Source organism: Micromonospora sp. HB375, assembly GCF_017872985.1.
Taxonomy (GTDB): domain Bacteria; phylum Actinomycetota; class Actinomycetes; order Mycobacteriales; family Micromonosporaceae; genus Micromonospora; species Micromonospora chalcea.
Genome location: NZ_JAGGJO010000001.1, coordinates 6,749,966 through 7,092,790, shown reverse-complemented (window position 1 = coordinate 7,092,790; position 342,825 = coordinate 6,749,966). Strand labels below are relative to the sequence as shown.

Genomic DNA, 342,825 nt, shown 5'->3' with positions numbered 1-342,825 from the left:
GGCCCTACCGGCGAGCCTAGTCGACAGCGCCCTGCCGCATCCCGCATTCCCCGACGAGCGCCCCGAACCAGGGACGCACGAGGGCCGGACGTACGAAGGCCGGCGCGGCCCCGGGGGAGCGGGGCGCGCCGGCCTTCCGGTGAAAGGTCAGCGGTCGGGAGCGCGGCGTGGTCGCCAGACGACGAGCGCGGTGGACGTGCGGTTGGTCGGCACGAGGTCGCCGCGGGCAAAGCCACCGAGCGACTCCAGCTCGGCGATCCGCCGGTACGCGGCGTCCAGCTCCGCCTCCAGCCGGGCCACCCGCTGCTGTGCCTCTTCGAGCAGCCGCTCCAACCCGATGATCCGCTTGACCCCGGCCAGGTTGATCCCGTCGTCCTGGCTGAGCCGCTGCACCTCGCGCAGCAGCACCACGTCCCGGACGCTGTACCGGCGACCACCGCCGGACGCCCGGCCCGCCTGCACCAGGCCCAGCCGGTCGTACTGGCGCAGCGTCTGGGGGTGCATCCCCGCCATCCGCGCAGCCACCGAGATCATCAACACCTTGGCCTCGTAGGCCGGGTCACCCGAGCCGACGTACTCCTCCGACATGCCCGCTCACCTCCGCTGCCGCCGTCAACTGAATCGACGTACCCGCGCGTCGAGATGTTCCCGCGCGGCGGGCGGAGTCTGCTCCGCGAAGGTCTCCAGCGCCGCCCGCGCCTCGTCCGAGACCTTCGCCGGGACCACCACGTCGAGCGTGACCAGCAGGTCACCGGCGCGGCCGTCCTTGCGTACGACGCCCTTGCCGCGGGCGCGCAGCACCCGCCCGCTGGGCGTACCCGGTGGCACCCGCAGCGTCACCGTCCCGTCCAGGGTCGGCACGCGCAGGTCGGTGCCGAGGACCGCCTCGGCGTAGGTGATCGGGACGTTCAGGGTCAGATCGTCCCCGGTACGCCCGAACAGCTCGTCCGGGCGGACCTTCACCTGCACGAACAGGTCGCCGGCCGCGCCGCCCCGCTCACCGGGCTCACCCCGGCCGGCCAGGCGGATCCGCTGCCCGTCGGCCACCCCGGCCGGGAAGCGCACGTTCAGCGTGCGGGTCTTGGTGACACCGCCGGTGCCGTGGCACTCCGGGCACTTCTCCTCGACGATCGTGCCGACGCCCTGGCAGTTGCGACACGGCTCGGAGAAGCTGAACGACCCCTGGTTGCGGGTGGTCACGCCGGCGCCGTGGCAGACCGGGCAGGCCACCGGCTGGGTACCCGGCTTCGCGCCGTTGCCGTGGCAGGTGTCGCAGACGCCGGGCGCGCGCAGCGTCAGCGGCAGCGTGACGCCGCGTACCGCATCCTCGAAATCGAGCGCCACCTCGGTCTCGACGTCCCGGCCCCGCGCCGGACCGCGCGGACGCGCCGCGCCACCCCCGCCGCCGGAGAAGATCGAGCTGAACAGGTCGGTGAAACCGCCGCCGCCGAACCGGGTGTCCCCGCCGCCCGCGCCGCCGCCGAACAGGTCGGAGACGTCGAACGGCACGCCGCCCGGCTGGCCCGCGCCGCGGGCGCTGCGGCGGAAGGCGCCCGAGCCGAACAGCGAGCGCATCTCGTCGTACTCGCGTCGCTTCTTCTCGTCGCCCAGCACCGCGTACGCCTCGGAGACGGTCTTGAACCGCTCCTCGGCCCCGGTGTCGCCGGGGTTGTGGTCCGGGTGCGACTCCCGGGCCAGCTTGCGGTACGCCTTCTTGATCTCGTCCGAGGAGGCGGACTTCTCCACGCCCAACGCGGCGTAGTAGTCCTTCTCGATCCAGTCCTTGGAACTCACCGGTCCACCCCCTTCCACGGGTCGAAGCCCGGCCGTCCCGCCCGCCCGGTGGGGGCGGGCGGGACGTCACGGGTCGGCACTACTCCGGGTCCGCGACCGCGACCATGGCGGGCCGCAGCAGCCGCTCGCCGAGCTGGTAACCGCGGCGCATGACCTGTACGCAGGTCGACTCGGTCACGTCGGCGGAGGTCTGGTGCGCCACCGCCTCGTGCCGGGTCGGGTCGAACGGGTCGCCCTTCTCGCCGAACGCGGTCAGGCCGAACTTGCCCAGCGCGGCGGTGAGCTGCTCGGCCACGCTGCCGAACGGGCCCACCAGATCGCCGTGCTCACGGGCCCGGTCCAGGTCGTCCAGGATCGGCAGCAGCGCGCTGAGCACAGTGCCGGTGGCCTGCTCCTGGACCAGGTTGCGGTCCCGGTCGACCCGCTTGCGGTAGTTGGCGTACTCCGCCGTGACCCGCTGGAGGTCGCGGGTGCGCTCCTCCAGGTCGGTGCGGAGCGACTCCAGCTCGGCGCCGAGCGGCGCGGTCGCCTCCGTCTCCCCGCTCGGCTCGGCCGGGGAATCGACCACCGTCGGCCCGGTGACCTCGGCCTCGCCGCCGATCTCGTCGACCACGACCTCGGCCTCCTCGACCAGCCCTTCGGCGGGCGCGTCGGCAGCGGCGTCCGCCGCCGAGGCGTCGTTCGCCGGCTGCTCGGTCACCTTGCCGAGCTTGCGCTTGTCGCGGATGACGACCCGGGGTTCGTCGCCGGCGTCCTTGCCGGCGCCCGCCGACCCGGTGGCACCCGGGTCGGCCGCGCGTGGCTTGTCCGTCATGCGGTTACCTCATCCCTCTGCCGTGCGAATCGTGTCCGGGACCGGATGTCACTTCTTGTCCTCGTCCACGATCTCCGCGTCGACCACGTCGTCGTCGCCGCCGGCCTTCGGGCCACCGGTCGCGCCCGCGCCCGCGCCGGCGCCCGGCCCGGCCGCGCCACCCGGCGCCGCCTGCTCGCCCTCCTGCTGCTGGGCGTAGAGCAGCGAGCCGGCCTGCTGGGAGACCTGCGCCAGCTTCTCGTGCGCGGACTTGATCTTCTCGATGTCCTGGCCGCCGAGCGCGCTGCGCAGCTCGCCGAGCGCCTCGTTGAGCTGGTCACGGTTCTCGCTGGGCAGCTTGTCGCCGCTCTCGGCGAGGAACTTCTCGGTCTGCCACTGGAGCGCCTCGGCCACGTTGCGGGTCTCGGCCTCCTCGCGGCGGCGCTTGTCCTCGTCGGCGTGCTCCTCGGCGTCCCGGCGCATCCGCTCGATGTCGTCCTTCGGCAGCGAGGAGCCGCCGGTGATCGTCATCTTCTGCTCCTTGCCGGTGCCCAGGTCCTTGGCGTGCACGTTCACGATGCCGTTGGCGTCGATGTCGAACGTGACCTCGATCTGCGGCACGCCGCGCGGGGCCGGCGGGAGGCCGGTCAGCTCGAAGGTGCCGAGCTTCTTGTTGTAGGCCGCGATCTCCCGCTCGCCCTGGAACACCTGGATCAGCACCGACGGCTGGTTGTCGTCGGCCGTGGTGAAGACCTCGGAGCGCTTGGTCGGGATGGTGGTGTTGCGCTCGATGAGCTTGGTGAAGATGCCGCCCTTGGTCTCGATGCCCAGGCTCAGCGGGGTCACGTCGAGCAGCAGGACGTCCTTGACCTCGCCCTTGAGCACACCGGCCTGGAGCGCGGCGCCGACGGCGACGACCTCGTCCGGGTTGACGCCCTTGTTCGGGTCCCGGCCGGTGAGCTGCTTGACCAGGTCGGTGACGGCCGGCATCCGGGTCGAGCCGCCGACCAGGATGACGTGGTCGACGTCGGAGATCTTGATGCCGGCGTCCTTGACGGCCTGCTCGAACGGGCCCTTGCAGCGGTCCAGCAGGTCCTGCGTCATGCGCTGGAACTCGGCGCGGCTGAGCGTCACGTCGAGGTGCAGCGGGCCGGCCGAGCCGGCGGTGATGTACGGCAGGTTGATGTTGCTGGTGGTGGCGGCGGACAGCTCGATCTTGGCCTTCTCGGCCGCCTCCTTGAGCCGCTGCATGGCCATCTTGTCCTGCGAGAGGTCGATGCCGTGCTCACCGCGGAACGTCTTCACCAGGTGGTCGATGATGCGCTGGTCCCAGTCGTCACCGCCGAGCTGGTTGTCACCGCTGGTGGACTTGACCTCCACCACGCCCTCGGCCAGCTCCAGCAGCGACACGTCGAAGGTGCCGCCACCGAGGTCGAAGACCAGGACGGTCTGCTCCTTGGAACCCTTGTCCAGGCCGTACGCCAGGGCGGCCGCGGTCGGCTCGTTCACGATCCGCAGCACGTTGAAGCCGGCGATCTCACCGGCCTCCTTGGTGGCCTGGCGCTGCCCGTCGTTGAAGTAGGCGGGGACGGTGATCACCGCGTCGGTGATCTGCTCGCCCAGGTACGCCTCGGCGTCCCGCTTGAGCTTCATCAGCGTGCGGGCCGAGATCTCCTGCGGGGTGTACTTCTTGCCGTCGATGTCGACGGTCCAGTTGGTGCCGATCTCCCGCTTGACCGAGCGGATGGTCCGGTCGGGGTTGGTCACCGCCTGGCGCTTGGCGACCTCACCGACGAGCACCTCGCCGTTGCGGGCGAACGCGACGATCGAGGGAGTCGTACGCGAGCCCTCTGCGTTGGCGATGACGGTGGGCTCACCGCCCTCGAGAACGCTGACGCAGGAGTTCGTCGTGCCGAGGTCGATGCCGACCGCACGTGCCATGTTCGCTTCCTCGCTTCGTAACGGGTGAGCAGGTCAGACGGCCTGCCCGGGAGGGCCGCCCGGAAGCGACCGCACCACAAGTTGAGTGAACTTGACTCAATAGTGCCACGCCATCGCCAATCCGCAAGTCGAGGTTGAGCCGACCCGGCGCAACCCGACCGTTACTACTGTCCGGTTGTCTTACCTTGCGTCGGTCGGGCACGCTTTAGCGGTGACGACGCATGGCGATTCCGCCACCCGTGCCGGCGCGCCCGCCGTCGCAGCCCGCACCGGAGCCACCACCGGCGCCGACCAGCCTGCGCACGCCCCGGAGGGCCTGCCCGCCGCGCTCACCGGCCTGCGGTCGGCGATCGGCGCGGCCCGCTTCCCGCTCGCCCTCCCCTCGGCCGAGCCGGCCCGGCACGCCGCCACGAGCCTCACCGACCAGCTCGACGACTACCTGCTTCCCCGGCTGGCCCGGCTCGACGCCCCGCTGCTGGTGGTGGTCGGCGGCTCCACCGGCGCGGGCAAGTCGACGCTCGTCAACAGCCTGGTCCAGGCACGGGTCAGCGCGGCCGGGGTGCTCCGCCCCACCACCCGCTCCCCGGTGCTGGTGTGCAGCCCGACCGACGCGGCCTGGTTCCGGCAGGGCGAGCTGCTGCCTGGCCTGACCCGGACCACCGAGCCGAGCGAGCAGCCGGGCACCCTGCACCTGGTCACCGCACCGGCGCTGCCGCCCGGCCTGGCCTTCCTCGACGCGCCCGACATCGACTCGGTGGTCGACGCCAACCGGGCGCTCGCCGGCCAACTGCTCGCCGCCGCCGACCTCTGGCTGTTCGTCACCACCGCCGCCCGGTACGCCGACGCCGTCCCCTGGGAGCTGCTGCGCAGCGCCCGCGCCCGGGGCACCGCAGTGGCGATGGTGCTGGACCGGGTCCCCCCGGAGGCCGCCGACGAGGTCGCCGCCCACCTGTCCGAGATGCTCGCCGAGCAGGAGCTGGGCGCCGCGCCGCTGTTCGTGCTGCCGGAGACCTGGGTGGACGGGCAGGGGCTGCTGCCGGACCGGATCACCGCCCCGCTCAGTGACTGGTTCGCCCGGCTCGCCGCCGACGCCGACGCCCGCGCCGCGGTGGTCCGGCAGACGCTCGACGGCGCGCTGGCCGCGCTGCACCCGGTGGTGGAGGCGCTCGCCGAGGCCGCCGACGAGCAGTGCACCGCGGCCGACGCGCTGGACGAACGGGTACGGGCCGCGTACCGGGGCGCCGAGCGGAGCGTCGACCAGGGGCTCCGGGACGGCCGGCTGCTGCGCGGCGAGGTGCTGGCCCGCTGGCAGGAGTTCATCGGCACCGGCGAGTTCTTCCGGGGCCTGGAGGCACGCATCGGCCGGCTGCGGGACCGGGTCGTCGCGGCGGTCACCGGGCGGCCCGCGCCCGCCGCGGAACTGCGTACCGCGATCGAGTCGCAGCTCGTCACGCTGCTGCGCGGCGTGGCCGCCGAGGCGGCGGAGAACGCGTACACCGGTTGGAAGGCGCACCCGGCCGGCGCGGCGCTGCTTGAGCCGGACCTGGCCCACGCCTCGGCCGACCTGCCGGAGCGGGCCGAGCAGCTGGTCCGCGACTGGCAGCGCGGCGTGCTGGAACTGGTCCGGGTCGAGGGCGGCGACCGGCGGTTCGTGGCCCGCACCGCGGCGTACGCGGTGAACGCCACCGGCCTCGCCGTCATGATCGGCGTGTTCGCCTCCACCGCGTTCATCCCCACCGGGCTGGAGGTCGCCGCCGGCACCGGCACGGCGGTCGCCGGGCAGACCGTGCTCCAGGCGATCTTCGGCGACCAGGCGGTGCGGAACCTTGCCCGCAAGGCCCGGATCGACCTGCTCGACCGGACCGGCAAGCTGCTGGCCGAGGAAGCCGAGCGCTTCCTGGCCCGCACCGAGGCCGAACGCCCGGCCGACAACGCCGGCGCGGCGCTGCGCTGGGCCGCCCTGGAGGTCGAGCGGGCCCGGCACCGGAGTGGTCTGTTTCCGAGCCCCGAGCAGGACGGACGCCAGTGAGTAACGTCGTCGGACGGATGCGGGACGCGCTGCGCGGCGAGCAGCGGGTCGACCCGGACGTGCTGATCGAGCGCCTCCAGGCGATCCAGCGGTTCCTTTCCGCGGTGGACGGCGATGTGCCCGACGCTCAACTGGTCGCCGCGCACACGGTGGTCGAGCGGGCCGGTGACCGGCTCGCCCTCTCCGGTCGGCACACGGTGGTCGCGCTGGCCGGCGCGACCGGCAGCGGCAAGTCGAGCCTGTTCAACTCGCTGGCCCGGCTCGACCTCTCCCCGGTCGGGGTGCGCCGGCCGACCACCGGCGTCGCGCACGCCTGCGTGTGGGGTCCGCTGGACGGCGCGGTCCGGCTGCTCGACTGGATCGGCGTGCTGCCCCGGCACCGGTTCGTCCGGGAAAGCCCGCTGGACGCCGACGACGAGTCGACGCTGCACGGCCTCGTCCTGCTCGACCTGCCCGACTTCGACTCGGTGCAGCACGGTCACCGGCTGGAGGTCGACCGCCTGCTGGGCCTGGTCGACCTGGTGGTCTGGGTGGTCGACCCGCAGAAGTACGCCGACCGCGTGATCCACACCAGCTATCTGCGCGAGTTCCACAGGCACAAGGACGTCACGGTCGTGGTGCTCAACCAGGCCGACCGGCTGCACCCGACCGAGCTGCCCAAGGTCCTCGAGGATCTGCGCCGGCTGCTCGACGAGGACGGGCTGGGCGGGGTGCCGCTGCTGCCCACGGTAGCGGTCGACCCGAACGGGCTGAGCGGCCTGCGGGCCGAGCTGGAGCGTACGGTCGCCGAACGGCAGGCCGCCCTGCGCCGGCTCTCCGGCGACGTGGACGCCGTGGTGGCCGATCTCGAACCGCTCGTCGGGCCGGAACCGCCGAGCAGCAAACCCGGCGACGCCTCGGCGCAGGAGCTGAACCGGGCGCTGGCCGGGGCGGCCGGGGTGCCGACTGTGGCGGCGGCGGTCGAGGGGGCGTACCGGCACCGGGCCGTCAGCAACACCGGCTGGCCGCTGCTGCGGAGCTGGCGCAAGCTACGACCCGATCCGCTGCGCCGGCTGCACCTGCCCGGGCGGGACCCGGACGCGCCGGCGGAGAGCCTGGTCGCGGCCACCTCCGTACCCGATCCGACGGCCGCGCAGCGCTCGGCGCTGACGCTGGCGATCCGCGCGGTGGCCGACCGGAACGGCGCCGGTCTGCCGGCGCCGTGGCCGGCCGCGGTGACCGCCGCGGCCCGGTCCCGGCAGGCCGACCTGCCGGGCGCGCTCGACCACGCGGTCGCCGCGACCGACCTGGGCATGGACCGCCGGCCGGCCTGGTGGCGGGTGGTCGGCGCGCTTCAGTGGGTGGTCACCCTGGCCGCGCTGGCCGGCCTGGTCTGGCTGCTCCTCGGGTACGCGGTGCGCCTGCTCGGCCTGCCCCCGCTGGAACACCCCACGCTCGGCGTGGTGCCGTGGCCGACGGTCCTGCTGCTCGGTGGCCTGCTGGCCGGGCTGCTGATCGCGGCGCTGACCCGGCCGGTGGTCGGGTGGGCGGCCCGCCGGGCCCGGGCGCGGGCCGAGCGACGCCTGCTCACGTCGGTGGGCAGCGTCGGCGAGAAGTACGTGCTGGACCCGGTGTGGGCGGTGCTGACCCGCTACGGCACGGCCCGGGAGGCGCTGCGCGAAGCCGTGCGGCGCTGAACCCGGCGCGCTGACCGGTGTGGGGGCGGCCCGCGCGGCGTAGGGTCGATGCATGGCCACGCCACAGACCCCCTACGACGCGGTTCTGCACGCCGCGCGCGACGTGACGAGGCTCGACTCGGCCCTGGACGCGGAGATGCTCGGCGCCGCGTTGCTGGGCAGCGTCTACGCCGTCGCGGAGCACGACCGGGAACAGGCCGTCCGCGAGTTCGTCACCGGCTTCCTCGCCGCCACGTCCCGGCGGCGCAGCGCCGCCGCGACCACACTGCGCGCCGTCTTCGCCGCCCTGGTGCCCGACGCCGAGGGCGCCGCCCGGGTCCGGCCCGGCGCGTACGCCCCGACGTGGGCCGGCCAGCTCGGCCGGGTGCACGTCACAGGCGCCTGGGCGTACGGCGACGTGTACGGCGACCAGACGTCCTACCTCGCCACGTTCGCGTACGACGACGAGGAACAGGGCGGGCCCGAGCACGCGCTGGTGGCGCTGGTCGACCACAACATCGGCATCACCAAGGACGTCTTCGTCGGCGGCCCGGCGGCCCGGATCGTGGAGCAGGCCCGGGAGATCTGCACCGAGGACGAGTTCACCTGGTTCCGTACCGAGGACCCGGCCCGGATGCACGCCGAGGTGAGCCGCCACCTGGCGGTCACCGACGACCTCGCCGAGCTGCCCGCACAGGGCTCGCTCGCCACCGACCGGGCGCTCGTGGGCGCACGGCTGGCCGCGCTGCCCGGGCCGACCCCGCCGGCCGGTCCGGCGGTCGTGCCGCCGCCCACCGACGAGGAGCGCACCCGCCTGGTACGCGCATTCCTCGACTCGCCCGAGGCGTCCCGGTTCGGCCTGCCCGAGGTCGCCGACGGTGAGCTGGCCTCACTGCACTTCTGCCTCGGCCTGCTGCTCGACCACGCGGCCAGCTTCCCGGACGCCGACCCGATGCGGTGGAGCCCGATGGTCGCCGAGCTGTTCCTGCTCGACTGGGTGCACCGCCGGGCCGTGCTGGACATGGACGACGCGGCGATGCTGCCCCGGGTGCTGCGCGCCTGGGCGGCGTACGCGGCCCGGCAGCGCGGACTGTCGCAGTCGGCGGCCGCCCGGACGGACGAGGCGATCACCGAGATGGTCCCGGAGTTCGCGCGGCTCTACAGCACCGGTGAGCGGCGCAGCCCGGCCACGGCCGCGGTGGCCCAGCTGATGGCGGACGGCGTGGACCCGGACGACCCGGAGGCGCTGAACGCCTGGATCGAGGCGAACCGCCACCGCCTGACCGACGACCCGGCCTAGGCAGTCGCGCACGCATGGTCGGCACCACCTCGGCGAGGTGGCGGCATCACCCCGGCCAGAACCACACCACTACGCCGAAGTGGTGTCGATCATGCGGGCGCCGGCCCTCGGTGGCCCCGCCCCTCGTTGATCCACGCCACCCCGGCGAGGTGGCTGCATCGAGCCGGCCGGGACCACACCACCGGGGCGTAACGGTGTCGATCATGCGGCCCTGGGTGCCCCGCGCGAGGGGCCTCCCCGAACCTCCTTGATCGACACCAGCACGGCGAAGTGGCTGTATCAAGTCGCTCGCGACCACACCAGCACGGCGAAGTGGTGTCGATCATGCGCCTGCCGATGCCCTGACCAGCCGGACCTCGTTGATCCACACCACCTCGGCGAGGTGGCTGCATCGGACCGGCCGGGACCACACCACTACGCCGAAGTGGTGTTGATCATGAGGCCTGCCGTCCCCCGACCACCCCACCCCGGCACGAGGGCACGCCCCCAGACCCCTGTTGATCCACACCACCTCGGCGAGGTGGCCGCATCAGACCGGCCGGGACCACACCACTACGGCGAAGTGGTGTCGATCATGAGGCGCGGGACACCGATGGGCGGGCCAGGCCGGAAGGAGCGGACGCGGCGGACGACCCGGCAGGACCCGACGGCCCAGCAGAACCGGACGGATCGGCAGGACCCGACGGCTCGGCGGGACCGGACGGCTCGGCAGGACCCGACGGCCCAGCGGAACCGGTCGGCTCGGCAGGACCCGACGGATCAGCGGGACCGGACGTACCCGATGGGCCGGACGGGTCGGACGAACCTGCCGAGGGCGTCGGCTCGACGGACGTGGCGGACGGCTCGGGGCTGGGGCTCGGCTCGGGCGTCGGCGTACCCGGGTCGGACGGCGGGTGCGACGGCGACGGTGAGGGCACCGGCGAGGGGTGCGGCGGGCGGACCGGGGTGGGCCGGACCGGCGTGGACGGTGGCGGCGGCGCGGCCACCGGGCGGGACCGGTGGCGGGCGGCGAGGTCGCTGTCGTCGGGCAGGCTCGGCGCGGCGGGGAGGACGGGCCGCGCCGGGGGTACGGAGGTGACGTCGGGGGTGGGCGTGGACGGCACTGCGGGCTGGGTCGCCTGGGGCGGCGGGATCACCACCGGCCCGATCGAGGGTGTCGGCAGGAACGGGGTGCTGGTGTCGGGGAGCGCGCTGTTGCCCACCGTCGCCGATCCGGTGCTGATGGCGGCGAGGATCGGCATCGACGCGGTGCCGGCGAGCAGCGCCACTGTGAGCAGGTAGCCCCGGCTGGGGGCGCCGGCGCCGGGGGCGCGGTGCGCGCCGACGACCCGGCGGTACGGGGAGGCGGGCAGCGCGCGGTGCCGGCCGAGGAAGGGTGAGCCGGGGGGACCCTCTGGTTCGGACACCGGCACACTCCTCACGCGCGAACGGGGACGGGAGAGCACGCGCGGATATTCGGACAAATGCCGCGCAACAGCTCACCGCAAGCTTGACCCAGTGACGCTCAGTTCACCAGTCGCAACCGCGTGTCGACACACATTTTGTACGTCAGCCGATCCCGCCACTGGGGACAAAGACGGCTATCCGTCATGAAGACGATGGAACCTCACCCACCAAGGAGGCCATACTGTGGGCCCGCTCACCTCCTCTGCAATCATTCAGACACGACGGCAACGCAGCCGCCACCTCCGCGTACCCCGCGGCTGGTGCGGAACGGCGCCGGCGCTCCCGGGCCTGGGTCTGTCCCCGACCGACTCCGGCTCACGCCGCGCGGCAACCCCTACCGGGGTCAGGCGCGGTCGCCAGGGACCGACCCGGCATCAGCCGGGCGGGCGCACGAGGTGCTCGGCTCGGGTAACCCCCGGCGCCGGCGCAGACAGACAGGGAGAGACGGATGGCAAAGGGCGACCCCGGGGCCGCCACCCGCAGCAAGCGGGCCGCACCCCGCACCAGGCGCGCCGCCGCGGCCGGTGAACCGGAACTCGTACAGCTGCTCACGCCGGAAGGTGAGCGCATCGAGACCGCGCTCGGCCCGGACGGGACCGAGTACCGCGTCGACTTCACCGACGAGGAGTACCGCGGGCTCTACCGCGACCTCGTGCTGGTCCGCAAGCTGGACGCCGAGGCCACCGCGCTGCAGCGCCAGGGCGAGCTGGGACTGTGGGCCAGCCTGCTGGGCCAGGAGGCGGCGCAGGTCGGCTCCGGCCGGGCGCTGCGTACGCAGGACATGGCGTTCCCGACCTACCGCGAGCACGGCGTGCTCTACTGCCGCGGCATCGACCCGATCATGCCGCTGGGCCTGTTCCGCGGCGTCGACCAGGGCGGCTGGGACCCGAACGAGTTCAAGTTCAACATGTACACGATCGTGATCGGGGCGCAGACCCTGCACGCGACCGGGTACGCCATGGGTGTCGCCATGGACGGCAAGACCGGCGGCGAGGACGGCGAGGCGGTCATCGCCTACTTCGGCGACGGCGCCACCAGCCAGGGCGACGTCAACGAGTCGTTCGTCTGGGCCAGCGTCTTCAACGCCCCGCTGGTGTTCTTCTGCCAGAACAACCAGTACGCCATCTCCGAGCCGCTGGAGCGGCAGACCCGCGTGCCGCTGTACCGGCGGGCCGGCGGGTTCGGCTTCCCCGGCGTCCGGGTGGACGGCAACGACGTGCTCGCGTCGTACGCGGTGACCCGGCACGCGCTGGACAACGCGCGCAACGGCCAGGGCCCGAGCCTGATCGAGGCGTACACCTACCGGATGGGCGCGCACACCACCTCCGACGACCCGACCCGCTACCGCATCGCCAGCGAGGTCGAGGCGTGGCAGGCGAAGGACCCGATCGCCCGGATGAAGGCGTTCCTGACCAAGCAGAAGATCGCCGACGAGTCGTTCTTCACCGCTGTCGACGAGCAGGCCCGCACCGAGTCGGTGCACCTGCGCGAGCGTGTGCTCGCCATGCCCGACCCGCAGCCGGTGAGCATGTTCGACCACGTCTACCCCAACGGCTCTCCCGAGCTGGACGAGCAGCGGGCCCGGTTCACGCAGTACATGGAGTCCTTCGAGGGGAGCGCGCACTGATGGCCACGGAGACGCTCACCCTCGGCAAGGCACTGAACACCGGCCTGCGGCGGGCCCTGGAGAACGACCCGAAGGTCGTCATCATGGGCGAGGACGTCGGCAAGCTCGGCGGCGTGTTCCGGATCACCGACGGCCTCCAGAAGGACTTCGGCGACCAGCGCGTCATCGACACCCCGCTGGCCGAGTCCGGCATCATCGGCACCGCTGTCGGCCTGGCCATCCGCGGTTTCCGTCCGGTCTGCGAGATCCAGTTCGACGGCTTCGTCTACCCCGCGTACGACCAGATCGTGTCGCAGGTGGCGAAGATGCACTACCGCTCGCAGGGCAAGGTGCGGATCCCGATGGTCATCCGCATCCCGTTCGGCGGCGGCATCGGCGCGGTCGAGCACCACTCCGAGTCGCCCGAGGCGTACTTCGCGCACACCGCCGGTCTCAAGGTGGTGAGCTGCGCGAACCCGCAGGACGCGTACGTGATGATCCAGCAGGCGATCGCGTCGGACGACCCGATCGTGTTCCTGGAGCCGAAGCGGCGCTACTGGGAGAAGGGTCCGGTGGACCTGGACGCGCCGATCGCCGACGCGTACCCCCTGCACTCGGCCCGGGTCGCGCGGCCCGGCACGGACGCGACGGTCCTGGCGTACGGCCCGATGGTGCGCACCGCGCTCGACGCGGCCACCGCCGCCGCCGAGGACGGCCGCGAGCTGGAGGTCATCGATCTGCGCACGATCTCGCCGCTGGACCTGACCGCGGCGTACGAGTCGGTGCGGCGCACCGGCCGCTGCGTGGTCGTGCACGAGGCCCCGGGCAACCTGGGTCTCGGGTCGGAGATCGCGGCCCGGATCACCGAGGAGTGCTTCTACTCCCTGGAGTCCCCGGTGCTGCGGGTGACCGGCTTCGACACCCCCTACCCGGCCGCCCGGGTGGAGGAGGAGTACCTGCCCGACCTGGACCGGGTGCTCGACGCCGTCGACCGCACGTTCGGCTGGTGAGCGGCATGTCCCGGATCAAGGAGTTCAACCTTCCCGACCTGGGCGAGGGCCTGACCGAGGGCGAGATCCTCGCCTGGCTGGTCAAGGTCGGCGACGACATCGAGCTGAACCAGCCGATCGTCGAGGTGGAGACCGCGAAGGCGGCGGTCGAGATCCCGGCGAAGTGGGCCGGCCGGGTGCAGGCGATCTTCCACCCGGAGGGGTCCACTGTCGAGGTCGGCGTGCCGATCATCGCGATCGACACCGACCCGGGCGCCGGGCCGATCGAGGAGTCGACGACCGCGACCCCCGCGTCGGACCTGCCCGCTCCGTCTGCAGCGTCGCTCGCCGCGGTCCAGGTCGCGCCCGCCGAGGGCATGGTCGAGCCGGGCCTGATCGGTGGTGTGGCCCCGGGTGGGCGTACCGCCGTGCTGGTCGGCTACGGCCCGCGCAACGCCCCGGCCAAGCGCCGCCCGCGCAAGGGTGACGCGCCGGCACCGGCTCAGGCCGCCGCCCCGGTGGCGCCCGCGCCTGTCGCGCCCGCCCCGCCCGCTCCCGCCCCGGCGGTCAACGGCAACGGCCGGGTCTCCGGTCCGGTGCTGGCCAAGCCGCCGGTCCGCAAGCTGGCGAAGGACCTCGGCATCGACCTGGCCACGCTGACCGGCTCGGGTCCGCTCGGCTCGATCACCCGTGAGGACGTACAGCGGGCGGCGACCGCGACCCCGGCGGCGGCCGAGCCGCTGACGGTCACGACGCCGGCCGCGTCGGCCGCGAGCTTCGGCGCGGACCGCGAGCAGCGCATCCCGGTCAAGGGGGTACGCAAGCTCACCGCGGAGAACATGGCCCGCTCGGCGTTCACCGCCCCGCACGTGACGGAGTTCCTGACCGTCGACGTGACCCGGGCGATGAAGGCGCTGGACCGGCTGCGTGACCGGCGGGAGTGGCGCGACGTGCGGGTCTCGCCGCTGCTGCTGGTCGCCAAGGCGGTGCTGCTGGCGGTCAAGCGGCACCCGATGGTCAACTCGACCTGGGCCGGCGACGAGATCGTGGTGAAGGAGTACGTCAACCTCGGCATCGCGGCGGCCACCGAGCGCGGCCTGATCGTGCCGAACATCAAGGACGCCGGGCGGCTCTCGCTGCGCGAGCTGGCGGACGCGATGACGGACCTGGTGCAGACCGCGAAGTCGGGGAGGACGTCCCCGGCGGACATGTCCGGCGGCACGTTCACCATCACCAACGTCGGCGTCTTCGGCGTCGACACCGGTACGCCGATCCTGCCCCCGGGCGAGTCGGCGATCCTCGCCTTCGGCGCGGTACGGGAGCAGCCGTGGGTGCACAAGGGCAAGGTGAAGCCGCGCCTGGTGACCACGCTCGGCCTCTCCTTCGACCACCGCATCATCGACGGTGAGCTGGGCTCGAAGTTCCTCCGCGACATCGGGGACTTCCTGGCCGACCCGGAGGCGGCGCTGCTCGCCTGGACCTGACGCACCACCGCTCCGGTCACGGCCGGTGTGCCACGGGTGAACGCCCGGCACACCGGCCGTAACCGTTTCGGGAACGGAATCATAGGATCTGAGGGCAGGCTGACCTACGATCCTTAGGTACGTGGTTCAGCTCACCTAATAATCGATGGCGATGGGCGGCCTGGTGCGCTTAAATAGAGACATCAAGGGGCTGACAACCGAATAGCCAGGAGGAGAGACCCAAGATGAGCATGATCGAGCGAATCCGCACCCGCCGCGACGCCAACCGCCGCGCCCGCGCCATCGAGCACGCGCTGCGTTCCGCGAACTCGCCCGCGGTCCGCGAGGAGCTTCTCGCCATCGCCCAGCGTCACATGAGCTGACGCCACAGACCTTTCTCACCTCCTCCAGTCCGAAGACCCGCCCGACACCGGGCGGGTCTTCGGCGTATCGGCATCGGTCGGCACCGGGATTCCACCTCGCCGCACCGCCCGGTACGGTTGGCACGGTCGCCAACCGGTGGTTCCGGGCCGACGCGGGCAAGTGAAACCCATCGACGTCGTCCGGTGACTTTCGGTGACGGCCGATGCTCCCCCGGGCGGCTCCGGGCAACCACCGGATACGGTGCGGGGAGCCCGCACGGCCGGTACCCGCCGGCGACGCCGGCAGCCATGCCGACGGTTCCCCGGACCGGCATCGGCGGCCGACCTGTGATGGAGGAGGCGCACCCATGACGTCCGAGGCTCCGCACCGCCCCGGCCAGGAGCCGGGCGAGGTGTCGCCGGGCACCGGCGGACCGGTGCCGTACGGCGATCAGCCGGCGCAGCAGGACAACGGGTACAACGGAGCGCCCGACCTCGGCTGGGCGCCGCCCCCGCCGGCCGGTCGGCCCGCGCAGCCGGCCCCGGCCTGGGCCGCGAACGACGAACAGCCCCCCGCCTGGGCCCCGCCCGCGGGCCAGCCGGTGACCGGCCGGGCCACCGCCCAGGTCCCACCGCCCGCCGACCGTGGGCAGCAGCCCGCCTGGGGCGGCGCCGACCAGGGCGCCCCCGCCTGGGCCGGTCCCGCCCAGGGCAGTCCCGTGTGGGGCGCTCAGGAGCAGCCCGGCCCGGACCGCGCCGCCGACCCGGCGCCGCCCGCGTGGGCCGCCACGCCGCCGGGCAGCCCGGTCGAGCCGACGGCGCCGGCCTGGGCCGCCGAGCAGAACCGCCAGGGGTGGGGCTCCGGTGAGCAGCCGGCCCGGTCGCCGTCCGGCGACCCGGCCGCCCGCAGCACCGGTTACGTCCCCGCCCCGGCCACCGTGCCGAACGAGACCTGGGTCACGCCCGCCCCGCCGGACGACCCGCACCGCTCCGGCGGCTTCGCGCCCACCGGTGGGCAGCACGACGACGCCCCGGGACACGCCGGTGGCTGGTCCACCGCCGCGCCGCCGGACGATCCGAACCGCTCCGGCGGCTGGAACCCGCGCGACGAGCAGCCCGCCGCGGCCGACGACCCCGGCCGCTCCGGCGGCTGGACGCCGCGTGAGAGCCAGCCGGCCTGGGCACCTCCGGGTCAGCAGACCGGCGCCACCTGGCCGCCGGCCGACCCGCCCGCCCGTGCCGCCGCCGCGGTCTCGGTGCCCGGCGTCACCCGGCCGGACAACGCGTGGTCCACTCCGGAGCAGTCCGATCAGGACAACCGCTCCGCCGCTGGCGAGGACGACTCGCACCGCTCCGGCGGCTGGCGTCCGACCGGTGGACAGCACGACGGCGGATGGCCCGCCCCGCAGGCCGAGAACCGGCCGGGTGGCTGGGACGAGCCCGCCCGCCCCGACGACCCGGACCGCTCCGGCGGCTGGGCCGCGGGCCGCGCCGCCGGCCCCGCCGAGGCGGCACAGCCGGGCGGCTGGGGTGAGCCGGACCAGGGCCGGCAGCCCGGTGGCTGGGGCGCCCCCGCCGCACCGCAGCAGCGTGACTCCGAGGAGCAGGCCGGCGCCTGGAGCGGCGCCGCGTCCGTGCCGCAGCAGCAGGAGAGCGGCCGGTCGGCCGAGGAGCCGGCACAGCCCAGTTGGGGTGCCGCCGCACCGGTCGATACTCCGGCGGCCCGCGCGAGCGTCTCCGTACCGGCGCCCGACGCCGGCTGGGGCGGCAACCAGAACGACCGCCCGGCCGTACCGGCCGCCGAGCCGTGGTCGCCCGCCGAGGCGTGGGGCCGCTCCGAGGACTCCGCCCCGGCGTACCAGCCCGCTCCCGCGCCGGGCATCTCGCCCGGCAACGCGGTGCCGCTGCCGGCGCAGCAGCAGCGCGTGCCCGGAGCCGCGCTCGCCGCGTCGCCGCCCGCCGACCAGCCGCCCGCGCCGGCCGAACCCCAGGGGTACGAGCCGGAGCGCGGTGACGGCGCGTGGGGCGAGTCGCAGTCGGCCTCCGTGCCCGGCCCGCGTACCTCTCCGGAGGGCGGCCCGGTCTCGGCCAGCGCGTCGGTCCCGGTGACCAGCCGGGTCACCCCGCCGTCCGACCAGCCCCTGCCGACCGGCACCCCGGCGCCACAGCCCCGGGTGTACGGCCGGCCCGCCCGCCCGGAGCCCGAGGACACGCCCGAGCAGGACGGTCACGGCTTCCCCGAGCAGGACGGGCCCTCCGGATTCGGCCCGGACAACGGCTTCCCCGGCCCGCAGTCCCGGACCGACGACGCCGACGGGCCGCACGGGTACGCCGCCGTACCGCCGTCCTCGCCGGCCGCGCCGCCGCCGTTCCCGGCCGGTGTGCCGTCCTTCATGGACCCGCCCGCCAACACCCGCCCCGCCAACGGGGTGCACCCCGGCGGCGAGCAGCCCGGCGCGGTCCGGGACCCGTTCGACGGCCCGCAGAGCCCCTACGGCACCCCGGGTGGCAGCCAGGACCCGTTCGGCCCGCCCGGCGGCCATCAGGACCCGTTCGGTGGCCCCCAGGACGGCCGCCAGGATGCGTTCGGCAGCCCGGCCGGCCGGCCCGAGCCGTTCGGCGGCCAGCCGGACCAGTTCGGCCCGCCGGCCGGTGGGCGCGCCTCCGTCGCGGTGCCCGGCCAGGGCCGGCCGGGCGAGACGAGCCCCTTCCCGGCACAGCAGGCCCCGCCGGCCTGGTCGCAGGACGCGCCGTCCGGTGAGCCGGAGCAGGGCCGGTTCGACGCGTTCAAGCCGGACGCCGCCGAGCCGCAGACCGAGGCGCCCCCGCCGAAGGTGCGCAACGGACGGGTGCTCGCCGCCGTACTGATCGCGGCGGTGCTCATCCTCGCCGTACCGCTCGGTCTGCTCACGCTGCTCGGCAAGGTCGGCGACGACAAACCGGCGGGCTTCGACCCGGCGGTCGGTTCCTGCGTCAAGCAGTCCGGCGAGACCGCCGTTCCCGCCGACTGCGGTGAGCAGGGCGCGTTCAGCGTGGTGTCGAAGGTGGACAACAAGGACAAGTGCGCCGATCTGACGCAGCCCACCGTCTCCGTCGAGAACGGCGGGACCACCCGGGTGCTCTGCCTGAAGCCGGCCGGTCAGTAACCACACGTACGCGGAGCGTCCACCCCTCACCGGGCGGGCGCTCCGCGCCGTTCCGGTGTGCCTCTGTTCACCCCGGGTTCGCCGCGAGCGCACCCGGCCGGTGCGGCACGATGGGGGCATGAGCGCGCGCGTACGGGCACCGGAACTGCGGGGTCGGGCCTGGCTGAACACCGGCGGCAAGGCCGTCACGCTGGCCGACCTGCGCGGCAAGATCGTCTTGTTGGACTTCTGGACCTTCTGCTGCATCAACTGCCTGCACGTGCTGGACGAACTGCGCCCGCTCGAAGAGAAGTACGGCGACGTCCTGGTCGTGATCGGGGTGCACTCGCCGAAGTTCGAGCACGAGAAGGACCCGGCGGCGCTGGCCGCGGCCGTCGAGCGGTACGGCGTGCACCACCCGGTGCTCGACGACGCCGACATGGACATGTGGCAGCAGTACGCGGCCAAGGCGTGGCCGACCCTGGCCGTGGTCGACCCCGAGGGGTACGTGGTCGCCACCATGGCCGGCGAGGGGCACGCCGAAGGGCTGGCGCGGCTGATCGACGAGTTGATCGCCACCCATGAGGCGAAGGGCACGCTGCACCGGGGCGAGGGCCCGTACGTGCCGCCGGCCGAGCCGGACACCGTGCTGCGGTTCCCCGGCAAGGCGCTGCCGCTCGACGGCGGGAACCTGCTGGTCAGCGACTCGGCCCGGCACTCACTGGTCGAGCTGGCCGCCGACGGCGAGACGGTGGTGCGCCGCATCGGCGCCGGTTCCCGGGGCCGTACGGACGGCCCGGCCTCCGCCGCCACGTTCGCCGAGCCGCAGGGGCTCTGCCTGCTGCCGCCGCACGTGGCCGAGGTCGCCGGTTACGACGTGGTCGTCGCGGACACCGTCAACCACCTGCTGCGCGGCGTACGGCTGTCGTCCGGCGAGGTGGTCACGATCGCGGGCACCGGGCGGCAGTGGCGCTCGACCGTCGACGACCACGCGCACGACGCCCGCGCCGTCGACCTGTCGTCCCCGTGGGACGTGGCCTGGTACGGCGATCGGGTGATCGTCGCCATGGCCGGCATCCACCAGCTCTGGTGGTTCGACCCGATCAAGCGGACCGCCGGCATGTACGCCGGGACCACAGTCGAGGCGCTGCGCGACGGCCCGCTGCCGGACGTGTGGATGGCCCAGCCGTCCGGGTTGTCCGTCTCCGTCGACGGGACACGGCTCTGGGTGGCCGACAGCGAGACCAGCGCGATCCGGTGGGTCTCCGGCGGCGAGATGCACACCGCAGTCGGTCAGGGCCTGTTCGACTTCGGGCACGTCGACGGCCCGGCCGACCAGGCGTTGCTCCAGCACCCGCTGGGCGTGTGCGCGCTGCCCGACGGTTCGGTGCTGATCGCCGACACGTACAACGGGGCGGTGCGCCGCTTCGACCCGGAGACCGGCCAGGTGGGCACCGTGGCGGACGGGCTGGCCGAGCCGAGCGACCTGGTGCTGACCGGCGAGGGCGACGTGCTCGTGGTCGAGTCGGCCGCGCACCGCCTGACCCGGCTGGCGCCGGGCGCGCTGACGTCGGCCGGGGCGAACACGGTGGACGGCCCCCGGCACCGGCTGGAGCGCAAGCCGACCGACGTGGCGGCCGGGGAGCTGACCCTGGACGTGATCTTCACGCCGGCGCCGGGGCAGAAGCTCGACGAGACGTACGGGCCGTCGACCCGGCTGGTGGTCTCGGCGTCCCCGCCGGAGCTGCTGGTCGAGGGCGCGGGCACGACCACCGACCTGTCCCGCAAGCTGGTGGTCAGCGGCGACGTGGCGCAGGGGGTGCTGCAGGTGACCGCCCAGGCGGCGACCTGCGACGCCGATGTGGAGCACGCGGCCTGTCACCTGACGCGGCAGGACTGGGGCGTGCCGGTCCGGGTGGTCACCGGCGGCGCGACCCGCGTGCCGCTGGTCCTGCGTGGCATGGACGCCTGACAGCGCGTGTTAAGAAGGGGCCCTTCCTCTACCGGAGGCGTTAAGAAGGGGCCCTTCCTTTCACGCGAACGGAGTGAGCGTGACCCCCGCGTCGATGAGCGCGGCGCGGACCAGCTCCGCGCACCGCACCGCGCCGGGCGTGTCCCCGTGCAGGCAGATCGACTCGACCGGGCAGGCGATCACCGTCCCGTCGACGGCGACGAGCGTCTGCTCGACGGCCATCCGTACCGCCCGGACGGCCACCTGCTCCGGGTCGGTCACCAGCGCGTCGGGGGAGCTGCGCGGCACCAGCGTGCCGTTCGGGAGGTAGTTGCGGTCGGCGAACCCCTCGGCCACCACCCGCAGGCCGGCGCCGGTGGCGAGCTGCGCGAGCACGCTGCCGGGCTGGCAGAGCACCGGTAGCTCGTGGTCGTACCCGCTGATCGCGGCCACCAGCGCGGCGGCCTGGGCCTCGTCGCGGGCCGCCGCGTGGTAGAGCGCGCCGTGCGGTTTGAGGTAGCGGACCCGGGTGCGGTACAGCCGGCAGAAGGCGTCGAGCGCGCCGAGCTGGTAGATCGTCTCGTCACGCAGCTCGGCGAAGTCGTACGCGATGTGCCGCCGGCCGAAGCCGGCGAGGTCCCGGTAGCCGACCTGCGCGCCGACCGCGACGCCGCGTTCGGCGGCGGCGGCGCAGACCTGGTGCATGGTGGCCGCGTCGCCGGCGTGGAAGCCGCAGGCGACGTTCGCGGAGCTGATCAGGTCGAGCAGCGCGTGGTCGTCGCCGAGCCGCCAGCTTCCGAATCCCTCGCCCAGGTCAGCGTTGAGGTCCATGGAACGTCACCGTAGTGCCTGGCCGGGCCTGGGCGAGCGCTGTCACGTCGTCCACCACTCCGACGACCGGGTAGCCGCCGGTGGTGGGGTGGTCGGCCAGGAAGACCAGCGGCTGGCCGTCCGGCGGGACCTGCACCGCGCCGAGCACCAGGCCCTCGCTGGGCAGTTCGCCGGCGACCGCGCGGGGCAGCGCCGCGCCGGCCAGCCGCGCGCCGACCCGGTTGCTGTCCGGGCTCACCGTGTACGCGGTGCCGCACAGCAGGTCCAGCGCCTGCGGGGTGAACCAGTCCTGCCGAGGGCCGGGGCGCACGGTCAGCCGCAGTTCGTCCGGGACCGGCCGGGTGACGGCGAGGTCGACCGGGGGCGGCGGCCGGTCCGCGGTGCCGAGCGGCAGCCGGTCCCCGTCGCGCAGCGGTGGCGGCCCGAGCCCGGAGAGCGTGTCGGTGGATCGGCTGCCGAGCACCGGTTCGACGGTGATTCCGCCGCTGACCGCCAGCCAGGTGCGTACGCCGGCCCGGGCCGGCCCGACGCGCAGCACCGCGCCCGCCGGTAGTGCGAGCGGCAGTCCCACGTCGCCCGGCCGGGTGTCCCCGGCCGGCCACTCGACGACCACGTCGGCCGGGGCGCCGGTGAGGGCGAGCGCGACGGCCCGGGTGAAGCGCAGCGCGCAGCCGGTCATGGTGATCTCCAGCCCGGCGGCGTGCTCGTGGTTGCCGACGAGGCGGTTGGCCAGGCGCAGGGCGGCCGGGTCGAGCGCGCCGGAGCGGGGTACGCCGAGGTGCGCCCACCCCGGTCGGCCCTGGTCCTGGACGGTGGTGAGCGCCCCGGCCCGCAGTACCTCGATCACGGCGTGTCGACCAGCCGGACCCGGGTGCCGGGGGTGAGCCGGGCCGGCGGGTCGGCGTGCACGTCGAACAGCGGCAGGTCGGTCCGGCCGACCAGCAGCCAGCCGCCGGGTGACGCGGCGGGGTAGATGCCCGCGTACGGGCCGGCGAGCGCGACCGAGCCGGCCGGCACCCGGGTACGCGGTGTGGCGAGCCGGGGCACTGCCAGCTCGGGCGGCAGCCCGGTCAGGTACGCGAACCCGGGCGCGAATCCGCAGAACGCGACCCGGAACTCGGTACGCCGCAGCCGGTCGACCACGGCGGGCACGTCGGTGTCCCAGTGGGCGGCGACGCGCGGCAGGTCCTCGCCGTCGTACACGACTGGCACCCGGACCTCGGCGGTGGTCGCGCCGGGGCCGCCGGTCCGGGGCCGCCAACCGGCGATCCGGTCGGCGGCGGCAGACGGGTCCGGTACGCCGTCGAGCAGCACGGTGACCGCGCCCGGGACGATCTCGGTGGCGGTCAGCTCGCCGCTCGCGCGCCGGTGCCACAGTTCGGCCCGCCATGCCTCGACCTGCTCGGGGTCGTCGCAGTCGAGCAGCAGGGCGTGGGGCCCGACCGGCCGGATCCGCATCCGGTCATCCTCCCGTCGGCTGACGTGACGGTCCACACTACTTGCAAGTAACCTACGCTGTCGTAACCTGTAGATGTGACCACATCCGCACCGTTCCGGCTCCGGCCGGCCGACATCGGGAAGCCGCGCATGCGCGGCTGGCTGCACGCATACGCGTTCTTCGCCGCTCTCGTCTGCGGCATCGTGCTGTGTTCGATCGCCGCCGGCCGTCCCGGCTGGGCGCCGCTGGTGAGCTGCCTGATCTACAGCTTCACCGTGTGCGGGCTGTTCGGCACCAGCGCGCTCTACCACCGGCGGGTCTGGTCCGAACGCGGCTACCAGATCATGCGCCGGATGGACCACTCGATGATCTTCGTGTTCATCGCCGGCACCTACACGCCGTTCTGCGCGCTGCTGCTGGACACCCGGCAGGCCACGATCATGCTGAGCCTGGTCTGGGGCGGCGCGATCGCGGGCGTGGCGGTGAAGCTGATCTGGCCGCACGCGCCGCGCTGGGTCTCCGCCCCGCTCTATCTCGCGCTCGGCTGGGTAGCGGTGGCCATGCTGCCGCAGATCCTGCACTCCGGCGGCGTCACCGCGCTGGTGCTGCTGGCGGTGGGCGGCGCGATCTACAGCGTGGGCGCGGTGTTCTACGCGCTGCGCCGCCCGAACCCGTGGCCCACGGTCTTCGGCCACCACGAGTTCTTCCACGCCTGCACGCTCGTCGCGGCGATCTGCCACCACATCGCGATCTACTTCGCCCTGTTCGCCTGAGCCGAGCCGGCCCCGGACACGCGCGAGGGCCCCGCGCCGTTGCGGGGCCCTCGGGTTCGGGGGTACGGGATCAGGCCGGGTAACCCGAGCCAGGACCACGCACCTCGCGGTACTCCTCGCGTACGACGCGGTCCTCCCGCACCGGTGCGACCGGCTCGGCGACGACCCGCTCACGCACCGGCGCGGCCACGACCCGGCGGCGGCTGTTCCAGAAGTACAGCGTGGTGAGCAGGCCGGCGACGCCGGCGAGCATGAGCACCCAGCCCACCACGTTGAGGTTCAGCCATCCCAGATTGGCGTCGACGGCGAACGCGAAGATCGCGCCGAGCGCGATGAGAAAGATGCTGGCACCGATGCCCATGACGTCGCCTCCTTGGCGTCCTGCTGGCGTTTCCTGCCCGCCGCGGCCATGGATGAGGTAGCGGCACACATCGACATACCCAGGCGCTTTGATCGTCAATCAGGCAAGCTGGGCGGTATGACGGACGGCAGGAACGGGCAGCGGACGCTGGTGCTGCTGCGGCACGCCAAGGCCGAGCCGTCCGGGGACCTCCCGGACGTGGAGCGGTCACTCACCGCGCGGGGGCACGCCGACGCGGCCACCGCCGGGGCCTGGCTGGCCCGGCACGGGCTGCTCCCCGACGTGGTGCTCTGCTCGCCCGCCCGGCGTACCCGGCAGACCTGGCACGACGCGGCGATGGGCATGAGCGGTTCGCCGACGGAGAGCGGTCCGGCGGGCTCGGCGCCCGCGGTGCGGTACGAGGCGAGCGCGTACGACGCGCTTCCGGATCAGCTGCTGGAGCTGCTGTGGACCGTCGAGCCGACCGCCGGCACCGTGCTGCTGGTCGCCCACAATCCGGGGATCTCACTGTTGTCGGCGCTGCTCGACCCGCAGCGGGCCGACCCGGACGGGCTGCGGACCAGCGACCTTGTGGTGCACCGGCCGACGACCCGCTGGGCCGACCTCGGGCCGGGAACCGCGCCGATCACCGGCCGCCACACCGCCCGCGCCTGATGCTCAGCCGACGCGGGTGTCGTACGCCGCCCGGTTGGCGAGCACGTCGTCCATGTGCGCCTCCGCCCAGGACTTCAGGCCGCGGATCATCTCGTGCAGGGAGAACCCGAGGTCGGTCATCTCGTAGGTGACCGTCACCGGCACTGTCGGCTCGACGGTGCGGGTGATCAGACCGTCGCGCTCCAGGGCGCGCAGCGTCTGGGTGAGCATCTTCTGGCTGACCCCGGGCAGCGTGCGGAACAGCTCGGAGTATCGCCTCGGTCGTGGGTCGCCCGCGCAGTCCGCCCCGAACCGGTGCGAGCCGTCGCTGCGCAGCGCGGCCAGCACGAGTGCGACCCACTTGTCGGTGATCCGGTCGAGCAGTTGCCGGCTGGGGCACCCGGCCAGGAACGCGTCGTACTCCGACTTGCTCATCTTCTGCTCCTGCCGCCCGGTGAGCTACGCACTTTCAGGTGCCTACTTCCCACAAGAAAGTAACACCCCGATAGTGGAGGGCGGCCGCCGCGACCCGGCGGCGTCGCGTAACGACGAGAGGTACACGCATGGCCCCCACCACCCTTCCCGGCGGCACCTGGACGCTGGGCGACCTGACCGTGACCCGGTTCGGCTACGGCGCGATGCAGCTCGCCGGCCAGTGGGTCATGGGACCACCGGCGGACCACGAGGGCGCCCTCGCGGTGCTGCGCGAGGCGGTCGCGCTCGGCATCACCCACATCGACACCAGCGCGGCGTACGGGCCGTACGTCACCAACCGGCTGATCCGGGAGGCGCTGCACCCGTACCCGGAGTCGCTGCACGTCGTCACCAAGGTCGGCGCGGACCGGGACGAGCAGGGCGGCTGGCCCACCGCGCGCGACCCGCGCAGCCTGCGCCGGCAGGTCCGGGAGAACCTGGAGACGCTCGGCCGGGAGAGGCTCGACCTGGTCAACCTGCGGCTCGGCGACGCCACGGGCCCGCAGCCCGGCTCGCTCGCCGAGCCGCTGGAGACGCTCGTCGCGCTCCAGCGGGAGGGCCTGATCCGCCACCTCGGCCTGAGCAACGTGACGCCGGAACAGGTCACCGAGGCACAGGCCATCACGCCCATCGTCTGCGTGCAGAACCACTACAACCTGGCGCACCGCGCAGACGACGACCTGATCGACGAGCTGGCCCGGCAGGGCGTCGCCTACGTGCCGTACTTCCCGCTCGGCGGCTTCACCCCGCTGCAGTCCTCGGCGCTGTCGGCAGTGGCCGCGCGCCTCGGGGCGACACCGATGGGCGTCGCCCTGGCCTGGCTGCTGCGCCGTTCCCCGAACGTCCTGCTGATCCCCGGCACGAAGTCCGTCGCGCACCTGCGCGAGAACGTCGGCGGCGCCGGGCTGGCCCTCTCCGGCGAGGATCTCGCCGAGCTGGACCGGATCGGCCGCTGAGACGCGGCGTCAGGACGGCGGCGCCGTCGGCGGCGGCGGGTCGGGCGGCGGCGGCATCATCGCGGTCGGATGCGAGAGCCGGTTCTCCTCCACGATGAGCGTGCGGGCCCGCTTGCGGCGGTCCTGCCAGAACCACAGCGTGGTCAGCAGGACGCCCAGCCCGGCCAGGATGAAGACCCAGCCGACCGCGCGCAGGTCGATCCACCAGACGTTGGCCCGGATGGCGAAGGTCATGATCGCGCCGAGCGCGATGAGAAAGATGGCGCTACCAATGCCCATGTGCGCTGCACTCCCCCGTGCGATGGCCTTGGGCGTACTCCGGTCGTGGTCCGCGACGGTTACCCGCCACCGGGCCGCCTATCCGCCCGGAGCGCACGCACGACGACGGCCGGCGGGCTGGGGCCCGCCGGCCGTCGTCATGAGGGGGAGAGTGACGCTTCAGGGGTGAAAGCCCCCGGAAGGGCTCAGAAAGCCTCCTCCGGGAGGTCCATGATCTCCAGGTCGGTGCCCTCGATGATCCGCCGGTCCGCGCCGATGCGGGGCAGCACCTCGCGGGCGAAGAACCGGGCGGCGGCGACCTTGCCGGTGTAGAAGGACTTGTCGGCCGCGGAGACCTCGCCGGCCAGCGCCTTCAGCGCCACGTCCGCCTGCTTCTGCAGCAGCCAGCCGACCACCAGGTCGCCGATCGCGAGCAGGAACCGGCGGCTGCTCAGGCCGACCTTGTAGAGGGCGCGGGTGTCGCCACCCTGGGCCTCGCCCAGCCAGCCGGTCATCACGCCGAGGATGTTCTGGATCTCGGCGAGCGCCTTGCCGAGCGCCTGCCGCTCCTCCTTGAGCTGGCCGTTGCCGGCCTCGGAGGTGATGTGCTCCTGGATCTCGGCGGCGACCGCCATCAGGGCCTTGCCGTTGTCCCGGACGATCTTGCGGAAGATCAGGTCCAGGCTCTGGATCGCCGTGGTGCCCTCGTACAGGGTGTCGATCTTGGCGTCCCGGACGTACTGCTCCAGCGGGTAGTCCTGGAGGAAGCCGGAGCCGCCGAAGGTCTGCAGCGCCTCGTGGCCGAGCAGCTCGTACGCCCGCTCCGAACCGACGCCCTTGACCAGCGGCAGGAGCAGGTCGTTGACGCGCTTGGCCAGCTTGGTGGCCTTCTCGTCACCGGCCGCCTCGGCGATCGTGACCTTGTCCTGCCAGGTCGCGGTGTAGCAGACGAGCGCGCGCAGGCCCTCGGCGTACGACTTCTGCAGCAGCAGCGAGCGGCGCACGTCCGGGTGGTTGGTGATGGTCACCCGCGGCGCGGTCTTGTCGGCCATCTGGGTGAGGTCGGCGCCCTGCACCCGGTTCTTGGCGTACTCCAGCGCGTTCAGGTAGCCGGTGGAGAGCGTGGCGATCGCCTTGGTGCCGACCAGCATCCGGGCGTACTCGATGATCATGAACATCTGGCGGATGCCGTCGTGCTTCTCACCCAGCAGCCAGCCCTTGGCCGGTACGCCGTGCTCGCCGAAGGTCACCTCGCAGGTGTTCGAGACCTTCAGGCCCATCTTGTGCTCGACGTTGGTGGCGTAGACGCCGTTGCGCTCGCCCAGCTCGCCGGTCTCGGCGTCGAAGTGGTACTTCGGCACGACGAACAGCGACAGGCCCTTGGTGCCCGGGCCACCGACGCCCTCGACGCCGACCGGGCGGGCCAGCACGTAGTGGACGATGTTGTCGCTCAGGTCGTGCTCACCGGAGGTGATGAAGCGCTTCACGCCCTCGATGTGCCACGAGCCGTCCGGCTGCTGGATCGCGCGGGTACGGCCGGCGCCCACGTCCGAGCCGGCGTCCGGCTCGGTGAGGACCATGGTCGAGCCCCACTGCTTGTCGATGAACAGCCGGGCCCACTTCTTCTGCTCCTCGGTGCCCTCGACGTGCAGCACGTGGGCGAAGGACGGGCCGGAGGCGTACATCCAGATCGGGGCGTTGGCGCCGAGCACCAGCTCGGCGAGCGACCACCAGAGGGCACGCGGGGCGTTGGTGCCGCCCAGGGACTCCGGCAGGTCGAGGCGCCAGAACTCGGAGTCCATGAACGCCTTGTACGACTTCTTGAACGACTCCGGCAGCGGCGCGGTGAACGTCGCCGGGTCGAAGACCGGCGGGTTGCGGTCGCTGTCCGTGTAGCTGGCAGCCAGGTCCTCGCGGGCGAGGCGGTCGACCTCGCCGAGGAAGCTGCGGGCGGTGTCGACGTCCAGGTCCGTGAACGGGGCCTGGCCGAGCGTCCGGTCCGCCCCGAATACCTCGAACAGGTTGAACTCGAGGTCCCGCACGTTGCTCTTGTAGTGGGTCATGCTCGCTGGCCCCGCTTCCGGACAGGTGTTACCGATCAGTAACTCCAGACTGTATTACTCACCGGTAGGCAACGACAAGCGGATCTCGGAAGTGACAGCGATTACACACTTCCCGTTCATCCGTCGGCGGCGCCGACCTCCCAGCTCGGCACCGGCGTCGCGGTGGCGCTGTACGGGCCGGCGTACTCCATCAGGACCAGCGCGATGTCGTCGTCGAGCCGGCCGTGCACCCACTCGACCAGGGCGGTCTCCAGCGAGGCCAGCCCGTCGGCGACGGTGCCGTGGCCGAGCAGCCGCCAGGCCCGGTCGGCGGTGGGGAAGAACTCGCCGTCCCGGCGCGCCTCGCCCAGCCCGTCGGTGAACAGCAGCAGCCGGTCGCCCGGCTCCAGCCGCTCCACACGCGGCCGGACCACCGGCATGAAGCCGAGCGGCGGCGCGGGCGCGGGCGGCTCCAGCGGGATCACCGCGCCCCGGCGCAGCAGCAACGGCGGCGGGTGCCCGCAGTTGACGATCGTGAGGGTGCCGCCGCGCTCCTCGACCAGCGCCGCGGTGACGAAGTCCTCGTCGCCGACGTTGCGGGCCACCGCGCGGTCCAGGTCGGTCACCACCGCGCGCAGGTCGGCCCGCTCGTACGCGACGTGCCGGTAGGAACCGAGCACGATGCTGGCCAGGCGGACCGCGTCCAGCCCCTTGCCCCGGACGTCACCGATGATCATGCGGACGCCGTACGGGGTGTCCATCGCCTCGTACAGGTCGCCGCCGATCTCGGCGGTAGCGGTCGAGGAGATGTACCGGGCGGCCACCGCGAGCGTGCCGACCTGCGGTCCGAGCGGGCGCAGCACCGCCTGCTGGGCCACCGAGGCGAGCCGGGACAGCTCCGCGATCCGGTCCACCTGCCGCTGGCGTACCGCCGCCGTGGCCGCGGCGACGACAGTCCCCACCGCGATGGCTGTCACGTTCACGGCGGTCACCAGCGTGGTGCCCCGCTCGGCGAGGGCGAAGGCGACACCGACGGCGGTGGCCAGCCCGCCCATCGCGAGCACCACCCGCCAGGAGGCCAGCGCCGCCGCCAGGAACGGCGCGATGACCATCAGCGCGAGGTAGTGCGCCGGACGGCCGTCGGCCAGTTCCGCCGCGGCGACGATCGCGAGCAGCCCGAGGGCCGCGCCGAGGCCGGCGCGGGATCCGGGGCTCAGCGGGCGACGGCCCGGCTGGAAGGGTTGCGTGCGTACATCGGACAGCATGCCTGATGGACGTGAACGGGAGAATGAACCTGGCCCGTCGGCCGTGGAAGTTCTGGCCGAGTGGACGGTCAGCCGAGGACCTCGTACCGGACCTGGATGTGCCCGAGACCGGTGGCGGCGATGGACGCGAACGCGGCGCGGGACAGGTCCAGGCACCGGCCCTCGATGAACGGGCCCCGGTCGTTGATCCGCACCACCACCGACTTGCCGTTGTCCGGGTTGGTGACCCGGACCTTCGTGTTGAACGGCAGCGTCTTGTGCGCGGCGGTCAGCGCGTTCGGGTTGAACGACTCGCCGTTCGCGGTCATCTGACCCTCGGCGTAGAAGGACGCGCCGCAGGAGCCGCTGTCCACGACCTTCGGGCTGCTGGTCTTCTTCGCCGTCGGCGACGGGGAGGCGGTCCGGGCCTTGCTCCGGGAGGCCGCCTGGGTCCGGCTCGACTTCGGGCTCGCGGTGGCCTTCGGCGACGGGCTGAGGCTCGCGCTCGGCGAGGCCGAGGCGCTCGGCGAGGGGGCCGCCGAGGTGGGGGCGGGCGTGCTGGGCAGCGTCGCGACCGCGACCGGCTCGGCGGGCGGCTCGGCGGAGGTGAGCCGCACGGCGCCGACGGTACCGCCGACCGCGAGCGCCACGCCGACCGCCGCGGTCGCGGCGATGGCGGCGGGCGAGGAGAACTTGCGGGTACGAAGGTGCCTAGCAGCCACCGGCCCGGTCCTTTCGTCAACTGAACAAACCGGCCCGGACCGTAACGAGAGAAGCACTTCCGAAGTCAACGTGATCATGGTGCTATGCCCGTATTTACCCCGGTACGTGTAGCCGATCACGCCACGCTCGATCGGCCGAACGGCCCACCGATCCCCGAGGATGGAAACCGTGCTGAACCGTCGCCTGGTCGAGCTGTTCCGGTGGATCGACCCCGGCCCCGGCAGCACCCACCTGGTCAGCGACACCTCCGGCTGGTGGCGTGACCCCGAGGTGCTCGCCCAGGTCGGCCCGGCGCTGGCCGGGCTCTTTCCGGACGCCCGCCCGACCGTCGTGATCGCGCCCGAGGTGACCGGGCTGCTGCTCGGCCCGCTCGTCGCGGTCGCCGCCGGAGCCGGTTTCCTGCCCGCGTACAAGGACGGCGGCGAGCGACGCCGGGCCGGGCCGACGCGCTGGGCGCAGACACCCCCCGACTACCGGGGCCGGCGGCTGCGGGTCGGCGTGGACAGCAGGCGGCTCGGCACCGGCGACCGGGTGCTGCTCGTCGACGACTGGGTCGACACCGGCGCGCAACTGGACGCGCTGTGCCGGGTCGTCCGGGACGCCGGGGCCGACCTGGTCGGCGCTGCCGCGCTCGTCGCGACCTGCCCGCCCGAGGTCGCCGCGCGGCTGAGGCTGCGCGCCCTGATCACCGGCGCCGACCTGCCGTGAGCCGCCGGCGGTGGCGGAGCGTGCCGTAGCGTCGGCGGCATGTGGCCCCGCATCGGTGGATTGCGCGCACTCGCCCTCGGCACGCCCGGTGAGCTGCGCACCCGGCTCAACACCCTCGTGCTCTCCGGCGTGAAGACCGCCACCGCCGGCCTGATGCAGGAGTACGACGACGAGAACGAGGAACTGGAGCACGTCGGCGAGCGACTGGTCCTGGTCGACGACAACGACCGGTTCGTCGCCGTCGTGGAGGTCACCGGCGTCGAGGTGGTGCGCTTCGCCGACGTGCCGTGGGACTTCGCCCGCGCCGAGGGCGAGGGCGACAGGTCGATCGAGGAGTGGCGCGAGGGCCACGGCGCCTACTGGGCCCGGCAGGGCACGCCGGTCACCGACGACACCCGGATCGTCTGCCTCCGGTTCCGGGTGGTCTCCACCGAGGGCAGCGTCGGCACCTAACCGGCCCGGCGCAGCTCCGGCAGCAGCGCCGCCGCCTCCACCAGCACCGCCTCGTCGCCCGCGTACCAGCTGCTGGCCCGGGGCCAGTGCGTCACCACGTCGGTGAAGCCCAGCCGGGCCGCCCGGGCCACCTGCTCGGCGAAGAAGTCGGCGCTGGTCAGCGAGAACATCGGAGCGGAGTCGAGCGAGAGGTAGCGGTCCAGCGTCGCCGGGTCACGGCCGGCCTGCTCCAGCGTGCGGTCCATCCGCTCGGACAGCTCCGTGACCGTCCGCCACCAGCTCTCCACGTCGTCGCTGCCCTGCCCGATGGTCACCCAGCCCTGCCCGAACCGGGCGGCCAGCCGCATCGAGCGGGGACCGTTCGCGGCCACCACGAACGGCACCCGGGGCTGCTGGACACACCCCGGGTTGTTGCGCGCGTCGACTGCGGTGAACCAGTCCCCGCGCCAGGTCGTGCCGTCCTCCCGCAGGATCGCGTCGAGCAGCTCGATGAACTCGGCGAACCGGTCCACGCGCTGCCGGGGCGGCAGCGTCTCGCCGCCGAGCACCGCCGAGTCGAAGCCGATGCCCCCCGCGCCCAGGCCGAGCAGCACGCGGCCGTCGGACACGTCGTCGAGCGCCGTCACCTGCCGGGCGAACGCCACCGGGTGCCGGAAGTTCGGCGAGGCCACGAGCGTCCCCAGCTTGACCCGGGACGTCACGCCGGCCGCCGCGGTCAGCGTCGTCCACGAGTCGAACCACGGCCCGTCGACCAGGTCACGCCAACCCAGGTGGTCGTAGGTCCAGGCGTGGTCGAAGCCCCACTCGTCCACCTGGGCCCACCGCCGACGTGCTTCCGACCAGCGCTGGTCAGGCAGGATCACGATGCCGATTCGCATGCCCGCCAGGGTACGACCCGGGTCGGACACTCCGACCCGGGTCGCGGTGATCACGCCGCCAGATCGGCGACCACGCAGGCGATGTTGTCCGGTGCGCCGGCCGCGTACGCCAGCTCCACCAGGCGCTCGACGGCGCTCTCCGGATCGTCCGCCTCCGTCAGCGCGGCGTGCAGCGCGCCCGGCTCCACCACGGCGGAGAGGCCGTCGGAGCAGAGCAGGTAGCGGTCGCCGGGCAGCGCGGTCCGCAGCGCCAGGTCCGCCTCGACCTCCGCGCCCGCGCCGAGCGCCCGGGCCAGCAGCGCCCGCTGCGGATGCGATCCCGCCTCGGCCGGGGTGAGCCGGCCCTGGTCGACGAGCGTCTGCACGTACGTGTGGTCCTGGGTGAGCCGGAACAGCTCACCGCCGCGCAGCAGGTAGGCCCGGCTGTCCCCGACGTGCACCAGCGCCAGCCGGGTGCCACGTCGCACGAGCGCGGTGAGCGTGGTGGCGGGCTGGTCGGCGTCGGTGGCGTGCGCGCGTACCGCCCGGTCGGCCCGGCTCACCGCGTCGGCCAGCGCGGCGAGCAGGTCGGCCTGCGACTCGTCCGTCTGCTCCAGCGGCCGCAGCGCGTCCACCGCCTCCGCGCTCGCTTTGGACCCGGCCGGGCCGCGTACGCCGTCGGCGACAGCGAGCAGCGCCGCGCTCGCGTACGCGGTGTCCTCGTTGGAGTCGCGGACCGTTCCCGTTTCGCAGCGCGTCGCGTACCGGAAGATCGTCTCGGACATGGTGGTGCCCCTCTCGCTGAGCGTGTCGACGAGGAGCGCGACGGCCCGGCCGCGCGCCGCGGTGTCCGCGCTGACCCGCCGCCACCAGGCGTCGAGCGCCTCCGCGGCGGCCGCGGGCGGCAGGCCGCAGACGGTACGGATCTCGGCCAGCGGCATCCCCGCCCGGCGCAGCCCGGCGATCAGCCGCGCCCGGTCCGCCTGCTCCGGCGCGTAGTAGCGGTAGCCCGAGTGCGGGTCCACCGCGGCCGGGGGCAGCAGCCCGCAGTCGTCGTAGATGCGCAGCGCCTTGGCGCTCAGGCCGGTCGCGCGGGCGAACGCCCCGATGGTCAGCAGTCGCACCGTGCCTCCCTCGCGCTCCTCGTGCCGGTCACCGCGACCGGCACCGATCACGCTGGGCCTTGCCGCAGGGGACGGGTCAAGGCGTCGTTGCCGCCAGTTTGGCGAGCATCCGGCCCAGATGCGGCTCGATCGTGCCGGTCGGCGCCTCGTTCACCTCGGCCGGCGTCCACCAGCGGATGCCCGCGAACTCCACCGAGTCGGGCGTGAACCGCTGGTCACGGCCCGCGGACAGCACGTACCAGAGGCTCACGTCGGTGTGCCGGTGCTCGGGCGGGCCGACCGTCTCGGTGACGGTGAGGAACGCCGGGCGCTCACCGAACGGCGGCGCGAAGACCGCCGACACGCCCAGTTCCTCCCGCAGCTCGCGGCGCACCGTGTCGGCCGGGTGCTCTCCCGGCTCGACGTGCCCGCCGCTGGGCAACCACATCGCGGCGAGGCGGTGGTCGACGAGCAGCACCGCGCCGTCGGCCGGGTCGCGGAGCAGGAAGTACGCGACCAGGTGTGGCGACGGCGTACGCGGCTTGGCCCGGCGGAAGATGTCCTCCGTGCCGGCCAGCCAGGTCAAGGCCGCCTCCCGGTGCCGCGCCTCCAGCTCGTCCCCAGGTGGCAGTTCCTCGACCAGTGCCCGGATCTCGTCCCGCATCCCGCCGATGCTGCCACCTGGGTACGACGGGATCAGTCCGGCGGCAGCGGGTTGGCGTCGGCCGCTGCGCGGACGAACTCGCGTACCCGGGATGTGGTGTTCCCGGCCGGCCACACCGGACCGCGACAGATCGGCGGCGCGTCGTGGATCGGCACGTAGGCCACGTCCGGACGGGCGTAGAACTGCCGGGCCTGCTCACCCACCGGCAGCACCCCGCGCCCGAGCGCGACGAGCGCCAGCATCTCGGAGAAGCTGCCACCCACCGGGCCCTTCGGCACCGGACGGCCGGACGGGGTGCGGTCCGGCGTGCGGTCCTGCTTGAACGCGGTCGACGTCACCGCCGGGTACTGCACCACCGGATGGTCGCCGAGCACCTCCAGCGACACCGACTCCTCGGCCGCCAGCGGATGGCCCGCGGCCACCGCGAGCACCCGGCGCTCGCGCAGCAGCACCGGGCCGTTCGCCATGCCGTCGAAGGGGTACGAGGCGATCAGGACGTCGATCGTGCCGTCCAGCAGGCTCGACCGGGTGCTGGCCAGCGGCGCCTCGTGCACGTGCACCTCGCAGTCCGGATGACGCTCGGTGAACAGCGCGACCGCCCGCAGCAGCACCGGCGCTGTCGACTCGCCGACGTACGCCACCCGCAGCTCGCCGGTGAGCCCGCGCCCGGCGTCCACGGCCCGCTGCACCGCCGCCTCGATGCCGGCCACCAGCGGGCGCATCTCCTCGGCCAGGCGGGCACCGATCGGGGTGAGCCGGACGACCCGGCTGGTGCGCTCGAACAGCGGCGCGCCGATGCGGCGTTCCAGCTTGCGCACCACGTGGCTGACCCGTCCGGTGCTCACCCGCAGCCGCTCGGCGGTCCGCCCGAAGTGCAGCTCCCCGGCCAGGGTCAGGAACGTCTCGATCTCGTACCGCTCCAGCACAAGGCGCCTCCGTCGTTGCCCGTGAGTCAACGATCGTAGTGCGATCGGGGGTTGGTCCCGCCGCCGCGCCGGGCCAGAGTTGACGGCATGCGGAACGATCTCGTGACGGTGACCGGGTTCGACCATCTCGTGCTCTCGGTGAGCGACGTCGAGCGTTCCCTCGACTTCTACTGCGGCACGCTCGGGCTGGCCCCGGTGCGGGTCGACAGGTGGCGGGCCGGCGAGGTGCCGTTCCCCTCCGTACGCATCGACGCCGGCACCATCATCGACCTGATCGCGGGCGACCCGACCGGGTCCAACGTGGACCACTTCTGCCTCGTCGTGGAGCCGGTCGACTGGCAGCGGGTGGTCGACTCCGGGGTGTTCACGGTGCTGACCGGCCCGGTCCCGCGCTTCGGGGCGCGGGGCACCGCCACCTCGATCTACGTCAGCGACCCGGACGGCAACACAATCGAACTGCGTTCCTACCCGGCCGACGCCTAACCTGGCCCGATGCCGGAGCTGGAACGACTCGCCGCCCGCCACGCGCCCGCCGTGCTGCGGTTCGAGCGGGAGAACCGCGCCTACTTCGCCCGGTACGTCCCCGACCGGGGCGACGACTTCTTCACCGGCTACGCCGCCCGGCACGCGGCCCTGCTGGCCGAGCAGGACCGCGGCACCTGCCACTTCCACGTGCTGGTCGGCGACTACGGCGCCGTACTCGGGCGCTTCAACCTGGTCGACGTCGCAGGCGGCAGCGCCGAGCTGGGCTACCGCGTGGCCGAGCGCGCCGCCGGGGGCGGGCTCGCCGGCGAAGGCGTACGGCGCGTCTGCGAACTGGCCCGCGGCGAGTACGGGCTGCGCCGGCTCGTCGCCTCGGCGACGCTGGCGAACCCGGCCTCACTGGCGGTGCTCAAGCGTGCCGGCTTCGTACCGGACGGTCCGGTGGAACTGGACGGGGAGCCCGGCCTGCGGCACACGCTCGACCTCGACGCGCCCTACGCTGCGGCGTCGCCGTAGGCGGGCGCGCCGGCCGGCTCGTACGTCAGCTGGAGCGTGCCGTGGGCGTGGGTGACCGACTCGGTGAGCCGCAGCGCGGTCGGCACCGTGCCGTCGCCGAACAGCCGCTTGCCGGTGCCGAGGAGCACCGGGTGCACCCACAGGTTGAGCCGGTCCACGAGGCCGGCGCGCAGCAGCGACTGCGCCAGGTCGAGGCTGCCGATCACGTGCACCTCGTCGTGGCGGGCCTTCATCTCGGTCACCCGCTCGGCCAGGTCACCGCTGACCAGCGTCGAGTTCGCCCAGGCCAGCGGTTCGGTGAGGGTGCGGCTGGCCACGTACTTGGGCGCGCCGTTGAGCAGGCCGGTGAAGGGGATCTCCTCCGGCGCCTTCGGCCAGTAGCCGGCGAAGATGTCGTACGTCTTGCGGCCCAGCAGCAGCGCGTCCATGCTGCTGGCCTGCTGGAACATCACCGTGCCGGACTCGTCGTCCAGCAGCGGCATCTGCCATCCGCCGTGGCTGAAGCCGCCGTCGCGGTCCTCGTCAGGCTCGCCGGGCGCCTGCGCCACGCCGTCGAGGGTCAGGAACTCGGTCACGATCAACGTACCCATGGGTCTGCTCCTCCGGTTTTCGCTCGTCCCCCGACAGACCCGTCAACGACCCGCAACTCATCGCCGAGGTGTACGTGATGGATTTCGTGGAACTTGTCATCGACGGGCAGATCGACATCGATCGCGACGACCTCGAAGATGCCCTCAACGAGGCTCTCGTCGGGCGCGGCAAGGTGACCGGTGCCGGAACAAGCGAGCACGGCTCGCACTTCGACGTCGACGTCCTTGTGACGGCGGACCGACGAGCCGTCCTGGACGCCGTCTTCGGGGTGCTCGCCGCCTTGGACCTGGGCGACTCCGTGCGGGTCCGGCCCGGCGATGGGCAGACCTGGATCCGCCCGGGCCAGTGGACCCGCTCTACTCGTTCCGGACGAGCCTGAAGGGCACCCCGTCGATCTCCGTGACGTACCCGATGACCGGCACCGGGTTCCTCAGCTCCGCGATCTCGACAAGCAATGAGGTGGCAGTGCCGGCGTAGGGCTCGGGCGGGTCGATCAGGGCGGTATCGCAGACCACCGTCGGCCACTGCTCGGGAGGGCCGTCGTTCAGGTGCCAGCAGAGCAGATAGTCGAAGTTCACGGCTCCCCAGACCCGGAGGTCTCCCGGGGAGGTGCCGAAGTGGTAGGGGAAGCCACCCGCACACTCCGCCTTCTCGTTCATCACGTCTTGCCAGTTGCGCGCGTACAGGAGGAAGTCCGGTACGCCCCAGGCGGAAGGATGAAGCACTTCCAGGAAGCCGATGACGCCGTGTGGGAAGCGCTCGACGAAGCGTCGGTAGTCCTCGGGAAAGGGGTGGCCGGCGGCCTCGGTGAGGGCCGGCCAGTCGACCTCGATTCCCGCCGATCCGTCCCAGTCGAGCAGGACGGCGAGCCGGTCCGTCGTCGGCGAAGCGCTCGGTCTCATTCGGCGACCTCCGGCAGATGATCGTTAATCGAGTGCACGCCCCGTCCGTCTCCACCGTAAGATCAATCTCTTCGGCAGGCGTACGTCTCCGGAGTCCTCGAAGGCGGATTCGCCATGATCCCCGATCGGACTGAGACAAGCGGCCTCCTGGACGAGGCGCTGGCGGGTGTGGCCGTCGCGTTCCAGGGCATGACGGCCCACGAGCAGGAGTCCAACTGCGAGTGCCACTGGGGCAGTGCGGAGGAACTGGAACTGCTGAAGACGCCGGACGTGCCGCTCGACGAAGAGCTGCTCCGACGCACGTACTGGGCCGCGGACTGGCACTATCCGGGTCTGCTGCTGCGCCGGATCCTGCCCCAGGTGACTGAGCGCCTCGTGGACGGCCGAATAGTGGCGATGGAAGGGCTGGACAGTCTGGCCCGCTTCTTCGCCGTCTCTCCCTGGCACGAGTGGCCGAAGGGGCAGCAGGCCGCCCTGCGGAGGTTTCTGAACGTCTGGTGGGTGCACGTTCTGGTCGAGCCCGACGCGAAGGTGCCCGCACATGCGGCCCTGCCGTTCCTCGCCGAGGCCACCACCAGGCTCACGCCGTGGTTGGCCGACTGGGCGGAGGCGCTGGTCGACGAGCCGGCCCGGCGACATCTGGTCGAGGCCATGGATGAGTGGATGTACGACCTGCAGGGCGACGCGCTCCCGTGGCAGAGTTCGCACGACATCGACGCGTGGGCCCCCGCGCTGCAACTGTGGGTGATACGGCACGCGCCGGCCGTCCTGCGCGAGCACGACGCGTCGGCGGAGCTGATCGAGGACATCAGCCGGTTCAGCCTGCCCGATTCCGAGCGGTACGACAAACCGCTCTCGCGCTGGCGCGCCGGGCGCCCGTGGCCTGAGTGACGTCGAAGGCCCTGGCTGGGACTTGCGTCCTGACCAGGGCCTCTCGCGTGGAGCGGGTGACGGGAATCGAACCCGCACTGTCAGCTTGGGAAGCTGATGTTCTGCCATTGAACTACACCCGCAGGCGGCACCACTCTACCTGAAGCCCCCCACCCCCGTGCAGTCAGGTGCGCGCGCCACCTCGGCGAGGTGGCGGCATCGGCGGCCGGTTGACCCCACCATCTCCCCGAACTGGAGTGGATCAAGCACGCACCGAGGTCGCGGGCCGCGAAGTTGCACGTCGGAAACGTATGGGCATTCTCAAATGCATCGATGGGATGTAACGTCTGCCCCACGTTTCCGCACCGGCGTGACACACCCCCTGGCACGCCGTCAGAAAGAGGTGGGCCCATGGGACTCCGTCCCAACCTGCTGACCCGGCGTACCGCCGGTGTCGCGACGTCGACCCTCGCGCTGCTGCTCAGCACCGCCGCCGTCGGCGTCGTCCCCGCTGCTTCGGCCTTCTCGGCCGCCCCGGCCGGCGTCTGCGCCGAGCCTGCTGACGCCCACGCCGACGAGCACGCGAACGCTCGCGTCGCGAAGGGCGGCAACGCCAAGCTCGACCCCAACCACCTGACCGCCAAGCAGGTCCAGGACCGGGAGGCCGACCTCGCCGCCGCGCAGCGCGAGCGGGCCAACTTCCGGACCGGCGCGGTCACCCCGCTGGCCACCGTGACGATCCCGGTCGTCGTGCACGTCATCCAGGAGAACAGCACCCGGGCCGGCGGCAACATCACCGACTCGATGATCAACCAGCAGATCACCGTGCTGAACCAGTCGTACGCGGGCTCGACCGGCGGCGCCGCCACCGCCTTCGGGTTCCAGCTCACGAAGATCAACCGGGTGACCAACCCGTCGTGGTACCCGATCGTGCAGGGCTCCTCCGCCGAGCGCTCGATGAAGACCTCGCTGCGTGAGGGCGGCAAGAACACGCTGAACATCTACCTCGGTGAGCTGAGCGACAGCCTGCTGGGCTGGGCGACGTTCCCGAAGCGGACGCTGGACAAGATGGACGGCGTGGTCGTGCTCAACGAGTCGCTGCCCGGCGGCACCGCCACCAACTACAACCAGGGTGACACCGGCACCCACGAGGTCGGCCACTGGCTGAACCTCTACCACACCTTCCAGGGCGGCTGCTCCGGCTCGGGCGACAGCGTCTCCGACACCCCGGCCGAGGCGTCCCCGGCGTACCAGTGCCCGACCGGCCGCGACACCTGCTCGACCGCCGGCAAGGACCCGATCACCAACTTCATGGACTACACGTACGACTCCTGCATGTACCAGTTCACCGCCGGCCAGGCGAGCCGCATGCTCACCGCGTGGAACGCCTACCGCGCAGCCTGACCGCCTCGTACCGCGTACCGGTGCCGGCCCTGTCCTCGGACGGGGCCGGCACCGGTCGTTTCGGGGTCGGGGTCAGGCGGCCGGGCGGCGGGTGTCGAAGCCGTGCCGGCCGCGCCGGCCCTCCGCGCCCACCGGCTCACGCCGGGCCGGTTCGGCCCCGAGCGGGTCGAGCCACACCCGCACCTGCGGCGGAGCGGCGCCGGGCTGGGCGACAGGGTCGCGCCGGGTCAGCATCGCCGCCTCGACCGTGAACTCGAACAGCCGCCAGTCACCATGTGGCGACGCGCGGGCGATCCGGGCCAGCCGCGTCACGGTGGCCGGGTCGGTCACCGGCCGCGCGCGCCCCGCGACGTACGCCTCGTCGTCGCTCTCCTCGGGCGGGAACGAGTGCAGCGCGTAGCGGCCGTCGCGTTCGAGGTCACGGCGCTTCGGCGAGTCGATGACGAAGCACCATAGGCCGTCGTCGGTGAACACCGGGGAGACCGGGTGCACGCGGGGGCCGCCGTCGGCGCGGACCGTGGCGAGGTAGCCGAAGCCCGGCCCGTACTGCTGCATCAGGAGGCGGATCTCGCCGGCGAGGCGGGGCTCGTCGGCGGCGAATTCGGACCAGGAAGCCATGCGGACATCCTATCGAACACGTGTACGAAGAAGTAGTGCGACACGCAGGTCACCCATACCGGTCGCTATGGTGTTCCGATGCTGCTCTCCGACCGCGACCTGATCTCCGAGATCAAGGCCGGCACGCTCGCGCTGGAGCCCTTCGAGCCCACGCTGGTGCAGCCGTCGAGCATCGACGTACGCCTGGACCGGCTGTTCCGGGTCTTCAACAACCACCTCTACACACACATCGACCCGTCGGTCCAGCAGGACGACCTCACCTCGATGGTGGAGGTGCCCGAGGGCCAGCCGTTCGTGCTGCACCCGGGCGAGTTCGTGCTCGCCTCCACGCTTGAGGTGATCTCGCTGGGCGACCAGCTCGCGGGCCGGCTCGAGGGCAAGTCGAGCCTGGGGCGGCTGGGGCTGCTGACCCACTCGACAGCCGGCTTCATCGACCCCGGCTTCTCCGGTCACGTCACGCTGGAGCTGTCGAACGTGGCGAACCTGCCGATCACGCTCTGGCCCGGCATGAAGATCGGCCAGCTCTGCATCTTCCGGCTCTCCTCGCCGGCCGAGCACCCGTACGGCTCGGCCGTCTACGGCTCGCGTTACCAGGGGCAGCGCGGCCCGACGCCGAGCCGGTCCTGGCAGAGCTGGCGCACCTGGCCGACGCGCTGACGCCGCCCGCAGTTGTTAAGAAGGGCCCCCTCCTCTACCGGAGGCGTTAAGAGGGGGCCCTTCCTTACACGCGGCCGTAGCTGTTGATGTCGCCGTCGTCGACCCGCTTCATCGTGATGGGCTTGCCGGACTGGGAGGCGTGCACCACCCAGCCGTCGCCCACGTACATCGCCACGTGGTGCAGGTCGCTGTAGTAGAAGACGAGGTCGCCGGCGCGCAGCTCGGCCCGGCTGATGCGCTTCGTCACGCCGTGCTGCTGGCGTGCGCTGTGCGGCAGCGAGACGCCGCCCTTGGCCCAGGCCGCCATGGTGAGGCCCGAGCAGTCGAAGTGGTCCGGGCCGGCGGCACCCCAGACGTAGATCTTGCCGATCTGGGCGCAGGCGAACTTCACCGCCGCTCCGGCCGGGCCGCCGGGATAGCCGGCCGGGCAGGGCGCCGGGCGCAGCGGGCCGCCGCCGCCCTTGCCGTACACCTTGAGCCGCAGCTTCTCCAGCTTGGCGATCTCGGCGTCGATCTGCTTCTTCTTCGCCGCGAGCTGGGCCTCGGTGCGCGCCAGGCCGGCGATCATCTCGTCCAGCGGCTTCTTCTTCGCCGCCAGCTCGTCGCGCAGCGCGGCGACCGAGCGCACCTGCTCGTGCTGGCGGTGCGCGAAGCGGTCGAGCAGCTCCAGGCCGTCGACCAGGTCACCGGGTGAGCGGCTGCCGAGCAGCGCGTTGACCGTGGAGAGGCTGTCGGCCTTGTAGGCGTCGGCGGCGAGGCCGCCCACCTGACCGAGCGCGGCGTCCACCCGCGCCTGGAGGGGTGCGATCTGGCGGCCGAGCGCGTCGGCCTGCCTGCGCCGCGCGGCGAGCTGCTCGCGTACGTCGTTGACCTGCTCGATGACCGGTTCGAGCTTGTTCCAGTCGCGGTCGATCTGGGCCTCGATCTCGGCGACCGAGGGTTCGGCGTGTGCCGCAGTGGCGCCGCCGGTCAGTACGACGGCGGTGCCGACCAGTGCGGCGAGGGCGGTGGTGAAGCGGGACCAGCGGGAACGCGGCGCGGCGCTGAACCGGTCGACCGACCGGTTCGACGACGGCCGCGGGGCATGGAGTGCCACCGGGCGTCCGTACTCCTTCTTCCGTACCGCCTACCGGGTTAGCTGACGGATTCGGGCGGGAAGGGAGCCGCCCTACCGCAGCAGTGCTGCGGATTCACCCCAGGTACCTGGTTCCCCGGCTCGCCCGGAGGCGACTCGGCGGTGTCGGACCGTCACCGACCGGGTTGGACGGTGAGACGTGCGGCCGACGATTCACCAGAGTAGGGACCACCGTTATCGATCCGCAACTTCCAGCGCCGTGACACTCCGTACGCGATCCAGCGCCACACCGCGCACGGAGGTGAAATTTTCTTTCACGACTGATTACTTACTGGAAAGGTATTGACCGTCGCGGGTGTGCGGAGTGAGGGTGGAAACGCAGTGACCCCCATCCCTGTCCAGGAGGTTCGATGCATCTCTCCGCCCCGCCGTCGGGCAGACGGATACTGCTCGCCGCCGCCGTGGCCACGGCCACCGCGCTGGCGACCACCGGCCCGGTTACCGCCGCGCCGGACACGTCCGCGCCCGCGAGCGACCGGCAACAACAATACGCCGCCGCCGCGGCCGAGTACGGCGTGCCCCAGAACGTGCTGCTCGGTGTCTCCTATCTGGAGTCCCGCTGGGACACCCACCCGGGTCAGCCCAGCACCAGCGGCGGCTACGGCCCGATGCACCTGACCGACGCCGCGCACATCCTCGCCACGCCGGGCAGCGCCCACGTCGACGAGGACGAGGACCCGCGCGGCGACGACTCCCGGCCGCTGAAGCTCGACCCGGCCACCGCCGCCGCGCCGACGCGGGAGACGCCGCTGCCGAGCGCCTCGCTCCAGACGCTCGACGCGGCCGCCGCGCTCACCGGGCTGGACGCGGGGACGCTGCGCACCGACCCGGCCGCGAACATCCGCGGCGGCGCGGCGCTGCTGTCGTCGTACCAGAAGGCTCTGGGCGGGCCGGTCGGCGCCGGCACCGACCCGGCGGCCTGGTACGCCGCGGTGGCCCGCTACTCCGGCGCGGACACCGCCGACGCGGCGGCGGCCTTCGCCGACGAGGTGTACGACCAGCTCGGCCAGGGCGCCACCCGGACCACCGACGACGGCCAGCGGGTCACGCTCGCCGCCACCGCCGCGAAGCCGGACCGCTCCCGGCTGGCCCGCCTCGGCCTGCGCACCGCGCAGCGGCCGGACGGACTGGAGTGCCCGGTCCGGCTGGCCTGCGAGTGGATTCCCGCGCCCTACGAGCAGCTCAGCGACGACCCGGGCGACTACGGCAACCACGACCTGGCTGACCGGCCGAAGCAGCAGAAGATCGAGTACATCGTCATCCACGACACCGAGGGCTACTTCGGCCCGAGCGTCGACCTGGTGAAGCGGGCCGACTACCTGGGCTGGCACTACACGCTGCGCTCGGTGGACGGCTACATCGCCCAGCACATCAAGACCAAGGACGTCGGCTGGCACGCCGGCAACTGGTACGTCAACGCCAAGTCCATCGGCCTGGAGCACGAGGGCTTCGCCGGCCAGGGCACCTGGTACACCGAGGCGATGTACCGCACCTCCGCCAAGCTGGTCCGCCACCTGGCGCTGAAGTTCGGCATCCCGATGGACCGGCAGCACATCATCGGCCACGACAACGTGCCCGGCATCACCGCCGCCAACGTGGGCGGCATGCACTGGGACCCGGGGCCCTACTGGGACTGGTCGCACTACTTCGACCTGATGAAGGCGCCGTTCCGCGGCACCGGCACGGCGAAGACCGGCCTGGTCACCATCGACCCGGACTTCGCCACCAACCGGCCCGCGTTCACCGGCTGCAACCAGCAGCCGCCCGGCGTCCCGACGCCCACCCCGCCGGCGCAGCCGTGCCCCTCGCGCGGCTCCTCGGCGGTGATCCTGCGGACCGCGCCGAGCCCGGACGCCCCGCTCGTCAACGACCTCGGGCTGCGCCCGGACGGCACGCCGGACACCATGTACATCTCCGACCACGGCGCCCGCGCCTCGACCGGCCAGACGTACGCGCTCGCCGGCCGGCAGGGCGACTGGACCGCGATCTGGTACCTCGGCCAGAAGGCGTGGTTCCACAACCCGGCCTCCGCGCCCACCGCCAAGTGGGCCACCGGCTTCGTGGTGACCCCGCGGCCCGGCAAGGCCACCATCCCGGTGTACGGCCGCGCCTACCCGGAGCAGGCCGCCTACCCGGACACCATCCCGTACCAGGCCATCTCTCCGCTGCAGTACACGTTCGCCGCCGGCCAGCGGTACGCGGTCGGCGGGGTGCTGCCCGGCGAGTACTACCGGGCGGTCTCGTTCGACGGTTCCGCACCGGGTGACCGGACCGTGGTACGCGGGAAGAACCAGTACGTGCAGGTCCAGTTCGGCCACCGGATCATGTTCGTGAACCTGGACGACGTGCTGATCCTGCCGTCCCCGGTCGGCGCGCCGCGCTGACCTCTCCCCGAGAACGCGAAGGCCCCCGGTCCGTGCGGACCGGGGGCCTTTCGGTGTGACCGAGGTCAGGTGACTCGGACGAAGCCGGCGAGCGGCTGGGTGTTGATGCTCGACACCTGGACCGGTTTGCCTGTCCGGGGCGCGTGCACCATCACCCCGTTGCCGAGATAGAGCCCGACGTGATGCAGATCGGAGCCGAAGAACACCAGGTCACCCGGGCGCGCCTCGGAACGGGACACCTTGCGGCCCTCGTTCCACTGCGCGCCGGTGAAGTGGGTGAGCGAGATGCCCGCCGCCTTGTACGCGTACTGCGTGAGGCCGGAGCAGTCGAACGCGTTCGGGCCGGTGGCGCCCCACACGTACGGGTCGCCGACCTGGGCGCACGCCGTCGCGATCGCGGTACGCGCGGCGCTGCTCACCACGCCGTCGATCTTCGGGCAGCCCGCCGGGCGGATCGAGGTCACCGGCAGCATCGCGGTGAGTCGCTTGATCTCCGAGTCGATCTGCTTCTTCTTCGCCGCGAGGTCGTTCTGCTGCTTGGTCTCCAGCTCGATCAGCTCGTCGAGCTTCTCCTTCTGCCTGTTGTACTCGTCCCGCACCTTGAGCACACCGGCGATCTGACGGCGCTGGTCGTCGGCGATCCGGTCCAGCATGACCAACTGCTCGGCCAGCGTGCCCGGCTTGGTGCTCACCAGCAGCGCGCCCAGCTCCTGCGACGGGCCCTGGATGTAGTAGCGGGCCGCGATGTCGCCGACCTTGTTCATGGCGAGCGTGGAGGCCAGCTCCAGCGGCACCATCTTGTCCTTCAGCGCCTTGGACTTCTTCTGGTTGGCGCGAAGCTGCGAGCGGACCTTGTTGAACTGCTCGATGGTGGGTTCGAGCTGCTCCCACTGCTTGTCGATCTGCGCGTCGATCTCGTCCACCGACGGCGCCGCGTGCGCCGGAGCCGTCAGCATCCCGGCGCCGACCGCGGCGGCCGCGACCAGGGTGACCAGACGGCGTGCCATCCGGTGGAAGAACCCGGCACGTCGGCCGGATGGAGCGCTCGGGGCGTGACGTTGAGGGGGCGTGGTTGCCACCGGCACGGACTCCTTTGCAACCGACCGCCGGGCGCCTCGCGAGAGGGAAGATCGAGGCAGACGACCCACAGCGGTCGGTGCCCCACATTAGGGAAGGCGTCCGGTGGAATCAAGGCGACCGTTTGTTCAATCACGTATCCGCAATCGATTGCACACCAAGGGTATTCATTTCATCTTCCGACGATGGCTGTCAATACGTCGTCGAGCGTCACCACGCCCATCGGCCGCCGTCCGTCGCTGACCAGCACCATGTGGCGGCGTTCGCGGCGCATCGCGAGCAGCAGGTCGGCGAGCGTACGGTCCGGCGGCACCACCGCCAGCGGCCGGTAGACAGCGGCCGGCACGGGGGCCCGGCGACTCGCGCCGGCGTACCCGAGCACGTCCTTCACGTGCACGAAACCGAGCACCCGGCGGGTGGACCGCTGCACCACCGGGAAGCGGGACCGGCCGGTGCGGGTCGCCAGCACCTCCAGCGACGCCGGTGAGACGTCCTCGGCGACTGTGGTGACAGTGGACCACTGTTGCAGCGCGTCCGCCGCCGTACGGCTGTGCAGGGCCAGCGCGCCGGTGATCCGGGCGTGCTCCTCGGCGTCCAGCAACCCCTCGGTGCGCGCCTGCGAGACCAGCCCGGCCAGTTCCTCGGCGGTGAACACGGTTTTCACCGCGTCTGTCGCCTCCACCCGCCACCACCGCAGCACCTGCCGGGACGCCCACTTCATCGCCAGCAGCAACGGCTTGGTGACCAGGCAGAACGCCAGCATGGCCGGGCCGAGCCAGAGCGCCGAGGGCTCCGGACCGGCCAGCGTGATGTTCTTCGGCACCATCTCGCCGACCACCGTGTGCAGGAACACCACCACCGCCAGCGCGATGACGAAGGTCACCGGGTGCACCGCCGAGGCGGGCATCCCCAGCGCGGCGAACGGCCCCTCCAGCAGGTGGGCCAGCGCCGGCTCGGCGATCGCGCCGAGGCCGAGCGAACAGACGGTGATGCCGAGCTGCGCTCCGGCGATCATCAGCGGGATCTGGTTCATCGCGGCCAGCGCCCACCGGGCCCGCTTCGACGTCGCCGCAAGCGGTTCGATCACCGTACGGCGGGAGGCGATCAGCGCGAACTCGCTGCCCACGAAGAACGCGTTGCCGAGCAGCAACACCACCGCCACGAGTAGCTCAGGCACCGTCGTCGGGCTCCTCGGGGCGCACCACCCGCACCTGCTCGATCCGGTGCCGGTCGACCTCCACCACCGTGAACTCGTACCCGGCCTCGTCGACCGTCTCGCCCGGCACCGGGATGTGGCCCAGCCGCGCCATCAGGAAGCCGCCCAGCGTCTCGTACGGCCCGTCGGGCAGCCGGAACCCGGTCTGCTCGACCAGTTCGTCGGCGCGCAGCACGCCGTCGGCCAGGACGGTCCGCTCGCCGCCCGGCACGGTGAGCTCCACCGGCCCGGCGTCGTCGACCGCGTCCGGGTCGAACTCGTCGGCGATCTCCCCGACCAGTTCCTCGACCAGGTCCTCCACCGTCACCACGCCGTCGGTGCCGCCGTACTCGTCCACCACGATCGCCAGGTCCGCCCCGGCGGCCTTCAGCGCGGCCAGCACCCCGTTCAGGTTGAGGCTCTCCGGCACGTACACCGGTTCCCGGGCCACCGCGGCCACCGAGGTGACGGCCCGGCGGGCCAGCGGCACCCCCAGCGCGTCGGGCACCCCGGCGACGCCGGTGACCAGGTCGAGCGTCTCCTCGTAGACCGGGAACCGGGTCCGGCCGGTCTGCCGGGAGAGGTCCAGCAGGTCGGCGACGGACGCGGTGGCGCGCAGCGCTGTCACGTCCACCCTGGGCGTCATCGCCTCGGCGGCCCGCTTGTCGCCGAAGCGGATCGTGCGCCGCAGCAGCATCGCGGTGTCCGGCGGCAGCGCGCCGGCCCGCGCCGAGATGGCCGCGAGCAGGCCCAGCTCCTCCGGGGAGCGGGCGCTGGCCAGCTCCTCCTGCGGCTCCACGCCGAGGCGGCGCACCAGCCGGTTGGCTGACTCGTTCAGCAGCCGGATCAGCCAGCCGAACATGCGGGAGAACGCGCGCATCGGCGCGGCGGTGGCGAGCGCCGCCGGCATCGGGCGGGCCAGCGCCAGGTTCTTCGGCACCAGCTCGCCGAAGAGCATCGAGATGAGCGTGGCGAGGGCCAGCGCGAGCAGGCCGGAGAAGCGTTCCGCGCCGCCGAGCGGATGCAGCAGCGGGGCGAAGATCCGGGCCAGCGCGGGTTCGGCGAGGTAGCCGGTGAGCAGCGCGGTGAGGGTGATGCCGAGTTGCGCGCCGGAGAGCTGGAAGGACAGTTCGCGCAGCGCGCGGCGTACCGTGGCGGCCCGGCCGTCGCCCTCGCCGGCCCGCCTGTCGATCTCCGCCCGGTCCACGGTGACGAGGGCGAACTCGGCCGCGACGAAGAAGGCGTTGCCGGCGGTCAGCAGCACGAAACCGACCAGGGGCAACAGCGTCAGAAGAAGAAGGCCGTCGATGGGCGTGATTGTGGCACGCGAGCGCCGACGGTGGGCCCCCGTGGCGCGCGACGGCGGCGGCACCGCACGGGTGCCGCCGCCGTCGTGGTCCGGCTTCTGCCGGGGTACGCCTCAGCTCGCGCTCGGCGCGACCTCCGGCTCGCCGGCCGGGGCCTCCGGCTTGACCGAGCGCAGCAGCACGCTGGCCACGTCGACCACCTCGACCTGTTCGCCCGCGCCCTTGCCGTTCACGCCGTCGTTCAGCATCGTCGAGCAGAACGGGCAGCCGACCGCGATGGTCTTCGCCCCGGTGGACATGGCCTCCTCGACCCGGTCCACGTTGATCCGCTTGCCGATCTTCTCCTCCATCCACATCCGGGCGCCGCCGGCGCCGCAGCAGAAGGAGCGCTCGCTGTTACGCGGCATCTCGGTCAGCTCGCCCTGGATCGAATCGCCGAGCACCTCACGCGGCGCGGCGAAGATCCGGTTGTGGCGGCCCAGGTAGCACGGGTCGTGGTAGGTGACGCCGCCGTCCACCGGCTGCACCGGGGTGAGCTTGCCGGCGCTGACCAGGTGGGCCAGCAACTGGGTGTGGTGCACGACCTCGAACTCGCCGCCGAGCTGGCCGTACTCGTTGCCGAGCGTGTTGAAGCAGTGCGGGCAGGTGGCGACGATCTTGCGCTTGGTCTTCTCCCGGCCCTCGAACGCCTCGTTCAGCGTCTCGACGTTCTGCTGGGCGAGCATCTGGAAGACGAACTCGTTGCCGATGCGGCGGGCCGGGTCACCGGAGCAGGTCTCGCCCTCGCCGAGGATGGCGAAGGAGACGCCCGCCTCGTTGAGCAGCGTGGCGACCGCACGGGTGGTCTTCTTGGCCCGGTCCTCGAACGCGCCGGCGCAGCCGACCCAGAACAGGTACTCGAAGTCGTCGACCTCGCCGACCCGCGGCACCTCGAACCCGAGGCCCTTGGTCCAGTCCTCGCGGGTGTTCTGCGGGGCGCCCCACGGGTTGCCCTTGTTCTCCAGGTTGCGCAGCATGACGCCGGCCTCGGACGGGAAGCTCGACTCGATGAGCACCTGGTAGCGGCGCATGTCGACGATGTGGTCCACGTGCTCGATGTCCACCGGGCACTGCTCGACGCACGCGCCACAGGTGGTGCAGGACCAGAGCACGTCCGGGTCGATGACGCCGCCCTCTTCGGCGGTGCCGATCAGCGGCCGGTCGGCCTCGGCCATCGCGAGCACGTCGACGCCGGCCAGCTGCTCCCGCGTCGCCTTCTCCTCGCCGGTGAGGTCCTTGCCGCCGCCGGCGAGGAGGTAGGGCGCCTTGGCGTACGCGTGGTCGCGCAGGCTCAGCACCAGCAGCTTCGGCGACAGCGGCTTGCCGGTGTTCCAGGCCGGGCACTGCGACTGGCAGCGGCCACACTCGGTGCAGGTGCTGAAGTCGAGCAGGCCCTTCCAGCTGAACTGCTCGACCTGGGCGACGCCGAACTGGTCCTTCTCCGGGTCGGCCTCCTCGAAGTCCAGCGGCTTGCCCTCGCTGGTCATCGGGCGCAGCGGGCCGAGCCCGGAGCCGGCCGGCTTCTCCGGGTCGCGCTTGAAGAAGATGTTCGGGAAGGCCAGGAAGCGGTGCCAGGCCACGCCCATGGTGACGTTCAGCGAGATCACGATGAGCCAGGTCATCGAGATGCAGATCTTGATGAGCGCGGCGACGCTGACGCCGGCCTCCCAGTTCGGGAGGACCGAGCCGATCGCGTGGCTGAGCGGGGCGGCCCAGACCGGGTACTCGAAGTGGTCGGTGGCGACCTTGAAGCCCCGGATCACGAACCCGAAGATCAGGACCAGCAGGACGACCCACTCGACGAAGTAGCCCTGCCACATGCTCGAACCGGTGAACCGGGAGCGGTTGTCCGCGCGGCCCGGCCGGTTGCGCAGGCGGATCGCCATCAGTACCAGGATGCCGACCAGGCCGAGGATGCCGATCCACTCGGTGACCAGGCCGAAGATCGTCCAGTGCCCGATGATCGGCAACCCGCCGCCGGTCGAGACGACCTCGAAGTAGGCCTCCAGCACCAGCAGCGACAGCACGATGAAGCCGACCATCACGAACCAGTGGGCGGCGCCGACCACGCTCCACTTCAGCATGCGGGTGTGACCTGCGGTCTCCACCAGCATCTTCTTGGTACGCGCGCCCTTGTCGCCGAAGCGCTCCGGCGCGGGCTGACCGAGCCGGATGACGGCGGTCATCTTCATGACCGCGCGCACCGCAAGCCACACCGCGACAGCGGTGATGGCGGCCGCGAGGATCGTGGTGACGATCTGGACGCTGCCCATCGAGTTGGCCTCCCGGTCTGCTGCTTGTCCGTGCAGCCTACGCGCAAGGTTACCCAGCAGTAACGTGAGTCTTCTCGCACCAGGCCACGCCGCCCTGCGCACACCTTAGGTGTAGCGGCGACGAAGCGCCTGGCAGGGGCGGCGTGGCGTGACCTACGCCGGGTCGACGGGCGGCCGGCTCAGCGCCAGCGGGAGAGCAGGATCAGCGAGGAGACCATCGCGCCGAAGCCGACAGCGAGGTTCCAGTAACCCCAGGTGGCGACCGGGTACGCCTGCTCGGACAGGTAGTAGAGCACCAGCCAGCCGATGCCGATCACGATCAGCGCGACCGCCGTGACCGGCAGCCAGACCGGGCTAGGCTTGCGCGTCGACGCCGTCGCCGTCGGACGAACGTCCGTGGGCGGGGTGTACACCTTCTTCTTGCGGACCTGAGACTTGGGCACGACGCTCTCCAGAGGGGGGTACGACCTCGTCCGGCCTGACAACCGGGCGCGAGGGCGACGGTCCATGGCCAATAATGTTCGACAGCTAGCGTAGTCCCGACGGACCGTCCAGGCCACGAATGGGGCCAGGCCGGTGCACTCAGTAACCGGAAAGAGCGGACTTTCCGGGTCGATCAGGTCGGTTCGCATCGGCGCGAGCCGGAACGACGGGAAAGGGAACGCCCGGTGGAGTACACGTCCGGCGCCGCCTCCTGGCAGAAGGTCCTCCGCCGCGCGGCAGCCGCCCTGCTGCCCCGGCGCGCCCGCCAGCGCCGTCCGGGCTGGTCGATCGGCGTACCCCTGATCGCCGCCGCGGCCGGGCTGCTGTTCACCACCACCGCCACCACCGCGGGCGGCACGCCGCTGCGCGAGGACCGTCGTCCCCAGCTCACCCAGCTGATCGAGGACCGCCGGGAGCAGGTGGCGGCGAGCGAGGCGAAGGCCGCCCGGCTCCGCACCGAGGTGGAGGAGCAGACCGCCGCGCTGGCCGGCGCCGACGGGCCGATCAAGACCGAGCGGGACCGGGCCGCCGCGAGCCGGCAGGCCGCCGGGTTCACCGCGCTCACCGGCAGCGGCGTGACGGTCGAGCTGAACGACGCCGACCGCCGGCCCGACCAGCCGCTGCCCAAGGGCGCCAGCAACGACGACCTGGTCGTGCACCAGGGCGACGTCCAGGCGGTGGTCAACGCGCTCTGGGCCGGCGGCGCGGAGGCCATGTCAATCATGAACGTCCGCGTGCTCAGCACCAGCGCGGTACGCTGCGTCGGTAACACCCTGCTGCTGCACGGCCGGGTGTACTCCCCTCCTTTCAAGATCGTGGCAATCGGCGACCCCGCGGAACTTCAGCGGGCGCTCGCCGCCTCTGAGGGAGTGCGGGTGTTCAAGGAAGTGGCTGAGCACTACCAACTCGGCTACGTCGAGCGCGTCTCCACAGTCACCGTGCCGGCGTTCGAGGACTCCACCGCGTTGCAGTCGGCGACGGTGCCCCGGTGAGCGGCGGCGACCCCCGGGACCGCCGCGGCCACGACCGCCAGGAGGAGCCCACCGCGTTCCTCCCCAAGGTCGAGCGCCCGGCCCCCGCCCCGGCGTCGCCGCCCCCGCTCGACCTGCCCTGGCCCGACGCCGGACCGTCGCACACCTCTCCGGCGCGACGGGGCCCGTTCCCACCGACGCCCGCCCCACCACGGAGCGCCCCGCCACGGACCGCCCCGCCGTCGACCGCCCCGCCACCGCCCGGCCCGCCACGGTCCGCTCCGCCGCCCTGGCCGGGCAACCAGGCCCATCCGCCGGCCGGCCCGCACCACGTCGAGGCCGACAGGCGGTTCCGCCCCTCCGCCGGCGGGATTCCCGAATCCGGGTTCCAGCCCTCCGGTGGCAGAGTTCCCGAGTCCGGGTTCCAGCCTTCCGGTGACGGGATCCCCGAGTCGGCGCACCGATCGCCCGGCCGTCCGGGCGCGGGCGGGTCCGGCCCGGCGCGTTTCGCCGGGCCGGCCGGACCCGGCACCGGCCAGCCGGGCGGTCCACCGCAGCACACGGCCGCGCCCCAGCGCGGGCCCGGGATGCGTCCCGCCACGCCAGCCGACGTGCCGCCCCGGACAGGCGAACGCACGACGCGTCCGGGCGACGTCCCACCCCCGGCGGGTGAGCGCCGGACGCGACCCGGCGACGCCCCGCCCGGGACGGGTGAGCGGCAGATGCGGCCGGGCGCGTACGGACCGGCGGCGCACCAGAATCCCGCCCGCCCGGCCGGCGGCGCGCTCCCGCCGGAACGCGGTGTGCGCGGGGCCCAGCCGCCGCACACCGGCCCGCAGCCGTGGGAGAACGGAGGACGTACGCCGGGGGGCGAGGGACGGCAGGCGGCCGGTGCGCCCGGCGTACCCCGGTTCGGCGGCCCGGCCGACGCGGACCGGACCCCGCCGGCCGACCCGGGAGCGACGGCGGTGCTGCCCGCCGTCACCCGGCCGCCCGCGGACCCCCGGATGGACGCCACCGGGCTGATGGGCGCGGTGCCTCCGGCGCCGGACGCGGCGGACAGCGGCGACGAGCCACCGGCCGAGCCGCCCCGCCCCCGGCGCGGCGAGCGGGTGGTGCAGTTGCGGCCCGAGCAGACCGGCGAGGGCTACCGGAGCGTCTACTCCGAGCTGACCCGCCCCAGCGCCGGCTCCCGGCTGCGCACCGTCGTACGCGGCGCCGGCGAACTGCTCATCACGTTCGGCCTGGTGGTGCTCCTCTTCGCCGGCTACGAGATCTGGGGCAAGGCGGTCATCGTCGACGCCCACCAGAGCGACCTGAACAGCCAGCTCGCCCAGGAGTGGGGCGCGGACCCGACGGTCGCCCCGACCACCGGGCCGACCGTGAAGCCGAAGCCGCCGGCCAACGGAAAACCGGTCGCCGGCCTCTACATCCCCAAGTTCGACAAGCACTGGGTGGTGGTCGAGGGGGTCACCCCCAACGACATCCGGTACGCCCCGGGCCGCTACCCGGACAGCGCCATGCCCGGCGAGGTGGGCAACTTCGCCGTGGCGGGCCACCGGATCCGCTCCACGTTCTGGCGGCTGGACGAGCTGAAGACCGGCGACGCCATAGTGGTCGAGACCCGCACCGACTGGCTCGTCTACCGCGTGTACGAGCAGCGCATCGTCAAGCCGTCCCAGGTGGAGGTGGTCGCACCGGTGCCGGGCAAGCCGGGCCAGAAGCCCACCGAGAAGCTGCTCACGCTGACCACCTGCAACCCGAAGTTCGACAACTACCAGCGGCTGATCATCCACGCCCGGCTGGACACCGTCCAGGCCAAGTCGGCGGGCCGCCCGGCCGAACTGGAGACGTGAGCCGTGTACTCCTGGATCTGGCGGAAACTTCCCTTCGGGCTGCCCGGAAAGCTGATCGGCTCGCTGCTGCTGGCCACCGCCACCGTCGCGCTGCTCTGGTTCGTGGTGTTCCCGTGGGCCGAGCCGCTGCTGCCCTTCGACGACGTGCAGGTCACCCAGGACTCCGGCGTACCGGGTGACGGCGGGCTCACCGAGCCGACCGGGCTGCCCGGCGACGAGGAGCTGCCGTACAGCACCGAGACGAACAACGCCCCGCCCCCCACCCCGAACAGGTGACCCCGATGCGTGTCCTGGTGATCGACAACTACGACTCGTTCGTCTTCAACCTCGTGCAGTATCTCGGCCAGCTCGGGGCCGACTGCGACGTACGGCGCAACGACGAGATCGACGTCGCCGAGGTGGGCCGCACCGGCGCCGCCGGCATCCTGCTGTCGCCCGGTCCGGGCAGCCCGGACCGGGCCGGCATCTGCCTGAACGTCATCCGCGAGTACGCCGGCAAGCTCCCGATCTTCGGCGTCTGCCTCGGTCACCAGGCGATCGGCGAGGCGTTCGGCGCCACAGTGACGCGCGCGCCGGAACTGCTGCACGGCAAGACCTCAGAGGTACGCCACGACGGCGTGGGCGTGCTCGCCGGCCTGCCCGACCCGTTCACCGCCACCCGTTACCACTCGCTCGCCGTACTGCCCGAGACGCTGCCGGACGAGCTGGAGGTCACCGGCCGGACCGGCTCCGGCGTGGTGATGGCGATGCGGCACCGGACGCTGCCCATCGAGGGCGTGCAGTTCCACCCGGAGTCGGTGCTGACCGAGGGCGGTCACCTCATGCTGGCGAACTGGCTGGCCGCCTGCGGCTTCCCGGAAGCGCTGGAGCGTGCCCCGGAGCTGGCCGCCGAGGTCGACGCCCGCCGCCGGGCCGCCTTCGCCGCAGCCTGACCCGCCCGCTCCTCCCCCCGCCCGCCCGCCCCGTCGATCATGAACTTGACGGCGACAAATCGGGCGTCGAACGCCGTCAAGTTCATGATCGACGGGGAAGAGAGCGGGCGCTGGGACGGGCGCGGCGGCGGCCCCGGGATCGGGGACGCCGCCGCGTCGTCGGTCAGGTGATGCTCAGCGTTCGGTACGGCTGGGCGCGATGGTCGGGAACGGGAAACCACTGCCGCCGCCGTTGCCGCCGCCACCGCCCGGCGTGGTCGGCGTCGTGCTGGGGCTGCCGCTCGGCGTCGGGCTGGTCGGCTCCTCGTCCTCGCGCGGCACGTCGACCTCGATGGTCACCCGCTCGCCCTTGGCCAGCTTCGTCTTGCCGGCCGGCGACTGTTTGCTGACCTTGCCCGCCTGGGACGGGTCGACCTCGTTGCCCTCCCGGACCCGGACCGTGTAGCCGGCCTCCTTGAGCTGTTGTGTCGCCTGCTCCTCGGTGTAGCCGATGACGGTCGGCACCTCGCCGACGTTGCCCTTGGAGACCTTGAGCGTCACCTTGCTGCCCTCGGCGACCGAGCTGCCCTCGGTGGGCGAGACGGAAATGACCTGACCCTCCGGCGCGCTGTCGTTGACATCCTCGCGAACGGGAACCAGCTCAAGTTCCGTCAGTCGGTCCTTCGCGGCGTTGTAGGTACTGCCCTTCAGCCCGGTGGGGACGGTCACCTGGCCCGGACCGGTGCAGACCTTGACGGTGACCTCGGTGTCCTTGTCCACCCGCTGGCCGAACGTCGGGCTCTGCTCGACCACCGAGCCCTTCTCGCAGGTGGTGTTCTGCACCGGATCGCCTGTGCCGTACCGCAGCCCGGCCTGGGTGAGCGCGGCCTTCGCGTCGTCCGCCGACCGGCCCACCAGCTGGGGCACCGACACCTTCTCGTTGCCGGCCTGGTTGAGCCAGAGCGCTGTCCCCAGCGCGATCACCGCGAGCACGCCGAGCGCGGCGAACGCCGCGATGACCCAGGACGAGCTCTTTCGCTTGCCCGGATCGCCGACCCGCGCCACCGGCTGCGGGCGGGTCTGCGGGCCCATCATCTGGGTCTGCTGCGCCTGCTGGTAGCCGCCCGCGGCGGCGCCCATCGGCATGGTCTCCTCGGCCGGCATCACCGGGGTGGCCAGCACCGGCCGGCCGGCAGCGGCGCGGAGCAGGTCCGCCCGCATCTCACCGGCGCTCTGGTAGCGGTTGAGCGGGTTCTTCGACAGCGCCTTGAGCACGATGGCGTCGACCGCCGGGTTGACGTCCGGGTTGATCGTGCTCGGCGTCGGCGGCTGCTCCCGCACGTGCTGGTACGCGACGCTGACCGGGCTGTCGCCGACGAACGGCGGGTGGCCGCAGAGCAGCTCGAACAGCACGCAGCCGGCCGCGTAGACGTCGGAGCGGGCGTCGACCGCCTCGCCGCGCGCCTGCTCGGGAGAGAGGTATTGTGCGGTGCCGATGACCGCGCTGGTCTGCGTCATCGTGGTGGCGCCGCTGGCCAGCGCGCGGGCGATGCCGAAGTCCATCACCTTGACCTGGCCGGTCTGGGTGAGCATCACGTTGCCGGGCTTGATGTCCCGGTGGATGATCCCGTGCCGGTGGCTGAACTCCAGCGCCGCGCACATGTCGGCGCAGATCTCCAGCGCCCGGCGCGGCTGGAGCCGCCCCTCGACGCCGAGGACCTCCTTGAGCGTCCTGCCGTTCACGAACTCCATCACGATGAACGGCAGGGTTTCGCCCGTCGGGCCGGTTTCCTCACCGGTGTCGTAGACGGCGACGATGGCCGGGTGGTTCAGCGAGGCGGCGTTCTGGGCCTCGCGGCGGAACCGCATCTGGAAGGTGGCATCCCGGGCCAGGTCGGCACGGAGCATCTTGATCGCGACATCCCGCCCGAGCCGGAGGTCGCGGCCGCGGTGCACCTCGGCCATGCCGCCGTAGCCCAGCAGCTCGCCGACCTGATACCTGCCACCGAGCAGGCGGGCCTGCGCTGTCATCGCGTGTCTCGTCCTTCGCTCGTCGTCGTACCGCCGTCGGCCGGCAGGAGGCGTACCTCACGACGGTACGACGTGCGGACCGGATAGTCGCCTCCGTGCGGCCGCACCGCGCCGGAGGTCACGCTCACACTCGCCGGAGCGGATGCGGTAGCACCGTATTTCCGGTACAGGAACGAAATCACGCCCGAGCAGAGGATGACCAGTACGGCCACCACGATCGCCGTCGTCCAGAGCCCGGACCGGGAGCGCCGGGGCGGGGGCGGGGCGGCCGGGCGCGCGTACGGCATGGGGTTGTGCTGGGGCACGGGCCGCTGCGGTACGGGTGCCGCGCCACGCGGCGCCACCGGCGGGCGGGGCATCGGGGCCGGGTGGGCGATCACGGCCGGGCGCTGCGTCACCGGCGGGCGGGCCGGCGAAACGGGCGGACGGGCCGGGGAGACCGGCGGACGGGGCTGCGGATGCGCGGCGGCGGCCGGTGGCTGCGGCCGGGGAGCGGTCGGCACCTGAGCGCGTGCGACGGGTGCGGCCGGTGAGGCGGGCGCGGCCGAGATGGGCCGTCCGGCACGGGCCGCCTGGGAGAGCGCGAGCTTGGCCTGCCGGGCGATGCTCGCCAGCGCGGCGGCGCTGGGCCAGCGGGCGGAAGGGTCCTTCGCCATGGCCCGCTCCACGATGGCCCGGACCTGCGGCGGGATGTCGGCCGGAAGCGCCCGGGGCGTCTCCCGTACGTGCTTCATGGCGATTTCGAGCGGGTTGTCCCCCTCGAAGGGGCGCCGGCCGGCGAGGCACTGGTACGCGACCACGCCGAGCGCGTAGACGTCCGAGGCGGGCGTGGCCACCGCGCCGGTCGCCTGCTCCGGCGAGATGTACGAGGCGGTGCCGAGCACCGAGCCGGCGGCGGTGAGCTGGCCGACCAGCTCGGAGCGGGCGATGCCGAAGTCGGTGAGCACGAGCGTGCCGTTCGGCCGGACCAGCAGGTTGCCGGGCTTCACGTCACGGTGCACGATGCCCTTCTCGTGCGCCGCGTGCAGCGCGTCGGCGGCCTGGGCCAGCAGCGCCATGGTCCGCGCCGGGGTCAGCCGGCCGACCCGGCTGAGCGTGGCCGACAGCGCGTCGCCCTCGACGTACTCCATCACCAGGAACGCGATGTGCTGGTCGCTGCCGAAGTCGTAGACGTCGACCACGCCCGGGTGGTTGATGGTCGCCATGGTCCGCGCCTCGCCCCGGAACCGCTCGGCGAAGCCCGGCTCGTCCAGCAGCGCGGGGAGCAGGCTCTTGACCGCGACGGTACGGCCCAGCACCTGGTCGGTGCCGCGCCACACGTCGCCCATGCCACCGCTGGCGATCCGCTCGTCGAGGCGGTAGCGGTTGCCGAGCTTCACCCCCGGGCTCAGCACGTCAGCGCCTCCCGGAGTCCGCGATGGCCGCCGCCATGATCCGGCCGGCGATGCGGGCCGCCTCGGCGCTGCCGCCGTTGCCCGCCTGCTCCAGCTCGACGCAGACGGCGGACAGCGGCGTGCCGTCCTTGTCCAGCGCGAAGCCGATGAACCAGCCGTGGTCCGGGGTGTTCGGGCCGGACTGCGCGGTACCGGTCTTGCCGCCCACCAGGTAGCCGTCGATGGCGGCCCGGCGGCCGGTGCCCTCCTTCACCACGTTCTGCATCATGTCGCGCAGGTCGGCCGCGACCTGACCGCTGATCGGGCGGCGCAGCTCGCGCGGCTGGGCGGGGTCGTAGACGGTGGTGCGGTCCGGCCCGAGCAACTGCTTGACCAGGTACGGACGCATCTGCTTGCCGTCCTTGTTCGCCACCGCGGCAGCGATCAGCGCGCCCTGCAGCGGCGTCATCCGCACGTTGTTCTGGCCGATCGACGACTGGGCGAGCGCCGCCGGGTCGGTGCTGCCGTCCGGGTTCTGCATGTCGCCGGTGCGGCTGGCCGCCACCGGCAGGCCACCCTCGCCGAGCTGGCCGACGGTGAGGTCGTCCTGCTCGAAGCCGAACTGCTTGGCCTTCTCCTTCACCTTGTCCGCGCCGAGCCGTACGCCGAGCTGGGCGAAGCCGGTGTTGCAGGACTCGGTGACCGCCTCGCGCAGCGTCACCTGCGACTCGGGGCAGATCGACGGCGCGGCGTTGCGGATCGGCTGCCCGGCGCCGGGCGCGGTGTAGCTGGAGCCGGCCGGGATGCGGGTCTGCTGGCCGACGCCGTTCTCCAGCGCGGCCGCCGCCATGATGATCTTGAAGGTGGAGCCCGGCGGCAGCGTCTCGGACAGCGCCCGGTTCGCCAGCGGCCGGTCCTTGTCCTTCTCCAGCGCGTTGTACGCCCGGTCCGCCTCGGTGCTGTTGTGGCTGGCCAGCGGGTTCGGGTCGAAGCTCGGCATGGAGACCAGCGCCTGCACCGCGCCGGTACGCGGGTCGATAGCGATCGCCGCGCCCTTCTTCGCGCCCACCTGGTTGTCGTTCAGCTGCTTGTACGCCGTCTCCTGGGCCCGCTTCGACAGCGTCAGCACCACGTTGCCGCCACCGGTCTCGTCACCGGTGAACATGTCCTTGATCCGGTTGGCGATGAGCGCGTCGCTGGTGCCGGCGAGGAAGTCGTTCTCCACCCGCTCGATACCGCTCGCGCTGCCGTTTACCGGCTTCCAGCCGAGCACGTGCGCGTACATCTCGCCGCCCGGGTAGGTGCGCTGGTACTTCAGCTCACCGCCGGTCTCCTTGCTGAGCGCGTACGCGGTGCCGCCGACCTCGATGTTGCCGCGCTTGCGGTCGTACTCGGCGACCTGGACCCGGCCGTTGTAGTCGCTGTTGCGGTATTCGTCGGCCTTGTAGGCCTGGATCCAGTTCAGGTTCGCGAAGAGGAGCCCGAACAGGACCATCACGACCACGCCGACGCGGCGCAGGGGGGCGTTCACGGTCGGATCACCTCCGTCGGGGCGCCGTGCAACTGCTCGGGTGGACCACCGGACGGCCGGGCCGCCGGGCCGCCACCACCGGTCACCGGTCGGCGGGCACCGTCGGAGACGCGCAGCAGCACCGCGATCAGCAGCCAGTTCGCCATCAGCGAGGAGCCACCGGCGGACAGGAACGGGGTGGTCTGGCCGGTCAGCGGGATGAGCTTGCTGATGCCGCCGACGATGACGAAGACCTGCAGGCCCAGCGTGAACGCCAGGCCACCGGCGAGCAGCTTGCCGAACGAGTCCCGCACCGCCAGCGCGGCGCGCAGGCCCCGCTCCACGATCAGCAGGTAGATCACCAGCAGCGCGGAGAGACCGAACAGGCCGATCTCCTCACCGATGCCGGCGAAGATGAAGTCGGTCTGCACCTCGGGCAGCAGCGTCGGCTGGCCGCCACCCGGACCGGCCCCGAACAGACCGCCGGTGCCGAGCGTGAGCAGGCCCTGCACCAACTGGTAACCCCGGTCGTACGGCTCGGCGAACGGGTCGAGCCAGATCTGCGCCCGGTCGTAGAAGTTCGCGAACGGGCCGCCCACGGTGCTGCCCAGCACGTACGCCAGATAGGCGCCGCCGAAGAACAGGATCAGACCGATGAGCAGCCAGCTGACCCGCTCGGTGGCGATGTAGAGCGTCACCACGAACATGCCGAAGTAGAGCAGCGAGGTGCCCAGGTCCTTCTCGAAGATCAGGACCAGGAGGCTGACCAGCCACACCACCAGCACCGGGCCGAGGTCGCGCCCGCGCGGGAAGTCGATGCCGAGCACCCGCCGGCTGGCGAGCGAGAGCACCTCACGCTTGCGCACCAGGTAGTAGGCGAAGAACGTGAGCAGGGCCAGCTTGGCGAACTCGCCCGGCTGGATGGAGAACCCGCCGAACTTGATCCACAGCTTGGCGCCGTTGATCTCGGAGAAGCGGCTGGGCAGCACCGCCGGGATCATCACCAGCACGATGCCGGCCAGGCCCAGCGTGTACGCGTACCGGGACAGCGACCGGTGGTCGCGCAGGATCGCCAGCAGCCCGGCGGCAAGCACCACGGCGGCCAGCGTCCAGGCGAGCTGCCGGCCACCGGTGCCGGCGAAGATGGCCAGGTCCTCCCGCTCCGCGGGCGCGGCCTTGGCCAGGTCGTACCGGCGCAGGAAGCCCACGCCGATGCCGTTGAGCAGGGCCACCGCCGGCAGCAGCGCCGGATCGGCGTACGGCGCCAGCCAGCGGATCACCAGGTGCAGGCCGAGGAAGACCAGCCCCAGCGCGGCGGCCGGGATCCAGAAGTCGGACGTGATCGTGTCCAGCGCCTTCGCCTCGACCATCGCCGCGTACGCCGCCACGAGCACCATGGCGAGCAGGAGCAGGGACAGCTCGGCGTTACGCCGGGACCGGGCCAGGCGTACGCCGGACTGCTCGCCCGTCGAAGCGGGCGAGGCGGCCGGTACGGCGGCTGCGGTCACGGATACGTCCTCGGGATCGAGCCGGCACTCACTGCGGCGACCGGCAACCCGCCGGATCGGCCGGCGGAACGGTGTCGGAGGGAACGGCGTCGGGCGTGGTGGTGAACGTCGGCGTCGGCGCGTCGGGGGTGGGCGTCGACGCGCCCACGGGCGGCGTGGACGGGAGCGGGCTGCCGCTCGGCGGGGGCAGCGGGTCGGTGGTGGCCACCGGCGTCGGACTGGTCACACCGGGCGTCGGGTCGGGCGGGCAGAGCGGCTTGAGGTTCGGGTTGCCCGGGTCGTCGCTGGTCAGCTCCGCCAGCCGGCGCTCGGCGTCCGGCTCGTTGCGGGCCTGGATACCCTGCTTCACCCGCTCCTGGGCGGCCAGCGTCAGGTCGTCGAGCCGGGCGTCGCTGCGCTCGTGCACGTTCGACAGGTCCAGCCCGGCGACCTGGCCGGGCACGCCGCGGAAGACCGCGAGCTGGCCGTCGTCGGTGGCGCCGACGTAGTACTGCCGCTGGGTGTACGTCCAGCCGCCGAACACGCCGCCGCCGACGATGACCGCGAGCGCCAGCACCATCGCGACGGTGCGCAGCGGTCGGCGGCGCCGGCCGTCGGGCTCGTCGTCGCGGTTGTCCGCCGGCTCCTCGGGGACGGGTGGCCGGGGCGCGGACAGCGCCGAGGCGCGGGCGGCCGGGGTGGAGTCGTCGGCCGAGGTCGCCATGCCGCGGTCCCGGGCGGCGGCGCCGCCCACGATCGGGGACGCCTCGACGATGTCCTGGTCGGTGGCGTCGGCGATGATCACGGTGATGTTGTCCGGGCCGCCGCCGCGCAGCGCGAGCTGCACCAGGCGTTCCACGCACCGCTGCGGGTCGGGGTACTCCCGCATGGTGTCGGCGATGGTGTCCGCGCTGACCACGCCGGAGAGCCCGTCGGAGCAGATCAGGTAGCGGTCGCCGGGCAGCACCTGCCGGACGCTGTACTCCGGGTCGATGTCGCGGCCGTCGAGCGCCCGGGTGAGCAGCGAGCGCTGGGGGTGGCTGCTCGCCTCCTCCGCGCTGATCCGGCCCTCGTCGACGAGCATCTGGACGTACGTGTCGTCCTTGGTGATCTGCGCGAACTCACCGTTGCGCAGGAGATAGGCCCGCGAGTCACCGATGTGGACCATCCCGAGCTTGCTGCCGGAGAAGAGGGTCGCGGTGAGCGTGGTGCCCATCCCCTCCAGCTGCGGGTTGGCGTCCACGGTGTCGCGGAGCTGCTGGTTGGCGGTGCCCACGGCGGAGCGGAGCGCGTCGACCAGGGCGTCACCGGGGACGTCCTCGTCGAGCGGCGCCATGGCACCGATGACGATGTTGCTGGCGACGTCACCGGCGGCCATGCCGCCCATGCCGTCGGCCACGGCGAGCAGCCGCGGTCCGGCGTAGACGGAATCCTGATTGCCGTCTCGGATCAGACCGCGGTCGCTGTGGGCCGCGTAGCGCAGGGTCAGAGTCATGGCCGTAATTCGAGGGAAGTGCGGCCGATCCGGATCGGCACGCCGAGGGGGACGGGGGTTGGTCCGGTGACCTTAGCGCGATCGAGATAGGTGCCGTTAGTCGATCCGAGGTCCTCGACGTACCACTGCCCCTCACGGGGCACCAGCCGGGCGTGTCGCGCCGAGGCGTAGTCGTCGGTGATCACCAGCGTCGAGTCCTCCGCCCGGCCGATGGTGATCTGGGCCTCGCCGAGCGTGATCCGGGTGCCGGCCAGCTGGCCGGCGGTGACCACGAGCTGGTGGGCGGCCCGGCCGCGCTTGGCCTTCGCCGGCTTCCCCGCCTGCCCGGTCGACGCGCCGATCCCCCGCGGCGCGGCCACCAGGCGGCCCGACCGGGCGCCCGCGAACAGGTCCCGGCGGATCACACCGACGACCGTGAACACGAAGATCCACAGCAGGATGAGGAACCCGAACCGGGCGACGGTGATGACGAGCTCCGGCAACGGGGATCAGCCGTCCACGCGGAAGGTCAGCGTCGTGGTGCCGAGCTGGATCATGTCGCCGGGGTTGAGGGCGACCGCCGAGACGCGCTGGCCGTTGACCATCGTGCCGTTCGTGGAGCCCAGGTCGGTCAGCACGACCTGCCCGCCGTCGAAGTCCAGCCGGGCGTGGCGTCGCGAGATGCCGACGTCGGGCAGGCGCAGGTTGGCCTGGTCGCCGCGGCCGATCACGGTCGAGCCCATCTGGAGGGGGTAGGTGCGGCCGTCGCCGGAGACCAGGCGGACGTTGCGGCCACCGCCGTGACCGGGCGGAGGGCCGTAGCCGCCGCCCTGGTCGTACGCCGGGTACGCCGGGCCGGCGTCGTAGCCGCCGGGCGCGGAGACCGGGGCGACGTCCCCGCCGGTGTAGACCTCGGCGGTGACCCGGAACATGCCGGTGTCCAGGCCCTCACCGCGCTCGACCTCGACGATCACGTCGCCGTAGACCGTCCACGCCTGCTCGCCGATGAACTCGGCCTGCGACTGCGCCAGCTCCTGGGCCAGCGCGGCAGCGTACGGCGCCAGCCGACTGTGGTCGTAGGGCGAGAGATCGATCACGTAGCGGTTGGGCACAAGGGTGCGCCCACCGGCCAGGATCGCCTTGTGCGCCTCGGCCTCCCGCTGCATGGCGTTGAGGATCTCCACGGGGTGGACCACCCCTTTGAAGACCTTGGCGAAGGCCCCCTCGACCAGGCCTTCCAGACGCTTCTCGAAGCGTTGCAGCACGCTCACCGGCTCCTCCTCGGGTCCCGAGGCAATGATGGTATCCGGACACCGCCTCCGCAGCTCACACGCCGCTCGGCCGGCTGCCGTCGGCCCGTTCGTGACCAGGCCCGCGGACGTGCTAAAGTTTCGCCCGCCACGAGCGGTGATCGTTCGTGGCGTGGCCAGTGGACAGCGTAATATGTCCCGGCACCCGTCGCAGATGGCGGGCGCGGGATGCGATATGGTGTTCCGGGTCGTGCCACGGGGATGTGGCGGAATGGCAGACGCGCACGGTTCAGGTCCGTGTGTCCGAAAGGACGTGGGGGTTCAACTCCCCCCATCCCCACCAGAACAAGGGCTCCGCAGACAGCGGGGCCCTTGCTTCGTATCGGGGCGTTTCGGACGTCACGCTATGCTCCGATGGTTTCCCTGCCTCCCACGGACCAGGAGTGGCGTGTGACTGTCGCGTTGGTGACCGGTTCCGGCGGTCTGATCGGCTCCGAGGCGGCCCGGCACTTCGCCGGACTGGGTCTCGACGTGGTCGGCATCGACAACGACATGCGGCGGTACTTCTTCGGCGAGGACGGCTCGACCGCCTGGAGCCTGGACCGGCTCGCCGCCGACCTCGGCTCCGCGTACACCCACCACGCCGTGGACATCCGCGACCGGGACGGCCTGGAGCAGGTCTTCAAGCGGTACGGCAAGGACATCGCCGTGGTGATCCACAGCGCCGCCCAGCCGAGCCACGACTGGGCCGCCAAGGAGCCGTTCACCGACTTCGACGTGAACGCCGGCGGCACGCTCAACGTGCTGGAGTACACCCGGCGGCACGCGATCGACGCGCCGTTCATCCACTGCTCCACCAACAAGGTGTACGGCGACCGGCCCAACTCGCTGCCGCTGATCGAGCTGGAGACCCGCTACGAGCTGCCCGAGGACCACCGCTGGTACGACGGCATCACCGAGGACATGTCGATCGACGAGTCGCTGCACTCGATCTTCGGCGCCTCGAAGGTCGCCTCGGACGTGATGGTCCAGGAGTACGGCCGTTACTTCGACATGAAGACCGCCTGCTTCCGGGGCGGCACACTGACCGGCCCGGCGCACTCCGCCGCCGAGCTGCACGGCTTCCTGGCGTACCTGATGCGCTGCGTGATGGAGGGCCGGACGTACAACCTCTTCGGCTACAAGGGGAAGATGGTCCGGGACGCGATCCACTCGCACGACGTGCTCACCGCGTTCGAGGCGTTCTTCCGCGAGCCGCGCTCGGCCCAGGTCTACAACCTCGGCGGCGGCCGGCACTCGAACACCTCGCACATCGAGGCGTTCCGGATCGCCCAGGAGATCACCGGCCGCGAGGCCCGGATCAACTACGTCGAGCAGGCCCGCACCGGCGACCACCAGTGGTACGTCAGCAGCATGGCCCGCTTCGAGGAGCACTACCCGTCCTGGAAGATCACGTACGACGTGCCGATGATCCTCCGCGAGATCTACGAGGCCAACGTCGACAAGTGGGTGCCGAAGGCATGAGCGCCGGGACCAAGCGCAACGTCCTCGGCGTCGGGGTCGACGCGACCGACTACGCCCGGGCCACCGAGGCCGTGGTCTCGGCCGCGCACGAACGCCGCCCACTGGCGCTCACCGCGCTCGCCGTGCACGGCGTGATGACCGGCGTACTCGACCCGGCGCACAACGCCCGGCTCAACTCGTTCGACGTGGTCACCCCGGACGGTCAGCCGGTGCGCTGGGCGCTCAACCTGCTGCACGGCGCCGGGCTCACCGACCGCGTCTACGGCCCGGAGCTGACCCTGCGGGTGCTCGCCCGGTTCGCCGAGGAGGGGCTGCCGGTCTACCTCTACGGCTCCACCGAGGAGACGCTGTCCCGGCTGGTCCCGGCGCTGGAGCGCAAGTTCCCCGCGCTGAAGATCGCCGGGGTCGAGCCGTCCAAGTTCCGCGCCGCCACCCCGGGCGAGGACGCCGAGATCGCCGACCGGATCCGGGCCAGCGGCGCCCGCCTCGTCCTGGTCGGGCTGGGCTGCCCGCGCCAGGAGGTCTTCGCGTACGCCATGCGCCCGCTGCTGGACATGCCGCTGATGGCTGTCGGCGCGGCGTTCGACTACCACGCCGGTCTGCTGCGCAACCCGCCACCGTGGATGCAGCGCGCCGGGCTGGAGTGGTTCTGGCGCCTCGGCCTGGAGCCCAAGCGCCTGTGGCGCCGGTACGTCATCCTCAACCCGGCCTACCTGGCCCGGCTCGCCGCCCAGAAGACCGGGCTGTGGAAGGCCACCCCGCCGGCGCCGGCCACCACCCGACCGGCCACTTTCGACGTCTGACCCGCCCCGACGACCCCTACGGGCCCGGATACGGGACGAACCGGGGTGCCGTCCCGGATTCGGCGAACGTCGAAACGGGCAAGGCTGAGGGGCATGGATGACCGCCTCGCCGTACTGCTTCCCGTCGCCGCCGTCTGGCTCGCCGCCGGACTGGTCGCGGAGGGCCTGCCCGGGCTCGACCGCGCCCGCGCGCTGCGCCGGCGTACCGGATGGTTGTCCGCCCTGGTGCTGACCGGCCTCGCGCTCACCGCGGCGGTCCTCGCCGCGGGCCTGCAGAGCGCCGGCGACACCGCTGTGGACCGGGCCGCCGCCGCGCTCGGCCTCGCGGCGGCGCCGGCGGCCGTGGTGGCGGTCTGCACGGTACGGCGGGTCCGGCGGCTGCGCTCCGGCGCGGGCGCGTTCGCGGCGGCGCCGGGAACGCCCGCCCCGCACGGGCTGCGCGCGGCCGCGGCGCATCCGCTGATCGCGCTGCCGTTGCAGGCGACGGCGCTCGCGGTGCTGGTGGCCGTGCTGCCGGCGCTCGGCGTCGACCTGCTCGCCGCGCCCGGAGTGGCCGGCCCGGTGATCACCGTCGCGGTGCTCGGTGTGTGCGCGATCGGGGTACGCCACGCGCTGCGGCACAACCGGCTCGCCGAGCGGGCCATGCCGGCGGCCGAGCCGGTGTCAGCGCGACCGGCTCGCGCCCTGCACGTATAGCAGCTCCAGGATCGCGCGGGTCGCCTCGAACCATCGGTCCAGCCAGCCGGGCGGAGGGACGCTGCCCTTCGGCGGCAGTTCCATCAGCAGACCGCGCAGCAGCGGATGGTCCACCAGGGACTCCTGCTGCTCGATCGGCCAGCCGCTCGGCGGGAACGACGGCTCGGTGAGCGGGTTGGGGTCCAGCGACGGCAGGGACAGCGGCGTCGCGGCCTGCTCGGGCACGCCACCCTCGCGGGCCTCCTCGCCGTCGCCGGAGACCACCTCGGTGAGGACGGTGTCCCGGCGGGCGCCGCGGTACTTGCCACCGAACCGCTCGGGCTTGCCCGGGCCGCTGGTGAGGTTCTCTGAACCGATCGTCGTCATCCGTCTCGCCTGCCTCGTTCGGTTGCCGATCCGTGCGGTTCAACGAGGCGGATCGAAACTGGCGACGGGTGCGGCGTCCGGACGCGAATGGTCCCGCCCGGCAACGCTGCCGGACGGGACCACGCTGCGGTGCCGGTCAGCTCCGGCCGAACGCGCCGCCCCGGGCGCGGGCGACGAAGGTCTGCCAGTCGTCCGGAGCGAAGATCAGGGCCGGGCCTGTCTTGTCCTTCGAGTCCCGGACCCCGACCGCCCCGGTCACGTACGCGACCTCCACGCAGTTGTCGCAGTTCGGCCCGCTCTTCGAGCTCTTGAACCACGTCGCCTGCGTCAGGTCCACGGGGAACTCCTTGGTCGCCATTTCCACAGTGGCTCCTCTGCCAGTTTCGCGATATGTGCGATGGATTCCTCCGGGCGTATGGCCGCTGCTCGAATGTGATCGAAGATGAAGCTGTACTTCTGCAGTTCGTCGCTCTTCTCCAGGAAGAGCCCACCCGTGGCGTTCTCCGCGTACACGACATCGGGATCACTCGGCTCGGGGAAGCTGAGGATCGTGAAGGTGCCGTCCATGCCCGCGTGCGCGCCCACCTCGAAGGGCAGGACCTGCACTGTCACGTTCGGCAGTTCAGCCACCTCCACCAGCCGCTTGAGCTGACCACGCATCACCGCGTCGCCGCCAACCGGCCTGCTCAGCACCGCCTCATCGAGCACCACCCACAGATCGACCGGATCGTCCTGCGTCAACAACGACTGACGGCCCAATCGGACACGCACCCGTTGGTCTACTTGTTCGGCGGTGAAGTCCGGCCGGGCCGCCCGGATCATCGCGCCGGCGTACTCCTCGGTCTCCAGCAGCCCCGGCACGACCTGCTGCTCGTACGCCCGGATGGAGCTGGCCGCGGCTTCCAGGCCGACGTACGCCCCGACCAGCACCGTGCTGTACGGATGCCACCAGCCCTTCTGCCGGGCCTCACGGGCGATCTGCACCAGCTCGTCGCTCTCCGCGCCGACGACTCCGTAGATACGGAGCATGTCGCGCACGTCGCGCGGCGTGGCGGTGGTGTGGCCGGTCTCGATCCGGGAGACCTTCGACGCCGAGCACTCCAACTGCTCGGCCACCGCTTCTATGGTGATGCCCGCGGCCTCGCGCTGCCGGCGGAGTTCCGCCCCCAGCCGGCGCCGCCGGATGGTGGGGCTGCGCCGTTCGGTCACGGCATCTCCTCGGCTCGCGACTGCGTCACAGTCACCCGGCTACCTCCGGTCGGTCGCGCCCCGATTCCGCACCCACCGCGGGCGCGACCGGCGGGCGGCGGGCGAGCGTTCGCGGCAGGGGTGGTGCCGGTCGTCGACCGGCCGCGACGGGCGAAACCGGCGTCCAGTGTGACGCCCCGATACCTGACGCTTCAAGTTTCCCGTTCACGTGTCCTCCTCACCTATCCGCAAAACACGACGTGCAACTTGCATGTCGCACGTCGCTGTAGCACTCTGTCCGTATGGCACGGGTTACTCACCGTCTTCGAACGATCTCCGGGCGTGGTGACACCGCGGTCCGTGGGACGGCCGGAGGGGAGCCGTCCCGCGCCGTGCGACCTGCCCCGGAATGAAGACCCCGTCGCTGCAAGCCAGCTTGGCTGCGGCGGCGGGAGCGGTAACCGGGAGCAGCCGGGTGATGGTCGGGTGGCGGTCCGCCACCGCGGGTACGGCCCGACCAGCACCGCCAAACGACCGCCGGTCCACGAGGCAGACCCCCGTCACCGGACCGCACCGACCTCGTTCAGCCTCGCCGGTCCCGACGACCGGCCGACCCTCCCCAGGAGCCCATGTGCTTCCCCGCTCCGGTGACGTACTGCACGTGACGCGCGCGGCGAGTGTCCAGTTCTTCCGACCGATCATGTTCCGGGTGATCCGGATTCTCGACTGGCCGACCTACGACGGTTGGCTCTGGCTCGACGGCTACGAGTTGAACGCGGCGGGGGACGCGGTCAACCGGCGGTCGATCTTCGTACTCGAAGAGGGGTTGCAGCAGGTCCACGCTGCGCCGGTTCCCCGGCAGCACACCGTCCGGACGGCCCGCCGCCCGGTGGTCCGGACTCCGGTCCGGGTGGGCTGACCTCACGATTCCCGGTCGGGAGGGCGTGCCGACGCCATAGAATCGGTACGCCCGCCCCGGCATGTTCCACCCGCGCGCCACGGACCCTGAACCTGGGATGGTCATGGTCAATCTGCCCGCCGCGCGGCGGCACCACCGGTCCCGTGTCGGCTATGCCCTCGGGCTGTTCGCCTTCCTCGTCGTGGCCACCGCGCTCGCGCTCGTGGTGCGGCACCCCGCCTTCTCCGCCACCCAGCAGCTCGCCGAGCCGGTACCGGCCCCGGAGATCACCGTGGCCGGTGAGGACGGCCGAGCCGCATCCGGCGAGGACGCCCGGCCGGCGGCCGGCGAGGACGACGGCTGGTCTCCCACCGGCCCGTCGCAGGACGAGGACGATCCGGAGGCCGACGCGCCGCCCGCGGGCACCGGAGGCGGCGAGGGCACGCTCGCCGAGCGGCCCACCGACCCCACCGACGACCTCAGCCGGTCGCTGTTCTACTCCGGCCTGCTCGGGCTCGCCATCTCACTCGCCGGCCTCGGGCTGGTCGGCGCCCGCCGGCGTCAGTGGTGAACGTTCCGACGCCGGTCGTGGACGTCAGGGCGTGGTGGTGGTCGCCGGGGCGGAACCCGGCGAGCTCGGGCCGGCGGTCGGCGGCGCGGGTACGGCCACCACGATGGTGACCCGGTCGTCCTCGCCCACCGGGTAGCCGGCCTCCGGATCGGTCGAGATCACCGTGCCGGCCGGCCGGTCCGACGCCCGCCGCTGCACCCGGTAGTCCACGTCCAGCCGGTCGAGCGCCGCCCGGGCGGCGGCCTCCGGCAGCCCCACAAGCGGTGGCATCGGCACCTCGACCGCCTCGGTCGTGGGTGGCGTGCTCGGCGGGGAACTGCTCGGCGCGGCGCTCGTCGGGGCGGCACTGGTCTGCGCCGAGGTGCTCGGCACCGCCGACGGCACCGTGCCCGGATCCGAATCCCGGTCGGCGGCGCGCAGCGCCAGCCACACCCCCGCCCCGATCAACCCCAGCAGGAGCAGCGCCAGGATGCCCAGCAGGATCGGCATCCACCAACGGCGTCCGGCCTGCTCGTCGCCGTACCACTCGCCCCCGGGCTCGGGATAGCCGGCCGGTCGCGGCGGCGGCACCCCGGCCCGGCCGGACCAGGCGCCCACCGGCTCCTGCGGTGCGGTGGCGTCCAACGGACGCCGCGACGGCCCGCCGGGCAGCGGACGGGTTGCGTCACCGCCCGCGTCCGGCGGCATCGCCCGGGTCTCGTCGCTCCCGGCGGCATTGCGCGGCATGGCGCGGGTCGCGTCGACGTCCTCTCCGCCCGAGTCGCGCGGCATCGCGCGGGTGGCGTCGGCGTCCTCCCCGGCCGGATGCCGGGGCATGGCGCGGGTCTCGTCCGCGTCACCGGCGGGAGGATCCTGACGGTCGTCGCTCATGGCACGTCCTTTCCCCACCGGGACGGGGCGCACGGCCCTCGATCGTCCACCGTAACGGGCCACCGCCAGGTCGGCCGGGATCAGCGCGCCCGCGCCGGTCAGCCAGTCGGCGACGGGGTGGCGGACGGCGACTCGGACCGGGTGTCGCCGCAGGTCAGCACCACCTGGTCGTTCCACCGCGCCGGGCTGCCCGCGACCGGCTCCTGTGTCGTGACCGGGCCCTGGCGACCAGTGGCGTACCGGGGATAGAGCCCGGCGTCCACCAGATCGTCAGCGGCGTCGGAGCAGGACAGCGCACCCACGTCGGGCACGCTGACCGCCGGAGCCGGTCCGGTCACGAACAGGGAGACGGTGACGCCGCGCTTCACCGGCGTACCCGGCGCCGGGGAGGCGCGCTCCACCGAGCGTCCGGCGCCGGTGCCGAAGACCAGTCGCCAGCCGAGCCGGCGGTCACGCAACTCCCGGCGGGCCTGCTCGAAGTCGACGCCGACCACCTCGGGCACGGTGAGCCCGGCGGGCGTGCTCGTCCGCGTACCGGTCGGGGCCGTGGTCGCGGGAGGCGTGGTGGCCGGCGCGGACGTCGAGGCGGTGACAACCGGCGTGGCCTCGCCGGAGGCGGCCGGACGGTCCGGGTCGCCGGCCAGGATCCAGCCGGCGCTGCCCCCGATCACCGCCAGCAGAACCACTGCCAGGCCACCCCCGAGGAACAGCCGGGCCCGTCCCGGGCCGGTGCCGTCGCCGTCCGGTCGCCGCTCGTCCGTCATGTCCCCCGCCCCCGCTCATCGACGACCGTATCCACCGCTGCCAAACGGTCACGGCGTGTCGCCACGACTCGCCGCGCCGACCTCGGGACGTTACGCTCCCCGGCATGGTCAGTCGGGGCTGGGGAGGATCGACCGCCGCCGCGCTCGGCGTCGCTGCCGGCGCGGGCGCCGCGCAGCTCGGTTTCGGGTACGGGTTGGGCATCATCAACTGGGCGCCGACCGGCGCGGTACGGATCGAGGCGGCCTGGGTGGCGAGCCTCGCGTGGGCGACCTGGATCGCGGCGACCTCGGTCATCGCCGGCGCGGTCTGCGCCCAGCGCCTGCGGGGCCGGGACGACGAGTCGCAGGGCCGGCCGCCCCGGTTCGCGCTGGTGCTCGCCGCAGCTGTCGGCGCGCTCGTCACCGTACTGCTGGTGGCGGTGCCGGCGCGGGCGGCCCAGGTGCCGGACGTGTCCGCGCCGCAGACCGTCGCCGCCGCGTACGCGGGAGCCGGACTGCTTCTCGGGATGCTGCTCGCCACCTGGGCGCTGCACACCCGCGCCGCCGCCACCAACCTCATCGCCACCTCGGGCTGGCTCTGGCTGCTCGCCGTCGTGTCGGTGGTCGACGGGGTGATCGCCGGCCGTGGCCTGACCACCGCCCAACTCGGCATCTGGCAGATCAGCGCGGACCGAGGCGCGTTCTGGATCCGCGACTACTTCTACTGGCCCGGCGCGCTGCTGTCGGTGCTCTCCGCGCTCGTGATCGGCGTGCTGGCGGCCCGGCGCGCGGCCCGCGCCGCCGAGGTACGGGTCGGCGCGGCCGCCTCCGGAGCGGCCGGACCGCTGCTCGTGGCACTGGCGTACCTGCTCGCCGTACCGCGGCTCGCCGGGATCGCCGCCGAGCAGTTGTCGGCCCACCTGATCGCCCCGTACGCGGTGATCGCCGGTGTCGGCGGCTCGATGCTGACGGCCGCGCTCGCCCAGCGCGCCGAGCGTCGCGCCGCCGAGCGGGTCACCGTTCCGCGCCAGCGCACCGGCGAGCCGGACCCGGTCGTCGGCGAGGCCGACCCGGCGACCGGCGACCTGGCGACCGGCGACCCGGCCTCGAAGGACGGGCCGTCGGAGCCGGCCGGATCCGCGTCGGACCCGTCCGGCACGTCGTCGGCGGGCAGCTCCGGTGAGCGCCCGTCGGGTGTGGCGCGCCGGCGCTCGACCGGATTGTTCGGGGCGCGGAAGGCCCGCCCGTCAGCGGCAGATCCGTCAAGCCCGTCAGCGGTCGGCACGTCGGGTCCGTCGGCGGCAGATCCGTCGAGCCCGTCAGCGGTCGGCCGGTCAGCGTCGGACCGGTCAGCGTCGGACCGGTCGGCGTCGGACCGGTCAGCGTCGGACCGGTCAGCGTCGGACCGGTCAGCGTCGGACCGGTCGGCGGACTGGGCGGCCGGGACGGACAAGGCACCGGACACCTCGGCCGGCACGCGTGAGGCGACGGCCGCAGCCGAGCCTGGCGTAGCCGTCGGCCGGACCGGAACGGAGAAGGGCCGTGCCACCCGGTCGGCTACCGGCCGTCGGGGTCGGGCCGTCCCGCCGCAGCGCCAGCCCGAAGCCCTGGACCACCCGCAGACCAGCCAGGACGGTCCCTCGTCACGTTCAGACAAGCCCTCGTAGTACCCCGAGGCTCCTCAGCGCTCGCCCGAATCCCGCCCACTCCCATCGATCTTGGAGTTGTGGTGCCTCCCAAACCGCCCAACAAGGGCATCCCGGGCGCCACAACTCCAAGATCGGCGAGGCGGGGGCGGGAGGGCGGGGGCGGGGGCGGGGGCGGGGTTAGTCGGCGGGCCAGGTGTGTACGGGCTCGTTGCTGCGCTGGAGTTCGGCGTAGCGCTTGACCATGTGGTGCAGGGCGGCCTCGCGGTCCAGGCCGCGGTGCCGCTCGGCCGCCCACACCGTCTCGGTCTGCCAGACCGCGCCGTTGCGGCCGGTACGGCAACGGCCCTCGATCACGCCCAGCAGGCGGTCCCGCTCGGCCGGGGCGACGCCGAACCGGTCCAGCCCCTGCTCGGCCACCGGGAGCAGCGTCTCGAGGACGAGCTTGGTCACCGGTACGTCGCCGAGGCGCGGCCAGTGCAGGACCGCCTCGATGCCGCGCCGGGCGGCGGCGTGGAAGTTCTCCTCCGCCGAGCTGAACGTCAGCTGGCTCCAGATGGGACGGTCCGCCTCGGCGAGGCCGCGGGCCAGCCCGAAGTAGAAGGCCGCGTTGGCGAGCATGTCCACCACTGTCGGGCCGGCGGGCAGCACCCGGTTCTCGACCCGCAGGTGCGGGCGGTCGTTCATGATGTCGTAGACCGGCCGGTTCCAGCGGTAGACGGTGCCGTTGTGCAGCCGCAGCTCACCGAGCTGGGGCACGCCCCCGGCGTGCAGCACCTCGACCGGGTCCTCGTCCTCGCAGATCGGCAGCAGCGGCGGGAAGTAGCGGACGTTCTCCTCGAACAGGTCGAAGATCGAGGTGATCCAGCGCTCCCCGAACCACACCCGGGGGCGTACTCCCTGGGCCTTCAGCTCGTCCGGGCGGGTGTCGGTGGCCTGCTGGAACAGCGCGATCCGGGTCTCCGCCCAGAGCTGCCGGCCGTAGAGGAACGGCGAGTTGGCCCCGACGGCGACCTGGACGCCGGCGATCGCCTGGGACGCGTTCCAGTAGTCGGCGAAGCTGTCCGGCGCGACCTGCAGGTGGAACTGGAGGCTGGTGCAGGCGGCCTCCGGCGCGATCGAGTCGGTGTGCGTACGCAGCCGCTCGACGCCGTTGATGTCCAGCTCGATGTCCTCGCCCCGGGCGCCCACGATCTGGTCGTTGAGGACGCGGTACCGCTCGTTCGTGGAGAGGTTGTCGGCGACCAGGTGGCGTTCGGTGAGCGTGGGCAGGATGCCGACCATCATGATCGTCGCGTCGGACTTGGCGGCCCGCTCGTCGGCGCGGCTGAGGCTGCTGCGCAGGTCCTGCTCGTAGTCGGCGAAGCCGCTGCCCTCGATCAGCCGGGGTGAGGCGTTCAGTTCGAGGTTGAACTGCCCCAGCTCGGTCTGGAACAGCGGGTCGGCGATGTCGGCCAGGATCTGGTCGTTGCGCATGGCGGGTTCGGCGGCGGCGTCGATCAGGTTCAGCTCGATCTCCAGCCCGGTCATCGGCCGGTCGGCGTCGAAGCCGAAGTCGTCGAGCATCAGTGCGAAGACGTCCAGGCAGCGCCGGACCTTCTGCCGGTAGCGGACCCGATCCTCGCGGGAGAAGGCGCCCTGGTCGACGTCTCTGCCCATGTGTCCTCCCGACGCCGGTGCGACGGAACCGTACCGTTCCGCAACGCATTGTGAACCATTCACGTGGTGCGCGTAAGTGCGCCCCGTCCGCAGCCCGCTGTACGGGCGGCAGATCTGCACCTGTACCCCGTCGGCACCCCCACCAGCGCGGTCGGCCGGAGAACATCGGGTGACGATTCGCACCCGCTGCGCGTACACGGGAAGGGCCCGCACCGTCGGCGGACGGTGCGGGCCCCGCGGGCCTGGCCGGGCTCAGCCCTGGCGGATGGCCTCACCCTCGATCTCGATCTTGACCTTGCGGCCGACCAGGACGCCGCCGGTCTCCAGCGCCACGTTCCAGGTCAGGCCGAAGTCCTCGCGGTCGATCTCGGTGGAGGCGGAGAAGCCGAAGATGTCCTGCCCGAAGGGGCTGCGGCCGGCGCCCTCGAACTCGACCTCCAGCTCGACCTGACGGGTCACGCCCTTGATGGTCAGCTCGCCGACGAGCACGAACTCGTTGCCGTCGCGGGACTTCACCTCGGTGCTGCGGAACTCCAGCGTCGGGTACTGCTCGACGTCGAGGAACTCCGGGCTGCGCAGGTGCGCGTCGCGGTCCGCCTGTGCGGTGTTGATGCTGGCGGCCTGGATGCTGGCGGTGACCGTGGACTGCATCGGGTCGTCGGCGATGGTGATGGTGGCGGTCGCGTCGGCGAACTCACCGCGTACCTTGCTGACCATCATGTGCCGGGCGACGAATCCGACACGCTTGTGCGCGGCATCCAGAAGATAGGTGCCGGGGGTGGGGATGGTGAGACCCTCCCAGTCGCGGGTAGTCGCCTCGGTGCTGCTGGTCATGGTGCTCTCCTCCGGGGAAAACGGTTTAGTATCCCAACGACTGACTGAGCAACTATAGCTACAGCAATATTCCCTGTGTCAAGTGTTGCTAGGATGGTGGCGTGGACCAGAACGTGTTCGACGATCCCCGGATCACCGCCGTCGGCCTCCTCGTCGAGGCGCACGCCGGGCTCTCCGCCCGGTTCGCCGCCCAGTTCGACGAGCACGGCCTCTCCCCGGTCGAGTTCGAGGTGCTCACCCGACTCGCCCGCTCACCCAACAACCAGCTGCGGATGACCGACCTGGCGGCGCAGACCTCGCTCTCCACCAGCGGCGTGACCCGCGTGGTGGACCGGATGGAGCGGGACGGGCTGATCCGCCGGCGCGCCTGCCCGTCCGACCGCCGCAGCTCCTTCGCGGTGGTGACCGCCGCGGGCCTGAGCCGGCTGGACGCCATCCTTCCCGGCCACCTGCGGATCATCGAGCAGTGGTTCACCGGCCAGCTCGACCCGAGCCAGCTCGACGGGCTGCTGGACGGGCTGCGCCGGGTCCGGGACGCGGTCCACCCGGGCGCCACGGCCGGCAGCACCGAGCCGGACGAGGACGCCGCCTGACGGTCCACTGCCGACGGTCCACAGCTCCACTGTCCGCCGATTGATACCGGCGGGTCACCGGCAGAATGACCGGCAGAACCGCTCAAACAGTCGGGCAAAAGGGCGCAAAAGCCCCCATATCTCTTGCAGCCCATCGGTAGTCTTCCCGGAGCGGGGGGCACCGGGGGGTGCTGGCGCGAGCGTCGAGCGAGGGGCAGCACCAGGGGGCTACTTCGTTCGCGCCACCCCCGCGCCCTCCGCCTCCTGGCGCACGCGGCAGCTGGTCAGCGTGCCTTCTGACGCCGGGCCACCAGGGAGAAGAGCAGTTCCTCCTCCTGCGGCAGCAGGCTGACGCCGGTGGCCCGCCGAGCGGCGTCCAGGCGGTCCAGCACGGCCGGGTCCCCGCTGCTGACCGCCAGCCCCACGAGCGCCTCGACCAGGTCGCGCCGGCCCGCGCCGCCCGCCGCCGCGTCGGCCGCCGCCGCGAACCACTCCACCGCCAGTTCCCGGTCCCCCCGGCGCAGCGCCACGTGCCCCTCGATCAGCCCACGCAGCGCGTCCTCGGCGCGTGCGTCCGCCACCGCGCCGGGTGGATTCAGGCTCTCCATGACCGGCGGCCGACGCTGGCCCGGCACCGCACCCGAGGGCCACAGCTCGGCGGCCGCGGCCAGCGCCTCGTCGCCCCGGCCCTGGCCGGCGAGCGCCAGCGCGACCTTGCCGACCGTCCGTCGCTGTCGGCGGGGATCGCCCAGCTCGGCGAGCGCGGTCGCCACCCGGCGGCCCTGCTCGACCGCCTCCGCGTACCGGCCCTCCAGACGGGTCAGCTCGGCCTGATCGGCCCGCGCCAGCAGGCGCAGGCGCCGGTCGCCGCACTGCGCCGCCAGGCGGTCCACGGTGGCCAGCCGCCGCCGGGCGTCGGCCAGCCGCGCCGCGCGTACGTCGTGCCAGGTGAGGTGCGACTGGGCAACGGCCATTTCGCGTACCCGGCCGTGGCGGGTGGCCGTCGCCAGCGCGGCCTCGGCCTGCTCACGGGCCTCGTCGTGCGCACCGAGCCCGCGCAGCAGCACGCAGAGAACGGACCGGGCCGACAGCTCCCCGACCACGTCACCCGCCTCGGCGAAGATGACGAGCGCGGCCCGGGCGGCCGGCAACTCCTCCGCGCCCGCGCCGTGCTCGGCGGCCAGCCGGGCCGCGCCGAGCATCGCCCAGGCCCGCAGCGTGGACCGGGTGCCGGCGGTACGCGGATCGGCCAGCAGCCGCCGCAGCCAGCGCCGGCCGGAGACGTCCCGCCCGCGCAGCCGCCACCACCGGGGCAGCGACGCGGCCAGCAGCAGCGCCGTCTCCGGCGCGTGCTCGGCGGCGTACGCGAGGGCGGCGGTGATGTCGCTCGTCGCCTCGTCGAGCAGGCGTACCGCGCCGGACAACTGTGCGCCCACCAGCCCGGGCGCGGTGCGGTGGACGAACCTGGCGATCACCGCGGCGTGCCGGAGCCGGATCCCGGCGGTCTCGCCCTCGACGTCGGCCTGCTCGGCCGCGAAGTCACGGACCGCGTCCAGCAACCGGAACCGGAACGGGCCGGTGCCCCGGACGCTGAGCAGGCCCAGCTCGCGCAGCCGGTCCAGCATCGGCGCCGCGTCCCACCGCTCGCCGCCACCGGCGAGCAGCTCCCCGGCGAGCAGCCTCCCGGCGAGCAGCTCCTCGGCCAGCTCGACCGACCAGCGGTTACGGAACGCGGAGAGCCGCCGCAACGCGGCCCGGTCGGCGGGCGCGAGCAGGTGGTAGCTGCTGGCCACCGCCTCGCGCAGCGTCACCGTGCCGGCCGATCGGTCGGCGGCGGGCTCCCACCCGGGATGGGCGCCGGTCAGGTCCAGCACGCGGTCGCCGTAGCGGTCGAGCAGTTCGGTGACGTCGAGGATGCGTCCCCGAGCCGCCATCAGCTCGATCGCCAGCGGCAGCCCGCCGAGGCGGCGTACCAGCGCGGCGAGCGCCGGCAGCTCGGCCGCCGTGGGTGGTTCGCGGCGGGCCTGGGCGAGGCGGGCGGCGAACAGCGCCGCAGCGGGCCAGCGATCCAGGTCGGCCCGGTCGGCGGGCGCGGCGTCCGCCGGTGGCACGTCGAGCGGCGCGACCGGGCGGACCAGCTCGCCGGGCAACCCGACCGGGCGGCGGCCGGTCACCAGCACCCGGAGATCCGGCGCGGCGGCGGTCAGGGCGCGAAGCGCCCCGGCCACCGGCTCGGGCGCCCGGTCGACCGCGTCGACGACCAGCAACGCCGGCCGGCCGTCGAGCCGGCAGGCGAGGTCGGCCAGCCGGTTCACACCGAACACCGACGCGGACGCGGCGAGCACGTCGGCGACGTCCGAGCCCTCCCCGACCAGCACCCCGCTGACACCGCCCGGGTGCCGGGCCGCCACCGCGTGCGCGACAGTGACGGCGAGCGCGGTCTTGCCGACCCCGGCGAGCCCGACCAGGCTCACCACCGGGTGGGCGTCGAGCAGACCGGACACCTCGGCCACGTCCCGGTCGCGGCCCACCAGGGGTACGGGCTGGGGCAACGCGACCGGCGCGGCCGACGGTCCGGCGGCTGCGGTGTCGGGGAGGCGGGGTCCGGGCCGGGCCGGCGTGGGCCGGGCGGTGGCGACGAACTCCCGCCGGTCGTCACCGGCCAGGCCGAGCGCGTCGGCCAGCAGGTCCACTGTGGTGCGCTGAGGGCGGACGGCCCGCCCTCGCTCCAGATCGCGGACCGTCCGCACGCCCACGCCGGCCCGGCCCGCCAGCTCGGCCTGGGTCAGGCCGGCGGCGAGCCGGTGCCCGCGCAACAGATCGGACAGACCGGTGCGACCGCCTGGGCTCCGCGCACCGTCATGATCCGGAGTCATGGGCACGAAGAGTACGGATCGACTCCGACGCTCCACAGCCCATCGTCACCCACCCGACCGTCCCCTGCCGTTATCCGACAGGATGCGGACGAGTGCGCCTCTCACATGCCGAGGTCACGGGCGATGATCATGCGCTGCACCTCGCTGGTGCCCTCACCGATCTCCAGGATCTTGGAATCGCGCCAGAAGCGGGCCACCGGGTACTCGTTCATGAAGCCGTACCCGCCGTGGATCTGCGTCGCCTCGCGGGCGTTGTCCACCGCGACGGTGCTCGCGTGCAGCTTGGCGATCGCCGCCTGGCGCTTGAACGGCTCACCGGCGAGCATCCGCGCGGCGGCGTCGTAGTAGGCCAGCCGGGCGGTGTGCGCCTTCATCTCCATGTCCGCGATCTTGAACTGGATGGCCTGGTAGTTGCCGATCGGCTGACCGAACGCCTGGCGCTCCTTGGCGTACTTGATCGACTCGTCCACGCAGCCCTGGGCCAGGCCGACGGCGAGCGCCGCGATGGCGATCCGGCCCTCGTCCAGGATGCGCAGGAACTGGGCGAAGCCCCGGCCGCGCTCGCCGAGCAGGTTGGCCGCCGGCACCCGGCAGTCGTCGAACGTCAGCTCGTGCGTGTCCGACGCGGTCCAGCCGACCTTCGAGTAGCCGGGCGCGACGGTGAAGCCGGGCGTACCCGACGGCACGATGATCGTGGACAGCTCCTTGCCGCCGTCCGGCCGCGTACCGGTGACTGCGGTGACGGTGACCAGCGCGGTGATGTCGGTGCCGGAGTTGGTGATGAACGCCTTCGAGCCGTTGATCACCCACTCGTCGCCGTCCAGGACCGCCCGCGTCCGGGTGCCGCCCGCGTCCGACCCGGTGCCCGGCTCGGTGAGCCCGAACCCGGCCAGCGCCTCACCGCTGAGCAGCTTCGGCAACCACTGCGCCTTCTGCTCCTCGGTGCCGAACCGGTAGATCGGCATCGCGCCGAGCGACACCGCGGCCTCCAGCGTGATCGCCACGCTGGAGTCGACCCGGGCCAGCTCCTCCAGGGCCAGGCAGAGCGCGAAGTAGTCGCCGCCCATACCGCCGTGCTCCTCCGCGAACGGCAGCCCGAACAGGCCCATCTTGCCCATCTGACGGACGATCTCGTACGGGAAGGTGTGCTGCTCGTAGTGCTCGGCGATGGTGGGCGCGACCACCTCGCGGGCGAATTCCCGGACGCTCTCCCGCAGCGCCTGCTGCTCCTCGTCGAGCCGGAAGTCCATGTCGATCCTCCTGGAAAGGGCGGGCCGCCGGGCGCTCGTGACGCCGTGAGCGGCTGAAGCGTTAGGAGGGGCCCCTTTACATGCACCAGGCGTTAAGAGGGGGCCCTTCCTTACCGGGTCAGACGGGGGTGACTCCGTGGCGGCGCCGGGAGAAGTGCCGCTCCTTGCCGCGCGCGGCGGCGAACCGGCGTACCAGCTCGGCGCGCAGCTCGTGCGGCTCGACGATCGCGTCCACCACCAGCTCGCTGGCGAGGCGGACCACGTCGATGTCGCGCTCGTACTCCTCGCGCTTCGCGGCCACGAACGCGGCCCGCTCGGCCTCGTCGGAGATGGCGGCGATCTTGTTGGCGTAGACCGCGTTGACGGCGGCCTCCGCGCCCATCACCGCGATCTTCGCGGTGGGCAGCGCGATCGTGGCGTCCGGCTCGAAGCCGGGGCCGGCCATCGCGTAGAGACCCGCGCCGTACGCCTTGCGGACCACCACACAGATCTTGGGTACGGTCGCCTCGGAGATCGCCGTGATCATTTTCGCACCGTGCCTGATGATCCCCTGCTTCTCCACCGCGCTGCCGACCATGAAGCCGGGCACGTCGGACAGGAACAGCAGCGGCACGTTGAACGCGTCGCAGAGCTGCACGAACCGGGTCGCCTTGTCGGCCGAGTCGACGAAGAGCACGCCGCCCTTGAACATCGAGTTGTTGCCGACCACGCCGACGACCTCGCCGTTCAGCCGGCCGAACCCGATGGTCAGCTCCTTGGCCCACAGCGCCTGGATCTCGAAGAAGCTGCCGGAGTCGAGCAGACCCTTGACGTACCGGCGCATGTCGAACGCCTGCCGCTCGCTGGCCGGCACCAGCGCGGCCAGGTCGGCCTTCTCCGGCGCGTCCACCGCGTCGGCGGCGGGCGGGTCCTGCTTCCAGTTCGACGGCAGGTACGACAGGTAGGTCCGTACCACGTCGAGCGCGTCGTTCTCGGTCTTGCAGAGGAAGTGACCGACGCCGGACTCGGCGCAGTGCACCTTGGCGCCGCCCATCGCCTCCAGCGTGGTCTTCTCGCCGGTGACCATCTCGACCATCCGGTCGGAGCCGAGGTACATGCTGGCGTTGCCGTCCACCATGGCGACCACGTCGCAGAACGCCGGGATGTACGCCCCGCCCGCCGCGCTCGGCCCGAACAGCGCGCACACCTGCGGGATCGAGCCGGAGGCGCGGACCTGGTTCCAGAAGATCTTCCCGGCGCCGCGCCGACCGGGGAACAGGTCGACCTGGTCGGTGATCCGGGCCCCGGCCGAGTCGACCAGGTAGACCATCGGCACGCCGGTCGCGTACGCCCGCTCGATGATCCGGATGATCTTCTCGACGGTACGCGCGCCCCAGCTTCCGGCCTTGACCGTGGAGTCGTTCGCCATCAGGCAGACCTGGCGGCCGTCGATGGTCGCGGTGCCGGTGACGACGCCGTCGGCGGGCAGCCCGTCGGCCATCGCGTTGGCGTAGAGCCCGTCCTCGACGAAGGAGCCCTCGTCGACCAGGTACGCCACCCGCTCCCGGGCGAACAGCTTGCCCTTCGCGGCGTTCGCCGCGTGGTACTTGTCCGCACCACCGGCGCGGGCGCGCTTGCGCAGCTGCTCCAGTGCCTCACCGTCGAGCGTCACGCCGACTCCCGTTGCCACCGCCCGCGCAGGGCGCCACCGACCTGAACGATCGTTAGGCTACCCCACCGCCACCCTCTCCGGCGACCCGCTCCTCGCACCCCCACCCATCCACTCCCGTGATCAAGGAGTTTGCGTCCTCCGCGCGACCGAATGAGGACACAAACTCCTTGATCAACGCGCGAAACGGTCAGGAGGGGAGGGGGGTCAGGCGGGTACGGGGGCCGGCTCGGAGGACTCCGGACGGGAGTGCCTTGCCCACCAGGGTCTCGGCCAGCTCGGCGGCAGCGATCAGGGCGTCCAGGTCGATGCCGGTGTCGATGCCCATGTCGTGCAGCATGTGCACCGCCTCCTCGGTGGCCAGGTTGCCGCTGGCCCCCGGCGCGTACGGGCAGCCGCCGAGACCGCCCACGCTGGCGTCGAACTCCGTGACGCCCAGCTCCATCGCGGTGAGCATGTTCGCCAGCGCGGTGCCCCGGGTGTTGTGGAAGTGCAGCAGCACCGGCAGGTGGGCGTTGCGGTCCCGAACCGCGGTGACCAGCTCACGGACGCGCCGGGGCGTACCCATGCCTGTGGTGTCGCCGAAGGCGACGCGGTCGGCGCCGTCGCGGGCGACCCGGTCCACGATCGCGGCGACCCGGCGGGGGTCCACGTCGCCCTCGTAGGGGCAGCCGAAGCTGGTCGCCACGATCACCTCGGCGGTCGCGCCCGCGCCGTGCAGCAGGTCGATCAGCTCGGCGATGTCGTCCAGCGACTCGTCGGTGGAGCGGTTGACGTTGCGCCGGTTGTGCGTGTCGCTGGCCGAGACCACCACCTCGATCTCGGTGAAGCCGGCGGCCAGCGCCCGCTGCGCGCCACGGGTGTTCGGCACCAGCGCGGAGTAGCGCACCCCGTCGGCCTTCTCCGCCCGCTGCCACACCTCGTCGGCGTCGGCCATCTGCGGAATCGCGCGGGGGTGGACGAAGGAGACGGCCTCGATGCGCCGCACCCCGGTACGGGACAGCGCGTCGAGCAACCGCACCTTGGCGTCGGTGGGGATGGGCTCCTCGTTCTGGAGGCCGTCCCGGGGACCGACCTCACGGATGCTCACGGAGTCGGGGAGTTCCGCCATCAGGTTCACCTCGTTCGGGTCGAAGGTCAGCGCATCCGGGAGACGATGCCGGTGTCGTAGTCGCCGGAGAGGAACTCCGGGTTCTCCAGCAGCTCGGCGAAGAACGGCAGGTTGCACTTCGGGCCGGCGATCTCGAACTGGGCGACCGCCGCCCGGGCCCGCTCGACCGCCTCCTCGCGGGTGTCCCCGCTGACGATCAGCTTGGCCATCAGGCTGTCGTAGAACGGCGTGACCGTGTTGCCGGCGACGTAGCCGGAGTCCACCCGTACGCCGGCGCCGGCCGGCTCGTTCCAGGTGGTGATCGCGCCCGGGCCGGGCAGGAAGCGCTTCGGGTCCTCGGCGTTGATCCGCAGCTCGATGGCGTGGCCGCGCGGGGCGAGCGCGTCCGGGTCGAACGTCGGTGCCAGCCCGGCCGCCACCCGGAGCTGCTCCTCGACCAGGTCGACGCCGTAGACGTACTCGGTGACCGGGTGCTCGACCTGCAGCCGCGTGTTCATCTCCAGGAAGAAGAACTCCTGCGTCGAAGGATCGAGCAGACATTCCACGGTGCCCGCGTTGCGGTAGTTCACCGCCTCGCCGGCCCGTACCGCCGCGGCCAGGAAGCGCTCGCGCAGCTCCGGCGAGACCGCCGGGGACGGCGACTCCTCGACCAGCTTCTGGTTGCGCCGCTGCACCGAGCACTCCCGCTCGCCGAGCGCCACCACCCGGCCGTCGGCCAGGCCGAGGATCTGCACCTCGACATGGCGTACCCGGGGGAAGTACCGCTCGATCAGCACCGAGCCGTCGCCGAACATCCGCTCCGCGAACGCGCGGACCTTGTCGTACTCGGTGCGCAGCGCCGCCTCGTCGGCGGCCACGCCCATGCCCATGCCACCGCCACCGGCGGCGGCCTTGACCATCACCGGGTAGCCGATCTCCGCGGCCGCCGCGACCGCCGCGTCCAGGTCGGCCGCCGGCTCGGTGGTGCCGGGCGCGACCGGCACCCCGGCCGCCGCCATCAGGTTCCGGGCGTTGATCTTGTCGCCCATCGCGGTGATCGCGTCCGCGCCGGGTCCGACCCAGATCAGGCCCGACCCCTCGACGGTACGGGCGAAGTCCGCGTTCTCGGACAGGAAGCCGTAGCCGGGGTGGATCGCCTGCGCGCCGGTGCTGCGGGCGGCCTCGAGGATCGCCTCGACGTTCCGGTAGCTCTGCGCCGGGTTCGCCGGGCCGACGCAGACCGCCTCATCGGCCTCGGTCACGAACGGCAGAGCGCCGTCGGCCTCCGAGTGCACAGCGATCGTCCGGATCCCGAGCCGCCTGCCGGTACGGATGATCCGGCGCGCGATCTCCCCCCGGTTGGCGACCAACAACGATTCGATCATCTTCTGCACGGACGTGACCCCTTCTCGACGCAAAGCCGGGGTCTCTTCTTAACATGCGTTAAGGTCCGGGCGGCGTGTAGGTCGGGTCGGTGGGCGCGAGCAGGGCCGCGAGCGTCGCGCCGCGCAGCAGCTCGGCCCGGCGCCGGCGATCGACCTCGCCACCGAGGAACGGCGTCGAGTTCATCAGGCCGAACGCCGCGTGGGCGAGCACCCGGGCCGCGCCGTCCGGCAGGCCGGGGTGCAGCGCGGTCAGCACCGTCACCCACTCCTCGACGTACATCCGCTGAAGCCGGCGGATGCGCCGGCGCGGCTCGTCCGGCAGGCGGTCCAGCTCGTGCAGGTGCAGGGCGATCACCGCCGGGTTGGCCAGCGCGAACTCGACGTGGAAGTCGATCAGCGACTCCAGCGCGCCACGCGGGTCGTCCGGGTGCCCGGCGGCCCGCTCCCGCCCGCCCGCGAGCAGCCCCTCGCTGACCGGCACCAGCGCGGCGACGAGCATCGCCTCCTTGCCGGCGAAGTGGTGGTAGAGAGCCGGCCCGGTGACGCCGGCCGCCGCGCCGATGTCGTCCATCGACACGCCGTGGTAGCCGCGCGCCGCGAAGAGGCCGACCGCGATCTCCAGGATCTCGTCCCGCCGGGACCGGCGCCGGGCCGTGCCCGCCGTCCCCCGTGCCTGCTGTTCCACCGCCACCGGATCAGCCTAGACCTCGGCGTCGATCTAGAGCAGCCGCGGTTACCCGGCAGTCGCCTCAGTCCTCCTCGATGCCGTGCTCGGCGCGGACCGTCGCCGCCTCGGCCGGCCGGCCCTGGTCGTCGAGCGCGCGGGCCAGCAGCCAGGCGGCCTGCGCGGCGGGCCGGGAGCCGGTGGGCAGACCACCCAGCACCGGACGCAGCAGCCCTTCGGCCTGCTCCGGCCGGCCGTCGCGCAGCAGCAGCTCGCCGGTCAGCACCTCGACCTGCGCCGCCTCGCCGAACGCCTCGATCGACCGGAGCCGCCCCGGCACACCCTCCAGCCGGTCCAGCGCGGCGGTGAGCCGGTCCTCGCCGATCAGCACCCGGGCGACCGCGTCGGCGGCCATCGCCCGCTCGTACGTGACCACGGGCGGCTCGTCGGGCTGACCGGAGACCGCGGCCGCCGCGGCGTCCACCCCCTCGATCGCGGCCACCGCGGCCGGCAGGTCACCGGCCCAGTGCAGGGCGAGGAGTTCCCGCCGCCGGGCCCGCAACTCGTCCACCTGGAATCCGGCCAGCCGCCACGCGCTGGCCGCCGCCGCGAACCGCTGCGCGGCCAGCGCGTCCCGGTCGGCGTCGTAGAGCAGGCCGCCGGACTCCTCCAGCACCTGCGCCCGGCGGGGAAGATTGTCCGGCCCGTCCAGGTTCTCCGCCAACGTGTCGAGCACCGCGAGCGCCAGATCCGTCTCACCGAGCCCCGCGTAGATCCCCGACAGCATGTGCCGGCACCGGTCCGCCTCCGCCTGCGCGCCGGCCCGGTCCAGCCCGAGCACCGCCTCCTCGGCCACCTCGGCGGCCTCGGCAAGCCGGCCGGCCATCCGGTACGCCTCGGCCAGCTCCCAGCGCAGCAGCGCGTCGCCCTCCAGCCCCTGCTCGACGCAGAGCGTGACCGCCTCGGCCAGATCGTCCACCGCCTCGCCGGCCCGGTCGGCGGCCAGCAACGCCCGGCCCCGGGTCACCCGCAGCGGCAGGTGGGCGCCGGCCGGGGCGACAGTCAGCGCCTCGTCGCAGGCGGCCACCGCGTCGGCCGGATCGTCGGTGGAGCGGGCGTACGCCAGGCAGGCGCTGGTCAGCATCTCGGCGTCGCCCAGCTCGCCGGCCAGCCGGCGGGACCGTGCCGCCGCGTCCCGGAACTCCTCGGCCCGCTCCAACTGCTCCAGCACGTGCGTGCGGTGCAGCGCGACCCGCCCGGCCAGCCACGGATCGGCGTCCGCCTCCGCGTCGGCGCGGTCGAGCGCGTCGAGCGCCTCCGCCCACCGCTCCCGGTGCACGTGGGCGAGCGCGAGCCGGTCCCAACCGGCGGCCCGATCCCGCGGTTCGCCGTGCGCGGCCAGGTACGCGGCCGACTCCCGGGCCAGCGTCAGCCCCTCGTCCGCGCTCTCCTCGGTCATGCTCAGCAGCACACCGAGCCGCCCGGCCACCACCTGCGCCCGCAGCGGGTCCGGCACCTCCCGCCACGCGGCCAGCGCCTCCCGGTTGACAGCGGTCGCCACCGCCACGCCGTCGTCGTCCTCCTGGGACAACTCGCCCGCCCGCAGCTCCAGCCGCCACGCCCGGGTGGCCGGCGGCAGGTCGGCGTCGCCGTACCGCTCGTCGTACGCGCGCAGCACGGTGCCCAGCCCCTCCCGGCAGTTGGTGCGCCAGCACTCCTCGGCCAGCGCCAGCAGCTCGTCGGCGCCGGCGTCGGCGGGCACGCTGACCGGCGGCTCGGTCGTCGCCCGGTCGTCCGGCGCGGTACGCGGCGCGGGCACCACCGGGCGGCGCACGCTGGCGGAGAGCGGCAGGTGCTCGCCCTCCGGCCCGGCCACCAGCTTCCGGGCGATCAACGCGGACTGGTGCGTGGTGCCGTTACGCGCGTCGAAGCGCCCGGCCAGTCCGGTGGCCGTACCGGCCAGCTCGTCGGCGAGCGCGCCCACCGGCACGTCGGCGGCCGGCCGGTCACCGGAGGCGCGACGGTGCACAGTCAGCTCGGCCGGCACCTGACGCAGCGCCGCCGACGCGGCGGCCGCGAAGTGCATCGCGGCGGCCGGGGTGGGTGCCCGGTCCAGCCAGTCCAGGTGCCGCTCGACCAGCTCCAGCGCGCGGGCATCGTTGCCGGTCGCGGTGCAGAACTCGATGTGCTCGGCGACGTCCCACAGGTTGGCCAGGTGCCCACGCAGCCGCCGGTACGCCTCCCGGTGCGCGTCCCGCGCGGCGTCGCCCCGGCCGGTCTCGCGGTAGGGCGTGAGCAGCGCGGTGAGGATTCCCTGCGGCTGCTCGCTGCAGGTCAGCCGACCGGCGAGCACCGGCTCGGCGAGGGCCACCGCCTCCTCGTGCCGGCCCAGCCGGACCAGGTGCGCGACCTGCGTGGTCGGGTCGCAGCCGGCGCAGTCGGAGAGCGTGTCGCGGGGCGTGGTCATCCACTTGCGGTACCACTGCTCCGCCGCGTCCTCATCGCCCACGTGCGCGGCGACCAGGTAGCGGTGCTTGTGGACCGCCTGCAACGAGTGCCCGGCGTCGCGGTAGCGCCGCTCCATGTCGTCGAGCACCGCGTACGTCCGGTCCAGCGGCAGCTCCGGGAACTTCACCATGGCGTTGACCATGTACTTGAAGGCCCAGAGCAGCTGGTGCGTGTAGCCCTGGTGGTAGGGCTGCGGATCCTTGTCGTACTCGGACAGGCACCAGGAGAACGTGACGAACGACTTCGCCGGTTCGCCGCCGTAGACGTACGCGGTGGTGCCGGTGACCCGGGCGGCGAAGGCGAGGTGCCGGTCGTCGCCCGCGTCGGCGCGGCGCAGCAGTTGTTCCAGCGCGGCGATCTGCCCCGGGCCGTACGGCATGGTCTCGATCTCGTGGTGCATGCGCCAGAGGTCGTCGTCAGTCACGGGTCACTCCCGATACGGCCCGGCCGAGCAGGCCGAGGAAGGAACTGTTCAGCAGCGCGGCGTCGGCCGCCCGGATCGGGTGGTGCCCGAGCAGCAGGGCCTGCCCGTAGAGCGCCTCGACGGCCAGCCCGACCAGCTCCGGGTCGGCGAGCGTGGTCACCCGGCGGACCAGCGGGTTGCGGTGGTTGAGCACGAGTTGCGGGCGGTCCGGCGGGGCGGAGGCGGCAAGCGCGTCGAGCACGCCGCCCCACAGCTCGTCGGCCTTGTCCCGGCTGGCGGCGAGCTGGTCGTGGAACGCGGCCGAGCGGGACACCAGGTAGAGCGCGGGCAGCGAGACCGGGTCGTACGCCCGGATGACGACCTCGCAGCCGAGCCGTTCCAGCGCCCGCTGCGCGCCGGTCAGGAACGGCCGCAGGGCCAGCTCGGTCGCCGGGTCGAGGATCTCGAACCGGGTGGTGAGGTCACTCGGCTCCAGCCGTTCGATGAGCACCGATCGATCCACTGTGGGCAATCGCTCGATCAGCTCGGTGTCGTACGTGTAGCCGCCGTTCACCACCGCCAGGTCCTGCGCGGCGGCCACGGCGGCGAGCTGGCGGAACTCGTCCAGGCCGGCGGCGTACCGGAGCACGCCGTGGCGCTGCCGGAACTCGGCGAGCGTCATCGTGCCCACGTTGGTGTCCATCGGCCACCATTGGTCGACCAGCCGCAGCATCTCGTCGTCGTGCATCGCGAGCGCCTTGACGCCGAGGTGGTGCACCTGGAGGAACTCGCCGAGCCGGCGCGGGTCGTGCTTGGCCAGCCGCACCAGCCAGCCCCGGATCTGGTCGCCGAGCGCCTCCCGAACGGAGGTGAGCAGCGCGTCCTCGTAGAGCGCCTCGCGGCTCGCGGTCGGGCGCAGCTCGCTCGCGTCGACCACGCAGTGGGCGAAGAAGGCCCACTCGGGCAGCAGCCCGTCGGCGTGCTCGCTGAGCAGCATTCGCTTGAGGTAGACCCGGTGCCCGGCGCGGGCGGCCGGGTTCACCGCGGTGGGCAGGATGAACGCCACTCCGGTGAGGCCGGCCTCGGGCACCGACAGCGGCACCACGTCGAACGGGACGAACCCGAGCAGCTCTTGCGCGTACCGCTGGAGCCCGGCGCGGTCGACGGGCGCGCCGGGTGTGGTGGGCCACGGCGGCGGCCCGGAGGTGGTCGACATGTCGCCGACCCGGATGTCGACCGGCAGCAGGCTGCCGTAGAGGCGGGCCAGCTCGGTGACGGTGGGTACGCCGAGCCACTGGTCGGCGTCGCGCCGGGGCACCAGCGTCACTGTGGTGCCGGGCTCGTCGCGGGCCTGCTCCGGCTCGGCGAGCCGCACCGCGTACCGGCCGTCGGACCAGCCCGTCCAGAGCACCGTGGGCTCGTCGGCGTGCCGGGTGACCACCCGGATCTCGTCGGCGACCAGGAAGCAGGAGAGCAGCCCGATGCCGAACTGGCCGAGGAACTCGTGCCGGGAGAAGCCCAGCTCGTCGCGTTTGGAGCTGCGGCCGATGGTGGCGAGCAGCTCGTGCACCTGCGCCTCGGTCAGGCCGATGCCGGTGTCGTGCACGCGCAGGGTGCCGTCGCCGGTCAGCTCGGGCGGCTCGATGCGTACCCGGGCCGGGGCGTTCGGCTCGGTGGACCGGCGCGCGGTGATCGCGTCGACGGCGTTCTGGAGCAGCTCGCGCACGTAGACGCGCGGGCTGCCGTACAGGTGGTGACTGAGCAGGTCGACCACGCCACGGAGGTCCACCTGGAAGGTGCGGTCCAATCGCGCTCCCGGTTCGGATTTCGGCGCTCACCGTACCGGTCAGCGCCGACAGTGTCCGACCCGTTTCATCCCTCCCCCGCCCACCCACCTCCCCGCTGATCTTGCACTTTCCGCCCGGTCGAAGGCGCACAAAAAGGACCCGTCGAGGGCCCGAACTGCAAGATCAGCGGGGTGGGGGTTCGAAGCCGGCGAGGCGGGTTGCGATTCGGGCGCGCATCGGGGGGAGGGTGGAGACCGCCTGGAGCAGGAGGTTTCGCAACGGGCGGAGTGGGGGTGGGGCGGCGGCTAGGCGGGTCAGGGTGGCGGCGAAACCGAGCACCTCCTCGGCGCGGGGGCGGCGGTCGGCCGCGTACCCGTCGAGGGCCCGCGGACCGGCGGCGAGCGCGTCGCCGAGCGCTACCGCGTCGCGCAGGCCGAGATTCATCCCCTGCCCGCCGGCCGGGCTGTGCACGTGCGCCGCGTCCCCGGCGAGCAGCACCGGCCCGCAGCGGTAGGTGCTCGCGATCCGGTGGTGGATCCGGAACCGGGACGACCAGTCCATCCCGGTGACCCGGTCCGGCCGGCGCACCGGACCGCGCTCGTCGAGCAGCGCCTGGAAGTGGTGCGCCTGCGGGTCGCGCGGCGCGTCCGCCACCGCGGCGACCAGCCGCACCGTACCGTCGGGCAGCGGCGCCCAGACCAGCGGGCCCCGCCGGGACAGGAAGAGGCTCACCTGGTCGCGCGGCAACGCGCTGTCCACCCGGACGTCGGCGAGCAGGAACGACTCCCCGGGGTCGGCCGGGCCGCCGAAGCCGATGCCGGCGAGTTCGCGGACCCGGCTGTGCATCCCGTCCGCGCCGACGACCCAGCGCGCCCGGACCGCGCGGCCGCCGTCGAAGCGCGCGAGAGCGCCGTCGCCGTCGAGGTCCAGGCCGGTCATCTCGTACGGCCGCAGCACGCGCCCGCCGAGCGCGGCGAGCCGGTCGGCGAGCACCGCCTCGGTCTCCGCCTGCGAGATCAGCAGCGCGTACGGGTAGCGCGACGGCAACCGGTCGAAGGGGACGGTGAGCAGCACCCGGTCCCGGTCGCGGACGCTGAACCGGGCCGAGCGCAGCCCTCGGGCGGCCAGCGGCGCGGCGACAGCGATCCGGTCCAGCACTTCGAGGGTGCCGGCGTGCACCACGGCGGCGCGCGACGTGACGGGCGGCTCGGCGAGCCGGTCGACGACGGTCGCGGCAACCCCGTGCCCGGCCAGCGTCACGGCCACCGCCAGGCCGGTCGGCCCGGCGCCCACCACGAGGACGTCGGTGCGTTCGGGCAGCATCGCTCCCACCTCCGGCTCGGTCAACAAATGTTTGCCAACACATGTTGACTTCACTGTAGAACCAATGTCAACACGTGTTGGCCTACAGTCGTGGGCGTGACCGAACCCGCCACCCGAACCCGCCGCTCGGACGCCACCCGGGCGGCCATCCTGCGCGCCGCCCGGGAACGCTTCGCCGCCGACGGCTACGACCGGGCCACCATCCGGGCCATCGCCGCCGACGCCCACATCGACCCGTCGATGGTGATGCGCTACTACGGCAGCAAGGAGGGGCTCTTCGCCGCGGCGGCCGAGTTCGACCTGCGCCTGCCCGACCTGGCCGAGGTGCCGCCGGACCGGCTCGGCGAGACACTGACCCGGCACTTCGTACGCCGCTGGGAGGCGGACGGGACACTCGTCGCCCTGCTCCGGGCCGCCGCCACCAACCCCGGCGCGGCCGAACGGATGCGCGGCATCTTCGCCGGCCAGCTCGCCACCGCGGTGGCCCGGTCGAGCGTCGACCCGGCGACCGCCGAGCGGCGGGCCGGTCTGGTGGCCAGCCAGATCCTCGGACTGGCCCTCACCCGGTACGTCGTCCGGCTGCCACCCGTCGTGGACCTCGACCCGGAGGAACTGACCGCCTGGGTCGGCCCGACGATTCAGCGCTACCTGACCCAACCTTTGCGCCCGTCCCGCGCGTCTGGCCGGTGACGGAGGAGGAGCCGGATGGGGCGTGACTCGGACGACGGGCGGGCGGACTACCTCGCCTTCGTCGAGTCGCACCAGCACCGGCTGCTGCGCGCCGCGTACCTGATCTGCGGCAACCGGCACCAGGCCGAGGACCTGCTCCAGGACGCGCTGCTCAAGCTGGCGCTGCGCTGGCCGTCGGTGCGCGACGGCGACCCGGCCGCGTACGTGCGCGCCATCCTCTACCGCGACGCCGTGTCTTGGTGGCGACGCCGGCGGCGGGAGTGGCTCAGCGCGTACCCGCCGGAGCGGCCGGACGAGGACGGCGACCCCGCGTTGCGGCTCACCGTGCGCGCCGCGCTGGACCGGCTGCCGCCACGCCAGCGGGCCGTCGTGGTGCTGCGCTACTTCGAGGACCTGACCGAGGTCGCCACCGCCGAGGCGCTCGGCGTCACGGTCGGCACCGTCAAGAGCCAGTGCCACGACGCGCTGCGCCGGCTGCGCGACGTGGTGCCCGCCCCCGGCCGGTCCGGCGACGGCCTGGCCGCCGGAAGCGAGGTGAACCCGTGAACGAGACGGAGCTGACCCGGCTGCTGACCCGGGCCACCGAGGAGATCCGCCCGACCCGGCCGGCCGCCGCCGGATGGGAACGGGCCGGGCGGGTCCGTCGTGTCCGCCGCGCCGCCGGGGCCGCCGCCGTCGCCGTGGTCCTTGTCGGCGGCGGTACGACAGCGCTCCTGCACCGCTCCGGCCCGCCCCCCGCGGCGCCACCCCGCCCGGCGGTGACCTCGGCACCGAGCGCGCCGGTCGTGCAGCGGCCCCCGGACCGGCTCGGCGAGGCGGGCGACCCGCTGGGCCGGCTCGGCGACCGGGTCGCCTACCGCCTCTCCGACCGGCCGGTGAGCCGGGCGCTGGCGCTGTACCAGCCGGTCGACCCGGCCACCGGCGAGGCGGGCACGGTCCGGGTGCTGGGTGACGACGGCATCGTCCGGGAACTCGACGTGGTCACGCTCGCGCCCACCCGCGACGCCGAGGGCAACGAGGCGACGGCACTCAAGCCGGGCAGCCTGTCGCCGGACGGCCGGACCGCCGCGTTCGCGCAGACCGGCGAGGTGGTGGTGGTCGACCTGACCGACGCCGAGTTGCGTCGCTATCCGCTCGCGGGCTACCTGGAACACTTGGTCTGGGCCGGTGACCGGCTGATCGTCGGGGACAACGACACCGCGTACGAGCTGGACCGGCGCACCGGAGCGGCGCCGAAGCTGACAGTCGACCCGTGGACGCTCGTCGTACCCGAGCCGGACCGGCCCGGCGACCTGCTCACAGTGGGCGGCTGGTCCGGGGACGGCGGCCTGGCCGTACGCCGGTTCCCCGCCTCCGGCGGCGCGCCGGACCGGCGGCCGGTGACCACCGGCGCGCTTCCCCCCGGCTACCGGCTGGACGAGGTGTACGGGCGGGGCTGGCAGCGCGGCGACCGGATCGGCCAGGCCGGGTGGACCACCACCGCCAGTGGCGCCGGCACGATGAGCGGGGGCGAGGGCGTGGCGGTGCTGGACGCCCGCACCGGCGCGGTGACGCGCCTGCTCGACCTGGGCCGGGAGGGCCGGGCCAAGGCGTGCTGCGAGGTGTACGGCTGGACCGCCGACGGCGGCCTGCTGTTCCGCTACGACGCCGGGCTGGCCCGCTGGCGGCCGGAGACCGGCGCTGTCGACCTGGTGGCGGCCGACGTCCCCGGGAGCCTGTCGATCGCCGCCCGCTGACGGGTCCGGAACGCGGCCGGTCCCGCCGCGGTGACGGCGGGACCGGCCGGGACGCTCAGCGGGTCAGGCCGCCGGGCTGGTCGCCCTTCACGACGGGAGCCCGGACCAGGTTGCCCCACTCGGTCCACGAACCGTCGTAGTTGCGCACCTGCGGGAAGCCGAGCAGGTGGTGCAGCACGAACCAGGTGTGGCTGGACCGCTCGCCGATCCGGCAGTACGCCACCACGTCGTCGGACGGGCTCAGACCGAGCTGGTCGGCGTAGATGGCGCGCAGTTCGTCGGCGGACTTGAACGTGCCGTCGTCGTTCGCGGCGGACTTCCACGGCTTGCTCACCGCGCCCGGGATGTGCCCGCCACGCAGCGCGCCCTCCTGCGGGTAGTCCGGCATGTGCAGCATCTCGCCGGTGTACTCGCCCGGCGACCGCACGTCCACCAGCGGCCGACCGGCCGCCACGTGCGCCATGACCTGCTCCCGGTACGCGCGGATCGGCGCGTCGTTGCGCTCCGGCACCGGGTACGAGGCGCGGGGCCGGCTCACCTTGTCCCGGGTCAGCTCCCGCCCCTCGGCGATCCACTTCTGCCGGCCGCCGTCGAGCAGCCGTACGTCCGGGTGACCGAAGAGGGTGAAGACCCAGAGGGCGTACGCGGCCCACCAGTTGAAGTTGTCGCCGTAGAAGACGACCGTGTCGTCCCGCCCGATGCCCTTGGCCGCGCACAGCTCGGCGAAGCTCGCGGCGTCCAGGTAGTCGCGGGTGACCTGGTCGTTGAGTTCGGTGTGCCAGTCGACCTTGACGGCGCCGGGGATGTGGCCGGTGTCGTAGAGGAGCACGTCCTCGTCGGACTCGACCACCACGAGCCCTTCGTCGCCCAGGTGCTCGGCCAGCCATTCGGTGGTGACCAGGCGCTGCGGGTCGGCGTACGACTGGAGATCAGGATGCGGATCGCTCGGCACAGGCATGATCCCCAAGGTACGCCGGATCGCGGGCCACGGATGTGACACCGGCCCCACCGCCTCGGAAAGGTGGTGGGGCCGGTGCGGTCAGGTGCTCAGCCCTCGGCCACCAGGAACGTCCAGACCTGCTCGGGCGAGCGGGTGCCGTCCGCGGTGACCCCGACGACAGTGAGCGTGTGCGTCCCGCCGTCGGTGGGCGTCCAGCTCACCGTCGCCCGGCTGCCGGTCTCGACACGCTGCTCGACGCCGTCGTCGAACCGGTAGAGGAAGGCCACCGTCGTGGTGAGTTGCGACGTGAACCGGAACTCGCCCGGCTGGCCCGGACCGCCCATGGGCACGTCCGTCCGGTACGGGTCGGCGGTGACGGCGGGGCGCAGGTCCCGCACCCGGAAGGAGAAGGTCGCCGGCTCCGATACGGTGCCGTCCCCGCTCACGCTGCGCACGACCAGGTTGACCACGCCCGCCTCGGTCGGCGCCCAGGTGACAGACGCGGTGCCGTCGGCCTGCGCGGCCACCACCTGCTGGTCCTCGCCGGTGAACTGGTAGCGGTAGCTGACCGTGTCGGGCAGGCGGGGGGTGAAGGTGAAGACGCCCGGAATGCCCTGCCCACCGCTGGGGACGGGCAGGTAGACGGTGGCCGAGACCTTCGGCGCGGTCGGCAGGCTGAACTGCCGGCTGCTGGTGGCCTCCACACCGTCGGCCGTGACGCTGGTGACGGTCAGGGTGCGGGACCCGCCCCGGGTCGCGGTGACGGTGATCGCGGCAGAGCCGTCCGCCGCCGCGTCCACCGTCTGCTCGGGGTCGCCGTCGAGGGCGTAGCGGTAGCGCACCACGCCGTCCATCTGCGGACGCAGCTGGAACGTGGCAGGCACCCCGATCTCACTCAGCCGTCCCTCCACGACCGGCGACACGTCCGAGGCGCGGAACGTGTACTCGGTGGTCGCCGAGCGGTTGCCGACCGCGTCGAGGCTCCACACCCGCAGGGTGTTCGGGCCGCTGTCCGGGGTGAGCGTGACGGTGGCCGTGCCGCCCGTCCGGTCCGCGTCGATCATCTTCTCGACGCCGGAGTCCAGCGAGTAGCCGTACCGCACCACGTCGGCGGCGCCGTTGGCGGTGAAGGTGAACTCGCCGGGCAGAGCCGGGTACCACCCGTCGTCGTCGGGGAAGTCGGTCGACGTCACGACGGGCGGCGTGGCCGGCCCCCGGACGTCGAGGCGGAAGTAGCAGACCGGGCTCCACTCGCCGGTGGCCCGGCTGTCCGCCGCCCGCATCTGCCAGGCGTACGTCCGGTCGTGCTCGAACGGCGACGGATAGATGGTGTCGTAGCGGCCGACGGCCCGCTCGCCGTCGCGCGCGTAGTCGGTCTGCTCGATCCGCGCCTCCGGCTGGTCGACCGGCCAGGCCGCGAAGGAGACGGTGAGCTGGTCCGTGCCGCCGCTGTCGTTACGGTCCCGGTCGTGCACCACTCCGGAGGGGACTGGGTAGCGGATCACCTGGTACGGCTCGGTGGTGGTGCACGCCGTGCCGGTCTCGCTCCGCAGGTCGGTCGGCACGCCGGGGCGGAAGTTGTAGTCGATCGAGATGCCGACCTTGCTGGCGTACTTCCGTGCCAGTGCCGGGTCCCGCTCGGCGTCGGCGGGCAGCCGCAGCGAGAGGGTCAGCGTCGACCGGCCCTCGGCGAGCGCCTGGCGCAGCCCGTCGACCGCGTCGAACTCCACCCGGGGCGCCGGGCAGACGGTCTGGTCGGTGAGCTGGCGGCTGTCGACCAGCCCCAGGTCGGCCGGAGGGTTCCGCCAGCTCGACCGGGCGGTGTAGGCGGCGGTACGCCGCAGCTCGACCACGGGACGGCTGGTGCAGTCGCCGCCTGCCGTCTCCTTCACGTCGAGGACTGCGGACTGGATGTCCGCTCCCCGGTAGCGGGAGATGTCGAACGTGAAGTAGGCGCGCGACGTGTGCGGGCGGCCTTTCCCGTCCTTCCACGTGCCGACCGGCACGTCCCCGGACCGGTCGATGTCGACCGTGGTGGGCGAGTGCGAGTCGGTCCAGGCCCACGAGGTGTTCGTCTCGTAGCGGATGTCGTACGCGGCTGCCGGCGCCGCGGTGGCGGCCACCGTTCCGGCCGCGACCACCATCGACAGCGCGGCGGCGAGCACGCCTCGCCGGGCGGTTCGACGTGGATTTCTGTCAGGCATGAGGGTCATCCCTCATCCACCTTTCCCCGATTTCGCCCCGTACTCGATCGACGGGGGTAGCGGATGCTATCCAGTGGGGCGGACATCGGGCGATCCCGATAAGCGGGCAACCGGACACATCGGACGAACGGCGGTGAAGGTCGAGCCGTGCGGCGGGGTCAGGCGCGGCGGTGCACCAGGCGGCCGGCGACCACTGTGGCCAGGCAGGCGCCGTCCGGGCCGAACACGGCGAGGTCGGCCCGCCCGCCGGTCACCAGTGCGGGCGGCCGCACGCCGGGCAGCACCGCCACGTCGTTGCGGGCCGCGGCAGCCCGCAGCGCCGGGTCGGCCACGTGCTCCTCGACCACCGCGGCGACGCCGAGCCGGAACAGCGCGTGCACCCGCTCGCGCGGCGTGGGCGCCGGGGGCAGCGGACCGTCGTGCACGAGCGCCGGCCCGAGCGTGCCGGCCCACCGCCGCACCCGCATCCCGGGGTACGCGCCGGGAAGCTCGTCCGTCGGCACGATCGCCTCGACCCGGTCACCGGCGACCACGACGGCCAGCCCCGCTCGGGGCGGGTCGTCGGCTGTCAGCCGCAGCAGGTCGGCGGCGTGGACGGTACGCACACTCAGTCGCGCTCGACCGGCCCGAGCACCGGCCGCTTGGCGGTGACGAAGTCGCCGGAGGACCGCCCGGTCAGCCGGCGCCTGATCCACGGCGCCAGGTGCTTGCCGGCCCAGCGCAGGTCGGCGGCGCGCGCGGCGAGCCACGGGCTGGGCGCCGGGTGCGGCGGGACCAGCAGCCACTCCTCGTCGCAGCCGACGCCGAGCGCGGTGAGCACCTGGGCGGCGACCCGGCGGTGGCCCGCCGCCGACAGGTGAATCCGGTCGGTGCTCCAGAGCAGCGGGTTGAGGTAGGTGTCGTCGGAGTACAGGTCGACCAGGATCGCGCCGTGCCGCTCGGCCACCTCGCCGACCACCCGGTTGAGCAGCGTCACGCGCGGGGCCATCAGCCGCTGGCCGGGCAGCCGGGACATCACGTCGGCGAACCGGAACAGCACCACGTCGCTGCCGCCGGAGCGCAGCCGCTGCACGACCGAGTCGAAGCGGGGGACGAACGCGTCCGGGTCGAAGGTGCGGCGCAGCACGTCGTTGCCGCCGGCCGCGAAGCTGATCAGGTCGGGCTTCATGGCCAGCGCGGACGGCACCTGCTCGGCCACCACGTTCGGGAACAGCCGGCCCCGGATGGCCAGGTTGGCGTAGCCGAAGTCGGGCCCGGCCTCGACGGCGAGACGGGTGGCGACCAGATCGGCCCAGCCCCGGTAGCTGCCGTCCGGATACGCGTCGTCCATGCCTTCGGTGAAGCTGTCGCCCACCGCCACGTAGCTGCGCCAGCGCACGGCGCCTCCCTCAGACGTCCCGGCAGAAGTGCGTCGCACAGTCTGTCACCGCGCGGGCCGCTCCCGCTGGCCCTGGACGCCGGACGTGGCGGATGTCTCGACGTCCTGTTCACGACAACCACCCCCGGGGACAAAAGCCCCGACCCGTCCAGGCGGGGCAGAATCCGTCGTCCGGACCGGGGATGATGGCTGCCGTCATCCGGCCGCGCGAAACCGTCCGGCCGGTCCCGCATCCGGCACGAGCGAGGAACCACATGACGCAGGGGCACCCACCGGCGGCAGGTTGGCCACCGCCCGGCAACGCCGACCCCCGGTACGGCGGACCGCCGCCCCCCGGGCAGCAGTGGGCGCCCCCGGGCGCGCCGAAGTCCCGCCGTGGGCTCTGGATCGGGCTCGCGGCGGGCGCGCTCGCGCTGGCGGTCTGCGCCGGCACGGCGGTCGGCGTCGGGCTGGGCCTGCGCGGCGACGACGAGGACGGCTCCGCGCCGAAGGCGGCAGCCGGCGCGAACGGTGTCACCGTCACCGACGCCGAGCTGACCGCCCTGCTCGACCGGCACAGCAAGGCGCTGGCGGCGAAGGACCTGGACGGCTACCTGGCCGCGTTCGACCCGGCCCGCAAGGAACTGATCGCCGGGCAGACCCAGCTGTTCCGCAACCTGGGCAAGCTGCCGCTGTCGGTGGCCCGCTACGAGACGATCGAGAAGCAGGGCCGCGTCAGCGACGCCTTCGGGCAGGGCGTCACGTTCCAGCTCGACGTCTCCTTCGTGCACCAGTTGGACGGCTTCGACCTGGCGCCGGTCGCCGAGTGGTACCGCTGGACGGTCGTCCGCGCCGGCAAGGACGCGCCGATCCAGGTCACCGCCGTCACCGGCGCGCCGGCCGGCGGCAACGGCGACTCGAAAACCGTCTACTACCCCGGGCCGTGGGACAAGTGGCGGGACATCCATGTCGAGCGGACCCCGTACGCCCTGATCATCACCGATGCGGCCCGGGCTGCCGTGGCGAGGCGGTACGCCCCGGCCGTCGACAAGGCGGTGACGAGCAACCTGGCCGTGTGGCGGGCCAACGCGCCGCCCGAGCCGGCGTCTGACAAGTTCGTCGTCACGCTCGCCGCCGGCAAGGACGAGATGACCTCGCTCTACCGGATCGGCACCGAGAAGGCCACCGAGGCGGGCTACTCGGTGGGCATGGTCGCGGCCGAGCGCAAGGACGGCAGGAACACGATCGGCGGCACCCGCATCGTGGTGGACACCGGAGATCGTTACTTCACCCGCTCCGGCGGCGACAACGACGCCCACATGGTGTTGCGGCACGAGATCGCGCACTCGCTGATGACGCCCCGCACCGACCCGGCCGCCGTGGACGAGTTCAGCAAGCTCGACGAGTGGGTGGTCGAGGGGTTCGCCGAGTACATCGCCTTCCACGGCCGCCCGCTGGCCGCCAGCGAGCGCACCGCGCCCGCCCTGCAACTGGTCCGCGACGGCGGGAACGGCTGGAACGGCACGCTGCCCAGCAACGCCGACTGGCAGAAGAGCGGCCTGCTGACCTTCCACTACTGGCTCGGGCACACCGCGATGACGCACCTCGCCGAGAAGCACGGTGAGCCGAAGCTGTTCCGCTTCGTCGAGGCCGTCTACGCCGGCACCCCGACCGACCGCGCCGCCCGGGACGTGCTCGGCGTGTCGCTCGACGAGTTCCAGGCCGGCTGGGCCGACTACGTCCGCGAACTGGCGGGCTGACGGAAACGGGAGACGACCGATGACGTATCAGCACCAGCAGTACCCGCCGCCCGCGTACCCACCGGTGGGCCGGCCGGGTCCGGTCGGTGCGCCGCCGGCGGCGCCGAAGCGGCGCGGGCGCGTCGCGTTGCTGGTGGCCGGTGGGCTGGTGGCCGTGCTCGCGGTCGCGGCCGGCACCGCCTACGGCGTGTCCCGGCTGGTCGGCGGCGGTGACGACGGTGGGAGGAAGCTGCGTGCCGCGTGGGTGCTCGACTTCCCGGAGCTGCAGCGCAACGGCCTGAAGACGTACGACGGGCAGGACATGTTCGGCGCCTGGCTGGTCGGCGACGCGGTGGTCCGGGCGCAGCCGGACGGGATCATCGCCTACCGGCTCGGCGACGGCGGCCAGGCGTGGGGCGTGCCCGCGCCGCAGGCCGCCTCGCTGTGCGCGGCCGCGCAGACCCTCACCGACGGGCGGGGTGTGGTGGCGCTCGGTCCGGCCGACTCGTGCGACACGCTCGTCGGGTTCGACGCGGCCGCCGGCACGCAGACGTGGCGGGTGACGTTCCCCGTCGAACGCCGGACGGGCCGGTCCGAGATCGTCGCCCCCGACCTGTCGGTGACCGCCGGGCAGGTGGTCGTCCGCAGCGGCGAAAGCGTCTTCGGCTACTCGCTGGCCGACGGCAAACGGCTGTGGCAGACCGACGCCGACCGGCTGCTGCCCGGCCGCGACTGCCGCCTGACCGACGCGCAGGCCGCCGGGGACCAGGCAGTGGTCACCACGCTCTGCGACGGCGACCGGGGCGCGCTGCTCGGCCTGGATCCGGCCACCGGCAAGCCGCGCTGGAAGCAGGACCTGCCCGCCGCGCAGCAGAGCGACGGGGTTCTCAGCGTCGACCCGCTGGTCAGCCGGCCCGGCCTGAACACCGAGACGTTCGTCGCGCGCGACGCCACCGGCAAGGAGCGGGCCGCGTTCGGCAACCCCGTCGACGGTACGCGGTTCAGCGACCTGCCGGTCAACCGTTCCAACACGGTGAGCGGGCCGGCGGTCCGCCCGTACCTGGCCGACGCGGACACGCTCTACCTGCCGACCGAGCCCTCTCCAGTGGGCGACAAGATGCGCCAGGTGAACCAGGTCGTGGCGATCGACCTGGCCACCGGGAAGCGGCGCTGGGTGTCGGCCGGGCACACCGACAGCGAGGTGGAACTCGTCCGCCTCGACGGGCAGGGCCTGCTGGCGTGGGAGGTGGGCGACCGGCGGGATCTCGCCCCACGGCTGGTCCGGATCGACCCCGCCACCGGGACGGTGAGCGTGGTGGCCGAGGCGCCGCTGTCGGCCGGCACCGAGGGCAGCGACGCGAAGGTGCTGGAGCGCGACGGCACAGTGGTGCTGGTGCCGTGGAAGCAGGTCACGGCGGACGCGGCGATCACGGTCCTGCGGTGATGATCTGCATGTCCCGCAGCGCCGAGGGCTCCGCCCGCTCCGTGATCTTCTTGCCGTTCGCATCCACCAGGACCACCGTGTAGCGGTCACCGCTGCGCACCCGGACCACCATCGACCCGTCCGGCTGGAAGAAGACCTGCCGCAGTTGACGTCCCTCCAGCGGCAGCGACACCTCCGCGCCGGTCCGGGTGTCGAGCACGGCGTTGACCAGTAGCTCCCGTGCCGCGTCCCCGTACGTGCCGTTCCGGTCGATCCGCAGGAGCGCGACCCGCCGGCCGTCCGGGGAGAGACTGGACAGGTCGAAGGAGACGTACCGGCTGCCCTTGGTGCCCAGGCCCGGCACCGTCCGGCGCGCCCTGCCGTTCCGGTCGGTGAGGACGATCGTGCCGTCGGAGCCGTCGGCGAACGCCAGCGTCCCGTCCGCCGCGAACACGGCGTGACAGCCGTCGAGGCCGGTCACCCTGGTGAACTTTCCGGAGGAGACGTCGAGCACGCCGGTGGCCGGGTCGTCGCCGCCAGCGTTCAGACGCACGACGAGCTGTTGCGAGTTCGGCAGCCAGACGGGTGACCAGCAGACGTCGTCGACGCCGTCCCGGAGCTTGCGCCGCCCCGAGCCGTCGATGGCCGACACCCACACCGCACCGGTCGTCTCGACCCAGGCGACCCTCTGTCCGTCGGGTGACACCGAGACGTTTACCTGCGCCGGCCCGTACGGGAGACCGAGCAGGCGGACCGGGTCGTCGCCCGGACGCCAGGACTGAAGCCGGACGGTGCTCGTCGGGGACGGGGCGTTCGCCAGGTCGGACGGGCCGTAGACGAGCCGCCCGAAGGTCGCGTCACCGTTCGACCCCCCGCCTGTGGTTTCGCTGGGACTGGTCGACGGCGTGCTCGACGGCTCGGCGGACGACGTCGGGGTGGGCTCGACCGGCGGGGCGGTGGCTGTGACCGACGGCCCGGCCGGCACGGGCGTCTGGCTGTTCGGCCGGATCGCCAGTGCCGTTCCGGTCGCGGCGGCCAGCACCACCAGCACGGCGGCAGAAGTGGCGGCGGCCCGCTGGAGGCCGAGCCGCCGCGAGGTACGCAGTGCCCGGTCCCGCAGGTCGACCGGGGTGACCTCCTCGGCCAGATCGGCCAGGTCGAAACGCAGTCGGTCCTGGTTCATCGGGCGGTTCCTTCCGTGACGTACAGCTCGGCGAGCTCCGGTGCCACGCTGCGCAGCTTCGCCAGCGCCTTCGAGGTCTGGCTCTTGACGGTGCCGACTGTCACACCGAGCAGGTCGGCGGCCTCGGTCTCGGTGCGGTCCTCGAAGAACCGCAGAACCAGCACGGCCCGCTGTTTGGGAGAGAGCCGGGCCAGCGCGGCCCGGAGGGTCAGCCGGAGCGTGGTCTGCTGGGCGTGGTCGGGGGCCGAGTCGCCTCCGCGCGGCTCGGGCACGTCGCCCGGCATCGACTCGGCCACCCGGCGGCGTCGCCACCAGGAGACCTGCAGGTGGTACATGACCTTCCGGGTGTACGCCTCCGCGTTGCCGGTCTCGTGCAACCGATTCCAGGCACGGTGCGTACGGGCCAGCGCGGACTGGACGAGGTCCTCGGCCAGATGCTGGTCGCCGGTCAGCAGGTAGGCGGAGCGCAGCAGCGCGGGCGTACGAGTTCGGACGAACAGGTCGAACTCAGTCAGGAGAAGATCCACACGAGCCGGTCCTTGGGGTCAGGTGGTGCATCGGCGTGACGCCTTCCGAGACGCCACCCGGCCACGCCATGGTTGCCACCTCCGGTGGCACTTTCCCGACAGGCTCCGGCCGGTGTCAGCAGTCGAAGACCGACCAGCAGATGTCGTTGCGCAGCCGCTGGTCGTCCAGGACCAGCTCGCGGATCTCGGCCGGAAGCTGATCGCGCTGCCACCGGCACTCGTCGCGCCCGGCCGCCTCGCCGAGACCGGCGGGCGCCGCCGCGCGTACCGCCTTGATCGCGTACGCGGCGGCGCCGAGTTCGTGCGCGGCCACGTGGGCCACGACGGCGGCCTGTCCGGCGGCGTACGCGGCGTTGCGTGCCGCCCCGCGCAGGTCCCGGGCCGCGCCCATGGCGTGCCCGCCCGCCGCACGCGCCTCCATCATCCTGACCTCGCCCCGCACCCAGGCGCGGGCGTACGCGATCGCCTCACGCGGGCGGCTGTCGTCCGGCCGGACCGCCTCGAACAGGCCGAGGACGTGCTCCGCGCAGGTGGCGGCCCAGAGCGCCAGCAGATGGTGGTGCTCGTCGGTGAGCGTGCCGCCCCGGCGGATCGTGGTGAACCGGGGATCGCGGACCTTCGGCAGGATCACGACGCGGCCTCCGGCCCGGCGGCGCCCTGGCGCAGGTCGTGGTCGAGTGCGCTCATCAGCCGGGCGACCCGGCTGCCGCCGCCGGTCACCGGCGGATAGCGGCGGAGCACGTCGACCAGCACGGGGGTGGCGAGCTGCCGGTACCGGTCCAGCGCTGCCATGCCGACGATCTCGTCACCGCCGGCCTCCAGTTCGGCGACGCGCGCGGCGTTGGCGGCGGCCCGCAGAATGTGGCCGACCTGGGTGGCCTTCGCGATCGGGTGCAGGTACGCGGCCGCGGCGGCGTCACCGGCGGCCCGGGCGGCCAGGCGCGCGGACTCGGTGGGCGCGGACCGGGCGGCCCGGTGCGCGTCGAGGGACGTGACCCGCTGGAGTTTCGTCCGGGCGGCACCGCGCGCGAACGTCCACGCCGCGTCGACAGCCGCACGGGGACGCGGATCGCCGGGAACCGCCCGCTCGTAGACCGGGAGGACGTCCTCCGCGTGCCGGACCGCGTACCGCGCCACCTCGCGCAACTCGTCCATCGTCAGGTCGAAGTCCCCGGGCGCAGTCATGTCGCGGGCATCGTATCGGTGATGCCGCGCCGGTACGGGCCCCAGCCGACGAACCGCTCGAACAGCTCGCGCGGGGTCGGCCCGTCCTGCGGGTTGAGGCGGAACAGGTCGTGGGTGGCCTCGTGGTAGAGCCCGGACAGGTAGACGGCCAGGTCGACGGGGTGGTCCGCGTACTCGACCTTGAGCAGTAGGCGCGCCTGCGCACAGGGCCACGGCGCGCCGCAGGCGCGGCACAGCCAGAGCGGCCGGATCGGCAGGTGGGCCGGGTGGTCCGGCGGGTAGGGGCGGGGCCGATCGGGGTACGGCCCGAGCCGCGGTACGGGAAGGTTCATGCGTGACAGTCTGCTGATCGCGCCACTACGCTCGGAAGTCCTCGCTGCAGGTCCGGGGAGAGGCCGGGAGACCGGCCGCAATCTGAGGAGGGCGTGTGGAGAACGAGCCGACCGCCGAGCTGATCCGCGCGCAACTGCGGCGGCTGCGGGTGCGGGCCGGACTGAGCCAGGAGGAGTTCGGGAGGCTCGTGCACTTCTCCGGCTCCCAGGTGTCGGCGGTCGAGCTGGGCCACCGGCCGCTCGACAGGTTCTTCCTCGCCCGGGCCGACGAGGTGCTCGGCACCGGCGGACTGTTGATGTCGCTGCTCAAGCTCGCCGAGCGCGACGGCCAGCCGAGCTGGTTCCGCCCCTGGCTCGAAGCCGAACGCCAGGCGCAGCAGTTGCGCTGTTACCAGCCGAGCCTCATCCCTGGCCTGTTGCAGACCGAGAACTATGCCCGGGCGATGATCCGCACTGACGACATGCTCGCCGAGCAGGAAGCCGAACGGCGACTCGCGGTCCGGCTCGACCGGCAGACCGTTCTGGCCGGCGCCGATCCACCCAAGTTCGTCGCGGTGATCGAGGAAACCGTGCTGCGCCGCGCCGACGAGAGCTTTCGCGGACTGATGAGTCAGCAGGTGGCGCACCTGATCGAGGCCAGCAGCCAACCCCATGTAGCGGTACATGTCATCCCGGCCGACGCGAGCCTGCACATCGGACTGACCGGACCATTCACCCTGGCTCGCGGCGGCGACGGCGGTTGGATCGGTTACCTGGAGAACCAGCTCGGCGGAACAGTGATCGACAAAGATGAAGACGTGGCTATCCTGCTGTCCAGATGGGAGAGCGTCCGCAGTGAGGCGCTGTCCCGCCGGCAGTCGATCGAGCTGATGAAGGAAGTGGTCGAGTCATGGAGCTGATCGGCGCGCTCTGGCGCAAGTCAACCCGCAGCGGGCAGAGCGAGTGTGTCGAGGTGGCGGACAACCTGGCCGGTGTGGTCGGGGTGCGGGACAGCAAGGACCCGGCCGGGCCGGTGCTCACCTTCACACCCGACGCCTGGCGGGCCTTCGTCCGGCTCAGCGGGAGCCGCGCGTCGCGCTGATCAGCACCGTGTGCTTGCGTACCCGGAAGGCGCCCTCGGCGTCGATGCGGGCCTCGATCGCGGCGCGCGCGGCCGACTCCTCCGCCACGGTGAGCGGCCCGATCATGCTGACGATGTACGCCAGGATCGGCTCCGCGGCGGGCACCACAAGCTCGTCCGGGTAGCGCTCAACTGTCACGTCGGTGAAGTGGGCGGCGACCCGGGCGGGTGCCGTCTCGGCCGTGACGTCGTTCTGGTGCAGTCCGACGGCGAGGTCGGGGCGCCCCATGGCTGGTCCGAGCGCGTCCAGCTCGGCGAGGTGGTCGCGGCCGTTCACCGCGACGGCGAGCCGCCCGCCGGGACGCAGCACCCGGGCGAACTCGCGCAGCGCGGCGTCCGGGTCGTCCAGGTGGTAGAGCATGTGGTTGGCGATCACCGCGTCGACGGCGCCGTCACGGAACGGCAGGCGCGTGGCGTCACAGCGCTGCACCCGGGCGCCGGGCACCTCGCGCAGCCGCGCGCACATGGCGGGCGAGAAGTCGGTGAGCGTGAGCCGGCGCCGAGGGCCGATCCGGTGCCACAGCTCGCCCGTGCCGGCCCCGACCTCCAGCACGTCCCCGGCCAGTGGCAGCCGCTCGCCCAGCCAGGCGTACCAGCTCTGCGGGTTGGTGCCGTAGGCGTGCAGCGCGATGCGAGCGGTCAGGTTGCCGGTCGTAGTCGCGTACTGGCTGGTCGCCCGCGCCGATGCGGTTGCGTCGCCCGTCATGAGAGGTAGAAGCAGAACGGGTGACCGGCCGGGTCGAGGAGCACCCGGACGTCGTCCTGCGGCTGGAAGTCGGGCAGCGTCGCGCCCACGGACACCGCGTACGCCACGGCTGCCTCCAGGTCGTCGACCTTGATGTCCAGGTGGACAGACATCTGCTGGTCGCCGGGACCGGCCGGCCACACCGGCCGCACGTAGGCCGGCTCGTCCTGGAACGCCAGCCAGTGGCCGCCCTCGGGCGGGGCGAGGAGGACCCAGTCGGCTTCCTTCTCGCGCCGGATCCAGCCGAGCAGCCGCTCGTAGAACGCGGCCAGGTCCTCTGCGGACGGCGCGTCCAGCACCGTTGTCGTCAGCTTCATCAGCGGTCGCTCAGCCATGCCGCATTCCTACCCGGCACCCGCGACATTTACCGGCCCATCCGCACCATCTCGGCGGGGTGGCGGCATCGACACCAGTCGGATGCCGCCACCTCGCCGAGCCGGCGACGATCGGTCCGCGCGGACGCCGAAAGGGGTCGCCCGGCCCTCCGCTCGCGCCATAAGCTGCGGCAATGCTGCTGCGCATGTCGACCCTGCTGCTCCGGACCCTGCGTGAGGACCCGGCCGACGCGGAAGTGCCGAGCCACCGGCTGCTGCTGCGCGCCGGATACGTCCGCCGGGCCGCGCCGGGCGGCTACACCTGGCTGCCGCTGGGCAAGCTCGTGCTGGACCGGATCACCGCGATCGTGCGGGACGAGATGACCGCGATCGGCGACCAGGAGGTGCACTTCCCGGCGCTGCTCCCGGCCGAGCCCTACCGGACCAGCGGGCGGTGGACCGAATACGGGGACGACATCTTCACGCTCGCCGACCGCAAGGGCGCCGACCATCTGCTCGCGCCGACCCACGAGGAGCTGGCCGCGCTGGTGGTGAAGGACCTGTTCACCTCGTACCGGGACTTCCCGGTGACGCTGTTCCAGATCCAGACGAAGTTCCGCGACGAGGCCCGTCCCCGCGCCGGTCTGCTGCGCGGGCGCGAGTTCCTGATGAAGGACGCCTACTCGTTCGACCTCGACGACGCCGGACTCCAGGCCGCGTACGACCGGCACCGGGCCGCCTACGAGCGCGTCTTCACCCGGCTCGGGCTGGACTTCACCACTGTCCACGCGATGTCCGGCGCGATGGGTGGGTCGGCGTCGGAGGAGTTCCTGGCCGCCACGCCGGTCGGTGAGGACACGTTCGTCGGCTGCACCGCCTGCGACTACGCGGCGAACACCGAGGCGGTGGTGACCCGCGCCCCGGCCGCCGGTGACCCGGACGCGCACCCGCCCGCCGAGACGCACGACACCCCGGAGACGCCCACCATCGCGGCGCTGGTCGAGCTGGCCGAGGCCCGCAAGCTGGGCGGGCGCACCGGCTGGACCGCCGCCGACACGTTGAAGAACGTGGTCCTCACCGTCCGCAGGCCCGGTGCCGAGCAGGCTGAACCGCTGGTCATCGGCCTGCCCGGCGACCGCGAGGTGGACCTGAAGCGGGTCGAGGCGGTGCTGGCCCCCGCCACGGTGGCGGTCTTCGAGGACTGGGACGCCCACCCGGAGCTGGTCCGCGGCTACATCGGGCCGCAGATCCTGGCCAAGCACGGCATCCGCTACCTGGTCGATCCCCGCGTGGTGCCCGGCACCGCCTGGCTGACCGGCGCGAACGAGCCGGGCCGGCACGCCACCGACGTGGTCTGCGGGCGCGACTTCGTACCGGACGGCACGATCGAAGCGGCCCAGGTGCGGCCCGGCGACCCCTGCCCGGCCTGCGACGCCGGTGAGCTGACCATCCGGCGGGGCATCGAGGTCGGGCACATCTTCCAGCTCGGACGCCGGTACACCGACGCGTTCGCGGTCGACGTGCTCGGCCCGGAGGGCAAGCCGGTCCGGCCCACGATGGGCTGCTACGGCATCGGCGTGTCCCGGGCGGTCGCCGCGGTGGCCGAGCAGCACCACGACGACCGGGGGCTGGTCTGGCCCGCGGCTGTCGCGCCGTGCGACGTACACCTGGTCGCCGCCGGGAAGGGGCCGCAACTCGACGCGGCGCTCGACCTCGGCGGGCGCCTCGCCGCCGCCGGCCTGCGGGTGCTGGTCGACGACCGCACGCACGTGTCCGCCGGGGTGAAGTTCACCGACGCCGAGCTGATCGGCATTCCGCGCGCCGTCGTGGTCGGCCGCCGTCTCGCCGACGGGTACGTGGAACTACGTGACCGGGCCACCGGTGAACGGGCCGAGGTGCCGGTGGAGGACATCGTGGAGCGTCTGCGCGACGAGGTGGGCGCGACGCGCCACGACGGGGTGTAGCGAACGCGGTACCGGGTACCGCATACGGATCGACCGAGGTGTTCGGAGGCTCTCATGTACCGCGTCAGTGACGTGATGACCAGGCAGGTGATCTACCTCCCGGCGGAGACCCCGCTGGACGAGGCGGCCCGGGTGATGAAGGAGTCGGACATCGGCGACGTGGTGGTGACCGACGGCGCCACGCTCGCCGGCATGCTGACCGACCGCGACATCGTGGTGCGGGCGGTGGCCGAACGCGCCGACCCGGGCACCACCACGATCGGCTCGATCATCACCCGTGAGGTGGTCATGATCGAGCAGCACTGCACAGCGAACGAGGCGGCGGCGCTGATGCGCGAGCGCAACATCCGGCGCGTGCTGGTCTGCGACAGCGACCGCAAGCTCGTCGGCATCGTCTCCCTCGGTGACCTCGCCATGCAGCTCGACCCCCAGTCGGCGCTCAGCGACATCAGCGAGGCCGCGCCGAACGCGTGAGAGCGGGCCCGCTCGCGTGACGCGGGGCACCGCCACCGCCGTCGCATGACGGCGCGCGGCGGCGGATAGCCTCGACTCATGCCCGAGATGCCGACGAAGCTGGCCGAGATCGTGGACGAGTTCGCCGCCGCACCGCGCGACGTCGTGCTGGAGATGCTGCTGGAGTTCGCCGACGTGATCCCGCCCCTGCCCGAGGGTGTGAACCGGGAGGAGCTGGAGCAGGTCCCCGAGTGCCAGACCGCGTTCTTCCTGCGCGCCGAGGTGAACGCGGACAAGACGGTCAGCACCGTCTTCGACTGCCCGCCGGAGGCGCCCACCACCCGGGCGTTCGCCGGCATCCTCGCCGAAGGGTTGGCCGGGGCGAGCGCCGAGGAGGTGCTGGCCGTGCCGGACGATCTCTACCAGCGGATGGGCCTGGCGCAGGCGATCAGCCCGCTGCGCGTACGCGGCGGCACCGCCATCCTGGCCCGGCTCAAGCGCCAGGTCCGGGAACAGATCTCCTGACCGGCGGGTTGTCGCTGGTCATGGACATCGAGATCTACGCCGACGTGGTCTGCCCCTGGTGCTGGATCGGCAAGCGCCGACTGGAACAGGCGCTGGAGTCGTACGACGGCGAGGTGAACGTCCGGTTCCGGCCGTTCCAGCTCGACCCGACGCCGGTCACCGAGCCGAAGCCGCTGCTGGAGGCGCTCGGCGACAAGTTCGGCGGACGGGACAAGGCCGAGGGCATGGCCGCGCACGTCACCGGCGTCGCCGCGGGCGCGGGCCTGGACCTGCGGTTCGACCGGGCGGTGGCGGCGAACACGTTCGACGCGCACCGGCTGGTGCGTTTCGCCGCCGAGCGCGACCGTTCCGCCGAGATGGTCGAGCGGCTCTACCGGGCGCACTTCCACGACGGCATCGACGTCGGATCGATCGACGCGCTGGTCACGCTGGCCGGCGAGGCCGGTCTGGACGAGACCGAGGCGCGGGAGTACCTGGAGTCGAACCTGGGCCGCCGGGAGGTCGCCGCCGACCTGAGCGCCGCGCACCAGCTCGGCGTCTCCAGCGTGCCGACGTTCGTGCTGGCCGGAAAGTACGCGGTCACCGGCGCGCAGGAGCCGGAGACGCTGCTCGCCGCGTTGCGCGAGGTTGCGCAGCGCGAAGCGGCGGCCTGATGTTTCACGTGGAACAAGATCGATGCGAATGAGGACCTAGGCCGGCCTGGCCAGGTCCTCCACCACCCTCGCTCCGGGCAGCGCGCCGAGCGCCGGCCCGGGCAGGGCGATCTTGCTGTGCCGTACGCCTGATCCGATGATCACGTGCGGGGTGGCGATCACCCGGGAGTCGACGAGGACCGGCCAGTCCGCCGGCAGCCCGATGGGCGTGATGCCGCCGTACTCCATTCCGCTCAACTCGACCGCCTCGGCCATCGGCGCGAAGCTCGCCTTGCGCACGTCGAGCAGCTTGCGGACCACGCCGTTGACGTCGGCGCGGGTGGTGGCGAGCACGACGCAGGCCGCGTACCGGGTCTCGCCGCCGCGCTTACCGGCGACCACCACGCAGTTGGCCGATTCCTCCAGCCCCACCTGGTACGCCTCGCAGAACGCGGCGGTGTCGGCCAGGTCGGCGTCGATCGGGGCGACGAGTACGTCGTCCACGTCCACCGGGGCCTCGGCCGGCCACTCCTGCAGCGCCGCGGCGACCGGCGGGGCCAGCAGGTCGAGCCGTGCCCGGGCCGGCTCCGTCTTCAGCGTCCCCATCATGTCGCGATCCTCGCACCCGCTTCGCGGATCGCCCCTCCGGGCCCCGGCTCCGCCCCTCAGTTGGGATTGCTGAGGAACGCGTTCTCCTGCGCGAAGTCCCGGTTCTCGGCGGTGGTGAGCTGCCGACGGCGCAGCACCTCGGGACGGTTCGCCTCGGCGTCCTCGATGCCGTGCCGGACGCCGACCCGGATCACGCCGTAGAGGAAGACGAAACCGAAGACGTAGAGAAGCACTGTGGCGACGAAGACCAGCATGCGGTCACGGTAGGCCGGTGCGGACCCGACCGGTTCTCATCTTCCGCCGGTTCCCCCGTACGTGTCCGCGAGGTAGTCGGCCCAGGTCCGGGTGCCGGTCGGCGTGGCCGTCGTGGTGAGTCCGCCCCCGCGCAACTCCCGCCCGAGGCGGCCGGGAATCCGGACCGGCAGCAGCGGACGGCGTACCCGGCGGGCCGCGAGCCAGGTGCGGGCCGCCTCGTCGAAGCGCAGCACCTGCGGCCCGGCGAAGTCCTCGACCCGGTGCGACGGTCCGGCGAGCAGCAGCACCGCCAGCCGGTCCGCCACGTCGGCCGGGTCGACCGGCTGGGCGAGTACGGCCCGGTCCCCGATCACCGGGCCGAGGCGGCTCGCGCCTTTCAGCAGGTCCGCCAGGAACTCGGGGAACTGGGTGGCGCGCAGCACGCTCCACGGCACCGACCCGGCGGCCACCACCTCTTCGGCCGCGAGCTTGTGCCGGTAGTAGGGGATCGGCACCCGGTCGACGCCGACGATCGAGACGTACACCAGGTGGCGGACCCCGGCGTGGCCGGCGGCCATGGTCAGTCGGCGGGTGCCGAGCACGTCGATCTCGTGGGTACGCCGTTGCGGCGACGAGGCCAGGTGCAGCACCGCGTCCACCCCGGCGACCGCCTCCGCCAGCCCGGCGCCGGTGGCCAGGTCGGTGCTCACCCACTCCACCCCGTCTCCGGTACGGGGCCGACGGCTGGTCGCCCGGAGCGTGAAGCCCTCGTCCCGCAGCCGGGGCACCACCACCCGCCCGAGCCGTCCGGTCGCCCCGGTCACCAGCACCCGCATCGCCACTCCTCCCAGCCACGCCCTGCCCACTCGGTCCGCATTCAGGACGGCAGCCCGGCCGGGATCGTGACCGCCCGCCGGGCCGTCGGCCCGACGTCGCGCTTGCCGGGCTGCTCCATCACAGTGTGTGAGCCCGGCGCAGGCGACTACGACTGTTGAGCGATATACCTGAGAGTCATAATCATGACCAGGAGTCATACCGCAGTCAGGCGATGCCTCCGGCAGGAGCGTTACTGCGCGTGAGCGGCGACCGGGCCGGCGACGCCTCAGCCCACCGGGCGAGGCACCACTCGACCGGCAAGGGTCAGGCCGAGCAGGCCGCAGCCCGCTGCCACCGCCAGCGTGGTCGCGTAGCTGGCCGGGCCGGGTGACGCACCGGCGGCCAGGACCGCGCCGGTCAGCGCCAGCACGGTGGCCGCGGCGAGCGAGTCGCCCAGTTGCAGCGCCGAGCTGTTGCGGCCCTGCTCGGCCGGGGCCGACTGCTCCAGGGTGAGCACCGACAGCGACGGGTAGAGCAGTCCCATGCCGAGCCCGGCCACGGCCCAGGAGAACACCGCCGGCAGCACCGGCAGCCCGGGCAGCAGCGCCGACGCGACGCCCGCCGTACCGATGGTGATGCAGGCCAGCCCGGCCCGGGGCAGGCTCGCCGCCGACCGGGGCGAAGCGATCCGGCCCTGGATCCACGAGCCCACCGACCAGGACAGCGCCCCCACGGTCAGCACCAGGCCGGTGCCGGTGGGCGAGAAGCCGCGCTCCCGCGACAGCATCAGCGGGATCACCACCTCGGCGGCCACGAACGCCGCCGACGCCAGCGCGCGCAGGCCGATCACCGTCGGCAGACCGCGTGCCGCGCGCAGGAACCCGGACGGCAACAGACGCGGTACGCAGACGAACAGCCCGGCCAGCGCCCCGGCGATCAGGCCGGCGGCGAGCACGCCGCGCTGCTGCCCCCCGTAGTGCAGCAGTGCGGCGCTCGCCCCCGCCCCGCAGGCCCAGCCGACGCGGGCCAGCGCGCCCGCGGGCGGCCGGGTCGGCACGGTGCCGGCCAGCGCCTTCAGACCCGGCTGGATCAGCAGCGCCGCCGGAATCGCCACCGCCGGTACCGCGAGGAACACCCATCGCCAGCCCAGATGTTCCACGATCAGGCCGGCCAGCGCCGGGCCGACCAGCGACGGCACCACCCAGGCCGCGGCGAACGCGGCGAAGATCCGCCGCCGCAACTGCTCCGGGTACGCCTGACCGACCACCACGTAGAGCGCCACCGAGACGAGTCCGGAACCGAAGCCCTGCACCACCCGCCCGACGACCAGCATCTCCATGGTCGTCGCGGAACCGGCCACGACCAGCCCGGCGACGAACCAGGCGACGCCGTGCCACATCGCCGGCCGTGGTCCGCGCGCGTCGCACCAGATGCCGGAGGCGACCATCGCCACCACGCCGGAGGCGAACGAGCCGCCGAACGCCAGCGCGTACAGGCCGAGCCCGTCCAGCGCGCGGGCCACCGTCGGCATGGCGGTGCCCACCGCCAGCGCCTCGAACGCGAGCAGGGACACCAGGGCGACGCTGCCCACAGTCATCGCCCGAAGGCGCGGCGACCACAGGTCGACGGGTGGATCGGCCGGGAGGGCGGCGGTGCTGGTCATGGGCTACAGCCTCGGACCTCACCCCGGGTTGAGGTCAACTGTGGTCCCCGTCTCGTCCGGCGGGAACGACCGGACCCCGAACTTCTGCCGTCCGGGTGGCATAACGGACGCCGCGCCGGGAAGTCGGGCCGCCGGGACGAGACCGGGAGGCGAGATGGCGCTGGGACGCTTCGCCGGCCTCCTGCTGTCCCCGACGGTCGTACCCACCAAGGTCTCCGAGGTCGCAGGAAGCGTGGGTACGGCCGCCGCCCGGCTGGCCCGGCTCACCGGGCTGACCAGCCGCCGGGTGTGGTCGCAGGACGGCCGCCACCACATCGAGGTGCACGGCGTCTGCCAGGACGGCGGCGACCGGCTCGCCCGTCAGGTCGAGGCGGCGCTGGAGTCGATGCCGGGCGTGACCTGGGCGCGGGTGAACGCGCCGTCCGGCCGGGTGGTGGTGGCGACCGGGGAGCCGGCGCCGAAACTGCGCGATCTGATCGCCACAGTGGCCCGCGTCGAGCAGACCTGCCCGTACGAGCCGGACCCGGAGATCGAGCCGCCGCAGCCGCCCGAGGACGGCCCGCGTACCGCGCGCACGTTCGGCGCGCTGCTGTCCGACGTGCTCGGACTGGGCATCTCCGCCGCCACCCGGGTGCTGCCGCTCACCCCCGTGCCGGCCGAGGTCGCCGGGCTGCTCGGCGCTGTCGACCTGCACCCGAAGCTGCACGCGCTGGCCGGGCTGGGCATCCGCGCCGACCCGCGCGCCGAGGTGCTGTTCCCGCTGGCCGAGGCGGTGGTGCAGGGTCTCACCGGCGGCTGGGCCGGGATCGTGCTGGACGGCGCGCAGCGCGTCGTGCAGTGGGGCGAGGGGGCCGCTCAGCTGGCCGCGTGGCGGCGGGCCGAGCCACACCTGACCGGTGACCCGGAACGGGCTGTGGCCCGGGTGCCGGACGGCGAGCGGCCGTGCCCGGTGCCGGACGGGCAGCCGGAGCGCTACGCCAAGCGGGTACTCCCGGCCGGCGCGGTCGCCGGGGCGGCGGCGCTGCCGGTGCTGGGACCCAAGCGGGCCGCCGCGCTGGCACTGTCCTCGCTGCCGAAGGCGCCCGGTTCCGGCCGCGAGGGTTACGGCGCCCAACTGGGCCGGATGCTCGCCCGGCGCGGCGTGATCGCGATGGACCGCAGCGTGCTGCGTGAGCTGGACCGGATCGACACGGTGGTGCTGGACGCGGCGGTGCTCGGTTCGGACCGGGGGGTGCTGGCCGACCTGTCGCCGCTGGCCGACGCCGACACCGGGCAGGTCGCCGCCCGGGCGTTCGCGCTGTTCGACCCGGCCGAGCCGGACGCGGTACGCGCCGCCGACGGCTGGCGGATCGGCCCGCTGGACCGGCTCGGCGCCGACGATCCCGGGGACACCGCGGACAGCGCGCGGCTGCGCGCCGACGGTGGACGGCTGCTCGGGCTGGCCGAGAACGGCCGGCTCGCCGCCGTACTGCGGGTAGAGCCCGAGCCCGCACCGGGCGTGGACGCGCTGGCGTCGGCCGCCCGGCAGGCGGGCCTGCGGCTCGTGGTCGGCGGCGCGGACGACGGCCGGTACGACTTCGCCGACCTGCTCGTACCCGGTGGTGCCCGGCTCGCCGACGCGGTGCACGACCTGCAACGCGAGGGCGCGGTGGTGATGGTGGTCTCCGGCGAGCGGTCGGCGCTCGCCGCCTCGGACTGCGGCCTCGGCGTGTACGGCCCGGAGGACCTGCCCCCGTGGGGCGCGCACCTGCTGGTCGGCGACGACCTGCGGGTACCGGCACTGCTCATCGACGCGGCCGGGGTGGCCCGCCGGATGACCGAGCAGAACATCCGGATCGCCATGGCCGGCGCCGGGCTCGGCGCGCTCGGAGCATTCACCGCCGACCGTCGGCGGCTGCCCCGCCCGACGCTCGCGGCGGTGAACGGCGCGGCGGCGCTCGCGTTCGCGCACGGCGTGTTCCGGGCGCACCGGCTGCCGGACCGCACCGGCGTACCGGTGCCCGCGCTCAGCGCCTGGCATCTCATGCCGGTGGAGACCGTCCTCGAACAGCTCGGCACCGACGCGTCCGGGCTGACCGAGGGCGAGGCGACCCGGCGGCGGCGCGTCGAGGTCGGCGACGAGCACGGTCCGGCCGGGCTGCTCCGCTCGTTCGTCGAGGAGCTGTCCAACCCGCTCACCCCGGTGCTGGCCGCCGGTGCGGTGCTCTCCGCCGCGTTCGGCTCACTCGTCGACGCGGCGCTGGTCGGCGGCGTGGTGGGCGGGTCGGCGCTGGTCGGCGCGGTGCACCAGCGCAACACCGAACGGTCGCTGGCCGAGCTGCTGTCCCGCTCGGCGGTCACCGCCCGGGTTCTGCGCGACGGCGCGGAACGGGTGGTGCCCGCCGAGGAGCTGGTACGCGGCGACGTGATCACGATCAGCTCCGGGGACGCCGTACCGGCCGACTGCCGGGTGCTGACGAGTGACGGGCTGGAGGCGGACGAGTCGTCACTGACCGGTGAGTCGCTGCCGGTGGCGAAGAGCCCCGACCCGGTGGTCGCGGCGGCCATCGCCGAGCGGCACTCGATGCTGTTCGAGGGCACCACAGTGGCCGCCGGGCACGGCACCGCTGTGGTGGTGGCCACCGGCGCGGAGACCGAGTCCGGGCGGAGCCTCGCGATGGCCCGGCAGGCCCCGCCCGCAAGTGGTGTGGAGGCGCGGCTGGGCAAGCTGACCAGCAGCGCCGTACCGCTGGCGGCCGCCTCGGCGATCTCGGTGGCCGGTGCGGGGCTGCTTCGGGGCGTACCCCTTGCCGAAACGGCGGCGACCGCCGCGAACCTGGCCGTGGCGTCGGTGCCGGAGGGGTTGCCGTTCCTGGTCAGCGCCGCGCAGCTGGCGGCGGCGCGGCGGCTGGCCGAGCACGGCGCCCTGGTCCGCAACCCCCGGACCATCGAGGCGCTGGGCCGCGTCGACGTGCTCTGCTTCGACAAGACCGGCACGCTCACCGAGGGAAAGCTGCTGCTGGCCGGGGTGGGCACCGGTGACGGCCGGTACGCCGTGCTGGGCGAACTGGACGAGCCGCTGCGGTCGACGCTGGCCGCCGCGGTGCGGGCCACCCCGTCCGCCGCCGACCCGGACGAGTTGCCGCAGCAGACCGACCGGGCGGTACGCCACGGCGCGGACGCCGCCGGGGTGACCGAGCGGACCGGCGCCGCGGAGTGGACCGCCACCGCCGGGCTGCCGTTCGAGCCGTCCCGGGGCTACAGCGCCGCTGTCGGCCGCTCCTCCGGCGGGCTGCTGCTGAGCGTGAAGGGCGCCCCCGAGTCGGTGCTGCCGCGCTGCGCGTCGCGGCGCACCGCCGAGGGGGACCGGCCGCTCGATGCGGCGGGGCGCGAGGAGGTGCAGGCCATGCTGGCCGGGCGGGCCGGGGCCGGGCACCGCATTCTCGCCGTGGCCGAGTGCCGGGTCTCCACCGAGCAGGTCAGCGATGAGCAGGTGAACGGGCTGGTCTTCGTGGGTTTCCTGACGCTCGCCGACGGGGTGCGGGACAGCGCCCGGCCGGCAGTGGCCCGGATCCGGGCCGCCGGCGTACACACCGTCATGATCACCGGCGATCACCCGGCCACCGCCGAGGCGATCGCCGCCACGATCAGCCCGGAGGACGGCGGCCAGCGCGTTGTCACCGCCACCGACCTGGACCGGCTGGACGACGCCGCGCTCGCCGAGCGCCTGATGGCCACCGACGTGGTGGCGCGCTGCACGCCGGCGCACAAGGTACGGATCATCCAGGCGTTGCAGCGCCAGGACCGGACCGTCGCGATGACCGGTGACGGCGCCAACGACGCCCCGGCGATCCGGCTCGCCGACGTCGGTATCGCGCTCGGTCAACGGGGCACACCAGCCGCCCGCGCCGCCGCCGACCTGGTGGTCACCGACGACCGGCTGGAGACGATCATCGCCACCCTGGTCGAGGGCCGGGCCATGTGGTCGTCGGTGCGGCACGCGCTCAGCATCCTGGTCGGCGGCAACCTCGGCGAGATCGCGTTCAGCGTGCTCAGCGCCGCCGCGACCGGCCGCTCCGCCCTGAACGGCCGGCAACTGCTGCTGGTCAACCTGCTCACCGATCTCGCGCCGGCGCTCGCCATCGCGGTACGGCCGCCGGCCGACGACCGCGCCGACCACCTGCTACGCGAGGGTCCGGACTCCTCGCTCGGTGTGACCATGACCCGGGAGATCGGGCTGCGGGCGGCGTCGACCACGCTGGGCGCGACCGCCGGCTGGACGATCGCCAGGTGGACCGGCACCCAGCGGCGGGCCAGCACCGTCGCGCTGGCGTCCCTGATCGGCACTCAGCTCGGCCAGACCGTATTGGCCGGCGGCACCAGCCCCAGCGTGCTCGCCGCCACCGCCGCGTCGGTGGGCGCGCTGGTCGCGGTGGTGCAGACGCCGGGTGTCAGCCAGTTCTTCGGCTGCACCCCGATGGGCCCCGTGGGCTGGGCAATCGCCACCGGCTCGGCGCTCGGCGCGACGTTCGCCAACGGCACGCTCACCAAGCTGATGGACCGCATGCCGCAGCCCGGCTCGCACGGGCGTCCCGACGCGGAACAGTTCTAGTGCCAAGTGGCGGCGGCCCGGCGCAGCCGGTCGTTTATCGCGCGGCCCACTCCGGTGTCCGGCACCGGCTCGGCGACGATCTCGGTCACCCCGGCCGCGTCCAGCCGGTGCAGCGCGTCGAACAGTCGCGCCGCCGCCGCGGTCACGTCGCCGTCGGGCGACAGCACCTCCACCGCCGCCCAGTCGCCGTCCGCCGGTGGCTCCCGGAAGGCCAGGAACCCCCGCCGGCCGCCGCCGGGCTCGGCCGCCGCGCCCAACCGCAACGGGGTACGCGGGGCGTAGTGCGCGGCCAGCGTCCCGGGCGCGACGGGCTGACCGGAGCTGCCCTGGCGCACCTCGACCGGGCCGACCGCCTCGATGATCGCCTCGACCGGAAGCGCGCCCAGCCGCAGCACCACCGGCCGGTCGCCCCGGGCGTCCACGATCGTCGACTCGATGCCGCACCGGGTGGGCCCGCCGTCGAGCACCACGTCCACGGCGCCGCCCAGCCCGGCCACCACGTGCTCGGCGCGTGTCGGGCTGAGCTGGCCGAACCGGTTCGCGCTCGGCGCGGCCACCGGCACGCCGGCCGCCGCGATCAGCGCCCGCGCCGACGGCTCGTCCGGTACGCGTACCGCCATGGTGTCCAGGCCGGAGGTGACGATCGGCGGGATGATCTCCGGTCGGTCCACGATCAGGGTGAGCGGGCCGGGCCAGAAGCGCTTCGCCAGCTCGGCCACCGCCGCCGGCACCTCGCCCACCAGCGCGGCCAGGTCGGCGGCGTCGGCCAGGTGGCTGATCAGCGGGTCGAAGCTGGGCCGCGCCTTGGCCTCGAAGATCCGGGCCGCCGCCCGCGCGTCGAGCGCGTTGGCGCCCAGGCCGTAGACGGTTTCGGTGGGGAAGGCGACCAGCCCGCCGGCGCGCAGAACGGCGGCGGCCTCGTCGATGCCGCGCTCGGCCGGCAGGACGCGCGGGGATCCGGTGCTCACGCTTCCGACGCTAGCCTGCTCTCTTCGCCGCCCCGGCAAGACCCCGTCGAAGGGGCGGGGTCCGTGTCCGGGAGCGTGGGCGCGTCCGTGGGGTAGAGGCCGGCGGCGAAGCCGTACACCTGGTCCCCGGCGCGGGGGATCTGCGCGAACCGCCGGGCCAGCGCCTGCACCTCCGCCCAGAACTCGCGGACGTCCTCGATCGGGATGCGCGCGTGCACGAGCGTGCACCGCAGTTCGTCGGCGGCGTGCGCGGCGGCCGCTTCAGCTGCCGCCTCGGCGAGGCCGTTGATCCGGGACACGACCTGCTTGTCCTCTGTCCGGGTGAGCGTGCCGACGTAGAAGGTGCGGGCGACACGCCCGTAGAACCGCTCTTCGATGGCGCGTACCCGCCGGGTCCGCACCACGCGCAGCAGCCCGGCGTCCACCAGTTGGTTCACGTGGTACGCGACGCTGCTCTTCGGCCGGTCGACCGCGCGGGCCAGCTCGTTCACCGTGGCGGCGCGTTCCAGCAGCAGTTCCAGGAGCGTGCTGCGCAGCGGGTCGGCGAGCGCGCGCAACTGCTCCGGGGCGGTGACCACGAGCAGGTCCTCGAGGTCGTAGTCCGGGATCCGCTGATTGACCGACATTTCTCGACCGTTCTAAGATTCTGGTTCGTTCGATAACTCTGGTCTGACAACTCAGGAGTGTAGTGATGGCCGAGATCGTGCTCTTCCACCACATTCAAGGGCTCACCGACGGCGTACGCGCCCTCGCCGACTCCCTGCGCGCCGGCGGACACACCGTGCACACCCCGGACTTATTCGACGGCGAACGGCCGGCCACCATCTCCGACGGCGCCGCGCTGGTCAAGCGCATCGGCGGCGACGTCCTCGACCAGCGCGCCGACGCGGTCGTCGCCGACCTGCCCGCCGACCTCGTCCACGCGGGTGTCTCCTGGGGTGCCGCCATCGCCCAGCGGCTCGCCCAGACCCGGCCCGGCGCCCGGGCCGCCCTGCTCTACGAAGCCTGCCTGCCGGTGACCGGTGAGTGGGCGATCGGCCCCTGGCCCGACGGCGTGGCGGTACAGGTGCACGGCATGGAGCGGGACCCGTTCTTCGGGCTGGAAGGCGACGTGGACGCCGCCCGCGAGCTGATGTCGATCGTCGGCCCCGAACGCGGCGAGCTGTACGTCTACCCCGGCGACCGGCATCTGTTCACCGACAGCTCGCTGCCCTCGTACGACGCCGAGGCGACCGCGCTCGTGGTGAGCCGCAGCCGCGAACTGCTCGACCGGCTCGCCTGACGCCTACTCGTCACCCCGCAGCCGCGCCAACTCGGCCGCGTACTCGGCGTCGGTCAGCACCCCGCGCTCGTACTGCCGGGTCAGCGCGTGGATGTCACGCCGCCGCCCGGCGCTCGGCGCGGGCGGCCGGGTCCGGTCCGGACGGTCGACGCGGACCGGACCCGGCGCCGGGCTCGCCGCCGCGCGCTGCTCCGGGGGCCGGGCCTCGCGGTGGCACTCCCGCAGGTTCGCGAGGATCTCGTCGTAGTGCTCCGGCCAGGTGACCAGCCGGGTCAGCTCCAGGCGGAACGGCCGGACGATGGCGCCGGACTGGATCGGCGTCTGCACCGGCGCGCCGTCGGTCCGCTCGACGACGATCGCGTCGCGTCCCATGTCCAGACCTGCTATCGAACCCGTACCGCTGTGGATCTCCACGACCGACGCCCACGGCACCGTGGTCGTGCGGAGAAGCGAGCGCGAACGTACGCCGACGGGGCTCACCCAGACGCCGAGCATCGCGCGGCGGACCGCGACGGCGAGGACGCCGGCGTTCCACACTCCGAGGACCACCGCCTCCCGTTCCAGGAGACTGCCGCTACGGACCCCGAACACGATGAGCACGAAGTAGCCGACCGCCAGCCCCGCCACGACCATGGAGCCGGAGGTGGCCAGGTCCAGCGAGTACGGGCGCCGCCACACCGTCATGCCGCCAGGGTGACCGATCGTGTCCAGCGGTTCAGCGCGGCGTCAGCGCCCGGCTACCGGTACTGTGCGATCTGGATCAGGTTGCCGCAGGTGTCGTCGAACACCGCGGTGGTCACCGGGCCCATGTCGACCGGCTCCTGGGTGAACAGCACGCCGAGGCCCCGCAGCCGCTCGTGCTCGGCGGCCACGTCGTCCACCGCGAACTGCGTCAGCGGGATGCCGTCGGCCGCGAGCGCCTCCTTGAACGCCTTGGCGGCCGGGTGCGCGTCGGGCTCCAGCAGCAGCTCCACGCCGTCCGGGGCGTCCGGCGAGACCACTGTCAGCCAGCGGTACTCCCCGGTCGGCACGTCTGTCTTCGGCACGAAGCCCAGCACGTCGGTGTAGAAGCGCAGCGCCTTGTCCTGGTCGTCGACGTACACGCTGGTGAGGTTGATTCTCATGGGTTCTCCTGGGTGGGTTCGGCGGACCTGAGCCATCGTTCGGTGACGGCCCGCAGCGGCCGGGTGTCGAGGTGGTGGAACTTGTAGCGACCCTGCCGCCGCGTGACTACCAGGCCGGCGGCCTCCAGGACGTCGAGGTGCTGGGAGATCGCCTGCCGGGACGACGTGACCTGGTGCTTCGTGGCCAGCCGCCCGCAGATCTCGAACAGGGTCTGACCGTCGCGCTCGGTCAGCTCGTCGAGGATCAGGCGGCGGGTGTGGTCGGCCAGCGCCTGGTACAGATCGCCCACGTCACCCACCATATGCAAGTGACGGCTTGCCTATCAAGCGGATTGCCCGCCATTCGGAGGACGACATGCCCGGATACATCCTCACCGGCGCTCCCGGCTCCGGTAAGACAGCGATTCTCCGGCACCTGGAGATCGACGGGTACCCCGTCGTGGAGGAGGCGGCGACCGACGTGATCGCGCTTCACCAGGCGCTCGGACGACCGGAGCCGTGGCGTGAGCCGGGCTTCGCCGACCGGGTGCTGAATCTCCAACGGGAGCGCCGTCGCCGAGCCGCGGCGAACGCCGGCGAGGTCGTCTTCCACGACCGTTCGCCCGTCTGCACGCTGGCGTTGTGCCGCTATCTGGGCCGGGCCGCACCGTCCGCGCTGCTCGCCGAGATCAAGGACATGACGGCGAATCGCCACTACGAACAAACCGTTTTCTTCGTACGCCATCAGGGCTTCGTGGAGGCGACCGCCGCTCGCCGGATCACCTTCGAGGAATCACTCGTCTTCGAGCGAATCCACGAGTTGACCTATCGCGAGGCCGGATTCGACCTCGCCGACGTGCCGGCCGGCCCACTGGCGAGCCGGGTCGCGGCGATAAGAAAGGCGGTTGATCGACTGCACCGTTAGCGCAATCAATGCTCCTTGCGCTTCGGAGGGACACCGGTAACATCTCCATGTTTTGATCTACACGGGGAGGAAAGTCCACATGCGATGGAAAATCCCGGCCGGCGCCCTGGTGGCGCTGGCCTTTGTGATTCCGGCGGCGCCCGCGGCGGCGCAGACCGCAGTGCCCGGGCTGAACGACGCCTGCCAGACGGTCGAACGCAAGGTGTACAAGGATTTCCGCGAGCTCGTCACCATCGACCTGGACACGGCCAACGTTTCCGAGCTGCGGCTGCTGGCCTACCGGCTCCTGGCCGAGGCGCAGGCCGAATCGCTGCCCGTTCTGCCGGGCGAGATCGAGGAGCGGCTGAAGGGCACCTCGGACGACCTTCGCGCATACCTCAAGAACGTGGAGAATCGCTGGGCGACGGCTCTGCGCGTCTCGATCGGCCAGACCATGACGGGTGCCGGCCCCAACGTGCGGGCCGCCGCGCAGAAGGTGCTCGACAACCCGTCCGTCGAGGCCTACCTCGCCTACCTGAACAACGGCCTGTACGAGGCTCGCGCGCTCGACTGCGCATCCCAGCCGACGCCGACGCCGTCTCAGCCCACGACCACGCCGACCGCGACGCCCAGCGCCACGTCGACAGTCGTGCCGCCCCTCAGTCCCTCCGCCAGCGTGGGCGTACCCGGCGGCGAGGGTGGCGGCCTGCCGGTGACCGGCTCCGACACCGCGACAGTGGCCGGCATCGGCGGGGCGCTGCTGCTCCTCGGCGGCGCCAGCTACGTCATCGGACGCCGACGTCGTTCCCGCTTCGTCGCATAGCTTCCTGGGCGCGCCCAGCTCGATGTCGCATCGGGCTGGGCGCGCCGCGTTTCCGGATTCCCCGGTCAGCCGGCGAGCTGCCGCCGCACCGAGTCGGTGTCCATCAGGTACGACATGTGCTTGAACTTGCCGTCCTGGAGCCGGTAGAAGGCGGTCTCGACGAACGAGACCGAGGCGCCGGTAGGTGCCAGGCCGTTCCACTCCTTGACGGGCGTTCCGGTGTCGACGAGGCGGGCGGCGATCCGGTCGCCCTCGACGACGAGATCCTGGATCTCCCAGTGAAGATCCGGCACCGCCTCGACGTGCTTGTAGAACTCGGCCACCATGTCCGCCATCCGGACCGGCGTGCCGTTCATGATCACCTCTTCGTGGGCGAAGTCGGCCATGCGGTCGAACTCCCGATTGTTCGCCAGATCGACGTACCGCAGGTAGAAGTCACGTAGTTCCTCAGTGGCGGCGCTCATGATCGCTCGTTCCCCTCCGCATATTTTGTACCGCTCGGTTCGGAGCCAACCGTAGCAGGGTTCTGTACCGATCGGTTCATGATCAGGATCACGCCGCGCTCCGAATTCGATTGACCGTGTGATCCGGCGGGTCCTACGGTCGCGTCGATGCGTCCGGGAGAGATCGTCGTCACTGTGGAGCAGGTACGCGCCCTGGTCAGCGACCAGTTCCCCGAATGGTCGAGCCTGCCGATCGTGCCGCAGCCGCTGAACGGCACCGACAACGCGCTGTTCCGGCTGGGCGACTCCCTGACGGCACGGCTGCCACGGGCGCCGTGGGCGGTCGACCAGGTGACCACCGACGCGACCTGGCTGCCGCGGCTCGCCCCTCACCTCCCGGTGCCCGTGCCGGTGCCGGTCGCGGTCGGCCGACCCGGCGGGGACTATCAGTGGCCGTGGACCGTCGTCCCGTGGCTCGACGGGGACAACCCGCAATCCGGGCAGGACCACGTCGACCTCGCCGTCGACCTCGCCCGCTTCGTACGGGCGATGATCGCGATCGACCCGATGGACGGGCCGGTCAAGGAAGGCATCCAGCGCGGCGTACCCCTGGTGCAGCGCGACGAACTGACCCGCCGGTCGATCGCGGAGCTGGGCGACCGGATCGACGGCCGGGCAGTGACCGCGGCGTGGGACGAGGCGATGGCGACGGACGAGTGGCCGGGACCGCCGGTGTGGCTGCACGGTGATCTGCTGGCGGGCAACCTGCTGGTCGACCGGGGCCGGCTCACCGGCGTGATCGACTTCGGCGGTCTCGGCCGCGGCGATCCGGCCGTCGAGGTGCGACCCGGCTGGAGCCTGTTCGACGCCCGCGCCCGGGCCGCCTACCGGGAGGCGCTCGGGTTCGACGAGGCGACCTGGGTACGCGGTTGGGCCTGGATGCTGTCCGGATCGCTCTACTGGCTGGCGGACCTGTGGGACTCGATCAGCGAGTACGACCGCCGGGACACCATCCGCCACATCGACTACATTCTGCGTCACCGCCACGACTGACCTGCGGGGTCCGGTGTTGCGGGACCGACCGACGGAGGCATGCGCTGTGCGGAAATTGATCTACGGCATGAACCTGACAGTGGACGGCTACGTGTCCGCGCCCGGCGACGACATCGGGTGGGGCGAATCGAGCGACGAACTGTTCCAGTGGTGGCTCGATCAGGAGCGGGCGGTCAGCCTGTTTTTGTACGGGCGCCGCCTGTGGGAGAACATGAGCGGCTACTGGCCGACCGGCGACCAGCAGCCGGGCGCCACCCCGGCGCAGATCGAGTTCGCCCGGAACTGGCGGGACACGCCGAAGGTGGTGTTCTCCTCCACCATCGACAAGGTCGACTGGAGCGCCCGCCTGTTCACCGGGGACGCGATCGCCGAGATAACCCGGCTCAAGGCCGGGGACGGCGGCCCGATGAGGGTCGGTGGCGCAGCCCTCGCGGGGGCGGCCATGCGGGCCGGGCTGATCGACGAGTACGAGATCGTCACCCACCCGGTCCTCGTGGGCGCCGGCACGCCGTTCTTCGGCGCGCTGGACGGCTGGTCGAAGCTCGACCTGGTGGAGACGCGGACGTTTCCCGGCGGCGTGACCCTGAGCAGGTACGCGACGAAGCGGTAGCGCCTTCCGGCGGCGTCTGCGGTCAGGGTCCAGCGCCTCCAGCCGGGCGCCGAGCCGGCGGCGTCAGGAGTCCAGTGCCGCTCCCAGATCGCAGAGCCTGGCGCCCGAACCGAGCAGTTCGAGCCGGGCCTTCAGGTCGGCCACGCGCTGCTCGGCCTCGGTGACGATGTGCTCGGCGACCCGACCCCAATCCTCGGGTCCCGGGTCGGCGGGAAGCGCGGAGAACAACTCGGCGATCTCGCGCACCGTCAACCCGACCCGCTGAGCGAGCTTGGCGACATGGATGCGGCAGGCCGCGGACTCGTCGAACCGGCGCTGGTTGCCTGCGGTACGCACCGCGTTGATCACGCCGTGCTTCTCGTAGAACCGCACCGCCGAGGGCGCCACTCCACTGTCGGCGGCGACCTCGCTGACGGTCGCGTATGCCACGACCGGGTTCGTGAGCGTCATGCCCTCACCGTACGCCGCGAGGGGTTGCTTCCCCCCGACGATGCGCGTCGATCCGGCTTGACTTCAACATATGTTCAACCCGCAGCGTGGTGGACATGACCGCTCCGACAGCACATGCCAATCACCACTCCACCACCGCCGCGCAGACCACGACGCGAGTCGCGGTGATCGCCTCCAGCCTTCGCAACGGGCGGATGAGCCCGACCATCGCCGAGTGGGTCGTCGCCGCGCTCCAGCAGAGCAGTGGCGTCAACGTCGACCTGATCGACCTCGCCAGGATCACCCTGCCCGACGACACCCGGCTTTCTCCCGGCGGCGGCCCGAGGACCGAGGTCGCCGACCGGATCGAAGCCGCCGACGCGTTCGTGTTTGTCACCCCGGAGTACAACCACTCCTACCCCGCATCGCTGAAGCGGCTCATCGACTGGCACTACGCCGCCTGGATGCTGAAGCCGGCCACCGTCGTCGCCTACGGAATCCAGGGCGGGTACGCGGCGATCGAACACCTGCGCGGTGTCCTGGCCGAACTGAACATGGTCACCACGCGACGCTGCCTCGGACTGGCTGCCCCGTGGGAAGCCCTGGACGACAGCAACCACTTCACACCCGCCGACGGCACGAACAAGGCGCTGGCCAGCGCGCTGGCCGAACTGGCCTGGTGGACCGCCGTCCTCACCGACGCACGCGTCAACCGTCCGTTCCCGGCCTGAGGTCCTCGAACCCCGAACTTCTTCCTTGCAAAGCCCTTGGCTTGGACGACGACCTGCCACAACTGGCGATCGAAGCACTTGACCAGGTCCTCGGCGACGACTCCGAGTGGCGGAGCCTATGGGGTGAGGCGGGAGCGAGTGAGTTCCCGCCGATCAAGAGGTCCTTGTCTTTCCGCATCTATCTGCGCCGTGGTCCGCGCCTCTCGCCGGCGCCTACCAATGAACCCATGCTTCACCCGAAACCTGACACCTTGCGTCATATTTCTTCAACCAGCCGGCCCCGCAAGGTGACCACGGCGTGAGGCGGTCAACGCAGAAGACGACCCCTGTGAAAGCCTGTCGCGATGTCGCGTGCCCGCCTAGCGCTGACCGCCGGGGTTCTCCTGCTCATCGCCTCGTGCCTGCTGCCGTGCCTGCCGTTCCTGGATCTGTCCGGGATCTCGATGCCCTACCAGGACCCCACTCCCGAGATGCTGGAGAAGCAAGCCGCCGACATCACCGCAGCCGAACACAGACTCGCCGTCCACGCAGCCATCGCCGGCGCACTCGCCGTAATCGGCCTGGCAGCATTCATCTACGCCTGGAAGCACAGGCGGGCCCGCAAGGCCGACCACGGAATCTAGGCCAAACGTAAAGCATGTGCTGGGACGGATTCGTCAAGCATGTGGTGGGAGGTCAGGAGACTCCATATGCGGCAGACGGCCGTCACCTAGTAGGCGAGGGAGCGTCACCCGGCCGCGGGGGCGATAACACCATCGTCTGCCAGTTGCGGAACACGAAGCGGTGCACCGACTTCAACCCGACCCATAACGCCGGATAGAGCACGGCGCGGCCGAACCCGCGGACTGTCACCGTCGTGGTCCGGGTGACGTGCGTGCCACGGCCAGCAGGGGCCATCTCGAATAGATCCCCGAGATAGTCAACGTAGCGGTGGAAACCGAGATCCGTCGACTCCATGTGGAACGCCAGCCGGGCTGGTGGCTCCCATACGGTGATGCGCTGCCGCACCACCCCTTGCTCCGAGACACACTGCCGGGCCGCGTCTACCTCGCCTGGGCCATCGGGCAACCGGCACATCGTCGGTCGAGGCGTACCCAGGTAGAACACCGGGCACCGGGGCTGCAGTTCGAGGCGTGAGTCGCAGAGTGCCGGCCACAGCACCTCAGGCGGGTGGGGGATCGTCCAGCGCGTACGCACGATCACGCCTCCGACGGTAGTCCCACCGTCAACGGTGCAAGAGCGTCTAGCCGGACGTGTCACGGGCCCTGACCTGGCCAGATGATGTGGTGGAGCCCAGGGGACTCGAACCCCTAACCCCTGCCTTGCAAAGGCAGTGCTCTGCCAGTTGAGCTAGGGCCCCGTGTCGGCGCTCAGCGCAGGTCGGGCGCGGTGGTCGCCTCGTGCCACAGGGCGCGCTCGTCGTTCGACGCCTTGACCTTCTTGGCCACGACGGCGGCCACACCGACGATGCCGGCCAGGATCAGGAGCTTCTTGAACATGTGCTTGACCCCTCGTGCTCGACTGCCGTCGGACGATGTGCGGTGGGGCTAGCTGGAATCGAACCAGCGACCTCAGAGTTATCAGCTCTGCGCTCTAACCGACTGAGCTATAGCCCCGCGTGGCGACGAGCAAGGTTAACCCATCGCCTCCGCCGCGCCCAAATCGGGGGGTCCGTGGCGGAAGCACCCGCGCCACCCCGAACCTACCCGGACGCACGACGCCGGGGCGACCGCTTTGCGCGGCGCCCCGGCGTCGACCGAATCAGTCCCGCTCGGCGAGCGTCAGCTCGATCCCGCCGACCAGGTCGGCGCAGACGTTGTAGACGAACGCGCTGAGCGTGGCCAGCGCGGTGAACAGCACGACGTTGACCAGGCCGATCAGCGCCGACGTCAGGATCACGCCCTTGGCGGTGATCCGGAAGCCGCCGCCGCCCTGGCCGCCGCCGGCGTTCACCAGGTCGGTCAGGCTGTCGTTGACGCTCTTGAACACGCCCATCGCGTCCAGCGCGAGGTAGAGCACCGAGGTCGCCACGACGACCACGATGAAGAGCACCACGGACACCGCGAACGCGAACTTCATCACGGACCAGGGGTCGATCCGCTTCAGGTTCAGCCGGGCCCGTCGCGGCCCGCGCGACGCGGCCGAACTGACCGAGGTACGCGCGGCGCGTACCGCCTCGCCCACGCGCGCGGCGCCGACTGCGGCCGCGCCGCTGACGCCCGGCGGCAGGCCCCCGCCGTTCGCGGGCCGGGACTGGCCGGTGGCGCCGGTGGTGGTCGGACGGGCGCCGTCGGGCGACGTCTTCGGCGCGGTGCCCAGGCCGGCGCCGATACGCGGCTGGGTGCCGGTCGTACCGGTGGAGGCCCGGCCGGCCGCGGCCGGTGGCTTGATCGGCTGTGTGCTCGTGGCGTTCGCGGGCTTGGCCGCCGGAGCGGCCAGACCGTTGGCCGACGTCGGCGCGTCGACCTTGGTCTCGGCCGACGAGTCCCGGGAACCCGAGTCCTCGCCCGGCTTGTCCGGAGGCGGCGCCATGCCGGGGGCGCGGGTGAACTTCGGGGCAGGCGCATCGGCGGGAACCGTGGCCCGGCCCACGGCCGCACGGCCGGTAGCTGGTGTACCGCCCTGCGCAGCCTCCTCCTCGGCCGGGGTGGCCGAGGTCCCCTTGTTCCCCGACTTCGCCTGTGTCTCCGTCATCAACTAGTCCTGTTCGTCAGGCTCGTCGGCATTGCGAGCAATCGCCACGATAGTCACGCCGTCCGGGAGGTCCATCAGCTTGACCCCCATTGTGTTCCGGTCACGCGTACGGCGTACAGGCTTCACCGGAGTCCGGATGACGCCGCCGTTGCTGGTGATGGCGAACAGCTCGTCCTCCGGATCGATCACTACCGCGCCGACCAGGCCACCGCGTCGCTCGGTGATCTTCGCGGTCAGCACGCCCTTACCTCCCCGGCCCTGCACCGGGTATTCCTCGATCGGGGTACGTTTCGCGTAACCCCCGTTCGTCGCGACCAGAACGTCCAGACCCTCTCGCACCACCTCGACCGCGAGCAACTCGTCCTCGCCGCTGAAGCGCATGCCGATCACACCGGACGTGGCCCGGCCCATCGGACGCAGCGCCTCGTCGGTGGCGTTGAAGCGGATCGCCTGGGCGTTCTTCGACACGAGCAGCAGGTCGTCCTCCGGAGCGGCCAGGACCGCACCGACCAGTTCGTCCTCATCGCGCAGGTTGATCGCGATGATGCCGCCGGAACGGTTGGAGTCGAACTCCTCGAGCCGCGTCTTCTTCACCAGGCCGTTCTTCGTGGCCAGTACCAGGTAGGGCGCCACCTGGTAGTTCGGGATTTCAATGATCTGCGCGATCTGCTCGTCGGGCTGGAACGCGAGCAGGTTGGCCACGTGCTGGCCCTTGGCCACCCTACTGGCCTCAGGAAGCTCGTACGCCTTCGCCCGGTAGACCCGACCCTTGTTCGTGAAGAACAGGATCCAGTCGTGGGTAGAGCATACGAAGAAGTGGCTGACGATGTCGTCCTGGCGGAGCGTCGCACCGCTGACGCCCTTGCCGCCACGCCGCTGCGACCGGTAGAGGTCGACCTTCGTCCGCTTCGCGTACCCGGTGCGGGTGATCGTCACGACCACGTCCTCGCGGGCGATGAGGTCCTCCATCGAGACCTCGCCGTCGAATGGGACGATCTTCGTACGCCGGTCGTCGCCCCACTTCGCGACGATCTCGCCCAGTTCCTCCGAGACGATCCGCCGCTGCCGCTCCGGCTTGGCCAGGATGTCCTTGAGGTCGGCGATCTCCAGTTCGAGCTTCGCCAGGTCGTCCAGGATGCGCTGCCGCTCCAGGGCGGCCAGCCGGCGCAGCTGCATGTCCAGGATCGCGGTCGCCTGGACCTCGTCGATGTCCAGCAGCCGGATCAGGCCCTGCCGGGCGTCCTCCACCGTGGGCGAACGCCGGATCAGGGCGATCACCTCGTCCAGCGCGTCCAGCGCCTTGGACAGACCGCGTAGGATGTGCGCCCGCTCCTCGGCCTTGCGCAGCCGGAACGCGGTCCGCCGCCGGATCACCTCGATCTGGTGCTCGACGTAGTACCGGATGAACTGGGCCAGGTTGAGCGTGCGCGGCACGCCGTCGACGAGCGCCAGCATGTTGGCGCCGAACGTCTCCTGGAGCTGGGTGTGCTTGTAGAGGTTGTTCAGCACCACCTTGGCGACCGCGTCGCGCTTGAGCACGAGCACGATCCGCATGCCGGTACGCCCGGAGGACTCGTCGCGGATGTCGGCGATGCCGGCGAGCTTGCCCTCCTTGATCAGCTCGGCGATGCGCTCGGCGAGGTTGTCCGGGTTGACCTGGTACGGCAGCTCGCTGACCACGAGCGCCGGCCGGCCACGCTTGTCCTCCTCGACCTCGACCACGGCGCGCATGCGGATCGAGCCGCGCCCGGTCCGGTACGCGTCCTGGATGCCCGCCTGGCCGACGATCAGGCCGTGGGTCGGGAAGTCCGGGCCCTTGACGATCTCCAGCAGGGCTTCCAGCGTGGTGGCTTCGTCGGCCTCCGGGTGCTCCAGGCACCACTGCACCGCGGCGCCGATCTCGCGCAGGTTGTGCGGCGGGATCTTGGTGGCCATGCCGACCGCGATGCCCTCGGAGCCGTTGATCAGCAGGTTCGGGATCCGCGACGGCAGGATCGTGGGCTCCTTGGCCCGGCCGTCGTAGTTGTCCTGCAGGTCGACGGTGTCCTCGTCGATGTCCCGCAGCATCTCCATCGCCAGCGGGTCGAGCTTGCACTCGGTGTTGTGGCTGACGAAACCGTCGGAGACGAACGAGTGGTCCTCGGTGTCCACCCGGATGCTGTAGACCGGCCGCACACCGGCGTCGGTGATCTCGGTCACCTCGGCGTAGTAGAAGCGCCCGTCGACAAGCGGCTCGACCACGTCGAGGATGCCGGGCTCGGTGATCCGGGCCGCGATCTCGTCGCGGTCCCGCTCCCAGCGCTCGATCCGGTCCACGTTGTGCCGGCGCAGCCAGTCGCGTTCGGTCCAGCGGCTCGCGCCGTGCTCGCGGACGAAGTCCCCGACGAACGGCACGTGATCGCCGGAAAGCGCGGTGCTAGTCGCCGGCACCTGGGCCAGCTCGGATTCCAGCTTGGCCTGCTTGCGGCCGAGGAAGCCGACGTGAGCGGCGAAGATCCGGGCGTCCCTACGGTTGGTGACGACGACCTTGATCTCACCGCTGTCGTACCGGCACTGCCGGCTGACCACGCCGAACTCCAGCAGCAGCTGCTGCACCTCGCGGGCCAGCCGCTCGCTGCGGGTCGAGTACGAGACCTGGATCGTGTGGCGGGGCAGCAGCGACGACGAACCGTCGCCCTCGAACAGCGCCTGGAGGAAGGCCCGCTTGACCGCGGCCGGTCCGCGCCAGACGAACTCCGGCACGAACTTGTCGGCGCTCCGCGCGCCCACCATCTCGCCGAGCACGCTCGCCCGAAGCGCGGTGAGGTCCTGCACGTCGAGCTCGTGCAGCCTGCTGCCGGAGGCGATGACCCGCTCGGCGACGTACCGAGGGCCGCCGACCGCGAGGTCGTAGGCGGTGAGGACCCGGACGAAGAACTCCCGGTCCACGTTGTTGAAGCCCGCCCGGTTCTCCGACACCCACCCCTCGGACACGAACGCGCCCGCGAGCACGGCCGCCTCGACGTGTTCCAGCATCGGGTAGCCGATCTCGTCCGGCACGGTGCGCTGCAGGACCACCCGGTCGCCCGGGGCGATCTCGGCGAGCAGCTTCCACAGCAGGGTCGGCACGCCGGCCACGTCCACCAGGCAGAGCACCGGGTGGTTGTGGGTGCCGGTCAGCTCGTACCCCTCACGGGTGCGCAGCCGCAGCGTCGGGTGCTCGCCGGAGTGGAAAAACTTGCTGGCGCGGACCAGGTCGCCGTTGCGGTCGCGGACCTTGAGGTCGACGTCGGTCTCGCTGCTCGCCGCAGCGTCCGGCACGACGTCGCCGATCCGGACGGAACCCTCGGCGGTACGGATGCGGGCATCGCCGACGAGGCAGTATCGCATGGCGGCGGCCGGGTCGTTTCCGGGGGAGCCGAAGTTGCCGTTGCCGTCGACCAGCGGGTAGCGCAGCGACCAGGGCTGCGCCATCCGGACCAGCGCGTCGTAGATGGCGGAGTCGCCGTGCGGGTGGAACTGGCCCATCACGTCGCCGACGACGCGGGAGCACTTCACGTACCCACGGTCCGGCCGGTAGCCGGAGTCGAACATGGCGTAGAGGATCTTGCGGTGGACCGGCTTGAGCCCGTCCCGGACGTCCGGCAGGGCCCGCCCGACGATGACGCTCATCGCGTAGTCGAGGTACGAGCGCTGCATCTCGACCTCGAGGCCGACCGGCTCGATCCGGTCGTGCTGGACGACCGCGGCCAGTGTCTCCGGGGTCTCCGGCTCGTTCGGGGTGGACTCGGGAGTATCGGTCACTGTTAACCCTTATCAGACTCTTCAGTCATGGTCTCGCTGTGGATAACGGCTGTGGAAAGCGTTCAGACTGTGGATAACTCTGTGGACTACCGGGCGCGTCCGTCAGATGTCCAGGAACCGCACGTCCTTGGCGTTGCGCTGGATGAACGACCGACGTGCCTCGACGTCCTCACCCATCAGGACGCTGAACAGCTCGTCCGCGGTTGCGGCGTCGTCGAGCGTGACCTGGCGCAGCGTGCGCGTCGCCGGGTTCATCGTGGTCTCCCACAGCTCGGGGTAGTTCATCTCACCGAGACCCTTGAACCGCTGGATGTCGTCCGGGCGGGCGTTGGGCTTCTTCTGCTGGCGCAGCGCGATCAGCCCGTCGCGTTCCCGGTCCGAGTACGCGTACTGGGCGTCGTCGCCCTTCTTGTTCCACTTGATCTTGTAGAGCGGCGGGGCGGCCAGGTAGACGTGCCCCAACTCCACCAGCGGCCGCATGAACCGGAACAGCAGCGTGAGCAGCAGCGTCTGGATGTGCTGGCCGTCGACGTCGGCGTCGGCCATCAGCACGATCTTGTGGTAGCGCAGCTTCTCGATGTCGAAGTCGTCGTGGATGCCGGTGCCCAGCGCGGTGATCAGCGCCTGCACCTCGTTGTTCTTCAGCACCCGGTCGATGCGGGCCTTCTCCACGTTGAGGATCTTGCCGCGGATCGGCAGGATCGCCTGCGTACGCGGGTCGCGGCCCTGCTTGGCCGAGCCGCCGGCCGAGTCGCCCTCGACGATGAAGACCTCGGACTCGCGCGGGTCGGTGGACTGGCAGTCGGCCAGCTTGCCGGGCATCGAGCCGGACTCCAGCAGCGACTTGCGCCGGGCGAGCTTGCGCGCCTGCTGGGCGGCGATACGGGCCCGGGCCGCCTGGGAGGCCTTCTGGATGATGATCTTCGCCTCGGCCGGGTTGCGGTCGAACCAGTCGACGAGCGACTCGTTGCAGACCCGCTGCACGAAGCCCTTGACCGGGGTGTTGCCCAGCTTGGTCTTGGTCTGGCCCTCGAACTGCGGGTCGGTGAGCTTGACCGAGATGATCGCGGCCAGGCCCTCGCGGATGTCCTCACCGGAGAGGCGCTCGTCGCCCTTGAGCAGCTTCTTGTCGGCGCCGTAGCGGTTGACGACGCTCGTCAACGCGGCCCGGAAGCCCTCCTCGTGGGTGCCGCCCTCGTGGGTGTTGATGTTGTTGGCGAACGTGTAGACCGACTCGCCGTACGACTCGTTCCACTGCATGGCGATCTCGACCGACATGCCGGTCTCCTCGGCGCCGAACTCGACCACCGTCTTGTGGATCGGGCTCTTGGAGGCGTTGAGGTGGCGGACGAAGTCGGCGATGCCGCCCTCGTAGTGGAAGGTGACCTCGCGGGTCTTGCCGTCCTCGTCCTCCGGGACCCGCTCGTCGAGCAGGTGGATGGTGAGGCCCCGGGTGAGGAAGGCCATCTCCTGGAGGCGCCGGTAGATGGTGTGGAAGTCGAAGTCGACGGTCTCGAAGACGTCGGGGTCGGGCCAGAAGGAGACGGCCGAACCGGTGCGGTCGGTCTCCTCGCCCTTCTCCAGCGGCGTCGGCTTGGAGTGGTCGTAGCGCTGGCGCCAGACGAAACCGTCCTTGTGGATCTCGACCGCCATCCGGGTGGACAGCGCGTTGACCACGGAGACGCCCACGCCGTGCAGGCCGCCGGAAACCGCGTACGCCTTGCCGTCGAACTTGCCGCCGGCGTGCAGCACGGTCAGCGCGACCTCGACACCCGGCTTCTTCAGCTTCGGGTGCAGGTCGACCGGGAAGCCACGGCCGTTGTCGGTCACCCGGACGCCGCCGTCGGCCAGCAGCACCACGTCGATGGTGTCGCAGTGCCCGGCCAGCGCCTCGTCCACCGCGTTGTCGACGACCTCCCACACCAGGTGGTGCAGACCGCGCTCGCCGGTGGACCCGATGTACATACCGGGGCGCTTCCGGACCGCTTCCAGGCCTTCGAGAACGGTGATGGACTCGGCACCGTACTTCTTGTTGTCCTCCGCTGCCACGCTCGGCCACTTTCTCGCACCGGCCGCGCGTGGGCGCGGGGGCGCGGGTTCGGCGGACAGGACGCGACGTCGGCGCGCACGGACCGCCCCTGGGATCACCAGGCACGGATCGTGTACGCCGGGCGCCACGGTTGCCCGCGGATCGCGATCGGCTCGGACCCGAGGCGGGACTATGATCGAGGGCCCGGAGGGCCCCTGCCCGTCGCTCCGTCTCGGGTCTTTCGTCTCGCTCCCAATCTTACTGTGCGGAGCCGACCAAACCGCCACTCGGCACCCTCTCCGAGGCGGCTGAGAATGCCGTAGCCGGACGAACCGCGCCTCCCGCGACTCCCCCTACACGCCAACGGGGCACCGCCGCGCCACCGGCCACCGTGAGCCGTGACGATCATCCGACCGGTGATCGGCTGCTGTCCCGACCGGGGGTCGCGGCCGGGTCCGGCGTGCCGTAGCTTTTGCGGCGCCGCCGTTGCGGTCTTGATCTTTCGCACCCGCAACCGGGACGATCGTCGAAGATGGTCCGAAAACGCTTGGTGAGAGGTGACGCCCGATGGGGCTGGACAACGTCGCGGTGCACTGGCCGCGGACCGGCCGCTTCTACGACCCGGTCGCGCCGGCCGAGTTCGTGGACTTCGGCGAGATCGTGGACGTCCCCCGGATCTCCGCGCCGACCGCCGCGCTCGCCGAGCTGATCGCCAAGACCGGCACGGTACGGGCGACCGCGTACACCGAACTGGTCGACCTGATCCTCGGGCTGGAAAATGTGCTCTACGCCACGGAGAACTCGGCCGAGGACGAGGACCCGGTGATCGACCCGGACGGCTGCTCGTGGATCGCCGAGGGCCTGGAGAAGTTCGTCGCCCGGCACCGGCCGTACGGCGAGGCGGTCACGTTCGAGTCGGTGAGCGAGGTGCTGCGCGCGTTGCTGGGTGACGGGCGGCTCGCCGAGCAGCAGCTCCGCTGGCTGGACAGCCGGCTGGACCGGCTGCGCGACGAGAGCGGCGACCCGCCGCAGTGGAACTTCACCTGCGCCGAGCTGAGCGTGCTGGCGGCCTTCTACCGGCGCTGCGCGGAGCGCGGCTTCGCGGTCTACGCCGACGCCTGACCGGGCGCCGCGGCGCCGGAAGAAGACGTGGCCCGGTTGGCGGCCGCGATCACCTCGGTCAGCGCCGTGTGCAGGTGCCGCAGGTCGGCCAGCGGCAGACCCAGGCGCTGCACGATGGCCGGCGGGATCCGCTCGGCCTGCGTCCGCAGCGCCTGCCCCTCGGCGGTGAGCGAGACGGCCAGGCTGCGCTCGTCGGCGGCGTCGCGTTCCCGCCGGATGTAGCCGGCCGCCTCCAGCCGCTTGAGCAGCGGTGACAGCGTGCCCGGATCGAGCTGGAGCAGCCGGCTCAGATCCCGCCCGGACAGTGGCGCGTGCTGCCAGAGCGCCAGCATGACCAGGTACTGCGGGTGGGTGAGCCCCATCGGCTCCAGCAGCGGGCGGTAGACCGCGACGACGCTCCGGGCGGCGACCGACAGCGCGAAGCAGACCTGCTGCTCCAGCGCCAGGGGGTCCTCCTCGATCGGGTCGGTCACCTCGTCCTCCTCGTCGTCGTTGCGATCCTAGCAACGATTGGTGTACCAATGGTTTGCACACAAAACAGGGAGGGCGGCGGGATGAGCGACGACGAGCAGGTGGGCGACGCCTCCGGCAAGGGTGGCCGCCTGTTGGGCTGGGTGTTCCAGAACCTCGCCGGCCCCTCCCAGGTCCAGGGCGCGGTGCAGGGCGGCTCCCGGCTGGCCCGCGAAGCCTGGAAGCAGGACCTGGAACGCCGCAAGCAGTGGAGCCGCGAGCAGCGCGAACTCAAGCGCGCCCGGCGGGAGGCCCAGCGCTCGGGCGGCGACGGTCAGCCGTAGGTGTCGCGGGGCCCGCGCCCGCGTACCCGCCGGGGGCCGCGCGACCACGACGGCGCAGCCGGGCCGTGAATGTGCAGCTTGCGCACCACGTTGTGGCCGACCTCGCGGGCGATCTGCTGCAACAGCGAGCCCGCCAGCAGACGCAACTGCGTCGCCCACGCCGTCGAGCGCGCCTCCACCGTCAGCTCGCCGTCCTCCAGCTTCACCGGGCGGCTGTGCTGGGCGACCTCCGGGCCGACCACCTTCTCCCACGCGCCGAACACCGTCGCCTCGGCCGCCGGCTGCTGCCAGCCCCGCGCCTTGACCAGCTTGTCCAGCACCGCACCCAGCGGCTGCGGGTCGCGCGGGTCCGGCCCCGGGCCGGAGTAGCCGCGCAGCCGCTTCTCGCCGTCGCCGCGGACCGCGCCGCGCCGCCGGGGAGCCGCCGCCTGCCGCCGGGCCTTCGCCGCGTCGAGCACAGCCCGCGCCAGTTCCGGCCCGGTCGCGCCCTCCGGCAGGTTCGCGCCCGGCTCGCCGTCCGCGGGCTTTCCCGGGGTACGCGCGTCGCGTCCCGGCCCGAGCCGCGCGGGCGGTAGCTGCACCTCGTCGTCAGACACGTCGCACCGTCCCGTCGCCCACCGCGTACCGGGTGCCGCGCAGGGTCGCCGGCACGTCGTCGTCCACAGCGCAGGTGACGAGCAGCTGGCTCGCGCCGCCCACCAGCTCGGCCAGCCGGTCCCGCCGGCCGGTGTCCAGCTCGGCGAAGACGTCGTCGAGCACCAGCACCGGCTCGATCCCGTCGGCGCGCAGCAGGTCGTACCCGGCCAGCCGCAGCGCCAGCGCGTAGGACCACGACTCGCCGTGGCTCGCGTACCCCTTGGCGGGCAGCGGGCCGAGGGTGAGCGCCAGGTCGTCGCGGTGCGGGCCGACGAGCGTGGTGCCGCGCTCGATCTCGGCGGCGCGGTTCGCGGTCAGCGCCGCGGCCAGCGCCTCCGCCAGCGCCGCGCGGTCGGCGCCGGGTTCGGGCAGCTCGACCGAGGGCCGGTACGCGATGCCCGCCGCGCCGCGGCCGGCCGCCACCGCGTCGTACGCCTTCGCCACGTGCGGGGTGAGCGCGGCGACCAGTTCCAGACGGCCGGCGAGCAGGTCCGCGCCGTGCTGGGCCAGATGCGCGTCCCACACGGCCAGCGTCGACAGGTCACCGCCGCGTGTGCCACCGGTCTTGCGAGCGAGGTACGAGGTACGCAGCAGCGCGTTGCGTTGCTTCACCACGCGCTCGTAGTCGGCGCGTACCCCGGCGAAGCGGGGCTGGCGGGTGACCAGCAGGTCGTCCAGGTAGCGGCGACGTTCCGAGGGGTCCCCGCGGACCAGTTCCAGGTCCTCCGGCGCGAACAGCACCAGGCGCAGCGCGCCGAGGACGTCCCGGGCGCGCCGGGCCGGGGACCGGCCAAGGCGGGCCCGGTTGGCCTTGCCCGGCACGATCTCCAGCTCGACAAGCAGTTCCCGGCCCTCGTGCACCACCGCGCAGCGGATCACCGCCGAGGTGGCGCCCATCCGGACCAGCGGGGCGTCCGTGGCGACCCGGTGCGAATCCAGGGTCGCCACGTAGCCGAGCGCCTCGACCAGGTTCGTCTTGCCGACGCCGTTGGCGCCGACGAGCACGTTCGGCCCCGGCTCCAGGTCCACGCCGACGCGCTCGTACGAGCGGAAGTCGACCAGTTCGAGCCGGCGGACGTACACAGGCTGTGGATACCGGTCAGCGCTTGTGGACGGCGTGGCCGCCGAACTGCTGGCGCAGCGCGGCGACGGCCTTCATGGCGGGCGAGTCGTCCTGCCGGGACGCGAACCGGGCGAACAGCGACGCGGTGATGACGTTGAGCGGCACGGCGAGCCGTACCGCCTCGTCCACGGTCCAGCGGCCCTCGCCGGTGTCCTCCGTGTAGCCGCTCAGCTCGGCCAGCTCCGGGTCCTCGTCGAGCGCCCGGTCCAGCAGGTCGAGCAGCCAGGACCGGACCACGGTGCCCTCGCGCCACGACTTGAACACGCCGGGAACGTTCGTGACCAGCTCGGAGGCGGTCAGCAGCTCGTAGCCCTCGGCGTAGGCGTGCATCAGGCCGTACTCGATGCCGTTGTGCACCATCTTGGCGTAGTGGCCGGCGCCGACCGGGCCGGCGTGCACGAAGCCGAACTCGCCCTCCGGCTTGAGCGCCTCGAAGATCGGCATCAGGCGCTCGACGTGCTGCTGCGCGCCGCCGACCATCAGCCCGTACCCGTTCTGCCGGCCCCAGACGCCGCCGGAGACGCCGACGTCGATGTAGCCGATGCCCTGCTCGTTCAGCCGCTCGGCACGCGGGGCGTCGTCGCTGAACCGGGAGTTGCCGCCGTCGATGATGATGTCGCCCTCGCCGAGCACCTCGGCGAGCTCGTCGATGGTGGCGTCGGTGACGCCGGCGGGAACCATGACCCAGACCGCGCGGGGCGACTGGAGCTTCTCGGCCAGCTCAGTGAGGCTCGCGGCGTCGCTGATCTCCGGGTTGTGGTCGAAGCCGACCACCTCGTGCCCGGCGGCGCGCAGCCGCTCCCGCATGTTGCCGCCCATCCGGCCGAGTCCTACCAGGCCGAGCTGCATCTGCTCCTACCTCCGTACGTCAGGGTCGTGCTGCCTGCGATCAGCGGGACACGCGGATCGGCATGATGAGGTACCGGTACCCCGGTATGACCTCGCCATCCTCGCCGGCCGGGGAAATGACCGCGGGCTTGAACGCGTCGACGAACCGGAGCAGGGCGTGCTGGGCGCCGAGGTTGGACAGGCCGTCGATGAGGTACTGCGGGTTGAAGCCGATGGTGAGCGGCTCACCGGTGAAGGTGGCCTCCATCGCCTCGCTGGCCCGGGCCTCCTCGGTGCCGCCCGCCTCCACCACGAGGCCGTCGGCGCTGAAGCTGAGCAGCACGGGGGTGGTGCGCTCGGCGACGAGAGCAACCCGCTTGACCACCTCGATGAGCGTGGCGACGGCGACGCGGGCCTCGGCGTTGTGGTCGGCCGGGAACAGCGAACGCACCGGCGGGTAGTTGGCGCCGTCGAGCAGGCGGCTGGTGGTCCGGCGGGTGCCACCGGAGAAGCCGATCATGCCTTCGCCGGCGCCGCCGGAGGAGAGCGCCATGGTGACGTGGCCGCCGAGCGGGCCGAGCGCCTTGGCGGTGTCGTGCAGCGTACGGGCCGGCACCAGCGCGTTGAGGCTGATCTCCGGGTCGTCCGGGTTCCACTCCATCTCGCGCAGCGCGAGGCGGTATCGGTCGGTCGCCAGCATGGCCATCGTGCCGCCGCTCAGCTCGAGGCGTACACCGGTCATCATCGGCAGCGTCTCGTCGCGGCCGGCGGCCACCGCAACCTGGGCCACGGCCGTGGCGAAGGCAGCGGCGTCGACGGTGCCCGCGCTCTCCGGCATCTCCGGCAGCGTCGGGTAGTCCTCCACCGGCATGGTGGGCAGCGTGAAGCGGGCGCTGCCGCAGACCAGCTCCAGGTGGGCGCCGACGGCGGCGATGTCCACCGGCTTGGCCGGCAGGGCCTTGGTGATCTCGGCGAGCAGGCGGCCGGAGACCAGGGCGGCGCCGTCCGCGTCACCCTGCACCTCGACCGTCACCTGGCTGGAGACCTCGTAGTCGAAGCCGGAGACCTGCAGGTTGCCGTCGGTGACGCGGAGCATCACCCCGGCCAGCACCGGTACGGAGGGCCGGTTGGGCAGGCTCTTGGCGGTCCACGCGACCGCCTCGGCGAGCGCGTCGCGCTCCACTCGGAACTTCATCAATGCCTCCGCGTCGACGTCAGCGACAACTCTCTCATGCCGACCGCTGCCACCCGTCCCGCCCGACCGTGCGGGTACCCATCGCACCTTAGGGCGCGCGGGCATCGGCTGTGCGCCCGACCCCGTGGATCCAGGTGCCCGGGGTGACTGCCGACGGCAGCGCTCCGGCCCGATCCACAGGAAGTCCAACGGTGATGATTGGTTTTTGTTGTTTAGAAGAGATAACTCATCGTCTTCATCGCACCTGTGCAAACTGTGGAGAACCAACGTCTGCGCAGGTCAGACACGTTATCCACCGGTGGTTTGGCTGTGGAGAACCGGGGGTAAAACTCGTGTCCCGGTCCACAGCCCCCGCCAGCCGCCGGGTTTTCCACGGCTGTCCACCGGTTGTCCACCGCTAATCCACCGGTTTTCTCCCCAGCGCTGTGGACAGCGCCGACAGCGTCGACCGCCTTAATCCCCAGAACCTTCAACAGCTCGCCCACAGGCGACCTGTCATCTGGGGACAACGTGATCGTCATCCCCAGGCGTCCACAGCCTCGTCCCCAGGAGTTGTCCACAGTCTGTGGGTAACCGGCCGGGTGCGGACGGTGGTTGTCCACTGCCTGTGACACAGGGGCTGTGGACAAGGGGTACGAGCTGTGGACGAACACAGCGCCGATCCTGGGCCCTCCACCGGGTCGAGGGTCAACGAACCCGTGCTGTCGGCTTGCCGTCAGCCGCCTGTCGGGCGTCCCGTGGTCACCTTCATCACGTCAACAGGGCGTCGACACGAGCCTTCCTCGGCGCGCCGCCCCCGTCCCCGCCCGTCCTCCGGCTCCCGCCTCGCACGTGTCGACCATGAAGTTGGCGGCAGTTGGCGCCCGGTTTGTCGCCGTCAACCTCATGATCGACGCAAAGTTTCGATGGGGCTCGGGGCCCCGGTCGACTCGTGCGAGGCCAAGCCCCGGCTCCGCAGAGACTTTGGAAGGCGAGGGCCCCTGTAGCGGCCGTTTCCTTCCAAGATCTGCGGTCGGGGTCCGTGCAGACGCTGGGCGAGGCGCTCGGGTCGGCGGACTCCTGCGCAGCAGCCCCGCCCTGTTGACCAAGGAGTTCGGGGCAGGAATGACGTGTCGTCCCGACACAAACTCCTTGATCACCGCCGGAGCCGCCGGACGGGCGGCGCGCGGGCACTGCGGGAGAGCTGGGGTCAGGTGTTCTGCTTGATGCGGTTGGTCAGCTCGGCGATCTGGTTGTAGAGCGAGCGCCGCTCCGCCATCTGCTGGCGGATCTTGCGGTCCGCGTGCATCACTGTGGTGTGGTCCCGGCCACCGAACGCCTGCCCGATCCGGGGCAGCGACAGGTCGGTCAGCTCGCGGCACAGGTACATGGCCACCTGGCGGGCGTTGACGAGCACCCGGGACCGGGAGTGGCCGCGCAGGTCCTCCAGGCTCACCCCGAAGTAGTCGGCGGTCGACACCATGATCTGGTCCGCGGTGATCTCCGGGCCGGCGCCGTCCGGGATGAAGTCCCGCAGCACCTCCTCGGCCAGCGACAGTTCGACCGAGGAACGGGTGAGGCTGGCGAAGGCGGTGACCCGGATCAGGGCCCCCTCCAGTTCGCGAATCGAGTTCGACACCCGGGAGGCGATGAACTCCAGCACGTCCGGCGGTGCGAACAGCCGCTCCTGGGCGGCCTTCTTCTGCAGGATCGCGATCCGCGTCTCCAGGTCCGGCGGCTGGATGTCGGCGAGCAGGCCCCACTCGAAGCGCGTACGCAGCCGGTCCTCCAGCGTCGCGAGCTGCTTCGGCGAGCGGTCGGACGTGATCACGATCTGCTTGTTGGCGTTGTGCAGCGTGTTGAAGGTGTGGAAGAACTCCTCCTGCGTCCGTTCCCGGTTCTCCAGGAACTGGATGTCGTCGATCAGGAGGATGTCCACGTCCCGGTAGCGGCGCTGGAACGCGCTGGTCTTGTCGTCGCGCAGCGAGTTGATGAAGTCGTTCGTGAATTCCTCGGTCGAGACGTACCGGACCGAGCGGGCGTTGCCGAGCGTCGTCGCGTAGTGCCCGATGGCGTGCAGCAGGTGGGTCTTGCCCAGCCCGGAGCTGCCGTAGATGAACAGCGGGTTGTACGCCTTGGCCGGCGACTCGGCCACCGCCACGCTCGCCGCGTGCGCGAACCGGTTGGACGAGCCGATGACGAACGTCTCGAACATGTACTTCGGGTTGAGCCGGTTGCCGCCGCTCTCCGTACCGCCGGGGAGCCTGCGGTCGGCCTGGCCGCCGCCGGGACGGTGGTGATCGGCGCCACCCCGGCCGGGGCCGTTGTCGGTGGCGCCGTCGCGGGGCAGGCCGCGCATCGGCCCCGGGTCGGCGGCCGGGTTCTCCCGGTAGCGCGGCTCGTAACCCCCGGCGTCGGGAGCGGACGGCTCGATGCGCGTGCGCTCGTCGAAGGCGCGGCGCTCGGGTGCGGCGCGCAGCGGCTCGGCGAACGCGGCGCTGAAGAGCGTGTCCTGCGCGTCCCGGCCGGCGGGGATCAGGTGGGGCCGGCCGCCGTCCGCGGTCCGCTGCCGGGGCGCCGGTTCGTCCAGCTGCTGTTCCGGGCGGGACTCGGCGTAACCGGGCTCGGGGCGGGAGTCGGCGTAGCCGGGCTCCGGGCGGGGCGACGGGAAGGTCGGGGCGGCCTGGTCGAAGCCGGGCAGCGGGGCGGCGCCGTCGTGCTCGGGGAGCGGTTCCGGGCTGCTGCGGTAGACGGTGCCGGCCGGGCGGGCGCCCGGGTCCTCGGTGACCCGTACGGTGACGGCCACCTGTATCGGCCGTCCGAGCCGGCGGCTCAGCGCCTCGGTGATGGCCGGGCGGAGCCGTGACTCGATCACGTCGCGGGTGAAGGCGTCCGGCACCGAGAGCAACGCGGTGTCCTCGACGATCGCCCGCAGCCGGGTGAGCCGGAGGTACGCCCGTTGCTGCGCGGAGATGATCTCGTCGGCGAGTTCGTCGGTGGTCGCCGTCCACACCGCGGCCAGGTCGGTCGCTCCGGTCACCGTCGTGCCACCCCCTCGCCTGCTCCTCACGCCCGCCCGGACGGCTGACCGGTCGTCATCCACAAGTTATCCACAGCCTGTGTACCGACCGATTGTGACCGCCCACCGGACGCGGGTCGGACCTGCCCCCCTCGATCCACGGAGGCGCTGAAGCGGGTTCACCGTGCCGAACGATTCAACAGCGTGTCCGGTCTTGCCGATCGGCGACAAACCCCGGACCCCCGACGCCGACCGCAATCGGGCACGCTAACAGCGCGGACCCCACGCCATCAACCGGCGACACCCTGACGACGTTGGCAACATCAGTGAAAACCGCCCCTTCGGTCGTCGTTCCGACGCAGGTCGGACGCCCGAGTGTGACGTTTGACGGTCATTGCGCCCCTGCGTAGGCTGGAGCGGCTGCTCTCTCGCCCTCTGCTAGGGTGATTGATGCTTGCTGTCCGTGGCTGTCACCTCGCATCGCCGGGGAGCGCGTCACGGCAGCGCCGATCGGAGGTCACCGACAAGGTGGCCTGGACCAGCACACGACCCCGGGCGATCCGCCGCGCGGGGCGTACGACAACGGAGAGCCTGACGTGAGCAAGCGCACCTACCAGCCGAACAACCGCCGGCGCGCGAAGACCCACGGCTTCCGGCTGCGCATGCGCACCCGTGCCGGCCGCGCCATCATCGCTACCCGTCGTTCCAAGGGCCGCGCCCGCCTGTCGGCCTGAGGCCGACAGGTCCGGTCCGGGGACGTGGGCAGTCGTGCTGGCCGCCGCGCAACGACTGCGGCGCAGTAGCGACTTCGCCGCAGCGGTTCGCGGTGGCCGACGCGTCGGCCGTGGCGCCGTCGTGGTCCACCTGACCATCCCCGAGCCGATCGGCACCACCGCGACACCTTCGCCGGAGCCGGCGCGGACCAGCGGTGCGGAGACCTCCGCACCGAGCCGCGCCGGCTTCGTCGTGTCCAAGGCCGTCGGCGGCGCGGTGGTCCGGAACAAGGTCCGCCGCCGGCTCCGGCACCTGGTCCGCGAGCGGCTGGCCGAGCTGCCCGCCGGCACGACCCTCGTGGTACGCGCGCTGCCGGCAGCCGCCGACGCGACGTACACCCGGCTCGGGGCCGACCTCGACGCCGCTCTCGCCGCCGCGCGCTCCCCCCGGGGACGGCGGTCGCGGTGACCGGCCCGACCGCGACTCCGTCGCCCACAAGCGGTGCCCGCATGCTGCTGGCGCCTATCATCGCGTACCGTCGGTGGATAAGTCCGGCTCTGCCGGCCCGCTGCCGGTTCTACCCGTCGTGCAGTGCCTACGCCGTGGAGGCGGTGTCCCGGCACGGTGCGCTGCGGGGCGCCTGGCTGACGGTCCGTCGGCTGTCGCGCTGCCATCCCTTCCACCCAGGTGGACACGACCCGGTTCCGGAGCCGGGCGACCGCCGCCGTGCCGACGTGACTGGAGCCTGAGTGTTTAGTCTCGACTGGATCTACTACGCGATCTCGTGGATCCTGCTGACCTGGCACTCGGCCTGGGACGCCATCGGAGTTCCGGTCGGGGCCGTGATCGGTACGAACTGGGCCTGGATCCTCGCCATCATCTTCCTGGTGGTGACGGTCCGGGTGATCCTGTTCCCGGTCTTCGTCAAGCAGATCAAGTCGCAGCGTGCCATGCAGGCGCTCCAGCCGAAGGTGAAGGAGCTCCAGGAGAAGCACAAGGGTGACCGGGAGACGCTCCAGAAAGAGATGATGGAGCTCTACCGGAAGGAAAAGGCCAACCCGCTCATGGGCTGCCTTCCGATGTTCCTCCAGATCCCGGTCTTCCTGGGCCTGTTCCACACGCTGCGCCGCCTCAGCCCGGACAACCAGGGCAAGACCCTGTACGGCTGGACTGTCGACCAGTTCAACAGCGCCTCGAACGCGACGCTCTTCACCGCGCCGATCTCCGGCAAGTTCGGCTCCACCGCCGAGGAGCTCAGCCGGCTGGGCGCGAACACCGGCACCGTCAAGGTCGTCGCCGGCATCCTGGTGATCATCATGATCGCCACCACCTACCTGACCAGCCGTCAGATGATCCTCAAGACCGGCTGGGCTGAGGACCCGCAGCAGCGCATGGTGCAGCGCCTGATGCTCTACGGCATCCCGCTGTCGCTGCTGATCTCGGGCGCGATCTTCCCGATCGGTGTGATCATCTACTGGGTCACCAACAACCTCTTCACGCTCGGCCAGCAGCAGTGGGTGCTGCGGAAGTTCCCGCCGCCGCCCACCGCGAAGAGCACCACCGCCGCCAAGAACACCGGCGGCAAGGGCCCGGTGCAGCCGGCCAAGACCGGTGGCCTGTTCGGCCGCAAGGCGGCCCAGCCGGCGGCGAAGGCCCCGGCCGCGGCGCCGAAGGTGGCCGGACCGAAGCCGGGCGCCAAGCCGGTCAACCCGAAGAAGGGCGGCAGCCGGCCCGCCAAGCGACAGGGCTGAGTTCCACCGGGCCACCGCCGCGACACCGGCGGTGGCCCGTTCCGGTCACGTGCTGCCATCCGAGGAGTCGGCGCCGGGCCGGAATCGCCGCGCGACGCGCGGCCGCGGGCGAAACTGGCCCGTACAGACGTGCCCGAGGGCAACCGGCGAACCTCCCGCCGGCCCCGGGAGACCAGCGGACCCCCGAACGGTCCGGCCGAGCGAGTACGGAGATGAGACCCGTGACCGAGACCAGCATCCCCAGCGCCGACCAGTCCCTGGACGAGGAGACCCCCGTTACCGCCGCCACCGAGACCGAGGACGCCTCGGGCGAGGCCCGGGAGAAGAAGGCCCCGGCCGACAGCGACCTGTTCCGGCAGAGTGAGATCGCCGCCGACTACGTCGAGGGTCTGCTGGACATCCTCGACTACGACGGCGACATCGACGAGCTGGTCTCCGGCGGCCGTCCGGTAGTCGAAGTGGTCGGCGGACGGCTGCAGAACCTGGTCGGCCAGCGCGGCGCGACCCTGGAGGCGCTCCAGGAACTGGCCCGGCTGGCCGTGTTCCGCCAGACCGGCACGCCGAGCCGCCTGCTGCTGGACGTCGGCGGCTACCGGGCCGCCCGGCGCAAGGAACTGGCCGCCGTGGCGAAGAACGCGGTCGAGAAGGTCAAGGAGCACGGTGAGCCGGTGCGCCTGGAGCCGATGTCCGCGTTCGAGCGCAAGTGCGTGCACGACGTGGTGAACGCGATGAGCGGCGTGGAGAGCGAGTCCGAGGGCGTCGAGCCCAACCGCCGCATCGTCGTCCGTCCGGTGACGGACTGAGGTCCGTGATCTCCGACGAGACGACGGCAGGCGCCGTGGCCGGCCCGGGTGGTACGCCGCCCGGGCCGTCGGCTGTGCGCCCCGATCCCACAGTCGACCCGGTCTTCTCCGACGACGCCGGGCCGGCCGACCCGGCGTACCCGGAAAGGGCCGCGACCGACCCCGGCGAGCCCGCCTTCTCGGCCGAGCCGGCGGTGGTGACCGGGGTCGAGCCCGCCGACCCGGCGATGGACGTGATGCCCGCGTTCTCCGGCGAGCCGGCGGCGGACGTGGCACCGGTGGCCGCGGCTGCGGCGGCCGACCCGGTGTTCGCGGAGCCGGCGGAGGACACGCCATCCCCTGTGGACGGTGCGGAGTCGACGGCCGTCCCCGATCCGGCGTCCGCGACGCTGCCGCCGGAACTGGCGGAGGCGGCCCGCGCGCTCTTCGGCGACCGGCTCGACCTCGCCGCCGCGTACGCGGAACTGCTTGCCACCGACGGCGTCGTGCGCGGTCTGATCGGCCCCCGCGAGACGCCGCGGCTCTGGGACCGGCACCTGCTCAACTGCGCGGTGGTGGCCGAGCGGATCCCGGAGGGGGCGAGCGTGATCGACGTCGGCTCCGGCGCCGGACTGCCCGGCCTGGTGCTGGCGATCGCGCGTCCCGATCTCACAGTGACGCTCGTGGAGCCGCTCGCGCGGCGTACCTCCTTCCTGATCGAGGCGGTGCAACGCCTCGGCCTGACCCGCGACGTCCGCGTCTTCCGCGGGCGGGCCGAGGAGGCGGCGGCCGGGTCGCGGGACCGGGAGCCGCTCTCCGCCGACATCGTGACCGCCCGCGCGGTGGCGCCGCTGGACCGGCTCGCCGGTTGGTGCCTACCGCTGCTGGTCTCCGGCGGCCGCCTGGTGGCGCTCAAGGGCGCCTCGGCCGCCGAGGAGATCGCCGAGCACACCGAAGCGGTGGTACGCCTCGGCGGCGGCACGCCCGAGCTGCACCGGTGCGGCGACGGGGTGATCGAGCCCCCGGCGACCGTGATCGAGGTGGTCCGTGAGCGCGTGGTGAACCCGCGCCGGGCCAAGAAGCCGAAGCGGTCGCGTGGCGGCCGCCGTCGTGGCGACCGCTGACCGAAACGGCTGTCCGGACGCCCACCCGGTCGTTGGACCGGGTGGGCGTGACGCGATCGATCACAACCCGACATGGACCCACCGCGCCCGTCGGCCGTAGGCTGACCGCGCGTCGATAGTGTGGAACGGCGGTGCCGGGCGGCACCCGAACCCGATGGTTCCCGCCGAGCCGACCACGCCGGGCGAGGGCCCGGTATTCGATTCGACGGGTGCGGACCGACCATCCGGAGCGGGTAGGGATGACAGGTGCATGACGACGGCAGGTACGACGATCCACGGTTGACCGGGCCCGGAGGGAAATCCCCCGGCCCCGTTTCACGTGAAACCAACTACCGGGAGTGGACGGTGAACGAGCCCCGCGATCCGTCCGCCTCTTACCCGCCGGCCGAGCCGCCGCCGCAGCGGCGGGACACGCCGCCCGCCGGTTCCGTACGGCCCGTCTCGTCGGCGCCGGCGAACGTCCCGCCGGCCCGTGACCCGCTCGACCCGGCAGACGGCCCGGCGAACGCGCCGACGCCGCGGCCACCCGCGGTGCGGGCGAACGTCGCGGTGCCCGCTCGCTTCGAACCCCAGCCGCCCGTCTCGGCCGTGCCGCACCAGGCCGCTCCCGAGGTCACCGTGACGCCGTCCGACACGCCACAGGCGAGCAGGTACGGCGATGAGGTAGACGCCAGCACGTACGTTTCACGTGAAACCCCGACGCGCGAAGAGGATGATCCACCGTTGGCTATGGAGGCGATGCGCGCCGTGCAGATCCTGAATCCCAGTGGCGAGGTCACCATGCCCCGCCCGGACCGGACCCGGGTGATGTGCGTCGCCAACCAGAAGGGCGGCGTGGGTAAGACGACCACCACCGTGAACCTGGCCGTGGCGCTCGCGCTGCACGGCAACCGGGTGCTCGTGGTCGACCTTGATCCCCAGGGCAACGCCTCCACCGGTCTGAACGTCCCGCACCACACCGGCGTGCCCGACGTCTACGACTGCCTGATCGACAGCGTGCCGCTCGAAGAGGTGGCGCAGGCCGTCGAGGGTATCCCCAACCTGTGGTGCGTACCGGCCACGATCGACCTGGCCGGCGCCGAGATCGAACTGGTCTCCGTGGTGGCCCGGGAGTCGCGCCTGGCGCGGGCGATCGCCGCGTACCCGGGGCACTTCGACTACGTCTTCATAGACTGCCCGCCGTCGCTCGGCCTGCTGACCGTCAACGCGCTCGTGGCCGCGCAGGAGGTGCTGATCCCGATTCAGTGCGAGTACTACGCGCTGGAAGGGCTCAACCAGTTGATCAACAACATCAACCTGGTGCGCCAGCACCTCAACCCGAAGCTCGAGGTCTCCACCATCCTGCTCACCATGTACGACAGGCGCACCCGGCTGGCGGACGCGGTGGAGCAGGACGTCCGGAACCACTTCGGCGACAAGGTGCTCCAGGCCGTCATCCCGCGCAACGTGCGTGTCTCCGAGGCACCGAGCTACGGCCAGTCGGTGATGACCTACGATCCCGGTTCGCGGGGAGCCACGAGTTACTTCGAGGCCGCCCAGGAGATCGCGGAACGAGGCGTCAAGGAGCCGGTGAGCCGGAATGCGTAGTGCGGAGATGTCGCTGGGAGGCGTCGCATGAAGAACCGTCCCCGCGGCGGACTGGGCCGAGGGCTCGGCGCCCTCATCCCCACCGGACCGGTACCGGGCGCCGAACCGGCGGCCACCGAACCGGAGTCGTCGGCAGTTGCCGCGTCGCCCTCGGCTCCGGTCGCGGGCGCGACCGCCGCCATCACCGGCGGTGTCGGAAGCACCCCGTCGCCGGCCGTCGAGCCCGAGTCGCACCTGAGCCCGGTGCCCGGCGCACGCTTCGCCGAGATCCCGGTCGACGCCATCGTGCCGAACCCGAAGCAGCCCCGGCACGTCTTCGACGAGGAGGCGCTGGAGGAGCTGAAGACCTCGATCCAGGAGGTCGGCTTCCTCCAGCCGATCGTGGTCCGCCAGCTCGACACCGAGAAGTACGAACTCGTCATGGGTGAGCGGCGCTGGCGCGCCGCCCAGGCGGTCGGCCGGGAGACCATCCCCGCGATCGTCCGGGACACCAAGGACGACGCGATGCTCCGGGACGCGCTGCTGGAGAACATCCACCGCGCCAACCTGAACCCGCTGGAAGAGGCGGCGGCCTACCAGCAGCTGCTGGAGGAGTTCGGCGCCACCCACGAGGAGCTCGCCCGGCGGATCGGCCGCAGCCGCCCGCAGATCTCCAACACCATCCGGCTGATGAACCTGCCGGCCGCTGTGCAGCGCCGGGTCGCCGCCGGAGTGCTCTCCGCCGGTCACGCCCGGGCACTGCTCAGCCTCGACGACGCCGAGGCGCAGGAGCAGCTCGCCAAGCGGATCGTCGCCGAGGGCATCTCCGTACGCGGTGCCGAGGAACTGGTGCACCTGGCGCTCGCCGAGGAGCCGGCGAAGACGGCTGCCGCGAAGCGCCGGCCGAAGCCGCACGCCCCGGCGCTCACCGATCTCGCGGACCGGCTCTCCGACCGGTTCGACACCCGGGTGAAGGTCGACATCGGCCGGAGCAAGGGCAAGATCACGATCGAGTTCGCCACCGTTGACGACCTGGAGCGGATCGTCGGGATCATCGGCATGGACGGTGAGGAGCAGTCCGAGGCGTAGCCGTCAGAGGTTGTCCGGCCGGCCGCATCGCCCGCGAGGGGGTGCGGCCGGTTCTCTTTCTCCAGGACGCCGTTTCGGTTGCGAACCGTCTGCTGCTGCCCGCGCGAGGGCGTGGCCGGCTCGGCGTCCTTCCCGCTGGTTTCACGTGAAACGAGAATGCCGGTGCCCGGTGCCCGGTGCCCGGTGCCCGGTGCCCGGTGCCCGGTGCCCGGTGCCTGGTGCCTGGTGCCCGGTGCGCGGTGGCGCGGTGGCGCGGTGGCGCGTGGCGAGGGGGCGCGGGTGACGCGGTGGCGTCGTGGCGTCGTGGCGCGGTGGCGCCGTAATGCGGGTGGCGGGGGTAGCGGTGGTAGCGCGGTGGCGATGTGCCGAGGCGACGCGGTCGCGCGGCGGCGGGATAGGCCGGGTGGCTAAGGCGACTGGCGGAACCTGGGCGGCTGGTTCGCTTCTGCCCCGGGTTGGGGTGCCGAACTCGCGGACTACTCGCCTCAGAAGGAGGGCAAGGACCGGGTGCAGCCCGGTCGGTAGGCGGCGGCGTTTCACGTGAAACGGGTAGGCCCGCGTGAGGCCGCTGAAGCACTCCCGCCGCCCCGCCGATGCGGCGCGGGACGCTACTGGTCGAAGCTGTACATCGAACTGCCCACGAAGCGGCGGCCGCTGCCCGAACGTGAACGTCCGCTCGGGCGTGGGCAAAGGGCAACCACGTGGGTTGCAGACCTGGGCTCGTCGCCTTTGGCTACCGTGGCCCGCCCTTCGGGCGGCCCAGTCCCATCCCGGCCGCTACTGGCCACCCGGCCAAACGATGACGCGCGTCCATCGCGTCGATGCTGATATCGCATCGCCGATGCGGCCGTCTCGCCGATGCCCCGAGCCGGTGGCCGTCGTTGCAGCTGCCGTCGCTGCGCACTCACCGCCCCGACACTCACCGCCCCGCGCGCTGCCATCCCGCCAGAGCGGCAGCTGGACCGAGTGGAACACCATGGGTGTCAAAACGCCTCGGAGACACCCATGGTGTTCCACCGCACCCCGGGGCGGCTGGCGTTGGCGAGCCCGGACCGAAGTGGTTCCGTCTGGGGGCGCGCGTTTCCCAAGATGTCCCCGTCGCCCCGGCCGATGACCACCCTGTCAGCAACGCCTCCAGACCACCCGCACAGGAGCCGGATGAGTTGTCGCTAGCCGCTGATCCCTCGCAGGTTCGAAGCGGGCGCGAGAATGCTCGCCGGAGCGACCGAGCGACCGAGCGACCGAGCGACCGAGCGACCGAGCGGCCGAGCGACCGAGCGGCCGAGCGACCGAGCGGCCGAGCGGCCGGAGCGGGCCGGAGCGGGCCGGAGCGGGCCGTCCGGCCGGGGCGGCCAAAGCGGCGGGGCGGCCGGGAACGGCAGGAGCCCCGGTGACCCGGCTGGCCCCGGTGGCTCGGGGTGAGCCGCGGTGCGCCGCTGAGCCGAGGTGGCTCGGATGCCGCTTCGTGTGCCGGCCTGGCGGACGCCGCCGTCCCGGCTGCTTGGCACTCGACGGGGTGTCCGGCCGGGCTGTGCCTTCATGTCGCAGACCGGTTGGTCGACTCGGCGGGCGGACCGGTCGAGAGCCACCGTGGATCAGCCGGCCATCGAGAACCCCGGCCCAGCGCCCCCCCCGCCGGGCTGACGTAGGACCCAGCACTCCGCCGCACCGAGGACCGGCGTGGAACCACGGACGATCCGACCGCCGTCGTTTCACGTGAAACCGACCGCAAGAAGCCCTTCCCGAACCCGGTACGGATCGCGCGCCCGATCGTTGGAAGAACGGATCCACACGCCCTCTAGTTATCCACAGCAGTTGTCCACAGGCTCGTCTCGTTTCACGTGAAACGAAGCGCCGAAACCCTTGCTGAGCAGTGGATGACGCACCGTACTGGTGATCTCGGCACCCTGTGGACAACGTGGTGGACAACCTGTGCGCGGCCAGTGGAACGGGTAGGGACAGGCGTCGCCAACTCGGTTAGGGTCAGCGTCGTGCCGGACACCCCTCCCTCAGTTCCAGACTTCACCCAGTGGCCGTCCTTTCCCTTCGAGGGCGATCTCCGCGTCAAGCAGCTCGACGAGCCCGTACCGTTCGAACCTCCCCGCCGCGGCGAGGCGGACCGGGAGTGCACCGCCTGCAATGCGCCCGACGAGGCGTACATCTGGGTCGGTGAGCGGTGGCGGGTCCGTGCCATGGACCGGCCCACCGGTCTGCCGATGGTCCTGATCCTGGAGTCCCGGTCCCACTTGGATCTGGGCGACCTGCCGAATCTGCTCGCCGCCGAGCTGGGCGTGATGACCGTGCGCCTGGAGCGGGCCGTCCGGTCGCTCGACGGCGTCGCCCGGGTCCACGTGAATCGTTGGGGCGACGGTTCCGCGCACCTGCACCTGTGGTTCCTGGCCCGGCCGTACGGGCGGCTGCAACTGCGCGGCACGTTCCTGTCGCTGTGGGACTCGATCCTGCCCCCCATCTCCGAGGACAAGTGGCGGGAGAATCTGGCCCTGGTGGCTGCGTGGCTCGCCGAGTTCGGTGGCCGGCCGCTCGCCGAGCCGCCGCGCATCCAGTGGCAGGCCCCGTCGAGCTTTGCCCCGGCCTCGGCTGCGGACGCCGCTGAGGAGCCCGAGGACGAGCCCGCATCAGTGATCGAGGCTGCGGACGAGATCCCGGAGTCCGAGGCGGCAGGGGGCGTCTCAGACCCCTCCGCGGGCCCGTCGGTCGACGACCCGGAGCCGGAGGACGGATCCGAGGCGGCCGAGGAGCAGGAGACCGGGGACGCCCCGACTGCGGGCGAGGCCGAGGACGTGGTCGAGGACGACCAGCCGCGGGCGGGGCGTACCCGGGAGGGCTGACCTCAGCGGCGGGCGGCGGCCCGGGTCACGAGCGTGCCGAGCACCCGGCCGAAGTCCAGCCCGGCCGCCTGGATCGCCAGCGGCAGCAGCGACGTCTCGGTCATGCCCGGGGAGACGTTCACCTCCAGCACGTGCGGGTCACCGCCGGCGTCGACGATCAGGTCGACCCGGGACACGTCGCGCAGGCCGAGCGCGGTGTGCGCGGCGAGCGCCACCTCGGTCACCCGGGCTGTCGTCGCGGCGTCGAGCCGGGCGGGCGCGTGCCAGGTGGTACGGCCGGCGGTGTAGCGGGCCGCGTAGTCGTAGACGCCGTTGCGCGGCACGATCTCGACCGGGGGCAGGGCCTGCGGGCCCTTGCCGAGGTCGAGCACGGAGACCGCCACGTCCATTCCGGGCACGTAGCGCTCCACGAGTGCGGTCTGGTCGTACGCGAAACAACCCACCATGGCGGCCGGCAGCGACGCCGCCTCCCGGACCACGGCGGCGCCCAGTCCGGAGCCACCCTGCGCCGGCTTGACCATCAGCGGCAGCCCGAGCCGGTCGACGATCCGGTCCAGGACGGCGACCGCGCCCAGCTCGGAGAAACGGTCGTGCGGCAACGCCACCCAGTCGGGCGTCGGGATGCCCGCCTCGCGCAGCACCGCCTTCGCCGACGGCTTGTCCCAGGCGAGCCGGGACGACCGGGCGTCGCAGCCGACGTAGGGCACGTCCCAGAGGTCGAGCACGCCGCGCAGCGAGCCGTCCTCGCCGGTGGCGCCGTGCAGGGCGATCACCACCGCGTCCGGCGGGTCGGCGGTCAGCGCGGGCAGCAACGCCACGTCGGCGTCGCGCAGCTCCGCCTGCACGCCGACCGCGCGCAGCGCGTCGAGCACCCGGCGGCCCGACCGCAGCGAGACGTCCCGCTCGTAGGAGAGACCGCCGGCGAGTACGAGCACGTGCAGCTCGTCGACGGCGGATCCGGTCACGGGAGGCGGTGCGGCAGGGCTGTCGGACATGCGGGCATCATGCCAAGTCGGGACCGGGCGCGTCCGAGCCGCCCTGGCGTCGGCGGGGTCCGGCACCGCCGACTGCGCCGAAGACCTTCCGCATCGCGATCTCCTGCTCCATCACCCCGGCCAGCCGGCGGACACCCTCGCGGATCCGCTCCGGCGTCGGGAAGGAGAAGTTCAGCCGCATGTTCCCGGCGCCGGTGCCGTCGGCGTAGAAGCCGGTCCCCGGCACGTACGCGACGCGGGCGGCCACTGCCCGCGGCATCATCGCCTTGGAGTCGAGCCCGTCGGGCAGCGTCGCCCAGACGAACAGGCCGCCCTGCGGCCTGGTCCAGGTGGTGCCCTCCGGCATCAGGTCGGCCATCGCGTCGAGCAGCGCGTCCCGGCGCTCGCGGTAGATCTCGCGGTAGACCTTGAGCTGCTGCCGCCAGGGCATGGTGCCGAGGTACGTCGAGACGGCCGACTGGGCGTAGGCGCTCGGGCAGAGGATCTGCGCCTCACTAGCGATGACCAGCTTGTCGCGGACCGCGTGCGGGGCCAGGATCCAGCCCACCCGCAGGCCCGGCGCGAACGTCTTGGAGAACGTGCTCAGGTAGAAGACCCCCTCGCGCCGCCGGGCCCGCAGCGGCCGGGGTGCCTCGCCCTCAAAGCCGAGCTGACCGTACGGGTCGTCCTCCACCACGAGCAGCCCGGCGCGCTCACAGATGTCGAGCACCCGTTCGCGCCGCTCCTCGCTCAGCGTCACGCCGGCGGGGTTCTGGTAGGTGGGGATGGTGTAGAGGAACTTCACCCGGCGGCCGGCCCGGGCCAGGTCGGCGATGGCCACCTCCAGCGCCTCCGGGATGAGCCCTTCGTCGTCCATCGGCACGTGGGCCACCTGGGCCTGGGCGGCCTGGAACACCCCGAGCGCGCCGACGTACGTCGGCCCCTCGGCGAGCACCACGTCACCCGGGTCCAGGAAGAGCCGGGCCACCAGGTCGAGGGCCTGCTGGCCGCCGACGGTGACGACCACGTCCTCGGGGGAGGCGCCGCACGAGGCGTCGATCCCGGAGAGGGACATCACCTCGCAGATCCGCTCGCGCAGCTCCGGGGCGCCCTGGCCGACGCCGTACTGGAGGGTGGTGGCGCCGTGCTCGGAGCCGAGCCGGCCGAGCATCTCGCCGACCGCGTCGAGCGGCAGCGCCGCGATGTAGGGTGCCCCACCGGCGAGCGAGACGACCTCCGGCCGGTTGGCCACCGCGAAGAGCGCCCGGATCTCCGAGGCGGTCATCCCGCGGACGCGCCGGGCGTACCTGTCGGTGTAGTCGTCGAGCGTCGTGCCGGTCATGACATCACCTCGATCGGGTGTCGGCGGGGCTGCCGCCCGGTGTGGTACCCGCGATGCCGACATCCATTGGCGGCGAGGGCCGGTTGGTCGATCGTAGTCCCCGGTGACGGTAGCGGCACCGGCCGTGTGGACACGTCCACATCCCGGACCCGCCACTCGGCCGTCCGGGCGGGGGTTAACGCGTTCCCTCCCGTACCGCCGGACAGGGGCGTACGATCGCTCGTCGGGAGCAGGAGGGCGCGGGAGGAACCGGCGCTCCGAGCCTATTGGTGGGGTGCGCTCATGTCGCGACGTCTGGTCAGCCTGACCCTGGACACGCTGGAGGACCTGCCTCGATCGTGCCGGCGCTGCGTCTACTGGGAGCTGGATCCGGTCTCCGCGGAGCGGGCCTGCGCAGCAGGTGACCCGGGCCTGGAGAAGGAGGCGTGGGTCTCCCAGACGCTGCTGGAGTGGGGTTCCTGCGGCAAGCTCGTCTACGTCGACGGGATGCCGGCCGGCTTCGTCATGTACGCGCCGCCGGCGTACGTCCCGCGCTCGATGGCGTTTCCCACCTCGCCGGTCTCGGCGGACGCGGCGCTGCTGATGACGGCGCACGTGGTGCCTGCCTTCGCCGACGGCGGCCTGGGCCGGATGCTGGTCCAGGGCGTGGCCCGCGACCTGACCAAGCGCGGCATCAAGGCGATCGAGGCGTTCGGGGACGCCAAGTTCGGCGACGACGCGGACGACCCGGCCCGCGCCTGCGTGGCGCCCGCCGACTTCTTCCTCTCGGTGGGCTTCAAGACGGTCCGGCCGCACCCGCGCTACCCGCGCCTGCGGTTGGAGTTGCGGACGGCGCTGAGCTGGAAGTCGGACGTCGAGTACGCGCTGGAGAAGCTGCTCGGCTCGATGAGCCCGGAGACGCTGCTGCGGCCGGTCCGCCCGGCGCCGGCCACCCGCTCGACCAGCTGAGCGGGGGTCAGTCGACGACGGTGCCGGCGGCGAGTGCCGCCCGCAGTTCGGTCACGTCGATCGAGCCGGTCGGCACGTCGCGTTCGATCGGCAGGTACATCCGCTGCACCGCGGCGACGATGGCCTCGGCCACCCGGTCCCGGAACCGGGGGTCGACCAGCCGGGCCCGGTCGTCCGGCGAGGTCAGGTAGCCGACCTCGACGCGTACCGCGGGCATCCGGGTGAGCCGGAGCAGCTCCCACGCCTTGGCGTGGGTACGGCAGTCACGCAGCCCGGTGCGGGCCACGATCTCCCGCTGCACCAGCCCGGCCAGACGTTCGCCGGTCGCCGACGTGACGCCGTTGTCGGTGCCGTAGTGGTAGGTGGCGACCCCCTCGGCGGCCGGGTTGGCGTGGTGGTCGGTGTGCAGCGAGATGAACACGTCGGCGCCGAGGGAGTTGGCGAGCTGGGCCCGGTCCGCGTCGGGCAGGCAGCTCGCGGGCGCGGGGCCCCGGGTCAGCTGCACCCGTACGCCGGCCGCGGCGAGCCGCCCCTCCAGCCGGCTGGCGAGGTCGTGCACGAGGTCCGCCTCGGTCCAGTGCAGCGGGCCGTCGGGCACCACCACGCCCGGGTCGGTGCCTCCGTGCCCCGGGTCGATCACCACGGTTCGCCCGACCAGCTCCGGCCCGGCCTGCCGGATGGCGTCGGACTCGCGCAGCCACTGCGGGCGTCCGCCGACCACCTTGCGGCCGAGGCGGCGCAGCGCGTTGACGGTGTGCGGCCCGCACGACCCGTCCGGTTTCAGCCCCATCTCCCGCTGGAACTGCGCCACCGCGCGGGAGGTGCGGATGCCGTAGATGGCGTCGGCGCGTCCCACGTCGTACCCCATCTCCAGGAGGCGTTCCTGGAGCGAGCGGACGTCCTCGCCGGTGATCGGCTCGGGTACGGCGTGGAAGAGCGCGCGGGCGCCGAACCGCCAGCGGGCCGCGTCCAGCGCCCGCCAGGTCTCGGCGCCGACGCGCCCGTCGACGCTGAGGCCGCGGGACTGCTGGAACGCCCGGACCGCGCGTTCGGTCTCGGCGTCGTAGTCGTCGCCTCCGCCCTCGGCGGGAAGAAGCTCCAGGCCGACGAGGACGGTCCGGATCTCGGCCACCGCCGGTCCCTGGTCACCGGGTCGGATCGGATGCACGACGACCCCCTATGCACGGACGTTGGCAGGACCGGAACTCCGACGAGATGCTTACGGAGCGTACCGTGACCGGTACCCGGCGGGTTCGTGTTCATGCAGGTCAGGAAAGCCGGAACCCCCGTCACCCGGGCGGGGTGACGGGGGTTCCGGCGCTGCCGGTACGGCTCAGAGCGCCGACTCGATGAGCTTGAGCAACTCGCCCTTCGGCTTGGCGCCGGCGATCGACTGCACGGGCTGGCCGTTCTTGAAGATCGTCAGCGTCGGCACCGACATGACCCGGTAGGCGCGCGCCGTCTCCGGGTTCTCGTCGATGTTGAGCTTGACGATGGTGACCTGGTCCTTCATCTCGCCGGCGATCTCCTCCAGCAGCGGCGAGACCTTGCGGCACGGGCCGCACCACTCCGCCCAGAAGTCCACCAGGACCGGCTTGTCGGACTGCAGCACGTCGCTGACGAAACTCGCGTCAGTGACCGCCTTGGTTGCTCCCACTATGAACTCTCCTCCTCCGAACCTTGCTCGTCGAACTCTCAGCCCTGGATGGTGGCGATGAAGCGCTCGGCGTCCAGCGCGGCGGCACAGCCGGTGCCGGCCGCCGTGATGGCCTGCCGGTAGGTGTGGTCGACCACGTCACCGGCCGCGAACACGCCCGGCACGCTGGTACGGGTGCTCGGCGCTTCGACCTTCACGTACCCCTCGTCGTCGAGCTCCACCTGGCCGCGGAACAGCTCACTGCGCGGGTCGTGCCCGATCGCCACGAACACGCCCGTGACGTCGAGCACCTTGCTCTCGCCGGTGTGCACGTTGCGCACCCGTACGCCGTTGACCTTGCCGTCGTCGCCGAGGATCTCCTCGACCACGGTGTTCCACTCGACCTTGATCTTCTCGTTGCTCAGCGCCCGGTCCGCCATGATCTTGCTGGCGCGGAACGAGTCGCGGCGGTGGAGGATCGTCACCGACTCGGCGAACCGGGTGAGGAAGCTGGCCTCCTCCATCGCCGAGTCGCCGCCGCCGACCACCACGATGTGCTGGTTGCGGAAGAAGAAGCCGTCACAGGTGGCGCAGGACGACACCCCGTGGCCGAGGTATTCCTGCTCGCCCGGCACACCGAGCGGCCGCCAGGCGGAGCCGGTGGAGAGGATGACGGCGCGGGCGCGGTACGCGGTCTCGCCCACCCACACGGTGCTGACCGCGTCGGAGCCGATCTCGCCGGTGTCCTTCAGCTCGACCCGGGTCACGTCGTCGGTGAGGAACTCGGCGCCGAAACGCTCGGCCTGCTTGCGCATGTTGTCCATCAGCTCGGGCCCGAGGATGCCGTCGGCGAAACCGGGGAAGTTCTCCACCTCGGTGGTGGTCATCAGCGCGCCACCCGACTGCACGCCCTCGATCACCAGCGGCTTCAGGTTGGCGCGTGCGGCGTAGACCGCAGCCGTGTAGCCGGCCGGACCGGAGCCGATGATGATCAGGTTGCGGACCTCGTCCACTGCCGTCTCCCGATGTGTGTGTTCGTCACCGGCCGCACCGATGTCGATCCCGAGTGCCGACGGCTCAGCGGCGCCGGCGCCTGACTTGCAGAACGTCATCGTACGAAGCGGGGATTCCCGAGCCGGTCATCCGGTGGGTCAGGTCACGTGGCGGGACACGCGTGATGACCGCGTTTTCACCCTACCCGCGTACGGAAGCGCGTGTCCGCGCCGGACCCGGGCACGCCGCACTCCGGCCCGCTCGCCCAGCCCCAGCGGGCGCCGGTCGCGTCGGCGAACGTCACCACGAGCGCCGGAGCGCCCTGGTACCGGGCGTAGTCGATCATGTCGATGGTGAGCGGGGTGGCGCCGTGCTCCGCGCCGATCGCGGTGAGGCACGCGCCGAGCGTTTCCGGCCGGGTCAGCCGGTCCAGCCCGGCGAACCCCCCGGCGCGGTACTTGTCGCTGTACAGCGGCGTCTCCGGGCCGTTCTCCCGCGCCGCGCCGGACGGAGCGGCCATGTCCTGCGGCGTCGACTTCGCCCCGGTGGGCACGCGGGCGGCGGCGAGGCGTTCCGGGGTCCAGTCGGTGCCGCTGCGCAGCGCCGGTCCGGTGGTCCGGTACGGCGCGGCGGCCATCGGCGCCGCCTCCCCGGCCGCCCGGTCGGCCGTACCGCCGTCGCCCGGGTCGGCCAGCCGGCCGACGCCGAGCCCCACCGCCGCGACCGAGGCCGCGGCCAGGGCCACCGGGCCGGCGATCCGGGCCCAGCGCCGGGGACGACGACCGGGGCCGCTGTGCCGTTCGGGACGCGACGCGGCGCCGGGCGGGCGGGCCGCGCCGCCGGCCTGAGCCGGTACGACGGGCGTACCGTCGCGCAGCGCGCCCGGTCCGGCCCCGGCGAGCGCCGCCGTGATCCGGTCGGTCACCGCCACGGGCATCTCCGGCGTGGGCGCCGCCGCCCAGCCGGCCAGGTCGGCGTGCACCAGGTCGACCGCCTCGGCGAGCGTCTCGTACGCAACCCGCCATGCCGGGTCCTGCTCGACCAGCCGGGCCACTGTCGCCTGCTCGGGGGTGCCGTCCAGCGCCCCGCCGAGGTAGTCGGCGAGCAGGTCGTGGTCGACCTCGCTGAACTCCCGGGAAGTCACGGCTCCTCCTGGCTGACGGCCTGACGGGACGCTCCCGACGAGGATCCGACGCCCTCGGGGCCCCGCCGGTTCCCGGAGGTGACCCGCGGCACGTCGGCCGCGGGGGAGTCGGAACCGGTCCGCAGGTGCCCGAGCAGGACGGCGAGCCTCGCCCGGCCCCGGGCGCACCGGCTCTTCACGGTCCCCTCGGCGACGCCGAGCATCAGGGCCACCTCGGCGACCGGATAGCCCTGCACGTCCACCAGGACCAGCGCGGCCCGCTGTTCGGCCGGTAGCGCCGCGAGAGCCTGCCGGACCACGAGCGCGGTGTCGTGGTCGTGTGCCGGTGCGGCCGGTTCCCGCCCGCCGGTGTGCCGGCCCGGTTCGCCGTCGGTGTGCGTCCCGTCCGGCAGCGGGACGGTGGCGTGGGTCTGCCGCCGCCGGATCCGGTCCAGGCAGGCGTTCACCACGATCCGGTGCATCCAGGTGGTGACCGCCGAGTCGCCCCGGAACCGGGCGGCGGCGCGGTGGGCGGAGAGCATGGCGTCCTGGAGGGCGTCCGCCGCCTCCTCGCGGTCGCCGATCGTACGCAGGGCGACCGCCCAGAGCCGGTCGCGGTGCCGCTGGAACAGTTCGGTGAAGGCGTCCCGGTCGCCCGCCACGTGGGCCCGGAGCAGGTCCAGGTCGGAGCGGCCGGGCTGCGGGTCGTCGCGTTCCGCCATCACCACGTCCGGCGGAGGTGGCGCGGCGGGCGCGGCCGACGGGTCACGAGCCCTGGACCGTGATCTCCTGGACGCCGAGCTTCCAGGTGCTGCCGTTGTCCTTCACCGGCAGCTTGGTGATCCAGAAGAGGAGGTACTGGTACTTCTGGTCCGGCTGGAAGGCGTCGAAGATCATCTTCGTGCCGCCGTTCTCGTTCGCCGGCCCGACCACCGTGGAGTAGGCGTTCACCAGCTGTTTGTCGCCGGCGGAGGTGGACGGGAAGTCGCCGCGGGCACCGGTACGCAGCTCGACGGTGGCGCCGGTGGCCGACAGCGTCGCCTCCAGCTGCTTGACCGAGTGCGGGGCACCCAGGTCGATCCAGACGCCCATGCCCTTCTTGAGGCCGCCGAACTTGGCGTTCGTCCGGTAGGTGTTGGTCTCCCAGCCCTCGTCGTCGTCGCCGTCGATGACCTTCTCGGCGTTGCGCACCTCCGCGCGATCGCCGTCCGGGTCGATGATCCGTACGTCCTGGATGGTGAGCTTGCGGACCTGCGCTGCGGGCTCGTCGCCACCGCCGGCGCTGGCCGGCGCGCTGTTCGACGGCTGGGCGACCGGCTCCTTGTCGCCGTCGTCGCCACCGCCGAGCGCGTTGATGCCGATGAGCAGCCCGACCAGGGCGACAGCCAGCATGCCGGCGATGCCGATGGCGACCTTGCGCCCGCCGGCCGCGGCCAGCGGCGAGGGCTCCTCGCCGGGCTCGGCGGTGAAACGCAGCGGCCCGGCCTGCTCCAGGAACTGCTCGTCGGCCGGGATGTCGAGCCGGCTCAGCTCGGCGGCCAGCACGTCCGACGCCGGCGGGTCGATCTCCCGGTCGAGCAGGTCCATGGTCAGGTCGTCGAGGTACGCCGGTACGCCGGCACGCACCTGCCGGGGCGCGGCGATGGCGCCGGCGGCGTCGCGGACCGCGTCCGGCAGGGCGGCGCGGCCGTGCCCGGCGGTGGCGCCGTGCAGCGGGGCCTCGCCGTGCGGCCAGTGCCCGGTCAGGGCGAAGTAGAGCACCCCACCGACCGCGCGCAGGTCGTTCTGCTGGCTGTCCGCCCCGTCGGTACGCGCGTCGGCGAGCACCACCCGGCCGTCGTCGCTGATCATCACCGTGCCGGGGTGCAGGTTGCCGTGCACCATGCCGGTGGCGTGTACGGCGGCGAGGGCGCTCGCGACGGCGTTGCCGATCGCCGTGGCCCGAGCCGGGTCGAGCGGCCCGTCGGCGGCGACCATCTCGCGCAGCGACTGCCCGTCCACCCACTCGCGGACCACGTAGGCGCGGTCGTCCTCGTCGATCGCGTCGTAGACGCCGACCAGGTTGGGGTGGATGACGCGGCTCGCGGCGACCGCGGCCTGAAGCATCTCGGTGGCGGAGTCGCCACCCGGGTAGCGGAGGACCACCGCGACGGGACGGCGGAGCACCACGTCGACACCGCGCCAGACCAACCGGCCCGCGCTGTCGTTGTTGATGTGCTCGACCAGTTCGTACCGCTCGGCGAGCAGCTCACCGACCGTGGGAGCACCGAAGGTCACGACCGCAGGAGAGGTCTCCTCCGCTTCCTGACCCTCGCCGACCTGGGTCACCCGTCCTCCCTCGGTGATCGCGTCGATCGATGGACCCGTGCTGCTGGGCATGTGGCTTCCCGCTCTGCCTTCGAACGGCCGCGGTCTCGACGCCCGCGTCGATCCCGGTCGTACCCGTCGAGAGCGACCTTACCCGGGATGCCCGGTTCTCCGACATGTCATCTTCCCGCTGTGACCGGCCGGAAGGCCAGTCGCCACGGGCTCCCGGCCGGGTCGCCCGCCCACCCGGCGGGCGAGCCGGACACGCACCGCCAATCTAGAGGTTGACGGCAACGAGGTGGCACAGGGGCGTACCGGTGCGGCGACAGGGAGGTTTTCCCCTTCCCGGCCTGCGCTCCCTCGTCCGTACGGTTGGTTGTCCACAGGCCGAGAGGCCCAGTGGACGGGGGAATTCCAAGTTATCCACAGCCGTATCCCCAGCCTGGTGATCCTCGTTCACCGTCGGTCACCGAGGGGGTCAACGCCCGAGGCGCCGCCGGACCATCCCGACCACCTCGGTGATCTCGCCGATCCGCAGCACCATGGCGAGCCCGAGGTAGGTGGCGCCGATCGCCGCGCCGCCGATCACCAACTGGACCGCCGCGGCGAGCCAGCTCAGGCTCGCCGGGTCGCCCGGCAGCACCGCGACCACGAGCAGGCCGACGACCGCCGCGCCGAGGGCCGCCACGACCACCCGGCCGAGCGTGCGCATGATCCCGCCCAGCCCGATCCGGCCCACCCGGGGCCGCAGCAGCATCGCCGAGATGATCGCCGCCGCCAGGTACGACACGGCGTTGCCGAGCATCATCCCGGCCGCCGCGAACGTGTTCGAGAAGATCAGGAACAGACCGACCTGGAGCAGGACGCGCAGCGCCACCACCGGAATGTTGACCAGAGCCGGGGTACGGGTGTCCGGCAGCGCGTAGAACGCGAAGGTGAAGAGCTGGCTGACCGCGAACGGCACCAGGCCGAGCGCCGCCACCAGCAGCACCGTCGAGGTGGCCACCGCGTTGTCGCCGGTGAACGCGCCGTACCGGAACACCACCACCGAGATCGGGGCGGCCAGCACCGCGTAGCAGACCGCGATGGGCGCGAGCACCGCGGTGACCATCCGGGTGCCCCGGGACAGGTCGGCGGTGACGTCGTGGAACCGGTTCTCGGCGGCGGCCGCGCTCATCCGCGGCATCAGCGCGGTGATGATCGAGACGGCGATGATGCCGTGCGCCATCATCAGCAGCAGGAAGACGTTGTTGTAGATCAGCAGGCCGGCGTTCTGGCCGTCCCCGCCGGTGGCCCGGTTGAGCAGGTTGACCACCACGAAGAGGCCGAGCTGGTTGACCGCGACGTAGCAGAACATCCAGGCGCCGAGCCGGGCCAGCTCGCGCAGCCCCAGCTCGCGGAAGTCGAACCGTGCCTTCCACCGGAAGCCGACCTTGCGCAGCGCGGGCAGCAGGCCGATCGCCTGCACCGCGACGCCCAGCAGCGTGCCGCCGCCGACCAGCAGGATCCGGTCCCAGCCCACCTCGCCGGGCGGCAGCGCCTTCGCGCTGTAGACGACGATGTACAGGCCGAACGTGCCGATGGACACGATGTTGTTGAGGATCGGCGCCCACATCGGGGCGGCGAAGTGCCCCCGGGTGTTCAGCACCGCGGCGATCAGCGCGCTGATGCCGGTGAAGAACAGCATCGGCAGCATCAGGTACGACAGCCGGGTGACCAGCGTGGTGTACGCCGGGTCGTCGCTGCCGGCCGCGTACACGGCGGTGAGCACCGGGGCCAGCACCACGGCGATCAGCGCGGTCGCGGCCAGGGCCAGCACCGCGAGGGTCAGCAGGCGCTGCGCGTACGCCTCGCCCCGGTCCGCGTCGATCTTGCGGCGGCGGACCAGCACCGGCACCAGGACGCTGGTCAGCACGCCGCCGAGCAGGAACTCGTAGACCTGGTTGGGCAGGAACTGGGCGGTGGTGAACGCGTCACCGACCATGGTGCCGAGCGCGGCGCCGATCATCAGGTTGCGGATGAAGCCCGTACCCCGGCTGACCAGGCTGCCGATGGCCATCACCGCGCTGTTCGCCGCGGCGCTGGTCTCGGCCACCACCTCCTGCGGGGGCGCGACGGCCTCGACGCCCGGCTGGTTCAGCGGCTCGGCGGAGATGAAGGTGGCGCCGTCGTCCGGCGGCAGGCCGCCGCCGTGCGCGTTCGCGCTGCGGTAGAGCCCGCCGCTCATCTGCCAGCCTCCAAGGGGTACGTCGCAACCGGGTCCGGCCGGCCCCGCCCAACCGGAACCTTAGTCAACCTCCGCCCGTTACCCGCGCCCGGCGCGGTCGATCCACCCTCGGCCCGATAGGCTGGCGATCCCATGTCCGAAGCCTCCGCCTCCCACGCCGCCGACCGCCGCGAGCTGACCGCCGCGCAGCGCAACGCCGTCGCCGAACTGCTCCGAGTCTCACCGGTCGCCGACGAGCTGGGCCGGCGCTTCGCCCAGGCCGGTCACGAACTGCACCTGGTGGGCGGATCCGTCCGCGACGCGCTGCTCGGCCGGCTCGGCAACGACCTCGACTTCTGCACCGACGCCCACCCAGACGAGACGGTCAAGGTCATCCGTGGCTGGGCGGAGTCGATCTGGGAGACCGGGCGTGAGTTCGGCACCATCGCCTGCCAGCGCGACGGCCTCAACCTGGAGATCACCACCTTCCGGGCCGAGGTCTACGACCAGGTCAGCCGTAACCCGGTGGTGCAGTACGGCACCAGCCTGGTCGAAGACCTGAAGCGCCGCGACTTCACCGTCAACGCGATGGCGGTCAGCCTGCCCGACCACCGGTTCACCGACCCGTACGGCGGGCTGGCCGACCTGGCCGCCAAGATCATCCGTACCCCCGGCACGCCGCAGGAGTCGTTCCGCGACGACCCCCTGCGGATGCTGCGCGCGGCCCGGTTCGCCGCCCAGCTGCGCTTCGCCGTCCACCCGGACGTCCGCGCCGCGATGACCGAGATGGCCGGCGACCTGGACCGGATCACCGCGGAACGGATCCGGGACGAGTTCACCAAGCTGCTCTGCGGCGCCGACCCGATCACCGGGCTGCGGCTGCTCGTCGACACCGGCCTGGCCGAGCGCTTCCTGCCCGAGCTGACCGGCCTGAAGCTCACCATCGACGAGCACGCCCAGCACAAGGACGTCTACGAGCACACGCTCACAGTGGTCAGCAACGCCATGTCACTGGAGTCCGACGGCTGCGACTTCGTGCTGCGGATGGCCGCGCTGATGCACGACGTCGGCAAGCCGGCCACCAAGGCGGTCGGCGCGGACGGCCGGGTCAGCTTCCACCACCACGAGGTGGTCGGGGCCCGGCTGACCAAGGCCCGGATGAAGGCGATGCGCTACTCCAAGGAGATCACCTCCCAGGTGGTCAAGCTGGTCGGCCTGCACCTGCGCTTCTACGGGTACGGCCGCGGCGAATGGACCGACTCGGCGGTGCGCCGGTACGTCACCGACGCCGGCGACCTGCTGTCCCGCCTGCACAAGCTGACCCGTTCCGACTGCACCACCCGCAACCGGCGCAAGGCCGCGCAGCTCGCGGCCGACTACGACGCGCTGGAGGAGCGGATCGCCCGGATCGCCGCCGAGGAGGACCTGGCCCGGGTGCGGCCCGACCTGGACGGCAACGCGATCATGGAGTTGCTCGGCGTACCGCCGGGACCGGTGGTCGGCCGTGCCTGGCAGCACCTCAAGGAGCTGCGACTGGAGCGCGGGCCGCTGGACCGCGACGAGGCCGAGGCGGCGCTGCTGCGCTGGGCCCGCGACGAGGGCATCATCGGCTGACCTCCCCGCGCGGGGAAGCTCCACGACGATACGGCGGCGTGTCGACCGAAAGGTTGACGTGCATCGGTCGATGTCTCGCGCATGATGATGGTCATCATCAGCCACCCGGATCGACGGGTACGGCTGTCCTGATCACATCCGCCCGTCCCGAAGGGACGGCCGCTGGACACGGGGAGAGCATTCAGTGTCACGTCATGGCGCGCTGCGCCGCTCCGCGCTGGTGGGGCTTGCCCTCACCTCCGCGACCTCCATCATCTGCGCCGCCACCGGCGGCGCCGCCTCGGCCGACCCGGCCGGCCCGAAGCGTGCCCCGGTCCGGGGCGCCGACACCGCCGCGGCGGTACCCGGCCGCTACATCGTCGTCCTCAAGGACGGCAAGGCCGGTCCCGCCAAGGTGAAGTCCACCGCGTCGGCCCTCGCCGGCGAGCACGGCGGCTCCGTACGTCGGGTGTTCGGCAAGGCGCTGTCCGGCTACTCCGCCAGCATGGACCGCCGGCAGGCGGAGCGCCTCGCCGCGGACCCGGCCGTCGCCTACGTGCAGCAGGTCCAGCGCTACCAGGCCACCGGCACCCAGACCACCCCGCCGTGGGGGCTGGACCGGATCGACCAGTCGCGGACGAAGACCGACGGCCGGTACACCTACCCGGCGACCGGCGCCGGAGTGACCGCCTACGTCATCGACACCGGCATCGACATCGACCACGAGGACTTCGGCGGCCGGGCCCGCAACGGCTACGACGCGGTGGAGTCCGACGACGTGGCGCAGGACTGCGACGGGCACGGCACGCACGTGGCCGGCACGATCGGCGGCACGAAGTACGGGGTCGCCAAGGACGTCGCGCTCGTCGCCGTACGTGTGCTCGACTGCGACGGCGGCGGCAGCAGCGAACAGGTGCTCGCCGGCATCGACTGGGTCACCTCGCACGCCACCGGGCCGTCGGTGGCCAACATGAGCCTCGGCTTCGGGGGCATCGACCAAGCGGTGAACGACGCGGTCGCCCGCTCCATCGCCTCCGGCATCACCTACGCCGTCGCGGCCGGCAACAGCATGCAGGACGCCTGCGGCGAGTCACCGGCGCGGGTGCCGGCGGCCATCACCGTCGGCGCCACCGACCAGATCGACTTCCGGGCCTGGTTCTCCAACTACGGCACCTGCCTGGACACCTTCGCGCCGGGCACCGGCATCGTCTCGGCCAAGGCCGGCACCGCCACCGGCACGGAGACGATGAACGGCACGTCGATGGCCTCCCCGCACGTGGCGGGCGCCGCGGCGCTGGTGCTGGAGGCACACCCGGGCTGGACCCCGCAGCAGGTGCGCGACTCGGTCGTGGGCACGAGCGTCAGCGGCGCGGTGCACGACATCATGGGCTCGCCCGACCGGCTGCTGCACGTCGGCGACGCGGTGGTGGCGCGCGAGTCGTACGGCCTCAAGGCCCGCGGCAACGGCCTGTACGTGACGGCGGAGAGCGGCGGCAACCGGCCGCTGATCGCGCGCGGCACCGAGGTCGGCGCCTGGGAGCGGTACGACGTGGTGGACGCCGGCAACGGCTACTACGGCCTGCGTGCCGTCACGAACAACCTGTTCGTCACCGCCGAGAGCGGCGGCAATCGTCCGCTGATCGCCCGGTCCGCCGCGATCGGCGACTGGGAGAAGTTCCAGATCGTCACGAACACCGACGGCTCGGTCAGTCTGAAGGCCGTCACAAACGGCAAGTACGTCACCGCCTCGAACACCACCAACCCGCTGATCGCCAGCAAGACCACCATCGGCGCGGCGGAGAAGTTCGACTTCGACGCGGCGCCCCCGGTGGTCGGCATCAAGGCGGTGGCAAACGGCAACTACGTGACCACCGAGAGCGGCGGCACCCGGCCCCTGATCGCCCGGGCCGCGACCGTCGGGGCCTGGGAGCGGTACGAGGTCGTCAGCGTGGGCGACGGGTTCTTCGCCCTGCGCGCGCTGGCGAACAACCAGTTCGTCACGGCGGACGCCGGCGGCAACCGGGCGCTGATCGCGAAGGCCACCGTGATCGACGCCTGGGAGGTCTTCGACTTCCTCGACTACAACACCGACGGCTCGGTCTACCTGCGGGCGAACGCCAACGGCAAGGCGGTCACCGCCGGCGCGACCGGGGGCAGCCAGCTCATCGCCAGCCGCGTCATCGACTGGAACAGCGAGACCCTGGGCCTGAGCACCGGCGAGAAGTTCGTCTTCGCCGCGCTCTGACCCGCCACACCGAAACGGCGCCCGCCGGCTCCCCGAGGGGAGACCCGGCGGGCGCCGTCGTTCGTCACGCGTCGACGGTGCTGCCGTCCACAGTGCTCTTGCCGTTGTTCTGCGCGCTGCTGCCCAGCCGCGCCAGCAGCCCGGCCAGGTCGATGCCGGTGAGGTCGCTGCCCAGCTGGAGACCCTGGGCGACGTTCCCGGCCACCGACTTGGTCAGCGACGACGCGCCGTCGGTGGAGATCACCGTCATCTTGTCGATCGCGCCGATCGGGGCGCTGGCCGCGCCGACCACCTCGGGCAGCACCTTGACCAGCAAGTCCAGGACGGCCGCCTCGCCGTACGCGGCGAACGCCTCGGCCTTGCGGGCCATCGCGTCGGCCTCGGCCTGACCCTTGGCGAGGATGGCCGCCGCCTCGGCCTGGCCCTCCCGCTCGACCGCCTCGGCGATCGCGGAACGCCGGCGCTGCTCCGCCTCGCCCTCCTTGGCGCCCTCGATCGCGTTCGCCTCGGCCAGCGCGGCCCGGCGGGCCCGCTCGCCCTCACCGGTGAGGCGGGCCTGCTCGGCGGCGGCCTGCGCGGCGGCGATGGTCGCCTGCCGCTGCGCGTCGGCGTTGAGCACCGCCGCGTTGCGGTTCGCCTCGGCCTCCTGCTCCACCTTGTACCGGGCCGCGTCGGCCGGCTTGCGCACCTCGGTGTCGAGCTGGCGCTGCTTCAGCTCGGCGTTGCGCTCGGCCACCTTCTGCTGCTCGGAGAGGATCGCCTGGTCCCGCTCGGCCTGGGCGAGCGGCCCGGCCGCCGCCGACTTCGCCTTGGCCGCGTCGATCTCGGCCTGGATGCCGGCCTGCTTGAGCGCCAGGTTCCGGTTCGCCTCGGCGATCGCCTCCTCGGCGAGCAGCCGCTCCTGCTCGGCCTGCTGGCGGGCCCGCGCCTCGGCGATGGCCGCGTCCTTGAGCACCCGGGCCGCCTCCGGCCGCCCCAGGTCCTGCAGGTAGGAGCCCTCGGCCAGGATGTCCTGGAGCTGGAACGTGTCCAGCACCAGGCCCTGGTTGGTCATCGAGTGCTCGGCCTCCTCGGCGACCGCGCTGGCGAACGCCGCCCGGTCCCGGATGATCTCCTCGACGGTGAGCCGCCCGACGATCGAGCGCAGCGCGCCGGCCAGCACCTCGCGGGTGAAGTTGTCGATCTCCTCCTGCTGGTTCAGGAAGCGCTGTGCGGCGGCGCGGATCGCGTCCTCGGTGCCGCCGACCTTGACGATCGCGACGCCGTGCAGCTCGGTGCGGATGCCCTGCTTGCTCACCGCGCCGCGGATGCTGACGTCGATCCGGCGGCTGGACAGGTCGAGCGACTGGAGCTTCTGCACCACCGGCAGGACGAACACCGAGGCGCCGAGCACGACCTTCTGCCCGGACATGTCGGTGGAGCGGGCTCCGTCGGCGGTCTGGGTGGTGCGGCCCTTGCGGCCGGTGACGATGAACGCCTGGTTCGGCCCGGCCACCTTGATCCGGGACAACACGAAGAGGACGAGGACGACGGCGAGGAGGACCGCGCCGCCGATGGCGACGAGCAGGGGCATGGGCATTCCCGTCTGTTGGTGTCAGTAGGTCTCGACGTGCACGCTGGTCTCGCTCAGTGCTTCGACCACGAAGATCCGGGTGCCGACCGGGATCGGCCCGTCGGCGCGGGCGTTGAGCTTCACCGGCTGGCCGGCGAGGCGTACCCGCACCTCGCCGTAGCCGCCGCTGGGGATCGGCGTCACCACCAGGCCGATCGCGCCGGCCAGGTGGTCGCGGGTGGGGGTGGCGTCGGTGCGCATGTTGCGGGCCGCGCGACTGAGCCGGGCCGCCAGCCAGCCGGTGGGCACGGCGGCGAGCGCGCCGCCGGCCACCGCCGCCGCGATCATCCCGGGGGTACGCCCGCCGAGCAGCTCGTTGACGATCGCGGCGCCGAAGCCGAACGCGCCGGTGAACCCGGCGACCGCCTCCAGCGACACCGGCCCGTCGACGTCCGGCTGGCCGAGGTGGAGCACTCCCGAGCCGAGCAGGGCGAGCGTCAGCACGCCCACACCGACCCCGCCGATGATCAGGAAGATGAGCGTCCCGGTGGCCATGACCTGCACGGTATCGACGCCGTGCAACATCCACTACGTCCAGCAGAGGTTCAGCGCCGGGTCAGCGCGGCGCGATCGTCACCTCGGCGAGGGCGAGGTCCTCCGGCAGCGGCTGACGCACGAGTTCGCGGCCGGTGGTGTCGGCGAGCACGAAGTCCCGCGACCCGTACGGCCGCCGGTAGAGCAGGCGGTCGTCGCCGACCCAGACGACGTCGGCCACCGGCAACGGGTTCACCACCCGGCCGGTCGCCGCCTCCACGAGCAGCGGCTCCTTCTGCCCCTGCACCACCACCAGCCGCCCGTCCGGTGACCACGCCCACGGCCCGGCCGGGTCGCCCGGCAGCGGCTCGAACCGGGTGGGCCGGCCGCTGTCGGCGGCGAAGAACTGCACGCCCCGGCGGGGGTGCCGGATCGCCTCGGACCGAAGCCCGTTCGGGTCGGTCTGCTGGAGCAGCACCTCCCGTCCGTCGCGGGACCAGAGGAAGAAGCACGAGTCGGTGCAGGGGTAGCGGGCGGTGTCGACGGCGTGGGACCGCGTGGTGCCGGCGGCGCTCAGCACGACGAAACCGGGGTGACCGACCCGGTTACTGGTGAACAGCAGGCTGCGGCCGTCCGGCGACCAGTTCGGCGAGCCCAGCGCGCGGCCCGGCTCGTACCAGCGGTTGGTGCCCCGGACCACGTCGACCAGGCCGACCTGCCGGGGCCGGTCGTCGTCCCAGACCGCCACCAGCGAGCCGGTGGGCGCGGGCAGGACGGCGTCGTAGCGGCCGTTGCCGAAGTACCGGCCGCGTCCCCGGTCGAGCAGGTACGACGGCCCGGCGGCGCCCGCCCTCGCCTGCGTGCCGGTGACCACCCAGTCGCCGGGCAGCACCAGCGGCCCGTCCGCCCAGTCCGGTCCGGGCGCCGACCTGATGACAGGCGACGGGTCGACGGTGACCGGCGGCGCGGTCGGCGGCGGGGCGGGACGCGGCCGGAGCAGGACGAACGGCAGCGCCACCGCGAGCACGGCGACGAGCGCGGCAGCGGCAGTGCCCACCCGCCGTCGGCGGCGCAGCCTGCGGCCCCGGCCGAGCGCGCGCCACGCCAGGTCCGGCGCGGGCGCGGCGCCGTCGGCGAGATCGTGTACGGCCGTCCGCAGCGTCTCGTCCAGCGACGTGCTCATCGGGTCACCTCCGTCCGGTTCGTCAGCCCGTCCAGCCCCGGCACCAGCTTCCGGAGACGGGCCAGCGCCTTGGTGCTCTGGCTGGCCACGGTGCCGGGGCGGCAGCCGAGCAGCGCGGCTGTCTGCTCGACGCTCAGGTCCTCCAGGTAGCGCAGGGTGAGCACGGCCCGCTGGCGCGGCGGCAGTGTCCGCAGCGCGTCCCGCACCAGCAGCCGCAGGTCGCTGTCGTCGCCGGCGGCCGGTCGCTCCGGCAGTTCGGCCACCGGCACCTCCGCGCGCCGCGCCCGCCGCCGCCAGCCGGAGACCTGGTCGTGGTAGAGGATCCGTTTCACGTACGGCTCCGCGTCGCCGTGGATCCGGGGCCACCGGACGTACGCCTTGGCCAGCGCGTTCTGCAGCAGATCCTCCGCCGCGTGCTGGCTGCCGGCCAGCGCGTAGGCGACCCGCAGCAGGGCCGCTCCCCGCTCGTTGACGAACGCGGTGAACTCCCCGTCGACCTCTGCCACCGTCCACCTCCGCATCTCCAGACGCCCGGGGCGGGGAAATCTTTGCCCGTCGCGCGACAATGGGTGGCATGCGCTGGACAGTGCTCGACTCACCGATCGGGGAGTTCTCCGTCGGCACCGACGACGACGCGGTGCGCGGCGCGCACTTCGGCCGGGTGGACGGGGCGGCCGACGAGCCCGGCGACGCGGTGGCGCGGCTGGCGGTGACGGAGCTGCGGGCGTACTTCGCCGGTGAGCTGACCGAGTTCACGGTGCCGGTGTCGGCCCCGCGCGGCTCGGAGTTCGAACGCGCGGTCTGGCGGGAGATGACCCGCATTCCGTACGGGGAGACGAAGACCTACGGCGAGGTGGCGAAGGCGGTCGGCGACCCGGGCGGCGCGCGGGCGGTCGGGGTGGCCTGCAACCGCAATCCGGTGCCGGTGATCGTGCCCTGTCACCGGATCGTCGGCGCGGGCGGCAAGCTGGTCGGCTTCGGCGGCGGACTGCCGCGCAAGGTGACGCTGCTGGAGCTGGAGGCGGCAGTGGCGCTGCGGCGCGCCTGGTCCTGACGTACCCGAAGAAGGAAGGCCGGGTCCGCGCGGACCCGGCCTTCCTTCTTCAGCGTTTCAGCGCGTCAGCGCTCGATCTCGCCGGCGATGAACGCCTCGACGGCGGCGTGCGCGTCGTGGTCGGCGTACTGCTCCGGCGGGGACTTCATGAAGTACGAGGAGGCGGAGAGGATCGGGCCACCGATCTTCCGGTCCAGCGCGATCTTCGCGGCCCGGACGGCGTCGATGATGACACCGGCCGAGTTCGGCGAGTCCCACACCTCGAGCTTCAGCTCCGCGTTGAGCGGGGTGTCGCCGAAGGAACGGCCCTCCAGGCGGATGTACGCCCACTTGCGGTCGTCCAGCCACGGCACGTGGTCGGACGGGCCGATGTGCACGTCGCTCTTCTGCATCTCGTGCGGGATCTGGGAGGTCACCGACTGGGTCTTCGAGATCTTCTTCGAGACCAGGCGGTTGCGCTCCAGCATGTTCATGAAGTCCATGTTGCCGCCGAAGTTGAGCTGGTACGTGCGCAGCAGCTCGACCCCGCGGTCCTCGAAGAGCTTCGCCAGGGCGCGGTGCACGATCGTGGCGCCGACCTGGCTCTTGATGTCGTCGCCGACGATCGGCAGGCCGGCGTCGGTGAACTTCTTCGCCCACTCCGGGTCGGAGGCGATGAAGACCGGCAGGGCGTTCACGAACGCGCAGCCGGCGTCGATCGCGGCCTGGGCGTAGAACTTGTCGGCCTCCTCGGAGCCCACCGGGAGGTAGGAGACGACCACGTCGACCTGCGCGTCGCGCAGCGCCTGCGCCACGTCGACCGGCTTGGCGTCCGACTCCTCGACGATCTCGCGGTAGTACTGGCCGAGACCGTCGAAGGTCGGGCCGCGCTGCACGGTGACGCCGGTCGGCGGCACGTCGCACAGCTTGATCGTGTTGTTCTCGCTGGCGACGATCGCCTCCGCGAGGTCCATGCCCACCTTCTTGGCGTCCACGTCGAACGCCGCGACGAACTTCACGTCGGATACGTGGTAGTCGCCGAAGGTGACGTGCATGAGACCCGGGACGCGGTCGTTCGGGTCGGCGTTCCGGTAGTACTCCACGCCCTGGACCAGGGACGAGGCGCAGTTACCCACACCGACGATGGCGACGCGGACGGAGCCCATAGCGTCTGCCTCCTTCTTCTTCATCACGGCCGCTCTGTCCTGGACGTTCCAGGCGTGGGCGGGCTGTCGTTGTCTCGTCGGCCGTCGGCCGTCCCGGTTCGCGGGTCGGCCGGGGCCCGGCCGGAGCGCTCGTTGGCGATGAGCTCCTCCAGCCAGCGGACTTCGCGCTCACAGGCGTCGAGCCCGTGGCGTTGCAGTTCCAGGGTGTACGCGTCGAGTCGCTCGGCTGCCCGGCCGAGCACGTCACGAAGACCTTCGCGACGTTCCTCGATCTTGCGACGACGACCTTCCAGGATCCGGAGCCGGGTGGCCTGGTCGGTCCGGGCGAAGAACGCGAAGTGCACCCCGAAGCCCGTGTCGTCGTACGTCTCGGGTCCAGCCTGCGCTATCAGCTGGGCGAAGCGTTCCTTGCCCTCCGCGGTAATGGTGTAGACCACCCGACCACGTCGGCTGGTCAGCGCGGGAACCTCCTCGGCGGTCGCGGGTGTCTCAGCGGCTTCGGTGATCCATCCCGCCGCCTGCAGTCGGCGCAGGGTCGGGTAGAGCGAGCCGTAGCTGATCGCCGCCCGGATGGCGCCGAGCTTGGCGGTCAGCTCCTTGCGCAGTTCGTAGCCGTGCATCGGCGCCTCCTGCAGGAGGCCGAGGATGGCGAGCTCGAGCACGGGCCATCCCTTCTTTCCCCCTGCGCGGAGCACTAACCACCGCGATGTATCGGACCGATACATCGCACGTTAGCGGACGCCGATGTACGGGGCAAACCCTGTCTTACGCGACGCGATCATCACGCATCGTGACCATGGTCGCCTGGGTTCGTCGGAGCGCGTACCCTTTGCCGCATGCGTACGCAGCGCCAGGTCGTCGACTACTCGCTCCAGAAGCGGGCGGTGCTGCGTGAACTGCTCGCCGGGCGGATCGGCACGTACGACGTCTGCGACGCCTCGCCGTACCTGAAGAACGCTGCGCGCTTCCACGGCGAGCCGACCGATCACCGCTGCCCGATCTGCCGCAGCGAGAACCTGATCCACGTCCACTACATTTACGGTGACGAACTCAAGCAGTCGGCCGGCCAGGCGCGTACCCGGGCCGAGTTGCCCGTCCTGGCCATGACGCTGCGTGAGTTCCAGGTGTTCGTGGTGGAGGTCTGCCCCGGCTGCGACTGGAACCATCTCGTCGAGCAGTTCCTGCTCGGCCGGGACGGTCTCGTGGGCGAGGCGGAGGGCGCGGAGGATTCCGTCGCGGCCAACGGCTCCACCCCTCGGCGAAGGCGAGAGGCGCAACGGTGAACGTGGCTGTCCCGATCTCTGCCGGCCCATTCCCCGGGTGGCGGAATCGACAGCCCTTAGACGTAATTAGTCCGAATAGATCGGATTTGACGGGCAACCGCGGGCACGGCCGGCGGGTAACGTCCCGTGTTCCAGCTCACGGCAACCCGGTGGCGGCGCCCCCGCGCCCCACCGCGACCGGCAGGGTGTGAGGAATGAACTACGGCGATCCCAGTTCTTCGCGTGGGCGGGCCCAGATCCCGGGCCCGAACGGCGACCCCGGTTCCGAGTGGAACCAGGGCGGGAACGGTTGGTCCGGCTCCCCGGACGGCGGCGCCTCGGCGCGCGCCTCCGCGACACCGTACGGCTCGGGCGGCCGGGCCTCGGTCGGTGGCGCCGCTCCGGCGCCGCGCCCGGCATCGGGCTCGGCCTCGGTGGGCCGGGCCGGCGCGGGTGGCCGCGCCTCGGTGCCCGTCTCGCCGGCACCCGGCGCCTCCGGGCGCGCGGGCGCCGGACGGGCGTCGGTTCCGGTCTCCCCGGCCGCTCCGGCCGGACGTGCCGCGGTCGGCGCGGCGAGCGTGGGGGCGGCGAGCGTGGGCGGGCGCGCGAGCGTCGGCGCCCGGGCGAGCGTCGGCGCGGCGGCGGTGGGCGGCCGCGCCCGGGTGCCCGGCTCCGCCGGTGGCGGTCCCGGCGGTCCCGGCGGCCCGACCGGCCCCGGCCGGGGCGGTCGCGGCGAGGACCCGGCGCGCGCGAAGAAGCGCCGCCGGATCAACATGCTGATCGCCGGCTTCGCCGTGTTCATCATGCTCGCCGGCATCGGCGTGGTGAGCTTTACCTGGTACTCCACCAAGGTGGTGCTCCCCCAGGACACCATCCCGCCGCTGTCCACCACCATCTACGACTCGACCGGCAAGACCGCCATCGCCCGGATCGGCGACCAGAACCGCCAGCTGGTCACCATCGACCAGATCCCGGAGCACGTCCAGCACGCGGTCGCTGCGGCGGAGGACCGGAACTTCTACGAGCACTCCGGTGTGGACTACAAGGGCATCGCCCGCGCCGCGTGGAACAACCTCACCGGCGGCGACAAGCAGGGCGCCTCGACCATCACCCAGCAGTACGCGCGCAACGCGTTCGACCACCTGGACCAGGACACGTACGGCCGCAAGGTGAAGGAGGCGATCCTCGCCTCCAAGCTGAACGACAAGTACGACAAGCGCGTGATCATGCAGCACTACCTGAACGTCATCTACTTCGGTCGCGGCGCGTACGGCATCCAGGCCGCGTCGCAGACGTACTTCAAGAAGAACGTCAAGGACCTGACCGTGGCCGAGGCCGCGGTGCTGGCGGCACTGATTAAGCAGCCGGAGCCCAGCGCCACGCACAAGGGCTACGACCCGGCCATCAACCAGCCGGCCGCAGTCGACCGGTGGAACTACGTGATCAACGGCATGATCACGGAGAAGTGGCTGGACGCGCCGAACACGCCGCAGCACCCTACCGAGTACCCGAAGAACATCCAGAAGCCGTCGAAGAACAGCGGCGGGGGCTTCGGCATCGACACCCCGTACGGCAACATCGTCAACTACGTCTCGCAGGAACTGCGCGAGATGAAGCTCTGCACCGACAACGAGGCCGAGGCGACCGAGAAGAAGCCGCTGTGCTCCAAGGCGCTGAGCCGGGGTGGTTACAAGATCACCACCACCATCAACAAGAAGATGCAGGAGGCGGCGCTCGACGCGGCCCAGCGGGCCAAGAAGGGCTCCGAGCTCGCCGGCCAGCCGTCGAACCTGATGGCCGCCGTGGTGGCCATCGATCCGAAGACCGGCCGGGTGCTCGCCTACTACGGCGGCGACAACGGCACCGGCACCGACTACGCCGGAAAGAACGTCGACAACGGCGTCGTGAGCGGTGGCCACTCACCGGGTTCGAGCTTCAAGATCTACACGCTCGCGGCGGCGCTGAAGGAAGGCATCTCGCTCAAGTCCCGGTGGAAGGGGTCGGCGTTCACGCCGAAGGGCACCAAGTTCAAGGTCAGCAACGCCGGCGCGGACAAGGTCTCCTGCGGTGACTCCTGCACGCTCGAACTGTCGACGCTGAAGTCGCTGAACGTGCCGTTCTACTACATCACGGAGCAGATCGGCCCGGACAAGGTGCTCGACATGGCCAAGCAGGCCGGCGTCACCACGATGTGGCAGACCGACACCAACCCGGCCAAGGCGCACGATCTGACCAAGGCCGACCCGAAGGACCTGGCACCGTCGCCGTTCTTCCACGTCCTCGGTTACGGCCAGTACCCGATCACGGTGCTCGACCACGCAAACGGTGTCGCCACGTTCGCGAACCAGGGCATGTACCACAAGGCGCACTTCATCCGGAAGGTGGAGAAGCAGAACCCGGACACCGGTAAGTGGGACGTGGTCGGCGGGGAGAAGCTTAAGGGGCAGCAGCGGATCGACAAGGACATCGTCGCCGACGTCACCTCCGTGCTGAAGCAGTATCCGGCCCAGATCAACAAGCGGCTCGACGACGGCCGTCAGGTCGCCGAGAAGACCGGCACCTGGGAACTCGGCGACAAGACCACCCGCAACGGCGACGCCTGGATGATCGGCTACACGCCACAACTCGCCACCGCGGTCTGGGTCGGCAACGTCAAGGACCGCAAGGCGATCCAGTACAAGGACGGCCGGGACATCAGCGGCGCCCGGATGCCCGGTGACATCTTCAAGCGCTTCATGGACGACGCGCTCAAGGGCAAGGACAAGGAAGAGTTCCCGCCCGCGGCGAACGTCGGCAAGGACGACGCCGGCAACGGCGAGGCCCCGCCGCCGCCGGCGAACGAGCCGGGCCAGCCGGGCGGACCGGGCTGCGACCCACTGGGCCTGTTCTGCCCCGGCGGCACGCCCGGCGGCGGCGACCCCGGCGGCGGCGACCAGGGCGGCAACCCCGGCGGGGGCGGGCTACCCGGTGGCGGCGGACGCCCCGGCGGTGGTGGCGGCGGTGGCGGGCTGCTACCGAGCACGCCACCGACACGCCAGAACTGACGCGCACGACCTGACGGCGGCGGCCGGACCCGAGCGGTCCGGCCGCCGCCGGCGTTTCGCGTACCGGAATTTCTCCGCGCGCGACGGGACGGCGACCCCCTGTGTACGGCAGGATGCCTCTCCATGAGCACCCAGTCGCCCGCAGGCATCGATGAGCCCGGCGCGTCCGAGGCGGCGCCGCGATCGGCAGAGACGATTGACCACCCGTCCCGCTCGGACTGGTTCGTCCGCGGCGCCTCCGGTCTGATCGGGGGGCCGCTCGGCGACCACGCCGCCGCCCTGGACCGGCCGGCCGACCGCGAGAGCCGGTTCTGGACCGCCGGCCGGATCGTGCTGGCGCTGGTCTGCCTGACGCTGGCACTGCACTGGGTGCAGAAATCCCCCTGCCAGGACGGCGCGTGGCAGAACAACATCCAGTACACCCGCATGTGCTACACCGACGTGCTGGCGCTCTACTACGCCGAAGGGCTCAACGAGGGCAAGGTGCCCTACGCCGACCACCCGGTGGAGTACCCGGTGCTGACCGGCTACTTCATGGGCGCGCTCGGCCTGCCGGTGCACGCCCTCGGCGTCGACAACCCCGCCATCAACCAGGGGCAGTGGTTCTACAACCTCAACGCGCTGGTGCTCGGCGCGCTCGCCGTCGCCACCGTCGCGGTCATTCTCAGCCTGCGCCGCCGACGACCCTGGGACGCCGCGTTGTTCGCGCTCTCCCCGGCCCTGGTGCTCACCGCCACCGTCAACTGGGACCTGCTCGCCATCGGCCTGGCCGCGTTCGGCCTGCTGGCCTGGGCACGCGCCCGCCCCGACCGGTACGCGATGCTGCTGCCCGCGGTGGCGGGCGTCCTGATCGGACTCGGCGGCGCGGCCAAGATGTGGCCGCTGTTCCTCCTCGGCCCGATCCTGGTGCTCGCGCTACGGGCCGGGAAACTGGCCGCCGGGCTCGTCGCCACCGCCACCGCACTGGTGTCCCTCGTGGCGGTCAACCTGCCCGTGGCGATCCCCTACCGGGAGAACTGGGAACGCTTCTTCGACCTGAACACCACACGACCCATCGACTGGGGCACGCTCTGGTACATCGGCCGCTACCTGGACGGCCGGATCAGCCCGTCCGCACCCGGCGAACTCGGGCCGTTCGAATGGCTCAACGCCAACATCCCCACGCTCAACTGGGTGTCGTACCTGCTCTTCGGGCTGGCCTGCCTCGGCGTGGCCGGGCTGGCGCTGCTGGCGCCGCGCCGGCCCCGGCTGGCCCAGCTCGCCTTCCTGGTGGTCGCCGCGTTCCTCATCTTCAGCAAGGTCTGGTCCCAGCAGTTCGTGCTCTGGCTGCTGCCGCTCGCGGTGCTCGCCCGGCCGCGCTGGGGCGCGTTCCTCGCCTGGCAGATCGCCGAGGTCGGCTACTTCGCCGCGTTCTACGGCGAACTGCTCGGCACGGCCATGTCCCGGCCCGTCTTCCCCGAGGGCGTCTTCGTGCTGGCGTCGAGCCTGCGCCTGATCACCGTGGCGGTGCTCTGCGGATTCATCATCCGGGACATCATGCGGCCCGAACTCGACGCGGTCCGGCAGACCTACGCCGACGACCCCGACGGCGGGGTGCTCGACGGCGCGCCCGACGCGCCCTGGCACCAGCGTTGGCGGGCGCGCGCCGCCGAACAGCCCGCCGAACCCGTGCCGGTCTGAGCGACGGGAGCAGGCCGGTCTAGAGCCGGAACACGACCGCCTCGCCGACCTGCTCCCGGGCCACGCCCAGCGCGTCGACCGGCCGGTCCAGCATCCCCTCCCACGGGGTGCCCTCCAGCTCGTCGCGCAACACCACCACGTTCTTCACGCCGATCTGCCGCAGGTAGTCGACGCTCGCGTAGTCCGGGAAGCTGACAGTGGCCTCCCGGATCCGGGCCTGGGACCGGGGCGTGAAGCCGCTGCCGCCGTTGACCATCGGCTGGAACCGGTCGGTGGACCAGAGCATCACCGGCTGATCCAGGTTCTGGCTGCTCGGCAGCACGAGCATCGGCCCGTCCACGGTCCGCAGCGCCGCCGGCTGCCGCGGCACCACCGGCTGCGGCGTGGCGTTCAACCCCTCCACCAGCACCAGCGCCAACGGCAGCAGCGTCGCCAGCCGCAGCCACGGACCCGGCCACGGCGGCACCCGCTCGGCGGCCAGCTCGCGTACGCGCATGCAGAACGCGGTGACCGCACCCGCCGCGAGCAGACCCAGCAGCAGCGTGGTCCAGAGCATCATCCGGCCCGGCGTGCGCAGCCCGCTCCATCCCGGCAGATAGTCGAACAACGGCACGTAGGTGAACCGGCCGCCGAAGAACCGGGTGCCCATCGCCAGCGCCATCGTGACGAGCACACCGGCGAGCAGGAAGATCCGGTGCCGGACCCGCCACACCGAGAAGAACAGCCCCCCGGCGGCGAGCGCGTAGAGCACGAAGCCCGGCAGCAACGTCATCTCCGGATGCCAGGGCAGCACGGCCCGGGCACCCTCGTGCAGACCACCCCAGACCCGGGACTCGGCCGGCGCGGTGAAGAACCCGCTCGCCGGCGGCGAGTAGAGCCCGATGTCGCCGATCGTGCGCTCCGCGTTCGGGTGCAGCTCGGCGACCTTGAAGTAGGGCACCGCCAGCGCCGCGCCCACCGCCGCGAAGACGAGGCCGCCCAGCACGTCGGCCAGGAACAGCCGCCGGCCGAACGGGCGCTTCACCTTGCGCCGCCGCACGAACCACAGCACCACCGAGACCAGGACCACCCCGGCCAGCATGTACGCGAACGGCAGCCCGATGCCGAAGCCGAGACTGAGCTGCCACGCGGCCATCAGCCACCCGGCGAACGCCCAGCCCGCGTGCCGGCGGCGCGGCCGGTACCCGTACCGCAGTGACCAGCCGTGCCCCCGGGCCAGCATGGCCAGCGCCAACGGGATGCCGCCGTTGGAGATGATGTGCAGGTGGCCGGCCTGGGCCAGCAGCCACGGCGCGTAGGCGAAGCTCGCCCCGGCCACCGCGCCGCCGATCCGGCCCGCGCCGAGCTGCCGGGCCAGCGCGTACGCGCCGAACGCGGCGAGCGCGTGCGCCAGCACGAACATGATGTTGTAGCGCAGCACGGCGTGCTCCGGGCCGACCCCGATCAGGCCGGCCGGGGCGTACCCGAGGAGCGTGTCGGAGAACGCGAAGCTCCAGTTCTCCGGATAGAACGTGTTCGAGTGCCACAGCTGCGCCGGGTTCGTCCGCAGGATGTGCCCGGACCAGGCCATCTGCCACGCCTGCAGGCTCGGGTCCCAGTAGTCCTGCGGCAGCGTGTGCCGCGGATAGCGCAGCGTGGGCCAGGTCATCGCCGCCGCCAGCGCCAGCGCGGCGACGACGGCGAGCGTCCACTCGTGCACCAGGAACCGGCCCACGGCGCGGACGGCCCGGCGGGGGCGGCCGAGCACCGGCTCGGGTGCCGGACCGAACGCGGACCAGGGGTCGGCCGGCTCGTCGTCGCCCGTACCGTCCTGCTTCGCGGCGTCGCTCTTCTCCGCGGCGTCGCCGTCCTTCTTGGCGGCGTCCGCTCTGTCCCGGGCCTCGGCCTCGGTCCCGGCTCCGGTGCCGGCCTCCGCCTTGTCGGTGCCGGCACCCGCCTTGTCGGCGGTGCTCGTCTTGTCGGCGGTGCTCGCCGCGCCTGCCGCCTTCGCCGCGCCGGTGCGGCGGGCCTTGCGGGTCCGCTTCGCCTTGCCGGCACTCGTCACCGTGCCCGCGGTGTCGTCCTCGCCGGAGCTGTCCGCGCCGGACGCGCGCTCGTCGGGCGAGCCGCTCCCCGGCCCGGCCCCGGCCGCGTCGTCCGGCGGGTTCTTCGCGCCGGTCCCGTCCGCCCGGGTCTCGGCGCCGGACCGGCGGCCGGTCGTGCCGGACTTCTCGGCGGTCACTCCGCCGCACCCAACTGCCCGCGCAGGAACGCGATGTCGGCAACCTGGCCCTCGACGCCGCCGGGGGTCTCCACGATCACCGGCGCGCCTGCCGCGCGGATCACCGCCACCAGCAGCTCCGGGTCGATGGTGCCGCCGGTCAGGTTGTCGTGCCGGTCCTGACCGGAGTTGAAGGCGCCCTTCGAGTTGTTCGCGTGGATCAGGTCGATCCGGCCGGTGATCGCCTTCACCCGGTCGACCAGGCCCAGCAGCTCCTCGCCGCCCGCGTGGGCGTGGCAGGTGTCGAGGCAGAAGCCGACCTCGTGGTCGCCGAGCGCGTCCCAGAGCCGGGCCAGCGAGTCGAGGTGCCGGGCACAGGCGTTGTCACCACCGGCGGTGTTCTCGATCAGCACCGGCAGCGGGAATCCGCCGGACTCCGCCGCGTACGCGAAGGTCTTGCGCCAGTTGTCGAAGCCGACGGCGACGTCCTGGCCGGCGTTGACGTGGCCGCCGTGCACGATCAGGCCCTTGGCGCCGACGGCCGCCGCGGCGGTGGCGTGGGCGAGCAGCAGCTTGCGGCTGGGGATGCGGATCCGGTTGTTGAGCGTGGCCACGTTGATCACGTACGGCGCGTGCACGTAGAGGTCGACGTCGGCGGCGCGCAGGCGCTCGGCGTCCTCGCGCGGCTTCGGGGCCTTCCAGCCCTGCGGGTCGGCCAGGAAGAACTGCACCGCCTCGGCCTGCCGGGCGGCCGCCTCGGCCAGCGGGTCGGTCGGATCGACGTGGGCTCCGATTCGCATGCAGGGCAGCCTACGTCGCGCCTGCGACGGTCGCCGCGCTCGCCGGAGACGCCCGGCGGGTCGGAGGCGTCACCACCCGGCCCGGCGGTCGTTGTCCGAGGTGGGATCGATGGTCGACGCTCCGCCCGGACGTGGTCCACAGCACGTACGGGTGAGGGGGCCGACGCCCGGTGACGGGACGCCCCGGCGTGCGGCCCGGCACGACGGGGCGGGATCCATCAGGAATCCGGCACACCAAATGGAAGTCCGGACTAAATCCTCAATTTACCCCAAGTGGTGACGAGAGCCATTGTATGGTCAGCACAGGTGACAACACGATAAAGCTCCGCGGGGCGTCTTCGATCCAACCTCATCGGTGTGGTCGTTCCTCCCCAGGTCCCACCCAAGGAATGCGGACGGGACGCCCCGCGGTCCCGTGGACAGGGGTCCACCTGCCGGCTCTCGAGGCCGAAGGTGGGCCCCTGTCGCCGCGTCCGGGCCGTGCCGGCCGACCGGTCCGGCCATGATCGTCCGCACCGGCTATCCTGGTCCGGTTGTCCGTGTCCAGCCGGGTTCCCCCGGAACCGGTCACGGGCAGCGACGCACGACCTCCTGCCACGGAAGGACCGTGGCCGCTTAGCCCACAGGAGGTGAGCACGTCTTGCGTCATTACGAAGTCATGGTGATCCTCGATCCCAGCCTCGAGGAGCGCACCGTCGCCCCGTCGCTCGACACGTACCTGAACGTGATCCGGACCGCGGGTGGCTCGGTGGAGAAGACCGACGTGTGGGGCCGCCGGCGCCTCGCGTACGAGATCAACAAGAAGGCCGAGGGCATCTACGCCGTCATCGACCTCCAGGCGACGCCGGAGGCCGTTGGCGAGCTGGACCGTCAGCTCCGACTCAACGAGTCGGTGCTGCGCACCAAGGTCATCCGTCCGGAGATGCGCTGAGCATCTAGTCCCGGCACGTCCGGATCAAGCCTCATCCACGCTGTCGTACGGCTCTGAGAGCCTGTACCGCACAAAGATGAGTGCGCGAGGAGATGGTCATGGCAGGAGACACCACCATCACGGTCATCGGCAACCTGACCGATGACCCCGAGTTGCGTTTCACCCCCTCCGGCGCGGCGGTCGCCAAGTTCCGGGTCGCTTCGACGCCCCGCTTCATGGACAAGGCCTCCGGCGAGTGGAAGGACGGCGAGCCGCTGTTCCTCTCGTGCACGGTCTGGCGCCAGGCCGCCGAGAACGTCGCCGAGTCGCTGCAGCGTGGCGCTCGGGTGATCGTGTCCGGCCGGCTGCGTCAGCGGTCGTACGAGACCCGTGAGGGTGAGAAGCGCACCGTCATCGAGCTGGAGGTCGACGAGATCGGCCCGTCGCTGCGCTACGCCACGGCGAAGGTGCAGAAGATGTCCCGCTCCGGTGGCGGTGGCGGCGGCTTCGGTGGTGGTGGCGGCCAGGGTGGCGGCGGAGGCAACTTCGACGACCCCTGGGCCTCTGCTGCCCCCGCCCCCTCCCGCGGTGGTTCGGGCGGAAACTTCGACGAGGAGCCTCCGTTCTAATGGCGCCGAGCGCCCGCGATCGCAAACCAGGAGCACGAGCAATGGCTAAGGCTGCGGCACTTCGCAAGCCGAAGAAGAAGGTGAACCCGCTCGACAAGGACGGGATCACCTACATCGACTACAAGGACACCGCGCTGCTGCGCAAGTTCATCTCCGACCGCGGCAAGATCCGCGCTCGGCGGGTGACCGGCGTGACCTCGCAGCAGCAGCGGCAGATCGCCCGTGCGGTCAAGAACGCCCGCGAGATGGCGCTCCTGCCGTACACGGCCACGGCCCGCTGAGAGGAGGCACGGACATGAAGATCATCCTCACTCAGGAGGTGTCCGGCCTCGGCTCTCCGGGCGACATCGTCGAGGTGAAGGACGGCTTCGGCCGTAACTACCTGCTGCCGCAGGGCTTCGCGATCGCCTGGACCAAGGGCGCGGAGAAGCAGGTCACGGTCATCAAGCGGGCCCGCTCGGCCCGCGAGATCCGCGACCTGGGCCACGCCACCGAGGTCAAGACCCAGATCGAGGGTCTGAAGGTCAACCTGAAGGCCCGCGCCGGCGACGGCGGCCGGCTCTTCGGCTCGGTCACCCCGGCCGAGATCGTCGACGCCGTCAAGGCCGCCGGCGGCCCGACCCTGGACCGCCGCCGGCTGGAGCTGCCCGGCCACATCAAGGCGCTCGGCTCCTACCCGGTCAGCATCCGGCTGCACCCCGAGGTGACCGCCAAGTTCGACCTGAACGTGGTCAAGGGCTGACACCCGTAGCACGACGCGATGGGCCCGCACCGGACACCGGTGCGGGCCCTTCCGCATCTCCGTCACCACGGCCCCGGCCGCACCTCCGGGTCTCAGCCGAGGGGGTTGCCGGTCACCGCGCTGATCACCACGGTCGACAGACCACCGCCCACCACGGCAGCCGCCAGCGCCACCGTCGCCGCCCGCCAGGTCGTCCCGACCTGCCGTAGCAGCACCGCCACCACCAGGCTGCTCACCAACGCCAAACCGAACCGCGGCGCCGCCGACACCAGCGAATCCAGGGCATGCGTACGCGGCGAGTCGCAACCGCCACCGGTGATGTCGGTGACGCAACCCTCCGGCGGCTGACCGCTCAGGAACAGCAGACCGACGAGTAGCAGCACGGCCGGGACCAGATAGCAGGCCACCGTGTAGACCAGAGGCCGCAGCGGACCGCCCGGATCCGGATCCAGCAGGTCGTCTTCCAGCCGCCGGCCCCACGAGCCGCCACCGATCGTCTCCACCCGCCGGCGCAGCGTCGACCCGGCCGGCGCCACCGGCCGACCGCGCGGCACGGCACGCGGACGCGGAGCCGAGTACGCCACCGCCGGTGACCTCGGCGCCGACGGCGGTGTCTCCATCCACCGCGGATCGTCCCCGGCCAGCCGGGTACCCGACCAGAACGCCTCGGCCCGCTCCGGTGACGCCCATCCCTCCCGCACCGGCGGAGCCGTGCGATCCCACGGATCGACCTCGTCGCGCACCGGCTCCAGATAACCGGTGTCGGTGAACCGGTCCCACTCGCCCGTGTGCTCCGTGCGGTCCCACCGGCGTTCCGCCTGCTCCCAGCGGCCACCGGGCGCCGACCGGCCCCAGGCGTGCACGCCCGACGCGTCCCACGGGTCGACCGCAGGCGGCGGCTCCGGCGGCTCACGGTCGGCCGCCCGACGCCGCTGCCAGGGATCCGCCGCCGGCCGGGACTGCTCCGAACCCGACGGGGCCACCGACCGCGACCAGCCCGTCTCCGAAGCCGCCGAGGACGACCAGCCCGTCTCCGGAGCCGACCGGCCCGACGACGCCGACCGCGACCAGCCCGACTCCGACTCCGACGCCGGCCGCCGCAACTCCGGCACCGCCGACGCGGGCCAGTCGGCATCCGACGCGGCCGGACGGGACCGGTCCGAGCCCGCAACCGCCGAACGCGACCAGGCGGAGTCCGACGCCACCGGCGGCGGCCAGGAAGAACCCGACGCCGATCGACGCCGCCCGCCCGGCCGCCCGCTGTCCCGCACGGCTTCCTCGTCGCCCGAGCCCGCCGAATCCGGCAGCCCGGACCAGATCACCTGCGGACGCCGGGTCGCCGCGCGACGGGGACGACTACCCGGCGACACCCCCGACACCGGCTCGTCGTCCGAGTCGGCACGCCTGTTCCCCACATACCCCCGCTCCTGGGGGGCGTCCATCGTCCACTCGGCAGTGTGGTCCGACAACGGACCCGCACCGATCGCCCGCGGCTCCGGCCGATCGCGCCGACGGCGGCCCGCCTCCGTGCGCCGGCCACCCTCGGACGACGGCGTCTCGACCTCGATCTCGTCGTCGTCGGGCGCCGCGTGCCGCCCGCCACCGTCCGCGCGGCTCACCCCGGACTCCAGAGCCCAGCGGGGAAGGTAGGTGTCCACCGGCTCGTCCTGGCCGCGCTCGATCGCCCGCCGCCGACTCGGCGTGCGGTAGCTCTCCGGCGCGTACGAGTCGGCCCGGCGCGGCCCGGCGGGCTCGTCCCAGGAACCGCTCGGCCGTCGCTCGCGCGGGCTGTCCTCCCCGCTTCCCCAGTCCCGGTGTCTCACGGCCGGAGCGTGACCTCTCTCAACCCGAAAGTAAACCCGCTGTCCCAGGTGTCGCCGTTCGCAGCGATAGTACGGGACGAACGACGACAAAGCTCAGCCGGAAATCTTCCGTCCACAGGGTGGGGACAGTAAAAGCGCAGGTCAGAGGCGATACGCCCGGAATTCCCCATCACTTTTCCACACCCTGTGCACACCCTGCGCACATGCCGGTCCCCAGGCGTCCACAGGTTGTCCCGAGGCTCATCCACCGGCCTTGTTGAGTCGCTGACCTCGGGTTCCGTATCGTGGTCCCCCCGACCGCCGGGCGATGACCCCCGATCGACCGGAGGGGTCGGCGGAAGTTGTCACACCCCAGCGATAGAGCTGGACTCGATCCGACGCAGCAAGGGGGGCACCCGTGTCGGTCACCGACGAGGCGCGTACGGAACGGACCGGGGGGCAACCGTCGTCCGAGCCGCCGCCGCCGCGCGACGCGCCGTTCGAGAAGACACCACCGCAGGACGTGGCCGCCGAGCAGTGCGTACTCGGCGGCATGCTGCTGTCCAAGGACGCCATCGCGGACGTCGTGGAGATCCTGAAGACCAACGACTTCTACCGCCCCGTCCACGCCACCATCTTCGACGCGATCCTCGACATCTACGGACGCGGCGAACCCGCCGACCCGATCACCGTCGCCGCCGCGCTCGCCGACTCCGGCGACCTCGCCCGCATCGGCGGCGCGCCCTACCTGCACACGCTCATCGCCAGCGTGCCCACCGCCGCGAACGCCGCCTACTACGCCCGCATCGTCGGGGAACGGGCGGTGCTCCGCCGCCTGGTCGAGGCCGGCACCCGGATCGTGCAGCTCGGCTACGGCACCGGGCCGAGCGGCAGCCGCGACGTCGACGACATCGTCGATCTCGCCCAGCAGGCCGTCTACGAGATCACCGAGAAGCGCGTCAGCGAGGACTTCGCGGTCCTGGCCGACATGCTGCAGCCCACGCTCGACGAGATCGAGGCGGTCGGCGCCCAGGGCGGCGTGATGACCGGTGTGCCGACCGGCTTCACCGACCTGGACCGACTGCTCAACGGCCTGCACGCCGGCCAACTCATTATCGTGGCCGGCAGGCCTGGTTTGGGCAAATCAACCGCATCTATGGACTTTGCCCGAAATGCGGCGATCCGGGCCAACCAGGCGTCGGCGATCTTCTCGCTGGAAATGAGCAAGGTCGAGATCGTCATGCGACTGCTCTCGGCCGAGGCGCGCGTGCCGCTGCACGTGCTGCGCAGCGGGCAGCTCTCCGACGACGACTGGACCAAGCTGGCCCGCTGCATGGGCGAGATCAGCGAGGCGCCGCTCTTCGTCGACGACACACCGAGCATGAACCTGATGGAGATCCGGGCGAAGGCGCGGCGGCTCAAGCAGAAGCACGACCTGAAGCTGATCGTGGTCGACTATCTCCAGCTGATGACCTCACCGAAGCGCACCGAGAGCCGGCAGCAGGAGGTCGCGGACCTGTCCCGTGGCCTGAAGCTGCTGGCCAAGGAGGTCGAGTGCCCGGTGATCGCGGTGAGTCAGCTGAACCGTGGCCCGGAGCAACGCACCGACAAGCGCCCCCAATTGTCAGACTTGCGTGAATCTGGCTCGATTGAGCAGGATGCGGACGTTGTCATCCTTTTGCACCGCGACGACTACTACGACAAGGAGTCGCCGCGCGCGGGCGAGGCGGACTTCATAATCGCCAAGCACAGGAATGGGCCGACCGACACGGTGACGGTCGCGGCGCAGCTGCACCTGTCGCGCTTCGTGGACATGGCGATCGTCTGAGCGGCGTCAGCCGAGCAGCGGGAACCAGCCGGCGGCCTCGCCCAGCTCCAGCCGGTCCCGGTCGGTCAGCGGCACCCGGCCGGCGGCCTTCAGCAGGTACTCGTGGTCGTCCCAGCCGGCCGGCCGTACCGCCTCGTCGCTGAGCAGCCCGTCCATGGTGGTCACCGCGACCCGCGTCGGGTCGGCCGCCGGCAGCGGCGCGTCCGGCAGGTCCACCACGAGGTCGAGGTGGTGGATGACCGCCTCGGTGGTCAGGGTGGCGAGCAGATGGGGTACGCGCAACACGTGACCCTGGGTGGTCACGTACCCGTCGGGGTCTATTGCGGTGGCCGCGCGGACGGCGGCGGGCGCGGTGTCGGACCAGAGCCGGACCACGCCGGTGGGCCGGTCGAAGGCGACGGCGGAGCGGCGTGCCCACCAGGCGTGCCGGGCGCTCGCGTCGTCGTCGCCGGGAGGGAACGCGCGCCAGTAGCTGACATCGTCCACGTCGGGCGGCCCGGGTGCGGGGCTGGCCAGGGCGACGAGCGCGCGCTGGGCGTCGCAGAGCACGTGGAAGAGCAGGTCGGCGACGAGCCAGCCGCGGCACCGGGTGGGGCGTTGCAGGGCGGCGTCGTCGAGCGGGGTGACCACGGCGGTGATGCCGTCGTACGCCTGGGCCAGCGCCTCGTGCTGCCGGATCGGGCTCATGCCGTGCAGCCTGCCACGGCGCGCCACGCCCGGCACGGTGAAGAAAGACGACGACGGGCACGCCGGGTCGATGCGGCGCACCGGCCCGGCGTGGGCGACGTCGGCGGTCAGTCGAACAGTTCGCCGAGGAAGCCGTGCTTCTTCTTCCGGCGGTAGTGGCCGTGGTAGCCGTAGTGCTGCTGACCGTGGCCGTACGCGGGCTGGGCGTAGCCGTGGCCGGGCGGCGGCGGAGGCGGGGGCGGGGGGACCGCGCCGTAGCCGGGCTGGTGCGGCGCGGCGGGCGGGGGCGGCGGAGGCGGCGGGTAACCGGCGCCGGACGGCGCGGGCTGGCGGGCGCCGCCGTGCTGCTGGTTCCAGTTGGCCTCGGCATCGAACAGCTTTTCCAGCTCGCCGCGGTCGAGGAAGATGCCCCGGCATTCGCCGCACTGGTCGATGACTACTCCGCTGCGCTCGTACTGGCGCATCTCTCCGCGGCACTTGGGACAGGTCATCTGCATGACAACGACGGTACCGGGTGTTTTCACGCAGCGGCGGTCAGCGCCTGCGTGACCTCGTCGTCGGTGACCTCGTGGAAGTCCTCGTAGTACGCGCCGACGGCGGCGAAGTCGGGCGGGAGTTGGCAGCTCACGACCGTGTCGGCTTCGGGCGCGAGCATCTCGTACGCCTGCTCGGAGCCGACCGGGACGGCGACGAGGACGCGGGCGGCGCCGAGGTGGCGGGCGACCTGGACGGCGGCGCGTGCGGTGGCGCCGGTGGCGAGTCCGTCGTCCACGACGACGGCGGTGCGTCCGGTCAGGTCCAGCGGCGGGCGGCCGCCGCGGTAGCGCTGTTCGCGGCGTTCCAGTTCGGCCTGTTCGCGGCGGCGGACCTGGGCGCGGTCGTTCTCGCTGATCCGGCCGGCGACCATCTCGTTGAGGATCTGCACGCCGCCGGGGCCGAGCGCGCCGTACGCGACCTCGGGCGCCCAGGGCACGCCGAGCTTGCGGACGACCAGCACGTCGAGGGGGGCGCCGAGCCGGTCGGCGATCACCCGGGCGACGGGTACGCCGCCGCGGACCAGGCCGAGCACTATGACGTCGGGTCGGCCGGCGAGGTCGGTCAGACGTTCGGCGAGTTGCCGTCCCGCCTCGGCCCGGTCGCGGTAGGTGGTCATCCCTCAGGTGTACGCCTTCCGGCCGCATCGCGCGGGGCGGTTGCCGGGAATGCCGTCGGGTCGCCTGGTCGGGTGAGCGCCAGCGCCGGGGCGAGCACGAGCAGCGCGATCGGGTAGAGCAGGTAGCCGAAGCGGGTGGAGGGCATGAGCAGGATCGCGGCGAGCAGCCCGTACCCGCAGATGATCGTGGTGGCGGCGGCGGTGCGCGGCGGGCGGCGCAGCAGCCGGACGGCGATGGCTCCTCCGGCGGCGACGAGTAGCGCGGCGGCGACCGCCCGGCCGGCCGGGAGCGTCTCGGCGATCAGGTGGCCGGGGAAGGGTGACTGGGCGGGGCTGGTGACCAGGCCGTGGCCGAGGGGGAAGCGCAGCACGTTCTCGACGAGGGCTTCGCGGTCGACGAGCAGCACCGGGATCAGTGCGAGGACTGGTAGGCCGAGGGCGCCGAGGGCGGTGCGGAGGGTGGCGCGGCGGGTGGCGGCCCAGAAGAGCAGCACGAGGGCGATCGGCCAGGCGAAGAGTTTCAGCGCGCCGGCGGCGCCGACGGCGAGACCGGCGCGGCCGGGTCGGCCGGTGGCGGCGAGTGCGAGGGCGAGCAGGCAGAGCGCGAGTACGGGCAGGTCGTCGCCGCCGGTGGCGAGGGTGAGCGCGCAGACGGGCAGGACGGTGGCGGCTTGGACGGCGCGCAGCACGGCGGCGTCGCGGCGGGGCGCGGCCGGGCCGCCGCTCGCGCGCAGTGTGGCGACGAGGGCGATCACTGTGAGCGCGGTGACGACGGCGAACCAGACGCGGGCGTCGGTCCACCAGGCGTCCACCGCGGCGCGGGGCAGCCCGAACAGGGCCATGCCGGGCTGGTAGGGGGTGTAGCCGAGGAGTTGTTCGCCGGGGGGCAGCGCGGCGATGGCGTCGGGACCGAGGTAGGGGGTGCCGTGCTCGGCGAGGCGGGCGCCGGCGTGTTCGACCACGATCACCTCCTCCTGGGCGCGGTCGGTACGCCCGCCGGCCCGTTCGAGGCTCTGCGTGACGATCGGCAGCAGCGCGGTGGTGGCCCAGGTGATTCCGGTGACCGTCCAGCGTGCGGGCAGCGCGGCCAGGGGTGTGCCGGGGGCGCGGCGGCGGGCGAGCAGTTGCGTGGTCGCGGCGAGGGTGGCGAGCGCGTACCCGATGGTGGCGACGGCGCCCCAGGCGCGGTGCGGCGGCAGTGTGGAGGTGGCGGCGGTGACCGCGGCGAAGACGGTGGCGGCGGCGTAGAGGCCCAGGTCGAGGGCGAGACCACCGGCTGCGGTGTCGAGTGCCGACCAGCGGCGGGAGACGGTGGTTGCGGGGTCGGCGTGGGCGGTCACGCGGGCCAGTCTGGCAGACCGGCGCGGTGGCCCGGCGGGGTCAGGGTTGCCGGGAGTCGCCGGCGGCGGACGGGTTGGGGCGGGTGCGGGCGCCGCCGGCGCGGCGTCCGGGGAGGCGGATCACGGCGCCCGCGTCGTGCAGTGCCGGGGCGAGCGCGCCGGTGCGGCCGCCGTGGCCGCGCTGGAGGCTGGCGAGCAGCGCGGCGGCGGGCAGTGGCCGGGCGAACAGGTGGCCCTGGCCGGCGGCGCAGCCGAGTTCCCAGAGGGCGCGGCGCTGGGGTTCGCTCTCCACGCCCTCGGCGACGACTGTGAGGTTGAGGCTGCGGCCGAGGTCGAGGGTGGAGCGGATGACGGCGGCGGCCTCGGGCGCGGTCTCCATGGCGGTGACGAAGCTGCGGTCGATCTTCAGTTCGTGTACGGGGATGCGGGAGAGCAGGGAGAGCGACGAATAGCCGGTGCCGAAGTCATCGAGCGCCAGGCGGACGCCGGAGTCGCGCAGGCGGCTGAGGACGCGGTCGACGACGTCGAGCTGGCTGAGCGTGAGCGTCTCGGTGAGTTCCAGCACGAGCCGGTCCGGCGGGAGGTCGTGGGCGCGCAGCCGGGCCAGGACCGCGCCGGGGAAGCGGGCGTCGAGCAGGCTGCGGGGTGACACGTTGACCGAGACGGGCAGGTCGAAGCCGGCGTCGCGCCAGGAGCCGGCGGCGATGAGCGCCTGGTCGAGGATCGCCTCGGCGAACGCGGGCAGCAGGCCGGAGCGTTCCACCGCTTCGAGGAAGCGCAGTGGGTCGATGAGCCCGTGGGTGGGGTGGTGCCAGCGGGCGAGGGCCTCCGCGCCGATCACCTCGCCGCCGGCGAGGTCGACGATGGGCTGGAAGTTGACTGTGAACTCGTGGTCGGCGACGGCGCGGGGCAGTTCCCCGCCGAGGGTGAGCCGGCTGAGGTCTGCGGTGTCGCGGGCGGGGGCGTAGGTGGCGAGTCGTTGGCCGGCGCGTTTGGCCTGGTACATGGCCACGTCGGCGCGGCGAAGCAGCTCGGGCATCCCGCCGGTGGCGGGGGCGACCGCGATGCCGCCGCTGGCTTCCACGCTGATCCGCATGCCGTCCACGTCGAGCGGGTCGTGCAGGGCGTTGAGCAGGGCCTCGGCGCGGTGGGAGGCGACGGCCGGGGCGGGCAGGCCGCGCAGCAGCACGGCGAACTCGTCCCCGCCGAGCCGGGCGACCAGGTCGTCGGGGCGGGCGGCGTCGCGCAGCCGCTCGGCGACCTGGATCAGCACCTGGTCACCGGCGCCGTGGCCGAGGGTGTCGTTCACTTCCTTGAAGTGGTTGAGGTCGATCAGCACCAGCGCGGTGACGCCGTCGGCGTGCCGGGTGGTGAGCTGGGCGCTGCCCTCGTCCAGCAGGTGGCGCCGGTTGGACAGGTCGGTGAGGGCGTCGTGGGTGGCGGCGTAGGCGTGGTCCTCGGCGATGCGGGCGAGTTCGGCGTACGCCTGGGCGTTGCGGACCGCGGTGCACAGGGCGGAGGCGAAGGTACGCAGGGTGTACTGCTCGCGCTCGGAGAGTTCGACCGGACCGGCGAACCGTAGCCGCAGCACGCCGACGTCGACCGTCTTGTCGTGGCCCTCGAGGCGGTTGGTGAGTACCGAACCCTCGATCGCGCTCGGTTCGCCGGCCGGGCCGCGGTAGGTGATGGCTCCTCCGACGCCGCGCACGACCAGTGCTTCCTCGCGTAGTTCGATTTCGACCTCGTCGGCAGAGAACAGCTCGGTCGCTTGTGTGACGGCTGTGGTGAGCACTCGATCCAAATCGACTACGTTCAATGCATCGGTCGTTCGGGCTAACCGTTGCCAGGCCTCCCGCTCCGCGCGGTAACGAAGCCGGCTGGAGTAGGCGAGATGCAGGCTCAGCACGAGCGGCGGTACGACGATCAGGAAGGTCGGGTCGATCCGGAGGATGAGCAGCGTGCACAGGATCACTGAGAAGCGGGCGAGCACGCTCGCCAGCCGGAGGTCCAACTGCTCCCGGAAGCGCTTGCGGATCGGTGTCCCGGTCGCGAAGGCGAGGACCGGGAAGGTGAGTAACTCATCGAGCACGACGACGGTCACGTAGGCCAGCACCAGTGCGGGCAGTGAGCGGCTGATGGGTCCCGACCAGGGCCAGGACCAGCCGGCGGCGATGAGGACAAGGCCTCCGGCCGCTGCCAGCGTCATCTCCTTGGCGACGCCGAAGGCCAGCTTGATCGGGGTGAGGCGACCGATCAGGCGGGTGATCGCGACACCCAGGCCGGTGGCGATGATGACCCATGGCACGGGTGCGACTGCCAGCCCGATCACGGTTGCCGCATCGGTCCATGAAACGCCGTGGGTGGTGGCGCGAATACGGATTCGTACATTCACCGTCGCGGCTACGGCCACGAGAAAGGTGATCGTGGTCGCGCGTGTGATGTTGTTCTGGGTTGCCAGGTCGCCGGTGTCGATCAGCCGGATACTCACCAGCGTGGCCACGCCGGCCGCAAACACGACGAGACCGACAAGCAGCAAGAGCCGCCGATCGGTCCCATTGTCGCGTGCGTGGGCGCGAGTCACGTGGTCTGCCTCCACCGCGCTCGTTGTAGCGGAGCGTGTGCTCGTACTGTACGGCCCGCTCAGGCGCCCCGGAAGTTCGCTTCACAGCCAGTCGTTGCCGCGCATGGCCTCGCCCTTCGTTCGACCCCCAGAACCGGCGATCACCGGCCCATCCGACGTCGAACATGTTATGGCTTTTAGGCCGGGATACATCTATTAGATGTCCATATGCGCATATTGCGCCAATGCGCCTGGTTCTTGTTACGCTCGGTCTTTGGCTGGAGACTGAACGCATATTCAGCGCGCGCTTTCAAGTGGGATTATCGAGCCCTCATCACCGGGTGTCTCTAGCCGTTCGGTTTCGTCCTTCCGTAACATCCGCCACGACAACTCACAGAAAAAGCGCCGTTGCTCTCCGGCATCGGAAGTCCTGTGGTGAATCGAGTGCTATCTTCCGTAAGTCTGCATTTCGTATAGTCCACACGGGTGCGAGTAATTCGATTGGCGCGCGCCGCGCGGGGGGAACAGTTGGTGGATATCCGGCTGCTGGGTGTGCCGGAGGTGTGGCGGGGAGCGGCCCCACTACCGCTCGGCACACCCAAGCAGCAGACGGCGCTGGCGGTTCTGGTGCTGCACGGCGGCCAGCTGGTCACCGTCGACACGCTCGTCGACGAACTGTGGCCCGACGACCCACCCCGCTCCGCCTTGGCGAACGTGCGGACGTACGTGGGCAACCTTCGGCGGACGTTCGATCGACACCACGGCCCGAACCTGGTTCGGCTCTCCGGCGGCTATCGCCTGGACGTGGACGACGAGCGGGTGGACGTGCGTCGTTTCGAGTACCTGACCGGTGAGGCGGCGTCGGCCTGGTCGGACGGGCAGCATGAACGTGTTGACGAGTTACTCGGCCAGGGCGAACGTCTGTGGCGCGGCCCCCTGGTCGCCGGCCTGCGGGTGGGGCCGGTCCTGACGGCACGCCGGGCGGCACTGGAGGAGCAGCGGCTGGCGGCGATCGAGCTTCGTGCCCGGCTCGATGTCGCACTCGGCCGCACCAGAGCGGCCATCGCGCTACTCACCGACCACGTGAACAGCCATCCCTACCGGGAGCAGGCGCACGCGCTGCTGGCCAGTGCGCTCAAGGCGGACGGGGACGCCGGCGGCGCGCTCGCCGTCATCCAACGGGCCGAGTCGATTCTCATCCGGCAACTCGGCGTGGAGCCGGGAACCGAACTGCTCAGTCTGCGGAGGTCGTTGCTGGGCCGGACCGCGGGGCACTCGCCGTTCGCCGCCAGGAAGGGCGGTCCGGAGCGGGGAGGCGCTGTCACCTCGAGCGCGCGGCGGGTGCACCCTCGCCACCTTCCGCGGAATACCGCTGATTTCATCGGGCGGCGAGAACTCGTCGAGCGGATGCTGGCGGAGATCGGATCGTCGGGTGACGAAGCACCGACCGTACGTGTGATCGACGGTATGGCGGGCAGCGGCAAGACCCTCTTCGCGCTTCACCTGGCGCACCTGCTCAGCGACCGGTACCCAGATGGGCAACTCTTCATCGATCTGCGGGGGCACACTGAGGGAGCCCCGGTTGAGCCGGGTGATGCCCTCACGGTGCTGCTTCGCCAGCTGGAGGTACCGGCCGGCCGGATTCCCGGTGATCACGAGGAACGGGCCGAGTTGTGGCAGCGTGAGCTACAGGGCCGCCGCGTCGTCCTCGTGCTGGACAACGCGGTCGACGGGCAGCAGGTGCGGCCAATCCTGCCGGCCGGGCCCGGATCGGTAGTCCTGGTGACCAGCCGTCGGCGGCTGTCGGTGAGCGACGTCGGTCCGGCCGTCTCGCTTCCCGTGATGACCTCCGACGAGGCAATAGAACTCCTGGCGCGGACCGCCGGTACGGAGCGGATCAGCAAGGAACCGGCTGCCGCGACGGAGGTGGCTCGCCGCTGCGGTCATCTGCCGCTGGCCGTCAGGCTGGCCGGGGGATGGTTGGCCCACCGGCCGGCCTGGCGGGTCTCTGACCTGGCCCGGCGGCTCGAGACCGGCGGTAGCGTGCTGCGGCAGTTGGCAGTGGAGCAGCAGACCGTCGGTGGCGCCTTCTCGGCCTCCTACGAGCACCTGGCCGAGCCTGCAAGGTGGCTGTTTCGCCTGGTCGGTCTCCACCCCGGCGATTCTTTCGATGCGCGTATGGCCGCCGCTCTCGCCGATCTCCCACTGGACCGGGCGGAACGGATGCTGGACGACCTTCTTGATCAGCACCTGATTGAGGAGGTCGGCCCCGGGCGCTATCGGATGCACGATCTGATGCGTCAGTACTCCGCGGAGCTTCTTCGTGAGTCGGTGGACCCCGCACGGCGTCGTGAGGCGGGTGCCCGTCTTCTCGATCACGCCCTTCACCGGGTAGCGGTCCGAGCCACTTCCCCGGACCAGCAGGTACTGAAGGCCCACCTGCGCCTGGCGGCGCCCCATCGGATCGACTTGATCGATGACGCGGACCGCTCAGACATCGAATGGCTGGAGCAGGAGCGGTCCAGCCTCATCGCGCTGATCAGATTCGCTCAACAGGAGGAGCACTTCACGTACGCGTGGCGGCTGGCTCGGGCCATGTGGCGCTTCTTCTACATGCGGGGGTACTTCACCGATATCGTCACCACTCATCTGGCCGGCCTGACCGCGGCCGAGCGTAGCGGAGACCGCGTGGCGCAGGCGCTCATGCACAACTACCTTGCCTCCGCTTATACCCGGACCGGCAGCTACCTGGACTCGTTGCGACACCTCGAAATGGCGGTATCGATCTCCCGCGATATGGGCGATCGGCGTAACGAACAGCGCTACCGCGCAAACCTCGTGGTCGTCTACTGGCTCAGCGGCAGTCCGGAACGATCGGTGAGGCTCGGGCGGCAGTTACTCCGCGAGGACTCGCGGGGCGCCGTCGACTCGATCCTGTCCCTGCCCAACCTCGGATACGCGCTGATCGCCACCGGACGGTATCTCGACGCGCTCCAAGCGCATCGGCAACACCTCTTCCTGGCCCGGTGCCAGGGCAGCTGGTACCACATCGCCAACGCGCTCGGCCATCTCGCGACGGTGGAGAACCTCCTTGGCAACCACCGCAAGGCGATCCGTCTTCTTCTGGCATCGATCCGGTTGCGTGGCCGGACCGGGCATCGGTTCGGTGAGGCGGAAGCGCGCAACGATCTCGGTATCGCGTACCGACACCTGCGCCGGTACGACGAAGCACGAGTTCAGCACGAATTGGCTCTCGATCTGGCGAGGGACTCGAGCGAGCGGCACGTACAGGCGGCGGCGTTGAACGACCTCGGTCTGACACTGACGGCAGCCGGTGACGCCGAATCGGCGGTGTCGGCGCACCGTGAAGCCCTCGCCCGCGCCAGCCGCATCGCGCACCCCTACGAGCAGGGACGCGCCCTGGCGGCCCTGGCCGATCATCTCGCCACGACGAGCACCGCTGAGGCGGGCCGGTACCGGCAGCGCGCGTTGGCGATCTTCGAACGGATGGGTGCGCCCGAACGACACGACCTGCGTCGACAGCTCGCGGAGCCGTCGTCCCCGCCGACCTGAACCGGCTTATCGATTTCTTATCGCGGCGTTCGTTAACGTCCCCGGCATCGGCCACGGGGTGGGTCCACCGCCAGATCGGACCCGGCCGAACGAGGCCCCCACCGCCAGTTCCCCCCAGCGAATCGGCGGTGGGTAGGTGAGGGAGGGGCGTCGTGGATCTGCACCCGACACGGCGCTCCTCCCCGCCGACGGCCCGGAGCACGCGCGTCGTCGTACCCGGCGGATAGGGTCGGGCCGTGACCGAACCCGCGCAGCTCACCCACGTCGACCCGGCCGGCGCGGCCCGGATGGTCGACGTCTCCGCCAAGCCGGTCTCGGGCCGGCTCGCGGTCGCCGCCGGCCGGCTCCGCACCACCGCCGAGGTGGTCGAGCTGCTGCGGCGCGACGGCCTGCCCAAGGGCGACGCGCTGGCCGTCGGCCGGCTCGCCGGCATCATGGGCGCCAAGCGCACGCCCGACCTGATCCCGCTCTGCCACCCGATCGCGCTGCACGGCGTCACCGTCGACCTCGACCTGACCGCCGACACGGTCGAGATCACCGCCACCGCGAAGACCGCCGACCGGACGGGCGTCGAGATGGAGGCGCTGACCGCGGTGGCGGTCGCCGGCCTCGCTCTCATCGACATGGTGAAGGCGGTCGACCCGGCCGCCTCGGTGGAGGCCGTCCGGGTGCTCCGCAAGGAGGGCGGCAAGACCGGCGAATGGGTCCGGCCGGAGGACCGGCCGTGATCCGGGCCCGGGTGATCGTGGCCTCCAACCGGGCCGCCGCCGGGGTGTACGAGGACACCAGCGGCCCGCTGCTCGTGACCGGCCTGCGGGAGCTGGGCTGCGAGGTCGACCCGCCGGTGGTGGTGCCGGACGGCGATCCGGTCGGTGAGGCGCTGCTCGCCGCCCGCGAGGAACGTGTGGACGTGGTGCTGACCAGCGGTGGCACGGGCATCACCCCGACCGACCGCACGCCCGAGGTGACCCGTGCGCTGCTCGACTACGAGATCCCCGGCATCGCCGAGGCGATCCGCGCGTACAGCCGCGACACCGTGCCGACCGCGGCGCTGTCCCGCGGGCTGGCCGGGGTGACCGGCCGGACGCTCGTGGTCAACCTGCCCGGCTCGCGGGGCGGCGCCCGCGACGGCCTTGCGGTGCTCGGGCCGATCCTGCGGCACGCGGTCGACCAGCTTCGCGGCGGCGACCACTGAACCCGCGGGCCACGTGCCCCGGCGCTAGGCTCGCCGGATGAGCACGGAAACCGAAGCCGCCGCGGCCGAGGCGGGCACGCCACCACCGGCCGGGTGGGAGGAGGCCCGCTCCCGGGTGTACGCGGTGGGCCTGTCCGCCGCGCTCCCCGCCGTCGCCCGCCCGCTGGCCGAGGCCGACGGGCACACCCTCGCCGAGCCGTTGACGACGCGTACCGACCTGCCGGCGTTCCCCACCTCCAGCGTGGACGGCTGGGCGGTGCGGGGCCCGGGGCCGTGGCGGGTGGTGGGCCGGGTGCTCGCCGGGCACACCGCCGCGCCGCTGGAGGCCGACGGCAGCACCGTCGAGATCGCCACCGGCGCGATGGTTCCCGAGGGCACGACGGCGATCCTGCGGATCGAGGAGTCGGCCCGCACGGCGGACGGCTTGGTGACCGGCACGCCCCGCCCGGCGCCGGAGTGGCGGGAACCGGGCGAGGAGGCGTACCTCGGGGAGGAGCTGTTGCCCGCCGGCACGCCGGTGGATCCGGCGGTGCTCGGCCTGGCCGCCTCCTGCGGGCACGACACGTTGCGGGTCCGCCGCCCACCCCGGGCCGCGCTGCTGGTCTTCGGCGACGAGCTGCTCACCTCGGGCCCGCCGGGCGCGGGGCGGGTCCGCGACGCGCTCGGCCCGTCGGTGCCCGCCTGGCTGCGCCGTTACGGCTGCCAGGTGCGTACGGCCGACGTGGTCGGCCCGGTCGCCGACACGCTGCCCGCGCACGTGGCGGCGGTGCGTGGCGCGCTCGCCAACGCCGACCTGGTCTGCACCACCGGCGGCACCATGCACGGGCCGGTCGACCATCTGCACCCGACGCTGGAGGCGCTCGGCGCCGACTACGTGGTCAACACGGTGGCGGCGCGCCCGGGCTTCCCGATGCTGCTCGCCCGGCTGGTGGGCGACGACGGGCGGGTGCGGTTCGTGGCCGGTCTGCCGGGCAACCCGCAGTCCGCGGTGGTGGCGCTCGTGTCGCTCGTCGCGCCGCTGCTCGCCGGTCTCACCGGCCGGCCGATGCCGGTGCTGCCGCACGTGACGCTGGCCGAGCCGATTCCGGGGCGCGGCGACTACACCCATCTGGCGCTGGCCCGCTGGGACCGGGTCGCCGGCACGGCGTACCCGGTGCGGCACGTCGGGTCGGCGATGCTGCGCGGTCTCGCGGGCGCGGATGGTTTCGCGGTGATCCGGCCCGGCGCCAGCGGCGCGGCCGGCGACCGGGTGCCGCTGGTGCCGCTGCCGCTGACCCCCGGGGAGCGTGCCGGGTGAGCGCGACGAACGAGCCGACGGGAGACGTCGTGACGGTGCGGGCAGGCGTGGTGCTCGGCGCGGTGACCGACCGGCCGCTCGACCTGGCCGCGCACGAGGCGGCGGTCGCCGACCGCCGGGCCGGCGCGGTGGTCTCCTTCCAGGGCGTGGTCCGCGACCACGACCACGGGCGGGGGGTCACCCGGCTGGAGTACGAGGGCCACCCCACCGCCGAGGCGGTGCTGCGTGAGGTGGCGGCCGAGATCGCCGCCGACCCGGCGGTGTACGCGGTCGCGGTGTCGCACCGGATCGGCCCGCTGGAGATCGGCGACGTGGCGCTGGCGGCGGCGGTCAGCACCGCCCACCGGGCGGCCGCGTTCGCCGCGTGCGCGCGGCTGGTCGACGAGGTGAAGGCGCGGCTGCCGATCTGGAAGCGGCAGGTCTTCGACGACGGCACCGAGGAATGGGTGAACTGCCCCTGAGTGCTCAGCGCCGGCCGGCGAGCGCGGCCGCGCGGCTGAACCGGTCGTGGTAGAACGCGGGCTCGGCTCCCGGACGCCACGGCAGCGCCGCCACCAGCACGATCAGCGCGATGGCCAGGGAGTTCTCCATCAGCGCGCCGAACAGGCCGTCCTGGTAGTGGGACACCTCGGGGAGTTGGTGCTCGTACGGCCAGATCGGTGAGATCAGGAACAGCAGGTAGAGCCCGAGCGCGCCGACGCCGTGGCGGAGCCCGGTCAACGTCGGGTACCAGATCGGCGGGCGCAGCGCCGGCACACCGTTGGCCGAGGGGCCGCTGCCGCGCAGGGGCAGGCCACGGCTGGCGTCGCGGCGGCGTACCGCGGCGTCGGCCAGCACGATGATCGCCGGGATGACCCAGATCAGGTGGTGCGACCAGGAGATCGGGCTGATCACGTTGGCGGTGAGCCCGACGAGTGTGAACGCGGTCAGCTCGTCGCCGTCGGCGCGGGCGCTGATCGCGCGGGACAGGCCCAGCGCCAGGAGCAGCACCGAGAAGGCGAGCCAGAGCAGGCCGGGCGTCTCGATCGAGTCGTAGAGCCGCGCCAGCAGCCCGGCGAGCGACTGGTTGGCGGTCATGTCCGCCGCGCCGACCCGCTCGGTCTGCCACAGCACGCTCGTGAAGTACGCGCGGGACTCCTCACCGACCAGGCCGAACGTCGCGATGGTCACGCCGATCGTGGTGCCGACGGCGGTGAGCGCGGCCCGCCACTGCCGGGTCAGCATCAGGTACGCGACGAACAACGCCGGGGTGAGCTTGACGGCGGTGGCGAGCCCGATGCCGACGCCCGCCCACGCGCCGCTGTAGACGAAGCGGGCCAGCGGCGAGTCGGCGGTCTCGTGGTGGGTGCCCCGCTTGGCGCGCCAGCGCAGGCCCACCATGTCGGCCATGACGAGCGCGAACAGCAGCAGGTTGACCTGGCCGTAGCCGAGCGTCTCCCGGGACGGCTCGATGGCCACCGCGAGCGGGGTGGCGATGCCGACGGTGAACCAGAGCGGCCAGCCGAGCCGGTCCACGATGGGGCGCAGCAGCGCCGCCAGGACGACCGCGAGCGCGGCGATGCTGGCCAGGGCGTTGACGAAGCCGGCGCCGTCGACGGGCAGCCAGGACATCGGGAGCATGACCACACCGGCGAACGGTGGATAGGTGAAGCCCAGTGTCGTCGACGGCGCGACGAAGTCGTACAGCTCGTTTCCGCTGGCCCACCACACCACCGCGCCGTGGTAGATCTTCATGTCGAAGAAGTTGTACGGCCGTCCGAAGGCGCCGATGGCCAGCCACGCGGCGTACGACACGGCGGCCACGATCCCGAGGCGCACGACGGTCCGGCGGTCGACGCGGGAGGTCGGGGCGAGGCGGTTGGTCCGTCTACCGACTGACGTCGGCATGGCGTGGCCACCCCCGTACCAAGGTCGTCGTACCCGTCCAGGTCCAGAACGGAGCCTAGAACGGCGCCTCACGTTGCTGCCTCCCGCGTTACGCGACCGTGTCCGATCCCACACGTGTTTGCGACATTTCCACCGCGTTAACGGGTCTCGGACGGTTCAGGTGATTGGTGGCCTTGCGGGGGGTGGTGGCCGTACGAAAGGGGTGTCAACCAGGGATTCGGCGGGCGGCCGCCGCGGAGCGTACGGCGATCTTCGCATCGCGGCGGGCGGTGCGGACCGCGCGCGTGACCGACCGGCGCGAGTGGTCGATCCGGTGGCCGGCGCGCCAGCGCAGCCCCGGCTTGCCCTCTGTGTCGGCGGCGGCGAGGAGGAGGCCACCGAGCAGGCCGAGGTTCTTCAGGAAGTGGACCTGGTTGTTGTTGCGCGCCGCCGGGTCGTCGTTGTTCCAGAAGGCGTGACCGGCGGCGGTGGTCGGGATCAGGGAACCGGCGAGCACCAGCGCGGCCGGACGGGTGAACCGGCCGGTGGCCAGCATCAGACCGCCGACGAGCTGGGTGGCGGCGTTGGCCCGGATGAGCGACACGGTGTCGGTGGGGATGCGCGGGTGCACGTTGCGGATCAGCGGGGCGACCTTCCCGGTGACCGGCTCCGCGGCCTGCACCAGGCGTTCCGGGTTGCGCAGGTTGCGGGCGCCGCTGACCACGAAGATGCCGCTCAACATGACTCGGGCGAGGGAGCGCACGGGCTTCATGGCTCAGTCTTACCCCGTCGGGGGCGTCGTCATCCCCGCAACACACGAAAGGTATCGGCCGACGTGGACGTCCGGACGGTATCGATTTCAGCGACCGTCGCGGATGGACCGGTCGCGTTCGGTAAGGTCGCGCGGGTGACGACGCTGCGACTACGCCCGGAGGGCCCCGCCGACGAGCCGGCGGTGGCCCGGGTGCTGGCCGCCGCCTTCGCCCGGCCCGACGTGGCCACCCCGCCGGAGGTCGGCCTGGTCGAGGAGCTGCGGCACAGCCCGGCGTGGATTCCCGAGCTGGCCATGGTCGCCGAGTACGGCGGCGAGGTGGTGGCGTACGCGCTGCTCACGCGCGTCGGCGTACGCACCGACGACGGCCGCGTGTGGCCGGCGCTGGCGCTGGGCCCGGTGGCTGTGGCACGGCACCGGCAGCGGCTCGGTCACGGCACGGCGGCGGTGCAGGCGGCGCTCGACGCCGCGACCGAGCTGGGCGAACGGCTGGTCGTGGTGCTGGGCGACCCGGCGTACTACCGGCGGTTCGGGTTCGGCCCGGCGGACCGGCTGGGCCTGACCAGCCCGTGGTCCGGGCTGGGCGAGCCGTGGCAGGCGCTGGTGCTGCCGCCGTCGGCGAGCGAGGAACCGCCACCGCCGTCCGGCGAGGTGGTCTTCCCACCACCGTGGTCGCGGGTCTGAGCGGTCGCGGCCGTCACGCGGGCTGGGTGCGCAGGTAGCGGCCGAAGTGCGGGACGGTGAACGCCACCGTCCCCCGCTCGCCGGAGTAGATCAGCCCCTTCTTGATCAGCGCGTCGCGGGCCGGGGAGAGGCTGGCCGGCTTGCGGCCGAGCGCGCGGGCGATCTCGGCGGTCGGCACCGCGGCGTCCATGTCGTCGCGGCTGCCCTCCTCGCCGTCCACCAGCGCCAGCGTCGCCATGGCGCGCATGTACTCGCGTTCGGCCGGGGTGGCCCGCTCGAACCGGGAGCCGAAGAACCCCACCGCCAGTTCCGCCTCCGCCTCGGGCGCGGCGACCCGGACGTCCGCCGCGGTGATCGGCGAGCGGGGCGCGTGGTCCCAGGTGGCCTTGCCGTACGCCTGGACGAAGTAGGGGTAGCCGCCGGACTTCTCGTAGAGCAGGTCGAGGGCCTTCTGCTCGTACTCGACCTCCTCCCGCTCGGCCGGCGCGCAGAGCGCCTGGTCGGCGGCGATCCGGTCGAGCCGGTCGATGCGCTGGTAGCGGTAGAGCCGCTCGGAGTAGGACTTGGCGGCGCTGAGCACCGCGGGCAGGTGCGGCAGTCCCGCGCCCACCACGATGAGAGGCGCGCCGAGCTGGGACAGCTCGTGGCAGGCGGCGCAGAGCGCGGAGACGTCCTCGGCGCCGACGTCCTGCATCTCGTCGATGAAGATCGCGATGCCGGTGCCGACGTCGGTGGCGACCGTCGCCGCGTCGCTGAGCAGTTCGACCAGGTCGATCTCGATGTCGCCGGAGTCGGCGCGTCCGCTGCTCGCGGGCACGTCGATGCCGGGCTGCCAGCGGTCGCGCAGCTTGGGCGCCGCGCCGCCGCGCCCGGTGGGGGCGGAGCGTTGCGCGAACGCCTTGAGTACGCCGAGGAAGGCGTCGATCCGGTCCGGGGCGCGGTGCCGGGGCGCGAGTTCGCGGACCGCCATGTGCAGCGCGGCGGCGATCGGGCGGCGCAGCGACTGGTCCGGCCGCGCCTCGATCTTGCCGGTGCCCCAGAGGTGGTTGATCGCCTCGGACCGCAGCGTGTTGAGCAGGACGGTCTTGCCGACGCCGCGCAGCCCGGTGAGCATCAGGCTGCGTTCGGGCCGGCCACGCGCGATGCGTTCCAGCACCACGTCGAACACGTCCAGTTCCCGCCCCCGCCCGGCGAGTTCGGGCGGGCGCTGGCCGGCGCCCGGCGCGTACGGGTTGCGGACCGGATCCACGAATCGCACAGTATCGGCTTCTCTAGCGGCCAGGCTAGACGTGCGTAGATGCAGCTACCGCGTGTCGGTCTCGACATAAAACTAGGGCTGTCTAGCGTGAATGCTAGACAGCCCTAGTTTTGGTTACCGACGAGCCGGGGCGTCAGTGGCGCGTCAGCGGCGCTTCAGGCAGAGCACGAAGTCGAGCGTGTCCAGCTCACTGTCGAAGAAGTACCAGTCGGTGTACCCGTCGACCTTCCCGCACTTCGCCTCCGCGTCCTTCTTGCCGCTCGTCGCGCCGTCGATGCGCCGCAGCACCTCGTACGTCTTCGGGGCGCAGTCGGCGATCACCAGCTTCGGCTGACCGCCGCCACCCTCGTTGGCGACGCACTGGCCCGCCTTCACGAAACGCGGATCGGTCGAGGAGGCCGGCGCGGGCGCGGTCGGCGTGGCCTCCGCCGGATCGCTCGGCGCCGCCTCGGTCGGATCAGCGGCCGGCGCGGTGGCCGCCGTCGTCCCGGCGGTCGGGCTCTCCTCGTCCCGGCCGAGCATCCAGTACGCCCCGGCGCCGCCGAGCAGCAGCACCGCCAGCACGACCACCACCACCAGCAGCGGGCCCTTGCCGCGCTTCGGCGGCGTCGGCTCGGCGTACTGCGGCTCCCCGCCGTACTGCGGCCCGGCGTAGGGGTCGGCCGGGTGACCCTGCCGCGGTGGGCCGGGGGACCACGCCGGCGCCGGCTCGTAGCGCTGCGTCGGCGGGCCGTACTGATCGGCCGGCGGGCCGTACCGGTCGGCGGGCCCGTACTGCTGGGCCGGCGGCCCGTACTGATCAGCCGGTGGGCCGTACGGTTGCGCGCCCGGCGGGCCGTACTGCGGGTCGTGACGCGGATCGGGCTGCGCGGCGTAGCGGGGATCGGGCTGCGGGGCGTAGCCGTCGTCGGGCCGTCCCCAGGGGTCGGGGGAGCCGCCGCCCGGTGGACCGAAGTTCGACATGAACGCCTCCTGCGTACGCCAGTGCTGAGAGGCCGGCCACCAACTGGGGACGCCGACGCCGTGGTCACCGTAGCGTGGACCCTCGATGAGCTCACGCCCCACGAGTGCGACGAACGCTGTCGATTCCGCGACGCCGCCGACACGCACCGCCCTGATCTGGACCGCACTCGTGCTGGTCTACCTGCTCTGGGGCTCGACGTACCTGGGCATCCGGGTCGCCGTCGAGTCCCTGCCGCCGCTCATCTCCGCGGCGATGCGGTTCGCCGGCGCGGCCGTGGTGCTCGCCGTGGTGCTGCGCCTGCGGCGCGGGCCCGGCGCGCTGCGGGTGCCCGTGCGCCGCGTCGGCTCCGCCGCGCTGATCGGCGTGCTGCTGCTCGCCGGCGGAAACGGACTGGTGGTGCTCGCCGAGTCGGGTCCGGCCGGCACCGCGGTTCCCTCGGGCGTGGCCGCGCTGCTGGTGGCCACCGTGCCGCTGCTGGTGGTGGTGCTGCGGACCGTGGGCGGGGACCGGCCCCGGCCGTGGACGTTCCTCGGGGTGGCGCTCGGGTTCGCCGGCCTCGTCGTGCTGGTGCTGCCCCGCGACGGCGTGGACGGCGTGCCGGTGGCCGGCGCGCTCACTGTGGTCGCGGCCGCCACCAGCTGGTCGGTCGGCTCGTACCTGTCCGGGCGGATCCGGATGCCCGCCGACCCGTTCGTGGCCACCGTCTACGAGATGCTGGCCGGCGCGGCGGTGCTCGCGCTCGTCGGCGTCGCCCGTGGCGAGCTGCGCGGCTTCAGCTTCGCCGAGGTGACCGGGCGGTCCTGGGCGGCGCTGGCGTACCTGATGGTGGCCGGTTCGCTCGTCGCCTTCACCGCGTACGTCTGGCTGCTCGCGCACGCGCCGATTTCCCTGGTCTCCACGTACGCGTACGTGAACCCGGTGGTCGCGGTGGCGCTCGGCGCGCTGTTCGTCGCCGAGCCGATCACCTCGCAGGTGCTGCTGGGCGGCGCGATCATCGTGGTCGGCGTGGCGGTGGTGGTGAGCACCGAGCGTCCCCGCCGGTCCCCGCCACCAGCCGTCGACGGGGCTGCCGGGGAACCCGCCGGGGGGTAGCGTCCCGCCCCGTGTCGGCGCTGCTGGTGACGGGGGTCGCGCTGCTGGGCGCGGCGGCCGGGTGGGTGGCCGTACCGGTCGGCCGGTCGTTCGTCACAGTTCCCGCCGGCGACGCTCCGCGCCGGGGAGCGTTCGCGCTGGCCGGCGCCGTGGCGTTCGGCGGGCTCGCCGCCACCCGGGCCGCCGACCCGGCGCTGCCCGCGCTGCTGCTGGTCACCGCCGTCGGGCTGGCGCTCGCGGTCACCGACGTGACAGCGCTGCGGCTGCCCGACCCGCTCGTCGGCGTGGTCGCGCTCGGCGGCGGGCTCGGCCTCACCGCTGCCACGGCGGCGACCGGCGAACCGCGCCGCCTGGCCGTCGCGGTGGCCGGGGCCGCGCTCTCCTTCCTCGGGTACGCGCTGCTGGCGCTGCTGCCCCGCGCCCGGCTCGGCTTCGGCGACGTGAAGCTCGCCGCCGCGCTCGGCCTCCCGCTGGGCTGGCTCGGCTGGCCGGCGCTGCGCCTCGGGCTGCTCCTGCCGCACGTGCTCGCCGGTGCGGCGGTGCTCGTCCTGCTCGCCGCCCGCCGGGTACGCCGGGACACGCCGGTGCCGTTCGGCCCGGCGCTGCTCGGCGGCGCGTGGCTCGCCGCCGTCCTCACCTGATCGCCGCCGGCCTGGCCCGGCTCGCGCCGGACCGTGCTCGGGGCCCCCGGACGCGCGCCGGTCAGATCAGCCGGAGCTGGTGGTCCTTCGGGCGGCGGGGCTCGGTCGCGTCCAGGCGCTCGAACAACGCCGGGTCGATCACGTCGAGGAACGGCGACGGGCGGGTGTCGCGTTCCGCGCCGTGCCGGGCACGGCGGCCCGCGTGGCTGACGTAGAGCCGGTCCTGCGCCCGGGTCAGCCCGACGAAGAACAGCCGCCGCTCCTCGGCCACCGCGTCGTCGTCCGGCTCGCTTCCGGGCCAGCGCAGCGGCAGCAGCCCGTCCTCGGCCCCGACCAGGAACACCACCGGGAACTCCAGGCCCTTCGCGGCGTGCAGCGTCAGCAGCGTGACCGCCTCGGCGCGCGGGTCCAGGGCGTCCACCTCCGCGCCGGTGGCGAGCTGGTTGAGGAACAGTTCCAGGTCGTCGTCGCAGCGCCGGGCCAGCGGGGTGAGCAGGTCCACCGCCGTGCGGACGTCCTCGGGGCGTACCGCGCCGGAGCCGTCGAGCGTCGGCACCGCGAAGCGCTCGGCCAGGATCTGCCCGGCCTGGCGTACCCGGGCGGCGAGCGAACCGTCCAGACCGGCGTGGCGCAGCTCGCGGGCGATGGCCGGCACGCCGGGACGGTCCCGCAGCCGGTCGTGCGAGCGCTTCTGCACCGGGATGTTCGCCCGGGCCAGCGCGTCCACGATCGGCGCGGCCTGCGCGTCCGTGCGGTACAGCACCGCGATGTCGGAGAAGGACAGCGACGTGGTCCGCCCGTCGATCCGCCCCGAGTCCAGCGAGCGGTGGGACAGCCCGCCGACCAGCTCGTCCACGGTACGGACCACGAAGTCGGCCTCGTCGTACGGCGAAGCCGCCGCGTACCGGCCGACCAGCGGCGCCTCCGGGTCGAGCCGGGCCGGGTCGAGGCGACGGCCCCGCACCAGCGACGACGGCGCGATGGCCTGCACCGCGGCGGCCAGGATCGGCGCCGAGGAGCGGTAGTTGCGGTTCAGCCGGACCAGCCGCGCGTCGGTGAAGTCCTGCGAGAAGCGCAGGAAGTAGCCCACGTCGGCGCCCCGGAACGAGTAGATCGCCTGGTCCGGGTCACCGATCGCGCAGAGGTTCCCGTCCGGCGGGCTGAGCAGCCGCAGCAGGTCGTACTGCACCGCGTCGACGTCCTGGTACTCGTCGACGAAGATCCACTTCCACCGCTCGCGGTACTCGCGGACCAGCTTCCGGTCCCCCTTGAGCAGCGACACCGGCAGCGTCAGCAGCTCGTCCAGGTCGATCAGGTCCCGCTTGCGCAGCAACGCCGCGTACCGCTCGTCGTCGTCACCGGCCTCCGCGCGCGCCGCCGCCCGGTCCGCGTCGTCGGCGATCCGGAAGTCCGCCGGCAGCCCCGCCGCCGCCGCGTTCTCCCGCAGCACGGTCAGGCCCAGCGAGTGGAACGTACCCACAGTGACGTCCTCGGCGACCGGGCCGAGCAGCCCGTCCAGCCGGTGCCGCAGCTCCTCGGCCGCCCGCCGGGTGAACGTGATCGCCAGGCACTGGTCGGGGAAGACGTTCAACTCCGCGCACAGGTACGCGATCCGGTGGGTGAGCGTGCGGGTCTTCCCGGTGCCCGGACCGGCCACGATCAGCAGCGGACCACCGGGCGCCGACGCGGCCACCCGCTGCATCGCGTCCAGCCGGTCCAGCAGGCCGGTGCCGACCTCCTCCATCCCGGCGAGCATCGGCTCGAACGGCTCGTGCGGGGACGGCGGCGTCGCGATCGGAGGCGCGGGCGGCGGCGTCCGCTTCGGCTCGGGCCGGACCGCCGCCGGGCGCTTGGCCTTCGGTTTCGGCGCCGGCTCCGCGGGCCTCCGCTGCGCGGGCACCGGTACGTCGAACAGCGTCTCCTGCCCCGCCCCGGCACCCGGACCGCCCAGTTCCGCCGGGTCGAACAGCGTGATCACGCCGTACTCCCCGTCGTAGCCCGGCACCCGGCGCACGTCGCCGCGGCGCAGCCGGCCGATGCCCTCCGCGAGCAGCTCGCCGCCGACCCGGCCGATCTCCTCCACCGGGGTACGGGTCAGGATCTCCAGCTCCGGGCCGAGCGCGGCGACCAGCTCGTTGAGCTTGCCCTCGACCTTCTTCGACCGCGCGCCGACCCGGTTCAGCTCGCCCAGGATCTCGGCCAGCGGCACCAGGTGGGTCACCTCGCGCGCGTGCGCCGGACGGTGCCCCTCCGGCCGGTCCGCCAGCTCCTCCACCCGGCTGAGTACGCCCACGGTGAGCGGCTTGCCGCACTCCGGGCAGCGTCCGCCCGCCTCACGGGTCCGCTGCGGCGGCCAGTTCACCCCGCACAACCGGTGCCCGTCGGCGTGGTACTTGCCCTCCTCCGGGAAGAACTCGACAGTTCCGGCGAGCCCGTCCCCGGTGCGCAGCGCCTCGCGGATCGCGAAGTAGTCACGGTCGGCGGTGAGGACCGTGGCCTCCCGGGCCAGAGCCGGCGGCGAGTGCGCGTCCGAGTTGGACACCAGCTGATAGCGGTCCAGGCTGCCGACCCGCCAGTTCATCTCCGGGTCGGACGACAGGCCGGTCTCCACCGCGAAGATGTGCTCGGCCAGATCCGCGTAGCAGTCGGCGATCGCGTCGAAGCCGGACTTCGAGCCGAGCGCGGAGAACCACGGCGTCCAGATGTGTGCCGGCACCAGATAGCCGTCCGGACTCGCCTCCAGCGTGATCTCCAGCAGGTCGCGGGAGTCCAGCCCGAGGATCGGCCGCCCGTCCGAGCCGAGGTTGCCGATCCGGCCCAACGCGGTGTTGAACCGGGCCACCGCGTCCAGGTCCGGCAGGTAGATCAGGTGGTGCACCTTCCGGGTGCGGTCGTCGCGCTTGTAGATCGTGGAGATCTCCACGCTCAGCATGAACCGGACCGGGTCCGCCTCCGCCTCACTGGCGAGCCGGGGCGGCAGCCGCCGGGCGACGTCCCGCTCCGCCTCGGGCGCGAGGCGGTACAGGCCCGGCTCGGCCGGGTGCAGCGTCTCGCGCAGGTGGTCGTACCAGGCGGGATGGGTGAAGTCGCCGGTGCCCAGCACGCCGATGCCCTTGCGCCGGGCCCACCAGGCCAGGTTCGGCAGGGTCAGGTCGCGGCTGCACGCACGCGAGTACTTCGAGTGGATGTGCAGGTCCGCCACGTACGGCGGGAGGCCACCGGAGGGTGCGGCGCTGAACGGAGGCACGCCGCATCCTGTCACGTCCGGTCCCCCGCCCGCCCGCCGCCACGCGAACGGGTGACCTGAGCAATGCGGTGCTGGACTCGGCGGCGGGTGCGCGCTATGGGGTGCGCAGCTCCACGAGCGTCACCTGGGGAGGCGCGCCCACCCGCACCGGCGGACCCCAGAAACCGGCGCCGTTCGTGACGTAGACCTTCGTGCCGTCGACCTCGCCGAGACCGGAGACCACCGGCTGTTCGAGCTTCACGGCCAGGTTGAACGGCACCATCTGGCCGCCGTGCGTGTGCCCGGAGAGCTGGAGGTCGACGCCGAACTTCGCCGCCTCCTGCGCGGCCACCGGCTGGTGCGCCAGCAGCACGACCGGCCGACTCGGGTCACGGTCGCCGAGCGCGGCGGCGTAGTCGGCGGGCGCGGCCACCCCGGTGCCGGCGGCGCTCACGTCGTTCACCCCGGCCAGGTCCAGCACGCCGCCCCGGGCCTGGATCTCCTGCCGCTCGTTCTGCAGCACGCGCAGGCCGAGCCGGTCCACTTCGCGGACCCACTCCTCTACGCCGGAGTAGTACTCGTGGTTGCCGGTGACGAAGAAGCTGCCGTACCGGGACCGCAGGTCACGCAGCGGCTCGGCGGCCTCCCCCAGCTCGGCCACCGTGCCGTCGACCAGGTCACCGACCACGGCGACCAGGTCGGCGTCCATCCGGTTGATCATCGCGACGATCCGCTCGGTGTGCGCCCGGCCGCGCAGCGGCCCGAGGTGGATGTCGGAGACGGTGGCGATGCGCAGCCCGTCCATGCTCCGGGGCAGCTTGGCCAGCGGGATCTGCACCCGGTCGAGCTGCGGCGGACCGATGGCGGTGCGGACGCCGTACCCGGTGACGCCGGCGGCGGTGAGCCCGGCGAAGATCGCCGCCCCGCGCGCGAGCAGCAGCCGCCGGGAGGGGTCGTGGTCCGGCGCGAGGGCGCCGGCCGGTGGCGCGTCGGCGCTGTCGACCGGCGGTGGCGTCGCACCCTCCGCCGTCGCCGCGCCCACGAGTGCGGGCTCGGGCTCCGGGCCGGTGGCGACCACCGAGCGGGCGCGGCGGCGCAGCACCAGCCGGACCACTGCGGTCGGCACTTCGAGCACCAGCAGGATCACCAGCAGGTAGAACATGAGCGCGACCCAGAGGTAACCGGGCCAGGCCAGCCAGTACCAGCCGTTGCGGGTGCCCGCCAGAGTCACCGGTACGAGCACCGCCAGCGCCGCGATCGCCACCCCGCCGACCCGGCGCCACCGCCCCGGGCGCGTGGTGTCCCGGACCAGCCGCTTCCACAGGTAGAAGTGGATCAGGCCGATCACGAGCACGACGAAGCCCAGGAATGTCGCCATGGCCAGCACGTGTGCCCCCCTCAGCCGCCCGCGAAGGGCGGCAGCACGTCCACCGTCACCCCGGCCGGCAACAGCGCCCGTCGATCATGACAGGCCACGCCGTCGACCAGGAAACTCGCCGCCTTCAGCACCACCGCGAGGCGTTCGCCGTGGCGGGCGGCCAGGTCATCGAGGAGTTCGTCCAGGGACCGGCCGGCGGATACGGTCTCCTCGGAGAGTCCGGCCGCCGCGCGGGCGCCGGCGAAGTAGCGGACGGTCAGCTCCACCCTCAGCCTCCGATCGCGGACATCGAACGCGCGGGCTGGAGGAACGTCGGATCGTCGATGCCGTGACCGGCCCGCTTGGCCCACATCGCGGCGCGCCAGCGCCGGGCCAGCTCCTCGTCGTCCGCGCCGTCGCGCAACGCGCCGCGCAGGTCCGACTCCTCCGTGGCGAACAGGCAGTTGCGCACCTGGCCGTCGGCGGTGAGCCGGGTGCGGTCGCAGTCGCCGCAGAACGGCCGGGTCACGCTGGCGATCACCCCGACCCGGGCCGGCCCGCCGTCCACCAGCCACGTCTCGGCCGGTGCCGCGCCCCGCTCGGAAGGGTCCGGCGTCAACGCGAACGCGGCCTTCAGGGAGGCCAGGATCTCGTCGGCGGTGACCATGGTCGAGCGGTCCCAGCCGTGCTGCGCGTCGAGCGGCATCTGCTCGATGAACCGCAGCTCGTAGCCGTGCGCGAGCGCGAACCGGAGCAGCGCGGGCGCCTCGTCGTCGTTCGTGCCCCGCATGAGCACCGAGTTGACCTTCACCGGGGTCAGCCCGGCTTCGGCGGCCCCGGTCAGCCCGGCGAGCACGTCGGCGAGCCGGTCGCGGCGGGTCAGCGCGGTGAACCGGTCGCGGTCCAACGTGTCGAGCGAGACGTTGACGCGGTCCAGCCCGGCGTCGCGCAGCGCCGACGCCATGCGGGCCAGGCCGATGCCGTTCGTGGTCAGCGAGATGCGCGGCCGGGGCGTGAGCGCGGCGACCGCCGCCACGATGCCGGGCAGGCCGGGCCGGATGAGCGGCTCACCGCCGGTGAAGCGCACCTCGGTGATGCCGAGCCGGGTCACCGCGACACCCACCAGCCGGACGATCTCGTCGTCGGTGAGCAGCTGCGGACCGGACAGCCAGGGCAGGCCCTCGGCCGGCATGCAGTAGGTGCAGCGCAGGTTGCACTTGTCGGTCAGCGAGACCCGCAGGTCCCGGGCGACGCGGCCGTACCGGTCGGCGAGGACGCCGTCGGTCGTCGTCCGGGGGGCGCTCATCCGTCGACCGTAGCGCGGTCGAGGCCCCGGAGGGCGGCCCGGGCGGTGGCGGCCACCGCGTCCGCGTACGCCGCGCCGAAGATCGCGGTGTGCACGAGCAGCAGGTGCAGCTGATGCAGCGGCACCCGTTCCCGCCAGCCGTCGGCCGGCGGCCACGCCTCCCGGTAGGCGGCCAGGACGCGGTCCAGGTGAGGCGGGCCGCCGAAGAGGGCGAGCTGCGCCAGGTCGGTCTCGCGGTGCCCGCCGTGCGCGGCCGGGTCGACCAGCCAGACCCGGTCGTCGGCGCCCCAGAGCAGGTTGCCGGGCCAGAGATCGCCGTGCACCCGGGCCGGCGGCTCGTCACCGCCGAACTCGCCGATCCGGGCGACGACCTGCTCGACCAGCGCCGCCCCGGAACCGTCGAGCGCGCCGCCGTCGACCGAACTGCGTAGGTAGGGCAGGAGGCGGCGCCGGGCGAACCAGTCCGGCCAGGGACCGGGATCGGGCGTGTTGTCCTGCGGCAGCGCACCGATGAACCCGGCCCAGTCCGCGCCGAACGCGGGCGCCCCGGCCCGGTGCAGCCCGGCCAGGTCACGCCCGAACGCCTCCGCGGCCTCCGGCGTCGGCTCGCCCGGCTCCACCCAGTCGAGCGCAAGCAGATCGGGCAACGCCACGATCACCTCCGGCACCGGCACCGAACCCGCCTCGCGCAGCCAGCGCAGCCCGGCCGCCTCGGTGGCGAAGAAGCCCTCCGGCAGTGGACGCGCCGCCCGCTCCGGCCACGTCTTGGCGAACACCGAGTGCCCGTCGTCCAGCGTGAGCCGGGAAGCGGCGCAGATGTCGCCGCCGGAGACCGGGGTCTCCCGGATCCGCTGGTGGGTCAGGAAGGTCGGCAGGTGCTCCGGGTGTGCCCGCAGGTACGCCAGGTCCATGAGCGCAAGGTAGCGGGTACCCCGGACAACCGTGGGGCAAGCGACGCCACGGATCGCCGCTGACCTGGACCGATACGCTCCGTATCTGTGGACGGACCGCGTGTCGTCCACAGGGGCGGACGCGGTGGCACTCCACCGCCCACGCTCCCGGCATGAACTCCACCGAGCAACCCCGCCTCTCCGTCCGCTCGCCCGCCGACATGGTCACGGCCGTGCCCTACCTGCTCGGCTTCCACCCGGCCGACAGCGTCGTGGTGGTCGCGGTACGCGGCCGGCGCGTCGTCTTCGCCGCCCGGGGAGACCTGCCCGCACCCGGCGCCGACCCCGGCCCGGCGGCCCGGCACCTGGCACACGTGGTGGCCCGGCAGCACGCCGACGCCGCCACAGTCGTCGGCTACGGTCCGGCCGCCCGGGTGACCGGTGCCGTGGACGCGATCGGCGACGCGCTGACCGCTGCCGGCCTGGTCGTGCTCGACGCCCTGCGGGTCACCGACGGCCGCTGGTGGTCGTACCTGTGCGCCGAGCCGTCCTGCTGCCCGCCCGAGGGCACCCCGTACGACCCGGCCGCCAGCCAGGTCAGCGCCGCCGCCGTGTTCGCCGGTCAGGTCGCACTGCCCGACCGGGCCGCGCTGGCCGCGCAGGTGTCCCCGCTCGACGGGCCGGTACGCCTCGCCATGCGCCGGGCCACCGGCCGGGCCCGTCTGCGCCTAGCCGCGCTCACCGGCGGGACGCCCGCGCAGTCCGGCCGGGGCCCGGAGGCCGGCAGTTCCGTGCCGGGGGACGGTGATGTGCGGGCCGACGGTGGAGGTCCGGAGGATTCACCACGCGCGGTGCGGAGCGCGGGCACGGCGGCGGTGCGGGCCGCGTTCCGCAGGCAGCGGCGTGGCGAGCGGCTCGACGACGACGAGGTGGCCTGGCTGACCGTGCTGCTCACCCACATCCCGGTACGCGATCACGCCTGGTCCCGGACCGACGGCCGGGACGCCGACATCAGCCTCTGGACCGACGTGACGCGGCGCGCCGAGCCGGACCTGATCGCCGCGCCGGGCTGCCTGCTCGCGTTCTCCGCCTGGCGCTCCGGGCACGGGGCGCTGGCGGCCGTCGCCCTGGAACGGGTGCTGTCCGCCCACCCCGGCTATTCGCTCGCGCTGCTGCTCGACGAGGCGCTTCGGCGCGGGGTGGCCCCGTCCGAGCTGGACGGCTGGCCCGGTTCCGACGGAGGCCCGGTGCTGCGCCGTCGCCGTCGCCGTCCACGGCGCTGAGCCGTCAGCCGCCGATCCGGGCCGCCCCGGTGTAGACGTTCATGGTCGGCCCGCGCAGGAAGCCGACAAGCGTCATCCCGGCCTCCTCGGCCAGCTCGACGGCGAGCGTGCTGGGCGCGGACACCGCGGCGAGCAGCGGCACGCCCGCCATCCACGCCTTCTGGGTGAGTTCGAAACTGGCCCGCCCGGAGACCAGCAGCACGTGCCCGGCCAGCGGCAACCGCCCCTCCCGGGCGGCCCAGCCGATCACCTTGTCCACCGCGTTGTGCCGCCCGACGTCCTCCCGCAGCACCACCATCTCCCCGTCGGCGGTGAAGAGGCCGGCCGCGTGCAGGCCGCCGGTGCGGTCGAAGGCGCGCTGCGCGGCCCGCAGCCGGTCCGGCAGCGCGGCCAGCAGTTCGGCGGTGACCACCAGCGGGTCGTCCCGCACGGCGAACCGCGAACGGGTACGCACCGACTCGATGCTGGCCTTGCCGCACACGCCGCACGAACTGGTGGTGTAGAAGTTGCGCGACGGATCGGTGACCGGCTCCGGAACACCGGGGGTGAGCGCCACGTCGACCACGTTGTAGGTGTTCGGGGTCTCCGCGCCGGCGCAGAGCTGTGCGGTGTGCACGTCCTCGGCCGACCGGATCAGTCCTTCGGTGAGCAGGAAGCCGATCGCCAGGTCCAGATCGTCGCCGGGCGTACGCATAGTCACCGCGAGCGGTCGACGCCGACCCGGCCCGGCCGCGCCCACGCGGATCTCCAGTGGCTCCTCCGCGGCCAGGGTGTCCTGGCGGCGGATCCGGCCCCGGCCCTCGCCCGTCGCGTCGAGGTCGATCCGCAGCACGCTCCGCCGGTCTGTCGCCCGTCCCATCCCGCCATCCTCCCCGGCCCCTCCACTGCCCGCACCCCGCCCCACTCGTTCACGTGCCCCGCCGGCCCAGCCGATCATGATCGACACCAGATCGCCGAAGTGGCGGTATCGGAGGGCCCCGGATGCCGCCACTTCGGCGAGATGGAGTTGATCAACGTCGGAAAACCGCCAGCGAAGCCGGGCACGGGCCCGGGCCTCGTGCCCGAGCCGGGATTCGACGGTCGTGGCCGTGGATAGGGTGAGGCGGTGACGGGGTACGCGGCGGTGGTCCTTGCCGGTGGCGCGGCCCGGCGGATGGGCGGCGTCGACAAACCGGCCCGCCCGGTCGGCGGCCGGCCGATGCTGCACCGGGTACTGGCCGCGGTGGCAGACGCGGACCAGCGGATCGTGGTCGGCCCGTCCGGTCCGGTGCCCGACGGCGTCCGGACGACACGTGAGGAGCCACCCGGTGGCGGGCCGGTGGCCGCCATTGCGGCCGGGCTGGCGCTGCTCGACCCGGGTACGACAACAGTCGCCCTGCTCGCCGCCGATCTCCCGCTGCTCACCGCCGCCGCCGTGACCGAGCTGCGGCGCGCCCTCGACACCCCGGCCGCCGAGCGGGAACACGATCGGGCCGCCGAGCGGGAACGCGAACCGGCCGCCGAGCGGGCATCAACGCTCCCCCCGCGCGGACCGACCGTCGCCCTCGCCTGTTACGTGGACGGCGACGGCCGCCGCCAGCAGCTCTGCGCGGTGTGGCGGTTACCGGCCCTGCGGGCCGCCCTCGACCGGCTCGCCGCGACGCGGGGCGGCACCCTCGACGGGGCGCCGGTACGCGGACTGCTGACCGGTGTCGCCGTACGCGAGGTGTCGTGGTCCGGCTCGGGTCCTCCGCCCTGGTTCGACTGCGACACTGACGAGGACGTACGCCGGGCGGAGGAGTGGTCGAGATGACGGTGCTGGACGACTGGGTCACGGCGGTCTGCGCCGAGCTGGACCTGGACCCGGCCGGGGTGCCGGTGCCGACAGTGCTGGACGTGGCCCGGGACGTGGCGCATCAGGTGGTCCGGCCGGGGGCGCCGGTCACCGCGTACCTGTTGGGGGTGGCGGTGGGGCGCGGGGCGGACCCGGCGGCGGCGGCCGAGCGGCTCAGCGCGCTGGCCGGCTCGTGGCCGGTGGATCTGGGTGGGTCCACGCCCGCGGAATAGCGCCTTGCGCGTGATTCGGTGGCCGCCGCGCGTGGGTAGGGTGGCGGGGACGGACGGAGGCGATCATGACGGCAGACCACCCCTCGGCGCCGGTCGACAAGCCTGCCGGCAGCGCGCCGGAACACCACGCCACCGGCAGCGCGCCGGAGCATCACGAGTCGATCCTGCTCGACGAGCCGACCACCGCCGATCTGCGGGCCAAGGTCACCGAGGCCTGGCGTGAGTTCGCGCGGGCGCTCGCCGAGCGGCTACGCGCACTGCCCGCCGGTGGTCACCTGGAGGTGACACTCGATCCGACCGCCTCCGGCACCGGGGACGCCGTCTACTCGGTGAGCGTGGACGCGGGCGAGGAGGGTCGCCTCTCGGCCCGGGCGGTCGGCAACGCCACGCTGCCCCAGGGCTACCGGTTGGACCGGGCGGCGGTGGCCGACATGGTGGCGCTCGGCTGGTCGCCGCCGGGCGTGGTGCCGGGTTCCGGTGAGCAGTTCGGGCTGGACTGCGGCACCGACGAGGCGACCCGGCTGGCCGCCGTGCTGTCCCGGACGTTGCGTGACGTCTACGGCGCCCCGCATCCCGCCTTCCTCGTCTACCTGGTGCACGACACCGAGGGTGAGCCGTTGCCGGTGGAGCCGCTCGGTACGGCCCGCAGCGAGTTCGGCCCGGACCGCGACGTCGAGGCCGACCTGGACGAGGCGTTGGCCGCGGCGGCGGCCGCGCAGTCCGGCGAGAACGACGTGCTGGCCCTGGAGGAGCGGGTCCGCACCGTCGTGTCGACCATGCTGAAGTCCGCGTCCGACCAGCTTCAGGTCGACTCCGACGGTGACATCAACATCCGGGCCGGCTCGGCGATGGTGTTCGTCCGGGTGCGCGACAACCCGCCGCTCGTGGACGTCTTCTCGCCGGTGCTGACCGAGGTCGAGCCGACCGAGCGCCTGTACGTGAAGCTGTCCGAGTTGACCAACCGGATGCCGATCGGGCGGCTCTACTGCGCCGACGACACGGTGTGGGCCTCGATTCCGGTGTTCGGCCGCAACTTCCAGCCCACCCACCTGATGCTCGCGGTGCAGGTGATGACCGGTCTCGCGGACGAGCTGGACGACCGTCTGCACGGCGAGTTCGGCGGCAAGCGCTTCTTCGGCGAGGGGGACAAGCCGGCGCGGGCCGAGGAGCACCGCACCGGCATGTACCTCTGAGCCGGGTCAGCGCACGTCGAGCAGGGTCTTGCCGACGGTCTGCCGGGCCTCGATCGCGGCGTGCGCGTCGGCGGCCCGGTCCAGCGGGAAGCGCTGCCCGATCTGCGGTCGCAGCCGGCCGGCGGCGCCCTCGGCGAGCGCCGCCTCGGTGAGGGCGCGCAGTTCGTCCGGGCCGGGCCGTGGGCTCAGCAGCGTGACGCCGCGTGCGGTGGCCGCCTCGGCCGGGATGTCCGCCCAGGCGCCGCCGGCGAGCCCGAAGCTGAGCATCCGCCCGCCCGGGTCGAGCAGGTTGAACGCCTCCCGGGCGAGCGGTCCGCCCACGCCGTCGAACACCACGTCGACCGCGCCGACGGCGTCCCGGACCCGGCCGGTCCAGCCGGGCTGCCGGTAGTCGACTGCCAGGTCGAGGCCGGCCGCGCGGAGCCCGGCCACCTTCGCCGGGCCGCCGGCGGCGGCCACCACCGTCGCCCCGGACGCCGCCGCCAACTGCGTGAGCAGCGACCCGACGCCGCCGGCCGCCGCCTCCACCAGGACCCGGTCGCCGCGCCGCAGCCCGGCCGCCCGGGCCAGCATCAGGGCGGTCCGGCCGTCGGCCATCAGCGCCACCGCCGCGTCCAGGGCCAACCCCGGGGGTACGGGGACAGGGGCGCTCCGGTCGACCACGACGCGCTCGGCGTACCCGCCGGTGCCGCCGGTGGCGGTGACCACGACGCGCCCGGCGAGCGCCGGATCGACGCCGGGTCCGAGTTCGGTGATCGTCCCGCCGACGCCGTTGCCGGGGATCAGTGGCAGTTCGGCGTCGAACGGCCCGAAGCCGGTGGCCCGGAACATCGTCTCGACGAACGTGATGTTCGCGTGTGCCACGTCGACGAGCACCTGGCCCGGTCCGGGTGCCGGATCGGGTGCCGTCCCGGGCACGAGCACCTCCGGTCCGCCGAACTCCCGCAGCCACACCGCACGCATACCGCCCCCTCGCTTCGAGCCGGTCACCAGTGCACGACATGAAGCGAGGTTGAGGTCAAGGCGTGGACGGTCCGACGCCGGGGGACTCGACCAGCCGGGAGAGCACGATGGTGCTGCGGGACGAGGTGACGAACGATTCGGCGCGCAGCCGCTCCAGCGCCTCCTCCAGGTGCGAGATGTCCGCGGCGCGCAGGTGCACGAGCGCGTCGGCCTCGCCGGAGACGGTGTACGCGCCGACCACTTCGGGGTGCCGTCGGGCGGCGGCGCCGATCTGTGCCGGGGTGGTCCGGCCGGCGCAGAACAGCTCGACGAACGCCTCGGTGGTCCAGCCGACAGCGGCCGGGTCGACGACGGCGGTGAATCCCCGGATCACCCCGGCGGACCGGAGTCGGTCGACCCGTCGCTTGACGGCGGGGGCGGAGAGTGACACCCGGGTGCCGATGTCCGCGTACGAGGCGCGGGCGTCAGCCACGAGCAACGCAATGATTCGCTGGTCTACCGCGTCTATCTGCAATGTTCTGCTCCCGGGAAGCAATGCTTGTGGCTGTTACCAAAGTTGTACCGTACCTACTCTTGGTGACCGTGAACCAGCAGCGAGTCTCGCGAAAGCGGACATATCTCATGTGCTCGCCCGAGCACTTCACGGTCGAGTACGCGATCAACCCGTGGATGGACGTGACCACGGCGGTCGACGCCGACCTGGCGGTCAAGCAGTGGGACCGGCTGCGGGAGACGCTCGTCGGGCTCGGCCACGACGTGCACCTGCTCACGCCCGAGGCGGGGCTGCCGGACATGGTCTACGCGGCGAACGGCGCGTTCGTGGTCGACGGCACCGTCTACGGGGCCCGGTTCAAGCACGAGCAGCGGACCGCCGAGGCCGCCGCGCACCGGGCGTTCTACGAGGAGCAGGGCTGGCGGTTCATCGCCCCGAACGAGACCAACGAGGGCGAGGGCGACTTCGCGTACCTGCCGGAGGCCCACGGCGGCCTGATCCTCGCCGGGCACGGCTTCCGGACCGAACCGGCCGCGCACGCCGAGGCGCAGGAGGCGCTCGGCCGCCCGGTGGTCTCGCTGCGCCTGATCGACCCGCGCTTCTACCACCTGGACGTGGCGCTCGCCTCGATCGACGACGAGAACATCGTCTACTACCCGGGCGCCTTCTCCGCCGCCAGCCAGAAGGTGCTGGCCCAGTTGTTCCCGGACGCGATCGTCGCCGACGACGAGGACGCGCTGGCGTTCGGCCTGAACCTGGTCAGCGACGGGCTCAACGTGGTGCTGAACAACGAGGCGACGCGGCTGGCCGGCAAGTTGAAGGCGGCCGGCTACCACCCGGTCCCGGTGGAGCTGTCCGAGCTGAAGAAGGGCGGTGGCAGCGTGAAGTGCTGCATCGCCGAACTGCGGCACTGAGCCACGCCTCGGCGCGAAGGGCGGCCTCCCGGTGGGGAGACCGCCCTTCGTCGCGTACGGGGGCCGGTCAGCCGAGCGTGGCCAGCTCGTTGATCACGATGTTGGACAGCAGTCGGCCGTCGGTCTGCACCCGGCGCAGGTACCACTTCTGCTGCGGGGTACGGGTCTGGTTGAACTGCCAGGGGCCGCGCGGGCTGTCCACCTGGCCGACCTTGCCCAGCGCCAGGTTGACCTGCTGCGGGGACGGGTTCGCCCCGGCCAGCCGGATCGCCTTGTCCAGCACCAGCGCGGCGTCGTAGGAGGCCATCGCGTACGTGGTCGGCGCGGAGTTGAACGTCTTCCGGTACGCCGAGGCGAAGATCCGGTTCGCGGTGTTGTTGAGATCGGCCGAGTAGTTGAGCGCGGTCTCGATGCCGTTCGCCTCGATCAGCTTGCGGTCGCGGCCCTTCTCACCGTCGTCGAGCTGGTCCAGCGCGGTGCCCTCGGTGAGGAACCCGGGGGCGTAGATCGGCCCCCGGTAGCCCAGGGCGTAGAGCTGCTTGACGAACTGGACGGCCTGGGCGCCCGAGTAGTGGCAGAAGACCGCGTCCGGCTTCCGCTCCAGCGCCTTGCGGATCGGCCCGGTGTAGAGATTCCGCGAGGGGTTGTCGGAGTCGTCGGTGTAGATCGGGTCCTCGGTGAGCCGGCGACCCCGCTCGTACGCGCGCCGCAGCCCTTCGACGACGTCCTGGCTGCCCTGGCCGCGGGTGCCGAAGATGGCGATGCGGCTCGACGCGTCGAGCTTCTGGCGCAGGTACTCTCCGAGCGCCTCGCCCGGCTCGGTCAGCACGTACGACGTGCGCCAGATGTAGACGACGCCCTGCAGCGTCGAGGGGGAGGCGTTGGAGCCGATCAGCGGCACCCGGGCCTGCTCGACCGAGTCCTTGATGCCGGTCATCACGGTGGGGCTGACCACGCCGGTGAGCGCGAGCACGCCCTCCTTGATCAGCCGCTCCACGGCGGCCTTGCCGCTGGCGGCGGTGGAGCCCTCCTCGGCCGGCACCAGCGTGACCGGATGGCCGGCGATCTGCTGGCCGCGCAGGCGGAGGTAGAGCTGGAAGCCGTTGGTGATCTCGTCGCCGATGGCCTTGTTCGCCCCGCTGCCGGGCACGATCAGCCCGATCTTGATCGGGCTGCCGGATCCGGCCTGCTCCCCGGTGTCGTCCTCCCCGGAGCCGCAACCCGCCGCCAGTCCGGTGGTGCCCAGCGCGGCCAGCAGTTGCAGAGCCCGCCTGCGGTTCATCTGTGCCACCGATTTCCTTCCCGACGGGGTGGCCATGGTGCACACCCCTTCGGCGTTCTACCTGGTCGGCGACGCTGCGTCAATGCCCGGAAGATCATCGTGAAGCGACCGCAACGCCTGTGTCACCCGGGGCCAGGCAGCCGCCTCCGGGTCGATCAGCCCGAAATGCTCGCATTCAGGCAGCTCAATCAAGGTGGAAGTGCCGCCGGCAGCCCGGTCGCCGGCCACCCAGGATCGGCTGATCGAGGTGGGAACCTGAAGATCCTGCTCGCCATGCACGACTACGGTCCGTGTTCGCATGGGTACGAAATTCGACGGATCCGCGTCCGCGTACCGGTCCGGCACGTCCTCCGGGGAGCCGCCGAGCAGCGCGGCCACCGCCCCGCCGTCCAGGTCCAGCCGGTACGCCTGCGCGAGGTCGGCCACCGGGGCCAGCGCGACCACCCCGGCGACCGTCTCCGGGGCGCGCGCGGCCACGTACAGGGCCAGGTGCCCGCCCGCGGAATGGCCGATCAGGATCGGCGGTACGGGGGCCACCCGGCCGGGCAGCGCGGCGGCGGCCAGACCGGGCAGGGCGGCGACCCCGGTGCGGACGTCGGTGAGCGTGTGCGGCCAGCCGCCGCCGGGCTGGCCGGTCCGGCGGTACTCGATCTGCGCGACCGGGTGGCCGAGCGCGGCCAGCGCCGCCGCCATCGGGCCGGTGTGGGCCCTGTCGTACTCGGCCCGCCAGAAACCGCCGTGCACCACGACCACGAGCGGCCGGGCCGGCCCGTCGCCGGCGGGCCGGCGCAGGTCGGCGAGCTGGTCCGGGTGGTCGCCGTAGGCGACTGTGGCGTCCGGCGGCGGAGACGGGCGGGTCAGCACCTCGCGTGGGTCGGAGAGCATGCGGCGACGGTAGCTCCCTCCGGTCCGGCCGCGTGCACATGGTCGGCGTGGGTAAAGATGGGTGCCATGACCGAAGCGCATTCCGGACGGGACGACGAGCAGGGCAACGATGGCATCCCCGGCACCGTGGTGGTGGTCGGGCCGGACGGCCGCCCGGTCGGCACGGTGCAGACCGACGAGGAGGGCAAGGGCGAGGACCCGACCCGCCTGGTCGAGCAGCCGGCCAAGGTGATGCGGATCGGCAGCATGATCAAGCAGCTGCTGGAGGAGGTGAAGGCGGCGCCGCTGGACGACGCCAGCCGGAACCGGATGCGGGAGATCCACGAGCGCTCGATCGTCGAGCTGAAGGAGGGTCTCGCGCCCGAGCTGCGCGAGGAGCTGGAGCGGCTCTCGCTGCCGTTCACCGAGCGGCAGACGCCGAGCGAGGGCGAGCTGCGGATCGCGCACGCCCAGCTCGTGGGCTGGCTGGAGGGCCTGTTCCACGGCATCCAGGCCGCGCTGGTGGCCCAGCAGATGGCCGCCCGTGTCCAGCTGGAGCAGATGCGCTCGGGCCGTCAGGCGCTGCCCAGCGGCCCCGGCGGCGTGATCCCGGGCATGCCCGGGATGCCCGGCGCCGGCGAGGGCCACGCGCCCGGCCAGTACCTGTGACCCGCCGGCCGGGGCGCGTCACGCGCCCCGGCCGCTCAGTCCAGCTCGAAGACCTTCTCCAGGTACGCCGCCACGCCGTCCTCGGTGTTCGGCCCGGTGACCTCGTGCGCGATCTCCCGTACCGCCGGGTGGGCGTTGGCGACCGCCACCGCGCGTCCGGCCCAGGCCAGCATCGGCACGTCGTTGGGCATGTCGCCGAAGGCCAGCACGTCCCGCTCGCCGACGCCCAGCCGTTCCGCGTACCAGGCCAGGCCGGCCGCCTTCGTCACGCCGGCGGCCGAGATCTCGATCAGCCCGCTGTACGACGAGTGGGTCGCCTCGGCCAGCCCCTCCAGCGCGCCCGCCACCACCTGCACGAAGACGTCCGGGTCCTGCTCAGCGGCGCGGGCCAGCAGCTTCACCGCGGGTGCGGCCAGCAGTTCCTCCGGCGACTCGACGGCCCGGATGGCGTCGAGGTCGGCGTCCCAGCGCAGCGGGTAGTGCGCCTCGTGCCGCATCTGTCGGCTGTCCACGATCTCCACCGCGAGACTGACCCCGGGCACCTCGGCCCGTAGTCGCCGGGCCACCTCCGCCAGCAGTTCCGGGGCGAGCGGGTCGGCCCGCAGCACCTGGTCGGTGACCGGGTCGTACACCACCGCGCCGTTCGCGCAGATCGCCGGCAGCGGCGCGGCGAGCTGCTCGTACACCATTTGGAGCCAGCGGATCGGACGGCCGGTGACCAGGACCACCGGCGTGCCGGCGGCGGCGATGCGGGCCAGCACGCCGGCGGTACGCGGGCTGAGCGTCCGGTCGTCGCGCAGCAGCGTGCCGTCGATGTCGGAGGCGACGAGCCGAGGTGGATCTTCCATCACCGGGACAGTAGTCGGTCCAGGTAGACGGCCACCCCGTCGTCGTCGTTGCGCAAGGTGATCTCGTCCGCCGCGGCGCGTACCTCCGGGTGGGCGTTCGCCACCGCCACCCGCGCCCACCCGGCCCAGTCGAACATCGGCAGGTCGTTCGGCTGGTCGCCGAAGACCAGCACGTCGGCCGGGTCGACGCCGAGCCGCTCGGCGATCACGCTCAGGCCGCTGGCCTTGTCGGTGCGGGGCGGGCAGATCTCGATGAAGCCGAGCCCGGCCTGGGTGAGCGTGGCCACCTCCGGCGGCACGATCGCCCGGGCGGCGGCCAGCAGCTCGTCCACGTGGTGGTCGGCGGTACGCGCGAACGCCTTGATCACGTCGCAGGACAGGCACTCCATCCGGCTGCGCGCCTCGAACCGGTCCGGGTAGGGCCAGCTCGGGTGGTAGTCGCCCCACAGCGGCGCGTCGTGCTCGTCCGACGCCTCGACCATCACGGTGAGCGGGCCGGCCGCCGCCTCCAGGTCGGTGAGGATCCGGGCCAGCACCTCGCCGGGCAGCCGCTCGTCGCGCAGCACCAGCGGCCCGTCGGGGTCGCTCTGGTCCACCACCCGGCCGCCACCGGCCATCACCAGGAAGTCGGCGGCCCGGATGTCGTTACGGGTCAGCTCGGTCAGGCGCGGTCCGCGGCCGGTCGCGCCGACCACCGGAATCCCGGCGGACCGCACCCGGTCCAGCACCCGGTGGGTGTACGCGGAGACGGTCTCGTCGCTGCGGACGAGCGTGCCGTCGAGGTCGGTGGCGATCAGCTTGGGCAGTCCCGGGCGGGTCATGGTTCCTCCTTCGCCCGCGCCGTCACGCCGGCCGACCAGGTCTTCGGTGCCGCGACCACGGGACGGCGGGCAGCAACCGTATCTCGCGGAACGGGCGGCAACCACGGCTTTCCGGCGAATCGGAGGCGAAGCCGCGGTGGCCGACGTATGCGGCGTCAGCGGGACCGGTCGGGGTCCGCGAACGGCACCGTGGGCTGCACCGTCAGGTCCGCGGGGGCCGGCGGCAGGTCGTCCGTGGCGGCGCGTCCCCGCCAGGCGGGCCGGTCGTCCGGGTGGTCGTGGTCCGGTTCCTCGTCGGCGGGCGTGTCCCCGGCGCTCCGGCCGGCCAGGTGCAGCGCGGCGGCCAGCAGCGCCACGGCGAGGAACGCGGTGACCAGGCCGCGCCCGTGCTCCACGTCGAGGCGCTGGTCCCCGACGAAGAATAGGATGCGCCGGGCCAGCTGCTCGAGGGAGGCGGCGGTCGCGACCAGCACGCCGAGCACGCCCGCCGACAGGCCCAGCCCGGCGAGCGCGGCGTGCCGACGGACCGCCGGGGCGCCGCGCAGCGCCAGAGCCAGCGCCACGGACAGCCCGAGCAGGCCCACCAGGTACGCCACCCCGAACCCGCCGATCTCGGAGATGCCACTGGTCAGCCGGGTGGGCGCGTCGTCGTCCCGGGCCTCGGCCGGCACCGTGATGATCAGCCACTCGCCGATCAGCGAGGCGACAGCGGCCACCGTGGCGAGCCCGGCGAGCACTGTCGGCAGGCGGCGGTCCCGGCCCAGGGCGGCGAGCGAGCGTCCGGCCCGGCCGGGGGACTCCGGCTCGGCGTCACCCCACTCGACGACAGTGGTGTCGTCGTCCCGCACGGGGATTCGCTTCTCCTGGCGGGGGACGGGGAGATCCTGTGACATGGCCACCCTTCCCGTACGCGGGCCTGCGTCGAATCATGGCACAGCACACACCCGACGGCCCGGATCGTGGTCCACAGGTGCGGTGCGACGCGGCCCGCTTTCGCGTAGCGTCGTGCCATGCCTATCCGTACCGCATCCGCTCGCTGGCAGGGCAACCTCACCGAGGGGTCCGGCACCGTCCGCACCGGCAAGGGCGGCCTGTCCGGCAACTACTCCTTCAAGTCGCGCTTCGAGGAGGGCGAGGGCACCAACCCCGAGGAGCTGATCGGCGCCGCGCACGCCGGCTGCTTCTCGATGGCGCTGTCCAAGCAGCTCGCCGACGCCGGCGCCCAGGAAACGGCGGTGGAGACCACCGCCAAGGTGCACTTCGACAAGACCGACGCCGGCATGACAGTCACCCGGATCGACCTGGAGACCGTCGGTCAGGTTCCGGGCATCGACCAGGCCGAGTTCACCAAGCTGGCCGAGGCGGCCAAGGAGAACTGCCCGATCTCCCGGCTGCTGTCGCCGGGCGCGCAGATCACGCTGAACGCCCGCCTGGCCTGACCATCACGTACGGCACGGCGGGGGTGTCCTGCGGGCCGCCCTCGCCGTGTGACGTGCCGATTCTGGGGGAGTGACCGGGCCGCGTGGCCGTGGAGATGAGCCGGGACCGGTTCGAGGAACTGGTCGGCGAGGCACTCGACGAGGTGCCCGAGGAGCTGCTCGGGCTCATGAGCAACGTGGTCATCCTGGTCGAGGACGACCCGCCGCCGGGCGAGGACCTGCTCGGCCTGTACGAGGGGCACGCGCTCACCGATCGCGGCTGGGACTACTCCGGCGTGCTGCCCGACCGCATCCTGATCTACCGCAATCCGATCCTGGCGATCTGCGACACCGACGACGACGTCGTCGAGGAGGTCGCGGTGACCGTGGTGCACGAGATCGCCCACCATTTCGGCATCGACGACGAGCGTCTGCACGCCCTGGGCTGGGGCTGACCGGGTCCCCGCCCGGCTGATTCCGGCGGTTGCGCCGGTCCCCTAACCTCCGTGGTCAGGCACATTCTGACCCAGGAGGAAAACCCATGCGCAGCGCGCTGTTCTCCGCGGAGAACCTTGAGAAGGAGTCCCAGCAGCCGGGCATGCGGTTGCAGAACTCCAAGATGCTGAAGATCGAGCTGAACGGCGAGGCGATGGCCCGCGTCGGCTCGATGGTCGCCTACCAGGGCCAGGTGCAGTTCCAGGCCCTGGGCTCCGGCGGCATCGGCAAGTTCATCAAGCAGCGCCTCACCGGTGAGGGCGTGCCGCTGATGAAGGTCTCCGGGCGCGGCGACGTGTTCCTCGCCGACTTCGCCAAGGACGTGCACGTCATCGACCTGGAGCCGGGCGACGCGCTGTCCATCAACGGCTCCAGCGTGCTGGCCTTCGACTCGACCCTGCAGTACGACATCAAGATGGTCGGCGGCGCCGGTTTCGCGTCCTCCTCCGGCCTGTTCAACTGCGTGTTCACCGGGCACGGCCGGATCGCCATCACCACCAAGGGCACCCCGGTGGTGCTCAACGTGGACGCGCCGACGTACGTGGACCCGCAGGCGGCGGTCTGCTGGTCGGCGAACCTCCAGACCGGCTACCACCGCGCCGAGCAGCTCGGCCTCGGCACGCTGCTCGGCCGCAGCACCGGTGAGGCGTTCACGATGAGCTTCGCCGGTCAGGGTTTCGTCGTCGTCCAGCCCTCGGAGGAGCCTCCGGTGGCCGGCAGCGGCTCCCAGCAGCAGGGCGGCGTGCTCGGCGGCCTGCTGCAGTGACCCTCCGGTGCCCGGGGCGCCCGCCGTGGTCGCCCCGGGCCGGTCAGCTCAGCTCGCCGGACCGCAGCCGGGCCACCCAGGCCGCCGCGTCGGCGTAGTCGAGGTCGGAGGGCCCGGTGGACGCCGCCGCCGACCGGTCACCCGCCGCCGCGTTCCAGCGGTGCCGGGGGTACGACCCCAGGAACCGCACGTCGGCGCAGACCCGGCGCAGCCCCTGCAACGCCTCGCCGAGGCGTACGTCGGCGACGTGCCCGGCGCAGTCCAGGAAGAACACGTACCGGCCGAGCGCCTCACCGGTGGGGCGGGACTCGATGCGGGTCATGTTCACGCCCCGCACCGCCAGTTCCATGAGCACCGCCAGCAGCGCGCCCACCCGGTCGTGCGCGATGTAGACGGCCAGCGAGGTGAGGTCGTCACCGGTCGGCGGCGGAGGCGGCCCGGGGCGGGACACCAGCGCGAAGCGGGTCACCGCGTCCGGGTGGTCGGCGATCTTGTCGGCGAGGACCGCCAGCCGGTGCCGGGTCGCGCCGATCGGGGCGCAGATGGCGGCGTCGTACTCGCCGCTCGCCGCGCCGGCCGCTGCGGCGCCGTTGGAGAGCACGTCGACAACTGTGGCGTCGGGCAGGTGCTCGCGCAGCCAGCCCCGGCACTGGGTGGACGCCTGCGGGTGGGCGGCCACGCCGCGCACGTCGGCGAGCGTGGTGCCGGGCCGGGCGGCGAGCACGAACTCCACCGGCAGGACGACCTCGCGGGTGATCACCAACGGGTCGCCCTCGGCCAGCTCGTCGAGCGTCACGCCGACGGCGCCGCCGATGGAGTTCTCCAGCGGCACCAGGGCCGCATCCGCGTCGCCGGCGCGTACCGCGTCGAGCGCCTCGCCGACGCTGCGCGCCGGTGTGCGCTCCCCGCGTTCGGCGGCGGGCACCGTTCGCAGGGCCTGTTCGGCGAAGGTGCCCTCGGGGCCCAGGTAGACGAAGCGGGTCGGCGGTGTTCCCGGCATGCCGACCAGCCTACGCACCCGGCGTGCCGTCGCAGGCCAGGGTACGGATGCCGGGCGGCGCGAGGGTCCGCACCTCGACGCCGCACACGTCCGTCCCGGCCGTCACCAGCGTCGGCGTGCCGCTGCCGCCCCGGGTGACGACCTGCAGCTCCTCGTGTCCGGCGACCGCCAGCACGGTGTACTGCCACCCTTCGGCGCAGAGCGGACCGGTGGCCACTGTGACCCGGACGTCGCGGGGCAGCACTCCGGCGGACCCGCGCAGCAGCGCGACGATCCGGTCGCCGGACGGCCGGCCCCGGCACGGCGTCGCCGTCACCGGCGTGGACGGGGAGAGCACGGGCGCGGACGGTGTGACAGGTGCCACCGTCGTGGCGCTCGGGGTGGGCGTGGCGGACGTCGACGGGACCGGCGCGGGCGTGGCGACGGCGGGCGGCGTGCGCAGCTCGGGCGGCGCGCCGCAGGCGGCGAGGGCGAGCACCGCCAGCAGCGCCAGTGGGCGGTGCCGGCGACCGGGGTGGGGGGTGCGGAGCACGGTGGGCGTCCTCGGCATCGAGGGATGTCGTCGTACGGCGGGGGCCGAGCCCATCGTAGGAGGAGGCCGGGCCCGGGTGGAAGCGTGCCGGTCAGACCGCGGAGAGGAAGGTGAGCGAGCCGGCCACCACGCCGTCGGTGAGCACCGGGGTGGAGATCGCGTCGACCGTGCGGCCGGCGTCGGAGTTGGGGCCCTGCACGCGGAGCAGACCCCGGGCGAGTCGCCCGGAGTGCAGCGCGAGCAGCGGCGGGATCTTGTCGGTCTCCTGCTCGGTCAGCTCGCTCGGGCTGGCCGTGAAGTCCACCAGGCGCAGGCCGCCCTCCAGCAGCGGCAGGCCGATCACGTCCCCCGGCGCGCCCAGGCAGAGCAGCGCGCAGCCGGACGAGGAGATCGCCACGACCGTGGTGCCGGCGTCGATCAGCAGGCACGGCTCGGCGGCTCGGGAGACCATGCCGGACCACTGCCCGAAGTTGTCGGACTCCTGCTCGGTGGAGCCCGCCGGGGGCGCGAACACGTCCGAGAGTGAGAGTTCGACGTGGGCCACCGCGCCTCCTATGTACACCGACGGTCTGTCCACGCTAGCCGGTCGGTGCGGCGGGAGCATCGGCTGCCGGGCGGCCGGCGACGACGCGGACCGACGGAACCAGTCGGGGGCGGAGCCGGGGGCCGCGTGGCGTCGCCGGAGACGTTACCGGCGGGCGGCCCGCTTGTCAGCGGCCGTTCGGCCCTCGTCGTACCACCGGTAGTCGGCGGTTGGACGGTACGTGCCGTTGAACCACGTCGACGGTGCCTGGGCCACGCGGGACAGCTTCTCGGCGGTGGCCGGGCTGATCCGGTTCCCGCCGGCCACGAGCAGGCGGTCCAGCTCCCGGTGGGTGGCCATGAGGCAGTCCTTCGGCAGCCCGTAGACGCTGATCACGCCGGAGCCGACGAACGTCAGCACCGGCGTGACCGGGATCGGCAGGCCGACCGCGTCGGAGAGGGCCTTGCTGGCCCGCTTGGCGTCCCGGCGCGCCTCCGCCACGTACGGCGGGCGCTTGCCGTTGATCTGCACGACGTCACCGGCGACGAGCACGCGCGCGCGGCCGTGGTCGGCGATGGTGACCGCGAACAGGCCGCTCGGGCCGATGGCCAGGAACCCGGCCCGGTCGTCGCGGACGCGGTCGAGCAGCATGTCGGCCGGGTCCGTCCGGGGCCACTCGATGACGTGCCAGGCGGGCCCGAGGTGGTCGAGCTGGCCGAGGGCGCGGGCCCCGGCGGCTTCCAACCGGCGGGCCCCCCGCTCCGCCCGGCGACGCCGGGCCCACTCCAGTGGAGTCGGTCGGGCCGGTTCGAGCACCGACGTGGGCTCGACCCGGGTGTGCGGCACCGTGCGGGGCGGCAGTGCCCTGCTCGGTACGGCTCGACGAGCGGGAAAGACAGTCATCGCGACCTCCGGCAAAAGGTCTCTCGAAGTTATGTCTCCACTACCCTACGTTGCGCCCCCGGGGGCTCGGCAAGCCGGGGCGCCGGAGTGAGTGTGGATGAATGCCATATTCATCCACGCTTCTTTTCCGAATGGTGCGCAAGCCTGCCCTAGGCTGCGGGGGTGACCCACTATGTGGACAGCGAAGTCGCCCGGCTCGGGACGGTGTTGCTGCACCGCCCGGGACCGGAACTCGCCCGCCTCACCCCACGCAACAACGACTCGTTGCTGTTCGACGCCATCCCGTGGGTGGGACGGGCGCAGGAGGAGCACGACGCGTTCGCGGCGGCGCTGCGGTCCCGCGGGGTCGAGGTGCTCTACCTGGCCGACCTTCTGGCCGAGACGCTCGCCGTGCCGGACGCCCGGGCCGAGTTGACCGAGCAGGTGCTGCGGTCCCGCCGGCTCGGCCACACCCTGCGGCGCCGGGTCGCCGACCACCTGGCGTACCTGGACCCGGCCGGGCTGGCCGACGTGCTGATCGCCGGCCTCGCCCACGAGGAGCTGCGAATCGGCGGCGACCGACCCGGCGGTCTCGTGTGGACCCTGATGGACCGGCACGACTTCGTCATCGACCCGCTGCCCAACCTGCTGTTCACCCGCGACTCGTCGGTGTGGATCGGGGACCGGGTCGGTGTCACCAGCCTGGCCATGCCGGCGCGACGGCGGGAGACCACGCTCACCGACGCGATCTACCGCTACCACCCCCGGTTCGTCGGCACCGAGTTCGTCTACCACCCGCGGCTGGAGCATCTGGAGGGCGGCGACGTGCTGCTGCTCGCCCCGGGGGTGCTCGCCGTCGGCGTCGGCGAACGCACCACCCCGGCCGGCGCGGAGCGGCTGGCCCGGCAGGTGTTCGCCGCCGGCCTGGCGCACACCATCCTGGTGGTCCCGATCGCGCAGGAGCGCGCCACCATGCACCTGGACACGGTCTGCACGATGGTCGACACCGACGCCGTGCTGATGTACCCGAACATCGCCAACGAGCTGTCCGCGTACACGGTGATCGTCGGCGCGGACGGCGACGACCTGCGGGTCGACGGCCCGGCGCCGTTCCTGCGCGCCGCCGCCGACGCGATGGACCTCGATCAGCTCCGGGTGATCGACACCGGCCTCGACCCGGTCACCGCCGAACGCGAGCAGTGGGACGACGGCAACAACACGCTCGCGCTCGCGCCCCGGCTCTGCGTCGGGTACGAGCGCAACGTGGAGACCAACGCGCAACTGGAACGGGCCGGCATCGAGGTGATCGCGATCGCCGGATCGGAGCTGGGCTCCGGGCGCGGCGGCCCGCGCTGCATGTCCTGCCCGCTGGTGCGGGAGAAGGGCGGGGCCGCCTGACCCGGAACGTCAGCGCAGCGTCAGCTGGCGGCCGAGCAGCCCCTGCCGCGACCGGCGGCCGGCCGCGTCCAGCGGCGCCTGCTCGGCGACCGCCTCGGCGTAACGCTTGGCGAACTCCGCCAGCGGCGCCTCCCACTCGGCGGCCGGGGTGTCCTCCGGCAGGTCCCAGACCGGCGCGAGACGCCCGTGTGCCCGGAACATGCCGGCGAACTTCGTGTCGTCGCCGAGCGTCAGCGCGCCGGCCGCGCCGAGCCGGGACAGCGCGTCCAGCGCGGCGTCCTCGTCCTCCGGCAGGACCATCCGCACGTGGGCCTTCTCCGGCACCTGGCACCAGTACGCGGCCCGCGCGCCGGCCAGCTTCACGGTCGGGTAGATGGCCGAGTTGGCCCGCTCCAGGGACGCCTGCACGTTCGGGTCGTCGGCGGCGCCCGGGTCGAGCCAGAAGTCGAACCCGTCGTGCATGGTGATCTCCAGCGGGCCGTCCACCAGGATGTCCTGGAGGCGGGGGCCGGGCCCGGGCAGCGGCGGCACGCTCACCTGGCCGCCCGGCTCGGTGCGCAGCGCGGAGATCAGCGCGTCGGCCAGGTCCCGGGAGACGTCGCCGGACTGCTGGTGCCGCTGCAGACCGATGAAGACGCGCCCGTCCGGCTTGGTCATCGCCGGGGCGGCCATCGGCAGCACGGTGGCCAGCGTGACCGGGCGGTCGCCGTACTCCTCGATCAGTTCCGGGGTGAGCCGCAGCGGCGCGGACGCGGCCGGGACCAGCTCGCGCAGGGCGATCCACTCCGGCTCGTCGACCAGGCCCTCGAACGGCCGGGGCACGAAGACGTCGCGCACCTTCTCCCGCTTGGGGGTGCTCTCGCCGACCCGCTGGTTCTTCCGACGCTTGCTCATGGCGAGACAGCCTAGATGCCGGGCCGCGCGGGTGGGGGCAGGACCCGCCTGCCCGTGCGTTCAGCCGGCCGCGACCAGGCCCGGCCGGTGCGCCGGGGCCGGATCGAACCGTGCCCAGACGCTCTGGCCCAGGCCGTCGCGCTCCACGCCCCAGCCGCTGGCGAGCCCGGCGACGATGTGCAGCCCGCGCCCGTCGGCGGCGTCCGGCGAGGCGGCCCGCATGCACGGGCCGGCGCCGGAACCACCGTCGGTGACCCGGAGCTGGATGCTCGGCCCCTCCTCGGTGACCCGCAGCCGCCAGGCCACCCGGACCACGCCGCCGGGCAGCGCGTCGGCGTGCCGGACCGCGTTGCCGACCAGTTCGGCGAGGACCGCGACCAGGTCGGCCAGCAGAATCGGGGGTACGACGCCGGTCAGCTCGTCGGCGAGCCGGTGCCGGGCCAGACGCGCGCCGGTCGGGTCGTGGGGCACCACTACACACCACGACCGTTCGGGCGGACCAGTCGACACGTCGTTCCTTCCCCGTCTGCGAGCGCCGGGTCAACCCCGCGGCAGCCGCACCTCTGCGACCGTACCGCCACCGGCTCTGGGCCGGAGGGATACCCATCCATTCTGCTGTTCAACGATCTGGCGGACGAGATAGAGACCGAGTCCCGCGCCCGGATACCGCCGGCGGTCGCCGGACTCGCCCTGCCAGAACCGGTCGAAGGCCCGCTCCACGTGTTCCGGGCGGATGCCGATGCCCCGGTCGGCCACCCGGAACGAGACGGTCCGCTCGTTCGCCTCGGCGGTGACCTCGATCGGGGTGTCCGGCAGTGAGTACTTCCCGGCGTTCGTGCCCAGCTCGGTGAGCACTGTGGCGAGGCTGTGCCGGTCGCCGAGCGCCTTGGGCAGGTCGGCCGGCAGGTCGAGCACGACCCGGTGCCGGATGTCGGCCGGCAGGTCCGTCGCCGCCGCGCGCAGCGCGTCGACCAGGTCGAACGGCGCGGCCGGTTCCCCGCCGGGACGGTTCTCGGTGGCGGCGGTCAGCAGCCTGTCGACCAGGCGGGCCAGCTCGTTCGCGCGCTGGCCGATGATCCGCGCGGCCTGCCGGCGGTCGTCGTCGCTCAGCGAGTCCCAGTGGTCGGTGAGGGTGTCCGCGTACCCCTTGATCACGGTGACCGGGGTCCGCAGCTCGTGGCTGGTCACCGCCACGAAGAGATCGCGGTCGTGGTCGCGCCGCTGCTGGTCGGTGACGTCGCGGAAGGTGACCACGCGCAGCGCGTTCGGGCCGGGCAGCTCGCCGGAGGTGATCCGCAGCCAGCGCCCGTCCGGCATCCGGTGGTCGAGCACCTGGCCCGGCGGCGGCAGCGGGAACGGCAGCGGGCGGCTCAGCGCCTCCTCCGCCGGACGGCCGGTCACCTGGACCGCCGCCGGGTTCCAGAGCCGGATCCGCCCGTCGCGGTCCACCACGGCCAGCCCGTCGGCGAGCGCCGCCACCACCGGGCCGTCCCCGTGCACCGGCAGGCCGGTCTGGTCGCCGTACATGTGCGCGACGCACGCGGCCACGTAGCCGATCACGGCGCGTTGCGCGGCATCCGGCGGCTCGCCCAGCGGGTAGAGCGCGTGCAGGCTGCCGACGGTGAGACCGCCGATCTCGGCACGCGCCACGATCATCCGGCTGAGCCCCCGGCCGGCCACCTCGTCGGCGAGCGCGCCCGGGATCGCGTCGACCCGGACCTCCCGCACCGGCGGCCCGGCGAGCAGGCAGACGGTGGCCGGGTCGGTGGCGGGCAGCGGTCGGCCGAGCACGAACTCGGCGCGGCCGGTCGCCGCGATCACCCGTCCGCCGGCCGGGGTGAACTCCACGAAGACCAGACCGGCCGCGCCCACCGCCGGTCCGACCTCGTGGAGCAGGCGGTTGAGCACTGCGGGACCGGACTCGCCCGCGTTGATCATGTTGATCACAGTCGTGTGGCCGGCGATGAGGGCGGGGTAGTCGGTTCGCTCCGGCATGTCCCGAGTGTGCCGCGCGGCAGCCCTCCCGGACACCCCCGGCCGGTCGACCGTGGCCGATACCGATCGACCGGACTCACCGGCCCAACCGGGCCAGCGCACGGGCCGGCCGGTCCGTGATCACCCCGTCCACGCCGGCTTCCAGCACGAGTTCCAGATCCTCCGGCTCGTTGACGGTCCACACGTACACCGAGTGGCCGGCCGCGCGCAGCGAGGGAACCAGGCGCGGGCGGGCCCGGACCAGGTCCACGCCGGGACCGGCGATCCGGGCGCCGAACGGCAGCCGGCCCAGCGGCAGCAGCCGCGGCAGCACCTCCAGCAGCAGCACCGTGGGCAGCGCCGGGGCGAGTTCCCGCATCCGGCGTACGGCCAGCGGCGAGAACGACATCACAGTCACCTGGACCCGATGGCCCGGGCGGGGCTCGTCCAGCCCGTACCGGCGCAGCAGCGTGACCAGGCGGCGCTCGACCTCGCCCCGGTAACGCGAGGGGTGCTTGGTCTCGATCAGCAGCCGGACCGGCCGCCCGGCGTCGAGCACCGCGTCGAGCAGCCGCTCCAGCGTGAGCAGCCGGGTGTGCGACTCGTCCAGTGGCTCGTCGTCCTCGGCGAGCGTCGCGGCCCGGTGCCAGGAGCCGAAGTCGAGCGCGTCCAGTTCGGCGAGCGTACGCGCGCTGACCAGCCCGTGCCCGTTGCTGGTGCGGTCCAGCCGGCGGTCGTGCACGCAGACCAGGTGCCCGTCACGGGTCAGCCGGACGTCGCACTCCAGCCCGTCCGCGCCCTCCTCGATGGCACGGAGGTAGGCCGCGAGCGTGTGCTCCGGCAGGTCGTACGAGGCGCCGCGGTGGGCGAAGACCAGGGGGACGGTCATGACCGCCTCAGGCGACCCGGCCCGGCTGCCCGTCGTCGGTGACCACCGGGCGGCCGGCGGCGGCCCAGTCGCCCATCCCGCCCTCGACGTTGCGCACCTGGTCCCAGCCGTTACGCAGCAGATAGCCGACGACCTGGGCGGAGCGGCCGCCGGAGCGGCAGATCACCGCCACGTCGCGGTCCTGCGGGATCTCGGCCAGCCGGGCGGGCAGCTCGGTCATCGGCAGGTGACGGGCGGCCGGCGCGTGGCCGGCGGCCCACTCGTCGTCCTCGCGGACGTCGAGCAGGTAGACGTCGTCGGGCACGGCCGACGCGGGGACGCTTGGTAGTGAGGCTCCGAACACGGTCACCAAGCCTAGCCGCCCGGACCGCTCACAGCCGGTTGACCCAGCGCGGATTCGCGCCGGCCCACTGCGGCATCCGGGTGTCGCGCAGCGCGGTGAACAGACCGCCGCCGCCGTTGTCCAGCACCACGTACGAGACGCCGTCGATGGTCTGCGGGTACGAGGGCACCTGGACGCCGCGCAGGGCGTCCGCCGGTAGCCCGCGCAACGCGAACAGCAGCTCGTCCAGGGGTACGCCGTTGGTGTCCACGGTCAGCGCTCCGCCGGCCGCGCGCAGCACCCGGTCGAGCTTCACCGGATCGGTGCGCAGGTGGGTCTCGCCCGCCCGGTCGAGCACCGCCCGGAGCATCTGCTGCTGGTGGCGCTGCCTGTCGTAGTCGCCGCCGGGCAGGTCGTAGCGCTGGCGGACGTAGTCGAGCGTCCGGGCGCCGTCCATCTGCTGGCAGCCGGCGTCGAACTGGTGCTTCGTGTGGATCGAGCGCACCGGCGTGTCCACGCACATCCGGATGCCGCCGAGTTCGTCGATCACCTGTTTGAAACCGGAGAAGTCGACGAGCGCGGCGCCGTCGAAGCGGATGCCGGTGAGCCGGGTCAGCGTGGTGCTGAGCAGCCGGGCGCCGCCCTCGCCCCCGCCGCCGTGCTCGTACGCGGCGTTGACCTTGTCCTGGCCGCCGGGGAAGCCGGGCGCCGCCGGGAGCGCCACCAGCAGGTCGCGCGGCACGGAGATCAGGTACGCCTGCCGCATGCCGGCCGGCACGTGCACGATCAGGATGCTGTCGGAGCGCTGGTCCTCGGGGTTCGCGCCGGGCCGGTGGTCCGAGCCGATCAGGAGGTAGTTGAGCGCGCCGTCCAGGTCTGTCCGCTTGTTCCGGGCGGCCGGGTCGAGCAGTTGCTCCTTGGCCACAGTGCGGTCGTAGCGGTGGGTGAGCCAGTTCAGCCCGGCCACGCCGAGCGTGGCGAGCAGGACCAGGACGAGTCCGGTGCCGAGCAGGAACCGGGCCCAGCGGGCGGGTGCGCCCCGCCCGCGTCGGTTCCGTGCTGGCCTGGACGTGACGATCCCCCCGTAGCCGCGACATGAGACCCGCTCACGTCAGGCTACGGGGGGATCGGCCGACCGATGGCGCTTTCGCGCAGGTCAGCAGGTCATTTACGGGTGGAGAGGACGTCCGGGTTAGAGATCACGAAGTCGGCCAGCTTGTCGTTCTTGACCGCCTGGAACATGTCCATGGTCGTCTCGTTGAACGTCTCCCGGCCGTTGCTGTTGCCGGCGAACGTGCCGCCGTTGGTCCGCAGGGTGACCAGGTCGTTCCCGTTGAGGTTCTTGAGCGTGAAGATGAAGTCCGCGATCGGCACGCCGCCGGTGTCCAGGACGAACGCCTTGCCGGCCGCCTTCATCAGCGAGTTCAGCTTGATCGGGTTGGTCAGCATGCCGCCCTCGGTGGCCTTCTTGGCCATCGCCTTGATCAGCTGCTGCTGGTTCTGCTGCCGGTCGTAGTCGCTGTTCGGCAGGCCGTAGCGCTGGCGGGAGTAGTCGAGCGCCTCCCAGCCCTGCATCTCCCGGCAGCCCTTCTTGTGCACCACTGCCTTGTACGACTTACCGGTCTTCTTCGCGTCCGCGTTCCACATCGGCTTGCCGTCGACGTACGACATGTGGTGCGACTTGACCTCGTGGCTCACGCAGATGCGTACCGAGCCGAGCGCGTCGATCACGCTCTTGAAGCCGCCGAAGTTGATGATCGCGGCGCCGTCGAAGCCGATTCCGGTCATCGACTTGATCGTCTTGGCCATCAGCTGCGCGCCGCCCTCCCAGCCGCCGCCGTTCTGGGCGCCGTGGAAGAAGGCCGCGTTGATCTTGTCGGTGCCGCCCTTGTAGCCGCTCTTCTCGAACGCCGGAATACGCGCCTCGGTGTCCCGGGGGATCGAGATCAGGTACGCCTGGTCGTGGCTGGCCGGGATGTGCAGGATGATGATCGTGTCCGACCGGACGTCGTCGGCGGCCCAGCGCTCGCGGGCGTCCACGCCGAGCAGCAGCATGTCGATCGGGCCCTCAAGGCTGTTGCCGCCCTCGGCCTCGCTCTTGCCCGCCCCGCCGAGCAGGTTGCGCTGGGCGATGTTGTCGGTGGCCTGACCGATGACCGCCTTGCTGCCGACGATCGCGACACCGCTGGTCACCATCAGCACCGCGCCGAGCACAAGTGTGAGCTTCGCCCAGAGCGGGTCCTTGCGCTTGGTGCGCTTCTTCTTGCCACCACCGGGACCGCGACCGCCGGAACCGGGTTGTGTGGGGATGACCGGAGGGACCCGCCCGGATGATCCGGGTGCCGGTGACTGCGGGCGACGGCTGGTCTGGACCGACATGCGTGCTCCAGCTCGGTGATCGGGGGCGGGACCACTTTACGTATCTGTTCCCGTATTCGCGACCTCGTAGGCTCGCAATTCCCGTCAATACCGGCCTACATCCTCGGGTTGTGGCCGAACGGGCAGGGGTAAGGAGCCGGTCGGCGGTTGGCCTCCGTGGTGGTGAGGTCCTAGCGCTCGTTCCCGGTCATGTCGTGCCGGCGTCAGCCGCCCGTGTCGTCGCCCGAACCCTTCTGGTTGGCCTGCATCCACTCGGCCATCCGGTCCGCGGCGATCGCCTTGTACATCGCCAGCGCCTTCTCCCGGTCGGAGACCACCACCGACTGGCCGTCGATGGTCTGGCCGCCCAGGTGCGGGCTGGTGACGAACGTCAGGTTCTCGCCCCGCAGGCTGCGGAACTGCACTGCCATGTCGGTCAACGAGAATCCCTGGTCGACCGTGACGGCGGCGGTCACCGCCTTGAGGAAGTCGTTCAGCTTCTTCGGGTTCGTGAGCGTCCCGGTGCTCGCCGCCTTGTCCATCAGCGCCTTCAGGAACTCCTGCTGGTGCCGCATCCGGGCGAAGTCGCCGTCCGGGAACTGCTTGCGCTGCCGGACCCAGTCCAGCGCCTCGGCGCCGTTCATGTGGTTCACGCCCTTGGTGAACGTCCGGTACGGCTTGTGGATCGACGTGATGGTTCGCTCCACCTTCAGGTCGACCCCGCCCAGGGCGTCGGTGACCTCCTTGAAGCCGCCGAAGTCGATGGCCATCACGTGGTCGATCCGTACGTCGGTGAAGCACTCCACGGTCTTCACCGCGAGCGGCAGGCCGCCGAACGCGAACGCTGCGTTGATCTTGTTGCGGGAGCCGGAGTCGCAGGACGCGCCCGCGCTCTCCGGGATCGGCACGTACAGGTCACGCGGCACCGAGACCAGGTAGGCGCGCTTGTGGTCGGCCGGGATGTGCATGACGATCAGGGTGTCCGCGCGCCACTTGCCGGAGCCGTCGACCGGAGCGTCCGGATCCCGCGAGTCGCTGCCCACGAGCAGGATGTTGAACGCGCCGTCGACCTGCTTGGCCGGGCGCCCGCCGGTGATCCCGGCGAACGGGTCCGTGCGGGCCAGGTCGTCGTCGAGGTTGCGGGCGTAGAACCAGGCGCCGAGGCCGCCGAGCAGCGCCAGCACCAGCACCGCGACGCCGGCCACCAGGCCGATGCGTCCCCAGCGCGGTCGCGGGCCGCGCCGGCCCGGGCCGCCCGGACCGCCGTCGCCCGGGCCGCCGGGTCCGGTCGGCCCCACCGGACCGCCGGTACGCCCCGAGCGGGGCGCCTCGTCGTGCGGGGGATACCAGCGGGCATCCGAGGTGCGGGCGCGCCCGGTGGCGCCCCGGCCGGAGCCGGGAACCGAAGCGCGCCCCGCGTCCCGGTTCAGGGGGTGCGGGAAGGGAGCGCCGGCAGACGAGGTCGCTGACATGTAACCGAGGGTAGGTCGGCCGGGCCACCGACGCCCTCGGACGCGCGCCGATGTCAGCCGCGTCCCGGGCGGTTCAGTACCCGAGCCGCCCGCGGAAGTACTCGATCGTGCGCCGGAGTCCGTCTTCGGGAGTGACGCTCGGCTCATATCCGAGCAGTTCGCGGGCGAGGGTCAGGTCCGGTCGGCGCATCTCCGGGTCATCGGAGGCGCGAGTGATGTAGCTCACCTCGGACGTGCTTCCGGTGAGTGACACGATCGTCTCGGCCAGTTGCCGCATCGACATCTCGTGCTCGGTGCCGCAGTTGATCGGACCGGTCTGCGTCGAGTCGAGCAGCAGCAGGATGCCGCGCACCAGGTCGTCGACGTAGCAGATCGAGCGGGTCTGGTTGCCGGTGCCGTGCACGGTGATCGGCTCGCCGCGCAGCGCCTGGGAGATGAACGTCGGGATGGCCCGGCCGTCGTCCGGACGCATCCGCGGGCCGTACGTGTTGAAGATCCGCACGATCGCGGTGTCGGTGCCCCGGCTGCGGTGGTAGGCCATGGTGGCCGCCTCGGAGAAGCGCTTCGCCTCGTCGTAGACGCTCCGGATGCCGATCGGGTTGACGTTGCCCCAGTACGTCTCCCGCTGCGGGTGCTCCTTCGGGTCGCCGTACGCCTCGGAGGTGGAGGCCATCAGGAATCGCGCGCCGTCGTCGGTGGCCCGCTCCAGCAGCGCCAGCGTCGCCACCGAGCCCACCCGGAGGATCTCCACCGGCAGCTTCTCGAAGTCGGTGGGACTGGCCGGGGACGCCATGTGCAGGATCGCGTCGAACCGCTCGGCCATCGCCGGGTGGTGCGGCAGGCCGTCGGAGATGTCCGCCTCGACCAGCGTGAAGGTCGGCTTGTCCAGCAGGTGGGCCACGTTCTCCTTGGACCCGGTGACGAAGTTGTCCAGCACCACTACCGTGCAGCCGCGCTCGACGAGCCGGTCGACCAGGTGGGACGGGACGAAACCGGCGCCGCCGGTGACCAGGATGCGGTGTCCGCTACCGAAGCGGGGAGCGACCTTCATGGCGGTCAGCCTATACACGCGAGGCGGGGCCCCCGCGTACGGCAGGGGCCCCGCTCGACGTGCCGATCAGTGCGCGCCGGCTCCGGTGAGCGAGCGCACCTCCAGCTCCGCGTACTTCTCCTCGTCGCTCTCCTTGGACAGGATCGTGCCGAGCCAGCCGCACAGGAAGCCGAACGGGATCGAGATGATGCCCGGGTTCGACAGCGGGAACCAGTGCCAGTCGTGGTCGGGGAACATCGCCGTCGGCGCGCCGGAGACGACCGGCGAGAAGAAGACGAGCAGCACGGCGGAGAGCAGGCCGCCGTAGATCGCCCAGACCGCGCCCGAGGTGTTGAACCGCTTCCAGAACAGGCTGTAGAGGATCGCCGGCAGGTTGCCCGAGGCGGCCACCGCGAACGCCAGCGCGACCAGGAACGCCACGTTCAGGTTCTGCGCGAAGATGGACAGGACGATCGAGACCGCGCCGATCACCAGCGCGGAGATCCGGGCGACGTTCACCTCCTGCCGCTCCGACGCCTCACCCTTCTTCACCACGTTGGCGTAGAAGTCGTGCGCCAGGCTGGACGACGACGCCAACGTCAACCCGGCGACCACGGCGAGGATCGTGGCGAACGCGACCGCCGCGATGATCGCCAGCAGTGTCGCCCCGCCCAGGTTCCCGCCGAGGAAGTCCACGCCGAGCGCCTCGGCCAGCTGTGGCGCGGCCGTGTTGCCGGCCTTGTCCTGCTCGGTGATCGCCTGCCCGCCGACGATCGCCGCCGCGCCGAAGCCGAGGGCCAGGGTGAGCAGGTAGAACGCACCGATGATGCCGATCGCCCAGAGCACGCTCTTGCGGGCCGCCCGCGCGGTCGGCACGGTGTAGAAGCGGATCAGGATGTGCGGCAGGCCGGCCGTGCCGAGGACCAGCGCGATGCCCAGCGAGAGCAGGTCCATCTTGCTGTAGAACGTCTTCAGCGCGTCGCCGGGTGTCTCCACGCCGTAGCGCAGCCCGGGTTCGAGGAACGCCGCTCCCTTGCCCGAGGCGCTGGCCGCGTCGCCGAGCAGCGAGGACAGGTTGAACTTGTACTTGGCGAGCACCAGCAGCGTCATCACCAGCGCGCCGCCCATGAGCAGGAACGCCTTGACGATCTGCACGTACGTCGTGCCCTTCATGCCGCCGACCGTCACGTAGATGATCATCAGGGCGCCGACCATGATGATCGTGGCGACCTTGGCGGTGTCGGCGTCCATGCCGAGGAAGGTGGTGCCCGGCTTGATGCCGAGCAGCAGCGCGACGAGCGCGCCGGCGCCGACCATCTGGGCCAGCAGGTAGAAGATCGACACGGTGATGGTGGAGACCGCCGCCGCGGTCCGGACCGGCCGCTGCCGCATCCGGAACGCCAGCACGTCCGCCATCGTGTACCGGCCGGAGTTGCGCAGCAGTTCCGCCACCAGCAGCAACGCCACCAGCCAGGCGACCAGGAAGCCGATCGAGTAGAGGAAGCCGTCGTAGCCGTAGAGCGCGATGATGCCGGCGATGCCCAGGAAGGACGCCGCCGACATGTAGTCGCCGCCGATCGCCATGCCGTTCTGGAAACCGGAGAACGACCGGCCGCCGGCGTAGAAGTCGGTGGCGGTCTTGGTCTGCCGGCTGGCCCATACGGTGATCGCCAGCGTGATCGCCACGAAGACCAGGAACAGCGTGATGGTGAGGTTCCGGGCGGTGGTGCTGCCCGCCTCAGCCGCGAGGACCGTGTTCATGGGTCACCTCCCCGATCTCGTCGCGGATCCGGTCGGCGACCGGGTCGATCCGGCGGTTGGCGAACCGGGAGTAGAGCCAGGCGATGACGAACGTGGAGACGAACTGGAGCAGGCCGAAGACCAGGGCGACGTTGATGTTGCCGATCAGCTTCGTGCCCATGAATCCCCGCGCGTACGCGGAGAGGATGACGTAGAGCGCGTACCACAGGAAGAACGCGACGGTCATCGGGAAGATGAAGCCGCGCAGCGCGCGCCGCAACCCGGCGAACTCGTCGGACCGCTGGACGGCGAGGTACCGTTCCGCCGCCGACTCGGCGGGCGCGGACGCGGGTGTGTCCGTGGACATCTGTGGATCACCACCTTCGCAGGCGTGGGGGGAGTTTCGCGCACGGTAGAGAGCGCGCTCCCCGCCCGGGAAGGCTCCGCCGCCCGGCGGCGAACGGCTGCGCCGAACGGCGCCCCGGCTGCGCCGAGTGACCCACGTCACTCCGCTAACCGGTCACCCCGACCGCCGGGTGGGTCAGTCGGTCAGCTCGCGGTAGCGGCCGCGGTAGTGCAGCAACGGTAGGGTGTCCCGGGGCAGGTCCACCGATTCGATGGTGGCCTCGACCAGCAGGCCCCAGCCGTACTCCCGGGCGGTGTCGAGCCGGCACCCCGCCCACCCGCCGGCGTCCGCCGGCACCGGCCCGTACGGCGTCTCGGTCCAGGCGTCCAGCGCGAACAGGCCGCCGGGCGACGGGAACAGGCCGGCGAAGCGGTCGGCGAGCTGCCGGTGCTGCGGGCCCAGCGGGGCCACCGCGAACCGCCCCGCCTCCTCGATGGCCGCCCACAGGTCCGACTCCGCGTCGACCAGGCCGAGTAGCCGGTCCGGCTCGCCCTCGGCGACCAGCGTGGACGAGACGGTCAGCCCGGCCGGGCCGGGCGCGGTCCAGAGCGTCACCGGGGCCGCCAGTCGGCCGCGCAGCCGCCGTACCGGCGAGCGTTGCCCGGCCGGCGCCGCGAACGGGTCGGTGGAATGGATCTGCGCGCCCGGCTCTGGATTCACGTGAAACATTGTGCCGCCCGCTGCCGGGCGGGGTTCGACGCAACGCCATACCCTGCCGGGCATGAGTCTCATCCCCCCGCAGCAACTCGCCCAGGAACGGGTCGTCGCCGCCGACGCCGTCCTCGGCGGCCAGGTCGACCTGCGTGCCTATCCACACCGGCACCTGCTGGTCCGGGCGAACAACACCTGGGGCCGCCGGGCGTTCCAGCCGCTGATGGAAGCGGTCGAGCACCTGTCCAACTACGGCTGGGAGCTGGTCACCATGACGAGCGTCGGCGACGGCCACCACGTCTACGCGGCGATGCGCCGCACCGCGTAACCGGGATCAGCCGTCGGCGAGCAGGCGGCGGGCGGCGGCCAGCACCTCCGGGTCCGCGCATCCGGCCGCGTACCCGGCGATCCGGCGGCGGATGTCGCGCCCGAGCAGCCACACCCCGATCCGCTCGGCCACCGGGCGCAGGAACGCCGGGCGGCAGCGGAAGTTGTACCGCCAGGTCGCGATCGTGGTGCCGGCCTCGGGGCCGGGCGCGAAGCGCCAGCCGCCGCCGAACCGCTCGAAGAACCACGGCCCGCGCACCATCTTCATGCCGACGTTCGTCGGCGGTGACCAGGAGACGTACTCGCTGACCATGACCAGGCCGTGCCGGGAGCGGGTGTACGTGCGCACGCCCCGGCCGGGCGCCGTCGCGCCGTCGACGAAGTGCTGCTCACGGACGAACGGATCCCAGCGGTAGCGGACCGGCGCGACCGTCTGGGAGACCGCGAACGCCAGCTCCGGCGGGATCGGGACCGTGGTGACCGCCTCGACGACCGGCATCAGCGCCTCGGCGTGACGGTGGCCAGCAGCTCCGGCTGCCGGCGGTCCAGTGTGTCCCCCGCGAGGTACGCGCCGAGCAGCGCCGCGCCCACCCCGTACGCCAGTCCGATCGGCAGCGCCAGCCACAGCCACACGTCGCCGAGCAGCGCGGCGGCCACCACGAACGGCACCGCCACCACCGCGGAGGCGACCATGGAAACCAGCGTGAGTAGGCCCTTGGTGAACCCCGCGCCGCTGTTCATGGCGAACGGGTTGCTCGACTCGGGCAGCGAGTAGGCGCCGAGCACCGACACGAACCCGTTGATCGCCAGCCCGCAGCCGTACGCGGCGGCCAACGCGCCACCCATCACGCCGAGCCATGCGGGACGCCCCAGAAAGAGCGCCAGCGCGACCGCGATCACGACGAGCATCGGCACCACGTAGATCGAGAACGCGGTCATCCGGGCCCGCAGCTCCACCCGCCCGGGCACCCCGGCGACCAGGTTCGCGGCGTACGAGCTGCCGTCGAAGCCGAACTGGTTGGCCAGCGTCAGCGACGCGAGCACCCCGACGAAGATCATGGAAAGGCTGACCAGCGCCGGTGAGGAGTCGCCGCCACCGAACTCCGCCCCGCCCTCGGTGGAGAACGAGACGCCGCCGAGGTTGACCATCACCGGTACGAACACACCGACCACGGCGACCGTGATGAGGTTGGCCCGCCGCCGCGCGTCCCGCCACCAGTAGCGGCACTCGCGGGCGACGAGCGCCCCGAACCGGTCCCGCCGCGCCCAGCCCACCGCGCGGGGGAACAACTGCGTGACCGCGCCGCCGGCCACGCCGCGCGGCGCGCGCGAAGGGCCGGCGCTCGCCGCGCCCACCATCGCCGACTCCAGCGACCGCGACCACCAGAACAGGAGTACGCCGAGCGTCGCGACCGCGATCAGCAGCTTCGCGACCGCCGCGCCGGCCCGGCCCTCGGCCACGTCGACGCCGACCGTCCACGGCGCGCCGAACGGCGTCCAGCCGACCACCCGGGCCACCCCGTCCAGCCGGTCCCAGTCGGTCTGCTGCACCGCGGCGAGCACCAGCAACTGCAACGGCCCGAGCAGGGCGGCCAGGACGGCGAGCAGCACCGCCGCCAGGTCGCGTACCCGGCGGGACCGCAGCATCGTGGCGAACGCGCTGGTCAGCGCGCGGGCCCCGGCCAGGCAGACCAGCAGCCCGGCGACCACGCCGAGCGCGCCGACCACCGCGGCTGACCAGCCGCCCAGCAGCCCGGCGGTGACCACCAGACCGGCCGCGGTGAGCGCCGTCGCCAGCGCGGGCACGCTCACCAGGGCGGCGGCGAGCAGGCCGGTGACCAGGGTGCGGCGGGACAACGGCAGCAGCGCGAACCGGGCCGGGTCGAGCGTCTCGTCCACGCCGAAGAAGACGAGCGGCAGGAGCAGCCAGCCGAGCGTGAGCAGACCACCGCCGAAGGCGGCCACCATCAGGGCGTACCGGGGCTCGTCGGCCAGGCCCGGCGTGGCGAGCAGGAAGAACCCGACGGCGGCGAACCAGAGCCCGAGCAGCAGGCCCAGCACGAACAGCGCGATCCGCCACTTCTGGCCCCGGAAGTTGTTGCCGAGCACCCGCAGCTTGAGCCGGACGAAGTGCCGGGACGACACGCGCCGGGCCGGCCGCTCGGGGGCGGTCACCGGGACAGCCACGACAGCTCCTCCCCGGTGGCGGTCCGGCCGCCCACGACCTCCACGAACACGTCCTCCAGCGACCGGTCGCCGCGCACCTCGGTGAGCGTGCCGACCCGCTTGATCCGGCCCTCGGCCAGGATCGCCACGTGCGAGCAGAGCCGCTCGACCACCTCCATCACGTGACTGGAGAAGATCACCGTGCCGCCGCCGCTGACGTACCGGTGCAGGATGTCCCGGATCAGCGCGGCCGAGACCGGGTCGACCGCCTCGAACGGCTCGTCCAGCACCAGCAGGCGCGGGCCGTGCAGCAACGCGCAGGCCAGGCCGATCTTCTTCTTCATGCCGGCCGAGTAGTCGACGACGAGCGTGCGCCCGGCGTCGGAGAGCGCCAGCACGTCGAGCAGCTCCGCCGCCCGCTGGTCGACCACCGCCGGGTCCATGCCGCGCAACAGACCGTGGTACGCGAGCAGCTCCGCCCCGCTCAGCCGGTCGAAGAGGCGTACGCCGTCCGGCATCACGCCGAGCAGGCTCTTGGCGCGTACCGGGTCGGCCCAGACGTCGTACCCGAGCACCCGCGCCTCACCGGCGTCGGGCCGCAGCAGGCCGACGGCCATGGAGAGCGTGGTGGTCTTGCCGGCCCCGTTCGGTCCGAGCAGGCCGTAGAACGAGCCGGTCGGCACGGCGAGGTCGACGCCCGCCACCGCGATCTTGGTGTCGAAGCGCTTGGCCAGGCCACGAAGGGAGAGCGCGGGGTGCTGGTCGGTCATGGTCCGACCGTATCGGTCCCCGCCCAACGGCTGCTCGGACGGCAGGATGATCTCGCCTCATCCCTGAGAGGTACGAGTCGGATCGCCGACGGCGTGCAACCGCCCACCACGGCGGGGGGTGTCAGGCGTACGAACGGCAGCGGGGAGAGAGATGGATCCGGACAGTGGGTTCGAGGAGTTCTACCGGAACAGCAGACAACGCGTGGTGACAGTGCTGTACGCGCTCGGCGGCGACCGGAGCGAGGCGCAGGACGCCGCCCAGGAGGCGTACGCGCGGGCCTGGCAGCGCTGGTCCCAGGTCGGCACGTACGACGACCCGGAGGCGTGGGTGCGCACCGTCGGGCACCGCCTGCTGGTCAACCGGTGGCGCAAGGTCCGCAACAGCGTGGTCGCCTACCGGCGGCACGGACCACCACCTCCGGTCCGGCCACCCTCCGAGAACACTGTCGCGCTGGTCAGCGCGTTGCGGCAGTTGTCGGCGGACCAGCGGCAGGCGATCGTCCTCTACCACCTGGCCGACCTGTCGGTCGCGGAGATCGCGGCGCAGATCGGCGTGCCGAGCGGCACCGTCAAGGCCCGCCTGGCCCGGGGCCGCAAGGCTCTCGCCGCCCTGCTCGACGTGAACTTCCCGGAGGAGGTCCGCAATGCCTGACCCGATCTTCTCCGACCTCTACCAGGACACCGAGGACCTGATCTGGGCGCCCACCGAGCAGGTGCGCCGCCGAGGGCGGCAACGGGCCCGGCGTACCCAGCTCGCCGCCGGCCTGGCCGCCGCGGTCGCCGTCGCGGTCGTGGCGACCGGTGTGGTGCTGGCCCGTCCGGACGCCGCACCGCCGCCGGTGCCCCCGGCGACAGTCGAACCGATCACGCCGACGCCGGCGCCCACGCCGAGCACCACGCCGTCGGCCGAGCCGTCGGCGAGCGGGGCGCCGACGCCGAGTCGCACCGCGGGAGAGCCGGCCGCCAGCATCGGCGGCGGGCCGACCAGCCGTACGCCGAGCCGGACGATTCCGGCGGCGGCGACGCTCCAGCTCGCCGACCTGCCGACGGGCTTCACGATGCAGACGGGAAAGGTGGGCGGTGACTGGTCCCTGGAGTTCATGTCCTCCTTCTGCGTGAACGAGTCGCCGACGCTGTCCGACGGGGAGGTGGCCACCCGGTCGGTGGCGTTCAACTCGCCCACCGACTGGATCGTCCAGCGGGTGACCCGGCACTCGGGCACGTCCGCCACCACGGTGATGAAGAATCTCCGCAAGCTGGTCACGGGCTGCGAGATGGAGCAGCCGGGCGACTCGCTGTCGATCATGGCGGAGTCGCTCGGCGGTGACGACGGCGTTCTCGTGGGAAGCGACGTCGGAGGGCGGCCCGGTCGCTGGCTCGTCGTCCGGCAGGGCGATCTGGTGGCGCAGCTCCGCCTCGACTCCCAGACCACGCCCACCGAGGCCCGTCGTACCGCCCGGTCGGTGGCGAACCGGCTGTGTGCCGGCACGGACACCTGCTGACGGGTGCGCGGAGGTGAGGCGGGGCCGAGCGAGCGCGGCCCCGCCTCACAGGCGCAGCGACTCCGGGGTGTGCAGGCGGAGCATGGTGGCGCCGACGTCACGCGGGAGACGCCGCCGGCTGGCCATGGAGACGAGCACCATCACCGCGAACGCCAGCGGCACCGTCCACGCGGCCGGCTGCGTGGTGAGCGTCGCCGGCCATCCGGTCAGCGGCGGGCCGAGCACGGTGAGCAGGACCGCGCCGACCGCCGCGCCGCCGCCGACCAGCACCCCGGCGGCGGCGCCCAGGTCGGTCAGGCCGCGCCACCAGATGCCGAGCACCAGCAGCGGGCAGAAGCTGGACGCGGCCACCGCGAACGCCAGCCCCACCACCTGCGAGACGTCCAGCCCGGAGACGTTCAGCGAGAGCAACGCCGGCACCCCGCCGGCGATCACCGTGGCGAGCCGGAAGCCGCGTACCGAGCCGCGGCCCAGCACATCCGTGGAGATCACCCCGGCGACGCTGGTGAGCAGGCCGGACGAGGTGGACAGGAACGCCGCGAACGCGCCGGCCGCGACCAGCGCGGCGAGCAGCCGGCCGGTGGTGCCGTCGCCGAGCGCCGCCCCGGGCAGCAGCACCACCACCGCGTCGGTCTGGCCGCTGACAAGCAGTTGCGGCGTGTAGATGCGGCCCAGCACGCCGTAGACGGTGGGCAGCAGGTAGAAGACGCCGACGAGCGCCAGCACCACGAGCGTGGTGCGGCGGGCGGCGGCGCCGTCGGGGTTGGTGTAGAAGCGGACCAGCACGTGCGGCAGGCCCATGGTGCCGAGGAACGTGGCCAGGATCAGCGAGTACGTGGCGAACAGCCCTCTGTCGTTCTCCCCCGCCGTGTCCGGCAGCAGCCACTCGGCGGGGCCGGTCGCCGCGCCGGACACCTCCGGCACCGGGTCACCGGCGGCGAATTCGAGGCGGTCGCCGGGGCGTACCTCCCGGATGTCGCCGTCGGGCAGCGTGAGCGTCGCGCGGTGCTCGACCACGACGGTGGTCGCGGTCCGGAACGTCGGCCCGTCGGGCGGGGTCACCGCCGGGCGGGCGTCGGCCTGCCACTGCAACGCCAGGAAGATCGCGGGTACGGCGAGCGCGGTGAGCTTCAGCCAGTACTGGAACGCCTGCACGAAGGTGATCGCCCGCATGCCGCCCAGCGCCACGTTCGCCGTCACCACCACGGCGACCAGCAGCGCGCCGAGCGGGTACGGCGAGCCGGTGAGCGTGGCCAGGGTCAGCCCGGCGCCCTGCAACTGCGGCACCAGGTAGAGCCAGCCGATGAAGATCACGAAGACGGTGGCGAGCGTCCGCAGCCGCCGGGAGCCGAGCCGTACCTCGCAGAAGTCGGGCAGCGTGAACGCGCCGGAGCGGCGCAGCGGCGCGGCCACGAACAGCAGCAGCGCGAGGTATCCGGCGGCGAAGCCGACCGGGTACCAGAGCACGTCCACGCCGTACTTGAGGATCAGCCCGGCGACGCCGAGGAAGCTCGCGGCCGACAGGTACTCCCCGCCGATCGCGGCGGCGTTCCAGGTCGGGCTGACCGCCCGGGAGGCGACCAGGAAGTCCGACGTGGTGCGGGCCAGCCGCAGCCCGTAGAAACCGATGCCGACGGTGACCAGCGTGACGGCGACGATCGCCGGGACCACGTACCCGTTGGACATCAGCGTTCCGGCCGTCGGATCAGGTCGACGAAGTCCTGCTCGTTGCGTTCGGCCAGCCGCACGTACGCCCACCCGACCACGATCAGGAACGGGAAGGACACGACGCCGAGCAGCAGCCACGGCAGGTTGACCCCGAGCACCGTGACCCGGCCGACCGAGGGCGCGATGGCGAACAGCCACGGCAGGCCGCCGAGCCCGATCATCACCAGCAGGCTGAGCCGCAACGCGAGCGAGAGCTGGGCCCGCATCAGTCCCTGCACCAGCGTCTCGCCCACAGGGGTCTGCTGGGCCAGTTCGGAGCGGGTGCGGTCGGCCGGGCTGCCGGCCCGGGAGACCTCGGCCAGCACGATCCGGGTCCGCTGCGGGGTGGCGGCCGGCTGCGGGCTCTCCGGCTGCCGGGGGGCGGGCGCCGGCGACGCGCGCGGGCCGGGCACCGGGGCGGTCTCGACGGGCCGCCCCGGTGGATGCTGTTCCTCGGCTCCGGTCACCCCCGGCAGTCTCGCCCGCTGAGCCGAATTGTCAAGACCGCGTCGTTGCGCCTTGTGCACAACCTGTGGATAACGCTTCACCCCTGTGGATAACCCGGTGGACGGCGCGGAGTCGTTGTGGACGACCGGGCGGGGTGTCAGGGTGAGCCGGTAGAGAGGAGGTGTGACAGTGACCAGCCCGGCACGACCCGGCACCGGCGACGTCTGGACGGTGGACGACCTCCAGGACCTCCCCGAGGACGGCCAGGACTACGAGATCTTCGACGGGAGCCTGCTCGTGTCCCCACACGCCGACGTCCGGCACGGCGCGATCGCCAACCGTCTCCGCCGGCTCCTCGACCGGCAGGCTCCGGCCGGTCTGCTCGTCGGGCAGGACGTCGGCGTCAGCGCGAAGCGCTCCTCCTACTTCGTGCCGGACGTCTTCGTCGCCCGCGAGGAGGCACTGGAGCGGGGTGGCCCGGCCCTCGCCCCGGCCGACGTGCTGCTCGTGGTCGAGGTCGTCTCGCCCGGCAACGCCGGTCGTGACCTGGTCCTCAAGCGCCACGAGTACGGCGTGGCCGGTATCGCGCGTTACTGGCTCGTCGAGCCGCGCAAGGAGACCCTGACCGTGCTGGAGAACGTCGACGGCCGCTACCGCGAGGCGGCGGTGCTCTCCACCGCCGACGTGTGCCGCGCCGACCAGCCGTTCCCGCTCGTCCTGCCGGTCGCCGAGATCTTCTGAGCGCCCTGATCCCGCTTGGGCGTCAGCCGAGTCCCACCCGTACCGGGTTCGAGGTCGCCGAGCCCAGCCAGGTGTGCGGGTTGCCGAACCAGCACCACCCGAGCTTCGGCGCGCCCTGACTGATCCAGAGCGCGGGCACCCGCCGGTCACCGCAGCGCGAGCCCACCAGCGAGAAGCACCTGTTGCTCGCCAGCGCCTCCGGGTACAGCGTGACGAACGCCAGGCCCTCGTCGATGGTGATGGGGAGCCGGTCCTTCGCGGTCATGTCCTCCAGCGCGGCCGACGGCGCCACGTTGCGGTACTCCTCGCCCCGGTCCACGTCGAAGAGCAGGTACGCGGGCCCGGCCGGCACCTCCAGCTCCTTGATCGGGTGGAAGGTGGGCAGGTCGTCGGCGGGGAAGTTCCGGTCGAGGATGCCGGTCTTGCGCTTGCCGGCGAGCGTGGTGAGCGCGATCCGCTCCGGCACCGGCACCAGTTCCCGCGTGGTCACCAGCAGGAACGGCACCCGCCCCTCGGTGGGGCCGCGCAGCCCGGCGGAACCGGTGACCGCCGCGTCGCGCAGCGGGCTGAGCAGGGCGCGGAACGTCTCCTCGGTCTGCCCGGCCAGCGCCGGATAGCCGAGTTGAACGAGGCGGTCGAGCTGGCTGTCGAATTCTGCGGCGGCGTCGAAGCGGTCGTCGGACATGCGGTCCCCCACCCTGTCGTACGGTCTGCCGTACATTGTACGCCAGCGTCGGCGGTGGCCCGTCCCTCAGCGACTCCAGTCCTGCTTCGCGGCGCGTACCAGCTTGTCCTTCAGCTCCCGGGTGTGCCGGCGGCTCACCGGCAGCTCGGATCCGTCGATCACCACCACATAGCCGGAGTTGACCAGCCGCAACTCGGCGATGAGCCGCAACTGCACCAGGTACGAACGGTGGATCCGGACGAACCCGGCATCGGCCCAGCGCTCGGCCAGCGTCGCCAGCGAGACCCGGACCAGGTGCGACCCGTCCGCCGTGTGCAGGCGCGCGTAGTCGCCCTGCGCCTCCACCCACCGCACCGCCGAACGGGGCAGCATCCGGGTGGTGCCCGCCAGCTCGATCGGGATGGTCGGATCCTCCTCCGCCCGGGCCAGCGCGGCCGGGTGCGACGGCACCACCCGGGCGCCGATCACCCGGCGCAGCGACTCGGCCAGCCGCTCGGCGCGTACCGGCTTGCGGACGTAGTCGGTGGCGCCCAGGTCGAACGCGTCCACCGCGCCGTCGTCGTACGCGGTGACGAACACGATCGCCGGCGGACGGGCGAACCGGCGCAGCACCCGGGCCAGTTCCATGCCGTCCAGCCCCGGCATCCGGATGTCGAGGAACACCACGTCCACGTCGTCGTCGCGGAGCACCCGCAGCGCCTCTGTCGCGTCCCCCGCCGTGTGCAGCCGGGCCACCCGGGGATCGGCGCGCAGGTGGTACGCCAGCTCGTCCAGCGCGGGCGGCTCGTCGTCCACCGCCAGCACCCGAAGGAACCCCGTCACGAGGAAACCCGTACGCCGGGGTGGAACTTCGGCACCCGCATGCTCACCTTCGTACCCGAGCCGAGGCCGGTCTCGACGACCAGGCCGAACCCGTCCCCGAAGACCGACCGGAGCCGTTCGTCGACGTTCGAGAGGCCGACGTGCTGCCCCGGGTCGTCGGCCGGGTCGCTGCCCGCCCCGGACAGCTCGGCGATCCCGGCGGTCAGCGTCGTCGGATCCATCCCCACCCCGTCGTCCTCCACCGTGATGTGACACTCCGCGCCCGCGTCCCGGGCCTCGATGCTCACCATGCCGGTGCCCGGCTTGCGGGACAACCCGTGGCGGACCGCGTTCTCCACGAGCGGCTGCAGGCAGAGGAACGGCAGCGTCACCGGCAGCACCTCGGGGGCGATCTGCAGGCGCACCTGGAGCCGCTCGCCGAACCGTGCCCGCTCGATGGTCAGGTAGCGGTCGATCGAGCGCAGCTCCTCGGCGAGCGTGGTGAACTCGCCGTGCGCCCGGAACGAGTAGCGGGTGAACTCGGCGAACTCCAGGATCAGCTCCCGGGCCCGCTCCGGGTCGGTACGCACGAACGAACCGATCGCGGTCAGCGCGTTGTAGATGAAGTGTGGGCTGATCTGGGCGCGCAACGCGCGCACCTCGGCCCGGGCGAGCCGCTCCCGCGACGACTCCAGCTCGGCCAGGGCGAGCTGGTCGCCCGCCCAGTGCGCGGTCTCCAGCGTGGCCTGCACCAGACCCGGGGCCGGCCGCTCGCCGGCCACCGCCACCAGCGCGCCGACCACCCGGCCGTCCGCGCGCAGCGGCGCCACCACCGCGCCGCGGACCGGGCAGTCGACCAGGTCGCAGCGCAGCTCCGACTCGCCCAGCACGGTGGAACGCCCGCTGCCGACCGCGCGCCGGGCCGCCGCGACCAGTTGATCGCCGTGGTGCGCGCCCTGCCCGTCGACGGCGAGCAGCGTGTCCCGGTCCGTCAGCGCCAGTCCGGCCGCGCCCACCAGGGCCCGCAGATGGCGTACGGCCTTCGCCGCGTCCGCGGCGGTCAGCCCGGCGCGCAGCGGCTCGGCGGCGAGCCCTGCGGTGTGCAGCACCTCGTACGTGGCGCGCTGCGTCGCCGTGGCGATGCCCCGCCGGCCACGCAGCCGCAGCACCGCCCAGAGCGCCGCCGCCAACGCGGTCACGAGCGAGACGACGGCGAAGACGGCGGAGAGGTTGCCACCCACGCAGCGATCCTGCCGGGTGCCGGCCCGGTAGCGCTAGTACGCGCCCTTGCGGGCCAGCACCACGCCCACGGTCCGCCACAGGATGCTCAGGTCGTACGCCAGCGACCAGTTGTCGACGTAGTAGAGGTCGAGCCGGACCGCCTCGTCCCAGGACAGGTCGGAGCGGCCGGACACCTGCCACAGCCCGGTCATGCCCGGCCGGACCAGCAGCCGGCGGCGTACGTCGCCCAGGAAGTCGCCGTCGTCGGCGGGCAGCGGGCGCGGGCCGACGAGCGACATCTCGCCCCACAGTACGTTGATCAGCTGGGGCAGCTCGTCCAGCGACGTGGCCCGCAGGAAGCGGCCCACCGGGAAGACCCGGGGGTCCTGCTTCATCTTGAACAGCATGCCGTCGGTCTCGTTCCGGTCGACCAGACCGGCGAGCCGCTCCTCGGCGTCGACGTACATGGTCCGGAACTTCCAGACCCGGAACGTCCGCCCCTCGTGCCCGACGCGGGGCTGGCGGAAGAAGACCGGCCCGGGGTCGGAGATCCGGATGGCCAGGGCGATGGCGGCGAAGAGCGGGACCAGCATCAGCAGGCCCAGGCCGGCGGCCACCCGGTCCATCAGGTTCTTGACCAGCAGCGCCGGCCCGGACAGGGTCGGCTCCTCGACGTGCAGCAGCGGCAGGCCCTCGATCGGGCGGATGTGCACCCGGGGACCGGCGATGTCGGTGAGTTGGGGCGCGACCACCAGGTCGACGCCGGAGCCCTCCAGCTGCCAGGCCAGGCGGCGCAGCTCGCCCGGCTCGGCGCTGGCCGAGCCGCAGACCGCGATGGTGTCGCCGCCGACCTCACGTACCAGGGCGAGCACGTCGCGGCCCGCGTACACCGGCACCGGGGTCTCCAGGCCGCGGGCGGCGGCGTACCCGTCGGTGAGGTGGATGGCCACCGGGATCAGGCCGACCGACGGGTGCCGGGTGACAGTGGTGTAGACCTCCAGGCACTCGGGCAGCGTGCCGACGAGCACCATCCGGTGCCCGGCGTGCCCGAACCGGCGGCGCAGCCCGTGCAGGGCGGCCCGGGCGATCAGGCGGCCGAGCAGGATCAGCAGCAGCGCGCCGAGCAGCGCGAAGCCGACGGTCCACCGGGACAGTGTGGTCTTCGTCGCGAAGGCGAGGAACGACACGGTCGCTGCGACCGCCAGGCCCGAGCGGATCACCCGCTTGAACTCGTCCGGACCGAGGCCGAGGTAGCGCCGGTCGTACGCCCGGTTGCCCCAGAGGATGAGCACCCAGCCGAGCGGCAGCAGCAGGAACGCCACGGTGTAGAACCACGCCTCGGGCGCGTCCCGGAAACCGGAGGCCGCCTGCTCGAAGATCTGCACGGCCAGGAAGCTGGCCAGAGCCGCCGCGCCGAAGTCGAGCAGCAGCAGGAACAGGATGTAGGGCCGGTGCCACCGGGAGACCCGGCGCCGGGCGCGGGCCCACGCCGACCGGGGTACGCCGTTGTGCGACGGCGGAGTCGGCGGCTGGATCTCAAAGCTGTCGACGTGCCGCACGCTCTTGCTCCGGCCTCTGTCGGTTACCGGGCGCTGGAGGCTTGTCGTCACCTCAACCCATGTCCTCCCGCATGACCCGCACCCTCACTCGCCGTGAGGATCCGGGTCGCTCACCGTCCCAGTCTCCCACGCGGGCCCGGCCCGGACCGGCCCCCGCGAAGAAGCCGTGCCGCTGGTGCTCGGTGAGATCTGGCCGGCTCCGAATCAGTTGTGAAGCCGGGGACCGAGCCACTATACCGATGGATGACCACTCGGGTAGAGGGGCGGACCCGGACCTTCGGCGATCCCGGGTCGATTCCACTCAGTAATCGCCGGGTGCGGTTACTCACCGTACGAGACGGGACAACCTTCGGTCAGCCAGCGGCTTCCCGCCGGTCTGACATGTGGGGCAGTACTGGAGGCTCGAATCGGCGAACGAGACCTCACGCACCGTGTCGCCGCAGACCGGACACGGCAGGCCCTTGCGGGCGTGCACCTTGAGCCCGGAGCGCTTCTCGCCCTTCAGCTCCGCCGCCCGCTGGCCCATCGACCGGCGTACCGCGTCGCCGAGGACCGTGCGCGTCGCCGCGTGCAGGCCGGCGAGCTGGTCGTCGGTGAGCCGGTCGGTGATCGCGAACGGCGACAGCCGCGCCGCGTGCAGGATCTCGTCGGAGTACGCGTTACCCACCCCGGCGAGCACCGACTGGTCGGTCAGCACGCCCTTCACCTGGCCCCGGCGACTGCGCAGCCGCTCGGCGAAGGTCGGCAGATCCGCCTCCAGCGCGTCCGGCCCGAGCTTCGCCACACCCGGCACCAGCGCCGGGTCGGTGACCAGATAGGCGGCCAGCTTCTTCTGGGTGCCTGCCTCGGTCAGGTCGAAGCCGGAGCCGTCGTCGAGGCGTACCCGCACCGCTATCGGGCCCTTGCCGGGCCGCAGCGGGGTCGCCGCCGGGAACGCCTCCCGGTAGTGCAGCCAGCCTGCCCGGGCCAGGTGGACCACCAGGTGCAGTCCCTCGTCGAACCGGACATCGAGGAACTTGCCGTACCGGCCGGCACCGGTGACCGTACGGCCGGCGACAGTGCTCGGCGGCGGGTCGTACGTCTTGAGCGCGCTGATCGCGGCGACCTCGAACCGCTCCACGCGGCGGCCCACCGCACGCTCGCGCAGGTAACCGGCGAGCGCTTCCACCTCCGGAAGTTCGGGCATCGTCCAACGGTAGCCTTCTTTCCCGTGAGAATCGTGGTGGCGCACAACCGGTACCGGGAAGCCCAGCCCTCCGGCGAGAACACCATCGTCGACGCGGAGATCGCCCAGCTCACCGCCGCCGGCGTGGAGGTGCTGCCGTTCCTGCGCAGCTCCGACGAGATCCCGTCGATGTCCAAGCCGGCCAAGGCGCTGCTGCCGATCTCGCCGATCTGGGCCCCGAAGGCCCAGCACGACCTCGACCGCCTGCTGACCGAGCACCGGCCGGACGTGCTGCACCTGCACAACCCGTACCCTCTGCTCTCGCCCTGGGTGGTGCGGACCGCGCACAAGCGCGGGGTGCCGGTGGTGCAGACCGTGCACAACTACCGGCAGGTCTGCTCCTCCGGGCTGTACTTCCGCGACGGCGTGATCTGCCAGGACTGCCGGGGCCGGGCGCTGGGCGTGCCGGCGATCGTGCACCGTTGCTACCGCAACTCGCGGGCGCAGAGCGCGCTGATGGCGACCACACTCGCCGTGCACCGCCCGACCTGGAAGTCGGTGGACCGGTACATCGCGCTCACCACGGCTGTGGCTGATCATCTGCGCGACTACGGCATTCCGGAAGAGCGGATCGTGGTCAAGCCGAACGCGGTACCCGACCCGGGCACCCCGGCGCCGGTCGGGAACGGCTTCCTCTTCATGGGGCGGCTCAGCCCGGAGAAGGGGCTGGACCTGCTGCTCGCCGCGTGGCGGCGGCATCCGGTGGGTGCGCTCGGCCCGCTGCGCATCGCCGGTGACGGCGAGCTGCGCCCGCTCGCCGAGGCGGCCGCCGCGGAGCGGCCCGACGTGCTCTACCTGGGCCAGCTCGACCGCTCCGGGGTACGCGCGGCGCTGGCCGACAGCTCCGTGGTGCTGGCCACCTCCACCTGGCACGACGTGCTGCCCACCGTGATCATCGAGGCGCTGGCGTCCGGGCGGCCGGTGCTCGGCACCGCGCTGGGCGGCATCCCGTACCTGGTGGGTGCGGACGGCCCGCGCGAGCCCGCCGGCACCGGCCCGGCCGAGGTGGCCACCGCCGCGCCCGGCGACGGGCATGTCGCGTTGCCGGTCGGGGTGCAGCGCGGCGAGGCGGGTTGGGTGGTGGCGCCGGAGGTCGACGCGCTGGCCGCCGCGCTGCCGCTGGCCGCCGCCGAGGCGACAGCGCTGGCTCCGGCGGCCCGGAGCCGGTACGAGCGCACGTTCCACCCCGACGTGATCACCAAGCGCCTGATCGACATCTACGCCGGCCTGGCCGCCCCCGGAGGCCGCCCCGCGCGCTGAGCCCAGGTGTGCTGAGCCCGGGTGTTAGGAAGGGCCCCTTTTTGTGCACGAGGCGTTAAGAAGGGGCCCTTCCTTACCGCAGGGAGGCGCGGGCGGAGAAGGCGATGCTCGCCAGCAGGAAGCCGCCGTTGACGGTCGTGAACGCGACCATCACCCAGAACGCCAGCGCGGGCGCGAAAGCCAGCACCAGACCGGCCACGAAGATCACCGCGCCGTAGTCGCGGACCAGCTTCACCAGGCGTACCGGGAGCGAGGTCGAGGTGACCATGCTCGCCGCGTTCGGCCCGGACTGCATCACCGACGTCACCAGGTTGACCATCCAGGTGCCGGCGAACACCGCCACCAGCCACACCGGCGTGGACGGGCGCTGCGCCACCGCCGTCGCGCCGATGGCCGCGACCAGCGCGATCTGGGCGGCCACGTCGCAGAGCACGTCGATCCGGGCGCCGGCCGCGCTGCCCTGCCCGGTCACCCGGGCGAGCTGCCCGTCGGCGCAGTCCAGCGCGTACGCGATCTGCCACGCGACCAGCGCGAACAGCCCGACCGCCCAGGCCGCAACGGTGCCGGCGGCCACGTCGTCGGCGAGCGCCACCACGGTGACCGAGGCGGCCAGCCCCAGCACCAGGTTGGCCAGCGTCAGCGCGGTCGGGCGCAACCCCAGGCGCTGGGCGACGAGCGCGAAGGCCGCCCCGATCCACTGGCTGATCGACTCGCTGAAGAGGCCGCCTCCCCGGTTGACCCGGTGGAAGTCGGCGACTGTGGGACGGGGCTCAGCCAAGGTGGTCGCGGAGGGCACCGGCGTAGTCTGCCAGCCGCTCCCGCGTCTCGGTAGCCGACATCGCGAGGTGTTCGAGGATGGTGTAGCGGTCCGGCCGGGTGGCCGGCGCGAACTGCACCGCCTCCACGAACTGGTCGTCGGTCAGCCCCACCTCGGCCGGCAGCCGGGGCAGCCCGTGCCGGGCCAGGCAGGCCGTCATCTCGGCGAACCGGCGCTCGTCGCCGCGCAGGTACGTGCAGAACAGCGCGCCGAGCCCGGCCAGCTCGCCGTGCGAGGCGGTACCGGGGAACAGCGCGTCGATCGCGTGCATGATCTCGTGGCAGCCGCCGCTGCACGGCCGGCTGGTGCCCTCGATCGCCATCGCCAGGCCACTGGAGATCAGCGCGTCGGCGAGCACCGTGACGAAGCCGTCGTCGTTCATGTCACCCGGGTGGTTGAGCACCGCCTCGGCGCCCGCGCGCGACAGCGAGGCGGCCAGCCCGTCGACCCGCTCACCGCGGACCCGCCGGGCCAGTTCCCAGTCCGCCAGCGCGCTGATGTTGCTGACCACGTCGCCGATGCCGGCCCGGTTGTGCCGCTCCGGCCCGGCCTCCACGAAGTCCAGGTCCACGATCACGGCGATCGGGATGTGCACGCCGTAGGAGCCCTTCAGGCCCTCGGTGATCAGGCTGGCGACCGGGGAGGCGATGCCGTCGTTGGCGAGGCTCGTCGCCACCGACACCATCGGCAGCCCGCGCCGGGTCGCCGCGTACTTGGCCACGTCGATCGTCTTGCCGCCGCCGATGCCGACCACCGCGTCGTACGACCGGGCGCGCAGCTTCGTCCCCAGGTCGTCGGCGGCGTCCAGCGTCCCCCCGGCCACGGTGAACACGTCGGCCGAGCGCAACGACGGCCGGATCAGCTCGGCGATCCGTTCGCCCTGCCCCGGCCCGACCACCACGGCGACGTCGCCACCGGCGGAGATCCGCCCGTCGGAGAGGATCGCCGCCAGGTCGGCCACCGCGCCCCGCCGCACGTCGATGTGCAGCGGGGTGAGGATGCTGCGGGCTAGTAGCGGCACGCGATCTCCCGCGCCCGGGCCAGATCGGCGTGGTTGTCGACCTCGACCCAGGAGACGTCACCGATCGGGGCCGCCCGCACCTCGCCGCCGCGCTCGGCGAACTCCTGGTAGCCGTCCTCGTAGTAGAGGTTCGGGTCGCGCCGCCAGGTCGCCTCCAGCGCGTCCGCGAGCGGCTCGGCCACCTGCGGCTCGATCAGCGTCGCGCCGATGTACTCGCCGTACGCCTCGCCCGGGTCCATCAGCTTGGTGATGCGGGTGAGCTGGCCGGCGGCGTCGAAGGTGGTCTTCATCTCCTCCTCGGCCAGCGGCTTGAGCGTGTCCACGGCGAGCAGGATGCCCGGCCCGCGCTCGGCCAGCAGCGTCTTCTCCACGCTCACCGGGTGCACGGTGTCGCCGTTGACGAGCAACACGCCCCGGGAGAAGTACTCGCGCGCCAGCCAGAGCGAGTACGCGTTGTTCCACTCCTCGGCCTTGTCGTTGTGGACCAGGGTGAGCGTGACGCCGTACTTCTCCTCCAGGGCGGCCTGCCGCTGCCGCACCGCGTCGGCCGCGTAGCCGACCACGATCACGACCTCGTTCAGCCCCACCTCGGCGAGGTTGCGCAGCGCGATGTCGAGGATGGTGGTCTCCCCGTCGACCGGCACCAGGGCCTTGGGCAGGGTGTCGGTGTACGGCCGCAGCCGGCGCCCCGCTCCCGCGGCGAGCACCATCCCGATCATGCCGACACGCTCCTCTTCTCGACCCGATTCCACCCGGCGAGGATATCGCCGGGCGCCGACCGGCAGTGGTTCAGCCCGTCAGCCCGATCGAACGCAGCGCGGCGAAGCCGTCCTCGGCGATCCGCCGGATCAGCCCGTCGTTGACGTTCCGGTGCTCGTCGAGCAGGTCGACGTCCGACTCCGCCAGCCAGCGGAACTCGGTGTGCTTGCCGGCCTCCAGCCGAGGGCGGCTCAGGTCGCCGTCCACCCGGACCAGGAAGTCGGTCTCCACCCGGGTCAGCCCGTCGTCGGCGGTGTAACGGTATTCACCGACCAGGCCGAGTACGTGCGACACGGACCAGCCGGTCTCCTCGGTGACCTCCCGGCGCAGCGCGTCGTCGATCTCCTCGCCCGGTTCGAGGTGGCCGCCGACGATGTCCCAGCAGTTCGGGAAGAGGCGTCGGTCGGGGGATCGGCGTTGGATGAAGATGCGGCCGTCGTCGTCGACGATCAGCGCGCCGGCGCAGCGCAGGGGCTCGGTGGGCACCCTCCGACAGTAGCCATCCGCGCCGCCTCCGGCGATGCCCGTCCTTGTCCCGGTACGCATAGAGGGCCCACCATGTCCGTACTCAGTCGCCGTCCCACAGGGGTGATGTGTGATGCAGGTACGCGAAGCGATGTCCAGCGAGGTACTCGTGGTCGGGCCGGAGCACACGCTCCGGCAGGCGGCCCGGATGATGTCGGCCCGCGGTGTCGGGTCGGCGGTCGTGATCGACCCGGACTCCGAAGGGGTCGGGATCATGACCGAACGCGACGTGCTGAAGGCGATCGGTGCCGGGCTCGACCCGGATGTCGAGCGCACCGGCGCGCACCTGACCTGGGACGTCGTCTACGCCGGCCCGGACTGGACGGTCGAGGAGGCCGCCGCGGCGATGGCCCGGGGCGGTTTCCGGCACCTGGTCGTGCTCGACGGGCGTGAGGTGGCTGGAGTGATCTCGGTACGGGATCTGATGCGGGTCTGGGCGGGGCAGCACGCGCCGACCCGGAGCTGAACCGGGCCGGCGCGACGGGCGCCGGAGAAGGGCGATGGCCCGGCCGATACCGGCCGGGCCATCGTCGTGTGTGTTCTGTTTCGGTCGTGCCGCCCGTCAGGGGCCGACGAAGACCGAGGTGCCGCGCCAGTCCACGTCGTCGACGCTCGGACCGCTGCGCACCGTGGCGGTACCGGTCGGCACGCCGCCCGACCACGCCATCGAGGCGAGGTTGCCGGTGCTCCGGGAGACGACGTAGAGCGTGTCGCCGTCCAGGAACAGGCCGCCCGCGTCGGCGAAGCCGGTGGTGCCGGTGACCGTGTTGCGCTCGGCGCCGACGGTGCCGGTGTCCGGCGCGAACCCGCGCCAGAACAGCGTGCTCTGACCGGCCAGCGAGTAGTAGACCCGGCCCTTGGAGTAGAACATCGCGGTCACGTTCGGCAGTTCGGCGGAGAAGTTGCCGGTCATGCCGGCGTAGGTGGAGCCCTCCGGCGCGGAGCCGGTGACGACCAGGTCCCACTTCGCGTCGTGGTACGGGTCCAGCTTCTTCGCGGTGCCGAACTCGGTGCCGTCGAACGAGCGCTTGTAGAGGTCGCCGCCGACGCCGTAGAACAGGTCACCGCCGACCCAGAACGCGCCCTTGATGTTCGACCAGCCGGTGTTGTCGCCGTTCGGCACCGACATCGCGTTGCCGACCGAGGACGCGCCGTCGTACGTCCGCTTGGTGATGCTGTCCACGGTGGTGGACGGCGGCACCGGCGGCAGCTTGACGATCTCGATGGCCTGCACCAGCGGGTTCTCCAGGACGCGACCGAAGTCGATGTCGATGTTGCCGTCACTGGTGACCGGGAACGCCCGCATGGTGCCCCGGTTGGTTGCGCCGATCGCCGTGATCGGGTCGAAGTTGCTCAGCTTGACGACGCCGTCGATGCTGACGTTGAACTTGCGCTTGCCGGCGGTGGCGGTACCGGCGTAGCGGTTCGCCAGGTAGAGGCGCACCTGCACCGGCGTGCCGGCCGGAACCGGGAAGTCCCACTGCATGTCCGGCGCGGTCGACTCGTCCCACCGCTCCGAGTTGAACAGCTCCACCGGCGTGCCGGCCGGCACGGTGGCGTCGAGCGCGGCGTTGGTGGTGTAGCTGGTCACCTGGCTGCCGGTGTTGTGGTAGGTGCTCGGCGCGGCGGCGGTGTCCGCGGCCCAGGCCGGCCCGCTCGGCGCGGCCATCTGGTCGCCACCGGCGTTGACCCGGTAGAGCACGTCCGAGGCGTCCGGGGTGGGCGCGGTCTTGACGATCTCGATGCCGTGGACCAGCGGGTTCTGGACCACCCGGCCGAAGTCGATGTCGACCACGCCGTCGCTGACCAGGGAGATCGACTGCATCGTGCCGCGGTCGGTGCCACCGGCGGCCACGACCGGGTCGAAGTCGTTCAGCTTGAGCACGCCGTCGACGCTGACGTCGAACTTGCGGTTACCCGGCTTGCTCGTGCCGGACCAGCGGTTGGCCATGTAGATCCGGACGTCGATCCGGGTGCCGGCCGCGACCGGGATGTCCCACTGCATGTCCGGCGCGGTCGACTCGTCCCACCGCTCCGAGTTGAACAGCGTGGCCGGCGTGCTCGCCGGCACGGTGGCGTCGAACGTGGCGTTCGTCGGGTACGTGGTCACGCTGTTGCCGGTGTTGTGGTACGGGCTCGGCGAGGCCTCGCTGTCGGCGGCCCAGTCCGGCCCGCCGTCGGTGGCCGGGATGGCCGGACCGCCGGCGTTGACCCGGTAGAGCACCTCGGTCTGCGCCGCGCGACCGGCCTGGTAGACGTTGCCCGGCAGGCCCTTGGTGCTGGTCGAGTGCGGGGCGTTGCCACCGGCCAGCGGGAAGAACGCGAGCCGCTTGCGCTGGTAGTCGAAGTCGCCGATGTACTCCTGGTCGCTGCCCAGCCAGAGCCCCTCCGGGGTCACCAGCATCTCGGTGACGCCGTAGCCGCGCGGGTGGCGGCCCGGGTTCCAGGACAGCGGCAGGCCGCTGACCGGGTCGAGGGCGGCGATGCTGGCACGCGGCACCGCGCCCGGTCCGGCCTTGTCCCGGGCGAGCGGGTTGTTCGACCAGCGGAAGTGGCCGCCGACGTAGATGGCCTTCTCGCTGATGCCGACGGAGAGGAAGGTGTCGCCGCCGCTGAAGTTCGTCCAGGTCGGCTTCTGGCCGGCGCCGGTGGCGTCGGTCTCCCAGCGGGCCGCGGAGTCACAGAGCGTGCCGGGGTAGGACGCGCCGGTGGTGACGACCACGAAGTACTTGCTGTCCGGGGAGAACTGGACGTCGCGCACCCACGAGTCGAACGCGGTGTACTTGCAGGCCGCGGCGTAGCTGTCGGTGTTCCAGTCGGCGATGGTCGCGGAGTTCTCACCGAGGTTGATCCGCACGATCTGGTCGTGCACGACGCCGTCGGCCTTCTTGAAGTTGCCGATGACCACGAGGTGCTTGCCGTCCGGCGAGACGGTGAACTTCTCCACGCCGACACCGGCCGAGGCCCCGTTGTTGGTCGGGGTCCAGTTGTGGTTCTCGGTCAGCGCCACGGTGAGGTAGTCGTCCACCGCGCCGGTGGTCGGGTTCAGCGAGGCCAGCCCGTTGCGGTTGGTCGTCGCGGTGACGGTGGTGAAGATGCCGCCGACGAGCAGGTGGCCGTCGACGAGCGCGATGTCGCTGACGGTGCCGTTGAACGCCGGGCCCTTGAACCCTTCGACGGGGGTGCCGTCGGCGACGTTCAGCAGCGCCAGCTTGCGGAAGTTCTTGTCGCCGACCTTGTTGAACTTGCCGGCCACGTAGACGGTGCCAGGGGTCGGGCCGGCGATGATGGCGGTGACGTCGTTGTCCAGCACCGGCGCGAACGCATTGTCGATCTTGCCGGTGGCCTTGTCGAAGGCGAGCAGCCCGCGCCGGTCGACCGGAGTGGGTGAGGAACCCCGGTTCTGCGCGTTGGTGAACGAGCCGCCGACGATCACCTTGCTGCCGGCGTCGTGGATGGCCACCACGTTGCCGTCGTTGATGTTCGGCGTCTTGTCCGAGGGCACCTCGCCGACCATCGTGCTGTGGTCGGGCGCGGGCGCGGTGGTCGGCGCGGCGAGCGCCGGCACCGGTGTGAACAGGGTGGCGATGCCGAGTACGGCAGCGCCGAAGGCGGACACCGAGCGGTGTCTCAGGATCGAGGAAGCCACAGGCTACTCCGGGGGGAATACGTCGGAGGCGCTGCGATCGTGGCCGGTGCCGACTTGAGGCGGGGCGTCACTCGACCGACCGCAGACGTGAGAGCAATACCTTCTCGCATTCGCCGGTCGCGCGTCCACCCGGGATCGGCCTTTTTGGCCGAGGAAACGGCCCGGGTCGCACGAAAAGACGAGCGACTATCACTCGCCGGACACGGAGGGTGTCCCTGAGGGGACGCTCAGGTCGGGCATCGGCGGCTGGAAGTACGGATCCGTCGCCATCTCCCGGAAGACCTTCTCGCTTTCCGGGTCGTCGCCGAACGTGCTGTCGTAAATCGGCTTCTGCGTCTGCTTCGCCGCGAAGTAGACCGCCGCCTTGATCTGCGGGTGCTTCTTCAGGTACGGCCCGACCTCGCGCATCCAGTCGGCGCGCTGGCCCGGACGCCCGTCCTGGGTCAGGCCGAACTCGCCGATGACGACCGGCCGCGGGTGCTTCTTGGCGAACGCCATGAAGTGGTCCATGCGGTTGGAGAAGCTGTTCCACTCCGGGCTGGGATAGACGTCGGCGCAGAGCCAGTCGACCTGGTCGTCGCCGGGGTAGTAGGCGGCGGCCCGGCGCTGCGGCTCGGCGAAGCCGTCCGCGTGCGGGCACCACACCCAGGCCGCGTTGGTGACGCCCATCTCCGTGAAGATGCCGCGGACGTGCTTCCACGCGGCGACGTAGTCCTCCGGCGAGTGCATGCTCGCGGCCAGGTTCGGCCGGTCCATCTCCCACCGGTAGCGCAGCAGCACCGGAACGCCGAACTCCTTGACGTCGCGCGCGCGTTCCCGGATCAGCGTGTCGTAGATGCCGCTGACCGTGGAGCGGGTGTCGGTGCCCTGCCAGGAGATCATCTGAAGCCTGCCCCGGGCCTGGAACGCCCGCTCGCTGGCGCCCGGGAACGGCTCGTTCCACTCGTGGAACATGTGCGCGATGGCGAGTGTGCCGCCGGCGGCCCGGTTGAACTCGTCGAACGCGGCGGCCCGCCCGGTGGCGGTGTGGTACTGCGGCTTGACCCAGGTGCCGAGCCAGGCGCCCTGCTCCGGCGGCTCCGGCCCGCGGCCGGTGGTGCGGACCGGCGCGGTCCGCGGCGTCACGGTCGGTGGAGGCGGCGCCGCCGTGGTCCCCTCGTCGGACCGTTCGGAGCCGATCTCACAGGCCGTCACGGCCGGTGCCAGCAAGGCCAGGCCCAGCACGGCAGCCATCGTCAGTCGTAACCGTCGTACCACCGCAACCTCTCCCCAGGACGGTCGCCGGCCACGGTGGGGCCCTGACGGATCCGCGTGAGCGGAGAGGCACGCCGGGCCGGGCGGGCGACCCCTGGCACTCTACCCGGGGAGGAGCGCTCAGGCGGGGTAGCCGAGCTCGGTCAGCAGCGGTCCGGCCTGCGCCAGCACATCGGCCAGATCCTTTTCGGTCAGTCGCTGCCGCCAGCGCCCCACCGAGCCCGGCCGGGCCTTGGCGAAGCGGGCGTGCAACGCCGCCCGGCCGGCCGGGTCGCGTACCTCCAGGAAGTCGGCGACCACCTCGGCGGCCTCCGCCGGCCGGGTGACGACGTCCTCGTAGCGCAGGTGCCGCACCCGGTCCGCGGGCAGCTCGGCGAGCTGGGTGAGCGCGCTGCTGGTGAAGCGCCGCCACATCCAGGCCGACCGGCCCAGGTCGGAGACCTGCGTGAACTCGTCGCGCCGCTCCGGCTCCACCCAGAACCGCGGCGCGGCGCCCCAGGGCGTACCGCCCCGGCCGCTGCGACCGGTGCCGGTGGACGCGGCGTTCAGCCAGGGCTGCTCGGCGTGCGACACCGCCACGTCCCGGCCGTCCCGGTAGACGTGCAGGAAGACCGCGTCCGGGAAGACCTCGGTCAGGAACGGCACGATGAAGCAGTTCTCCGGGTCCTTCTCGGCGAAGCGCAGTCCACCGTGCCCGGACGCGGCGAGCAGCGCGCCGTAGTAGCCCCGGAAGTAGCGGGCCGCCCGCTGCGGCGTCCAGCTTCCCTCGTAGACACAGCGGGCGACCGCCTTGGTCAGGCGCGGCTCGAAGTGGTACGACACGTCCGGCAGCGCGCCGACGCAACTGCCCAGGAACGTGGTGCCGGAACGCGGGGCCCCCAGGATGAAGATCGGGCGCTCCACCTTCAGCGTGAGGCGGCGGTTGCCCGCCTCCACCGGCCGTTCCAGCTCGCGGCGTTCCTTGCGGTCCGCCAGCAGGCCGACCGCGGCGAGCTTCGCGGCCTTCACGGTGGACAGCCCGGAGTGCGGGGCGAGGGGGGAGTCGCTGGTCATCGAAGGTCCCATCGGTGCGCAGGATCGGTCAGGACTGGGCGGCCGGGTCCGACCCGGCGCGGTTGCGGCCGCGGCGAAGGGACCGCAGCGCGTCGAGGTTCAGCGTGCGCCGCCAGCGCCAGACACCCGCCGCGTACGCGGCCAGGCCGACGGCGCTCACCAGCGCGAGCACCGGCGGCGTGGCGTCGAGCAGGCTCGCCGCGCCCAGCGGCAGGCCCAGCGCCACGACGGCGAGCGCCATCGCGGTACGGGTGCCGGCGCCGAACGGGTGCAGCCGCATCGACCACCAGAGCTGGGTCAGCGGCACCAGGTTGGTGACCAGGATCGAGATCGTCCAGGCCAGGGCCGCGCCGAGGATGCCGAACCGCGGGATGAGCAGCAGGTTGCCGACCACGTTGAGCACGGTGCCGGTCATCGCGTTGTAGAACGTCCACGCGGTGCGCCCGGCCATGTTGAGCACCATGTCGACCATGCCGCATCCGGTGGCCAGCAGCATGGTCAGCGCCAGCAGCACCACGACCCGGCGGCCGTCGGCGTAACCGGCGCCGAACAGCGCCAGCATCGGCGTCGCGAAGGCCGCGAAGATCAGGTACGCGGGCCAGGAGAGGATCACCAGCCAGCCGGTGGCGACCTGGTAGAGCTGGCCCGCCTCGGCCCGGTCGTTGCGGGCGAACGCGGCGGCCAGCCGGTGCTGCACCGAGCTGGACAGCGCGACGCTGGAGAGCTGGCCCAGCGCCAGGAACCGGGTCGCCGCCGTGTAGATGGCCGCCTCGGCCGGCCCGCGCAGCGCGCTGAGCAGCACGATGTCCAGCCGCTGCACCACGATCGCGGCCAGGCTGCTGACCGCACGTGGCCCGGTGAAGCGCCAGAACGGCCCGGCCAGCTCACGCGCCGGCACCGGCCGGGTCACCTGCCGCCCGGCCCGGCCGACGAGCCGGCTCAGCCAGAACAGCGCGACCACCGCGGCGAGCAGGTACGGCACCACCCAGGCCAACGGCAGCGCCACGGTGGCGGACAGCCCGAGCCAGGCGGCCACCGCCACGGCCAGGAACTGCACCAGCGTGCGGCCGAGTCGCTCCACTGTCAGCAGCGGGCGCATCTGGCCGAAGCCCCGGCAGGCGGCGAGCGCGTAGTCGTTGAGCGCGGCCAGCGGCACGAACGCCAGCAGGATGCGCAGCGCGGTCACCGCATCCGGCCCGGCCTCCGGCATGGTGGCCCGGGCCAGCGCCGGCGCGGCCAGCCAGCCGGCGAGGCCGAGCAGCGCGCCGACCGCGAGCACCGGCAGCAACCCGACCAGGATCGTGCCCCGGATCTGGTCGCGGCGGTCCAGCGTGCGCTGGCGGCTGACGAAGTAGACGGTGCCGACGTCGGTGCCGAGCCGGGCCGCCGACGCGGCGATCATGAACGCGCTGGTGGCCGCGAAGAACATGCCGGCCTCGCGGACGGACCAGCCCCGGGCGATGACGATGTTGAGCCCGAACCCGGCCACCGCGGCCAGGCCGACACCGACCAGGTTCGCGAAGCCCTGCCGGGCCGCGCCGCCGAGCCCCGCGCCCGGCCCGGGCGGCGGTGCGGTGAGCGTCGGGGTGCCGCCGGCGTCCGGCCGGGTCACCGCCGCCACGACGGCACGCGTCCCCACCACGCCGCCAGCCGCTCGTCGTACGGGGCGAAGTGGTCCTCCAGCCGGGCCCGCAGCTCCGCCGACATGGGCGAACGGGACCGCGAGTTGTGCTTGCCGAACGCGATGTCCGCCCAGCGGGGCAGCCCGAGGAAGTCGCAGACCGCGTCGAAGGACGGGCGCGGGTCGGCGAAGAAGTCGTCGCTGTCGATGACGTGCATCCGCTCCCGCCCGACGAGCGCCTCCAGCCGCTCCAGCTGCTCGATGTAGCGGCCCCGGGCCAGGTACGCGTTGTGCTGCAGGTGCTCGCTCGCGTACGCGGCCGAGCGGATCATCCGCTCCCGCTCGCCCGCGGTCCGCTGCTCCTCCAGCGCCAGCGCCCGCTCGAAGTCAGACTCGGTCTCGTAGCCCCGCGCCAGCTCGTGCGAGTGCGCCGAGTACGCCCGCTCCACCGGGTCACGCAGCAGCACCAGCAGCTTCACCGAGGGCAGGTCCTTGGCGATGCGCTGCCCGGCCAGCGGGTGGAACATGTAGTACGGGCTGGACTCGCCGGTGATCCCGCGTACCCCGATCTGGGCCTTGACCGCCTCGGCCTTGGCCGTGGTGGGGAAGTGCCCGAGGTACCAGTTCATCCCCCGGTGGTAGTCCATGTCGAAGTAGTGCACGCCCTTGTGGTACGCGGGCGGCAGCACGCCGGGGTGCTGCGAGAGCGTCTTGAAGAGCGAGGTGGTGCCGCAGCGCTGCGCCCCCACGATCAGGAATCCCGGCACCATCCGTGAGCCGGCGGTCAACCGACCGACCGTCCGGCTCACCGACTTCACCGCGCGGAGCGCCTGCTCCCTGGCCACCGTCACGTCCCCACTCCTCACTCTCACCGGGCCCGGCGGGCCAGGTGTTCCTCCACGGCGGGCAGCAGCCAGGTGTCGACGTGCCCCAGTCGCGCACCCGCCTCCGCCTGCCGGTCGCGCAGGTAGCGCGCAGCCAGCTCCACCAGGTAGAGCACGGCGACCAGATCGGCGCCCCCACCGGTCTGGTCGAACGGTGCCAGGGTTGCCCCGGCGCCGGCGATCAGCGCACGCGCGGCCTCGACCGGTTCCACCCCGTCGTGGCTCATCGCGCCCTGCACCGCCAGGTGCAGCGCGTCGTACCCGGCCGGCACGTCCGCCTCGAACCGCTCCCAGTCCCAGACCAGCACCCGGCCGTCGGCGAGCACCGCGCTGTTGCCGCCGTTCCAGTCCCCGTGCCACGCGCCGAAGGCGACCACCGGGTCGGCGTCCGCGACGGACTTCAGCACCGCGCGCAGCCGCCCGGCCTCCGGCCGGGGCCCGAGCGCGTCCACCGCGGCGGTGAGCCGGGCCGCGTGCCCGCTGGCCGCCCATGACTCCCGGCGTACGCCGAGACAGCCGGCGACCGCCACCATGGCCGCGCGTTCGGCCGCCTGCGCCGCGGCCGGGGCGGCCCGGGGCAGCCGCACCGGCAGCGCCTCCTGCACGAGTAGCGCGTGCCCGTGCCAGTCGCCGTGGTGGCGTACCCCGGCCAGGACCACCGGGCCGAGCGGCACCTCGGCGAGGCGGCGCAGCGCGTCCGCCTCCGCGTGCACGAGCGCGCGGGTCAGCGGGTCGACGCCGAGTTTCGCGTATCCGAGGGCCCGGCCGTCCGGGGCGAGCAGTTGCAGCACCGGCTTGCGGTTCGCGCGGGCCGGCCCGATGTGCAGGCTGACCAGCGCCGGCTCACCCAGCACCTCGGCCAGGTGCGCGTCCAGCCCGCCGCCGTCGACGACCAGCCGGTCGCGGAAGACGAGCGGCCCGAGACCGAGCCGGAACGCGGTGGCGAGGCCCTGCCGGACCAGCTTGGCCTTGCGGCCGACGGCCTCGGTGGAGTGCCGGACCGCGCTCGCCGCCGCCCGGCCGGAGCCGGTGGGCACGAGCAGCCGGGGGCGGGCCGCCGAGGGCACCACCACCCAGCCTGCGCCGCCGCGGCGCAGGCTGGGCTCGGCCGGCGCGGGCCAGATCAGCCCGGCCAGTTCACCGAGGTACGCGGCACGGCCGTCGCCGTCCGGGGGTACGCGGAACACCATCAGCGGTCACCGGTCGCTTCCAGCCGGGCCCGTAGCCCGGCGATCGTGCCCTGCGGTGGCGCGGGCGCGAGCGACCGGCGGATCCGGTCGTTGCGGGCCAGCAGGGCGACAGTGATCAGGGCGTAGGCGAGGGTTGCTTCCATCGCACCGTAGGTGAACTGGAAGAAGAGCATGAGGATGAGCACGAGCGTGCCGGCGATCCCGATGGCGCTGTGGTCGCGCCGGTAGCGCCAGATGCAGTAGATGAAGAACGCGTTGTAGCAGATCGCGCCGACCCAGCCCTGCCCGACGAGCAGCGCCCAGACCTGGCCGTTGCTGCCCAGCTCCCGGTTGCCGCACTGCTTGCAGTCCTCGGACTTTCCGATGGCGATCGACCGGTTGCTGCCGATCAGCGCCCGGTTGCCGCCGTAGCCGAGGATCGGCGACTGGTTGGCCGCCCGGACCGCGCCCTGCGACAGGGTGGTGCGGATGTCGTCGCTGTGCCCGTTCTGCAGGCGTTCGTCGAAGGTGCGGCCGAGCGGGGTCGCGACGATCAGCACGCCGATCAGTCCGACCGCCAGGGCGAGCCCGCCGAGCACCACCATCCGGCCGCGCAGCGCGAGCCGCAGCGCCACGTACGCGGCGGCGATGCCGAGGCCGATCCAGAGGCCGCGGTTGAGGGAGTAGACGATCGGGAAGATCGCCGCCAGCGCGATGGCCACGCCGGCGGTGCGGCGCAGCGGCTTGCCCAGCACCACCCAGCCGACGATCAGCCAGACCAGCAGGATCGCGGTGTTCTGGCCCCACGAGTTCGTGTAGGTGAACGGCGCGGACGGGCGGGGCGAGCTGGCCTCCCCCTCGATCACCTGCTGCACCTGGGCGAACTTGATCTCCATGAGCGAGGTGACGTACGGGTGGCCGGCGATCGACTGCGGCAGCACGAACCGCAGCGGCGCGACGAACCTGAGGTTCGGGAAGAGCGAGCCGATCCAGCCGCCGAGCACCACGACCACGCCCATGAACCCGAACAGTCGCACCATCCGGCGCTGGGACAGCTCCCGTTCGCGCAGGTTGTAGACGTAGAGCATGGTCACTGTCATCGCGACGTAGTTGGCGAGCCGGATGCCCCAGCCGATGTACTTGCCGCTGCCGCCGGGCGGCAGCGTGTTCGGCGCGGTGAGGTCGAGGGTGAGCACGGACAGGAACACCCAGAGCAGCAGGACCATCCAGATCCCGAAGCCGGGCGGCACCCGGACCGGGCCGCGTTTGCGCATCTGCGCCACCATCGGCACCGCGAAGATGACGAACACGAAGCTCGACACGCCGAGCACCCACCACAGCGGGTACAGCAGGAAGACCGCGATCAGCGGCCATGCCGTCGGCAGCCGCCACGACCAGCCCTCCGGCCGTACCCGCACCGGGCGGAGGCGGTTCCCGCCGGGCGACACCGCGGCGAGCGGAACCGACCCGCGCGCGGTACGGGGCGGGGTGGCGGTGCTCATTTCACGGAGACCTTGGCGGTGGTCGGCGCGTAGATGACCCACGCGTTGCCGGGCTGGGGGCGCAGGAGGTCGCCGCCGGTGTCGGCGAGCGTGCAGACCAGAGGCAGGCCGGGCTTGCGCCACCGGCCCTTGGCGCTGTTCGGCCCGGACACGGCGAGCACCGCGCCCTCACCGAAGACGTTCGCCGAGGGCAGCGAGCGCGGGGACGGGTTGCGTACGTCGAGCGTGCGGTACTCCATCGTCAGCACGATGACGGATGCGGCGGTCACGGTGACCTTGCCGATCCTGCCGGCCCAGACGGACTTCGCCTGGTCGTACCGCCAGACCATCGGCGGACCGCCGGAGACGGTGACGGTGAGTTCGGTGGCGGGTGCCAGGTCGCGGGTGGCGAGCGCCTCGCCGTCGGTGGTGTGGTCGATCGGCGCAGGGGGCGGCTGGCCCCCCTTCGGGGCGGCCTTGAGCAGCGCGGCGGTCGACGTGTAGCCGCCGGAGAAGACCTTGCTGTCGTCGTCGGGCGTGACGCCGTCGAGGTCGGAGTTCTCGAACTGGGTGAGGAAGCCGGTGGGGCCGCCGTTGTAGCCGACGAACGGGCGCAGCACAGTGAGCGACCGGATGTCGACCGGCCGGATCTCGGTGACCGGGCCGATCTTGGCGGCGTCCTTGGAGTGGAACACCGCGGTCAGGTGCAGCGTGTCCGACTCGGCGAACTCGGCGTAGACCAGGTCGGCGGCGTCCAGGCCGGCCGGTGTGGTCGCGGGGCTCACCCGCAGCGGCACCGCGACCGCCTGGCGGGTCGCCGCGGCCGGAGTGCTGACCGGAGCGCCGGTCAGCGGGCCCTTGGGCAGGGTCGGCGAAGCGCTGGCCGCGGACGGCGAGGCGGTGACGTCGCCCGGGTCCACCACCTGGACCTTGCCCGGCTTGGGCTCGGGCTCGCTGCACCCGGTCCCGACGCCGAGGACGACGGCGGGGGCGATGGCGGCGCGGAGCATCTGCCGACGGTTCACCCCAGGTCCTCGCCGGAGTCGAGGGCGTAGCTGCGGCCGTCGCCGTCACCCCGGGAGCGGTACGTGCCGCCGGTGCCGTTGAGCGGCACCGGCTTGCCCGGGGCGGCGGGCGGGGTGGCCTTGCCGGGCATCTGCGGCGCCGGAGCGGCCGGCTTCGCCGGGGCGGGCCGGGACGACTGCATGCGCGGCAGCACCATGGTCGACTCGGCGGACGGGCCGGGGCTGGGCCGGGGCTTGGGCCGGTTGGCCGGGGCAGCCGGGGCGCTCGACGCGTTCGACCCGCCGGACGTCGCCGGGCGGGTGGCGCCGGCGGGCGGTTCGGGCAGGCGCGGAGCCAGCACGGCGCCGATCACCGGCGCGTTCACCTGCTCGAACTGCTGGAGCGCGGCGGTGATCTCACCGCTGCGGGTCTTGCCCGCCTCGGCCACCATGATCACCGCGTCGACGTACCGGCCCAGGGCCTGGGCCTCCACGGCGAACGTGGGCTGCGGGGTCTCGATGATCACGTGGTCGAAGCGCGCGGACAGCTCGTGCAGGATCTCCAGCAGACCGGCGACCGGCAGTTCGACCTCGGCGTCCAGGTCGCCGGGCACCAGCACCCGGAGCTGGCCGAGCCCCGGCACCGGCGCGAGCGCCTTGAGCGGGGGCACGTCGCGGCGCAGCACCGAGGCGAGGCTGTGCCGCCCCTCGGCCACGCCGGTGATCGCGCCCACCGCCGAGTCGGGCTTGGTGGTGATCAGCGCGACCTGCTGGCCGGTACGGGCGTACGAGGCGGCGAGGTTGGCGGCGACGAACCCGGCGGCGGCGCCGGCCGAGGCGTCACAGAGCAGCAGTTGGCGCCCGCGCCCGCCCTGCGCCGCTTCGGGCACCGCGGAGAGCAGCACGTTGCGCAGCCGGCCCAGCTCGCGGGAGGCCCGGTGGGTGGCCGGCAGGACTGCGAGCGACGGCGCGCGCGACGGCAGTTCCACAAGCAGCGGCAGGCCGACCCGGTCGGAGATGTCGCGTCCGCGGCGGATCCGGGTGTCCAGCCGGTCCAGCACCAGCGCCAGCACGATGCCGAGCAGCAGACCCGCGCCCATGCCGCTGGCGAGGTTGAGCGTGCGGTTCGGCGAGCTGGGCCGCTCCGGCAGCCGGGCGTCGGAGATGATCTCGCCGGGATCGGAGCCGGCCGCGCTCAGCGGGTTGAGCCGGTTGTACAGGTTGCTGATCTGGTTGGTGACGAGCTGGCGGTCGGATTCGGCCCGCTCCCGCTCGGGCGAGTTGGACGGTGCCGCCGAGATCCGCCCGGCGATCGCGCTCAACTGCTTCTGCAGATCGGCGATCTGCTGCTTGAGCGTGTTCGTCTCGTTCTCCAGCGACTTCTGCGCGGTGGCCTTGCGCAGGTCGAGGTAGGCCTGGGCGAACGCGTGCGAGCCCGACTGGGCGCCCTCGGGGCTGTTCGCCTCGTACGCCACCTGGAGGATCTGGCTGTTCGGCGGGACCTTGACGGTCACCGACTTGACGAGCTGGTCGGCCCCGGTGTCGACCTTCATCAGCGCCTTGGCCCGCTCGGCCACCACGAGCGAGCGGACCACCTGGGCCTCGGTGTCGAGGTTGACCTTGGCGTTGGGGTTGTTCTCCGCGCCCGAGCCGAGCGGGCGCACCAGCAGCGAGGTGGTCGAGGTGTAGCGCGCCTCCTGGATCTGGCTCAGCGCCACCCCTCCGCCCAGGCCGAGGACCGCGGCGAGCAGCAGGATCCACCAACGGCGGCGCAGCCAGCCCAGGTAGGCCATCAGGGCAAGACCGTCGGCGTCGCTCTCGGCCAAATGGGGTGAGGGCATCAGAGTCTGTCGCTCCCTTTCGACCGAGCCGGGCAGTCCACGGCACAGCTGGACCTGACCGTGGCCTTGAGTGTCCCCGATCCGAACGACGAGGGAAAGTCTGCTCACGTTCCGGTAAGCCTGCCCGGGTGTGGGCAGCCCGCGTAGAAATGGCCGATCGGCGCTGACCATTCGGCGGGTTTCCCGGTGCCGGGCCCGACTTGCCCCCGGTAAGCCGGCGTCGTCGCCGGCTCTCGCGCGGAGCGGTGACGGAATCCTGACACATCTCACTTCGTTGGGGTGTCCCGGCCCGTGGTCCGGGCGCGGCCGGGCTGACCTGCCCGATGGCCGGTCGACGCGCATCCCGTTGACGGGAATCGCGAGGTGAGCCGACCGGCGAGCCAGGATCCGTCCAATGGCCCCTTCAGTTGCCCACCGGCGCGCCAGTAGGTTGTCAGGACGCGCGTCCGAGGGGCATTCACAAAATCCGGACGCGTCATCCGCGTACGGGAGGACGTTTGTGGTGAGCGGGTCAACCGAGGACTCGGGACAGGTCCTGCTGGTGGGTTCCAGTGGCGGGCACCTGGCCCAGCTCCTGGCCCTGGAACCGTGGTACCGGGATCGGCGCCGCGCATGGGTAACCTTCGACACCCCGGACGCGCGCTCGCTGCTCGCCGGCGAGGACGTGGTCTGGGCGCACCACCCCACCACACGCAACGTCAAGAACCTGGTACGCAACGCGTTCCTCGCGCTGAAGGTCATCCGCCGGCGCCAGGTCGACGCGGTCGTCACCACCGGCGCCGGGGTCGCCCTGCCGTTCGTGGTGGCGGCCCGCATGCGCAAGATCCCCACGGTCTACATCGAGGTGTACGACCGGATCGACAGCGCGACGCTCACCGCCCGGCTCTGCCGTCCCTTCCTCTCCGCGATGCTCGTGCAGTGGGAGGAGCAGCGCCGGATGTACCCGGAGGCGACCGTCGTGGGGAACCTCCTCTGATGGCGCACATTCCCCAGCAGCGGGACCGGCGGTCCAGGCCGTTCGTGCTGGTCGTGGTCGGCACCGACGTGCACCGCTTCGACCGGCTGGTCGGCTGGCTGGAACGCTGGCACGCCGCCCGGCCCGAGGTCCGGCTGGTCCTCCAGTACGGCCACAGCCGCACCCCGGCCCTGCCCGAGGCCACCCCGTTCCTCGGCCACGAGGAACTCCAGCAGGCGATGGCGGAGTCCACGCTCGTGGTGAGCCACGGCGGCCCGGCCACCATCACCGAGGCCCGGCGCACCGGCCACCTGCCGATCGTGGTGCCCCGCGACCCGGCCCACGACGAGCACGTCGACAACCACCAGCAGCTGTTCTCCCGCCGCCTGGGCGCGGCCGGCATGGTGCGGCTGTGCGAGTCCGAGGTCGAGCTGGTCGCCGCGCTGGACGAGGGCCTGGCCGACCCGAGCCGGTTCGTCCTGGCCGCCGACCCGGGCCGTCCGGACCCGCGCGCCGAGGCGGTCGCCCGGGTCGGCGCGGTGATCGACGGCCTGGTCGCCGGCCGGGTACGCCAGCGGACCGCCGGGCGGCGCGGATGAGCGGCCCGGACCCGGCTGCGCCGCGGGTCCTCTTCGTCGGCGGCCTCGGCCGCAGCGGCTCCACGCTGCTGGAGCTGCTGCTCGCGCAGAGCGCCGACGTGTGCGCCGTCGGTGAGGTCGTGCACCTGTGGGAGCGGGCGCTCGGGGCCGACGAGCGGTGCGGCTGCGGCGAGCGGTTCACCGGCTGCCCGTTCTGGCGGCAGGTCGGCGACCAGGCGTTCGGCGGCTGGGACGCGGTCGACCGGGACGACGTGCTGGCGCTCAAGGACCGGGTCGACCGGACCCGGCACATCCCCCGGCTCGCCAAGGAGGCGCTCCCGCCGGAGCAGCTCGCCGACGTGCGCCGCTACGCCGACCTGTACACCCGGATCTACCGGGCCGCGCTCGCGGTGACCGGCGCCAGGGTCGTGGTGGACTCCAGCAAGCACGCCTCGCTCGCGTTCGCGCTGCGCTGGGCCGAAGGGCTCGACCTGCGGGTCCTGCACCTGGTCCGGGACAGCCGGGCGGTGGCGTACTCGTGGGGCAAGCAGGTGCGCCGCCCCGAGGTGGTCGACGGCGAGGACTTCATGCCGACCTTCTCGCCGTTCGAGGTGAGCAAGCTGTGGACCGCGCAGAACGCGGCGTTCCACCTGCTCGCCTCCCGGGCCAAGGTGCTGCGGCTGCGGTACGAGGACTTCACCGCCGACCCGGCCGGCACCGTAAGCCGGGTGCGGGACTTCGCCGGCCTGCCGGACGACCCGGCCGCGCTGCGGATCCTCTCGGCGGACGCGGCCGACGCGGCGAGCGAGCCGGCCGCGCCGTTCCGCGCGCACAGCGTCGCCGGCAACCCGTTGCGGTTCAGCGGCGGGCCGTTGACAGTGCGCCGCGACGAGGCATGGCGCGACCGCCTGCCGCGACGCAGCCGTGCCGTGGTCAGCCTGGCCACGCTTCCCCTGCGGGTCCGTTACGGCTATCTGGGCCAGCGGGGATCCGACGAGTCCGTGGAGAGAGCATGAGTGGGCCGAGCATCTCGGTGGTCGTACCGACGCGGGACCGTCCGGAGCTGCTGCGCGCGGCGCTCGACGCGATCCTCAGCCAGGCGCACCCGGGCCTGATCGAGGCGATCGTGGTCTACGACCAGTCCGAGCCGGACCGGTCGCTGGAGACCGACCGGGGTGACCGGCGGATCCGGGTGATCACCAACACCCGTACCGCCGGGCTGGCCGGGGCGCGCAACACCGGCATCGAGGCGGCCACCGGCGACTGGGTGGCGTTCTGCGACGACGACGACGAGTGGCTGCCCGGCAAGCTCGCCGCCCAGTTCGGGGCGCTCGACGCGCACCCGGACGGCGCGCTGGTGAGCTGCGGCATCCGGGTCAGCTACGACGACCGTACGGTGGACCGATCGCTGGACCGCGCCCGGATCTCGCTGGAGGCGCTGCTGCGCGACCGGCTCACCGAGCTGCACCCGTCCACGTTCCTGATCCGCCGGGCCGCGCTGCTCGACGCGATCGGCCTGGTCGACGAGCAGATCCCGGGCAGCTACGCGGAGGACTACGAGTTCCTGCTCCGCGCCGCCCGGTACGCGCCGCTGGTGAACGTGGAAAGCCCGTACGTGCTGGTCCGCTGGCACAAGCGGTCCTACTTCGCACAGCGCTGGGAGACCATCTCGACCGCGTTGCAGTGGCTGCTGCGCCGCTACCCGGAGTTCGCCACCGTGCCGCACGGCGAGGCTCGGGTGGCCGGTCAGATCGCGTTCGCGCAGGCCGCCATGGGTAACCGGCGGGACGCGGTCCGCTGGGCGCGGCGCACGCTGGCCCGCAACCCGAAGGAGCCGCGTGCCTACCTGGCGCTGGCGGTGGCGAGCCGGGCGGTGCAGGCCGACCGGGTGCTGCGCACGCTGCACAAGCGCGGCCGGGGCATCTGACGCGTACGCGGAACGGGCGGGCGACCGAGGTCGCCCGCCCGTTCTCGTCCGGTCGTCAGGTCAGGCCGTGCAGAAGGACTTCCACGCCTGGATGCTCGGCTGGTCGAGCAGCCGGAAGTCGCCCTGGCTGACGGTCTGGTTGTAGTACGCGACGAATTCCGGCCGCTGGCCGTTGAGGAAGTTCGTCATCGACCGGATCCAGGCCGCCCGGCCGGTGCCCGGGTCACCCGGCACCAGGTCGCTGCCGGTCTCCGCGACGCCCCACGGCTTGCCCAGCGCCTTCGACTTGTTGATCATCGGGCCGTAGATCTCCTGCGGCGGGGCGTACCGCTTCCACTTCTTGCCCCAGTTGTAGCAGTCCCAGCCGAGTGTCTCGATCACGTCGGAGCCGGGGTAGAACGCGTCGAAGCTGCGCCCGGACTTCGGGTCGAGCGTCCAGCACATCAGGATCAGCGTGTTGATCAGCTTGGGGTTGTTCGCCCGGGCGGCCAGCCCGGCCACCCGCTTCCACGCGGTCCGGTACGCCTCGGTGGTGAAGGCGCCGCGCTCGACGTCGTCCTCCGGCTCGTGGAAGTACGACCAGTAGACGTTGTGCTCGCGCGGGATCGAGGCGAACCAGGAGGTCAGGCGGGAGTCGAACTTGCCGGTGTTGATCTCCTGCGGCGCCGCCTTGAAGGACACCACAACGGTCCGGTCCACCACGTCGGCCCGGCTGCCGGACCAGGCCGGCGGCAGGCCGGGGAAGAAGATCCGGGCCATCCGCAGCTTGCCGAACGTCCGGTCGGAGCGGGCCAGCGCCTGACCGAAGGTCTCCCCGTTCTGCACGCCGATGGAGGCGCCGGGCAGCGTCAGCCGCGTACCGCCGAAGGCCGGGCCCGCGTTCTCGGAGGCCGACGGGCGGGCCGAGGGTTTGCCACCTAGGCCCTGGTCGGCGCTCGGGGACGCACCCGGCGTAGCCGGCGCGCCCGGGCCCATCGAGGTCGCCGGGCCGACCGATCCGGGCGCCTCGCCTGCTTGCGGGTTCGCGGAGTCGGGCCGCAGCGCGGCCACCGCCACCCCGCCGCCGGCCACTGCCAGCGCCAGCGCCGCCGCGACCGCCACGCGCCAGCGTCGCCGGGCGCCGCCGGGCGGCGGAGTCGTCCCCGGTGCGAGCGGCGGAGCGGGCGGGCGGCCCGGCCCGCCGGTGGCCGGATCGTGCGGGGCGTCCACCGGAGGCGGCCCGGTCAGGGTGGCGGTCGCCGCCGCGCCCGCACCCCGTACCGCGTCGCCTGCCGGACCCGGCCCGGCCCAGTCGGCGTCGTCGTGCGGCGCCCAGCCGGGGTCACCGTGGACCGTCGGCTCGTCCTGCGGCCAGGCGGCGTCCCGGTGGCCGGCGTCCGGCCGTTCCGGCCACGGCAGGTCGCCGCCGCCGGTCCGGGCCGGTGGCGGCGGAGACGAGGTGACCTCGGCCTCCGGCCAGGGCAGCGACGGGCCGCCTGCCTGGCGTGGAATGTCCTGACCCGGCCACAGGCCGGTCGGCTGCCCGAAGGCGTTGTGCGGCTCTCGATCGGCCGGCATGACCCTCCCTGGCTGTCGGCGGCCCGTGTCCGGGCTCAGATCGCCACGCATACCTGCCCGACGATAACCCTCATTCACCTGGCCGTATGTACCGTGACACTCAGCCGAACGCCTGACCGGGGGTGTCGGTGACGGTCGAAGCGGGCATCTCGACCCCGGTCCGCGCGATCGCGTCGAGCAACTGGTCGGCCAGCTCCGGCCGGCAGACCAGCAGATCGGGCAGGCGCGGGTCGGCGCGGTTGTAGCGCAGCGGCGAACCGTCGATCCGGGACGCGTGCATGCCCGCGCCGAGCGCCACCGCGACCGGGGCGGCACTGTCCCACTCGTACTGGCCGCCCGCGTGGACGTACGCGTCGACCTCGCCGGTCACCACCGCGCAGACCTTCACACCGGCCGAGCCCATCGGTACGGCGGTCGCGCCGAGCATCTCGACCAGCTCGCCCACGAACGCGGGCGGGCGGCTGCGGCTCACCGCGATCCGGATCGGCCCGTCGGTCGGCTTCGGCGGCGGGCAGGTGATGCCGAGCACGAGCGGCGTACCGTCCACCGTGGTCCGCGCCGGCATGCCGACGGCACCGGCGACCAGGGCGCCGTCGGGCGCGGCCGAGCGCTGCCAGAGCGCCACGTGCACCGCCCAGTCGTCCCGACCCTCCTCGGAGAACTCACGGGTGCCGTCCAGCGGGTCGATGATCCAGACCCGGTCCGCCTCGTGCCGGGGCGCGCGCTCGCCGTCCGCCCATGCGCGGCGGGCGTCGGCCTCCTCTTCGGAGAGCACCGCGTCGGCCGGCCGCAGGCGGGCCAGCGCCGCCGTCATCAGCTCGTGCGACGCGCGGTCGCCGGCGTCCTTGAGCGCCTTCGGGTCGGCGAAGCCCTGCCGGTCCCGCAGCGCGGTGAGCGCCTTGCCGGCCTCGGTCGCCAGCCACTGCGCGAACCGCTGGTCGTCGAGCCGTCCCGCCTCGTCCTCGGTCACGAGCCTCATCCCTTGTTCTCCCGGGTCTGCCGCGACCCGTCATCCTTCGGCGTCCGGTCGGACCGGCGCCAGCGTCCGTCGGATCGTAGACAGTCGCGAGGTGCCCTCGGATCCCCCGGACGCACCCGGTGCCCCGCCCGGCCGCCCGCATGTTGAACTTCGCGTGTATGGCGGTCGGACCCGCCGGGCCAGGCCCTAGGCTCTGCGCATGACCGCCGAGCAGCTGATCTCGTTCGCCCGTGGCGCGCCTTCGCTGGACATCGTCGATGTCGAAGGGCTCAAGGCCGCCGCTGTCCGCGCCTTCGACGCCGACCCCGCCGGGGTCACCGCGTACGGCACCTCCGTCGGCTACCCGCCCCTGCGGAAGTGGATCGCCGAGAAGCACGGCGTCGAGGCCGATCAGGTGCTGATCACCAACGGCTCGCTGCAGGCCGACGCGTTCCTCTTCGACCACCTGGTCCGCCGGGGCGACGCGGTGGTGGTCGAGCGCCCGACGTACGACCGCACGCTGCTCAACCTCCAGCAGATGGGCGGCGAGGTGCACGGCGTGACGATCCAGCCGGACGGCCTGGACACCGCCGAGCTGCGCAAGCTGCTGGAGTCCGGGGTACGGCCGCGACTGGCGCACGTGATTCCCAACTACCAGAACCCGGCCGGCGTGACCCTCTCCCTGGAGAAGCGCCGTGAGCTGCTCGACCTGGCCGCCGAGTACGGGTTCACGATCTTCGAGGACGACCCGTACGCGGACATCCGGTTCCGGGGCGAGCCGCTGCCGTCGATGCTGTCGATGGACACCCGTGGCGTGGTGGTGCACGCGTCCAGCTTCACCAAGACGGTCTGCCCGGGGGTGCGGGTCGGCTACCTGGTCGGCCCGGCCGAGCTGATCGCGACGATCGCGAAGCGCGCCACCAACCTCTACATCTCGCCGGGCATGGTGGCCCAGGCGATCGTGCACCAGTTCTGCGTCTCCGGCGCGATCGAGGAGTCGATCCGGACGGTCCGTACGGCGCTCGGCGAGCGGTCGGCGGTACTGGCCGAGTCGCTGCGCCGGCACATCCCGGAGGCCCGGTTCGTGGAGCCGGACGGCGGCTACTTCCTCTGGGTCGAGCTGCCGGAGGACGTCGAGGTCGACCGACTCGCGCCGGCCGCCGCCGAGCGTGGCGTGGCGGTGGTGAAGGGCAGCGACTTCATGGTCGACGGCGGCCGGCACGCGCTGCGGCTGGCGTACTCGGCGGTGACCGCGGACCGGATCGACGAGGGCGTCCGGCGTCTCGCGGAGGCGATGGCCGCCGTACGCGGCTGATTTCTGTCGGGTTTCTGACAAAAAGGCCCCGCTGGCCGGTTCGGCACTCCCGCTGGACCGGCCAGCAGCCCACAATGCTGCGAGTGTCGTTCACCTTTCCGGTGGCCGGGCCGCTCCGGCCAGGGCCGACGGCACGCCCAGCATCACTCCCGCCCCCAAGGGGTGCCGGGTGGGCCGTGTCGCCCCTCACCCCCCTGACGCGGCCCGGCCCGCCCGGCGCCGGGGCGTGACGCCCGTCGCACCGCCCGTCCCGCTCCCGCGCTGCGCCTGCCGCCGGTCGGCGTAACCTGCAAGCCGCAGCTCTAGGGAGAGGGGGCGAGAGATGACGGACCGGGTGGCACGCGACCGAACCGCCGGCGCCGACGGCGGCAGCCGGGCACTGCGCCCCCGCGCCTGGGCGGCCCCGGTACGCGCGATGTCCCGCATCCTCAACGCCGACGGCTCCCCCCGTGCCGCCCAGCCGGCCGGCCCGGAGCGCAGCGGGATCGTCGACTGCGGGCTGTACGTCGACGGCGAGCGCCGCCCCGGCCGCCCCCAGTACGCCGAGGCCCTGGCCGCCGCCCGGCAGGAGCGGGACGGCTTCGTCTGGCTCGGCCTGCACGAGCCCGACCTGACCGAGATGACCGAGATCGCCGCCACCTTCGGCCTGCACGAGCTGGCGGTGGAGGACGCGGTGAAGGCCCAGCAGCGCCCGAAGCTGGAGCACTTCGGCGAGATCGTCTTCCTGGTGCTGCGGACCGCCCGCTACTGCGAGCACGCGGAGCTGACCGAGAACTCCGAAGTGGTGGAGACCGGCCAGGTGATGCTCTTCATCGGGCCGCACTTCGTGATCAGCGTGCGTCACGGCGACGCCTGCCGGCTGGCGCCGGTCCGCGCCGACCTGGAGGCGAAGCGGGACCTGCTGCGGCACGGCCCGTGGGCGGTCGCGTACGCGATCACCGACCGCGTGGTCGACCTCTACCTGGAGGTGGCCGACCGGCTGGAGGACGACCTCGACGTGCTGGAGGCGGACGTCTTCGACCGGCAGAGCAGCGGCCGGATCCAGCGGATCTACCAGATGAAGCGGGAGCTGGTCGAGTTCAAGCGGGCGGTGGCGCCGCTGCAGCGCCCGCTGATGACGCTCACCTCGCAGGTCAACCGCGCGGTGCCGCAGGAGGTCCGGCGCTACTTCCGGGACGTGCAGGACCACCTCAGCCGCACGGTCGAGCAGGTGAACTCCTACGACGACCTGCTGAACTCGATCCTCCAGGCCCGGCTGGCCCAGGTCACCGTCGACCAGAACAACGACATGCGCAAGATCGCCGCCTGGGCCGCGATCGGTGCGGTGTGGACGGCGATCGCCGGCATCTACGGCATGAACTTCGACAACATGCCCGAGCTGAAATGGACGTACGGCTATCCGGGCGTGTGGGCGCTGATGCTCGCGGCGTCCTTCACGCTGTACCGCCTGTTCCGCCGCAACGGCTGGCTGTAGCCGCCCCGTACACGCGGAAGCGCCGGCCACGCGGGTCGCCCCGCGTGCCGGCGCTGATCCGACGGTACGAGGTCAGCGGCGACCGCCGGCCTTCGCGGCGTTCTTGCCGGCCTGCACGGCCTTGGTGATGTCGTCGGCCGGACGGCCGGAGACGTCCCGGGCGCCCTCGGCGACGGCGGGGACCTGGTCGTTCGGGTGGATCACCGGCTGGCTGCCGGAGGTGGCGGTCGACGCGCTGCTGCCCTTGGCCACGGCCGAGGAGCCGGCGCCGGTCGGGCCGGCCTGCGTCACCTTCGCGCTCGCGTCCGGGGTCTCCACCACGATCGTGTCCACGTCCTCCCGCATCGGCTCCAGCTTGTCCCGGCCGGTCGCGCCGAGCGTGCCCGTCGTGCCGAGCGTGCCGGTCGGGTCGTACTCGGCCCACTCCTGCTGCTCGCGGCGGCGGCGCATGGCCATCGCCCCGGCCAGGCCGGCGACGGTGCCGGCCACCAGCAGGCCCGCGGTCATGCCCCGCGACCTGCGCTGCTTCTTCTTTCCGGCCTTCATGTTCTTCGCCTTCTTCGTCATCGCGGACTGCTTCGCGGCCATCGCCTTGCGGCCGCCCGACGCCTTGCCGGCGGCCTCGACCCGGGCGTTGCGCACGGCCAGCAGCACCGGCGCGAGCGCCGCGGCGGTCGACGCGAACCCGCTGGACGCCCGGTCCCGGACCATGACCGCGGTCGGCGCGACGGCGCCCCGGGCTGCCTGGACCCGCGGGCCGACAGTGGCGCCGGCACCCTTCGCCGCGTGCGTGGCGGCTTGCCTCAGGTGACCGATGCCCTGGTTCAGCTCCACCTTGGCGAGCTGGCCCTGGGTCTTTCGCCGCCCGATTCCAAACACGGTCCCACCTCCTGGGAGTTGTTCCTTCGTCATCCTCCACCTTCGGATGCCTCCGCATGGCCAGATCGGGCACATGGGAGGATCCGCAAGGAACTGACCAACGAGTGAGGAGTACCCGTGGCCGAGGCTGTCTACGCCACCTTGCACACCAACGCCGGCCCGATCCGGCTGGAGCTCTTCCCGAACCACGCGCCGAAGACCGTCCGCAACTTCGTGGAGCTGGCCGAGGGCACCCGGGAGTACATCGACCCGCGTACCGGTCAGCCGGGCAGCGGGCCGTACTACGACGGCACCGTCTCGCACCGCGTGATCAGCGGTTTCATGATTCAGATGGGCGACCCGACCGGCACCGGACGCGGTGGCCCGGGCTACAAGTTCGGCGACGAGTTCCACCCCGAGCTGCGCTTCGACCGGCCGTACCTGCTGGCCATGGCGAACGCCGGGCCGGGCACCAACGGCTCGCAGTTCTTCATCACGGTGTCGCCCACGCCACACCTGAACAACCGGCACACCATCTTCGGCCAGGTCGCCGACGAGCAGTCCGCCAAGGTCGTCGACTCGATCGCCAACACCCCGACCGGCCCGAGCGACCGGCCGCTGCAGGACGTGGTGATCGAGCGGGTCGAGATCGAGCACAAGCAGGCCTGAGCGACACGCGGGTACCTTTGCTCGCATGACTGAGCGCTCCGGCCAGCCCGGCGACACCACCGGGGACCCGGTGCCGACCACTCCGGTCTGCTACCGGCACCCCGGCCGGGAGACGTACATCCGCTGCTCTCGATGCGACCGGCCGATCTGCACCGAGTGCATGCGGGACGCCTCCGTCGGCCACCAGTGCCCGGAGTGTGTCGCCGAGGGACGCCGCAGCGTGCGGCCGGCGCGTACCGCCTTCGGTGGCGGTGCCGCCGGCCGCCAGGGCAACGTCACGAAGGCGCTGATCGCGCTGAACGTGCTGATGATGCTGGTCTCCATCGCCTCGGCCCGCAGCGGCAACGCGGTGGCCGGCGGTGGCCTGGGCGGCCTGATGGGCAGCGGGACACCGCTCACCGAATGGGGTTCGGTGCTCGGGCTGGCGCGCTTCCCCGACGGGCACATCGGCGGGGTGGCCGACGGCGAGTGGTACCGGCTGGTCACCGCCATGTTCCTGCACTACGGCGTGCTGCACCTGCTGCTGAACATGTGGGCGCTCTGGGTGCTCGGCCGGACGCTGGAGGCGGTGCTCGGGCCGCTGCGCTTCCTGGCGCTCTACCTGCTCGCCGGGCTGGGCGGCAACGTCGCGGCGTACGTCTTCACCGAGCCGAACCGCTTCACGGCCGGTGCCTCGACCGCCGTCTTCGGCCTGTTCGCCGCGATCTTCGTGATCATGCGGCGGCTCGGCCGGGACACCTCGGCGATCGTCCCGATCCTGGTGATCAACCTGATCTTCACGTTCACCGTGCCGAGCATCTCGGTGGCTGGGCACCTCGGCGGTCTGGCGGCCGGCGCGGTGGTGTCGCTGATCCTGGCGTACGCCCCCCGGTCACGCCGGACCGCATTCCAGGTGGCGGGCTGCGCGATCGTGCTGGTCGCGATGATCGGCCTGACCCTGCTCCGTACCGCCGCCCTGCTCGGCTGAGCCTCAGCCCGCGGCGGGGCGGGCCTCGTCCAGCGCCGCCGCCACCTCGTCCAGCGGCGCGTCCAGGTCACGGCGACCGAACAGGTGCAGCGACTCCCCGGCGTCGATCTCCAGCGTCTCGGCGGTGATTCCGCGCCGGGCGCGCCGCTCCAGGCGGATCGCCTCGACCGCGTCCCACGGCAGCCGGCGTCGTCCGGCGAACCCCCGCAGCACCGTCAGCCCGTCCCTGTCGACGGCGAGGCGGACCGGCGCGACCAGGTCGCGCAGCGCCCAGACGAGAAGGCCGGCCGCGGCCAGCCCGGCCAGCCCCGGGCGGACCGGGTCACCGCCGGCGAAGAGCAGCCCCAGGGCCAGCAGCGCGAGCGCGCCGAGCGCCTTGAGCACCGGCGCCTCCCGGGGCACCCGCCACTGCCGGACCGGTGGCGACTGTGGATCCATCCGACCAGCATGCCAGCCGTGCCGTCCGCACGCCGGGGGAGGACGGCCGGTCCGGTCAGCACGTACTATCGGGGCAAGCGAGGTTACCCGGGAGTAGACATGAGTGACGCGGTCATCGTCGGCGCGGTACGGACCCCGGTCGGGCGGCGCAAGGGCAGCCTCGCCGGAGTGCACCCGGTCGACCTCTCGGCGCACGTGCTGCGTGCGCTCGCCGAGCGCACCGGCATCGACCCCGGCCTGGTCGACGACGTGATCTGGGGCTGTGTGTCGCAGGTCGGCGAGCAGTCCTGGAACGTGGCCCGCAACGCGGTGCTGGCCGCCGGCTGGCCGGAGTCCGTCCCGGGCACCACGCTCGACCGTCAGTGCGGGTCGAGCCAGCAGGCGCTGCACTTCGCCGCCGCCACTGTTCTCTCCGGCCAGGCCGACCTGGTGGTGGCCGGTGGCGTCGAGTCGATGACCCGGGTGCCGATGGGGTCCAGCGTCGCCGGTGGGATGCCGTTCAGCGCGGCGATCCTGGAGCGCTACCGGGGTGTCGAGGGCGTCGCGGCGGACTCGCCGCTGCCGTTCAACCAGGGCGTCGGGGCCGAGCTGATCGCCCAGCGGTGGCGCTTCTCGCGTACCCAGCTGGACGAGTTCGCGCTGGCCAGCCACGAGAAGGCGGCAGCCGCGCAGGACGCCGGCGCGTTCGAGGCCGAGCTGGCGCCGGTGGCGCTCGCCGACGGCGGCAAGTTCTCCGCCGACGAGGGCATCCGCCGCGACACCTCGCTGGCCAAGCTGGGCGAGCTGGCCACCCCGTTCCGCGCCGACGGCGTGGTCACCGCCGGTTCCGCGTCGCAGATCTCCGACGGCGCCGCCGCGCTCGCGGTCACCACCGCCGAGTGGGCCAGCCGGCACGGCCTGCGCCCGCTGGCCCGGGTGCACACCGCAGTGGTCGCCGCCGACGACCCGGTCACCATGCTCACCGCGCCCATCCCGGCCACCGCGAAGGCGCTGCGCCGCGCGGGGCTGGGCATCGAGGAGATCGGCGTGTACGAGGTGAACGAGGCGTTCGCCCCGGTGCCGCTGGCCTGGCTGGCCGAGACGGAGGCGGACCCGGAGCGGCTCAACCCCCGGGGCGGGGCGATCGCGCTCGGTCACCCGCTCGGCGGGTCCGGCGCGCGGATCATGACCACGATGCTCCAGCACATGCGGGACAACGGCATCCGCTACGGCCTGCAGACCATGTGCGAGGGCGGCGGGATGGCCAACGCCACCATCGTCGAGCTGCTCTGAGCCGACCGGCCGCCGGTGTCGCACCTCAGGTGCGACTTGCACGTGTGGAAGTTCCAGAAATCGGGCGTGACCCATATCACCCCTGGTCATCGCGTCGTTGGACCGGGCATGGACGTGTTCTCGCGAACGTTCCTTCCGGCCGCCGCCGAGACCGGCCTGGCGACCCAGACCGTCACCCGGCACATGCCGGTGTTCCGCCGGTGCGTCGGCTCCGGCGACGCCACCATCCTGGTCACCCGGTGCAGCCGCCCGGACGACCCGGTCGGCGGCGACTACCTGATGCTGCTCACCCACCGCCGCCTGGTGGTCACCCGGCAGACCCGCGTGCTGCACCGGCTGCGCCTGCACCTCAACACGGAGCTGCGCGAGCTGAGCAACGTGACGTGGAGCCCCGACCCCCGCGCGCACAGCGTGGAGCTGGCAGCGACCGCCATCGACGGGGCGCGGGAGCGTTTCGTCATCCGTACCCACCACCCGAAGCAGGCGTGGCAGCTCGACACGCTGCTCAACCACGCCTTCCGTACCCGGCTGCGGGCTCCGGCCGAGCGGGTCGTCGCCACGATCGGCGAGCCGCCGGCGAGCGCCCGGCCCACAGTGCTCCGGCCGGCGCCGGCCCGCTGACACTCTCCTTACCGGATCCGAACATTTCCTGACCGGCCGGGCGGTCGACCGTCGGTCATCATGGGCCGGTGACCACCGCCGCCCCGCCCGGGCTCGTCCTCGTGGTGGAGGACGAGCCCGCCATCGCCGACCTGGTCCGGCTCTACCTGACCCGGGACGGGTTCGGCGTACACCTGGAACGTGACGGCGAGGCCGGGCTGGCCGCCGCGCGGCGGCTGCGCCCGGTGGCCTGCGTGCTCGACATCGCGCTGCCCGGCCTGGCCGGCACCGAGATCTGCCGTCGGCTGCGCGCGGCCGGCGACTGGACGCCGGTCATCTTCCTCACCGCCCGGGACGACGAGGTGGACCGCGTCGTCGGGCTGGAACTGGGCGCCGACGACTACGTCACCAAGCCGTTCAGCCCGCGCGAGCTGCTCGCCCGGCTGCGGGCGGTGCTGCGCCGCACGTCCGGCGTGTCCGCCGAGCAGCCCCGCACGCTCGGCGCCGTCACGCTCGACCCGGCCCGCCGCACGGTGACCGCCGCCGGTACGCCGGTGCAGCTCACCTCCACCGAGTTCGACCTGCTCGCGCACCTGATGGCCCGTCCGGGCCGGGTGTTCACCAGGGAGGAACTGCTGGCCGGCGTGTGGGGGTACGCGGCGCACGCCGGCACCCGGACCGTCGACGTGCACGTGGCGCAGGTCCGGGCCAAACTCGGCCCGGACAGCGTGATCCGCACCCACCGGGGCGTCGGGTACGCCGCCGATGCCTGAGCCGCCGCCCGGACCGATGCCGCGCTGCCCCGGGCGGACGCTCACCGCCCGCGCGGTAGTGGCCACCTGCGCGGTGGCGCTCGTGTCGGTGCTCGTCACCGCGCTGGTGGCGGTGCCCCTGGCGGTACGCGGCGCGGAGCGCCGGGACCAGGAGGCGCTGGCCGCCCAGGCCCGGCTCGCCGCCGACGTGCTCCGGGTGCGGGCGGTACGCCAGCGCGACGGCGCCGGGGACCGGCTCATCCGCCAACTGGGTCAGCAGCGGATCGAGGTGTACCTGATCCGGGACGGGCAGGCCGACCGGCCGGGCCTGCCCCGACCGCTCGTGACACGGGTGGCCGGCGGCGACAACGTCTCCGGCCGGCGGCTCGTCGACGGGGAACGCCGGCTGGTCGAGGCGCGGGCGCTGCCCGGCGGGGACGGTGTGGTGCTGACCCGCGCCCGCAGCGCCGCGCCCTGGCGGCAGGTGCTGCGCGGACTCTGGCTGCCGCTGCTCGCCGGACTCGCCGCCGGGGCGGCCGCCGGACTGCTGCTCGCCCGCCGGCTGGCCCGGCCGATCCGTACCGCCGCCACCGCCGCCGCGCGGCTCCGGGCCGGGGACCGGACGGTCCGGGTGCCGGTCGAGCCGCCCGACGAGGTGGCCGACCTGGCGTACGCGCTCAACGGCCTCGCCGCCGCGCTGGCCACGAGCGAGGGTCGGCAGCGCGAGTTCCTGCTCTCCGTCTCGCACGAGTTGCGGACCCCGCTGACCGCGATCCGTGGCTACGCCGAGGCGCTGGCCGACGGGGTGATCGAGGCCGACGGGGTGCCGGAGACCGGCCGGACCGTGCTCGCCGAGGCCGAACACCTGGACCGGCTGGTCCGCGACCTGCTGGCGCTGGCCCGGTTGGAGGCGGTCGACTTCCCGCTGGAACCGGTGCCGGTCGACCTGACCCGGCTCGCCGCCGACGCGGAGCGCGCCTGGTCCGGCCGGTGCGCGGCGCTCGGGGTGCCGTTCCGGCTGGAGACGCCGGACGCGCCGGTGCCGGCGTACACCGATCCGGGCCGGATCCGGCAGGTGGTGGACGGGCTGCTGGAGAACGCGCTGCGGGTCGTACCGCCGGGGGCGCCGGTGGTGCTCGCGGTCCGGGCCGCCGGTCCGGCGGGCGGTGGGACGCTGGAGGTCCGGGACGGCGGACCCGGCCTCACCGACGACGACCTGGACGTGGCGTTCGAGCGGGGCGCGCTGCACCAGCGGTACCGGGGGGTGCGCAAGGTGGGCAGCGGTCTGGGCCTGGCGCTGGCCGCCGGGCTGGTCCGCCGGCTCGGCGGCGACATCACCGCCGGGCACGCCCCGGAGGGCGGGGCCGCCTTCACCGTCGTGGTGCCCCCGGATCCTTACCGGGCTCGAACATCGGCTTGACCGTTCCCTCGTGTCGGTGCGGAACGCTCGGGGTCGTCACCGCGAGGAAAGGACCACAGATGGCACGTCAGCGAATCGTCACCGGCGCCACCGCGCTGCTCGCCGCCGCCGCGCTCGGACTCGCCGGGTGCGGCGCGAGCCGGCCCGGCGCGGAACCCGACCGGGCGGTCGAGGTGAGCGCCGCCCTGGGCGTGGAGGGCCAGGCGCTCGCCGCGCTCGGCCTCGACGCCGGTGACCTGGACGTCGAACCGGTAGCCGCACCGGCGTCCACCGGTACGCCGCAGGCCGGGCCGGACGGCAAGGGCGAGCGGGCGGAGGGGAACAAGCGCCACCGGGCCCGGGTGCTGCTGCGGCGCAACACGCTGCACGGCGAGGCGGTGGTGCGGACCAGGGACGGCGGCACCAGGACGGTGGCGGTCCAGCGCGGCGAGGTGACCGCGATCGACGAACGGTCGATGACCGTGAAATCCACCGACGGTTTCACAGCGACCTGGACGTTCGGCGACAAACTGCGGGTGGTCGAGCGCCGGACCGCGATCCGATCGAACGACATCAAGATCGGCACGACTGTCGCGGTGGCCGGAGCGAAGGACGGCGGCGGGAACGTGGCCCGGCTCGTGGTGGTTCCGATTCGCCAGGAATAGGTGCCTGGGCTGTCGTGACGGAAGCAATGTGCCAGGCTACGCTATGCCCCGACCCGACATCGCCTCCGTGGAGAATCCGTGAAGCTCTCGATCCTCATGCCGGTCTACAACGAGGAAGAACGTATCGCGGATGCCCTCAAGCAGGCATTGGCGGTCGACTACCCGTGCGAGATCGAGCTTGTCGTCGTGGACGACGGCAGCCGGGACGGCACCGGCGAGATTCTGGGCCGGGTCGACGACGCGCGCCTCCGGGTGATCACCCACCAGCGCAACGCTGGCAAGGGCGCGGCCATCAAGACCGCCGTCGACAGCGCCGAGGGCGAGTACATGGTCATCCTCGACGCCGACCTCGAGTACGACCCGCAGGACATCCCGCGTCTGCTGGAGCCGGTGCTCGACGGTCGGGCGACAGTCGTCTACGGCAATCGGACCTTCGGCAGCCACAGCTCGTACAGCTTCTGGTACGTGATGGGCAACAAGGGCGTCACGCTCGCCGCGAACGTGCTCTACAACTCCTACATCGGCGACCTGGAGACCTGCTTCAAGCTGATGCCGCTGGAGCTGTACCGCTCGCTGCAGGTCCGCTCCCGGGGCTTCGGCATGGAGGCGGAGGTCACCGGCAAGCTGCTCCGCCAGCGCATTCGCCCCTACGAGGTGCCGATCAGCTACCGCGCGCGGGGCCGCGAGGAGGGCAAGAAGATCACCTGGAAGGACGGCGTCGAGGCGATCTGGATCCTGGCCCGCGAGCGCGCCCGCCGCCGCCCGGCCACTCCCGCCGCCGCGCACTGAGCCCGCACCGCCGCAACCCCGCGATCCCGGCACGAGCCGAGGTCGCGGGGTTGCGTCGTGTCCGGGGCGCTCAGCCGAGGAACGTGTCCACCGAGCGGCGCAGCCCGGCGGCGTCCAGGCCGTGCCAGCGTTCGTGGTCCTCGGCGCTGCCGTAGCGGCGCAGGTCCTCGCGGCCCACCCCCAGCGACAGCAGCCGGTGCGGCCGGTCGGCCAGCGCCTCCGACACCACCCGCGCCGAGGTGCCCGCCAGGTACGGCTCGACCACCATCACCTCGGTTCCGGCCAGCGCCCGCAGCCCGGCCGTGTCGAACGGGCGCGGCCGGTGGGTGTAGGCCACGGTCACCGCCCGGTCGGCGGTCGCGGCCAGCGCCGCGTCCAGCACCGGCCCGACCGCCACCAGCAGCGCCGCGCCCGGCCCGGCGTCGCGCACCACCCGCAGGTCACCCGCCTCCGGGTACGCCCGCGCGTTGGCCCGGATCGACAACCGCAGGTACGCCGAGTCCTGCCCGCACACGACGTCGCGCAGCAGCGGCCGGACCTCGTCCGGGTGCCCCGGCACGTGCACGGTCCAGCCGTGGAGCGTGTCGATCAGCGCCACGTCGGCCGGACCGAGGTGGGTGCGTCCCGCCTCCGCCCGGTCGTACGAGCCGCCGATGCCGACGAGCACCGCGCCGACGCCCTGGTGGTCGAGGTCCAGCTTGATCTGCTCGTACGCCCGCTCGACCAGGAACGGGGCGTAGCTGTGCACGATCGGCCGCTGCCCGGTCAGCGCCAGCCCACCCGCGACCCCGACCATCAACTGCTCCCGGATTCCGACGTTGATCACCCGGTCCGGGTACCGGGCGGCGGCCGGCTCGAACGCGGCGGCGGAGATGTCGGCGAGCACGACTGTCGTACGCGGATCGGCGAGCACCTCCTCGGTGCTGGTGACGAACGCGTCCCGCATGGTGCTGCTCATGCTCACTCTCCGTCCGTGACGACCGCGACGACGACGTGCGGCCGGTGATCGTCGTGCCCGGTGAGGGCGGCGTGCAGGGCGTCGTGGTCGCGCCCGTCGACGGTGGCGGCGCTCCACCCGTTCACCGTGAACCGGCTCGCCGCGCCACCCGGCCAGCCGTACGTGGCCGAGCGGTTGTCCAGCACGATCGCGGTCAGGTTGCCCAGCCCGGTCGCGCCCGCGTACGCGATCGCCTCGTGGTTGGAGCCCTCGTCCAGTTCGGCGTCGCCGAGCAGCACGTACACCCGGGGGTCGGTGCGGCCCTGGGCCCGCAGCCCGAGCGCGGTGCCCACGCCCAGCCCGAGGCCGTGGCCGAGCGAACCGGAACCGATCTCGACGCCCGGCACGAGCGTGCGGTCCGGGTGGTCGCCGAGGCGGCTGGCCGGGCCGCCCTGGTCGTCCAGCCAATCGGGCGGTACGAAGCCGCGGGCGGCGAGCAGCGCGTAGTAGCCGGCGACCGCGTGCCCCTTGGAGAGCAGGAAGCGGTCCCGGTCCGGGTCGTCCACGGTGGCCGGGGTGATCCGGAGCACCCGGTCGTAGAGCACCTGGAGCACGTCCAGCGTCGAGTACACGTTGGCGCCGAACTCGCGGCCGGCGCGCACCCGGTCCAGCAGCGCGCCCAGCTCGGTGGCGGTGGTCGTCGTCATACCGATAGCCTCGGACTTGAAGCGAACTTCAACTCAAGGCCGTGTGATGCACGAAGCAACACTGACCATCGGACAGCTCGCCGACCGCAGTGGCGTCGCCCCCTCGGCGCTGCGCTACTACGAGCGGCTCGGCCTGATCCACGCCGCCCGCACCGGCGGGAACCAGCGCCGCTACGCCCGCACCGAGCTGCGCCGGGTCGCGTTCATCCGGATCTCCCAGCAGGTAGGTGTCTCGCTGGAGGAGATCCGCGCGGCGCTCGACTCGCTGCCGTCGGGGCGTACCCCCACGCCCGACGACTGGGCCGCGCTGTCCCGCGCCTGGCGGGACCGGCTGGACGAGCGGATCCGGCTGCTCGGCAAGCTCCGCGACGACCTGGACGGCTGCATCGGCTGCGGCTGCCTGTCGTTGCAGCGCTGCACGCTCTACAACCCCGGCGACTCGCTCGCCGACGAGGGCCCCGGCCCGCGCCTCATGCTCCCGCGCCCCGGCCAGGGCTGACCGTCACCGGACCAGCAGCACCTTGCCCAGGTGGTCGTTGGTCTCGACCAGGCGGTGCGCGGCGGCGGCGTCGGCCATGTCCACCCGGGCGTGCACCACCGGCCGGACCCGGCCCGCCTCCACCAGCGGCCACACCTGATCGCGTACGCCCCGGACGATCGCCGCCTTCTGCTCGTCCGGACGGGACCGCAGCGCTGTCGCGTGCACCGCCGCCCGCTTCGCCAGCAGCATCCCCAGGTCGAGTTCGCCCTTGCGGCCGCCCTGCATGCCGATCACCACGAGCCGCCCGCCGGTCGCCAGCGCCGCCACGTTCCGGGGCAGGTAGGACGCGCCCATGATGTCCAGGATCACGTCCGCGCCCCGGCCGTCGGTCACCCGGCGTACCTCGTCCACGAAGTCCTGCTCCCGGTAGTCGATCGTGTGCGCGGCGCCCAGCTCCCGCAGCCGGTCGTGCTTCGCCGAGCGGGCGGTCACCACCACTGTCGCGCCGAGCGCCACGCCGAGCTGGATCGCGAACGTGCCGATCCCGCTGCCGCCGCCGTGCACCAGCAGCGTGTCACCCTCGGCCAGCCGGGCCAGGTCCACCACGTTCGACCAGACCGTGCAGGCCACCTCCGGCAGCGCCGCCGCGTCGACCAGCTCCACCCCGGCCGGCACCGGCAGCAACTGCCCGGCCGGCACCGCGACCTGCTCGGCGTAGCCGCCGCCGGCGAGCAGCGCGCAGACCTCCTGACCCACCGACCAGCCGGTCACGCCGGGACCGAGCGCACGCACCGTCCCCGAACATTCCAGACCGGGGTACGCGGACGCGCCCGGCGGCGGCGGGTAGTGCCCCTGCCGCTGCAACAGGTCGGCCCGGTTCACCGCGCTGGCCCGCACCTCCACGACCACCTCGCCGGGGCCGGGCTCCGGGTCCGGCACGTGGGTCCAGACGAGCGCCTCGGGTCCGCCGGGTTCCGTGATCGTGATCGCGCGCATGACTCAGTCTTACCCGATCTGCCCGTCGGTCCACGCGCGGGCGAGGATCTCGGCCACCGTCTCGTCCGGCGTCTGGTCGGACGTGTCCAGCCAGAGCCCGATCCGGGGCGTGTCGGCCCGGAACCCGGCGTCCAGGTCCGCCACCGGCCAGTCCCCGTACCCCGTCTTGGGCCGGTCCCGCTCGCGGGCCGCGACCACCTCGGCGCGGGGCGCGAGCACCACCACGGCGAGCGGCCGGTGCCGGATCCGGCCGACCATGGCCGGCAGGTCCGCGCCGAGGACCACATCCTGGAGTACGACGGTGAAGCCCGCCGCTGCGTACCGGTCGGCGGTCGAGGCGGCCAGGTCGTAGCGCAGCCGGAGCTGCCGCAGCGCCTCGTCGCTCGGCTCGGCGGTCATGTCGGCGCGCCCGTTGACGATCACGCGGCGGAACACGTCGCCGCGCAGATGCACCGAGCGGGGCAGCCGCCGGGCCAGCCCTTCGGCCACTGTGGACTTGCCTGCGGCCATGATTCCGCTGATCAGCACCACTGCCGGACTCTCCCACACGCACACATTCTCGCAACGGAGGTGGGACGGCGGCTTGCCCGGTACGGGGTTCGTGGCAGACTGGGTCCCGGTCGCGCACCCCTCGGGGGCGTGCCGGGAGGGTTCGCCTAGTGGCCGATGGCGCTGGTCTTGAAAACCGGTAAGGCAGCGATGTCTTCGTGGGTTCGAATCCCACACCCTCCGCCAACTCCCACCCCGCCTCGCCTCGGTCTGCCGCGCGTGCGGACACATGGGCGTGTCGCCCCGGAAGTAACCATCGCCTCTGCGGCTTATGACTGCTCTCTTCTTCGGCGACCCCCACGGCGAGTCTCGGCCGCACCGGATGTGCCTGACACCGCGGGAGTTGCCGGAATCGGGGGAACGCGATGAGACGGGACGACGCTGACCGGCGGGGCGGCGGAACAGCGGGAGCGCCGGGCGCGGCCGTAGGCTGCGGGGCACGGATACGGCGGGAGGGCCTGGTGGCGGAGACGACGACGGTGGCCGAGGTGACGGCCGAGCTGGCCGCGCTCGACGATCCGAAGATCCGCGCGGTCAACGAGCGGCACGGCGACGACCATGGGGTCAACCTGGGCAAGCTGCGGGCGGTCGCGAAGCGGCTGAAGACGCAGCAGGACCTCGCGCGGGAGCTGTGGGCGACCGGCGACAGCGCCGCGCGGCTGCTTGCGCTGCTGATCTGCCGACCGAAGGCGTACGGGCGGGACGAGCTGGACGCGATGCTGCGCGAGGCGCGTACGCCGAAGGTGCACGACTGGCTCGTCAACTACGTGGTGAAGAAGAGCCCGCACGCGGAGCCGCTGCGCCTGGCCTGGTCGGCCGATCCCGATCCGGTGGTGGCGAGCGCCGGCTGGGCGCTGACCACCGAGCGGGTGGCGCGGAACCCGGACGGGCTGGACCTGGCCGGTCTGCTCGACGTGATCGAGGCGGAGATGGCCGGCGCGCCGGAGCGCCTCCAGTGGGCGATGAACCACTGCCTCGCGCAGATCGGGATCGAACATCCGGCGTACCGGGAACGCGCGATCGGCATCGGCGAGCGGCTCGGGGTGCTCAAGGACTACCCCACGCCGCCGGGCTGCACGTCGCCGTACGCGCCGGTCTGGATCAACGAGATGGTGCGCCGACAGCACGGCGGCCCGGACAACGGGGTATGAAGGGGCGCAGGACATTCGCGTACCCGGAAGGACCGTTTCGATGACCCTGGAACGACCGATCGCCCCGGACCCGTACGAGCTGTTGCCGACGGTGCCGTCGTTCGACCTGACGAGCGAGGACGTGCACAACGGCGAGCCGATGGACGCGCGGTACGCGCACGGCAGCACCGGCGGCGAGAACGTCTCCCCGCAGCTGTCCTGGTCGGGCTTCCCGGCCGAGACCAAGAGCTTCGTGGTCACGTGCTTCGACCCGGACGCCCCGACCGGCAGCGGCTTCTGGCACTGGGTGCTGGTGAACGTGCCCGCGTCCGTCACCGAGCTGCCCAGCGGCGTTGACGAGGGCGACCTGGGCGGCGCGTTCAGCGTCCGCAACGACTACGGCGACACCGGCTACGGCGGCGCCGCGCCGCCCGCCGGGGACCGCCCGCACCGGTACGTGTTCGCGGTGCACGCCGTGGACGTGGACCGCCTCGACATTCCCGCCGGGGCGAGCCCGGCCTTCGTCGGCTTCAACCTGGCGTTCCACACCCTGGCCCGGGCGGTCATCCGCCCGACGTACCAGATCAAGGAGTGAGGTGTAAGGAAGGGCCCCTTGTTAACAGACGTCTGTTAACAAGGGGCCCTTCCTTACACGCGGGCGACAGCGAAGACGGACTGGCCGAACGGCGGGCGGACGCGCTGCTCGGCGGCCTTGGTGACGGGGAGCACGAGCGTGTCGTACACCTTCACCATCGGGCCCTCCTTCGGCATCAGCCGGAAGACCTTGGTGGCCATGAAGTAGCCGATCAGGCCGAGCGCGTTGGCGTAGTGGATCCGCTCCACGGTGAGGCCGGCCTCGGTCATGGCCGCGGCGAGCGTCTTCTTGGTGTAGCGGCGGACGTGGCCGGTGGCGATGTCGGCGGGGCTCATGGCGAACTGGAACGCCGGCACGATGATGACCACCGCGCCGCCGGGGCGGACCAGGTCGCGCATGCTGCGCAGCGCGCCCACGTGGTCGTCGATGTGCTCCAGCACGTTGTACGAGACGGCCGCGCTGTAGTCGCCACGCTCGTGGTGCGGGAGCAGCATCTGCCGGACCTCGACGCCCGGGTGGTCGGCCAGCCGCTCCTTGAGCTGGACCAGCCGGTCCGGGTCCGCCTCGGTGGCGGTGATCCGGGGCACCTGCTCGGCCCACGCGGAGGCGTAGTCGCCCAGGCCGCTGCCGATTTCGATCGGGTTGTCACCGAGGTAGGGCACCGCCAGCTCGACGAACCACTGCCGGTGGTTGACAGCGGTCGCGAGGCCTTCGAGCACCTCGGACTGGACGCGCTGGTCCCCAGTGATTTCTGCCATGCGTCGATTCCTCACGATATGACTGACCCGCGCCTGGACCGTCAGAGTCAACCATCTGGATGGCTGAGGGGGAAATCGGGGGACGGAGGGGGGCCGAATTGTGATGCGGAGGGGTGCCTGATCGGCGGTCGGCGAACTCGGCACATAGTACGTGAGTCTGCGGAACATTGCACCTGCCGGTCATACCCTGACTACGCTCTGAAATGTCATGACTACTCCGGAATCAGCGGCGGACCCGGCGAAAACGGGGCACGGCAGGCGGATCGATGTGCTCGCCGTGCTCAGCTTCGTGCTGCTCGCGCTCTGGGTCACCGCCCGGTTGTGGGTGGACCCCCGCAACGGGATCCGGGACAATCGGACAGATCAGGCGCAATTCGAATGGATGATGGCGCATGGTGCGCGCGTCGTCACCGATTTCGCCTATCCGTTCACCTCGGACCGGATGAATGTGCCGGATGTCGTCAATCTCATGGCCAATACGTCCGTATTATCTGTTTCATTACCGCTGACCCCGATCACGCTCTGGGCGGGTCCGCGCTGGTCATTCCTGATTTTCCTCACCCTCGGGCTCGCCGCCACCGGCGTGTCCTGGTATTTCCTTCTCTCCCGAGTTGTCGTGCGGTCTCGCGGTCCGGCCTGGCTGGGTGCCGCCTTCTGCGCGTTCGCGCCGGCGATGATCTCGCACGCCAACTCGCACCCCAACATCGTCAGCCAGTTCGTGGTGCCGCTGATCATCTGGCGGACGCTGCGCCTGGCCGAGCCCGGCCGGTGGCTGCGCAACGGCGTACTCCTTGCCCTGGTGATCGTCTGGCAGGCGTTCCTCAACCTGGAGATCCTGCTGATGACCGCCATCGGCCTCGGTGTGGTGGTGCTGGCGCTCGTACTCGGCCGTCCCGCGCTGCGCTCGGCGGCCCGCCCGTTCGCCGCCGGACTCGCCGTGGCCGCGGTGGTCGCCGGGGCGCTGCTCGCGTACCCGCTCTGGGTCCAGTTCTTCGGTCCCGGCGCGTACAGCGGGCTCTCCACGCTGATCCGGGGCTACTCCACCGACCTCGCCGCGTACGTCGCCTGGTCCCGGGAGTCGGTGGCCGGTGACGCCCGGGGCAGTGAACCGCTGGTCAAGAACGCCACCGAGGAGAACGCGTTCTTCGGCTGGCCGCTGGTGATCCTGGTGGCCGCGCTGGTCTGGTGGATGCGCCGCAACGCGGTGGTGCTCGGCCTGGCCGCGGTCGGCCTCGTGTTCGCGCTCTTCTCGCTCGGCCGGGAGATCCGCTACGACGGACGCGACACCGGCATCCCCGGCCCGTGGGCCGCGCTGGAGAACCTGCCGGTCCTGCACTCGGTGGTGCCCACCCGCTGGTCGCTCGCGCTCACTCCGATCATCGGCGTGCTGCTCGCGCTCGGCGCCGAGCGGGTCCGCCGGCTGGCCGCCCGGCATCCGGACGCACGCGGGCAGATCCGGTTCGCCACCGTCACCGTGCTCGCGATGGCGCTGCTGCCGATCCTGCCCACCCCGCTGCCGGCCAAGCGCCTCGAACCGACCCCGGCGTTCGTCACCTCCGGCGCCTGGCGCCCCTACGTCGCCGACGGACGCAGCATCGTCACGCTGCCGCTGCCCGACACCACGTACGCGGTTCCGCTGCGCTGGTCCGCCGAGACCCGGCTGGACATGCCGCTGGCCCGCGGCTACTTCCTCTATCCGGACACCCGCCCCGGCGGGGACCGGATCGCGCTGTTCACCGCGCCGCCGCGTCCCACCAGCACGTTCTTCGAGACGGTACGGCGCACCGACGCGGTTCCGCCGATCACGCCGCAGGACCGGGTGGCCGCCGTCGACGACCTGCGCTACTGGCGGGCCGGCGCGGTGATCCTCGACCCCCGGCTGCCGCAGGCCGACGCGCTGCGCCGGGCGATGACGGAGCTGAGCGGGATCACGCCCACCCGTACCGGCGGGGTGTGGTTGTGGGACGTCCGGCCGCTGGCCGACTGACCCGTCAGCCCTGGCGGACGCAGCAGCCCTGGCACACCTTGGGCCGGGGCAGCGTGAACGCCAGGCAGCAGGTGCGCCGCTGCACTGTCGGCTCGCCGGCCGGGCCGGGCACCAGTTCGACCAGGTCGTTCAGGTCGAGCGCGCCGAGCAGCGTGCCGACGGTCGCCACGGACGAGCCGGGCAGCGCGTCCGCCGCGCGCAGGATGCCGTGCGCGATGCCGGAGGCCACCGAGCCGAGCAGCGTACGGGTGCCGATCCGCACCTCGCCCTGGATGGCGGCGATCAGCGGGGCGAAGTGCGCGTCGAGCAGGGACGCGCGCAGCGCGCCGAGCAGGGCGGCCTCGTCCGGCACCACGACCACACCGGGCGCGCCGGCCAGCGCCAGCGGGTCACCGGGCAGCACCGCCACCGGGGTGGACGCGCGCAGCCCCAGCGTGAGCAGCTGGTGGTGGTCCTCGAAGTGCACGAGGACGTCGGCCGGGTCGAGCAGCGGCACCCGCCGGGCCGACGCCCAGCCGAGCACCGCTGGGAGCGCCGTCCAGTAGCTGTAGGACTTCCACGCGAGCGCGGCACAGGCGTGCGGGGTGCCGCCCCAGCGGCGGCCGGCGCGGGTCAGGAACTCGGGAAGCAGCGTGCCGTCGATCAGCCGGGCGGCCGGGGACCAGCGGTCCAGCTCGTCGCGGACCAGCAGGCCGGGCGCGAGCCCGGGCAGGTCGTCGGTGCCGAACATGGCGCGCAGGGTCGCGGTCACCGGGGCGAACGGGGTGGCGGCGTCGCGCCCCGGCATCACCGCAGTCACCTGGCCGTCCCCTGTCTGGTCGCCCTGTCGGCCGGCGCGTGCCGTCGACCGAAGCTAAGGCTAGCCTAACCACTCCCTCGGCGGGAGGGGAAGTGACGTCGCGGTGTCGCGGGGAGGTCCCGGTCACTCCGGCGCCGGTCGCGTACTACCCGGCCCGGAAGACGAAAAACGCCGCCGGAAACGGCGACGCACGGTGTAAGGATCGATGCGCTCCGTTCAGATGTCAAGGTGTATGTCGAATATGAGGCAGTTTCCGTACACGTTCGGCCACCCAACGTGAAAATGGGCTTCCCGCCACGAGGAAGCTGATGACGACCTCACCGATCGAGCGTGCCGCGGACTCGTTCGCGGCGGAACTTGCCCGGCACCGGACCGGCCGAGGGCTGTCCAAGAAGCAGTTGGCGACGCTGATGGGCTTCGACCCGTCCTACGTCAGCCACGTCGAAGGGCGCCGGCACCGGCCCACCGAGGACTTCGCCCGCCGCGCCGAGGCCGTCCTGGAGGCCAGCGGCGCGATCTGGCAGCGCTTCCGGGAGTACGACGAGCTGCGGCACGGCCGCGCCGGCGGAGCGCACCGCGACCCGCCGGTCCCCGGGCAGTGGCTGCCGCCCGGCACCGGCCTCGTGGTCGAGCGCGAGGTGGCCACGCTCACCCACATCGGCGACGGCTACCACTGCGCGATCCGGCGGGAGCTGTACAACGCGGGCACCGAACCGGTCACCCGCTACCTGGTCCGGGTCGCCGTCGACCGCTACCCGAACGACCCGGGCCGCTCCAACCGGCACCACCGGGAACACCCGCTCACCTTCGCCGAGCTGCAACTGACCGCGTACCGGGACGACGGCAACGGACGCGAGCCGATGCACTGGCGGGCCAAGCACGACCGGGACGCGTTCAAGGAGATCTGGCTGCTCTTCGAGAACGACGAGGGACGCTTCCCGCTCTACCCGGGCGACCGGGTCACCATCGAGTACGCGTACCGGGTCGGCCAGGACAAGTGGGGCCCCTGGTTCCAGCGGGCCGTACGCCTGCCCACCCGGCACCTGGCGGTGCGGCTCGACCTGCCCGCGGACCTCGACCCCAAGGTGTGGGGCGCGGAGACCTCGCTGTCGGCCGAGGAAGGACCGCTGCGTACGCCGATCCAGCGTGCCTCCGACGGCGACCGGGTGATCTTCGACTGGGGGACCGACGACCCGCCGCTCAACGCCCGCTACCGGATGCAGTGGCGGTTCCGCAGCCCGCAGGCGGACGCCGAGCCGGACAGCGCGCCCACCGGCGGCGCCCGGGTTCGGGCCAGCGACCGGATGCGTGCCGTGGGCATCGTGCAGCGCGGCGACGACCTGCTGCGGCAGCCGGCCCGCCAGTTCGACCTGCCGGCCGAGGAACGGCACGCCCGGCAGGTCATCGACCGGCTCGCCGCGATGCTGGCCCGGCTGGACGAGCTGCACCCGTTCAGCAAGGGCGTCGGCCTCGCCGCGCCCCAGCTCGGCATCGGCTGGTCCGCCGCGCTGGTCCGGCCCGCCGACCGCGCGGCCGAACCGGTGGTGCTGCTCAACCCGCGCGTCGTGGACACCGCCGCCGAGACCGACGAGCAGTACGAGGGGTGCCTCTCCTTCTTCGACCACCGCGGCCTGGTGCCCCGGCCGCTGCGGATCGACGTGGAACACGCGCTCTGGGACGGCAGCCGGGTGATCACCTCGTTCGAGTACGCGATGGCGCGGCTGGTCGCGCACGAGATCGACCACCTGGACGGGCGGCTCTACGTCGACCGGATGGCGCCCGGCGTGCCGCTCGTGCCGGTGGAGGAGTACCGCGAGACCGGCACCCCCTGGCGCTACTGAAACGGGGGGCCGGGTCGCGTGCCCCAGGGGGCGGGGGCACGCGACCCGGCTCGGGGGGAGCAAGGTTCAGAGGTTGCCGAACGTGTCGTACCGGATGTGGTCCGGCGGGACGTCGTCGGCGGCGAGCGCCCGCAGGGTGGCCCGGACCATCGCGGCCGAGCCGGAGACGTAACAGTCGTGCGTGGTCCACGGCCCGTACCGGGTGACCACCTCGGACACGTCACCGAGTTCGCCGCCGAACTCGGGGTCCTCGCTGCACGACGGCGTCACCGACAACCACGGGTGGGTCGCGACCAGGTCCTCCAGGCCGGCCAGCCCGTACAGCTCGTCCGGGCGGCGCGCGCCGTAGAAGACGTGCACCCAGCGGGTGCGGTTGACCCGGGTCAGCTCCTCCACCAGCGCCTTGATCGGCGCCAGCCCGACCCCGCCGGCCACGCAGAGGACGTCCCGGGTGGACTCCGGATCAAGCGTCATCGAGCCCATCGGCGCGGCCACCCGCAGCAGGTCACCCGGCTTGGTGCGGCGCACCAGCGCCCCGGACACCCAGCCGGCCGCGCCGGGCGGCGTCCGCACGTGGAACTCCAGCACGTTCTCCTCGTTCGGCGCGTTCGCCACCGAGTACGTCCGCCACACCCGCGGGTGGTAGCGGGGCACCTCCACGCTGACGTACTGCCCCGCCTGCCAGGGCAGCGGGTGCTGGAGCGCGCGTACGGTCAGCACCGCCGTGTCCGGGCCGTGCCGCTCGTGGGTGAGCACCTCGGCGTGCCAGTACGGCGGGTTGCCGTCCGCCTCCGCGCCGGCCAGCATCCGCGCGCTGATGCTCGCGTACGCCTCCCGCCACGCCTGGTCGTACTCCAGGTTCCAGCCGTCCCCGGCGGTGCTGCGCAGCGCGTCGAGCAGCGCGACACCCATGGTCGCGTAGTGCTCGGCCGTCACGTGGTACTTCCGGTGGTCCCGGCCCAGCGCCCGCAGGTACTCGTCGAAGCTCTCCGGGTCGCCCACGGTCTGGGTGGCGGTGACGATCGCCTCCAGGATCCGGTCGCCCTGCCCGTTCATCTGCACCGGGAAGAGCTTGCGCAGCTCCGGGTCGAGGAGGAACAGCCGGGCGTAGAAGTGACCGCTGAGCCGCTCCCGGTCCTCCTCGACCAGGGCCCAGCTCTCCTTCAGCAGCCGCGCGAAGTTCTCCACAGGGGCACGCTCCTTCTCCGTACGGGCGGATCGGCAGCCATAGAATCTCCACGGAGCGTGTACGTCGGTCGCACAGACTGTGCGATCGCCGGGCCGGGACGCCGAAGTGATTTCATGGTCCGGTGACGGTTGACGAGCTGGCCCGCCCGGTCTCCCGCCGGATGCTGGGCACCGAGACGCTGCTCGTGCTCGGTCTGTCCCTCGGCCAGTCGGCCGTGTACGCGTTGGTGTCGCTGATCGCGAAGCTCACCGCGACCGGTGGGCTGTCCAAGCAGACCGCCGCGCTGAACACCTCAGCGTCGGCCCGGCCCTACCTCGACCTGACGTACCAGCTGCTCGGGATCGTCTTCGCGCTGCTGCCGGTGCTGCTCGCCGTACACCTGCTGGCGCGCGACCCCGGCGACCCGGCGCGGACGCTCGGCGTCGACTTCCGGCGGCCCGGCTCGGACCTGGCGCGGGGCGCGGGCCTGACCGCGCTCATCGGCCTGCCCGGGCTGGCGCTGTTCTGGGCGGCGGCGCAGCTCGGCCTCAACGCCACCCTGGTCCCGGCCGCGCTGCCCGACCTCTGGTGGACGGTGCCGGTGCTGATCCTCGCCGCCGTGCAGAACGCCGTGCTGGAGGAGGTGATCGTGGTCGGCTACCTCATCACCCGGCTGCGGCAGCTCAACTGGCGGATCGGCGCGGTGCTCGCCACGAGCGCCCTGCTGCGCGGCTCCTACCACCTCTACCAGGGCTTCGGCGCGTTCGTCGGCAACGCCGTCATGGGTGTGATCTTCGGGCTGTTCTACCTGCGCACCCGCCGGGTCGCCCCGCTGATCGTCGCGCACACGCTGCTCGACATCTTCGCGTTCGTCGGGTACGCGATGCTGCCCAAGTCCTGGTTCGACTGGCTCTGATCCCGGCTGCCGGCCTGATGGCTTCGCCGGTTCGGCGAGGTGGCGGTGTCGCGGCCCGACGGACCCCACCACCTCGCCGAACCGGCGTCGATCAGGTACGGCCGGGCCGGTACCGGGCGACCGCCCGCGCGGCCACCCGCTCGGCCGTCGCCGTACCGCCGATCGCCGCCGCCAGCGCCGCCGCACCCGGCAGGCGCCGGGCGGCCAGCCGCAGCCCGAGCCACCCGCCCGCCTGCGCCGCCACCGGCGTGGCCAGCCGCCACGCCGCCTCCGCCACCCGCCCCCACGGCCCGTCCGCCGGCTCGTCGGCCGCGCGAGCCGCCGCCAGCGCCGCCCGGGCGGTGCCGTCGTCCGGGTGCACCAACGTCAGCACCAGCAGCTCGGCCGCCCGATCCGGATGCGCCGGATCCCGCCCGTACGCGGCGGCCAGGTGCAGCACCAGGTTCGCCTGCGTCCAGAGCACCGCTGCCAGCTCCGCGACCGGCGCGAACATCCCGGCGCCCGCCGCCAGCGCCCCACCCGTACCGGCCATCCGGACGAACCGCCGCGTCGCCAGCCGGGCCACCCCGTCGGCGTCCGCCTCCGGGTAGGCCCGCCGGACCTGCGCCACCCAGTCCCGGGCGCGCGGCCCGAGCGCGTCCACCGCCGCCAGCGCCAGCAGCTCCGGCGCGAACCCGGGGTGGTCGCGCAGCTGCGGCCCCACCGCCCGCCAGCCCCTTTCCTGGGTACGCGCAGCGTGCCGGACGTCGACGGTGACTGGCAGGGTCTCGGGCTTGTCGTACGGCTGCGCTTCTACCGGCGGGTCCAGGGCGGGCGGTTCGGTCTTGCGACTCTCGTCGACGGCGGGTTGATCGACGGCCAGGGCTTGATCGCCGGCTGCGGCTGCGGGCTCGGCGGCGTCGACCGCTGACGGGGGTGTCTCCGGTGCCGGAGGGGTCGCCGTGACGGCGGTGGCGTCCGTGGCCGCCGTCGAGGCCTCCGTGGTCGTGGGGGTCTTGGCGCTCTTGACGGTCCGGGTTGCCTTCTTGACGGCGGGAGCGGCCTTCTTGACCGGGGGAGCGGCCTTCTTCGGGACGGCCTTCTTCGCGGCGGGCGCACGGCGGGTCCGCTTCGGCGTCTCGTCCTCGCTCGGCGGCTCGGTCGGCACCGACTCCTTGGCCGGACGGCGTGATCGCGCGGCCGGCTCGGGGGAAGGCGTACTCGCTTCGGCCTCCGCGGGCACGGGGTCGGGCTGCGCGGCGGCAGGCGTACCCGGATCGTTTGTCGAAGGCTCGGCGGCCGGGCGTGGTCGCGGTGCCGGCGCTGCGGCGTCGGCCGCCGGCGGCTGGAAGACGACAGTCGGCGCGGCCCGGCGCGGACGCCGGGGTGGCGGTGTGTCGCTCGTCGCGCTCCCGGCGGGAGGCTCCGGCGTGGGTGGCGGGCTGAACGTGGGTCGGGTGGAGCGGGTCCGCCGGGCCTTCGCGGCAGGCTCGCGACGGGGCGGATCGCTCGGCGGCTGCTCCTGCATATCGATGGAGCGTAGCCGTGGACGTGATCTGGCACACGACGGAAACGCGTCGTGAGGGCCGGTCCCGGCATCCGCTTTGCCCCGGGCGGGTGCGGGCCTGTATCCTCGGGCGCGGTGACCTCAGGGTCACCAGGGAGACTTCGCCTAGTCTGGTCTATGGCGCCGCACTGCTAATGCGGTTGGGGTCTTAAAGCCCCTCCCGGGTTCGAATCCCGGAGTCTCCGCGCGAAAGCCGGTTGTGTAGACTGGCCGAGCACAAGCGCCCGTAGCTCAACGGATAGAGCATCTGACTACGGATCAGAAGGTTAGGGGTTCGAGTCCCTTCGGGCGCACAGGGTCTGACAGCGTTTGACCAGGGAAAACGCCCCTCGAGCTATCGATAGATAGCGATCGGGGGGCATTTTTTCGTGCACCCAGGTGCACCCAAAGTGCACCCATGGGTGCACGAAGCGGGCTGATCGCGGCCAAGAGTCACCAGCCGCATCGTTGCTGCGGCCTGTGGGAGTGGCGGACTTGTGGTGGCGGGCCCGACGAGGAGTCAGATGCTCGGGTGGTCGCTGCTCCAGGGCTTCGCGCCCGGGATTAAGACCCGGCGCGACGTGGCCGACATGCACGACAAGGCGCCCGCGAGATGAGGCCACCGGATAGCCCCACGCTGCTGTGCCCTGCTCGCGGAGTCTTCGCCCCAACGTCCGATCACGATGGGGCGGGAGGCGGGACTAGCCTAGGTCGACTTGACAGTATGACGGGGTGGGGACCGAAGCTACGTGATCACCGGTGAGCTGAAGAGCAAGATCGACCGCGTCTGGGATGCCTTCTGGTCGGGTGGCATCTCGAACCCGCTGGAGGTGATCGAGCAGATCACCTACCTGCTCTTCATCAAGCGGCTCGATGACCTGCACACGCTGGAGGAGAACAAGGCGAACCGGCTGGGCAAGCCGATGGAGCGCCGGATCTTCCCGGAGGGCTGCGACGACAAGGGACGCAAGTACGACGACCTGCGCTGGTCGCACTTCAAGAGCGCCGCGCCGGCCGAGATGTTCGAGATCGTCGGCGAGCGGGTCTTCCCGTTCCTGCGGACGCTCCGCGGCGACGGGTCGACGTACTCGCACCACATGAAGGACGCGCGGTTCACCATCCCCAACTCGGCGCTGCTCGCCCGTGTGGTCGACATGCTCGACCAGATCCCGATGGAGGACCGGGACACCAAGGGTGACCTCTACGAGTACATGCTAGGCAAGATCGCGACCGCCGGGCACAACGGACAGTTCCGCACGTCACGGCACATCATCCAGCTGATGGTCGAGATGATGAAGCCCACCCCGGACGACCAGATCTGCGATCCGGCCTGCGGCACGGCCGGCTTCCTCGTCGAGGCTGGCGAGTACGTCCGCCGAACGCATCCGAACGCGCTGCTCGACCCGAAGCTGCGGAAGCACTTCCACGAAAACATGTTCCACGGCTTCGATTTCGACAGCATCATGCTGCGCATCGGCAGCATGAACATGCTGCTGCACGGCGTGGAGAACCCGGACATCCGCTACCGCGACTCGCTGGCCGAGAACGTCAGCAACGAGTCGGAGAAGTATTCGCTGATTCTGGCCAACCCGCCGTTCGCCGGCAGCCTCGACTACGAGAGCACGTCCAAGGACCTCCAGCGGATCGTCAAGACCAAAAAGACTGAGCTTCTCTTCCTGGCCCTGTTCCTCCGGCTACTCAAGCCCGGTGGCCGGGCGGCCGTCATCGTGCCCGATGGCGTGCTCTTCGGATCGAGCAAGGCGCACAAGGAGTTGCGCCGCATGCTGGTCGAGGACCAGAAGCTCGACGGCGTGGTCAAGCTGCCCAGCGGCACGTTCAAGCCCTACTCGGGCGTCTCTACGGCGATTCTCCTCTTCACCAAGACCAACAGCGGCGGCACAGACAACGTCTGGTTCTACGAGGTCAGTGCCGACGGCTGGAGTCTCGACGACAAGCGGACCGCGCTGCTGCCGGCCGAAAAGCTCGGACCACGGCCGCAGGTGGCGTTGGCCGGGAACGAGCACACCAGGAACAATCTTCCCGACGCGTTGGCGCGGTGGTTCCGGCGGGACGGCGACGAGTTGCAGCGAGCGCGGACCGAGCAGAGCTTCTGCGTGCCCAAGGTCGACATCATCGAGCAGGGCTACGACCTCAGCCTCAACCGGTACAAGGAGGTCCTCCACGAGGAAGTCGAGCATCGCTCGCCGCTGGACATCCTCGCGGACCTGGAACGCCTCGAGTCCGAGATCCAGCAGGGCATGTCCAGCCTGAAGGGGATGCTCCGATGACTATCTCGCAGAATTTCGGGGCAATGACGTCGCTCTACGAAATCTGTAATCCCAAGCAATGGCCTACAATCTCGCAGAGCGCGTTCACAGAATCGGGGTTCCCTGTCTATGGCGCGAACGGCAAGATTGGCTACTACAGCAGCTTCAACCACGAGAAGCGGACAGTTTTAATCACTTGCCGCGGGGCCACATGCGGAACAATTAACGTTTGCGAGCCAAATTCCTACGTCACGGGCAACGCGATGGCCCTCGACGACCTGGATGAATCACGAGTGCACCTCGACTACCTAGTTCGTGCTCTGCGCCAAGTTGGCCTCCGGAAGGCCATCACCGGTTCGGCGCAGCCACAAATTACTCGGCAGAGCCTCGCATCGATTTCAGTTCCCCTGCCTCCCGTTGAAGAGCAACGCAGGATTGCGGAGGTTCTGGATCGGGCGGACGAGCTGCGCGCTAAGCGCCGCGAAGCCCTCGCCCACCTCGGCGATGTCACCCAGTCCATCTTCCTTGACTTGTTCGGCTCACCCACTTCGAACCCGATGAACTGGCCTCTGGTTACGCTCGGTGACGCTCTGGTTATGCCACTCCGGAATGGGCTGTCGCCAGCGACTCGCGGCCAGGTGGAGGGACTGGTTCTTACCCTGTCGAGTGTCACCGGGCAGCGTTTTGACCCGACAGCACGGAAGCGAGCAACCTTTCTCGCACCACCACCCGCCGTGCAGACTGTGCATCCCTCCGACTTCCTAATCTGCAGGGGTAATGGAAACCTCAGCCTCGTAGGTCGAGGATTCTTTCCCTACGATCCGATGCCTGACACGACCTTCCCGGACACGATTATCGCTGCTCGAATTCAAACAACCACGGTGCGGCCTGCCTTCCTGGAGCACGTCTGGCGTTCGAATGCAGTTCGAAGGCAGATCGAAGCCCTCGCCCGTACGACCAACGGCACCTACAAGGTCAACCAGACGATGCTGGAAAGCGTCTCGTTCTTTGCTCCCCCCTTGCCTCTCCAGGACGACTTCGTCCGCAAGATCGCTGCCGTTGACGCGCTCAGGCGACGTCATTCGTCGCACCACGCCGAGCTGGATGCGCTGTTCGCGTCCCTGCAGGATCGGGCCTTCCGAGGGTTGCTCTGACGTGAGAAGATCGACGGCTGTCGACTGTGGGGAGTTGGCGCTCGATGAGCAACTTCGTGTTCCTGCGGGCTGAGTGGCCCGTACTGTTTGGCGAGGCCCTGCGAGCGGAGCAGTTGGCCGTCGCCGACCCGCGGGCCTCGTGCTTTTACGCCCGGCGCACGCTCGAACTTGCCCTCGCCTGGCTATTCGAGGCCGACGGCACGCTCACCAAGCCGTACAAGGATGACCTGTCGGCGATGATCCACGAGCCGTCGTTGCGCAACCTGGTGGGCAACAGCCTGCAGGCGAAGATGAACATCGTCCGCAAGCAGGGCAACCGCGCCGTGCATGAGCGTACGGCGGTGACGCCGAAGGAGTCCGTGCCGGTCGTCCGCGAGCTGTTCCACGTCACGTACTGGATCGTCCGGCACTACACCCGCGACCAAGCCAGGGTCCCCGCCAGCGCGCTTGCCTTCAACCCGGATCTGATCCCCAGGCCGATCTCCTCGCAGGTCCGGCAGCAGACCCAGGCCGAGCTGAAGGCGCTCGCCGACAAGCTCGCCGCTCAGGACGCGGCGCTGGCCGCCGAACGCGAGAAGTCCGCCACCCTCGATGCCGAGTTGGCGAAGCTGCGTGCCGAGATCGCCGCCGCGAAGGCCGCCAACGAGGCTCGCCCCGACGACCACGACTACAACGAGGCGCAGACCCGCGACCTCTACATCGACCTCATGCTGGGGGAGGCCGGCTGGCGGCTCGCCCGCCCAGAGGACCGTGAGTTCGAGGTCACCGGCATGCCCAACACCACGGGCACCGGGTACGTCGACTACGTGCTGTGGGGTGACGACGGCAAGCCACTCGCGCTGGTCGAGGCCAAGCGCACCCGCCGGGACGCCACGGTCGGCCAGCAGCAGGCCAAGCTGTACGCCGACTGCCTGGAGCAGCGGTATGGCCAGCGTCCGGTCATCTTCTACACCAACGGCTACGAGACCTGGCTCTGGGACGACACCGCCTACCCTCCCCGGCCGGTGCAGGGCTTCTACACGAAGGATGAGCTCCAACTCCTGATCCGGCGCCGAGCCAGCCGCAAGCCACTCGGGGACGTGCCGATCAAGCAGGAGATCGTCGAGCGGTACTACCAGCACCGGGCGATCCGGGCGATCGGCGAGGCGTTCGAGACGCAGCGGCAGCGCCAGGCGCTCGTCGTGATGGCGACCGGCGCTGGCAAGACCCGCACGGTGATTGCCCTGGTCGACCTGCTGATGCGGGCGAACTGGGTCAAGCGGGTGCTGTTCCTCGCCGACCGCAACGCGCTGGTCAAGCAGGCAACCAACGCCTTCAAGGCGCACCTGCCCGAGGCGGCCACGGTCAACCTTGTCGAGGAGAAGACCGCAGAGGCCCGGGTCTACGTCTCGACGTACCCGACGATGATGGGCCTGATCAACGAGACCGCGAGCGGCGAGCGGCGCTTCGGGCCTGGCTACTTCGACCTGGTCATCATCGACGAGGCGCACCGGTCGGTCTACCAGAAGTACCGTGCGATCTTCTCCTGGTTCGACAGCCTGCTGGTCGGGCTCACCGCGACCCCGCGTAACGAGATCGACCGCAACACCTACAGCCTGTTCAACCTGGAAGATGGTGTACCCACCGACCACTACGACCTCGACGACGCGGTCAACGAGGGCTTCCTCGTCCCGCCGCGGGCGGTCTCCGTAACGCTGAAGTTCCCGCGCGACGGTATCCGCTACGACGACCTCACCGAGGAGGAGAAGGACGACTGGGACGCCCTCGACTGGGGTGAGGGCGACCCGCCGGACGGCGTCGACGCGGACGCGGTGAACAAGTGGTTGTTCAACGCCGACACGGTGGACAAGGCGCTGGAGACGTTGATGACCCTTGGCCACCGCGTCGCGGGCGGCGACCGGATCGGGAAGACCATCATCTTCGCCAAGAACAACGCCCACGCCGACTTCATCCAGAAGCGGTTCGACCTCGCGTACCCGATGCCCCGCGGCCACCTGGCCCGGGTCATCACCCACAAGACCGAGTACGCCCAGAGCCTCATCGACGCCTTCTCCGAGAAGGAGAAGGACCCGCACATCGCGATCTCGGTGGACATGCTCGACACGGGCATCGACGTACCCGAGGTCGTCAACCTGGTCTTCTTCAAGATCGTGCGGTCGAAGTCGAAGTTCTGGCAGATGATCGGCCGCGGCACCCGGCTCTGCAAGGACCTCTACGGCCCCGGGCAGGACAAACAGAACTTCTACATCTTCGACTTCTGCAAGAACTTCGAGTACTTCAACCACAACCCGAAGGCGGCCGAGGGCAAGCTGGGCGAGTCGCTGACCGAGCGGCTGTTCAAGGCCCAGCTCGAACTGATCTACCGCCTCGACCAGCGCCTAACCGCCGACGCCGACGCGGAGGCAGAGGTTGAAGGCACGCAAAGCGAAGCGGCGCTGCGGGGGGACCTCGCCCGCAACCTGCACCGCCAGGTCGAGAACATCCACCTCGACAACTTCGTCGTGCGTCCGAAGCGGCGCCTGGTGGAGTACTACATCGACTTCGAGCACTGGCACCGGCTCACCCCCGAGGCCGTGGACGAGATCGGCGGCAACCTCGCCGGCCTGCCCACCGCAGTCAAGGACGACGACGAGGCGGCCAAGCGGTTCGACCTGATGGTGCTGCGCCTGCAGCTTGGCCAGCTCGACGTGGAGCCCGCATACGACCGGCTTCGTCGGCAGGTGCAGGACATCGCCTCGACGCTGCTGGAACAGACCAGCATCCCGGCGATCCGCGAGCAGCAGCAGCTCCTCGACGAGGTGGCCAGCGACGAGTGGTGGCAGGACGTCACCCTGCCGATGCTGGAGCTGATGCGCCGCCGCCTCCGCGGACTGGTCAAGCTGATCGAGAGGTCCAAGCGGGCCATCGTCTACACCGACTTCACCGACGAGCTGGGCGAAATCTCCGTCGTCACCCTGAACGACATCAAGATCGGCACGGACTTCGAGCGGTTCCGCGCCAAGGCCCGCGTGTACTTACGCGCCCACGAGGACCACCTGGCGTTGCAGAAGCTGCGCCGCAACAAGCAGCTCTCCCCGACCGACCTCGATGAGCTCGAACGGATGCTGGCGGCCAGCGGCGGCGGCACCGAAGACATCGACGAGGCCCGCCGCTCGGCCCACGGGCTCGGGCTGTTCATCCGCTCGCTGATCGGCCTCGACCGGGAAGCCGCCACCGAGGCGTTCGGTGACTTCCTGACCAGCCGGACGCTCAGCGCGAACCAGATCAACTTCGTAAACCTGATCGTCGCCCACCTGACCCAGAACGGCGTCATGGAGCCCGAGCGGCTCTACGACTCGCCCTTCAGCGACATCGCCCCGCAAGGGCCGGACTCGATCTTCCCGTCTGCCGACGTCGACCGGCTGATTACAATCCTCAACTCTGTCCGAGACACCGCCGCCCCTGAGGCGGAGGTGGCGTAGTGCGTCGAAGTGACGCTGGGGGGCAAAGCGCTTCGGGTCAAGGACGAGGGAGACGTGCACCCACGGCTTCGTCGGCATCCCCGGGTTGATCGTGCACCCATGGGTGCACCTGGGGGGAGGGTAACGCCCCCTGGTGTCACGATCTGTCAACAGTGCTACATCCGGAATCCGGACAGAACTGCATAACTCCAGGTCAGAGGCCGGCTTTGCTGCCGACTACGGATCAGAAGGTTAGGGGTTCGAGTCCCTTCGGGCGCACAGCAGTTGAGGGGCCGCTTCGGGAAACCGGGGCGGCCCTTTTTCGTGCGCTCCACCGGCGGTCATGCCGCCTCGCGTCGCCCAGCCACCGAGCGATGGCAACTGATGGGTCCGGATGCGCAGCGACTGACTGGGAGCCGATCCTTCCGGAAAACTTCCGGAAAATCATTGACCTGTTCGAAACGCCGCTGCAATACTCCGAACACTGCGACATCAGCATGCGTCGATTGAAGCCATGCGTCGTCAGGTGTCACTCGTCCCAAGGAGGACCTGCGCATGTACGCCAGCATCCGCGGCTCCCGCCGCCCGTCCACTCCCCGAAAATCGCGTCTCACCTTCCGGTTGGCAGTGCTCGCCTCCACTGTGGCGCTGGGCGCCGCCGGCCTTGCGGTCGCCGCCACTCCGTCCAGCGCCGCCACCTGCAACGGCTACGTCGGCCTCACCTTCGACGACGGACCGACCGGCAGCACCAGCGCCCTGTTGTCCGTGCTGCGCGCGAACGGCGTACGGGCGACCATGTTCAACGTCGGCCAGAACGTGCAGAACAACCAGTCCGCCGCGCGGGCCCAGGTCGACGCGGGCATGTGGGTGGCCAACCACAGTTGGAACCACGCGCACATGACCTCGATGAACCAGAGCCAGATGCAGTCGGACCTCTCCCAGACCAACTCGGCGATCCAGGCGGCGACCGGCGTCCGGCCGCAGTTGTTCCGCCCGCCCTACGGGGAGACGAACTCGACCCTCCAGTCGGTCGCCTCGTCGCTCGGCCTGCGCCAGGTGATCTGGGACGTCGACTCCCAGGACTGGAACGGCGCCAGCGTCAGCCAGATCGTCTCCAACGCCAGCCGTCTTCAGGACGGCCAGGTGATCCTGATGCACGACGGCATTCAGAACACCCGCGACGCGATTCCGCAGATCATGGCCAACCTGACCAGCCGCAACCTCTGCCCGGGCATGATCTCACCGAGCACCGGCCGAGCGGTGGCCCCGGACGGAACTCCGCCGCCGACCACTCCGCCGCCGACCGGCACGCCGACCACTCCGCCGCCGACCACTCCGCCTCCCAGCGGCGGGTGCACAGCGACCGCGACGACCCCCAACGTCTGGGGTGACCGGTACAACACCTCGGTGACGGTTCAGGGGGCCAGCAACTGGACCGTGGTCGTGGCTCTGACCCCGCCGCAGCGGGTCTCCACCACCTGGAACGGCTCCCCCAGTTGGGACAGCACCGGTTACGTGATGACGATGCGGTCCAACGGCAGCGGCAACACCTTCGGCTTCACCACGATGATGAACGGCAACAGCGGCGCCAGACCGCAGATCCGTTCCTGCACCGCGGGCTGATCCCGGTGGCCCACCCAGGTCACCGGAAACGGCTCGGGTGAGCGCGGTCGACCAGGTGCCCCTACGGTCCAGCTGACCCTGGACCGTAGGGGCACGGTTCGCTTCTACGCGAGCGTTTCGGTTCTGATGTAGAGCACCATTCCGACCAGAGCCAGCACGTCCACCGCCAAGAGACCGAGGTGCGCACGCCGGTAGCGGCGCACCATCGTGCCGGCTACGGGCGTCGCCGGCGTGTGGTCCAGGAGCGCCGCGATCTTGTTCAAGCGCGTCTGGTACCCGCCCGGACGCACCCGGTGATGGCCACCCACGCTGGGGGTCAGGGCGGCAATCGGAACAGGCGGGTGCCCGGAGACTCGCAGCTCGATGTCGAACCCGTCGAGCCGTACTCCGTCGACCAGTGACCGTGGAACGCTGTATCTGAAGAGTGGGTTGCCCACGACGACATGCGTGCGGGTCACCGCCACGAAGGCAGCCGGCCCCGCGAGGTACATGAGCAGTACGCACGTGCCGAGCGGCGTGAGAACCATCAGCAGCAACTGCTGGGTGTCGACGATGCGGGAGGGCGTTACGAGGCCGAAAGCGCCGGCCGCCGTGCACATGACGATCGTCATCAGAGCGAGCGGGTCGTTCCGCCGGATCACGGTCTCAACTCCCCAACAGGTCGTGACCTTGGCAAGGCAGGATCATGATGTACGCGTGGCCTGGCGTGCGCGAGAGGCGCTGCTCCGCCGACGCGGGCGGAGGCCCGGGAGAACAGCTCGGGTCGGCTGGTCTCTCGCCCTCCTTGCCGGCTATGCGCTGTGGAGTTGGGCCGTGTACGGCTGGGCTGATGCCCACGGCTACCGCGGATTGCTCGACGGATGGCGTCCCTGGTATCTCGCCGTCGCGGCCGTGACCTACTGGCCACCCGCATGCCTCCTGTGGTGGTGGATCTATCCGAGGGAGGGGCTCGTTCCATGGATGCGCGGATGACGATGGACGCGGAAGTCGCAGGCCTCACCCAAGCGCGCTCGTAGCCGCTCGTACCCGAGCCGGCGACGGCGACGCTGGACGAGCGGAACCGGGCGACGCGGCCGCCGACGAGACGCGGGAGCGGCCCGGGCGGCGCTACGGTACGCGGACGAGGGAAGCGTGCGCTGCGCGCCCTTCGGCCGCCTGGTCCGGCTCGATCGAGACGTAGACCTTCTTGGGCCAGGGCGCGCGCACGCTGAGGCTTACGCGCTCCGGCTCGTCACTGCAGGGCACCCGCGCCTCGGCGGCGTCGGGAGGGATGGGGGCCGGATTGCCGGCCTCGTCCGCCCCCGAGGTCGCGGCCCAGAACCGCGTCCGGAGCGTCCCTTCCCCGACGCACAGGACGTCGAGCACGTAGACGCCGGTCTTGTTCTCGTTGTACCCGGTGCCACTGATGCCGCCGCGCCGGGCGGGCTCGGAGCCGATCATGAGGATGGGCCCTTTTCCCTCACGTCTGCGCTGCTTGTTGTCCACGGAGGTGATCCCGAGCGCGGCGGCTGCTGTGGCGGCCATGCGGTCGAGTTGTTCGGCGGGCAGTTCCGACGGGGACGGCGACAGGCTCGGTGCCGCAGGCGGGGTGGCGGATCGCTCGCTTGTGGCCAGGTGGGTCACGGCGACGCCACCCGCCACCACGATCCCGACGCCGGCGGCGAGGGCGGCGATTCCGGTGCGGCGCCGGTTCCGTACGGTCCGCTGCGCCGCCGCGGTTCCCGGTGGGCGGATGTGTGTCAGAGTCTCCGCGCGCATGAGGGCGAAAGCGTTCCGGGTCTGCTCCTCGGTGATGTCCTCAGGCATGCGACTTCTCCATGTGTTCGGGGCCGAGCCGGGCGGCGAGCGTGGCCCGACCGCGATGCAGCCATGACCTGACGGTGCCTTCGGGCACCCCCTCGCGGTCGGCGATCTCCGCGACCGGCAGGTCGGCGAGATAGCGCAGCACCATTGCCCGCCGCTGCGCGGCGGGCAGCGAGGCCAGGGCCTCGACCAGCGCGACGTGGTCCGGTTCCGGTCCCGCGACGACCGGCTCGCCGTGCTGGCGTCGGTGGAACGCCCGCATCACGCGCAGTCTCCGCCAGCGGCTGGTCGCGAGGTTCCAGGCGACCCGCCGGACCCAGGCGGCGGGGTCGTCGTAGCCGGAGACCTGCCGCCATCGGGCGAGCGCCCGGCAGAACGCCTCCTGAACGACGTCCTGGGCCTCGTGCAGGTCGCCGAAGTAGGCGTACACCTGCACCGTCAGGTCCGCGTAGCTCGCCGCGTAAAAGTCGTCGAAGTCCCTCATCGGCGACTACACGCGCGGCCTGATCGCAACGTTGCGGGCGTCCATCAGATTTCACCGATCCCCTCGACCACGCGGCAACCCGCGGCCGGCGGAAATCCGCCGACCGCGGCCCCGGGTCGCTGTCCGGTGATGCTGCCTGCTTTATCTCACTCCGCGACGGCGGTCGCCTCCAGCTCCACGAGCACGTCGGGCTCGAAGAGGGACTCGACGCCGATCAGCGACGCCGGCGGAAGCGGCTGGGGCAGCCCGAGTTCCTCGGCGACCGACTCGATGCCGGCCATGAACGGCCCGATCTTGTCCGGCGTCCAGTCGGTGACGTAGAAGGTCAGCCGGACCACGTCCTGGAACGAGGCGTCGGCGCCGGCGAGGGCGCGCCCGGTGTTGCGCAGCACCTGCGCGACCTGCCCACCGAGGTCGCCCGGTGCGACAGGGGTGCCGTCGCCCAGTCGCGCGACCTGGCCACTGACGTGGATGTGACGGGCGCCGGTGCCCACCGCCACGTGGTGGTACGGCGTGTGCGGCTGAAGACCGGCAGGGCTGAAGCGGGTGACGGACATCGTGTCTCCTCCATGGGGACCTAGGTGGTTTACCATTGATACCTAGTTGACGAAGGACACTTCAAGGAGACCTGGTTTCATGGGCGATACCGCAGGCGCCCGCGCCGACGAGCTGCGCATCGACGCCCCGCACCGCGAGCTGCTCGATCAAGTGCTGGACAAGTGGTCGCTGAGCGTCCTCAACGAGCTGTGCGAACGCCCTTGTCGCTTCAACGAGCTGCGCCGCGCGATCCCGGCGGTGACACAGAAGTCGCTCACGGCGACGCTGCGACGGCTCGAACGCAACGGCATCGTCGAACGCCACGTGGTGGCGACCCGGCCGGTCGCGGTGGAGTACCGGATCACGCGGCTGGGCAAGACCCTGCGTGCGCCGATCGACGTCCTGCTCGACTGGGCCGACGCGCACCTGCCCCAGATCGAGCAGGCCCGCCGGAGCTTCGACGCCGAGCCAGGCTGACGAGTACTGCCGGACCTCAGGAGCCCGGCTCGTCGCGCGTCGGCGTCGTCCGCAGGCGTACCCGGGTGATGGCCCGGCCCGTCACCTCCGCCACCTCGGCGCTCAGGCCGGGCAGCTCGACCGTCTCGCCGGGGGTCTTCGGGATGTGGCCGAGATGCGCCAGGACCAGGCCGGCCACCGTCGTGTAGTCCCCGGCTTCGAGGGTGGCCTCGTCGAGGTCGATGCCCACGTCGACCAGGTCGTGCAGCGGGAACCCGCCGGGCATCAGCAGCGCGCCGTCCGCCTCCCGTACGACGGCCTGCACGTCCCGGTCGGTCTCGTCGTAGATCTCCCCGACGATCTCCTCGACCAGGTCCTCCATCGTGACGATGCCGTCGATGGACCCGCGCTCGTCGACCACGAGCGCGAACTGCTGCCGTTGGGCGCGCAGCTCCCGGATCGCCTCGGTCACCTTCAGCGTCTCCGGCAGGTACACCGCCGGGCTGGCGTGGTCGGCGACCGGCCCTTCCTGGTCGAGCAGGTCCCGCATGTGCACCACGCCGACGGTGTCGTCCAGTCCGCCGCGACCCACGACCGGGGCGCGTGTCTGCCCCGACCTGCCCAGCTCGCGCAGCGCCTGCGGCGCGGACAGATCCGCCGACAACGTGACGACGTCGCGGCGCGGGACGAGGATCTCCCGCAGGATCCGCTCGGCCACCTCGAACGCGCCCGAGATGATCGTGCGGTGCTCCGGGGTGAGGTTGCGCTGCGCGGCGACCATGTCCCGCAGCTCCTCGGTGGTGACCTCCTCCCGGCGCGCCCGGGGGTCGCCGCCGGCCAGGCGTACGACGGCGTCGCTCGACCTGCTCAGGAGCCACACCGCCGGGCGGGAGAACGTCGACAGCGCGTCGATCGGGCGGGCCACCAGCAGCGCCCAGCCCTCGGCACGCTGCATCGCGATCCGCTTCGGCGCCAGCTCGCCGAGCACCAGCGTGACGAAGGTCAGGATGATGGTGACGACGACGACCGAGACCGGCTCGGCGGCCGACCCGAGGAATCCCAGCGGGATCACCAGCGGCGCCGCGAGGGACACCGCGGCGGCGGCCGAGGCGAGGAAACCGGCCAGCGTGATGCCGATCTGGATGGTGGCCAGGAAGCGGTTCGGATCCCGCGCCAGCTTCGCCAGCACCCGGCCGCCCCGGGAGGTCCGCTCCAGGCGCTGTAGTTGGCTCTCCCGCAGCGACACCAACGCCATCTCGCTGCCCGCGAACACCGCGTTCACCAACACCAACACGAACACGAGCGTGACCTGCACGCCATAGCCGTCCACGGCCAGTTCGACGCCTCCTCGGCCGGACCCTCCGGCAGCGTCAACCGTAGCCACCGCGGCTGGGCGGGGCGGGCCGGGTTGCGAGCAATCAGCGCGTTTCCGCCGGTGATTCCGGAATCAGCCGGCCAGCCGCCGTCAGCCGCTCGAGCACGGCCCGGTGCGGAACCGCGTGACTGGTACGGCCACCCACGCCCGTGGTGGTGACCGCGGTGAACAGCGAGTTCAGCAGCGCCTCCTCGACCGCGTCCAGCACGGCCGCGAACACCGGGTCGATCTCCCCGTCCGGGATCGGCTGCTGATCCGACGTGGTGAACCCGATCGCGTAGTCGCCGCTGGTGCCGCTGAAGGACGCGCCGACCCGGGCCATGGCGAACACCGCCCGGCGGGCGACCCGCCCGAGCTGTCGCGCGTCCAGCGGTACGTCGGTGGCCACCACGATCATGCACGAGTTGCCGGGCGGCTCGGCCCGGTCGGCGGCGGGGACCAGTTCTTCGGCCGGCATCGGCACGCCGAGCACTCTGAGGACGCCGCCGAAGTTGGACTGGACCAGCGCGCCGACAGTCCCCGTACGGCCGGCGGCCCGCACGGTCCGGGACGAGGTGCCGATGCCGCCCTTGAAGCCCAGCGCGGTGGTGCCGGCGCCGGCACCGACGCAGCCCTCGGCGGGCGGCCCGTCGGTCGCCTGAGCGATGGCGGCCAGGACGTGGTCCTCGGTGATCGGGCGGCGGCGGATGTCGGACAGGTGCCCGTCGTTCGTCTCGCCGACCAGGGGGTTGAACGACACCCCGTCCGGCCGGCGCTCCATCAACCAGCCGAGCAGCGCGTCCGCCGCCCGGAACACCGACAGCGTCGCGGTCAGCACGACCGGGGATTCCAGTACGCCGAGTTCGTCCACCTGGGTCGAGCCGACGAGTTTCCCGTGCCCGTTGCCGGAGAACACCGCCGCCGGCAGAGTCCACCGTCCGGGGCCGAGCCCGCTCGGCACGATCGCCGTGACGCCGGTGTGCAGGTCGCCGCCGTCGTCCACGGTGGTGTGCCCCACCAGGACGCCGGGGACGTCGGTGATCGCGTTGTGGCGTCCGGTGGGCAGCGTTCCGACGACGACGCCGAGGTCACGGGCGCGCCGGCCGGTCCGGCTCAGGGCAGCGCCGCCCGGATCGCCTGCACGATGCCGGTCGGTGAGTAGTCGTCGGGGACGCCCTCGACCAGGATGATGTCGCCCTCGATGTGCCGGGAGCGCAGGGGCGCGATCTCCTGGTACGCGGGCGAGTCCCACCACGCGCGCGCCTCGGCGATGCCCGGGAAGCCGAGCATCACGACCGCGCCGGGCCAGGCGCCCTCCTTCACCTCGTGCGGCGTGGCGTGCACGAGGAACCGGCCGCCGTACGGGGCGAGGGTGGCCGGGAGGCGCTCGATGTACTCGGCGATGTCCGGGTGCGGGGCGGCGTCCTGGAGGTGGGCGATCGCGTACGCGGGCATGGTGTCCTTCCGGCCGTCGAACTCCGAACGCCGATCCTGACACAGCGGACGGCAGACGTTCGCGCCCATTTTCCCGGCACCGACGACGGCGCGCGCTCAGGCGCCGGACGCCACGGCCGCGACGGCGGCGTGCGGCCGGTGGGCCTCGTCGTCCTGGCGCGTCAGGCGCTCGACCTCGGTGAACCCGGCCCGCCGCAGCCGCGCGGAGAACTCGTCCACCGGCCAGCGGTACGCGGTGGCGACCTTGTGGTCGAAGGCGCTCACCTCGTCACCGACGAAGATGCCGACCACGAGCGGTCCACCGGGCACGATCGCGCGCCGGAACCCGGCCAGCACGCCGTCGAGATCCGGTGGCGGGAGGTGGATCAGCGAGTACCAGGCGAGGATGCCGTCGACGGAGTGGTCCGGGACGGCGAGGTCGTGCAGCGACCCGAGCCGGTACGCGCCGCCCGGATGGGTGGCCCGCGCGTGCGCGACGAACTCGGGAACCATGTCGATCCCGGTGGCGTCGACGCCCAGCGACCGGAGGTGGTCGGTGAGGTGCCCCGGTCCGCACCCGAGGTCGAGCACCGGGCCGGTCCGGCCGGCCAGGTGCCGCCCGATGAGGGCGAGGTCGTCCGGGTGCACCGCGGCGGTGCTGCCGAACAGTTCGATGTAGAGCTCCGCGACCGCCCCGTACGCCTGCCGTACCCGTGTGTCGTCCACCGCTCGACCATAGGGGTCCGACGCCTTGGCCGCATTTAGCAGATGAATGAGATGAATGAATGGAAAAGTCGTCGCAAAGCAGCCGCCCGGTGCGGAATCGATAGCTTTCCGTCACTGAAGTTTCTATCCTTGAAGAATCCCGATCGCCAGCAGCGGAAGGGGCGGCATGCCGCGCCGTTCGAGCCTCAGCTATCGAGATGCGTTGAAGCTGCTGGCCCCGGGCAGCACGCGCATCACCGAGACCGACAAGGTCGTCAGCGCGGGGATCCTCGGCGCCGGGGCGCTCACCCAGGGCGCGGCGCTCGCTCTGCTCGGCCCGAAGAACGCGCTCATGCAACTCGTCCGGGACGCCACCGGAAACCAGGCCGGCCGCATCCGCACGACCGGCGGAAAATCGTATTACAAGCTGCTGGAGGCCAGCCATACCGTGCTGGCGCTCTCCGCGTTCTTCGACGGTTTCCGGGACGAGGTCGGGCCGGGTTTCGACCGGCTGGAGCTGACCGACGAGGAAAAGGTGGGCATGGTGGCGGCCGACCGTCGCCAGCACACGCTGCCGAAGGAGATCGACGGCGGATACTTCCCGCTGCCGTCCTCGGTCCACGGCATGGACGACACCCGGCGCGACGTCGAGGCCGCCTACGTCAAGCTCTACGACGCCACCATCGCGTTCTGCGAGGGCCTCGCCGCCTGGCCGTCGGTGCGGCGTGGGCTCGACCTCACGTCGCTGCGGTCCCGGGTGGTGGGCCGCGCCATGTGGCACTACGAGGACCGTTTCGACCGGCTCGCCGCGGACCTCCCCGAGTTCGGGTTCCGGATGCTCCGGCAGGCGATCGAGCACAACCTGATCGACAACCGGAACCTGACCACCGAGGTCTCGGCCCGGCTGGACGCGCTGGCGCAGCTGTACCGCAATCTCGCCGAGCTGTCCGGCCCGGCCCCGGCCGACCGACCCGACCTGCTCCGGGAGTCGCTCGACCGGCTCACCGGCTCGCTGGCCGCGGTGTTCCGGCAGCCGCTGCTGCGGATCAAGGACGTCGACTTCCACCTGCGTCTGCCCACGGTGGAGGAGGGGTTCATCAGCCCGGACTTCCGGGCCGCCGAGTACGGCAAGCACACGTCCCCGGAGCGGGATGCCTGGTGGGACGACCAGCCGCGCCGGGGCGACCTGGTCGGTTTCCTCTCCGAATACCTGACCGATCCGGCGAGCCTGCACCGTCCGCTGCTGCTCCTCGGTCAGCCGGGCGCCGGCAAGACGTTGCTGACCCGGGTCATCGCGGCCCGGCTGCCGGCGAGCCGGTTCACCGCGATAGTGGTGCCGCTGCGCCGGATGTCCGGGGACTCGTCGCCGACCGAGCAGATCGAAGCAGCGATCGAGCAGGTGATGGACGAGCGCATCCGCTGGGCGGACCTGCGCCGGGCCACCGAGCACACCACGGTTGTGGTGATCTTCGACGGGTTCGACGAACTCGTCCAGGTCACCGGCACCGCCCACTCCCAGTACATCGACCGGGTGGCCGAGTTCCAGGAGACCCAGTGGGACCTGGGCTACTCCGTCATCCCGATCATCACGTCCCGGATGCTGGTGATGGACCGCGCCAGCGTGCCGCAGGGCACCGCGCTGGTGCGGCTGGAAGACCTGACCGACGCCCAGGTGACGGCCTGGTTGGCCGCCGTCAACGCGGCAAACGAGGACCGGCCCGGCTACCGTCGTCTCTCCGCCCGCGAGCTGCTGTGGCACGGCGAGCTGGCCCGCCAGCCCTTGCTGCTCACACTGCTCGCCATCTACTACAACGAGCACTGGGCCGACCGCCGTCCCGGCGCCATGTCATCGTCCGACCTGTTCACCGGCCTGCTCACCGCGTTCATCAGACGGCAGGTGAGCGAGAAGGCGCCGACCGCCCTCCCGACGCACGAGCGGGAGGCCCGCGAACACCAACTGCGGCGCGATCTGGCGATCACCGCGTTCGCCATGTTCAACCGCAACCGGGAACTGGTGAACCGGGCCGCGCTCCGCGCCGACCTCGACTGTTTCGGGCCCGGGGCCGGCGACGGCTCCCGGTTCGAACTCGGCGACGTGCTCGGCCCGGAGCAACTGGTCACCGCCGCCTTCTTCGTCGTGTACGGCCCGGACGACGTGCAGGGCGAGGACGCCCGGCGCACGTACGAGTTCCTGCACACCACCATCGGCGACTTCCTGATCGCCGAGTACGTCATCGGGGCGCTGCGGAGTCTGGCCGAGCTGCGGCGGCGCACCCTCAGCCCGGCCGGGTTCGGCTATCAGCTGGACACCGGCCAGTTCCGGGCGCTTCTCTCGCACCAGCCGCTGGTCAAGCGGGAGGCGGTGGTGGGCTTCGCGCGGGAACTCGCCTTCCGGCACCCACGGGACCGGGACGCGATCGTGGAGACGGTCGCCGGACTGCTGGCCGAGGCCCGGCAGCGGACCAACCTGGCCGGTGTGGACGGCTACCGGCCCGCGCCGTACGACCCGGTGCGGTTGCTCGCCGCGTACACCGCGAACCTGGTCGCGCTGGCCGCGCTCGTGTCACCGGACGGGGTGCGCCACAGCGACCTGATGGACGACGAGACCTGGGTGTCCACGGTGCGGCTGTGGCGGGCGGGCCTGGACGAGAAGGGCCAGCTCGCGATGATCAGTTGGCTGCGCCGGGACGCCGACGGCCGGATCGTCGCCGGGCTGCGGCGGGAACGGCGGGGGGAGAAGGTGAACGTGGCGGCCGAGGAGGCCCGGCTGCTCGGCGACGTCACCACCTACGGCCAGTTGCAGGCCGGCGCGCGGACGTGGCGCGGCCAGGCGCCGACCAGCTTCGAGGCGGGCCGGTTCCACGCCGACCTGGTGGAGTTGGCCACCCGCCGCTGGCCGGTGCCGTCACTGCACCAGCTGATCCTGTACGACGAGCGCAGCTACCGGCGACTGTGGGCGCGTGCCGTCGAGTTCCCGGAGGCGGTGTCCAGCACGAGCGCCACGGTCCTGCTGGAATGCCTCGCCGAGGACGGCGCGCAGTTGCCACGCGAGGTGGTGTGCGGGCTGACCCGGGTGGCGCTGAGCCGCTTGCCCAGTTCACCGACAGCGCCGCCGGAGCTGATCATCTCGTGTCCGTACCTGATCGACGAGTTCCCCGAGCTGGTCGACTCGCTCGGCACGACCGACGACCACGCGGTCCTGCACGCGCTCATCCTGCGGCACGGGCTCGACCGGCTGCCGCAGCGGTACGTGGCCCGGGTGCGGGAGGTGCTCACCGACATCGAGGGGCGGCTCGCGGAGCTGCCGCTGGAGGACGGCGTGGTCTCGGCCGAGATGGCCGAGCAGTTCGCGGCCGCGCGGGTCGACAACCGCACCGCGCTGTGGCTGCTCATGGCGTTGACCGAGTACGGCGACCTGGCCTGGCGGAAGATACCGCCCCGGACGATGGCCGAGCTGCTGGCGCACCGGCTGCCGGACGAGTTCCTCGACGAGGCGAGCCTGTGCCGGCTGCTCGTGGACTACCTGCGGGCGCACGACCGGGCGCCGGCCGAGGTCTCGCTGGTGTCCGCCCTCGACACGCTGCGCGTCCTCGCAGCGACCGACCCCACCGACCAGCCCGACCAGCCCGACCAGGTCCCGGCCGCCGAGGCGGTCTGACCACGCCACCCGTACCGCCACCACCCGTTCGGAGGCCCCGATTGGCACACTCGCCCCGGCATCGAGAGCACATCGTCCGAACAGGAAGGAGGGATCTGGCGGTCGACATCGCCGGGGCGGAACGCGGCTGGCCCGTGTTCCTGATGCACGGCACACCCGGCAGCCGGAACGGTCCACGACCACGCTCGATCGTGCTCCACCGCCTCGGCGTACGCCTGATCTCCTACGACCGGCCGGGTTACGGCGGTTCCAGCCGGCTGCCCGGCCGCCGGGTCGCGGACGCCGCCGCCGACGTCGCGGCCATCGCCGACGACCTGGGCCTGGACGGGTTCTCGGTGGTCGGCCGGTCCGGCGGCGGCCCGCACGCCCTGGCCTGCGCCGCGCTGCTGCCGGAGCGGGTACGGCGTACCGCCGTCCTGGTCGGTCTCGCCCCGGCGGGGGCGGCCGGGCTGGACTGGTTCGGCGGCATGACCGATGCCAACGTCCGTGACTACGGTGCCGCCGAGCGCGCCGTGCCGGTGCTCGCCGAGCAGTTGCGGCTGCGGGCCGAGCGCACGATGGACGATCCGGGCTCGCTGCTCGCGCTGCTGGTCGAGCAGATGACCGAGGCCGACCGCCGGGTGGTGGCCGGGGTGCCGATCCGCCGACAGCTCACCGACGCCTACGCCGAGGCGCTGCGCCAGGGGCCGGACGGCTGGATCGACGACGTGCTGGCGCTGCGCGCCGACTGGGGCGTCACGCTGGCCGAGATCCGGATGCCGGTCCGGCTCTGGCACGGCGCCGACGACAACTTCGCCCCGGCCAGCCACACCCGGTGGCTGGCCGAGCAGATCCCCGGCGCGCAACTGCACGTGCAGCCGCGCAGCGCGCACTTCGGCGCGGTCGAGGTGCTGCCGGAGATCCTCGCCTGGCTGGCCGACCCGGTGGAGCGGGCCACCGTCAGATCGGATGCGGGTCGATGATGCGCCGCTGCAACCGGCTCTCCCGGACGGCCTCGACGGCCGGGTGGTTCTCGCCCAGCCGGTAGGTCAGCTCACGGGTGACCGCCTCCAGCTCCGCGCGCCGGCCGCTCTCCACCCGCTCCTGCATCACCACCAGGTTCGCCTGGCAGCGCAGCGTGTTCGTGTGGTCGCGGCCGAGGATCCGGACCAACCCGTCGTACGCGCGCCGCAGCAGGCTCAGCGCCTCCACGTCGGCTGCCTCCCGACCTTCCGGCGGGTCGGGCTGTTCGGCGATGCAGATGCCCTGGTTCATCCAGCCGGAGAGCGGGTACGGGTGCCCGCTGCCCAGCACGCCGGCGAGCGCGTCGGCGGACCGGCCGGCGAGCTGCCGGGCCTCGGCGAAGTCCCCGGCGCGGCGGGCCACCATGGCGAGGTTGACCATGCAGACCAGCGTCAGCGGGTGCGCCGGGCCGAGGTTGCGCTGGTAGATGCGGTGCACCTCGGTCAGTTCCCGGCTGGCGCGCTGGAACAGGTCGACGGTGAGCAGGTTGATCGACAGGCTCAGCCGGCAGGTGAGCGTCTCCGGGTTGTCCGGCCCGAACCGCTCGTTCAGCAGCTCGTAGGCGGCTTCGAGGAGCTTGCCCGCCTCGACCGCGTGCCCGGCCGCGCGCAGCGACACCGCCAGGTTCGTCTGCGTCCGCAGGGTGATCAGGTGTTCGGCTCCGGCCGTGTTCAGCAGTTCCCGGTGGACGCTGCGCAGGCGGGTGACCGACTGCTCGAAGTCGCCGGCGTCGCGCATGTCGATGCCGACGTACGCGGAGGAGGCGAGCGTGTCCGGGTGGTTCTCCCCGAGGATCGCGCGGCGCCCGGCCAGCACCATCTCGTCGTTCTTGCGGGCCTCCCGGAAGTCGCCCATCAGGCGCTGGGTGCTGGCGAGGTTGTTGAGCGCGGCGAGCGTACGCGGGTGCTCCTCGGTGAAGTTCCGCTTCCACGCGTTGAACGTGATCTCGTCGAGGCGCAGCGCCTCGTTGTACATGCCCATGCCGCGCAGGTCGCGGGCGAGCCCGCCGGCGGTCATCAGCGTGTGCGGGTGGTCCTCGCCGAGCAGTTCCCGTTGGGCTGCCAGCACCTCCTCGTCCAGCGCCCGGGACTCGGTGAACTGGCCGAGGAAGGCGAGGATGTTGGCGAGGTTGAACTGGAGGTGCAGCAACTGCCGGCGCAGGTCGTCGCGAGCCCGCGGGTCGGTCTCCTCGGCGAGCATCTGCTCCCAGGTCTGCGCGACCTCCTGCCCGAGCCGCCGGCCGGTCTCCAGGTCGCCGCGCAACTGGAGGTAGCGGACCCGGTCGATCATCAGCGCCCGCACCTCAACCTTGCTGCTCAGCGGCGCCTTGGACGCCTCCAGGTGCGGCCAGATGACCCGGAACCGCGGCCACCCGTCGGGGTCGTCCACCTCGCCCTCGGGCCGGGCGGCGGCGAGCACGAGGTGGACCTGCCGGCGGGCCTCGTCGAGTTCCGCCTCCGTCATCCGGGACCGGACGGCGTGCTGGAGCAGGCGGTGCATGAGCACCAGGCCGCCCCGGCCCCGCTCACCGCCCGCCGGGTTCTCGGCCCGCAGGTCGACCCGCACCAGGGCGAGCCGGTTGGCCTGCTGCACCAGTTGCTGGCGGACCAGCCGCTCCTTGGCCTGCGGGTGGAACGGCACCAGCGCTTCGGCGAACTCGTCGCTGTAGACCAGGTCGGCGGAGATCTCCGGCGCGAACACCGAGCAGAGTTGCAGCACCCGGTAGGCCGCCGGGTTGCGGGTGCGCAGGTGGTTGAGCGACAGCTCCCAGGTGGCCTCCACCGAGACGTTGCTGTTCGGCTCCATCACCGCGCCCGGACCGAACTTGGCGATCTCGGTGAGGTAGCTGTCGACGGAGTGGCCGGTGTCGGCGAGCCAGGCCGCGGCGGCGGTGACAGCGATCGGCAGGTCGCCGAGCAGGGCGGCGATCCGGTCGGCCTGGTCGACGCGCATGTTCGGCACCCGCTCGGTGAGGTGCTGGATGCTCTCCGCGCGCTTGAACACGTCGACCTGGACGGTGGTGGCCCGCTCGACCCACTGGAGGTTCCGGGACGTGATCAGGACGTGGCCCTTGCCGTCCGGCACGTACGGCAGCACGCCCTCGATCTCGTCCGCGTTGTCCATGATCAGCAACCAGCGCAGGTCGGTGCGGCGCAGCGCCTGGAGCACCAGCCGGGCGTTCTCCCGGTTCGATTCCGACGACGGCACGCCCAGGTAGGGCGCGAGGTCACCGATGGCCGACTCGATGAACGGCACCTGGTCGGCGTCGATCCACCACACCATGTCGTACGCGGCGCGGTAACGGTGGGCGTACTCCAGCGCGAGCTGGCTCTTGCCGATGCCGCCCATGCCCTGCAACGCCACCGGCCCGGTGCCGGAGAGCACCACCTTCGGGCTGCTGCGCAGCAGCGTCCGCAGCTCGCGCAGGTCCGCCTCGCGGCCGGTGAAGCGCTTGTTGCGGCCCGGCACCTCGAACACGGTGTTGTCCCGGCCGGGGAACCGGGGACCGGTGGGCAGCTCCAGGTCGGCCGGCACCCCCTCGCGGCCGACCAGGCGCAGGATCCGCGCGGCGGCGGTCCGCGCCTCCAGGCCGGCCACCGAGACGGTGTGCGCCGCGGGCACGTTCGCCAGGCGCCGTACGTCCGCCACGTAGACGACGAGCGGCACCTGGTCGGGCGAGCGGTCCGGCGCGGCGAGCACCGCCTCCTCGTTGGCGTTGGACTCGGAGACGATGATCAGCTCCCGGGCGGTCCGGGGCACCTCGTCGTCGGTGAACCACGGGTCGGTCACCCGGACGTCGGCCGAGACCAGCAGGTGGCCGATCCACTCCGCCCACACCCGGTCGTACGGGGCGTGCCGGAGCACGATCTCGCTCTCCACCGACGTGGAGGTACGGGTGAACCGGGCGTTCACCCGCTCGCGTACCGCGCTGCTCATCGGCGGCAGCGACTCCACCTCGCCCCGGGTGATCTCCCGGGCCAGCACCTCGTACGCGGACAGCAGCGACCCGTTGACGCCTGGTTGGTCGGCGAACGTGGCGAGCAGCTCCTCGTACGCATAGAACGCCTGGTAGGGCACCTGCATCCGGGCCCAGTACCGGTCCCGGTCGGCCTCGCTCATCCCGCTCGGCAGCCCGCTGAAGCGCTGCCGGGCCACCGCCCGACCGGTGTCCGCCTTGACCTTCTCCGCCGGGTCGATCCGCATCGGCACGGGCAGCACCCGGATCCGCCGCGACCCGTAGCGGTGCTCGACCAGCCGCGCCACCTTCGCCGCGCCGGTGATGCCCTGCTCGCTGAGGGTGAAGCAGGTGACCAGCACGTCCGGCAGTTGGATGGTGCAGATGTCGGCGACGTCGGAGAACCCGGTGCGGCTGTCGATGAGCACGTAGTCGTAGTTGCGTTTCATGTCGGCGCGCAGCGCGTCGAAGAAGTAGCCGCCGCCCTGCCGCTCGTAGAACTCGTCCCAGTTCATCCCGGCGAGCGCGCCCGCGTAGTCGTTGTTCTGCTGGCCGGCGCCGAGGAAGTCCAGCGTCCCGTCACCGGGGAAGTTGGACCAGTTCAGCGAGAACGAATACTTGTGCACGCGGGCGTACTGCTCGTGCCAGCGGTCGTCGCCCTTGTCCTGCTTGGTGGTGGTCGCCCACTCGTACTCGCGGATCAGGTCGATCACCCCGCCGGTGCTCTCCAGCGCGTCCCGGTCGATGAACGGCGCGAAGAAGCGCGACAGGCCGGGGGACTCCAGGTCCCAGTCGACGGCGAGCACCCGCTTGCCGTTGGCGGCGAGGATCCAGGCGACGTTGGCCAGCGCCATCGTCCGGCCGGTGCCGCCCTTGTAGGAGTAGAAGGTGACGACCTGTCCCTCGCGTCGGGTCATGTGTCCACTCCCTCGTCGGGCGGCGGGTTCTCCCAGAGCCGGGGTTTGCTGATCGGCCGTCCTGGCGGCGGGTAGGCCGGTCTCGCCTCCAGGTAGCGGCGGCGCATCCGGTCGACCAGGCCGTGGATCCCGGCCCGCCAGTCGTCGTACGTGGTGATCGCCAGGGGGCGTGCCGCGGCCGGGAAGATCGCGATGGCCCGGTCGAGCAGCACCGTCGCCTGGGAGCGACGGCCGGGTGCCGGGTCCTCGATGATGACCACGACGCCCACCCAGCGGTGCAGCGAGGCGGCGGCCGCGCGGACGGCCTCCGCACCGTCCGGCGTCTCGACCACCCGAGGATCGATCATGAGTACGCCCGGGCAGCCCCGGAACAGCCCGGCATCGGGTACGAAGTCGCGGACGTCGATCGGCATCCGCAGCCGCTGCACCGCGTCGGTCACGTCGTCGACCACGGGTGGCCGGCCGTGGAACGGGCGCCACCGGCCGGCGTGCGTGTCGGATCGTCCGTTGAGCCGGCCCGGCTCGTGCGGTTGCTCGGGCGCGATCACCACCGCCCGGAACGGCACCTCGCTGGTCGGCGACGACGGCAGGTCGGTCGGGCCGGTCGGCGGCTCGGCCGCCTGCAGCGGGGTCTGCTCGGCGGTGTCGACGATGTGCTGCGCGAGCCGGCCCAGCACCTCCTTGTAGGCGTGCTGGAACTTCTGCAGCCGGCAGAGCGCGCTCATGCCGTTCGCGGCGTACGCGTCCACGTCGGCGGCCATCGCCACCGCCCGGGCCTGGTCCGGCGCGTGCACGGCGGCGGGCGACGGGATCCACAGGACCGGCAGGATGTTGTCGCCGTCGGGCGGGCGGCCGGCCCGGATCAGCCGTTGCCGGAACCACTCCCGTTCCCGGCGCGAGTCGTCCCGGTTGAGATAGTCCGGCGAGTACAGCGGCACGAACACCTCGGCCTCGGCGAGCGCGGTGCGTTTTCGTTCCGTCCGGTCCTCCGGCGGCCGCACGATGAAGTCGGCGAAACCCTGCCGGCGTAACCGGTCGCCGGGCCGGCCGTCGATGGCCAGGTTGAGATCGTGGTAGAAGCGGCGGACCCAGTGGTCGCCCGGGGTGCGGTCGTTGTGCGTCGGCGGGGGGACGTAGCTGAGGAAGAAATAGGGCGGGCCCGGCAGCGCGGGCCGCTCAGAGGCCACGGCGACACGACCGTTCCACGGGTAGTGCGCCTGACCCCCAACCGTCAATGATCACGCGCTGCTCCCCGGTCGACACGATACGGCGTCTATCGATCAGGGTAGAGAGGTTGCGCTCGGGTTACCAGGCCCTCACCGTCCGATGTGGGCGTCCATCCACGCGACCGTGGCGCGTACCGCCGCGGCTATCGGCAGCAGCCGTGCCGGGGCGCTCCCGACCGTGCCGCGCCGGGTGAACGGTTCCCTGTCGAGTTCCACTCCGACCTCGGCGAACGGGCTCGCGTCGAGGTGCGGCGCCTCGAAGTCCAGCCGTTCCCGGCGGCCGTCGCGCAGCACGTAGCAGCGGTACGGACGCTGCTGCGGCGGGCGGCGCAACCGGTACTCGGCGAGGTGCAACGCGGTACATGTCGAATAGCCGACACCGAGCAGCAGGGTCCAGGCCCCGGCGGCCTCCAGCGCGGCCAGCGGCGAGCGCTCGCCGAGATGCGAGTCCAGGTCGTGGACGCGCATCAGCTCCTCCGCCCGGGGGCCCCAGGCGCTGAACGACGTCTGCGGGTGCGGGCTGCGTACCGCGCCGGGCAACCGGCGTACGTGCTCGGCGAACGCGCCCACGCCGAACGACGGCGTGACGGCCGGGTCGAAGCCGGGCATCCGGTCCTCGTACGCCCGGCGTTCCTCGTCGGTGAGTCCGGCGGTCGCGGCGTGGTACGCGGGGCTGCTCACCGAGTTGTCGGGGGTCTGCGCCGGGACGACGACGGTGCCGGACGGCCCGACGACGGCCCGCAGCGCGTCGGCCAGCGTGGCCGGCCCGCCGGCCACCGGTCCGAGGGCACGCAGGGAGCAGTGCACGAGCACCACGTCACCGCTGCCGAGCCCGAGCGCCCGTAGGTCGGCGGCGAGCGTGTCGACCCGGTGCGCGGGCGGGACGGCGGTGGTCACGACGGCCATCCGGACATCGAGCGGGCCACCTGCCGGACCAGCCGTGAGCCGGCCGGGGTGAGCGCGTCCGCCCGTTGCAGCGCACCGATCGCCTCGGCCGTCCAGTCCCGGTACTGCCGGTAGACCGCCTGCGCGCCGTCGACCTGGCGGTCCGCCCGGACGCGCCAGATGTCGGCCACCGCCGCGTGCGCGTAGATGCCGTGCAGGACGGCCTCCGCCGGCCGCGGGTCGGGCCGCCAGCCCACAGTGATGTCGATCGGCCCGGTGCCGTCGACCAGGTCGCAGACGTCCAGCAGCGCGTTCATCTTGCTGTGCTGGAACTCGTGCACGAGCAGCACCGCCAGCGACCCGGCGTCGGTCTCCGTGGCCGCGACACCGCCGAACGCCTGCCGGGCGGTCGACGCCTCGCTGACCCCGTCGCCGCTGCGCCGCAACGGCACCACCGCCCGCAGCCCGGTACGCAGTTCCTCGGCGTGGCCAGGCACCTCGTCCCGGATCACCTGCCACGCCGCCGCGAACGTCTCCGCCCAGCGCACGGCGCCCGCGTCGTCGAGCCGGTCATCGGCGGGCAGCCGGTGGCAGTCGCGGTGCGGGTCGCCGTCCTCCAGCAGCACCGACACGTCCGGCGCGACGAGACGGCGGGTCGGCCACCAGCGGGGCCCGCCCGCCGCGCCCGGACTCACGGCCACCGTCACGTCCCCGGCCCGCACCCGCAGCGAGCCCGGGCCGGTCTCCACCCGGGCGGTGCCGTCACCCACCTCGGGCAGCAGAACCGTGCCCATCGTCGGCAGGTGCAGGCGGCCGGATCGCACCGGCACGTCGAGGCGTACCGGAACGCCTGCGTCGAGCGCGGCGGCGGCGGCGAGCGCGCTCAGGTAGCCCGGCCCCTGGCGGGCGCCGGTGCCGGTGCCGGCGAGGCAGTCGACAGCCCACGCGCGCACGTACGGATGGGCCGCGATCCGGGCCACTGATTCCGGCGCGCTGCGGTCGAGCGCGGTCAGCGCCTCCCAGCCGTCAGCTCCGGCCCCGCCGGCCGGCAGGCGGTCGGCCACCTCGGCGAGCAGCGCGCGGACGATGGCGATCTGTGCCTCCACGAGCCGGCCGGTGGCGACCCGGTCGCCGGTCAGCGCCGCGAGGCGGTCGATGAAGTCGTCGGGTAGGCCGGCGTCGAGCCGGACGGGTTCCGGTGGGTTCTCGTTCACGTGCACGATCAGCTCTTTCAGATCGGCGCAGTAGACACTCGGATGGTCGAAGTGCCCGGCGCCGTACCGGTGGGCGAAGAGTCCGCCGCCGCACTGGTCGACCACTGGGCACCGCCGGCACTCGTCGCTGAGACCGGCCCGGCCGGAGCGGCGGCGAGCCAGAAGCGGGCTTGCCGCCACGTCGTCGGCCGCGTGCGAGAAGACGGTCATGCCGGTGGCCGGCGCGCCGTCGTACGCGGTCTTGAGCGAGTCCGCCTGCTCCCATTCGCCGTCCGTCTCGATCACGGCCAGGTCGACCGGGTCGAGGCCCAGCCATTCGGTGCCGCTGGGCCCGCCGCGTGCGGTGGACAGGAGCGAGTCGAACAGGCGCACCGGGACCGGTCGGCCGTCCGCGCGCCAGCGGTCGTGGACGGCGCGCAGCCAGCGGGCGTACGCGGTGTCCCCGGCGGCCGGCCGCCACGGCGGGTCGTCCCAGGTGGCGTGCGGGAGCAGAAAGTCGATCCGCGAGGGCTCCTGGGCGAGCAGCGCCTCGTACACGGCTATCGGGTCGTTGCGCACGTCCACCGTGCAGAGCAGGCCGGACCAGAGCCGCCGGTACGCCGGGCGGCGCAGCAGGGCGAGCGCGCGCAGCACCTGGTCGTAACTGCTGGCGCCGGACCGGTAGATCCGGTGCCTGTCGTTGGCGGCCCGGTCACCGTCGAGCGATACGCCGACCGCCACGTCGTGTTCGGCGAGTACGTCGCAGAACCGCTCGGAGAGCAGCACGCCGTTTGTCTGCATGCCGATCCGGAGCCGGGTGACCGGCCCGATGACGCGCCGCAGTTCGGCGAGCACCCGGCCCAGCCCGTCGGGGCCGAGCAGCAGCGGCTCCCCGCCGTGCAGGACGACTGTGACGTCCGGCAGCCCGTGGGCCGCCGCGTGCTCGGCGATCCGTCCGGCCGCGGCCCGGAGCACGTCCGGCGTCATCCGTACCGGGCGGCGGCGCCAGCTCTGGTCGGCGTGTTCGTAGACGTAGCAGTGGTCGCACGCCAGGTCACACCTGGCGTGCACCTTGAGGACGAACTCGGTGAGCGCCGCGCGGGCGGGCCCCGGGGCCATCGCGGATCAGATGAACGACGAGAACTTCGCCGCCGGGATCCGGGTCTGATCGAGGTGAGCCGCCATCACCCGGCGCACGATGGGGGAGATGTCCGCGGCGGAGAGCCGGTCGAGCGGCTCCGCGCGGACCCTGACCAGCGAGACCGGGGGCTCATCCTGGCGCAAGGGTGCGGTCGTCATGAGTGTTCCTTAGGTTTGTGAATGCCGGCCGAGCACAGCGGCGACGGCCAACCTAGTGGCTTTAGGGATCCAGCGCCATCGACCCACCGGTGGGAGACGGTTCTTTTTGGACGGTTCGCCGGCCGGCGTCGTCGTCGCCCCGAGGGAGCGAGCGTAAGGGATCAATTATGCGCCTTTTTACCGATCTAGGCCACGAATCGAAAGTTCAGACTTTGCCAGAAATCGTCCACCCCAATCCCCTGGTCAGGCGAGGGATCGGGGTGGACGAGCGGCTCAGGCGGTGGGGCCGCTCCCGGACGGCGTGCCGAGGTGGATGTCGACGTCGGCCGGCTCGGTCATCTGGTCGTACGCCCTGGTCCGCAGCCGGTTGGTCTGCACCTCGCCGTCGAGCAGCGCCGCCCGCAGCGCCTCCGCGTCGCTGATCTCCTTGGCGGTCACCTCGTCGGCCGCCGTGGTGGCGCCCTGCACCACCTCCAGGTGGGTGCCGTCGGTGGGCATCAACTCGGTCCACTTCGCCAGGCAGTACACCCGCTCCGGCACGTCCTGGCACTCGGTGCTCAGCTCGGGCATCTCGTCGCCGCTGCCGAGGTGGCCGGCCCGGTACGCCGTCAGCTCGTCCACGAACGCCTCCAGCTCCCGCTCCACCTCCGGCGCCAGGCGCGTCGCCACCACCTTTCCGAAGATCCACCGCAGCGCGGCCAGCTCCATGCCGGCCCGGACCGGCAGGTAGAGCTTCGCCCAGCTGGCGTTGACGAAGTCGCCGGGGTCGCGCTCCGGGGCGCGGGCGTCGCCGCCGGACCACCACCCGGGGTACGCCACGAACGACGCGCGCTCCCAGTCGAAGACCCGGTGCCAGAAGTCGATCTCCCACGCCTCGTCCCGCACGCTGGCCGGGAAGTGCGCCTCCACGATCTGCGAGACCATCTCGTTGACCGGGGAGAAGCCGGCCCGCAGCCGCGCCTCGAACTCGTCCCCCGCCGTCTCCGCCGCCGCCAGCGCCGCGTCGCGCCGGTCCTGCCACTCCTGAAGATCGGTCAGGTAGCCCGCGACCAGCGCGTTGTACGCCGCGTCGTCGGCGGTCTGGTCCACCACCGTCGGGGTACGCCGGAACCCGGCCGCGATCTGGGCCTGCGCGCCGGGACCGCCCAGCCAGCTGGCCGCGCCCACATGGATGCGGACGCGCAGGACCGGTCGGCCGTCCGCCTCCGTCACCACCGGCACACCGACGACCTGGGCCGCGATGGCGGTCGGCGGGCGGCGGGTGATCAGGTTGAGGTTCTGCCGGATCGTGTCGACGTTGCCGTCCCACTCCCAGCCGGCGTCGAGGGTGACGTCGATGTCGTAGTCGGCGCTCATGTCGCCGGTGAATCCCCACTTGTCGAGCGTGACCACGGCGGAGTACACGACGCGCGTCTCCACCGCTGCGGGAGCGCCGCGCGGCGGGCGCTCCGGCTTCACCGGCATCGGGGGCAGCGCGGCGACCGCGTTGTCGCGGATCCGCTGCCGCCCGCCGGTGATCTTCTGGGCGAAGGCGAGCGCCGGGTCCTTGATCGTGGGGGCCCAGCAGACCCGTGCGCCGTACCGCTCGTGGGCCAGCTCCAGCCGTTGCAGCACCTTGAAGTAGTGCAGCGTGATCGGCGTGGCCCGGTTCGGGTTGCGGACGGTGCGCTTCGAGGACGACTCCGTGCCCGTCTCGGTGACGAGCTTGAAGTCGGTCTTGTGCTGGGTGCGGTAGCGCGCCGCGACCTTCGAGGTGGCGGTCCGGCTGTCCTTGACCGCGCGGCGGCTCGTCTCCTGGCTCGCCGCGGTGACGCTGGTGGCGAAGCCGATGGTGTGGCTGGCGTTGAAGGTGCCCCAGATGCCGGTCGGGCTGGTGTACTGGCCGGTGTGGCTCGCGTTGAGCCCCCAGGTGTCGGTGAGCGACTTCTGCCGCTCGAAGCCCTCCTGGAGTTCGGTGGTGAGCGCGCTGGTCAGCTCGACGTCGGTCTGCTGTTCCGACTCGTTCTGCTCCTCCAGGGTCAGCTCGCGCTTGGTGTAGGTGCGCTGCTCCAGCACGGCCTCCTCACCGGGGGCGAGCGCCAGCGCGTAGACGTGCTCGCCGAGCGCGAAGCCCACCGGCCGGATCCGGGTGCGGTCGAGGAACGCGATGCCGACGTCGGACTGGAGCAGGCCGGCGAGGAACTCCGCCTGCTGGTCGCCGAGGAGCGTCTGGCGTCGCGCCGGCGGCTCCCGGTACGACATGCCCGAGTCGGCGCCGGGCAGCGCCTCGGTGGCGGCGTCCATCTCGTTGGCCTTCCACAGGTCGTAGAGGCCGAGTTGTTTGAGCAGGTGCGGCAGCCGGTCGCCGTCGAGCCCGCCGTAGCGGATCGCCTCGATCAGCGCCTGCTTGACGTAGAACGGCAGGATGGGCGTCTCGCCACCGCCGAACGTGAGCCGGACCGGTACGAAGTAGTTGGAGTAGACGTACCTGTCGGAATGCGCGGTGCTGAAACCAAGCGTCGCCGGATCGGCGTCGGCGACGACGACTCTGCCCATCGGTGCTCCTCTACAGCGGCAGTGTGAACAGGGAGTGCAGCCCCTGGTACGTCATCTCGTGCGAGGTGACGAAGAATCCGGGGAACAACTGGCTGAGGGCGGCCTGGCGGACGACCGTCTCGCGTACGGCGTGCGCGGTCAGTTCTTCGAGGCCGGCGACGACCTCCGCCGGCACCCCGCCCTTGGCGGCCCGCTGGTACGCCTCCGCGATCGCCTCCCAGCGACCGTCGAACGTCTCCCCGAGGTCGTCGGCGACGGTGCCCCAGGTCTTCTCGAAGCGCTCCAGTTTGGTCGAGGAGGTCCAGTCGACGTTCGTGACGCGGGCCGCCTCGGGATCGACGAGCAGCAGGTCGGAGCGGAGGTCCCCGACGGTGGTGGACGCCTTCCACCGGAACCGCTCGGCGAGGTGGCCGGCGAGGGCCTTCTCCGCCCCGGTCGCGGCCGGGTTGCCGGTGAAGCCGACGAGGCGCAGCAGCAGATCCCGGTCCGGGTGGCCGAGCAGCATCTGGGCGACGGTCTGGCGCAGCACCGCGTCGGAGCCGCGCAGCGCGGGCGCCAGCTCCGGGTGGGCCGTGCGGACCGCCTCGACCACTGTCGCCAGTGACTTCTCCGCGAACGCCTCCAGGCCCGGTGACCGGCCGACGAGCTGGGCGACCTCGGCGGCCATCCGCCGGTGCACCTGCTGGCCGAGCCGCCACGGTTGCGCCTGCCCGGCCTTGCGCAGCGCGCGGAACTCCTCGTACGCGGCGGTCTGGAGCGCCCTGTTGAACGCGGTGGTCAGCCGCTGCTCCATTTGCCGGGCGATGGCCGCGCGCACGACGGCGGCCTGGACATCCCGGGGTGTCTTCGGCGGCTTCAGCTCGCGCAGGTCCTCGACCCGCTTGATGATCTCGTCCAGCGCCTCGCTCAGCTCGGCCCGGGTCGCCGCCCGGCCGGCCGACGACACCGTCTCCGACATGCTCGCCATCAGCACCGGCCGGCCGTCGAGGCTGACCAGCGCGCCGAGCCGGGTGCCCGCGCCGGCACCCGCGAACGCCTCGGCGTGCGCCGCCTGGTTGAACACGCTCAACGTCAGCTCGGCGTCGGCGAGCAGCACCCGGCCCTGCCGGAACAGCGCGTCGAGCACCTTCGGCGGGAAGAGCGTGCGCAGGACGGCCAGCCCCACCCGGGGCGTGGCGGCGATCGCGGCCCGGCCGATCGCCACCAGCAGCGCGGCCATCTGGGCGGTCAGCAGGCGCGCCTCGCGGGCACCCGCGAGCAGCAGCGGCACGTACCGGACGGCGGCGCGCACCGCGACGCCGCCGAGCAGCCGGGCGAGATGCACCAGGCCGGTGAGCACCTGGTACAGGTCACCGGCGACGCGGCCGAGCAGCCGGCCGGCGGCGAACGGGTCGAGGTTCTCCAGGTGGCGGGCGAACTCGGCCGCCCAGCCGCGCCACAGCGCCAGCAGCCGATCCGGGACGGTGGTCGGGTCCAGCGCGGCCACGATCCCGGCCAGCGCCTGGCGTACGACGGTGGCCTGGTCGGCGATGCGTTGCACACCGGCGCGGGGGTCGACCGTCAGCACGATGAGCGTGGTGAACTGTTCCTGCTGAAGGCGGCCGATCAACTGCACGAGCTTGCCGAGGTCGACCACCACCGTCGCGACGGATTCCCCGACGCCGACGGCGAACCCGTCGAGGAACAGCTTCGGGTTGATCCCGTTCCAGGCCGCGTAGTGCCGCATCGCGTCGAGCAGCGCGGGGTCGAGGCCGAGCAGGAGACGGCGGAACGCGCCGTCGGTGTCGACGTCCGAGGCGGCCAGGTCGAAGAACGCCTCGGCCAGCCGCAGTCTCGCCAGCATCGCGACCAGGTCCCAGACGTTGTCGGCGGTGATGCGCCCGCTCATCGCGGTCAGGACCCGCTCGCGGGTCATCGACCGGGTGGCGTGCGCGTCCAGCCAGTACTTGACGGTCAGCGCGACGAACTCCACCCGCGGGTCCTGGGTGCGTACGCCGAAGATCGCGGCCCGGTCCTCGGCGGACACCCGCGGCACGCTGAACCAGTCCCGGATCATGACGGATTCGTTCGCCGGCTGCCCCAATTCCCCCACCCCCTCCAGCCGTGTGCACTGTCGAGCCGTGGTGCGGGCAGCGGTAGTGCTGGGTCGAGAAGCTGACATGGGCCGGTAACGTCACGCGCCCGCCTTCCATCGACTGTTACGACTTGACGAACGGCGTGTTATCGCTCACAGTCGATGGCACGGGGCGGCGGGAGCGATGGGTCGCCGAGCGGGCGCGGACGGCCGCGTGGCAGGCCGGGTGTGAGGTCAGTGCGCCAGCGCTAATTGTTAGCGCTCACAAGTGTGATCTGAGGGAGGAACATGTTTGCTTTTGGTAGATCCCCATCGACGGTGTCGCCCCCGCGACGGCGCGGATGGCTGCCGCGAGTCGTCGCGACCGGCGCTGCCGCGGTCCTCGTCGGCGCCGCCGCCGTGGCGGCCGTGTCCGCGCCCGCCGCCGCCGCGAGCGTCGACACGAACGCCTGGTACGTCCTGGTCAACCGCAACAGCGGCAAGGCGCTTGACGTCTACAACCTGGCCACCAACGACGGCGCACGGATCACCCAGTGGACGCGCAACAACGGCAACCAGCAGCAGTGGCAGTTCGTCGACTCCGGCGGCGGCTACTACCGGCTGAAGTCCCGGCTGTCCGGCAAGGTGCTCGACGTCTACAACTGGTCGACCGCCAACGGCGGCAGCATCGTGCAGTGGTCCGACCTGAACGGCACCAACCAGCAGTTCCGGCTGGCCGACTCCGACAGCGGCTACATCCGGCTGATCAACCGCAACAGCAACAAGGTGGTGGAGGTGCAGGGCGCCTCGACCGCCGACGGCGGAAACATCGTCCAGTACGACGACTGGAACGGCGCCAACCAGCAGTGGCAGCTCGTCCGCGTCGACGGTGGTGGCGGCAACCCCACCACGCCGCCTCCCACCACGCCGCCGCCGGGTGGCACGTGCAACCTGCCGTCGTCGTACCGGTGGTCGTCGACGGGCGCGTTGGCGCAGCCGCGGTCGGGTTGGGTGTCGTTGAAGGACTTCACGGTGGTGCCGTACAACGGGCAGCACCTGGTCTACGCGACGACGCACGACACCGGGTCGTCGTGGGGGTCGATGAACTTCGGTCTGTTCTCGAACTGGTCGCAGATGGCGTCGGCCAGCCAGAACGCGATGTCGTCGGGGACCGTGGCGCCGACGTTGTTCTACTTCGCGCCGCGCAACATCTGGGTCCTGGCGTACCAGTGGGGACCGACCGCGTTCTCCTACCGCACCTCCAACGACCCCACCAACCCCAACGGGTGGTCGTCGGCGCAGCCGCTGTTCACCGGCAGCATCTCCGGCTCCGGCACCGGCCCGATCGACCAGACGCTGATCGCCGACGACCAGAACATGTACCTGTTCTTCGCCGGTGACAACGGCAAGATCTACCGCTCCAGCATGCCGATCGGGAACTTCCCCGGCAGCTTCGGGTCGAACTACACCACGATCATGTCCGACAGCACGAACAACCTGTTCGAGGCCGTGCAGGTCTACAAGCTGCAGGGCCAGACCCGCTACCTGATGATCGTCGAGGCCATCGGCTCGCAGGGCCGCTACTTCCGCTCGTTCACCGCCACCAGCCTGAACGGCTCCTGGACCCCGCAGGCCGCCACCGAGTCCAACCCGTTCGCCGGCAAGGCCAA

General features: G+C 72.4%; 315 protein-coding genes, 7 tRNA genes, 1 pseudogene and 1 riboswitch (1 of these 324 running past the window's edge). Of the genes and pseudogenes, 131 read left to right on the top strand and 192 right to left on the bottom strand.

Annotated features, from left to right (window positions below; all coding sequences use genetic code 11):
- Nucleotides 1-147: 147 nt before the first annotated feature.
- The 4 genes from J3R08_RS31735 to dnaK all read right to left on the bottom strand — a co-directional run bounded on the left by J3R08_RS31735 (nt 148) and on the right by dnaK (nt 4,528).
- Nucleotides 148-588, bottom strand: a complete 441-nt coding sequence (locus J3R08_RS31735) for a heat shock protein transcriptional repressor HspR (RefSeq protein ID WP_030500539.1) — start codon at nt 586-588, stop codon at nt 148-150.
- A gap of 24 nt (nt 589-612) precedes the next feature.
- The gene (dnaJ, locus tag J3R08_RS31730; RefSeq protein ID WP_043327581.1) at nt 613-1,794 is read right to left on the bottom strand and encodes a molecular chaperone DnaJ; all 1,182 of its coding nucleotides are present in this window, start codon (nt 1,792-1,794) and stop codon (nt 613-615) included.
- Between the two features lie 79 nt (nt 1,795-1,873).
- Nucleotides 1,874-2,608 (bottom strand): nucleotide exchange factor GrpE, encoded by a 735-nt coding sequence (gene grpE, locus J3R08_RS31725; RefSeq protein ID WP_043327582.1) that lies wholly within the window; start codon nt 2,606-2,608, stop codon nt 1,874-1,876.
- A gap of 48 nt (nt 2,609-2,656) precedes the next feature.
- Complete coding sequence (dnaK, locus tag J3R08_RS31720) at nt 2,657-4,528, bottom strand: molecular chaperone DnaK (protein WP_043327583.1); 1,872 nt, start codon at nt 4,526-4,528, stop codon at nt 2,657-2,659.
- Nucleotides 4,529-4,739: 211 nt separating this feature from the next.
- On the opposite strand from dnaK, the gene J3R08_RS31715 reads away from it, so the two are divergent.
- The 3 genes from J3R08_RS31715 to J3R08_RS31705 are packed head-to-tail and all read left to right on the top strand — an operon-like array spanning nt 4,740 to nt 9,512.
- Nucleotides 4,740-6,557, top strand: a complete 1,818-nt coding sequence (locus J3R08_RS31715; protein WP_069088105.1) for an ABC transporter — start codon at nt 4,740-4,742, stop codon at nt 6,555-6,557.
- A gap of 17 nt (nt 6,558-6,574) precedes the next feature.
- Complete coding sequence (locus J3R08_RS31710) at nt 6,575-8,233, top strand: GTPase (protein ID WP_209964512.1); 1,659 nt, start codon at nt 6,575-6,577, stop codon at nt 8,231-8,233.
- Nucleotides 8,234-8,285: 52 nt separating this feature from the next.
- Nucleotides 8,286-9,512: a hypothetical protein gene (locus J3R08_RS31705; protein ID WP_113972286.1), complete on the top strand. Its 1,227-nt coding sequence runs from the start codon at nt 8,286-8,288 to the stop codon at nt 9,510-9,512.
- A 572-nt stretch (nt 9,513-10,084) separates the two neighbouring features.
- Here the strand turns inward: J3R08_RS31705 and J3R08_RS31700 are convergent.
- Complete coding sequence (locus J3R08_RS31700; protein WP_209963929.1) at nt 10,085-10,918, bottom strand: hypothetical protein; 834 nt, start codon at nt 10,916-10,918, stop codon at nt 10,085-10,087.
- A 488-nt stretch (nt 10,919-11,406) separates the two neighbouring features.
- Between J3R08_RS31700 and pdhA the strand changes: the two genes are divergently transcribed.
- The 6 genes from pdhA (at nt 11,407) to J3R08_RS31670 (ending at nt 20,475) form a co-directional block, all read left to right on the top strand.
- Nucleotides 11,407-12,585: a pyruvate dehydrogenase (acetyl-transferring) E1 component subunit alpha gene (pdhA, locus tag J3R08_RS31695; RefSeq protein ID WP_187694576.1), complete on the top strand. Its 1,179-nt coding sequence runs from the start codon at nt 11,407-11,409 to the stop codon at nt 12,583-12,585.
- Nucleotides 12,585-13,574: an alpha-ketoacid dehydrogenase subunit beta gene (locus tag J3R08_RS31690; RefSeq protein WP_030269708.1), complete on the top strand. Its 990-nt coding sequence runs from the start codon at nt 12,585-12,587 to the stop codon at nt 13,572-13,574. Before pdhA ends, J3R08_RS31690 begins: the two co-directional genes overlap by 1 nt.
- Before the next feature lie 5 nt (nt 13,575-13,579).
- Nucleotides 13,580-15,037, top strand: a complete 1,458-nt coding sequence (locus J3R08_RS31685; protein ID WP_043330772.1) for a dihydrolipoamide acetyltransferase family protein — start codon at nt 13,580-13,582, stop codon at nt 15,035-15,037.
- Nucleotides 15,038-15,261: 224 nt separating this feature from the next.
- Nucleotides 15,262-15,399, top strand: a complete 138-nt coding sequence (locus J3R08_RS31680) for a hypothetical protein (protein WP_013283356.1) — start codon at nt 15,262-15,264, stop codon at nt 15,397-15,399.
- 347 nt (nt 15,400-15,746) lie between these two features.
- The gene (locus J3R08_RS31675) at nt 15,747-18,524 is read left to right on the top strand and encodes a hypothetical protein (protein WP_209963926.1); all 2,778 of its coding nucleotides are present in this window, start codon (nt 15,747-15,749) and stop codon (nt 18,522-18,524) included.
- Nucleotides 18,525-18,642: 118 nt separating this feature from the next.
- On the top strand, nt 18,643-20,475 hold the full coding sequence (locus J3R08_RS31670) for an NHL domain-containing thioredoxin family protein (protein ID WP_064447968.1): 1,833 nt from the start codon (nt 18,643-18,645) through the stop codon (nt 20,473-20,475).
- 60 nt (nt 20,476-20,535) lie between these two features.
- Here J3R08_RS31670 and J3R08_RS31665 read toward each other — a convergent pair whose 3' ends face one another.
- From J3R08_RS31665 to J3R08_RS31655, 3 genes are read right to left on the bottom strand one after another with little or no spacing between them, the layout of a single operon-like run.
- Nucleotides 20,536-21,285, bottom strand: a complete 750-nt coding sequence (locus J3R08_RS31665; protein ID WP_043327589.1) for a LamB/YcsF family protein — start codon at nt 21,283-21,285, stop codon at nt 20,536-20,538.
- Entirely contained in the window at nt 21,269-22,132 is an 864-nt protein-coding gene (locus J3R08_RS31660) for a biotin-dependent carboxyltransferase family protein (protein WP_209963923.1), read from the bottom strand. The genes J3R08_RS31665 and J3R08_RS31660 overlap by 17 nt, the downstream gene beginning before the upstream one ends.
- On the bottom strand, nt 22,129-22,743 hold the full coding sequence (locus J3R08_RS31655) for an allophanate hydrolase subunit 1 (RefSeq protein WP_209963921.1): 615 nt from the start codon (nt 22,741-22,743) through the stop codon (nt 22,129-22,131). The genes J3R08_RS31660 and J3R08_RS31655 overlap by 4 nt, the downstream gene beginning before the upstream one ends.
- Before the next feature lie 75 nt (nt 22,744-22,818).
- Between J3R08_RS31655 and J3R08_RS31650 the strand changes: the two genes are divergently transcribed.
- The gene (locus J3R08_RS31650; protein WP_030500524.1) at nt 22,819-23,496 is read left to right on the top strand and encodes a hemolysin III family protein; all 678 of its coding nucleotides are present in this window, start codon (nt 22,819-22,821) and stop codon (nt 23,494-23,496) included.
- Between the two features lie 70 nt (nt 23,497-23,566).
- On the opposite strand, the gene J3R08_RS31645 is transcribed toward J3R08_RS31650, so the two are convergent.
- Nucleotides 23,567-23,857: a DUF6458 family protein gene (locus J3R08_RS31645; protein ID WP_030500523.1), complete on the bottom strand. Its 291-nt coding sequence runs from the start codon at nt 23,855-23,857 to the stop codon at nt 23,567-23,569.
- A 117-nt stretch (nt 23,858-23,974) separates the two neighbouring features.
- Between J3R08_RS31645 and J3R08_RS31640 the strand changes: the two genes are divergently transcribed.
- A complete protein-coding gene (locus J3R08_RS31640) occupies nt 23,975-24,511 on the top strand; it encodes a histidine phosphatase family protein (protein ID WP_043327592.1) in 537 nt (178 codons plus the stop codon).
- A gap of 3 nt (nt 24,512-24,514) precedes the next feature.
- Here the strand turns inward: J3R08_RS31640 and J3R08_RS31635 are convergent, their stop codons facing one another.
- Nucleotides 24,515-24,925, bottom strand: a complete 411-nt coding sequence (locus tag J3R08_RS31635) for a helix-turn-helix domain-containing protein (protein WP_209963918.1) — start codon at nt 24,923-24,925, stop codon at nt 24,515-24,517.
- A gap of 128 nt (nt 24,926-25,053) precedes the next feature.
- Here J3R08_RS31635 and J3R08_RS31630 point away from each other — a divergent pair, with 128 nt between their 5' ends.
- A complete protein-coding gene (locus J3R08_RS31630) occupies nt 25,054-25,920 on the top strand; it encodes an aldo/keto reductase family oxidoreductase (protein WP_209963915.1) in 867 nt (288 codons plus the stop codon).
- A gap of 9 nt (nt 25,921-25,929) precedes the next feature.
- On the opposite strand, the gene J3R08_RS31625 is transcribed toward J3R08_RS31630, so the two are convergent.
- The 4 genes from J3R08_RS31625 to J3R08_RS32795 all read right to left on the bottom strand — a co-directional run bounded on the left by J3R08_RS31625 (nt 25,930) and on the right by J3R08_RS32795 (nt 30,186).
- Nucleotides 25,930-26,199 (bottom strand): DUF6458 family protein, encoded by a 270-nt coding sequence (locus J3R08_RS31625; protein ID WP_013283345.1) that lies wholly within the window; start codon nt 26,197-26,199, stop codon nt 25,930-25,932.
- Nucleotides 26,200-26,384: 185 nt separating this feature from the next.
- Nucleotides 26,385-28,241, bottom strand: a complete 1,857-nt coding sequence (locus J3R08_RS31620) for an acyl-CoA dehydrogenase (RefSeq protein ID WP_043327595.1) — start codon at nt 28,239-28,241, stop codon at nt 26,385-26,387.
- Between the two features lie 116 nt (nt 28,242-28,357).
- A complete protein-coding gene (locus J3R08_RS31615; protein ID WP_043327596.1) occupies nt 28,358-29,485 on the bottom strand; it encodes a PP2C family protein-serine/threonine phosphatase in 1,128 nt (375 codons plus the stop codon).
- A 68-nt stretch (nt 29,486-29,553) separates the two neighbouring features.
- Nucleotides 29,554-30,186 carry a septal ring lytic transglycosylase RlpA family protein gene (locus tag J3R08_RS32795; RefSeq protein ID WP_069089158.1) on the bottom strand — a complete coding sequence of 211 codons (633 nt, stop codon included), beginning with the start codon at nt 30,184-30,186 and terminating at the stop codon, nt 29,554-29,556.
- A 160-nt stretch (nt 30,187-30,346) separates the two neighbouring features.
- Here J3R08_RS32795 and J3R08_RS31605 point away from each other — a divergent pair, with 160 nt between their 5' ends.
- Together J3R08_RS31605 and J3R08_RS31600 are read left to right on the top strand one after the other, a co-directional pair.
- On the top strand, nt 30,347-30,895 hold the full coding sequence (locus J3R08_RS31605) for a phosphoribosyltransferase family protein (RefSeq protein ID WP_176722851.1): 549 nt from the start codon (nt 30,347-30,349) through the stop codon (nt 30,893-30,895).
- A 39-nt stretch (nt 30,896-30,934) separates the two neighbouring features.
- Nucleotides 30,935-31,348 (top strand): ASCH domain-containing protein, encoded by a 414-nt coding sequence (locus J3R08_RS31600; RefSeq protein WP_069089157.1) that lies wholly within the window; start codon nt 30,935-30,937, stop codon nt 31,346-31,348.
- On the opposite strand, the gene J3R08_RS31595 is transcribed toward J3R08_RS31600, so the two are convergent.
- From J3R08_RS31595 to J3R08_RS31580, 4 genes are all read right to left on the bottom strand, one after another.
- Nucleotides 31,345-32,226, bottom strand: coding sequence for an LLM class flavin-dependent oxidoreductase (locus J3R08_RS31595; protein WP_064448122.1), 882 nt, complete (start codon nt 32,224-32,226; stop codon nt 31,345-31,347). The two genes, J3R08_RS31600 and J3R08_RS31595, sit on opposite strands and share 4 nt — an antisense overlap.
- Before the next feature lie 50 nt (nt 32,227-32,276).
- On the bottom strand, nt 32,277-33,329 hold the full coding sequence (locus J3R08_RS31590; RefSeq protein ID WP_209963912.1) for a MerR family transcriptional regulator: 1,053 nt from the start codon (nt 33,327-33,329) through the stop codon (nt 32,277-32,279).
- 76 nt (nt 33,330-33,405) lie between these two features.
- Nucleotides 33,406-33,972, bottom strand: coding sequence for an NUDIX hydrolase (locus tag J3R08_RS31585; protein WP_104113407.1), 567 nt, complete (start codon nt 33,970-33,972; stop codon nt 33,406-33,408).
- A 32-nt stretch (nt 33,973-34,004) separates the two neighbouring features.
- Entirely contained in the window at nt 34,005-34,898 is an 894-nt protein-coding gene (locus J3R08_RS31580; protein ID WP_209963909.1) for a LysR family transcriptional regulator, read from the bottom strand.
- 87 nt (nt 34,899-34,985) lie between these two features.
- On the opposite strand from J3R08_RS31580, the gene J3R08_RS31575 reads away from it, so the two are divergent.
- Both J3R08_RS31575 and J3R08_RS31570 read left to right on the top strand, forming a co-directional pair.
- On the top strand, nt 34,986-35,381 hold the full coding sequence (locus J3R08_RS31575; RefSeq protein WP_064447975.1) for a VOC family protein: 396 nt from the start codon (nt 34,986-34,988) through the stop codon (nt 35,379-35,381).
- Nucleotides 35,382-35,390: 9 nt separating this feature from the next.
- Nucleotides 35,391-35,897: a GNAT family N-acetyltransferase gene (locus J3R08_RS31570; RefSeq protein WP_209963906.1), complete on the top strand. Its 507-nt coding sequence runs from the start codon at nt 35,391-35,393 to the stop codon at nt 35,895-35,897.
- On the opposite strand, the gene J3R08_RS31565 is transcribed toward J3R08_RS31570, so the two are convergent.
- The gene (locus tag J3R08_RS31565; protein ID WP_209963903.1) at nt 35,876-36,487 is read right to left on the bottom strand and encodes a dihydrofolate reductase family protein; all 612 of its coding nucleotides are present in this window, start codon (nt 36,485-36,487) and stop codon (nt 35,876-35,878) included. The genes J3R08_RS31570 and J3R08_RS31565 overlap by 22 nt on opposite strands.
- A gap of 77 nt (nt 36,488-36,564) precedes the next feature.
- Between J3R08_RS31565 and J3R08_RS31560 the strand changes: the two genes are divergently transcribed.
- Nucleotides 36,565-36,867 (top strand): hypothetical protein, encoded by a 303-nt coding sequence (locus tag J3R08_RS31560; RefSeq protein ID WP_209963900.1) that lies wholly within the window; start codon nt 36,565-36,567, stop codon nt 36,865-36,867.
- Here the strand turns inward: J3R08_RS31560 and J3R08_RS31555 are convergent.
- Complete coding sequence (locus J3R08_RS31555; protein ID WP_209963898.1) at nt 36,845-37,390, bottom strand: hypothetical protein; 546 nt, start codon at nt 37,388-37,390, stop codon at nt 36,845-36,847. The genes J3R08_RS31560 and J3R08_RS31555 overlap by 23 nt on opposite strands.
- 114 nt (nt 37,391-37,504) lie before the next feature.
- On the opposite strand from J3R08_RS31555, the gene J3R08_RS31550 reads away from it, so the two are divergent.
- Nucleotides 37,505-38,281, top strand: coding sequence for a hypothetical protein (locus tag J3R08_RS31550; RefSeq protein WP_209963895.1), 777 nt, complete (start codon nt 37,505-37,507; stop codon nt 38,279-38,281).
- Between the two features lie 48 nt (nt 38,282-38,329).
- Here the strand turns inward: J3R08_RS31550 and J3R08_RS31545 are convergent.
- Nucleotides 38,330-38,403: transfer RNA gene (locus J3R08_RS31545), tRNA-Gly, on the bottom strand.
- A 268-nt stretch (nt 38,404-38,671) separates the two neighbouring features.
- On the opposite strand from J3R08_RS31545, the gene J3R08_RS31540 reads away from it, so the two are divergent.
- A complete protein-coding gene (locus tag J3R08_RS31540) occupies nt 38,672-39,664 on the top strand; it encodes a zinc metalloprotease (protein ID WP_043327608.1) in 993 nt (330 codons plus the stop codon).
- Between the two features lie 72 nt (nt 39,665-39,736).
- On the opposite strand, the gene J3R08_RS31535 is transcribed toward J3R08_RS31540, so the two are convergent.
- The gene (locus tag J3R08_RS31535; protein WP_064447989.1) at nt 39,737-40,282 is read right to left on the bottom strand and encodes a pyridoxamine 5'-phosphate oxidase family protein; all 546 of its coding nucleotides are present in this window, start codon (nt 40,280-40,282) and stop codon (nt 39,737-39,739) included.
- 78 nt (nt 40,283-40,360) lie between these two features.
- On the opposite strand from J3R08_RS31535, the gene dcd reads away from it, so the two are divergent.
- Nucleotides 40,361-40,939, top strand: coding sequence for a dCTP deaminase (dcd, locus tag J3R08_RS31530; RefSeq protein WP_043327610.1), 579 nt, complete (start codon nt 40,361-40,363; stop codon nt 40,937-40,939).
- A 64-nt stretch (nt 40,940-41,003) separates the two neighbouring features.
- On the opposite strand, the gene J3R08_RS31525 is transcribed toward dcd, so the two are convergent.
- A complete protein-coding gene (locus J3R08_RS31525) occupies nt 41,004-42,035 on the bottom strand; it encodes an NlpC/P60 family protein (protein WP_209963892.1) in 1,032 nt (343 codons plus the stop codon).
- Nucleotides 42,036-42,048: 13 nt separating this feature from the next.
- Nucleotides 42,049-42,186: riboswitch (cyclic di-AMP (ydaO/yuaA leader) on the bottom strand.
- A 238-nt stretch (nt 42,187-42,424) separates the two neighbouring features.
- On the opposite strand from J3R08_RS31525, the gene J3R08_RS31520 reads away from it, so the two are divergent.
- Nucleotides 42,425-44,458: an N-acetylmuramoyl-L-alanine amidase gene (locus J3R08_RS31520; RefSeq protein WP_209963889.1), complete on the top strand. Its 2,034-nt coding sequence runs from the start codon at nt 42,425-42,427 to the stop codon at nt 44,456-44,458.
- A gap of 65 nt (nt 44,459-44,523) precedes the next feature.
- Here the strand turns inward: J3R08_RS31520 and J3R08_RS31515 are convergent, their stop codons facing one another.
- From J3R08_RS31515 to J3R08_RS31495, 5 genes are all read right to left on the bottom strand, one after another.
- Nucleotides 44,524-45,537, bottom strand: coding sequence for a C40 family peptidase (locus J3R08_RS31515; protein ID WP_374102396.1), 1,014 nt, complete (start codon nt 45,535-45,537; stop codon nt 44,524-44,526).
- Nucleotides 45,538-45,707: 170 nt separating this feature from the next.
- On the bottom strand, nt 45,708-46,712 hold the full coding sequence (locus J3R08_RS31510) for a hemolysin family protein (protein WP_064447992.1): 1,005 nt from the start codon (nt 46,710-46,712) through the stop codon (nt 45,708-45,710).
- Nucleotides 46,705-48,012 (bottom strand): hemolysin family protein, encoded by a 1,308-nt coding sequence (locus J3R08_RS31505; protein WP_043327614.1) that lies wholly within the window; start codon nt 48,010-48,012, stop codon nt 46,705-46,707. Before J3R08_RS31505 ends, J3R08_RS31510 begins: the two co-directional genes overlap by 8 nt.
- Before the next feature lie 138 nt (nt 48,013-48,150).
- Nucleotides 48,151-50,349 carry a (Fe-S)-binding protein gene (locus J3R08_RS31500; protein WP_209963884.1) on the bottom strand — a complete coding sequence of 733 codons (2,199 nt, stop codon included), beginning with the start codon at nt 50,347-50,349 and terminating at the stop codon, nt 48,151-48,153.
- Between the two features lie 179 nt (nt 50,350-50,528).
- Entirely contained in the window at nt 50,529-50,792 is a 264-nt protein-coding gene (locus J3R08_RS31495; protein WP_209963882.1) for a cell division protein CrgA, read from the bottom strand.
- Nucleotides 50,793-51,017: 225 nt separating this feature from the next.
- Between J3R08_RS31495 and J3R08_RS31490 the strand changes: the two genes are divergently transcribed.
- From J3R08_RS31490 to J3R08_RS31475, 4 genes are all read left to right on the top strand, one after another.
- On the top strand, nt 51,018-51,824 hold the full coding sequence (locus tag J3R08_RS31490) for a DUF881 domain-containing protein (protein ID WP_043327617.1): 807 nt from the start codon (nt 51,018-51,020) through the stop codon (nt 51,822-51,824).
- A 701-nt stretch (nt 51,825-52,525) separates the two neighbouring features.
- Nucleotides 52,526-53,659: a class E sortase gene (locus J3R08_RS32920; RefSeq protein ID WP_231915605.1), complete on the top strand. Its 1,134-nt coding sequence runs from the start codon at nt 52,526-52,528 to the stop codon at nt 53,657-53,659.
- A gap of 3 nt (nt 53,660-53,662) precedes the next feature.
- Complete coding sequence (locus tag J3R08_RS31480; protein WP_030500496.1) at nt 53,663-53,935, top strand: hypothetical protein; 273 nt, start codon at nt 53,663-53,665, stop codon at nt 53,933-53,935.
- 5 nt (nt 53,936-53,940) lie between these two features.
- Complete coding sequence (locus tag J3R08_RS31475; protein ID WP_209963880.1) at nt 53,941-54,591, top strand: aminodeoxychorismate/anthranilate synthase component II; 651 nt, start codon at nt 53,941-53,943, stop codon at nt 54,589-54,591.
- 174 nt (nt 54,592-54,765) lie between these two features.
- Here J3R08_RS31475 and pknB read toward each other — a convergent pair whose 3' ends face one another.
- From pknB to J3R08_RS31440, 7 genes are read right to left on the bottom strand one after another with little or no spacing between them, the layout of a single operon-like run.
- Complete coding sequence (gene pknB, locus J3R08_RS31470; RefSeq protein WP_113972300.1) at nt 54,766-56,601, bottom strand: Stk1 family PASTA domain-containing Ser/Thr kinase; 1,836 nt, start codon at nt 56,599-56,601, stop codon at nt 54,766-54,768.
- Nucleotides 56,598-57,995: a serine/threonine-protein kinase gene (locus J3R08_RS31465; RefSeq protein WP_043327620.1), complete on the bottom strand. Its 1,398-nt coding sequence runs from the start codon at nt 57,993-57,995 to the stop codon at nt 56,598-56,600. Before J3R08_RS31465 ends, pknB begins: the two co-directional genes overlap by 4 nt.
- Before the next feature lies 1 nt (nt 57,996).
- Nucleotides 57,997-59,505: a penicillin-binding protein 2 gene (locus J3R08_RS31460; RefSeq protein ID WP_064447997.1), complete on the bottom strand. Its 1,509-nt coding sequence runs from the start codon at nt 59,503-59,505 to the stop codon at nt 57,997-57,999.
- The gene (locus J3R08_RS31455; protein WP_043327622.1) at nt 59,502-60,992 is read right to left on the bottom strand and encodes an FtsW/RodA/SpoVE family cell cycle protein; all 1,491 of its coding nucleotides are present in this window, start codon (nt 60,990-60,992) and stop codon (nt 59,502-59,504) included. The genes J3R08_RS31460 and J3R08_RS31455 overlap by 4 nt, the downstream gene beginning before the upstream one ends.
- A gap of 28 nt (nt 60,993-61,020) precedes the next feature.
- Complete coding sequence (locus J3R08_RS31450) at nt 61,021-62,466, bottom strand: PP2C family serine/threonine-protein phosphatase (RefSeq protein ID WP_064447998.1); 1,446 nt, start codon at nt 62,464-62,466, stop codon at nt 61,021-61,023.
- Complete coding sequence (locus J3R08_RS31445) at nt 62,463-62,948, bottom strand: FHA domain-containing protein (protein ID WP_030500489.1); 486 nt, start codon at nt 62,946-62,948, stop codon at nt 62,463-62,465. Before J3R08_RS31445 ends, J3R08_RS31450 begins: the two co-directional genes overlap by 4 nt.
- Nucleotides 62,949-62,954: 6 nt before the next feature.
- Nucleotides 62,955-63,743: a DUF3662 and FHA domain-containing protein gene (locus J3R08_RS31440; protein WP_026267912.1), complete on the bottom strand. Its 789-nt coding sequence runs from the start codon at nt 63,741-63,743 to the stop codon at nt 62,955-62,957.
- 209 nt (nt 63,744-63,952) lie between these two features.
- On the opposite strand from J3R08_RS31440, the gene J3R08_RS31435 reads away from it, so the two are divergent.
- The 4 genes from J3R08_RS31435 (at nt 63,953) to J3R08_RS31420 (ending at nt 66,718) form a co-directional block, all read left to right on the top strand.
- Nucleotides 63,953-64,038, top strand: a tRNA-Leu gene (locus J3R08_RS31435).
- Nucleotides 64,039-64,109: 71 nt separating this feature from the next.
- Nucleotides 64,110-65,219 carry an NAD-dependent epimerase/dehydratase family protein gene (locus J3R08_RS31430; RefSeq protein WP_051611303.1) on the top strand — a complete coding sequence of 370 codons (1,110 nt, stop codon included), beginning with the start codon at nt 64,110-64,112 and terminating at the stop codon, nt 65,217-65,219.
- Nucleotides 65,216-66,022, top strand: a complete 807-nt coding sequence (locus J3R08_RS31425; RefSeq protein WP_069088773.1) for a WecB/TagA/CpsF family glycosyltransferase — start codon at nt 65,216-65,218, stop codon at nt 66,020-66,022. The genes J3R08_RS31430 and J3R08_RS31425 overlap by 4 nt, the downstream gene beginning before the upstream one ends.
- 93 nt (nt 66,023-66,115) lie before the next feature.
- Nucleotides 66,116-66,718: a hypothetical protein gene (locus J3R08_RS31420; RefSeq protein WP_043327625.1), complete on the top strand. Its 603-nt coding sequence runs from the start codon at nt 66,116-66,118 to the stop codon at nt 66,716-66,718.
- Here the strand turns inward: J3R08_RS31420 and J3R08_RS31415 are convergent.
- The 3 genes from J3R08_RS31415 to J3R08_RS31405 all read right to left on the bottom strand — a co-directional run bounded on the left by J3R08_RS31415 (nt 66,686) and on the right by J3R08_RS31405 (nt 68,293).
- Nucleotides 66,686-67,084 carry a hypothetical protein gene (locus J3R08_RS31415; RefSeq protein WP_043327626.1) on the bottom strand — a complete coding sequence of 133 codons (399 nt, stop codon included), beginning with the start codon at nt 67,082-67,084 and terminating at the stop codon, nt 66,686-66,688. The two genes, J3R08_RS31420 and J3R08_RS31415, sit on opposite strands and share 33 nt — an antisense overlap.
- A gap of 136 nt (nt 67,085-67,220) precedes the next feature.
- A complete protein-coding gene (locus J3R08_RS31410) occupies nt 67,221-67,442 on the bottom strand; it encodes a DUF397 domain-containing protein (protein WP_043327627.1) in 222 nt (73 codons plus the stop codon).
- Nucleotides 67,412-68,293 (bottom strand): helix-turn-helix transcriptional regulator, encoded by an 882-nt coding sequence (locus J3R08_RS31405; protein ID WP_043327628.1) that lies wholly within the window; start codon nt 68,291-68,293, stop codon nt 67,412-67,414. Before J3R08_RS31405 ends, J3R08_RS31410 begins: the two co-directional genes overlap by 31 nt.
- A gap of 610 nt (nt 68,294-68,903) precedes the next feature.
- On the opposite strand from J3R08_RS31405, the gene J3R08_RS31400 reads away from it, so the two are divergent.
- Together J3R08_RS31400 and J3R08_RS31395 are read left to right on the top strand one after the other, a co-directional pair.
- Nucleotides 68,904-69,191, top strand: coding sequence for a hypothetical protein (locus J3R08_RS31400; protein WP_030500482.1), 288 nt, complete (start codon nt 68,904-68,906; stop codon nt 69,189-69,191).
- Between the two features lie 97 nt (nt 69,192-69,288).
- Nucleotides 69,289-69,741 (top strand): hypothetical protein, encoded by a 453-nt coding sequence (locus tag J3R08_RS31395; protein ID WP_209963878.1) that lies wholly within the window; start codon nt 69,289-69,291, stop codon nt 69,739-69,741.
- Between the two features lie 24 nt (nt 69,742-69,765).
- Here the strand turns inward: J3R08_RS31395 and J3R08_RS31390 are convergent, their stop codons facing one another.
- A complete protein-coding gene (locus J3R08_RS31390; protein WP_082931106.1) occupies nt 69,766-70,611 on the bottom strand; it encodes a PASTA domain-containing protein in 846 nt (281 codons plus the stop codon).
- Nucleotides 70,612-70,709: 98 nt separating this feature from the next.
- Nucleotides 70,710-71,375 carry a PASTA domain-containing protein gene (locus J3R08_RS31385; protein WP_209963875.1) on the bottom strand — a complete coding sequence of 222 codons (666 nt, stop codon included), beginning with the start codon at nt 71,373-71,375 and terminating at the stop codon, nt 70,710-70,712.
- A gap of 104 nt (nt 71,376-71,479) precedes the next feature.
- Here J3R08_RS31385 and J3R08_RS31380 point away from each other — a divergent pair.
- Nucleotides 71,480-72,676, top strand: a pseudogene (locus tag J3R08_RS31380) (hypothetical protein); the annotation flags it as partial.
- Nucleotides 72,677-73,180: 504 nt separating this feature from the next.
- Here the strand turns inward: J3R08_RS31380 and J3R08_RS31375 are convergent.
- Together J3R08_RS31375 and J3R08_RS31370 are read right to left on the bottom strand one after the other, a co-directional pair.
- Nucleotides 73,181-74,659: a hypothetical protein gene (locus J3R08_RS31375; RefSeq protein ID WP_043327630.1), complete on the bottom strand. Its 1,479-nt coding sequence runs from the start codon at nt 74,657-74,659 to the stop codon at nt 73,181-73,183.
- 252 nt (nt 74,660-74,911) lie between these two features.
- Nucleotides 74,912-75,493 (bottom strand): YceI family protein, encoded by a 582-nt coding sequence (locus J3R08_RS31370; RefSeq protein WP_209963872.1) that lies wholly within the window; start codon nt 75,491-75,493, stop codon nt 74,912-74,914.
- A gap of 101 nt (nt 75,494-75,594) precedes the next feature.
- Between J3R08_RS31370 and J3R08_RS31365 the strand changes: the two genes are divergently transcribed.
- Complete coding sequence (locus J3R08_RS31365) at nt 75,595-76,086, top strand: MarR family winged helix-turn-helix transcriptional regulator (RefSeq protein WP_043327632.1); 492 nt, start codon at nt 75,595-75,597, stop codon at nt 76,084-76,086.
- 263 nt (nt 76,087-76,349) lie between these two features.
- Here the strand turns inward: J3R08_RS31365 and J3R08_RS31360 are convergent, their stop codons facing one another.
- The 9 genes from J3R08_RS31360 to J3R08_RS31320 all read right to left on the bottom strand — a co-directional run bounded on the left by J3R08_RS31360 (nt 76,350) and on the right by J3R08_RS31320 (nt 90,999).
- Nucleotides 76,350-78,941 carry a helix-turn-helix domain-containing protein gene (locus J3R08_RS31360; protein ID WP_209963870.1) on the bottom strand — a complete coding sequence of 864 codons (2,592 nt, stop codon included), beginning with the start codon at nt 78,939-78,941 and terminating at the stop codon, nt 76,350-76,352.
- A 101-nt stretch (nt 78,942-79,042) separates the two neighbouring features.
- Nucleotides 79,043-80,191 (bottom strand): acyl-CoA dehydrogenase family protein, encoded by a 1,149-nt coding sequence (locus J3R08_RS31355; RefSeq protein ID WP_043327634.1) that lies wholly within the window; start codon nt 80,189-80,191, stop codon nt 79,043-79,045.
- Nucleotides 80,192-80,309: 118 nt separating this feature from the next.
- On the bottom strand, nt 80,310-81,842 hold the full coding sequence (locus J3R08_RS31350) for an acyl-CoA carboxylase subunit beta (protein ID WP_043327635.1): 1,533 nt from the start codon (nt 81,840-81,842) through the stop codon (nt 80,310-80,312).
- A gap of 187 nt (nt 81,843-82,029) precedes the next feature.
- Complete coding sequence (locus J3R08_RS31345; protein ID WP_209963868.1) at nt 82,030-82,950, bottom strand: hydroxymethylglutaryl-CoA lyase; 921 nt, start codon at nt 82,948-82,950, stop codon at nt 82,030-82,032.
- A gap of 26 nt (nt 82,951-82,976) precedes the next feature.
- A complete protein-coding gene (locus J3R08_RS31340) occupies nt 82,977-84,314 on the bottom strand; it encodes an acetyl/propionyl/methylcrotonyl-CoA carboxylase subunit alpha (RefSeq protein ID WP_043330792.1) in 1,338 nt (445 codons plus the stop codon).
- A gap of 58 nt (nt 84,315-84,372) precedes the next feature.
- Complete coding sequence (locus J3R08_RS31335; RefSeq protein ID WP_209963864.1) at nt 84,373-85,005, bottom strand: TetR/AcrR family transcriptional regulator; 633 nt, start codon at nt 85,003-85,005, stop codon at nt 84,373-84,375.
- Between the two features lie 58 nt (nt 85,006-85,063).
- A complete protein-coding gene (locus J3R08_RS31330) occupies nt 85,064-87,910 on the bottom strand; it encodes a hypothetical protein (protein ID WP_209963861.1) in 2,847 nt (948 codons plus the stop codon).
- Nucleotides 87,903-89,696, bottom strand: coding sequence for an HSP90 family protein (locus J3R08_RS31325; RefSeq protein WP_209963858.1), 1,794 nt, complete (start codon nt 89,694-89,696; stop codon nt 87,903-87,905). The genes J3R08_RS31330 and J3R08_RS31325 overlap by 8 nt, the downstream gene beginning before the upstream one ends.
- A 163-nt stretch (nt 89,697-89,859) precedes the next feature.
- Nucleotides 89,860-90,999 (bottom strand): FAD-dependent monooxygenase, encoded by a 1,140-nt coding sequence (locus J3R08_RS31320; RefSeq protein ID WP_209963855.1) that lies wholly within the window; start codon nt 90,997-90,999, stop codon nt 89,860-89,862.
- Between the two features lie 90 nt (nt 91,000-91,089).
- On the opposite strand from J3R08_RS31320, the gene J3R08_RS31315 reads away from it, so the two are divergent.
- From J3R08_RS31315 to J3R08_RS31305, 3 genes are read left to right on the top strand one after another with little or no spacing between them, the layout of a single operon-like run.
- Nucleotides 91,090-91,689, top strand: a complete 600-nt coding sequence (locus J3R08_RS31315; protein ID WP_209963853.1) for a TetR family transcriptional regulator — start codon at nt 91,090-91,092, stop codon at nt 91,687-91,689.
- A 15-nt stretch (nt 91,690-91,704) separates the two neighbouring features.
- On the top strand, nt 91,705-92,235 hold the full coding sequence (locus J3R08_RS31310; RefSeq protein ID WP_113972306.1) for a SigE family RNA polymerase sigma factor: 531 nt from the start codon (nt 91,705-91,707) through the stop codon (nt 92,233-92,235).
- On the top strand, nt 92,232-93,425 hold the full coding sequence (locus tag J3R08_RS31305) for a hypothetical protein (protein ID WP_209963850.1): 1,194 nt from the start codon (nt 92,232-92,234) through the stop codon (nt 93,423-93,425). Before J3R08_RS31310 ends, J3R08_RS31305 begins: the two co-directional genes overlap by 4 nt.
- A gap of 55 nt (nt 93,426-93,480) precedes the next feature.
- Here the strand turns inward: J3R08_RS31305 and J3R08_RS31300 are convergent, their stop codons facing one another.
- The 4 genes from J3R08_RS31300 to J3R08_RS31285 form a co-directional block, all read right to left on the bottom strand.
- The gene (locus J3R08_RS31300) at nt 93,481-94,383 is read right to left on the bottom strand and encodes a sulfurtransferase (RefSeq protein WP_043327642.1); all 903 of its coding nucleotides are present in this window, start codon (nt 94,381-94,383) and stop codon (nt 93,481-93,483) included.
- Nucleotides 94,384-94,472: 89 nt separating this feature from the next.
- On the bottom strand, nt 94,473-96,569 hold the full coding sequence (locus J3R08_RS31295) for a hypothetical protein (RefSeq protein ID WP_157539150.1): 2,097 nt from the start codon (nt 96,567-96,569) through the stop codon (nt 94,473-94,475).
- Between the two features lie 158 nt (nt 96,570-96,727).
- Nucleotides 96,728-97,174, bottom strand: a complete 447-nt coding sequence (locus tag J3R08_RS31290; protein ID WP_043327643.1) for a hypothetical protein — start codon at nt 97,172-97,174, stop codon at nt 96,728-96,730.
- Between the two features lie 2 nt (nt 97,175-97,176).
- Nucleotides 97,177-97,947, bottom strand: coding sequence for an SGNH/GDSL hydrolase family protein (locus tag J3R08_RS31285; RefSeq protein WP_043327644.1), 771 nt, complete (start codon nt 97,945-97,947; stop codon nt 97,177-97,179).
- 254 nt (nt 97,948-98,201) lie between these two features.
- Between J3R08_RS31285 and J3R08_RS31280 the strand changes: the two genes are divergently transcribed.
- Together J3R08_RS31280 and J3R08_RS31275 are read left to right on the top strand one after the other, a co-directional pair.
- Nucleotides 98,202-99,686, top strand: a complete 1,485-nt coding sequence (locus J3R08_RS31280) for a hypothetical protein (protein WP_064448010.1) — start codon at nt 98,202-98,204, stop codon at nt 99,684-99,686.
- Nucleotides 99,687-99,705: 19 nt separating this feature from the next.
- Complete coding sequence (locus tag J3R08_RS31275; RefSeq protein ID WP_064448011.1) at nt 99,706-101,109, top strand: PQQ-binding-like beta-propeller repeat protein; 1,404 nt, start codon at nt 99,706-99,708, stop codon at nt 101,107-101,109.
- On the opposite strand, the gene J3R08_RS31270 is transcribed toward J3R08_RS31275, so the two are convergent.
- The 5 genes from J3R08_RS31270 to J3R08_RS31250 form a co-directional block, all read right to left on the bottom strand.
- Entirely contained in the window at nt 101,093-102,271 is a 1,179-nt protein-coding gene (locus J3R08_RS31270; protein WP_209963845.1) for a WD40 repeat domain-containing protein, read from the bottom strand. The two genes, J3R08_RS31275 and J3R08_RS31270, sit on opposite strands and share 17 nt — an antisense overlap.
- Nucleotides 102,268-102,798 (bottom strand): SigE family RNA polymerase sigma factor, encoded by a 531-nt coding sequence (locus J3R08_RS31265; protein WP_043327648.1) that lies wholly within the window; start codon nt 102,796-102,798, stop codon nt 102,268-102,270. The genes J3R08_RS31270 and J3R08_RS31265 overlap by 4 nt, the downstream gene beginning before the upstream one ends.
- Before the next feature lie 115 nt (nt 102,799-102,913).
- A complete protein-coding gene (locus J3R08_RS31260; RefSeq protein ID WP_043327649.1) occupies nt 102,914-103,429 on the bottom strand; it encodes a putative immunity protein in 516 nt (171 codons plus the stop codon).
- On the bottom strand, nt 103,426-103,983 hold the full coding sequence (locus J3R08_RS31255) for a putative immunity protein (protein WP_104112352.1): 558 nt from the start codon (nt 103,981-103,983) through the stop codon (nt 103,426-103,428). The genes J3R08_RS31260 and J3R08_RS31255 overlap by 4 nt, the downstream gene beginning before the upstream one ends.
- Nucleotides 103,980-104,315: a hypothetical protein gene (locus J3R08_RS31250; RefSeq protein WP_082931107.1), complete on the bottom strand. Its 336-nt coding sequence runs from the start codon at nt 104,313-104,315 to the stop codon at nt 103,980-103,982. Before J3R08_RS31250 ends, J3R08_RS31255 begins: the two co-directional genes overlap by 4 nt.
- Before the next feature lie 95 nt (nt 104,316-104,410).
- Between J3R08_RS31250 and J3R08_RS31245 the strand changes: the two genes are divergently transcribed.
- Together J3R08_RS31245 and J3R08_RS31240 are read left to right on the top strand one after the other, a co-directional pair.
- Complete coding sequence (locus J3R08_RS31245; protein WP_209963842.1) at nt 104,411-105,214, top strand: helix-turn-helix transcriptional regulator; 804 nt, start codon at nt 104,411-104,413, stop codon at nt 105,212-105,214.
- A complete protein-coding gene (locus J3R08_RS31240) occupies nt 105,205-105,396 on the top strand; it encodes a DUF397 domain-containing protein (protein ID WP_043327652.1) in 192 nt (63 codons plus the stop codon). Before J3R08_RS31245 ends, J3R08_RS31240 begins: the two co-directional genes overlap by 10 nt.
- On the opposite strand, the gene J3R08_RS31235 is transcribed toward J3R08_RS31240, so the two are convergent.
- Nucleotides 105,371-106,141 (bottom strand): class I SAM-dependent methyltransferase, encoded by a 771-nt coding sequence (locus tag J3R08_RS31235; RefSeq protein ID WP_209963839.1) that lies wholly within the window; start codon nt 106,139-106,141, stop codon nt 105,371-105,373. The two genes, J3R08_RS31240 and J3R08_RS31235, sit on opposite strands and share 26 nt — an antisense overlap.
- Nucleotides 106,138-106,515, bottom strand: a complete 378-nt coding sequence (locus J3R08_RS31230; protein ID WP_113972315.1) for a VOC family protein — start codon at nt 106,513-106,515, stop codon at nt 106,138-106,140. The genes J3R08_RS31235 and J3R08_RS31230 overlap by 4 nt, the downstream gene beginning before the upstream one ends.
- Nucleotides 106,516-106,688: 173 nt before the next feature.
- Between J3R08_RS31230 and J3R08_RS31225 the strand changes: the two genes are divergently transcribed.
- The 4 genes from J3R08_RS31225 to J3R08_RS31210 all read left to right on the top strand — a co-directional run bounded on the left by J3R08_RS31225 (nt 106,689) and on the right by J3R08_RS31210 (nt 110,089).
- The gene (locus J3R08_RS31225; RefSeq protein WP_209963836.1) at nt 106,689-108,458 is read left to right on the top strand and encodes a proline--tRNA ligase; all 1,770 of its coding nucleotides are present in this window, start codon (nt 106,689-106,691) and stop codon (nt 108,456-108,458) included.
- A gap of 54 nt (nt 108,459-108,512) precedes the next feature.
- Nucleotides 108,513-108,932: a CBS domain-containing protein gene (locus J3R08_RS31220; protein ID WP_030499538.1), complete on the top strand. Its 420-nt coding sequence runs from the start codon at nt 108,513-108,515 to the stop codon at nt 108,930-108,932.
- Between the two features lie 78 nt (nt 108,933-109,010).
- Nucleotides 109,011-109,436, top strand: a complete 426-nt coding sequence (locus tag J3R08_RS31215) for a SufE family protein (protein WP_013283255.1) — start codon at nt 109,011-109,013, stop codon at nt 109,434-109,436.
- Nucleotides 109,437-109,456: 20 nt separating this feature from the next.
- Entirely contained in the window at nt 109,457-110,089 is a 633-nt protein-coding gene (locus J3R08_RS31210) for a DsbA family protein (protein WP_166456813.1), read from the top strand.
- A gap of 36 nt (nt 110,090-110,125) precedes the next feature.
- Here J3R08_RS31210 and J3R08_RS31205 read toward each other — a convergent pair whose 3' ends face one another.
- The 4 genes from J3R08_RS31205 to J3R08_RS31190 form a co-directional block, all read right to left on the bottom strand.
- The gene (locus tag J3R08_RS31205) at nt 110,126-110,674 is read right to left on the bottom strand and encodes a YbaK/EbsC family protein (protein ID WP_043330797.1); all 549 of its coding nucleotides are present in this window, start codon (nt 110,672-110,674) and stop codon (nt 110,126-110,128) included.
- Between the two features lie 59 nt (nt 110,675-110,733).
- Nucleotides 110,734-110,931, bottom strand: coding sequence for a hypothetical protein (locus J3R08_RS31200; protein ID WP_043327658.1), 198 nt, complete (start codon nt 110,929-110,931; stop codon nt 110,734-110,736).
- 36 nt (nt 110,932-110,967) lie between these two features.
- Entirely contained in the window at nt 110,968-111,747 is a 780-nt protein-coding gene (locus tag J3R08_RS31195) for an SDR family oxidoreductase (protein ID WP_104112357.1), read from the bottom strand.
- Nucleotides 111,748-112,013: 266 nt separating this feature from the next.
- On the bottom strand, nt 112,014-113,390 hold the full coding sequence (locus tag J3R08_RS31190) for an MFS transporter (protein WP_209963833.1): 1,377 nt from the start codon (nt 113,388-113,390) through the stop codon (nt 112,014-112,016).
- Nucleotides 113,391-113,544: 154 nt separating this feature from the next.
- Between J3R08_RS31190 and J3R08_RS31185 the strand changes: the two genes are divergently transcribed.
- Nucleotides 113,545-117,981: an HAD-IC family P-type ATPase gene (locus J3R08_RS31185; RefSeq protein ID WP_209963831.1), complete on the top strand. Its 4,437-nt coding sequence runs from the start codon at nt 113,545-113,547 to the stop codon at nt 117,979-117,981.
- On the opposite strand, the gene J3R08_RS31180 is transcribed toward J3R08_RS31185, so the two are convergent.
- Entirely contained in the window at nt 117,978-118,925 is a 948-nt protein-coding gene (locus J3R08_RS31180) for an L-threonylcarbamoyladenylate synthase (protein WP_043330800.1), read from the bottom strand. The genes J3R08_RS31185 and J3R08_RS31180 overlap by 4 nt on opposite strands.
- Before the next feature lie 20 nt (nt 118,926-118,945).
- The gene (locus tag J3R08_RS31175) at nt 118,946-119,575 is read right to left on the bottom strand and encodes a helix-turn-helix domain-containing protein (protein ID WP_043327660.1); all 630 of its coding nucleotides are present in this window, start codon (nt 119,573-119,575) and stop codon (nt 118,946-118,948) included.
- Between the two features lie 65 nt (nt 119,576-119,640).
- Here J3R08_RS31175 and J3R08_RS31170 point away from each other — a divergent pair, with 65 nt between their 5' ends.
- On the top strand, nt 119,641-120,231 hold the full coding sequence (locus J3R08_RS31170) for a dienelactone hydrolase family protein (protein ID WP_043327661.1): 591 nt from the start codon (nt 119,641-119,643) through the stop codon (nt 120,229-120,231).
- Nucleotides 120,232-120,234: 3 nt separating this feature from the next.
- Here J3R08_RS31170 and J3R08_RS31165 read toward each other — a convergent pair whose 3' ends face one another.
- From J3R08_RS31165 to J3R08_RS31155, 3 genes are read right to left on the bottom strand one after another with little or no spacing between them, the layout of a single operon-like run.
- Entirely contained in the window at nt 120,235-120,915 is a 681-nt protein-coding gene (locus tag J3R08_RS31165) for a PH domain-containing protein (RefSeq protein WP_043327662.1), read from the bottom strand.
- Between the two features lie 53 nt (nt 120,916-120,968).
- Nucleotides 120,969-121,355, bottom strand: a complete 387-nt coding sequence (locus tag J3R08_RS31160) for a VOC family protein (RefSeq protein WP_043327663.1) — start codon at nt 121,353-121,355, stop codon at nt 120,969-120,971.
- Complete coding sequence (locus tag J3R08_RS31155; protein ID WP_043327664.1) at nt 121,352-121,657, bottom strand: helix-turn-helix transcriptional regulator; 306 nt, start codon at nt 121,655-121,657, stop codon at nt 121,352-121,354. The genes J3R08_RS31160 and J3R08_RS31155 overlap by 4 nt, the downstream gene beginning before the upstream one ends.
- Before the next feature lie 53 nt (nt 121,658-121,710).
- On the opposite strand from J3R08_RS31155, the gene J3R08_RS31150 reads away from it, so the two are divergent.
- A complete protein-coding gene (locus tag J3R08_RS31150; protein ID WP_043327665.1) occupies nt 121,711-122,259 on the top strand; it encodes an AAA family ATPase in 549 nt (182 codons plus the stop codon).
- Between the two features lie 79 nt (nt 122,260-122,338).
- The gene (locus J3R08_RS31145; protein ID WP_043327666.1) at nt 122,339-123,061 is read left to right on the top strand and encodes an LPXTG cell wall anchor domain-containing protein; all 723 of its coding nucleotides are present in this window, start codon (nt 122,339-122,341) and stop codon (nt 123,059-123,061) included.
- Between the two features lie 65 nt (nt 123,062-123,126).
- On the opposite strand, the gene J3R08_RS31140 is transcribed toward J3R08_RS31145, so the two are convergent.
- Nucleotides 123,127-123,525 carry an ester cyclase gene (locus tag J3R08_RS31140; protein WP_043327667.1) on the bottom strand — a complete coding sequence of 133 codons (399 nt, stop codon included), beginning with the start codon at nt 123,523-123,525 and terminating at the stop codon, nt 123,127-123,129.
- Nucleotides 123,526-123,672: 147 nt separating this feature from the next.
- Between J3R08_RS31140 and J3R08_RS31135 the strand changes: the two genes are divergently transcribed.
- Together J3R08_RS31135 and J3R08_RS31130 are read left to right on the top strand one after the other, a co-directional pair.
- Nucleotides 123,673-124,557 carry an aminoglycoside phosphotransferase family protein gene (locus J3R08_RS31135; protein ID WP_209963828.1) on the top strand — a complete coding sequence of 295 codons (885 nt, stop codon included), beginning with the start codon at nt 123,673-123,675 and terminating at the stop codon, nt 124,555-124,557.
- Between the two features lie 46 nt (nt 124,558-124,603).
- On the top strand, nt 124,604-125,167 hold the full coding sequence (locus tag J3R08_RS31130; protein ID WP_209963826.1) for a dihydrofolate reductase family protein: 564 nt from the start codon (nt 124,604-124,606) through the stop codon (nt 125,165-125,167).
- A 63-nt stretch (nt 125,168-125,230) separates the two neighbouring features.
- Here the strand turns inward: J3R08_RS31130 and J3R08_RS31125 are convergent, their stop codons facing one another.
- On the bottom strand, nt 125,231-125,617 hold the full coding sequence (locus J3R08_RS31125) for a MerR family transcriptional regulator (protein WP_064448031.1): 387 nt from the start codon (nt 125,615-125,617) through the stop codon (nt 125,231-125,233).
- A gap of 95 nt (nt 125,618-125,712) precedes the next feature.
- On the opposite strand from J3R08_RS31125, the gene J3R08_RS31120 reads away from it, so the two are divergent.
- The 3 genes from J3R08_RS31120 to J3R08_RS31110 are packed head-to-tail and all read left to right on the top strand — an operon-like array spanning nt 125,713 to nt 126,950.
- Nucleotides 125,713-126,327, top strand: a complete 615-nt coding sequence (locus tag J3R08_RS31120; RefSeq protein ID WP_209963823.1) for an NADPH-dependent FMN reductase — start codon at nt 125,713-125,715, stop codon at nt 126,325-126,327.
- A gap of 41 nt (nt 126,328-126,368) precedes the next feature.
- On the top strand, nt 126,369-126,629 hold the full coding sequence (locus tag J3R08_RS31115) for a DUF4259 domain-containing protein (protein WP_209963820.1): 261 nt from the start codon (nt 126,369-126,371) through the stop codon (nt 126,627-126,629).
- A gap of 42 nt (nt 126,630-126,671) precedes the next feature.
- The gene (locus J3R08_RS31110) at nt 126,672-126,950 is read left to right on the top strand and encodes a hypothetical protein (RefSeq protein ID WP_064448033.1); all 279 of its coding nucleotides are present in this window, start codon (nt 126,672-126,674) and stop codon (nt 126,948-126,950) included.
- An 82-nt stretch (nt 126,951-127,032) separates the two neighbouring features.
- On the opposite strand, the gene J3R08_RS31105 is transcribed toward J3R08_RS31110, so the two are convergent.
- The 7 genes from J3R08_RS31105 to gyrB all read right to left on the bottom strand — a co-directional run bounded on the left by J3R08_RS31105 (nt 127,033) and on the right by gyrB (nt 134,853).
- On the bottom strand, nt 127,033-127,530 hold the full coding sequence (locus tag J3R08_RS31105; protein ID WP_166456803.1) for an SRPBCC family protein: 498 nt from the start codon (nt 127,528-127,530) through the stop codon (nt 127,033-127,035).
- A gap of 81 nt (nt 127,531-127,611) precedes the next feature.
- Nucleotides 127,612-127,687: transfer RNA gene (locus tag J3R08_RS31100), tRNA-Ala, on the bottom strand.
- Nucleotides 127,688-127,697: 10 nt separating this feature from the next.
- A complete protein-coding gene (locus J3R08_RS31095) occupies nt 127,698-127,826 on the bottom strand; it encodes a DLW-39 family protein (RefSeq protein ID WP_013283222.1) in 129 nt (42 codons plus the stop codon).
- 43 nt (nt 127,827-127,869) lie between these two features.
- A tRNA-Ile gene (locus J3R08_RS31090) sits at nt 127,870-127,943 on the bottom strand.
- Between the two features lie 145 nt (nt 127,944-128,088).
- Nucleotides 128,089-129,021 (bottom strand): DUF3566 domain-containing protein, encoded by a 933-nt coding sequence (locus J3R08_RS31085; RefSeq protein ID WP_043327671.1) that lies wholly within the window; start codon nt 129,019-129,021, stop codon nt 128,089-128,091.
- Nucleotides 129,022-129,024: 3 nt separating this feature from the next.
- Nucleotides 129,025-132,804, bottom strand: a complete 3,780-nt coding sequence (gyrA, locus tag J3R08_RS31080) for an intein-containing DNA gyrase subunit A (RefSeq protein WP_209963817.1) — start codon at nt 132,802-132,804, stop codon at nt 129,025-129,027.
- Nucleotides 132,805-132,906: 102 nt separating this feature from the next.
- Nucleotides 132,907-134,853 carry a DNA topoisomerase (ATP-hydrolyzing) subunit B gene (gene gyrB, locus J3R08_RS31075; RefSeq protein WP_043327672.1) on the bottom strand — a complete coding sequence of 649 codons (1,947 nt, stop codon included), beginning with the start codon at nt 134,851-134,853 and terminating at the stop codon, nt 132,907-132,909.
- A 547-nt stretch (nt 134,854-135,400) separates the two neighbouring features.
- Here gyrB and J3R08_RS31070 point away from each other — a divergent pair.
- The gene (locus tag J3R08_RS31070; RefSeq protein ID WP_043327673.1) at nt 135,401-135,955 is read left to right on the top strand and encodes a hypothetical protein; all 555 of its coding nucleotides are present in this window, start codon (nt 135,401-135,403) and stop codon (nt 135,953-135,955) included.
- Here J3R08_RS31070 and J3R08_RS31065 read toward each other — a convergent pair.
- Complete coding sequence (locus J3R08_RS31065; RefSeq protein ID WP_064448046.1) at nt 135,940-136,428, bottom strand: MarR family winged helix-turn-helix transcriptional regulator; 489 nt, start codon at nt 136,426-136,428, stop codon at nt 135,940-135,942. The two genes, J3R08_RS31070 and J3R08_RS31065, sit on opposite strands and share 16 nt — an antisense overlap.
- 81 nt (nt 136,429-136,509) lie before the next feature.
- Between J3R08_RS31065 and J3R08_RS31060 the strand changes: the two genes are divergently transcribed.
- Nucleotides 136,510-136,749 (top strand): hypothetical protein, encoded by a 240-nt coding sequence (locus tag J3R08_RS31060; protein ID WP_043327675.1) that lies wholly within the window; start codon nt 136,510-136,512, stop codon nt 136,747-136,749.
- Here the strand turns inward: J3R08_RS31060 and J3R08_RS31055 are convergent.
- The 5 genes from J3R08_RS31055 to dnaA form a co-directional block, all read right to left on the bottom strand.
- Complete coding sequence (locus J3R08_RS31055; RefSeq protein WP_043327676.1) at nt 136,740-137,345, bottom strand: DUF721 domain-containing protein; 606 nt, start codon at nt 137,343-137,345, stop codon at nt 136,740-136,742. The two genes, J3R08_RS31060 and J3R08_RS31055, sit on opposite strands and share 10 nt — an antisense overlap.
- Complete coding sequence (recF, locus tag J3R08_RS31050) at nt 137,338-138,468, bottom strand: DNA replication/repair protein RecF (RefSeq protein ID WP_043327677.1); 1,131 nt, start codon at nt 138,466-138,468, stop codon at nt 137,338-137,340. The genes J3R08_RS31055 and recF overlap by 8 nt, the downstream gene beginning before the upstream one ends.
- 16 nt (nt 138,469-138,484) lie before the next feature.
- Nucleotides 138,485-139,357: a phosphogluconate dehydrogenase (NAD(+)-dependent, decarboxylating) gene (gnd, locus tag J3R08_RS31045; protein WP_064448048.1), complete on the bottom strand. Its 873-nt coding sequence runs from the start codon at nt 139,355-139,357 to the stop codon at nt 138,485-138,487.
- Nucleotides 139,358-139,397: 40 nt separating this feature from the next.
- Nucleotides 139,398-140,531, bottom strand: a complete 1,134-nt coding sequence (gene dnaN, locus J3R08_RS31040) for a DNA polymerase III subunit beta (protein ID WP_043327678.1) — start codon at nt 140,529-140,531, stop codon at nt 139,398-139,400.
- Between the two features lie 1,189 nt (nt 140,532-141,720).
- Complete coding sequence (gene dnaA / locus J3R08_RS31035; protein ID WP_209963813.1) at nt 141,721-143,550, bottom strand: chromosomal replication initiator protein DnaA; 1,830 nt, start codon at nt 143,548-143,550, stop codon at nt 141,721-141,723.
- Between the two features lie 575 nt (nt 143,551-144,125).
- Between dnaA and rpmH the strand changes: the two genes are divergently transcribed.
- The 9 genes from rpmH to J3R08_RS32325 all read left to right on the top strand — a co-directional run bounded on the left by rpmH (nt 144,126) and on the right by J3R08_RS32325 (nt 153,404).
- Nucleotides 144,126-144,263, top strand: coding sequence for a 50S ribosomal protein L34 (rpmH, locus tag J3R08_RS31030; protein WP_018788530.1), 138 nt, complete (start codon nt 144,126-144,128; stop codon nt 144,261-144,263).
- 34 nt (nt 144,264-144,297) lie between these two features.
- Entirely contained in the window at nt 144,298-144,711 is a 414-nt protein-coding gene (gene rnpA / locus J3R08_RS31025) for a ribonuclease P protein component (RefSeq protein ID WP_043327680.1), read from the top strand.
- Nucleotides 144,712-144,752: 41 nt separating this feature from the next.
- A complete protein-coding gene (yidD, locus tag J3R08_RS31020; RefSeq protein WP_091567651.1) occupies nt 144,753-144,992 on the top strand; it encodes a membrane protein insertion efficiency factor YidD in 240 nt (79 codons plus the stop codon).
- A complete protein-coding gene (gene yidC / locus J3R08_RS31015; RefSeq protein WP_043327681.1) occupies nt 144,993-145,994 on the top strand; it encodes a membrane protein insertase YidC in 1,002 nt (333 codons plus the stop codon).
- 212 nt (nt 145,995-146,206) lie between these two features.
- The gene (locus J3R08_RS31010) at nt 146,207-146,797 is read left to right on the top strand and encodes a R3H domain-containing nucleic acid-binding protein (RefSeq protein WP_030499504.1); all 591 of its coding nucleotides are present in this window, start codon (nt 146,207-146,209) and stop codon (nt 146,795-146,797) included.
- Nucleotides 146,798-147,033: 236 nt separating this feature from the next.
- A complete protein-coding gene (gene rsmG, locus J3R08_RS31005; protein ID WP_209964509.1) occupies nt 147,034-147,900 on the top strand; it encodes a 16S rRNA (guanine(527)-N(7))-methyltransferase RsmG in 867 nt (288 codons plus the stop codon).
- Nucleotides 147,901-148,146: 246 nt separating this feature from the next.
- Entirely contained in the window at nt 148,147-149,487 is a 1,341-nt protein-coding gene (locus J3R08_RS32555; protein ID WP_374102395.1) for an AAA family ATPase, read from the top strand.
- Between the two features lie 27 nt (nt 149,488-149,514).
- Nucleotides 149,515-150,555 (top strand): ParB/RepB/Spo0J family partition protein, encoded by a 1,041-nt coding sequence (locus J3R08_RS30990; RefSeq protein WP_209963807.1) that lies wholly within the window; start codon nt 149,515-149,517, stop codon nt 150,553-150,555.
- 1,991 nt (nt 150,556-152,546) lie between these two features.
- Entirely contained in the window at nt 152,547-153,404 is an 858-nt protein-coding gene (locus tag J3R08_RS32325; RefSeq protein ID WP_043327685.1) for a hypothetical protein, read from the top strand.
- 2 nt (nt 153,405-153,406) lie between these two features.
- On the opposite strand, the gene J3R08_RS30980 is transcribed toward J3R08_RS32325, so the two are convergent.
- Nucleotides 153,407-154,399 carry a D-alanine--D-alanine ligase gene (locus J3R08_RS30980; RefSeq protein ID WP_043327686.1) on the bottom strand — a complete coding sequence of 331 codons (993 nt, stop codon included), beginning with the start codon at nt 154,397-154,399 and terminating at the stop codon, nt 153,407-153,409.
- A 7-nt stretch (nt 154,400-154,406) separates the two neighbouring features.
- On the bottom strand, nt 154,407-155,720 hold the full coding sequence (locus J3R08_RS30975; RefSeq protein ID WP_064448053.1) for a PLP-dependent aminotransferase family protein: 1,314 nt from the start codon (nt 155,718-155,720) through the stop codon (nt 154,407-154,409).
- Nucleotides 155,721-156,002: 282 nt separating this feature from the next.
- Between J3R08_RS30975 and J3R08_RS30970 the strand changes: the two genes are divergently transcribed.
- The gene (locus tag J3R08_RS30970; RefSeq protein ID WP_043327687.1) at nt 156,003-156,668 is read left to right on the top strand and encodes a hypothetical protein; all 666 of its coding nucleotides are present in this window, start codon (nt 156,003-156,005) and stop codon (nt 156,666-156,668) included.
- Nucleotides 156,669-156,675: 7 nt separating this feature from the next.
- Here the strand turns inward: J3R08_RS30970 and J3R08_RS30965 are convergent, their stop codons facing one another.
- The 7 genes from J3R08_RS30965 to murJ form a co-directional block, all read right to left on the bottom strand.
- Entirely contained in the window at nt 156,676-157,836 is a 1,161-nt protein-coding gene (locus J3R08_RS30965) for an N-acetylmuramoyl-L-alanine amidase (protein ID WP_043327688.1), read from the bottom strand.
- 165 nt (nt 157,837-158,001) lie between these two features.
- Nucleotides 158,002-158,325 (bottom strand): thioredoxin, encoded by a 324-nt coding sequence (gene trxA / locus J3R08_RS30960; RefSeq protein WP_030499495.1) that lies wholly within the window; start codon nt 158,323-158,325, stop codon nt 158,002-158,004.
- 38 nt (nt 158,326-158,363) lie between these two features.
- The gene (gene trxB / locus J3R08_RS30955) at nt 158,364-159,317 is read right to left on the bottom strand and encodes a thioredoxin-disulfide reductase (RefSeq protein WP_064448138.1); all 954 of its coding nucleotides are present in this window, start codon (nt 159,315-159,317) and stop codon (nt 158,364-158,366) included.
- A gap of 176 nt (nt 159,318-159,493) precedes the next feature.
- Entirely contained in the window at nt 159,494-160,441 is a 948-nt protein-coding gene (locus tag J3R08_RS30950; RefSeq protein WP_113974483.1) for a hypothetical protein, read from the bottom strand.
- Complete coding sequence (sigM, locus tag J3R08_RS30945) at nt 160,438-161,142, bottom strand: RNA polymerase sigma factor SigM (protein ID WP_064448055.1); 705 nt, start codon at nt 161,140-161,142, stop codon at nt 160,438-160,440. The genes J3R08_RS30950 and sigM overlap by 4 nt, the downstream gene beginning before the upstream one ends.
- A 43-nt stretch (nt 161,143-161,185) precedes the next feature.
- On the bottom strand, nt 161,186-162,799 hold the full coding sequence (locus J3R08_RS30940; protein ID WP_064448056.1) for a protein kinase family protein: 1,614 nt from the start codon (nt 162,797-162,799) through the stop codon (nt 161,186-161,188).
- 406 nt (nt 162,800-163,205) lie between these two features.
- Nucleotides 163,206-164,954 carry a murein biosynthesis integral membrane protein MurJ gene (gene murJ, locus J3R08_RS30935; protein WP_064448057.1) on the bottom strand — a complete coding sequence of 583 codons (1,749 nt, stop codon included), beginning with the start codon at nt 164,952-164,954 and terminating at the stop codon, nt 163,206-163,208.
- A gap of 132 nt (nt 164,955-165,086) precedes the next feature.
- On the opposite strand from murJ, the gene J3R08_RS30930 reads away from it, so the two are divergent.
- Together J3R08_RS30930 and J3R08_RS30925 are read left to right on the top strand one after the other, a co-directional pair.
- Entirely contained in the window at nt 165,087-166,547 is a 1,461-nt protein-coding gene (locus J3R08_RS30930) for a CCA tRNA nucleotidyltransferase (protein ID WP_043327693.1), read from the top strand.
- Between the two features lie 184 nt (nt 166,548-166,731).
- The gene (locus tag J3R08_RS30925; RefSeq protein ID WP_043327694.1) at nt 166,732-168,771 is read left to right on the top strand and encodes a S8 family serine peptidase; all 2,040 of its coding nucleotides are present in this window, start codon (nt 166,732-166,734) and stop codon (nt 168,769-168,771) included.
- Nucleotides 168,772-168,835: 64 nt separating this feature from the next.
- Here the strand turns inward: J3R08_RS30925 and J3R08_RS30920 are convergent, their stop codons facing one another.
- Genes J3R08_RS30920 through J3R08_RS30905 form a run of 4 tightly spaced genes read right to left on the bottom strand, consistent with a single transcriptional unit; the run spans nt 168,836 to nt 172,546 of the window.
- Nucleotides 168,836-170,344 (bottom strand): flotillin family protein, encoded by a 1,509-nt coding sequence (locus J3R08_RS30920; RefSeq protein ID WP_043327695.1) that lies wholly within the window; start codon nt 170,342-170,344, stop codon nt 168,836-168,838.
- Between the two features lie 21 nt (nt 170,345-170,365).
- On the bottom strand, nt 170,366-170,908 hold the full coding sequence (locus J3R08_RS30915; RefSeq protein ID WP_124778911.1) for an NfeD family protein: 543 nt from the start codon (nt 170,906-170,908) through the stop codon (nt 170,366-170,368).
- A 31-nt stretch (nt 170,909-170,939) separates the two neighbouring features.
- Nucleotides 170,940-172,040 carry a PD40 domain-containing protein gene (locus tag J3R08_RS30910; RefSeq protein WP_209963801.1) on the bottom strand — a complete coding sequence of 367 codons (1,101 nt, stop codon included), beginning with the start codon at nt 172,038-172,040 and terminating at the stop codon, nt 170,940-170,942.
- Complete coding sequence (locus J3R08_RS30905; protein WP_369799317.1) at nt 172,037-172,546, bottom strand: SigE family RNA polymerase sigma factor; 510 nt, start codon at nt 172,544-172,546, stop codon at nt 172,037-172,039. Before J3R08_RS30905 ends, J3R08_RS30910 begins: the two co-directional genes overlap by 4 nt.
- Nucleotides 172,547-172,614: 68 nt before the next feature.
- Here J3R08_RS30905 and J3R08_RS30900 point away from each other — a divergent pair, with 68 nt between their 5' ends.
- On the top strand, nt 172,615-173,094 hold the full coding sequence (locus J3R08_RS30900; RefSeq protein ID WP_209963798.1) for a methylated-DNA--[protein]-cysteine S-methyltransferase: 480 nt from the start codon (nt 172,615-172,617) through the stop codon (nt 173,092-173,094).
- 65 nt (nt 173,095-173,159) lie between these two features.
- Here J3R08_RS30900 and J3R08_RS30895 read toward each other — a convergent pair whose 3' ends face one another.
- Both J3R08_RS30895 and J3R08_RS30890 read right to left on the bottom strand, forming a co-directional pair.
- Nucleotides 173,160-174,239: an inositol-3-phosphate synthase gene (locus J3R08_RS30895; RefSeq protein ID WP_030499482.1), complete on the bottom strand. Its 1,080-nt coding sequence runs from the start codon at nt 174,237-174,239 to the stop codon at nt 173,160-173,162.
- A gap of 23 nt (nt 174,240-174,262) precedes the next feature.
- The gene (locus J3R08_RS30890; protein WP_030499481.1) at nt 174,263-174,901 is read right to left on the bottom strand and encodes a PadR family transcriptional regulator; all 639 of its coding nucleotides are present in this window, start codon (nt 174,899-174,901) and stop codon (nt 174,263-174,265) included.
- A gap of 174 nt (nt 174,902-175,075) precedes the next feature.
- Here J3R08_RS30890 and J3R08_RS30885 point away from each other — a divergent pair, with 174 nt between their 5' ends.
- The 3 genes from J3R08_RS30885 (at nt 175,076) to J3R08_RS30875 (ending at nt 180,225) form a co-directional block, all read left to right on the top strand.
- On the top strand, nt 175,076-175,522 hold the full coding sequence (locus J3R08_RS30885; protein WP_030499480.1) for a DUF5318 domain-containing protein: 447 nt from the start codon (nt 175,076-175,078) through the stop codon (nt 175,520-175,522).
- 194 nt (nt 175,523-175,716) lie between these two features.
- Nucleotides 175,717-178,545 (top strand): transglycosylase domain-containing protein, encoded by a 2,829-nt coding sequence (locus J3R08_RS30880; protein ID WP_209963797.1) that lies wholly within the window; start codon nt 175,717-175,719, stop codon nt 178,543-178,545.
- 123 nt (nt 178,546-178,668) lie between these two features.
- Nucleotides 178,669-180,225, top strand: coding sequence for a glycosyltransferase family 87 protein (locus J3R08_RS30875; protein WP_043330809.1), 1,557 nt, complete (start codon nt 178,669-178,671; stop codon nt 180,223-180,225).
- Nucleotides 180,226-180,244: 19 nt separating this feature from the next.
- Here J3R08_RS30875 and J3R08_RS30870 read toward each other — a convergent pair whose 3' ends face one another.
- Both J3R08_RS30870 and J3R08_RS30865 read right to left on the bottom strand, forming a co-directional pair.
- Nucleotides 180,245-182,446: a hypothetical protein gene (locus tag J3R08_RS30870; protein WP_209963794.1), complete on the bottom strand. Its 2,202-nt coding sequence runs from the start codon at nt 182,444-182,446 to the stop codon at nt 180,245-180,247.
- Nucleotides 182,443-183,225, bottom strand: a complete 783-nt coding sequence (locus tag J3R08_RS30865) for a deoxyribonuclease IV (protein WP_209963791.1) — start codon at nt 183,223-183,225, stop codon at nt 182,443-182,445. The genes J3R08_RS30870 and J3R08_RS30865 overlap by 4 nt, the downstream gene beginning before the upstream one ends.
- A 640-nt stretch (nt 183,226-183,865) precedes the next feature.
- Here J3R08_RS30865 and rpsF point away from each other — a divergent pair.
- The 4 genes from rpsF to rplI all read left to right on the top strand — a co-directional run bounded on the left by rpsF (nt 183,866) and on the right by rplI (nt 185,506).
- Nucleotides 183,866-184,156 (top strand): 30S ribosomal protein S6, encoded by a 291-nt coding sequence (gene rpsF / locus J3R08_RS30860; protein ID WP_013289357.1) that lies wholly within the window; start codon nt 183,866-183,868, stop codon nt 184,154-184,156.
- Nucleotides 184,157-184,236: 80 nt separating this feature from the next.
- Nucleotides 184,237-184,764, top strand: coding sequence for a single-stranded DNA-binding protein (locus J3R08_RS30855; protein ID WP_018788497.1), 528 nt, complete (start codon nt 184,237-184,239; stop codon nt 184,762-184,764).
- A gap of 41 nt (nt 184,765-184,805) precedes the next feature.
- Complete coding sequence (gene rpsR, locus J3R08_RS30850; protein WP_007073789.1) at nt 184,806-185,045, top strand: 30S ribosomal protein S18; 240 nt, start codon at nt 184,806-184,808, stop codon at nt 185,043-185,045.
- A gap of 14 nt (nt 185,046-185,059) precedes the next feature.
- On the top strand, nt 185,060-185,506 hold the full coding sequence (gene rplI / locus J3R08_RS30845; RefSeq protein ID WP_013289354.1) for a 50S ribosomal protein L9: 447 nt from the start codon (nt 185,060-185,062) through the stop codon (nt 185,504-185,506).
- Between the two features lie 92 nt (nt 185,507-185,598).
- On the opposite strand, the gene J3R08_RS30840 is transcribed toward rplI, so the two are convergent.
- Entirely contained in the window at nt 185,599-187,329 is a 1,731-nt protein-coding gene (locus J3R08_RS30840; RefSeq protein WP_209963788.1) for a hypothetical protein, read from the bottom strand.
- A gap of 397 nt (nt 187,330-187,726) precedes the next feature.
- On the opposite strand from J3R08_RS30840, the gene dnaB reads away from it, so the two are divergent.
- Nucleotides 187,727-189,136, top strand: a complete 1,410-nt coding sequence (dnaB, locus tag J3R08_RS30835) for a replicative DNA helicase (protein WP_064448064.1) — start codon at nt 187,727-187,729, stop codon at nt 189,134-189,136.
- 6 nt (nt 189,137-189,142) lie between these two features.
- Here dnaB and J3R08_RS30830 read toward each other — a convergent pair whose 3' ends face one another.
- The 5 genes from J3R08_RS30830 to J3R08_RS30810 all read right to left on the bottom strand — a co-directional run bounded on the left by J3R08_RS30830 (nt 189,143) and on the right by J3R08_RS30810 (nt 194,897).
- Nucleotides 189,143-189,823, bottom strand: coding sequence for a maleylpyruvate isomerase N-terminal domain-containing protein (locus J3R08_RS30830; RefSeq protein WP_043330810.1), 681 nt, complete (start codon nt 189,821-189,823; stop codon nt 189,143-189,145).
- 107 nt (nt 189,824-189,930) lie between these two features.
- The gene (locus tag J3R08_RS30825; RefSeq protein ID WP_064448065.1) at nt 189,931-190,320 is read right to left on the bottom strand and encodes a zf-TFIIB domain-containing protein; all 390 of its coding nucleotides are present in this window, start codon (nt 190,318-190,320) and stop codon (nt 189,931-189,933) included.
- Between the two features lie 23 nt (nt 190,321-190,343).
- The gene (locus J3R08_RS30820) at nt 190,344-190,976 is read right to left on the bottom strand and encodes a phosphoribosyltransferase (protein ID WP_069089303.1); all 633 of its coding nucleotides are present in this window, start codon (nt 190,974-190,976) and stop codon (nt 190,344-190,346) included.
- Nucleotides 190,973-192,316 (bottom strand): glycosyltransferase 87 family protein, encoded by a 1,344-nt coding sequence (locus tag J3R08_RS30815; RefSeq protein WP_209963785.1) that lies wholly within the window; start codon nt 192,314-192,316, stop codon nt 190,973-190,975. Before J3R08_RS30815 ends, J3R08_RS30820 begins: the two co-directional genes overlap by 4 nt.
- Before the next feature lie 40 nt (nt 192,317-192,356).
- A complete protein-coding gene (locus J3R08_RS30810; protein ID WP_209964506.1) occupies nt 192,357-194,897 on the bottom strand; it encodes a bifunctional diguanylate cyclase/phosphodiesterase in 2,541 nt (846 codons plus the stop codon).
- 510 nt (nt 194,898-195,407) lie between these two features.
- Here J3R08_RS30810 and J3R08_RS30805 point away from each other — a divergent pair.
- The 5 genes from J3R08_RS30805 to J3R08_RS30785 all read left to right on the top strand — a co-directional run bounded on the left by J3R08_RS30805 (nt 195,408) and on the right by J3R08_RS30785 (nt 201,402).
- Nucleotides 195,408-198,449, top strand: coding sequence for a BTAD domain-containing putative transcriptional regulator (locus J3R08_RS30805; RefSeq protein WP_209963783.1), 3,042 nt, complete (start codon nt 195,408-195,410; stop codon nt 198,447-198,449).
- A 236-nt stretch (nt 198,450-198,685) separates the two neighbouring features.
- Nucleotides 198,686-199,177: a cyclic pyranopterin monophosphate synthase MoaC gene (gene moaC / locus J3R08_RS30800; protein WP_043327705.1), complete on the top strand. Its 492-nt coding sequence runs from the start codon at nt 198,686-198,688 to the stop codon at nt 199,175-199,177.
- Entirely contained in the window at nt 199,150-199,644 is a 495-nt protein-coding gene (locus tag J3R08_RS30795) for a molybdenum cofactor biosynthesis protein B (protein WP_187693502.1), read from the top strand. The genes moaC and J3R08_RS30795 overlap by 28 nt, the downstream gene beginning before the upstream one ends.
- A gap of 37 nt (nt 199,645-199,681) precedes the next feature.
- Nucleotides 199,682-200,941 carry a molybdopterin molybdotransferase MoeA gene (locus tag J3R08_RS30790; RefSeq protein ID WP_209963779.1) on the top strand — a complete coding sequence of 420 codons (1,260 nt, stop codon included), beginning with the start codon at nt 199,682-199,684 and terminating at the stop codon, nt 200,939-200,941.
- A gap of 35 nt (nt 200,942-200,976) precedes the next feature.
- Nucleotides 200,977-201,402 carry a molybdenum cofactor biosynthesis protein MoaE gene (locus J3R08_RS30785; protein ID WP_187693504.1) on the top strand — a complete coding sequence of 142 codons (426 nt, stop codon included), beginning with the start codon at nt 200,977-200,979 and terminating at the stop codon, nt 201,400-201,402.
- 4 nt (nt 201,403-201,406) lie between these two features.
- On the opposite strand, the gene J3R08_RS30780 is transcribed toward J3R08_RS30785, so the two are convergent.
- Together J3R08_RS30780 and J3R08_RS30775 are read right to left on the bottom strand one after the other, a co-directional pair.
- The gene (locus tag J3R08_RS30780) at nt 201,407-202,828 is read right to left on the bottom strand and encodes a glycosyltransferase 87 family protein (RefSeq protein ID WP_043327708.1); all 1,422 of its coding nucleotides are present in this window, start codon (nt 202,826-202,828) and stop codon (nt 201,407-201,409) included.
- Nucleotides 202,829-203,033: 205 nt separating this feature from the next.
- On the bottom strand, nt 203,034-203,579 hold the full coding sequence (locus J3R08_RS30775; RefSeq protein ID WP_030499461.1) for a DoxX family protein: 546 nt from the start codon (nt 203,577-203,579) through the stop codon (nt 203,034-203,036).
- Nucleotides 203,580-203,714: 135 nt separating this feature from the next.
- Here J3R08_RS30775 and J3R08_RS30770 point away from each other — a divergent pair, with 135 nt between their 5' ends.
- On the top strand, nt 203,715-204,263 hold the full coding sequence (locus tag J3R08_RS30770; protein ID WP_043330817.1) for a GNAT family N-acetyltransferase: 549 nt from the start codon (nt 203,715-203,717) through the stop codon (nt 204,261-204,263).
- Nucleotides 204,264-204,276: 13 nt separating this feature from the next.
- Here the strand turns inward: J3R08_RS30770 and J3R08_RS30765 are convergent, their stop codons facing one another.
- Nucleotides 204,277-205,512, bottom strand: a complete 1,236-nt coding sequence (locus tag J3R08_RS30765) for an ATP-binding protein (protein WP_064448072.1) — start codon at nt 205,510-205,512, stop codon at nt 204,277-204,279.
- A gap of 153 nt (nt 205,513-205,665) precedes the next feature.
- The gene (locus J3R08_RS30760) at nt 205,666-206,484 is read right to left on the bottom strand and encodes a flagellar basal body protein FliL (protein WP_187693500.1); all 819 of its coding nucleotides are present in this window, start codon (nt 206,482-206,484) and stop codon (nt 205,666-205,668) included.
- Between the two features lie 85 nt (nt 206,485-206,569).
- On the opposite strand from J3R08_RS30760, the gene J3R08_RS30755 reads away from it, so the two are divergent.
- A complete protein-coding gene (locus J3R08_RS30755; RefSeq protein ID WP_245254844.1) occupies nt 206,570-207,577 on the top strand; it encodes an EamA family transporter in 1,008 nt (335 codons plus the stop codon).
- Nucleotides 207,578-207,588: 11 nt separating this feature from the next.
- Nucleotides 207,589-208,218 (top strand): A24 family peptidase, encoded by a 630-nt coding sequence (locus J3R08_RS30750; RefSeq protein ID WP_209963776.1) that lies wholly within the window; start codon nt 207,589-207,591, stop codon nt 208,216-208,218.
- A gap of 61 nt (nt 208,219-208,279) precedes the next feature.
- Here the strand turns inward: J3R08_RS30750 and J3R08_RS30745 are convergent, their stop codons facing one another.
- The 5 genes from J3R08_RS30745 to J3R08_RS30725 all read right to left on the bottom strand — a co-directional run bounded on the left by J3R08_RS30745 (nt 208,280) and on the right by J3R08_RS30725 (nt 215,018).
- On the bottom strand, nt 208,280-211,465 hold the full coding sequence (locus J3R08_RS30745; RefSeq protein ID WP_209963774.1) for a UvrD-helicase domain-containing protein: 3,186 nt from the start codon (nt 211,463-211,465) through the stop codon (nt 208,280-208,282).
- A gap of 94 nt (nt 211,466-211,559) precedes the next feature.
- Entirely contained in the window at nt 211,560-212,822 is a 1,263-nt protein-coding gene (locus J3R08_RS30740; protein WP_245254843.1) for a metallophosphoesterase, read from the bottom strand.
- Nucleotides 212,823-212,842: 20 nt separating this feature from the next.
- Nucleotides 212,843-213,088 carry a MoaD/ThiS family protein gene (locus tag J3R08_RS30735; RefSeq protein ID WP_209963768.1) on the bottom strand — a complete coding sequence of 82 codons (246 nt, stop codon included), beginning with the start codon at nt 213,086-213,088 and terminating at the stop codon, nt 212,843-212,845.
- A gap of 2 nt (nt 213,089-213,090) precedes the next feature.
- The gene (moaA, locus tag J3R08_RS30730) at nt 213,091-214,107 is read right to left on the bottom strand and encodes a GTP 3',8-cyclase MoaA (protein WP_187693496.1); all 1,017 of its coding nucleotides are present in this window, start codon (nt 214,105-214,107) and stop codon (nt 213,091-213,093) included.
- Nucleotides 214,104-215,018: a fructosamine kinase family protein gene (locus J3R08_RS30725; protein ID WP_209963765.1), complete on the bottom strand. Its 915-nt coding sequence runs from the start codon at nt 215,016-215,018 to the stop codon at nt 214,104-214,106. Before J3R08_RS30725 ends, moaA begins: the two co-directional genes overlap by 4 nt.
- 152 nt (nt 215,019-215,170) lie before the next feature.
- Between J3R08_RS30725 and J3R08_RS30720 the strand changes: the two genes are divergently transcribed.
- Entirely contained in the window at nt 215,171-216,280 is a 1,110-nt protein-coding gene (locus tag J3R08_RS30720; protein WP_209963763.1) for a DUF4192 domain-containing protein, read from the top strand.
- Nucleotides 216,281-216,284: 4 nt separating this feature from the next.
- Here the strand turns inward: J3R08_RS30720 and fdhD are convergent, their stop codons facing one another.
- The gene (fdhD, locus tag J3R08_RS30715; RefSeq protein ID WP_043327716.1) at nt 216,285-217,139 is read right to left on the bottom strand and encodes a formate dehydrogenase accessory sulfurtransferase FdhD; all 855 of its coding nucleotides are present in this window, start codon (nt 217,137-217,139) and stop codon (nt 216,285-216,287) included.
- Between the two features lie 246 nt (nt 217,140-217,385).
- On the opposite strand from fdhD, the gene J3R08_RS30710 reads away from it, so the two are divergent.
- The 3 genes from J3R08_RS30710 (at nt 217,386) to J3R08_RS30700 (ending at nt 219,519) form a co-directional block, all read left to right on the top strand.
- Nucleotides 217,386-218,072, top strand: coding sequence for a molybdenum cofactor guanylyltransferase (locus tag J3R08_RS30710; protein WP_209963760.1), 687 nt, complete (start codon nt 217,386-217,388; stop codon nt 218,070-218,072).
- Complete coding sequence (locus J3R08_RS30705; RefSeq protein WP_043330820.1) at nt 218,069-218,326, top strand: DUF6457 domain-containing protein; 258 nt, start codon at nt 218,069-218,071, stop codon at nt 218,324-218,326. Before J3R08_RS30710 ends, J3R08_RS30705 begins: the two co-directional genes overlap by 4 nt.
- Nucleotides 218,327-218,391: 65 nt before the next feature.
- A complete protein-coding gene (locus J3R08_RS30700; protein ID WP_104115651.1) occupies nt 218,392-219,519 on the top strand; it encodes a hypothetical protein in 1,128 nt (375 codons plus the stop codon).
- A gap of 6 nt (nt 219,520-219,525) precedes the next feature.
- Here J3R08_RS30700 and J3R08_RS30695 read toward each other — a convergent pair whose 3' ends face one another.
- Nucleotides 219,526-220,482, bottom strand: a complete 957-nt coding sequence (locus J3R08_RS30695) for a zinc-binding dehydrogenase (protein ID WP_209963757.1) — start codon at nt 220,480-220,482, stop codon at nt 219,526-219,528.
- A 55-nt stretch (nt 220,483-220,537) separates the two neighbouring features.
- Entirely contained in the window at nt 220,538-220,996 is a 459-nt protein-coding gene (locus J3R08_RS30690; protein WP_030499444.1) for an Lrp/AsnC family transcriptional regulator, read from the bottom strand.
- A gap of 59 nt (nt 220,997-221,055) precedes the next feature.
- Here J3R08_RS30690 and ddaH point away from each other — a divergent pair, with 59 nt between their 5' ends.
- A complete protein-coding gene (ddaH, locus tag J3R08_RS30685; RefSeq protein ID WP_176722883.1) occupies nt 221,056-221,889 on the top strand; it encodes a dimethylargininase in 834 nt (277 codons plus the stop codon).
- 67 nt (nt 221,890-221,956) lie between these two features.
- Here ddaH and J3R08_RS30680 read toward each other — a convergent pair whose 3' ends face one another.
- Both J3R08_RS30680 and J3R08_RS30675 read right to left on the bottom strand, forming a co-directional pair.
- Nucleotides 221,957-223,180: an ABC transporter substrate-binding protein gene (locus J3R08_RS30680; protein ID WP_209963755.1), complete on the bottom strand. Its 1,224-nt coding sequence runs from the start codon at nt 223,178-223,180 to the stop codon at nt 221,957-221,959.
- A gap of 48 nt (nt 223,181-223,228) precedes the next feature.
- Nucleotides 223,229-224,056, bottom strand: coding sequence for a S9 family peptidase (locus J3R08_RS30675; protein WP_166456779.1), 828 nt, complete (start codon nt 224,054-224,056; stop codon nt 223,229-223,231).
- 57 nt (nt 224,057-224,113) lie between these two features.
- Between J3R08_RS30675 and J3R08_RS30670 the strand changes: the two genes are divergently transcribed.
- Entirely contained in the window at nt 224,114-224,704 is a 591-nt protein-coding gene (locus J3R08_RS30670) for a bacterial proteasome activator family protein (protein WP_043327723.1), read from the top strand.
- A 35-nt stretch (nt 224,705-224,739) separates the two neighbouring features.
- On the opposite strand, the gene J3R08_RS30665 is transcribed toward J3R08_RS30670, so the two are convergent.
- From J3R08_RS30665 to J3R08_RS30655, 3 genes are all read right to left on the bottom strand, one after another.
- Nucleotides 224,740-225,552 (bottom strand): HAD family hydrolase, encoded by an 813-nt coding sequence (locus tag J3R08_RS30665; RefSeq protein WP_166456778.1) that lies wholly within the window; start codon nt 225,550-225,552, stop codon nt 224,740-224,742.
- On the bottom strand, nt 225,552-226,373 hold the full coding sequence (locus J3R08_RS30660) for an HAD family hydrolase (RefSeq protein WP_166456777.1): 822 nt from the start codon (nt 226,371-226,373) through the stop codon (nt 225,552-225,554). Before J3R08_RS30660 ends, J3R08_RS30665 begins: the two co-directional genes overlap by 1 nt.
- A 155-nt stretch (nt 226,374-226,528) precedes the next feature.
- The gene (locus J3R08_RS30655; protein WP_158629859.1) at nt 226,529-227,221 is read right to left on the bottom strand and encodes a hypothetical protein; all 693 of its coding nucleotides are present in this window, start codon (nt 227,219-227,221) and stop codon (nt 226,529-226,531) included.
- A 162-nt stretch (nt 227,222-227,383) separates the two neighbouring features.
- Between J3R08_RS30655 and J3R08_RS30650 the strand changes: the two genes are divergently transcribed.
- The 3 genes from J3R08_RS30650 to J3R08_RS30640 all read left to right on the top strand — a co-directional run bounded on the left by J3R08_RS30650 (nt 227,384) and on the right by J3R08_RS30640 (nt 229,052).
- Nucleotides 227,384-227,812 carry an OsmC family protein gene (locus J3R08_RS30650; RefSeq protein WP_013289315.1) on the top strand — a complete coding sequence of 143 codons (429 nt, stop codon included), beginning with the start codon at nt 227,384-227,386 and terminating at the stop codon, nt 227,810-227,812.
- Between the two features lie 89 nt (nt 227,813-227,901).
- Nucleotides 227,902-228,246, top strand: a complete 345-nt coding sequence (locus J3R08_RS30645; protein WP_176722904.1) for a metallopeptidase family protein — start codon at nt 227,902-227,904, stop codon at nt 228,244-228,246.
- 86 nt (nt 228,247-228,332) lie between these two features.
- Entirely contained in the window at nt 228,333-229,052 is a 720-nt protein-coding gene (locus J3R08_RS30640) for an AIM24 family protein (protein WP_064448083.1), read from the top strand.
- A gap of 43 nt (nt 229,053-229,095) precedes the next feature.
- Here the strand turns inward: J3R08_RS30640 and pheA are convergent, their stop codons facing one another.
- The 4 genes from pheA to J3R08_RS30620 all read right to left on the bottom strand — a co-directional run bounded on the left by pheA (nt 229,096) and on the right by J3R08_RS30620 (nt 232,010).
- Nucleotides 229,096-230,052, bottom strand: a complete 957-nt coding sequence (gene pheA / locus J3R08_RS30635) for a prephenate dehydratase (protein ID WP_043327728.1) — start codon at nt 230,050-230,052, stop codon at nt 229,096-229,098.
- 10 nt (nt 230,053-230,062) lie between these two features.
- On the bottom strand, nt 230,063-230,602 hold the full coding sequence (locus J3R08_RS30630; protein WP_064448084.1) for a hypothetical protein: 540 nt from the start codon (nt 230,600-230,602) through the stop codon (nt 230,063-230,065).
- A 73-nt stretch (nt 230,603-230,675) separates the two neighbouring features.
- Nucleotides 230,676-231,128, bottom strand: coding sequence for a hypothetical protein (locus J3R08_RS30625; protein ID WP_030499431.1), 453 nt, complete (start codon nt 231,126-231,128; stop codon nt 230,676-230,678).
- A gap of 144 nt (nt 231,129-231,272) precedes the next feature.
- Nucleotides 231,273-232,010 carry a hypothetical protein gene (locus J3R08_RS30620; protein WP_043330823.1) on the bottom strand — a complete coding sequence of 246 codons (738 nt, stop codon included), beginning with the start codon at nt 232,008-232,010 and terminating at the stop codon, nt 231,273-231,275.
- 162 nt (nt 232,011-232,172) lie between these two features.
- Between J3R08_RS30620 and J3R08_RS30615 the strand changes: the two genes are divergently transcribed.
- Nucleotides 232,173-233,387: an arginine deiminase gene (locus tag J3R08_RS30615; RefSeq protein ID WP_064448085.1), complete on the top strand. Its 1,215-nt coding sequence runs from the start codon at nt 232,173-232,175 to the stop codon at nt 233,385-233,387.
- A 9-nt stretch (nt 233,388-233,396) separates the two neighbouring features.
- Here the strand turns inward: J3R08_RS30615 and J3R08_RS30610 are convergent, their stop codons facing one another.
- The 12 genes from J3R08_RS30610 to J3R08_RS30555 form a co-directional block, all read right to left on the bottom strand.
- The gene (locus J3R08_RS30610) at nt 233,397-234,281 is read right to left on the bottom strand and encodes a DUF5926 family protein (protein ID WP_209963752.1); all 885 of its coding nucleotides are present in this window, start codon (nt 234,279-234,281) and stop codon (nt 233,397-233,399) included.
- A gap of 60 nt (nt 234,282-234,341) precedes the next feature.
- Entirely contained in the window at nt 234,342-234,791 is a 450-nt protein-coding gene (locus tag J3R08_RS30605; RefSeq protein WP_064448087.1) for an ATP-binding protein, read from the bottom strand.
- A 30-nt stretch (nt 234,792-234,821) separates the two neighbouring features.
- A complete protein-coding gene (locus J3R08_RS30600; RefSeq protein WP_043327733.1) occupies nt 234,822-236,276 on the bottom strand; it encodes an ATP-binding protein in 1,455 nt (484 codons plus the stop codon).
- 76 nt (nt 236,277-236,352) lie between these two features.
- Entirely contained in the window at nt 236,353-237,144 is a 792-nt protein-coding gene (locus J3R08_RS30595; protein ID WP_043327734.1) for a glycerophosphodiester phosphodiesterase family protein, read from the bottom strand.
- Nucleotides 237,145-237,151: 7 nt separating this feature from the next.
- Nucleotides 237,152-237,487 carry a rhodanese-like domain-containing protein gene (locus tag J3R08_RS30590; protein WP_030499424.1) on the bottom strand — a complete coding sequence of 112 codons (336 nt, stop codon included), beginning with the start codon at nt 237,485-237,487 and terminating at the stop codon, nt 237,152-237,154.
- Between the two features lie 28 nt (nt 237,488-237,515).
- Nucleotides 237,516-238,433, bottom strand: a complete 918-nt coding sequence (locus J3R08_RS30585; protein WP_233607736.1) for an LCP family protein — start codon at nt 238,431-238,433, stop codon at nt 237,516-237,518.
- 197 nt (nt 238,434-238,630) lie between these two features.
- The gene (locus tag J3R08_RS30580) at nt 238,631-239,845 is read right to left on the bottom strand and encodes an LCP family protein (protein WP_187692708.1); all 1,215 of its coding nucleotides are present in this window, start codon (nt 239,843-239,845) and stop codon (nt 238,631-238,633) included.
- A 203-nt stretch (nt 239,846-240,048) separates the two neighbouring features.
- Entirely contained in the window at nt 240,049-241,296 is a 1,248-nt protein-coding gene (locus J3R08_RS30575) for an LCP family protein (protein ID WP_209963749.1), read from the bottom strand.
- Between the two features lie 73 nt (nt 241,297-241,369).
- Nucleotides 241,370-242,347 carry an NAD-dependent epimerase/dehydratase family protein gene (locus J3R08_RS30570; protein ID WP_104115643.1) on the bottom strand — a complete coding sequence of 326 codons (978 nt, stop codon included), beginning with the start codon at nt 242,345-242,347 and terminating at the stop codon, nt 241,370-241,372.
- Nucleotides 242,348-242,413: 66 nt separating this feature from the next.
- Entirely contained in the window at nt 242,414-244,087 is a 1,674-nt protein-coding gene (locus tag J3R08_RS30565; RefSeq protein WP_043327738.1) for a cation acetate symporter, read from the bottom strand.
- Nucleotides 244,065-244,433: a DUF485 domain-containing protein gene (locus tag J3R08_RS30560; protein WP_030499418.1), complete on the bottom strand. Its 369-nt coding sequence runs from the start codon at nt 244,431-244,433 to the stop codon at nt 244,065-244,067. Before J3R08_RS30560 ends, J3R08_RS30565 begins: the two co-directional genes overlap by 23 nt.
- A 174-nt stretch (nt 244,434-244,607) precedes the next feature.
- Nucleotides 244,608-245,204, bottom strand: a complete 597-nt coding sequence (locus J3R08_RS30555; protein WP_374102394.1) for a flavin reductase family protein — start codon at nt 245,202-245,204, stop codon at nt 244,608-244,610.
- On the opposite strand from J3R08_RS30555, the gene J3R08_RS30550 reads away from it, so the two are divergent.
- On the top strand, nt 245,194-245,451 hold the full coding sequence (locus J3R08_RS30550) for a hypothetical protein (protein WP_043327741.1): 258 nt from the start codon (nt 245,194-245,196) through the stop codon (nt 245,449-245,451). The two genes, J3R08_RS30555 and J3R08_RS30550, sit on opposite strands and share 11 nt — an antisense overlap.
- A 6-nt stretch (nt 245,452-245,457) precedes the next feature.
- Here the strand turns inward: J3R08_RS30550 and J3R08_RS30545 are convergent, their stop codons facing one another.
- From J3R08_RS30545 to J3R08_RS30535, 3 genes are read right to left on the bottom strand one after another with little or no spacing between them, the layout of a single operon-like run.
- A complete protein-coding gene (locus J3R08_RS30545) occupies nt 245,458-245,949 on the bottom strand; it encodes an SRPBCC family protein (protein ID WP_043327742.1) in 492 nt (163 codons plus the stop codon).
- Entirely contained in the window at nt 245,949-247,637 is a 1,689-nt protein-coding gene (locus J3R08_RS30540; RefSeq protein WP_064448093.1) for a hypothetical protein, read from the bottom strand. Before J3R08_RS30540 ends, J3R08_RS30545 begins: the two co-directional genes overlap by 1 nt.
- Entirely contained in the window at nt 247,622-248,386 is a 765-nt protein-coding gene (locus tag J3R08_RS30535; RefSeq protein WP_043327744.1) for an ABC transporter ATP-binding protein, read from the bottom strand. The genes J3R08_RS30540 and J3R08_RS30535 overlap by 16 nt, the downstream gene beginning before the upstream one ends.
- Before the next feature lie 151 nt (nt 248,387-248,537).
- On the opposite strand from J3R08_RS30535, the gene J3R08_RS30530 reads away from it, so the two are divergent.
- Together J3R08_RS30530 and J3R08_RS32320 are read left to right on the top strand one after the other, a co-directional pair.
- Nucleotides 248,538-249,038: a SigE family RNA polymerase sigma factor gene (locus J3R08_RS30530; protein ID WP_043327745.1), complete on the top strand. Its 501-nt coding sequence runs from the start codon at nt 248,538-248,540 to the stop codon at nt 249,036-249,038.
- The gene (locus J3R08_RS32320; RefSeq protein ID WP_064448094.1) at nt 249,031-249,888 is read left to right on the top strand and encodes a hypothetical protein; all 858 of its coding nucleotides are present in this window, start codon (nt 249,031-249,033) and stop codon (nt 249,886-249,888) included. The genes J3R08_RS30530 and J3R08_RS32320 overlap by 8 nt, the downstream gene beginning before the upstream one ends.
- Nucleotides 249,889-249,933: 45 nt before the next feature.
- On the opposite strand, the gene J3R08_RS30520 is transcribed toward J3R08_RS32320, so the two are convergent.
- Together J3R08_RS30520 and J3R08_RS30515 are read right to left on the bottom strand one after the other, a co-directional pair.
- Nucleotides 249,934-251,574 (bottom strand): cation acetate symporter, encoded by a 1,641-nt coding sequence (locus J3R08_RS30520; protein WP_113974508.1) that lies wholly within the window; start codon nt 251,572-251,574, stop codon nt 249,934-249,936.
- Entirely contained in the window at nt 251,574-251,924 is a 351-nt protein-coding gene (locus J3R08_RS30515) for a hypothetical protein (RefSeq protein WP_051611565.1), read from the bottom strand. Before J3R08_RS30515 ends, J3R08_RS30520 begins: the two co-directional genes overlap by 1 nt.
- A gap of 307 nt (nt 251,925-252,231) precedes the next feature.
- Here J3R08_RS30515 and J3R08_RS30510 point away from each other — a divergent pair, with 307 nt between their 5' ends.
- Nucleotides 252,232-252,783: a Uma2 family endonuclease gene (locus tag J3R08_RS30510; protein WP_187692711.1), complete on the top strand. Its 552-nt coding sequence runs from the start codon at nt 252,232-252,234 to the stop codon at nt 252,781-252,783.
- Between the two features lie 22 nt (nt 252,784-252,805).
- Here the strand turns inward: J3R08_RS30510 and J3R08_RS30505 are convergent, their stop codons facing one another.
- The 5 genes from J3R08_RS30505 to J3R08_RS30485 form a co-directional block, all read right to left on the bottom strand.
- A complete protein-coding gene (locus J3R08_RS30505) occupies nt 252,806-253,468 on the bottom strand; it encodes a DUF5701 family protein (RefSeq protein ID WP_245254841.1) in 663 nt (220 codons plus the stop codon).
- Nucleotides 253,469-253,534: 66 nt separating this feature from the next.
- Nucleotides 253,535-254,290 carry a LytTR family DNA-binding domain-containing protein gene (locus J3R08_RS30500; RefSeq protein WP_113974511.1) on the bottom strand — a complete coding sequence of 252 codons (756 nt, stop codon included), beginning with the start codon at nt 254,288-254,290 and terminating at the stop codon, nt 253,535-253,537.
- The gene (locus J3R08_RS30495; protein ID WP_064448098.1) at nt 254,287-255,510 is read right to left on the bottom strand and encodes a histidine kinase; all 1,224 of its coding nucleotides are present in this window, start codon (nt 255,508-255,510) and stop codon (nt 254,287-254,289) included. Before J3R08_RS30495 ends, J3R08_RS30500 begins: the two co-directional genes overlap by 4 nt.
- Before the next feature lie 33 nt (nt 255,511-255,543).
- The gene (locus tag J3R08_RS30490; RefSeq protein ID WP_069089258.1) at nt 255,544-257,049 is read right to left on the bottom strand and encodes a sugar transferase; all 1,506 of its coding nucleotides are present in this window, start codon (nt 257,047-257,049) and stop codon (nt 255,544-255,546) included.
- Between the two features lie 325 nt (nt 257,050-257,374).
- Entirely contained in the window at nt 257,375-258,235 is an 861-nt protein-coding gene (locus J3R08_RS30485; protein ID WP_030499405.1) for an Fpg/Nei family DNA glycosylase, read from the bottom strand.
- 24 nt (nt 258,236-258,259) lie between these two features.
- Here J3R08_RS30485 and J3R08_RS30480 point away from each other — a divergent pair, with 24 nt between their 5' ends.
- Nucleotides 258,260-259,534 carry a glycosyltransferase gene (locus J3R08_RS30480; RefSeq protein ID WP_209963743.1) on the top strand — a complete coding sequence of 425 codons (1,275 nt, stop codon included), beginning with the start codon at nt 258,260-258,262 and terminating at the stop codon, nt 259,532-259,534.
- 73 nt (nt 259,535-259,607) lie between these two features.
- Here the strand turns inward: J3R08_RS30480 and J3R08_RS30475 are convergent, their stop codons facing one another.
- The 4 genes from J3R08_RS30475 to J3R08_RS30460 form a co-directional block, all read right to left on the bottom strand.
- Nucleotides 259,608-260,330, bottom strand: coding sequence for a CDP-alcohol phosphatidyltransferase family protein (locus J3R08_RS30475; RefSeq protein ID WP_209963740.1), 723 nt, complete (start codon nt 260,328-260,330; stop codon nt 259,608-259,610).
- Nucleotides 260,305-261,372, bottom strand: coding sequence for an iron-containing alcohol dehydrogenase family protein (locus J3R08_RS30470; protein ID WP_209963737.1), 1,068 nt, complete (start codon nt 261,370-261,372; stop codon nt 260,305-260,307). The genes J3R08_RS30475 and J3R08_RS30470 overlap by 26 nt, the downstream gene beginning before the upstream one ends.
- Nucleotides 261,360-262,091: a sugar phosphate nucleotidyltransferase gene (locus J3R08_RS30465; RefSeq protein WP_043327756.1), complete on the bottom strand. Its 732-nt coding sequence runs from the start codon at nt 262,089-262,091 to the stop codon at nt 261,360-261,362. The genes J3R08_RS30470 and J3R08_RS30465 overlap by 13 nt, the downstream gene beginning before the upstream one ends.
- Before the next feature lie 70 nt (nt 262,092-262,161).
- Complete coding sequence (locus J3R08_RS30460) at nt 262,162-262,617, bottom strand: NUDIX domain-containing protein (RefSeq protein ID WP_223201280.1); 456 nt, start codon at nt 262,615-262,617, stop codon at nt 262,162-262,164.
- Nucleotides 262,618-262,729: 112 nt separating this feature from the next.
- On the opposite strand from J3R08_RS30460, the gene J3R08_RS30455 reads away from it, so the two are divergent.
- On the top strand, nt 262,730-263,122 hold the full coding sequence (locus tag J3R08_RS30455) for a cyclic nucleotide-binding/CBS domain-containing protein (RefSeq protein WP_030499400.1): 393 nt from the start codon (nt 262,730-262,732) through the stop codon (nt 263,120-263,122).
- Between the two features lie 96 nt (nt 263,123-263,218).
- Here J3R08_RS30455 and J3R08_RS30450 read toward each other — a convergent pair whose 3' ends face one another.
- The 9 genes from J3R08_RS30450 to J3R08_RS30410 all read right to left on the bottom strand — a co-directional run bounded on the left by J3R08_RS30450 (nt 263,219) and on the right by J3R08_RS30410 (nt 276,612).
- A complete protein-coding gene (locus tag J3R08_RS30450) occupies nt 263,219-266,305 on the bottom strand; it encodes a malectin domain-containing carbohydrate-binding protein (RefSeq protein ID WP_113974516.1) in 3,087 nt (1,028 codons plus the stop codon).
- Between the two features lie 189 nt (nt 266,306-266,494).
- Nucleotides 266,495-267,538, bottom strand: coding sequence for a glycoside hydrolase family 26 protein (locus J3R08_RS30445; RefSeq protein WP_043327759.1), 1,044 nt, complete (start codon nt 267,536-267,538; stop codon nt 266,495-266,497).
- Between the two features lie 141 nt (nt 267,539-267,679).
- Nucleotides 267,680-268,612 carry a sulfotransferase gene (locus J3R08_RS30440; protein ID WP_069090049.1) on the bottom strand — a complete coding sequence of 311 codons (933 nt, stop codon included), beginning with the start codon at nt 268,610-268,612 and terminating at the stop codon, nt 267,680-267,682.
- A gap of 28 nt (nt 268,613-268,640) precedes the next feature.
- Nucleotides 268,641-270,254 carry an oligosaccharide flippase family protein gene (locus J3R08_RS30435; protein WP_166456767.1) on the bottom strand — a complete coding sequence of 538 codons (1,614 nt, stop codon included), beginning with the start codon at nt 270,252-270,254 and terminating at the stop codon, nt 268,641-268,643.
- Nucleotides 270,221-271,084, bottom strand: coding sequence for a sulfotransferase (locus tag J3R08_RS30430; protein WP_043327762.1), 864 nt, complete (start codon nt 271,082-271,084; stop codon nt 270,221-270,223). Before J3R08_RS30430 ends, J3R08_RS30435 begins: the two co-directional genes overlap by 34 nt.
- Nucleotides 271,085-271,101: 17 nt before the next feature.
- Complete coding sequence (locus J3R08_RS30425) at nt 271,102-272,307, bottom strand: hypothetical protein (protein ID WP_064448107.1); 1,206 nt, start codon at nt 272,305-272,307, stop codon at nt 271,102-271,104.
- Nucleotides 272,307-273,788 (bottom strand): O-antigen ligase, encoded by a 1,482-nt coding sequence (locus J3R08_RS30420; protein WP_069089222.1) that lies wholly within the window; start codon nt 273,786-273,788, stop codon nt 272,307-272,309. The genes J3R08_RS30425 and J3R08_RS30420 overlap by 1 nt, the downstream gene beginning before the upstream one ends.
- A complete protein-coding gene (locus tag J3R08_RS30415) occupies nt 273,785-274,792 on the bottom strand; it encodes a DUF3048 domain-containing protein (protein ID WP_104115629.1) in 1,008 nt (335 codons plus the stop codon). Before J3R08_RS30415 ends, J3R08_RS30420 begins: the two co-directional genes overlap by 4 nt.
- Nucleotides 274,789-276,612: a Wzz/FepE/Etk N-terminal domain-containing protein gene (locus tag J3R08_RS30410; RefSeq protein ID WP_209963734.1), complete on the bottom strand. Its 1,824-nt coding sequence runs from the start codon at nt 276,610-276,612 to the stop codon at nt 274,789-274,791. Before J3R08_RS30410 ends, J3R08_RS30415 begins: the two co-directional genes overlap by 4 nt.
- 499 nt (nt 276,613-277,111) lie before the next feature.
- On the opposite strand from J3R08_RS30410, the gene J3R08_RS30405 reads away from it, so the two are divergent.
- Genes J3R08_RS30405 through J3R08_RS30390 form a run of 4 tightly spaced genes read left to right on the top strand, consistent with a single transcriptional unit; the run spans nt 277,112 to nt 280,072 of the window.
- Nucleotides 277,112-277,588, top strand: coding sequence for a polysaccharide biosynthesis protein (locus J3R08_RS30405; RefSeq protein WP_030499390.1), 477 nt, complete (start codon nt 277,112-277,114; stop codon nt 277,586-277,588).
- Nucleotides 277,588-278,166: a glycosyltransferase gene (locus J3R08_RS30400; protein WP_113974519.1), complete on the top strand. Its 579-nt coding sequence runs from the start codon at nt 277,588-277,590 to the stop codon at nt 278,164-278,166. The genes J3R08_RS30405 and J3R08_RS30400 overlap by 1 nt, the downstream gene beginning before the upstream one ends.
- Nucleotides 278,163-279,161, top strand: a complete 999-nt coding sequence (locus tag J3R08_RS30395; RefSeq protein WP_043327767.1) for a sulfotransferase — start codon at nt 278,163-278,165, stop codon at nt 279,159-279,161. The genes J3R08_RS30400 and J3R08_RS30395 overlap by 4 nt, the downstream gene beginning before the upstream one ends.
- Nucleotides 279,158-280,072 (top strand): glycosyltransferase family 2 protein, encoded by a 915-nt coding sequence (locus tag J3R08_RS30390; RefSeq protein WP_013289266.1) that lies wholly within the window; start codon nt 279,158-279,160, stop codon nt 280,070-280,072. The genes J3R08_RS30395 and J3R08_RS30390 overlap by 4 nt, the downstream gene beginning before the upstream one ends.
- Before the next feature lie 60 nt (nt 280,073-280,132).
- On the opposite strand, the gene J3R08_RS30385 is transcribed toward J3R08_RS30390, so the two are convergent.
- Together J3R08_RS30385 and J3R08_RS30380 are read right to left on the bottom strand one after the other, a co-directional pair.
- Complete coding sequence (locus J3R08_RS30385; protein ID WP_209963732.1) at nt 280,133-281,629, bottom strand: hypothetical protein; 1,497 nt, start codon at nt 281,627-281,629, stop codon at nt 280,133-280,135.
- 100 nt (nt 281,630-281,729) lie between these two features.
- Nucleotides 281,730-282,608, bottom strand: coding sequence for a 3'(2'),5'-bisphosphate nucleotidase CysQ (locus J3R08_RS30380; RefSeq protein ID WP_209963729.1), 879 nt, complete (start codon nt 282,606-282,608; stop codon nt 281,730-281,732).
- 199 nt (nt 282,609-282,807) lie between these two features.
- Here J3R08_RS30380 and J3R08_RS30375 point away from each other — a divergent pair, with 199 nt between their 5' ends.
- The gene (locus tag J3R08_RS30375; protein WP_030499384.1) at nt 282,808-283,902 is read left to right on the top strand and encodes a PLP-dependent aminotransferase family protein; all 1,095 of its coding nucleotides are present in this window, start codon (nt 282,808-282,810) and stop codon (nt 283,900-283,902) included.
- 322 nt (nt 283,903-284,224) lie between these two features.
- Nucleotides 284,225-285,376: a magnesium/cobalt transporter CorA gene (gene corA / locus J3R08_RS30370; RefSeq protein WP_043327771.1), complete on the top strand. Its 1,152-nt coding sequence runs from the start codon at nt 284,225-284,227 to the stop codon at nt 285,374-285,376.
- 72 nt (nt 285,377-285,448) lie between these two features.
- On the opposite strand, the gene J3R08_RS30365 is transcribed toward corA, so the two are convergent.
- Nucleotides 285,449-286,288 (bottom strand): hypothetical protein, encoded by an 840-nt coding sequence (locus J3R08_RS30365; RefSeq protein WP_104115621.1) that lies wholly within the window; start codon nt 286,286-286,288, stop codon nt 285,449-285,451.
- A gap of 84 nt (nt 286,289-286,372) precedes the next feature.
- On the opposite strand from J3R08_RS30365, the gene J3R08_RS30360 reads away from it, so the two are divergent.
- Nucleotides 286,373-286,903, top strand: a complete 531-nt coding sequence (locus J3R08_RS30360; protein ID WP_030499381.1) for a peptidylprolyl isomerase — start codon at nt 286,373-286,375, stop codon at nt 286,901-286,903.
- 25 nt (nt 286,904-286,928) lie between these two features.
- The gene (locus tag J3R08_RS30355) at nt 286,929-287,870 is read left to right on the top strand and encodes a rhomboid family intramembrane serine protease (protein ID WP_209963726.1); all 942 of its coding nucleotides are present in this window, start codon (nt 286,929-286,931) and stop codon (nt 287,868-287,870) included.
- Between the two features lie 3 nt (nt 287,871-287,873).
- Here J3R08_RS30355 and J3R08_RS30350 read toward each other — a convergent pair whose 3' ends face one another.
- Nucleotides 287,874-288,308: a PH domain-containing protein gene (locus J3R08_RS30350; protein WP_209963722.1), complete on the bottom strand. Its 435-nt coding sequence runs from the start codon at nt 288,306-288,308 to the stop codon at nt 287,874-287,876.
- Between the two features lie 99 nt (nt 288,309-288,407).
- Here J3R08_RS30350 and J3R08_RS30345 point away from each other — a divergent pair, with 99 nt between their 5' ends.
- The 6 genes from J3R08_RS30345 (at nt 288,408) to J3R08_RS30320 (ending at nt 293,785) form a co-directional block, all read left to right on the top strand.
- Complete coding sequence (locus tag J3R08_RS30345; protein WP_043327774.1) at nt 288,408-289,580, top strand: acetyl-CoA C-acyltransferase; 1,173 nt, start codon at nt 288,408-288,410, stop codon at nt 289,578-289,580.
- Nucleotides 289,581-289,688: 108 nt separating this feature from the next.
- Nucleotides 289,689-290,201 carry a hypothetical protein gene (locus J3R08_RS30340; protein ID WP_209963719.1) on the top strand — a complete coding sequence of 171 codons (513 nt, stop codon included), beginning with the start codon at nt 289,689-289,691 and terminating at the stop codon, nt 290,199-290,201.
- A 68-nt stretch (nt 290,202-290,269) separates the two neighbouring features.
- Complete coding sequence (locus tag J3R08_RS30335; protein WP_064448115.1) at nt 290,270-290,953, top strand: response regulator transcription factor; 684 nt, start codon at nt 290,270-290,272, stop codon at nt 290,951-290,953.
- Nucleotides 290,946-292,352, top strand: a complete 1,407-nt coding sequence (locus J3R08_RS30330; protein ID WP_209963717.1) for a sensor histidine kinase KdpD — start codon at nt 290,946-290,948, stop codon at nt 292,350-292,352. Before J3R08_RS30335 ends, J3R08_RS30330 begins: the two co-directional genes overlap by 8 nt.
- A gap of 59 nt (nt 292,353-292,411) precedes the next feature.
- The gene (locus J3R08_RS30325; RefSeq protein WP_209963714.1) at nt 292,412-292,996 is read left to right on the top strand and encodes a hypothetical protein; all 585 of its coding nucleotides are present in this window, start codon (nt 292,412-292,414) and stop codon (nt 292,994-292,996) included.
- A 78-nt stretch (nt 292,997-293,074) separates the two neighbouring features.
- A complete protein-coding gene (locus J3R08_RS30320) occupies nt 293,075-293,785 on the top strand; it encodes a glycosyltransferase family 2 protein (protein ID WP_043327778.1) in 711 nt (236 codons plus the stop codon).
- A gap of 70 nt (nt 293,786-293,855) precedes the next feature.
- On the opposite strand, the gene J3R08_RS30315 is transcribed toward J3R08_RS30320, so the two are convergent.
- Both J3R08_RS30315 and J3R08_RS30310 read right to left on the bottom strand, forming a co-directional pair.
- Nucleotides 293,856-294,731 carry a transketolase family protein gene (locus J3R08_RS30315; protein WP_043330831.1) on the bottom strand — a complete coding sequence of 292 codons (876 nt, stop codon included), beginning with the start codon at nt 294,729-294,731 and terminating at the stop codon, nt 293,856-293,858.
- A gap of 14 nt (nt 294,732-294,745) precedes the next feature.
- Complete coding sequence (locus J3R08_RS30310) at nt 294,746-295,429, bottom strand: transketolase (protein ID WP_043327779.1); 684 nt, start codon at nt 295,427-295,429, stop codon at nt 294,746-294,748.
- 46 nt (nt 295,430-295,475) lie between these two features.
- Between J3R08_RS30310 and soxR the strand changes: the two genes are divergently transcribed.
- Nucleotides 295,476-295,928, top strand: coding sequence for a redox-sensitive transcriptional activator SoxR (gene soxR / locus J3R08_RS30305; protein WP_030499370.1), 453 nt, complete (start codon nt 295,476-295,478; stop codon nt 295,926-295,928).
- Nucleotides 295,929-295,931: 3 nt separating this feature from the next.
- On the opposite strand, the gene J3R08_RS30300 is transcribed toward soxR, so the two are convergent.
- Nucleotides 295,932-296,906: an NAD(P)H-quinone oxidoreductase gene (locus J3R08_RS30300; protein ID WP_043327780.1), complete on the bottom strand. Its 975-nt coding sequence runs from the start codon at nt 296,904-296,906 to the stop codon at nt 295,932-295,934.
- Between the two features lie 9 nt (nt 296,907-296,915).
- Nucleotides 296,916-297,455, bottom strand: a complete 540-nt coding sequence (locus J3R08_RS30295) for an AAA family ATPase (RefSeq protein ID WP_043327781.1) — start codon at nt 297,453-297,455, stop codon at nt 296,916-296,918.
- A 96-nt stretch (nt 297,456-297,551) separates the two neighbouring features.
- Here J3R08_RS30295 and J3R08_RS30290 point away from each other — a divergent pair.
- The 3 genes from J3R08_RS30290 (at nt 297,552) to J3R08_RS30280 (ending at nt 299,180) form a co-directional block, all read left to right on the top strand.
- Nucleotides 297,552-297,641 (top strand) — tRNA-Ser (locus J3R08_RS30290).
- 275 nt (nt 297,642-297,916) lie between these two features.
- Complete coding sequence (locus tag J3R08_RS30285) at nt 297,917-298,606, top strand: DNA alkylation repair protein (protein WP_209963711.1); 690 nt, start codon at nt 297,917-297,919, stop codon at nt 298,604-298,606.
- 40 nt (nt 298,607-298,646) lie between these two features.
- Nucleotides 298,647-299,180 (top strand): YbhB/YbcL family Raf kinase inhibitor-like protein, encoded by a 534-nt coding sequence (locus J3R08_RS30280; RefSeq protein WP_064448841.1) that lies wholly within the window; start codon nt 298,647-298,649, stop codon nt 299,178-299,180.
- Between the two features lie 53 nt (nt 299,181-299,233).
- On the opposite strand, the gene J3R08_RS30275 is transcribed toward J3R08_RS30280, so the two are convergent.
- The gene (locus J3R08_RS30275; RefSeq protein WP_043327784.1) at nt 299,234-299,938 is read right to left on the bottom strand and encodes a class I SAM-dependent methyltransferase; all 705 of its coding nucleotides are present in this window, start codon (nt 299,936-299,938) and stop codon (nt 299,234-299,236) included.
- A gap of 208 nt (nt 299,939-300,146) precedes the next feature.
- Here J3R08_RS30275 and J3R08_RS30270 point away from each other — a divergent pair, with 208 nt between their 5' ends.
- Nucleotides 300,147-301,925 carry a hypothetical protein gene (locus J3R08_RS30270; RefSeq protein WP_166456758.1) on the top strand — a complete coding sequence of 593 codons (1,779 nt, stop codon included), beginning with the start codon at nt 300,147-300,149 and terminating at the stop codon, nt 301,923-301,925.
- A gap of 4 nt (nt 301,926-301,929) precedes the next feature.
- Here J3R08_RS30270 and J3R08_RS30265 read toward each other — a convergent pair whose 3' ends face one another.
- On the bottom strand, nt 301,930-302,712 hold the full coding sequence (locus J3R08_RS30265; RefSeq protein WP_064448844.1) for a hypothetical protein: 783 nt from the start codon (nt 302,710-302,712) through the stop codon (nt 301,930-301,932).
- Nucleotides 302,713-303,032: 320 nt separating this feature from the next.
- On the opposite strand from J3R08_RS30265, the gene J3R08_RS30260 reads away from it, so the two are divergent.
- Nucleotides 303,033-304,565 carry a peptide deformylase gene (locus J3R08_RS30260; RefSeq protein ID WP_064448840.1) on the top strand — a complete coding sequence of 511 codons (1,533 nt, stop codon included), beginning with the start codon at nt 303,033-303,035 and terminating at the stop codon, nt 304,563-304,565.
- Between the two features lie 66 nt (nt 304,566-304,631).
- On the opposite strand, the gene J3R08_RS30255 is transcribed toward J3R08_RS30260, so the two are convergent.
- Nucleotides 304,632-305,753, bottom strand: a complete 1,122-nt coding sequence (locus tag J3R08_RS30255; protein WP_209963696.1) for a globin domain-containing protein — start codon at nt 305,751-305,753, stop codon at nt 304,632-304,634.
- A 122-nt stretch (nt 305,754-305,875) separates the two neighbouring features.
- On the opposite strand from J3R08_RS30255, the gene J3R08_RS30250 reads away from it, so the two are divergent.
- Nucleotides 305,876-306,649, top strand: a complete 774-nt coding sequence (locus J3R08_RS30250) for a CPBP family intramembrane glutamic endopeptidase (RefSeq protein WP_030499361.1) — start codon at nt 305,876-305,878, stop codon at nt 306,647-306,649.
- A 91-nt stretch (nt 306,650-306,740) separates the two neighbouring features.
- On the opposite strand, the gene J3R08_RS30245 is transcribed toward J3R08_RS30250, so the two are convergent.
- Entirely contained in the window at nt 306,741-307,796 is a 1,056-nt protein-coding gene (locus J3R08_RS30245; protein ID WP_209963693.1) for a hypothetical protein, read from the bottom strand.
- A 493-nt stretch (nt 307,797-308,289) separates the two neighbouring features.
- Here J3R08_RS30245 and J3R08_RS30240 point away from each other — a divergent pair.
- The 6 genes from J3R08_RS30240 to J3R08_RS30215 all read left to right on the top strand — a co-directional run bounded on the left by J3R08_RS30240 (nt 308,290) and on the right by J3R08_RS30215 (nt 316,658).
- Nucleotides 308,290-308,380, top strand: a tRNA-Ser gene (locus J3R08_RS30240).
- 35 nt (nt 308,381-308,415) lie between these two features.
- Nucleotides 308,416-308,488: transfer RNA gene (locus tag J3R08_RS30235), tRNA-Arg, on the top strand.
- Nucleotides 308,489-308,923: 435 nt separating this feature from the next.
- Complete coding sequence (locus J3R08_RS30230) at nt 308,924-310,462, top strand: class I SAM-dependent DNA methyltransferase (RefSeq protein ID WP_209963689.1); 1,539 nt, start codon at nt 308,924-308,926, stop codon at nt 310,460-310,462.
- The gene (locus J3R08_RS30225; protein WP_209963686.1) at nt 310,459-311,595 is read left to right on the top strand and encodes a restriction endonuclease subunit S; all 1,137 of its coding nucleotides are present in this window, start codon (nt 310,459-310,461) and stop codon (nt 311,593-311,595) included. The genes J3R08_RS30230 and J3R08_RS30225 overlap by 4 nt, the downstream gene beginning before the upstream one ends.
- A 44-nt stretch (nt 311,596-311,639) precedes the next feature.
- A complete protein-coding gene (locus J3R08_RS30220; RefSeq protein WP_209963684.1) occupies nt 311,640-315,056 on the top strand; it encodes a DEAD/DEAH box helicase family protein in 3,417 nt (1,138 codons plus the stop codon).
- A 534-nt stretch (nt 315,057-315,590) separates the two neighbouring features.
- On the top strand, nt 315,591-316,658 hold the full coding sequence (locus J3R08_RS30215; RefSeq protein WP_043327788.1) for a polysaccharide deacetylase family protein: 1,068 nt from the start codon (nt 315,591-315,593) through the stop codon (nt 316,656-316,658).
- Nucleotides 316,659-316,762: 104 nt separating this feature from the next.
- On the opposite strand, the gene J3R08_RS30210 is transcribed toward J3R08_RS30215, so the two are convergent.
- The 4 genes from J3R08_RS30210 to J3R08_RS30195 all read right to left on the bottom strand — a co-directional run bounded on the left by J3R08_RS30210 (nt 316,763) and on the right by J3R08_RS30195 (nt 319,502).
- A complete protein-coding gene (locus tag J3R08_RS30210; RefSeq protein WP_209963681.1) occupies nt 316,763-317,269 on the bottom strand; it encodes a hypothetical protein in 507 nt (168 codons plus the stop codon).
- Between the two features lie 496 nt (nt 317,270-317,765).
- On the bottom strand, nt 317,766-318,464 hold the full coding sequence (locus J3R08_RS30205) for a hypothetical protein (protein WP_209963680.1): 699 nt from the start codon (nt 318,462-318,464) through the stop codon (nt 317,766-317,768).
- Nucleotides 318,457-318,945 (bottom strand): SigE family RNA polymerase sigma factor, encoded by a 489-nt coding sequence (locus tag J3R08_RS30200; protein ID WP_209963677.1) that lies wholly within the window; start codon nt 318,943-318,945, stop codon nt 318,457-318,459. Before J3R08_RS30200 ends, J3R08_RS30205 begins: the two co-directional genes overlap by 8 nt.
- Before the next feature lie 146 nt (nt 318,946-319,091).
- Nucleotides 319,092-319,502: a RidA family protein gene (locus tag J3R08_RS30195; protein WP_043327791.1), complete on the bottom strand. Its 411-nt coding sequence runs from the start codon at nt 319,500-319,502 to the stop codon at nt 319,092-319,094.
- 79 nt (nt 319,503-319,581) lie between these two features.
- Here J3R08_RS30195 and J3R08_RS30190 point away from each other — a divergent pair, with 79 nt between their 5' ends.
- Nucleotides 319,582-319,959 carry a helix-turn-helix domain-containing protein gene (locus tag J3R08_RS30190; RefSeq protein ID WP_166456754.1) on the top strand — a complete coding sequence of 126 codons (378 nt, stop codon included), beginning with the start codon at nt 319,582-319,584 and terminating at the stop codon, nt 319,957-319,959.
- 16 nt (nt 319,960-319,975) lie between these two features.
- Here the strand turns inward: J3R08_RS30190 and J3R08_RS30185 are convergent, their stop codons facing one another.
- From J3R08_RS30185 to J3R08_RS30170, 4 genes are all read right to left on the bottom strand, one after another.
- The gene (locus J3R08_RS30185) at nt 319,976-321,268 is read right to left on the bottom strand and encodes a hemolysin family protein (RefSeq protein WP_209963675.1); all 1,293 of its coding nucleotides are present in this window, start codon (nt 321,266-321,268) and stop codon (nt 319,976-319,978) included.
- 88 nt (nt 321,269-321,356) lie between these two features.
- Nucleotides 321,357-322,358, bottom strand: a complete 1,002-nt coding sequence (locus J3R08_RS30180) for a P1 family peptidase (RefSeq protein WP_084789675.1) — start codon at nt 322,356-322,358, stop codon at nt 321,357-321,359.
- A gap of 47 nt (nt 322,359-322,405) precedes the next feature.
- The gene (locus J3R08_RS30175; protein ID WP_030499352.1) at nt 322,406-322,747 is read right to left on the bottom strand and encodes a DUF1330 domain-containing protein; all 342 of its coding nucleotides are present in this window, start codon (nt 322,745-322,747) and stop codon (nt 322,406-322,408) included.
- A 96-nt stretch (nt 322,748-322,843) separates the two neighbouring features.
- Nucleotides 322,844-323,452, bottom strand: a complete 609-nt coding sequence (locus tag J3R08_RS30170) for a class I SAM-dependent methyltransferase (protein ID WP_209963672.1) — start codon at nt 323,450-323,452, stop codon at nt 322,844-322,846.
- Nucleotides 323,453-323,618: 166 nt separating this feature from the next.
- Here J3R08_RS30170 and J3R08_RS30165 point away from each other — a divergent pair, with 166 nt between their 5' ends.
- On the top strand, nt 323,619-327,089 hold the full coding sequence (locus tag J3R08_RS30165) for an NACHT domain-containing NTPase (RefSeq protein ID WP_209963669.1): 3,471 nt from the start codon (nt 323,619-323,621) through the stop codon (nt 327,087-327,089).
- 41 nt (nt 327,090-327,130) lie between these two features.
- Entirely contained in the window at nt 327,131-328,051 is a 921-nt protein-coding gene (locus J3R08_RS30160; RefSeq protein WP_064448831.1) for an alpha/beta fold hydrolase, read from the top strand.
- Here the strand turns inward: J3R08_RS30160 and fxsT are convergent.
- The 7 genes from fxsT to J3R08_RS30125 all read right to left on the bottom strand — a co-directional run bounded on the left by fxsT (nt 328,029) and on the right by J3R08_RS30125 (nt 341,158).
- Nucleotides 328,029-331,964 (bottom strand): FxSxx-COOH system tetratricopeptide repeat protein, encoded by a 3,936-nt coding sequence (gene fxsT / locus J3R08_RS30155; protein WP_064448830.1) that lies wholly within the window; start codon nt 331,962-331,964, stop codon nt 328,029-328,031. The genes J3R08_RS30160 and fxsT overlap by 23 nt on opposite strands.
- The gene (locus tag J3R08_RS30150; protein ID WP_209963666.1) at nt 331,961-333,151 is read right to left on the bottom strand and encodes a TIR-like protein FxsC; all 1,191 of its coding nucleotides are present in this window, start codon (nt 333,149-333,151) and stop codon (nt 331,961-331,963) included. Before J3R08_RS30150 ends, fxsT begins: the two co-directional genes overlap by 4 nt.
- A gap of 129 nt (nt 333,152-333,280) precedes the next feature.
- On the bottom strand, nt 333,281-334,096 hold the full coding sequence (locus J3R08_RS30145; protein WP_043327801.1) for an aminoglycoside N(3)-acetyltransferase: 816 nt from the start codon (nt 334,094-334,096) through the stop codon (nt 333,281-333,283).
- Nucleotides 334,084-336,387: an FxsB family cyclophane-forming radical SAM/SPASM peptide maturase gene (locus J3R08_RS30140; RefSeq protein WP_043327802.1), complete on the bottom strand. Its 2,304-nt coding sequence runs from the start codon at nt 336,385-336,387 to the stop codon at nt 334,084-334,086. The genes J3R08_RS30145 and J3R08_RS30140 overlap by 13 nt, the downstream gene beginning before the upstream one ends.
- 6 nt (nt 336,388-336,393) lie before the next feature.
- A complete protein-coding gene (locus tag J3R08_RS30135; protein WP_166456745.1) occupies nt 336,394-336,567 on the bottom strand; it encodes a hypothetical protein in 174 nt (57 codons plus the stop codon).
- Nucleotides 336,568-336,840: 273 nt separating this feature from the next.
- A complete protein-coding gene (locus J3R08_RS30130; protein ID WP_209963663.1) occupies nt 336,841-339,102 on the bottom strand; it encodes a hypothetical protein in 2,262 nt (753 codons plus the stop codon).
- 10 nt (nt 339,103-339,112) lie between these two features.
- Nucleotides 339,113-341,158 carry a hypothetical protein gene (locus J3R08_RS30125; protein WP_245254838.1) on the bottom strand — a complete coding sequence of 682 codons (2,046 nt, stop codon included), beginning with the start codon at nt 341,156-341,158 and terminating at the stop codon, nt 339,113-339,115.
- 306 nt (nt 341,159-341,464) lie between these two features.
- On the opposite strand from J3R08_RS30125, the gene J3R08_RS30120 reads away from it, so the two are divergent.
- Nucleotides 341,465-342,825, top strand: the 5' portion of a protein-coding gene (locus J3R08_RS30120; protein WP_209963658.1) for a non-reducing end alpha-L-arabinofuranosidase family hydrolase. 181 nt of this gene lie beyond the right edge of the window; 1,361 of the gene's 1,542 nt are visible here — the first part of the coding sequence; its start codon is at nt 341,465-341,467; the stop codon falls past the right edge of the window.

What these genes read in the sequence shown, in the direction of transcription:
- J3R08_RS31735 (WP_030500539.1), bottom strand. Translation starts at nt 588, where the DNA reads ATGTCGGAGGAGTACGTCGGCTCGGGTGACCCGGCCTACGAGGCCAAG.
- grpE (WP_043327582.1), bottom strand. Translation starts at nt 2,608, where the DNA reads ATGACGGACAAGCCACGCGCGGCCGACCCGGGTGCCACCGGGTCGGCG.
- dnaK (WP_043327583.1), bottom strand. Translation starts at nt 4,528, where the DNA reads ATGGCACGTGCGGTCGGCATCGACCTCGGCACGACGAACTCCTGCGTC.
- J3R08_RS31710 (WP_209964512.1), top strand. Translation starts at nt 6,575, where the DNA reads ATGCGGGACGCGCTGCGCGGCGAGCAGCGGGTCGACCCGGACGTGCTG.
- J3R08_RS31705 (WP_113972286.1), top strand. Translation starts at nt 8,286, where the DNA reads ATGGCCACGCCACAGACCCCCTACGACGCGGTTCTGCACGCCGCGCGC.
- pdhA (WP_187694576.1), top strand. Translation starts at nt 11,407, where the DNA reads ATGGCAAAGGGCGACCCCGGGGCCGCCACCCGCAGCAAGCGGGCCGCA.
- J3R08_RS31690 (WP_030269708.1), top strand. Translation starts at nt 12,585, where the DNA reads ATGGCCACGGAGACGCTCACCCTCGGCAAGGCACTGAACACCGGCCTG.
- J3R08_RS31685 (WP_043330772.1), top strand. Translation starts at nt 13,580, where the DNA reads ATGTCCCGGATCAAGGAGTTCAACCTTCCCGACCTGGGCGAGGGCCTG.
- J3R08_RS31680 (WP_013283356.1), top strand. Translation starts at nt 15,262, where the DNA reads ATGAGCATGATCGAGCGAATCCGCACCCGCCGCGACGCCAACCGCCGC.
- J3R08_RS31675 (WP_209963926.1), top strand. Translation starts at nt 15,747, where the DNA reads ATGACGTCCGAGGCTCCGCACCGCCCCGGCCAGGAGCCGGGCGAGGTG.
- J3R08_RS31670 (WP_064447968.1), top strand. Translation starts at nt 18,643, where the DNA reads ATGAGCGCGCGCGTACGGGCACCGGAACTGCGGGGTCGGGCCTGGCTG.
- J3R08_RS31665 (WP_043327589.1), bottom strand. Translation starts at nt 21,285, where the DNA reads ATGGACCTCAACGCTGACCTGGGCGAGGGATTCGGAAGCTGGCGGCTC.
- J3R08_RS31655 (WP_209963921.1), bottom strand. Translation starts at nt 22,743, where the DNA reads ATGCGGATCCGGCCGGTCGGGCCCCACGCCCTGCTGCTCGACTGCGAC.
- J3R08_RS31645 (WP_030500523.1), bottom strand. Translation starts at nt 23,857, where the DNA reads ATGGGCATCGGTGCCAGCATCTTTCTCATCGCGCTCGGCGCGATCTTC.
- J3R08_RS31640 (WP_043327592.1), top strand. Translation starts at nt 23,975, where the DNA reads ATGACGGACGGCAGGAACGGGCAGCGGACGCTGGTGCTGCTGCGGCAC.
- J3R08_RS31635 (WP_209963918.1), bottom strand. Translation starts at nt 24,925, where the DNA reads ATGAGCAAGTCGGAGTACGACGCGTTCCTGGCCGGGTGCCCCAGCCGG.
- J3R08_RS31630 (WP_209963915.1), top strand. Translation starts at nt 25,054, where the DNA reads ATGGCCCCCACCACCCTTCCCGGCGGCACCTGGACGCTGGGCGACCTG.
- J3R08_RS31625 (WP_013283345.1), bottom strand. Translation starts at nt 26,199, where the DNA reads ATGGGCATTGGTAGCGCCATCTTTCTCATCGCGCTCGGCGCGATCATG.
- J3R08_RS31620 (WP_043327595.1), bottom strand. Translation starts at nt 28,241, where the DNA reads ATGACCCACTACAAGAGCAACGTGCGGGACCTCGAGTTCAACCTGTTC.
- J3R08_RS31615 (WP_043327596.1), bottom strand. Translation starts at nt 29,485, where the DNA reads ATGCTGTCCGATGTACGCACGCAACCCTTCCAGCCGGGCCGTCGCCCG.
- J3R08_RS31605 (WP_176722851.1), top strand. Translation starts at nt 30,347, where the DNA reads ATGGAAACCGTGCTGAACCGTCGCCTGGTCGAGCTGTTCCGGTGGATC.
- J3R08_RS31600 (WP_069089157.1), top strand. Translation starts at nt 30,935, where the DNA reads ATGTGGCCCCGCATCGGTGGATTGCGCGCACTCGCCCTCGGCACGCCC.
- J3R08_RS31595 (WP_064448122.1), bottom strand. Translation starts at nt 32,226, where the DNA reads ATGCGAATCGGCATCGTGATCCTGCCTGACCAGCGCTGGTCGGAAGCA.
- J3R08_RS31585 (WP_104113407.1), bottom strand. Translation starts at nt 33,972, where the DNA reads ATGCGGGACGAGATCCGGGCACTGGTCGAGGAACTGCCACCTGGGGAC.
- J3R08_RS31575 (WP_064447975.1), top strand. Translation starts at nt 34,986, where the DNA reads ATGCGGAACGATCTCGTGACGGTGACCGGGTTCGACCATCTCGTGCTC.
- J3R08_RS31570 (WP_209963906.1), top strand. Translation starts at nt 35,391, where the DNA reads ATGCCGGAGCTGGAACGACTCGCCGCCCGCCACGCGCCCGCCGTGCTG.
- J3R08_RS31565 (WP_209963903.1), bottom strand. Translation starts at nt 36,487, where the DNA reads ATGGGTACGTTGATCGTGACCGAGTTCCTGACCCTCGACGGCGTGGCG.
- J3R08_RS31560 (WP_209963900.1), top strand. Translation starts at nt 36,565, where the DNA reads ATGGATTTCGTGGAACTTGTCATCGACGGGCAGATCGACATCGATCGC.
- J3R08_RS31555 (WP_209963898.1), bottom strand. Translation starts at nt 37,390, where the DNA reads ATGAGACCGAGCGCTTCGCCGACGACGGACCGGCTCGCCGTCCTGCTC.
- J3R08_RS31550 (WP_209963895.1), top strand. Translation starts at nt 37,505, where the DNA reads ATGATCCCCGATCGGACTGAGACAAGCGGCCTCCTGGACGAGGCGCTG.
- J3R08_RS31540 (WP_043327608.1), top strand. Translation starts at nt 38,672, where the DNA reads ATGGGACTCCGTCCCAACCTGCTGACCCGGCGTACCGCCGGTGTCGCG.
- J3R08_RS31535 (WP_064447989.1), bottom strand. Translation starts at nt 40,282, where the DNA reads ATGGCTTCCTGGTCCGAATTCGCCGCCGACGAGCCCCGCCTCGCCGGC.
- dcd (WP_043327610.1), top strand. Translation starts at nt 40,361, where the DNA reads ATGCTGCTCTCCGACCGCGACCTGATCTCCGAGATCAAGGCCGGCACG.
- J3R08_RS31520 (WP_209963889.1), top strand. Translation starts at nt 42,425, where the DNA reads ATGCATCTCTCCGCCCCGCCGTCGGGCAGACGGATACTGCTCGCCGCC.
- J3R08_RS31500 (WP_209963884.1), bottom strand. Translation starts at nt 50,349, where the DNA reads ATGGGCAGCGTCCAGATCGTCACCACGATCCTCGCGGCCGCCATCACC.
- J3R08_RS32920 (WP_231915605.1), top strand. Translation starts at nt 52,526, where the DNA reads ATGCGGCCGGGCGCGTACGGACCGGCGGCGCACCAGAATCCCGCCCGC.
- J3R08_RS31475 (WP_209963880.1), top strand. Translation starts at nt 53,941, where the DNA reads ATGCGTGTCCTGGTGATCGACAACTACGACTCGTTCGTCTTCAACCTC.
- pknB (WP_113972300.1), bottom strand. Translation starts at nt 56,601, where the DNA reads ATGACAGCGCAGGCCCGCCTGCTCGGTGGCAGGTATCAGGTCGGCGAG.
- J3R08_RS31450 (WP_064447998.1), bottom strand. Translation starts at nt 62,466, where the DNA reads ATGACTCTGACCCTGCGCTACGCGGCCCACAGCGACCGCGGTCTGATC.
- J3R08_RS31430 (WP_051611303.1), top strand. Translation starts at nt 64,110, where the DNA reads ATGGTTTCCCTGCCTCCCACGGACCAGGAGTGGCGTGTGACTGTCGCG.
- J3R08_RS31425 (WP_069088773.1), top strand. Translation starts at nt 65,216, where the DNA reads ATGAGCGCCGGGACCAAGCGCAACGTCCTCGGCGTCGGGGTCGACGCG.
- J3R08_RS31420 (WP_043327625.1), top strand. Translation starts at nt 66,116, where the DNA reads ATGGATGACCGCCTCGCCGTACTGCTTCCCGTCGCCGCCGTCTGGCTC.
- J3R08_RS31415 (WP_043327626.1), bottom strand. Translation starts at nt 67,084, where the DNA reads ATGACGACGATCGGTTCAGAGAACCTCACCAGCGGCCCGGGCAAGCCC.
- J3R08_RS31410 (WP_043327627.1), bottom strand. Translation starts at nt 67,442, where the DNA reads ATGGCGACCAAGGAGTTCCCCGTGGACCTGACGCAGGCGACGTGGTTC.
- J3R08_RS31395 (WP_209963878.1), top strand. Translation starts at nt 69,289, where the DNA reads ATGGTCATGGTCAATCTGCCCGCCGCGCGGCGGCACCACCGGTCCCGT.
- J3R08_RS31390 (WP_082931106.1), bottom strand. Translation starts at nt 70,611, where the DNA reads ATGAGCGACGACCGTCAGGATCCTCCCGCCGGTGACGCGGACGAGACC.
- J3R08_RS31385 (WP_209963875.1), bottom strand. Translation starts at nt 71,375, where the DNA reads ATGACGGACGAGCGGCGACCGGACGGCGACGGCACCGGCCCGGGACGG.
- J3R08_RS31375 (WP_043327630.1), bottom strand. Translation starts at nt 74,659, where the DNA reads ATGGGCAGAGACGTCGACCAGGGCGCCTTCTCCCGCGAGGATCGGGTC.
- J3R08_RS31370 (WP_209963872.1), bottom strand. Translation starts at nt 75,493, where the DNA reads ATGACCAGCAGCACCGAGGCGACTACCCGCGACTGGGAGGGTCTCACC.
- J3R08_RS31360 (WP_209963870.1), bottom strand. Translation starts at nt 78,941, where the DNA reads ATGACTCCGGATCATGACGGTGCGCGGAGCCCAGGCGGTCGCACCGGT.
- J3R08_RS31355 (WP_043327634.1), bottom strand. Translation starts at nt 80,191, where the DNA reads ATGGACTTCCGGCTCGACGAGGAGCAGCAGGCGCTGCGGGAGAGCGTC.
- J3R08_RS31345 (WP_209963868.1), bottom strand. Translation starts at nt 82,950, where the DNA reads ATGGCGGAACTCCCCGACTCCGTGAGCATCCGTGAGGTCGGTCCCCGG.
- J3R08_RS31340 (WP_043330792.1), bottom strand. Translation starts at nt 84,314, where the DNA reads ATGATCGAATCGTTGTTGGTCGCCAACCGGGGGGAGATCGCGCGCCGG.
- J3R08_RS31320 (WP_209963855.1), bottom strand. Translation starts at nt 90,999, where the DNA reads ATGCTGCCCGAACGCACCGACGTCCTCGTGGTGGGCGCCGGGCCGACC.
- J3R08_RS31310 (WP_113972306.1), top strand. Translation starts at nt 91,705, where the DNA reads ATGGGGCGTGACTCGGACGACGGGCGGGCGGACTACCTCGCCTTCGTC.
- J3R08_RS31300 (WP_043327642.1), bottom strand. Translation starts at nt 94,383, where the DNA reads ATGCCTGTGCCGAGCGATCCGCATCCTGATCTCCAGTCGTACGCCGAC.
- J3R08_RS31295 (WP_157539150.1), bottom strand. Translation starts at nt 96,569, where the DNA reads ATGCCTGACAGAAATCCACGTCGAACCGCCCGGCGAGGCGTGCTCGCC.
- J3R08_RS31280 (WP_064448010.1), top strand. Translation starts at nt 98,202, where the DNA reads ATGACGCAGGGGCACCCACCGGCGGCAGGTTGGCCACCGCCCGGCAAC.
- J3R08_RS31275 (WP_064448011.1), top strand. Translation starts at nt 99,706, where the DNA reads ATGACGTATCAGCACCAGCAGTACCCGCCGCCCGCGTACCCACCGGTG.
- J3R08_RS31270 (WP_209963845.1), bottom strand. Translation starts at nt 102,271, where the DNA reads ATGAACCAGGACCGACTGCGTTTCGACCTGGCCGATCTGGCCGAGGAG.
- J3R08_RS31255 (WP_104112352.1), bottom strand. Translation starts at nt 103,983, where the DNA reads ATGACTGCGCCCGGGGACTTCGACCTGACGATGGACGAGTTGCGCGAG.
- J3R08_RS31250 (WP_082931107.1), bottom strand. Translation starts at nt 104,315, where the DNA reads ATGAACCTTCCCGTACCGCGGCTCGGGCCGTACCCCGATCGGCCCCGC.
- J3R08_RS31240 (WP_043327652.1), top strand. Translation starts at nt 105,205, where the DNA reads ATGGAGCTGATCGGCGCGCTCTGGCGCAAGTCAACCCGCAGCGGGCAG.
- J3R08_RS31235 (WP_209963839.1), bottom strand. Translation starts at nt 106,141, where the DNA reads ATGACGGGCGACGCAACCGCATCGGCGCGGGCGACCAGCCAGTACGCG.
- J3R08_RS31230 (WP_113972315.1), bottom strand. Translation starts at nt 106,515, where the DNA reads ATGGCTGAGCGACCGCTGATGAAGCTGACGACAACGGTGCTGGACGCG.
- J3R08_RS31225 (WP_209963836.1), top strand. Translation starts at nt 106,689, where the DNA reads ATGCTGCTGCGCATGTCGACCCTGCTGCTCCGGACCCTGCGTGAGGAC.
- J3R08_RS31220 (WP_030499538.1), top strand. Translation starts at nt 108,513, where the DNA reads ATGTACCGCGTCAGTGACGTGATGACCAGGCAGGTGATCTACCTCCCG.
- J3R08_RS31215 (WP_013283255.1), top strand. Translation starts at nt 109,011, where the DNA reads ATGCCCGAGATGCCGACGAAGCTGGCCGAGATCGTGGACGAGTTCGCC.
- J3R08_RS31210 (WP_166456813.1), top strand. Translation starts at nt 109,457, where the DNA reads ATGGACATCGAGATCTACGCCGACGTGGTCTGCCCCTGGTGCTGGATC.
- J3R08_RS31205 (WP_043330797.1), bottom strand. Translation starts at nt 110,674, where the DNA reads ATGGGGACGCTGAAGACGGAGCCGGCCCGGGCACGGCTCGACCTGCTG.
- J3R08_RS31200 (WP_043327658.1), bottom strand. Translation starts at nt 110,931, where the DNA reads ATGCTGGTCTTCGTCGCCACAGTGCTTCTCTACGTCTTCGGTTTCGTC.
- J3R08_RS31195 (WP_104112357.1), bottom strand. Translation starts at nt 111,747, where the DNA reads ATGCGGGTGCTGGTGACCGGGGCGACCGGACGGCTCGGGCGGGTGGTG.
- J3R08_RS31190 (WP_209963833.1), bottom strand. Translation starts at nt 113,390, where the DNA reads ATGACCAGCACCGCCGCCCTCCCGGCCGATCCACCCGTCGACCTGTGG.
- J3R08_RS31185 (WP_209963831.1), top strand. Translation starts at nt 113,545, where the DNA reads ATGGCGCTGGGACGCTTCGCCGGCCTCCTGCTGTCCCCGACGGTCGTA.
- J3R08_RS31175 (WP_043327660.1), bottom strand. Translation starts at nt 119,575, where the DNA reads ATGTCGGTCAATCAGCGGATCCCGGACTACGACCTCGAGGACCTGCTC.
- J3R08_RS31170 (WP_043327661.1), top strand. Translation starts at nt 119,641, where the DNA reads ATGGCCGAGATCGTGCTCTTCCACCACATTCAAGGGCTCACCGACGGC.
- J3R08_RS31165 (WP_043327662.1), bottom strand. Translation starts at nt 120,915, where the DNA reads ATGACGGTGTGGCGGCGCCCGTACTCGCTGGACCTGGCCACCTCCGGC.
- J3R08_RS31160 (WP_043327663.1), bottom strand. Translation starts at nt 121,355, where the DNA reads ATGAGAATCAACCTCACCAGCGTGTACGTCGACGACCAGGACAAGGCG.
- J3R08_RS31155 (WP_043327664.1), bottom strand. Translation starts at nt 121,657, where the DNA reads ATGGTGGGTGACGTGGGCGATCTGTACCAGGCGCTGGCCGACCACACC.
- J3R08_RS31150 (WP_043327665.1), top strand. Translation starts at nt 121,711, where the DNA reads ATGCCCGGATACATCCTCACCGGCGCTCCCGGCTCCGGTAAGACAGCG.
- J3R08_RS31145 (WP_043327666.1), top strand. Translation starts at nt 122,339, where the DNA reads ATGCGATGGAAAATCCCGGCCGGCGCCCTGGTGGCGCTGGCCTTTGTG.
- J3R08_RS31140 (WP_043327667.1), bottom strand. Translation starts at nt 123,525, where the DNA reads ATGAGCGCCGCCACTGAGGAACTACGTGACTTCTACCTGCGGTACGTC.
- J3R08_RS31135 (WP_209963828.1), top strand. Translation starts at nt 123,673, where the DNA reads ATGCGTCCGGGAGAGATCGTCGTCACTGTGGAGCAGGTACGCGCCCTG.
- J3R08_RS31125 (WP_064448031.1), bottom strand. Translation starts at nt 125,617, where the DNA reads ATGACGCTCACGAACCCGGTCGTGGCATACGCGACCGTCAGCGAGGTC.
- J3R08_RS31120 (WP_209963823.1), top strand. Translation starts at nt 125,713, where the DNA reads ATGACCGCTCCGACAGCACATGCCAATCACCACTCCACCACCGCCGCG.
- J3R08_RS31110 (WP_064448033.1), top strand. Translation starts at nt 126,672, where the DNA reads ATGTCGCGTGCCCGCCTAGCGCTGACCGCCGGGGTTCTCCTGCTCATC.
- J3R08_RS31095 (WP_013283222.1), bottom strand. Translation starts at nt 127,826, where the DNA reads ATGTTCAAGAAGCTCCTGATCCTGGCCGGCATCGTCGGTGTGGCCGCC.
- J3R08_RS31085 (WP_043327671.1), bottom strand. Translation starts at nt 129,021, where the DNA reads ATGACGGAGACACAGGCGAAGTCGGGGAACAAGGGGACCTCGGCCACC.
- J3R08_RS31070 (WP_043327673.1), top strand. Translation starts at nt 135,401, where the DNA reads ATGGGGCTGGACAACGTCGCGGTGCACTGGCCGCGGACCGGCCGCTTC.
- J3R08_RS31060 (WP_043327675.1), top strand. Translation starts at nt 136,510, where the DNA reads ATGAGCGACGACGAGCAGGTGGGCGACGCCTCCGGCAAGGGTGGCCGC.
- gnd (WP_064448048.1), bottom strand. Translation starts at nt 139,357, where the DNA reads ATGCAGCTCGGCCTGGTAGGACTCGGCCGGATGGGCGGCAACATGCGG.
- dnaN (WP_043327678.1), bottom strand. Translation starts at nt 140,531, where the DNA reads ATGAAGTTCCGAGTGGAGCGCGACGCGCTCGCCGAGGCGGTCGCGTGG.
- yidD (WP_091567651.1), top strand. Translation starts at nt 144,753, where the DNA reads ATGCTGCTGGCGCCTATCATCGCGTACCGTCGGTGGATAAGTCCGGCT.
- J3R08_RS31010 (WP_030499504.1), top strand. Translation starts at nt 146,207, where the DNA reads ATGAGACCCGTGACCGAGACCAGCATCCCCAGCGCCGACCAGTCCCTG.
- rsmG (WP_209964509.1), top strand. Translation starts at nt 147,034, where the DNA reads ATGCCCGCGTTCTCCGGCGAGCCGGCGGCGGACGTGGCACCGGTGGCC.
- J3R08_RS30990 (WP_209963807.1), top strand. Translation starts at nt 149,515, where the DNA reads ATGAAGAACCGTCCCCGCGGCGGACTGGGCCGAGGGCTCGGCGCCCTC.
- J3R08_RS30980 (WP_043327686.1), bottom strand. Translation starts at nt 154,399, where the DNA reads ATGTCCGACAGCCCTGCCGCACCGCCTCCCGTGACCGGATCCGCCGTC.
- J3R08_RS30975 (WP_064448053.1), bottom strand. Translation starts at nt 155,720, where the DNA reads ATGACCGGCACGACGCTCGACGACTACACCGACAGGTACGCCCGGCGC.
- J3R08_RS30970 (WP_043327687.1), top strand. Translation starts at nt 156,003, where the DNA reads ATGTCGCGACGTCTGGTCAGCCTGACCCTGGACACGCTGGAGGACCTG.
- sigM (WP_064448055.1), bottom strand. Translation starts at nt 161,142, where the DNA reads ATGGCGGAACGCGACGACCCGCAGCCCGGCCGCTCCGACCTGGACCTG.
- J3R08_RS30940 (WP_064448056.1), bottom strand. Translation starts at nt 162,799, where the DNA reads ATGCCCAGCAGCACGGGTCCATCGATCGACGCGATCACCGAGGGAGGA.
- murJ (WP_064448057.1), bottom strand. Translation starts at nt 164,954, where the DNA reads ATGAGCGGCGGGCTCTACCGCAGCGCGAACGCGCACGGCGGCGGCCTG.
- J3R08_RS30930 (WP_043327693.1), top strand. Translation starts at nt 165,087, where the DNA reads ATGTCCGAAGCCTCCGCCTCCCACGCCGCCGACCGCCGCGAGCTGACC.
- J3R08_RS30920 (WP_043327695.1), bottom strand. Translation starts at nt 170,344, where the DNA reads ATGCCCCTGCTCGTCGCCATCGGCGGCGCGGTCCTCCTCGCCGTCGTC.
- J3R08_RS30915 (WP_124778911.1), bottom strand. Translation starts at nt 170,908, where the DNA reads ATGTTGCACGGCGTCGATACCGTGCAGGTCATGGCCACCGGGACGCTC.
- J3R08_RS30910 (WP_209963801.1), bottom strand. Translation starts at nt 172,040, where the DNA reads ATGAGCACGTCGCTGGACGAGACGCTGCGGACGGCCGTACACGATCTC.
- J3R08_RS30900 (WP_209963798.1), top strand. Translation starts at nt 172,615, where the DNA reads ATGCGCTGGACAGTGCTCGACTCACCGATCGGGGAGTTCTCCGTCGGC.
- J3R08_RS30895 (WP_030499482.1), bottom strand. Translation starts at nt 174,239, where the DNA reads ATGGGCTCCGTCCGCGTCGCCATCGTCGGTGTGGGTAACTGCGCCTCG.
- J3R08_RS30885 (WP_030499480.1), top strand. Translation starts at nt 175,076, where the DNA reads ATGCGTACGCAGCGCCAGGTCGTCGACTACTCGCTCCAGAAGCGGGCG.
- J3R08_RS30880 (WP_209963797.1), top strand. Translation starts at nt 175,717, where the DNA reads ATGAACTACGGCGATCCCAGTTCTTCGCGTGGGCGGGCCCAGATCCCG.
- J3R08_RS30875 (WP_043330809.1), top strand. Translation starts at nt 178,669, where the DNA reads ATGAGCACCCAGTCGCCCGCAGGCATCGATGAGCCCGGCGCGTCCGAG.
- J3R08_RS30865 (WP_209963791.1), bottom strand. Translation starts at nt 183,225, where the DNA reads ATGCGAATCGGAGCCCACGTCGATCCGACCGACCCGCTGGCCGAGGCG.
- rpsR (WP_007073789.1), top strand. Translation starts at nt 184,806, where the DNA reads ATGGCTAAGGCTGCGGCACTTCGCAAGCCGAAGAAGAAGGTGAACCCG.
- rplI (WP_013289354.1), top strand. Translation starts at nt 185,060, where the DNA reads ATGAAGATCATCCTCACTCAGGAGGTGTCCGGCCTCGGCTCTCCGGGC.
- J3R08_RS30830 (WP_043330810.1), bottom strand. Translation starts at nt 189,823, where the DNA reads ATGAGCCCGATCCGGCAGCACGAGGCGCTGGCCCAGGCGTACGACGGC.
- J3R08_RS30825 (WP_064448065.1), bottom strand. Translation starts at nt 190,320, where the DNA reads ATGCAGATGACCTGTCCCAAGTGCCGCGGAGAGATGCGCCAGTACGAG.
- J3R08_RS30820 (WP_069089303.1), bottom strand. Translation starts at nt 190,976, where the DNA reads ATGACCACCTACCGCGACCGGGCCGAGGCGGGACGGCAACTCGCCGAA.
- J3R08_RS30795 (WP_187693502.1), top strand. Translation starts at nt 199,150, where the DNA reads ATGGGTCCGGCCGGAGGACCGGCCGTGATCCGGGCCCGGGTGATCGTG.
- J3R08_RS30790 (WP_209963779.1), top strand. Translation starts at nt 199,682, where the DNA reads ATGAGCACGGAAACCGAAGCCGCCGCGGCCGAGGCGGGCACGCCACCA.
- J3R08_RS30780 (WP_043327708.1), bottom strand. Translation starts at nt 202,828, where the DNA reads ATGCCGACGTCAGTCGGTAGACGGACCAACCGCCTCGCCCCGACCTCC.
- J3R08_RS30775 (WP_030499461.1), bottom strand. Translation starts at nt 203,579, where the DNA reads ATGAAGCCCGTGCGCTCCCTCGCCCGAGTCATGTTGAGCGGCATCTTC.
- J3R08_RS30760 (WP_187693500.1), bottom strand. Translation starts at nt 206,484, where the DNA reads ATGTCGAACTTCGGTCCACCGGGCGGCGGCTCCCCCGACCCCTGGGGA.
- J3R08_RS30755 (WP_245254844.1), top strand. Translation starts at nt 206,570, where the DNA reads ATGAGCTCACGCCCCACGAGTGCGACGAACGCTGTCGATTCCGCGACG.
- J3R08_RS30740 (WP_245254843.1), bottom strand. Translation starts at nt 212,822, where the DNA reads ATGGCGACATTCCTGGGCTTCGTCGTGCTCGTGATCGGCCTGATCCAC.
- moaA (WP_187693496.1), bottom strand. Translation starts at nt 214,107, where the DNA reads ATGAGCGCCCCCCGGACGACGACCGACGGCGTCCTCGCCGACCGGTAC.
- J3R08_RS30725 (WP_209963765.1), bottom strand. Translation starts at nt 215,018, where the DNA reads ATGGACCTGGCGTACCTGCGGGCACACCCGGAGCACCTGCCGACCTTC.
- J3R08_RS30720 (WP_209963763.1), top strand. Translation starts at nt 215,171, where the DNA reads ATGAACTCCACCGAGCAACCCCGCCTCTCCGTCCGCTCGCCCGCCGAC.
- fdhD (WP_043327716.1), bottom strand. Translation starts at nt 217,139, where the DNA reads ATGGGACGGGCGACAGACCGGCGGAGCGTGCTGCGGATCGACCTCGAC.
- J3R08_RS30705 (WP_043330820.1), top strand. Translation starts at nt 218,069, where the DNA reads ATGACGGTGCTGGACGACTGGGTCACGGCGGTCTGCGCCGAGCTGGAC.
- J3R08_RS30700 (WP_104115651.1), top strand. Translation starts at nt 218,392, where the DNA reads ATGACGGCAGACCACCCCTCGGCGCCGGTCGACAAGCCTGCCGGCAGC.
- J3R08_RS30695 (WP_209963757.1), bottom strand. Translation starts at nt 220,482, where the DNA reads ATGCGTGCGGTGTGGCTGCGGGAGTTCGGCGGACCGGAGGTGCTCGTG.
- J3R08_RS30675 (WP_166456779.1), bottom strand. Translation starts at nt 224,056, where the DNA reads ATGCTCTCCGACCCACGCGAGGTGCTGACCCGCCCGTCTCCGCCGCCG.
- J3R08_RS30670 (WP_043327723.1), top strand. Translation starts at nt 224,114, where the DNA reads ATGGGTGCCATGACCGAAGCGCATTCCGGACGGGACGACGAGCAGGGC.
- J3R08_RS30665 (WP_166456778.1), bottom strand. Translation starts at nt 225,552, where the DNA reads ATGGAAGATCCACCTCGGCTCGTCGCCTCCGACATCGACGGCACGCTG.
- J3R08_RS30660 (WP_166456777.1), bottom strand. Translation starts at nt 226,373, where the DNA reads ATGACCCGCCCGGGACTGCCCAAGCTGATCGCCACCGACCTCGACGGC.
- J3R08_RS30650 (WP_013289315.1), top strand. Translation starts at nt 227,384, where the DNA reads ATGCCTATCCGTACCGCATCCGCTCGCTGGCAGGGCAACCTCACCGAG.
- J3R08_RS30640 (WP_064448083.1), top strand. Translation starts at nt 228,333, where the DNA reads ATGCGCAGCGCGCTGTTCTCCGCGGAGAACCTTGAGAAGGAGTCCCAG.
- pheA (WP_043327728.1), bottom strand. Translation starts at nt 230,052, where the DNA reads ATGCCGGGAACACCGCCGACCCGCTTCGTCTACCTGGGCCCCGAGGGC.
- J3R08_RS30630 (WP_064448084.1), bottom strand. Translation starts at nt 230,602, where the DNA reads ATGCCGAGGACGCCCACCGTGCTCCGCACCCCCCACCCCGGTCGCCGG.
- J3R08_RS30620 (WP_043330823.1), bottom strand. Translation starts at nt 232,010, where the DNA reads ATGACTGTCTTTCCCGCTCGTCGAGCCGTACCGAGCAGGGCACTGCCG.
- J3R08_RS30610 (WP_209963752.1), bottom strand. Translation starts at nt 234,281, where the DNA reads ATGAGCAAGCGTCGGAAGAACCAGCGGGTCGGCGAGAGCACCCCCAAG.
- J3R08_RS30600 (WP_043327733.1), bottom strand. Translation starts at nt 236,276, where the DNA reads ATGCCGGAGCGAACCGACTACCCCGCCCTCATCGCCGGCCACACGACT.
- J3R08_RS30595 (WP_043327734.1), bottom strand. Translation starts at nt 237,144, where the DNA reads ATGACCGTCCCCCTGGTCTTCGCCCACCGCGGCGCCTCGTACGACCTG.
- J3R08_RS30580 (WP_187692708.1), bottom strand. Translation starts at nt 239,845, where the DNA reads ATGTCGGTCCAGACCAGCCGTCGCCCGCAGTCACCGGCACCCGGATCA.
- J3R08_RS30575 (WP_209963749.1), bottom strand. Translation starts at nt 241,296, where the DNA reads ATGTCAGCGACCTCGTCTGCCGGCGCTCCCTTCCCGCACCCCCTGAAC.
- J3R08_RS30570 (WP_104115643.1), bottom strand. Translation starts at nt 242,347, where the DNA reads ATGAAGGTCGCTCCCCGCTTCGGTAGCGGACACCGCATCCTGGTCACC.
- J3R08_RS30565 (WP_043327738.1), bottom strand. Translation starts at nt 244,087, where the DNA reads ATGAACACGGTCCTCGCGGCTGAGGCGGGCAGCACCACCGCCCGGAAC.
- J3R08_RS30560 (WP_030499418.1), bottom strand. Translation starts at nt 244,433, where the DNA reads ATGTCCACGGACACACCCGCGTCCGCGCCCGCCGAGTCGGCGGCGGAA.
- J3R08_RS30550 (WP_043327741.1), top strand. Translation starts at nt 245,194, where the DNA reads ATGAGTCTCATCCCCCCGCAGCAACTCGCCCAGGAACGGGTCGTCGCC.
- J3R08_RS30555 (WP_374102394.1), bottom strand. Translation starts at nt 245,204, where the DNA reads ATGAGACTCATGCCCGGCAGGGTATGGCGTTGCGTCGAACCCCGCCCG.
- J3R08_RS30545 (WP_043327742.1), bottom strand. Translation starts at nt 245,949, where the DNA reads ATGCCGGTCGTCGAGGCGGTCACCACGGTCCCGATCCCGCCGGAGCTG.
- J3R08_RS30535 (WP_043327744.1), bottom strand. Translation starts at nt 248,386, where the DNA reads ATGACCGACCAGCACCCCGCGCTCTCCCTTCGTGGCCTGGCCAAGCGC.
- J3R08_RS30530 (WP_043327745.1), top strand. Translation starts at nt 248,538, where the DNA reads ATGGATCCGGACAGTGGGTTCGAGGAGTTCTACCGGAACAGCAGACAA.
- J3R08_RS32320 (WP_064448094.1), top strand. Translation starts at nt 249,031, where the DNA reads ATGCCTGACCCGATCTTCTCCGACCTCTACCAGGACACCGAGGACCTG.
- J3R08_RS30520 (WP_113974508.1), bottom strand. Translation starts at nt 251,574, where the DNA reads ATGTCCAACGGGTACGTGGTCCCGGCGATCGTCGCCGTCACGCTGGTC.
- J3R08_RS30505 (WP_245254841.1), bottom strand. Translation starts at nt 253,468, where the DNA reads ATGTCCGACGACCGCTTCGACGCCGCCGCAGAATTCGACAGCCAGCTC.
- J3R08_RS30485 (WP_030499405.1), bottom strand. Translation starts at nt 258,235, where the DNA reads ATGCCCGAACTTCCGGAGGTGGAAGCGCTCGCCGGTTACCTGCGCGAG.
- J3R08_RS30465 (WP_043327756.1), bottom strand. Translation starts at nt 262,091, where the DNA reads ATGATCGGGATGGTGCTCGCCGCGGGAGCGGGGCGCCGGCTGCGGCCG.
- J3R08_RS30455 (WP_030499400.1), top strand. Translation starts at nt 262,730, where the DNA reads ATGCAGGTACGCGAAGCGATGTCCAGCGAGGTACTCGTGGTCGGGCCG.
- J3R08_RS30445 (WP_043327759.1), bottom strand. Translation starts at nt 267,538, where the DNA reads ATGGCTGCCGTGCTGGGCCTGGCCTTGCTGGCACCGGCCGTGACGGCC.
- J3R08_RS30440 (WP_069090049.1), bottom strand. Translation starts at nt 268,612, where the DNA reads ATGACCAGCGACTCCCCCCTCGCCCCGCACTCCGGGCTGTCCACCGTG.
- J3R08_RS30425 (WP_064448107.1), bottom strand. Translation starts at nt 272,307, where the DNA reads ATGGTGTTCCGCGTACCCCCGGACGGCGACGGCCGTGCCGCGTACCTC.
- J3R08_RS30420 (WP_069089222.1), bottom strand. Translation starts at nt 273,788, where the DNA reads ATGAGCACCGCCACCCCGCCCCGTACCGCGCGCGGGTCGGTTCCGCTC.
- J3R08_RS30410 (WP_209963734.1), bottom strand. Translation starts at nt 276,612, where the DNA reads ATGCCCTCACCCCATTTGGCCGAGAGCGACGCCGACGGTCTTGCCCTG.
- J3R08_RS30400 (WP_113974519.1), top strand. Translation starts at nt 277,588, where the DNA reads ATGGCGCACATTCCCCAGCAGCGGGACCGGCGGTCCAGGCCGTTCGTG.
- J3R08_RS30395 (WP_043327767.1), top strand. Translation starts at nt 278,163, where the DNA reads ATGAGCGGCCCGGACCCGGCTGCGCCGCGGGTCCTCTTCGTCGGCGGC.
- J3R08_RS30390 (WP_013289266.1), top strand. Translation starts at nt 279,158, where the DNA reads ATGAGTGGGCCGAGCATCTCGGTGGTCGTACCGACGCGGGACCGTCCG.
- J3R08_RS30385 (WP_209963732.1), bottom strand. Translation starts at nt 281,629, where the DNA reads ATGCCGGCCGATCGAGAGCCGCACAACGCCTTCGGGCAGCCGACCGGC.
- J3R08_RS30380 (WP_209963729.1), bottom strand. Translation starts at nt 282,608, where the DNA reads ATGAGGCTCGTGACCGAGGACGAGGCGGGACGGCTCGACGACCAGCGG.
- J3R08_RS30375 (WP_030499384.1), top strand. Translation starts at nt 282,808, where the DNA reads ATGACCGCCGAGCAGCTGATCTCGTTCGCCCGTGGCGCGCCTTCGCTG.
- corA (WP_043327771.1), top strand. Translation starts at nt 284,225, where the DNA reads ATGACGGACCGGGTGGCACGCGACCGAACCGCCGGCGCCGACGGCGGC.
- J3R08_RS30365 (WP_104115621.1), bottom strand. Translation starts at nt 286,288, where the DNA reads ATGACGAAGGAACAACTCCCAGGAGGTGGGACCGTGTTTGGAATCGGG.
- J3R08_RS30355 (WP_209963726.1), top strand. Translation starts at nt 286,929, where the DNA reads ATGACTGAGCGCTCCGGCCAGCCCGGCGACACCACCGGGGACCCGGTG.
- J3R08_RS30350 (WP_209963722.1), bottom strand. Translation starts at nt 288,308, where the DNA reads ATGGATCCACAGTCGCCACCGGTCCGGCAGTGGCGGGTGCCCCGGGAG.
- J3R08_RS30345 (WP_043327774.1), top strand. Translation starts at nt 288,408, where the DNA reads ATGAGTGACGCGGTCATCGTCGGCGCGGTACGGACCCCGGTCGGGCGG.
- J3R08_RS30340 (WP_209963719.1), top strand. Translation starts at nt 289,689, where the DNA reads ATGGACGTGTTCTCGCGAACGTTCCTTCCGGCCGCCGCCGAGACCGGC.
- J3R08_RS30330 (WP_209963717.1), top strand. Translation starts at nt 290,946, where the DNA reads ATGCCTGAGCCGCCGCCCGGACCGATGCCGCGCTGCCCCGGGCGGACG.
- J3R08_RS30325 (WP_209963714.1), top strand. Translation starts at nt 292,412, where the DNA reads ATGGCACGTCAGCGAATCGTCACCGGCGCCACCGCGCTGCTCGCCGCC.
- J3R08_RS30315 (WP_043330831.1), bottom strand. Translation starts at nt 294,731, where the DNA reads ATGCGGGACGCGTTCGTCACCAGCACCGAGGAGGTGCTCGCCGATCCG.
- J3R08_RS30310 (WP_043327779.1), bottom strand. Translation starts at nt 295,429, where the DNA reads ATGACGACGACCACCGCCACCGAGCTGGGCGCGCTGCTGGACCGGGTG.
- soxR (WP_030499370.1), top strand. Translation starts at nt 295,476, where the DNA reads ATGCACGAAGCAACACTGACCATCGGACAGCTCGCCGACCGCAGTGGC.
- J3R08_RS30300 (WP_043327780.1), bottom strand. Translation starts at nt 296,906, where the DNA reads ATGCGCGCGATCACGATCACGGAACCCGGCGGACCCGAGGCGCTCGTC.
- J3R08_RS30280 (WP_064448841.1), top strand. Translation starts at nt 298,647, where the DNA reads ATGACCCTGGAACGACCGATCGCCCCGGACCCGTACGAGCTGTTGCCG.
- J3R08_RS30275 (WP_043327784.1), bottom strand. Translation starts at nt 299,938, where the DNA reads ATGGCAGAAATCACTGGGGACCAGCGCGTCCAGTCCGAGGTGCTCGAA.
- J3R08_RS30270 (WP_166456758.1), top strand. Translation starts at nt 300,147, where the DNA reads ATGACTACTCCGGAATCAGCGGCGGACCCGGCGAAAACGGGGCACGGC.
- J3R08_RS30265 (WP_064448844.1), bottom strand. Translation starts at nt 302,712, where the DNA reads ATGCCGGGGCGCGACGCCGCCACCCCGTTCGCCCCGGTGACCGCGACC.
- J3R08_RS30260 (WP_064448840.1), top strand. Translation starts at nt 303,033, where the DNA reads ATGACGACCTCACCGATCGAGCGTGCCGCGGACTCGTTCGCGGCGGAA.
- J3R08_RS30225 (WP_209963686.1), top strand. Translation starts at nt 310,459, where the DNA reads ATGACTATCTCGCAGAATTTCGGGGCAATGACGTCGCTCTACGAAATC.
- J3R08_RS30220 (WP_209963684.1), top strand. Translation starts at nt 311,640, where the DNA reads ATGAGCAACTTCGTGTTCCTGCGGGCTGAGTGGCCCGTACTGTTTGGC.
- J3R08_RS30215 (WP_043327788.1), top strand. Translation starts at nt 315,591, where the DNA reads ATGTACGCCAGCATCCGCGGCTCCCGCCGCCCGTCCACTCCCCGAAAA.
- J3R08_RS30210 (WP_209963681.1), bottom strand. Translation starts at nt 317,269, where the DNA reads ATGACGATCGTCATGTGCACGGCGGCCGGCGCTTTCGGCCTCGTAACG.
- J3R08_RS30205 (WP_209963680.1), bottom strand. Translation starts at nt 318,464, where the DNA reads ATGCCTGAGGACATCACCGAGGAGCAGACCCGGAACGCTTTCGCCCTC.
- J3R08_RS30200 (WP_209963677.1), bottom strand. Translation starts at nt 318,945, where the DNA reads ATGAGGGACTTCGACGACTTTTACGCGGCGAGCTACGCGGACCTGACG.
- J3R08_RS30195 (WP_043327791.1), bottom strand. Translation starts at nt 319,502, where the DNA reads ATGTCCGTCACCCGCTTCAGCCCTGCCGGTCTTCAGCCGCACACGCCG.
- J3R08_RS30190 (WP_166456754.1), top strand. Translation starts at nt 319,582, where the DNA reads ATGGGCGATACCGCAGGCGCCCGCGCCGACGAGCTGCGCATCGACGCC.
- J3R08_RS30175 (WP_030499352.1), bottom strand. Translation starts at nt 322,747, where the DNA reads ATGCCCGCGTACGCGATCGCCCACCTCCAGGACGCCGCCCCGCACCCG.
- J3R08_RS30165 (WP_209963669.1), top strand. Translation starts at nt 323,619, where the DNA reads ATGCCGCGCCGTTCGAGCCTCAGCTATCGAGATGCGTTGAAGCTGCTG.
- fxsT (WP_064448830.1), bottom strand. Translation starts at nt 331,964, where the DNA reads ATGACCCGACGCGAGGGACAGGTCGTCACCTTCTACTCCTACAAGGGC.
- J3R08_RS30145 (WP_043327801.1), bottom strand. Translation starts at nt 334,096, where the DNA reads ATGGCCGTCGTGACCACCGCCGTCCCGCCCGCGCACCGGGTCGACACG.
- J3R08_RS30140 (WP_043327802.1), bottom strand. Translation starts at nt 336,387, where the DNA reads ATGGCCCCGGGGCCCGCCCGCGCGGCGCTCACCGAGTTCGTCCTCAAG.
- J3R08_RS30135 (WP_166456745.1), bottom strand. Translation starts at nt 336,567, where the DNA reads ATGACGACCGCACCCTTGCGCCAGGATGAGCCCCCGGTCTCGCTGGTC.
- J3R08_RS30130 (WP_209963663.1), bottom strand. Translation starts at nt 339,102, where the DNA reads ATGGGCAGAGTCGTCGTCGCCGACGCCGATCCGGCGACGCTTGGTTTC.
- J3R08_RS30125 (WP_245254838.1), bottom strand. Translation starts at nt 341,158, where the DNA reads ATGATCCGGGACTGGTTCAGCGTGCCGCGGGTGTCCGCCGAGGACCGG.